This is a genomic window from Pseudomonas helleri, from assembly GCF_045830615.1.
GTDB classification, from domain to species: domain Bacteria; phylum Pseudomonadota; class Gammaproteobacteria; order Pseudomonadales; family Pseudomonadaceae; genus Aquipseudomonas; species Aquipseudomonas helleri.
In genome coordinates, this window is record NZ_CP174501.1 from 1,137,414 (window position 1) to 1,589,937 (window position 452,524).

411 protein-coding genes, 15 tRNA genes, 1 pseudogene and 1 riboswitch (2 of these 428 only partly in view) are annotated in these 452,524 nt (G+C 58.0%); of the genes and pseudogenes, 238 read left to right on the forward strand and 189 right to left on the reverse strand.

Annotation, left to right across the window (positions count from 1 at the left end; translation table 11 throughout):
* Positions 1–1,733, reverse strand: partial view of a methionine--tRNA ligase gene (gene metG / locus ACJJU9_RS05250; RefSeq protein ID WP_048386486.1) — the 5' portion only. The gene continues 319 nt to the left of window position 1, outside the view; 1,733 of the gene's 2,052 nt are visible here — the first part of the coding sequence; its start codon is at positions 1,731–1,733; its stop codon lies off the left edge, out of view.
* A 182-nt stretch (positions 1,734–1,915) separates the two neighbouring features.
* On the opposite strand from metG, the gene apbC reads away from it, so the two are divergent.
* The gene (gene apbC / locus ACJJU9_RS05255) at positions 1,916–3,010 is read left to right on the forward strand and encodes an iron-sulfur cluster carrier protein ApbC (RefSeq protein WP_048386488.1); all 1,095 of its coding nucleotides are present in this window, start codon (positions 1,916–1,918) and stop codon (positions 3,008–3,010) included.
* A 154-nt stretch (positions 3,011–3,164) separates the two neighbouring features.
* On the opposite strand, the gene ACJJU9_RS05260 is transcribed toward apbC, so the two are convergent.
* Positions 3,165–3,374, reverse strand: a complete 210-nt coding sequence (locus ACJJU9_RS05260; protein WP_002554837.1) for a cold-shock protein — start codon at positions 3,372–3,374, stop codon at positions 3,165–3,167.
* A gap of 354 nt (positions 3,375–3,728) precedes the next feature.
* On the opposite strand from ACJJU9_RS05260, the gene dcd reads away from it, so the two are divergent.
* Both dcd and ACJJU9_RS05270 read left to right on the forward strand, forming a co-directional pair.
* Complete coding sequence (dcd, locus tag ACJJU9_RS05265; protein WP_019411020.1) at positions 3,729–4,295, forward strand: dCTP deaminase; 567 nt, start codon at positions 3,729–3,731, stop codon at positions 4,293–4,295.
* Between the two features lie 92 nt (positions 4,296–4,387).
* Positions 4,388–4,588, forward strand: coding sequence for a hypothetical protein (locus tag ACJJU9_RS05270; protein WP_048369432.1), 201 nt, complete (start codon positions 4,388–4,390; stop codon positions 4,586–4,588).
* Between the two features lie 47 nt (positions 4,589–4,635).
* Here ACJJU9_RS05270 and ACJJU9_RS05275 read toward each other — a convergent pair whose 3' ends face one another.
* The 11 genes from ACJJU9_RS05275 to ACJJU9_RS05325 form a co-directional block, all read right to left on the reverse strand.
* Positions 4,636–5,400: an ABC transporter ATP-binding protein gene (locus ACJJU9_RS05275; RefSeq protein WP_123751907.1), complete on the reverse strand. Its 765-nt coding sequence runs from the start codon at positions 5,398–5,400 to the stop codon at positions 4,636–4,638.
* 7 nt (positions 5,401–5,407) lie between these two features.
* Positions 5,408–6,529, reverse strand: coding sequence for a succinylglutamate desuccinylase/aspartoacylase family protein (locus ACJJU9_RS05280; RefSeq protein WP_407730205.1), 1,122 nt, complete (start codon positions 6,527–6,529; stop codon positions 5,408–5,410).
* 9 nt (positions 6,530–6,538) lie between these two features.
* Complete coding sequence (locus ACJJU9_RS05285) at positions 6,539–7,249, reverse strand: ABC transporter permease (protein ID WP_048386493.1); 711 nt, start codon at positions 7,247–7,249, stop codon at positions 6,539–6,541.
* Entirely contained in the window at positions 7,246–7,974 is a 729-nt protein-coding gene (locus ACJJU9_RS05290; protein ID WP_153327194.1) for an ABC transporter permease, read from the reverse strand. The genes ACJJU9_RS05285 and ACJJU9_RS05290 overlap by 4 nt, the downstream gene beginning before the upstream one ends.
* A 57-nt stretch (positions 7,975–8,031) precedes the next feature.
* Positions 8,032–8,814 carry a transporter substrate-binding domain-containing protein gene (locus ACJJU9_RS05295; protein ID WP_048369436.1) on the reverse strand — a complete coding sequence of 261 codons (783 nt, stop codon included), beginning with the start codon at positions 8,812–8,814 and terminating at the stop codon, positions 8,032–8,034.
* 275 nt (positions 8,815–9,089) lie between these two features.
* A complete protein-coding gene (locus tag ACJJU9_RS05300) occupies positions 9,090–11,552 on the reverse strand; it encodes a penicillin acylase family protein (RefSeq protein ID WP_407730206.1) in 2,463 nt (820 codons plus the stop codon).
* Between the two features lie 176 nt (positions 11,553–11,728).
* A complete protein-coding gene (locus ACJJU9_RS05305; protein ID WP_407730207.1) occupies positions 11,729–12,367 on the reverse strand; it encodes a glutathione binding-like protein in 639 nt (212 codons plus the stop codon).
* A 163-nt stretch (positions 12,368–12,530) separates the two neighbouring features.
* Entirely contained in the window at positions 12,531–12,731 is a 201-nt protein-coding gene (locus ACJJU9_RS05310) for an SEC-C metal-binding domain-containing protein (protein ID WP_123751913.1), read from the reverse strand.
* Between the two features lie 7 nt (positions 12,732–12,738).
* Complete coding sequence (locus ACJJU9_RS05315) at positions 12,739–13,224, reverse strand: LEA type 2 family protein (protein ID WP_331368121.1); 486 nt, start codon at positions 13,222–13,224, stop codon at positions 12,739–12,741.
* A 14-nt stretch (positions 13,225–13,238) separates the two neighbouring features.
* Positions 13,239–13,715 carry a YchJ family protein gene (locus ACJJU9_RS05320; RefSeq protein ID WP_123751915.1) on the reverse strand — a complete coding sequence of 159 codons (477 nt, stop codon included), beginning with the start codon at positions 13,713–13,715 and terminating at the stop codon, positions 13,239–13,241.
* Between the two features lie 4 nt (positions 13,716–13,719).
* The gene (locus ACJJU9_RS05325) at positions 13,720–14,220 is read right to left on the reverse strand and encodes a DUF6231 family protein (protein WP_048369442.1); all 501 of its coding nucleotides are present in this window, start codon (positions 14,218–14,220) and stop codon (positions 13,720–13,722) included.
* A 323-nt stretch (positions 14,221–14,543) separates the two neighbouring features.
* Here ACJJU9_RS05325 and ACJJU9_RS05330 point away from each other — a divergent pair, with 323 nt between their 5' ends.
* Together ACJJU9_RS05330 and ACJJU9_RS05335 are read left to right on the forward strand one after the other, a co-directional pair.
* Entirely contained in the window at positions 14,544–14,822 is a 279-nt protein-coding gene (locus ACJJU9_RS05330) for a DUF1145 domain-containing protein (protein ID WP_048386507.1), read from the forward strand.
* Positions 14,815–15,573 carry a collagen-like protein gene (locus ACJJU9_RS05335; protein ID WP_153332097.1) on the forward strand — a complete coding sequence of 253 codons (759 nt, stop codon included), beginning with the start codon at positions 14,815–14,817 and terminating at the stop codon, positions 15,571–15,573. Before ACJJU9_RS05330 ends, ACJJU9_RS05335 begins: the two co-directional genes overlap by 8 nt.
* 83 nt (positions 15,574–15,656) lie before the next feature.
* Here the strand turns inward: ACJJU9_RS05335 and ACJJU9_RS05340 are convergent, their stop codons facing one another.
* Positions 15,657–16,121 carry a CopD family protein gene (locus ACJJU9_RS05340; RefSeq protein WP_153332096.1) on the reverse strand — a complete coding sequence of 155 codons (465 nt, stop codon included), beginning with the start codon at positions 16,119–16,121 and terminating at the stop codon, positions 15,657–15,659.
* A gap of 98 nt (positions 16,122–16,219) precedes the next feature.
* Here ACJJU9_RS05340 and dinG point away from each other — a divergent pair, with 98 nt between their 5' ends.
* The 7 genes from dinG (at position 16,220) to ACJJU9_RS05375 (ending at position 26,057) form a co-directional block, all read left to right on the forward strand.
* Positions 16,220–18,364, forward strand: a complete 2,145-nt coding sequence (gene dinG / locus ACJJU9_RS05345; protein WP_048369446.1) for an ATP-dependent DNA helicase DinG — start codon at positions 16,220–16,222, stop codon at positions 18,362–18,364.
* Between the two features lie 97 nt (positions 18,365–18,461).
* A complete protein-coding gene (locus ACJJU9_RS05350; RefSeq protein ID WP_407730208.1) occupies positions 18,462–20,813 on the forward strand; it encodes a beta-galactosidase in 2,352 nt (783 codons plus the stop codon).
* A gap of 107 nt (positions 20,814–20,920) precedes the next feature.
* Entirely contained in the window at positions 20,921–22,066 is a 1,146-nt protein-coding gene (locus tag ACJJU9_RS05355; RefSeq protein ID WP_407730209.1) for a serine hydrolase domain-containing protein, read from the forward strand.
* A 254-nt stretch (positions 22,067–22,320) separates the two neighbouring features.
* Complete coding sequence (locus tag ACJJU9_RS05360; RefSeq protein ID WP_407730210.1) at positions 22,321–23,466, forward strand: serine hydrolase domain-containing protein; 1,146 nt, start codon at positions 22,321–22,323, stop codon at positions 23,464–23,466.
* 109 nt (positions 23,467–23,575) lie between these two features.
* On the forward strand, positions 23,576–24,727 hold the full coding sequence (locus ACJJU9_RS05365) for an OmpA family protein (RefSeq protein WP_407730211.1): 1,152 nt from the start codon (positions 23,576–23,578) through the stop codon (positions 24,725–24,727).
* Between the two features lie 24 nt (positions 24,728–24,751).
* The gene (pdxH, locus tag ACJJU9_RS05370; protein ID WP_407730212.1) at positions 24,752–25,399 is read left to right on the forward strand and encodes a pyridoxamine 5'-phosphate oxidase; all 648 of its coding nucleotides are present in this window, start codon (positions 24,752–24,754) and stop codon (positions 25,397–25,399) included.
* 193 nt (positions 25,400–25,592) lie between these two features.
* Positions 25,593–26,057 (forward strand): glycine zipper 2TM domain-containing protein, encoded by a 465-nt coding sequence (locus tag ACJJU9_RS05375; RefSeq protein WP_048386517.1) that lies wholly within the window; start codon positions 25,593–25,595, stop codon positions 26,055–26,057.
* An 85-nt stretch (positions 26,058–26,142) separates the two neighbouring features.
* Here ACJJU9_RS05375 and ACJJU9_RS05380 read toward each other — a convergent pair whose 3' ends face one another.
* The 5 genes from ACJJU9_RS05380 to ACJJU9_RS05400 form a co-directional block, all read right to left on the reverse strand.
* Positions 26,143–26,742, reverse strand: coding sequence for a phosphatase PAP2 family protein (locus tag ACJJU9_RS05380; RefSeq protein WP_323370089.1), 600 nt, complete (start codon positions 26,740–26,742; stop codon positions 26,143–26,145).
* Positions 26,743–26,827: 85 nt separating this feature from the next.
* Entirely contained in the window at positions 26,828–28,009 is a 1,182-nt protein-coding gene (nhaA, locus tag ACJJU9_RS05385; RefSeq protein WP_407730213.1) for a Na+/H+ antiporter NhaA, read from the reverse strand.
* 218 nt (positions 28,010–28,227) lie between these two features.
* Positions 28,228–29,838, reverse strand: coding sequence for an NAD(P)/FAD-dependent oxidoreductase (locus tag ACJJU9_RS05390; RefSeq protein WP_123751927.1), 1,611 nt, complete (start codon positions 29,836–29,838; stop codon positions 28,228–28,230).
* 118 nt (positions 29,839–29,956) lie between these two features.
* The gene (locus ACJJU9_RS05395) at positions 29,957–30,628 is read right to left on the reverse strand and encodes a COG3650 family protein (RefSeq protein WP_407730954.1); all 672 of its coding nucleotides are present in this window, start codon (positions 30,626–30,628) and stop codon (positions 29,957–29,959) included.
* 84 nt (positions 30,629–30,712) lie between these two features.
* Positions 30,713–31,312, reverse strand: a complete 600-nt coding sequence (locus ACJJU9_RS05400; RefSeq protein WP_407730214.1) for a short chain dehydrogenase — start codon at positions 31,310–31,312, stop codon at positions 30,713–30,715.
* Positions 31,313–31,416: 104 nt separating this feature from the next.
* On the opposite strand from ACJJU9_RS05400, the gene ACJJU9_RS05405 reads away from it, so the two are divergent.
* A complete protein-coding gene (locus ACJJU9_RS05405) occupies positions 31,417–32,325 on the forward strand; it encodes a LysR family transcriptional regulator (protein WP_407730215.1) in 909 nt (302 codons plus the stop codon).
* 1,343 nt (positions 32,326–33,668) lie between these two features.
* Here ACJJU9_RS05405 and ACJJU9_RS05410 read toward each other — a convergent pair.
* From ACJJU9_RS05410 to ACJJU9_RS05435, 6 genes are all read right to left on the reverse strand, one after another.
* Positions 33,669–34,370, reverse strand: coding sequence for an ABC transporter ATP-binding protein (locus ACJJU9_RS05410; protein WP_407730216.1), 702 nt, complete (start codon positions 34,368–34,370; stop codon positions 33,669–33,671).
* Entirely contained in the window at positions 34,371–35,138 is a 768-nt protein-coding gene (gene livG, locus ACJJU9_RS05415) for a high-affinity branched-chain amino acid ABC transporter ATP-binding protein LivG (protein WP_048369464.1), read from the reverse strand.
* Positions 35,135–36,391: a high-affinity branched-chain amino acid ABC transporter permease LivM gene (locus tag ACJJU9_RS05420; protein ID WP_153332397.1), complete on the reverse strand. Its 1,257-nt coding sequence runs from the start codon at positions 36,389–36,391 to the stop codon at positions 35,135–35,137. Before ACJJU9_RS05420 ends, livG begins: the two co-directional genes overlap by 4 nt.
* Complete coding sequence (livH, locus tag ACJJU9_RS05425; RefSeq protein ID WP_048369467.1) at positions 36,388–37,311, reverse strand: high-affinity branched-chain amino acid ABC transporter permease LivH; 924 nt, start codon at positions 37,309–37,311, stop codon at positions 36,388–36,390. The genes ACJJU9_RS05420 and livH overlap by 4 nt, the downstream gene beginning before the upstream one ends.
* A 247-nt stretch (positions 37,312–37,558) precedes the next feature.
* Positions 37,559–38,686 carry a branched-chain amino acid ABC transporter substrate-binding protein gene (locus ACJJU9_RS05430; protein WP_407730955.1) on the reverse strand — a complete coding sequence of 376 codons (1,128 nt, stop codon included), beginning with the start codon at positions 38,684–38,686 and terminating at the stop codon, positions 37,559–37,561.
* Positions 38,673–38,933 carry a hypothetical protein gene (locus tag ACJJU9_RS05435; protein ID WP_153332395.1) on the reverse strand — a complete coding sequence of 87 codons (261 nt, stop codon included), beginning with the start codon at positions 38,931–38,933 and terminating at the stop codon, positions 38,673–38,675. The genes ACJJU9_RS05430 and ACJJU9_RS05435 overlap by 14 nt, the downstream gene beginning before the upstream one ends.
* A 111-nt stretch (positions 38,934–39,044) precedes the next feature.
* Between ACJJU9_RS05435 and ACJJU9_RS05440 the strand changes: the two genes are divergently transcribed.
* The gene (locus ACJJU9_RS05440) at positions 39,045–39,350 is read left to right on the forward strand and encodes a DUF2288 domain-containing protein (RefSeq protein ID WP_048369860.1); all 306 of its coding nucleotides are present in this window, start codon (positions 39,045–39,047) and stop codon (positions 39,348–39,350) included.
* A gap of 167 nt (positions 39,351–39,517) precedes the next feature.
* Here the strand turns inward: ACJJU9_RS05440 and ACJJU9_RS05445 are convergent, their stop codons facing one another.
* Positions 39,518–41,713, reverse strand: a complete 2,196-nt coding sequence (locus tag ACJJU9_RS05445; RefSeq protein ID WP_407730217.1) for a putative bifunctional diguanylate cyclase/phosphodiesterase — start codon at positions 41,711–41,713, stop codon at positions 39,518–39,520.
* A gap of 236 nt (positions 41,714–41,949) precedes the next feature.
* Entirely contained in the window at positions 41,950–44,796 is a 2,847-nt protein-coding gene (rapA, locus tag ACJJU9_RS05450) for an RNA polymerase-associated protein RapA (protein ID WP_153329562.1), read from the reverse strand.
* A gap of 155 nt (positions 44,797–44,951) precedes the next feature.
* Between rapA and ACJJU9_RS05455 the strand changes: the two genes are divergently transcribed.
* From ACJJU9_RS05455 to ccoM, 3 genes are all read left to right on the forward strand, one after another.
* On the forward strand, positions 44,952–45,263 hold the full coding sequence (locus ACJJU9_RS05455) for an aspartate-semialdehyde dehydrogenase (RefSeq protein ID WP_153332398.1): 312 nt from the start codon (positions 44,952–44,954) through the stop codon (positions 45,261–45,263).
* Positions 45,264–45,359: 96 nt separating this feature from the next.
* Positions 45,360–45,521 carry a hypothetical protein gene (locus ACJJU9_RS05460; RefSeq protein ID WP_088500389.1) on the forward strand — a complete coding sequence of 54 codons (162 nt, stop codon included), beginning with the start codon at positions 45,360–45,362 and terminating at the stop codon, positions 45,519–45,521.
* A 143-nt stretch (positions 45,522–45,664) separates the two neighbouring features.
* Positions 45,665–45,778 (forward strand): cytochrome c oxidase subunit CcoM, encoded by a 114-nt coding sequence (ccoM, locus tag ACJJU9_RS05465; RefSeq protein ID WP_048386544.1) that lies wholly within the window; start codon positions 45,665–45,667, stop codon positions 45,776–45,778.
* Positions 45,779–45,910: 132 nt separating this feature from the next.
* Here ccoM and ACJJU9_RS05470 read toward each other — a convergent pair whose 3' ends face one another.
* Positions 45,911–47,383, reverse strand: a complete 1,473-nt coding sequence (locus tag ACJJU9_RS05470; protein WP_048369477.1) for an inorganic phosphate transporter — start codon at positions 47,381–47,383, stop codon at positions 45,911–45,913.
* Between the two features lie 346 nt (positions 47,384–47,729).
* Positions 47,730–47,930: a hypothetical protein gene (locus ACJJU9_RS05475; protein ID WP_048369479.1), complete on the reverse strand. Its 201-nt coding sequence runs from the start codon at positions 47,928–47,930 to the stop codon at positions 47,730–47,732.
* Between the two features lie 813 nt (positions 47,931–48,743).
* Between ACJJU9_RS05475 and pcaR the strand changes: the two genes are divergently transcribed.
* From pcaR to pcaC, 8 genes are all read left to right on the forward strand, one after another.
* Positions 48,744–49,586, forward strand: coding sequence for a pca regulon transcriptional regulator PcaR (gene pcaR / locus ACJJU9_RS05480; protein WP_314918581.1), 843 nt, complete (start codon positions 48,744–48,746; stop codon positions 49,584–49,586).
* A gap of 249 nt (positions 49,587–49,835) precedes the next feature.
* Complete coding sequence (locus ACJJU9_RS05485) at positions 49,836–50,693, forward strand: CoA transferase subunit A (RefSeq protein ID WP_048369484.1); 858 nt, start codon at positions 49,836–49,838, stop codon at positions 50,691–50,693.
* On the forward strand, positions 50,690–51,472 hold the full coding sequence (locus ACJJU9_RS05490) for a CoA-transferase subunit beta (RefSeq protein WP_173430589.1): 783 nt from the start codon (positions 50,690–50,692) through the stop codon (positions 51,470–51,472). The genes ACJJU9_RS05485 and ACJJU9_RS05490 overlap by 4 nt, the downstream gene beginning before the upstream one ends.
* On the forward strand, positions 51,469–52,674 hold the full coding sequence (gene pcaF / locus ACJJU9_RS05495; protein WP_323370653.1) for a 3-oxoadipyl-CoA thiolase: 1,206 nt from the start codon (positions 51,469–51,471) through the stop codon (positions 52,672–52,674). Before ACJJU9_RS05490 ends, pcaF begins: the two co-directional genes overlap by 4 nt.
* A gap of 114 nt (positions 52,675–52,788) precedes the next feature.
* A complete protein-coding gene (locus ACJJU9_RS05500) occupies positions 52,789–54,081 on the forward strand; it encodes an MFS family transporter (protein WP_407730218.1) in 1,293 nt (430 codons plus the stop codon).
* Between the two features lie 48 nt (positions 54,082–54,129).
* Entirely contained in the window at positions 54,130–55,482 is a 1,353-nt protein-coding gene (locus ACJJU9_RS05505) for a 3-carboxy-cis,cis-muconate cycloisomerase (RefSeq protein ID WP_153375100.1), read from the forward strand.
* Positions 55,483–55,495: 13 nt separating this feature from the next.
* Positions 55,496–56,296, forward strand: coding sequence for a 3-oxoadipate enol-lactonase (gene pcaD, locus ACJJU9_RS05510; RefSeq protein WP_048369863.1), 801 nt, complete (start codon positions 55,496–55,498; stop codon positions 56,294–56,296).
* Positions 56,297–56,306: 10 nt separating this feature from the next.
* Positions 56,307–56,699: a 4-carboxymuconolactone decarboxylase gene (gene pcaC, locus ACJJU9_RS05515; protein ID WP_048369492.1), complete on the forward strand. Its 393-nt coding sequence runs from the start codon at positions 56,307–56,309 to the stop codon at positions 56,697–56,699.
* A 219-nt stretch (positions 56,700–56,918) separates the two neighbouring features.
* Here the strand turns inward: pcaC and ACJJU9_RS05520 are convergent, their stop codons facing one another.
* The 3 genes from ACJJU9_RS05520 to ACJJU9_RS05530 are packed head-to-tail and all read right to left on the reverse strand — an operon-like array spanning position 56,919 to position 62,677.
* A complete protein-coding gene (locus ACJJU9_RS05520) occupies positions 56,919–58,370 on the reverse strand; it encodes an AdeC/AdeK/OprM family multidrug efflux complex outer membrane factor (protein ID WP_048386551.1) in 1,452 nt (483 codons plus the stop codon).
* Positions 58,367–61,522: an efflux RND transporter permease subunit gene (locus ACJJU9_RS05525; RefSeq protein WP_048369496.1), complete on the reverse strand. Its 3,156-nt coding sequence runs from the start codon at positions 61,520–61,522 to the stop codon at positions 58,367–58,369. The genes ACJJU9_RS05520 and ACJJU9_RS05525 overlap by 4 nt, the downstream gene beginning before the upstream one ends.
* 3 nt (positions 61,523–61,525) lie before the next feature.
* A complete protein-coding gene (locus ACJJU9_RS05530; RefSeq protein ID WP_048369498.1) occupies positions 61,526–62,677 on the reverse strand; it encodes an efflux RND transporter periplasmic adaptor subunit in 1,152 nt (383 codons plus the stop codon).
* Positions 62,678–62,942: 265 nt separating this feature from the next.
* Here ACJJU9_RS05530 and ACJJU9_RS05535 point away from each other — a divergent pair, with 265 nt between their 5' ends.
* Positions 62,943–63,593: a TetR family transcriptional regulator gene (locus ACJJU9_RS05535; protein ID WP_048386553.1), complete on the forward strand. Its 651-nt coding sequence runs from the start codon at positions 62,943–62,945 to the stop codon at positions 63,591–63,593.
* Between the two features lie 211 nt (positions 63,594–63,804).
* On the opposite strand, the gene fdxA is transcribed toward ACJJU9_RS05535, so the two are convergent.
* Both fdxA and mutS read right to left on the reverse strand, forming a co-directional pair.
* Entirely contained in the window at positions 63,805–64,128 is a 324-nt protein-coding gene (fdxA, locus tag ACJJU9_RS05540) for a ferredoxin FdxA (RefSeq protein WP_153332387.1), read from the reverse strand.
* Positions 64,129–64,257: 129 nt separating this feature from the next.
* Positions 64,258–66,837 (reverse strand): DNA mismatch repair protein MutS, encoded by a 2,580-nt coding sequence (gene mutS / locus ACJJU9_RS05545; protein WP_407730219.1) that lies wholly within the window; start codon positions 66,835–66,837, stop codon positions 64,258–64,260.
* A gap of 192 nt (positions 66,838–67,029) precedes the next feature.
* Here mutS and ACJJU9_RS05550 point away from each other — a divergent pair, with 192 nt between their 5' ends.
* From ACJJU9_RS05550 to recX, 5 genes are all read left to right on the forward strand, one after another.
* Positions 67,030–67,764 carry a helix-turn-helix transcriptional regulator gene (locus ACJJU9_RS05550; protein ID WP_407730220.1) on the forward strand — a complete coding sequence of 245 codons (735 nt, stop codon included), beginning with the start codon at positions 67,030–67,032 and terminating at the stop codon, positions 67,762–67,764.
* A gap of 280 nt (positions 67,765–68,044) precedes the next feature.
* Positions 68,045–68,386 carry a phage holin family protein gene (locus ACJJU9_RS05555; protein ID WP_048386556.1) on the forward strand — a complete coding sequence of 114 codons (342 nt, stop codon included), beginning with the start codon at positions 68,045–68,047 and terminating at the stop codon, positions 68,384–68,386.
* A 77-nt stretch (positions 68,387–68,463) separates the two neighbouring features.
* On the forward strand, positions 68,464–68,964 hold the full coding sequence (locus ACJJU9_RS05560; RefSeq protein WP_048369506.1) for a CinA family protein: 501 nt from the start codon (positions 68,464–68,466) through the stop codon (positions 68,962–68,964).
* 84 nt (positions 68,965–69,048) lie between these two features.
* Complete coding sequence (gene recA / locus ACJJU9_RS05565) at positions 69,049–70,161, forward strand: recombinase RecA (protein WP_048369508.1); 1,113 nt, start codon at positions 69,049–69,051, stop codon at positions 70,159–70,161.
* A gap of 8 nt (positions 70,162–70,169) precedes the next feature.
* Entirely contained in the window at positions 70,170–70,637 is a 468-nt protein-coding gene (gene recX, locus ACJJU9_RS05570; protein WP_048369509.1) for a recombination regulator RecX, read from the forward strand.
* 87 nt (positions 70,638–70,724) lie between these two features.
* On the opposite strand, the gene ACJJU9_RS05575 is transcribed toward recX, so the two are convergent.
* Both ACJJU9_RS05575 and ACJJU9_RS05580 read right to left on the reverse strand, forming a co-directional pair.
* Positions 70,725–71,834 (reverse strand): TIGR00730 family Rossman fold protein, encoded by a 1,110-nt coding sequence (locus ACJJU9_RS05575; RefSeq protein WP_407730221.1) that lies wholly within the window; start codon positions 71,832–71,834, stop codon positions 70,725–70,727.
* 197 nt (positions 71,835–72,031) lie between these two features.
* On the reverse strand, positions 72,032–72,442 hold the full coding sequence (locus tag ACJJU9_RS05580) for a PA3611 family quorum-sensing-regulated virulence factor (RefSeq protein ID WP_048386563.1): 411 nt from the start codon (positions 72,440–72,442) through the stop codon (positions 72,032–72,034).
* A gap of 229 nt (positions 72,443–72,671) precedes the next feature.
* On the opposite strand from ACJJU9_RS05580, the gene ACJJU9_RS05585 reads away from it, so the two are divergent.
* The 3 genes from ACJJU9_RS05585 to ACJJU9_RS05595 all read left to right on the forward strand — a co-directional run bounded on the left by ACJJU9_RS05585 (position 72,672) and on the right by ACJJU9_RS05595 (position 74,807).
* On the forward strand, positions 72,672–73,418 hold the full coding sequence (locus ACJJU9_RS05585) for a tRNA-uridine aminocarboxypropyltransferase (RefSeq protein WP_153335699.1): 747 nt from the start codon (positions 72,672–72,674) through the stop codon (positions 73,416–73,418).
* 300 nt (positions 73,419–73,718) lie between these two features.
* Positions 73,719–74,369, forward strand: a complete 651-nt coding sequence (gene erdR, locus ACJJU9_RS05590) for a response regulator transcription factor ErdR (protein WP_407730222.1) — start codon at positions 73,719–73,721, stop codon at positions 74,367–74,369.
* Between the two features lie 75 nt (positions 74,370–74,444).
* Positions 74,445–74,807 carry a diacylglycerol kinase gene (locus ACJJU9_RS05595; RefSeq protein ID WP_048369518.1) on the forward strand — a complete coding sequence of 121 codons (363 nt, stop codon included), beginning with the start codon at positions 74,445–74,447 and terminating at the stop codon, positions 74,805–74,807.
* Here the strand turns inward: ACJJU9_RS05595 and ACJJU9_RS05600 are convergent.
* Positions 74,804–75,730, reverse strand: a complete 927-nt coding sequence (locus ACJJU9_RS05600; RefSeq protein ID WP_048369520.1) for a LysR family transcriptional regulator — start codon at positions 75,728–75,730, stop codon at positions 74,804–74,806. The two genes, ACJJU9_RS05595 and ACJJU9_RS05600, sit on opposite strands and share 4 nt — an antisense overlap.
* Positions 75,731–75,847: 117 nt before the next feature.
* Between ACJJU9_RS05600 and fpr the strand changes: the two genes are divergently transcribed.
* Positions 75,848–76,627, forward strand: coding sequence for a ferredoxin-NADP reductase (gene fpr / locus ACJJU9_RS05605; protein WP_048369522.1), 780 nt, complete (start codon positions 75,848–75,850; stop codon positions 76,625–76,627).
* Positions 76,628–76,740: 113 nt separating this feature from the next.
* Here the strand turns inward: fpr and tsaA are convergent, their stop codons facing one another.
* From tsaA to rimO, 5 genes are all read right to left on the reverse strand, one after another.
* Positions 76,741–77,442 carry a tRNA (N6-threonylcarbamoyladenosine(37)-N6)-methyltransferase TrmO gene (gene tsaA, locus ACJJU9_RS05610; RefSeq protein WP_407730223.1) on the reverse strand — a complete coding sequence of 234 codons (702 nt, stop codon included), beginning with the start codon at positions 77,440–77,442 and terminating at the stop codon, positions 76,741–76,743.
* 15 nt (positions 77,443–77,457) lie between these two features.
* A complete protein-coding gene (locus ACJJU9_RS05615; protein ID WP_048386571.1) occupies positions 77,458–77,919 on the reverse strand; it encodes a DUF1456 family protein in 462 nt (153 codons plus the stop codon).
* 75 nt (positions 77,920–77,994) lie between these two features.
* Positions 77,995–78,705, reverse strand: a complete 711-nt coding sequence (locus tag ACJJU9_RS05620) for an rRNA pseudouridine synthase (protein ID WP_407730224.1) — start codon at positions 78,703–78,705, stop codon at positions 77,995–77,997.
* A 71-nt stretch (positions 78,706–78,776) separates the two neighbouring features.
* Complete coding sequence (locus ACJJU9_RS05625) at positions 78,777–79,250, reverse strand: GNAT family N-acetyltransferase (RefSeq protein WP_048369530.1); 474 nt, start codon at positions 79,248–79,250, stop codon at positions 78,777–78,779.
* A gap of 104 nt (positions 79,251–79,354) precedes the next feature.
* Complete coding sequence (gene rimO / locus ACJJU9_RS05630) at positions 79,355–80,692, reverse strand: 30S ribosomal protein S12 methylthiotransferase RimO (RefSeq protein WP_407730225.1); 1,338 nt, start codon at positions 80,690–80,692, stop codon at positions 79,355–79,357.
* A 309-nt stretch (positions 80,693–81,001) separates the two neighbouring features.
* Between rimO and ACJJU9_RS05635 the strand changes: the two genes are divergently transcribed.
* On the forward strand, positions 81,002–82,903 hold the full coding sequence (locus tag ACJJU9_RS05635) for a potassium transporter Kup (RefSeq protein ID WP_048369602.1): 1,902 nt from the start codon (positions 81,002–81,004) through the stop codon (positions 82,901–82,903).
* Positions 82,904–83,010: 107 nt separating this feature from the next.
* Here the strand turns inward: ACJJU9_RS05635 and ACJJU9_RS05640 are convergent, their stop codons facing one another.
* From ACJJU9_RS05640 to ACJJU9_RS05660, 5 genes are all read right to left on the reverse strand, one after another.
* Positions 83,011–84,291: a virulence factor family protein gene (locus ACJJU9_RS05640; protein ID WP_407730226.1), complete on the reverse strand. Its 1,281-nt coding sequence runs from the start codon at positions 84,289–84,291 to the stop codon at positions 83,011–83,013.
* Positions 84,291–86,933, reverse strand: coding sequence for a bifunctional lysylphosphatidylglycerol flippase/synthetase MprF (gene mprF / locus ACJJU9_RS05645; protein ID WP_048386654.1), 2,643 nt, complete (start codon positions 86,931–86,933; stop codon positions 84,291–84,293). Before mprF ends, ACJJU9_RS05640 begins: the two co-directional genes overlap by 1 nt.
* A gap of 257 nt (positions 86,934–87,190) precedes the next feature.
* Positions 87,191–87,267 (reverse strand) — tRNA-Met (locus ACJJU9_RS05650).
* Positions 87,268–87,428: 161 nt separating this feature from the next.
* Positions 87,429–87,505 (reverse strand) — tRNA-Met (locus ACJJU9_RS05655).
* A gap of 210 nt (positions 87,506–87,715) precedes the next feature.
* A tRNA-Met gene (locus ACJJU9_RS05660) sits at positions 87,716–87,792 on the reverse strand.
* Positions 87,793–88,071: 279 nt separating this feature from the next.
* Here ACJJU9_RS05660 and dinB point away from each other — a divergent pair.
* A complete protein-coding gene (gene dinB / locus ACJJU9_RS05665) occupies positions 88,072–89,148 on the forward strand; it encodes a DNA polymerase IV (RefSeq protein WP_407730227.1) in 1,077 nt (358 codons plus the stop codon).
* A gap of 7 nt (positions 89,149–89,155) precedes the next feature.
* On the opposite strand, the gene ACJJU9_RS05670 is transcribed toward dinB, so the two are convergent.
* The 4 genes from ACJJU9_RS05670 to ACJJU9_RS05685 form a co-directional block, all read right to left on the reverse strand.
* Positions 89,156–90,103 carry a hypothetical protein gene (locus tag ACJJU9_RS05670; protein WP_407730228.1) on the reverse strand — a complete coding sequence of 316 codons (948 nt, stop codon included), beginning with the start codon at positions 90,101–90,103 and terminating at the stop codon, positions 89,156–89,158.
* A 17-nt stretch (positions 90,104–90,120) separates the two neighbouring features.
* Entirely contained in the window at positions 90,121–91,836 is a 1,716-nt protein-coding gene (locus ACJJU9_RS05675) for a proline--tRNA ligase (protein ID WP_153333454.1), read from the reverse strand.
* Between the two features lie 100 nt (positions 91,837–91,936).
* Complete coding sequence (locus tag ACJJU9_RS05680; RefSeq protein ID WP_153333453.1) at positions 91,937–93,484, reverse strand: AmpG family muropeptide MFS transporter; 1,548 nt, start codon at positions 93,482–93,484, stop codon at positions 91,937–91,939.
* Between the two features lie 42 nt (positions 93,485–93,526).
* Entirely contained in the window at positions 93,527–93,880 is a 354-nt protein-coding gene (locus ACJJU9_RS05685; RefSeq protein WP_153333451.1) for an MGMT family protein, read from the reverse strand.
* Positions 93,881–94,033: 153 nt separating this feature from the next.
* On the opposite strand from ACJJU9_RS05685, the gene ACJJU9_RS05690 reads away from it, so the two are divergent.
* Positions 94,034–95,047 (forward strand): DUF481 domain-containing protein, encoded by a 1,014-nt coding sequence (locus ACJJU9_RS05690; RefSeq protein ID WP_048369621.1) that lies wholly within the window; start codon positions 94,034–94,036, stop codon positions 95,045–95,047.
* 95 nt (positions 95,048–95,142) lie between these two features.
* On the opposite strand, the gene ACJJU9_RS05695 is transcribed toward ACJJU9_RS05690, so the two are convergent.
* On the reverse strand, positions 95,143–95,901 hold the full coding sequence (locus tag ACJJU9_RS05695) for an SDR family oxidoreductase (RefSeq protein ID WP_048369623.1): 759 nt from the start codon (positions 95,899–95,901) through the stop codon (positions 95,143–95,145).
* A gap of 51 nt (positions 95,902–95,952) precedes the next feature.
* Here ACJJU9_RS05695 and ACJJU9_RS05700 point away from each other — a divergent pair, with 51 nt between their 5' ends.
* From ACJJU9_RS05700 to groL, 4 genes are all read left to right on the forward strand, one after another.
* The gene (locus ACJJU9_RS05700; RefSeq protein WP_407730229.1) at positions 95,953–96,678 is read left to right on the forward strand and encodes a HugZ family protein; all 726 of its coding nucleotides are present in this window, start codon (positions 95,953–95,955) and stop codon (positions 96,676–96,678) included.
* 71 nt (positions 96,679–96,749) lie between these two features.
* Positions 96,750–97,223, forward strand: coding sequence for an FxsA family protein (locus ACJJU9_RS05705; protein ID WP_048369627.1), 474 nt, complete (start codon positions 96,750–96,752; stop codon positions 97,221–97,223).
* Positions 97,224–97,471: 248 nt separating this feature from the next.
* Complete coding sequence (locus tag ACJJU9_RS05710) at positions 97,472–97,765, forward strand: co-chaperone GroES (RefSeq protein WP_016779794.1); 294 nt, start codon at positions 97,472–97,474, stop codon at positions 97,763–97,765.
* Between the two features lie 49 nt (positions 97,766–97,814).
* Positions 97,815–99,458, forward strand: a complete 1,644-nt coding sequence (gene groL / locus ACJJU9_RS05715; protein WP_123751962.1) for a chaperonin GroEL — start codon at positions 97,815–97,817, stop codon at positions 99,456–99,458.
* Between the two features lie 427 nt (positions 99,459–99,885).
* Here groL and ACJJU9_RS05720 read toward each other — a convergent pair whose 3' ends face one another.
* Both ACJJU9_RS05720 and ACJJU9_RS05725 read right to left on the reverse strand, forming a co-directional pair.
* The gene (locus tag ACJJU9_RS05720; RefSeq protein ID WP_407730956.1) at positions 99,886–100,728 is read right to left on the reverse strand and encodes an IS3 family transposase; all 843 of its coding nucleotides are present in this window, start codon (positions 100,726–100,728) and stop codon (positions 99,886–99,888) included.
* Positions 100,725–101,033 (reverse strand): transposase, encoded by a 309-nt coding sequence (locus ACJJU9_RS05725; protein ID WP_076965378.1) that lies wholly within the window; start codon positions 101,031–101,033, stop codon positions 100,725–100,727. The genes ACJJU9_RS05720 and ACJJU9_RS05725 overlap by 4 nt, the downstream gene beginning before the upstream one ends.
* A 253-nt stretch (positions 101,034–101,286) precedes the next feature.
* Between ACJJU9_RS05725 and ACJJU9_RS05730 the strand changes: the two genes are divergently transcribed.
* From ACJJU9_RS05730 to ACJJU9_RS05755, 6 genes are all read left to right on the forward strand, one after another.
* Positions 101,287–102,282: an IS110 family transposase gene (locus ACJJU9_RS05730; RefSeq protein ID WP_407730230.1), complete on the forward strand. Its 996-nt coding sequence runs from the start codon at positions 101,287–101,289 to the stop codon at positions 102,280–102,282.
* A 338-nt stretch (positions 102,283–102,620) separates the two neighbouring features.
* A complete protein-coding gene (locus tag ACJJU9_RS05735) occupies positions 102,621–103,745 on the forward strand; it encodes an IS481 family transposase (RefSeq protein ID WP_407729199.1) in 1,125 nt (374 codons plus the stop codon).
* Positions 103,746–104,315: 570 nt separating this feature from the next.
* Positions 104,316–104,999, forward strand: coding sequence for a two-component system response regulator ColR (colR, locus tag ACJJU9_RS05740; protein WP_048369631.1), 684 nt, complete (start codon positions 104,316–104,318; stop codon positions 104,997–104,999).
* Positions 104,989–106,269 carry a HAMP domain-containing sensor histidine kinase gene (locus ACJJU9_RS05745; RefSeq protein WP_153334149.1) on the forward strand — a complete coding sequence of 427 codons (1,281 nt, stop codon included), beginning with the start codon at positions 104,989–104,991 and terminating at the stop codon, positions 106,267–106,269. Before colR ends, ACJJU9_RS05745 begins: the two co-directional genes overlap by 11 nt.
* A 223-nt stretch (positions 106,270–106,492) precedes the next feature.
* A complete protein-coding gene (locus ACJJU9_RS05750) occupies positions 106,493–107,209 on the forward strand; it encodes a lipopolysaccharide kinase InaA family protein (RefSeq protein ID WP_407730231.1) in 717 nt (238 codons plus the stop codon).
* A complete protein-coding gene (locus tag ACJJU9_RS05755) occupies positions 107,209–107,430 on the forward strand; it encodes a hypothetical protein (RefSeq protein WP_048386677.1) in 222 nt (73 codons plus the stop codon). The genes ACJJU9_RS05750 and ACJJU9_RS05755 overlap by 1 nt, the downstream gene beginning before the upstream one ends.
* A 92-nt stretch (positions 107,431–107,522) precedes the next feature.
* Here ACJJU9_RS05755 and ACJJU9_RS05760 read toward each other — a convergent pair whose 3' ends face one another.
* The 7 genes from ACJJU9_RS05760 to ACJJU9_RS05790 all read right to left on the reverse strand — a co-directional run bounded on the left by ACJJU9_RS05760 (position 107,523) and on the right by ACJJU9_RS05790 (position 117,009).
* Complete coding sequence (locus ACJJU9_RS05760; protein ID WP_153330873.1) at positions 107,523–108,620, reverse strand: DUF1513 domain-containing protein; 1,098 nt, start codon at positions 108,618–108,620, stop codon at positions 107,523–107,525.
* Between the two features lie 14 nt (positions 108,621–108,634).
* Positions 108,635–109,699: an imelysin family protein gene (locus tag ACJJU9_RS05765; RefSeq protein ID WP_048369642.1), complete on the reverse strand. Its 1,065-nt coding sequence runs from the start codon at positions 109,697–109,699 to the stop codon at positions 108,635–108,637.
* A gap of 26 nt (positions 109,700–109,725) precedes the next feature.
* Entirely contained in the window at positions 109,726–111,147 is a 1,422-nt protein-coding gene (locus ACJJU9_RS05770) for a di-heme oxidoredictase family protein (protein ID WP_123751883.1), read from the reverse strand.
* Positions 111,148–111,671: 524 nt separating this feature from the next.
* Entirely contained in the window at positions 111,672–113,018 is a 1,347-nt protein-coding gene (locus tag ACJJU9_RS05775) for an imelysin family protein (protein WP_273219205.1), read from the reverse strand.
* Positions 113,019–113,192: 174 nt separating this feature from the next.
* Positions 113,193–115,244 (reverse strand): putative bifunctional diguanylate cyclase/phosphodiesterase, encoded by a 2,052-nt coding sequence (locus ACJJU9_RS05780; protein WP_407730232.1) that lies wholly within the window; start codon positions 115,242–115,244, stop codon positions 113,193–113,195.
* Between the two features lie 244 nt (positions 115,245–115,488).
* The gene (locus ACJJU9_RS05785; protein ID WP_123751879.1) at positions 115,489–116,085 is read right to left on the reverse strand and encodes a superoxide dismutase; all 597 of its coding nucleotides are present in this window, start codon (positions 116,083–116,085) and stop codon (positions 115,489–115,491) included.
* Positions 116,086–116,406: 321 nt separating this feature from the next.
* On the reverse strand, positions 116,407–117,009 hold the full coding sequence (locus ACJJU9_RS05790) for a LysE/ArgO family amino acid transporter (RefSeq protein ID WP_048369652.1): 603 nt from the start codon (positions 117,007–117,009) through the stop codon (positions 116,407–116,409).
* A 109-nt stretch (positions 117,010–117,118) separates the two neighbouring features.
* Between ACJJU9_RS05790 and ACJJU9_RS05795 the strand changes: the two genes are divergently transcribed.
* From ACJJU9_RS05795 to ACJJU9_RS05805, 3 genes are read left to right on the forward strand one after another with little or no spacing between them, the layout of a single operon-like run.
* Complete coding sequence (locus ACJJU9_RS05795; RefSeq protein ID WP_407730233.1) at positions 117,119–118,012, forward strand: LysR family transcriptional regulator ArgP; 894 nt, start codon at positions 117,119–117,121, stop codon at positions 118,010–118,012.
* Positions 118,013–118,064: 52 nt separating this feature from the next.
* Positions 118,065–119,063 carry an NAD-dependent epimerase/dehydratase family protein gene (locus ACJJU9_RS05800; RefSeq protein WP_407730234.1) on the forward strand — a complete coding sequence of 333 codons (999 nt, stop codon included), beginning with the start codon at positions 118,065–118,067 and terminating at the stop codon, positions 119,061–119,063.
* A gap of 30 nt (positions 119,064–119,093) precedes the next feature.
* Complete coding sequence (locus ACJJU9_RS05805; protein ID WP_278939717.1) at positions 119,094–119,915, forward strand: ATPase; 822 nt, start codon at positions 119,094–119,096, stop codon at positions 119,913–119,915.
* 90 nt (positions 119,916–120,005) lie between these two features.
* Here the strand turns inward: ACJJU9_RS05805 and ACJJU9_RS05810 are convergent, their stop codons facing one another.
* Positions 120,006–121,523 (reverse strand): MDR family MFS transporter, encoded by a 1,518-nt coding sequence (locus ACJJU9_RS05810; RefSeq protein ID WP_407730235.1) that lies wholly within the window; start codon positions 121,521–121,523, stop codon positions 120,006–120,008.
* Positions 121,524–121,584: 61 nt separating this feature from the next.
* Positions 121,585–122,769, reverse strand: coding sequence for a 4-hydroxybenzoate 3-monooxygenase (pobA, locus tag ACJJU9_RS05815; protein ID WP_407730236.1), 1,185 nt, complete (start codon positions 122,767–122,769; stop codon positions 121,585–121,587).
* A gap of 171 nt (positions 122,770–122,940) precedes the next feature.
* Between pobA and ACJJU9_RS05820 the strand changes: the two genes are divergently transcribed.
* Entirely contained in the window at positions 122,941–123,825 is an 885-nt protein-coding gene (locus ACJJU9_RS05820; protein ID WP_048386723.1) for a helix-turn-helix domain-containing protein, read from the forward strand.
* A gap of 12 nt (positions 123,826–123,837) precedes the next feature.
* Here the strand turns inward: ACJJU9_RS05820 and ACJJU9_RS05825 are convergent, their stop codons facing one another.
* A complete protein-coding gene (locus tag ACJJU9_RS05825) occupies positions 123,838–124,002 on the reverse strand; it encodes a hypothetical protein (RefSeq protein ID WP_153332339.1) in 165 nt (54 codons plus the stop codon).
* Between the two features lie 99 nt (positions 124,003–124,101).
* Positions 124,102–125,007 carry a LysR family transcriptional regulator gene (locus ACJJU9_RS05830; RefSeq protein WP_407730237.1) on the reverse strand — a complete coding sequence of 302 codons (906 nt, stop codon included), beginning with the start codon at positions 125,005–125,007 and terminating at the stop codon, positions 124,102–124,104.
* Between the two features lie 105 nt (positions 125,008–125,112).
* On the opposite strand from ACJJU9_RS05830, the gene ACJJU9_RS05835 reads away from it, so the two are divergent.
* Both ACJJU9_RS05835 and ACJJU9_RS05840 read left to right on the forward strand, forming a co-directional pair.
* On the forward strand, positions 125,113–125,997 hold the full coding sequence (locus ACJJU9_RS05835; protein WP_407730238.1) for an MBL fold metallo-hydrolase: 885 nt from the start codon (positions 125,113–125,115) through the stop codon (positions 125,995–125,997).
* Between the two features lie 43 nt (positions 125,998–126,040).
* A complete protein-coding gene (locus ACJJU9_RS05840; RefSeq protein ID WP_273219216.1) occupies positions 126,041–126,658 on the forward strand; it encodes an NAD(P)-dependent oxidoreductase in 618 nt (205 codons plus the stop codon).
* A 279-nt stretch (positions 126,659–126,937) separates the two neighbouring features.
* On the opposite strand, the gene ACJJU9_RS05845 is transcribed toward ACJJU9_RS05840, so the two are convergent.
* Positions 126,938–127,822, reverse strand: a complete 885-nt coding sequence (locus ACJJU9_RS05845; RefSeq protein ID WP_048369875.1) for a LysR substrate-binding domain-containing protein — start codon at positions 127,820–127,822, stop codon at positions 126,938–126,940.
* Between the two features lie 115 nt (positions 127,823–127,937).
* Here ACJJU9_RS05845 and ACJJU9_RS05850 point away from each other — a divergent pair, with 115 nt between their 5' ends.
* On the forward strand, positions 127,938–129,575 hold the full coding sequence (locus tag ACJJU9_RS05850; protein WP_407730957.1) for a 5-guanidino-2-oxopentanoate decarboxylase: 1,638 nt from the start codon (positions 127,938–127,940) through the stop codon (positions 129,573–129,575).
* Here ACJJU9_RS05850 and ACJJU9_RS05855 read toward each other — a convergent pair.
* Positions 129,570–130,499 (reverse strand): AraC family transcriptional regulator, encoded by a 930-nt coding sequence (locus ACJJU9_RS05855; RefSeq protein WP_048369673.1) that lies wholly within the window; start codon positions 130,497–130,499, stop codon positions 129,570–129,572. The genes ACJJU9_RS05850 and ACJJU9_RS05855 overlap by 6 nt on opposite strands.
* Positions 130,500–130,818: 319 nt before the next feature.
* Here ACJJU9_RS05855 and ACJJU9_RS05860 point away from each other — a divergent pair, with 319 nt between their 5' ends.
* The gene (locus ACJJU9_RS05860) at positions 130,819–131,148 is read left to right on the forward strand and encodes a putative quinol monooxygenase (protein WP_048369675.1); all 330 of its coding nucleotides are present in this window, start codon (positions 130,819–130,821) and stop codon (positions 131,146–131,148) included.
* Positions 131,149–131,190: 42 nt separating this feature from the next.
* The gene (locus ACJJU9_RS05865) at positions 131,191–131,433 is read left to right on the forward strand and encodes a hypothetical protein (RefSeq protein ID WP_407730239.1); all 243 of its coding nucleotides are present in this window, start codon (positions 131,191–131,193) and stop codon (positions 131,431–131,433) included.
* Here ACJJU9_RS05865 and ACJJU9_RS05870 read toward each other — a convergent pair whose 3' ends face one another.
* The 5 genes from ACJJU9_RS05870 to ACJJU9_RS05890 all read right to left on the reverse strand — a co-directional run bounded on the left by ACJJU9_RS05870 (position 131,434) and on the right by ACJJU9_RS05890 (position 137,894).
* Positions 131,434–132,054, reverse strand: a complete 621-nt coding sequence (locus tag ACJJU9_RS05870) for a flavin reductase family protein (protein ID WP_048369679.1) — start codon at positions 132,052–132,054, stop codon at positions 131,434–131,436.
* 127 nt (positions 132,055–132,181) lie between these two features.
* Positions 132,182–132,478, reverse strand: a complete 297-nt coding sequence (locus tag ACJJU9_RS05875) for a hypothetical protein (protein ID WP_048386735.1) — start codon at positions 132,476–132,478, stop codon at positions 132,182–132,184.
* A gap of 352 nt (positions 132,479–132,830) precedes the next feature.
* The gene (locus ACJJU9_RS05880) at positions 132,831–134,153 is read right to left on the reverse strand and encodes an MFS transporter (RefSeq protein ID WP_048386737.1); all 1,323 of its coding nucleotides are present in this window, start codon (positions 134,151–134,153) and stop codon (positions 132,831–132,833) included.
* A 648-nt stretch (positions 134,154–134,801) separates the two neighbouring features.
* Positions 134,802–136,136, reverse strand: coding sequence for a sigma-54-dependent transcriptional regulator (locus ACJJU9_RS05885; RefSeq protein WP_407730240.1), 1,335 nt, complete (start codon positions 136,134–136,136; stop codon positions 134,802–134,804).
* 3 nt (positions 136,137–136,139) lie between these two features.
* Complete coding sequence (locus ACJJU9_RS05890) at positions 136,140–137,894, reverse strand: ATP-binding protein (protein ID WP_407730958.1); 1,755 nt, start codon at positions 137,892–137,894, stop codon at positions 136,140–136,142.
* Positions 137,895–138,221: 327 nt separating this feature from the next.
* Between ACJJU9_RS05890 and ACJJU9_RS05895 the strand changes: the two genes are divergently transcribed.
* Both ACJJU9_RS05895 and ACJJU9_RS05900 read left to right on the forward strand, forming a co-directional pair.
* On the forward strand, positions 138,222–138,485 hold the full coding sequence (locus ACJJU9_RS05895; protein ID WP_048369687.1) for a hypothetical protein: 264 nt from the start codon (positions 138,222–138,224) through the stop codon (positions 138,483–138,485).
* A gap of 153 nt (positions 138,486–138,638) precedes the next feature.
* Positions 138,639–145,298 carry an NEL-type E3 ubiquitin ligase domain-containing protein gene (locus ACJJU9_RS05900; RefSeq protein WP_407730241.1) on the forward strand — a complete coding sequence of 2,220 codons (6,660 nt, stop codon included), beginning with the start codon at positions 138,639–138,641 and terminating at the stop codon, positions 145,296–145,298.
* Here the strand turns inward: ACJJU9_RS05900 and ACJJU9_RS05905 are convergent, their stop codons facing one another.
* Positions 145,299–146,036, reverse strand: a complete 738-nt coding sequence (locus ACJJU9_RS05905) for a 4'-phosphopantetheinyl transferase (protein WP_407730242.1) — start codon at positions 146,034–146,036, stop codon at positions 145,299–145,301. It abuts the gene before it with no gap.
* Between the two features lie 146 nt (positions 146,037–146,182).
* On the opposite strand from ACJJU9_RS05905, the gene ACJJU9_RS05910 reads away from it, so the two are divergent.
* From ACJJU9_RS05910 to ACJJU9_RS05920, 3 genes are all read left to right on the forward strand, one after another.
* Positions 146,183–146,860 carry a response regulator gene (locus ACJJU9_RS05910; RefSeq protein ID WP_048369693.1) on the forward strand — a complete coding sequence of 226 codons (678 nt, stop codon included), beginning with the start codon at positions 146,183–146,185 and terminating at the stop codon, positions 146,858–146,860.
* Positions 146,857–148,203 carry an ATP-binding protein gene (locus tag ACJJU9_RS05915; RefSeq protein WP_048386747.1) on the forward strand — a complete coding sequence of 449 codons (1,347 nt, stop codon included), beginning with the start codon at positions 146,857–146,859 and terminating at the stop codon, positions 148,201–148,203. The genes ACJJU9_RS05910 and ACJJU9_RS05915 overlap by 4 nt, the downstream gene beginning before the upstream one ends.
* Positions 148,204–148,537: 334 nt before the next feature.
* Positions 148,538–149,875 carry a dicarboxylate/amino acid:cation symporter gene (locus tag ACJJU9_RS05920; RefSeq protein ID WP_048386849.1) on the forward strand — a complete coding sequence of 446 codons (1,338 nt, stop codon included), beginning with the start codon at positions 148,538–148,540 and terminating at the stop codon, positions 149,873–149,875.
* Positions 149,876–149,923: 48 nt separating this feature from the next.
* Here ACJJU9_RS05920 and ACJJU9_RS05925 read toward each other — a convergent pair whose 3' ends face one another.
* Positions 149,924–150,418, reverse strand: a complete 495-nt coding sequence (locus tag ACJJU9_RS05925) for a SprT family zinc-dependent metalloprotease (protein WP_048369696.1) — start codon at positions 150,416–150,418, stop codon at positions 149,924–149,926.
* A 151-nt stretch (positions 150,419–150,569) separates the two neighbouring features.
* Complete coding sequence (locus ACJJU9_RS05930; protein WP_048369698.1) at positions 150,570–151,172, reverse strand: Yip1 family protein; 603 nt, start codon at positions 151,170–151,172, stop codon at positions 150,570–150,572.
* 266 nt (positions 151,173–151,438) lie between these two features.
* Between ACJJU9_RS05930 and ttcA the strand changes: the two genes are divergently transcribed.
* The 4 genes from ttcA (at position 151,439) to ACJJU9_RS05950 (ending at position 154,491) form a co-directional block, all read left to right on the forward strand.
* Positions 151,439–152,263 carry a tRNA 2-thiocytidine(32) synthetase TtcA gene (ttcA, locus tag ACJJU9_RS05935; protein ID WP_048369700.1) on the forward strand — a complete coding sequence of 275 codons (825 nt, stop codon included), beginning with the start codon at positions 151,439–151,441 and terminating at the stop codon, positions 152,261–152,263.
* 55 nt (positions 152,264–152,318) lie between these two features.
* A complete protein-coding gene (locus ACJJU9_RS05940) occupies positions 152,319–152,990 on the forward strand; it encodes a DNA-3-methyladenine glycosylase I (protein WP_048369703.1) in 672 nt (223 codons plus the stop codon).
* 97 nt (positions 152,991–153,087) lie between these two features.
* Positions 153,088–154,053, forward strand: a complete 966-nt coding sequence (locus ACJJU9_RS05945) for a threo-3-hydroxy-L-aspartate ammonia-lyase (protein WP_407730243.1) — start codon at positions 153,088–153,090, stop codon at positions 154,051–154,053.
* 30 nt (positions 154,054–154,083) lie between these two features.
* Positions 154,084–154,491: a RidA family protein gene (locus ACJJU9_RS05950; RefSeq protein WP_407730244.1), complete on the forward strand. Its 408-nt coding sequence runs from the start codon at positions 154,084–154,086 to the stop codon at positions 154,489–154,491.
* Here ACJJU9_RS05950 and ACJJU9_RS05955 read toward each other — a convergent pair.
* Complete coding sequence (locus ACJJU9_RS05955; protein WP_331367688.1) at positions 154,444–155,070, reverse strand: PAS domain-containing protein; 627 nt, start codon at positions 155,068–155,070, stop codon at positions 154,444–154,446. The two genes, ACJJU9_RS05950 and ACJJU9_RS05955, sit on opposite strands and share 48 nt — an antisense overlap.
* A 52-nt stretch (positions 155,071–155,122) precedes the next feature.
* Positions 155,123–156,031 carry a LysR family transcriptional regulator gene (locus tag ACJJU9_RS05960; protein ID WP_407730245.1) on the reverse strand — a complete coding sequence of 303 codons (909 nt, stop codon included), beginning with the start codon at positions 156,029–156,031 and terminating at the stop codon, positions 155,123–155,125.
* A 96-nt stretch (positions 156,032–156,127) separates the two neighbouring features.
* Here ACJJU9_RS05960 and ACJJU9_RS05965 point away from each other — a divergent pair, with 96 nt between their 5' ends.
* Complete coding sequence (locus ACJJU9_RS05965; protein ID WP_407730246.1) at positions 156,128–157,264, forward strand: DSD1 family PLP-dependent enzyme; 1,137 nt, start codon at positions 156,128–156,130, stop codon at positions 157,262–157,264.
* A 10-nt stretch (positions 157,265–157,274) separates the two neighbouring features.
* Here ACJJU9_RS05965 and ACJJU9_RS05970 read toward each other — a convergent pair whose 3' ends face one another.
* From ACJJU9_RS05970 to arsC, 3 genes are read right to left on the reverse strand one after another with little or no spacing between them, the layout of a single operon-like run.
* A complete protein-coding gene (locus ACJJU9_RS05970; protein WP_407730247.1) occupies positions 157,275–157,682 on the reverse strand; it encodes a DUF2069 domain-containing protein in 408 nt (135 codons plus the stop codon).
* Positions 157,675–158,280, reverse strand: coding sequence for an NAD(P)H:quinone oxidoreductase (wrbA, locus tag ACJJU9_RS05975; protein WP_048386760.1), 606 nt, complete (start codon positions 158,278–158,280; stop codon positions 157,675–157,677). Before wrbA ends, ACJJU9_RS05970 begins: the two co-directional genes overlap by 8 nt.
* The gene (gene arsC, locus ACJJU9_RS05980) at positions 158,277–158,630 is read right to left on the reverse strand and encodes an arsenate reductase (glutaredoxin) (protein ID WP_407730248.1); all 354 of its coding nucleotides are present in this window, start codon (positions 158,628–158,630) and stop codon (positions 158,277–158,279) included. The genes wrbA and arsC overlap by 4 nt, the downstream gene beginning before the upstream one ends.
* A gap of 124 nt (positions 158,631–158,754) precedes the next feature.
* Between arsC and ACJJU9_RS05985 the strand changes: the two genes are divergently transcribed.
* On the forward strand, positions 158,755–159,216 hold the full coding sequence (locus tag ACJJU9_RS05985) for a TlpA family protein disulfide reductase (protein ID WP_407730249.1): 462 nt from the start codon (positions 158,755–158,757) through the stop codon (positions 159,214–159,216).
* Positions 159,217–159,484: 268 nt separating this feature from the next.
* Here the strand turns inward: ACJJU9_RS05985 and ACJJU9_RS05990 are convergent, their stop codons facing one another.
* Genes ACJJU9_RS05990 through ACJJU9_RS06005 form a run of 4 tightly spaced genes read right to left on the reverse strand, consistent with a single transcriptional unit; the run spans position 159,485 to position 164,145 of the window.
* The gene (locus ACJJU9_RS05990; RefSeq protein ID WP_407730250.1) at positions 159,485–159,889 is read right to left on the reverse strand and encodes an META domain-containing protein; all 405 of its coding nucleotides are present in this window, start codon (positions 159,887–159,889) and stop codon (positions 159,485–159,487) included.
* A complete protein-coding gene (locus ACJJU9_RS05995; RefSeq protein WP_048369716.1) occupies positions 159,886–160,323 on the reverse strand; it encodes a hypothetical protein in 438 nt (145 codons plus the stop codon). The genes ACJJU9_RS05990 and ACJJU9_RS05995 overlap by 4 nt, the downstream gene beginning before the upstream one ends.
* Positions 160,324–160,350: 27 nt before the next feature.
* Entirely contained in the window at positions 160,351–161,340 is a 990-nt protein-coding gene (locus ACJJU9_RS06000) for a 2-hydroxyacid dehydrogenase (protein WP_153329074.1), read from the reverse strand.
* A 39-nt stretch (positions 161,341–161,379) separates the two neighbouring features.
* Entirely contained in the window at positions 161,380–164,145 is a 2,766-nt protein-coding gene (locus ACJJU9_RS06005) for a response regulator (RefSeq protein WP_407730959.1), read from the reverse strand.
* Between the two features lie 210 nt (positions 164,146–164,355).
* Here ACJJU9_RS06005 and ACJJU9_RS06010 point away from each other — a divergent pair, with 210 nt between their 5' ends.
* From ACJJU9_RS06010 to ACJJU9_RS06040, 7 genes are all read left to right on the forward strand, one after another.
* Positions 164,356–165,072 carry a response regulator transcription factor gene (locus tag ACJJU9_RS06010; protein WP_407730251.1) on the forward strand — a complete coding sequence of 239 codons (717 nt, stop codon included), beginning with the start codon at positions 164,356–164,358 and terminating at the stop codon, positions 165,070–165,072.
* Positions 165,062–166,429, forward strand: coding sequence for a histidine kinase sensor domain-containing protein (locus ACJJU9_RS06015; RefSeq protein ID WP_407730252.1), 1,368 nt, complete (start codon positions 165,062–165,064; stop codon positions 166,427–166,429). The genes ACJJU9_RS06010 and ACJJU9_RS06015 overlap by 11 nt, the downstream gene beginning before the upstream one ends.
* A gap of 255 nt (positions 166,430–166,684) precedes the next feature.
* Positions 166,685–167,587, forward strand: coding sequence for a cysteine synthase CysM (gene cysM / locus ACJJU9_RS06020; RefSeq protein ID WP_407730253.1), 903 nt, complete (start codon positions 166,685–166,687; stop codon positions 167,585–167,587).
* Positions 167,587–168,939 (forward strand): 23S rRNA (uracil(1939)-C(5))-methyltransferase RlmD, encoded by a 1,353-nt coding sequence (gene rlmD / locus ACJJU9_RS06025; RefSeq protein ID WP_407730254.1) that lies wholly within the window; start codon positions 167,587–167,589, stop codon positions 168,937–168,939. The genes cysM and rlmD overlap by 1 nt, the downstream gene beginning before the upstream one ends.
* Positions 168,940–169,058: 119 nt before the next feature.
* A complete protein-coding gene (relA, locus tag ACJJU9_RS06030) occupies positions 169,059–171,314 on the forward strand; it encodes a GTP diphosphokinase (protein WP_048369728.1) in 2,256 nt (751 codons plus the stop codon).
* A gap of 94 nt (positions 171,315–171,408) precedes the next feature.
* A complete protein-coding gene (mazG, locus tag ACJJU9_RS06035; protein WP_407730255.1) occupies positions 171,409–172,242 on the forward strand; it encodes a nucleoside triphosphate pyrophosphohydrolase in 834 nt (277 codons plus the stop codon).
* Positions 172,243–172,264: 22 nt separating this feature from the next.
* The gene (locus ACJJU9_RS06040; protein WP_048369732.1) at positions 172,265–172,810 is read left to right on the forward strand and encodes a DUF2058 domain-containing protein; all 546 of its coding nucleotides are present in this window, start codon (positions 172,265–172,267) and stop codon (positions 172,808–172,810) included.
* A gap of 144 nt (positions 172,811–172,954) precedes the next feature.
* Here the strand turns inward: ACJJU9_RS06040 and ACJJU9_RS06045 are convergent, their stop codons facing one another.
* The 4 genes from ACJJU9_RS06045 to purM all read right to left on the reverse strand — a co-directional run bounded on the left by ACJJU9_RS06045 (position 172,955) and on the right by purM (position 176,139).
* Entirely contained in the window at positions 172,955–173,137 is a 183-nt protein-coding gene (locus tag ACJJU9_RS06045; protein WP_048369733.1) for a hypothetical protein, read from the reverse strand.
* A gap of 559 nt (positions 173,138–173,696) precedes the next feature.
* Entirely contained in the window at positions 173,697–174,422 is a 726-nt protein-coding gene (locus ACJJU9_RS06050) for a DUF3108 domain-containing protein (RefSeq protein ID WP_153332475.1), read from the reverse strand.
* A gap of 8 nt (positions 174,423–174,430) precedes the next feature.
* Positions 174,431–175,081, reverse strand: a complete 651-nt coding sequence (gene purN, locus ACJJU9_RS06055) for a phosphoribosylglycinamide formyltransferase (RefSeq protein ID WP_407730256.1) — start codon at positions 175,079–175,081, stop codon at positions 174,431–174,433.
* Positions 175,081–176,139 carry a phosphoribosylformylglycinamidine cyclo-ligase gene (gene purM / locus ACJJU9_RS06060; RefSeq protein ID WP_048386779.1) on the reverse strand — a complete coding sequence of 353 codons (1,059 nt, stop codon included), beginning with the start codon at positions 176,137–176,139 and terminating at the stop codon, positions 175,081–175,083. Before purM ends, purN begins: the two co-directional genes overlap by 1 nt.
* Before the next feature lie 382 nt (positions 176,140–176,521).
* On the opposite strand from purM, the gene ACJJU9_RS06065 reads away from it, so the two are divergent.
* From ACJJU9_RS06065 to ACJJU9_RS06085, 5 genes are all read left to right on the forward strand, one after another.
* Positions 176,522–177,523 (forward strand): DUF2066 domain-containing protein, encoded by a 1,002-nt coding sequence (locus ACJJU9_RS06065; RefSeq protein WP_048369741.1) that lies wholly within the window; start codon positions 176,522–176,524, stop codon positions 177,521–177,523.
* A gap of 33 nt (positions 177,524–177,556) precedes the next feature.
* Entirely contained in the window at positions 177,557–178,630 is a 1,074-nt protein-coding gene (locus tag ACJJU9_RS06070) for an AI-2E family transporter (protein ID WP_048369743.1), read from the forward strand.
* 227 nt (positions 178,631–178,857) lie between these two features.
* Positions 178,858–179,562 carry a DnaA regulatory inactivator Hda gene (hda, locus tag ACJJU9_RS06075; protein WP_048369745.1) on the forward strand — a complete coding sequence of 235 codons (705 nt, stop codon included), beginning with the start codon at positions 178,858–178,860 and terminating at the stop codon, positions 179,560–179,562.
* Between the two features lie 266 nt (positions 179,563–179,828).
* Positions 179,829–180,452 (forward strand): C40 family peptidase, encoded by a 624-nt coding sequence (locus ACJJU9_RS06080; RefSeq protein WP_048369747.1) that lies wholly within the window; start codon positions 179,829–179,831, stop codon positions 180,450–180,452.
* Between the two features lie 144 nt (positions 180,453–180,596).
* Positions 180,597–181,136, forward strand: coding sequence for a C40 family peptidase (locus ACJJU9_RS06085; RefSeq protein ID WP_407730257.1), 540 nt, complete (start codon positions 180,597–180,599; stop codon positions 181,134–181,136).
* A gap of 88 nt (positions 181,137–181,224) precedes the next feature.
* On the opposite strand, the gene ACJJU9_RS06090 is transcribed toward ACJJU9_RS06085, so the two are convergent.
* Positions 181,225–182,370 (reverse strand): IS481 family transposase, encoded by a 1,146-nt coding sequence (locus ACJJU9_RS06090; RefSeq protein ID WP_407728679.1) that lies wholly within the window; start codon positions 182,368–182,370, stop codon positions 181,225–181,227.
* Positions 182,371–182,541: 171 nt separating this feature from the next.
* Complete coding sequence (locus ACJJU9_RS06095; RefSeq protein ID WP_407730258.1) at positions 182,542–183,846, reverse strand: PQQ-dependent sugar dehydrogenase; 1,305 nt, start codon at positions 183,844–183,846, stop codon at positions 182,542–182,544.
* Positions 183,847–183,974: 128 nt separating this feature from the next.
* Positions 183,975–184,222: riboswitch (cobalamin riboswitch) on the forward strand.
* Between the two features lie 81 nt (positions 184,223–184,303).
* Between ACJJU9_RS06095 and cobO the strand changes: the two genes are divergently transcribed.
* The 14 genes from cobO (at position 184,304) to ACJJU9_RS06165 (ending at position 195,673) form a co-directional block, all read left to right on the forward strand.
* Positions 184,304–184,915: a cob(I)yrinic acid a,c-diamide adenosyltransferase gene (cobO, locus tag ACJJU9_RS06100; protein ID WP_273219277.1), complete on the forward strand. Its 612-nt coding sequence runs from the start codon at positions 184,304–184,306 to the stop codon at positions 184,913–184,915.
* Between the two features lie 10 nt (positions 184,916–184,925).
* On the forward strand, positions 184,926–186,239 hold the full coding sequence (locus ACJJU9_RS06105) for a cobyrinate a,c-diamide synthase (RefSeq protein WP_407730259.1): 1,314 nt from the start codon (positions 184,926–184,928) through the stop codon (positions 186,237–186,239).
* Positions 186,236–186,886: a 5,6-dimethylbenzimidazole synthase gene (gene bluB, locus ACJJU9_RS06110; protein ID WP_048369756.1), complete on the forward strand. Its 651-nt coding sequence runs from the start codon at positions 186,236–186,238 to the stop codon at positions 186,884–186,886. The genes ACJJU9_RS06105 and bluB overlap by 4 nt, the downstream gene beginning before the upstream one ends.
* Positions 186,883–187,791: an adenosylcobinamide-phosphate synthase CbiB gene (gene cbiB, locus ACJJU9_RS06115; RefSeq protein WP_407730260.1), complete on the forward strand. Its 909-nt coding sequence runs from the start codon at positions 186,883–186,885 to the stop codon at positions 187,789–187,791. The genes bluB and cbiB overlap by 4 nt, the downstream gene beginning before the upstream one ends.
* A complete protein-coding gene (cobD, locus tag ACJJU9_RS06120) occupies positions 187,784–188,788 on the forward strand; it encodes a threonine-phosphate decarboxylase CobD (RefSeq protein ID WP_407730960.1) in 1,005 nt (334 codons plus the stop codon). The genes cbiB and cobD overlap by 8 nt, the downstream gene beginning before the upstream one ends.
* Positions 188,785–190,236: a cobyric acid synthase gene (locus tag ACJJU9_RS06125; RefSeq protein WP_407730261.1), complete on the forward strand. Its 1,452-nt coding sequence runs from the start codon at positions 188,785–188,787 to the stop codon at positions 190,234–190,236. The genes cobD and ACJJU9_RS06125 overlap by 4 nt, the downstream gene beginning before the upstream one ends.
* 96 nt (positions 190,237–190,332) lie before the next feature.
* On the forward strand, positions 190,333–190,854 hold the full coding sequence (cobU, locus tag ACJJU9_RS06130) for a bifunctional adenosylcobinamide kinase/adenosylcobinamide-phosphate guanylyltransferase (protein ID WP_407730262.1): 522 nt from the start codon (positions 190,333–190,335) through the stop codon (positions 190,852–190,854).
* A complete protein-coding gene (gene cobT, locus ACJJU9_RS06135) occupies positions 190,851–191,906 on the forward strand; it encodes a nicotinate-nucleotide--dimethylbenzimidazole phosphoribosyltransferase (protein WP_407730263.1) in 1,056 nt (351 codons plus the stop codon). Before cobU ends, cobT begins: the two co-directional genes overlap by 4 nt.
* The gene (gene cobC / locus ACJJU9_RS06140) at positions 191,903–192,478 is read left to right on the forward strand and encodes an alpha-ribazole phosphatase family protein (RefSeq protein WP_407730264.1); all 576 of its coding nucleotides are present in this window, start codon (positions 191,903–191,905) and stop codon (positions 192,476–192,478) included. Before cobT ends, cobC begins: the two co-directional genes overlap by 4 nt.
* A gap of 2 nt (positions 192,479–192,480) precedes the next feature.
* Positions 192,481–193,218, forward strand: a complete 738-nt coding sequence (locus ACJJU9_RS06145) for an adenosylcobinamide-GDP ribazoletransferase (protein WP_407730265.1) — start codon at positions 192,481–192,483, stop codon at positions 193,216–193,218.
* Positions 193,219–193,273: 55 nt separating this feature from the next.
* The gene (locus ACJJU9_RS06150) at positions 193,274–193,687 is read left to right on the forward strand and encodes a MarR family winged helix-turn-helix transcriptional regulator (RefSeq protein ID WP_048369773.1); all 414 of its coding nucleotides are present in this window, start codon (positions 193,274–193,276) and stop codon (positions 193,685–193,687) included.
* Positions 193,688–193,738: 51 nt separating this feature from the next.
* On the forward strand, positions 193,739–194,947 hold the full coding sequence (locus tag ACJJU9_RS06155) for an MFS transporter (protein WP_407730266.1): 1,209 nt from the start codon (positions 193,739–193,741) through the stop codon (positions 194,945–194,947).
* Positions 194,944–195,066 carry a hypothetical protein gene (locus tag ACJJU9_RS06160; RefSeq protein ID WP_256677239.1) on the forward strand — a complete coding sequence of 41 codons (123 nt, stop codon included), beginning with the start codon at positions 194,944–194,946 and terminating at the stop codon, positions 195,064–195,066. Before ACJJU9_RS06155 ends, ACJJU9_RS06160 begins: the two co-directional genes overlap by 4 nt.
* Positions 195,067–195,121: 55 nt before the next feature.
* Positions 195,122–195,673: a glutathione peroxidase gene (locus tag ACJJU9_RS06165; protein ID WP_153329042.1), complete on the forward strand. Its 552-nt coding sequence runs from the start codon at positions 195,122–195,124 to the stop codon at positions 195,671–195,673.
* An 84-nt stretch (positions 195,674–195,757) separates the two neighbouring features.
* On the opposite strand, the gene ACJJU9_RS06170 is transcribed toward ACJJU9_RS06165, so the two are convergent.
* Both ACJJU9_RS06170 and ACJJU9_RS06175 read right to left on the reverse strand, forming a co-directional pair.
* Positions 195,758–197,038 carry an OmpP1/FadL family transporter gene (locus ACJJU9_RS06170; protein WP_123751842.1) on the reverse strand — a complete coding sequence of 427 codons (1,281 nt, stop codon included), beginning with the start codon at positions 197,036–197,038 and terminating at the stop codon, positions 195,758–195,760.
* A gap of 653 nt (positions 197,039–197,691) precedes the next feature.
* Entirely contained in the window at positions 197,692–197,916 is a 225-nt protein-coding gene (locus ACJJU9_RS06175) for a hypothetical protein (protein WP_055101665.1), read from the reverse strand.
* A 974-nt stretch (positions 197,917–198,890) separates the two neighbouring features.
* On the opposite strand from ACJJU9_RS06175, the gene ACJJU9_RS06180 reads away from it, so the two are divergent.
* Both ACJJU9_RS06180 and rmuC read left to right on the forward strand, forming a co-directional pair.
* Positions 198,891–199,214 (forward strand): hypothetical protein, encoded by a 324-nt coding sequence (locus ACJJU9_RS06180; RefSeq protein WP_048369784.1) that lies wholly within the window; start codon positions 198,891–198,893, stop codon positions 199,212–199,214.
* A gap of 172 nt (positions 199,215–199,386) precedes the next feature.
* Entirely contained in the window at positions 199,387–200,751 is a 1,365-nt protein-coding gene (rmuC, locus tag ACJJU9_RS06185; protein ID WP_407730961.1) for a DNA recombination protein RmuC, read from the forward strand.
* An 83-nt stretch (positions 200,752–200,834) separates the two neighbouring features.
* Here rmuC and ACJJU9_RS06190 read toward each other — a convergent pair whose 3' ends face one another.
* Both ACJJU9_RS06190 and ACJJU9_RS06195 read right to left on the reverse strand, forming a co-directional pair.
* Positions 200,835–204,302 carry a PAS domain-containing hybrid sensor histidine kinase/response regulator gene (locus ACJJU9_RS06190; protein WP_153327678.1) on the reverse strand — a complete coding sequence of 1,156 codons (3,468 nt, stop codon included), beginning with the start codon at positions 204,300–204,302 and terminating at the stop codon, positions 200,835–200,837.
* Positions 204,303–204,421: 119 nt separating this feature from the next.
* Positions 204,422–204,967: a TetR/AcrR family transcriptional regulator gene (locus tag ACJJU9_RS06195; RefSeq protein WP_331367674.1), complete on the reverse strand. Its 546-nt coding sequence runs from the start codon at positions 204,965–204,967 to the stop codon at positions 204,422–204,424.
* 89 nt (positions 204,968–205,056) lie between these two features.
* Here ACJJU9_RS06195 and ACJJU9_RS06200 point away from each other — a divergent pair, with 89 nt between their 5' ends.
* From ACJJU9_RS06200 to ACJJU9_RS06210, 3 genes are all read left to right on the forward strand, one after another.
* Positions 205,057–206,253 carry an MFS transporter gene (locus ACJJU9_RS06200; RefSeq protein WP_407730267.1) on the forward strand — a complete coding sequence of 399 codons (1,197 nt, stop codon included), beginning with the start codon at positions 205,057–205,059 and terminating at the stop codon, positions 206,251–206,253.
* A 120-nt stretch (positions 206,254–206,373) separates the two neighbouring features.
* On the forward strand, positions 206,374–207,525 hold the full coding sequence (locus ACJJU9_RS06205; RefSeq protein WP_048369793.1) for a TDT family transporter: 1,152 nt from the start codon (positions 206,374–206,376) through the stop codon (positions 207,523–207,525).
* A gap of 134 nt (positions 207,526–207,659) precedes the next feature.
* The gene (locus ACJJU9_RS06210) at positions 207,660–209,534 is read left to right on the forward strand and encodes an MFS transporter (protein WP_407730962.1); all 1,875 of its coding nucleotides are present in this window, start codon (positions 207,660–207,662) and stop codon (positions 209,532–209,534) included.
* A 74-nt stretch (positions 209,535–209,608) separates the two neighbouring features.
* Here ACJJU9_RS06210 and sugE read toward each other — a convergent pair whose 3' ends face one another.
* From sugE to rdgC, 3 genes are all read right to left on the reverse strand, one after another.
* Entirely contained in the window at positions 209,609–209,923 is a 315-nt protein-coding gene (sugE, locus tag ACJJU9_RS06215) for a quaternary ammonium compound efflux SMR transporter SugE (protein WP_048369794.1), read from the reverse strand.
* A 118-nt stretch (positions 209,924–210,041) separates the two neighbouring features.
* Positions 210,042–211,007 (reverse strand): bile acid:sodium symporter family protein, encoded by a 966-nt coding sequence (locus tag ACJJU9_RS06220; protein WP_048369795.1) that lies wholly within the window; start codon positions 211,005–211,007, stop codon positions 210,042–210,044.
* A gap of 138 nt (positions 211,008–211,145) precedes the next feature.
* Positions 211,146–212,066: a recombination-associated protein RdgC gene (gene rdgC / locus ACJJU9_RS06225; protein ID WP_048369798.1), complete on the reverse strand. Its 921-nt coding sequence runs from the start codon at positions 212,064–212,066 to the stop codon at positions 211,146–211,148.
* A gap of 161 nt (positions 212,067–212,227) precedes the next feature.
* On the opposite strand from rdgC, the gene ACJJU9_RS06230 reads away from it, so the two are divergent.
* The 4 genes from ACJJU9_RS06230 (at position 212,228) to ACJJU9_RS06245 (ending at position 212,790) form a co-directional block, all read left to right on the forward strand.
* A tRNA-Val gene (locus ACJJU9_RS06230) sits at positions 212,228–212,303 on the forward strand.
* Between the two features lie 19 nt (positions 212,304–212,322).
* A tRNA-Asp gene (locus ACJJU9_RS06235) sits at positions 212,323–212,399 on the forward strand.
* A 219-nt stretch (positions 212,400–212,618) separates the two neighbouring features.
* Positions 212,619–212,694 (forward strand) — tRNA-Val (locus tag ACJJU9_RS06240).
* Positions 212,695–212,713: 19 nt separating this feature from the next.
* Positions 212,714–212,790 (forward strand) — tRNA-Asp (locus ACJJU9_RS06245).
* Positions 212,791–213,164: 374 nt separating this feature from the next.
* Here ACJJU9_RS06245 and ACJJU9_RS06250 read toward each other — a convergent pair.
* The 8 genes from ACJJU9_RS06250 to ACJJU9_RS06285 all read right to left on the reverse strand — a co-directional run bounded on the left by ACJJU9_RS06250 (position 213,165) and on the right by ACJJU9_RS06285 (position 222,671).
* Positions 213,165–215,600, reverse strand: a complete 2,436-nt coding sequence (locus tag ACJJU9_RS06250) for a TonB-dependent siderophore receptor (protein ID WP_123751837.1) — start codon at positions 215,598–215,600, stop codon at positions 213,165–213,167.
* A gap of 76 nt (positions 215,601–215,676) precedes the next feature.
* The gene (locus ACJJU9_RS06255; protein ID WP_407730268.1) at positions 215,677–216,663 is read right to left on the reverse strand and encodes a FecR family protein; all 987 of its coding nucleotides are present in this window, start codon (positions 216,661–216,663) and stop codon (positions 215,677–215,679) included.
* Positions 216,663–217,181 carry a sigma-70 family RNA polymerase sigma factor gene (locus ACJJU9_RS06260; RefSeq protein ID WP_407730269.1) on the reverse strand — a complete coding sequence of 173 codons (519 nt, stop codon included), beginning with the start codon at positions 217,179–217,181 and terminating at the stop codon, positions 216,663–216,665. Before ACJJU9_RS06260 ends, ACJJU9_RS06255 begins: the two co-directional genes overlap by 1 nt.
* Before the next feature lie 144 nt (positions 217,182–217,325).
* Complete coding sequence (locus ACJJU9_RS06265) at positions 217,326–218,060, reverse strand: phosphoadenylyl-sulfate reductase (protein ID WP_407730270.1); 735 nt, start codon at positions 218,058–218,060, stop codon at positions 217,326–217,328.
* A 69-nt stretch (positions 218,061–218,129) separates the two neighbouring features.
* Positions 218,130–219,473 carry an aminodeoxychorismate synthase component I gene (gene pabB / locus ACJJU9_RS06270; protein WP_353232856.1) on the reverse strand — a complete coding sequence of 448 codons (1,344 nt, stop codon included), beginning with the start codon at positions 219,471–219,473 and terminating at the stop codon, positions 218,130–218,132.
* 140 nt (positions 219,474–219,613) lie between these two features.
* On the reverse strand, positions 219,614–220,597 hold the full coding sequence (locus ACJJU9_RS06275) for an alpha-L-glutamate ligase-like protein (protein ID WP_153333378.1): 984 nt from the start codon (positions 220,595–220,597) through the stop codon (positions 219,614–219,616).
* Positions 220,597–222,129, reverse strand: coding sequence for an inactive transglutaminase family protein (locus ACJJU9_RS06280; RefSeq protein ID WP_048369811.1), 1,533 nt, complete (start codon positions 222,127–222,129; stop codon positions 220,597–220,599). Before ACJJU9_RS06280 ends, ACJJU9_RS06275 begins: the two co-directional genes overlap by 1 nt.
* 5 nt (positions 222,130–222,134) lie before the next feature.
* On the reverse strand, positions 222,135–222,671 hold the full coding sequence (locus ACJJU9_RS06285; RefSeq protein WP_048369813.1) for an ATP-dependent zinc protease: 537 nt from the start codon (positions 222,669–222,671) through the stop codon (positions 222,135–222,137).
* 281 nt (positions 222,672–222,952) lie between these two features.
* On the opposite strand from ACJJU9_RS06285, the gene ACJJU9_RS06290 reads away from it, so the two are divergent.
* The 6 genes from ACJJU9_RS06290 to prpD all read left to right on the forward strand — a co-directional run bounded on the left by ACJJU9_RS06290 (position 222,953) and on the right by prpD (position 231,350).
* Positions 222,953–223,675, forward strand: a complete 723-nt coding sequence (locus ACJJU9_RS06290; protein ID WP_123751888.1) for a GntR family transcriptional regulator — start codon at positions 222,953–222,955, stop codon at positions 223,673–223,675.
* Positions 223,672–224,559: a methylisocitrate lyase gene (gene prpB, locus ACJJU9_RS06295; RefSeq protein ID WP_048369817.1), complete on the forward strand. Its 888-nt coding sequence runs from the start codon at positions 223,672–223,674 to the stop codon at positions 224,557–224,559. Before ACJJU9_RS06290 ends, prpB begins: the two co-directional genes overlap by 4 nt.
* Positions 224,560–224,618: 59 nt before the next feature.
* Complete coding sequence (prpC, locus tag ACJJU9_RS06300; protein ID WP_048369818.1) at positions 224,619–225,746, forward strand: 2-methylcitrate synthase; 1,128 nt, start codon at positions 224,619–224,621, stop codon at positions 225,744–225,746.
* 75 nt (positions 225,747–225,821) lie between these two features.
* A complete protein-coding gene (gene acnD / locus ACJJU9_RS06305) occupies positions 225,822–228,413 on the forward strand; it encodes a Fe/S-dependent 2-methylisocitrate dehydratase AcnD (RefSeq protein WP_407730271.1) in 2,592 nt (863 codons plus the stop codon).
* Positions 228,414–228,515: 102 nt separating this feature from the next.
* Positions 228,516–229,700 (forward strand): 2-methylaconitate cis-trans isomerase PrpF, encoded by a 1,185-nt coding sequence (prpF, locus tag ACJJU9_RS06310; RefSeq protein ID WP_048369820.1) that lies wholly within the window; start codon positions 228,516–228,518, stop codon positions 229,698–229,700.
* Positions 229,701–229,865: 165 nt separating this feature from the next.
* Entirely contained in the window at positions 229,866–231,350 is a 1,485-nt protein-coding gene (gene prpD / locus ACJJU9_RS06315) for a 2-methylcitrate dehydratase (RefSeq protein ID WP_407730272.1), read from the forward strand.
* A gap of 90 nt (positions 231,351–231,440) precedes the next feature.
* Here prpD and ACJJU9_RS06320 read toward each other — a convergent pair whose 3' ends face one another.
* A complete protein-coding gene (locus ACJJU9_RS06320) occupies positions 231,441–232,259 on the reverse strand; it encodes a pyruvate, water dikinase regulatory protein (RefSeq protein ID WP_048386835.1) in 819 nt (272 codons plus the stop codon).
* A 178-nt stretch (positions 232,260–232,437) separates the two neighbouring features.
* Between ACJJU9_RS06320 and ppsA the strand changes: the two genes are divergently transcribed.
* The 9 genes from ppsA to ACJJU9_RS06365 all read left to right on the forward strand — a co-directional run bounded on the left by ppsA (position 232,438) and on the right by ACJJU9_RS06365 (position 241,669).
* Complete coding sequence (gene ppsA, locus ACJJU9_RS06325) at positions 232,438–234,813, forward strand: phosphoenolpyruvate synthase (RefSeq protein WP_153356635.1); 2,376 nt, start codon at positions 232,438–232,440, stop codon at positions 234,811–234,813.
* Positions 234,814–234,915: 102 nt separating this feature from the next.
* Positions 234,916–235,869: an alpha/beta fold hydrolase gene (locus tag ACJJU9_RS06330; protein WP_407730273.1), complete on the forward strand. Its 954-nt coding sequence runs from the start codon at positions 234,916–234,918 to the stop codon at positions 235,867–235,869.
* 220 nt (positions 235,870–236,089) lie between these two features.
* Entirely contained in the window at positions 236,090–236,581 is a 492-nt protein-coding gene (gene rraA, locus ACJJU9_RS06335) for a ribonuclease E activity regulator RraA (protein ID WP_048386837.1), read from the forward strand.
* Between the two features lie 41 nt (positions 236,582–236,622).
* Positions 236,623–237,618, forward strand: a complete 996-nt coding sequence (locus ACJJU9_RS06340) for a zinc transporter ZntB (protein ID WP_407730274.1) — start codon at positions 236,623–236,625, stop codon at positions 237,616–237,618.
* 65 nt (positions 237,619–237,683) lie between these two features.
* Positions 237,684–237,929: a hypothetical protein gene (locus tag ACJJU9_RS06345; RefSeq protein WP_048369831.1), complete on the forward strand. Its 246-nt coding sequence runs from the start codon at positions 237,684–237,686 to the stop codon at positions 237,927–237,929.
* A gap of 2 nt (positions 237,930–237,931) precedes the next feature.
* Positions 237,932–238,756 (forward strand): mechanosensitive ion channel family protein, encoded by an 825-nt coding sequence (locus ACJJU9_RS06350; protein WP_048369832.1) that lies wholly within the window; start codon positions 237,932–237,934, stop codon positions 238,754–238,756.
* Positions 238,757–238,849: 93 nt separating this feature from the next.
* On the forward strand, positions 238,850–239,440 hold the full coding sequence (gene sigX, locus ACJJU9_RS06355; protein WP_088500243.1) for an RNA polymerase sigma factor SigX: 591 nt from the start codon (positions 238,850–238,852) through the stop codon (positions 239,438–239,440).
* 106 nt (positions 239,441–239,546) lie between these two features.
* On the forward strand, positions 239,547–240,524 hold the full coding sequence (locus tag ACJJU9_RS06360) for an OmpA family protein (protein ID WP_407730275.1): 978 nt from the start codon (positions 239,547–239,549) through the stop codon (positions 240,522–240,524).
* Between the two features lie 119 nt (positions 240,525–240,643).
* Positions 240,644–241,669, forward strand: a complete 1,026-nt coding sequence (locus ACJJU9_RS06365) for a quinone-dependent dihydroorotate dehydrogenase (protein ID WP_048369838.1) — start codon at positions 240,644–240,646, stop codon at positions 241,667–241,669.
* Positions 241,670–241,800: 131 nt separating this feature from the next.
* Here the strand turns inward: ACJJU9_RS06365 and rmf are convergent, their stop codons facing one another.
* Positions 241,801–242,016 carry a ribosome modulation factor gene (gene rmf / locus ACJJU9_RS06370; protein ID WP_082148720.1) on the reverse strand — a complete coding sequence of 72 codons (216 nt, stop codon included), beginning with the start codon at positions 242,014–242,016 and terminating at the stop codon, positions 241,801–241,803.
* 543 nt (positions 242,017–242,559) lie between these two features.
* On the opposite strand from rmf, the gene rlmKL reads away from it, so the two are divergent.
* Positions 242,560–244,815, forward strand: coding sequence for a bifunctional 23S rRNA (guanine(2069)-N(7))-methyltransferase RlmK/23S rRNA (guanine(2445)-N(2))-methyltransferase RlmL (rlmKL, locus tag ACJJU9_RS06375; protein ID WP_048369839.1), 2,256 nt, complete (start codon positions 242,560–242,562; stop codon positions 244,813–244,815).
* A 79-nt stretch (positions 244,816–244,894) separates the two neighbouring features.
* Here rlmKL and dacB read toward each other — a convergent pair whose 3' ends face one another.
* Positions 244,895–246,361, reverse strand: coding sequence for a D-alanyl-D-alanine carboxypeptidase/D-alanyl-D-alanine-endopeptidase (gene dacB / locus ACJJU9_RS06380; RefSeq protein WP_407730276.1), 1,467 nt, complete (start codon positions 246,359–246,361; stop codon positions 244,895–244,897).
* Between the two features lie 232 nt (positions 246,362–246,593).
* On the opposite strand from dacB, the gene ACJJU9_RS06385 reads away from it, so the two are divergent.
* Positions 246,594–246,938: a YggL family protein gene (locus ACJJU9_RS06385; protein WP_048369844.1), complete on the forward strand. Its 345-nt coding sequence runs from the start codon at positions 246,594–246,596 to the stop codon at positions 246,936–246,938.
* A 155-nt stretch (positions 246,939–247,093) separates the two neighbouring features.
* Here ACJJU9_RS06385 and ACJJU9_RS06390 read toward each other — a convergent pair whose 3' ends face one another.
* Entirely contained in the window at positions 247,094–247,864 is a 771-nt protein-coding gene (locus ACJJU9_RS06390; RefSeq protein WP_048369846.1) for a hypothetical protein, read from the reverse strand.
* Between the two features lie 373 nt (positions 247,865–248,237).
* Between ACJJU9_RS06390 and ACJJU9_RS06395 the strand changes: the two genes are divergently transcribed.
* The 6 genes from ACJJU9_RS06395 to ACJJU9_RS06420 all read left to right on the forward strand — a co-directional run bounded on the left by ACJJU9_RS06395 (position 248,238) and on the right by ACJJU9_RS06420 (position 248,911).
* Positions 248,238–248,313, forward strand: a tRNA-Glu gene (locus ACJJU9_RS06395).
* 2 nt (positions 248,314–248,315) lie between these two features.
* Positions 248,316–248,391 (forward strand) — tRNA-Gly (locus ACJJU9_RS06400).
* Positions 248,392–248,494: 103 nt separating this feature from the next.
* Positions 248,495–248,570, forward strand: a tRNA-Glu gene (locus ACJJU9_RS06405).
* Positions 248,571–248,575: 5 nt separating this feature from the next.
* Positions 248,576–248,651 (forward strand) — tRNA-Gly (locus tag ACJJU9_RS06410).
* Positions 248,652–248,754: 103 nt separating this feature from the next.
* Positions 248,755–248,830 (forward strand) — tRNA-Glu (locus tag ACJJU9_RS06415).
* A gap of 5 nt (positions 248,831–248,835) precedes the next feature.
* A tRNA-Gly gene (locus tag ACJJU9_RS06420) sits at positions 248,836–248,911 on the forward strand.
* A gap of 117 nt (positions 248,912–249,028) precedes the next feature.
* On the opposite strand, the gene ACJJU9_RS06425 is transcribed toward ACJJU9_RS06420, so the two are convergent.
* The 13 genes from ACJJU9_RS06425 to tssB form a co-directional block, all read right to left on the reverse strand.
* On the reverse strand, positions 249,029–249,154 hold the full coding sequence (locus ACJJU9_RS06425) for a hypothetical protein (RefSeq protein ID WP_256665601.1): 126 nt from the start codon (positions 249,152–249,154) through the stop codon (positions 249,029–249,031).
* A 97-nt stretch (positions 249,155–249,251) separates the two neighbouring features.
* Positions 249,252–249,800, reverse strand: a complete 549-nt coding sequence (locus ACJJU9_RS06430) for a GAD-like domain-containing protein (protein ID WP_407730963.1) — start codon at positions 249,798–249,800, stop codon at positions 249,252–249,254.
* Positions 249,800–250,990, reverse strand: coding sequence for a DUF2169 domain-containing protein (locus ACJJU9_RS06435; protein WP_407730277.1), 1,191 nt, complete (start codon positions 250,988–250,990; stop codon positions 249,800–249,802). Before ACJJU9_RS06435 ends, ACJJU9_RS06430 begins: the two co-directional genes overlap by 1 nt.
* A gap of 9 nt (positions 250,991–250,999) precedes the next feature.
* Positions 251,000–253,012 carry a type VI secretion system Vgr family protein gene (locus ACJJU9_RS06440; RefSeq protein WP_407730278.1) on the reverse strand — a complete coding sequence of 671 codons (2,013 nt, stop codon included), beginning with the start codon at positions 253,010–253,012 and terminating at the stop codon, positions 251,000–251,002.
* A 103-nt stretch (positions 253,013–253,115) separates the two neighbouring features.
* Complete coding sequence (locus ACJJU9_RS06445; RefSeq protein WP_048373680.1) at positions 253,116–253,628, reverse strand: Hcp family type VI secretion system effector; 513 nt, start codon at positions 253,626–253,628, stop codon at positions 253,116–253,118.
* 129 nt (positions 253,629–253,757) lie between these two features.
* On the reverse strand, positions 253,758–254,564 hold the full coding sequence (icmH, locus tag ACJJU9_RS06450) for a type IVB secretion system protein IcmH/DotU (protein WP_053225470.1): 807 nt from the start codon (positions 254,562–254,564) through the stop codon (positions 253,758–253,760).
* Positions 254,557–255,903, reverse strand: a complete 1,347-nt coding sequence (gene tssK, locus ACJJU9_RS06455) for a type VI secretion system baseplate subunit TssK (RefSeq protein WP_407730279.1) — start codon at positions 255,901–255,903, stop codon at positions 254,557–254,559. Before tssK ends, icmH begins: the two co-directional genes overlap by 8 nt.
* Positions 255,904–255,940: 37 nt before the next feature.
* Complete coding sequence (tssJ, locus tag ACJJU9_RS06460) at positions 255,941–257,368, reverse strand: type VI secretion system lipoprotein TssJ (protein ID WP_407730280.1); 1,428 nt, start codon at positions 257,366–257,368, stop codon at positions 255,941–255,943.
* The gene (gene tssG, locus ACJJU9_RS06465; protein WP_153329868.1) at positions 257,365–258,387 is read right to left on the reverse strand and encodes a type VI secretion system baseplate subunit TssG; all 1,023 of its coding nucleotides are present in this window, start codon (positions 258,385–258,387) and stop codon (positions 257,365–257,367) included. The genes tssJ and tssG overlap by 4 nt, the downstream gene beginning before the upstream one ends.
* Positions 258,351–260,117 carry a type VI secretion system baseplate subunit TssF gene (gene tssF / locus ACJJU9_RS06470; RefSeq protein WP_407730281.1) on the reverse strand — a complete coding sequence of 589 codons (1,767 nt, stop codon included), beginning with the start codon at positions 260,115–260,117 and terminating at the stop codon, positions 258,351–258,353. Before tssF ends, tssG begins: the two co-directional genes overlap by 37 nt.
* Positions 260,118–260,127: 10 nt before the next feature.
* Positions 260,128–260,544: a type VI secretion system baseplate subunit TssE gene (gene tssE / locus ACJJU9_RS06475; protein ID WP_048373670.1), complete on the reverse strand. Its 417-nt coding sequence runs from the start codon at positions 260,542–260,544 to the stop codon at positions 260,128–260,130.
* Positions 260,545–262,017: a type VI secretion system contractile sheath large subunit gene (gene tssC / locus ACJJU9_RS06480; protein ID WP_088500278.1), complete on the reverse strand. Its 1,473-nt coding sequence runs from the start codon at positions 262,015–262,017 to the stop codon at positions 260,545–260,547.
* Positions 262,018–262,101: 84 nt separating this feature from the next.
* Positions 262,102–262,617, reverse strand: a complete 516-nt coding sequence (gene tssB / locus ACJJU9_RS06485; RefSeq protein WP_278939486.1) for a type VI secretion system contractile sheath small subunit — start codon at positions 262,615–262,617, stop codon at positions 262,102–262,104.
* Positions 262,618–262,949: 332 nt separating this feature from the next.
* Between tssB and vasI the strand changes: the two genes are divergently transcribed.
* The 4 genes from vasI (at position 262,950) to ACJJU9_RS06505 (ending at position 274,904) form a co-directional block, all read left to right on the forward strand.
* The gene (gene vasI / locus ACJJU9_RS06490) at positions 262,950–263,624 is read left to right on the forward strand and encodes a type VI secretion system-associated protein VasI (protein WP_228392726.1); all 675 of its coding nucleotides are present in this window, start codon (positions 262,950–262,952) and stop codon (positions 263,622–263,624) included.
* Positions 263,612–265,045 (forward strand): type VI secretion system protein TssA, encoded by a 1,434-nt coding sequence (gene tssA, locus ACJJU9_RS06495; protein WP_407730282.1) that lies wholly within the window; start codon positions 263,612–263,614, stop codon positions 265,043–265,045. Before vasI ends, tssA begins: the two co-directional genes overlap by 13 nt.
* 9 nt (positions 265,046–265,054) lie before the next feature.
* Positions 265,055–268,732: a type VI secretion system membrane subunit TssM gene (gene tssM / locus ACJJU9_RS06500; RefSeq protein ID WP_407730283.1), complete on the forward strand. Its 3,678-nt coding sequence runs from the start codon at positions 265,055–265,057 to the stop codon at positions 268,730–268,732.
* A 94-nt stretch (positions 268,733–268,826) separates the two neighbouring features.
* Positions 268,827–274,904 (forward strand): M3 family metallopeptidase, encoded by a 6,078-nt coding sequence (locus ACJJU9_RS06505; RefSeq protein WP_407730284.1) that lies wholly within the window; start codon positions 268,827–268,829, stop codon positions 274,902–274,904.
* Here ACJJU9_RS06505 and ACJJU9_RS06510 read toward each other — a convergent pair.
* Complete coding sequence (locus tag ACJJU9_RS06510; RefSeq protein ID WP_407730285.1) at positions 274,898–275,800, reverse strand: LysR family transcriptional regulator; 903 nt, start codon at positions 275,798–275,800, stop codon at positions 274,898–274,900. The two genes, ACJJU9_RS06505 and ACJJU9_RS06510, sit on opposite strands and share 7 nt — an antisense overlap.
* Before the next feature lie 125 nt (positions 275,801–275,925).
* Here ACJJU9_RS06510 and ACJJU9_RS06515 point away from each other — a divergent pair, with 125 nt between their 5' ends.
* The 7 genes from ACJJU9_RS06515 to ACJJU9_RS06545 all read left to right on the forward strand — a co-directional run bounded on the left by ACJJU9_RS06515 (position 275,926) and on the right by ACJJU9_RS06545 (position 281,727).
* Entirely contained in the window at positions 275,926–276,666 is a 741-nt protein-coding gene (locus ACJJU9_RS06515; RefSeq protein ID WP_048389019.1) for an SDR family NAD(P)-dependent oxidoreductase, read from the forward strand.
* A gap of 17 nt (positions 276,667–276,683) precedes the next feature.
* The gene (locus ACJJU9_RS06520; protein ID WP_407730286.1) at positions 276,684–276,908 is read left to right on the forward strand and encodes a tautomerase family protein; all 225 of its coding nucleotides are present in this window, start codon (positions 276,684–276,686) and stop codon (positions 276,906–276,908) included.
* A gap of 264 nt (positions 276,909–277,172) precedes the next feature.
* Positions 277,173–278,114 carry a fatty acid desaturase gene (locus tag ACJJU9_RS06525; protein ID WP_407730287.1) on the forward strand — a complete coding sequence of 314 codons (942 nt, stop codon included), beginning with the start codon at positions 277,173–277,175 and terminating at the stop codon, positions 278,112–278,114.
* Positions 278,115–278,132: 18 nt separating this feature from the next.
* Positions 278,133–278,924, forward strand: a complete 792-nt coding sequence (locus ACJJU9_RS06530; RefSeq protein ID WP_407730288.1) for a phosphate/phosphite/phosphonate ABC transporter substrate-binding protein — start codon at positions 278,133–278,135, stop codon at positions 278,922–278,924.
* Positions 278,925–279,002: 78 nt separating this feature from the next.
* Positions 279,003–280,025: an ABC transporter substrate-binding protein gene (locus tag ACJJU9_RS06535; protein WP_123750172.1), complete on the forward strand. Its 1,023-nt coding sequence runs from the start codon at positions 279,003–279,005 to the stop codon at positions 280,023–280,025.
* Between the two features lie 21 nt (positions 280,026–280,046).
* Positions 280,047–280,901 (forward strand): proline/glycine betaine ABC transporter permease, encoded by an 855-nt coding sequence (locus tag ACJJU9_RS06540; protein WP_353232486.1) that lies wholly within the window; start codon positions 280,047–280,049, stop codon positions 280,899–280,901.
* The gene (locus ACJJU9_RS06545; protein WP_048389109.1) at positions 280,894–281,727 is read left to right on the forward strand and encodes a glycine betaine/L-proline ABC transporter ATP-binding protein; all 834 of its coding nucleotides are present in this window, start codon (positions 280,894–280,896) and stop codon (positions 281,725–281,727) included. Before ACJJU9_RS06540 ends, ACJJU9_RS06545 begins: the two co-directional genes overlap by 8 nt.
* Positions 281,728–281,818: 91 nt before the next feature.
* On the opposite strand, the gene ACJJU9_RS06550 is transcribed toward ACJJU9_RS06545, so the two are convergent.
* Positions 281,819–282,439, reverse strand: a complete 621-nt coding sequence (locus tag ACJJU9_RS06550; RefSeq protein ID WP_407730289.1) for an alanyl-tRNA editing protein — start codon at positions 282,437–282,439, stop codon at positions 281,819–281,821.
* A gap of 88 nt (positions 282,440–282,527) precedes the next feature.
* On the opposite strand from ACJJU9_RS06550, the gene ACJJU9_RS06555 reads away from it, so the two are divergent.
* A complete protein-coding gene (locus tag ACJJU9_RS06555) occupies positions 282,528–283,475 on the forward strand; it encodes a LysR family transcriptional regulator (RefSeq protein WP_407730290.1) in 948 nt (315 codons plus the stop codon).
* Between the two features lie 31 nt (positions 283,476–283,506).
* On the opposite strand, the gene ACJJU9_RS06560 is transcribed toward ACJJU9_RS06555, so the two are convergent.
* Positions 283,507–283,923: a PA2817 family protein gene (locus ACJJU9_RS06560; RefSeq protein WP_048389032.1), complete on the reverse strand. Its 417-nt coding sequence runs from the start codon at positions 283,921–283,923 to the stop codon at positions 283,507–283,509.
* A 62-nt stretch (positions 283,924–283,985) separates the two neighbouring features.
* Positions 283,986–286,433 (reverse strand): acyl-CoA dehydrogenase, encoded by a 2,448-nt coding sequence (locus ACJJU9_RS06565; RefSeq protein WP_407730291.1) that lies wholly within the window; start codon positions 286,431–286,433, stop codon positions 283,986–283,988.
* Between the two features lie 150 nt (positions 286,434–286,583).
* On the opposite strand from ACJJU9_RS06565, the gene ACJJU9_RS06570 reads away from it, so the two are divergent.
* From ACJJU9_RS06570 to ACJJU9_RS06580, 3 genes are all read left to right on the forward strand, one after another.
* The gene (locus tag ACJJU9_RS06570) at positions 286,584–287,207 is read left to right on the forward strand and encodes a glutathione S-transferase (protein WP_048389035.1); all 624 of its coding nucleotides are present in this window, start codon (positions 286,584–286,586) and stop codon (positions 287,205–287,207) included.
* 146 nt (positions 287,208–287,353) lie between these two features.
* Positions 287,354–288,286, forward strand: a complete 933-nt coding sequence (locus ACJJU9_RS06575) for an ABC transporter ATP-binding protein (protein ID WP_153432604.1) — start codon at positions 287,354–287,356, stop codon at positions 288,284–288,286.
* Entirely contained in the window at positions 288,283–289,062 is a 780-nt protein-coding gene (locus ACJJU9_RS06580; protein ID WP_048389040.1) for an ABC transporter permease, read from the forward strand. Before ACJJU9_RS06575 ends, ACJJU9_RS06580 begins: the two co-directional genes overlap by 4 nt.
* A 464-nt stretch (positions 289,063–289,526) precedes the next feature.
* On the opposite strand, the gene ACJJU9_RS06585 is transcribed toward ACJJU9_RS06580, so the two are convergent.
* Positions 289,527–290,048, reverse strand: coding sequence for a DUF2062 domain-containing protein (locus ACJJU9_RS06585; RefSeq protein ID WP_407730292.1), 522 nt, complete (start codon positions 290,046–290,048; stop codon positions 289,527–289,529).
* Positions 290,049–290,182: 134 nt separating this feature from the next.
* Here ACJJU9_RS06585 and ACJJU9_RS06590 point away from each other — a divergent pair, with 134 nt between their 5' ends.
* The 9 genes from ACJJU9_RS06590 to ACJJU9_RS06630 all read left to right on the forward strand — a co-directional run bounded on the left by ACJJU9_RS06590 (position 290,183) and on the right by ACJJU9_RS06630 (position 297,647).
* A complete protein-coding gene (locus tag ACJJU9_RS06590) occupies positions 290,183–292,399 on the forward strand; it encodes a DNA internalization-related competence protein ComEC/Rec2 (protein ID WP_407730293.1) in 2,217 nt (738 codons plus the stop codon).
* Between the two features lie 48 nt (positions 292,400–292,447).
* Positions 292,448–293,083: a MotA/TolQ/ExbB proton channel family protein gene (locus ACJJU9_RS06595; protein ID WP_048373695.1), complete on the forward strand. Its 636-nt coding sequence runs from the start codon at positions 292,448–292,450 to the stop codon at positions 293,081–293,083.
* Complete coding sequence (locus ACJJU9_RS06600) at positions 293,080–293,508, forward strand: biopolymer transporter ExbD (RefSeq protein ID WP_048389044.1); 429 nt, start codon at positions 293,080–293,082, stop codon at positions 293,506–293,508. Before ACJJU9_RS06595 ends, ACJJU9_RS06600 begins: the two co-directional genes overlap by 4 nt.
* Entirely contained in the window at positions 293,508–294,503 is a 996-nt protein-coding gene (lpxK, locus tag ACJJU9_RS06605) for a tetraacyldisaccharide 4'-kinase (RefSeq protein WP_407730294.1), read from the forward strand. Before ACJJU9_RS06600 ends, lpxK begins: the two co-directional genes overlap by 1 nt.
* Before the next feature lie 26 nt (positions 294,504–294,529).
* Positions 294,530–294,715 (forward strand): Trm112 family protein, encoded by a 186-nt coding sequence (locus ACJJU9_RS06610; protein WP_003442540.1) that lies wholly within the window; start codon positions 294,530–294,532, stop codon positions 294,713–294,715.
* Positions 294,712–295,476: a 3-deoxy-manno-octulosonate cytidylyltransferase gene (gene kdsB, locus ACJJU9_RS06615; protein ID WP_048389048.1), complete on the forward strand. Its 765-nt coding sequence runs from the start codon at positions 294,712–294,714 to the stop codon at positions 295,474–295,476. Before ACJJU9_RS06610 ends, kdsB begins: the two co-directional genes overlap by 4 nt.
* On the forward strand, positions 295,476–295,940 hold the full coding sequence (locus ACJJU9_RS06620; protein WP_048373623.1) for a low molecular weight protein-tyrosine-phosphatase: 465 nt from the start codon (positions 295,476–295,478) through the stop codon (positions 295,938–295,940). Before kdsB ends, ACJJU9_RS06620 begins: the two co-directional genes overlap by 1 nt.
* A complete protein-coding gene (gene murB, locus ACJJU9_RS06625; RefSeq protein ID WP_407730295.1) occupies positions 295,937–296,956 on the forward strand; it encodes a UDP-N-acetylmuramate dehydrogenase in 1,020 nt (339 codons plus the stop codon). Before ACJJU9_RS06620 ends, murB begins: the two co-directional genes overlap by 4 nt.
* Before the next feature lie 79 nt (positions 296,957–297,035).
* Positions 297,036–297,647, forward strand: coding sequence for a hypothetical protein (locus tag ACJJU9_RS06630; protein WP_048389051.1), 612 nt, complete (start codon positions 297,036–297,038; stop codon positions 297,645–297,647).
* Positions 297,648–297,714: 67 nt separating this feature from the next.
* On the opposite strand, the gene rne is transcribed toward ACJJU9_RS06630, so the two are convergent.
* Positions 297,715–300,936: a ribonuclease E gene (gene rne, locus ACJJU9_RS06635; protein WP_407730296.1), complete on the reverse strand. Its 3,222-nt coding sequence runs from the start codon at positions 300,934–300,936 to the stop codon at positions 297,715–297,717.
* Between the two features lie 373 nt (positions 300,937–301,309).
* Here rne and ACJJU9_RS06640 point away from each other — a divergent pair, with 373 nt between their 5' ends.
* The 5 genes from ACJJU9_RS06640 (at position 301,310) to ACJJU9_RS06660 (ending at position 305,795) form a co-directional block, all read left to right on the forward strand.
* The gene (locus ACJJU9_RS06640) at positions 301,310–301,609 is read left to right on the forward strand and encodes a hypothetical protein (protein WP_148070699.1); all 300 of its coding nucleotides are present in this window, start codon (positions 301,310–301,312) and stop codon (positions 301,607–301,609) included.
* A 38-nt stretch (positions 301,610–301,647) separates the two neighbouring features.
* The gene (gene rluC, locus ACJJU9_RS06645; RefSeq protein ID WP_048389055.1) at positions 301,648–302,604 is read left to right on the forward strand and encodes a 23S rRNA pseudouridine(955/2504/2580) synthase RluC; all 957 of its coding nucleotides are present in this window, start codon (positions 301,648–301,650) and stop codon (positions 302,602–302,604) included.
* Positions 302,594–303,256, forward strand: coding sequence for an HAD-IA family hydrolase (locus ACJJU9_RS06650; RefSeq protein WP_407730297.1), 663 nt, complete (start codon positions 302,594–302,596; stop codon positions 303,254–303,256). The genes rluC and ACJJU9_RS06650 overlap by 11 nt, the downstream gene beginning before the upstream one ends.
* 20 nt (positions 303,257–303,276) lie before the next feature.
* Positions 303,277–304,266 (forward strand): signal peptide peptidase SppA, encoded by a 990-nt coding sequence (gene sppA / locus ACJJU9_RS06655; RefSeq protein WP_048389057.1) that lies wholly within the window; start codon positions 303,277–303,279, stop codon positions 304,264–304,266.
* A gap of 404 nt (positions 304,267–304,670) precedes the next feature.
* On the forward strand, positions 304,671–305,795 hold the full coding sequence (locus tag ACJJU9_RS06660; protein WP_407729199.1) for an IS481 family transposase: 1,125 nt from the start codon (positions 304,671–304,673) through the stop codon (positions 305,793–305,795).
* Positions 305,796–306,058: 263 nt separating this feature from the next.
* Here ACJJU9_RS06660 and ACJJU9_RS06665 read toward each other — a convergent pair whose 3' ends face one another.
* Positions 306,059–306,637: a nucleoside triphosphate pyrophosphatase gene (locus ACJJU9_RS06665; RefSeq protein ID WP_153327003.1), complete on the reverse strand. Its 579-nt coding sequence runs from the start codon at positions 306,635–306,637 to the stop codon at positions 306,059–306,061.
* Positions 306,638–306,742: 105 nt separating this feature from the next.
* On the opposite strand from ACJJU9_RS06665, the gene ACJJU9_RS06670 reads away from it, so the two are divergent.
* From ACJJU9_RS06670 to ACJJU9_RS06770, 21 genes are all read left to right on the forward strand, one after another.
* Positions 306,743–307,270 carry a YceD family protein gene (locus ACJJU9_RS06670; protein ID WP_048373990.1) on the forward strand — a complete coding sequence of 176 codons (528 nt, stop codon included), beginning with the start codon at positions 306,743–306,745 and terminating at the stop codon, positions 307,268–307,270.
* A gap of 13 nt (positions 307,271–307,283) precedes the next feature.
* Positions 307,284–307,466 (forward strand): 50S ribosomal protein L32, encoded by a 183-nt coding sequence (gene rpmF / locus ACJJU9_RS06675; protein ID WP_008375086.1) that lies wholly within the window; start codon positions 307,284–307,286, stop codon positions 307,464–307,466.
* Between the two features lie 4 nt (positions 307,467–307,470).
* Entirely contained in the window at positions 307,471–308,481 is a 1,011-nt protein-coding gene (gene plsX, locus ACJJU9_RS06680; RefSeq protein WP_048389065.1) for a phosphate acyltransferase PlsX, read from the forward strand.
* A 126-nt stretch (positions 308,482–308,607) separates the two neighbouring features.
* A complete protein-coding gene (gene fabD, locus ACJJU9_RS06685) occupies positions 308,608–309,546 on the forward strand; it encodes an ACP S-malonyltransferase (protein ID WP_273222133.1) in 939 nt (312 codons plus the stop codon).
* Positions 309,547–309,568: 22 nt separating this feature from the next.
* Positions 309,569–310,312 (forward strand): 3-oxoacyl-ACP reductase FabG, encoded by a 744-nt coding sequence (gene fabG, locus ACJJU9_RS06690; RefSeq protein ID WP_048373985.1) that lies wholly within the window; start codon positions 309,569–309,571, stop codon positions 310,310–310,312.
* A 191-nt stretch (positions 310,313–310,503) separates the two neighbouring features.
* Positions 310,504–310,740 carry an acyl carrier protein gene (gene acpP / locus ACJJU9_RS06695; RefSeq protein WP_007987170.1) on the forward strand — a complete coding sequence of 79 codons (237 nt, stop codon included), beginning with the start codon at positions 310,504–310,506 and terminating at the stop codon, positions 310,738–310,740.
* A 111-nt stretch (positions 310,741–310,851) separates the two neighbouring features.
* Positions 310,852–312,096 (forward strand): beta-ketoacyl-ACP synthase II, encoded by a 1,245-nt coding sequence (gene fabF / locus ACJJU9_RS06700; RefSeq protein ID WP_273222130.1) that lies wholly within the window; start codon positions 310,852–310,854, stop codon positions 312,094–312,096.
* Positions 312,096–312,914, forward strand: coding sequence for an aminodeoxychorismate lyase (gene pabC / locus ACJJU9_RS06705; protein WP_407730298.1), 819 nt, complete (start codon positions 312,096–312,098; stop codon positions 312,912–312,914). Before fabF ends, pabC begins: the two co-directional genes overlap by 1 nt.
* Before the next feature lie 3 nt (positions 312,915–312,917).
* A complete protein-coding gene (gene mltG / locus ACJJU9_RS06710; protein ID WP_407730299.1) occupies positions 312,918–314,039 on the forward strand; it encodes an endolytic transglycosylase MltG in 1,122 nt (373 codons plus the stop codon).
* 22 nt (positions 314,040–314,061) lie between these two features.
* Positions 314,062–314,694, forward strand: a complete 633-nt coding sequence (gene tmk / locus ACJJU9_RS06715; protein ID WP_282364421.1) for a dTMP kinase — start codon at positions 314,062–314,064, stop codon at positions 314,692–314,694.
* On the forward strand, positions 314,687–315,673 hold the full coding sequence (locus tag ACJJU9_RS06720; RefSeq protein WP_407730300.1) for a DNA polymerase III subunit delta': 987 nt from the start codon (positions 314,687–314,689) through the stop codon (positions 315,671–315,673). Before tmk ends, ACJJU9_RS06720 begins: the two co-directional genes overlap by 8 nt.
* A gap of 32 nt (positions 315,674–315,705) precedes the next feature.
* Positions 315,706–316,491, forward strand: coding sequence for a TatD family hydrolase (locus ACJJU9_RS06725; protein ID WP_407730301.1), 786 nt, complete (start codon positions 315,706–315,708; stop codon positions 316,489–316,491).
* Positions 316,492–316,905: 414 nt separating this feature from the next.
* Complete coding sequence (locus ACJJU9_RS06730) at positions 316,906–317,547, forward strand: TetR/AcrR family transcriptional regulator (protein ID WP_048368789.1); 642 nt, start codon at positions 316,906–316,908, stop codon at positions 317,545–317,547.
* Positions 317,548–317,660: 113 nt separating this feature from the next.
* Positions 317,661–318,629 carry a GTP 3',8-cyclase MoaA gene (locus tag ACJJU9_RS06735; protein ID WP_153331150.1) on the forward strand — a complete coding sequence of 323 codons (969 nt, stop codon included), beginning with the start codon at positions 317,661–317,663 and terminating at the stop codon, positions 318,627–318,629.
* A 77-nt stretch (positions 318,630–318,706) separates the two neighbouring features.
* Positions 318,707–319,312, forward strand: a complete 606-nt coding sequence (locus tag ACJJU9_RS06740; protein ID WP_153372210.1) for a DUF4823 domain-containing protein — start codon at positions 318,707–318,709, stop codon at positions 319,310–319,312.
* Positions 319,313–319,327: 15 nt separating this feature from the next.
* Complete coding sequence (locus ACJJU9_RS06745) at positions 319,328–319,894, forward strand: DUF1285 domain-containing protein (protein ID WP_407730302.1); 567 nt, start codon at positions 319,328–319,330, stop codon at positions 319,892–319,894.
* Positions 319,895–320,109: 215 nt separating this feature from the next.
* Positions 320,110–321,099, forward strand: coding sequence for a 2-dehydro-3-deoxygalactonokinase (locus tag ACJJU9_RS06750; protein ID WP_407730303.1), 990 nt, complete (start codon positions 320,110–320,112; stop codon positions 321,097–321,099).
* A gap of 1 nt (position 321,100) precedes the next feature.
* Complete coding sequence (locus tag ACJJU9_RS06755) at positions 321,101–321,730, forward strand: 2-dehydro-3-deoxy-6-phosphogalactonate aldolase (protein ID WP_273220662.1); 630 nt, start codon at positions 321,101–321,103, stop codon at positions 321,728–321,730.
* 39 nt (positions 321,731–321,769) lie between these two features.
* Positions 321,770–322,918: a galactonate dehydratase gene (dgoD, locus tag ACJJU9_RS06760; protein ID WP_407730304.1), complete on the forward strand. Its 1,149-nt coding sequence runs from the start codon at positions 321,770–321,772 to the stop codon at positions 322,916–322,918.
* Between the two features lie 64 nt (positions 322,919–322,982).
* Positions 322,983–324,287, forward strand: coding sequence for an MFS transporter (locus tag ACJJU9_RS06765; protein ID WP_048389093.1), 1,305 nt, complete (start codon positions 322,983–322,985; stop codon positions 324,285–324,287).
* Positions 324,288–324,350: 63 nt separating this feature from the next.
* Entirely contained in the window at positions 324,351–325,136 is a 786-nt protein-coding gene (locus ACJJU9_RS06770) for an IclR family transcriptional regulator (protein ID WP_123750200.1), read from the forward strand.
* Between the two features lie 89 nt (positions 325,137–325,225).
* Here ACJJU9_RS06770 and ACJJU9_RS06775 read toward each other — a convergent pair whose 3' ends face one another.
* Entirely contained in the window at positions 325,226–326,290 is a 1,065-nt protein-coding gene (locus ACJJU9_RS06775) for an NAD(P)-dependent alcohol dehydrogenase (protein WP_048368785.1), read from the reverse strand.
* 179 nt (positions 326,291–326,469) lie between these two features.
* On the opposite strand from ACJJU9_RS06775, the gene ACJJU9_RS06780 reads away from it, so the two are divergent.
* Entirely contained in the window at positions 326,470–327,363 is an 894-nt protein-coding gene (locus ACJJU9_RS06780; protein WP_048368784.1) for an AraC family transcriptional regulator, read from the forward strand.
* Positions 327,364–327,446: 83 nt separating this feature from the next.
* Here ACJJU9_RS06780 and ACJJU9_RS06785 read toward each other — a convergent pair whose 3' ends face one another.
* A complete protein-coding gene (locus tag ACJJU9_RS06785; RefSeq protein ID WP_407730305.1) occupies positions 327,447–329,111 on the reverse strand; it encodes an electron transfer flavoprotein-ubiquinone oxidoreductase in 1,665 nt (554 codons plus the stop codon).
* A gap of 525 nt (positions 329,112–329,636) precedes the next feature.
* On the opposite strand from ACJJU9_RS06785, the gene ACJJU9_RS06790 reads away from it, so the two are divergent.
* From ACJJU9_RS06790 to ACJJU9_RS06840, 11 genes are all read left to right on the forward strand, one after another.
* Positions 329,637–330,386, forward strand: coding sequence for an electron transfer flavoprotein subunit beta/FixA family protein (locus ACJJU9_RS06790; RefSeq protein WP_048368782.1), 750 nt, complete (start codon positions 329,637–329,639; stop codon positions 330,384–330,386).
* Positions 330,387–330,388: 2 nt separating this feature from the next.
* Complete coding sequence (locus ACJJU9_RS06795) at positions 330,389–331,318, forward strand: electron transfer flavoprotein subunit alpha/FixB family protein (RefSeq protein WP_407730306.1); 930 nt, start codon at positions 330,389–330,391, stop codon at positions 331,316–331,318.
* A gap of 139 nt (positions 331,319–331,457) precedes the next feature.
* Positions 331,458–332,276: an ABC transporter substrate-binding protein gene (locus tag ACJJU9_RS06800; protein WP_153331143.1), complete on the forward strand. Its 819-nt coding sequence runs from the start codon at positions 331,458–331,460 to the stop codon at positions 332,274–332,276.
* Between the two features lie 9 nt (positions 332,277–332,285).
* Entirely contained in the window at positions 332,286–332,642 is a 357-nt protein-coding gene (locus tag ACJJU9_RS06805; RefSeq protein ID WP_273217960.1) for a DUF4398 domain-containing protein, read from the forward strand.
* Complete coding sequence (locus ACJJU9_RS06810; RefSeq protein WP_407730307.1) at positions 332,639–333,454, forward strand: OmpA family protein; 816 nt, start codon at positions 332,639–332,641, stop codon at positions 333,452–333,454. The genes ACJJU9_RS06805 and ACJJU9_RS06810 overlap by 4 nt, the downstream gene beginning before the upstream one ends.
* A gap of 238 nt (positions 333,455–333,692) precedes the next feature.
* On the forward strand, positions 333,693–335,132 hold the full coding sequence (locus tag ACJJU9_RS06815; RefSeq protein ID WP_407730308.1) for a PLP-dependent aminotransferase family protein: 1,440 nt from the start codon (positions 333,693–333,695) through the stop codon (positions 335,130–335,132).
* A 322-nt stretch (positions 335,133–335,454) separates the two neighbouring features.
* On the forward strand, positions 335,455–335,703 hold the full coding sequence (locus ACJJU9_RS06820; RefSeq protein WP_273219074.1) for a hypothetical protein: 249 nt from the start codon (positions 335,455–335,457) through the stop codon (positions 335,701–335,703).
* Between the two features lie 141 nt (positions 335,704–335,844).
* Positions 335,845–336,099, forward strand: coding sequence for a YkgJ family cysteine cluster protein (locus ACJJU9_RS06825; protein WP_048368775.1), 255 nt, complete (start codon positions 335,845–335,847; stop codon positions 336,097–336,099).
* 47 nt (positions 336,100–336,146) lie between these two features.
* On the forward strand, positions 336,147–336,752 hold the full coding sequence (locus ACJJU9_RS06830; RefSeq protein WP_153335572.1) for an START domain-containing protein: 606 nt from the start codon (positions 336,147–336,149) through the stop codon (positions 336,750–336,752).
* 276 nt (positions 336,753–337,028) lie between these two features.
* Entirely contained in the window at positions 337,029–337,370 is a 342-nt protein-coding gene (locus ACJJU9_RS06835) for a ribonuclease E inhibitor RraB (protein ID WP_048368773.1), read from the forward strand.
* 601 nt (positions 337,371–337,971) lie between these two features.
* Positions 337,972–338,700 (forward strand): amidotransferase, encoded by a 729-nt coding sequence (locus ACJJU9_RS06840; protein WP_407730309.1) that lies wholly within the window; start codon positions 337,972–337,974, stop codon positions 338,698–338,700.
* A gap of 85 nt (positions 338,701–338,785) precedes the next feature.
* On the opposite strand, the gene ACJJU9_RS06845 is transcribed toward ACJJU9_RS06840, so the two are convergent.
* The 3 genes from ACJJU9_RS06845 to ACJJU9_RS06855 form a co-directional block, all read right to left on the reverse strand.
* Entirely contained in the window at positions 338,786–339,757 is a 972-nt protein-coding gene (locus ACJJU9_RS06845) for a magnesium and cobalt transport protein CorA (protein ID WP_048368771.1), read from the reverse strand.
* 83 nt (positions 339,758–339,840) lie between these two features.
* On the reverse strand, positions 339,841–340,623 hold the full coding sequence (locus tag ACJJU9_RS06850; protein WP_048387816.1) for a 1-acyl-sn-glycerol-3-phosphate acyltransferase: 783 nt from the start codon (positions 340,621–340,623) through the stop codon (positions 339,841–339,843).
* A gap of 218 nt (positions 340,624–340,841) precedes the next feature.
* Positions 340,842–341,531, reverse strand: coding sequence for a crotonase/enoyl-CoA hydratase family protein (locus ACJJU9_RS06855; RefSeq protein ID WP_407730310.1), 690 nt, complete (start codon positions 341,529–341,531; stop codon positions 340,842–340,844).
* Positions 341,532–341,839: 308 nt separating this feature from the next.
* Between ACJJU9_RS06855 and ACJJU9_RS06860 the strand changes: the two genes are divergently transcribed.
* Both ACJJU9_RS06860 and ACJJU9_RS06865 read left to right on the forward strand, forming a co-directional pair.
* Positions 341,840–341,929: transfer RNA gene (locus ACJJU9_RS06860), tRNA-Ser, on the forward strand.
* Positions 341,930–342,075: 146 nt separating this feature from the next.
* Entirely contained in the window at positions 342,076–342,531 is a 456-nt protein-coding gene (locus ACJJU9_RS06865) for a GNAT family N-acetyltransferase (protein ID WP_407730311.1), read from the forward strand.
* Between the two features lie 44 nt (positions 342,532–342,575).
* On the opposite strand, the gene ACJJU9_RS06870 is transcribed toward ACJJU9_RS06865, so the two are convergent.
* The 5 genes from ACJJU9_RS06870 to ACJJU9_RS06890 all read right to left on the reverse strand — a co-directional run bounded on the left by ACJJU9_RS06870 (position 342,576) and on the right by ACJJU9_RS06890 (position 345,055).
* A complete protein-coding gene (locus tag ACJJU9_RS06870) occupies positions 342,576–343,265 on the reverse strand; it encodes an NYN domain-containing protein (protein ID WP_407730312.1) in 690 nt (229 codons plus the stop codon).
* A gap of 451 nt (positions 343,266–343,716) precedes the next feature.
* Complete coding sequence (locus ACJJU9_RS06875) at positions 343,717–343,992, reverse strand: type II toxin-antitoxin system RelE/ParE family toxin (RefSeq protein WP_407730964.1); 276 nt, start codon at positions 343,990–343,992, stop codon at positions 343,717–343,719.
* Positions 343,970–344,221, reverse strand: a complete 252-nt coding sequence (locus ACJJU9_RS06880; RefSeq protein ID WP_407730313.1) for a CopG family ribbon-helix-helix protein — start codon at positions 344,219–344,221, stop codon at positions 343,970–343,972. Before ACJJU9_RS06880 ends, ACJJU9_RS06875 begins: the two co-directional genes overlap by 23 nt.
* A 75-nt stretch (positions 344,222–344,296) precedes the next feature.
* Positions 344,297–344,581, reverse strand: coding sequence for a helix-turn-helix domain-containing protein (locus tag ACJJU9_RS06885; RefSeq protein ID WP_401095711.1), 285 nt, complete (start codon positions 344,579–344,581; stop codon positions 344,297–344,299).
* A gap of 144 nt (positions 344,582–344,725) precedes the next feature.
* The gene (locus ACJJU9_RS06890) at positions 344,726–345,055 is read right to left on the reverse strand and encodes a type II toxin-antitoxin system RelE/ParE family toxin (RefSeq protein WP_314918290.1); all 330 of its coding nucleotides are present in this window, start codon (positions 345,053–345,055) and stop codon (positions 344,726–344,728) included.
* Between the two features lie 601 nt (positions 345,056–345,656).
* On the opposite strand from ACJJU9_RS06890, the gene ACJJU9_RS06895 reads away from it, so the two are divergent.
* The 3 genes from ACJJU9_RS06895 (at position 345,657) to ACJJU9_RS06905 (ending at position 349,173) form a co-directional block, all read left to right on the forward strand.
* A complete protein-coding gene (locus ACJJU9_RS06895; protein WP_407730314.1) occupies positions 345,657–346,007 on the forward strand; it encodes a DUF6124 family protein in 351 nt (116 codons plus the stop codon).
* A gap of 184 nt (positions 346,008–346,191) precedes the next feature.
* A complete protein-coding gene (locus tag ACJJU9_RS06900) occupies positions 346,192–348,402 on the forward strand; it encodes an OsmC domain/YcaO domain-containing protein (protein WP_407730315.1) in 2,211 nt (736 codons plus the stop codon).
* 231 nt (positions 348,403–348,633) lie between these two features.
* Positions 348,634–349,173 (forward strand): DUF4142 domain-containing protein, encoded by a 540-nt coding sequence (locus ACJJU9_RS06905; RefSeq protein ID WP_048368755.1) that lies wholly within the window; start codon positions 348,634–348,636, stop codon positions 349,171–349,173.
* A gap of 49 nt (positions 349,174–349,222) precedes the next feature.
* On the opposite strand, the gene ACJJU9_RS06910 is transcribed toward ACJJU9_RS06905, so the two are convergent.
* The 3 genes from ACJJU9_RS06910 to ACJJU9_RS06920 form a co-directional block, all read right to left on the reverse strand.
* Complete coding sequence (locus ACJJU9_RS06910) at positions 349,223–349,519, reverse strand: DUF6388 family protein (protein ID WP_048368754.1); 297 nt, start codon at positions 349,517–349,519, stop codon at positions 349,223–349,225.
* A gap of 95 nt (positions 349,520–349,614) precedes the next feature.
* Complete coding sequence (locus tag ACJJU9_RS06915; RefSeq protein WP_407730316.1) at positions 349,615–350,817, reverse strand: MFS transporter; 1,203 nt, start codon at positions 350,815–350,817, stop codon at positions 349,615–349,617.
* A 149-nt stretch (positions 350,818–350,966) separates the two neighbouring features.
* Entirely contained in the window at positions 350,967–351,287 is a 321-nt protein-coding gene (locus tag ACJJU9_RS06920) for a YqjD family protein (RefSeq protein WP_048368752.1), read from the reverse strand.
* A gap of 178 nt (positions 351,288–351,465) precedes the next feature.
* On the opposite strand from ACJJU9_RS06920, the gene ACJJU9_RS06925 reads away from it, so the two are divergent.
* Positions 351,466–351,717 carry a hypothetical protein gene (locus ACJJU9_RS06925; protein ID WP_048368751.1) on the forward strand — a complete coding sequence of 84 codons (252 nt, stop codon included), beginning with the start codon at positions 351,466–351,468 and terminating at the stop codon, positions 351,715–351,717.
* 10 nt (positions 351,718–351,727) lie between these two features.
* Here the strand turns inward: ACJJU9_RS06925 and ACJJU9_RS06930 are convergent, their stop codons facing one another.
* The gene (locus ACJJU9_RS06930) at positions 351,728–352,210 is read right to left on the reverse strand and encodes a GreA/GreB family elongation factor (protein ID WP_153331127.1); all 483 of its coding nucleotides are present in this window, start codon (positions 352,208–352,210) and stop codon (positions 351,728–351,730) included.
* A gap of 104 nt (positions 352,211–352,314) precedes the next feature.
* On the opposite strand from ACJJU9_RS06930, the gene earP reads away from it, so the two are divergent.
* From earP to ACJJU9_RS06945, 3 genes are all read left to right on the forward strand, one after another.
* Positions 352,315–353,448 (forward strand): elongation factor P maturation arginine rhamnosyltransferase EarP, encoded by a 1,134-nt coding sequence (gene earP, locus ACJJU9_RS06935; protein ID WP_407730317.1) that lies wholly within the window; start codon positions 352,315–352,317, stop codon positions 353,446–353,448.
* A 49-nt stretch (positions 353,449–353,497) separates the two neighbouring features.
* On the forward strand, positions 353,498–354,067 hold the full coding sequence (locus ACJJU9_RS06940; RefSeq protein ID WP_048368748.1) for an elongation factor P: 570 nt from the start codon (positions 353,498–353,500) through the stop codon (positions 354,065–354,067).
* Between the two features lie 140 nt (positions 354,068–354,207).
* The gene (locus ACJJU9_RS06945; protein ID WP_407730318.1) at positions 354,208–354,960 is read left to right on the forward strand and encodes a sulfite exporter TauE/SafE family protein; all 753 of its coding nucleotides are present in this window, start codon (positions 354,208–354,210) and stop codon (positions 354,958–354,960) included.
* On the opposite strand, the gene ACJJU9_RS06950 is transcribed toward ACJJU9_RS06945, so the two are convergent.
* Positions 354,950–355,807 carry a LysR family transcriptional regulator gene (locus ACJJU9_RS06950; RefSeq protein WP_153329943.1) on the reverse strand — a complete coding sequence of 286 codons (858 nt, stop codon included), beginning with the start codon at positions 355,805–355,807 and terminating at the stop codon, positions 354,950–354,952. The two genes, ACJJU9_RS06945 and ACJJU9_RS06950, sit on opposite strands and share 11 nt — an antisense overlap.
* A 95-nt stretch (positions 355,808–355,902) precedes the next feature.
* Between ACJJU9_RS06950 and ACJJU9_RS06955 the strand changes: the two genes are divergently transcribed.
* A complete protein-coding gene (locus ACJJU9_RS06955; protein ID WP_407730319.1) occupies positions 355,903–356,082 on the forward strand; it encodes a DUF1127 domain-containing protein in 180 nt (59 codons plus the stop codon).
* A 146-nt stretch (positions 356,083–356,228) separates the two neighbouring features.
* Here the strand turns inward: ACJJU9_RS06955 and ACJJU9_RS06960 are convergent, their stop codons facing one another.
* Positions 356,229–357,575 (reverse strand): class II 3-deoxy-7-phosphoheptulonate synthase, encoded by a 1,347-nt coding sequence (locus ACJJU9_RS06960; protein WP_048368744.1) that lies wholly within the window; start codon positions 357,573–357,575, stop codon positions 356,229–356,231.
* A gap of 157 nt (positions 357,576–357,732) precedes the next feature.
* Here ACJJU9_RS06960 and ACJJU9_RS06965 point away from each other — a divergent pair, with 157 nt between their 5' ends.
* Together ACJJU9_RS06965 and ACJJU9_RS06970 are read left to right on the forward strand one after the other, a co-directional pair.
* Positions 357,733–358,488 (forward strand): spermidine synthase, encoded by a 756-nt coding sequence (locus ACJJU9_RS06965; RefSeq protein WP_407730320.1) that lies wholly within the window; start codon positions 357,733–357,735, stop codon positions 358,486–358,488.
* 371 nt (positions 358,489–358,859) lie between these two features.
* Positions 358,860–360,530 carry a DEAD/DEAH box helicase gene (locus ACJJU9_RS06970; protein ID WP_048368742.1) on the forward strand — a complete coding sequence of 557 codons (1,671 nt, stop codon included), beginning with the start codon at positions 358,860–358,862 and terminating at the stop codon, positions 360,528–360,530.
* A gap of 177 nt (positions 360,531–360,707) precedes the next feature.
* On the opposite strand, the gene ACJJU9_RS06975 is transcribed toward ACJJU9_RS06970, so the two are convergent.
* The 3 genes from ACJJU9_RS06975 to ACJJU9_RS06985 all read right to left on the reverse strand — a co-directional run bounded on the left by ACJJU9_RS06975 (position 360,708) and on the right by ACJJU9_RS06985 (position 364,080).
* Positions 360,708–361,475, reverse strand: coding sequence for a class III extradiol ring-cleavage dioxygenase (locus ACJJU9_RS06975; protein ID WP_153355869.1), 768 nt, complete (start codon positions 361,473–361,475; stop codon positions 360,708–360,710).
* A gap of 192 nt (positions 361,476–361,667) precedes the next feature.
* Complete coding sequence (htpX, locus tag ACJJU9_RS06980) at positions 361,668–362,555, reverse strand: protease HtpX (protein ID WP_048391298.1); 888 nt, start codon at positions 362,553–362,555, stop codon at positions 361,668–361,670.
* A 313-nt stretch (positions 362,556–362,868) separates the two neighbouring features.
* On the reverse strand, positions 362,869–364,080 hold the full coding sequence (locus ACJJU9_RS06985) for a pyridoxal phosphate-dependent aminotransferase (RefSeq protein WP_048368739.1): 1,212 nt from the start codon (positions 364,078–364,080) through the stop codon (positions 362,869–362,871).
* Between the two features lie 212 nt (positions 364,081–364,292).
* Here ACJJU9_RS06985 and msrB point away from each other — a divergent pair, with 212 nt between their 5' ends.
* Entirely contained in the window at positions 364,293–364,688 is a 396-nt protein-coding gene (gene msrB / locus ACJJU9_RS06990) for a peptide-methionine (R)-S-oxide reductase MsrB (RefSeq protein ID WP_048368738.1), read from the forward strand.
* Between the two features lie 23 nt (positions 364,689–364,711).
* Complete coding sequence (locus tag ACJJU9_RS06995) at positions 364,712–365,194, forward strand: glutathione peroxidase (RefSeq protein WP_048368737.1); 483 nt, start codon at positions 364,712–364,714, stop codon at positions 365,192–365,194.
* 207 nt (positions 365,195–365,401) lie between these two features.
* Here ACJJU9_RS06995 and ACJJU9_RS07000 read toward each other — a convergent pair whose 3' ends face one another.
* Complete coding sequence (locus ACJJU9_RS07000; protein ID WP_153329937.1) at positions 365,402–367,720, reverse strand: response regulator; 2,319 nt, start codon at positions 367,718–367,720, stop codon at positions 365,402–365,404.
* Between the two features lie 176 nt (positions 367,721–367,896).
* Here ACJJU9_RS07000 and ACJJU9_RS07005 point away from each other — a divergent pair, with 176 nt between their 5' ends.
* Together ACJJU9_RS07005 and ACJJU9_RS07010 are read left to right on the forward strand one after the other, a co-directional pair.
* A complete protein-coding gene (locus tag ACJJU9_RS07005) occupies positions 367,897–368,790 on the forward strand; it encodes an ATP-binding protein (RefSeq protein ID WP_407730321.1) in 894 nt (297 codons plus the stop codon).
* On the forward strand, positions 368,783–369,265 hold the full coding sequence (locus tag ACJJU9_RS07010; protein ID WP_048389337.1) for a GAF domain-containing protein: 483 nt from the start codon (positions 368,783–368,785) through the stop codon (positions 369,263–369,265). Before ACJJU9_RS07005 ends, ACJJU9_RS07010 begins: the two co-directional genes overlap by 8 nt.
* Before the next feature lie 15 nt (positions 369,266–369,280).
* Here the strand turns inward: ACJJU9_RS07010 and ACJJU9_RS07015 are convergent, their stop codons facing one another.
* From ACJJU9_RS07015 to ACJJU9_RS07050, 8 genes are all read right to left on the reverse strand, one after another.
* Positions 369,281–372,232 (reverse strand): HD domain-containing phosphohydrolase, encoded by a 2,952-nt coding sequence (locus ACJJU9_RS07015; protein ID WP_407730322.1) that lies wholly within the window; start codon positions 372,230–372,232, stop codon positions 369,281–369,283.
* Positions 372,233–372,328: 96 nt separating this feature from the next.
* The gene (locus ACJJU9_RS07020) at positions 372,329–375,952 is read right to left on the reverse strand and encodes a transporter substrate-binding domain-containing protein (RefSeq protein WP_407730323.1); all 3,624 of its coding nucleotides are present in this window, start codon (positions 375,950–375,952) and stop codon (positions 372,329–372,331) included.
* An 8-nt stretch (positions 375,953–375,960) separates the two neighbouring features.
* The gene (locus ACJJU9_RS07025) at positions 375,961–376,587 is read right to left on the reverse strand and encodes a response regulator transcription factor (protein ID WP_048368731.1); all 627 of its coding nucleotides are present in this window, start codon (positions 376,585–376,587) and stop codon (positions 375,961–375,963) included.
* Between the two features lie 407 nt (positions 376,588–376,994).
* Positions 376,995–378,326, reverse strand: a complete 1,332-nt coding sequence (locus ACJJU9_RS07030) for a deoxyguanosinetriphosphate triphosphohydrolase (RefSeq protein ID WP_048389334.1) — start codon at positions 378,324–378,326, stop codon at positions 376,995–376,997.
* A 138-nt stretch (positions 378,327–378,464) separates the two neighbouring features.
* Positions 378,465–378,806 carry a hypothetical protein gene (locus ACJJU9_RS07035; RefSeq protein WP_153330800.1) on the reverse strand — a complete coding sequence of 114 codons (342 nt, stop codon included), beginning with the start codon at positions 378,804–378,806 and terminating at the stop codon, positions 378,465–378,467.
* Positions 378,803–379,180, reverse strand: a complete 378-nt coding sequence (locus ACJJU9_RS07040; RefSeq protein ID WP_048368729.1) for a phage holin family protein — start codon at positions 379,178–379,180, stop codon at positions 378,803–378,805. The genes ACJJU9_RS07035 and ACJJU9_RS07040 overlap by 4 nt, the downstream gene beginning before the upstream one ends.
* A gap of 1 nt (position 379,181) precedes the next feature.
* Complete coding sequence (locus ACJJU9_RS07045) at positions 379,182–379,496, reverse strand: YqjD family protein (RefSeq protein WP_048368728.1); 315 nt, start codon at positions 379,494–379,496, stop codon at positions 379,182–379,184.
* Positions 379,497–379,654: 158 nt separating this feature from the next.
* Entirely contained in the window at positions 379,655–381,391 is a 1,737-nt protein-coding gene (locus ACJJU9_RS07050; protein ID WP_048368727.1) for a monovalent cation:proton antiporter-2 (CPA2) family protein, read from the reverse strand.
* Between the two features lie 200 nt (positions 381,392–381,591).
* On the opposite strand from ACJJU9_RS07050, the gene ACJJU9_RS07055 reads away from it, so the two are divergent.
* From ACJJU9_RS07055 to ACJJU9_RS07065, 3 genes are all read left to right on the forward strand, one after another.
* A complete protein-coding gene (locus ACJJU9_RS07055) occupies positions 381,592–381,831 on the forward strand; it encodes a glutaredoxin family protein (RefSeq protein ID WP_407730324.1) in 240 nt (79 codons plus the stop codon).
* Positions 381,832–381,887: 56 nt separating this feature from the next.
* On the forward strand, positions 381,888–382,778 hold the full coding sequence (locus ACJJU9_RS07060; RefSeq protein WP_314917966.1) for a pseudouridine synthase: 891 nt from the start codon (positions 381,888–381,890) through the stop codon (positions 382,776–382,778).
* A gap of 197 nt (positions 382,779–382,975) precedes the next feature.
* Positions 382,976–384,253 carry an OmpP1/FadL family transporter gene (locus ACJJU9_RS07065; protein ID WP_048368725.1) on the forward strand — a complete coding sequence of 426 codons (1,278 nt, stop codon included), beginning with the start codon at positions 382,976–382,978 and terminating at the stop codon, positions 384,251–384,253.
* A 98-nt stretch (positions 384,254–384,351) separates the two neighbouring features.
* On the opposite strand, the gene ACJJU9_RS07070 is transcribed toward ACJJU9_RS07065, so the two are convergent.
* On the reverse strand, positions 384,352–384,573 hold the full coding sequence (locus ACJJU9_RS07070; RefSeq protein ID WP_048368724.1) for a YgdI/YgdR family lipoprotein: 222 nt from the start codon (positions 384,571–384,573) through the stop codon (positions 384,352–384,354).
* A 101-nt stretch (positions 384,574–384,674) separates the two neighbouring features.
* Positions 384,675–385,244, reverse strand: a complete 570-nt coding sequence (mobA, locus tag ACJJU9_RS07075) for a molybdenum cofactor guanylyltransferase MobA (RefSeq protein ID WP_273224726.1) — start codon at positions 385,242–385,244, stop codon at positions 384,675–384,677.
* 77 nt (positions 385,245–385,321) lie between these two features.
* On the opposite strand from mobA, the gene moaB reads away from it, so the two are divergent.
* On the forward strand, positions 385,322–385,861 hold the full coding sequence (moaB, locus tag ACJJU9_RS07080; protein WP_048368722.1) for a molybdenum cofactor biosynthesis protein B: 540 nt from the start codon (positions 385,322–385,324) through the stop codon (positions 385,859–385,861).
* A complete protein-coding gene (gene glp, locus ACJJU9_RS07085; RefSeq protein ID WP_407730325.1) occupies positions 385,845–387,071 on the forward strand; it encodes a gephyrin-like molybdotransferase Glp in 1,227 nt (408 codons plus the stop codon). The genes moaB and glp overlap by 17 nt, the downstream gene beginning before the upstream one ends.
* A gap of 659 nt (positions 387,072–387,730) precedes the next feature.
* Here the strand turns inward: glp and ACJJU9_RS07090 are convergent.
* Positions 387,731–389,161 (reverse strand): mannose-1-phosphate guanylyltransferase/mannose-6-phosphate isomerase, encoded by a 1,431-nt coding sequence (locus tag ACJJU9_RS07090; RefSeq protein WP_407730326.1) that lies wholly within the window; start codon positions 389,159–389,161, stop codon positions 387,731–387,733.
* Between the two features lie 174 nt (positions 389,162–389,335).
* On the opposite strand from ACJJU9_RS07090, the gene yegS reads away from it, so the two are divergent.
* From yegS to ACJJU9_RS07105, 3 genes are all read left to right on the forward strand, one after another.
* Complete coding sequence (yegS, locus tag ACJJU9_RS07095) at positions 389,336–390,229, forward strand: lipid kinase YegS (protein WP_048368719.1); 894 nt, start codon at positions 389,336–389,338, stop codon at positions 390,227–390,229.
* Between the two features lie 116 nt (positions 390,230–390,345).
* Positions 390,346–391,281, forward strand: a complete 936-nt coding sequence (locus ACJJU9_RS07100; protein ID WP_407730327.1) for a chemotaxis protein CheV — start codon at positions 390,346–390,348, stop codon at positions 391,279–391,281.
* A gap of 77 nt (positions 391,282–391,358) precedes the next feature.
* On the forward strand, positions 391,359–392,165 hold the full coding sequence (locus ACJJU9_RS07105; RefSeq protein WP_407730328.1) for an MOSC domain-containing protein: 807 nt from the start codon (positions 391,359–391,361) through the stop codon (positions 392,163–392,165).
* An 80-nt stretch (positions 392,166–392,245) separates the two neighbouring features.
* Here ACJJU9_RS07105 and ACJJU9_RS07110 read toward each other — a convergent pair whose 3' ends face one another.
* On the reverse strand, positions 392,246–394,174 hold the full coding sequence (locus ACJJU9_RS07110) for a transglycosylase SLT domain-containing protein (protein ID WP_407730329.1): 1,929 nt from the start codon (positions 394,172–394,174) through the stop codon (positions 392,246–392,248).
* Between the two features lie 215 nt (positions 394,175–394,389).
* Between ACJJU9_RS07110 and ACJJU9_RS07115 the strand changes: the two genes are divergently transcribed.
* Positions 394,390–396,306, forward strand: a complete 1,917-nt coding sequence (locus ACJJU9_RS07115) for an ATP-binding cassette domain-containing protein (RefSeq protein WP_048368810.1) — start codon at positions 394,390–394,392, stop codon at positions 396,304–396,306.
* 74 nt (positions 396,307–396,380) lie between these two features.
* Here the strand turns inward: ACJJU9_RS07115 and ACJJU9_RS07120 are convergent, their stop codons facing one another.
* On the reverse strand, positions 396,381–396,821 hold the full coding sequence (locus ACJJU9_RS07120) for a universal stress protein (protein WP_048368809.1): 441 nt from the start codon (positions 396,819–396,821) through the stop codon (positions 396,381–396,383).
* Positions 396,822–396,936: 115 nt separating this feature from the next.
* Here ACJJU9_RS07120 and ACJJU9_RS07125 point away from each other — a divergent pair, with 115 nt between their 5' ends.
* The 7 genes from ACJJU9_RS07125 (at position 396,937) to ACJJU9_RS07155 (ending at position 405,864) form a co-directional block, all read left to right on the forward strand.
* Positions 396,937–397,374, forward strand: a complete 438-nt coding sequence (locus tag ACJJU9_RS07125; RefSeq protein WP_353232221.1) for a hypothetical protein — start codon at positions 396,937–396,939, stop codon at positions 397,372–397,374.
* A gap of 429 nt (positions 397,375–397,803) precedes the next feature.
* A complete protein-coding gene (gene fadB / locus ACJJU9_RS07130) occupies positions 397,804–399,951 on the forward strand; it encodes a fatty acid oxidation complex subunit alpha FadB (RefSeq protein ID WP_048368714.1) in 2,148 nt (715 codons plus the stop codon).
* Positions 399,952–399,978: 27 nt separating this feature from the next.
* Complete coding sequence (gene fadA, locus ACJJU9_RS07135; RefSeq protein ID WP_048368713.1) at positions 399,979–401,154, forward strand: acetyl-CoA C-acyltransferase FadA; 1,176 nt, start codon at positions 399,979–399,981, stop codon at positions 401,152–401,154.
* An 86-nt stretch (positions 401,155–401,240) separates the two neighbouring features.
* Positions 401,241–401,477 (forward strand): DUF1653 domain-containing protein, encoded by a 237-nt coding sequence (locus ACJJU9_RS07140; RefSeq protein ID WP_048368808.1) that lies wholly within the window; start codon positions 401,241–401,243, stop codon positions 401,475–401,477.
* Positions 401,478–401,591: 114 nt separating this feature from the next.
* A complete protein-coding gene (gene topA / locus ACJJU9_RS07145) occupies positions 401,592–404,219 on the forward strand; it encodes a type I DNA topoisomerase (RefSeq protein WP_153329633.1) in 2,628 nt (875 codons plus the stop codon).
* Between the two features lie 771 nt (positions 404,220–404,990).
* Positions 404,991–405,512 carry a DUF6586 family protein gene (locus ACJJU9_RS07150; RefSeq protein WP_407730330.1) on the forward strand — a complete coding sequence of 174 codons (522 nt, stop codon included), beginning with the start codon at positions 404,991–404,993 and terminating at the stop codon, positions 405,510–405,512.
* Between the two features lie 118 nt (positions 405,513–405,630).
* Positions 405,631–405,864 carry a hypothetical protein gene (locus ACJJU9_RS07155; RefSeq protein ID WP_019408701.1) on the forward strand — a complete coding sequence of 78 codons (234 nt, stop codon included), beginning with the start codon at positions 405,631–405,633 and terminating at the stop codon, positions 405,862–405,864.
* Positions 405,865–405,938: 74 nt separating this feature from the next.
* On the opposite strand, the gene sulA is transcribed toward ACJJU9_RS07155, so the two are convergent.
* Positions 405,939–406,412, reverse strand: coding sequence for an SOS-induced cell division inhibitor SulA (gene sulA, locus ACJJU9_RS07160; protein WP_048389319.1), 474 nt, complete (start codon positions 406,410–406,412; stop codon positions 405,939–405,941).
* Between the two features lie 11 nt (positions 406,413–406,423).
* The gene (gene lexA / locus ACJJU9_RS07165) at positions 406,424–407,032 is read right to left on the reverse strand and encodes a transcriptional repressor LexA (RefSeq protein ID WP_048368709.1); all 609 of its coding nucleotides are present in this window, start codon (positions 407,030–407,032) and stop codon (positions 406,424–406,426) included.
* A gap of 261 nt (positions 407,033–407,293) precedes the next feature.
* Here lexA and ACJJU9_RS07170 point away from each other — a divergent pair, with 261 nt between their 5' ends.
* The 3 genes from ACJJU9_RS07170 (at position 407,294) to ACJJU9_RS07180 (ending at position 409,945) form a co-directional block, all read left to right on the forward strand.
* Positions 407,294–408,001 (forward strand): TetR/AcrR family transcriptional regulator, encoded by a 708-nt coding sequence (locus ACJJU9_RS07170; RefSeq protein WP_048368707.1) that lies wholly within the window; start codon positions 407,294–407,296, stop codon positions 407,999–408,001.
* A gap of 182 nt (positions 408,002–408,183) precedes the next feature.
* On the forward strand, positions 408,184–409,182 hold the full coding sequence (gene nagZ / locus ACJJU9_RS07175) for a beta-N-acetylhexosaminidase (protein ID WP_407730965.1): 999 nt from the start codon (positions 408,184–408,186) through the stop codon (positions 409,180–409,182).
* 25 nt (positions 409,183–409,207) lie between these two features.
* Positions 409,208–409,945 (forward strand): S-methyl-5'-thioinosine phosphorylase, encoded by a 738-nt coding sequence (locus tag ACJJU9_RS07180; protein WP_048389316.1) that lies wholly within the window; start codon positions 409,208–409,210, stop codon positions 409,943–409,945.
* Between the two features lie 65 nt (positions 409,946–410,010).
* On the opposite strand, the gene ACJJU9_RS07185 is transcribed toward ACJJU9_RS07180, so the two are convergent.
* Both ACJJU9_RS07185 and mfd read right to left on the reverse strand, forming a co-directional pair.
* Entirely contained in the window at positions 410,011–412,713 is a 2,703-nt protein-coding gene (locus ACJJU9_RS07185; protein ID WP_407730331.1) for an SNF2-related protein, read from the reverse strand.
* Positions 412,714–412,737: 24 nt separating this feature from the next.
* Positions 412,738–416,187, reverse strand: a complete 3,450-nt coding sequence (mfd, locus tag ACJJU9_RS07190) for a transcription-repair coupling factor (RefSeq protein ID WP_048389314.1) — start codon at positions 416,185–416,187, stop codon at positions 412,738–412,740.
* 287 nt (positions 416,188–416,474) lie between these two features.
* Here mfd and ACJJU9_RS07195 point away from each other — a divergent pair, with 287 nt between their 5' ends.
* Positions 416,475–417,938 carry a glyceraldehyde-3-phosphate dehydrogenase gene (locus ACJJU9_RS07195; protein WP_153334247.1) on the forward strand — a complete coding sequence of 488 codons (1,464 nt, stop codon included), beginning with the start codon at positions 416,475–416,477 and terminating at the stop codon, positions 417,936–417,938.
* A gap of 187 nt (positions 417,939–418,125) precedes the next feature.
* On the opposite strand, the gene ACJJU9_RS07200 is transcribed toward ACJJU9_RS07195, so the two are convergent.
* Positions 418,126–419,424, reverse strand: coding sequence for an MFS transporter (locus tag ACJJU9_RS07200; protein WP_407730332.1), 1,299 nt, complete (start codon positions 419,422–419,424; stop codon positions 418,126–418,128).
* Positions 419,425–419,947: 523 nt separating this feature from the next.
* Here ACJJU9_RS07200 and sthA point away from each other — a divergent pair.
* A complete protein-coding gene (sthA, locus tag ACJJU9_RS07205) occupies positions 419,948–421,342 on the forward strand; it encodes a Si-specific NAD(P)(+) transhydrogenase (protein WP_048389312.1) in 1,395 nt (464 codons plus the stop codon).
* 42 nt (positions 421,343–421,384) lie between these two features.
* Here the strand turns inward: sthA and ACJJU9_RS07210 are convergent, their stop codons facing one another.
* Together ACJJU9_RS07210 and ACJJU9_RS07215 are read right to left on the reverse strand one after the other, a co-directional pair.
* Complete coding sequence (locus tag ACJJU9_RS07210) at positions 421,385–422,107, reverse strand: glycerophosphodiester phosphodiesterase (RefSeq protein WP_407730333.1); 723 nt, start codon at positions 422,105–422,107, stop codon at positions 421,385–421,387.
* 52 nt (positions 422,108–422,159) lie between these two features.
* Entirely contained in the window at positions 422,160–422,744 is a 585-nt protein-coding gene (locus ACJJU9_RS07215; RefSeq protein WP_407730334.1) for a PilZ domain-containing protein, read from the reverse strand.
* Between the two features lie 94 nt (positions 422,745–422,838).
* Between ACJJU9_RS07215 and ACJJU9_RS07220 the strand changes: the two genes are divergently transcribed.
* The 3 genes from ACJJU9_RS07220 to ACJJU9_RS07230 all read left to right on the forward strand — a co-directional run bounded on the left by ACJJU9_RS07220 (position 422,839) and on the right by ACJJU9_RS07230 (position 426,083).
* A complete protein-coding gene (locus tag ACJJU9_RS07220; RefSeq protein ID WP_407730335.1) occupies positions 422,839–424,086 on the forward strand; it encodes a lipoprotein-releasing ABC transporter permease subunit in 1,248 nt (415 codons plus the stop codon).
* A 7-nt stretch (positions 424,087–424,093) separates the two neighbouring features.
* A complete protein-coding gene (gene lolD / locus ACJJU9_RS07225; RefSeq protein ID WP_173430604.1) occupies positions 424,094–424,777 on the forward strand; it encodes a lipoprotein-releasing ABC transporter ATP-binding protein LolD in 684 nt (227 codons plus the stop codon).
* A 61-nt stretch (positions 424,778–424,838) separates the two neighbouring features.
* Complete coding sequence (locus ACJJU9_RS07230) at positions 424,839–426,083, forward strand: lipoprotein-releasing ABC transporter permease subunit (protein WP_048389308.1); 1,245 nt, start codon at positions 424,839–424,841, stop codon at positions 426,081–426,083.
* Positions 426,084–426,197: 114 nt separating this feature from the next.
* Here the strand turns inward: ACJJU9_RS07230 and ACJJU9_RS07235 are convergent, their stop codons facing one another.
* Both ACJJU9_RS07235 and ACJJU9_RS07240 read right to left on the reverse strand, forming a co-directional pair.
* Positions 426,198–427,589 (reverse strand): heavy metal sensor histidine kinase, encoded by a 1,392-nt coding sequence (locus ACJJU9_RS07235; protein WP_407730336.1) that lies wholly within the window; start codon positions 427,587–427,589, stop codon positions 426,198–426,200.
* The gene (locus ACJJU9_RS07240) at positions 427,589–428,269 is read right to left on the reverse strand and encodes a heavy metal response regulator transcription factor (protein WP_048368693.1); all 681 of its coding nucleotides are present in this window, start codon (positions 428,267–428,269) and stop codon (positions 427,589–427,591) included. The genes ACJJU9_RS07235 and ACJJU9_RS07240 overlap by 1 nt, the downstream gene beginning before the upstream one ends.
* 153 nt (positions 428,270–428,422) lie before the next feature.
* Between ACJJU9_RS07240 and ACJJU9_RS07245 the strand changes: the two genes are divergently transcribed.
* Together ACJJU9_RS07245 and queF are read left to right on the forward strand one after the other, a co-directional pair.
* Complete coding sequence (locus ACJJU9_RS07245; protein WP_048389305.1) at positions 428,423–428,959, forward strand: plastocyanin/azurin family copper-binding protein; 537 nt, start codon at positions 428,423–428,425, stop codon at positions 428,957–428,959.
* 69 nt (positions 428,960–429,028) lie between these two features.
* Positions 429,029–429,859 carry an NADPH-dependent 7-cyano-7-deazaguanine reductase QueF gene (queF, locus tag ACJJU9_RS07250; RefSeq protein ID WP_407730337.1) on the forward strand — a complete coding sequence of 277 codons (831 nt, stop codon included), beginning with the start codon at positions 429,029–429,031 and terminating at the stop codon, positions 429,857–429,859.
* An 83-nt stretch (positions 429,860–429,942) separates the two neighbouring features.
* On the opposite strand, the gene ACJJU9_RS07255 is transcribed toward queF, so the two are convergent.
* On the reverse strand, positions 429,943–430,416 hold the full coding sequence (locus tag ACJJU9_RS07255) for a peroxiredoxin (RefSeq protein ID WP_123750256.1): 474 nt from the start codon (positions 430,414–430,416) through the stop codon (positions 429,943–429,945).
* Positions 430,417–430,430: 14 nt separating this feature from the next.
* Positions 430,431–430,991 carry a glycine cleavage system protein R gene (locus ACJJU9_RS07260; RefSeq protein WP_048368689.1) on the reverse strand — a complete coding sequence of 187 codons (561 nt, stop codon included), beginning with the start codon at positions 430,989–430,991 and terminating at the stop codon, positions 430,431–430,433.
* Between the two features lie 328 nt (positions 430,992–431,319).
* Here ACJJU9_RS07260 and dapA point away from each other — a divergent pair, with 328 nt between their 5' ends.
* The 5 genes from dapA (at position 431,320) to ACJJU9_RS07285 (ending at position 435,018) form a co-directional block, all read left to right on the forward strand.
* Positions 431,320–432,198: a 4-hydroxy-tetrahydrodipicolinate synthase gene (dapA, locus tag ACJJU9_RS07265; protein ID WP_407730338.1), complete on the forward strand. Its 879-nt coding sequence runs from the start codon at positions 431,320–431,322 to the stop codon at positions 432,196–432,198.
* A 17-nt stretch (positions 432,199–432,215) separates the two neighbouring features.
* A complete protein-coding gene (gene bamC / locus ACJJU9_RS07270) occupies positions 432,216–433,331 on the forward strand; it encodes an outer membrane protein assembly factor BamC (protein WP_153333853.1) in 1,116 nt (371 codons plus the stop codon).
* A 4-nt stretch (positions 433,332–433,335) separates the two neighbouring features.
* Positions 433,336–434,094, forward strand: a complete 759-nt coding sequence (locus tag ACJJU9_RS07275; RefSeq protein WP_048368686.1) for an MBL fold metallo-hydrolase — start codon at positions 433,336–433,338, stop codon at positions 434,092–434,094.
* 28 nt (positions 434,095–434,122) lie between these two features.
* A complete protein-coding gene (gene purC / locus ACJJU9_RS07280; protein ID WP_048368685.1) occupies positions 434,123–434,836 on the forward strand; it encodes a phosphoribosylaminoimidazolesuccinocarboxamide synthase in 714 nt (237 codons plus the stop codon).
* Between the two features lie 92 nt (positions 434,837–434,928).
* A tRNA-Ser gene (locus tag ACJJU9_RS07285) sits at positions 434,929–435,018 on the forward strand.
* 171 nt (positions 435,019–435,189) lie between these two features.
* Here the strand turns inward: ACJJU9_RS07285 and ACJJU9_RS07290 are convergent.
* The 3 genes from ACJJU9_RS07290 to ACJJU9_RS07300 form a co-directional block, all read right to left on the reverse strand.
* On the reverse strand, positions 435,190–435,768 hold the full coding sequence (locus tag ACJJU9_RS07290; protein WP_407730339.1) for a hypothetical protein: 579 nt from the start codon (positions 435,766–435,768) through the stop codon (positions 435,190–435,192).
* Between the two features lie 313 nt (positions 435,769–436,081).
* Positions 436,082–436,792: a hypothetical protein gene (locus ACJJU9_RS07295; RefSeq protein WP_407730340.1), complete on the reverse strand. Its 711-nt coding sequence runs from the start codon at positions 436,790–436,792 to the stop codon at positions 436,082–436,084.
* A 327-nt stretch (positions 436,793–437,119) separates the two neighbouring features.
* A complete protein-coding gene (locus ACJJU9_RS07300; RefSeq protein WP_407730341.1) occupies positions 437,120–437,878 on the reverse strand; it encodes a recombinase family protein in 759 nt (252 codons plus the stop codon).
* A gap of 491 nt (positions 437,879–438,369) precedes the next feature.
* Between ACJJU9_RS07300 and ACJJU9_RS07305 the strand changes: the two genes are divergently transcribed.
* Positions 438,370–439,302, forward strand: coding sequence for a DUF4352 domain-containing protein (locus tag ACJJU9_RS07305; protein ID WP_262123772.1), 933 nt, complete (start codon positions 438,370–438,372; stop codon positions 439,300–439,302).
* 211 nt (positions 439,303–439,513) lie between these two features.
* On the opposite strand, the gene ACJJU9_RS07310 is transcribed toward ACJJU9_RS07305, so the two are convergent.
* The 7 genes from ACJJU9_RS07310 to ACJJU9_RS07340 form a co-directional block, all read right to left on the reverse strand.
* Entirely contained in the window at positions 439,514–440,704 is a 1,191-nt protein-coding gene (locus ACJJU9_RS07310) for a hypothetical protein (protein WP_407730342.1), read from the reverse strand.
* A 202-nt stretch (positions 440,705–440,906) separates the two neighbouring features.
* Entirely contained in the window at positions 440,907–441,413 is a 507-nt protein-coding gene (locus ACJJU9_RS07315) for a hypothetical protein (protein WP_262123774.1), read from the reverse strand.
* A 633-nt stretch (positions 441,414–442,046) separates the two neighbouring features.
* Positions 442,047–443,510 (reverse strand): tyrosine-type recombinase/integrase, encoded by a 1,464-nt coding sequence (locus ACJJU9_RS07320; protein ID WP_407730343.1) that lies wholly within the window; start codon positions 443,508–443,510, stop codon positions 442,047–442,049.
* Positions 443,511–443,807: 297 nt separating this feature from the next.
* On the reverse strand, positions 443,808–444,209 hold the full coding sequence (locus ACJJU9_RS07325; RefSeq protein WP_153374516.1) for a type II toxin-antitoxin system MqsA family antitoxin: 402 nt from the start codon (positions 444,207–444,209) through the stop codon (positions 443,808–443,810).
* A gap of 2 nt (positions 444,210–444,211) precedes the next feature.
* On the reverse strand, positions 444,212–444,508 hold the full coding sequence (locus ACJJU9_RS07330; protein ID WP_407730344.1) for a type II toxin-antitoxin system MqsR family toxin: 297 nt from the start codon (positions 444,506–444,508) through the stop codon (positions 444,212–444,214).
* A gap of 151 nt (positions 444,509–444,659) precedes the next feature.
* Positions 444,660–445,913: an MFS transporter gene (locus ACJJU9_RS07335; protein ID WP_407730345.1), complete on the reverse strand. Its 1,254-nt coding sequence runs from the start codon at positions 445,911–445,913 to the stop codon at positions 444,660–444,662.
* Between the two features lie 301 nt (positions 445,914–446,214).
* Positions 446,215–447,057 carry a MinD/ParA family protein gene (locus ACJJU9_RS07340; RefSeq protein ID WP_407730346.1) on the reverse strand — a complete coding sequence of 281 codons (843 nt, stop codon included), beginning with the start codon at positions 447,055–447,057 and terminating at the stop codon, positions 446,215–446,217.
* Between the two features lie 449 nt (positions 447,058–447,506).
* Here ACJJU9_RS07340 and ACJJU9_RS07345 point away from each other — a divergent pair, with 449 nt between their 5' ends.
* A complete protein-coding gene (locus tag ACJJU9_RS07345; RefSeq protein ID WP_153357294.1) occupies positions 447,507–448,478 on the forward strand; it encodes an AraC family transcriptional regulator in 972 nt (323 codons plus the stop codon).
* A gap of 348 nt (positions 448,479–448,826) precedes the next feature.
* Here ACJJU9_RS07345 and ACJJU9_RS07350 read toward each other — a convergent pair whose 3' ends face one another.
* The 6 genes and pseudogenes from ACJJU9_RS07350 to ACJJU9_RS07375 form a co-directional block, all read right to left on the reverse strand.
* Positions 448,827–449,468, reverse strand: coding sequence for a class I SAM-dependent methyltransferase (locus ACJJU9_RS07350; protein ID WP_407730347.1), 642 nt, complete (start codon positions 449,466–449,468; stop codon positions 448,827–448,829).
* Positions 449,452–449,687: pseudogene (locus ACJJU9_RS07355) on the reverse strand (helix-turn-helix domain-containing protein). Before ACJJU9_RS07355 ends, ACJJU9_RS07350 begins: the two are co-directional and overlap by 17 nt.
* 266 nt (positions 449,688–449,953) lie before the next feature.
* The gene (locus ACJJU9_RS07360) at positions 449,954–450,235 is read right to left on the reverse strand and encodes a hypothetical protein (protein ID WP_407730348.1); all 282 of its coding nucleotides are present in this window, start codon (positions 450,233–450,235) and stop codon (positions 449,954–449,956) included.
* Positions 450,223–450,735, reverse strand: a complete 513-nt coding sequence (locus tag ACJJU9_RS07365; RefSeq protein ID WP_407730349.1) for an N-acetyltransferase family protein — start codon at positions 450,733–450,735, stop codon at positions 450,223–450,225. Before ACJJU9_RS07365 ends, ACJJU9_RS07360 begins: the two co-directional genes overlap by 13 nt.
* A gap of 429 nt (positions 450,736–451,164) precedes the next feature.
* On the reverse strand, positions 451,165–451,956 hold the full coding sequence (gene map, locus ACJJU9_RS07370) for a type I methionyl aminopeptidase (protein ID WP_407730350.1): 792 nt from the start codon (positions 451,954–451,956) through the stop codon (positions 451,165–451,167).
* On the reverse strand, positions 451,953–452,204 hold the full coding sequence (locus ACJJU9_RS07375; RefSeq protein ID WP_048368667.1) for a ParD-like family protein: 252 nt from the start codon (positions 452,202–452,204) through the stop codon (positions 451,953–451,955). Before ACJJU9_RS07375 ends, map begins: the two co-directional genes overlap by 4 nt.
* Positions 452,205–452,348: 144 nt before the next feature.
* Between ACJJU9_RS07375 and ACJJU9_RS07380 the strand changes: the two genes are divergently transcribed.
* Positions 452,349–452,524, forward strand: the beginning of a protein-coding gene (locus ACJJU9_RS07380) for a sensor histidine kinase (protein WP_407730351.1). It continues 1,546 nt past the right edge of the window; only the first 176 of its 1,722 coding nucleotides appear in the window; the start codon lies at positions 452,349–452,351; its stop codon lies beyond the right edge, outside the window.

A 452,524-nucleotide genomic window follows, 5' to 3' on the forward strand; every position in this document is an offset into this window, starting at 1 on the left:
TCGATTTCGGCTGCCAAAGGCTCTTTGGTCAGCTCGCCATTGCCTTTTGGCGCAGCAGTACCGGTATCGGTCTGGCTGGCGATCAGGTCTTCCTTGGACGCGTTGACCATAGCTTCCACATGCGCCGGATCGATACGCGTCATCAGCGGTTTGAAAGCATTCAGCTGATGGTTGGCGAGCAAGGTGCTGTGGTCGTCCCAAGTCAAAGGAGCCACATTCAGGAACGCTTCGGCATCGGCTGCCAACTGCGGCAATACCGGCTTGAGGAAGATGATCAACTGGCGGAACAAGTTGACGCCCAAGGCGCACACGGCCTGGACTTCGTCTTGCTTGCCTTCCTGCTTGGCCATGGCCCAAGGCGCCTTTTCGGCGATCCAGGCGTTGGCACGGTCGGCCAGCGCCATGATTTCACGCATGGCGCGCGCGAAGTCACGGGCTTCGTAAGCATCGGCAATGCTTGGTGCTGCAGCCAGGAAGGCTTCAGTCAGCTCAGGCGCTGCGTTGCCTTCAACCATCACACCGGCATTGCCTTTGTGGATGAAGCCTGCGCAACGGCTGGCAATGTTGACCACTTTGCCGATCAGGTCAGAGTTGACCTTTTGTACGAAGTCTTCGAGGTTCAAGTCCAGGTCATCGACGCCACGGCCCAATTTGGCCGCGTAGTAGTAGCGCAGGTATTCCGGCGACAGGTGATCAAGGTAGGTGCGCGCCTTGATAAATGTGCCACGGGACTTGGACATTTTTTGGCCGTTAACGGTCAAGTAGCCGTGAACGTTGATCGCGGTAGGCTTGCGATAGCCTGCGCCTTCGAGCATGGCTGGCCAGAACAGGGCGTGGAAGTTCACGATGTCCTTGCCGATGAAGTGGTAAAGCTCGGCGCTGGAGTCTTTGTTCCAGTACGCGTCGAAGTCCAGTTCAGGGCGGCGTTCGCACAGGTTCTTGAAGCTGGCCATGTAGCCGATCGGCGCGTCCAGCCAGACGTAGAAGTACTTGCCTGGCTCGCCCGGGATTTCGAAACCGAAATACGGCGCATCGCGGGAGATGTCCCACTCTTGCAGGCCGCTATCCAGCCATTCGGCGATTTTGTTTGCGACCGCATCTTGCAGCGCGCCGCTTCGTGTCCAGCTTTTGAGCATAGCTTCGAAGTCGGGCAGCTTGAAGAAGAAGTGCTGGGAATCCTTGAGAACCGGTGTGGCACCGGAAATCGCCGACTTCGGATTTTTCAGGTCCGTCGGAGCGTAAGTTGCGCCGCATTTTTCGCAGTTATCGCCGTACTGATCATCAGTGCCGCATTTAGGGCAGGTGCCCTTGATGAAGCGGTCGGCCAGGAACATTTTCTTTTCCGGGTCGAAGTACTGAGTAATCGAGCGCGTAGCGATATGGCCGGCTTCGCGCAGCTTGATGTAAATCGCACTCGACAGCTCACGGTTTTCTTCGGCGTGAGTCGAGTGATAGTTATCGAACTCCACGAGGAATTCGGAGAAGTCGGCGCAGTGTTCGGCCTGCACGTTGGCGATCAGTTGCTCAGGTGTGATGCCTTCTTTTTCGGCACGCAACATGATGGCCGAGCCGTGGGCGTCGTCTGCGCAGACATACGTGCATTGGTTGCCGCGTTGCTTTTGATAGCGCACCCACATATCGGTCTGGATGTACTCAAGCATATGGCCAAGGTGGATTGAACCATTGGCATAGGGCAGGGCGCTGGTGACGAGGATCTTGCGTGGCTCGGACATGGGGCTCGGCTACTTGATGAGACGGTGGTCGGCCACTATAAAGCGCCGGGCAATATATTTCACCCCGTGGGCGGCTATCTGATGCTTTCTGATGTTTTTGACCGGTTCAAAAGCCTGCGCCAGGTGATTTATTACAGGTACGATAGCGACCTGTTTCACTCAGCCTTTTTCGGGAGTTGCCCATGAGCGCAGTCAATCGCGCAGCGGTGGAGGCCGTCCTTCGCCAATACACCGACCCATATTTGAACCAGGATCCGGTCAGCGCCGGGTGTGTACGTCACATTGAAGTCCAGGGCGAGCATGTCAATGTTCAGCTCGAACTGGGTTATGCCGCCGGCCTGTTCAAGAATGGCTGGGCGCAAATGCTGCAAATGGCCATCAGCAATCTGGAGGGCGTGTCCTCGGCCAAGGTTGAGATCAATTGCGTGATTGCCCCGCACAAGGCGCAGGCGCAAATCCCGGGGCTGGCCAATGTGAAAAACATTGTGGCCGTTGCCTCGGGCAAAGGCGGCGTGGGTAAATCCACCACGGCAGCCAACCTGGCGCTGGCGCTGGCGCGTGAAGGAGCGCGAGTGGGGATCTTAGATGCTGATATTTATGGCCCTAGCCAGGGCGTGATGTTCGGTATCGCTGAGGGTACCCGCCCGAAAATTCGTGATCAGAAATGGTTTGTGCCGATTGAGGCGCATGGCGTTGAGGTCATGTCGATGGCGTTTTTGACTGACGACAACACGCCGATGGTCTGGCGCGGCCCCATGGTGTCGGGCGCCTTGTTGCAGTTGGTGACCCAAACCGCCTGGAATGACCTCGATTACCTGGTGATCGACATGCCGCCCGGCACGGGCGATATCCAGCTGACCCTGGCGCAGAAAGTCCCGGTGGCAGGTTCTGTGATTGTGACGACCCCGCAAGACCTGGCTTTGCTCGATGCACGCAAGGGTGTCGAGATGTTCCGTAAGGTGAACATTCCGGTGCTGGGTGTTGTAGAGAACATGGCTGTGCACATTTGCTCGAACTGTGGCCACGCAGAGCATTTGTTCGGTGAAGGCGGTGGCGAGAAACTGGCGACCCAATACGGTGTGGAAGTTCTGGCCTCGTTGCCGCTGGCGATGGAAATCCGCGAGCAGGCCGATAACGGCAAACCGACCGCGATTGCCGACCCCAATAGCCCGATTGCCTTGATCTACCAAGAGCTGGCCCGTCACGTCGGTGCGCGGATTGTTCTGAGCGAAGCCGCCACCCAGGCCATGCCGACCATTACCACCAGCGACGACTGATACCCCGTAAACCCCTGTAGGAGCGAGCTTGTCTCGCGATCTTTTTAAAAGATCAAAAGATCGCGAGGCAAGCTCGCTCCTACAAGGTCTTTAAACGACAGGCATAAAAAAACCCCGCTTTTAAGGGCGGGGTTTTTTACTGGATCAGTACAAGTTAGATAACTTGAACTTCCTCAGCTTGCATGCCTTTCTGACCGCGAGTAGCGATGAAAGAAACCTGTTGGCCTTCTTTCAGGCTCTTGAAGCCGTCGGATTGGATTGCTTTGAAGTGAACAAACAGGTCGTCACCGGATTGTGGAGTGATGAAGCCGAAGCCTTTTTCATCGTTGAACCACTTAACGGTACCAGTTTGGCGATTAGACATGGTGTAACTCCTTGAACAAAGATAACTGCGACGCAGGAAGAGCCCTGGCCGAGACTGAGTGCAAAGAGCAGGAAAAATTCTTGGAGATGGTTGGATCGAAATTCAACATATCGTGTAGAGATTCTCAGTGACACAAGCAGCACAGTGGCGCCACCTTACCCCTTTTTCCGGAACGTGCAAAGGGTCTTTGCGAAGGTTTCTCGAAAAACGTGACTGATGGTTGCCCGTACAGCCTGTATTCAGTGCGCCTACAGCTATTTTCAAGAATTTCCCCCCAGCCTTTGAACCGAAACCCCGGCCCCGGTAAGATGCCGAACAGAATTTTTCCACCTCGCTATTCAGGACACCCCCGCCATGAGCATCAAATCAGACAAGTGGATTCGCCGCATGGCGCAAGAGCACGGCATGATCGAACCTTTCGTTGAGCGCCAGGTGCGCGGCGAAGGGGCTGATCGTCTGATTTCTTACGGCGTGTCGAGCTACGGTTATGACGTGCGCTGTGCCAATGAATTCAAGGTGTTCACCAACATCAATTCGGCCACCGTTGATCCGAAAAACTTCGATGAAGGCAGCTTTGTCGATGTCACCAGCGATGTCTGCATCATCCCGCCCAACTCCTTCGCCCTGGCGCGCACCGTTGAATACTTCCGTATTCCACGCAACGTGCTGACCATCTGCCTGGGTAAAAGCACCTACGCGCGTTGCGGCATCATCGTTAACGTGACGCCGCTTGAGCCAGAGTGGGAAGGCCACGTGACGCTGGAGTTCTCGAACACCACCACACTGCCTGCCAAAATCTATGCAAACGAAGGTGTAGCGCAGATGCTGTTCTTCGAATCCGATGAAGAATGTGAAGTGTCGTACAAGGATCGTGGCGGCAAGTACCAGGGCCAGCGTGGTGTGACTTTGCCACGTACCTGACGAACAGCAGGAATTTCTGAGCGAAAAAGCACTCTATTGACTGTATTCCGGTTTCGCACCTCAGCGAACCGGACATCGCTCAGGAGTGCCCCATGAAGATCGATCCGAGTATCCGCGCCAAACTGGCAAACCTTGAGCCCAATCAGGTTGGATTATTGGCCTGGTCGCTACTCGCGTATCCCCAGTTGCATGCAGGTGGCATTCCCGGCCAGCCTGACCCAGACACCCCGCAACCCACCGAACCTGGCGTGCCCACACTGCCGGATGAAGCTCCGCCTGCCCCAGTGGCGTGATCAACCGTCTGTAGCTGCTGCATTGTCAGCAGCTACACGAACAGGCGCTACTTCAAGTTGCCGCTCAAAAACTGGCGCAAACGCTCGCTTTGAGGGTTGTCCAGTACGTCACTTGGCGGACCTTGTTCCTCAATCAATCCCTGGTGAAGGAACACCACTTGACTCGCCACTTTGCGGGCGAAGTTCATTTCGTGGGTGACCATGATCATGGTCCGGCCCTCTTCGGCCAGCCCCTGAATCACCCTCAAGACTTCACCCACCAGCTCCGGGTCCAGTGCCGAGGTTGGCTCATCGAACAGCATCACTTCGGGTTCCATCGCCAATGCCCTGGCAATGGCGACACGCTGCTGCTGGCCGCCGGAGAGGAAGGCCGGGTATTGATCAGCCACTCTGGAAGGCAAGCCGACTTTATCCAGATAACGTCTTGCGCGCTCCTCGGCGTCTTTTTTACTGACCCCCAGCACCCGATGCGGTGCCAGGGTGATGTTCTCCAGCACCGTCATGTGGCTCCACAGGTTGAAGTGCTGAAACACCATGGCCAGCCGGGTACGCAGGCGTTGCAACTCAGCATCGTCAGCAACCCGCATGCCGTTTTTGTCGCTGATCATGCGAATCAACTTTCCATCAAGGCTGATGGCGCCATCGTTGGGTGTTTCGAGAAAGTTGATGCAGCGCAAAAAGGTGCTCTTGCCCGAGCCGCTGGCGCCAATCAGGCAAATGACGTCCCCGGTTTTCGCCTTGAGCGACACACCCTTGAGCACTTCGTTGTCGCCATAACGTTTGTGCAAGCCGTCGACGCTGAGTTTGTACATGCACACCTCAAGCAGAGAGTAGGTAGCCGCTGCGATAGGCTTCACGCCCCGCGACATGAGCTATCACCATGCCCGCGGTGGCCATGCGCCTTACCGAGCGGGCGTAAACTAGGCCTTCGCGGGTGGTGTAAACCGGGGTGAGCCGGTCGCTGACAGGGTCGATAACGTCCGCTACCAATTGACCGGCACTCAGGTAGTCACCGGGTTTGACGTGAAACACCAGCACGCCCCCCGCCGTTGAGGCAACGGGCTCGACACCGGCCAGCGGGGTAGCGGGGTACAGCAGCTCAGGCAAACGGCTGGCTTGGCCTTCAATCGCGCCGAGCGTAATCAGGTAATCAATCAGCGCCTGGCAATCCTGCTCGGCGAGGGCGTGACTGACGTCACCTTGGCCGCGTAACTCCACAGTCACTGAGAAACTGCCCTGTGGAATCTCAAAGCTGCCCTCAAACCGCTGCTGCAAGGTCCACCACAGCAGGGTGAAGCACTCATCAAACGACAGGCCGCCCGAGTCGGTTGCCAGCAGGCTGGCCTGGGCTGCGAGGTAGCGCGCCAACGGCTCAACCTGCGGCCAGGCGTCAGGGGTGGTGTACAGGTGAGGCACGGCTTCAAAGTCGCAGTGCAGGTCCAGTACCACATCCGCATCGCACGCCAGGGTTTGCAGGGTCAGACGCTGAGATTGCAGCTGGGTTGCCGGCACCTGTGCGGCCAGCGCCTTGCGCAGGTGCTGGCGGATGATCTGCCGGTTTTGCTCAGGGTCGGGGGTCAGCAGCCCTTCGATTTCATCACCGATCTGCGTGCTCAAGTCCAGAAAGTTGCGGTTGAAGTTCTGCCCGCTTTCCAGCTCATAACGCCCCAGCGGGATGTCCATGACCACTTGTTCCAGCCCGATCGGGTTGGCCACGGGCACCACCACGATTTCGCTGCGCAAGCGACCAGCGCTTTCGAGTTCGGCCAAGTGTTTTTTCAGATGCCACGCCACCAGCATGCCGGGCAGTTCATCGGCATGCAGTGAGGCTTGAATGTAGATCTTGCCCTGTGGCTTGGCCGGGCCGTAGTGGAAGCTGTGAATCTGCCTCTCGGTGCCTGGAACGGGGGCCAGCAAAGGATGGGTTTGATGTTGCGCCATGGTTGAGTCCTAGTGAGCAGGGCCGAGGAAAGCCAACCAGCGGCGTTCCGCCAGTCGAAACAAACCGACCAAAATAAAGGTCACGCACAAATAGATGATGGCGGCGATGCCGAACGACTGGAAGGTCAAAAAGGTCGCTGAGTTAGCGTCCCTTGCGACTTTCAACACATCAGGGATCGTTGCGGTAAAGGCCACGGTGGTCGAATGCAGCATCAGGATCACCTCATTGCTGTAAAACGGCAATGAACGGCGTAAGGCCGAGGGCATGATGACGTAGGCATAAAGCTTCCAGCCACTCAGGCCGTAGGCTTTGGCCGCTTCAATTTCGCCGTGGGCCATGCTGCGAATGGCGCCGGCGAAAATTTCTGTGGTGTAGGCGCAGGTGTTGAGGGCGAAGGCCAGAATTGTGCAGTTCATGGCATCGCGAAAAAACTCATTGAGCAGCGGTTGGGCGCGAACGGCGGCGATGCTGTAGATCCCGGTGTAGCAAATCAGCAGCTGTATATACAGCGGTGTTCCGCGAAACACATACGTGTAGAACTGCACCGGCCAACGGATCCAGCGTCTGGATGAAACCCTGGCGATAGACAGCGGGATAGACAGCACAAAGCCGATGATCAGCGCGGCGCTCAACAGCCACAGCGTCATGGCCAGCCCGGTGATTTGGCTACCGTCGCTGTACAGAAACGGCCGCCAGTACTCTTGCAACAACTCGATCATCGTACGGCCTCCCGGCAGCCCACGGCATAACGGCGTTCCAGTCGCCGCAAAACCACGTTCGAGGCGCTGGTGATTGCCAGATAGATCAGTGCGGCAATCACCAAAAAGTAAAACAGTTCATAGGTGCTTTTGCCCGCATCCTGGGCCGCCTTGACCAGATCGGCCAAGCCAATGATCGACACCAGAGCTGTGGCCTTGAGCATCACCATCCAGTTATTGCCAATGCCTGGCAGAGCGAAGCGCATCATTTGCGGAAATACCACAAAGCGAAAGCGTTGCCAGCGTTTCAGGCCGTAGGCGGTGGCGGCTTCGACCTGGCCACGGGGCACCGAGAGGATCGCGCCCCGAAAGGTCTCGGTGAAATACGCGCCATAGATAAACCCCAGCGTGATTACGCCTGCGCTGAACGGGTTGATCTCGATGTAATCCCAATCCATGGCATCTGTCAGGCTGGTCAGCCAGGTTTGCAGGCTATAAAAAATCAGCAGCATCAGTACCAGGTCCGGTACGCCGCGAATCAGCGTGGTATAGAGCTGGGCCGGCAGGCGCAACAGTCTCAGGCTGGAGAGTTTGGCGCTGGCCCCAAGCAGGCCGAGCAACACGCTCACGGCCAGCGACAGGACCGATAACTTGATGGTCATCCAGGTGCCTTCCAGCAGCAGGGGGCCGAACCCCTGCAAGCTGAGGGCAGACAATCCAAGGTTCTGCACGAGGTTTTCAAACATGACAGTCGAACCCAAGACGTTGAAAAAGGCACCCATGCGCGCATGGGTGCCAGCGCGTTATTTGCCGCTGTACAGATTCAAGTCGCCGAAGTGTTTTTGCTGGATTTTGGTGTAGGTGCCATCGTCGTGTAACGCTTTGATACCTTTGTTCAGCAGGGTTTGTAGCGCTTGGTTACCTTTCTTGATACCCACCGCAGTTTTGGACGGCAGCAGAGGATCGTCAATGGCTGCGCTGATTTCGTAACCGGCACCTTGCGGCGATTTCAGAAAGCCCAGTTCAGCCTGCAGCATGTCTTGCACCGAAGCGTCGAGACGGCCGGAAATCAGGTCGGCATAGACTTGGTCCTGGTTGGCATAGGCCTGAGTTTTGACTCCAGCTTTATCCAGCACCGCTTTGGCGTAAGCTTCCTGGATGGTGCCTTGTTCGTAGCCCACGGTTTTGCCTTTGAGCGAGGCGGTATCAGCGCTCAACCCTGAGCCTTTTTTGTACACCAGCGATGTCGGGCCGGAGAACAGCTCGTTAGAGAAGTCGATGACTTTTTCGCGAGCGGGGGTCACGGTCATCGACGAGATAACACCGTCGAATTTGTTGGCTTTAAGCCCGGGCACCATGCCGTCGAAGTCGGATTCGACCCATTTGCACTTCACTTTCAGCTCGGCGCAAATGGCGTTGCCCAAGTCGATATCAAAACCCACCAGGCTGCCGTCAGCGGCCTTGGATTCAAAGGGTGCATAAGACGGGTCAACGCCGAAGCGCAGCTCTTTGTACTCTTTGGCCAGAACAGAACCCGCAGCCATGCATAAAGTCAGTGCAGAAAGGGCCAGAAATGCTTTTTTCATTGTTCAATCCCTAATAACCGGTTGCTGGAGCGTAACGACGTCATAGACGAAGCAATAACCGAACCACATGGGGTTGAGGGGGCGTTTAAAGCCGGGAAGGGAGTAAAAAGCGGCGGATGTGCGCTACAAAAGAGCGCTGAAAAAGGCGTGATCCAAAACAGTGCGCAGGCACTAAGATCTGATTGGCTTCTAGGGTAGGAACTGCCGCAGGCTGTGATCTTTACCGATCAAAAGATCGCAGCCTGCGCCAGCTCCTACAAAGCCCTAAGCCTGGCTTACTTGCCGGGCACCAAGGTGAGGCGGGTTTTGCCGTACGCGCTGTCAAAGTTCTGCGGCTGCATCGGGAAGCGCATGTATTGCCCCTTCAGCCATGGATCAATGCCGTCAGCGTAATGCGGGCTCGCCGGGTTGCTGGATTGCCCGGTGCTGTTCTGGCCCATCATCGGTTCGCTTTGGCCGAAGTCGACGATCATGCGCATGGCTGGAATCACGGTGGTTGCAAAGCTGTCGCTGCCAATGCTGTAGGCCGCCGTGTTCAGTGTGGTGTGATCGCCGCCCGCAGCAATGGGCCCGCGCACGGTCTGGCCATTGCTGTTGCGCCACAGGTAGTGGTGCAGTTTGCCCCACTGCCATGCGCGGTGGTCGCTGCCCATCAGGCTGTCGCCCGTGGTAATGGCGGCTGCCAGGCTACGGGCCAGAATGGCCGGCTTGTCTTCTTTTTGCGGGGTGCGGGTGTCGTCCCAGAACGGGCTGTCTTCACGCCCCAGCAAGTGATCGCTGAGGGCCGAGTACGACAAGTTACTGTTGCCAATAAAAGCCTTCCAGGTGGCGCTGGACTCCGGGCCCAGTTTGTCGAGGAAGATTTGCCGGGTGCTTGCCTGCAAGAATAACTCGTACAGCGCCGCATCAGCCGAGGTCGGGCTGAGCTTGCCATCAAAGGCCATCAATCGGCTCAGGGCTTCATTGGCTTTGGCCTGATCGACAGCAGGCAAGGCGGCGATGGCGTGTTTCAGCGGCTGGGCCATGCCCGGTGCACTGAACATGGCCTTGAGTTTGGCGGCAAACAAGGTGGTCTGGTCGTACTGCATGGCGATCATGCTGCGGGCATCCTGTTTGCCGTTGCCTGCCAATTGGGCCAGGCGCTCGCTGCGCTCAGGCGACAACCACGAATTGGACAGCTGCATGCCGTAACCGTAAGCGGCCGTGCGCTGGTTTGCAGTGCCCAACCAGCCCTGCGCCGGGTCTTGATCGTAAGGGTGGAGCATGGCGTCAGCGTAACCGTCCCAGTCATAACGGCTGTCCCAGCCCGGTGACGGGTACAGGCCCACGCCATCGCGGCGGTTAGGGTACAGGCCGGTGACCTGCCAACCGATATGGCTGGCATCGGCGTACAGCAGGTTCAGCGCAATCGCACGGATCTCACGACTGGCGTCTGACGCGCTTTCACTGTTTTGCGCACGGGACAGGTCGAAGAACGCATCCAGGGTTTTGTCGCCCTTGAAGTCCGGAGTTTGTAGGGCCAGCCCCAGGCTGCTGTTCAGCGCCGTGGTCGTGCCAACCACACTGTTCAGCAGTGGGCCGTGGCGTGTTTCGTAAATGACTTCGCGAGTCGGGCGCTGACCTTTGACGAAAAAGGTTTCGTTGCGCACCGAGGCGGGTAGCCATTTACCGTCGGCCAGGTAATACAGGCTGTTGCCCTGGCGCTTGAGTTTTTCCAGGAACACATCCTGGTTGTCGCCCATGGCCATGCTCATGCCCCACGCAACCTTACCGTTGAAACCGGCCAGCAGTGTTGGCAAGCCCGCAATCGAGGCGCCCGCTGCCTGGTATTTAGGCGCGCGAATCTGCACGTAGCTCCAGGCCGAGGGAACGCCAATCGGCTGGTGAATATCGTTGGCCAGCAGGCTTTTGCCACTGCGGCTGCGTTGTGGGCCGATGGCCCAATCGCTGGATGCCGTGACGCCCGGCAGATTGAGGGCGGTTACGCGCTCAAGCGCCTGAGTGACGCCGGTTAACCCCGGCAACTGGCTGGCCAGATTCAAGCCGTTGAGTTTTTCGGCTTCAGCGGTGGGCAGTTGTTCATTGGGGTAGGTCGGCGTCAGCCACGCGAGGTGGCCGGCGCCGACTTTTTGCGCCAGTACCAGTGTGTTGAGCTCTTCTTGCAGGTTGACCGAGGTCGAGAAGTTCAACAGGCTAAAAATCAGGGCCGAGTCTTCGGGTTTCCAGTACTCCGCTTTGTAGCCCGCCTGGGCGAGGTCGGCAGGGAGCTTGTCGCGGTAGCGGAACAGATACGCGTTGACGCCGCGGGCATAGACCTCAAAGAACTTTTTGAGGCGGGGTGAGGAGCTTTTGTACAGCTCGTCAGCGGTTTTTTTCAGATTGATGCTGCGCATTAAACGGTCGCTGTCCAGCGCATCGGGGCCGTCCAGCTCGGCCAAGCGGCCTTGGGCCAGCAAGCGCAGGCGCACCATCTGGCTGATCCGGTCACCGGCGTGGACATAGCCCAAGGTGAACAGCGCATCATGGAAACTGCTGCTTTCGATCAGCGGGATGCCTTGGCTGTTGCGTCGCACCGAGACGTTTTGCGCCAAACCTTTTAGCGGCTGCATACCGGAAGCCGGCAGCAGGCTCTCGCCGGACAGTGAGTTAAGTTGGCAACCGGACAAGCCCAGCAGGCTGACCATCGCCGCGGCAACGCCGAACCGGGGTAAAAAATGAGTGAGGGCTGGCGAGGCCATGGCAAAGCTCCTGCGGGGGGAATGTCATCGAAAGGCGCTACGTTAGTGAGGCCGATGACACTGCGCAAGTGCTATCTATGGCGCTGTGCGGGGCTATTCGCTGGAGCTGGTTTGCATCGCGATCTTTGGGTTTTATAAACAATCGCGACGCAAGCCTGCACCTGCAGATAAGGGGGCTATTTTGGCGGGTTGATCTTGTCTACCAGTGCGTACGCACGTTGGGTCGCCGGGCGAGCTTTGATGCGCTCAAACCACACTTTCAGCGCAGGGAAGTCATCCAGGTTTTGGCCTTGAAGCTCATGTGACACGGTCCACGGGTAAATCGCCATGTCAGCAATGCTGTATTCGTCGCCCGCAACAAACTGACGGCCTTCCAGTTGCTTGTTCAACACACCGTACAGACGAGCGGTTTCGTCGGTGTAGCGCTTGAGCGCATAAGGGATTTTCTCGGCCAGGCGCTTGAAATGATGGTTTTGCCCGGCCATTGGCCCCAGTCCACCCATTTGCCAGAACAGCCATTGCAAGGCTACTTGCCGCCCACGCAGGTCTTTAGGCAAAAACTGACCGGTTTTTTCCGCGAGATACAACAAAATTGCGCCGGATTCGAACAGCGACAGCGGTTCACCGCCATCGGCCGGATCGTGGTCGACAATGGCCGGAATGCGGTTGTTTGGGGCGATCTTCAAGAAGGAGGGTTCGAACTGCTCGTTTTTACTGATATTGACCGGGTGAATCGTGTACGCCAGGCCCGCTTCTTCAAGAAACAGGGAGATTTTGTGGCCGTTTGGCGTAGTCCAGTAATAAAGATCGATCATGAAGGGCTCCAGAAGGGAAGATTCACACAGCAGTCGCGGATCTCTGCGAACGCCTGTTTTACTCCCAATGGTCCCTTGGTTACAAAAGGTTTACGTAGCTCCTGAAACAAACACGCCGCACGTGCTCAAGGCAGGTGCGGCGCGGGCAGAGCGGTCTGAAGTATCAGGCGCCGTGGCACTTCTTGAACTTTTTGCTGCTGCCACACGGGCAAGCATCGTTACGACCAACGTCTTTCAAGGCGTTGCGCACCGGCTCTTGTGGCGCGTGGCCGCAGTTCGGGCCGTGTACATGGCCGTGATCGTGGTCATGATGGTCATGATCGTGGTTGCAGTCTGGGCCATGAACGTGGGGTTGCTGGGTCATTACTCAATCACTCTGGAATAAAATCGCCGGGCATTATCTCGCCTTTACGCACCACGTGCACGTCGTAACCGAAGAACAGGCCGGTCTGTAACGTACCGTCGAGCCGATAAGGGATCGGCTCGTCGGGCGACTCAAGCAATTTGATCAACGGGCGCATGTGTTGCCACAGGTTGGTCCGCACCGGCACCACCAGATCTGCATGGCTGTTGGGCTCGACACTGAACCAGCGGCTGTACTCACCCTCAGCCAGTTTTACCGGCCCTAAATAAAGGCTGTAGACCAGCCCGCGCACGGTGAGGGTGGAGTCGTTCGGGTTGTCGATTCTAAAGTGCAGCTTGAAACGTTGTTCCAGCAATTTGGCCCGGACCAACTCGACACGCTCCAGTTTTAACTGGGGGTCTTTGTCATCTGCGCCAAACCACGAAGCGCAGCCTGACAGCGCCAGGATCATCACCAGCGCAAAGGTTTTGGTTAAGCGAGCTTTAGAATCCATTCTTTACTCCCGGCTTATTGGCCGAAGAAACCCGCGCAGCATTTTTTGAACTTCTGCCCGCTGGCGCAAGGGCAACCATCATTACGCCCCACCTTGAGTGGCACCGTCGGGTCGATGAAGTACCAACGCCCTGCATTCTGTACAAATGACGAGCGTTCCCGATGGCTGTGCTCGCCATTGACGTCATGCCAGCGCGCGGTAAAGGTCACAAAGGCATGCTCTGGCTGACCACCGAAAACCTCGTTGCTTTCAACGTCCAGGCCCAGCCAGGTGCTTTGAGCGCTCCACTGCGCGATGGACGGGCGATCGAGCCCGGCTTGCTGCACAGGCAGCGTGGTCTCGACCAGATAGTCAATCAACCCCAGCACATAGGCGCTGTAGCGCGAGCGCATCAGGGTTTCGGCGCTAGGGGCCGGGTGTCCGGCGTGATAAGTCCCGCAGCAGGCGCTTAGCAAGTTGCCGCTGCCACACGGGCAAATAGATGTACTCATCGGCTTACCACCAGTACTTGCCAAAGTTTTCCGGGTTGGCCCAAAACCTGGCGTTGAGCCAGTCGGGTACTTGTTTGTATTCGCGTAAGTCGTAAGTAAAGAGGGTCAATATCTGTTCGTCACGCTGAAAACGCTCATTGTTTTGTAGGGCTAAAGCGAAAAAGTCCGTTTCTTTCCAATCGCAAGCTGTGAGATCCGCCAGTACGGCGATGCGGCTGGCGTTCAAGTTACGAATTCCGCCCAGCAATTCCAGGCCTTCGCGCTTGGACAGGTGCTCCAGACAGTCGACCGCCAGGGCCAGGTCGAAACGTTGTGCCGCTACGTCGGCAGGCAGTGCGCCCGGCATTGCCTGGGCGACATGAACATCAGGGTGGGCCTGTTTATAGGCCTCCAATGCCGGGAACTGGCTGGCGCCGACCACCAGGACACGTTGTGGAGAGTAAGTGTCGAGCAACGCCGCTAACGCTTGCTGAGGTGTTCGTGTGGAAAAAGCAGGGGTCGTCATCTCAAGTCCTCAATCAGAGCGCACAAGACTAGCCTGCCCGGAGCCTGTGGCCTAGGTCTGTCAGCGTTTGATTACGAGCAGGTGCTAACGGGGTACCACCTTTCATTGCCACTGGCAGAGGTAAATATCTGAAAGGGCCTGTGACCGCTCTGGCGTCTGCCGAACAATGGCTTTTGCCGTTAACCACGTAATGACATGAGCTACGGGTTAAATGCCTCAATTGCGTGGCGTGCGTAGCGAGGTATTTTTGCAGGGACCTCTGGCGCAGCTATCCTGCTAGCCGTTAATGTTCGCTTAAAGAAAAACATAGAAAGGGCTGTTGCATGAAGGTGCTTTGGGGACTGGGGAAGGTGCTGACGTTGTTGTTCTGGGTTGTCGTTGCGATCAACGTTTTCAAACCCCTGAGCAATCCGTTCGACCTGCTGATCAACCTGGCGGGTAGTCTGCTGTTTTTGACCCATTTGCTTGAGCTGCTGCTGTTCAATAGCAGCCTGCAAGGGCGCCCACACCCTTGGCGCGACCGACTCTACATCCTTTTGGTAGGCATCCTGCACGTTCAAACTCTCCCTAAATCTTCCGGACAGGGCAACAGTCATGCGTAAGTTATGTTTAATGGCAGCCCTTTGCAGTCCGTTTGCCCATGCCGAGGTGGTGCAGGTCGAGGCTAACTCGATGATGCGTCTGCCCGCGAATGTGGCCGTTCTGACACTCGAAAAACTCGATGTGGCGGACTACGGCACTCTGCTGATTCCGGCGGGTGTCAGTCAGGTCAACATTGATCAACTGCATCTGGGGCATGAATCACGCATTGTCATCGTGCCGGCCGAGCGTGGGATTGAACTGCGTGTAGCCAATGCCGAGTTGGGTGAAGGCAGCCAGATCAGCACGCGCGGTGCAGCGGGGACGTATGAAAAACCGGCCAGACCTGCCCGCGATCTGAGCCTGAGAATCGAAGCGTTGCAAGCCGATCAACTGTCCATCGACGCCCGTGGCGGCACTGGCGCTCCGGGTTTTGTCGGGCTTGATGGTGGCAACGGCGCTGAACCGGGTTGCACCTGGGGATCAGCCGGAGCAGGCGCCAATGGTGACGACGGCGGTAATGGACATCAGGGCGCTGCGGGCGCACACGTCCGGGTCGAACTGCCCCGAGACTTCCCTGATGATCAGATCAAAGTACTGGTCGACGGCGGTGCAGGCGGCAAACCCGGCGCGGCTGGGCGGGCAGGTGCGGGTGGCAAATCCAAAGGCTGCATTGTTTACCGTACCGATGGCGGCAAGTCGGGTCGCCCGGGGCAAACCGGGCAACCGGGTGATGCTGGCCCGGCAGGCGCCGTGACGGTCCAGCGGTTGTAAGAAGCGCCCACTCCTCGCGATTTTTTAAACATTAAAAGATCGCGAGGCAAGCTCGCTCCTGCAGTTGGGAGGTAGGGACCCCTTCAAAAAATCGGGCGCGCCCCGGCAATCGCCACCAGCGCCAGCCCTATCAGCAAATTACACCCGACCAGACGGCGAATCCGCCCCATCACCGCCGCGCCTGCCGCCCATTCCTGAGCCTCAACGGCCTTGCGCAATTCGGGCAGTTGCAGTGATTGAATGCGGATAAACAGGGCGACCATGACGATGTACACGCCCATCATGATCTGCACATAACGGGGCGCCGTTTCGAACCCGCTAAAGCGCATGTGCAGCAGGCCGACACCGCTTATCGGCAAAATAACCACCGCGACCCACACCCAGCCAAAAAAACGTTGAAACACTTCAACCCACAGTTTTAGCCGGGCAGGGCCCTCCAGGGCCGTCATTGCGGCGGGGCGCAGGATCATCCAGGCGAAAAACATCCCGCCCACCCAGATCAGGGCAGCCAGTAAATGCAGGCTGTAAGTAACAGCGAAGGTGGTCATTGGGGTACTCCGTTCGGCGCAGGATCAATTAGCGGGGTATGATAGCGGCCATTCGAACCACTGAAAATTTATCCAGCGTTTCTTGCGCCCGAAGAACCATGATTAGTACCGAACTCAAATCCCAGATCCAGGGCGCTTATTCGCGTTTTCTCGAAGCCAAGAGCCTCAAGCCGCGCTATGGCCAGCGTCTGATGATTGCTGAAGTCGCCAAAGTGCTGGGCGATATCGATACCGACGAAGAAAACCATCGTACCGGCGACCCGGCGGTGGTGGCCGTTGAAGCGGGCACCGGTACCGGTAAAACAGTGGCTTACAGCATGGCCGCCATTCCGACCGCCAAGGCTGCGGGCAAGCGCCTGGTGATTGCCACGGCAACTGTCGCCCTGCAGGAGCAGATTGTCTACAAAGACCTCCCAGACCTGATGCGTAACAGCGGGTTGAATTTCAGCTTTGCGCTGGCCAAGGGCCGTGGGCGTTACATGTGTCTGTCCAAACTCGACATGCTGCTGCAAGAAGGCCACGCGCAAACCGCGACCGCGCAGCTGTTTGAAGAGGAAGGCTTTAAGATTGAAGTCGACGAAGCCAGCCAAAAACTGTTTACCAGCATGATCGAAAAGCTGGCCGGCAATAAATGGGACGGTGACCGTGACAGCTGGCCCCAGGCGCTGGAAGACCAGGACTGGGCGCGTCTGACCACGGATCACAGCCAGTGCACCAGCCGCCATTGCCCGAACTTCGGTCAGTGCGCCTTTTACAAGGCTCGCGAAGGCATGGGCAAGGTCGATGTGATCGTCACCAACCATGACATGGTGCTGGCTGACCTGGCGTTGGGCGGTGGCGCGGTTTTGCCCGACCCGCGTGACACGCTCTATGTGTTCGACGAAGGTCACCACCTGCCAGACAAAGCCATCGGTCACTTTGCCCACTACACCCGTTTGCGCTCGACCGCTGACTGGCTGGAGCAAACCGGCAAAAACCTCACCAAACTGCTCGCTCAGCATCCGTTGCCGGGCGACTTGGGGCGTTTGCTGGAGCAAGTACCGGAGCTGACCAAAGAGATCAAGGCCCAGCAGCAATTCATGTTCAGCGCCTGTGAGCAAATCGCTGACTTCAAGGTCGGCGAAGAGCCAGAAGGCCGTGAACGCCCGCGCCACCGTTTTGTGGGTGGCGTGATCCCTGATCACCTGCGTGAAATGGGCATTGAACTGAAGAAGGGCTTTTCACGCCTGACCGACGTGTTCACCCGTTTGACCGACCTGCTCAAGGACGGCATGGAAGGGGAGGTCAACATCGGCATCTCCAGCCAGCAGGCCGAGGAGTGGTACCCGTTGTTCGGCAGCCTGCTGTCGCGGGCTCAGGGCAACTGGGAGTTGTGGACGGCCTTCACCACTGAAGACCCTGAAGACAACCCGCCCATGGCGCGCTGGCTGACCCTGGCTGAAAGTGGTTCGCTGTTCGACATCGAGGTCAACGCCAGCCCGATTCTGGCGGCCGAGATGCTGCGTCGTAACCTGTGGAACGTGGCTTACGGTGCGCTGGTGACCTCGGCGACGCTGACCGCATTGGGCACGTTTGATCGCTTCCGCATGCGCGCCGGCCTACCGAAAACCGCAGTCACAGCGATTGTGCCGAGCCCGTTCCATCACGCCGATGCGGGAGTGTTGCGTGTACCGGACCTCAAGGCTGACCCGCGCGATGCGACTGCGCACACGGCGGCGATCATTCGTGATCTGCCGGGGCTGGTAGAAGGTTCGCGCGGCACATTGGTGCTGTTCTCTTCACGCAAGCAAATGCAGGACGTTTTCGACGGCCTGGAGCGTGACTGGCGCAAGCAAGTGTTTATCCAGGGCAACTTGTCCAAGCAAGAGACCCTGAATAAACATAAGGCGCGGGTGGATGGCGGAGACTCCAGCGTGCTGTTCGGCCTGGCCAGTTTTGCCGAGGGTGTGGACTTGCCCGGTGCTTACTGCGAACACGTGGTCATTGCTAAAATCCCCTTCTCGGTGCCCGATGATCCCGTTGAAGCGGCCTTGGCAGAATGGATCGAAGCCCGTGGCGGTAATCCCTTCATGGAGATTTCAGTGCCCGATGCATCGCTCAAGCTGGTACAGGCCTGCGGGCGTTTGCTGCGTACCGAACAGGACCGCGGCACCATCACATTGCTCGATCGGCGGCTGGTGACCCAGCGCTATGGCAAGGCGATTCTGAATGCCTTGCCGCCGTTTCGACGCGAAATTTCATAAGTGCAAGCCGGCGTCCATGCCGGCCTTGCTGTCGTCTATGCTGTGAGCTTCAAAGCCTCACAGGCCGTATTTGGCCGTTAGGGAGAACCAGATTCATATGATTCGCCGTTCACTGTCTGCAGCTTTTGCGTTGCTGGTCTCGACCCCGCTGTTGGCGGCGCCTGCCGGTCAACAAACCCTGTTCAATTTCGTTCGCCCGGCCGATGTGGTGCAAGTGGCGACCGTGGATGCGAACTTGCCGCAATACAACGCAGAGCAAACGGCGGAAGGTGAAGTACTGCGTCGTGTGACCTTTAACCCGGCCGCAGCCCCCAGCTTGCGCCTGACCCCGCAAGCCGGTGTGTGGGACTGGTCACAATCGGGAATGATGACCCTGCGTATCCAAAACGCCATGAACTGGGCCCTCACGCTCGATGTGACCGTGCAAAGCAAGGACGGCAAGACCCTCACCAGTCGTGTTGACCTGCCGGCCGGCCCTGCGCAAACCCTGTTGCTGCCGTTGCAGGCCAACTCTCCCCGCAGCCAGGGCATGCGCGCAGGCCCACCGATGCCAATGACTATCGAGGGGCAACGCAGTTTGCTGGCCAGCAGCCAGGGCGAAATTGACCGCAGCCAAGTGGTCTCGGTGACGTTGTCGATTCCGCAGCCCAATGCCGCGCAAAGCATCCTTCTGGAGCGCTTCGGTGTGCAGGACGGCGCGGGTGTGATCAAGACCGTTTATGGCTCGATTGTCGATGGCTACGGTCAGTCCACTCGGGCCAAATGGCCAGAGCGTGTGTCCAGCGATGAGCAGCTCAAAGCCGCAGCAGCCAAAGAACAGCAACAGCTCAAAGGCTGGCTGGCGGCGCGCAGCGGGCTGGATCAGTACGGCGGGTTGCTCAAAGGCCCTGCGTTTGACGCATCGGGTTTTTTCCGCACAGAAAAGCGTAATGGTCGCTGGTACCTGGTGACCCCTGAAGGTCATCCGTTTTACTCGTTGGGCCTGAACGCCGTGACCGCTGAGGACAGCCAGACCTACGTGACCGGGCGTGAGTGGATGTTTACCGATTTGCCCAAGCCCGGTGCGCCTTTGGCCGGTTATTACGGGACTTCGGATCATGACAGCAACAACGGCTCCTCCCAGGGGCGGGCGTTTGATTCGGGGCGCTGGTACAACTTCTACGCGGCCAACTTGCAGCGCCTCTACGGTGAGCCGTGTGCGGTCGGCAAAACCGGGCCGGGCGCCGATCCCGCAATTCCTTGTGCCCCTGAAGCCTTTGATGCCAAGCGTTGGCAGGCTCACACCCTGGATCGCCTGCAAGCCTGGGGTTTTAACACGATCGGTAACTGGAGCGACCCGGCGCTGGGCCTTAACGACCGCGTGCCTTACACCTTGCCGTTGTCGATTGTGGGTGATTACAACAGCATCAGTACCGGCACCGATTGGTGGGGCGGCATGCCTGATCCGTTTGACCCGCGCTTTGCCATGGCCACCGAACGCGCAGTGGCGATTGCCGCCCGTGATCACCGTGATGACCCGTGGCTGATCGGCTACTTTGCCGATAACGAACTGGCGTGGGCTGGCGGCGGTGACGACCCTCAGTCACGTTTTGGTCTGGCGTTGGGCACCTTGCGCATGACCACGGATGCGCCGGCCAAGCGTGCGTTCCTCAAGCAACTGCGCGACAAGTACCGCAACCAGCAAGGCCTGTCCAAAGCCTGGGGTGTTGATATTCCGGCGTGGGAGTTGATGGAAGACCCGGGTTTCAAGGGGCCGCTGCCGAATGCAGAACATCCGGAAATTGAAGCGGATTACACCTACTTCCAGAAAGTTTTTGCCGATGCTTACTTCAAAACCATTTCCGATTCGTTGAAATGGCATGCGCCGAATCACTTGTTGCTGGGCGGGCGCTTTGCGGTGAGTACTCCTGAGGCCGTGGCGTCGTGCGCGCAGTATTGCGACGTGCTGAGCTTCAACTTCTATACCCTGCAACCGCAGGATGGTTATGACTTCGCCAAACTGCGTGAACTGAACAAGCCGGTGATGATCACCGAGTTCAACTTCGGCTCCCGCGACCGTGGCCCGTTCTGGGGTGGCGTGACTGAAGTGGCCAGCGAAGAAGCGCGTGGCCCGGCGTATGCGAAGTTCATTAAGCAGGCCGTGGCCGAACCGTCGATTGTCGGAGTTCACTGGTTCCAGTACCTGGACCAGCCTGTAACTGGCCGCTTGCTTGATGGTGAAAACGGCCACTTCGGCATGATCGGCATCACCGACCTGCCGTTCACCGGTTTTGTCGACAGCGTACGCAAGACCAACTTGCAAGCGCTTGACCAGTTGGGCCAGGAGGCGGCTAAAGCCCAGGTTGACGCCGACAAAAACCTCAAAGCCCCGGTGCAAACCTCACAAGACGCCAACGGCGGCCGCTCTGGTGCGGGCCATGCAGGCGGGCATTCGGGCAAAGGTCACTGATATTTCTGATTAGCGGCGATACATTTTGTCGCATCAGGGGGGCTTTGAGCTTCACTTCTAGGCGTCGGCGGCTAAGGTTTGCGTTCCAATTGAAGGGAATCAAACCAATGGACGCAAAAGGATCGTGTGACAGTCGGTTTGCTGCGGTGCAGCAATCCTTCGAAGAAATCTTTGATGACCCCCAGGAACACGGTGCAGGGCTGTGCATCCAGGTCGGCGGCGAGACGGTAGTCGACCTGTGGGCGGGCGTGGCGGATTTAGAAAGGACCAAGCCCTGGAACCGGGACACGCTGGTCAATACCTACTGCGCGATAAAACCCTTTACCGCGGTTGCCACCTTGATGTTGGTGGAAGAGGGCAAGCTGGCGCTTGATCAGCCAATTTGCCATTACTGGCCCGAGTTTGCCCAGGGCGGCAAGGATCAGGTCACCTTGCGCCAAGTGTTGTCGCATACCTCCGGGACCCCTGCCTTGCGTCTGCCGAGTCGCACGCCCGAGATGTATGACTGGGATGAGATGGTCAAAAAAACAGCCGCAGAGCCATTATGGTGGCAGCCCGGTACAGAACTGGGGTACGGCGCTACGACTTACGGGTGGATTCTCGGTGAATTGATCCGTCGGGTTGATGGCCGGGAGCCCTGCCGGTTTATTCGAGAGCGCATTACCGAGCCCAACGGATTAGAAGTACAGTTGGGAGTGGATGAACAGGACTTTCACAGAATCGCCCACTTTGGCCGGGCTGAAGGACGTGAAGGTGACAGCTTTGCGATAGCTTTGCGGCATGTGATGTCTAAACAACCCGAGCACGTGGCGACACTGGCATTTACCAACCCTGCTGTAGGCCCGAAACAAACTACGGACCCTCGCTGGTGGTCTTACCGTCAACCGGGTGTGAACGGTCATGGCACGGCTCACGGTCTGGCCGGTTTTTACAGTGCGCTACTCGGTGGGCGTCTGATTGGTCCTGAACTGCTCAGCGAGTTCACCCGCGAGCACAGCAACAGCATGGATCGCGTGTTATTGCGCCCGATGCGCTATGGGTTAGGCTGCATGTTGGAGCAGCAAGCTGACCTGGTCGCGTCCAAGTGCATGGGCCCCAATACCTTTGGGCATGTCGGGTTGGGTGGCCCCGTCAGTTTTGCAGACCCGGAGCGGGATGTGAGCTTTGGTTTCGTGACCACGACCATTGGTAGCCATGTTCTGCTGGATCCGCGTGTCCGCAAGCTTGCCACGTTGGCCTACGCCGCACTTTAACGTTCTCGGGCGGCCTGTTAAGTGCTGCAGATTGCGATCTTCAACCCCGTGAAGATCGCAGTCTCTTGCAGCGGTCGACCAGGCCGCTGCCCCGGACTTTTTCACAAAAAATCCATCTCACGCCTGATACCCTGCGCACCTTGATGAAAATGCCCAGAAATTGTGCGTTCTGATCCGCTTGCTCTGTTTCAAAATCCTACCGGTACTGGAACAATGCACGCCTTGTTGAGCCATGCTTGATCCAGGAGGTAGGGGTGCACATTCAAGGGTTTCACGACCTCAAGTTCGAAGCCGTGCGTGAGGCGTTTGCTGATTTGTTTAATGATCCGCAAGAGCGCGGCGCAGCACTGTGCATCCAGATCGCGGGCGAAACAGTGCTCGATCTGTGGGCCGGTACGGCTGACAAAGACGGCGAACAGGCTTGGCACACAGATACCATCGTTAATCTGTTTTCGTGCACCAAGACCTTTACCGCAGTGACGGCCTTGCAACTGGTCGAAGAGGGCAAGCTGGAACTGGATGTTCCCGTTGCTCGCTATTGGCCTGAGTTTGCAGCGGCTGGCAAAGAGTCCATCACCCTTCGCCAGTTGTTGAGCCACCGTGCGGGTTTGCCTGCGCTGCGTGAATTACTGCCGGCTGGCGCGTTGTATGAATGGCCAACCATGGTCGATGCACTGGCCGCAGAGGCGCCATGGTGGACACCGGGCGAAGGTCACGGGTACGCCGCGATTACCTACGGCTGGTTGCTGGGTGAGCTGATTCGTCGTGCAGACGGTCGCAGTCCCGGGAAGTCGATTGTGGCCCGCACGGCCAGGCCATTGGGGCTGGACTTTCATGTCGGGCTGTTAGATGAAGAGTTTTACCGTGTCGCGCATGTTGCCCGCACCAAGGGCAACATGGGTGATGAAGCGGCCCAACGGATGTTGAAAGCGATGATGAATGCCCCGTCTTCCATGACGACACGGGCATTTACCAATCCGCCGTCTATTATGACCAGCACCAATAAGCCGGAGTGGCGTCGTATGGAACAGCCCGCAGCGAATGGTCATGGTAATGCGCGAAGTTTGGCCGGCTTTTATAGCGGGTTGTTGGAGGGGAAATTGCTGGAAGCCGAAATGCTTGAGCAACTGACCCGTGAACACAGTCTGGGCGAGGATAAAACCTTGCTCACCCGGACGCGTTTCGGGCTGGGCTGCATGCTGGATCAACCGGACGTACCCAATGCCACGTTTGGCCTTGGGCCAAAGGCGTTCGGTCACCCTGGAGCAGGTGGTTCAATTGGCTTTGCCGACCCTGAACGCGAGGTTGCATTCGGGTTTGTGACTAATTCACTGGGGCCTTATGTATTGATGGACCCACGCGCGCAAAAGTTGGTGAAAGTATTGGCACAGTGTTTATAACCGGGTTTTTATAAACCGTAGGTCGGAACGCGATAGCTTTTATGTGTTCAATACGTTTTTTTATATGGGCGTAGTGCCTTTTATTTTTAATTCATTGTGTGGATATTCAATGTCATCTAATAAGACTCTCGCTCTGGCTCTTTGCCTGGCTATTACCGGTTGCGCACAAACTCCACAAAATGACGCCGAAGGTGGCCACAAATGGTGGCAGTTCGGGTCGTCTGATCAGGCTCCGACCGCTGGGGACAAAACTGCCAGCGCTTCAGCCAAACCAACGAACACGCCAGCTACGGCGCCAGCAGCCAAAACCGCTGCTGCGGCCCCAGCCCCTGCAGCGGCGCCTGCGCCAGTGGCCGCCGCAGCCAGCACGAGCAAAGACAGCGGTTCTAGCTGGTGGCCTTTTGGTGGTGGCGACACGGCCAAAAAAGACGCCCCGGCTGATAAAGCACCCGTCGTTGCCAAGGTAGCCTCGGCGCCTGCCGCGCCAAGCACGTCGAAAAACTGGTGGTGGCCGTTTGGTGGTGATGACAAAGCCACCAAAGCCGCACCTATTGGCGTGATCCCGATGCCGGATCCGAAAATTACCCAAGCCTGGCTGGACGAGTACGAGCCGCGCCTTCGTGTTGCCATCAAAGACTCTAACTTGCAGTTGGAACGTCGCGAGAACTTGATCGTGATCGTCGCCGCCGCTGACAGCGCGTTCAAACCTACGCGTCCGGATTTGCTGATGCCGTCGATGCTCGGCCCGTTCACCCGTGTGGCCAAAGTGGTCGAAGGCGACCCTAAAACCGCTGTACTGGTACTCGGTCATGCCGACGCTTCGGGCACCATGGCAGCCAACACCCGCTTGAGCCTGGACCGCGCCAAATCGGTGGCTGCGATCTTCCGCATGAGCGGTCTGCAAGGTAACCGTCTGACCCTGCGTGGCATGGGTTCTGTCATGCCGCGTGCGGCGAACGACAGTAACGAAGGCCGTGCATTGAACCGCCGCGTAGAAATCATGATGACCCCGCAAGCCACCATGTTGGCGCTGGTCAGCAAATACAGCCAACCCGTACTGACCCCCGAAGAGCTGGTTGCCGCTCAACCGGCCGTAGCGCCTTCGACGCTGGCCAAGACAGGTTCTGTGTCGACCACCAAGAAAGCAGCACACGCCAAGAAAGCCGCACCGGCTAAAAAAGCTGCCCCGGCCAAAAAACCGGTAGTGGCCAAAGCTGCAGCGGACAAAAAAGTCGCTGCCAACGATCAGAACAAGAACTGATTGTTTTAGGGAAGGATTGCCCTCATGACCCAAGCGCTGGCCGATATGCGCCGCGATTACACCCGTGACGGGCTGGCCGAGGCGCACGCCCCGGCCGAGCCTTTTGCGCTGTTTCATCAGTGGTTCAATGACGCGGTCAAAACCGAGCAACCGCCGGTTGAGGCCAATGCCATGACCCTGGCCACGGTGGACGCCGAAGGGCGTCCGCATTGCCGGGTGCTCTTGCTCAAAGGGCTGGATGAACAAGGTTTTACCTTTTTCACCAACTACACCAGCGCCAAGGGTAAGCAGTTGGCAGCGCGTCCTTTTGCCGCCATGACGTTCTTTTGGCCCACCCTGGAGCGACAAGTGCGCATCGAAGGCCAAGTGGTCAAGGTGACACCGCAGGAGTCCGACGCTTACTATCAGGTGCGCCCCTTGGGTAGCCGGATCGGGGCCTGGGCTTCACCGCAAAGCCAGGTGATTGCAGACCGTGAGGCGTTGACCACACTGCTGGCGGCCACTCAGGCACGTTTTAGTGACACGCAGCCGCATTGCCCGGAACACTGGGGCGGTTATCGTTTACTGCCACAGCGTATTGAGTTTTGGCAGGGGCGCCCGAGCCGCTTGCATGACCGGCTCAACTATCGCCGTGATGGCGCTGCGTGGGTGCGTGAGCGTCTGGCGCCTTGAAAACCTGATAAACAACGGTAGCGTGCAAGTCAAAACGGCTATTTCGCGCTACCCTTGTGGTTAAGTTACAAGCGTCTGTCACCCACGCTGTGTCTGTACAGGCGCTGAATAAAGACCACATTGTCTGCGCTGCGCGGTGACAGGCACCCGGTTGCAGAGTTTAATGAATCCCTGATCTTTTGGAGTTGATCCTATGCGTAAGACCGCACTGTTAGTTGCAGCTTTTTCGACCATGACAGTTCTGTTGAGCGGCTGTGCCTCGAACTTGACCGGTGACACCTATTCGCGTGATGAAGCGCGTCGCGTACAAACCGTACGTACCGGCACTATCGTTGCCCTGCGCCCTGTGCAAATCGAAGGCACCAAAACCCCAATCGGCGCAGCAACAGGTGCTGTGATCGGCGGCGTTGGCGGCAGCGCCATCGGCGGCGGACGTGGCAGCATCGTGACTGCAGTGATCGGCGCAGTAGCCGGTGGCCTGCTGGGTTCAGCTGCTGAGTCGGGCCTGACCAAGACCCAAGGTGTTGAAATCACCGTGCGTGAAGACGACGGCAGCACCCGTGCTTATGTTCAACAGGTTGAGCCGAACCAGGTATTCCGTACCGGTGAGCGCGTACGCATCATGACCGTTGACGGCACCAGCCGCGTGACCCAATAAGTTGTAGCTGCGCACTAAAACAAAACCCCGGCCAGTGTGAACTGGCCGGGGTTTTTTATGCGCGGGTGCAGCCAGCCAGGTTGGCTCAGGACGAGCGTCTGAACGCCTGTTCGGCACCTGACAGCGATATGGCGATGCGATCCAGCAGCCTTTCGGCCGAATACTTGGGCGCGATAGCGCACACCAGTACCACAGCCAACCCTAGCGCCAGTGCCGGGCGAGGTATTTTGCCGATGTTGGATTGGCTCAGCATGAGCAGAAAAATGAATGCAGCCACCGTCCCTACCAGAGCGCCCGCAATGGCTTCTGACAAGGGATGGATGGTCAGGGCGATGTAGTTGATGCTGAACCACCAGGTCAGTACTACCCCGACCCCGAAAGCCGGCCAGCGCAAACGTGGGTTAATTTGCTGGCACAACAGGCTCAACATCACGGTGAACACCAGGCAGGTATTGGTCGCATGCCCGCTGAACACTGCAATGTCCAGGCTGTGCAAGCCAATTCCCCAGCCCTTGAACAGTATTTTGGTCACGCCCACGATGAAGTAGGCAGACAGCAGTACGCCCAGCCACAACACCGCGATTTTTTTAGAGGCAGCAGCCCACAGCCAGGCTGCGATGACCAAGGCTGCCGGGAACATCACACTGATGCCCCCGTACTGCACAAATTGAAGTTTTGCGTCCACATTTCCCTCGTTGGGCGACAAAAAACCATCAGGGGCAACACCGGTTAACGGTGCTGCCCCTGTGAGAATCCCTGTTGATGTTGAGTTACGCGTCTGCCTGTTTACGGCTGAAGATGGCGGTAACAGCGTAGCCAATAAGGGCCGCGAGGATTGAGCCGGTCAAGATCCCCATGCGGTCCATGCCGACGTACTCACTGCTGCCCGGCACAAATGCCAGTGAGCCGACGAACAGGCTCATGGTGAAGCCGATGCCACAGAGAATTGCCACCCCAAACACCTGGCCCCAGTTGGCACCTGCCGGCAATGCCGCCAGGCCTGCTTTGATAGCGATCCAGGTCAGACCAAACACACCCACGGTTTTGCCGATCAGCAAGCCAGCGGCAATGCCCAGCGGCACGTGGTGAGTGAAGCTGTGAAGATTGACACCGGCCAGCGAAACGCCCGCGTTGGCGAAGGCAAACAGCGGCAGAATCCCGTAGGAAACCCAGGGGTGCAGGGCGTGCTCAATCGTCAGCAACGGCGAAGTTTCGGCGTTTTTGGTACGCAGCGGGATGCAGAACGCCAGGGTTACGCCTGCCAACGTGGCATGCACGCCGCTTTTGAGCACGCAGACCCACAGGATCAGGCCGATGATCATATACGGCGCGATCTTGATCACGCCCAGGCGGTTCATCACGATCAGGGCAATCAGGCAGGCCGCTGCCAGCAGCAACGACACGCCGGAGAGTTCGCTGGAGTAGAACACCGCAATAACGATGATGGCCCCCAGATCGTCGATGATCGCCAGAGTCATCAGGAACAATTTGAGTGAAACCGGTACACGCTTGCCGAGCAAAGCCAATACGCCGAGGGCGAAGGCAATGTCGGTGGCCATGGGGATCGCCCAGCCATCGAGTGCATCGGGGTAGTCTTTGTTGAGGAACCAATAAATCAGCGCCGGCACTACCATCCCGCCAATGGCCGCTGCGCCAGGCAGTACGACCTGGGAGGGTTTGGACAGGTGGCCTTCAAGCAGCTCGCGCTTGACCTCCAGACCAATCAGCAGAAAAAACAACGCCATCAGGCCGTCGTTGATCCACAGCAGTGAAGGTTTGGCGATTTGCAGGGCACCGATCTGCACGGCCACAGGCACATCAAGAAATGCCGTGTAGTAGTGCGAAAGCGGTGAGTTATTGATGATTAACGCCAGAGCCGCAGCTGCAATCAACAGCAGACCGCTGGCAGCTTCCATCTGAAAGAAACGAGTGAAAGTGCTACGCAGAGGCAAGGTGGCTCTCCAACGAATGGTTATTAGGTGCGACACCCTAACCTGTGCGGATAGTTGTTAAAACAAAAACTATATTCTTTTTTGTTATAAGCAACGTATTGATCCCGCACCGTCTACGAGACTATCAGCTATGTATCTAAATAAGTCGGGAAACAGCGAAATACGCCGTGGGAAAGGTCTTGCTGGAGCGAGGCAAACTCGCTCCAGCAAGGGCGATATTAAGCCTCGATACCGAGGATATCGCGTGCCACTGCTTCAGCGATGCGGATGCCGTCAACACCGGCAGACATGATGCCGCCTGCATAGCCAGCGCCTTCACCGGCCGGGAACAGACCTTTGACGTTCAGGCTTTGCATCGACGCGTCGCGAGTGATGCGCAACGGCGACGAGGTGCGGGTTTCGATGCCGGTCAGAACCGCGTCGTGCATCGAGAAGCCGCGAATTTGTTTCTCGAACGCTGGCAGTGCTTCGCGGATCGCTTCAATGGCGTAGGCAGGCAGGGCCAGGGCCAGATCACCCAGGGAAATCCCCGGCTTGTAGGACGGCTCTACGCTGCCCAGCTCAGTGGACGGCTTGCCGGCAATGAAGTCGCCCACCAACTGCGCCGGGGCTTCGTAGTTGCTGCCGCCCAGCACGTAGGCGTGGGCTTCGAGGCGCTCTTGCAGCTCGATACCGGCCAAAGGCCCGCCCGGGTAGTCTTCTGGCGTAATGCCGACAACGATGCCGGAGTTGGCGTTGCGCTCGTTACGTGAGTATTGGCTCATGCCGTTGGTGACCACGCGGCCTGGCTCGCTGGTCGCGGCCACAACGGTACCGCCAGGGCACATGCAGAAGCTGTACACCGACCGACCGTTTTTGGCGTGGTGCACCAGTTTGTAGTCGGCGGCGCCGAGTTTCGGGTGACCGGCATATTTGCCCAGACGTGCGCTGTCGATCAGCGATTGCGGGTGTTCAATACGGAAACCCACCGAGAACGGCTTGGCTTCCATGTACACGCCACGGCCGTGGAGCATGCGGAAGGTGTCGCGGGCGCTGTGGCCCAGGGCCATGATCACGTGACGGGCCTTCAATTGCTCGCCGTCAGCCAGCACCACGCCTGTCAGTTGGCCATCTTCAATCAGCACGTCAGTCACGCGCTGTTGGAAACGCACTTCGCCGCCCAGCGCGATGATCTGCTGGCGCATGTTTTCAACCACGCCGGTCAAACGGAAGGTACCGATGTGCGGTTTGCTGACGTAGAGGATCTCTTCGGGAGCACCGGCTTTGACAAACTCGTGCAGCACTTTACGGCCGTGGTGTTTCGGGTCTTTGATCTGGCTGTAGAGCTTGCCGTCGGAGAATGTCCCGGCGCCGCCTTCACCGAACTGCACGTTGGACTCGGGGTTCAGGACATTTTTACGCCACAGGCCCCAGGTGTCTTTGGTGCGCTGGCGCACTTCGGTGCCGCGTTCAAGAATGATCGGCTTGAAGCCCATTTGGGCCAGCAGCAGACCGGCGAAGATCCCGCAGGGGCCAAAGCCCACCACAATCGGGCGCTCGCTCAAATCCTGCGGCGCCTGGCCAACCACTTTGTAGCTCACATCTGGTGCAGGGTTGACGTTACGGTCGTCAGCGAAGGTGTGCAGCAACGCCGCTTCATCCCGCACGCTCAGGTCGATGGTGTAGATGAAGCACAATTCGGAGGTTTTTTTACGCGCGTCGTAACTGCGCTTGAACAAGGTGAAATCGAGCAAGTCATCGCTGGCGATGCCCAGGCGCTGCACGATGGCAGTGCGCAGGTCTTCTTCGGGATGGTCGATTGGCAACTTGAGTTCGGTGATTCGTAACATGACGGTGTCCAGTGTCGGGGCCAGGTAAACCCCGGCAGCCTTATGCGAACCGGGGATTATAGGCGGCTTCGAACCGTTGGGTCAGGTTAAAACAGCAATCTGTGGTTACAGTTGTCGGTTAGTCGTTACGCGCGCCACCAAAATAGCCGCAACCGCGCTGAACCTGGCCATTGACCCGCAGTTCAGCCGCCAGGTGTTGCACGCTGCCGTTGACGCTGTCGGTGCAGCGCTGCGGGGCGACCCAGAGCTCAATACGCTGATTATTGGCCTCTGTGGACAGTGAGAAGCGGCTGTCACCTATCTGCTCTTCAACGTAAGGCAGCGCCAGATCTTGTTGGCCTTCGCGTTTGAGGATCAGACCTTTACCGCCTGCTTGTACTTCCCAGGCAGGCCCGTTGCCGTTGGCGTGCACCGTTTGTTGCTTGAAGTTGGGGTCTTGGCAGGCCGCGCTGCTGCGCTCAAGGCGATATACCTGTTGCAGCTTGACCTCGCCTTGCTCACCCGCAGTTTTGGCGCTGACGAAACTGCCACGAATATCGGCGAACAGCTTGCCAGGTTTGACGGGCATGTCGGTTGCGTCCTGGACCAGTGTGGTGCTGGCGCCATCACTGACCACATAGCGCTGTTGGCCAACGCAGGGTTGGAAAACCAGTTGGCCGTTGTCTGACACCAGTTCGCCCTGAAGGCGAGTCAGGCCGGCGTTGCTATCAACGGGTTTGCTGTTCAGCAACTGACAACCGGCAAAGACGGGCAACAGGGCGACTAAAACTAAGGAACGGGCAGCGCGCATCATTCGGACTCCTGACTAATGCCGTCACGTTACTTAGGCTCGCCGTGCATCACAAGCCCGTCCCCTCAAATCTGACAATGTGCTTTAGCCCACCTGATAGGTCTGTCCGGTGTGCAGGCCTTCGACACTTTTGGCGTAAGCCAGCGCCACATCGGCGGCTGCTACCGGCTTGAAGCCACGGAAGTAGGGCGCGTATTTGTCCATCGCCTCTGCCAGCACCGTAGGGCTGACGGAGTTCACCCGCAGCCCGCGTGGCAGTTCAATCGCCGCTGCCCGGACAAAACCGTCGAGCGCAGCGTTGACCAATGCCGCCGAACTGCCGGTGCGAATCGGCTCACGGTTGATCACTCCGCTGGTGAACGTGAATGACGCATTGTCGTTGGCGTACTCGCGGCCGATCAGCAGCAGGTTGACCTGGCCCATCAGCTTGTCCTGCAAACCCAGGGCGAAGTCTTTTTCAGTCATGTCGGCCAACGGTACGAAGTTGACATTACCTGCGGCGCAGATCAGGGCGTCGAAGCGTCCGGTTTGTTCGAACAAGGCGCGAATGGAGGCGCTGTCGCTGATGTCGACCTGAAAATCGCCGCTTTTGCGGCCAATGCGCACGATTTCATGGCGTGCCGACAACTCGTGATCAATAGCAGAACCTACAGTGCCGTTAGCGCCGATCAGCAGAATTTTCATTAGGTGTTCCTTGAGTGAGGAGGTGTGGGCTCAGTCTAGTAGTGGATTTTGGTGGCGATAAGCGCACTAATAGGCAACCTTTGGTTTTCATATGGAAACAATCCATGAGCGAGATGGATGATCTGGCGGCGTTTGCAGTGTTGGTCAATGCGGGGAGTTTTACCGTGGCCGCTCAGCAGTTGGGCTGCAGCAAAGGGCAGTTATCCAAACGCATCAGCCAGTTGGAGGCGCAGTTCTCGGTCGTGCTGCTGCATCGCACCACGCGGCGTTTGAGCCTTACGGCGGCGGGGGCTGCGTTATTGCCGCAGGCGCAAGCATTGGTGCTGCAGGTTGAACGGGCGCATCAGGCGCTGGCGCGGCTCAAGGACGACATGGCGGGTCCGGTGCGGTTGACGGTGCCGGAGTCGCTGGGTGAAACCTTTTTTGACGCGTTGTTGCTGGAGTTTTCCCGCGACTATCCCCTGGTCCAGATCGAGCTGGAGTTGAGTAACAGCTACCGCGACCTGGCCCGGGAAGGGTTTGATTTGGCGATTCGCTCGCAAGTGGGTAGCCATGAGCGGCTGGTGGCCAAGTCGGTGCTGAGCTGGCACGAAATGACCTGCGCCAGCTCGGCATACCTTGAGCAGTACGGCGAACCGACCACTCCGGCGCAATTGGCCGAACATCGTTGTTTGCTTAACAGCCATTACAGCGGCCGCGAAGAATGGCAGTACCACCAGCAGCATGAATTGCATCGTGTTCGGGTTTCGGGGCCTTTTGCCAGTAATCACTACAGCTTGCTGAAAAAGGCTGCGGTGATAGGCGCCGGTATTGCGCGGTTGCCGTCTTACATGCTCCACGCCGAATTAGCTGACGGTCGATTACGTGGGGTACTGCTCAATTATCAGACCCGCAGCAACCCGATGTACCTGGTGCATCCTTACGAAGGTGGATTGCCCAAGCGCACGCAAGTTTTGGCGGATTACCTGGTGCAGTGGTTTCAGCGTAGCGTGCTCCAGCCCAACCCCCTGTAGCAGTTGCCGAGTTTTACGAGGCTACGTCCGATTGCGAAGCGATCGTAAATGCTCAATGCAAGGTTGAGCTGACACACCGCAGAGCATGGTTTTGCGACTGCTGCGCAGCCGGACGTAGCCTCGCGGTGCTCGTCAACGACTACAGGGGCGGTGTGATCTTGTAGTCGCTGACGAGGCATGAGGCTGCGATGTGGGCCGCAGGACCGCCGCAATCTGCAGCCAACTCCCCCGTAGCAAGGTTGAACTGACGTATTACGACTGCTGCGCAGCCGGACGTAGCCTCGCGGTGCTCGTCAACGACTACAGGGGCGGTGTGATCTTGTAGTCGCTGACGAGGCATGAGGCTGCGATGTGGGCCGCAGGACCGCCGCAATCTGCAGCCAACTCCCCCGTAGCAAGGTTGAACTGACGTATTACGACTGCTGCGCAGCCGGACGTAGCCTCGCGGTGCTCGGCAACGACTACAGGGAGTGGGGTGATCTTGTAGTCGCTGACGAGGCACGAGGCTGCGATGCGGGCCGCAGGATCGCCGCAATCTGCAGCCAACTCCCCCGTAGCAAGGTTGAACTGACGTATTACGACTGCTGCGCAGCCGAACGTAGCCTCGCGGTGCTCGGCAACGACTACAGGGAGTGGGGTGATCTTGTAGTCGCTGACGAGGCACGAGGCTGCGATGCGGGCCGCAGGACCGCCGCGATTTGCAGCCAACTCCCCCGTAGCAAGGTTGAACTGACGTATTACGACTGCTGCGCAGCCGAACGTAGCCTCGCGGTGCTCGTCAACGACTACAGGGGCGGTGTGATCTTTTAGTCGCTGACGAGGCACGAGGCTGCGATGCGGGCCGTAGCGCCGCCACGATTTGCAGCCAACTCCCCCGTAGCAAGGTTGAACTGACGTACTACGACTGCTGCGCAGCCGGACGTAGCCTCGCGGTGCTCGGCAACGACTATAGGGAGTGGGGTGATCTTGTAGTCGCTGACGAGGCACGAGGCTGCGATGCGGGCCGCAGGATCGCCGCAATCTGCAGCCAACTCCCCCGTAGCAAGGTTGAACTGACGTATTACGACTGCTGCGCAGCCGAACGTAGCCTCGCGGTGCTCGTCAACGACTACAGGGGCGGTGTGATCTTGTAGTCGCTGACGAGGCACGAGGCTGCGATGCGGGCCGCAGGACTGCCGCGATTTGCAGCCAACTCCCCCGTAGCAAAGTTGAACTGACGTTCTGCGACTGCTGCGCAGCCGGACGTTGTCTCGCGGTGTTCGGCAACGGCTACAGGCCGCGCAGCGCGATCTGCGGCCCAATAAAAAACGGCCCCGCAGGGCCGTTTTGTGTAGCAGGCAGGGTTAACCGCCCAGATACGCGTCACGCACTTTTGGATCGTTGAGCAATTGCACGCCAGTGCCTTGCATGACCACCCGGCCGTTTTCCAGCACGTAGGCGCGGTCAGCAATTTTTAGCGCCTGGTTGGCGTTTTGCTCAACCAGGAATACGGTTACGCCTTCATCACGCAGCTGTTCGATGATGTCGAAAATCTGCTGAATGATGATGGGCGCCAACCCCAGCGACGGCTCATCGAGCAGCAGCAGCTTGGGTTTGCTCATCAGCGCACGGCCAATGGCGAGCATCTGTTGCTCGCCACCGGACATAGTGCCGCCGCGCTGAGTAAAGCGCTCTTTAAGACGCGGAAACAGGTGCAAAACCTTGTCGAGTTGCTCCTGATAATCGTGCTTTTCAGTAAAGAACCCGCCCATGGCGAGGTTCTCTTCTACGGTCAAACGGGCAAATACCCGACGACCTTCCGGCACGACCGCGATGCTTTTGCGCATGATCTGCGCCGAGGTCAGGCCCACCAGCTCTTCACCCATGTAGCGAATACTGCCGCTTTGGGCTTGTGGCGAACCGCACAGGGTCATCATCAGCGTCGATTTACCGGCACCGTTGGCACCGATCAAAGTCACGATTTCACCCTGGCGCACTTCGACGTTGACGCTGTGCAGCGCCTGGATCTTGCCGTAGAAGGTCGAGACGTTTTCAAACTGCAGCATTTACGCTTCCCCCAAATAGGCTTTGATCACGTCAGGGTTATCGCGGATTTGCTCCGGGGTCCCGTCGGCCAAAGGTGTGCCCTGATTGATCACCACGATGTGGTCGGAAATGCTCATGACCAGTTTCATGTCGTGTTCAATCAGCAAGACCGTCACGTTGTGCTCGTTGCGCAACACGCTGATGAGCATCTTGAGGTCTTCGGTCTCTTTAGGGTTGAGGCCCGCCGCGGGCTCGTCGAGCATGAGCAGGCGCGGGCGCGTCATCATGCAGCGAGCGATTTCCAGACGGCGTTGCTGCCCATAGGCCAAGGTGCCCGCCGGGCGGTTGGCGAACTCGGTCAAGTTGACCTTGTCCAGCCAGTACGCGGCATATTCCATGGCATCGCGCTCGCTTTTACGGAACGCCGGGGTCTTGAACAGACCGGCCAGGAAGTTGGTGTTGAGGTGACGGTGCTGAGCGATCAGCAGGTTCTCAACGGCAGTCATGTCCTTGAACAAACGAACGTTCTGGAAGGTGCGCACTACGCCTTTGCGGGCGATTTCATGGCCAGACAGCCCTTGAATCGGCTCGCCATCGAGCAGGATGGTACCCGCAGACGGTTTGTAGAAGCCTGTCAGGCAGTTGAACACCGTGGTTTTGCCGGCGCCGTTAGGGCCGATCATCGATACAACCTGTTTTTCCTGGACGGTCAGGGCTACGCCATTCACCGCCAACAAGCCGCCAAAGCGCATGCTCAGGCCGCTGACTTTCAGTAACTCGCGGCTCATTTTCGCAGCTCCAGGTGAGGACGTTGCATAGGCAGCAGACCTTGTGGCCGCCAGATCATCATCACAACCATCAGGGCTCCGAACAGCAGCATCCGGTACTCACTGAATTCACGCATCATTTCTGGCAGCAGGATCATCACCACGGCCGCCAGAATCACGCCCAGTTGCGAGCCCATGCCACCCAGTACCACGATCGCCAGAATGATCGCCGACTCAAGGAAGGTGAACGATTCCGGGGTCACCAGGCCTTGGCGAGCGGCAAAGAAGCTACCTGCGAAACCGGCAAAGGTCGCGCCCAGCGTGAACGCCGACAGTTTGATAATGGTCGGATTCAAGCCCAGTGCGCGGCAGGCGATTTCGTCTTCACGCAGGGCTTCCCACGCGCGACCAATCGGCATACGCAGCAAACGGTTGATCACGAACAGCACGATCAGCACCAGCACCAGCGCGATCAGGTACAGGAAGATGACCTTGTTGATCGAGTTGTAGGCGATACCGAAGTATTCGTGGAAGGTTTGCATGCCTTCGGCAGCAGTCCGGTCGAAGCTGAGGCCGAAGAGGGTAGGTTTTGGAATGTTGCTGATGCCGTTCGGTCCACCGGTGATGTCCGTCAGGTTACGCAGGAACAGACGAATGATTTCACCAAAGCCCAAGGTCACGATCGCCAGGTAGTCACCGCGCAAGCGCAGCACCGGGAACCCCAGCAGGAAACCAAAGGTTGCGGCCATCAACCCTGCCAATGGCAGGCACACCCAGAAGCTCAGGCCGAAGTAGTGCGCGAGCAGCGCGTAGGTGTAGGCACCGACCGCGTAGAACCCCACATAGCCTAGGTCCAGAAGGCCGGCCAGGCCCACCACGATGTTCAGGCCAAGGCCCAGCATCACGTAGATCAGGATCAGGGTGGCGATGTCGACGGCGCCGCGTGAGCCATAGAACGGCCAGATCAAGGCAACAACGACCAGCCCCAGAATGATCCAGCGTTGGGTGCTGGGCAGGGTCAGGAAGTTGGTCGCCTTGGCAGGGACTTTCGGCAGGCCCGGTGAAGCACGCCAGGCGGCGCTCAGTTGATGGTGGAACAGCACACGCAAAAACATCAGCAAAGAGCAGATCGCAATCACGCTCAGGGTGAAGGTGCTGGTGTTGTGAACTTCAATGTTGATCCCGACGATTGTCAGTTTCAGGCCGAGTACCGGGTAGGCGACGGCCCAGACCAACAGGGCGCTGAAGAGCGCCGCTTTAAGATTCCTGATCATACTTTTTCAATCTCCGGACGTCCCAGAATGCCGGTCGGACGGAACAGCAGTACCAACACGAGCAGGCTGAATGCCACGACGTCTTTGTACTGGTCGCCGAAAATGTCAGCACCAAAGGCCTCAGCCACGCCGAGCACCAGACCACCGAGCATCGCGCCGGGAATGCTGCCAATCCCGCCCAATACCGCTGCTGTAAAGGCTTTAAGCCCTACAAGGAAGCCGGAACCGGGGTTGATGACACCGTACTGAACGCTGATCAGAACAGCGGCAACGGCTGCCAGGGCAGCACCAATCACGAAGGTCAGGGCGATCACGTTGTTGGTGTTGATGCCCAGCAGGTTGGCCATCTTCATGTCTTCGGCGCAGGCGCGGCAGGCGCGGCCCAGGCGTGAACGGGAGATGAACAGGGTCAGGCCGAGCATGGCCACCAGAGTGACGACGAAAACCACGATTTGCATATAGGAGATGACAACTTCGCTCGCACCACCCGGGCCGAAGCTGAAGCCGCCGGGGATCAGGTTAGGAATCGATTTGTCTTTTGAGTCCTGGGACAGCAGCACCATGTTTTGCAGGAAGATCGACATACCAATGGCAGAGATCAAGGGGATCAAGCGGTTACTGCCACGCAAGGGACGGTAAGCCACCCGTTCAATGCTGTAGCCGTAAGAACTGGTTACTACGATGCTCGCGATAAACGCCCCGGTCAGCAGCAATGGCACGCTGTCCAGGCCCATCATGGTCAGACCGGCGATGGCGATAAACGCAATGTAGGAACCAATCATGTACACCTCGCCATGGGCGAAGTTGATCATTCCAATAATGCCGTAAACCATCGTATAGCCGATGGCGATCAGGGCATACGTGCTGCCAACGTTGAGGCCGTTAACCAGCATTTGGAAGAAGTGATAGATGTCAGGCATTACAAGCTCCTAAAAACCTGAGACGCATTTCACTGGTGGAGTCATTTTCCGGCCTGTTTCGTACGCTTTTTTAGCCGTTTGAGCACAGGTCTTTTGCCAGCGAACCGCTGGTGACGGTTTTAAAGATTTTCAGGTGGGGAGACTTTCGGATCACGAAAGCGCGGCCCAATTTCTGTGGGCCTACGGCCCGTAAAACAAAGCCCACCGTTCGCGCAGTGGGCTTTGTAGTCAGATCAAGAACCGACCCTTATTGAGGGCTTACTTCTGTTTTAGGCTTGCCGAAGTGCCATTCGTAGACCACGAATTTGAAGTCTTTGAGGTCACCTTTGGCGTCGTAGCTCAGATCACCGGTAGGGGTTTTGAACGTGCCAGCATGGATGGCTTCAGCCACTTTGGCCGGGTCTTCGCTCTTGGCGGCGGTGATGCCCTGGGCAATCAGCTCAACCGCAGAGTAAGCCGGGAACACGAACGGGCCGCTCGGGTCCTTGTTGTCTGCCTTGATGGCATCCGCAATCGCTTTGTTTTCAGGGTCTGTGTCAAAGGATTTCGGCAGAGTGACCAGCAGACCTTCGGAAGCATCCTGGGCAATTTGCGAGATGGAGTCGTTGCCCACGCCTTCAGGGCCCATGAACTTGGCGTTCAGGCCTTTCTCTTTGGCTTGGCGCAGGATCAGGCCCAGCTCAGGGTGATAGCCGCCGTAATACACGAAGTCGACGTTGGCTTGTTTGAGTTTCTGAATGACGGACGCGAAGTCTTTGTCGCCTGCGTTGATGCCTTCAAAAACCGCGACCTTGATGCCGTCTTTTTCAAGCGTTTGTTTAACTGCGGTCGCAATGCCTTCGCCGTATTGCTGCTTGTCGTGCAGGACCGCAACGACTTTAGGCTTCACAAACTTGGCGATGTAGTTACCCGCTGCCGGGCCTTGGGCGCTGTCCAGGCCAATGGTACGGAAGACCAGTTTGTAACCACGACTGGTGATCTCCGGGCTGGTGGCAGCCGGGGTGATCATGATGATGCCTTCGTCTTCGTAAATGTCCGAAGCCGGCTGAGTGGAGCTGGAGCACAAGTGGCCTACAACGAACTTGACGCCATCATTGACCACTTTGTTAGCGACAGCGACGGCTTGTTTTGGGTCGCAAGCGTCGTCGTATTCTTTGGCTTCCAGCATCTTGCCATCGACACCGCCTTTGGCGTTGATGTCTTTGATAGCTTGTTTGGCGCCCATGAACTGCATGTCGCCGTACTGGGTCACAGGCCCGGTTTTAGGGCCAGCAATACCGATCTTGATGGTGTCTGCAGCAAACGAATGGCTGGCAACCCCGGCCAAAACCATAGCGGCAAACAGTTTAGTAATCTGCTTCTTAGCCATCTTTATTGGTGCTCCACTCTTCTGTTGTAATTTTTATAGTCCTGGAAGCCAAGGCAGCCGGACCGGGTTTTTTCTGAGCGAAATTCCCGACCAATCCCCCCTGCAACTGTACCGGTACAGTGTAGAGCGCCGGTTCAACGCTTGAATAGCGGGCTACCGGGAGAAAAAGCAGGAAATGTCGCTTAAACGAAAGAAAGAGACAGAATGGCGGCGGATTATGTTGTTGATCTATATCGGGATGTTGCCAGCTCAACAGGTTCGTCCTTGGCGCTTCACTCTTTCCTCGTTTCCATACCTCTGTTTGGGTTTTTCTACCGGGTGCGCGGCGCTATCATTGCGCCGATTTTTTTACCTGGTGAATCCCATGAATCAAGAACCTAGCACCCTCTATGCCAAGCTGCTTGGTGAGACCTCAACAATTGAATGGAAGGTGTTGCTGCCATTCTTCGCCAAAGGTGATTTGTTGTGGGTTGACCCCGCACTCGACTTGATCGACGCGGCCATAGCCGTGACTCAGGATGAAGCAGAGAAGATCAAGGCCTGGATGGCTTCTGGCGTATTTGGAAAGATGACTACAGAGCACGCGCTAGACGTTAATGCGCGAGATCCTGAGCTGTGGGCCGTGGTGGTTTCGCCTTGGGTGATGGTCCAGGAAAGGGCACAAATTTAATCGAACGCACCAAACATGAGCGTTTATAGAGGGGCGATTTGGGCGAGGTGGTGTGTAGGCCAGTAACTGGTTTCACAATAGTGGCCACTTGCCGTAGAGAAACGCCACAGTCAGTTCTGTGGCATTTCGCTAAATGGGTAGCTGCTAAATGGGTAGCGATTGGGCTACTACAGTTGAAGCGCCGAGTAGCCCGATGCAAAGCGGTGAGATTGATTGAGTTGCTCCAGCACGCCGGGCAGCGCTTCAAACGGCACAGGGCGGCTGATCAAATAACCCTGGATAAAGTCGCATCCATAGCGGCTTAAAAGCTCGAGTTGCTGGATGGTCTCGACACCTTCGGTCACCACTTGCAGTTGCAGCGTGTGGGCCATGACGATAATTGCCTGAACGATTTCCATGTCCTGACTGGACGTTTGGATGTCCTGGATAAACGAGCGATCAATTTTCAGGGTATTAAGAGGCAGGCGCTTTAAATAGGCCAGGGACGAGTAGCCGGTGCCAAAGTCGTCAATCGACAAGGACACGCCCAGCGCGCGTATCTGCCGTAACAGCTGTGAGGTGTTGCTGATGTTGCCCATCAGCGCGTTTTCAGTGACTTCAAGTTCCAGCCGATGCGGGGCAATACCGGAGCAATACAGCGCATTTTCAATGTCTTCAGCCAGTTCTTCGCGCACCAGGTTGAGTGCCGAGCAGTTGACGGCAACCCCAAGCTGCTGCCAGCCGAGCCGTGAAAGTGTCGCCAGATCGGTGCAGGCTCTGCGCAACACCCAATGATCCAGTTCTGCAATCAGGCCGTTGGCCTCAGCAATATTGATAAAACGATCCGGGCCAAGCAAGCCATGCTCCGGGTGCTGCCAGCGGATCAATGCCTCCAGTTTGGCGACTCGCCCTTGCTTAAGGTCGATGATGGGTTGGTAGTGCAGTAGCAACCCGGTGTCTTCATTCAGCGCCAGGCGCAGTTCTTCTTCGATTTGCAGCTCGAGTGAGGCGCGTGTGGTCAGGTTAGGGCTGAAAAAATTCAGGCTGTTGCGACCACCGCCTTTGGACTGATAGAGCGCCAGATCCGCGTGCTTGAGCAGCTCAATGCTGCTGGTGCCGTCGTCCGGGAACACGCTGATGCCAATGCTGGTGGTCATGACCATGCGCCTGCCCGTCAGCTCGATGGGCTCTTTGAGCGTGTGCATGATGCGCTTGGCCATGCTTTGGGCTTCGTCGCGATCGTGGATGTCGATCAAAATACAAAACTCGTCGCCGCCAAATCGCGCCACCACATCCCCGTGATGGCGGGCGGCGCCTCTGATCTGATTGGCAATGGTCTTGAGCAACTCATCGCCTGCGTCGTGGCCAAGGCTGTCATTGATCCGCTTAAAGTGATCTATATCGAGAAACAGCACCGCCAGTTTGCTGTTTTTGGCGGCCGCGTCAGCGAGTTTTTCAGCAAAGATCTGGTTGAATCCGCGCCGATTGATCAGGTTGGTCAGCGGGTCGTAATGCGCCACTTGCTGCAATGACATACGGGCTTCATCAAGCTGGCTGAGCAGGGCATTGACCCGTGCCAGGTCGTGCTCTTTTTGTTGCAGCTTTTTATCGACCAAGGCGGCACTGATGCTGCTGCCGATCAACAGCAGCGTGATCATGGCGACCATCAGGGCGACTTGCCAGTGGTTGGTTTCAATGTGGGTCTGGTTGATGTCGCCCTCAGGCGATAGCGTGTGCAGTGCCCACATGCCAATAAAGTGGACGCATAGAATGGCGGTGCCCGCGGTGAGGCTGATGGCGTATTTAAAAAACTGATGGGCTATACCGTGGGTAGTGCGCAAGGCTATGGCCATCTGCAAGGCCCAATAACTGGCACCCACAGCCAGGATTAAAGAAAGGGCAACGCCGATGAATTCGTAGTGTTGCTGGCTGTTGGAGTGCATGGCGGTCATGCCGGTGTAATGCATGCCGCCGATACCCAAGCCAAATATCAGCGCTGCGAGCATTAAGGGTATGCGCGAAAGGCCGGGCTGATTGAGCAGGTGCATGGCAATCAGTGCGCTGACCCAGATGATAACCAGCGAGCCGATGGTGATGCCCAGGTTGTAATGAACTTCAAGCGAAGACTCAAAGGCCAGCATGCTGATGAAGTGCATGGCCCAGATACCGCCTGCCAGGCAGCTTGCGCCCAGCCATCGCCAAACCGTTTTGGCCGTGGCTTTTTCTGCATTGGCGGCACGTTCACCCATATGCAGCGCAGCCAAGCTCGCGGCGCAGGCCACCAGCCAGGCGAGAAACACCAGGTACAGGTTATGGCTGCTGTGCAGTGTCTGGAGGCTGTGCTCAGCATGTGCGCCGAGAAACTGCCATTCGAACCATTCCATTGCGGCCCTCGGCACTGAGTCCAGGTTTGCCAGTCAACAGGTGCTGACGTGCTTTCAGTGTAGAGGCTGGGATAAGGCGGGGGAGGGTGATGGCGATATGATGCTAATCATTTCGTAATAAACAATTAGTTTTTAATCGCGAACTTCGGTTGAAAACCTGTAGGAGCGAGCTTGCCTCGCGATCTTTTAAAGATCAAAAGATCGCGAGACAAGCTCGCTCCTACAGAATGCAGGGGTTAGCCGGCGACCAGCACGCGAATCGCTTCAAGGCGCAGCGCGGCTTTTTCAAGCATGGCCAGCCCTTGTTCGCGTTGTTTACGCAAGGCAACCAACTCGCTATCACGTACGGTCGGATTGACCGCTTGCAGCGCAGTCAGGCGCGCCAGTTCTTCTTCCGTGTCGGCTGCCAGGCGGCGTTGCGCTTCGGCTACACGTTCAGCATGACGTGGCGCAACCTTGGCTTCGCCGGCATTGATTTTCGGCGTCAGGTTGTCGCGCTGCGCCTGGATGAACTTGTTGGCGCTGGCACGGGGCACGCTTTCCAGTTGTTCATTCAGGGTGTCGAAGGCCACGCGCGAGGACAGGTCGTTGCCGTTGGCATCGAGCAGGCAGCGCAGCGCAGCAGGCGGCAGGTAGCGGCCCAGTTGCAGGGAGCGCGGGGCAACGGCTTCGCTGACGTAAATCAGTTCGAGCAGAACGGTCCCGGGCTTGAGCGCCTTGTTTTTGATCAGTGCCACGGCGGTGTTGCCCATCGAGCCCGAAAGCACCAGATCCATGCCGCCTTGCACCATCGGGTGTTCCCAGGTGATGAACTGCATGTCCTCACGCGACAGCGCCTGGTTGCGGTCGTAGGTGATGGTCACGCCTTCGTCGTCACCCAGCGGGAAGCTGGCGTCGAGCATTTTCTCGCTCGGCTTGAGAATCAGGGCGTTCTCGGAATGGTCTTCACTGTCGATGCCGAACGCATTGAACAGGGTTTCCATGTAGATCGGCAGGGTGAACTGGTCGTCCTGCTCAAGAATCGCCTCTACAAGGGCTTCGCCTTCACCTGCCCCGCCGGAGTTGAGCTCCAGCAGGCGGTCACGACCGGTGTGCAGTTCTTGCTCCAGACGCTCGCGCTCGCTGCGGGCTTCGTTGATCAGCGCTTGCCACGGGGTGTCGTCGGTTTCTTCAAGCAACGGTAGCAGGCGTGGGCCGAACTGGTGTTGCAGGGCGTTGCCGGTCGGGCACGTGTTGAGGAATGCGTTTAAAGCCTCGTGATACCACTGGAACAGGCGCTCTTGCGGGCTGGTTTCCAGGTACGGCACGTGCAGTTCGATGACGTGCTTCTGGCCGATACGGTCCAGACGGCCGATACGCTGCTCCAGCAGGTCCGGGTGGGACGGCAGGTCGAACAGCACCAAGTGATGGGCGAACTGGAAGTTGCGGCCTTCACTGCCGATTTCCGAGCAGATCAGCACTTGTGCGCCGAACTCTTCATCAGCGAAGTAAGCGGCTGCGCGGTCACGCTCAAGAATATTCATGCCTTCGTGGAAGACCGTGGCAGGAATGCCGGAGCGAACGCGCAGGGCGTCTTCCAGATCCATGGCGGTTTCGGCGTGGGCACAGATCACCAGCACTTTGGTGCGCTTGAGCATTTTCAGGGTGTCGGTGAGCCACTCTACGCGAGGGTCAAAGCGCCACCAGCGCTCTTCATCGCTGGCGTCCGGCTGGGCCTGGAAGCTGACTTCCGGGTACAGCTCGGCGTGATCACCGATGGGCAGTTCGAGGTATTCGTCCGGGCACGGCAGCGGGTAAGCATGCAGTTTGCGTTCGGGGAAGCCCTGGATCGCGGCGCGGGTGTTACGGAACAAAACGCGGCCAGTGCCATGACGGTCGAGCAGTTCGCGAACCAGACGCGCGCTGGCTTCGGTATCGCCTTCGTTGACTGCGGCGAGCAGCGAGTCGCCTTCAGCACCCAGGAAGTTATGGATGGTGGTGTGCGCTTCAGGGGACAGGCGGCCTTTATCCAGCAGTTCCTGTACCGCCTGAGCGACCGGGCGATAGTTCTCGCTCTCGGCGCGGAAGGCGGCCAAGTCGTGGAAACGGTTGGGATCGAGCAGGCGCAAACGTGCGAAGTGGCTGTCCTGACCCAGTTGTTCCGGGGTCGCGGTCAGCAGCAAGACGCCAGGGATCACACCGGCCAGTTGCTCAACCAGACCGTATTCAGGGCTGACTTGATCTTCGTGCCACACCAGGTGGTGAGCTTCGTCGACCACCAGCAAGTCCCAGTCTGCGTCGAACAAGGCTGCTTGCGCTTTAGGGTCGTCAACCAGCCATTCCAGAGCCACCAAAGCCAACTGGCAGTCTTCAAACGGGTTACCGGCATCGCTTTCAATGAAGCGTTCTTCGTCAAACAGTGCGACTTCAAGGTTGAAGCGGCGACGCATTTCGACCAGCCACTGGTGTTGCAGGTTTTCCGGGACCACGATCAGCACACGGCTGGCGCGGCCACTGAGCAGTTGGCGATGAATCACCAGGCCCGCTTCGATGGTTTTACCCAGGCCCACTTCGTCAGCCAGCAATACGCGCGGCGCGATACGGTCGGCCACTTCACGGGCAATGTGCAGTTGGTGAGCGATAGGTTGCGCACGCACGCCACCCAAGCCCCACAGCGGCGATTGCAACTGGCGGCTAGTGTGTTCAAGGGTGTGGTAACGCAGCGAGAACCACGACAGCGGGTCGATTTGCCCGGCGAACAGACGGTCGCTGGCCAGACGGAACTGGATAAAGTTCGACAGTTGCGTTTCTGGCAGGGTCACCAGCTCGTTTTGTTCGTTGAAACCGTGATAAACCATCAGACCGCTGGAGTCATCGACTTCGCGAACGGTCATCTTCCAGCCTTCAAAGTGGATAATGGTGTCGCCCGGCGAGAAGCGCACGCGCGTCAGTGGGGCGTTACGCAGCGAATATTGGCGGGTTTCGCCAGTGGCCGGATAGAGCACGGTCAGCAAGCGACCGTCCTGTGCCAGAACGGTGCCTAAGCCTAGCTCAGCTTCGCTGTCACTAATCCAGCGTTGCCCCGGTTGATACTGCTGCGCCATGCTGCCTGACTCCCGCTTTGAAAAAGCCGAGTATATTAACGCAGCAGAGTCCTCAGTCCAAAGGACTCTGACAAAAAGCTGCTCTACTCAAAAGAAGCCAATGGCGCTTTACGATGAGTGGTTTTCAGCCGGACGCAGAACAGGAGCACACCATCATGCTGCCGCCGATTCTACCGCTGAGCGTTGTCCCCGTGACCTCACAACAAGACCCGGTACGCCCGCGACCTGAAATCCCGGCGGTGGTGCCTGCCCAGGCCAGTTCGGGGGACAGCACGGTCAACCTCAAACACCATGATGCTGACCAGGCAGCCTTGTTATTGCGCGAAGAGCAGCAGCGTCAGCAACACAAACGCCAGCATGAGGGGCAGCCGCCGCTGCCCGATGAAGTCCAGGCGGATCAGCCTGCCGATGATGGCGTGGTCGATGGGACGCAGCGTCAGGGTTTATGGATTGATATCGAGGTATGACTGGATTTTTTCTGGCCTGTTGTCCGGCCTCAACGCATTATTGCGCTGTCCCTTGAACCCTTTTAGCCAACAGCCTCTGACAGTGACCTGATTTTTATGAGCCAAGACAGCAATCTGGTTGACCTGGGTGCAGAACGTGCCAAGCGCGTGCATGACCTTAAAGAGAAGCGTCTGAACGAAGTGCGCCAGGCATTCGAGCAAGCAATGCCCTTGGAAAATGCCAAGAAAAAGCCGAAAAAGAAACCTAAAAAGCGCTGATCTACCGCGTTTTAGCTGATCTGGGTCAACTTTTCTTTCCAAGCCTCGTCGGGCCGCGATCACTATTGATCCCGGTCAACGTATGCGCCTGCCTGTGTGGTTAATCTAGCTCCAACACAAACAGACACGAGCAGGAGGCCGTCATGTTTCTCGACAATGTGGTTATCGCAGGGGTAGTGACGGTCGGTCTCATGGTGTTGTTCTTCGCAGGTCTGGGTTTTTTTATCTGGAAAGACTCCCAGAAGCGCAATAAGTAGCGCCGGGTCTTTCTGGTACACGAGCACGCAAGGCATTTTGGGCGACTTCGGTCGCCTATTTTTTTGCCTGAAATAAACGCATAAAAAAAGGTACGCCCCGCGAGGGGCGTACCTTTTTTGTCAGGCGCTGGATCAGTTGAGGGCGATGGACGCCAACCAGAACAGTGCTGCAGACAGCCCGACAGTGGCCGGCAGGGTCAGCACCCAGGCCATCAGGATGGTCTTGATGGTGTTGCCTTGCAGGCCGCTTTTGTTGGCAACCATGGTACCCGCCACGCCTGAAGACAGGATGTGCGTGGTCGAGACCGGAAGGGCAAACACGTTGGCCAGGCCAATCGCGATGGTGGTGGTGATCTGAGCGGCCATGCCTTGGGCATAGGTCATGCCTTGTTTGCCGATCTTCTCGCCGATGGTTTTAACCACACGTCTCCAGCCAACCATGGTGCCAAGGCCCAAGGCCAGCGCGACAGCCAGAATCACCCAGAACGGTGCGTATTCAGTGGTGGTGGTCAGGTCTTTACGCAGTTTTTCGAGATCCGCCTTTTCACTGGCGTCGAGCACTGGCAGCTTGCTGACTTTTTTCGCCGTGTCATCCAGGCACAGCAGGTAGCGACGAATTTCGATGCGCTGCTCAGAGGTCATGGAGTGGTAGTCAGTCACGCCCTTGAGTGAGCTCAGCAGAGCGGCAATGGTTGGCTCGGTTTGCTGCGGATTGCAGCTGAACTTGCCCGGCAGGTCGCTTTTAATGCTTTTGCCCAGTGCCAGGTATTCGTTCAGGCTTTCGTGGTTACGCTGATAGAACTGGCTCAGGTGCAGCGTCGCGTCCCGCGTTCGCTCGATCTGGTAAGTGCTGCTGTTCAAGTCCAGAACGAAGGCGCTCGGCACGATACCGATCAGTACCAGCATGATCAGGCCAATACCTTTTTGACCGTCGTTAGAGCCGTGAACGAAGCTCACGGTCATGGCAGAAATCACCAAAACCAGACGGTTCCAGAACGGCGGATGCTTTTTATCATCCAGCTTGCGGCGTTCTTCTGGGGTCTTGTGCATCTTGGAGTTCGGACGCCACCACTTCAGGCCGACCAGCATGAGGCCGGCAATGATGAAGCCCGCCAGTGGCGAGAACACCAATGAGGCGCCAATCTCGATAGCCTTCTGCCAGTTAACGCCTTCGCTCACCGGGATGCCGTTGATCAGGGCGTTGGCCAGGCCGACACCGAGGATCGAGCCGATCAGGGTGTGGGAGCTGGAGGCCGGAATCCCGAAGTACCACGTACCCAGGTTCCAGGTAATGGCTGCAGCCAGCAGCGAGAACACCATGGCCAGGCCATGTCCGGTGTTCACGTTGACCAGCAACTCTACCGGCAGCAAGTGGACGATGGCGTATGCCACCCCGACTCCGCCCAGCAGAACGCCCAGAAAGTTGAATACACCGGAGAAGAACACCGCCAGGTGAGGCGGCATGGCTTTGGTGTAGATGACAGTCGCTACCGCGTTCGCGGTGTCATGAAAGCCGTTAATGAACTCGAAGGCGAGAACAAAGGCTAGGGCGAAGAAGAGGCTGATAAGAACCCAGGCATCCAATCCGCTTAGTAGATCGATCATGAAGGTTTTCTGACACGGTCATAAAGGGGGCCGGATTATGCCAGAAAACCTTGGTAATCGATGCACTTGGTGCTCGCCGGTAACATCTATAAATGAAAAAAGCGGTAGGACACCCCGATTTACAGAGGCCAAAAAACAGCTCCAAGCCGCTGATAACAAAGGCTATAAGCGTTTCAGAGGGGAGGGCCTGTGCCTACGCGACGGTCTGATTTGAGTGTGTGAAATTTCTGTAATCAGACAGTTTGGTGGCTTGGGCAGACCTTTTGTCGGACAAAGGTCAGCCTCCGAGCAATACAGCGGCAGGAGGCGTTGTAGCCGTTTTTACACAGATTTTAGCCGTGGTGATTCACGACTCTTCAGCTTTGAGTTCTTTCTCAATTTTTTGAATTTCTTGAGAAAACGCCTGATCCAGCAGGCTTGCACGTTTGCGCCAAGGCTTGCGCTCGGGCTCCGGCTTTGCGGCATAAGTGGTCACTTCGCCGCCATAAACATCCTTGTAACGTTGTTCCTGACGCTCAAGTTCTGCGCGCAGTTCGTCTTTCGTCACAGTGCTACCTAATTAAGTAAAGATTAAACCTGGTGAACCACTCGGCAAGAGAGGTTGATGCATCTGACGTTTGAGTCAGCTTTAGACGGATATCTATAAGCACCGTCAAGGTTAAATCAACCACTCTGTGCACGCGGCAACGTCATTAATTAACACATGAGCGCTGTCGCACTTAAGTGCTCACCCCAGAGGGTGGACAATTCAGGTCGCACTTGGAAGTTAAGCCTCTCGGCCTATTGAGTTCAACGAGCGGGTTGGATCCAAAAGGCGGGAATGCTTGACTCTGTGCATTCAATTACTTGCGGGCCATAAAGGCTTGAGTAAGGCGTCTACTATCGCCGAAGCGCTTTAGGTCCGTCAACTTCCAAGTGCAAACTTTGTTGCAAAAATTCAGGGAATGAACAGCTTTCGGCATTTTTTAGAACTATTAATACGGGGGAAGGTAAATGTAGTGTCAAGTTGTTGAGCGCTACCGTCAGCTTAATTGACCGGGCATATAAGGAAAATGCACTCCAATGAGTGGGGAAGGCTGTTTGTCGCAGTGTAGCCGGTAAAAAAAGCTTAATGGAAATCAGACGCAGGTGTTGTCTGTAGTTATAAAGTACGGCAATGGAACTTTATTAAACGCACAGGATCATGAGGCGTTGCCTACGTCGCATTCATATCCGTGATGCGTGATGCGTGATGGAGGGTGAGGATATTGCGATTATCGGTCGTCGGTTCGATAATCGGCCAATATTGCATCTGCCGTGTGTCTGTTGTTACCGGGGCCGATCTGTAATAACAATAAAAGCGACATCAGGGGGATGGGGTATGAGTGAGCAATTGCGCAATGCAGTGACTGGCCTGGCGCCACCGATTGTGGCGTCACCTGCCAAACGTATTCAGGCGTTTACCGGCGACCCCGACTTCATGGCCTCGCTGGCCCGTGGTCTGGCCGTGGTGCAGGCGTTTCAGGAACGTAAACGGCACCTGACGATTGCGCAGATCAGCCATCGAACCGAGATCCCGCGCGCCGCTGTACGGCGTTGCTTGTATACGTTGATCAAACTGGGCTATGCCACCACCGATGGCCGGACCTATTCGTTGCTGCCCAAAGTGTTGACACTCGGCCATGCCTATTTGTCATCGACGCCGCTGGCGGTCTCGGCCCAGCCGTATCTGGACCGCATGAGCGAGCAACTGCACGAAGCCTGCAACATGGCGACCCTTGAAGGTGACGACATCCTCTACATCGCCCGTTCGGCCACCACCCAACGGCTGATTTCAGTCGACCTTTCGGTGGGCGGCCGCTTGCCAGCGTATTGCACGTCGATGGGGCGTATTTTGCTGGCGGCCCTTGATGATGTGACCCTTAACGAATACCTGGGCCATGCTGAGTTCCAGGCCAAAACCAGTCGAACCCTGCACACCCCTGAGGCGTTGCTTGAATGCTTGCAAAAAGTCCGCGAGCAGGGCTGGTGCGTTGTCGACCAAGAGCTGGAACAGGGACTGCGTTCGATTGCCGTACCCGTGTACGACGCTTCCGGCCAGGTACTGGCGGCCCTGAACGTCAGCACCCACGCCGGGCGCGTGTCACGTACAGAGCTGGAGCAGCGCTTTTTGCCGATCATGCTCAGTTCAAGTCGCGAACTGAGTGCGCAGCTGTTCACCTGACCTCACCATTAATCACACGAACCCTGTAGGAGCGAGCTTGCCTCGCGATCTTTTGATCTTAAAAAATCGCAGCCTTTGAGCCGCGTTTTGGTCAATTCCAAGCAGGCTAACTATGTGTTCGATTACCGAACACATCGTCGATTATCGGATTGTTTGAGCTGGGAGGGCGGCTTAACCTGCTGACAGTCCGGTGCCGCTCGACGCACCGTTTTCTATTCAGTGGCCAACAAGAAACGGGAGCTACCCCTCATGGCAGAAATCATTTCGTTACACGACGCCGTGAAACAGTTTGTGAATGACGGTGATACGGTCGCCCTCGAAGGTTTCACTCACTTGATTCCGACCGCAGCAGGTCATGAAATTATTCGTCAGGGCAAGAAAGACCTGACGTTGGTCCGTATGACGCCTGACTTGATCTACGACCAATTGATCGGCGCCGGCTGTGCACGAAAGTTGATTTTTTCCTGGGGTGGCAACCCTGGTGTTGGTTCGTTGCACCGTCTGCGCGATGCCGTCGAAAAACAGTGGCCGCAACCGCTGGAAATCGAAGAGCACAGCCACGCCGACCTGGCCAATGCCTATGTGGCGGGCGCTTCGGGCTTGCCATTTGCGGTACTGCGCGCCTATGCCGGTTCCGACTTGCCCAAGGTCAACCCGCTGATCAAGACCGTTACCTGCCCGTTTACCGGTGAAGTGCTGGCGGCGGTGCCTTCGGTGCGCCCTGACGTCACGGTGATCCACGCGCAAAAGGCTGACCGCAAGGGCAACGTGCTGTTGTGGGGCATTTTGGGCGTGCAAAAGGAGGCCGCCTTGGCCGCCAAGCGCTGCATCGTGACGGTTGAAGAAATTGTCGATGACTTGCAGGCGCCGATGAACGCCTGCGTCCTGCCAACCTGGGCATTGAGCGCCGTGTGTCACGTGCCGGGTGGTGCGCATCCGTCCTACGCACATGGTTACACCGAGCGTGATAACCGTTTCTATCAGGCCTGGGACCCGATTGCCCGTGACCGCGAAACCTTTACCGCATGGATAAACGAATACATCCACGGCACCGCCAATTTCAGTGAGTTCCAGGCCAAGCTGGCCCGCGCTTCGGAGGCAAAATAATGGCTTACTCCACCAACGAAATGATGACCGTTGCCGCCGCCCGCCGTTTGAAAAATGGCTCGGTGTGTTTTGTCGGCATTGGCCTGCCTTCGAAGGCTGCGAACCTGGCGCGCCTGACCTCGTCGCCGGATGTGGTGCTGATTTACGAGTCTGGCCCGATTGGCGCCAAGCCCAATGTGCTGCCGCTGTCGATTGGCGACGGTGAGCTGGCCGAAACGGCTGACACGGTCGTCTCCACCAGCGAGATTTTCCGCTACTGGTTGCAAGGTGGTCGGGTTGATGTCGGCTTTTTGGGTGCCGCTCAGGTAGACCGCTTCGGCAATATCAACACGACTGTGGTCGGTGACTATCACCATCCAAAGGTCCGCCTGCCGGGCGCCGGTGGTGCACCTGAAATCGCCGGTTCTGCCAAAAGCGTGCTGATCATCCTCAAGCAATCAGCCCGTTCGTTCGTCGACAAACTGGACTTCATTACCTCGGTCGGTCACGGCGAAGGTGGCGACTCGCGCAAGCGTTTGGGCCTGCCAGGCGCCGGGCCAGTGGGGATCATCACTGACCTGTGCATCATGGAACCCGAAGCGCAGACCAACGAATTTGTGGTCACCGCCCTGCACCCCGGCGTGACGCGTGAACAAGTCGTGGCGGCAACGGGCTGGGCGATTCGCTTTGCCGACAAGGTTGAGCAAACCGCCGAGCCGACCGACGTTGAGCTAAGCGCTTTGCGTGACCTGGAAGCGCGCACGGCCCTGGCCCACGGTCAGGCACCAGGAGAAGCGTGATGCGTGAAGTGTTTATCTGTGACGCGATTCGTACCCCCATTGGCCGTTTTGGCGGGGGCTTGTCGGCCGTTCGTGCGGATGATCTGGCGGCAACGCCGATCAAGGCACTGATCGAGCGCAACCCCACAGTCAAATGGGACGAAGTCGACGAAGTGTTTTTGGGCTGCGCCAACCAGGCGGGTGAAGACAACCGCAACGTTGCGCGCATGGCGGCGTTGCTGGCCGGACTGCCGGAGAGCATCCCCGGTGTCACCCTCAATCGTTTGTGTGCCTCGGGGATGGACGCGATTGGCACGGCGTTCCGTGCCATTGCCAGCGGTGAAATGGAACTGGCGATTGCCGGCGGCGTTGAATCGATGTCGCGGGCACCGTTTGTGATGGGCAAGGCGGATGCCGCGTTCTCGCGCAACATGAAGCTGGAAGACACCACCATTGGCTGGCGCTTCATCAACCCGTTGATGAAAGCTCAATACGGTGTCGATGCGATGCCGCAAACCGCCGATAACGTGGCCGATGACTACCAGATTTCTCGCGCCGACCAGGACGCCTTTGCCCTGCGCAGCCAGCAGCGCACGGCGGCTGCACAGGCGGCGGGCTATTTTGCTGAAGAGATTGTGCCGGTACGTATCGCCCACAAAAAAGGCGAAAGTGTGGTTGAGCGCGATGAACACCCGCGTGCCGACACCAGCCTCGACACCCTGAGCAAACTCAAACCGGTCAACGGCTCGGACAAAACAGTCACCGCAGGCAATGCCTCGGGGGTCAACGACGGGGCTGCGGCGTTGATTCTGGCCTCGGCTGATGCGGTCAAACGTCATGGCCTGACTGCCCGCGCGCGGGTGTTGGGCATGGCCAGCGCCGGTGTTGCGCCACGGGTGATGGGCATTGGCCCGGTGCCTGCGGTGCGCAAACTGGTTGAGCGTCTGGGCCTGGCGGTCAGTGACTTTGATGTCATCGAACTCAATGAAGCCTTTGCCAGCCAGGGGTTGGCCGTGTTGCGTGAGTTGGGGCTGGCGGATGATGCGCCACAGGTTAACCCCAATGGCGGGGCCATCGCGTTGGGCCATCCGCTGGGCATGAGCGGTGCGCGGCTGGTGCTGACGGCCCTGCACCAGTTGGAAAAAACCGGCGGTAAAAAAGGTCTGGCGACTATGTGTGTAGGGGTCGGCCAAGGCTTGGCGCTGGCGATAGAGCGGGTCTGATTTGCCCTGACGATGCGCCATGCGATTAAGGACTCAATCGTTTGGCGCATTGTGGTTGCAGGGTACTTGTTGCAAGGTATGTCTGAAAATAACTAACCAGATGAGTCTAAAATCATGACAACAGACACTCACTACACAGGAGAAGAACGTAAAAAAAGGATCTTCGCGATTGTCGGTGCCTCCTCGGGCAACCTGGTCGAATGGTTCGATTTTTACGTTTACGCGTTCTGTGCAATCTACTTTGCGCCAGCTTTTTTCCCCTCCGATGACCCGACGGTACAACTGCTGAACACGGCCGGTGTATTTGCGGCGGGCTTCTTGATGCGTCCTATCGGTGGCTGGCTGTTTGGTCGGGTGGCCGACAAGCACGGGCGCAAGAACTCAATGATGATCGCGGTGATGATGATGTGCGCCGGTTCATTGGTCATCGCCTTTTTGCCGACCTACGCCTCGATTGGTGCGTGGGCGCCCGCATTACTCTTGATGGCGCGGTTGTTCCAGGGCCTGTCGGTGGGTGGTGAATATGGCACCACGGCCACTTACATGAGTGAGGTTGCCCTCAAGGGGCAGCGTGGTTTCTTTGCCTCGTTCCAATACGTCACGTTGATCGGCGGGCAGTTGCTGGCAGTGCTGGTGGTGGTGATTCTCCAGCAGATTTTGTCAGATGAGGAACTGCGCGCATGGGGCTGGCGCATCCCGTTTGTGATTGGTGCCATCGCAGCCGTTATTTCGCTGTTGTTGCGTCGTTCCCTGGAAGAGACCACCAGCGCTGAATCCCGTAATGACAAAGACGCCGGTAGCATTGCGGCGCTGTTTCGTGACCATAAAGCTGCGTTTATCACCGTGCTCGGCTACACCGCTGGCGGCTCGCTGATTTTCTACACCTTTACCACGTACATGCAGAAATACCTGGTGAACACCGCCGGGATGCACGCCAAAACCGCCAGTTACATCATGACCGGCGCGCTCTTCCTTTATATGTGCATGCAGCCGTTGTTCGGCATGCTCGCGGACAAAATCGGCCGTCGAAATTCGATGCTCTGGTTTGGCGCCTTGGGCACATTGTGCACGGTGCCGATTTTGCTCAGCCTGAAAACCATTACCAGCCCGTTTTTGGCCTTTGTGTTGATCACCCTGGCGCTGGCGATTGTCAGCTTCTACACCTCGATCAGCGGTTTGGTTAAGGCCGAGATGTTCCCGCCACAGGTGCGGGCGTTGGGAGTAGGGCTGGCCTACGCCGTGGCTAACGCAGTGTTTGGCGGTTCGGCGGAATATGTGGCCTTGGGCCTGAAGTCCATGGGCATGGAAAACACCTTTTACTGGTACGTGACGGTCATGATGGCCATCGCCTTCCTGTTCAGTTTCCGTTTGCCGAAGCAGCCCAAATACCTGCATCACGATATGTGATGAGTTTGCGCGCGCCGATGTTCGGCGCGCGCCTGCAAAGGAAGGTTTATGAGTAACCAACTGTTCGATGCCTATTTCACGGGCAAGGCTATGGGTGCGGTGTTTTGTGACCATGGCCGGGTTCAAGCCATGCTCGACTTTGAGGCCGCCCTGGCTCGGGCTCAAGCCAGCACAGGGCTGATTCCGTCGTCAGCAGTTGCACCGATTGAAGCGGCTTGCCGCGCCGAACTCTACGACTTTGAAGCCTTGGGGCTGGCCATTGCCAGCGCTGGCAACTCGGCCATCCCGTTGGTGAAAGCGCTCGGCAAGCAGATTGCCAGCGTCAGCCCCGAGGCCGAGCGTTATGTGCACCTAGGCGCCACCAGCCAGGACGTAATGGACAGCGGGCTAGTGCTGCAACTGCGTGCCGCTCTCGAACTGATCGAGCAGGATTTGCAGCAGTTGGGCGAAGTCCTCGCGCAACAGGCCCAGCGCTACGCCACCACGCCTTTGGCGGGTCGCACCTGGTTGCAGCAAGCAACGCCTGTGACCTTGGGCATGAAAATCGCCGGTTGGCTGGGCGCCGTTACGCGCAGCCGTCAGCGGCTTCAAGCGTTAAAACCGCGTTTGCTGAGCCTGCAGTTTGGCGGTGCTTCGGGCACTTTGGCCGCGCTGGGCGATCAAGCCTTACCCGTGGCGCACGCTTTGGCCGCTGAGTTGAAGCTCGCGCTGCCCGACCAACCTTGGCACACCCAGCGTGACCGTCTGGTGGAGTTTGGCGCGGTACTGGGGATGGTTGCAGGTAGCCTGGGCAAGATGGGCCGCGACATCAGTTTGCTTATGCAGACCGAAGCGGCGGAAGTCTTCGAGCCTTCTGCGCCGGGCAAGGGCGGGTCCTCGACCATGCCGCACAAGCGCAATCCGGTGGGTTCTGCCGTATTGATCAGCGCGGCGACGCGAGTTCCTGGCCTGCTCAGCACCTTGTTCAGCGCTATGCCACAAGAGCACGAGCGCAGTTTGGGCTTGTGGCATGCCGAGTGGGAAACCCTCCCGCAGATTTGCTGTTTGGTGGCAGGCGCGTTGGCTCAAGCCCTCAATATTGCCCAAGGGCTGGAAGTGGATGCCCAGCGCATGGCGCAAAACCTCGATTTGACCCACGGCCTGGTATTGGCCGAAGCCGTGAGTATTGAATTGGCGCAGCGAGTGGGGCGCGAAACCGCGCATCACCTGTTGGAGCAATGCTGTAAGCGGGCCGTAGCCGAGCATCGGCATCTGCGTGCGGTCTTGGGCGATGAGCCCGAGATTACCGCGCAGTTATCGGCAGCCGAACTGGATCGCTTGCTCGATCCTGCTCATTACCTGGGGCAAGCGACGACGTGGGTCGAGCGGGCACGGGCTGAACATTTTGCGTTGGCAGTCTAAAAAGGAGATGGTCGTGGGGCGTGTACAACTGGCAGAAGGTGAACTCAACTACCAACTCGATGGCCCGAAAGGCGCCCCGGTGTTGGTGTTGTCCAACTCATTGGGCACGGACCTGGGCATGTGGGCAACGCAAGTTCCGGCGTTCGCGGAGCATTTTCAGGTACTGCGATACGACACCCGTGGCCATGGCCAGTCGCTGGTGACCGAAGGCCCGTACAGCATTGAGCAGTTGGGCGGCGATGTACTGGCGTTACTCGATGCGCTGCATATTGAGCGCGCGCATTTTTGCGGCCTGTCGATGGGTGGCCTGATTGGCCAGTGGTTGGGCATTCATGCCGGTTCACGCCTGAATTCACTGGTAGTTTGCAACACCGCGGCCAAGATCGGTGAGCCGTCGGTGTGGAACCCGCGGATTGAAACGGTGTTGCGTGACGGTGCAGAGGCAATGGCCGGATTGCGTGATGCCTCGATTGCCCGCTGGTTTACCGCAGACTACGCCCAGGCCCACCCGGATCAAGCCAAACGCATTACTGACATGCTGGCGGCCACCTCGCCGCAGGGTTATGCCGCCAACTGCGCGGCGGTGCGTGATGCCGATTTTCGTGATCAGCTCGGCGCGATTCGCGTGCCGACGCTGGTGATTGCAGGCACCGAAGACGCCGTGACGCCGCCTTCGGGCAGCCATTTCATTCAGGAACACGTAGCCGGTGCCGAATACGCAGAGTTCTACGCGGCGCACTTGTCCAACGTGCAGGCCGGTGATGCGTTCAGCCAGCGGGTGCTGGCCTTTTTGTTAGCCCAACAAGCGGTTTAAGGAGCGTTTTGTGGACGAGAAACAACGTTATGAAGAAGGCATGGGCGTACGCCGCGCCGTGCTGGGCGATGCACACGTCGACCGCAGCCTGAACGCCCTGACCGAGTTCAACAGCGAGTTCCAGGAAATGATCACCCGCCATGCATGGGGTGATATCTGGACGCGGCCGGGATTGCCACGTCATACCCGTAGCCTGATAACCATTGCGATGTTGATCGGCATGAACCGCAGTGAAGAACTCAAACTGCACCTGCGCGCCGCGGCCAACAATGGCGTGACCCGTGCAGAGATCAAAGAAGTGATCATGCAGAGCGCGATCTACTGCGGTATTCCGGCAGCCAATGCGACCTTCCATTTGGCAGAGTCGGTGTGGGACGAGTTGGGCGTCGAGTCCCGGGAATAATTTGTGGGAATTGCTGCCCCGTCTACGACGCCGCGTTGTCGCGCAGCAAACAGGCCACCGACTATCTTTAGCATCCCCCAATCGGTTCCCTCTCCTTCGGGAGAGGGCTAGGGTGAGGGGGATCTTGACTTTAAAGATCGCGAGGCAAGCTCGCTCCTACAGTCAGTGACCAACAAAAAACCCGCCAATTGGCGGGTTTTTTGTTTTATCGGGTCGCTATCAAGCCTTTGGCGGCTTGTCCGATACAGGCCGGTTTTGCCCGGTCTGCTCGTACCAGCCACCGCCCAGCGCCTTGTACAGTGTGACTTCGCTGGTCAGCTGCGACAGGCGATCGGTGATCAACGCCTGCTGCGCGCTGAACAACGAGCGCTGTGCATCAAGGAAGGTCAGGTTGCTGTCGACACCAATCCGATAACGGCGCTCAGCCAGACGGTAATAGTCCTGGTTGGCGTTAACGAAATCGGCTTGCGCCTGCAACTGCTGGTTGTAGGTTTGACGTGCTGCGAGGCCGTCAGAGACTTCCTGGAATGCCGTCTGGATCGCCTTCTCGTATTGCGAGACGGTGATTTCCTTCTGGATTTTCGAGTAGTCCAGGCTCGCGCGCAGAGCGCCTGCGTTGAAAATCGGCAGGTTGATCTGCGGCGAGAACAGCCAGGTGCCCGAACCGCCCTTGAACAGACCCGAGAGGTCTGGGCTCAAGGTCCCGGCATTGGCGGTGAGGCTGATGCTCGGGAAGAACGCGGCGCGTGCGGCACCAATGTTGGCGTTGGCCGCCAACAATTGGTGCTCGGCCTGAAGGATGTCGGGGCGACGTTGCAGCAAGTCAGACGGCAAGCCCGCTGGCATTTGGGTCAGCAAATCTGCCGACAGCGGTTTGGCTGTCGGTAGATTGTCCGGAATACCAGTGCCGAGCAGCAGGGCCAGGCTGTTTTCATCCTGGGCGACCTGACGGGTGTACTTGGCCAATTGAACTTTGGCGTTTTCCACTGAGGTGCGCGACTGGCTGAGCTCCAGTGCCGAGGCTACGCCCACTTCGTTGCTACGCAGGGTCAGCTTGTAGCTTTCATCGAACGCCTTGAGGGTGTCTTCAGTCAGCTTGAGCAGCTCTTTGTCCGCTTGCCAGGTCAGGTAAGCGGTCGCAACGTTGGCCACCAGACTGATCTGGGTGGAACGGCGGGCTTCTTCGGTGGCGAAGTAGTTTTCCAGAGCCTGATCGCTCAGGCTGCGGATACGCCCGAACAAGTCCAGCTCATACGCACTGACCCCAAGGGTCGCGGAGTATTGGCTGGTAATGCCCGCCTTGCCGGTTTGCGACATGCGCGCCGGGGTGCGTTGACGGCTGCCGCTGGCATCTGCGGTCACCGCCGGGAACAGGTCCGCACGCTGGATGCGGTACTGCGCGGCATAGGCGTCGATGTTCAGCGCCGCGACCCGAAGGTCGCGGTTGTTGACCAGCGCTGTCTGGATCAGCTGTTGCAGGGCAGGGTCATGGAAAAACTGACGCCAGCCTTGTTCTGCAGCGGCCTGGTTTGGCGCCTCGTTCGGCGAGTAGGCCGGGCCCTGCGGGTATTGCGCGGCTATCGGCGCTTCAGGGCGCTGGTAGTCCGGTATCAGCGAGCAGCCACTCAGCGTAAACGCTGCAACCGCTACTGCGAGAAGCGACTTGCTCATTGGCCAGCCTCTTTGTTTGGAGTGTTAGTCAGTTCTTCTTTTTGCTCAGTGTCTTTTTTATTGCCAATCGAGGAGACGGCAACAAAGAACAGCGGCACCCAGAAAATAGCCAGCAGGGTCGCACTCAGCATACCGCCGATAACACCTGTACCAATGGCGTGCTGGCTGCCCGAGCCTGCGCCGTGGGAGATGGCCAGGGGCACAACACCGAGGATGAACGCCAGGGACGTCATGATGATCGGTCGCAGACGCATCCGGCACGCTTCAATCGCGGCATCGTACAGACTACGCCCTTGTTCATGCAGCTCCTTGGCAAATTCGACGATCAGAATGGCGTTTTTCGCTGCCAGACCGATTGTCGTCAATAGACCTACCTGGAAGTACACGTCGTTGGACAGGCCACGCAGGCTGGTAGCCAGCAGCGCACCAATAATCCCCAGCGGTACAACAAGCATGACCGCGATCGGAATCGACCAGCTTTCATACAGTGCGGCAAGACACAGGAAGACCATCAGCAAGGAAATCGCGTACAAGGCAGGGGCTTGCGAGCCCGACAAACGTTCCTCGTAAGACAGACCTGTCCAGGAAATACCCACACCTGCCGGGAGTTTCTTGGCGAGGGCTTCAACCTCGGCCATGGCCTCACCACTGCTGTAGCCCGGTGCCGGTGTACCCAGAATTTCCATGGCTTCTACGCCGTTATAACGCGACAGCTTGGGTGAGCCGTAAATCCACTCGCCCTTGGCAAAGGCCGAGAACGGCACCATGGTTCCCTGATCGTTACGCACGTACCACTTCTTCAGGTCTTCCGGGCTCATACGGGAGGAGGCGGTACCTTGCAGGAACACCTTTTTCACCCGGCCGTGGTCGATGAAGTCGTTGACGTAGCTGGCACCCAGCGCGATAGACAGCGTGCTGTTAAGGTCCGCCAGGCTCACGCCCAGCGCTTGTGCGGCTTCATCGTCGATGATCAGTTTGTACTGAGGTTCGTCGTTCAGGCCGTTTGGACGCACACCCGCCAGCACTTTGCTTTGCGAAGCCATACCGAGGAACTGGTTACGCGCTTCCAGCAATTTCTCGTGGCCAATGCCTGCCTGGTCTTGAAGGAAAAAGTCAAAGCCGGTGGCGTTACCCAACTCCATGACCGCTGGCGGAGCAAATGCAAACACCATTGCATCGCGGAAAGTGAAGAAGTGCTTCTGGGCACGTGCTGCCAGCGCAAACACGCTGTTGTCGGCATCACGCTCGCCCCACGGTTTGAGCATGATAAATGCCAGACCCGAACTTTGGCCGCGACCTGCGAAGTTGAAGCCGTTCACGGTAAATACCGAAGACACCGCCGATGTTTCATCGGTCAGCAGGTATTCACGCATCCGGTCGATGACTTCCTGAGTTCGCTCGGCTGAGGTACCCGGTGGGGTTTGAACCTGAGCAAAGAGTACACCCTGGTCTTCTTCCGGAAGGAAGGAGGTCGGAATGCGGGTAAACAGGAACACCATGCCCACAACGATCAGGACATAGGCCAGCAGGTACGGTGCTTTGTGGCGCAGAATGCTGCCTACGCTTTTTTCGTAGCCGCGTACGCCGCTGTCAAAGGTACGGTTGAACCAGCCGAAGAACCCACGCTTGTTCTGACCGTGATCACCCTTGGTGATCGGTTTGAGCATCGTGGCACACAGAGCCGGGGTGAACACCAAGGCGACCACAACCGACAGGGCCATGGCCGATACGATGGTGATCGAGAACTGACGGTAGATCACACCGGTGGAGCCGCCGAAGAACGCCATCGGCAGCAATACCGCCGACAGTACAAGGGCAATACCCACCAGAGCGCCCTGGATCTGGCCCATGGACTTCTTGGTGGCTTCTTTGGGCGGCAGGCCTTCCTCGGCCATTACCCGCTCGACGTTTTCCACCACAACGATGGCATCGTCCACCAGCAAGCCGATGGCCAGGACCATACCGAACATGGTCAGGGTGTTAATGCTGAAGCCTGCAGCGGCGAGGATCCCGAAGGTACCCAGCAATACAACCGGTACTGTCATCGTGGTGATGATGGTGGCGCGGAAGTTTTGCAGGAACAGGAACATCACCAGGAACACCAGCACGACAGCTTCTACCAGTGTTTCAACAACCCCTTTGATGGAGGCCGAGATCACTGGAGTGGTGTCATACGGGAATACGACTTCCATCCCTGGCGGGAAGAAGGGTTCCAGGTCAGTAATGGTTTTGCGAACAGCTTTGGCTGTGTCCAAGGCGTTAGCGTCAGACGCCAGCTTGATTGCAATACCGGAAGATGGCTTGCCGTTGTACTGGGCGCTGATGCTGTAGTTCTCACCGCCCAGGCCCACTTCGGAGACATCACCCAGACGAACCTGAGAGCCGTCGGTGTTCACTTTCAGCAGGATCTTTTTAAACTCGTCTGCGGTTTGCAGGCGGGTTTTGCCAATGATCGTTGCGTTCAGCTCCTGGCCTTTCAGCGCAGGCAGACCACCCAGTTGACCGGAAGACACCTGTACGTTCTGCGCCGAGATCGCGGATTTAACATCCACCGGGGTCAGGTTGTACTTGTTCAACTTGGCCGGGTCCAGCCAGATACGCATGGCGTACTGAGCACCGAACACCTGGAAGTCACCCACGCCTGCCGTCCGCGACAGCGGGTCTTGCATGTTGGAGACGATGTAGTTCGACAAGTCGTCCTTGTTCATGCTGCCGTCGGTGGACACCACGCCGACTACCATCAGGAAGTTTTTCACTGCCTTGGTCACCCGGATACCCTGCTGCTGCACTTCTTGCGGCAGCAGCGGGGTGGCCAGGTTCAGCTTGTTCTGCACCTGGACCTGAGCGGTGTCAGGGTTGGTACCCTGGTCGAACGTTACGGTAATGGTCATGCTGCCGTCGGAGTTACTTTCCGATGACACGTAACGCAGGTGGTCAATACCGTTAAGTTGCTGCTCGATCACCTGAACCACGGTGTCCTGTACGGTTTGTGCCGAAGCACCCGGATAGGTCACGGAAATCGAGATGGCCGGTGGTGCGATGCTCGGGTACTGGTTTATCGGCAGCTTGAGGATCGATAAAGCCCCGACCAGCATGATCACCAGGGCTATTACCCAGGCGAAAATTGGACGGTCGATAAAAAATTTCGACATGGTTTATTCCCCTTTACTGCCCGAAGCTTTATCAGTGGCCGGGGCCGATGCCGGGGTTGCGCCTGGAGTCTTGTCCATGATTTTGACTTCAGCGCCTGGACGGACGTACTGCAGGCCGTCAGTAATCAGACGGTCACCGGCGTTCAGGCCTTTTTCTACCAGCCAGTCGCTGCCAACCGTGCGCGTTGCTTGCAACACACGCAGCTCAACTTTGTTGTCCGGACCGACGATCAGGGCCGTTGGCTCGCCTTTGGCGTTGTGGGTGACGCCAATCTGCGGGGCCAGAATGGCATCGCTGTTGATGCCCGCTTCCAGTTGGGCGTGAACGAACATACCAGGCAACAGAACGCTGTCAGGGTTCGGGAACACCGCACGCAGGGTGACGGAACCGGTGGTCTCGTCTACCGAGACTTCGGTGAACTCAAGACGACCTTCCAGCGGGTATTCGCTACCGTCCGGCAGGGTCAGTTTGACCTTGGCAGCGTTCTCACCAGCTTTTTTCAGACGGCCATCTGCCAGGTCGCGACGCAGTTCCAGCATCTCTACCGAGGACTGGGTCACGTCTACGTAAATCGGGTCCAGTTGAGTAATCACGGCCAATGCATTGGCTTGGCCACTGGTTACGAGTGCGCCTTCAGTGAACAGCGAGCGACCAATACGACCTGACAGCGGCGCGAGGACCTTGGTGTAGCGCAGGTTTACCTGAGCGGTTTTCAGTGCAGCTTCGGCTTCTAGACGAGCAGCTTCGGCGTTGTCGTATTCCTGACGGCTCACGGCTTGCTCTGCAACCAGTTGCTTGTAGCGATCAGCCAGGGATTTGGCCGATTGCAGGGTCGCCTTGGCGCTCAGCACGCTGCTCTCGTAGATCGCCGGATCGATTTGATACAGCTGCTGGCCTTCTTTAACGTCGCTGCCTTCTTTGAAGTAGCGCTTAAGGATAATGCCGTTTACTTGAGGGCGAACTTCTGCCGAACGGTATGAAGTCGTTCGACCAGGAAGATCGGTAGTCAAGGTAAATGGTTGGGTTTTCAGCGTCACGACGCCGACCTGAGGGGTTTGTGGGGCAGGTGCTGCCTCTTCCTTCTTACATCCGCTGAGCAGCGAAGCTAGGGTGATGGCAGCAACCAGAGCGGTAACAGCTGGCTTAAATTGCATGAAGATCCTCGGGTCAGGCACGCGAAAGCGCACAAGAATAGTGGAAGGGTATAGAAAGCTGTTCCGGGTGGATAATGAGCTTGCTAAGGAATATACTTACATTCGTGTCTGTTTGTAAACAGTGGGAACCTGTCGCAAGCCGCGTTCCAGAGTCCATTTTTGAGTCCGTAGTAGACCGGGATAAGGCAGAACAAACGCCACCCGATGCCGGTTTGGATACCGAACTGAAATTGTCCAGACCCTCCTGATTGAGGTTGTGATTGTTATGGTGCGTCGTACCAAAGAAGAAGCTCAGGAAACCCGGAGCAAAATCCTCGAAGCAGCCGAGCAGGCCTTTTATGAACGAGGGGTGGCCCGCACCACGCTGGCTGATATCGCCGCCTTGGCGGGTGTCACCCGGGGTGCCATTTACTGGCATTTCAGCAACAAGGCTGACCTGGTTCAGGCCATGCTGGACAGCCTGCGCGAACCTCTTGATGAGCTGGCCAAAGCCAGCGAGAGCCAGGAGGAGCTTGATCCGCTGGGTTGCTTGCGCAGTTTGTTGGTTCATCTGTTTCGTCAGGTGGCGACTGATCCGAAAACGCGGCGTATCAATGAGATTTTGTTTCATAAGTGCGAATTCACTGACGAAATGTGCGATTTGCGCCGCCAACGCCAAATGGCAAGTGTTGACTGTAACAGCCGGATCGAGCTCACTCTGAGTAATGCAATCCATCGCGAACAACTCCCTTCGAACCTGAATGCCCGCCGTGCGGCAATCGCTTTGCACGCCTATATAGACGGTATTCTTGGGCAATGGCTGCTGGTTCCCGACTGTTTTGAGCTCTATAAACAAGCTGAAATCTGGGTCGACACCTGCATTGACATGCTGCGGCTCAGTCCTACCCTGCGCAGCCCGGAGCTCAATAGAGCTTGAGTCTAGTTGCCTGAAGGCATAAGGCTAGTGAAGTTTTTACCCGTCGCGTGAATTGATACCAGATGGCCTTTATATATGTCTACGCTGCGGGTTTAAAGTTAGTCAGCTAAGTATTTTGTACTGTAATTGTTACCGGCCTGTTGTCCTCATCGTCCTTGAACGCAAAAAGCCCCGACTCGCAAGAGACCGGGGCTTTTTGGTGCAGCGTGAATCAGCGTTCGAGATCTTTGATCTTGTCTGCCACGCCATCCCATTCTGCCGCGTCCGGCAGAGCGTCTTTCTTTTCAGTGATGTTTGGCCAGATTTCAGCCAGCTCAACATTCAACTGAATAAATTGTTCCATGCCGGCAGGCACTTCATCTTCAGAGAAGATGGCTTGTGCAGGGCATTCAGGCTCACAAAGCGCGCAGTCAATGCACTCATCCGGGTGAATTACCAGGAAGTTCGGGCCTTCGTAGAAGCAGTCCACCGGACAGACTTCTACGCAGTCGGTGTACTTGCACTTGATGCAGTTGTCGGTGACGACGAAGGTCATTTCTAATTTTCTCCTCAGGCGGCGGCAGCGAAGCCCTTACAGTTCGGGTTCGCAGGGCTCGGGAGTGATATCTACTGACCAGGCTAAAAGGGCAGTAGCATCCCGAACCGCGCGCGATTCTAGCAGCTTTTAAAGGCGTGTCTTTAATGTGTAGAGCAAATCAAGTGCTTTACGCGGCGTCATGTTGTCCAGATCGAGCTTGGACAGGTCATCCAGTACGGGGTGCGGCAGGCTGGCAAACAGATCGCTTTGCTGCGGTACTGCTTTCTTGCCAGGTGCTGGTCGCGGTACTTCATGAGGCAGGCTGGTCGTTTCGAGTCGGCTCAAATGTTCACGTGCCCGGGTGATGACATTGGCTGGAACCCCGGCCAATTGTGCAACGGCCAAACCATAGCTTTGACTGGCCGGGCCTGGCAAGACATGGTGCAAAAACACGATGCGTTCATTGTGTTCGGTTGCGCTCAAATGCACGTTGGCGACCAGCGGTTCGTTCTCGGGCAGAACGGTCAGCTCAAAGTAGTGCGTGGCAAACAGGGTGTAAGCGCGCAAGTGAGCGAGGCGTTCAGCGGCCGCCCACGCCAGGGATAAGCCATCGAAGGTACTGGTGCCGCGGCCCACCTCATCCATCAGCACCAGGCTGCGATCGGTCGCGTTGTGCAGAATATTGGCTGTTTCGCTCATTTCCACCATAAAGGTAGAGCGACCGCCTGCCAGGTCATCGCTGGAGCCGATCCGGGTGAAGATCCGGTCGACCAGTGACAGTTCGCAGCTGGCAGCCGGTACAAAGCTACCGATATGGGCCAGCAAGACGATCAATGCGGTCTGGCGCATGTAGGTCGATTTACCGCCCATGTTAGGACCGGTGATCACCAGCATGCGGGTTTTGTCATCCAGCGCCAGATCGTTGGCCACAAACGGTGTTGTCAGCACTTGCTCGACCACCGGGTGACGGCCCTGCTCGATACGCATGCACGGCTCGTCGACAAAGCGCGGGCAGTTCAAGTCCAGGTTCAGCGCACGTTCGGCCAGGTTGCTCAGCACATCGAGCTCGGCCAGCGCGGCGGCAGTGTCCTGCAAGGGCGGCAATTCCCCGATCAGAGTTTCCAGCAGCGCTTCGTAGAGCATCTTTTCGCGGGCCAGCGCGCGGCTTTTGGCCGACAGGGCTTTATCTTCGAAGGCTTTTAGCTCAGGCGTGATAAAGCGCTCAGCGCCTTTGAGGGTTTGCCGGCGAATGTAGTCAGCAGGTGCTTGTTCGGCCTGTTTGCTCGGCAGCTCGATAAAGTAGCCGTGCACGCGGTTATAACCCACCTTGAGATGGCTCAGGCCGGTTCGGGCTTTTTCCCGTGCTTCAAGATCAATCAGGAACTGCCCGGCGTTCTCGCTCAGCGATTGCAGTTCATCCAGCTCAGCGTCATAACCGGTTTTCAGCACGCCGCCGTCACGGATCACCGCGGGCGGGTTGTCATTGATGGCTTTTTCCAGCAACGCCGCCAGTTCCGGGTAGGTGCTGGTGATGGTGGCCAGATGTTGCAGGTGTGGGGCTTCGAGGCCGATCATCGCATCTTGCAGCTCAGGCAACGCGCCCAGGGCATCACGCAAGCGCGCCAGATCTCGCGGGCGAGCATTGCGCAGGCCGATACGCGCCAGAATCCGCTCCAGATCGCCGATCTCTTTAAGCTGCGGTTGCAGTTTCTCAAAGCGATAGCCATCGAGCAGGCAGGTAATCGACGACTGACGGGCCAACAGCACGCTCAAGTCACGCAGCGGGCGGTTCAGCCAGCGGGTCAGCAGGCGGCTGCCCATCGAGGTCTGGCAACGGTCGACCACCGATTGCAAGGTGTTGTCGCGACCGCCGGCCAGGTTGGTGTCCAGCTCCAGGTTGCGACGGCTGGCGCCATCCAGCACCACGGTGTCATCCAGACGCTCATGGCGCAGGCTGCGCAAATGCGGCAGGGCGGTGCGCTGGGTTTCTTTGGCGTAGCTGAGCAAGCAACCGGCAGCACCAATTGCCAGGGTCAGGTTCTCGCATCCAAAGCCTTTTAGGTCTTGGGTCGAAAATTGCTGGCACAGGCTTTTAAATGCCGAATCACGTTCAAAGTCCCACGGCGCGCGGCGACGAACGCCACGACGTTTTTCGGCAGGCAGGCCTTGCGGCCAGTCGTCCGGAATCATCAGCTCCACCGGGTTGATGCGTTCCAGTTCGGCCAACAGGTTTTCCCAGCCTTTAATCTCCAGCACCGAGAAATTGCCGCTGGTGATGTCCATCACCGCCAGGCCAAACAGACGCTCATCGCCCAGCACTGCCGCAATCAGGTTGTCACGGCGTTCATCCAGCAGCGCCTCATCGCTGACGGTGCCCGGCGTGATGATACGCACCACTTGACGCTCGACCGGGCCCTTGCTGGTTGCCGGGTCGCCGATCTGCTCGCAAATCACCACCGACTCGCCCAGCTTGACCAGCTTGGCCAAGTAGCCTTCGGCCGCGTGATAAGGAATTCCGCACATCGGAATCGCCTGCCCGGCCGACTGCCCGCGAGCCGTCAGGGTGATGTCCAGCAACTTGGCCGCCTTCTTCGCGTCTTCATAGAAGATCTCGTAGAAGTCGCCCATGCGATAGAACATCAACTGGTCGGGGTGCTGGTTTTTGAGGCGCCAGTACTGCTGCATCATCGGCGTGTGGGAGGACAGGTCGGAAGTATTCTTACTCATGAGAAGGCTTAGGCGGATTCGATTAAAAGGTGGGTGAAAAGCGGGCGTCAGGCGCGGCTGTTTCGCAATGGGCGCAAGGTTAACATGTCAGCCCCCCGCATCTACAGGTGCGTGCCGGGCGTGCTGACGCGTTGCTATAAATAGAAGAAATAGCATTTGCCATCTATAAACACGGCCAGCACTATTCCCGGCATGTCCAAACGAAATGTTTCAACGGTCTTGAAAGAACTGCTTGCCCGGCACCAGATCAGCGCGATGGCGCTGCATCGGAGTACGGGAGTCCCGCAGTCCACACTCTCGCGGATTTTGAGCGGGAAAATTGTCGATCCTTCCGACAGACATATCTCCAAAATTGCCGAGTACTTCCACATCAGCACTGATCGTCTGAGGGGGCGAGATGATCGCGCCGGCTCAGGCTTTTCTGACAGCCCACCCAGGCATGCTGAGTTGCGTGACATCTTGTTGTGGGATGACGACACCCCCGTGGCCGATGACGAAGTGTCCATTGCGTTCTTGCGCCAGGTCGAATTGGCCGCAGGCTCGGGGCGTTTTGCCATTGAAGAGAGCGAGCGGGCCAAGTTGCGTTTCGGCAAGCGCAGCCTGCGCCACAATGACGTGGAGTTTGACCAGGCAAAGTGTGTGACGGTGCGCGGTGAAAGCATGCTTCCGGTGCTGCGTGACGGCGCCACAGTGGGCGTCAATGTCGGCAAGCGCTCACTTGAAGAGGTCATCGACGGTGACCTGTATGCGCTCAACCACAACGGCCAGTTGCGCGTGAAGCAGCTGTATCGTGTGGCCAGTGGCATTCGTTTGCGTAGTTTTAATCGCGATGAGTATCCCGACGAGGACTATGCCTACTGTGATTTGGAGGATGAGCAACTGGTGATTTTGGGCCACGTCTTCTGGTGGGGTATGTACGCTCGTTAGCCTGCAGTTTTAAGAATAAGCCCACGTCTAAGTGGGCTTTTTGTTGCCTATTGAAAGAATGATCGCACTGCTCACGTTGCCTTTTCTGGCTGATAGCAGCGTTCAAAACAAATATATGCATTGGTGCATTGACTGTATATCCATACATGCATAGTCTTTGTCTCATCGCGGTTCCCCGATCTGACTCGCGCAGGGATGCGACGCGGCGGGCAGCGCGCCCGCTGTTCAGCTCAGGCCAGACACTGGCTTTTATCAGTAAGGATTCAGGAGTGATGGCACGATGAATGAGCCGCAAATATTGCAGGATATGCCGCTGCTGCTGGTCATCCTTCTCGCTTTGGTGGGCGGCGTCTTTGGCGAGATGTGGCGCGCTGATAAAGAAGGTGCAAGCGGCTGGCTGCTGGTCCGGCGGCTGGCGTTGCGTTCCGGTGCTTGCATGGTGTGTGGTGTTTCCACCTTTATGTTGTTGTACGCCGCCGGCATGTCGATTCTGGCGGCTGGCGCCTTTGGTTGCCTGACCGCGCTGGCGGGGGCTGATGCTGCAATTAGCGTGTATCAACGCTGGGCAGCCAAGCGCCTGGGGGTCGACAGCGCAGCGCCGGACTCGCGTAGCGAACGCTAGGCTTGGGCGGCATCGCCTTGCAACGCTCACCGGCTCGTGTAGGTTATGGCGCTTGGGCGTACCCACAGGAGAACCTCATGGATCCACTCTCTCAACTGGCGGCTGAACTTGGGCGCCATCTACAGACTCTTAACGCTCACGTGACAACCGCCGAGTCGTGCACGGGCGGGGGTATTGCAGAAGCCATCACCCGTATCGCCGGCAGTTCTGCCTGGTTCGAGGCGGGGTTTGTGACCTATTCCAATCAGCAAAAGACCCGGCAGCTTGATGTGCCGCAGGCGCTGTTTACTCAAGTGGGGGCCGTCAGCCGTGAAGTGGTCGAGGCGATGGTCCGCGGCGCGCAGGCGCACAGTGATGCACGCTTTGCTGTCGCCGTCAGTGGCGTCGCCGGCCCGGGCGGCGGTTCGCCAGAGAAGCCGGTAGGCACGGTCTGGCTGGCGTGGGGCGTTGGTGACGAGGTGACGGCCGAGTGCAGGCACTTCCCGGGTGATCGCGATGAGGTCCGCCGACAAACCGTTATTGCGGCGCTGGAAGGCCTAATACGCCGAACGGTACGAGAAATAGAAAATCAGGGGTAGGCGATCGTTTAACCCTGTGGAATAATACTGGCTACTTATACAGTTATCGGCCGTCATGGCCTTATTGATTTTGAGAGGACTTTAATGGACGACAACAAGAAGAAAGCCTTGGCTGCGGCCTTGGGTCAGATCGAACGTCAATTCGGCAAAGGCGCCGTCATGTTGATGGGCGATCAAGATCGCCAGCCAATCCCTGCTATCTCTACAGGTTCGCTGGGTCTGGACATCGCGCTGGGCATTGGCGGTCTGCCAAAAGGCCGTATTGTTGAAATCTACGGTCCAGAGTCCTCGGGTAAAACCACCCTGACGTTGTCTGTGATTGCACAAGCGCAAAAAGCGGGTGCAACCTGTGCCTTCGTTGACGCCGAGCACGCGCTTGACCCTGAGTATGCGGGCAAGCTGGGTGTAAACGTAGATGACCTGCTGGTTTCCCAGCCCGATACGGGCGAGCAGGCACTGGAAATCACCGACATGCTGGTGCGCTCCAACGCCGTTGACGTGATCATCATCGACTCCGTGGCCGCGCTGACCCCTAAAGCTGAAATTGAAGGCGACATGGGCGACGCACACGTGGGCCTGCAAGCCCGTTTGATGTCGCAAGCACTGCGTAAAATCACCGGTAACATCAAAAACGCCAACTGCCTGGTGATCTTCATCAACCAGATCCGTATGAAGATCGGCGTAATGTTCGGCAGCCCGGAAACCACCACTGGTGGTAACGCCCTGAAGTTCTACTCGTCTGTTCGTCTGGACATCCGTCGTACGGGTGCCGTGAAAGAAGGCGACGTGGTGGTGGGTAGCGAAACCCGCGTCAAAGTGGTCAAGAACAAAGTGGCACCGCCATTCCGTCAGGCCGAGTTCCAGATTCTTTACGGCAAGGGCATCTACCTCAACGGTGAGATGATCGACCTGGGCGTATTGCACGGCTTCGTTGAAAAAGCGGGCGCCTGGTACAGCTACAACGGCAACAAAATTGGTCAGGGCAAGGCGAACTCCGCCAAGTTCCTGGACGATAACCCGGACATCAAGGACGCCCTCGAGAAACAACTGCGCGCCAAGCTGTTGGGCCCAAAAACTGACAGCGAGCTGGCCGAGCTGAAAGTTATGCCGAAAATGAGCAAGGCTGCCAAAGCGGCTGCTGAAGAAGCAGAAGCGGCAGAAATCGAGTTCGAAAACTCTGCAGAAAACGATAACTGATACAACTCATGACTGTCGTTTTGGATAACCTCGTCGCGGTGCGACGAGCTGCAATGGACCTGCTCGCGCGACGCGAGCATGGTCGAGTCGAGCTGACACGTAAGTTGCGTCAGCGCGGAGCTTGCCCCGACATGATCGACATCGCCCTCGACCGTTTAACGGAAGAAGGGCTGTTGTCGGAGTCGCGTTACCTCGAAAGCTATATCAATTACCGTGCAGGCTCTGGCTATGGCCCTTTGCGTATTCGCGAAGAGCTTGGACAGCGCGGTTTGTCGCGTGGCGATATTGAAGAGGCGTTGCGCGAAAGTGGCTTTAACTGGCAAGAACAGCTGGAAGACACCTGGCGTCGCAAGTTTGCAGGCAAGTTGCCTGAAGATGCAAAAGAGCGTGCCCGCCAAGGCCGCTTCTTGAGTTATCGCGGTTATACGATGGACATGATTGGTCGCGTATTAAGCGGCCGAGAATTCGATGACTAGCGACTACCCCGTAGTCGCTGCCGAAGGCTGCGATGGGCCGCGCAGCGGCCCTGTTTCTAATCCAGACACCCAACTCTGACGTCAGCCTTAATCCGCCAGCGATTCACACTCTGCCGACGTGGCTGCCATGTCGGCCATTTCCCAGTGTTGCGGCAGATTGATAAAGTCGACCAACTCCCGCAAACGTCCCTGGTTACGCCCACTGAATGCAAAGCTCAAACGGTATAAGTTGAGTGACGCGTCATGGTCTATGCCGTCATCCGGCGACTGACAAAACCCATTACTCAAGCAGATATCGGCGAATGCTTTTTGGATATGCGCGAGCGCGTGCACATTGAGCGGGTACTTCATGCGCACAACGAACGTTTTATTCAGCCAGCGGGTTGAATGGAAGTTGTTATAAAACTGATTGATCTCAGCCAATGCCTCTTCGGCACTGTAGGCAAAGCGCATCAATTTTAGATCGTTAGGCAGAATGTACTGATTGGCTTCCAGCTCGTTGTGGACGAACTCCAGCGCACTTTTCCAATAGGTGCCGCCCGGCATGTCCAGCAACACGATGGGCACCAAAGGAGACTTGCCGGTTTGAATCAGCGTCAACACTTCCAGGGCTTCATCCAGCGTGCCAAAGCCACCAGGGCACATGACCAGAGCGTCCGCTTCCTTGATGAAAAACAGCTTGCGGGTGAAGAAGAAGTGGAAGGCCAGCAGATTGGCAGAGCCATTGATCGTCGGGTTGGCGCGCTGTTCAAAAGGCAGGGTGATATTAAAGCCCAGGCTGTGCTCAAGCCCCGCGCCTTCATGGGCAGCCCCCATGATGCCGGCCCCGCCTCCGGTAATGACCATCATGTCGGCGCGTGCCAGTGTCGCCCCCACTTCACGGGCCAGTGCATACAGCGGGTGTTCTACCGGAGTGCGTGCCGATCCGAAGACTGTGACTTTGCGGCGGCCTTTGAAGGTTTGCAGTACACGGAAGGTTTTTTCCAGCTCGCGAACAGCTTGCAACATGATCTTGGCGTTCCAGCGATCAAGATCATCGTGGGCCATACGCAAAACAGTGAACAACATTTCGCGATACAGCGGCCGGTTGGGGCTGTCAGGTGCGACAAGCTGCAACTGCGCGTCCACGTGTTGAGCGAGGTCGAGGCCCTGGCCCTCGAAATACAGGGGCAGGGAATCACTGGATTGATCGGGCATGCATTACTCCTTCAACACAACATCCTTTAAAACGCCGCACGTGGGGCTGCCCCCAAGACACAGCGTGTCACCATCATGCCTTGATAATGGTCCTGAGTTGTTGGCGCTGGCAACCGCTAATTGGCTGATGTAAATGAAGAATTGGAGAGGAGGAGGGTGCACGCCATTGTTATCAACGGCGTGCAACAGACGCGGAATCAGCCTTTGCGCTTGCAGTTATCGGCGCGGATGTCTTGGGTCAGTACAGACTTGTTGGTGCGGTATTCCCGAATGTCGAAGCGCATGGTGGCACCACGGGCCAACAGTTTGCGGAAGTTGGGGTCGCTGCAAACGCTACGGCCCAACTGCGGCACGGCCACTTCAGGGGCCGAGCGCAGTTGAGCGGCCATGTTCGGGCTGGCTTCCAAATTGTTAATCAGTACGGTGCCATCAACCGTGAAGCCTTTGTCCAGCAAATCGGGGCTGATAGCCCGTGGTTTCCCAACGTTGCTGGCTTCTGCGGTCGCTTGCAGGGACTTGTTCAGATTGAATTCTGCAAGAGAGGCCGCTTGCGCGCCCAAAGGCAGTGCCAGCATTAAGGCTACGGTTGGAATAATAGTGCGCAACATGAAACTCTCCTGATGTACGTGACGCAGGCTTTGACCCACCATCGATCTGTGCGTTCAGTGGCGCAGGAGTATAGGTCAGCATTGTGTGTCAGGAAATGCCCGTGGTCATGGTTTGGCATGCAGGCCTGCGGCCTCTGGTAGACTGCGCGCCTTTCTCTATTGAATCCGCTTGTGCGCCAAACCGTGGCGAATCAGCGGTTGCTGGCGTATGTAAAAACCCATGACCTTGATGACCTTTTCCCCTAACGCTGTAGCCCGTTTGCGAGACGAGCGCGAAGAGGAAAGCACTAAACCTTATTTGGCGCGTGGCTCTCGTGCACCGCGTTGCCATACCTGCCGTGTGATTGAAAGCCATTGCTTGTGCCGGTGGCGGCCAAAGGTCAACACGCGCGCGGGCGTCTGCCTGCTCATGACTAAAAAGGAAGTGTTCAAGCCGAGTAATACCGGCTGGTTAATCGCGGACGTGGTCAGCGACAACTTCGCCTTTATCTGGTCGCGTACTGAAACCGATAAAGACCTGCTGGCATTGTTGGCTGATCCGCAGTGGCAGCCTTATCTGGTGTTTCCCGGCGAGTACGTGGCGGCTGAGCGAGTCACCCACACCGTCGAAGCCGACAACAGCAAGCGGCCGCTGTTTATCCTGCTGGATGCGACATGGACTGAAGCGCGCAAGATCTTTCGCAAGAGCCCGTATCTGGATGGCTTGCCGATCCTGAGCCTTTTGCCTGAAAAGCTCTCACGCTACCGGTTGCGCCGTTCAACACGCAGTGAGCATTTGTGTACCGCCGAGGTGGCCAGTTTGTGCCTTGATCTGGCTGGCGATACGCAAGCATCGGCTGCCCTGGATGCCTACTTTGATGTGTTCAGCCAGCATTACCTGGATGCCAAAAACCAGTTGCCGGTGAATGAGTCCAGTACAGCGCATCAAGAACTGGGCTTTTTTGTAAAAGACCTTTCTCAGATCCGGGCTCAATAGACTAAAGAAGTAGCGCTACAATTTTCGAAGCGAAATAAGCGGCTAGCCCCATTCCATTTGAATGCTGGCGCAGTAATGGCTGTTACTGGACCTCGGTGTCAGGTTTACGCTTGACCCTACAGTTTTGGCTGGGCATGCTTGGCGCCGATTCGGCGGCAGATGCTGCTCAAACGCTTATAAGTTCTAACTTTTAGCGTAAATCTTGCCCTTTGATGCACAGTTTTTAGACTGTTGCTCGAGTTGCCTTAGCGGGTTCTGGTTTTAAACCTGGCCCGCCTGATAAACAGGATCATTTAAACAATGGCCACATACGACATCCTGATTGCTGATGACCATCCGTTGTTTCGCAGTGCCTTGCACCAGGCCGTTGCCCTGGGTTTGGGTTCTGATGTTCGCTTGGTCGAGGTCGCCAGTATTGCCGAGCTGGAAAAACAGCTGGCGATAAAGGCCGGTTGGGATCTGGTGCTGCTCGACTTGAACATGCCAGGTGCTTACGGTTTCTCCGGGTTGGTGTTGTTGCGCGGTCAGTACCCGCAAATCCCGGTGGTGATGGTGTCTGCTCAAGAAGAAGCCTCGGTCATGGTGCGCTCGCGAGAGTTTGGCGCCAGTGGCTTTATTCCTAAATCCAGTTCAATGGAAGCCATTCAAAACGCTGTGCGCACGGTACTGGATGGCGATGTTTCCTGGCCGCCCCAAGCCTTTGAAGAAGTGCCGGTTTCGGCAGAAGCCAAAGCGGCCAGCGAAGGCCTGGCCAGCCTGACACCTCAACAGTTCCGGGTTTTGACCATGGTTTGCGAGGGGTTGCTGAACAAGCAGATCGCCTACGAGTTGAGCGTTTCGGAAGCGACGATCAAAGCGCACGTGACGGCGATTTTCCGCAAATTGGGGGTGCGTACCCGCACTCAGGCCGCACTGCTGCTGCAACAACTCGAATCTATATCGAGCCATTAAACTGTCAAACTTCACGCATTTTTGACGCGGCCTGATTTAGTTTTTTCCACTCATTTTTTACGCAGTTGCCTATCTATGTCGCCTTTCAAGGGTAAAACCGGATTTAAACGGATTTTGAATGCTGGCGGTTACTCGCTGGACGGTTTGCGTGCAGCCTTTACCGGTGAGGCGGCATTTCGCCAATTGGTGCTGCTCAATGTGGTGCTGATCCCGCTGACGTTCCTCCTGGATGTCAGCCGGGTCGAGCGAGCACTGCTGATAGCGGTATGCCTGTTGGCGTTGATTGTCGAGCTGCTTAACTCAGCCATTGAAGCGGCGATCGATCGAATTTCCCTCGATTTGCACCCGCTGTCAAAGAACGCCAAGGACATGGGCAGCGCCGCACAATTTGTCGTGCTGACCCTGATTGCCGTGGTGTGGGCGGTGATTCTGCTTTAAGCGATCGCAGGCAGAACAATTTCGTCGCTGCGCTGAACCCCGGCGGTAAAGGCGCGGCACAGCTCCAGAAATTCGCGCATGGCGGAGGTTTGATACTTCTTCTTGTGCCAGATAAAGAAAAACTGCCGCGCCAGATCCAGGTCAGGGGTTTCGACCGCCACCAAGCTGCCGCGGCGAAAAGCGTCACGCAGTGCCAGGCGCGAGATACAACCGATGCCCAAGCCGGACTCAACGGCCCGCTTGATCGCTTCGGTGTGTTCCAGCTCAAGGCGGATGTTAAGCGCGCTTTGATGATGGCGCATGGCTTGATCGAACGTGAGGCGCGTGCCCGACCCTTGCTCACGTAATATCCAGGCTTCGCGGGTCAGTTCTTCGAGGGTGGCATGCCCACGGGCGGCCAGTGGGTGTTGAGGGGCGCAAAAGACTACCAGCTCGTCTTCAACCCAGCTCTGAACGTCGATGTCCGGGTGGCTGCAGTCGCCTTCGATCAGACCCAGATCAATTTCATAGTGAGCAACTTGTTGCACGATATGAGCGGTGTTCTGGACAATCAGTTTGACCTGGCTTTCCGGGTGAGCCTGCATGAAGCTGCCGATCAGCAAGGTCGCCAGGTAATTGCCAATCGTCAGGGTCGCGCCGACGGTCAGTGAGCCAAAGCCGGACTTGCCGTTAAGCAGGTCTTCGATTTCCTTGGCCTGGTCCAGCAAGGCGACGGCCTGTGGCAATAACTGCCGACCCAGGGCGTTGAGGCTTAAGCGCTTGCCCGCGCGGTCGAATAGTTGGCAACTGGTCTGGCGCTCCAGTTCGGTGATTGAGGTACTGGCTGCCGATTGTGAAAGGGCCAACAAGCCTGCCGCACGGGACACGCTCTCTTGTTGGGCGACGGTAACGAACACCTGGAGTTGTCTGAGAGTAAATCGCATATCGATATAACCGATAACCCTTATCTTAATAATTCAGTTAACAGATATTGTCGTCGCCATTAGAATGCTGTGCAATTGCGCTCATAGTCAGCGCTGGCGAATTTAGGAGCCCCGTACATGAGCAACATGAACCACGAACGTGTCCTCAGTGTTCACCACTGGAACGACACCCTTTTCAGTTTCAAGTGCACCCGTGATCCGGGCCTGCGCTTTGAGAACGGTCAGTTCGTGATGATCGGCCTGCAACAGCCCAATGGCCGTCCGCTTATGCGCGCCTACTCCATTGCCAGCCCGAACTGGGAAGAGCATCTGGAGTTCTTCAGCATCAAGGTGCCGGATGGTCCGTTGACCTCCCAGTTGCAGCATTTGAAAGAAGGCGACGAGATCATCATCAGCAAGAAGCCTACGGGTACGCTGGTGCTGGACGACTTGAAGCCTGGCAAGCATCTGTACCTGCTGAGTACGGGCACTGGCCTGGCTCCTTTCATGAGCGTGATTCAGGACCCGGAAACCTACGAGCGTTTCGAAAAAGTGATCCTGTGCCATGGCGTGCGTTACGTCAACGAAGTTGCGTACCGCGAGTTCATCACCGAGCACCTGCCGCAGAACGAATTCTTCGGTGAAGCGCTGCGTGACAAGCTGATCTACTACCCAACCGTGACCCGCGAGCCGTTTGAAAACCAGGGGCGTCTGACTGATCTGATGCGCAGCGGCAAACTGTTCAGCGACATCGGCCTGCCGCCGATCAACCCGCAGGACGACCGTGCCATGCTGTGCGGCAGCCCAAGCATGCTCGACGAAACCAGCGAAGTGCTAAACAGCTTCGGCCTGACCGTTTCGCCACGCATGCGCGAGCCAGGTGATTACCTGATCGAGCGCGCCTTCGTCGAGAAGTAAGCGCCGCTGCACAAAAAAGCCCGCGCTACCCCAAGGTAGTGCGGGCTTTTTATTGTCCGCGAAGACAGGACCTGTAGGCGCGAGCTCGCCTCGCGATCCCTTGATTTTGGTGCTTAACCTTTGTTGGCTAAAACAACCTCAAGCACACGAATCACCCCCGGCTCCGGATAATGCCAGCGCACATCCAGATCCCAGAACTGCGCACCGTATTCACGCTCGGCAGTCGGCGTTTGGTAAGCCGGGCGTGGGTCTTGCGCCAGGCATTGCTCAATCAGCGCCACCAACGGTTCCTGCAAGCGCAACCCATGGGCGTGCGCCTCGTGCAGCGCTGAGTCAGCCCATTGCACGGGGATCAGCACCGGCGCCGCGCTGGCCATGCTGTTGCTCGCACTGCTGATAATGTCGGCGTAGGGCACATACGGCTTGATATCGAGAATCGGCGTTCCGTCGAGCAGGTCAATGCCCGAAATGTGCAAGCGACCGGCTTCGACCTTATCCAGTTTGACCACTGACTGGCCGATGCCATTGGGCCGGTGAGTCGCGCGGGTGGCAAACACCCCCATGGACTTATTGCCGCCCAGGCGTGGCGGGCGCACCTTAAGCCGGGGCTTGTCTTCCAGTGCCTGGTGAAACACAAACAACAGCCACACATGACTGACCTGCTCAAGGCCTTGCACGGCATCGCCTTGGTCAAAGGGCGCAACCAGCTCCAGAACACCCCGGGCAGCGGGTGCCAGTTGGGGTTGTCGCGGGATGGCAAACTTCTCCTTGAAACAGGAGCGCACAAAGCCGACAGGCGAAACGGTGTAGGTCATGTGTTTGTCGCCGTGTCAGCCACGAACCCGCAGGGTTAGCCCCTTCAGGAAGTTACGCAGCAACTGGTCGCCACAGGTGCGGTAGTTGTTGTGGCCGAATTTGCGAAATAGAGCGCTCAGTTCTGGTTTGGATACCGGGAAGTCAACCGACTTGAGGATCGCGTGCATGTCGTCCTCTTTCAGTTCGAACGCCACGCGCAGTTTTTTCAGGATGATGTTGTTGGTCACTGGCAGTTCAACCGGCTGCGCTGGGCGACTATCGTCCTTACCGCGCTTGAAGATCACCAGGCCATCAAGAAAATGCGCCATGACGTTGTCCGGGCAGCGAACAAAGCCTTCTTCTTCGTCTTTCTTCAGGTAGGTTTCGATGTCAGCTTTGGTGACGTCCAGACCGCCCAGTTTGATGATCTCGACAACTTTGTTGTCGCTGATGTCTAGCATGTAGCGCACGCTGCGCAGTACGTCGTTATGAATCATGTGGGTAATCCTGATAATCAGCAGTGAGCACCGCAGGCAAGGCTGCGGTGTCGAAATAGGTGGGCGCGGCCGTGTTTAGAACTTTTCTTTGGCCGTCATGTAGCGCCATTGGCCAACGGGCAGCTTGCCCATCGACACGCCGCCAATACGAATCCGGCGAATCGAAATAACTGTGAGGCCTACGGCCTGGCAGAACAATGCAATCACGCCCGGTTGCGGGTTCTTCATGGCAAAGCGTAGGCGGTTTTCACTCTGCCAGCTGGCTTTGACCGCAGGCAGCTCGCGACCTTTGTAGGTCAAGCCGTGGTTGAGCCGGTTGAGGCCATGGGGAGCCATCTCGCCCGATACCTCGACCACATACTCCTGCTCGATCTTGCTGGCATCGGCGGTCAGCTTGCGGACGATTTTCCAGTCCTGGGTAAACACCAGCAAACCGCTGGCATTGGCTTGCAGCTCGTTGCCCACGCTCAAACGCAGAAAGTGACCTTTAAGCGGGCGATTGCCGAAGCGGTGCTCTTCGCTCAGGGTTTGAGGGCTGAGCAGTTGCATGGCGCTGTCAGTGTCCAGGCCTGCCGGCGCGTTGAGCAACAGGGTCACAGGCTCTGGCGCCGTGGCCTTGGCTTGCGGATCAAGTTCGACCTTTTGCTGGTCGACCTTGAATTGCGGTTCGTCGATGACTTCGCCATCTACCGTGACCCAGCCACCTTCAATGAACAGTTCGGCCTCACGGCGCGAGCAGCCGACGAGTTCGATGAGGCGTTTGGAGAGACGTATCGGTTCAGACATGACAGGGGCCGTAATGGAATTGGGCGGCTATTGTACCCGCCTGGCGCCGGTTAAGCCCGGCAACATTTGCCTTAACTGCGCGCCAGCGGCTTTTGGCGTTTGTAGCGCAGGTGCAGCAACGGATAAGGCTGGCCCAGGCCGTCGTTTTCGCAGCGCCCGATCACCTCAAAGCCTTGTTTGAAGTAAAAGCCGATGGCTTGCGGGTTTTGCTCGTTGACGTCCAGCCTCTCGGCATTCAGCTCGTTGATGGCGAACAGGAGCAGGCACTTGCCAACGCCTTGGCCGCGGTAGTCAGGGTGGATGAAGAGCATTTCAACTTTGCCGGCGGCAACCCCGGCGAAGCCTGCAATGCGCTTGCTGGAAGGGTCTTTGCAGCAAATCAGCATCACCGCGTCCAGGTACTGGCTGATGACCAGTTGGCGCAGCAAGACAATGTAACTGTCGGGTAAAAAATCATGGGTGGCTCGAACGGACGCTTCCCACACCTCGGTTAATGCTTCGAAATCTCTGAGACGTGGCGTTTGGATGGCCCATTGTTGTTTCATCGTGCGTGTCTCCGACACTGATGATTGAGGAGCCTCCTAACAATAGCCGTAAAAAAAGCCCTGACGCATTCGCGGCAGGGCTTTTTTTAAGCGCAGCGTGTGGCTTACAACGCTTCAGCCCACAAGTCGTACTCGTCGGCGTCGGTCACGCGGCACATGATCTTGTCGCCCGGCTTGATGTCTTTCTCGGTGGCGATAAACACGTTGCCGTCGATTTCCGGGGCGTCGAAGAAGCAGCGGCCAACAGCGCCTTGCTCGTCAACTTCGTCGATCAGGACTTCAATTTCCTTGCCGATCTTCAGTTGCAGGCGTGCCGCGCTGATAGCTTGCTGGTGCGCCATAAAGCGCTCCCAACGGTCCTGTTTGACGTCGTCCGGTACTATGGCAGCGTCCAGCAGGTTGGCCGGTGCGCCTTCAACGGGCGAGTACTGGAAGCAACCTACGCGGTCCAGTTGTGCTTCTGTCAGCCAGTCCAGCAGGTACTGGAAGTCTTCTTCGGTTTCGCCAGGGAAGCCGACGATAAAGGTCGAACGGATGATCAGTTCCGGGCAGATCTCGCGCCAGTTTTTGATGCGGGCCAGGGTCTTGTCTTCAAAGGCCGGGCGTTTCATGGCCTTGAGTACTTTAGGGCTGGCGTGCTGGAACGGGATGTCCAGGTACGGCAGGATCTTGCCGGCCGCCATCAACGGGATCAGCTCGTCAACGTGCGGGTACGGGTACACGTAGTGCAGACGAACCCAGACACCCAGTGTGCTCAAGGCTTCGCACAGTTCGGTCATGCGGGTCTTGACCGGCGCGCCGTTCCAGAAACCGGTGCGGTATTTGACGTCGACGCCGTAGGCGCTGGTGTCCTGAGAGATCACCAGCAGCTCTTTAACCCCGGCTTTAACCAGGCGCTGAGCTTCGTCCAGCACATCGCCCACCGGGCGGCTGACCAATTTGCCGCGCATCGAAGGAATGATGCAGAAGCTGCAGCTATGGTTACAGCCTTCAGAAATCTTCAGGTACGCGTAATGGCGCGGCGTCAGCTTGATGCCTTGTGGCGGCACCAGGTCGATCAGCGGGTTGTGGTCCTGACGGGGCGGCACCACTTCGTGAACCGCGTTGACCACTTGCTCGTACTGCTGAGGGCCGGTCACGGCGAGCACGCTCGGGTGCACGTCGCGGATGTTGCCTTCTTCGACGCCCATGCAGCCGGTCACGATGACCTTGCCGTTTTCCTTGATGGCTTCGCCGATGACTTCCAGCGATTCAGCCTTGGCGCTGTCGATAAAGCCGCAGGTGTTGACCACCACGACGTCGGCGTCCTGGTAGGTGGAAACAACGTCGTAGCCTTCCATACGCAGTTGCGTAAGGATGCGCTCGGAGTCGACCAGCGCTTTCGGGCAACCCAAGGAAACAAAGCCAACCTTAGGGTTGGCTGGCGTGGTAGCGGTGGACATGGCGAACCTCGGTATGTAGTGACGTTACATGCCCGTAAAGGCTGCACGACGAACGGGCGCTTGGAGTTTGCGCGCCTCTGATCAAAAAAAGTGCGCAATTTTAGCTATGGTGAACGCACTTGACCAGCGTTATACGGGGATTTACGACGAGTGCTGCGCTATGCTGCGCGCCGTTGCGAAACCCGCTTTTTAACGAAGCTGATTTCGTTGGTAAAAGTCGTGGCTAACAGTCAGAAAATCAGAGCATGCTGCACACCAAATGCGGCGCTCGCCATTAAGAAACACGGTCCAAAGTCGTAGGAGTGGTTAATGGGGCATGTCAGTAGTCCGGCAACAGAAGACGGTCACTCAAAGGCAAAACCTATCGGAATGCTGGTTGCCGCGGTTGGCGTGGTATATGGCGATATCGGTACCAGCCCGCTGTACACCCTCAAAGAGGTGTTTACCGGCGGGTATGGCGTACAGGTTAACCACGATGGTGTCTTCGGCATTTTGGCGTTGATCCTGTGGTCGCTGATCTGGGTGGTCTCAATCAAGTACGTGCTGTTTATCCTGCGCGCCGATAACGAAGGCGAGGGCGGGATCATGGCCCTTACTGCGCTGGCGCGCCGCGCGGCCTCGCCTTATCCCAAGTTGCGCACGGTGCTGGTGATTCTGGGGTTGATTGGCGCTTCGCTGTTCTATGGCGACAGCATGATTACCCCGGCCATTTCTGTGTTGTCGGCAGTTGAAGGTCTGGAGCTGGCGTTTGCCGGGCTGGATCGCTGGGTCGTGCCGCTGGCGCTGATTGTGCTGATCGCGCTGTTTTTGATTCAGCGTCGCGGCACGGCCACACTCGGCAAGCTGTTCGGGCCGATCATGGTGCTGTGGTTTGTGGTGCTCGGTGGCCTGGGGATTCATGGCATCGCTCAGCACCCGGAGGTGCTTAACGCGCTGAACCCGGTGTGGGGCGTGCGTTTCTTTGTCTCGCACCCGGGCATGGGGGTGGCGATTCTGGGCGCGGTGGTGCTGGCGTTGACCGGTGCTGAAGCGCTGTACGCCGACATGGGGCACTTTGGGCGCAAGCCGATTGCCCGCGCCTGGTTCATTCTGGTGCTGCCTGCGCTGGTGCTCAATTACTTCGGCCAAGGGGCTTTGCTTCTGGAAAACCCGGAAGCGGCGCGTAACCCGTTCTACCTGCTGGCACCAAGCTGGGCGTTGATCCCTCTGGTGGGGCTGGCCACGCTGGCCACCGTTATTGCCTCTCAGGCAGTGATTTCCGGGGCCTTCTCGTTGACCCGTCAGGCCATTCAACTGGGCTACATCCCGCGCATGCACATTCAGCACACGTCCAGTGCCGAGCAGGGGCAGATCTATATCGGCGCGGTGAACTGGTCGTTGATGGTCGGGGTTATTTTGCTGGTCTTGGGCTTTGAGTCATCGGGCGCTCTGGCGTCGGCCTACGGCGTAGCCGTAACGGGGACCATGTTGATCACCAGTATTCTGGTGTCGGCAGTCATGCTCATGCTGTGGAAGTGGCCACCTGTGTTGGCGGTACCGGTGTTGGTCGGCTTTCTGCTGGTTGACGGTCTGTTCTTCGCCGCCAACGTGCCGAAAATCGTCCAGGGCGGTGCCTTCCCGGTATTGGCGGGGATCGTGCTGTTTATCCTGATGACCACTTGGCGGCGCGGCAAACAATTGCTGGTTGATCGTCTGGATGAAAGCGCGTTGCCGCTACCGCTGTTTATCAGCAGCATCCGTGTTCAGCCGCCGCATCGGGTGCAAGGCACAGCGGTGTTCCTGACCGCCCGGCCAGACGCCGTACCGCACGCGCTGTTGCATAACCTGCTGCACAATCAGGTGCTGCATGAGCAAGTGGTTTTGCTCACCGTGGTCAACGAAGACACACCGCGCGTGCCTGCGCAGCGGCGGTTTGAAGTGGATGCTTACGGTGAGGGGTTCTTCCGGGTCATCCTGCATTTTGGCTTTATGGATGAAACGGACGTGCCCGAAGCGCTCAAACTGTGCCATCTCGACGAGCTGGACTTCAGCCCGATGCGCACGACCTACTTCCTGAGCCGCGAGACGGTCATTGCTTCCAAGCTGGTGGGTATGGCGCGTTGGCGGGAAGGGTTGTTCGCCTTCATGTTGAAGAACGCCAACAGCAACTTGCGATTCTTTAACTTGCCGGTAAACCGGGTGATCGAACTGGGAACCCAGGTCGAGATGTAAGCCGTCCTGTAGCGACGTTAAAACGCTGTAGGAGCGAGCTTGCCTCGCGATCTTTCAAGATCAAAAGATCGCGAGGCGAGCTCGCTCCTACAGGGGGGGGGCGTATGTTACGGGGCGGTAGCCTGGTGCTTTTTGATCATATCTACCAGGCGTTGAGCCAGGGCCGGGTAGTTTTCGTCAAAGTGGTGGCCACCTGGCAGCTTGACGCTTTCGCCTACAGTCGTTTTGGCCGTGCAGCCGCTTTCGTCTGTCTCTTCGGCGCCATAGATGCACACCACTTTGTTGGCCGGCAGTTTGGACATTTCTTCGCCGGTATCGGCTTCAGCGCCGGCCTTGCCGAGCCAGCCATCAACGTGAATCTCAAAGCTGCCACTGCGGGCGAAGGCCAACAGGATAATCGCGTCTACGCGTTTCTGTTCGGCTTCAGGCAGGCGATTGTAGGTGGCGGGCAGTACGTCCGCGCCAAATGAGTAGCCGACCAAAACAAAGCGCTGGGTGCCCCATTTTTGACGGTAGTGCTGCATCAGTTCAGTCAGGTCGGTGGCGCTTTGGTCCGGGGTCTTGTGCTGCCAGTAGTAGCGCAGCATGTCGATACCGACCACCGGATAACCTATCTTGGCCATCTCGCCGGCCACGTCACGGTCCAGGTCGCGCCAGCCGCCATCACCCGACAGGAACAACGTCACCGTGCTGTTTTGCTGGCCCGCAGGCACTTCAACCACAGGCATGTTCAGCCCGCCGTTGTTGTCGCCGACCAGGATCTTGCGCAGTTCGTTGCTCAGTACCTGGGGGAAGTGAATGTCATAGTCGCTGATGCTGGTCTGAGCGTTCGGCTGATCACGTACGAAAGCAGCGCTAGGGTCGTCAGGGTTGTCGTTCCAGGCCACCAGCCAACTGCCGTGTGCGGCAGATTTAGGCATGGGCAACGTGCAGCCCGGTTGTTCAAGCGCAAAACCTACCGACACGGCTTGGGCCTTGTCGTTGGTTTGCTCGGCCAGCCAGCGCCAGGCGAGGGTTGCGCCCGGGCCGATGCCGCTAACCAGCGTAGGCGGGCCTTTCAACTGCTGCAGTGCTGTTTGCAGGGCTTGCTGCTGCAGGGTGCAGTCTTCCTTGGGCAGAATGACCTGTACCAATTGCGCCTTGCCGCCACGGCTCAGCGCCGAGAGTTGAGCGTCGGTCAGAGCCTCTTCGGCCGGTGTTGCAATCAGCACTTGCGCGCGCGCGGTCTGGCCAGGTGTCACTTTGGTCAGGGTCGAGCCATCGGCTTGGCTCAGGTGCTCAACCGTCGGCTCGGGGGGCGGGCGATTCCAGAACCAATAGCCGCCGGCCGCCAGCGCAGCCAGTATCACCAGAATTAACAGCAAAAAACGCCAGGAACGATGTTTCATTAACGTTTCACCAATCCAGTCAAGCCGCCTGCAATCAGGGCGGCGGTATCAGCCAGCGCTACCAGCGGGTCAAGTCCGGCAGGCACGGCCATATAACGAGGTTCCCAGTCGGGCTGGAATTTGTCTTTAAAGCGACGTAAACCCTGGAAGTTGTACAGGTGCTCACCGCGCTGGAACAGCATTGACCCTAGACGCTGAGTCAATGGCGCGCCACGACGGGGTTGGAGGCCAGACAATGGGACCATTCCCAGGCTAAAACGGGCGTATCCATGCTTTTTATAATGCTGAATCAGGCCGACCATCATGTACTCCATGGTCAATTTCGGCGCTTGCGGGTGGGCGCGCATCAAGTCGAGGCTCGACAGCTCATGGCTGTGAGTCTCAAGCAAGTTGGCAAAGGCCACGGGCTTGCCTTCAAAACGGATAATGGCAACGCGGAAGTGCTTGATGTAATCCTCACTGAAGCGTCCGAGCGAGAAGCCTTTTTCCCGGACATTCTTGCCGGTCAGCCATGCATCGGAAATAACCTTCAGCTCATCCATGGGCGCTTCGCCCGGTTCGTGGATCTCCAGCGACAGGCCGTCGCGGGTGCCGCGGTTCCAGGTGTAGCGCAGGTCTTTCATCTCTTTGCCCTTGGCGTCGAGATCAAAGCGGTGCAGATCAACCCGGGCTTCTTCGCCCAATTTGATCGCGGTCAGGCCGATGTCCATATAGAACGGCAGGTTCTCGGCGCGCACTTGATAAAACACCGGGCGGGCGTGGAAGGTGTCGCACAAGTCACGGAACTGCCAGATCAGCTCAGCGCGCTGTTGCGCAGGGCCGATGGGGTCATACAGCGCAACCAGGCTGCGGCCGCGGCGGGCGTACATCAAGAACGCGCTGTCGTCCGGGTGGAACAGCAAGGCTTTGTCGCCGGTCAGGGCCAGGCCGCCATCTGGCTGGTCTGAAGCCAGCAAGATCTTCTCGGCGCGCTCCAGTTCGCTAGCATCCGGCAAGTGGATGGTAGGGCGCGCCGTGCGCAGCAACCAAGTCAGGGCCACGATCACCAGCAGCACCGCCGCGCCCATCAGCGAGCGCAGGCCGCGTGGGGCATCCGAGTCGAGAGTGAATTGCCACCAGAGCTGATGGCTGTAGGGCACATCCTGATAGGCAAACAGCAGCAGCCACACCGAAGCGCCGAGTACGCAGGCACTGGCCACCAGATACAACGGTGAAAACGGCAGCTCGGTCAGGCGGCTCGGGCGATAGAACGAGCGGCGGAACAGGCCCAGCAGGCTTGCGGTCAGGACCAGAATGCACGCCTCTTCCCAGTCGAAGCCTTTAAGCAGAGACAGAACGGCGCCGACCAGCAGCAGGATCGTGGTCAGCATCCAGGCCGCCGACAGCCGACGACGCAGGCCTTGGGCCAGCAACAGACAGAGCACGCCGATCAAGCTGGCGCCGAAGTGCGAGGCGTCAATCAGACGGTGAGGGATCAGAAAACCGATGTGTTCAAGGCGGGTATCGATTTCCGGAGTGGCCCCGGAAAACAGCAGAACCACGCCCGACATAAACACCAATACCGCCAGAATCGGCGCGGCAAGGCCGGAGGCCACGCGCAAACTTTGGCGGGTCTGAATCAGGCGCTGGGCTTCGTTGATCAGCAGCATCAGGCAGGCAAGCAGCAGCGGCAAGATCACGTAGATCAAGCGATACAGCAGCAGCGCGGCGGCCAAAGGTGCAGCGCCGAGTTTGTCGGCGAAGGCAGCCAGCAAAATCGCTTCAAAAACCCCGACACCGCCCGGTACGTGGCTGAGTACACCGGCGGCCAGCGCCAGCAAGTAAACCAGCATGAAGGCGCCAAACGGCGGCGCTTCGGGAAGCAACAAATACAGCACCGTTGCTGCTGCTGCGACGTCCAGCGCGGTAATCACCAATTGCAGCAGGGTCAGCCGTGCGCTTGGCAGGCGCAGGGTGCGGCGTCCAGCTTTGACCAGCAAGTTGTCCGGGATGGGTTGCTCAGGCAGGCGACGGCGATAAATGCCCAGCGCCAGCAAGCCAAACAACAACAGCACGGCGACTGAAATGGCCGCCAGGATGTAAACCGGAATATGCAGGGCGGCGGAGGCGGCCGGCAGGTTGCTCAGGGTTGCCAGCGCAGCGAGCGGCGGCAAGGCGCAGCCCAAAGACAAGCTGGCGAACAGCGTCATGTGCGCGACTTCAGAGGCGCCTACGCCATGGCGTGCGTACAAACGATAGCGCACAGAGCCGCCGGACAAGAGCGACAGGCCAATGGCGTTACCAATGGCAAAGGCGGTAAACCCGCCCAGTGCCAGGGTTTTGGGCGGCAGTTTGACGCCGGCATAGCGACTGGCAGACCACTCGTACCCGAGCAAAATCACAAAACCTACAGCTGTTGCAGCCACGGCGCCGAGCAGGGCGGGCCTGGGGACGTCCATGATGGAGTCGTGCAAGGCGTACAGGTCGAGTTCGCTGAGCAGATGGCGACAGGCAATCAGGGCTATGGCGAACAGAAGCAGGGTGAGCGCGAGTCCAATAGGTTGGCGGTACTTGCTCAGCAGGTCCAGTAAATGCAGGCGTTTGGCTGCAATCGGGTGGGCTGCTGAAGCGGGTTCTTTAAGTTCTGGCGAGTTATCGGGCATCAATCACCTCGTGAATCGTGCGCGATAGGATGGAGGCATAGACTCAAGTTACCAATCCTTTTGGTCAAAATATTTCAAAATACTGTCAACTGTTTGCCTGATGTTCAGGTTTGGCATGTGAAAAAAAGGTAATTGCTGCCGCTCAGCATAGACGAGCCAATCTTCAGATAGATGACAGAACCTTTAATCGCAGGAGAGAAATACTTTTTGATCACGCACAAAAAAGGCCACTCTTTCGAGTAGCCTTTTTCGATGTTTGGTTGCGGGAGCCGGATTTGAACCGACGACCTTCGGGTTATGAGCCCGACGAGCTACCAGACTGCTCCATCCCGCGTCTGTGTGGGCGCATTCTACAGAGGCGCGCTGAGTTGTCAACCTTAAATCGCCTAAGCGATTGAATTATCCGGTTTTAATCCCTTTCTCCCGGCCACGGGAGGAGGGTGGAAAACACTCAGGCACAAAAAAGGCCACTCTTTCGAGCAGCCTTTTAATGTTTGGTTGCGGGAGCCGGATTTGAACCGACGACCTTCGGGTTATGAGCCCGACGAGCTACCAGACTGCTCCATCCCGCGTCTGTGGTGCGCACTCTACAGTGATGAGCGAGTGAGTCAACCTTTAATGCATAAATGGGGTAAATAAGTACCTGGCTGTAGGAGCGAGCTTGCCTCGCGATCTTTTAAACGATCAAAAGATCGCGAGGCACGCTCGCTCCTACGGGGGGTGGTGCATAAAACCAACGAGCACAAAAAAGGCCACTCTTTCGAGTAGCCTTTTTCGATGTTTGGTTGCGGGAGCCGGATTTGAACCGACGACCTTCGGGTTATGAGCCCGACGAGCTACCAGACTGCTCCATCCCGCGTCTGTGGGGCGGATTCTACAGCGATACACGGAGCTGTCAAACGTTAATTTCAAAAAAAGTCTTCTGCTTCAATTGGTTAGGCATTAAACGTCGCTGTTTAATCGGCTACAGCCCCTGTAGGACAAGGGGTGTGGCGCAATTAGATCCTTTTCACTCCGGTCACAAACACAAAGGCAAGGTTGAGAGCGCTGCATTTGTCGGCTCACCGAACACTACTGGTGCTATATACAGTTCTCGGTGACATACTGGCGTTCTGTTTTACCTACATCCTGAAGAACCATGCCTGACATAACGCAGCGCAAAATCATCCACGTCGACTGTGACTGTTTCTATGCCGCTATTGAAATGCGCGATAACCCGAGCCTGGCGAACAAGCCCATGGCGGTCGGCGGCTCGGCTGACCGGCGCGGTGTGATCTCGACGTGTAACTATGAAGCGCGTGCGTACGGCGTGCGTTCGGCGATGGCATCCCGGCATGCACTCAAGCTGTGCCCGGACCTGATCATCGTGAATGGCCGGATGGATGCTTATAAAGAAGCGTCAAAAGAAATCCACGGTATTTTGCGCGATTACACCGAACTCATTGAGCCACTGTCGTTGGATGAGGCGTATCTGGATGTCTCTGACAGCCCGCATTTCGGTGGCAGCGCCACGCGTATTGCTCAGGACATTCGGCGTCGGGTGTCGAATCAGTTGCACATCACCGTTTCGGCGGGAGTAGCGCCGAACAAGTTTCTGGCGAAAATCGCCAGTGACTGGAAAAAGCCCAACGGTTTGTTTGTGATCACTCCGGATCAGGTCGAAGATTTTGTCTCGGCGCTGCCGGTCAACAAACTGCACGGTGTGGGCAAAGTGACGGCGGACAAGTTAGGGCGCCTCGGTATTGAGACCTGTCAGGACCTGCGCGACTGGAACAAGCTGGCGTTGGCGCGTGAATTCGGCAGTTTTGGCGAGCGTTTGTGGGGGCTGGCACGTGGGATTGATGAGCGCTTGGTGCAAAGTGACAGCCGACGCCAGTCTGTCAGTGTTGAAAATACCTACGACACGGATTTACCTGATCTGGCCGCGTGCCTGGACAAACTGCCCGAACTTCTCGACACCTTGAACGGGCGAATCGCCAGAATCGACAGCAGCTATCGTCCCGGCAAGCCTTTCGTCAAAATCAAATTCCACGACTTTACCCAAACCACCCTGGAGCAGTCCGGAGCGGGGCGCGATCTTGAGAGTTATCAGGGGTTAATGAGTCAGGCGTTTGCGCGCGGTGCCAAGCCCGTCCGATTGTTGGGGCTTGGCGTGCGTTTACATGATTTGAGTACCGGGCATGAGCAACTGGAGTTGTTTGCCAGGCACCCATAGAGGCGCTTTAGCTAACCCCGGGGTCTGCCACCAGTCGACCGGCATTCTTGGTCAGCGACTGCAAAAACTCACGCTGCAACTCAGGGTCGTTGCGCGTCAGTTCAATCAGGCTTTGCTCCAGTTCACTGGCTTCTTCTTCAAGGCCCAGTTCTGACAAGCGCTTGACCCGATGTACCCATTGGTTGACGTCGTCACCCTCAAGGTCGTCGTAGATCAAGTTGTGCGCTTCGAGCAATTTGCCACGCAAATTACTGCTGATCGACAGAGTTGAGTCGCAATGCGCTTCGTCCTGAGCATCTTCGACCGTGATGGTCAATTTGCTCACGCGATTCAAGTCTTGCTCGGCAAACGGGCTGTCGAGCAAATTGAGGCGCAGCACACCGTTACGGTCCGTGGTCATTTCATGGCTTTGCTTGCCAGCACTGACGATGACCGGGCGTTCTGCCCACGGCAAGCTTGAGTATTCCATGCGCTTGTCGCGCTGGATCTCTTCAATGCCGGCCAGGTTCTGCTCGGCGCGGCCGTGAGACTGCACGTTCATCGCCGGGTTGAGGCCGTCGACGCCGTAAGTGATCCAGTCTTTGGTCACGCTGTCAGGCAATTGCCCGAACATGAACACGTTCAGCACATTCGCACCCACACCCGCCACAACCGCGACCGCGCCCAGCGGCATCTCATAGATTTTGCGCCAGGGCTGGTAGGGGGTGTAACGGTCGTAATGACGGGTGACATCGAACTCAGTGACCTCAAAGGTCTTTTGTTCATTGATGCGCACACGGCGTTGTGGCAACTCCATGGCAGCCGGCGAACCGACGTCAATGTGCAGGGTGTGGGCGAGCAGTTTGCGCTCAATGCGCTCTTCATGCTCGCTGCGTTGTGACATGTGATTGGCGCAGCCGCTCAACAACAGGGCGCCGCATATGGCGGCGCCCGTCAAGGTACTTCGATTGAACATGACGTCTCTATGTGGGTTCAGCGACGGATACGTGCCTGAAGGAAAGCCAGGGCGTCAGCAACGGGCAGGGCTTGTGGCTCTGCTTCGGTGCGGCTCTTGTATTCCAGGTTGCCTTCGGCCAGGCCACGGTCACTGACGACGATCCGGTGCGGAATACCGATCAGTTCCATGTCTGCGAACTTGATGCCCGGGCTGGTTTTTTTGTCACGGTCATCCAGCAGCACTTCAAAACCTGCGGCGGTCAACTCTGCATACAGCTTGTCGGTGGCTTCACGCACGGCGTCGGTTTCGTAGCGCAGCGGCACAAGGGCGATCTGGAACGGTGCCAGGGCATCGCTCCAGATAATGCCGCGCTCGTCGTTGTTCTGCTCGATGGCTGCCGCTACCACGCGAGAAACGCCAATGCCGTAGCAACCCATGGTCAGGGTCACAGGCTTGCCGTTTTCGCCCAGTACCTGGCACTTCATCGCTTCGCTGTACTTGGTGCCCAGCTGGAAGATGTGGCCCACTTCGATGCCGCGTTTGATTTCCAGCGTGCCTTTACCGTCCGGGCTTGGGTCGCCAGCGACCACGTTGCGCAGGTCGGCAACGGTAGGTACAGGCAAGTCACGCTCCCAGTTCACGCCGAAGTAGTGCTTGTCGTCGATATTGGCGCCGACCGCAAAGTCGCTCATCAGCTCGACCGAGCGGTCGATGATGCAAGGCAGTGGCAGGTTCAGCGGGCCCAGGGAACCAGCGCCAGCGCCGATGGCGTCACGCAGTTCAGCGTCCGAAGCCATGGTCAGTGGGCTGGCCACCAGCGGATGGTTGCCCGCCTTGATTTCGTTGAGGTCGTGGTCACCACGGATCACCAGAGCGATCAGCTTGCCTTCTTCGGCGGCGTGAACGATCAGGGTCTTAACGGTTTTTTCGATTGGCAGGTTGTAGCCTTCTACCAATTGAACAATGGTCTTGGCGTCAGGCGTATCGACCAGGCGCAGCTCTTCAGACGCTGGCGCACGGGAGGTTTCGGCTGGAACAGCTTCGGCCTTTTCGATGTTGGCTGCGTATTCAGAGCCATTGCTGAACACGATATCGTCTTCGCCGGACTCGGCCAGTACGTGGAATTCGTGGGAACCCGCGCCACCGATGGAGCCGTTGTCCGCTTCTACCGGACGGAACTTCAGGCCCAGGCGAGTGAACACGTTGCAGTAAGCCTGGTGCATGCGGTCATAAGTGACCTGCAGCGATGCCTGGTCGGCGTGGAACGAATAGGCGTCCTTCATGATGAACTCGCGGCCACGCATCAAGCCGAAGCGCGGGCGAATTTCGTCACGGAACTTGGTCTGGATCTGGTACAGGTTGATCGGCAACTGCTTGTAGCTGTTCAGCTCGTTGCGGCACAGATCGGTGATGACTTCTTCGTGGGTAGGGCCCACGCAGAACTCGCGACCGTGGCGATCTTTAAGGCGCAGCAGCTCCGGGCCGTACTCTTCCCAGCGACCGGACTCCTGCCACAGTTCAGCCGGTTGAATGCTCGGCATCAGCACTTCCAGAGCGCCAGCAGCGTTCATTTCTTCGCGAACAATGGCTTCGGCCTTGCGCATGATCCGCAAGCCCATGGGCAGCCAGGTGTACAGGCCCGAGGCCAGTTTGCGAATCATGCCGGCGCGCAGCATCAGCTGGTGGCTGATAACGACCGCGTCCGAAGGCGTTTCTTTCTGTGTGGCGAGCAAATATTGACTGGTGCGCATGGGTAGTCGTTGCCGTTGCTGATGACTAAATTTGACTGGCCATTGTACGGGCGAGATTTGATTGCGTACAGACCGGGGGAGGGAGGCAGGCTCCCTCCGTTCAATCGGCGCGTTTGTCGAGGTCTACCGTGGGGTTTAGGCGGGCTTTACGGGTTTCCTGATACCAGTGCAGGCTGATCAGTAGCAGGGTCGGGATGCCCATGATGGCGGTGATGATAAAGAAGTTGTGGTAACCGAACTTCTCGACCATGACCCCTGAGTAGCCGCCCATCAACCGCGGGAGCAGCAGCATGATCGAGCTGAGCAATGCGTACTGGGTGGCGGAGAACTTGAGGTTGGTCAGGCTCGACAGGTAGGCAACAAAGGCAGAAGTGGCGAGGCCGGAGCTGAAGTTGTCGAGTGAAATCGTGACAATCAGCATCTGCAGGTTCGGGCCCATGTCGGCCAGCAGCATAAACAGCAGGTTGGTTGCGGCGGACGCTGCCCCGCCAATCAACAGGATCGGCAAAATGCCGAAACGTACGATCAGCAGTCCGCCCATGCCTGCACCGAACAGGGTCATGAACAGGCCGAAAATCTTGCTGACACCGGCGATCTGGTCCTTGGTAAAGCCTTGGTCGATATAAAACACGTTGGCCATCACGCCCATGACCGTGTCAGACATGCGATAGGTGGCAATCAGCCCAAGCAGCAAGAGTGCCTGCCAGCGATACCGCACAATAAAGTCGTTGACCGGCGTCAGCACGGGCGCGAGCCCGCGTCGCCCCATGGTGGACAGGCACAACCCGGTCAGCAGGATATAAAGGATGGCGCGCAAAAAGGCGCGGTCTTCCATCAGCAGCGTCATGGGGCTCATGCCCTCAAATAGCACGCCCGCAAAATTAGTGTTGTACAACTGGGTGAACATCGCCGGGACCGACACCAACAGCACAATCAGCACGAACACCGAGGCCAGTTGATGGGCGAAGCTATAGCGGCCTACTGAAAGCTGAGTGCGCAGGGTGACCGGCGGTTCGCGCATGAAAAAGGTGGTCAGCAACGCGGGGATCATCAGCACGCCGAACAGCACATAGGTGCCGGTCCAGGCCGAATGCTTGTAGTTGAAGCCGGTCGAGCCGAAACCCTCAGCAAAAAACAACGCCCCGGCCGTGGCCAGCAGGGCGGCTACGCGGTAACCGGACATGTAACTGGCGGCGAGGGCAGCCTGGCGGCTGTCGTCGGCAATTTCCAGGCGGTAAGCGTCGATCGCGATGTCTTGGGTGGCCGAGGCAAATGACACGATAACGGCAATCGCAATCAGCCATGACAGGTGCTTTTGCGGGTCGCAAAAGCCCATGCCGATCAGGCCTAAAATCACCAAAGTCTGCGACAGCACCAGCCACGAGCGGCGTCTGCCCAGCTTGCCGAGCAATGGCAGGCGCCATTGGTCGAGCAACGGTGACCATACCCATTTAAAGGCATAAGCCAGGCCGATCAGACTGGCATAACCAATGGTTTCGCGGGCCACACCTGCTTCGCGCAACCACACAGACAGCGTTGAAAACACCAGCATGTACGGCAAACCGGCGGCGAAACCGAGCAACAACAGCACAAGGGTTGAGGGGCTGGAATAGGCAGCTAGCGCTTCGCGCCAGGTTTTACGGGGCATGGACTCGAGTCTGCCTCTGATTGCGGAAACAAAGGGCGCACTCTAACCGCAGTGCTCTATCGGGCGCCAGCCATGGCGTCGTATATCCACACGATTATTAACAATGCTTAATCCTTCGCCGCGCAGACGCGCTCGCTGTTCATCACCGCTAGGGCTGCCCGCTGGCAAACTGATTCTGCCACCGGCGGCCAAAACTCGATGCCAGGGCAGGCGGGTATCTTCTGGGAGTTGGCTTAGCGTGCGGCCGACCCAGCGGGCGGCCCGACCCAGGCCTGCCAGCTCGGCGAGCTGGCCGTAGGTGACGACTTTGCCATCGGGCACTTGCATCAAGGTCGAGTACAGGGCCGTTCGTCGAAGCTCGGCAGGCGTTGGCGATGCACTGTCAGGTGAGTTCATGGGAGTGAAAACCGTGGAGTTACAAATAGGACGTTTCCGTCGCGCGCTATAGCAAAGGAACTACACGAAAAACACCGGGTCTTTCTTTGCTTGGGGTGTGTCCTTCTGGATAATGCCGTCATTCTTTCGTAAATCCGAGTCTCGCATCTGCTTATGTTGTCCAGAACCTTGTTATGCCTTGCTGTCTTGAATGTGTCCACGCCTTTGCTCGCCGATACGGTCTGGTTAAAGAACGGCGACCGTCTGTCCGGCAAGATTAAAGTGTTTGATGGGGGCAAGTTGCTGATTCAGACCGACTATGCGGGCGCTATTCCGATTGACTGGAAGCAAGTCAAAACCCTGGAAAGCGATCAGGAGCTGTTGGTCAAACAAGATGCCTACGTGGGCGAAAAGGCCAAGTCACTCAAGGCTGCCGAAGACGGCAAGGTCATTCTGGCCAATGGCGAGGCGCCTAAAACTGTTGAGCTGGCGAGCATTCAGCAAATCGTCAAACCTAAACCGCTGATCGAAGACTTTGTCTGGAAGGGTAATGTCGACGTCGCGCTGGACTACAAACGCGCCGACAAAGACACCGACGACTACGACATTGACCTCAAAACCTCGGCGCGTCACGGCGCCTGGCGTCACAACGCCGAAGCGTCCTACAACCGTGAGGCCCAGAACGATGTGGTCACCACGAACAACTGGAATGCCGAATACGCGCTTGACCACTTTATTGATGAGCACTGGTACTGGCAGGGCCGCTTGAACTACACCCGCGACAGAATCGAAGACATTTCCCGCCAGCGCACCGTAGGTACTGGTCCTGGTTATCAGTTCTGGGATGACGAGCTGGGCGCGTTTTCCTTGGGCTCACTGCTGAACCGTACCGACTATGAATACTCGGATGGCGGTAAAAGCAACTTCTACTCGCTGGCCATGAAGTGGGATTACAACCGTTACCTGGTAGGTAAAACGGTATCGATCTTTACCAACGGTGAACTGGGCAAGCCGCTGGGCGGGGATTCAGACTACAGCCTCGATGCCGAAATTGGCTTGCGCTACAAAGTCACCGAATGGGCATCGCTCAACCTCAAGGCTGAAAAAGACCTGATCGGCAGTAGCAGCGGCAAAGACAACGCACTCAACAAAACCCGCTACACCGCAGGTTTTGGCGTGATGTGGTAACACCACGACCCTTGTGCAGGAGCGAGCTCGCCTCGCGATCTTTTGATCTTGAACGTCAAAAGATCGTAGCCTCAGCCGCTCCAGCAGGGCGGGGGTTAAATCCTTAAACCGCCATCCAGCTCCAGGATTCGGCCGCTGTAATAGTCGTTTTCAAAGATATACGCCGCTGAATGGGCGATTTCTTCGACCTTGCCCATACGTTTCAACGGGATGCCCGCGGTCATTTTTTCAAGGGCTTCGGGCTTCATACCCAAGGTCATTTCAGTTTCGATAAACCCGGGAGCAATGCCCGCCACACGGATACCGTAACGCGCCAGCTCTTTGGCCCAGGTCACGGTCGCGGCTGCCACACCTGCCTTGGCTGCCGAATAGTTGGTTTGGCCAACGTTGCCAGCGCGTGAGATGGAAGAAATATTGATAATCGCGCCCTGGCTGTTGAGTTCGACCATCTTCGCCGCCACTTCACGGGTGCACAGGAAAACCCCGGTCAGGTTGACGTCGATAACGGCTTGCCACTGCGCCAGGCTCATTTTGCTGACGACGCCGTCCTTGACCTTTAACAGCAGGCCATCACGCAAGATCCCGGCGTTGTTCACCAGACCATTGATCGCGCCAAAGTCTTCAGCAATTTGCCCCACGGTTTGTGTAACCTGCTCTTCATCGGCGACGTTGCACAAATAAGCCCGCGCTTGAACCCCGTGGGCCTGACAGGCCGCAACCGCGAGCTCGAGTTTTTCCGGGTTCAGGTCCACCAAAGCCAGCTTGGCGCCTTTGGCAGCCAGGTACTCGGCCATGGCGCGACCTAGCCCTTGGCAGCCGCCAGTGATAATGATTACTTTGTCTTTTAGTTGCATGAGTGCCCTGATCTCGACCGTTTCGACGGATTTTTATTAAGGAGTCATAAGTTGAGCGTTGAAGTAGCCAAGCATGCCCGAGAATTATTGCTCAAGGAATACCGTGGAGCGTTGGCCACGCTCTCCAAGGCAATGCCAGGGTTCCCCTTCGGGTCTATGGTGCCTTATTGCCTGGATGAGCAAGGGCGGCCATTGATCCTGATCAGCCGGATCGCTCAGCACACCCACAACCTGCGCAAAGACCCCAAGTGCTCACTGATGGTCGGTGAGCGTGGTGCCGAAGACGTGCAGGCGGTTGGGCGCCTGACCTATCTGGCCGAAGCCGAGCAACTGACCGACCCCGCGGCCATTGAAGCCGCGGCTGAGCGTTACTACCGCTATTTCCCTGAGTCGCAGAGCTATCACACCGCCCATGACTTCGATTTTTGGGTGCTAAACCCGGTTCGCCATCGTTATATCGGTGGTTTTGGTGCGATTCACTGGGTAGATCAACTCACCCTGGCCAACCCTTTTGCCGGCGCGGTCGAGGTGCGCATGGTCGAGCACATGAACGACGATCACGCTAACGCCATCGCTCATTACGTTGAGCTGGCCGGACTGCCAAAGACTGAGCCAGCAGAAATGGTCGGCCTGGACAGCGAAGGCATGCATCTGCGCATTGGTCAGAGTGTGTACTGGCTGACCTTCCCAGAGGCTTGTAACACTTCGACACAAGTGCGCGAAGCGCTGGTTTTGCTGGCTCGCGCAAGTGAATGGCCTAAAAAAGAAACGGCATAACCTTGAATTCACAAAGGCGCGCCGTCATCTAAGCTGTGTTGGAAGATATTCTTCCGGAGAGGAATCATTTGATGCGCGCTTTTTTATTGCTCTTTCTGTTGTTTCCAGTGCTAGAACTGTACGTCTTTTTCAAGGTCAGCACCGCTATCGGGTTTTTCCCGGCGTTGCTGCTGATCATCGCAGGCTCCTTGTTTGGGGTTCTGGTAGTACGCGTTGCGGGCTTGGCCACCGCCTTGAGTGCGCGTGAAAGCCTCAATCGTGGTGAGCTGCCGGCTCAGCAAATGCTTCAAGGCCTGATGGTGGCGTTGGGTGGCGGCTTGTTGGTACTGCCGGGTTTTATCAGCGACATCGCCGGTCTGCTGTTGCTGCTCCCGCCGGTTCGTCATTTTCTGGTCAATCGCTTGCGCAAACGTGCAGAAGAGCAAGCGATGCGCCAGCGTGCCTTTGCTGAGGAATTTGAAGCGGCTCATCGCCCCGGCACGCATCAACCCGTGGGTCGTGAACCCAATGTGATCGAAGGCGAGTTTGAACACCGCGACAAGTAAGTTTCCCTGTAAAAGCTTAAGCACGGCACCCTGGAGTGCCGTGTTTGTTTTTGCGCGGTGCGAAAGGTAAAAAAATTTCGTCAGGGCGCTCTTGTAATCACTGGATGCGCCCTTATGTAACTGGCACCGCAGGGTTTTGCTGGCAACAGCAGGCACCCTTCAGCGATTAACACCCGGCATTTCCGGACTTGCAAACCCAGCCGGTATTGACACCGGCCGATGAACACCACAATTAGGAGAGATCGACAATGAAGCTTCGTCCTCTGCATGACCGCGTCGTAATCCGTCGCAGCGAAGAAGAAAAGAAAACCGCTGGCGGTATCGTTCTGCCGGGTTCAGCTGCCGAGAAAGCCAACAGCGGTGAAGTCATTGCTGTGGGTACTGGCCGCGTTCTGGACAACGGTGAAGTGCGTGCGCTGGCCGTGAAAGTGGGTGACAAGGTTGTGTTCGGCCCTTACTCCGGCAGCAACACTGTGAAAGTCGACGGCGAAGACCTGCTGGTAATGGCTGAGAACGAGATTCTCGCTGTTATCGAAGGCTGATTTCCCGCTCCTTTTCCCGTTACTACAAAGTATTTAAGGAAGAACGAACATGGCTGCTAAAGAAGTTAAATTCGGCGATTCCGCCCGTAAAAAAATGCTCGCCGGTGTCAACGTCCTGGCTGACGCAGTAAAAGCAACACTGGGCCCTAAAGGCCGCAACGTGATCATCGAGAAGAGCTTCGGCGCTCCGACCATCACCAAAGACGGTGTTTCGGTTGCCAAAGAAATCGAACTGAAAGACCGCTTCGAAAACATGGGCGCGCAGCTGGTTAAAGACGTTGCCTCCCGTGCGAACGATGACGCTGGTGACGGTACTACCACTGCAACCGTTCTGGCTCAGTCGATTGTCAACGAAGGCCTGAAAGCCGTCGCTGCCGGCATGAACCCGATGGACCTGAAACGCGGTATCGACAAGGCGACCATCGCCATCGTCAAAGAACTGCGTCAACTGTCCAAGCCATGCGCTGACAGCAAGGCAATCGCTCAGGTGGGTACCATCTCTGCCAACTCCGACAGCTCCATCGGCGACATCATTGCTGAAGCCATGGCTAAAGTCGGCAAAGAAGGCGTGATCACCGTTGAAGAAGGCTCGGGCCTGGAAAACGAACTGTCTGTGGTTGAAGGCATGCAGTTTGACCGTGGCTACCTGTCCCCTTACTTCGTTAACAAGCCAGACACCATGGTGGCTGAGCTGGACGGCCCGCTGATCCTGTTGGTTGACAAAAAGATCTCCAACATCCGCGAAATGCTGCCAGTACTGGAAGCCGTTGCCAAAGCCGGCCGTCCACTGCTGATCGTGGCTGAAGACGTTGAAGGCGAAGCCCTGGCGACTCTGGTTGTGAACAACATGCGCGGTATCGTTAAAGTCGCTGCTGTTAAAGCACCTGGCTTCGGCGACCGTCGTAAAGCAATGCTGCAGGACATCGCTGTTCTGACTGGCGGTACCGTTATCTCCGAAGAGATCGGCCTGAGCCTGGAAAGCACCACTCTGGAGCACCTGGGTAACGCCAAGCGCGTAATCCTGTCCAAAGAAAACACCACCATCATCGACGGTGCTGGCGTTGAAGCGGACATCCAGGCACGTGTGACTCAGATCCGTGCTCAAGTGGCTGACACCACCTCGGACTACGACCGTGAAAAACTGCAAGAGCGTCTGGCCAAGCTGTCGGGCGGCGTAGCAGTGATCAAGGTTGGCGCTGGTTCCGAAGTTGAAATGAAAGAGAAGAAAGCCCGCGTTGAAGACGCCCTGCACGCTACCCGTGCAGCCGTTGAAGAAGGCGTGGTACCTGGCGGTGGCGTGGCACTGGTTCGCGCTCTGCAGGCAATCTCTGAGCTCAAAGGCGACAACGCTGATCAGAACGTTGGTATCGCGCTGCTGCGTCGTGCTGTTGAAGCACCTCTGCGCCAGATCGTTTCCAACTCCGGCGACGAGCCAAGCGTTGTAGTCGACAAAGTGAAGCAGGGTTCGGGTAACTTCGGTTACAACGCTGCCACTGGCGAATACGGCGACATGATCGAAATGGGTATCCTTGACCCGGCTAAAGTGACTCGTTCGGCTCTGCAAGCGGCTTCGTCGATTGCCAGCCTGATGATCACCACTGAGGCGATGATCGCTGAGATCCAGGAAGACAAACCAGCTGGCGGCGGCATGCCAGACATGGGCGGCATGGGTGGTATGGGCGGCATGATGTAAGCCAGCCTTACCCCGATACGCAAAAGCCCCGCCTGAGTGATCAGGCGGGGCTTTTTTGTGCCTGATGTTGCGAACTGCTACCCAACCAACAGGCCACCGATAATCAACAGCATCCCTCAATCGGTTCTCTCTCCTTCGGGAGAGGCGTGGTGAGGGGGGGCTTAGATCAAGATCAACAGATCGCGAGGCAAGCTCGCTCCTACAGGGTCTTTAGAATCAATCACTTATTTTGTGTTTGATAGGAGGGGCCACCCCGTCTTCGACGCCGCGCTGTCGCGCAGCAAACAGGACAGCGAGTATCTTCAGCATCCCCCAATCGGTTCCCTCTCCTTCGGGAGAGGCGTGGTGAGGGGGCTCTTAGATCAAGATCAAAAGATCGCGAGGCAAGCTGAACTGGTCAAGTAATCCCGGACACCGATTACGGTGTTTATGCCGCTTTTTGCTCCATGGCTATTGGCGACAGGTAGTTGTTGTAGCTGTGGAGCCTGATTCGGTTGTATCGCATGAAGAAGCTAGTTATATCCTGCCTGGCTTCTTCAACTGTCGTGTAGCCCTTATTGGGCACCCACTCTGATTTGAGTGTCCCGAAGAAACGCTCTGTTGGCGCGTTGTCCCAGCACTGCCCTCTGCGGCTCATGCTTTGTGTTATCCCATGCTCCAGCAGCGCGGACTGAAAGAGCTGGCTGGTGTATTGGCAGCCTTGATCCGAATGAAACATCAAGCCTGCATGTTTACCTCGAACCTCCACCGCCATTCTCAGCGCTCTGCTAACCAGGTTGGCGTCATTGATCAGAGAGAACGCCCAGCCAACGATTCGGCGGGCGAACAGATCAATGACTGCTGCCAAGTGATACCAGCGTTTACCAACCATCAGGCTGGTAACGTCGCCGCACCAGACCTGATTGATTGCGGTTGGCTCGAAGTTACGCTTGAGCAGGTTCTTGGCCACAAATGCTTCGACGCCTCTAGAGCGATACTGATGGCGACGGCGCTGTCTGCTGGCCAAATTTGCCTCCGCCATGAGTTTTCCGGCCAGATGCCGCCCCACTTTGATCTGCTGGGCCTTCAAGTGCTGAGAGATCATCCGCGCGCCTGCACTTCCCCGGCTTTCGTCATGCAGTTGCACGACTTTTGCTCTGAGCGCGTCACGCTTGGTATTCGGCGCTGAACGACGCTTAAGCCAGTCATAAAACGCGCTGCGGGAAACGCTCAAAGCACTACAAAGGAGGCGGGTCGGATATGAGGTCGACTCTCTCAGCTCTTCGATCAGGAAAAACGATCGGGATCCGACATCAAGAGAGCCGTAGCTTTTTTTAAGATTTCAGCCTCGGTCTCCAGGCGCTTGACCTTGGCTCGCAGCTGTTGAAGCTCTCGTTGTTCGTCGCTGATTGCCTTGGTACCTGCCACTGGCTGCCCTTTCTGACGCTCTTTGCGAACCTGATCAATCCAGCGGCGCAGAGCGGTAGGCCCAACGTCCATCGATGCACAGACGTCAGGAACTGAGCAGCTATCATCAAGAACCATGCTTGCAGCACGTTGCTTGAACTCGCGGGTGTAGGTCTTTCGCTCTTGCATGGAACCTCCTGATTGGGCGAATCATATCGCCCTTAAGAGGTGTCCGGGAGCATTAGGCCAGTTCACGATCGCTCCTAAAGGCAGGACTTGCTCCTGACCTTGTCTGTAGAGAGGTCCCCCCGCCTCATTGCTCACTACGAAGAGTATCGAGAAGCCGACTAATCGGACTTCGCATTACAAGGTTGTAGCGGCATGAAGTTCGAGGTCGGGGGAACCAGGGGCAATCTTACCTAAAGTTCGGGAAGTGAAAAGCGTGAATATTCATGTTGGCATAGACATTGGCGCCAAAACGTCTGCTATGGGATGGCGACAAAACGGCAAAACAGTTGGCCAATGGGAAATTCAGCAAACAGCAAAGGGGCGCAAGGCCGCAGTAAACAAAATGTTGGGCCTCAAACCGCTAAGCGTGGTTATGGAGGCCACTGGTATTTACTACTTGGATCTTGCGCTGGAGTTGCATGCCGCTGGCTTGCCGGTCTCGGTGATAAACCCTAAAAGCTTTCATAATTTTGCCAAATTGATGCTTCAGACCAGTAAGACGGATCCGATTGATGCGCAGTTGCTGGCCGAATATGGTGAGCGCATGACACCTCGGCTCTGGGTCCCACCGACTGCGGATCAACTGACACTGCGTGCGATTGGCCGTCATATCAATCGATTAATTGGTCATCGGACGAGGGCTAAGAATGAGCTCCATGCTTTGCAAGCAACAGGTACGAGTTTTAAGTTGCTGATCGAAGATGAGGAAGATGCTATTGCTGCGCTGGATATACGAATTGATCGTTTAAAAAAGGCAGCGCGCGACGCTATCGCTAAATGCCCGAACCTGACGTTGCAATTTCACTGCATGATGGCGGCACCTGGCGTGGGAAAGGCTTCAGCAATTACGGCACTGGCTGAGCTGACAGTCCTTCCTGTGACGCTTAAATCGCCGCAGGTGAGTCGTTATGCGGGGCTGGACGTGAGATTGACTCAATCAGGAACAAGCATAAACCGCCCTGGCCGAATGTCGAAATGTGGCAACGCCTATCTACGCGCAGCGATGTTCATGCCTGCTTTGACGGCAGTCCGATGCGATGAAAACGTGAAAGCCTTCTACGAGGCTCTAGTCGCTCGCGGCAAGAAGAAAATGCAGGCCATTGGAACAGTAATGCGCAAGTACCTGATCGGTTTATGGGCTTGCATGCGCTCAGGCGAAGAATTTGATACGGCCAAGCTTTTCAGCGAGAAAGATCGCGCAAAAACTTGACCGTGAACAGAGTATCTACAGGGCCTTTAGAGTCAATCACTTATTTTATGTTTGATAGGAGTTGCCGCCCCGTCTACGACGCCGCGCTGTCGCGCAGCAAACAGGCCACCAAGTATCTTCAGCATCCCCCAATCAGTCCCCTCTCCCTCCGGGAGAGGGCTAGGGTGAGGGGCTTTTTTCTTTTATGTACATATCCGTTGCTGCGGCAACGGCCACTTAGGGTTCCGGCCTTACGCCGCGTCACTTTGAAAAAGCTGTAGAGACCGGACACATGGTTGACGGGTGTACGGGGACATGGTGGACACTTTTCGGTGAGCTAATTTCGCCGGAGAACCATCATGCCTTGGAATACGAGAGACGCCATGAGCCTGAAAGAAGAGTTCGTTGCTTTAGCACGGCAACCCGGCAGCAATAAACGCGAGCTGTGCCGACGATTCGGTATCAGCCCGCAAACAGCTTATAAGTGGCTAGAACGCTACAAAGCCCAAGGTAAACCGGGCTTAGAGGAGAAGTCCCGCAGGCCTAATATGAGTCCGAAACTGACTCAGGCCGGTTTGGAGTCTGAGGTCTTGGCGATTAGACAAGACAACCCTGCATGGGGCGGACGCACAATCAGCAGCCTGTTGAAAAATCGTATCGCCCCCAGCACCGTCACTAACATTCTGCATCGGCACGGCCTGATTCAGCCTTCTGACAAGGGGCCACCGGCCAAGCTGAGGTTTGAACATGCTGCGCCTAACGACCTTTGGCAGATGGATTTCAAAGGACACTTTGCGATGCAACAAGGCCGATGCCATCCCCTAACGCTGCTGGACGACCATTCCCGATTCAACTTGGCTATACAAGCTTGTGATAACGAGCGTGGGGACACGGTGCAGAAGAAGATGATCGAGGTTTTCCGAACTTACGGCTTGCCAGCCCGCATCAACGTCGATAATGGCCCGCCTTGGGGCTCACCGCGTAATCCCGGCGAGATCACGGAGTTGAGTATCTGGCTAATCCGCCTAGGCATCCGGATAAGTTTCAGCCGCCCTTATCACCCGCAAACCAATGGGAAAATTGAGCGTTTCCATCGTTCACTGAAAGCCGAAGTGCTCAATGGTCGGCATTTTTCTACGTTGACTGACGCTCAAACGGCTTTCGACCGGTGGCGTGAAATTTACAACCTACAGCGCCCCCATCAAGGGTTGGACTACCAGGTGCCAATGGACCGGTACCGGTCTAGTCCCTGGGCATATCCGCAGCAGCTATCGGAGTTTGAATACGGATCGGATGACGTATTGGCCAAGGTTTACCACAGTCGGTTTCGCTTCCAGAAACGTTATTTCAGCATCGCCAAGGGTTTGGTTGGGCAGCATATTGCTATACGCCCAAACCCAGAAAGCGATCAACTGTTTGACGTCTACTTCTGCCATCACTTTTTGCGAACTATCGACGTGAACAAACCGGACTACGGTTCATAATGTGTCCACTATGTCCCCGCACATGTGTCAACCATGTGTCCGGTCTCTACAAAAAGCGCAAAGTAACCAAACGCTTTTTGCCCCAACCCCTCGGTGCCTCGCTGAGGCTCGGCATGCCCTCACCACAGGCCTTGCTCCGTAGGCCCGCCGCGATCGGCCATCCCTGGCCGTGTCGCGGCTAACCCGGCGTCCTGCCGGGTTACCCACTGCGCAAAACCTGCGTTCGGCCAGCGTGGTTTAACGGGGCCTCTTAGATCAAGATCAAAAGCCAGATCAAGATCAACAGATCGCGAGCAAGCTCGCTCCTACAAGGTATTTAGAATCAATAACTTATGTTGTGTTTGATAAGAGGCTGCGATCTTATGATCTGCCACCCACAAAACACCTGTGGGCGCACGAGTATGCAGTCGCCGTTGTTGGTAGTGTGTGAGCGTCGAGTGAAAGACTCGTCAACATCGCGCGGCCGTTAACTAAATCGTGTAAACGCCCTACAACGCTGGCTCTGCGCGGCTCTTGGCCTTAAGCTGCCGTGGCCGAGAAGGCCGTTACTGCGTACGGAGAAAAGTGCCCATGCGAATTTTATTGGTTGAAGACAATCGCGATATCCTCGCCAATCTGGCGGACTACCTGGGGCTTAAGGGGTACACCGTTGACTGCGCGCAGGACGGCCTGTCCGGGTTGCATCTGGCTGCGACTGAACACTACGACTTGATCGTGCTCGACATCATGTTGCCGGGCATTGACGGTTACACACTGTGCAAGCGCTTGCGCGAAGACGCCCGTCGCGACACGCCGGTCATTATGCTCACGGCCCGTGACCAGTTGGATGATCGCCTGCAAGGCTTCAAGTCCGGTGCTGATGACTACCTGCTCAAACCTTTCGCTTTGTCCGAGCTGGCAGCGCGGATCGAAGCCGTGCTGCGCCGTGCGCAAGGCGGCGGCCGTCGCGAGCTGCAGGTCGCAGACTTGCGCTACGACCTCGACACCCTGGAAGTCACCCGCGAAGGGCGCATGCTCAAGCTCAACCCGGTCGGCTTGAAACTGCTGGCCGTGTTGATGCAAAAAAGCCCGCATGTGTTGCGCCGTGAAGTGCTCGAAGAGGCCCTGTGGGGCGATGACTGCCCGGACAGCGACAGCTTGCGCAGCCACGTTCACCAGTTGCGTCAAGTGATCGACAAACCGTTCGACAAGCCCTTGCTGCAAACGGTGCATGGCGTAGGGTATCGCCTCGCCGAGAGTCGTGATGGAGTTTAAACAAAGCCTTGCCCAACGGATCATCATCGCCTTTGCGCTGATGAGTGCGCTGGTGGCCGGGACGTTCGCCATGGGCATTGTCGCCACGGTGCACCTGGTCGAAGAAAAACTGATTTCAGCAGGCTTGGGCGGGGATCTGCAGCGTTTGCTGTTGATGGATAACGTCAGCGACTGGAACCACCGTCCAGAGCCCGATCAGCTGTTTTATTACAGCGGCGGGCGCGGTGATTTTGCCTTGCCCAAAGACTTGCGCCACCTGGAACCGGGCTTTCATGAAGTGTTCCGTGATCAACTGTCGTATCACGCGATGGTCGAGGTGGTCGACGGGCGGCGCTACGTGTTGCTGCAAGACCAAAGCGATTTTGAAGAGCGCGAGCGTGTGCTGTTCGCCGTAGTGCTGGTCGGGTTCGTGCTGGCGCTGGCGCTGGCGGTTTTCCTCGGTTGGGTCCTGGCGCGCAGGGTAATGGCGCCGGTGGTACGGCTGGCACGTCAGGTCCGCCATCGAGAGCAATTGCTGGGCTTGGCCCCGCCGCTGGCGCCCGATTATGCCGCCGATGAGGTGGGCGAGTTGGCCGTGGCCTTTGACGCCACTCTTGGCCGCCTGCGCGACACCTTGACCCGTGAGCGGCTGTTTACCAGTGACGTGAGCCACGAATTGCGTACACCGCTGATGGTGTTGGCGAGCTCCTGCGAACTGTTGCTCGAAAGCCCGTCGCTGGATCAACGCAGTCGCTCGCAAGTGGAGCGAATTTCCCGCGCCTGTGAAGAAATGCGTGAGCTGGTGCAGACCTTCCTCATGCTCGCCCGTGCACAGCATGAAGACTCCACCATGTCGCCGACGGTCACCCTGACAACCGTGGCCGAGGGCTTGATCAGCCTGTGGCGGGGGCCTATCGAAGCGAAAGGTCTGACACTGATCTATGACCCCGGCAACCCGCTCGATACCCGCTACAACGCGACGTTTTTGCATGCGGTCATGGGCAACCTGTTGCGTAATGCTTTGCACTACACCGACGTCGGGTTCATTCGCTTGAGCCTTGAGCCCACCGGGTTTGTGGTCGAGGACAGTGGTGTGGGCATCCCCGAAGAGAAGCGTCAGGCCATGTTTCAGCCCTTTGTGCGGGGCGGCGAAAAACGCGGTGAAGGGCTTGGGTTGGGCCTCTCATTGGTCCAGCGGATCTGCGACAGCCAAGGCTGGCGAGTGACATTGACCACCATGGAACCCAACGGTTGCCGCTTCCACGTAGAGCTTAATCCAGTAGAAATGTGAAGTGTCCTCTCACGACCCACATTCTGTGGGTCGCTTTCCCTACTGATGATTAGTCCGTACAGTGGCCCCGAGCTAGTACGTTGAGCCTGTAAAACCCTGCAGCGGTTACAGGCTTAGCCGTACATATTTTTCACACAATGATGACCTGATGCGAACGTTCCACTGGTTAACGTGACGCGGCATTGCTTCGCAGCGGGTTTAAATATTACGCAAGAGGTAATGCATGACCGTTGATTCCGTATCGCCATCCCACACTGCGACTGAAAACCGCTTTGAGTTCTACTGGCAGCAGCAAGGCGAGTGGGTAGAAGAACCGAATCAGCGTCGTGGCGGTGAAAGTGGTGTACAGCGGATTCACGAGGCCAATGGCCGCTTGCTCTACGTCAAACGTCAGGTCGGACACACCTACCGCAGTTGGCGTTACCCGTTGGGCCGCCCGACGGTATTGCGTGAGCGTGACGCGCTCCTGGCGTTTAACCGTTTAGCGGTGGGCGTGCCAGAACTGGTGTATTGCGGGGCGCAACAAGGCGCAGATAAACAGTGGCGTGCATTGTTGGTTACCGCAGCGCTGGAAAATTTTATTGAAATAGACAACTGGTACGCTGCCGGCGAACGCGAAATTCACGGTGAAGTGGTACATGATCGGGTGCTTGAAACCATCGCCACGACCTTGGCACACATGCATCTGGGCCGCTGGCAGCATGGCTGCCTGTATGCCAAGCATGTGTTTGTCCGGGTGACCGGCACGGGTGAAAGTGCTCAAGTCGATGTGGCACTACTGGACCTTGAAAAGAGCCGACAACGGCTGACGGCCCGCAAGGCGGCCTCGCACGACCTCAAACAGCTGCGCCGCCATTCATCGTGGAACACCGACGACTGGAACAAACTGAACTACTTTTATGAAAAGGTGTTTGGCAGCGCCATCAAAGGGTTACGGTGATGAAGCGAGAAATAGCACGAGGTTTGTTTTTGCTGGGCTCTCTGGCCATTGCCACGGCGGCAGTGGCGGCGTGGCAGCCGCCCGTGATGCAGGTATTGAGCAGAGCCCAACCAGACGCCCAATGCCCGATCCCGCGCGTGGCAAAAGTCGCGATAGACGCGAAGCCCGATCATGAACTTTTGCTGTTTATGTATGGAATGAAGCAGGGAATGAGACCGTAATAAACAAACCGTAGTCGCTGCCGAAGGCGGCGAAGGGGGGCGAAGCCCCCCGTTTTCTTGAGTACATCCAGTGTTAGTCGTACAGAAGCACCCTACGACATCACATGCAAATGATTATCCCAAAGCCCCGACGGCAGCTCTAAAGGCTTGGCCATCAGCTCGCTTTTACGGCAATCGTAAAAGCGGCAGCGGCCTTGCCCTGACGTCACCACAAACCCGTCTTGCACAGCACCGACGCCCGCACAGTCCGGCAGGGGTGCATCCAGGCGCAACGCGCCACTGTCCAGGTCCCAGACAAAAAACCGGTTACCCCGCGGCGCCGTCAAGGCTACCAGGCGCAACTCGCTGTGTACCGCCACACTGGCCGTGTAATGGCCCATGGCGCGCAATTGCGGCTCCGCCACCGGGAACGGCTGAAAAGGCTGACCGGGGCGCTTGATGGCCAGCAACTCGGACAATTCGTGGGCGTCGCCCATAAACTGCTGACACGCGACGACGGTGCCGTCTGTGGCAATGCCCAGATGGCGCACGCTGTTCATCTGCTGGCTCAGGGTTTCTTTGCTCAGCAACGTACCGTCACGCTGCATCAGCACCAGGCTGGGCTCCATCGCATTGAGGTTCATCTCAACCCGGCTTTCAGCTTCGGTACGAATACCGCCGTTGGCCACCACCAGGGTTTCACCATCAGGCATCCACGACACTTGGTGCGGACCCACGCCGTGGGTCGGGATTTCGCCGCTGTGCACCAGGCGCTCGCCTTCAAAGCGGTAAACCCCCAACAGGCCGCGCCCCGGATCGCTGGTGTCATTCTCGGTGGTGTACAACCACTCGCCGTCTTTATGGATCACCGCGTGACCATAAAAATGGCGATTGGGCAGCGAGGTGATGGTTTGCAGCAATTGGCCGTCCTTGAGGCTGATCAGGTAACTCTCAGTCCCGGGGCGGCGTGCCACAAACAAGGCAATCGGCAACGTTGGGTGGTTGATGATGTCATGGCAGCGCTGGTTGACCCGGGTGCTGAACACCTGGGTGCCATCCAGGCGATAGCCCACGGCAAAGTGATTGCCGTCGACATCGTCACGGGCACTCAAGAGCAGCGGGCTGCGGCCTTGTTTGGACAGCGACCAGCCACCCAGGGTAATGGCACTCAGCAGTAAACCGCCGAGCTTGAGAGCTTGCCTGCGCATCATCGAACCATCCTTCATCAATCGCCGTCGTTGGCGTTAAAGCCCAGTTGAATGCCCAGCGCCTTAGCCAGTTCGCCTTCGTGCAGACGGTGCACGACATTGAGGCTGTCGTAGATGGCATTCAGTTGCTCGCGGCCAGCTTCATCAGCCAGCAGCTCATTGAGGGAGCGCTGATTGTCGTTGAACAGCTTGAGGGATGTCGCGTAAGCAGCGTCGATCTTGTCAGCCAACGGCTTTTGTTCAGCAGGCAACAAGCCGCGCAAGCCTTTGTTGTCGACCCCGGCCCACACGGTTTGCGCCGCAGCGAGGCTGGCCGCAAGGCTTTGCAGGGACGCCTGGCTGCGCCATGCATCAGCCTGCAACGGTTGCGGGATGCCTTTGCTCTGACGACCCATCGGTGTGCCGAGCTTCTTTTTCAGGGTGTCGAGTGCCGTTACCTGCACACGCAGCAGGTCGGCGATGGCCTCGTGAGAGTCGGCGTAGCGCTGGTTCGGGAACTTGGTCATTTGCGCCAACATGCCGTCAGTGCTGTTCCAGCTCGCCAGGATCTCTTCGGCCAACTGCTTCTGACGCTCGCCAATGGCGGTCAGCAGCGGGCAGTAACGGGTTTTCTGTGCGCTGTCAGCCAGGTCGATATTGCTGTCGAACAAAATGTACTCATACGCCGACAGGCCTTGCACGACAACGCTGGACTTGGCCAGCGCGGCGGCATCGATCTGTGGTTGAGCCACCACCAGTTGCTCAACCTGACGGCCGACCAGGTTCTTTTTGTCCGGCCAGAATTGCACTTGCCACGAGCGATTGCCTTCAGCCAGCGGGCCAATCAGCAACGGTTGCAGTTCGGCCCAGGCTTTTTGTGCGTGCAGGAAGTCGGCGCGAGCAGTCTCAAGCGTCTCTTTACCTTCGCAGTAAGCCAGTGCACTGATCGCCAGTTGGCGGTCGGCCTCTACCCAGCGGCTGTAGGTCGGCAGAATCACCTGCTTGGCGATAGCTGCCGAAGTGACGGCTTGCTGATCTTGCGGCGAGCAGGCTGCCAAAGCGATAGCGGCCAGGCTGGTGAACAACAGTTTGGGTCTGAACATGTCGGGGTCCCCGATCTTATAAGGCGTTAAAGAGAATTCAGGAACGCCAGCAACGCAGCGCGCTGCTCGGCATTAAATTGCAACACCTGCTGCTTGGCCGGTTCGGCCTCACCGCCGTGCCACAGCACGGCTTCAAGCAGGTTGCGTGCACGACCATCGTGCAAAAACTGAGTGTGCCCGCTCACGGTCTGGGTCAAACCAATGCCCCACAGTGGCGGTGTGCGCCAATCGCTGCCCGAGGCGGCGAACTCGGTGCGGTTATCCGCAAGGCCCGGGCCCATGTTGTGTAGCAGCAGATCGCTGTACGGGTAAATGACCTGATTGGCCAGCTCAGGTTCGGCGGCGTTGGCCGAGGTGGTGAATTTTGGCGTATGGCACGACACGCAACCGGCCTGATAGAACAGGTTTTTACCGGCCAGCACCTGCGGCGAATCGACATCACGGCGCGCAGGCACGGCGAGGTTGCGGGTGTAAAACTCGACGAGACGCAGAATGTTGTCACTGACCTCGGGTTCGCCATCCGGGCCATTGCCGTTGGGCGCTGCCAGGCAGTCGGTTTGCGCGGGGGTGCAATCATCAAACGGTCTCAGGCTGGTGGTGAGCCCCATATCACCAGAAAAGGCGTGAACATTTTGTTGATTGAGGTTCGGTTGGCCTGCTTTCCAGCCAAAACGGCCTAAAACCGTCTTTTGCTGAGCGTCATCCCATACCCGGTTAGGCCGCCCGTTAATGCCCGCGTCATTTTTGTTGGCCGCGGCATTGGCCAGGATCGCCTCTTCGGGGATAGCTTCAAGCAGCCCCAAGCCAATCATCGGCGGGGCAATGCGCGCCGAGAAGCGCGTGTCGGGATGCATGGGCCCGTAGCCTAACTGAGTGATCTGCAGCAAAGGCTTGCGCAACTGGACTTCGGTGCCGTCCTTGAAGCGTACGGGCACGGCTTCATAGTCCACCCGCACCTTGCCTTCCGGGGCGACACCGGGCACCGCCATGTCTTGCAACTGGCCACCGTACACCGGCTCGGGAACGATGCCGGTTTGCTCGATCAGCTTGGCGTAAGTGGGCTCATTGGGGATCGACAGACGCACCAGCATCGACACCGCATTCTTGGCATCAGGCGCTGGCGGATGCCCACGGCCGTCGCGGATATGGCAGTTTTGGCAGGCATTGGTATTAAACAGCGGGCCTAACCCGTCACGCGCCGTGGTGGTGGAAGGTGCAATCACCCACGGGCTGCGGAAAAAACTGTTGCCGACGCTGAAATCCAGCCGTTGAGTGGGCGACAGATTCGCAGACGGCATCGAAAAGGCATTGCGATCGGTTTTAAACACCGTCGTGTCACCTCCAGAGCGGGCTTCGCCGGGCTCGGGTTGAGTAAAGCGCGGCGCCTCATCACAGCCAGCCAGCCCCAAGGCCAGCAGCAAAGACAGGCGCAGAGGCAACGAAGGCATCAAACGTCCAGACCAGTGAGCAAAATCGAGGGGCGAAAGTTTATCAGGGAAGGTGAATTGAAATAAGAGGAATTAGCGTTTGGTTGGGTCGATCAGGATCAGGACCTACAAACTCAGTAATACAGCAGGTATTTCCCACCTGATAATCAGATACAAGCGATATACGTCTTTTCCGCAAAGTTCATGCTGGCTAAAAACGGAGGGAACATGAAAGTGCTTATCGTCTTAGTCACAGTGATGGCCGTTTCTGCATGTACAAACAGCCGGCTATCTCCTGGAACCTACAGCCCTGAACTTGCTTATAAATGCCAGACAGATCCTTATGGTTCTTATTGTCTGCACCCCCCGGCCGCCATAAAGAACTGACAATACCCTGCTGGATTTCCCCACTGTAGGAGCGAGCTTGCCTCGCGATCTTTTAAGATCAAAAGATCGCGAGGCAAGCTCGCTCCTACAGTTTGAACGGCCCACAAAAAAGGCGACCCGAAGGTCGCCTTTTGCGTCACTCACTTACACATCGCCCATCAGAACTCGTGGTCAGCGTTGTCCGGGTTCAGGTCGCTGATGCCCAGCTTGCCTGCGGCTTGTTCGATAGCGGCAGTCTGTTTGACCAGGGCTGCGATGGCATCACGTACCACCTGGTTGCCGGCTTCGTTGCCCGCGGCGATCAACTGGTCGTAGTGCTCGCCTTTGTTGGCGAGGTCTACCATGACCTGGATCTTGGCTTCGGTGTCGGCCAGGTCGGACTTCAGGGTGGCGTCTGTGGCCGGGTCAACGACGACGACCAGCGACGACAGGCTTGGGCCGGTCATTTTGCTGCCGTCAGCGCGCACGTACTCACCCAGGTACACGTTACGAATGCCTTTGGCGTCGTAGAAGTGCGAGTTGTGGGTGTTGTCGCTGAAGCAGTCTTGCTCGTCTTCAGGGGAGTTGGCTTCCAGCGACACTTTCATGCGCTCACCGGCCAGTTCGCCCAACGACAGGCTGCCCATGCCAAACAGCATTTTGCGCAGGCCGTTTTGTGCAGGCTCTGCTTCGAGCGAGGCGCGGTAGTTGTCAGGCACGTTTGGCGCCCAGTTGCCGACCATTTCAGTCAGGTCGTTGACCAGCAACTGGGTCACGGCTTTCAGGTAGGCACGACGACGATCATTATGGCCGCCGGTTGCGCCTTCGCCTTCGAGGTAGTCCGAAGCAGGGCGGTCGCCCGCGCCTGGGCCGGTGCCGTTCAGGTCCTGGCCCCACAACAGGAATTCAATGGCGTGGTAGCCGGTGGCGACGTTGGCTTCGGAACCGCCCAGCTCATTGAGGCTGGCCAGGGTTTCCGGAGTGATTTCAGTCACGTCGATCTTGTCTTCGCCCACCTGAATCTGGGTGTTGGCGATGATGTTGGCGTTCGCTCCGGGGTTGCCCAGTGCGCCGCTGTAGGTGGCGTCAACGTAGTCGATCAGGCCTTCGTCCAGCGGCCAGGCGTTCACTTGGCCTTCCCAGTCATCAATGATGGTGTTACCGAAGCGGAACACTTCGCTTTGCAGGTAAGGGACGCGCGCTGCAATCCAGGCCTCACGTGCGGCCTTCAGGGTGTCGGCATTGGGCTTGGCCAAGAACGCGTCGACGGCGGTTTGCAGGGTTTTGGCGGTGGACTCGGAGTCGCTGTACACGGCATGCACCATGTCGGCGTAATGCGCGACAACAGCTTTGGCTGCGGCGTCGTTAACTTGCGCGCCCGAAGCATCAGTGGCTGGCGTAGCAGGAGTGGTCGCTGCGGCTGGCGTAGGTGCTGTGGCTGTTTTTTCTTTGTCTTTGTCGCCGCAACCGGCGAGTGAAATAGCAATGGCCAGCAGACTGGCGGTAGCCAGGGGCATACGAATCATGGGCGAACATCCTGCTTCGAGAGGTGGGACAAGCATGCGACGGCACGCAAAACGTGCGACATGATGCGAAAGATATGCATTTTGTGTAAAGGGTTACGCCTGTAAATATTTCCTATTTACTTCTGCACCAAGCCGCGACTGCCGTGGCCTTGGTCAAAATCTTGAAACATAAAATTACATATTAAGTGCATTGTTGCGCTGCGCCTGCTTCAGATAAGCGCCCAATTCCCGCGCTCCCAAGGGCTTGCTGTACAAATACCCCTGGCCTTCGTGGCAGCCTTCACTGATCACATAGGTTTCCTGTTCGAGGGTTTCGACGCCCTCGGCAATTACCTGCATGCCCAGACTTTTACCCAACTGGATGATGGCACGCACGATGGTGGCGTCGTCGTCATCGTCAATCAGGTCCTGAACAAAGCTCTTGTCGATCTTGATTTTGTCCAGCGGCAGGCTTTTCAGGTAGCTCAGCGATGAGTAGCCGGTGCCGAAGTCATCAATGGCAATCAGCGCGCCCGAGCGACGCAAGCTCAGCAAGTGCTGGGCGGCGGTGCTGATGTCTTCCATCAGGCTGGTCTCGGTCACTTCCAGCTCCAGGCTGCCGGGTGGCAGGCGATACATCTGCAACAGGTTATTGACCACCCGCGGCAACTCGGCGTGGTGCAACTGCACGGTCGACAGATTGACCGCCATGCGCAAGTCGGTGAACCCCTGATCGTGCCAGTCGCGCAGTTGGCAGCAGGCCTGGTCCAGTGCCCACTCGCCAATGTCGATGATGCTGGCGTTGGCTTCTGCCAAAGGGATAAACAGGTCTGGCGGGATCATGCCGTGCTCGGGGTGCTGCCAGCGCAACAAGGCTTCGACGCCGACCACCCGGTGATCGCTGTAGCGAATCTGCGGTTGGTAGACCAGGTACAACTGGTTGCGCAGCAGGGCGTCGCGCAGGTCTTTTTCCAGCTCGCGGCGGCGGCGCATTTCGCGGTCCACGCTGGCGATATAAAACTGATAGCGGTTGCGCGAGCGGCTTTTGGCCAGGGTCATGGTTTGTTCGGCTTTTTGCAGCAACTGCTCGCAGGTGTCGCCATCTTCCGGGTACAACGTGATGCCGATGGTGGCGCGCAAGCGGATGTTTTGCTGATCGACGCTGAACGTCGTCTCCAGGTCATCCAAAATGCCCTGCGCCAGTTCGGCGGCCTCATAAGGCTGCTCGATGTGCGCCTGAACCAGCGCAAACTGGTCGCCGCCTAAACGCGCCAGTGCACCCAGGCTACCGCTGTGCGCCCGCAAACGATCGGTGAGGGCTTGCAGCAACTGGTCGCCCGTCTGATAACCAAATTGTTCGTTGATGCCTTTGAAATCATCCAGCCCCACACACAGCACGGCTACGCGGCGCTGCGAGCGGCCTGAATCAATCAGGATCTTGCTCAATTGGGTCTGTAGTTGCTGACGGTTTGGCAGCCCGGTCAAAAAGTCGTATTGGGCCATGCGCAGCAAGGAGCTTTCGGCTTCCAGGCGTAAATGCGCATTGCGCTCTATGGAGGCCAGCAACTGATTGGCGGTGTTGACCCACACCCCGAGTTCGTTGGATTCATGCCCCTTGAGCTGCGGGATCAAATGTTCGCTGGGGTGGTCAGGGTTGATGCTGGTCAGGTGCTGGATCATTTTCGACAAGGGTTTGGTCAGCAGCCAGTGATAAATCAGGTACAGCACCAGGCTCATCAGCAGCGCCCGCAACACGCCCGACAGCAACAGCACACCGGCGTTGGTCAAAAAGCCCTGGCCGTAAGTGGCCGTGTCGAGAGTAATGCTCAAGTCGCCGTAATATTCTCTGTCGGGGCCACTGCCCACCAGCGGCGTGTTGAATGAGCGTTCCTGGCCCAGGATAAAGTCGGTCAGCCAGCGGCTTGAGGTTTGCTGCAAGGGCCGGGTTTTTTCCGCGAGCACGGTTTCATTCGGGTGCCCGATAGACGCCTTGTGCAGTGCGTCGTCCTTAAACAGCCCCTCAATGACCTGCATCGCCATTTCCCGGTCCAGGCTGTACAGCGCTTGGGTGGACGGGTCGCGAAACATGTTGAGGATCTGCTTGGCGTCCTCGCCGACCGCCTGGCGGGTGAGGTAGGCATCGAAGACAATTTGCGCGCAGCCCAATACTCCTCCCACAACCAATGCTGAGAGCAATACGATCCGGAGTAATTTGATCGACAAGCTGTTCTTGAATTCCAGCTTCAAAGGGTTATTCCTTGTGTCTTGCCGATAATGGTGTGGTCATGGGCGCAGGTAATCGTTCATTTTTCGAGGGCATTATCCAGTGGTTTGAGGACTGGCCAGTGTGTCGGTTCATGGTGTGCTGAACTTGAGCCGTCGAATAAAAAAAACATGCCGTTGATAGTAGTCTGAAGCGCTATGGCCACGCACTTTTGCTGAGGCCAAAAAAAACCCGGCAATGCCGGGTTTTTTTAACGTTCAGTCAGTTTCAGGCAGTGAAGGTTTTGCCTTCGAACTGCTCTGCAACGAACTTCCAGTTAACGATGTTCCAGAACGCCTCAACATACTTCGGACGTACGTTGCGGTAGTCGATGTAGTAAGCGTGTTCCCAAACGTCGCAGGTCAGCAGCGGGGTGTCGCCGCTGGTCAGCGGGTTGCCGGCGCCGATGGTGCTGGCCAGGGCCAGGGAACCGTCAGCCTTCTTCACCAGCCAGCCCCAGCCGGAGCCGAAAGTGCCGATGGAGGTTTTGCTGAATTCTTCTTTGAACTTCTCGAACGAACCGAACGCAGCGTTGATGGCATCAGCCAGCGCGCCGGTAGGCTCGCCGCCGCCGTTTGGCGACAGGCAGTTCCAGTAGAACGTGTGGTTCCACACTTGAGCGGCGTTGTTGAAGATACCGCCCGAAGAGGTTTTAACGATCTCTTCCAGGGTTTTGCCTTCGAACTCGGTGCCTGGCACCAGGTTGTTCAGGTTCACGACGTAGGTGTTGTGGTGCTTGTCGTGGTGAAACTCCAGGGTTTCCTTGGAGATGTGCGGCTGCAAGGCATCATGTGCGTACGGCAGCGGCGGCAATTCGAAAGCCATGTTGATTCTCCTAATCAGGTCAGTTGCGATGAGCGCAAGGCCGATCACGGGCGGCCAAACACGCGCCGGGGAGTTTGTACTCTTTGCGGCGCAAGCGCTGGATCATAGCACCGGGGTTGGCGCATAACCACGCGACAACTGTGTGGAATAGACGTTTCAACGAGATTGATTGAAAAACTCGATGTTTTTTCAGGCACGCAAAATGACCTCCCGCACCCGCCCGTTAATGCGCACACTTGCCTCCCCGTAGGAGCTGACGAGGCACGAAGGCTGCGATCTTTTGATTTTCAAGATCAAAAGATCGCGAGATGAAGCGGGAGGTTACCCGGCAACAATCAACTGCACCGCCACCGCATACATCATCGCCGCCACCAGCAGGTCCAGCAGCCGCCAGGTGCCAGGGCGGGCCAGCCATGGTGCGAGCCATGCCGCGCCCAGGGCCAGGGTGAAGAACCACAGCAGCGACGCACTGGCCGCGCCCACCACGTAGGCGCCGGGTACGCTTTGCTGAGCGCCAAGCGAGCCAATCAGCAGCACCGTATCGAGGTAAACGTGCGGGTTGAGCAAGGTGACCGCCAGTGCACTGAGCATCACCGCCCTGAGCGAACGCGCGGTCTGGCCGGCCGATTGCTCAAGGCTTGAGGCCGAGAACGCCCGGCGCAGCGCCTGGGTGCCGTACCAGAGCAAGAACAACGCGCCGCCCCAGCGCGCCACACCCAGTAAAATCGGGCTTTGCGCCAGAATCGTCGCCAGCCCGAACACCCCGGCTGCTACCAGCAATGCGTCACAAATCACACAAAAAGCCGCGACCGGCAGGTGGTGTTCACGGCGCAAGCTTTGTGCAAGCACGAAAGCGTTTTGGGTGCCGATGGCCATAATCAGGCCGAACGCGACCAACAGGCCATTAAGGTAGCTTTGCCACATAAGAAATACTCGCCGAACTGCATCACAAGAAGGGGTTACTGCTGGCTATTGTCCGGGCCTTGGTTGTATAAGAAAAACCAATATTGCTGATCGCCCATTAGGAAAACTGATGTTCGACTATAAATTACTCTCAGCGTTGGCTGCCGTGGTAGAACAGGCCGGTTTTGAGCGTGCGGCGCAGGTGCTTGGGCTGTCACAATCGGCGATTTCCCAGCGCATCAAATTGCTTGAAGCGCGCATCGGGCAGCCGGTGCTGGTGCGTGCCACGCCGCCGAGCCCGACGGACATCGGCAGGCGCTTGCTCAACCATGTGCAACAAGTGCGTTTGCTGGAGCGTGACCTGCAACGTGTGGTCCCGGCACTGGACGATGAGGGCTTGCCCGAGCGGCTGCGGATTGCCTTGAATGCCGACAGCCTGGCCACGTGGTGGGCCCAGGCGGTGGGCGATTTCTGCGCCGAGAATCAGCTCTTGCTGGATTTGGTCGTCGAAGACCAGACCGTCGGCTTGAAACGCATGCGCGCCGGTGAAGTGGCCGCGTGTTTGTGCGCCAGTGAACGCCCGGTGGCGGGCGCGCGCAGTGTGTTGCTGGGCGCCATGCGTTATCGCGCGATGGCCAGCCCGGCCTTTATTGCGCGGCATTTTCCCCAAGGGGTGAAGGCCGCGCAGTTGCCTAAAAAGCCTGCGCTGGTGTTTGGCCCGGATGATTTTTTGCAACATCGGTACTTGGCGGCACTGGGCGTGGACGGCGGATTCGAGCACCATCTGTGCCCCTCATCAGAAGGCTTTATCCGCTTGACGGAGGCCGGGTTGGGCTGGGGGCTGATCCCCGAGCAGCAAGTGCGCGAGCAACTGGCCAGCGGGGCATTGGTAGAGCTTTTGCCAGATAAACCGATCGACGTGCCACTGTACTGGCATCATTGGCGCAATGGTGGACAACTGCTGGAAGCGCTGACGGCCCATTTAACCCGCTCAGCATCACGCTGGTTAGTGCCTTTGGCCTGATAACCGACGTTTAAACAGCAGGCAACAAGACTTACAGCATTTGGAGCAATTGATGAAGATTCTGGTCACCGGCGCAAGCGGCTTTATTGGCGGACGCTTTGCGCGTTTTGCCTTGGAGCAGGGCTTTGACGTGCGGGTCAGCGGGCGTCGGGCCGAAGGTGTCGAACACCTGGTGCGGCGCGGGGCTGAATTTATCCAGGGTGATTTGACCGATGGCTTGCTGGTGCGTGACCTGTGCGTCGATGTCGATGTGGTGGTGCATTGCGCAGGGCATGTCGGCACCTGGGGGCGCTATCAGGACTTCTTCCGCGACAACGTGCTGGTGACCGAGAACGTGGTGGAAGCGTGCTTGAAACAACGGGTTCGGCGCCTGGTGCACCTGTCATCGGCCGCGCTGTACTTTGACGGTCATTCGCATCTGGGGCTGACCGAAGAAGACGTCCCGCGGCGGTTCAAGCATCCTTATGCCGAAACCAGGTTCATGGCCGAGCAAAAGGTCTTTGGCGCACAGGAGTTCGGCCTCGAAGTGATTGCCCTGCGTCCGCGCCATGTCACCGGCGCCGGGGACATGAACCTGTTCACGCGCTTGTTGGCGCAGCAGCGCAAAAATCGCCTGGCAATCATTGGAAATGGTTTGAACAAAGTCGATTTCACCAGCATGCAAAACCTCAACGACGCGTTGATGAGCAGCGTTCTGGTGAGCGGATCGGCCTTGGGCAAGGCCTACAACATCAGTAATGGCGCCCCGATACCGTACTGGGATGTGGTCAATTACGTGATGCGCCAGATGCACGTGCCGCCCGTGACCCGTTATCGGGGCCCCGGCATGGCTTATAGTGTCGGCGCGCTCAGCGAAGCGGCTTGCAAACTGTGGCCGGGGCAACCGGCGCCGACGCTCACACGTTTGGGCGTGCAGGAGATGAGCAAAGACTTTACCCTCGACATCAGCCGGGCTCGCCACTACCTCGACTACGACCCAAAAGTCAGCCTGTGGACCGCGCTGGACGAGTTTTGCGGCTGGTGGAAAGCCCAGGAATCGCCGTACCGCTGACATTCTTCAGGACCCAGATAAGGTTTCTCCATGCGTAACGACTCACGTGACGACTTCGACAATGTACCGACCCTGCGGGCAGATGCAGACGACCATGATGATCTGGCGTCGATGGGTGGCGCACGTGAGCGCGGCGCGGGCCATGCGCGCAATGCCCAGGTGATCAAGGTCAAGGGGCCGAGCACCGGGCCTTTGTGGGCGTTGATCCTGGCCGTGTTGCTGGCGTTTGGCGGGCTGGCCTGGTGGAGCTTCCAGCAGATCACCTTGATGGAGCAGCAACTGGTTGCCACCCAGGAAAGCTTTGCCCGTATCAGCGAAGAAGCGGCGGGGCGCTTACAGGCCATTTCCGGCAAGGTGGTGGCCAGCGAATCAAGCATTAACAACGGCAGCGAAGCCCTGAAGTTGCAGATCAAACAGCTCGAAGACCAACTGGCTGAGCAGGCCAAGCACCAGCAAGGCTTGGTGGCGGGGCAGATGGGCGATCTGGATCAGCGTTTTGAGCAAATCAACGCCGCGATGCTACTGCAGGTCAACGCCCAGAAAGCCTCCCAGACCCAACTTGAGACCGACCTCAAGGCCATGGGTACCGAACTGGCGGCGTTGAAAGCGACCGTGGCGCAACAGGCGGGTGACGTGACGGCTTTGAAAAAACAGGGCAACCCGAGCGATGCCGTGCGCAGCCTGGAGCAGGACATGATCGTGCTCAAGAGTCAGCTGGAAAACCGCCCGGCGGCTTCCCAAGGCCCCAACACCGCCGAGTTTGACGTGTTCCGGGCGCAAGTGACGCGCAACATCACCACCTTGCAAAGCCAGATCCAGAACCTGCAAAAACAGATCAGCGCTCGGCCATAACCCAAAACCCGTGTAGGAGCGAGCTTGCCTCGCGATCTTTTAAAGATCAAAAGATCGCGAGGCAAGCTCGCTCCTACACGGGATGTGCCGTTACTGCGCCTTATCCCTGCGCCCGCGCAATACCTGATTCGGCATCACGATCGCCGCACACAAGCCCAGCAGTGAGATGGCAGCGCTGACCAGCAACAAGTGGCGGAAGGTCATCAGCAATTCACTGCGCAAGCTGGCCAGTGCCGGGCCTTGCACGGCATTAAGGCCGTCCAGCAGCACATTCCCCGAACTGCCTTCACCCAGCAGCGGCTGGCCGCCAGCAGGCGCCAATAGCGAATCATGCAGCAGGGCCAGCAACAAGGCCGACATCAGCGCCACACCCATCGCGCCGCCCAGTGAGCGAAACAGGTTGGTGGTACTGGTGGCGACACCAATGTCATGTTGCTGCACCGAGTTTTGTGCGCCCACCAGCGAGGTCGGGAACTGCAACCCCGCCGCAATCCCGCTCAGCAGCATAAACACGCCGCTCAACAGTTCGGCGCTCGGGGCGCTGAAGGCCATGCCGGCAATGGAGCACGGCATCAAAATCGCGCCACTGAGGATCATCGGTTTGTAATAGCCGGTCACCGAGGTCATGCGCCCGGCGAAGTAGGCGCCCATCGGCAGGCCCATGGCCAGCGGCAGCAAGTGCAGGGCGGCACTGTCTGCGCCCGCGCCGGTGATGCTCTGATAGCGCAGCGGCAGCAGTACGATCAGCGAAATGGCCTGGAAGCTGGTGAAGAACACGGTGCACCAGCACAACACCGCGTTGCGATTGGCGAACAAGTGCATGGGCAGCAACGGTTCCGGGGTGCGTCGCTCGTGCCACACAAACAGCACCAGCGCGACCACCGCCGCCACCAGCAGGCCCAGCACTTGATCGTCACGCCAGCTGTGGCCCTGGCCGATAAAGGTAATGCCCAGCAGCAGTGACGTGAGGCCGATAATCATCAGCACCGTGCCCAGGTAATCAATAATCGGCTTGCGCTGCGGCACCGGCAGCCCGACCAGCGTGCGATACGCGATCAGCCACGACACCAGCCCCAGCGGCAGGTTGATCAGAAACACCCAGCGCCACGACAAGTACTCGGTCATGTAGCCGCCCAGCACCGGCCCGGCGACGCTCGCCACCGCGTACATGCTGCTGAAATAGCCTTGATAGCGACCGCGCTCGCGGGGCGGGATGATGTCGCCAATGATCGCCTGGCTCACCGAAATCATGCCGCCGGCGCCAATCCCTTGGATGATCCGCGCCAGCACCAACTGCTCCATGTTCTGCGCGAACCCGCAAAACAGCGAGGCCACGGTGAACAGGCCCATACCAAACAGCATCAGGCGCCTGCGCCCGTACAAGTCACCGAGCTTGCCGTATATCGGCACGGCCACCGTCATGGCCACCATGTAGCCGGAAATCACCCAGGCCAGTTGGCTGACATCTTTAAACTGCGCGGAAATGGCGGGGATCGACACGGCGACGATGGTTTGATCCAGCGCCCCCAGGAAAATCGCCAGCATCAGCGCAACGAGAATGCTGCGAATGGCGGGTTTAGCGTGTGGAGGCTGGTTGAGACTGGTCACGATGTACACCTGCGGGCATCAAACGTGTGGCGGGATGCCCGCGATTGTACTCGATAGGTTGCTATTCGATAGCTTCATAAGGAAGGCCGACGTAATTTTCTGCAATGGTGGTGCGCCCGGCCTCGGAGTCGACGAAATATGCCAGCTCGCTGTCGGTGATGCGCTGGCTGAAATCATCACTGTCAGCAAAGCGATGGAGCATTGAGGTCATCCACCACGAAAAGCGCTCGGCCTTCCAGATGCGCCGCAAACACACCTCGGAATAGCGCTCCAGCAAGTCGGTGCGGCCCTCGGCATAGACCTTGAGCAGAATGTTGAACAGCGTGCTGACATCGCTGGCCGCCAGGTTCAAGCCCTTGGCGCCGGTCGGCGGCACGATGTGCGCGGCGTCACCGACCAAAAACAGGCGCCCGAATTGCATGGGCTCGACCACAAAACTGCGCAGCGGCGCGATGCTTTTTTCGATGGACGGCCCGGTTACCAGGCGGTCGGCCAACGGCGTGGGCAGGCGGGTTTTCAATTCGTCCCAAAAACGTTGGTCCGACCAGTCCTCGACCTTTTCCTCGGCGGGCACCTGCAAGTAATAGCGGCTGCGGGTGGCTGAGCGCTGGCTGCACAAGGCAAACCCGCGCTCATGCTTGGCGTACACCAGTTCATCGTTGACCGGCGGCGTGTCGGCCAGCACCCCCAGCCAGCCGAACGGGTACACGCGTTCAAAGATGCTCAGCACATCAGCGGGAATTGACTGACGGGCAACGCCGTGAAACCCATCGCAGCCGGCGATGTAATCGCAGTCCAGGCGCCAGGTTTCGCCGTCTTTTTCGAAGGTGACATAGGGCGCATCGGTTTTCATGCCGTGGGGCTGCACGTTGCTGGCGTTGTACAGGGTTTGTGCGCCAGCGGCTTCGCGGGCGGCCATCAGGTCACGGGTAACTTCGGTCTGGCCGTAGACCATCACGCTCTTGCCGTCGGTCAGGCCCTTGAGGTCGATGTGCACCTGGCGGCCTTCCAGCGCCAGCTCGAAGCCGTCATGCACCAGGCCTTCAGCGTCCATGCGCTGGCTGACTCCGGCCTGGCGCAGCAGGTCGACCATGCCTTGTTCCAGCACTCCGGCGCGGATCCGCCCGAGCACGTAGGCGCCGCTCTGGCGTTCGAGAATGACGTTATCAATACCGGCATTGTGCAGCAGTTGGCCGAGCAATAACCCTGATGGCCCGGCACCGATAATAGCGACTTGAGTTCTCATTGTTGTTCTCTCTCGCAAGCCCTGCGGTCAGTGCAGGGGTGTTTTATTGATGTTATGCCTGTATTTTTCGCTTGCGAGCGTGGCAATTGAAGGTGATAACGACGTCATTGCCGGTACTTTTCGCTGATCGGTGCGATTATCGCCCCTGTGCTTAATCATCAGGTTCAGCCCATGACAACTCCCGCCATCCCGGTGTTCAAACTCTACGGCGAGCAGCAAGACTGGCTCAGCCCGGACTTGCTGCACTGTGAAACCATTTCATTGCGCAGCCGCATCCATGATTGGGAGATCCGCACCCATCGGCATGCCGATTTGTGCCAACTGCTCTATGTGCACAAGGGCCGGGCGCGGGTTGAAGTCGAAGGCCAGTACCATGAGCTGACCGAGTCGTCGGTGCAGGTGATCCCGCCGTTATGCGTGCACGGCTTTCAATTTTCGCCGGACGTTGAAGGCTTTGTGCTGACGCTGGCCGCGCCGCTGGTGACGCAGTTGCAGGCCCAGTTGGGCGGGTCGATGAGCGCCTTGCAGCGCGTTGCCAGTTACCCCGCAGGCAAGGACCGGCATTACCTGAACAGCCTGTTCGGTGCGCTGCACAGCGAATATGTCAGTGCCCGGGCGGCGCGCGACATGTTGCTGCAATCATTGATCAGCGTGCTGTTGGTGTGGGTCACGCGCCAGGTCATCCAGCGGCGTGAAGCCCGGCAAGTGCCGCCGCGCGGGCGCGAGTACCTGAACCTCTTCACGCAACAGGTCGAAGCTCTGTATCAGCAGCAACCCAGTGTTGAAGACCTGGCGCATCGGGTCGGGATCTCAGTGGCGCACCTGAACAGCATTTGCCGTGAACTGGCGGGGCAATCGGCCTTGCAGATCATTCACCAGCGCCTGCTATTGGAGGCCAAGCGTCATTTGATCTACACACCCATGACCATCAGCGAGGTGGCTGATAACTTGGGTTTTGCTGACCCGGCGTATTTTGCGCGGTTTTTCCGCCGCCTCACCGGGACATCGCCCAGTGCCTATCGAACGGACCGGGCTGACAGCATCAGCCCGGCCTGAGGCGATGCGTCATTACAGCGCGGTAAACACCGACGCGCAGTGCCCGGCAAAGCAACTGGCGGTCAATCCGGCTGAGAGCCGCGTTTGCTCTGCGCGATAGCACGCGCCAGCAAACAACACAGCGGCAGCAAACACGATCAGTACGGTCAAGCATCTGGTTTTTGTTTTAGTGGTCATGGCTATTCTCTCTCCACGTATTCACGGAGTCAGACCTAGACTTCACACTATTAAGGCTAGCTCAGCCCCTTGCGCTTGCCATACCCATTGCCCGAACGGTCACAGACCTTTGTCCCACTCGGGTTCTTCGGTAAAGCGCTCGCTGAGGAAGTCGAGCATGCTGCGCAGCGTGGCGGGCATGTGCTTGCGCGAGGCGTACACGGCATAAATGTTCATCTGCAAGGGCTCAGCGTCTGGCAGCAGTCGTACCAGTTCACCGCTGCGGATGTGGCACCCCGCCAAGTAGCTGGGCAGCAGCGAAACCCCACCACCCGCCAAGGTGACGCGCAGCAGCGTGCTGGCTTCGTTGGCGCTGATATTGCCTTGAACCGGGACCGACAGCGCTTCGCCTTGCACAGTGAAATGCCACAGGCTCTTGCCGTAGTACGCATGGCTCAGGCAGTTGTGCAGGCTCAGATCATCGACCTGCTGCGGTGCCGGATGCTCGCGCAAATAGGCGGGCGCGGCGCACAGTACGGAACGGCACACGGTCAGCTTGCGTGCGATCAAGCTCGGGTCCAGCTCGGTGCTGGTGCGAATCGCCAGATCAATGCGCTCATCCACCAGGTTCACCGTGCGGTCGAGCATTTGCAGGTCAATGTTGACCTCGGGGTAGCGGCGCACGTACTCGGTCATCGCACAGGCCAATTGCGCCTGGCCGAACGAGGTGCTGACGCTGATGCGCAACAAACCGCGGGGCGCCGCATCGGGCACGCTGACAGCGGCTTGCAGGTCATCTGCCAGCTCCAGCAATTGCCGGCAGCGGGGCAGGGTTTCGTTGCCGGCGGCGGTCAGGCTCAGCTTGCGCGTGGTGCGGTGCATTAAGCGCGCCCCGACCCACTCTTCAAGCTCGGCCAAATACCGTGACACCACCGGGCGTGACAAATCTAGATGGTCGGCCGCCGCCGACTGGCTGCCCAGGTCGACCACCGTGACAAAAACCCGCATTGCGATAAGACGGTCCATGATCTGCCCGATTAGTGAAACAAACTATGTCGCAGCATCGCATTTTTTGTCGTCAATTGTGCGTCTAAGCTCTGTCCATCGCTGACCCTTGTCGCAGGAAGCTCCATGACCGTATTTTCGATGTTTCGCCGTGTTTGCCTGAGTGCCGTTATCCTCGGCTTCGCTGCTCATGCCGCCGCCGCGCAAGCGCCCCTGACCCTGGAGATTTACAACCCCGGGGCTGCGGCGATTTTTCCGGTGTCTTCAGTGCTGGTCAGTGGCCAGAAAGACGCGATTTTGGTGGATGCGCAGTTTTCCAAAGCGCAGGCCCAACAGGTGGTCGATAAAATTCGCGCCAGCGGCAAGCACCTGACCACCATCTATATCAGCCACGGCGACCCCGATTATTACTTTGGCCTTGAAACCCTGACCCAGGCATTCCCCGACGCCAAGGTGCTGGCCTCGGCCCCGACGGTGGCCCACATCGAGCAAACCAAAGACGCCAAGCTGGCGTTCTGGGGCCCACAAATGGGCGCTGATGTGCCAAGCAAGCTGATCGTGCCCCAGGTGATCAAGGGCAACACCCTGGCGCTGGAAGGGCACGAACTGGACATCGTCGGCCTCACCGGGCGTCAGCCCGAGCGCACGTTTGTCTGGATCCCGTCGCTCAAAGCCGTGGTCGGTGGGGTAGTTGTGGCCGACAACCTGCACGTATGGATGGCCGACACCCAGACCCCGCAGTCGCACCGCCAATGGTTGTCGACCCTCAAACGTATCGCCAGCCTGCAACCGGACATCGTGGTGCCGGGGCACTACCTGGGGGACAACGACCACTCTTTGAAATCGGTCAACTTCACCCGCGATTACATCAAGGCCTTTGACGAAGAAACCCTCAAGGCCAAGAACTCGGACGAGCTGATCGCGGCCATGAAAAAGCGCTACCCGGATCTGGGCGAAACGTCTTCGCTGGAACTGAGCGCCAAAGTGGCGAAAGGCGAAATGAAGTGGTGAATCAACGTTTGACCTTATGCACCCCATCCAACTGGAGAACATCATGAGCAAGATCGCAATTATCGGCGCAACCGGTCGCGCTGGCAGCCAACTGCTGGAAGAAGCCTTGCGTCGTGGGCACCAGGTAACCGCCATTGCCCGTCACGCCTCGGCAAAAATTGGGCAGCGCGCTGGCGTTGTGGCCAAGGACGTCGACGTCAACGATGCCCAAGCGCTGCAAGCGGCTGTGGCTGGGCATGACGTGGTGCTGAGCGCTGCACACTTCTCGACGCTCACGCCACAAGCCATCATCGAGCCGGTGAAAAAGGCCGGGGTTAAACGCCTGCTGGTGGTGGGCGGCGCGGGTTCGCTGTTGCTGCCGGACGACAGCAAAGTCATCGACAGCAAGGGCTTCCCGGAAGAATACAAGGCAGAAGCCTCGGCGGGCGGCGTGTACCTGGACACCTTGCGCAACGAACACGACCTGGAATGGACCTTCCTGTCCCCGTCGGCCGAATTTGTAGAAGGCGAGCGCACCGGCCATTACCGCGTTGGCAAAGACCACTTGCTGGTCAGTGCCGAAGGCAGAAGCTGGATTACCTTCGCCGACTACGCCATCGCCCTGCTGGACGAAGTAGAACAGCCCAAGCATTCGCGTCAGCGCTTCACGGTCGGTTACTAACGTAAAAGATCGCGAGACACCACGCCGAATCTTTGTAGGAGTTGCCGCCCCGTCTTCGACGCCGCGCTGTCGCGCAGCAAACAGGACAGCGAGTATCTTCAGCATCCCCCAATCGGTTCCCTCTCCTTCGGGAGAGGGCTAGGGTGAGGGGGGGGCTTAGATCAAGATCAAAAGATCGCGAGCAAGCTCGCTCCTACAGGGCCTTAGGAATCAATCACTTATTTGTGTTTGATAGGAGCTCGCCTCGCGATCTTTTGATCTTTAAAAGACCGTGAGCTCCTACGCAGGGGTGGTGGCTTGTGCTACCAGCCAGTCCATCAATTCGCGCAAGGGGGCCGACGGTTCCTGGCTGGGGGAACTCACCAGCATGTAGGCCGCGCCGGTACGCACGGTCAGGTCAAATGGCATTGCCAGCCGACCTTCTTTCAGGTCTTCACCAATCAATGAGCAATCGCCCATCGCGACGCCGTTGCCTTGGGCGGCCACGGTCATGGCTAAATCCAGGGTGTCGAAGTATTGGCTCTGGCGGATGGCCGATGCCTCAACGCCCGCCACGCTGAGCCACTGAGCCCAGTCCCGCTGGTCTCGGCTGGGGTGCAAAAAGGTGTGCTGCTCAAGGTCGCGCAAGCTGTTGATGGCATCAGGGCCTTGCAGCAGGTGCGGCGCGCAGACGGGCGTGAGCAGTTCGTCGAACAGGTGTTGGCCCACCCGCTTGGGCCCCGGCAACGGGCTGTAGACCACCGCCGCATCGAAGGTTTCACGGCGAAAATCGATGCCATGGTGCACGCTGCTGGTCAGCTCTACCGGTACGTCAGGGCGCAGTTTTTGCCACGCCATCAGCTTGGGCAGCAACCAGCGCAGCATGCAGGTCGGGGCTTTGATTTGCAGCGGCGTGCGGCGGATGCTGGCGTGCTCGACCGCTTCGCCGATCAAGTCAAACACCTGCTCGATGCGCGGGTAAAGCGCCTGGCCCTGCTCAGTCAGGCTCAGGCCCCGTGCCTGTCGATGAAACAGCGCATACCCCAAATGTTCCTCAAGCCCGGCGATTTGCCGGCTCACCGCGCCCTGGGTGATGTGCAGTTGTTCACCGGCGCGGGTGAAATTGCAGCATTGGGCCGTGATCAGAAAGGTGTGCAAGGCAGGCAGCGGCGGGAGACGTTTCATGTTGAGCTCAGCCATGAATTCAGGACATGGCTAGTATGAGCAGGTTTGCGTTGTGTCCGCCACACGCGCCCGCTTCAATGGCTCATTACTTGAGAACAACAAGAGGGCAGTATCCATGGCGACGTGCGGCGAAGTATTGGTCAAGTTGCTGGAAGCGTATGGGGTTGAGCAGGTGTTTGGCATCCCCGGCGTGCACACCGTCGAGTTGTATCGCGGGCTGGCCAGTTCGCCGATCAACCACGTCACTCCGCGTCATGAGCAGGGCGCAGGCTTTATGGCCGACGGCTATGCGCGCACCAGCGGCAAGCCGGGAGTGTGTTTCATCATCACCGGGCCGGGCATGACCAACATCACCACGGCGATGGGCCAGGCCTACGCCGACTCGATCCCGATGCTGGTGATTTCCAGCGTGCAATCGCGCAGCCAGTTGGGTGGCGGGCGCGGCAAGTTGCATGAATTGCCGAACCAAAGCGCGTTGGTGGCAGGCGTTGCCGCGTTTTCCCACACCTTGATGTCGGCAGCCGAGTTGCCGGGCGTGCTGGCCCGTGCCTTTGCGTTGTTTCAGGCCGGTCGTCCCCGCCCGGTGCACATTGAGATCCCGCTCGACGTGCTGGTAGAAAATGCCGACGCCTTGCTGTCCAGCCAACCCGTCAGCATCGCGCGCCCTGGGGCGGCCCCGGCGGCAGTGGAACAGATGAGCCAGCGCCTGATCGAAGCCAAACGCCCGCTGATTCTGGCCGGTGGCGGGGCGATCGACGCCGCACCCGCGCTGCTGCAATTGGCTGAGCGGTTGGGTGCGCCGGTGGCGCTGACCATTAACGCCAAGGGCATGTTGCCAGCCTCTCACCCGTTATTGATCGGCTCCACGCAAACGCTGGTGGCCACCCGGGAATTGGTGGCTGAGGCCGACGTGGTGCTGGCGATTGGTACTGAACTGGCCGAAACCGATTACGACGTGACCTTTGCCGGAGGCTTTGAGATCCCCGGTGCTTTGTTGCGCATTGATATCGACCCGGATCAAACCGTGCGCAATTACCCGCCAGCACTGGCCTTGGTGGCCGATGCGCAACTGGCTGCCGAAGCCTTGCTGGGGCATATCAGCACGCAAACATTGCCCGAGCGCGAGGCGGATTGGGGGGCAGCGCGGGCTAAACGTTTGAACACTGAATTGGCGGCTGTCTGGGATGAGCCTACCCGTGCCCAAACGCACTTTTTGCAAACCGTATTTGATGTACTGCCCAATGCCGTGTGCGTGGGTGATTCGACCCAGCCGGTGTACACCGGCAACCTCACGTTCAACCCCGACCAGCCTCGGCGCTGGTTTAACTCATCCACCGGTTACGGCACCCTCGGCTATGCCTTGCCAGCCGCCATCGGCGCCTGGCTGGGGCGCACGGCCAACGGCCAACAGCCAGGCCCGGTGGTCTGCCTGATCGGTGATGGCGGTTTGCAGTTCACCTTGCCAGAACTGGCCAGCGCCGTTGAAGCGCGCACGCCAATCATCGTTTTGTTGTGGAACAACCAGGGCTATGGCGAGATTAAAAAGTACATGCTCAACCGCGACATCGAACCAGTGGGCGTCGACATCTACACCCCGGACCTGGTCGGCGCCGCCAAAGCGTTGGGTTGCACGGCACTGGCGGTTGAGGGCGAGGCGCAATTGCGCGCCGCGCTGGTCAGCGCCGCTGAGCGCCAAGGGCCGACCGTGATTGAAATCGACGAGCAGCTCTGGCAGCAGGCGTTGGCCTTATAAGCTTCTGCGCAGGCGCGCCAGATCCCGTGCGGGCGGCGCGCCGAACTGGCGGCTGTATTCGCGGCTGAATTGCGAAGCGCTTTCATAGCCCACGCGATACCCGGCCGCCGAGGCGTCCAGCCCTTCACTGAGCATCAGCCGCCGCGCTTCGTTGAGGCGCAGCTGCTTTTGATACTGCAACGGGCTCATGGCGGTCATCGCCTTGAAGCGGTGGTGCAGCGTAGACACGCTCAAATTGGCCTCACGGGCCAGGCTGTCGATGCGCAACGGTTGCTCGAAATGGTCATTGAGCCAGGAAATTGCACGGCTGACGCGGTGGGTCTGGCTGTTCTCGCTGGCAATTTCGTACAAACGGTAGCCCTGCGGGCTGCGCAGCAATCGGTACAAAATCTCACGTCGAATCAGGGGCGCCAGCATGGCGATGTCTTTCGGCGTGTCGAGCAGCCGCGTCAGGCGCAGCAGGGCATCGAGCATCGGCGGGTCGAGGGGTTCCACGTACAGCCCGCACCCGGCGGGGCGTGAGGGCACACCCATGGGGCCCGCTTCGCTGAGCAAGGTAGTGATTTCTACCGGGTCAATGTCCAGGCGCAAGGCCAAAATGGGTTTTTCGGCCGAGACTTCCAGCACGCGGCCACTGATGGGCATCGACACCGACACCACCAGGTAATTGAGCGGGTCGTAGGCGAAGTACTCGTCCCCCAGACGCACCTCTTTATTGCCCTGAGCCATCACGCACAGTGCAGGTTTTGGCAGGCTGGGTGAAAAGTCGCTGGGCAGGCTGTAACGCGACACGAACAGCGCCTTGATGCGGGTCTCAAACGAGCCGTCCTGCTGGGTGTGCCGGGTTATCAGGTCGGCCAGTTCCACGCGCTGTTTTTCAAGCGCGCTGTCGAGCGCAGGTCGCGGTGTTTCTGGCACAGACATGGGAGGCATCCTCGATCAAGCAGTTGAAGGCCCACAGCTTAAGTTTGTGCAAGGCGCAGGGGTAGCCAATTTCTGCTGCAGACTTGCCTGATCCTGCCAGCGCTGACGGATAGAGGCTGATTTGGCCCGCTACAGCGCGGACCTGTTGCTCGAAATTCCGATCGGCGGCCCGGCGCGCGTAAGTACACAGTGGGGCAGGGTAAGCGGTGGTTTTGCAGAATCGTGCAAGTCTGGGGCAGGAATCGACTAACGGCGCTTGAGCACCGGCCCTTAAGCTTTGAACCTTCCCCTCACGCCACTTTCCTTTGTGGAGGCCTCCATGCCCCAGTCCTATGCCGTCAGTCACATGACTCTGGTCCGCGCGCGCGCAGGGTGTTCGGCCCAGGTTCATGCGTGCTTGAAACAACTGATCGAACCGACGCTGAAAACCCCGGGTTGCCTGCACTTTGCCTTGCAGCACTGTGACAGTGACCCGTTGTTGTGGCATGTCGCGGGCTATTGGCAAGATCAATGTGCAATGCAGGCGTACTTCAACTCACCGTTGATGGACGTGTTCAGCACGTTGCTCAACCAGAACGTGGTCGACAGCCTGGATTTTCAGACCTTCAACGAACAGGCCTCGGCGCAGATGCGCAAGCGCGCCAGTTAAACGGGTAGAATGGCGCTTTTTTCACTGGCCGGAATGTGAAACATGGCGCGTAAAGAGTTCAAGCATTTTGAAGCGGTATCAGCGGTTGTCCCGGTTGAACTGGGGGTTGCGGGTGCCTACCGCGTGGCCATTGCCGTCAAGGCCTTGTACGAAGGTGGGGCACCGCGCTTTCACACGCTGTTGACCGATCAGGTATTCAAGACCGCCACGGCCGCAGATGCCGCCGCAGAGCAGCAACTTGAACACCTCAAAGACGTCACCGAAGACGGCGAGCTGGTCTGGTAATTATTTAGGGCGGTGCATTCTGAACAAGGCTTCAGGGCCCAGCTGGAAATAATCCGCCGGGCCGCCGCCACGCAAAATAGGCTCAGCGGCCGCTGTGTCGTAAATGCCGTCCTTGAGCAAATGCTTGGCGATGTGCACCGCCACCACTTCACCCAGAATCAACCAGCTCGGCACCAGCTCTTTATCGGCCCGTTGCAGCTGAATGATCTGTGTCACCTTGCATTCAAACGACACGGGCGTTTCAGCCACCCGGGGCACGCTCACCACGCGTGAGGCCACGGTCGTCAACCCTGCCAATGCAAACTCATCGACCTCTGGCCCGACCGGCGCGCAGCTTTGGTTCATCGCTTCGGCCAAAGGGCGCGTGGCCAGGTTCCAGACGAACTCACCGGTTTGCTCAATGTTATTGAGGCTGTCTTTGCGGCCCACGCTGCAAAAACCAATGATCGGCGGGATGTAATTGAAGGCGTTAAAAAAGCTGTACGGCGCCAGGTTCAACTGACCTTGAGCGTCTTGCGACGAAATCCAGCCAATCGGGCGCGGCCCGACAATGGCGTTGAACGGATCATGGGGCAATCCATGGCCCTTGGATGGTTCGTAGAAATGAATATCGTCATGCATGGCAGGCATCCGCAAACAGCTGAGATAGAGGGCGCATAGTCTGCTAGCCATTTGCCCCGAAGACAATCGCAAGCCCCAAAAATGACTAAGCCCGGCCGAAGCCGGGCTGTGGGGTCACCCGCAGGTGTTAGCTGAAGCGGGCACCTTGGGTGCGATCGTAACCGTCTTCGGCAAAGGTCGCTGAGCGAGTGTTGTCAAAGCCGTCTTCTGCCAGGGTGGCCGAGTGAGTGCGGTCGTAGCCGTCTTCAGCAAAGCTCGAAGAGTGGGTGCGGTCGTAACCGTCGGCAGCAAAGGTGGCAGAGCGGGTGCTGCTGTAGCCATCTTCAGCAAAAGTTGCCGACTGAGTACGGTCAAAGCCATCAGCGGCGAAGGTGTTGAAAGCCAGAACCGAGAGGGCAGCGGCGAGGATAAATTGGGTTTTCATGATAGTGCTCCTTGTTGCAGTAATCGGGTTGGTGTCGCTATGGGTTTAAGACTACGCCGATTAATTTGATTAAAAAGCGCAAAAAATTGCCTTAAGTAATCAGTTAATTCGATGTATAGCGCCACGCGAAAACAAGGTAGAGGGCTGCTCTACATTCCGTTCAGGCGTTATGCCGGGCAGTGGTCTTTGAGGTTTCGCTGAGATTGATAGTGGGCTAACAAAATTAACTGACTATTAATTCAAGAAAATCGAATCAGCGGTGTTGCGGGGGAGGGGGAAGGGAGGCAATCCAGGCCTTGCAAGAACCCGTCATAGGGCTCCTGCAGGCCAGGACATCACGCTAAGGCAAGGCTTAGTCGGTGGTGATGCGCGAGTGAGTGCGCGTGTCTTTCATGGTCGCGTACACCAGCAGCGAGCAGGCGATGCACGCTGTCACGTACCAGTAGTAGCCGGTTTCCATGCCTGCGCTCTTGAACCACAGCGCGATGTATTCAGCGGTACCGCCGAAGATCGACACCGTCAGGGCGTAAGGCAGGCCAACACCCAGAGCGCGGATTTCAGTCGGGAACAACTCGGCCTTGACCACGGCGTTGATCGAGGTGTAACCGCTGACGATGATCAAGGCAGCCATGATCAGGAAGAACGCGCCCCACCAGGTGGTGATGGTGTGCAGGGTGGTCAGGATCGGCACCGTGAACAGGGTACCCAGCACGCCGAAGGCAATCAGGATCGGGCGACGGCCGATCTTGTCAGACAGCCCGCCCACCAGCGGCTGAATGCACATGAACAAGAACAGCGTGGCGGCGGAAATCGTGGTGGAGTCCGAGATGCTCATCCCGACCGTGTTCACCAGGTATTTCTGCATGTACGTGGTGTAGGTGTAAAACGCCAGCGTCCCGCCCATGGTCAGGCCGACGACGGTCATCAGCTCTTTGGGGTGACGCATCAGCGTGCGCATGGCGCTTTCTTTTTTCTCGACCTTGACCTTCTTGAACGACTCGGTCTCTTGCATGCCGCGACGCAACCACAGCGCGACCACGGCGCACAGGGCACCGATCACAAACGGAATACGCCAGCCCCAGCTGTACAGCTGCTCTTCAGTCAGGGTTTGTTGCAGGATGATCAACACGCCCAGCGCGATGAGCTGGCCCGAGATCAGGGTCACGTACTGGAAGCTGGAGAAGAAGCCACGACGCTCTTTGGTGGCCATTTCACTGAGGTAAGTGGCCGAGGTGCCGTATTCGCCACCCACCGACAAACCTTGCAGCAAACGGGCGAACACCAGCAGTACCGGGGCCCAGACGCCAATGGTCTCGTAGCCAGGGGACAGGGCGATGACCAGCGAGCCGAAACACATCAGCAAGACCGACGCCATGAGGGCGGCTTTACGGCCTTTACGGTCTGCGTACAGACCCATCAGCCAGCCACCGATAGGGCGCATCAAAAAGCCCACGGCGAAAATCGCGGCGGTGTTGAGCAATTGAGCAGTGGTGTCGCCTTTGGGGAAAAAGGCCTTGGCGAAGTACAGCGAGAACGCGGCGTACACGTACCAGTCGTACCATTCGACCATGTTGCCCACCGAGCCACTGAAAATGGACTTGATGCGGCTGGAGGTGGTTTTGGCTTGGGGTGCTGCAGACGCAGACCCGGCAGGCAGGGTGCTTGAGTTATCCATTGAATGGATCCTTGTTTTCTTGGTTTTGTTATAGCGCGGCAAAACGCGAGCTTGCGGGGGCTATAGCAGAACTTGTGCCAAGGCTTGAATGCCCGGTTTACAAGGGTTTCAAACAAGGAATGAGCGGGAATCCGCTGGTTAGTGGTTATGCGTAAGCGGAAATCCGCCTACAGATCACAAATCTGTAGGAGGGGCCGCCCCGTCTTCGACGCCGCGCTGTCGCGCAGCAAACAGGCCGCCGAGTATCTTCAGCATCCCCCAATCGGTTCCCTCTCCTTCGGGAGAGGGCTAGGGTGAGGGGGCTTTTGACTTGAGTACATATCCGTTGCTGCGGCAACGGCCACTTAGGGTTCCGGCCTTACGCCGCGTCACTTTGCAAAAGCGGCAAAGTAACCAAAACGCTTTTGCCCCTACCCCTCGGTGCCTCGCTTTGGCTCGGCATGCCCTCACCACAGGCCTTGCTCCGTAGGCCCGCCGCGATCGGCCATCCATGGCCGTGTCGCGGCTAACCCGGCGTCCTGCCGGGTTACCCACTGCGCAAAACCTGCGTTCGGCCAGCGTGGTTTAATGGGGCCTTTTAGATCAAGATCAAAAGCAAGATCTAGATCAAAAGATCGCGAGCAAGCTCGCTCCTACAAATGAATTGTTTTATTCAGCATTTAAAAACGCTTCGCGCACCAAGCCATGGCGCTGCATCTTTTCATTCAGGGTGCGACGGGGCAGTTGCAGTTCGTTGAGCACGGCCTTGATATCGCCTTTGTGGCGCGTCAACGCCGCCCGCAAGCATTGCGCTTCAAAGGCTTCTTGCTGCGCGACCAGCGATTGGCTTGCGTCAATGTCATCGAACTGCGGCTCGCCCAGCCCCAGCACGTGGCGCTCGGCGGTGTTCGCCAGTTCGCGCACATTGCCCGGCCAGTGGTGGCTGAGCAAGTGCGCCAGATGCGGCCCGGTCACGGGCGGGGCGCTGCGCCCCAGCCGTTCTGCGGCCTGGCGGGCGAACGCCTCATACAACAGGGCAATGTCTTCGCGGCGATCCCGCAACGGCGCCAGGCGCAGTTCGGCCACGGTCAGGCGGTACGCCAGGTCTTCACGAAAACGCCCGGCCCGCGCTTCGTCGAGCAAGTCCGGTTTGGTCGCGGCCACCACGCGCAAATCCACAGGGATGCTCTGGTTGGAGCCCAAACGTTCAAGTTTTTGTTCCTGCAACACCCGCAGCAATTTGGCTTGCTGGGCCAGGGGCATGCTCTCTATCTCATCAAGAAACAACGTGCCGCCGTCGGAGTATTCCAGCTTGCCGATACGTTTGCCCTGGGCGCCGGTGAAGGCACCGTTTTCATGGCCAAACAGCTCGGCCTCAAACAGTTGCTCAGGGATGGCCGCACAGTTCAGCGCCACAAAGGGTTTGTCTGCACGCGGGCCAAAGTCATGCAGGCAGCGGGCGACCAGTTCTTTGCCGCTGCCGGTTTCGCCACGGATCAGCACGTTGACCGGCAATGGCGCCAAATCAATGATTTGTCGGCGCAAGGTCTGCACGCTGCGTGACACGCCGAGCAAGCGCCCGTCAATCTGTTCACGCAGGTCGGCCTGTTCATGCAGGCGGCGGTTTTCCAGCACCAGTTGGCGCTTTTCCAGGGCCCGGCGCAGGCTGCTGAGCAGGGCTTCGGGGCTGAAGGGTTTTTCCAGAAAGTCGTAGGCGCCATCGCGCATGGCTTCGACGGCCATCGGCACGTCGCCATGCCCGGTCAGCAGAATCACCGGCAGGTCCGGGTCCAGTTGCTGCAACTGGCTGAGCAGGGCGAGGCCACCCATGCCCGGCATGCGCACATCACTGACCACCACCCCGGCAAAATGCGGCGGCAGTTGGCGCAGGCAGTCTTCGGCGCAACTGAACAGCTGCACCGCAAACCCGCTCAGGCTTAGCCATTGCTCCACGGCACTGCGAATACTGGCCTCATCATCGACCACGATCACTGAATTGAGCATGCTTCAAGAGTCCTGTGCGATCGGCAGCGTCAGCGTAAACAGCGCGCCCTCGCCCTGGTTGCTGGCGGTCAGGCGGCCGCCGAGTTCGTGAACGATGGCGTAAGACACCGCCAGCCCGAGCCCCAGTCCGTCGCCCACCGGCTTGGTGGTGAAAAACGGATCGAAGATTTTACCCAAATGCTCCTCGCGAATCCCGCCGCCACTGTCGCTGACGGTCAAGTGCCAGACTTGTTGATCGGCCTCGATACGGATTTGCAAACGTTTGTTCGGTGCATCGCGCAGGGCATCCAGTGCATTGCGCAGCACGTTGATCAGCACTTGCTCCAGGCGAATCGCGTCACCACGTACCCAGGCCGGGCGCGTGAGGTCCGCGTGCAGGTCAATGGCTTGCTCCTGCAAACGCGGCTCCAGCAGGTGCAAGGCATGGTCGACGACGGTCGCCAGATCAAGCTTTTCACGCAGGCCGCTGGGGCTTTGCCGGGCGTAGGTCTTAAGGTGCCCGGTGAGCGCGGCCATGCGCGTGAGCATGTTGTCCAGTGGCGCCAGGGCCTGGTAAGCCTCGTCGATGCGGCCATGATCGAGCAACAGGCGCAAGGTCGCCAACTGCATGCGCTGGGCAGTGAGCGGCTGGTTGATTTCATGGGCGAGCGCGGCAGACATCTGCCCCAGCGCCGCGAGCTTGGCCGATTGCACCAGGCCGTCCTGGGCGGTGCGCAAGTCGCGGGTGCGGTCTTCGACCAGTTGCTCAAGCTCGGCACGGTTGCGCTGGCGTAACCGCGACAGGCGCCAGCGCTGCAGCAAAAACAGCCCCAAAAACACCACAGTCAGCCACAGGCCAACCCCGGCGAGGGCGGCATTGCGGCGGTCTTCGGCCGAGATGTCCGGTCGCCGCAGTAAATGCAGGGTCCAGCCTTCGGCGCTGAGCGCCAGCGACTCCCACAGATAGTCTTGCGAGCCGTCCGGGCCATCGGTGCGGGTCAGGAAGCTGTTGTCGTCAAAGCTGCGCAAGGTGCGGGTGTTCAGCGGCGTCAGCGGCTGTTTGTGGTACTGGCGGGTGACGGTGATTTCGCTGCGGTCCTGATCAGACAACGGCCGCAAATGACGATAGCGCCAGCCCGGCTGGTTGGCGATAAAGACAATGCCCTTGGCATCGCTCACCAGCAAAATGTCGTTGCCATGGCTCCATTCGCGCTCCAGCTCCGGGAACTCCAGCTTGACCACCATCGCGCCCAAAAACTTACCCTGGGCATCGTGAATGGCGCTGGATAAAAAGTAACCGGGGATGCCGCTGGTCACGCCCACGGCATAAAAACTGCCGGTACCTTCGACCAGGGTTTGCTTGAAATAGGGGCGGAACGCGTAATTGTGGCCAACATAACTGTTGGCGGTGTTCCAGTTGCTGGCCGCCACGGCCAGCCCGGTATGGTCCATGAGCTCAAGAGTCGAGGACTTCGCCGCGCCGTTGATGCGCTCCAGCTTGCGGTTGAGTGCGCATTGCAGCTCGGGCGTCATCGGGCCACTCAAGGCCGTGATCAATTCGGTGTCCAGCGCCAGCACAGCGGGCAGGGCGCGGTAGCGTTCAATCAAGGTATGCAAAGAATTGGCATACAGGTTTAACTGCTCGGGCCCGCGCCTGGCGCTTTCTTCCAGCGCATGGCGCTCGGCCTGATGCATCGCCCAGCCGCCAGCCAGAGCGGCGCCGATCACAATCAGCAGGGTATACAGGGCCAGACGCAGGTGGCGAGCAGTCGCAGGCATAAGGGGCAGGGGCATGAATGGGGGGCGCAAACCATAGCATGGCGGCGGTTCGGGCTCATACCTTGCCTCACTCAACCGTGAAGCCTATAGTCCCCCGGTCGCCCACATGGCGACCGGGTTTGGCGACTCGTAGAACTATGTGCGAAGGCTCTGGGCTATTTGCAGGTGTTTTCGTACGCGCACAATCTGTTATGGCAGCTGTGCGTGGGAGACCTTCGGGTCTGCCGGTTCAGTAGTTCTCGGTTCGCCAACCTGCGTACAGCTGCCACCTATCGTTTGGCGACGATGAGGTGGTGGTCTCTTAGCGAACTACTGAGGCTACATCCTATGAGCACTACTATTCCCATGACCGCCATCGACTGCTTGATCCCGTGCATGTTGATCGACACCCAAACCCCGCCCGATGTGATTCACGCCAACGCCGCCGCGCGAATTTTGGCTGTTACGCACTTGCTTGAAAGCGTGAGCCGCCTTGAGGGCTTTAACGCGGACAGCGTCGACCTTAAACACATCACTGAGGCTGCGGCGCTGTTGTTGCGCGATGGCTGCGATTTGATGGACGCACTGGGGCGCCGCTTGCAGGCGCAATGATCCCCGAACCCACGTATTGATCGTGGTAACAGGCTGCGACTTTTGACGCTCACGCAGGTTCAAAAGATCGCAGCCGTGGGCCGTTATCTATGTAGTGCATGTCCCGAAGGTGGGGTTGCTACGTTGGCGCATTCCTCCAACGGAGTCATATCCATGACCAGTCGATCACCCGCGGTTCGCCAACGCGCACCGTTGCTTTTGTCCAGTACCCAGTGGGCGCAGAAAGAAGCCCTTGCTTATGTGTCGGCCATTTATGAAGAGCAATTCGCTTCACTGACGCTCGAACAGAAAAAGCGCTACCCCGAACTGTTCAAGCGCTGCGAACAGTCGCTAAAGAACCTGGATCAGGAACTCACGCGCCTAAAAGATACGTTCAAGACCACTCATCTGGCCCAGCTCAAAAGGGAGCTAAAAACACTTCTGGGGGTGGATATCGACCCCGAGAAGGCGCGAATTTACACGCGCTACCGTGAAGAGGTGGAGGAGGACTTTATTGAGTATCTCGCGCGACTGAGGGGCGATAAAAGTGCCACTCAGGCACCCACGTTCAGGCCCATGCCTTCACGTACGCCGCGCGCGCTGGATGAGTCAAAATTTAAAGAGCACCTCAAATCGGTGTCCCTCTGGGATGCCGCGTGCGAGAACTTCAGCTACCGAACCGACTCGTTACTGCTCAAGCCTTTTAGCTATGAACAAGCCAGCTTTATTGACTACAACAGTGACTTGCAGGGGCACCCGGCGGGGCCGTTTATTGCCATTGTGCGCACGCTGGACCTCGGCACTCAGTTGAAGGCCACCCTGGATGCAGCTGTCGGCCCTGGCGGGTCTTTGCACCAACGCGCCGAGGAGGTGGTGCGTAGCTGTTTTGAGTTCGAGTTGCTGGAGGCTTTGCGAACCCCGCGCCAGTCAAAACTGTTTAAAGATGAGCATGACAAGCTGGTCTCGATGTTTAAGGGTGAAACGCCAGCGCACATCTGGCCTGTTTCAATGAGCGTGACCAAGAAGGAACTTAGTCTCAACCCTTTGCAGTTAGCCCGAAGCGCTGACACGTCTCTGTTGTTTGGCGATGAAGACAGCTTCGATTATGTAAAGGATGTCGATATACCTCTGCCGCCGTTTAGCAGTAGCAGGGAAGACGAGATGGACCCCCCGCTGTTTATGATCAAGCTCGAAGGCGAGTGGGGCGTCTACAGCTATTTCCCGCAGCGCCTGGGAGGCGCGCTGCGTTGGCACAAAGATGTGCCCGACGCGTTTTCACACTTTCTTAATCAGATCAAATATGACTATCGCAAAGGTCAGTTGGGCTGGTTTACCCAACAGCTGTCGTTGAAAGACTTGGGTTTTTTCAGCAAGTTGCTGAGTAAAGAAGCCAAGCCCAAAGGGCTGACATGGCTGGCGGGTGTTTTGTATGACAGTTTCACGCGTGTTTTCCCCGAGACCGATCTGGACAGCCTGCGCTTGTTTGTTGAAATGAGGCTGTCCGACTCGCCGGGCATTGTGCCCTTCATTACTCATCGTCACCTGCATCGCTACCGCGCTAACTTGAGCCAGTTAGCCACCCGTAAATCTGTACACGACTGGCAAGCGTTCAAAGAAGCGCTGAGTGATATCGCCAATGAGGTGCTCGGTATGCTGACCACACCTGTGCCGGGGGGTGTGCAGGGGCTCAACAAGATCATGCAGGTCGCGGTATTCGGCTCGCTGGCCTACAGCGTTGTGCAGGGGGTGACCCAGGCCGTTAAAGGTGAGTCCACGACCTTTGCCAGTGCGATGGCCGATACCGCAGACCTGCTGATCAATGCCCGCTTGATCGGGGTGGCCAGCCGGGTCCACCGCCAACGCATGAGCACGCTTTGGAATACCCTTGGCCGGCCACGCAAGGTCACCCGTGCAGACGGTACGGCCGAGCTGTGGAGCCCGCAGTTAACGGCTTACCCGCACCTAGCCGCGCTCGATAACCTGACACCCAACAGCGAAGGGCTGTATGAGCGTGATGGCAAGGTCTACGCCAAGGTGCAGGAGGGCGACCAAACGGTGGCGGTCGAAGTCACTTACGACCCGAAGGCCCATCATTACGCGTTGAAAGCAGACAACGCACAAGACTTCACGCCTGCCGTGAAATACGACCCCGTGCACCAGGTGTGGCACCTGGCGCTGGACGATGTTCAAGCGCTGGGCGACGCACAGCTGTTGCAGCGCATGTTGCCCGGTAACACGCCTGACGCGGCTCAAGGGCAGATTGAGCGGCTGCTGGACATTACCGGCACCCCCCGCGAGCAGTTGCTCAACGTCTGGCAAGGCGAGCTGGTCTCTGGCCCTTTGGCCGATGGCGTTCGCCGTTTGCACGCGGACCAGTTGATCGACAGGATCATCAACGAGCTGCCGTTGCGCGGGGAAATGCCGACCAATGCGGACAGCGTCGTGCTGGCCCTGTTGACCCAGTTGCCTGACTGGCCGGCCGATACCGTGCTCGATGTGTTCAACCAGCAGGGCCAGTTGGTCGAGACGTATGGCCAGGACCCGCAGGCCGGAACCTTTCAGAGTCACGTTGAACTCAAGCGTCTGGATCATGGCACGTATGTCGCCAGGCACGATGCCACCCAGGGCAGCGCCCAAGTGGAGCAGATGTTCAGCTTGATTCTTGAACAACTGTCGGCCGAGTCCCCCCTTGGGCGTAATGGCAACCCCGATATCAGCAAAACCGGGCGAATTGCCTCGGTGCGTGAGCAAATCGCTAACCTGGCTCGTGACGACAAAACCTTGCTGTTCCAAGCCCTCACCGTGCTGGAAGGGCACAAGCGCAGTGATCCTGTGGCCAGTTCAGACCCGGCCAAACAGTATTTGCCGTTGATCTGCCCCCCACTGTCGGAGTCGACCACGGCGTTGTTGGCCAAGTTACACGAGCTCAACCCGTCGTTGTCGATTGAGAGCCTGGAGACGTTGCTGGAGGCTCATCCGTTCAATGCCTACGCCGTTAAGCGGGCCTTGGAGCATAATGCCCAGCCTTTGGCGTTTGACTACGCCGCCGAGCGCTTAAAGACAAAACTGCGGACCGATCTGGCGCTGGACACTATTTATCACCGTCGTGCCTTTAACTCTGATGGCGATTTGTGGGTGCGTGAGTTTGCCCGCGGCGTATTGCACGACAAGCTGGGTCGCCAGTTGGTGGTTGTGGAAGCAACCCGCACGCCACAATTACCAGCCCCTATTGCCACTGGGCCAGATGACACCACCGTGGTGCTGACGCACCAGGGGCATGGGGTGTATCAGGCCACTGATTTGCACACTGGCGAGTTGGTAACGTACTCCCAGACCTCTGACAGTTTTTTCTTGGCGCTCAGTCAGTTTTTGAGCCATCAAGAGCGTCAAACACTGGGTGGGGCTGGCGCCAGCATCGACGGTCTGCGCCAGACCTTGGGTGATGCCATGCGTGCCAATCGTCAGGCCAATGGTGAGGTGAACCTGTGGGACACCACCACGGCCCAGTATGAACGCAACATACCGCTGGCGTTTCAACAATCCCCGGGTGAGTTGGGGCTCTATGAGGTCCAGGACAAGGCCTATGTGGCCTTGCACGGCGCGGTTTACCAGGTTGAGTTTGACCGCGTGATTCACCAGTGGCGCATGGTGCATCCCGATAAACCCGGTGTGAATACTCCTATTCTGGAACACAACTACAAGGGCGCCTGGCGTCAGCAAACCGAGCGCCCGCAACAGTGGGACGCGCTTAAGTTATTGCGTCGCTTGCGTGCCCAGCGATCCAGCTTCAGCGATGAGGTGGGGCGCCAGATCATGGCCGTGAGCCACACGGATGAAGGGGTATTGCGCCGGGTGCACATCAATAATCTCGCGCCGCCTCCTTTGCTTATGGACACCTGGAAGCGTTTCAAGATTGAGGATGACATCAATGACTTTGTTAACAACATGCAGGCCCATCACACGCTGTCCAAGGCGAGCGGCGATTTTCAACTGCTGCTGATTCAAAGCCTGCCGGGCTGGCCCCGTAACAAAGTCCTGCAAATAACCGATGCCCAAGGCGCGGTCATGAAGGAGTACGGTGCTGATCTGGACAGCGCCTTGGCGCGTATCCGCATTTCCATTGAAGCCTCGCGCAATGGGCGGTTTCTGCGCACCTTGCTGATGAACCTGAATGAGGCCGACACCCGTGCGTTGTTGGGCGAGTACAACCCGATCATTGAGAACCGGATGCTGGCCCTGGCAAAGAAAATCGCCGCCCACGCGTTAAAGCGTGAAGCCAACCTGTTCAGATCGATCTACGAGAACCAGGAGCACAGTGCAGATCCGCACGTGCAGCTTGTGCAAAAGCAGCACCCGCAATTACCCAAAAGCGTTATCGAACACGTGGTCCTTCATGCCTCACGTCATGAGCGCATCCATTACCTGGATAAAGGGCTGGTGCCTCCACGTGTCACTGAGCAACTGCAATGGACGGCCAAAGAAGTCAGGCTGGCCCGCGCCTACGAGGGCTTGTACCTGAACGCCACGGCGACGCCGGACAGCGAAAAACTCACGCTGCACCTGTTGAAGTCGCTACCGGGGTGGCCGGGTGACGTGAGCATTGAAGTGCGTGACGCCAGTGTCACCGGCAAAGTGCTTGACCGTATTGGCGCCGAAGATGCTCCGGCGACGCGGGTGTTGGTCCTGCGCGATGGCCGTTACCGTGCCTGGTCACGCGAAGGCCAACCGGTTAACCCGGAGTCTGTGAATGGCAATAATTTGTTGTCGTCCATTCTGCATGCGCTGCAACCCACTGAGCGGGCAGCAATGGGTGTCAAGGATGTCAGTGACACGCACAGCCTGAACCAAAAGATTCAGGCGCTGGCTGTCGCACATCGGGCCAATCTACGTGCGCTGTTAGGTCTGGAGCCGCCCGCACCGCCACGTAAACCCCCGATGAATGTTGATCGTGAATTTACGGTTTACCCGTTAACGGTAACGCTGGATAACGCCACTCATCCCTTGTCGCTGATCCGCGAGGCGCGGGATCTGTACCCGAGCATGGATTATGGAGAGACGATCGACTTCCTCGACACGTTAGGCACAACACAAGCCGAACGTGAGGCAGCACTGTTCCTGAGGCGTGGGCAATATCAAATATTGCAAGGCGAACTGAGAGCCTGGGAACAAATCCAGCTGTATCCCTACGGCACGAGCCATATGGGGGTAGCGGCTCCTGGCCACCGAGCGCAGGCGAGGGCGAGGATCGAGAGTGCCTGGCGCCGCGAAAGTGACCTCTCTGTGATGGAGGATACCGGTGACATCGTAGGCTTTGAGCTCGATTTGTCTGGCCTGGATATCGGCGACCTTCCCGCGATAAGCGGAGATTTCAGCCACGTTGGCGCATTGCAGATGGAGGGGATGAACTTGCGCAGTGGTTCGAATGAGTTTCTCGCCAGTTTTACCCAGTTACGCCTGTTGGACATGTCCAATAATCGTATTGAGCATGTGCCTGCCGCGATTGCTGAAATGTCTCTGCTGGTGTCACTTGAGCTGATAGACAACCGCATCACCCTCACGCCAGAAACGGCGCAGCAACTGGCGAGTCTTTCGAACCTGCGGGCACTGAGCTTGAGTGGCAACCCTCTGGGTATCAGCCCGGACGTCAGTCAGATGCTTGATTTGCACAGTCTGGACCTGAGCAATACGGGTATTAGCCAGTGGCCCAATGGTTTATGGGCGCTGCCTCATATCGAGTGGGCGAACCTGAGAGACAATGTAATGACGACCATCCCTGACGCTGTGTTTGAGCCGCAATGGACGGTTGGGGCAAACCGGGCAACCTCCATTTCCGGGAATCCGCTGGATGCTCCAACGCGTGATCGTCTTATTGCTTATTGGGCCCAGGGCCACAGTGATTTTGGCTACGGGCCGACGATTGCGCATAGCTTTAATCAGCTTTCCCTTAACACTCAATTACAGACGGCGGCGAATGATGTTTCGCCGTGGTTGCCAAGTGACGCCAGCCCGGCTCAAGCGGCAGCCAGAACGCAGCAATGGCAATTGCTGCAAGGCGCGGGAGACAACGTCAACGACTTTTTCCAGACCCTTGCGTTGTTCGCACATGACCGCCGCAAAATGAGTGAGCAGGTATGGGGGCATCTGACAAACCGTGTATGGACACTGATTGATCAAATGCTGGCCAATACCGCGCTGCGCGAAACCTTGTTGAACAGGATTTTTCGTGAAGAGCGAAGCTGTGGGGATGGGGCCATGGTGCTTCTGGAAAACATGGAAGTTGAAGTGCTGGTTCATGAAGCGCTAAACCGTGCGGGCGATGCACAGCGCGAAGCAGAGTTGTTCAACCTGGCCAAGCGCTTGTTCCGGTTAAGGCAAGTTGACCTGCTGTCAGAAGCCGAAGTGGCCAGGCGGGTGGCGGCGGGGGGCAATCCTGATGCCGCGGAAGTGATCCTGTTCTACCGTGTTGAGTTGGCGCAGTCCCTTGATTTACCGACCCAAGCAAGGACGATGCTGTATGCGCCGACTGCAGGTGTCAGCTCTGGGCAAATTGCAGCAGCACGCGCGAGTATTTTAGCGCTGGATGGCAGCCCGGCGTTTATGCACGCCATCACGCATGAAAAATTTTGGCGAACTTTTCTGCTGAACAACTATGCCGATCGTTTTGCAACCATAGAGGCCGACTATCAGCGCGACTACACCGAGCTTTCCGAAGAAAGCGGTCTGTCCGATGAGGCGCAGTTGCAAAGGGGGGGGGAGCTGACGCTGGCCAGAGATCAGCAGGTGAACCTGCTGGTTGAGGAACTGACGCTAAACGTCTACAACGCAGCGACCTGATCACCGTGCAGCGCTGGCTTTAATCGCGACGGCGCTCAATAGTTGCTCATCCATCAAGGCAAATTGCCCTTCAAGCTCTTTGCCTTGATGCCACTCTTCAGACAAGTCCGTGAGCAGGCGCACGCGCACTTGGCCGTCTTTTGACCAGCTCAGCACTTCGGCGTGCTCAAAGTAAAAGCGCTTGTGCACCAGCGGGTACAAGGCCTTGAACAGGCTTTCTTTGATCGAAAACGTCAGCGTGACGACCAGTGCCTGGTCCTCAACCGGGCCTGCGGCCATGCGTTGCAGCTCATCCGGCGTGAGAATTTCTTTGGCCAAACGCTGAGCGCGATCAAGGCTGAGCCTGTTTTCGAGGTCGATGCCCAACCCCAGCCAGTCACTTTTCAACGCCACCAGTGCCGCCGCACGGCCCTGGCTGTGGGTGATGGCGCCACTGATGTGCCGGGGCCACACGGGGGCGCGGTCTTCACCGATAGCCGGTGTTGCCCGGGTGCCGTCCAGGTGCAGCACCGCATCGCGGGCACACAGGCGGCCGGCCAGAAATTCGGCTTGGCGTTTTGCCACTGATCGTTGAATACTCGCAGGCAGGTGCAGGCCGCTGCGGGTAAAGTCGTCCGGGGTCAGTTGCGCCGGGTCGAACGCGGTGTTGCGCCATACGCTACCGGGCAGCGCAATGGGCAAGGGCCAGTCGCAACCAAGCGGCGTGCAACAGGCTGGCAAGTCTGAAGATCTATTCATGGCGTGCATTCTGCTGGCCTTGTGCTGGCGGTGCAATTGTTCAGAGTGTGTTCAGGGCCTACGCCTTATTCTGTAAAGGCTAGGCTGGTAAATGTATAGGTGGTGGACTCACGTCCTTAGTGACGCGACAGGCTTGGGAGAGCGCGATGAAATTGCTGGTGGTTGAAGATGAGGCGCTGTTGCGCCATCACTTGCAAACCCGTCTGACTGAAAGCGGCCATGTGGTCGAGGCGGTGGCCAATGCCGATGAGGCGTTGTACCAGACCGAGCAGTTCAATCACGATCTGGCGATGATTGATTTGGGTTTGCCGGGCATGGGCGGGCTGGAATTGATTCGTCAGTTGCGGGCGCGGGGCAAGACTTTCCCGATCCTGATCCTCACCGCGCGGGGTAACTGGCAAGACAAAGTCGAAGGGCTGGCGGCCGGTGCCGACGATTACGTGGTCAAGCCGTTCCAGTTCGAAGAGCTGGAAGCCCGTCTCAATGCGCTGTTGCGTCGTTCCAGCGGTTTCACCCAGTCGACCATCGTCGCGGGTGGGCTGGTGCTCGACATCAATCGCAAACAAGCGGTGCTGGACGACAAACCTCTGCCTCTGACCGCCTACGAATACCGGATTCTGGAATACCTGATGCGCCATCATCAGCAAGTGGTGGCCAAGGACCGACTGATGGAACAGCTGTACCCGGATGACGAGGAACGTGATCCGAATGTGATCGAGGTGCTGGTCGGGCGCCTGCGTCGCAAGCTTGAGGGGGAAAGCGGCTTTAAGCCAATCGACACGGTACGCGGCTTGGGGTACCTGTTTACTGAGCGCTGTCGTTGATTCGTTCACTTCGCGTTCGGTTGATGCTGGCGGCCACCTTGTTGGCCGTCCTTTTTATGCTCGCATTGCTGCCGGCCATGCAAGGCGCGTTTAGCCTTGCCCTCAAAGATGCCATCGAGCAGCGCCTGGCCTCGGATGTCACGACGTTGATTTCGGCGGCGAAGGTTGAGAAAAACCACCTCAAAATGCCGACCTTGCTGCCGGATGAGGAACTCAACCTGCCGGACAGCCGCTTGCTGGGCTACATCTATGACCGCGACGGTCGCCTGGTGTGGCGTTCGCGGGCCACGCAAGAAGAAAACATCAATTACAAGCCCCGTTACGACGGGCGCGGTAATGAGTTTGCAAGCATCCGGGAAGACAGCGGTCAGGAATTTTTTGTCTACGACGTTGAGGTGAAATCGCTGGGGGGACGAACGGCGGCGTTCAGTTTTGTGGCGTTGCAACCCATGCGTGAATACAACCTGACACTCGCCGGACTGCGCGAAAACCTTTATCTGGGGTTTGGCGCGGCGCTATTTGTCCTGCTGGCGTTGTTGTGGATCGGTCTGACGTGGGGGTTACAGGCATTGCGGCGCTTAAGTCAGGAACTGGATGAAATCGAAACCGGCGAACGCGAGAGCTTGAGCGAACAGCACCCTCGCGAATTGCTGCGTTTAACCGGCTCGCTGAACCGTTTGCTGCAAAGCGAGCGTGAGCAGCGCTCGCGCTACCGCGATTCTCTGGATGACCTGGCCCACAGCCTGAAAACGCCGCTGGCGGTGTTGCAGGGCGTGAGCGAAAGCATGGCGCAACGCCCCACCGAGCGTGAACAGGCCAAAGTGCTGCAAACCCAGATTGAACGCATGAACCAGCAAATCAGCTATCAATTGCAGCGGGCCAGCTTGCGTAAAAGTGGTCTGGTGCGTCACCAGGTTGAACTGCTGCCGGTGGTTGAAAGCCTGTGCAACACGCTGGACAAGGTCTATCGCGACAAGCAGGTCAAGGTCAGCTACGACATTGCCCCGCTCAGCCATGTTCCGATCGAACAGAACGCCTTGTTGGAGTTGCTTGGCAACCTGCTGGAAAACGCCTACCGGCTGTGCCTGCGCCAAGTGCGTGTCAGCCTGCATCGAAATGCCCTGGGCATTGAAGTGTGCGTAGAGGACGACGGGCCGGGCGTGCCCCCCGACCAGCGCGCGCGTATCTTGCAGCGTGGCGAACGGCTGGACCGACAGCATCCGGGGCAGGGCATCGGGTTGGCGGTGGTTAAAGACATCATCGAAAGCTACGACGCCCAACTGACCCTGGACGACTCACCGCTGGGTGGCGCTGCGTTCCGGATTCGCTTCTCGACGGTATAACCCTCGACCGGAGCTCCTACACAAAAAGATCAGGGTAGCTTCGAATTCATCAGGCGGGTATCCGCCATTTCGCCTGCCGAAAACCCGCCAAAGGGCGGAAATCCGCCAAGCATTGTCCTGCAAAGCACATCGCCCTTTTCCTACAAATGCCGGTGCTATGGGCCGTTACAGCGGTTTTGTGAAAAGTGGCCCGTGGCTTGCAAAGAGTGTTGCGAGAGTTGCCGGTAGAGCAGCTTGAAACAACAAATCCCTCCAAGTACAGGAGGGTTCGCGCTTTAGGTATCAGCCGTCCCGGATGGAAGACGACGGTGTGATGCACTTGAGGAACTTTGCAATGACGACTCGTCAGCCACTGTACAAATCTCTGTATGTGCAAGTAATCGCAGCGATTGCTATCGGTATCTTGCTGGGCCATTACTACCCTGAAACCGGTGTTGCGCTTAAACCGTTGGGCGATGGCTTTATCAAACTGATCAAGATGGTTATCGCACCCATTATTTTCTGTACGGTTGTGAGCGGTATCGCCGGCATGCAGAGCATGAAGTCGGTTGGCAAGACCGGTGGTTATGCGTTGCTGTACTTCGAAATTGTCTCGACCCTGGCCCTGATCATTGGTCTGGTGGTGGTTAACGTGGTGCAGCCAGGTGTTGGCATGCACATCGACGTGTCCACGCTGGACGCCTCTAAAGTCGCGGCTTACGTGACAGCAGGCGCCGATCAAAGCATCGTTGGCTTCATCCTCAACGTGATCCCGTCGACCATCGTCGGTGCGTTTGCCAATGGCGACATCCTGCAAGTGCTGATGTTCTCGGTACTGTTCGGCTTTGCCCTGCACCGCCTGGGTGCCTACGGTAAGCCGGTGCTGGACTTCATCGACCGCTTCGCTCACGTCATGTTCAACATCATCAACATGATCATGAAGCTGGCGCCACTGGGTGCATTGGGCGCCATGGCGTTCACCATCGGTGCTTACGGTGTGGGCTCGCTGGTTCAGCTGGGTCAACTGATGATCTGCTTCTACGTGACCTGCGTACTGTTCGTACTGCTGGTGCTGGGCAGCATCGCCCGCGCTCACGGCTTCAGCGTCGTCAAGCTGATCCGCTACATCCGTGAAGAACTGCTGATCGTACTGGGTACGTCTTCGTCGGAATCGGCACTGCCACGCATGCTGGTGAAAATGGAGCGTCTGGGTGCGAAGAAGTCGGTAGTGGGTCTGGTGATCCCGACCGGTTACTCGTTCAACCTCGACGGTACCTCGATCTACCTGACCATGGCGGCCGTGTTTATTGCTCAGGCCACTGACACCCACATGGACATCACCCACCAGATCACTCTGTTGCTCGTGCTGTTGCTGTCGTCCAAAGGGGCGGCGGGTGTCACCGGTAGCGGCTTTATCGTACTGGCGGCGACCTTGTCGGCTGTAGGCCACTTGCCGGTGGCTGGCCTGGCGCTGATTCTGGGTATCGACCGCTTCATGTCCGAAGCCCGCGCCCTGACCAACCTGATCGGTAACGCAGTAGCGACTCTGGTGGTTGCCAAGTGGGTTAAAGAGCTGGACGTCGACGTGATGCAGCGCGAGCTGGCGTCGGGCGGCAGCCCGCTGGACAACACCCTGCCAGAAGACGATCAACTGGTTGCTGAAGGCCAGATGCCGTCGCAAGTCATGAAGTAACGTTAAGCGCCTGAAAAACCCATCTTCGGATGGGTTTTTTTATGGGCGTTATTCGACCCGGGCCTCGCCACTGAACACCAGCGTCTGGCGGCAGCGGCGGCACAGGTAGCGCCGGCCTTGCTTGACCAGGTTATGACGCTGGGCGCTGAAGGGGAAATCGCTGTCGGGGCATGGGCAGCGGTAGATGTAGCGCGTTGCTGTACGTCGCTTGATCGCGTAGGTGTGGCAGCGGTTAGGCGGCAACTCGTAAACTCCGCGCATGATCAACTGCCATTCCTCGCCATGGGGCGCGATACGGTCGCCAAACAATTGGTGGGCAATCAGGTGCGCCACTTCGTGGGGCACGGTTTGCTTGAGAAAGTCTTCGCTGTTTTCGCGGTACAACTGCGGATTGAAGCGCAGCAGGTTCTCGTGCAGGTGGGCAACTCCGGCCTTTTGACCGCGCAACTTAAAGCTGACTACAGGGCGCTTGAAAGGACGCTTAAAAAACACTTCGGCCTGTTTGAAACAGTCTTCGACACGGGTGTTGAGTAACTCGGGCATGCGGTTCGGGTCTCCAGAGGCGGCGATTATGCCGCAAGCGGAAAAGGTTCCGAAGCGCTTGGCGCTGAATGGTCTGCCCCGATCACTGTAGGAGCGAGCTTGTCTCGCGATCTTTTGATCTTCAAAAGATCGCGAGCACCTTTAAGCAGGCTCAGGAGATATACGTCGGTCCAATCCCCAGCCCCCAAACGATCACGCTGAACGCGATAATCGCCACCAACACCACCAAGCCCACGGCCAGGATCGAGCTTGAAAACAAAAAGCCTTCATCGGGGTCGATGTTCATCACGGTCGGTACGCCCACGAACAGCAGGAACACCGTGTAGCAAATGGCCGCTGTGCCCACCAGCAGCGCCAGCCACATTTGCGGGTACAGCGCCGCGAGCCCGGCGATAAACAAGGGCGTCGCGGTGTAGGTGGCAAACGCCACACAGCGGGCCATGCTCGGCACCGCATCGTAGGTGCGGGCCATCCAGTGGATAAAACTCGCCATGACGCCAACGCCCACCAACATCGCCAGGTAAGACAAGGCGCTCATCCACAGCGCGCTGTCGAGGGTGAGCATGACCGGCGGATTACCGCCGATCTTCCAGCCCACCTGAGTGGTGCCGATAAACGCGCAAACCACCGGGATCGCCGCCAGGATCAAGGTGTGGGTGAGGTAGATGCGGCTGACGCTTTTTTCGGCGTCGACACGGATCTCGCGCCACTCTTGATCAGGGTGGGTAAAGAGACCTAGAACGTGATGGATCATGGCGCTCACTCCTGTTTCAAACGCATCGTCCCTGGTAGGGTTTCCCGCGGCCGCGCACGGGCACACACGCCTCTGGTGTGCAGGTGCAGGGCCTTGAATTGAGTATAGAAACCCTTGTACCGGACCGCCCTAGTCCTTTAGAGCTAATCACTTTGTTAGGTCCAGGCTTATCGCGATGTGGTCTAAGTGGGGGCGGGGGTTCGTGTGCGCGGTTTTTTTAAGTAAAATGCCCGGCTTTTGGTCTTAACTCGCGGAATTGAAGCGCTATGGGCACTCTCTCGGTCTCTCAACTTAAACTCCAGAAACGCCTGCGCCGATTGACCGGTGAGGCGGTGGCTGACTTCAACATGATTGAAGACGGCGACAAGGTGATGGTGTGCCTGTCGGGCGGTAAAGACAGTTACACGCTGCTGGATGTGCTGCTGCACCTGCAAAAGGTCGCGCCGATCCAGTTCTCGATCGTGGCCGTGAACATGGACCAGAAACAGCCGGGCTTCCCTGAAGAGGTGCTGCCGGCGTACCTCAAGTCGCTGGGCGTTGAGTACCACATCGTCGAAAAAGACACCTACTCGGTGGTCAAGGAACTGGTCCCGGAAGGCAAGACCACCTGTTCGCTGTGCTCGCGCCTGCGCCGGGGCACCTTGTACACCTTCGCCGACGAAATCGGCGCGACCAAAATGGCCTTGGGTCATCACCGTGATGACATCGTCGAGACGTTCTTCCTCAATATGTTCTTCAACGGCACCCTCAAGGCGATGCCGCCCAAGTTGCGCTCCGACGACGGGCGTAACGTGGTGATTCGCCCGCTGGCGTACTGCAACGAGAAGGACATTCAGGCGTACTCGGATTTGCAGCAGTTCCCGATTATTCCGTGCAACCTCTGCGGCTCGCAGGAAAACCTGCAACGCCAGGTGGTCAAAGACATGCTGCAAGAGTGGGAACGCAAGAACCCGGGCCGCACCGAAAGCATTTTCCGCAGCCTGCAACACGTGAACCCGTCGCAACTGGCGGACCGCAACCTGTTTGACTTTGCCAGCCTGAAGATCGACGAAACCGCGACCCCGCGTTTCGTTAATCTGTTGAACCTCTAAGCCCGCACACGGCTCTGAACCCCATGTGACACCCCACTGACCCAGAGGAGAGGGCATGCGCGACTACAAATGGCTGCACGAATATTGTTTGAACCGTTTTGGTTCGTCCGCCGCGCTGGAAGCCGAGTTGCCCGTTCCTCGCACGCCTGCGCAACTGCGCAAGATCCCGGACGACCGTTACCTGTCGACCCTGGCGCTGCGGGTGTTTCGTGCCGGGCTCAAACACAGCGTGGTGGACGCCAAATGGCCGGTGTTTGAAGAAGTGTTCTTCGGCTTCGACCCGGAAAAAGTCGTGCTAATGGGCGCTGAGCACCTGGAGCGGTTGATGCAGGACGCGCGGATTATTCGCCACTTGGGCAAGCTCAAGAGCGTGCCGCGCAATGCCCAGTTGATCCTCGACATTGCCCACGAACACGGCAGCTTCGGCGCCTTTATCGCCGATTGGCCGGTGACCGACATTGTCGGCTTGTGGAAGTACCTGGCCAAGCACGGTAACCAGCTGGGCGGCCTGTCGGCGCCACGCTTCTTGCGCATGGTCGGCAAAGACACTTTTGTGCCGAGCTATGACGTTGTGGCGGCGCTCAATGCGCAAAAGCTGGTAGATAAAGTACCGACCAGCTTGCGCGACCTGGCGATTGTGCAAGACGCTTTCAACCAGTGGCACGCTGAAAGCGGTCGGCCGATGTGCCAGTTGTCGCAGATGCTGGCGTTTACCGTGAATCACTGACCATGGGGTAGTGATAGACGGTTTGTCAGGTTGTTTACGGTTTGTCTGATTCTGGATAATATGTCTGGGTCTGCTCACTCGTCGAGGACCTGTTGCCATGCCAATCACTCTGCCCACCTATCAAGCGGTCGTCGACGCGTCGAAGCGGCTCGAAGGGGTCGCCAACGTGACGCCGGTTCTGACCTCGCGCACGCTTGATAACGACATCGGCGCGCAGGTGTTTTTCAAATGTGAAAACTACCAGCGCACCGGCTCTTTCAAGTTCAGGGGCGCGTACAACTCGCTGGCTAAATTCACTGACGCTCAGCGCCAGGACGGCGTGGTTGCGTTCTCTTCGGGCAATCACGCCCAAGGCATCGCGCTGGCAGCGTCGTTGCTGAAGATCCCGGCGATCATTGTCATGCCCACGGATGCCCCCGTCGCCAAGGTGGCGGCAACCAAGGGCTACGGTGCCGAGGTGATTTTCTACGACCGTTACACCCAGGACCGCGAAGCGATCGGCCAGGCGCTGGCCGCTGAGCGCGGCATGACGTTGATCCCGTCCTACGACCACCCGGACGTATTGGCCGGGCAGGGCACGGCGGCCAAGGAACTGTTCGACAGTGTCGGCCCGCTGGATGCGCTGTTTGTCGGCCTGGGCGGTGGCGGCATGCTCTCGGGCACCACGCTGTCGACCCGTGCGCTGTCACCCGATTGCACCCTCATCGGGGTTGAGCCGCAAGCCGGCAATGACGGCCAGCAGTCGTTCAACTCCGGGGTGATTGTTCACATTGATACCCCCGACACCCTCGCCGATGGTGCGCAAACCCAGCACCTGGGGCAGTACACCTTCCCGATTATCCTCAACGGTGTTAACCGGATCGTCACGGTGACCGATGAAGAGCTGGTCTGGGCCATGAAGTTCTTTGCTGAGCGTATGAAGATGGTGGTCGAACCCACCGGCTGCCTGGGGTTGGCGGCCGTCAGAAAATACAAGGCTGAGCTTCAGGGCCAGCGTGTCGGCGTGATGGTTACGGGCGGCAATATCGACATCGAGAAACTCGGCACACTTCTGCAGTCCTGAACCCTTAACGCTCTCTCATGCAGGTGATCCATGAACATCATAAGCACTGATGCGGCGTCGCCCCCGGCTGGCCATTATTCGCAAGCCATAAGCCACCAAGGCACGCTGTATATCTCGGGGCAACTGCCGGTAAGCCCCTCTGGCGCTCACAACCTTGAGGCGTCGTTTGCTGAGCAGGCACAGATTGCGCTGAATAACCTGCTGGCCATTCTCAAGGCGGCGGGCGGCGAGCCGAGTGATTTGCTCAAAGTGACCGTTTACGTTGCCGGTGTGCAGCACTGGCCGGCCTTTGATCAGGTCTACGCCGAGCTGTTGGGCAGCCATCGCCCGGCACGTGCCGTGGTGCCGGTGCCCGAGTTGCATCATGGTTACCTGGTTGAAATTGAGGGGTTAGCGCGTGTCGCTGTACACAGTGGCGCGGGACACGCCGAGGTGTGACGCCACGGTTTCCATGGCCTTTCTGATGTCCAGCAGGCCCGCGTCTTTCAGCTCTTGTAGCAGCACTCTGCGGTCAGCCGCCTTGAGGGTGCGGGGCGTGGTGGCCAGGCGCGCAGCAAACTGATCAATCCGTGCCCGGATGGTCTCTGCGCCGCTGGGCTCAAGGGTTTCGTGCGGGCGCTCGCCGTGAAAGGCGCCAAACTGCTCGAGCATGCCTTGCAGCCCTTTGAACAGGGTCAGGTCGATGTTCATGCACAGCGCGGCCACGTAATGCCCCGAAGAATCCTTGATGCCGATCGAGGTGCTCTTGACCTGGCGACCGTCCTTGAACTGATTGGGGTAGTTGGCTACCACCTGCGGGTAGGCCGGGTCGGCAATGCGCGCCAGCCCCAGCTCAGTCGCCGGGTCCCCGACGGCCCTGCCGGACAGGTTGTTGTGAATGGCCAGAATGGCATGCTCGGGGTCGCGCAGATCATGCAAAACCACCTCGCAAAAGGGGCTGAACGTTTGGCTCAAGCCTTCTGCGATGTGCTCCATCTGACTGATGAGCGCCAGTTGCTCGGGGGTAGTGCGCTTCATATTGAAGATTTCCAGCGTCAGTAAACGGTTTCAATGAGGGGACGATAACAGCCTAGGCGCGGCTTTTCTCCGGGCCTTTGGATTTGAATGATTCATTCAGGAACGACGCCAGCGCCTGGACTTTGCGCGACCTGTTTTTACGCGGCGGGATAAGCAGCAAAATCGGCGCGGTGTCGAACGCCCAGTCGCTCAGCACGCGGGTCAGGCTGCCCTGGGCAATCGAGTCGACCACGTCCCATTGCGAGCGCAACACCAGGCCCAGATCCTGCTCGGCCCAGCGCCGCGCCACGGCCCCGTCATTGCTGACCATGGCCGCCAGAATGCGCAGCGATTTGCGTTGCTGGCCCTGGCTCAGGTGCCAGAGTGTGGCGTGATCGGCATTTTCGCGAATACAAATACAGCGATGCGCCAGCAAGTCTTCCGGCGTTTTCGGCGTGCCGTGCTGCTTCAAGTAGGCGGGGCTGGCGCACAGCCAGCGTTCATTGGAGGCCAGCGTGTGGGCGGTCCATGAACTGTCACTGACCGGGCCGATATGGATGATTGCATCGCAATGGTTGCGATCGGGCCAAGGGGCTTCTTGCAGGTCCAGTTCAACCCGCAGCTTGGGGTGCAGTTTGGCAAACCGGGCCAGCAACGGGGCGATGCGCAACCGGCCAAAGCCAAACGGCGCCGAGAGGCGGATCACCCCTTGCAGGCGTTCGTCGTCGGCCACCATCGATTCCGACAACTCTTCAAGGGACCTCAGCAGCCGACGGCCTTCCTCGGCCATGCGTTCACCTTCTTCGGTCAGCACCAGGCGCCTTGCGTCACGGCTGGCGAGCTTGAGGCCCAGTTGCGCTTCCAGCTTGCGCAGGCGCATGGACAGCGCGGCGGTGGTGACCCGCAGCTTGCGCGCCGCTTCGCTTAAAGAGCCGGAGTCGCAAAGGGTGGCCACCAGTTCCAGGTCAGAGAATGTGATCATTAAGCGATTCTTAATATGTGATTAAGTGAACGTTAACCAAAAATATACCGTACGCCCTACAGTTGCACGCTCACAGACACCCAAGAGAGCACTTTAATGACGGCTTGCATTGACACCCTCGATACCCCCGCCGCCGTGGTCGACGTCACCCGCATGCAGCGCAACATTCAGCGCATGCAGGCGCAAGCCGACCGTTTGCGGGTGCGCTTGCGCCCGCATGTCAAAACCAGCAAGTGCGCGGCGGTGGTTGAGGCGCAAATAGCGGCGGGCGCCCAGGGCATTACGGTGTCCACACTCAAAGAGGCCCAGGCGTTTTTTCAGCAGGGCATCACCGACATTCTGTACGCCGTGGCCATGGCGCCCGGCAAACTCACCCAGGCCCTGGCCCTTCGCCGCGCGGGCTGCGGGCTGACGATTATCACTGACAGCATGGCCGGGGCTAAGGCGATCACCGAGTTCGGCCGTGCGCAGGGTGAGTCGTTTGAGGTTTTTATCGAAATTGACAGCGATCACCACCGCTCTGGCGTACGCAGCGACGACCCGGTGCTGGTCGAGATTGCGCGCATCCTGCACACAGGGGGCGCGGTGCTCAAAGGGGTGATGACCCATGCTGGGGAAAGCTACCGCTTGAACACCCTGGAGGCCTTGCAGGCGATTGCCGAGCTTGAGCGCGCTGAATGCGTAAAGGCCGCCGAGGTCATTCGCGCGGCGGGTTTACCCTGCCCGGAGGTGAGCGTGGGCTCGACGCCGACGGCTTTGTCGGCGCTGCACTTGGAAGGTGTGACCGAACTGCGGGCCGGGGTGTACGTGTTTTTTGATCTGGTCATGCACAACGTCGGCGTGTGTCGCCTCGACGAACTGGCCTTGAGCGTGCTGACCACGGTGATCGGCCATCAGGCAGAAAAGGGCTGGATCATCACCGACTCCGGCTGGATGGCCATGAGCCGCGACCGTGGCACGCAGTCCCAAGCGAGCGATTTTGGCTACGGGCTGGTGTGCGACAGCGCGGGTGAGCTTATCGAAGGGCTGCAATTGCGCTCGGCCAACCAGGAGCACGGCGTGGCGTCTTTCGAAAAAGGCCAGCAGGTCGACATTGAGCAGCGCTTCCCGATCGGCACCCGCCTGCGTGTGTTACCTAACCACGCCTGCGCGACAGGCGCGCAGTACTCGGCTTACGAGGCGCTGGATGAACGCGGCGAGGCCCGCCAATGGCCCCGCCACAACGGCTGGTGAGTATTTACGCTTACTCACCCGCCAGGCGGCGATCCAGCTGGTAGCGCCAGCGCACAAACAGCAGCGAACTGACGAACACCGCTACGCTGGCGGCGATTTCCAGCAGGCCGAACAGTTGCCGGTTCGGATCGAATGCCGCCAGCGCGCCCTTGAGCAGGTACAAGTTCACCACGTAGCAGGTGAACGAGTGCCCGCGCGGGCTGCCCTTGAGCATGCCGGGCACGAGGATCAGCAGCGGCACCAGCTCAATCAGCAAGATCACCCAGGGCCGTGCGCCGTGCAGGTTGGCGAACACCAGGTAATACACGCACAACAAGCCGATCAGGCCGAAAAAGCACGCCAGGCTCACGCCGCGCATCAACCGCACGCGGGGCGTGAGCCACTCAATCGGCGGCAACACCTTGGGCTTTTTAGCCACGCGGGCTCTCCAGCTTTTGGGCGGTAGCCGCCAAGCGCAGCCCCAGCGCCCGGCACAGGGCGATTTCGTGCTCATCGAGCTTGCGCTTGCCGTCGGCTCCGGCGTGATGGCTCGGGCCGTACGGCGTGCCGCCTCCGGTGGTGTTGAGCAGCGCCGACTCGCTGTAAGGCAGGCCGGTGATCAGCATGCCGTGGTGCAGCAACGGCATGATCATCGACAGCAGGGTGGTTTCCTGGCCGCCGTGCAGGCTGGCGGTGGAGGTGAACACGCCTGCGGGTTTACCCACCAGTGCGCCGGTCAGCCACAGGTTGCTGGTGCCGTCCAGAAAGTACTTGAGCGGCGCGGCCATGTTGCCGAAGCGGGTCGGGCTGCCCAGCGCCAGGCCTGAGCAGTTCTTCAGGTCATCGAGGCTGGCGTACAGCGCGCCGTCCTCAGGAATGCTCGGGGCCACGGCTTCGCACTCGGTGGAGATCGCCGGTACGGTGCGCAGGCGCGCTTCAATGCCGCCTTGCTCAATACCGCGAGCAATGTGCCGGGCCATTTCGGCGGTGGCACCGTGGCGGCTGTAAAACAGCACCAGGATATAAGGCGCGCTCATGGCAGGATCTCCAGAACCTTTTCCGGTGGTCGGCCAATGACAGCTTTGTCACCGGCGACCAGAATCGGCCGTTCGATGAGCTTGGGGTGGGCCGCCATTGCCGCGATCAGTTGCTCGTCGCTGAGGCTGGTGTCGGCCAGGTTCAAGGCTTTGTATTCGTCTTCGCCAGAGCGCAGCAATTGGCGTGCGCTGAGGCCCAGTTTGCCCTGCAGGCTGCGCAGTTGCGTGGCCTCCAGCGGGGTATCAAGGTAGCGCACCACGGTCGGTGCCAGGCCACGGGCTTCGAGAATCTCGAGCGCAGCGCGTGATTTAGAGCAGCGCGGATTGTGATAAAGCGTCAGATCAGTCATGAGCGGGTCGCTTCTTGCGTAAGGTGGCGGGTATTCTACCCGCCTCACAGGCGTGTCTGAACCGTGTGCGGTCATTGGTCGCCTGTTAATGTCTTTTGTTGGCTTAAATGAGAAGGAACAGCACATGTTCAAGCGACTGTTGGCGGCCACTGCCGTCGCCGCTACGTTATTGCTCGCCGGGTGCGGGAATGATTACGGGGTCGATCAACATGGAGAGAAGGTCGCGTCCGAACGTCTGGACAAGCAATGGAAAGTGATCAACTACTGGGCCGAATGGTGCGGGCCGTGCCGCGTTGAAATCCCTGAGCTGAATGCGCTGGAAGGCCAGTTGCAGGGGCAGTCGGTGGGCTTGTTCGGGGTTAACTTTGACGGCTTGCAGGGCAAGGAACTGAACGATGCCAGCACCGCGCTGGGCATCACCTTTACCGTATTGGCCCAAGACCCGGCCGACACCTTTGACCTGCCGCGCAGTGAAGCCTTGCCGGTGACCTACATCATTGATGACAAGGGCAAAGTCCGCGCCCAGTTGCTGGGCGAACAAACCGCAGCGGAGATCTTGGCCAAGCTCAAGGAATTGAAGGGCTAGGCCGCAGGACCGCCGTCTGGGGTCGCTGCGCAACCCATCGCAGCCTTCGTGCCTCGTCAGCGACTACAGGGGGACGCGATACAGCTGTAGGAGCGAGCTTGCCTCGCGATCTTTTGATCTTGGGGATTGAGAGGGTTTTTGGGTTGCTGTGCAACCCATCGCAGCCTTCGTGCCTCGTCAGCGACTACAGGGGTACGCGATACAACTGTAGGAGCTGCCGCAGGCTGCGATCTTTTGATGTTGAAGGTTAAAGATCGCAGCCTACAGGTCAGCTTTCTTCAGGCCACAGCCGCAGCGGCAGGCCTTCAGCCGGCCAGAAACGCACTTGCTCAATCGGCGAGATGTCCCAGCGCTCGACAGTCTGCAAGGCCTTGAAGAACCGTTGTTCTTGCTCCATCAACGCCGGGGCGCAGGCTTTGCGGGTGCTGCCGACCGGGCCAAAGCTCAGCTTGTCACCGTCCAGGGTGTACGGCGCAAACCAGTGGTTACAACCGCCATTGCCATAGGCGCGGCCACCTTCGTCGAAGGTTACGGTCAGGTGGCTGTAGTCCATCAACGGACGCTCACCAATCCATTCCACCACGTAAGCATGGTTGCGCTGCAATTGCGCGGAGTGCCCTGCGCAGCCCACCAGGCTGGCGCCCAGCAAGGCCAGCAGGAGCCCGCGTTTCATAGCGCAGCCTTTTGGCATTGCGGGCACAGGTGCTTGCTGCCTTCAGTGCTCCAGCCCAGTTCGGCAATCCGTGCGCTGGCCGCAGGCTTTTGGGCCTTGGTGCCCAGTTTGGCGTCGACTGCAAACTCGAATTTCAGTTCTTTGGCGCAGCCGTCACAGTTGACTTGCCATTCATGAATCGCCAGCTCACCGAATACCGGGCCGTTGGCCACGGCCACCCACTGACCGCGCGGGTTGATCAGGTGACGCACTTTTTCGACGTTCAGGCGCATGGACAAGTCCTTGCTGCCTTTGAGGGTGACAATCAGCACGTCGCCGTGCTGAATGGAGCCGCCGTTGCCGGTGACTTGATAACGCCCCGGCATCAATGCGCGGCATTCAATCAAGGTGTGCTGCGGGCTAAGCAGGTTGTAGCGGAAATCGTGTTCGACCATGGGTCCTCCAAATAGGCCGCTATGCTATCAACCTTCGACCAGGTTTTGTGGGGCGCCTTCACGCCACGCGGCGATATTGTCCAGCGTGGTACTGGCAATCGCGCTCAGGGCCTCGCGGGTCAGAAAGGCTTGGTGCGCGGTGATGATCACATTCGGGAAGGTCAGCAGGCGCGCCAGCACGTCGTCTTGCAAGGGCAGGTCGGAGCGGTCTTCGAAGAACAATTGGGCTTCTTCTTCGTACACGTCCAGGCCCAAATAGCCCAACTGGCCGCTTTTCAGCGCTTCGATCAGGGCTGGCGTATCAACCAGCGCACCGCGCCCGGTGTTGATCAGCATGGCGCCATGTTGCAGGGTGGCCAGTGACTCGCGGTTGATCAGGTGCTTGTTATCGGCAGTCAGCGGGCAATGCAGGCTGATGATGTGGGAACTGGCGAGCAACTGCGCGAGGCTCACGTATTCGGCGCCCAGTGCCACCAGTTCGGCATTGGGGTAGGGGTCAAAGCACTGCAGCTTGCAGCCAAAACCGGCCATGATTTTGCCGAAGGTGGCGCCGATCTGCCCGGTACCCACTATGCCGACGGTTTTGCCCACCAGATCAAAACCGGTCAGACCGTGCAGGGTGAAGTCGCCCTCGCGGGTGCGGTTGTAGGCGCGGTGCAGGCGGCGGTTAAGCGCCAAAATCAACGCCACGGCGTGTTCCGCCACCGCGTGTGGCGAGTACGCTGGCACCCGTACCACATTCAGCCCCAGGCGTTTGGCCGCCGCCAGGTCAACATGGTTGTAACCGGCGGAGCGCAGGGCGATCAGGCGCGTGCCTCCAGCTGCCAGTTGCTCAAGCACCGGGGCGCTCAAGTCGTCATTGATAAACGGGCAGACCACTTCATAGCCATGGGCCAGCGCGGCGGTGTCGAAGCTCAGGCGCGCCGGTTGAAAGTGCAGTTCAAGGTCGCCGGGCTGTGTGGCGGCGGTAAAACTGTCCTGATCGTAGGTCTGGCTGCTGAAAAGAATCGTGCGCATCAGTGCTTCCTTGGCAATGGGTGATACCGCAAACAGGGGTTACGCCGAGCTGCGCGCTTCTTGCGCCAGACGCAGAATCGCCTGGTCGAGTTCTTCGAGGGCAGCGTCGGCGGCCGGGCTTTCTTGCTTGAGCAGGGTTTCGCTGCGCTGACAGGCGCCGCGCAATTGCGGCACGCCGCAGTAACGGGTCGCGCCGTGCAAGCGGTGTACGCGCTCGATCAAGGCCACGGCGTCGTTGTCTTCGCGGGCCTGAAGGATGGCCAGGCGGTCGGTTTCCAGCGATGCCAGCAACATCGACAGCATGTCGGCGGCCAGGTCGGCCTTGCCCGCCGCCAGGCGCAAGCCTTCCTCGGCATCGAGCACGGCCAGTTTGTTGGCTGGGCGCACGGGCTCCTGGGGGCCGTCGCTGCCTTGATTGCGCAAGGCCAGGCCGGTCCACTTCAGCACCACTTGCGCCAGTTGGCGTTCGCTGATGGGTTTGGTCAGGTAATCGTCCATGCCGCTTTGCAGCAGGGCGCGCTTCTCGTTGGCCATCGCATGGGCGGTCAGCGCGACAATCGGCACCGGCGTGGATTGGCGTTGTTGCTCCCACTGGCGCAGCACTTCGGTGGTTTCGCGGCCATCCATGCCGGGCATTTGCACGTCCATCAGGACCAGATCGAAGTCTTCGGCCTTGAACGCATCGACGGCGGCGTAACCGCTGTCAACGGCCGTGACCTTGGCACCCATGTCTTCGAGCAGGGTTTGCACCAGCAGCAGGTTGGCGGGGTTGTCATCCACGCACAAAATTCGCGGCGCACGGCTGGCCAGTATCTCGCCGGGCTCGTGACGGGTTTGCTGCGGGTTGATGAGTTCGATCAGCGAGCGACGCAATTTGCGCGTGCAGGTCGGCTTGGCCTGGAGCTGGTTGTGAGGGTTAGGTACGGCGGTATTGAACAGCGCCAGCTCCGTGGTCGGGCACAACACCATGACCTTGCAGCCCAGGTGCTCAAGGTCCCAGATGTGCTGGTTGAGGCGCTCTGGCGGGATGTCATGGGCCGTCACACCCAGCACCGCCAGCTCAATCGGGTTTTCGGTTTGGTGGGCAGTGGTCACACCGTTGGTGAGGTTGTCCAGGGTCAGGTACGGGGTCACGCTCAAGCCGCAATCTTCAAGCTGGTGGAGCATGGCCTGACGGGCCAGGTCGTGTTTTTCCAGCAAGGCCACGCGATGGCCGAGCAACGGCGCAACGGGCAGGTCTTCAATATCATCATGGGCTTTGGGCAGGTTGACGCTGATCCAGAACACCGAGCCTTCACCCGGCTGGCTTTCGACGCCAATCTCGCCGCCCATTTGCTCCACCAGACGCTTGGAAATCACAAGGCCCAAACCGGTCCCGCCGGTTTGTCGCGACAGTGAATTGTCGGCCTGACTAAAGGCCTGGAACAGCGCCCGCACATCCTGATTGGTCAGGCCGATGCCGGTGTCTTGCACGCTGATGCGCAGTTGCACGCCGCCGCTGGTTTTGTTGTCGTCGTCATCTTCAAGCATGGCCCGCACGGCAATCGTGCCTTCGCGGGTGAACTTGATCGCGTTGTTGACCAGATTGGTGAGGATCTGCTTGAGGCGCAGCGGGTCACCCACCAACGACAGCGGCGTGTCGCGGTACACCAGGCTGACCAGCTCCAGGCCTTTCTCGTGGGCCGAGGGGGCGAGCATGGTCAGGGTGTCCTGGAGCAAATCGCGCAGGTTGAACGGGGTGCTGTCGAGCACCAGCTTGCCGGCTTCGATTTTCGAGAAGTCGAGAATCTCGTTAATGATGCCGAGCAGGTTGTCGGCCGACTTTTCGATGGTGTGCAGGTAGTCGAACTGGCGAGGGGTGAGTTCGCTTTTTTGCAGCAGGTGGGTGAAGCCCAGGATGCCATTGAGCGGCGTACGGATTTCGTGGCTCATGTTGGCCAAAAATTCTGACTTGATGCGGCTGGCTTCAAGGGCTTCCTTGCGTGCCAGATCGAGCTCCAGGTTCTGGATTTCGATGGTTTCGAGGTTTTGGCGTACGTCTTCGGTGGCTTGGTCGACGCTGTGTTGCAGCTCCTCCTGCGCGTTCTGCAAGGTTTCGGCCATGCGATTGATGCCCGAGGCTAATTGGTTCAGTTCTTGGCTGCCCAGTTCTGGCAGGCGGGTCTGCAACTGGCCGTCCTTGAGTTGGGCCACGGCTTGCTTGATTTGGTCCAGCGGTGAATTGATCGTGCGGCTCATGCGCAAGGCCAGCAGGGTGGTCAGCACCAGGCCGGTGGCGATCAACAGCAGGCTGGCGAACAGGCTGCGGTAGCCGCGCAGCAGCATGTTGTGGTGCGACAGCTCCAGTTCGACCCAGCCCAGCAGGCGGTGGGCCTCATTGGGGATGACGTCGCCCGCTAGGTTGCGATGGCGGCCAAACACGGGCAGCAAATAGCGCGTGGCATCGCTGTCAGTACGTTGCAGCAATTGCGAGCTGTTGCCCATCGGCGCCTGATTGAGCATGGTCGGCCCGGCGTGGGCCAGCGGCTCGTGATTGGCGCTCAAAAACGCCACGGCGCGTACGTCTTGCTGGTCAAGGGACTCGCTGGCGATACGTTGCAGCAGGGCCGTATCGTGCCGACCCATGGCGGGCGCAACCAGTGGCGCGAGTTGCTCGGCGATCATTTCACCGCGTTGCAGCAACTGCGACTCCAGCTCTGATTGCTGTAGCCACGTGAAGTAGCTCCCCAGCACGACCGCCATCAAGGTGACGGGCAGCAAGGTCAGCAGCAATACGCGGCCTTTTATCCCGAGGTTTGTCAGCACACCACTCTCCAGCCCGGCATTGATCAATGCATCCTTATGACGTTCGTTATAGATCAGCTCGCAGTGTAGCCATTTGATACGTGGCAAATCTTTGTAAATTTACCTCCAGTGCGAACAGCGCCCACTTAAAGGCAATGCAACGGCCATGCCGGTTGCTCGTGCAGGCTCAATCTTGAATAATCAGCGATTGAGAATGACTAGCAGACGTTAATGAATCCCGTAGCCGTTCAGCCCTCGCGCCTTTTGGCCATCGAAGACGACCCCGTTCTGGGCACCTATTTGCATGAGCAATTGGTGCGCTGCGGGTTTGAGGTGGTGTGGTGCCAAAACGGCCAGGAGGGCTTGAGCCGCGCCAGAGATGAACACTTTGATGTGGTGCTGATGGACATCTTGTTGCCGGGCATGAATGGCCTGCAAGTGCTCACGCAGTTGCGCCAGACCCATGCCCTGCCGGTGATTTTGATGTCGGCGCTGGGGGCGGAGGCCGACCGCATCAGCGGGTTTCAGCTGGGCGCCGATGACTACCTGCCCAAGCCGTTCAGCATGGCCGAGTTGCGTGTACGGATTCAGGCCATCTTGCGCCGGGTGGCGCTGGACCGCATGCCGCCGCAAACGCCGGTATTGGCCGAAAGCGCGCTGGTGCTCGATGAAGACGCGGCCGACGCCCGTTACGGCCAGCAGTGGGCCGGGTTGACCCGCAGTGAATACCGCTTGCTCGACACCCTGCAACGCAACGCTGACGAGGTGTTGAGCAAACCGTTCCTCTATCAGCAGGTGTTGCAGCGTGGCTATTCAGCCCATGACCGCAGCCTGGACATGCACATCAGCCAAATCCGTCGCAAGCTCAAGGCCATCGGCTATCACGAGCGGGAAGTGCGCACGGTGTGGGGCAAAGGCTATGTGTTGAGCGCCAGCGATGCGCTCTAAGTTGCCCGGTAAACACTCGGTTTTCTGGAAACTGGCCTGTTTGCTGGTGGCTTTCTGTTTGTTGATGATCTGGCTCAGTTGGTCATGGGGCCGCTACATGGACAAACGCACCGGCTATTTAACCGATGAGGCCAAGAGCACGCTGATTCGTTATGCCGGTGAAGCCGAACAGGCCTGGAACAGCGGCCAGCAAACCGGCGTCGATCAATGGCTGCAAGCCTTCGGCAAAACCGAGCGGGGCTGGGTCGGCGTGGTCGGCCAGGATTTACAGTCGCTCAGCAGTTACCCGTTGAGAGACCAGGAAGCGCAGCGCATGACTTTTTTGCGCGGGCTGGACTGGCCCATCAGCCATATCAACCGCGTGCGCCCGTGGATCAAAGTACCTTTCCCCAAAGACCCGTCTGCCGGTTACCTGGTGATTGAACTGCCGCAGCGCTACATGCCGGGGCTTTCGCAACTGGTCTGGCGCTTTCTGATTCATGGTGTGATCCCCGGGGTGTTCACACTGCTGCTATGCGTGGGGCTGTACCGGCTGTTGATCGTGCCGCTGAACCAGTTACGTGAGCAGGCCAATGCCTGGCGTGCCGATCAGTTGGGCGTGCGATTGTCGAGCCAGACCACCAGCCGTCAGGACGAACTGGGCGAATTGGGCCGCGCGTTTGACCAGATGTCCGAGCGCTTGCAGACCACGGTCAACCAGCAGCAACAGTTGCTGCGCGATTTGTCCCACGAACTTCGTACACCGTTGAGCCGATTGCGCGTGGCCTGCGACAGCGAACAGGGTATTGAAGCCCTGCGCGAGCGCTTGAGCCGCGAAGTGGACGGCATGCAGCGGCTGGTTGAAGACACCTTGCAACTGGCCTGGCTGGATGCCGAGCGCGGGCCGCTGCTGGTCGAAGACATCCAGATCCAGGCGTTGTGGGAGATGCTCACCGAAAACGCGCGCTTTGAAAGCGGCTGGCCCCAGGCGCGGCTGCCGTGCAACCTCGACGCCAACTGCTGGGTCAAGGGCCACCTCAACAGCCTGGCCCAGGCGCTGGAAAACATCCTGCGCAACGCGATTCGGCATTCCCCGGAACAAGGCATCGTTAGCCTCAATGGCCAGCGCGAAGGCGATGAGTGGCACCTGTGGCTCGACGACCAAGGTGGCGGTGTGGCCCCAGAAGCCCTGGAGCGCATCTTTGCCCCATTTACCCGCCTCGACGGTTCACGGCCCGGAGATGGCGGCTTTGGCCTGGGCCTGAGCATCGCACGCAACGCCTTGCGCCTGCAGGGCGGCAGTTTATGGGCGCAAAACACCGAACACGGGCTGCGCGTGCACCTGCGCCTGCCCATCGCAGACCCGCCCCACCTGTAGGAGCGAGCTTGCTCGCGAGCTTTTCACGATCAAAAGATCGCGAGCAAGCTCGCTCCTACAGGTGTGTCGCGTACCCCTGTAGTCGCTGACTAGGCACGAAGGCTGCGTCGAAAGATCGCAAGGCAAGCTCGCTCCTACAAATGTTATTCCTTCTGCTTATAGCCTTTAGCCATAAGCTTCACACTTTGCGTGATATGGGCTGTCGGTGTTTGTCGGTATGATGTGCGACCCCGCAGTCTGGATTGCGAATACGCCATGACCTTGCAGTACCCAACTATCGCCGATTGCATCGGTAACACGCCGCTGGTGCGCTTGCAGCGCCTGGCTGGCAACACCACCAATACTTTATTGCTCAAGCTCGAAGGGAATAACCCGGCGGGCTCGGTCAAGGACCGTCCTGCGCTGTCGATGATCACCCGCGCCGAAACGCGTGGGCAGATCCAGCCTGGCGATACCTTGATCGAGGCCACCTCGGGCAATACCGGGATTGCCCTGGCCATGGCCGCAGCGATCAAGGGTTACAAGATGATCCTGATCATGCCGGACAACTCCAGTGCCGAGCGTAAGGCCGGGATGACCGCTTACGGCGCCGAGCTGATTCTGGTCAGCCAGGAAGAGGGCATGGAAGGGGCTCGCGACCTCGCCGACAAGCTGCAGGCCGAAGGCCGTGGCAAGGTCCTCGACCAGTTCGCCAACGGTGACAACCCTGAGGCGCACTACATCAGCACGGGCCCGGAGATCTGGCGTCAGACCCAGGGCACGATCACCCATTTCGTCAGCTCGATGGGCACCACGGGCACCATCATGGGTGTTTCGCGCTACCTCAAAGAGCAAAACCCTAACGTGCAGATCGTCGGTTTGCAGCCGATGGAAGGCGCAGCCATTCCGGGCATTCGCCGCTGGCCGACCGAATACCTGCCGAAAATCTATCAAGCCGAACGGGTTGACCGGATTGTCGACATGGCCCAGCGCGAAGCCGAAGACGTGATGCGTCGTCTGGCCCGCGAAGAAGGCATCTTCTGCGGCGTGTCCTCGGGTGGTGCGGTAGCCGCCATGCTGCGCCTGTCGCAAGAAGTCGAAAACGCCGTGATTGTCGGCATCATCTGCGACCGTGGCGACCGTTACCTGTCGACTGGCCTTTACGATGCGCCCAACTGATGGCTAAGCAAGAGAGAGGCCTGCGCTTCCAGCCCGCTGGCGGCACCAAGGCCCCGCAAGTGCCTACGGGTAAAAAACAGCGTTTGAGTATCGAACGCCTGGCCAACGACGGCCGTGGTATTGCCTTTATTGAAGGGCGCACCTGGTTTGTCTCGGGGGCTTTGGCTGGTGAAGAAGTCGAAGCCCGGGTGCTGGGGGCACACGGCAAAGTGGTCGAGGCGCGCACTGAGCGGGTCTTCACCGCCAGCGCCAGCCGTCGCGAGGCGCCGTGCAAGTTGGCCGGCAAGTGCGGTGGGTGCAGCGTGCAACATCTGCCCCACGACGAACAGCTTGCACTGAAACAGCGCATGCTCGCCGAGCAACTGACCCGCGTGGCCGGTGTCGAGCCCGACGAATGGGCAGCGCCGTTGACCGGGCCAGAATTTGGCTACCGCCGCCGGGCCCGCATCGCGGTGCGCTGGGACGCAAGGGCCAAGCGGCTGGACGTCGGCTTTCGGGCGGCAGGCAGTCAGGACATCGTCGCCATCGACCACTGTTTGGTGCTGGTACAGGCTTTGCAACCTATCATGAGCGGGCTGCCGGCCATGCTGCGCCAATTGAGCAATCCGAAGGCCCTGGGGCATGTCGAGTTGTTCAGCGGTTCGGCGAATGCCGTGTTGCTGCGCCATATGGCGCCGCTCAGCGCTGCTGACTTGCAGGTTTTACAGAATTTTTGCGCCACCCATCATGCCCAGTTGTGGCTACAGGGCGATGGCGAGCCGCAACCGGTCGATTTGACGCAGACCTTGGGCTACCGTTTACAGCAGTGGGACCTGGAACTGGCCTACCGGCCGGGTGACTTTGTTCAGGTCAATGCCGGGGTCAACGAAGCCATGGTTGCGCAAGCGCTGGAATGGCTGGCGCCGCAGGCTGACGAACGGGTTCTTGACTTGTTCTGTGGGCTGGGTAATTTCGCATTACCCTTGGCGCGTCAGGTACGCGAAGTGGTGGCCGTCGAGGGTGTTACGACCATGGTCGAACGCGCCGCGCAAAACGCGGTCAGTAACAAGCTGCATAATGCAGCGTTTTTTCAGGCCGACCTGTCGCAGCCCTTGGTGGATGCAACATGGGCCTCGCAGGGCTTTGCCGCTGTCCTCCTTGACCCGCCGCGTGACGGGGCCTTTGAGGTGGTGCGCAAGCTGTCGGGGCTGGGGGCCAAACGTTTGGTCTATGTGTCGTGCAACCCGGCTACGCTGGCTCGCGACACGGTTGAGTTGATGAAACAGGGGTATCGGTTAAAACGTGCCGGAATCCTCGATATGTTCCCGCAAACCGCGCATGTCGAGGCGATGGCGTTATTTGAAGCAGACTAGGACGGTCTGTCTATTTCGACGGGCCCGCAACCCCATGCCGCTAGACCCTGGAGCATGGGGTTGGGATTCGGGTCGGTATATCGGCGCATCAAACCTGCGCCGTAGGGAAGGTAAGCAAGATGGTACAGGTCAGAGCACACCAGCCGATCAACACTGACGGCAGTCTCAACCTCGAGGCATGGCTTGATCATGCGGTGAGTGTCGATGTGGCGCTGGACCGTGAAGCCTTGAAAGAAGCGTGTGAGTACGCACGTGAGGCGGAACAGCAAGCCAATGCAGCAAAAAACCTGTGGACTGAAGGCGCGTCGAGCTTTCGAACCGGGTTGGAAATTGCTGAAATCCTCGCCGATCTCAAGCTCGATCAAGACTCGCTGGTCGCGGCGATTTTGTATCGCGGCGTACGCGAAGGGCAGATTCAACTGCCTGCGGTCAGCCAGCGCTTCGGCCCGGTGGTCGCCAAGCTGATTGATGGCGTGCTGCGCATGGCCGCGATCAGCGCCAGCCTCAGCCCCCGCCAATCCATGGTGATGGGCTCTCAGGGGCAGGTCGAAAACCTGCGCAAAATGCTTGTGGCGATGGTTGATGACGTGCGCGTTGCACTCATCAAGCTGGCCGAACGTACCTGCGCCATCCGCGAAGTCAAAAGTGCCTCGGACGAGAAGCGCATCCGCGTTGCCCGCGAGGTCTTCGATATTTATGCGCCGCTGGCGCACCGCCTGGGTATCGGCCACATCAAGTGGGAGCTGGAGGACTTGTCCTTCCGCTATCTGGAACCTGAGCAGTACAAACAAATCGCCACCTTGCTGCACGAGCGCCGGCTGGACCGCGAACGCTTTATCAGCGATGTGATGAACCAGTTGCGCACCGAGCTTGAGGCCACCGGGGTGGTTGACGCCGACATCAGCGGCCGGGCCAAACACATCTATTCGATCTGGCGCAAAATGCAGCGCAAGGGTCTGGCTTTCAGCCAGATCTATGACGTGCGCGCCGTGCGCGTGCTGGTCCCGGAAATGCGCGATTGCTACACCGCGCTGGGCATCGTCCACACGCTGTGGCGGCACATCCCCAAAGAGTTTGACGACTACATCGCCAACCCCAAAGAGAACGGCTACCGCTCGTTGCACACGGCGGTGATCGGGCCGGAAGGCAAGGTGCTGGAAGTACAGATCCGTACCCATGCCATGCACGAAGAGGCTGAGCTGGGGGTGTGCGCACACTGGCGCTACAAGGGCACCGACGTTAAAGCCGGGTCCAACCAGTACGAAGAGAAAATCTCGTGGTTGCGCCAGGTACTGGAGTGGCACGAAGAGCTGGGCGACATCGGTGGTCTGGCCGATCAGTTGCGGGTCGATATCGAACCGGATCGGGTCTACATCTTTACCCCGGACGGGCATGCCATCGACCTCCCCAAGGGCGCGACGCCATTGGACTTCGCCTACCGGGTGCACACCGAAATCGGCCATAACTGCCGGGGCGCCAAGATCAATGGGCGCATTGTGCCGCTCAACTACAGCCTGCAAACCGGTGAGCAAGTCGAGATCATCACCAGCAAGCACGGCACGCCGAGCCGCGACTGGCTGAACTCCAACCTGGGGTACGTGACCACCTCGCGGGCGCGGGCGAAGATTGTTCACTGGTTTAAATTGCAGGCCCGTGATCAAAACGTCGCGGCCGGTAAAACCTTGCTTGAGCGTGAGCTGGGCCGCCTGGGCTTGCCTGCGGTGGACTACGAAAAGCTCGCCGACAAAGCCAACATGAAAACCGCCGAGGACATGTTCGCGGCGCTGGGGGCGGGCGATTTGCGTCTGGCCCAGCTCATTAACCTGGCGCAGCAACTGGTCGAGCCGGAACGCGGCAGCGAACAGATCGAGCTGATTCCGCGCAAGGCCCAGGGCTACAAACCGGGCAAGCGCGGCGACATCCAGATCGAAGGCGTGGGCAACCTGCTGACCCAAATGGCTGGCTGCTGCCAGCCGCTGCCGGGCGATGCGATTGTCGGTTACATCACTCAGGGGCGTGGCGTGAGCATTCACCGTCAGGACTGCGCCTCGGTGCTGCAGTTGGGCGGCCGTGAGCCGGAGCGGATCATCCAGGTCAGTTGGGGGCCGATCCCGGTGTCGACGTACCCGGTCGATATAGAAATCCGTGCCTACGACCGTTCGGGCTTGCTGCGCGATGTGTCGCAAGTGCTGCTGAACGAACGCATCAACGTACTGGCGGTCAACACCCGTTCGAACAAAGAGGACAACACCGCGTTGATGTCCCTGACCATCGAGATTCCGGGGCTGGATGCGTTGGGGCGTTTGCTGGGGCGTATTTCGCAACTGCCGAACATCATCGAAACCCGCCGTATCGGACGCAGCGAACCCCGTTGATCTCTTGTAGGAGCGAGCTTGCCTCGCGATCTTTTGACCTTTAAAAGATCGCGAGGCAAGCTCGCTCCTACATCGTTCTGCACAAGGATTAATGATGTACACCCTCGACGACTTGCTAAATCTCATGGCCCGCCTGCGCGACCCGCAGTTCGGCTGCCCGTGGGATATCAAACAAACTTACGCGACGATCGTGCCTTATACCCTCGAAGAAGCTTACGAAGTGGCCGATGCCATTGAGCGCAGCGACTTTGAGCACTTGCAGGGCGAATTGGGCGATTTGCTGTTCCAGGTGGTGTATTACAGCCAGTTGGCCCGCGAAGAAGGGCGCTTTGAGTTTGCCGGGGTGATCGACAGCATTACCCGCAAATTGATCCGCCGCCATCCCCATGTGTTTCCCACCGGCGACCTGTACGCGCCGCTGGACGTGCCGCGCTTGAGCGAAGCGCAGGTCAAGGAGCGTTGGGAAGAAATCAAGGCCGAAGAGCGCGCAGAAAAATCCGCGGCGCCGCAGCAGTTGTCGTTGCTCGATGATGTGCCGGTGGCGCTGCCTGCGTTGTCCCGTGCGGCCAAGTTGCAAAAGCGTGCGGCTCAGGTCGGCTTTGACTGGCCCGGCGCCTTGCCGGTGCTGGACAAGGTGCGTGAAGAGCTGGACGAAGTGCTGGAGGCCATGGCAGATAACGACTCGGCGGCGATCCACGATGAAGTGGGCGACTTGCTGTTTTCGGTGGTGAACCTGGCGCGGCATCTAAAAGTTGACCCGGAAACCGCCTTGCGCGGTGCAAATGCCAAATTTGACCGACGTTTCCGGTTTATCGAGCAGGCATTGCGCGATACCCTGCGTCCCATTGAAGATTGCACCCTTGAAGACCTGGACGCCCTGTGGGGTGAAGCCAAGCGCCAGGAAAAGAATTTGCCCAGCTGCGGCTGAGTTTGCCTAAGTGAGTAAGACAATGAGCATTTCCCTACGCGACCAGTTGCTCAAAGCCGGATTGGTCAACGAGAAGCAGGCCAAGCAGGCCGGTAAAGAAAAGCAAAAGCAGCAGCGTCTGGCCCATAAAGGCCAGATCGAGCTGGATGACACGCAGCAGCGCCTGGCCGCAGAAGCCAAGGCCGAGAAGATCAAGCGTGATCAGGAACTCAATCGTCAGCAGCAAGAAAAGGCCGAGCAAAAAGCCCGCGCTGCACAGATCAAGCAATTGATCGAAGTGTCGCGCCTGCCCAAGCTGAACACTGAGGATTACTACAACTTCGTGGATGACAAGAAGGTCAAGCGCCTGTCGGTCAACACCTTGATGCGCAACAAGCTGGCCAATGGTTCATTGGCGATTGTGCAGCACCAGGGCGGCTACGAAGTGATCCCGCGTGAGGCGGCGCTGAAGATCCAGGAGCGCGACCCGCGCCGTATCGTTCAGTTGAACGTGCTGGTCGAGTCGAAAACGCCGGAAGAAGATGATCCGTACGCGGCGTACCAGATCCCTGACGATCTGATGTGGTAAAAAGTTGAACATGCTGTAGGAGCGAGCTTGCCTCGCGATCTTTTTAAAGATCAAAAGATCGCGAGGCAAGCTCGCTCCTACAAGGTAATAAACAAACCCCGCTTCGGCGGGGTTTGTGTTTTTCAAGACTGTCGTTGCCGTGGTTCAGGCTTTGAGTTTCTGCGCTTCAAGCTTTTCCAGCTCTGCTTTGTAGTTATGAGCGTCGCTCTCGCGATGAAACATGCCAACCAAGATGTTTTCCTGATGAACATCCCACAGGTGTACGCCATGGGCTACAAGCTGGTGGAACATACGTGAATCGTCGCGTTCAGTTACTGTGATAGTCATCTGCTTGCTCCAAATTCTGATAAGGACCTGCGGCAAGACGTCGCAGGACTTCTTTATAGAATTTGTTAGCTTCCTAAGTAAATAGCTAATTGTCGCTCTGTCATCTTGGAAAAAAGCGCAAAACGCTGCAGCCCTTGTACGACGCGGTGTTTACGGATTTTGCCAATAGTTTTATGACAAAAGTTTCATGTTCAAGGTCCTGCGAATCACTCCAATCCCCGTAGGCGACAGCGCCCCGTCTACGACGCCGCGCTGTCGCACAGCAAACAGGACAGCGAGTATCTTCAGCATCCCCCAATCGGTTCCCTCTCCTTCGGGAGAGGGCTAGGGTGAGGGTTGCTCTTGATTAGAGAGGCTTTTATGTACATATCCGTTGCTGCAGCAATGGATATGTACCCAAGAATCCCGAGGTGGATGGTTTTACGGCTGCACGCAGCCGTTCGCAGCCTTCGTACCTCGTCAGCGACTACAGTGGCCTGTTTGTTGTGCGGACCAAAAACGAAAAAACCTCGCCGGAGCGAGGTTTTCTTGAAGCGTGCTGCTTAAGGCATGTCGCGCCTCAGCTGCCTTTGACGGCTTTGCCGTCCACCGTGCCGTCTTGCAGCATGATGTTGTATTCCTTGCCGTCTTTTTCAACCTGACGCAGTTTGACCAGCAAACCGTCCCAGCTCTTGGCGAACCACATTTCGGTGATGCGCTTGTTCTGGTTCTGGTCCAGTGTCGGGTCGCGTACGCGCTCAACCTTGATGGCGTCTACCTTGCCCGCCTTGGTTTCGACCACTTCCGGGCCTATGACGCGAAAGTCGTAGGTGTCTACGCCATCTTCGTCAACGACCTGGTAGCTCATGCTCTTTTTGCCCGCCACGACATCGCGCTGCAACGCCAGCTGGTAAGTCGACTTGTCGAGCATGCCGCTGAGCAATGTCACCTTGACCGGGTCTTTGTTAAACGTGCCGGTGACCATGTTGGTGGTCCAGTCAAAGTCCAGGTTTATGTTCTTGGCTTTGCCCAGGCCGCCACGTTCAAAACGGTAGGACTGAGGGATCAGGCTGTCGTTCTTGAACGCGAAGGTGCTGGATTCCGACAGGCTGGCGATCATCATCGAGGCCTTGAAGTTCAAGGTCCAGGTGCCGTTGTCATTCTTGACCAGACTGCGCTCGGCAGAACCGCTCATGGGTAACTGTTTCCAGTCGGCCGTGTAGCTGGCCTGGAAAGGATGAAGTTCAGCCGCTTGCACTGCTGGGACAGCCAGCAGGCTCAAGGCGAGGAGCAGGGCACGACGCATAATGTCTCCTAGGTTCGTATCAAGTGGCCGCTGGCCGCGAGTAATTGACCGTCTAATAATGCGCCTTGCTCGTCAAGTGACAAGCGACCTTCGGCAAACCAGCGCACTGCAAGCGGGTAAATCCGGTGCTCCTGGGCGTGAACCCGTTGCGCCAGACTGTGCGGCGAGTCATCGGACTCTACCGCAATGATTGCTTGTACGACCAGAGGCCCGCCATCGAGTTCCTCGGTGACAAAGTGCACGCTGCAGCCATGCTCGCTGTCACCGGCTTCCAGCGCACGCTGATGCGTGTGCAGACCTTTGTATTTGGGCAGCAGGGAAGGGTGGATGTTGAGCAGACGGCCCTGATAGTGACGCACGAAGCCTGCGCTGAGGATGCGCATGAATCCGGCCAGGACTACCAGTTGCGGGTTGAACGTATCAATGACTTCGATCAGTGCAGCATCGAAGGCCTCGCGGCCCTCGAATGCTGTGTGATCCAGTACGCGGGTGTCGATACCCGCGTCTTTGGCGCGTTGCAGGCCGTAGGCGTCTGCGCGGTTGGAGATCACCGCGCGGATTCTGGCCGGGCTGTCCTTGACCGCACAGCTGTCGATCAAGGCTTGCAAGTTGCTGCCGGTGCCGGAAAGCAGCACCACTACATCACAGGTATCGGGCATTAGTGCGCCTTGAGGTTTTGCAGCTCAACTTGCGGCGCGCCTTCGGCGGCCGTGGCGATGTGGCCGATCACCCAAGGTTGCTCGCCCGCTTCACGCAGTACGTTCAGCGCGGTGTCAACGTCAGCCTGAGCCACGCAGATCACCATGCCCACGCCGCAGTTCAGCACGCGGTGCATTTCGGTTTCGTTCACGTTGCCTTTTTCTTGCAGCCAGTTGAAGACTGCAGGGCGCTGCCAGCTGGCCACGTCAACCACCGCTTGAGCGCCTTTTGGCAGCACGCGCGGGATGTTGTCGAGCAGGCCGCCACCGGTGATGTGGGCCATGGCTTTAACTACGCCGGTGTCCTTGATCAGCTTGAGCAACGGCTTGACGTAGATACGGGTCGGCGCCATCAGCAGGTCGGTCAGCGGCTGGCCGTCGAGCTGGGTGTTTTCGATGTCGGCACCGGACACTTCGATGATTTTGCGGATCAGCGAGTAACCGTTGGAGTGCGGGCCCGAAGAAGGCAGGGCGAGCAGGGCGTCACCGGTGGCCACTTTGGAACCGTCGATGATCTCGGCTTTCTCCACCACGCCAACGCAGAAGCCGGCCAGGTCGTAGTCTTCGCCTTCGTACATGCCAGGCATTTCTGCGGTTTCGCCGCCTACCAGCGAGCAACCGGACAATTCGCAGCCAGCGCCGATACCGGTAACCACTTGGGTTGCGGTTTCTACGTTGAGCTTGCCGGTGGCGTAGTAGTCGAGGAAGAACAGAGGCTCTGCGCCGCACACGATCAAGTCGTTAACGCACATGGCGACCAGGTCGATGCCGATGCTGTCGTGCTTGTTCAGGTTCAGCGCCAGACGCAGCTTGGTGCCCACACCGTCGGTGCCGGAAACCAGAACAGGTTGCTTGTAACCGGCCGGGATTTCGCAGAGGGCGCCAAAACCGCCGAGGCCGCCCATCACTTCAGGGCGCGCAGTGCGCTTGGCTACGCTCTTGATGCGTTCGACCAATGCTTCACCGGCGTCGATGTCTACACCGGCGTCCTTGTAGCTCAGGGAGGGTTGCTTGCTCATAATCCAGGCCTTTAGGGGGGATTCGGGGGTATCGACCGATCTCAGCGGGCCTGCTTGCAAGTGCTCAGGGTTTGAAACAGAGCATTTGCAGAGTGCCCGGCTGTCGCCGGTCTGCGAAGGCGCGCGATTTTATCAGGCTTGAAGGGCAGCGGCCATCCTCGGGCCGACAGGCAGGGTTATATCTGTCGAAAAAAACCTTTTTTAGTCGTACTGGCTGCTTGGCGCGACGCTGTATAAGGTATATCCGCTAAATTCTGATTTTTTATGACCGTGTGAAATCTGCGAGCTGCACCTGAATGATTTGGCTGCGCGCCTGTCTGAGGTGTTATCGAGTGTGTTTATACGGCCTTTTAATGCCCTTTTTTGCCGTTGGGAATCTTTCATGCGTTTTCATCAATTAATAGCTGTGGGCTGTTTGTCTTTTTTCAGCCTGGCGAGTCATGCCGAAATCCTGACGGGCCTGTATCAAGTGCGTGAGCCGGTCACCAGTCAGTCGCCTGATGAGCGCGCGCAAGCCACGCAAAAAGCCCTGGAAACCCTGGTGTTGCGCCTGACGGGGGACGCCAAGGCGGTGCAGAACCCGGCGCTTGAGCCTATTCGCAAAGACCCTCAGCAAATCATCAGCCAGTACGGCTATGACGCAGGCCCACCAGAATCCCTGCAAGTGGATTTCGACCCGGTGAGCACCGACCGCGCCTTGCGCCAGGCCGGATTGTCACTGTGGGGCAGCAACCGCCCGGCCTTGTTGGGTTGGTGGCTGAACGATTCGGTAGACGGCTCCAGCCTGGTGGGTGACGGTCAATCCGTTGCTGAACCGTTGCGCCGCGCCGCCCAACACCGTGGTTTGCCGCTGCGTTTGCCGCTGGCTGACTTGAGTGAGCAGTTGGTGGGTACTGCCGAAAACCTTGAAGGCTCTAATCCGGCGCCGCTGAAAGAGGCGTCCGAGCGTTACGGCGCAGACGCTTTGTTGGCCGTGCATGCCCATGAAGACAGCGGCCAATGGCAGGCCAAATGGCGCCTGTGGATCGGCGATCAACAAGAGCAAGGCAGTGCAACCGGCGCTGATCAGGCGGCCCTGGCGGATGACGTAATGCTGCAAGTCAGCCAGCGTCTGGCTCCGCGCTACGCCGTCAAGCCGGGCGTGTCGACCGATCAGTTACTTGAAGTACAGGGCATGACCCTGGAGCGCTATGCTCAGTTGAGTCGCTTGCTTGAACCGTTTGGTGGCCAACTGGTGAGCGTCGACGGCAACCGTATCGTTTATCAGGTCAACGGCAGTGCTGAACAATTGCGTTCGCAGTTGGCGTTGGCGCAAATGCATGAAGTGCCTGCAGATCAGGCGTCGGCTACACCTCAGGCGGCGCAGTTGCGCTTTAGCTGGTAGGTTTTTCTCTTCTATATATAAGGACAGGCATTTATGCGGGATTCGCGACGGTGGGTTTGGTGGGGTGTAGCGCTGGCCGCGGTGCTATTCGTGTATTTCTTGCACGCGATACTGACGCCTTTTCTGATTGCGATCGTTCTTGCTTACATGTTCGACCCGGTGGTTGATCGCCTCGAAAAAATCGGCCTGTCCAGAACCTGGGGCACGATCACGGTCTTTACCCTGTTCACGGTCATTCTGGTGACGTTGCTGGTGGTGCTGGTGCCGATGCTGGCCAAGCAGTTGGTCAAGCTTTATCAGTTGGCGCCACAGGTACTGGACTGGTTGCAGAATACCGCCTTGCCATGGGTGCAAACCCGTTTTGGTCTGGGTGATGGCTTCTGGAACTTCAACAAGATCAAAGCCACGATTACCGAGCACATGGGGCAGGCCGGGGATATCGCCGGGGTGGTGCTGTCACAGGCGACCGCTTCAAGCCTGGCGCTGTTTGGCTTTTTGGCGAATCTGGTGCTGATTCCAGTGGTGGCCTTTTACTTGCTGCGTGACTGGGATGTCTTGCTGTCCAAGATTCGTGGCCTGCTGCCGCGCGATCGCGAAGAGCGGATCGTGTCGCTGGCCAAGGAATGTCACGACGTACTCGGCGCTTTTGTTCGTGGGCAGCTCTTGGTGATGGTCGCTTTGGGCATCATCTATTCGGCTGGCTTGATGCTGCTGGGCCTGGAACTGGGGCTGTTGATCGGTTTGATGGCCGGCCTAGCGGCTATCGTGCCGTACATGGGCTTTATCATCGGCATCGGCGCCGCGTTGATTGCGGGCCTGTTCCAGTTTGGCGGTGACCTGTACCCGATGCTGGGGATTGTCGCGGTGTTTATGGTCGGGCAGGCGCTGGAAGGCATGGTCTTGACCCCGCTGTTGGTGGGCGATCGCATCGGCCTGCACCCTGTGGCGGTGATCTTTGCGATTCTGGCGGGCGGTGAGCTGTTTGGCTTTACCGGCGTACTGCTGGCCTTGCCGGTCGCGGCCGTGATCATGGTGCTGGTGCGCCATATGCACGATTTGTACAAACATTCGCAGGCCTACAAAGGTGATGAAGAACCTGAGTTGTAGGTGGGTGATCGATTGAATAAGAGGCCGGTTCATGTGGCGATGAACCGGCCTTTTTTATGGCCGGGCGCGAGCTTGTCTGTCAGAAAAACTTGATTCAATCCAATGCGTTAACGCAAACCTTTGATTTTGCTCGTGGTCTGTTACATTGTGCGCCCGGCTACACGGGTATAAACTTTGCAAACTTTACACAGAGGCCACTAACGGTTCGTTTGAACTGTTCAGTCAGCATGAAACCGATTCAGCTGCCCCTAGGTGTGCGTCTGCGAGATGACGCTACCTTCATCAATTACTATCCAGGCGCCAATGCCGCTGCACTCGGCTACGTCGAACGTCTGTGCGAAGCCGACGCCGGGTGGACAGAAAGCCTGATTTATCTGTGGGGCAAACACGGGGTAGGGCGTACGCATTTGTTGCAGGCCGCATGCTTGCGTTTCGAGCAACTGGGTGAGCCTGCGGTGTATTTGCCGTTGGCGGAGTTGCTGGATCGCGGTATCGAGATCCTCGACAACCTTGAGCAATACGAGCTGGTGTGTCTGGACGACCTGCAGGCCGTGGCCGGTCGGGCTGATTGGGAAGAAGCGCTGTTTCACCTGTTCAATCGCCTGCGTGACAGCGGTCGACGCTTGCTGATAGCCGCCTCGGCCTCGCCACGTGAATTGCCGATCAAACTGGCCGACCTTAAATCACGCCTCACCCTGGCGCTGATTTTTCAAATGCGCCCCTTGTCTGATGAAGACAAGCTGCGTGCCTTGCAGTTACGCGCCTCGCGCCGTGGCCTGCACCTGACCGACGAAGTCGGGCATTTCATCCTCACGCGCGGCACACGCAGCATGAGCGCGCTGTTTGAATTGCTTGAGCGCCTCGATCAGGCCTCGTTGCAGGCCCAACGCAAGCTGACCATTCCCTTCTTGAAAGAAACCCTCGGCTGGTAAATACCCGCTATCCCCTTTTTATGCAGGAACGAGCTTGTCTCGCGATCTTTTGCTGTAAAAGCGCATTCCTACAAGGTTTAGGCAGTATTCAGGCGCCAGAAAACCTGCGTGTCAGACGGGCGTCTACGCAAAATCGATTGTCAGGGGTGTAAAACCTTAGATGTCACGTGAAATCGACTAAGTCACATTTTATTCGATTGAATTTGCAAATGAGGATCATAGAGGGCATAGTCGCGGTAACTTTTCCTACAGCCACGGTCGTGCCCATGCTAAAGCGCTTCGCACCCCTCGTGCCTCTCGCACTCGTTACCCTGCTTTTCGGCTGCGCTGCTCACTCGCCAGTGTCCCAGCAAGTTGTCGATTCACAGGTTCAAAAGTCATCTTCGTCGCAGTCTTCCGCTCTTTATCAGGAAGAACTGGCCACTGAAAAAGAACTGGCTCAATTTTCCGAAAACAGCAAGCCTTACGAACTGCCGGCCCTGGCTGACAGCATTCTTGAGCGCGGAATGTCCTTGATCGGTACCCGTTACCGTTTTGGCGGCACCTCTGAAGCTGGTTTCGATTGCAGTGGCTTTATCGGCTATCTGTTCAAAGAGGAAGCGGGCATGCAATTGCCGCGCTCCACCCGCGAAATGATCAACGTAAATGCACCGTTGGTCGCGCGAAACAACCTTAAACCGGGTGACCTGCTGTTCTTCAGCACCAACGGTCGCGGACGTGTCAGCCACGCTGGCATTTACCTGGGCGATGACCAGTTTATTCACTCCAGCAGCCGCCGCAGCGGTGGTGTAAGGATTGATAGCTTGGGCGACACCTACTGGAACAAGACCTTTATTGAAGCCAAGCGTGCTTTGGCCATGGCGCCAACCAGCGTAGTGGCCCGCAAGTAAAGTTAAAGTGTTACTTGAAGTTTGACTTCTAAGCGCTAGAATTCAGTCGCAATGTTAAATTCCTGAAGCCGCGAAGGTATCCCCTGTCGCGGCTTCGGGTTTCGCGGCTCAGTAGCCGTATCCAGAATCAGGAACGTTCTGTTTATGTTGACCCTGGCCCGCGTTGCCCTCATCACATTCGCCGCACTGCTCAGTGCCTGCGCAAACCGTCCTGTACCTGCTCCCGTTGAAGTCAAACCGGTTGTGTCGTCGAGTCCGATCGACGATGGTTCGCCGCTGGCGGCAGACGTATTGTTTCGTGCGTTGGGCCTGGTGGGCACGCCGTATCGCTGGGGCGGCAATACACCGGACTCAGGTTTTGATTGCAGCGGTCTGATCAAGTACGTCTACAACGACATGGCGGGTATTTCGTTGCCGCGTACCACCCGCGAAATGATCGTGATGCGTGGGCAGAATGTTGGCAAAGACCAGTTGCAAACCGGCGACCTGTTGTTCTTCGCCACCAGTGGCGGCACTCAGGTCAGCCACGCCGGTATCTACGTGGGTGAAGGTCGCTTCGTGCATGCGCCTGCCACGGGCGGCACGGTCAAGCTGGACAGCCTCAGCAAAGCCTATTGGCAAAAAGCCTACCTGAACGCCAAGCGCGTCTTGCCAACCGAGCAGCATTTGGCGCGGTTGCCTTAACTCACCGTTCAAGCGCCCCTCACCCCAACCCTCTCCCTGTATGGACCGGGGACATAGCGAACACTTTGTTCGGAGACATAGCGAACAGTTAACGAAGCTTTTTCCCTGATATTACAACCCCGGTCACTCTGTCAATTTGCGCAATACGATGGCTTCCCCAGAAGACATCGTATTGCCCATCTTCAATACCCTCTTGTACACCTACACGCTCGCCTTTAAAGCCTTTACCGAGCCTCCAGGGCTGACCCTGCCAGTAGATCTCACCTTTAGCCTGCACCTTTCGCACATGAAGCTCAGCACCGTACTCGATGGCAGGTAGCACCTCCTGATACTCCCGTGCGCTGGGCGTATAGCGAGACGCTGGTACCTGCATGCCTATGCCACCGTGCGGGCGCTCGTAGTTGTAGATCTTGCGCCATTCATCCAGCGTGAACTGCGCGCTGGGCAGGTCAATCAGACACAAGCCCTTAAAAACCTCCCTGATCATGCTGCGATGCTGTCTTTCCAGCTTGCCCTGCGTTTGAGGGTGGTAGGGGCGTGAGTGGCTCACCCTTACGCCCTGACGCATGATCCAGATTTCCAGCCCTGTATACGCATCAGGCTCGTCGCCCCACGGCGCCCCGTTGTCCATCGTCATGCGCTCAGGTAGCCCGTAATGGCGAAACGCATTGATCAAATGGGCCTGTACGGTACTGCGCTGCTCGTTGCCACAGGCGGCGATAGTTAAAAAGAAACGCGAGTGGTCATCCAGAAGTGTCAATGGATGGCAGCGACCCGTACGCATGGGCACATGGCCTTTAAAGTCCATTTGCCACAGATCATTGGGCTGCTCGTGTTCAAATCTGATGAATGGTTTGACTAGACCTGCATGAGGGTCGATGCGCTCATTACGCTTGAGAATGGCATGAACCGTACTGGCTGCAGGCATGTTGTTGCCGCGCCGCTCAAGGCATCCCTTGATCTTGCGCGCCCCCCAGCCGGTGTGCTCGATATTAAGCGCCAGTATCTGCTTCTCAGACTCGTGAGCAGTTCGATTAGGCGAACTGTGGGGTCGACGGGACCGATTTATCAGCCCGTCTTTACCCTCACATTGGAAACGCTTGAGCCATTTATAAGCAGTGGTGCGGCCGATATTGAAGTGCTCGCACAATGCTTTGATGTTAGCGCCCTCAGCCAAAGCCAAGGCGACGAATTCGAGACGAAGATCCACTGCGGACACCTCTTTCCAGGACACATCACACCTCCTAAGGGGTCAATGTGTCCTATTAAAAGTGTTCGCGATGTCTCCGAACATTGTGTTCGCTATGTCCCCGGTCCATACACTCCCGAGGGAGAGGGAACCGATTTGTGTCTTTCACAACACGTGGGTTCGCCTCGATAAAGTGGGGTGAGGGTATTTAAAGGTTTACTCCCCCGACACCCGCCACACTTTGTTGCCGACATCATCGGCCACCAGCAAGTCCCCCTGTTTATCAATGACGACCCCCACCGGGCGGCCCATGGCTTTTTCATCGGAGTTGAGGAAGCCGGTCAGCACGTCAATCGGCATGCCGTCAGGCTTGCCATCGGCAAACGGGACGAAGATCACTTTGTAGCCACTGTGCGGTTTGCGGTTCCATGAGCCGTGCTGGCCGATAAATACGCCGTCGGTGAAGTTCGGCAGTGTGCTGTTTTGCGCGAAGGCCAGGCCCAGCGAGGCAGTGTGCGGGCCGACGGCATAGTCCGGGGCAATGGCTTTGGCCACCAGCTCGGTGTTTTGCGGGTTGACCCGCACGTCGACGTGCTGCCCGTAGTAGCTGTAGGGCCAGCCATAGAAGCCGCCGTCTTGCACCGAGGTGATGTAGTCGGGCACCAGATCACTGCCGATTTCGTCGCGCTCGTTCACAGCGGTCCACAGTTTGCCGGTCTTGGGTTCCCAGTCCATGCCGTTGGGGTTACGCAGCCCGGAGGCAAAAATGCGGTGGCTGCCGGTGGCCGGGTCGACTTCCCAGATCGCCGCGCGGCCTTCTTCGATGTCCATGCCGTTTTCGCCGACGTTACTGTTCGAGCCGACACTCACGTAGAGTTTTTTGCCGTCAGGGCTGGCGATGACGTTTTTCGTCCAGTGGTGGTTCAGGCCGCTGGGCAAGTCAATGACCTTGGTCGGCTGCGCGCTGATGGAGGTTTCGCCCGGTTGATACGGGAAGCGCAGCAGCTTGTCGGCATCCGCCACGTACAGGTCGTTGCCCACCAGGGTCATGCCGAAGGGCGAATTCAGGTTTTCTAGAAACACTGTGCGGGTGTCGGCTTTGCCATCGTGGTTGGTGTCGCGCAACAAAGTGATGCGGTTGGCGCTCGGCACACCTGCACCGGCGCGGCCCATGACCTTGCTGGCGATCCACTCGCGCAGCCCCTGGCTACCATCCGGCTTGGCCGGTGCATTGCTTTCGGCCACCAGCACATCGCCATTGGGCAATACATAGAGCCAGCGCGGGTGGTCGAGCCCTTCGGCAAATGCCTGCACCTGCAAACCTTGTGCGGCAACCGGCTTGGTGCCTTGCGCCCAGCCCACCGCCGGGGCGATGTTGACGGTGGGGATCAGCGTTTTGTTCGGTGCCGGCAGAGTAGGCGTGGGGCCTGTGCCGTCGGTAACTTGCAGGGTCGAGCTTTCACCGCAGGCGGCCAACCCTGCCGCTAAAACGATGACAACAGCGTGCTGGCGCTTGAGCATATGGATCTCCATGAAAACAGTGGGCGTGTAGTCATAGAGAAGCGTAGCCGTTCAAAGGTTCAGGCTGACGGGTTTGTTTGCTGCGCAGCCCGGCACCTTTAATTGACGCTCCACCCCCAACCCTCTAACCTTCGCGGCGTGTTTCAGGTGCTCTGCAACCCAAGGTTGGCAGAGTGAAACAGGGAAGCCGGTGAGGGCGCGTTTGACCCACACAACCGCTTTGATCCCGGCGCTGCCCCCGCAACGGTAAATGAGTCAACATCACGCTCAATGCCACTGTGTTCATTGCACGGGAAGGCGCGTGGCCCGGTGCTGTTCCTTATTCAGGAACGCCCACTCATGAGCCCGGAGACCGGCCTGATCCATCCAGCACCCTTGCGGCGGGCGAAGGTGTGTCGATTGTTAACGAATTCCCCCGCCTCCCGTTTGCATTTTTTAGCCCCAACGGAGAGCTGCCATGAATGAATCCCCCGAGCGCGACGAACGTCACCTGGCGCGCATGCAACGCAAAAAAGCGATTATGGACGAACGCATTGCCAGCGCTCCCAATGAGTGCGGCCTGCTGCTGGTGTTGACCGGCAACGGCAAAGGCAAGAGCAGTTCGGCTTTCGGCATGTTGGCCCGGGCCATGGGCCACGGCATGCAGTGCGGCGTGGTGCAGTTCATCAAGGGGCGTAACAGCACCGGCGAAGAGATTTTTTTCCGTCGCTTCCCTGAACAAGTGCGCTATCACGTGATGGGCGAAGGTTTTACCTGGGAAACTCAGGACCGCCAGCGTGACATCGCCGCCGCTGAAGCCGCCTGGCAAGTGTCCCGCGAGATGCTGCGCGACCCGGCCATTGGCTTGGTGGTGCTGGATGAATTGAACATTGCGCTCAAGCACGGCTATCTCGATCTGGAGCAAGTGCTGAGCGACTTGCAAGCCCGCCCGCCGATGCAGCATGTGCTGGTCACCGGGCGCGGCGCTAAACCTGAACTGATTGACCTGGCCGATACCGTGACTGAAATGGGCGTGATCAAACATGCCTTCCAGGCCGGTATCAAAGCCCAGAAAGGCATTGAATTGTGAGTGTTGAAGCATGAGAGAGTCGCGTCATTGCCCGGCGGTGTTGATCGCCGCACCGGCCTCCGGTCAGGGCAAGACCACCGTCACCGCCGCCTTGGCCCGATTGCACCGCAATCAGGGGCGTAAGGTGCGGGTCTTTAAATGTGGCCCCGATTTTCTTGACCCCATGATCCTCGAGCGCGCCAGCGGTGCGCCGGTGTATCAGGTCGACTTGTGGATGGTCGGCGCCGACGAAAGCCGGCGCTTGCTCTGGGAAGCGGCGGGTGAATCGGACCTGATCCTTATCGAAGGGGTCATGGGCCTGTTCGATGGCACGCCGTCCAGCGCCGATTTGGCCCGCCATTTTGGCGTGCCGGTATTGGGCGTGATTGACGGTACGGCCATGGCCCAGACGTTTGGCGCATTGGCCCTGGGGCTGGCGCGCTATCAGCCGGACCTGCCGTTTGCCGGGGTGTTGGCCAACCGGGTGGGCACTGTGCGCCACGCGCAGTTGCTGGAAGGCAGCTTGACCGAAGGCTTGCGCTGGTACGGCGCGTTGTCCCGCGAAACCGGGATCGAGTTGCCCAGCCGTCATTTGGGTCTGGTGCAAGCCAGCGAGTTGAATGACCTCGATATGCGTCTGGACGCCGCCGCCAATGCCTTGGCCAGCACCTGCGAGGTAGCGCTGCCACCGCCGGTGGAATTCGCCGCGCCTGAGCCGGTGGCCATTGAGCCGTTGCTGGCCGGTGTGCGGATTGCCGTGGCGCGCGATGAAGCGTTTGCCTTTACCTATGGCGCGAGCCTGGCACTGCTGCGCGACATGGGCGCTGAACTGGTGTTTTTCTCGCCGATTCGCGACACCCAACTGCCGCAGGCCGACAGTGTGTATTTGCCCGGTGGTTACCCGGAACTCCATCACCAGGCCCTTGCGCGCAATACCTCGATGCTTGAAGCGATCCGTGCCCACCATCACGCGGGCAAACCGCTGTTGGCCGAGTGCGGCGGCATGCTTTATCTGCTAGACGCCTTGACCGATGTTGAAGGTCAGCGTGAAGCGCTGGTGGGCTTGCTCAAGGGCGAGGCGACGATGCAAAAGCGCCTGGCTGCGCTGGCCTTGCAAGCCGTCGAAATGCCCGAAGGTCTGCTGCGTGGTCACACTTATCATCACTCGTTGACCAGCACCGAACTTGAGCCCGTTGCGCGGGGGCTTAGCCCCAATGGCGGGCGCGGTGCCGAAGCGGTGTATCGCGAAGGGCGTATGACGGCGTCTTATGTGCACTTTTACTTTCCGTCCAATCCCCAGGCCATTGCCGCGTTGTTCGCGCCGTGCGCTGTGAAGGTGCCATGAGCGACAACGCATTTAGCCCTGAAGAAAAGGCCGCTGTGTACCGCGCCATTGCTGAGCGCCGCGATATGCGCCACTTCAGCGGTGGTGAAGTGGCGCCCGAGTTGTTGGCCCGCTTGCTCGAAGCCGCGCATCAGGCGCCGAGCGTGGGCCTGATGCAGCCGTGGCGGTTTATCCGCATCACCGACCGTGAGCTGCGCGGCAAGATTCAAACCGTGGTCGAAGCCGAGCGGGTACGCACCGCTGAGGCTTTGGGCGAGCGCTCAGACGAGTTCATGACGCTCAAGGTCGAAGGCATTAATGACTGCGCCGAAGTGCTGGTGGCCGCGTTGATGGATGACCGCGAAAAGCACATTTTTGGCCGTCGGACATTGCCGGAAATGGACATGGCGTCGTTGTCCTGTGCGATTCAAAACCTCTGGCTGGCGGCGCGGGTCGAAGGCCTGGGCATGGGCTGGGTGTCGTTGTTCGAACCTCAGGCGCTGGCCGATCTGCTGGGTCTGCCTGCCGGGGCCAAACCGCTGGCGGTGTTGTGCCTGGGGCCGGTCGAGCAGTTTTATCCGGCGCCGATGCTGGTGCTGGAAGGGTGGGCGCAGGCGCGCCCGCTGAGTGAGTTGGTGTACGAGAATTATTGGGGAGTGAAGCCATGAGTGTGGCGTTGTTGTGCGTAGCCGGTGTGGCGTTGGATGCGCTGCTCGGCGAGCCTAAACGCTGGCATCCGCTGGTTGCGTTTGGCCGCATGGCTGACCGTATCGAACAGCGTTTCAATTCCGGTGGCCGAGGCTGGCGCAGCCATGGCGTGACCGCCTGGGTATTGGCGGTGTTGCCGTTGACGATTCTGGCCACGGCCTTGTCATGGCTGCCCTATATCGGTTGGCTGGTGGAGATTCTGGCGCTGTACTGCGCGCTGGGCATGCGCAGCCTCGGTGAGCACGTGCAGCCGGTGGCCGAGTCCTTGCGCGCCAATGATCTGGACGAGGCGCGTACGCGGGTCGGTTATCTGGTCAGCCGGCAAACCAGCGAACTGGATGCAACCGAAGTGGCCCGGGCCGCAACTGAGTCGGTCCTGGAAAACGGCAGTGATGCGGTGTTCGCGGCGCTGTTCTGGTTTGTCGTTGCCGGTGCGCCGGGCGTGGTGCTCTACCGTTTGAGCAATACCCTGGACGCGATGTGGGGTTATCGCAACGAGCGCTTCGAGCGTTTTGGCTGGGCTGCAGCCCGCATCGACGACCTGCTTAATTACATTCCTGCACGGCTGGTGGCACTGACCTACGCCTTGCTCGGTAAAACCCGCTTGGCGTTGACCTGCTGGCGCAAGCAGGCGCCGCAATGGGACAGCCCCAATGCCGGGCCGGTGATGGCGGCCGGCGCCGGTGCGCTGGGAGTTGAGCTGGGTGGCGCAGCGATTTATCACGGTGAAGTGCATGAGCGCCCGCAGTTGGGTGAAGGCGTGCCCGCCGATGCCGATTCGATTGGCCGTGGTTGGCAGTTGGTGCAGCGCGGTGTGTGGCTGTGGTTACTGATCTTGTGCGTGGGGAGTGAGTTCTTTGCTTGAGCATGGTGGACGTTTGCGTCAGGCGGCCCTCGACTACGGCATCGCCGAGTCGCAATGGCTGGACTTGTCCAGTGGCCTCGCGCCCTGGCCTTTTGCAATCCCGGCGATCCCTGAGCGGGCCTGGGCGCGTTTGCCCGAAACCGATGACGGGCTGGAGCAGGCGGCTTGCGAGTATTACGGCGCCCCCCACGTATTGCCGGTGCCGGGTTCGCAATGCGCGATCCAGTTGCTGCCGCGTCTGCGCCGCAGTGGCAAGGTCGGCGTGCTGTCACCGTGCTACGCCGAACATGCCGAATCATGGCGGCGCAATGGCTTCATCGTGCGTGAAGTCCTGGAGCAGGAAGTCGACATCTACCTCGACACCCTCGATGTGCTGGTGGTGGTCAACCCCAACAACCCCACGGGCCTGAGCCTGCCCCCCGAGCGTTTGCTCGACTGGCACGCACGGCTGGCCCAGCGCGGCGGCTGGCTGGTGGTGGACGAAGCCTTTATGGACAACACCCCCGAGTTGAGTCTGGCTGCCGAGAGTGGGCGCAGCGGATTGATTGTGCTGCGTTCGTTCGGCAAGTTTTTCGGCCTGGCCGGGGTGCGGTTGGGCTTTGTGCTGGCGGAGCTTAAATTGCTCAAGCTGCTGGCAGAGCAAGTCGGCCCGTGGGCCGTCAGCGGCCCGACGCGGATTGTCGGCCAGGCGTGCCTGCTCGACACCCAAGGCCATGCCCGGCAGCGAGAGCGCAGTGAGTTGGCCAGTGCCCGCTTGCAGCACTTGCTGGGCCAGCATGACTTGCTCCCGCAGGGCGGCTGCGCCTTGTTCCAGTGGCTGATCACCCCAGAGGCCGAGCAGCTTTACGACTTTATGGCCCGGCGCGGGATTTTGCTGCGCCTGTTTGCCAGCAACAGCAGCGTGCGTTTTGGCCTGCCTGCCGATGAAGCCGACTGGTTGAAGCTGCAAGAGGCTTTGCAGGCTTATAGCCAATCGCGAACCAAGGACGTTTCATGAGCACATTGATGGTGCAGGGCACCACTTCCGATGCGGGCAAAAGCACGCTGGTAACGGCGTTGTGCCGCTGGCTGACCCGCGAGGGCGTGCGCGTGGTGCCGTTCAAGCCGCAGAACATGGCGCTCAACAGTGCCGTGACCGCTGAAGGCGGCGAAATTGGCCGCGCCCAGGCCGTACAGGCGCAGGCCGCCGGTTTGCCGCCGCACACCGATATGAATCCGGTGTTGCTCAAGCCCAACAGCGACACCGGCGCCCAAGTGATCATCCATGGCCGCGCCGTCACTACCATGAACGCGGTGGCGTATCACGACTACAAGGCCATCGCCATGCAAGCGGTGCTGGCTTCGCATCAACGGCTGAGTGCCGCGTACCCGGTGGTCATGGTTGAAGGGGCGGGCTCTCCGGCCGAGATCAACCTGCGCGCCGGTGACATCGCCAACATGGGTTTTGCCGAAGCGGTGGATTGCCCGGTGGTGCTAATTGCCGACATCAATCGGGGCGGCGTTTTCGCGCACTTGGTTGGCACCCTGGAGTTGCTCTCCGAGACAGAGCGGGCACGGGTCAAAGGCTTCATCATCAACCGTTTTCGCGGTGACATTGCCTTGCTGCAACCGGGCCTCGACTGGTTGGAAGAGCGCACCGGCAAACCGGTGATTGGCGTATTGCCCTACGTGCTGGATTTGCACCTTGAGGCCGAAGACGGCATCGACCAGCGCCAGACCGACAAGGTCGAGCACGTGCTCAAAGTGGTGGTGCCGGTATTGCCGCGCATCAGCAACCACACCGACTTCGACCCGCTGCGCTTGCACCCGCAGGTGGATTTGCAGTTTGTCGGGCCGGGGCAGGCGATCCCGCCGGCTGACTTGATCATCCTGCCGGGTTCAAAAAGCGTGCGCAGTGACCTGGCGTATTTGCGCGCCAATGGCTGGGAAACGGCGATCAATCGCCACCTGCGCTACGGCGGCAAGGTGCTGGGTATTTGCGGTGGTTTGCAGATGCTCGGGGAGCAGGTGCATGACCCGTTGGGGCTGGAAGGGGCGCCCGGTTCGAGCGATGGTTTCGGCTTGCTGGGCTTCAGCACTGAACTGGCCGCCGAGAAGCAGCTGCGCAACGTGCGCGGCCATTTGTTGCTGGAAGACGCCGAGGTCAACGGCTACGAAATTCACGCCGGTGTCACCACGGGGGCAGCGCTGGAGCAACCGGCGGTGCGTCTGGATGACGGCCGTTGTGACGGCGCGCAGAGTGCTGACGGGCATATTCTCGGCACGTACCTGCACGGCTTGTTCGAATCGCCTGAGGCCTGCGGCGCGTTACTGCGCTGGGCCGGGTTGCAGAACGTGCAGCACGTCGACTACCACGGCCTGCGCGAGCGCGACATCGAACGCCTGGCCGATCTGGTTGAGAAACACCTGGACACGGCGTACTTGCGCGAGCTTTGCGGTATTTAACTGTAGGCGCGAGCTTGCCTCGCGATCTTTTGATCTTCTAAAAGATCGCGAGGCAAGCTCGCTCCTACAGGGATCACCCTTTAGAGGTTTTTAAACATGCAGCAACTGATTTTGGGTGGCGCCCGTTCGGGTAAAAGCCGCTTGGCCGAGAAGCTCGCGGCCGACTCTGGCTGCGCTGTCATCTACATCGCCACCAGCCAGCCGCTGGACGGCGAAATGAACGAGCGGGTTCGCCTGCACCGTGAGCGTCGCCCCGCACAGTGGGGCTTGATCGAAGAGCCGATTGCGCTGGCCCGCGTGCTGCGTGAAAACGCCGGTGCACAGACCTGCCTGCTGGTGGATTGTCTGACCTTGTGGCTGACCAATCTGCTGATGCTTGAAGACCCGCAGCGCTTGAGCGTCGAGCGTGAGGCGCTGCTGGAGTGCCTGGCTGGATTGCCGGGGCACATTGTATTTGTAAGCAACGAAACCGGAATGGGTGTCGTGCCGCTGGGCGAATTGACTCGCCGTTACGTCGATGAAGCCGGTTGGTTGCATCAAGCCTTGGCCGAACGTTGCCAGCGAGTCGTACTGACCGTGGCGGGCCTGCCCCTGACATTGAAAGGAACTGCGCTATGAACACCCCGTGGTGGCTGAACCCGTGCAAAGCGGTTGATCGTGAGGTGCAAGCGGCGGCGGCCGAGCGCCAGCAGCAGTTGACCAAACCGGCGGGTTCGCTGGGGCAACTGGAAACCCTGGCTGTGCAACTGGCCGGGTTGCAGGGGCGCTTGAAACCGCGTGTCGATCAGCTGTGGATTGCGATTTTTGCCGGTGATCATGGCGTGGTCGCCGAGGGCGTATCGGCTTACCCGCAGGAAGTGACCGGGCAGATGCTGGCCAACTTTGTCAGCGGTGGGGCGGCAATCAGCGTGCTGGCCCGTCAATTGGGTGCGCACCTGGACGTCGTCGACCTGGGCACGGTAACGCCGATGCTCAACCTGCCGGGTGTGCGGCATTTACAGCTGGGCGCGGGCACCGCCAATTTCGCCGCAGGCCCTGCCATGTCAGATGCTCAGGGCCTGAAAGCCCTGGCGGCCGGTCGTGACAGCGTGGTGCGGGCACAAGAGCTGGGCAGCGAGTTGTTCGTGGGCGGCGAGATGGGCATTGGCAACACGGCCTCGGCCAGTGCCGTGGCCAGTGCGCTGCTGCAATGCCCGGCGTATGAGCTGACCGGGCCGGGGACCGGGCTGGACGCTGCGGGCGTGAGCCACAAGGCGCGGGTGATTGAGCAAGCGCTGGCGTTTCATGACGGCTACCTGGACGACCCGCTGCAAACCTTGTTCCGCTTGGGTGGTTTTGAAATCGCGGCCCTGGCCGGTGCCTATGTGGCGTGCGCGCAAGCGGGCATTGTGGCGTTGGTCGACGGGTTTATTTGCACCGTCGCCGCCATGGTTGCCGTGCGCTTGAACCCTGAATGCCGGGAATGGCTGGTGTTTGGCCATCGCGGTGCTGAACACGGGCATCGTCGTGTCCTGCAAAGCTTGCAGGCTGAGCCGTTGCTCGACCTCGGTTTGCGTTTGGGTGAAGGCAGTGGCGCTGCATTGGCGGTGCCGTTGGTGCGTCTGGCCTGCGACCTGCATGGGCAGATGGCAACGTTTGCTGAGGCGGCTGTCGCGGATCGCCCGGCATGAGCGTGACCCTGGACTTGCTGCGCCACGGTGAAACCGAGCTGGGCGGCGGGCTGCGCGGCAGCCTTGATGATGCGCTGACGCCCGTGGGCTGGGAGCAAATGCGCGCAGCCGTTCAGGGCCAAGGCCCGTGGGACCGGATTGTCAGTTCGCCGTTGCAGCGCTGTGCTTTGTTCGCCCAAGAACTGGCTGGGCAACTGGCGCTGCCAGTGACGTTCGACAAAGACCTGCAAGAGCTGCACTTTGGCGAGTGGGAAGGGCAGAGCGCCGCCGCACTGATGCAGACCGATGAGCAGGCACTGGGCCTGTTTTGGGCAGACCCTTACAGTTTCACCCCGCCTCAGGGCGAGCCGGTGCTTGAGTTCTCGCAGCGGGTGCTGGCGGCGGTCACGCGCTTGCAGCAGGCCTACGCGGGGGAGCGGGTGCTAGTGGTGTGCCACGGCGGGGTGATGAAGTTGCTGCTGGCGCAGGCCCGTGGTCTGCCCCGTGAGCAGTTGCTGAACATTCAGGTGGTTAATGGTGCGCTGTTCGAGTTGCAGGTCGACGCACACGGCGTTTTGAGCGAGGGGCGCTGAACATGTTGCCGTTCTGGATTGCCTTGCAGTTTCTGAGCAGCTTGCCGATCCGCTTGCCCGGCATGCCGCAACCCCAGGAGTTGGGGCGGTCGTTGTTGTTCTATCCGCTGGTCGGGCTGTTGTTTGGCGTGCTGTTGTGGGCGCTGAACGGCCTGTTGGCCGGGGCGCCGTTGCTGTTGCATGCGGCGCTGTTGCTGAGCGCCTGGGCGTTGCTCAGTGGCGGCTTGCACCTGGACGGACTGGCTGACAGCGCGGATGCCTGGCTGGGCGGCTTTGGGGATCGTGAGCGCACCCTGACCATCATGAAAGACCCGCGCAGCGGCCCGATCGCCGTGGTCACGTTGGTGCTGGTGTTGTTGCTCAAGTTCTGTGCCTTGCTGGCGTTGATCGAGCAGCAACACACGGCCGTCTTGTTGATCGCCCCGCTGATCGGCCGCAGTGCGTTGCTGGCGGTGTTTCTGACCACGCCTTACGTGCGTGCGGGCGGCTTGGGCCAGGCCTTGGCCGATCACTTGCCGCGCAAGGCGGGTTGGTGGGTGCTGGGGTTCAGTGCTGTGGCCTGTGTTGTGTTGGCCGGTACTGCCGGGATGTGGGCCTTGCTGCTGGCGGCGTTGGGCTTTGTGTGGCTGCGCCGGGTGATGATGCAGCGCTTGGGCGGCACCACGGGCGATACGGCAGGTGCGCTGCTGGAGCTGCTGGAAGTACTGGTTTTAGTGGGGTTGGTGCTGGTGGCAGACTGACCCCCGATGTTGTTTAAATCTTGATTCTCCTTCATTGCGGGTATATACATACAAAATGTTACCAACCCAGTGTTTATGCACCAACCTGCGACGTGCTTCGCGGGGCATCAGCCGACATTACGACGGAGCCCTGGATGGCTTCGGGATCAACGTTGCGCAGTTTTCATTGATGAGCAACCTCAAGCGACTGGACCAGCCGAGTATTTCCAGCCTGGCCGAGGCCATGGGGCTGGATCGCAGTACTTTGGGGCGTAACCTGCGGGTGCTGGAAGGCGCTGGCCTGGTGAAGATGTCTGAAGGTGAGGACCATCGTAATCGGCTGGTCTGCCTGACCGAAGAGGGTGAGAGGCGCTTCAATGCTGCCTGGCCAGCCTGGGAGGCCGCACAACAGCGGTTGGTCGCGCGTTTGGGAGAAGACCGGCGCGAACAGTTGCTGCAGTTATTGGATGAGCTGGCGGGTGTCGATTAGCACCCGTTATACGAATAAGAATGGGTATATACCCGCATCAGGAGAATAGCAATGACATCGGTGTGGCGAACGAGCGGGTGGGTGCTGCTGGGCAGTGCGTTGATTTTGGCACTGTCATTGGGGGTCAGGCACGGCTTTGGTCTGTTCTTGCCGCCCATGAGTGCGCAGTTCGGCTGGGGGCGAGAGGTGTTTGCCTTCGCCATCGCCTTGCAGAACCTGATCTGGGGCCTGGCTCAGCCGTTCACCGGTGCATTGGCCGATCGCTTTGGCGCCGCCAAGGTGGTGATTGTCGGCGGTGTGCTCTATGCCGTCGGGCTGGTGCTGATGGGCATGTCGGACTCGTTGCTGACGCTGTCGTTGAGTGCTGGCCTATTGATTGGTATCGGCCTGTCCGGCACGTCGTTTTCGGTCATTTTGGGTGTGGTCGGCCGTGCTTTGCCGCCCGAGAAACGCAGCATGGGCATGGGGATCGCCAGTGCGGCGGGCTCTTTTGGCCAGTTTGCAATGCTGCCTGGCACGCTGGGATTGATCGGCTGGCTTGGCTGGTCGTCTGCCTTGCTGGTGCTGGGCTTGCTGGTGGCCATGATCGTGCCGTTAGTGAGCATGCTCAAGGACCGGCCAACACCGAGTCTGGGCGGCGAGCAAACGCTCAAGGAAGCGCTGCGTGAGGCCTGCACTCACTCGGGCTTCTGGCTGCTGGCGTTTGGTTTTTTTGTCTGCGGGTTTCAGGTGGTGTTTATCGGCATCCACTTGCCGGCCTACCTGGTCGATCAGCATTTGCCTGCCACCGTAGGCACCACGGTATTGGCCCTGATTGGCCTGTTTAATATTTTGGGTACTTACACCGCCGGATGGCTGGGCGGGCGTATGTCCAAACCGCGTTTGCTGACCGCGCTGTACCTGGCGCGCGCTGTGGTGATCGTGGTGTTCTTGTGGGCGCCGCTGTCGCAATTCAGCGCTTATCTGTTTGGCATGGCGATGGGCTTTTTGTGGCTCTCGACCGTGCCACTGACCAACGGTACCGTCGCCACAATGTTTGGCGTGCGTAACTTGTCGATGCTGGGCGGGATTGTTTTCCTGTTCCATCAACTGGGCGCATTTCTGGGCGGTTGGCTGGGCGGCGTGGTCTATGATCAAACCGGTAGTTACGAGCTGATCTGGCAAGGTTCTATCGTGCTCAGTCTGTTGGCAGCGGCCTTGAACTGGCCGGTGCGTGAGCATCCGGTTGCGCGTTTGCAGGCACAAGGGAGCATGGCGTGAGTTCACTGTGGCTTTGGTTGGGTGGCATCAGTGCAGGCTTTTTGCTGCTGGCCCTGAGTTGGTGGGGCTGGCATCAAGGTGGCCTGGCCTTGCTGGAGTTAGGCATGGGCACTTGCTAGTGCCGTGCCGGGGCGAGTAAGTTCTGTGCCTGCACCTCTATAAAGGACACGAACAATGCTAAAGCGCTGGATTGCGATGCCCGTACTGTTGTTGGCGTGCGCGGGTTCTGTCTGGGCGGCTGATTGCCCGTCTTTGCTTGAAGGTTCATTGCCCAAACTACGGGCTAAAGAGTCGATCGATCTGTGTAAGCAGTTTGCCGGCAAGCCTTTGTTGATTGTGAACACGGCCAGCTTTTGCGGGTTTGCGCCCCAGTTTGAAGGCCTGGAGGCGATAAACCAGCGCTTTAAGGGGCAGGGGCTGGAAGTGATAGGCGTACCGTCCAATGACTTCAAGCAAGAGGCCAAAGATGGCGAAGAGACGGCCAAGGTCTGCTACGTCAATTACGGCGTGACCTTCACCATGACTGAGCCGCAAAAGGTGCGAGGTGACGGTGCAACGCACCTGTTCAAGGTCCTGGCTGAACAAAGCAGCACGCCCAAGTGGAATTTCTACAAGTACGTGGTGGACCGCAAAGGCAATGTGATTGCCAGCTTCTCGAGCCTGACAAAACCGGACAATCCGGAGTTGATTGAAGCTATAGAAAAAGCCATCGCCTCAAAGTCCTGATTCCTACACAAGAAAAAGCCCCGCCTCTGCAAAGAGAGCGGGGCTTTTTAGTTCAGGCTGTGTGAGCGTCAGGCTCTCGCAAGCTTAGAACTTGTACGTTGCACCGACAGCAAAGCCGTTGGCGCTGTTTTCGTACTTGGCGCTGTAGTTGTTGATGCCTTTGGAATCGTTAACTTTGACCGACTCTTCTTTCAGGTAAGAGTAAGCCACGTCGATAACCAGATTCTCGTTAACGGCATAACCGGCACCCAAGCTGAAGATCGTCCGGTCACCAGTAGGGATGCGTGGCGAGCGATTTTCATTGTTGGTAGGCGATTGGTCCCAGGTCAAACCGGTACGCAGTACCCACTGCTTGTTCAACTGATACGACGTACCGATGGCGTAAGCCCAGGTGTCGTGCCAGTTTTGTTCTTCTTTGATGGTCGTGAACGCTTGAGCGCCGCCAGCACCGGCGTTGGCCATGGTCACGCCTTTGTTCTGCACGGTGATGTCTTTCAAGCGGCTCCAGCGGGTCCAGGTGCTACCGGCATAGACCTTCCAGGCATCAGACAGATCTTGGGTAACGGACAAGTCCCAGGATTCCGGGGTGTCGATCGACAGCGAAGCGTCATAGCGGTTGCTTTGCAGCAACTGTGGCGGAGTACCTGCGCCCGCTCCGATTTCGGTGTGGCCTTTAAGCTTGTAGGTCACTTTGGAGTGGTAGGTCAGACCGACACGGGTAGTGTCTGTGGCTTGCACCAGAACACCGGCGTTCCAGCCCAGTGCGGTGTCATCACCCTTGATCTTGACGTGGGCTTCAGGTGTACCGGGCACCAGCGCAAGATCCGACTCCAGCTTGCCGGAGATGCGGTTGATGGTCGGGCCAAAACCTACCGAAACGCGATCGTTGAAGGCGTAGCTGACAGTTGGCTGCAGGGTTACGACTTTCACGTCGCTGGTGCTGCCGAAGGCGCGGCCCTGGAAGTTATGTTCATATTCAGTGGCGAGACCAAAAGGCGCGTACACGCCGAAGCCGACGGCCCACTGGTCATTGAGCTTGTTGGTGTAGAAGCCCATTGGTACGCCAGTGAAGGGAACCATGTCGCCTTTGTTGCTGCCTTTGACGTTGCCGTTGGCATTTTTGATATCGGTTGAGGCGTCGATCACGGCGATACCGCCTGTGACCTGTTGTCCGCTCAGGCGGGACATACCGGCAGGGTTACCGAAAACGGTACTTGCATCGTCAGCAGAAGATGAGCGACCTGCGAAGCCGGTCCCCATACCGCTAACGCTTTGTTCGTTGAGGGCGAAGCCGCTTGCGAAAATCTGGCTGGAAGCCAAAGTGACAGCGAGGCTAAGTGTGGTCTTGAGCATTACTTTTTTCATTATTAGAACTCCTTTTGATCACCGGACGAAAGCTACCAACATTTTTGTAAGAGCGCTATAGGCTAAATCGCAGAAGATAACGATGTTTTGTAGGACAATCCGACCGTTTTCCGATCATTTACAGGTTTGCAGTGGGTTGAAAAATCTCAAGCCGCTTGGTTGAGAACGGTCATGCAGTCGCGCCCAACATCCTTGAAAGTGTGCAAACGTCCTTTTAGCTCAACTACTTGGCGCTACTGCAGGTCTTGCGGGTGTGCTGTCGGTGTAAAGGTTGGCTGACTGCAATGCCTGGCAACAAAACATTGGCGTACAAAGTGTATTTTTGTTTGGTCAGGTTAACTTTGATGCAGTTATGTAAAGCTTCAGCTCCCTGGCGTGATCCCTGTGCAGCTTCGGCGTCTGAAAATGGCCGGCGGCACCCAGGCGCTTGGCAGCTGTGGGTCGTGAGGGTGCGCCGGAAGCGGTTTTTACCGCTTGAGTTGAAGTGTAGTGTCATATCTCTGCTGTAAAGCTCTGTTTTTAAATCGTTTGTAGCTTCTAGGTGTAAACGATATATCCGCAAGTGCTTAAGCGATGCCGGATATTTCTTAAATGACGCCCAACAAAAAGCCCTGCTGTTCGGGCAGGGCTTGTTGGGTAAGCGCTTGCGGGTCTTAGGCGATAAGTGCCTGACGAGTACGCTCGATCACAGCTTGCAGAGGCTCTGCGCTGGAATATTGATCGGGGTACAGGCGTTCGCTGTGACGGGCGATGCCGTGTTCGTTGACCAGGGTGAAGCTGAAGCAGCCTTTGCGAGCGGCCATAATCAGGCAGTTCATTGGAGCAAAAGCGTTGGTTAGGGTGCGAATGGCATCCTGAGTCTGGATTTGAGTATTCATAGTTATTAGGTGTTCCTACAAAAGACACGGATATGATCCGTGCTGCGTTAAAACGTTCCAGTGACGTCGGGCCATTTTGGCGGGACGAAGAACCTGTCTGGAACAAAGCCGCCAGTTGGAGCGCATTAAGTATGTGGCGCTTGGGCTGGCAGGTAGGTACTTAGGAGGGCAGGCAATCACAACAAGAGCTAAGGTTCCGTGCTCTGGGTGAAGATCCTGATCAATTTGCAGGTTGGTTCGGTCAGAGTAAAAAACTTCGCGATACCCTTTGCTTGTTCAAAGGCTGTATCGGCACAAGATTTACCTGGAAACCATCTTGGGGGTCGATCCCGTTTTATCAGCGCGGCCATCTATCTGAGAGGCTGCTGAGGGATTTGTTCGGCCCGAATTGACTTTCAGCTTGGTACTAACGCTGCGGATACTATCTGGTTGAAAATTTAAATGCAAGTGTGCTAGCAAAAAAACATCCTGCAACGGTGTGCGGGGCATCACGCACAACAGGCCGTATCGGGGCTGTTATTAGCCTGTTTTAGGCAATATTCCACGCGGGCTTGCCATATTGGCGAGCGTCACACGGGTGTTGAATGGGGGTGTTTTCTGCAGGTGAGTCCTACATTTTTTGCCTCTGAATCGCCCTGCGCGCTGCACGGAATGTGATCTTTTGCACATTTGCAACACAACCAACATATTCGTCTGCGAGGTCAAAGTCGACAGCTGTCTAGCCTGTTCCGCAAATTTAAGTCAATGAAAAACATCGTTTTTTTTAATTGGTGAAAAAATCGACAGTTTGACTCTAGGCCCCGTAGGGTGGGGGTTTGCGGGGGGTAAACGAGGGTTGTCCACTGACTTATCCACAGGATCTGTGGATTGTCACGCGCGCTTGCTCTAGATCGCGGGTATAGACTTTTTTCGGCTTTACCCAAGCGAAAAAAGGAGTAGAGTGGCGCGCCTTCTGTTCTGCCCTACAGTGTTTTATGAAGTTTCGCACAGCTACTTCCTCTGCTACTCGCTCCAGCACATCGCCCGCAGCGCCCAAACGCTTTTCTTTGCGCATTGCGGTCTGGCTGCTGGACAACCCTCACCTGGGCGCTAAATCCAGCGTCAAACACGTTGCCGGCCATTTGCTCAAGCAGCCTGCCCGCCAAGGCGTGGTGCTGGCGCAAAGCCGTTTGGGACAATTGATGTGCCGTGATTGTGGAAGCTCCCGGGACCAACGCATTGGTCACGAGCTTTTGCGTCAGGCCGCCCGCGCCGGTGACCGCGTTGCTCAACAGGAATTGAGCAAGATCGAAGACTGAGCTGTCTTCGTGCCCTGAGCTTGGTTAACCTTGCTTTTTTACCTTGCGCGGAGTGGTTATGGCCCTGGACCTGAGCAGTATTTTGCTGGGCTTGGCGTTGGCAGGCGTGCCGTTGTTGGCGTTCGTTTGGCAATTGCAGCGGCACGCCAGCGGGCATCAAGCCGAGTTGAACCTGCTCGAAGAGCGCCTGAATATGGCCCAGTTGGCTCAGGACGGTCTGAGTGCGCAACTGGACGCCAGCCGCGATGAAATCAGTGACTTGGGGCAGGCCAACACGGCCAAGCAGGCCGATCTGGCGGCACTGCGCCGCGAGGTCGAACTGTTGCAGGTAGAGCGCGACAACGCGCGTGATGCTGCCCACGCCTGGAACCTGGAACGCGCACAGAAAGAAGCCGAGCTGCGTCACCTCGGCGCTCAGGCTGCCGGTCTGAGCGCCGAATTGCGCGAGCAACAAGAAAGCCATCAACAACGTTTGTGCGATCTGCAAGGGTCGCGAGATGAATTGCGCGCGCAGTTTTCGGAGCTGGCCGGCAAGATTTTTGACGAGCGCGAACAACGTTTTGCGCAAACCAGCAATGAGCGTCTGGGCCAATTGCTCGACCCGCTTAAAGAGCGCATCCAGTCTTTCGAAAAGCGCGTCGAAGAAAGTTATCAGCAGGAAGCCCGTGAGCGCTTCTCGCTGGGTAAAGAGCTGGAGCGCCTGCAGCAACTTAACCTGCGCTTGAGCGACGAAGCCACCAACCTCACGCGCGCCTTGAAAGGCCAGAAGACCCAGGGCAACTGGGGCGAGCTGATTCTGGAGCGGGTGCTTGAGCATGCCGGGCTCGAAAAGGGCCGCGAGTATCAAACCCAGGTCAGCCTGAAGGGGCCGGATGGCGAGCGCTTTCAGCCGGACGTGTTGATCCTGTTGCCGGGCGACAAGCAGGTGGTGGTCGACTCCAAAGTCAGCCTGACGGCGTATCAGCAGTTTGTCGGTGCCGATGACGACGTGATCGGCCAGGCGGCGCTTAAACAGCATGTGCTGTCACTGCGTAATCACGTCAAAGGTCTGGCCGGCAAAGACTATAAACGTCTGGAAGGTCTGCACAGCCTGGATTTCGTGTTGTTGTTCGTGCCCATCGAAGCGGCTTTTTCAGCGGCGCTGCAAGCCGAACCCAACCTGTTTCAGGAGGCCTTTGACCGTAACATCGTGATCGTCAGCCCGACCACATTGCTCGCCACCTTGCGGGTGATCGACAGCCTGTGGAAGCAGGAGCGCCAGAGCCAGAACGCCCGAGAAATCGCCGAGCGGGCCGGTTGGCTGTACGACAAGTTTGTGCTGTTTATCCAGGACCTGGATGAAGTGGGTAATCGTCTTCAGCAGTTGGATAAAGCCTACGCAGCAGCACGCAACAAACTGACCGATGGGCGCGGCAACCTTGTCAGCCGCAGTGAGCAGCTCAAATTGCTCGGCGCCCGGGCGAGCAAGAGCTTGCCGCCCGAACTGCTGGAGCGGGCCATGACCGACATCAACGGCGTAGCGCACCCGGCTGAGTAGCTGCGTCGCCTCACCCCGCCCTGTAGGAGCGAGCTTGCCTCGCGATCTTTTTACGATCAAAAGATCGCGAGACAAGCTCGTACCTACAACGGCACATGCCGGCTCAGCAATGCTCTCAACACTGCGGGCTTGACCGGTTTACCCAGATACTCCAGCCCCGCCGCGTGCACTTCGGCGATCATTTCCTGGCGTCCGTCGGCGCTGATCACCACGCCCGGTACGGGCTCGCCCAGTTGCGCGCGCAGCCAGCCCATCAGCTCGGTGCCGGTTTCGCCGTTGTCCAGGTGGTAGTCGACCAACACCAGTTGCGGGCGCACGCCGTCGTTTAGCAAGGCTGCGCATTCATCGCGGTTTCTGGCGGTCCACACGCGGCAGCCCCAGCGCGTCAGCAGGCTCTGCATGCCGATCAAAATGCTGTCTTCGTTGTCGATACACAGCACTTGTGCACCCGTCACCGATTGGCTTTTTGGCTCGCTGGGCACCGCTTGTGGTGCGGCTTGGGCCTGTGCCAGCGGCACGCTGACGCTGAACACGCTGCCTTTGCCCGGCCATGAGCGCACTTGCAGGGTGTGCCCGAGCACTCGGCACAGGCCGTCAGCAATCGCCAAGCCCAACCCCAGGCCTTTTTCGGCGCGGGTCTGGTGGCTGTCCAGGCGTTTGAATTCTTCGAAAATCACTTGCAGCTTGTCTTGCGGGATACCGGGGCCTCGATCCCAGACCTCCAGGCACAAGTGCTGGCCACGGCGGCGCACGCCCAGCAGTATCGGGCCCTTGGCGTAACGGAAGGCGTTGGTCAGGAAGTTTTGCAGGATGCGCCGCAGCAGCTTGATGTCGCTGCTGACCCGCAAGCGGCTGCCACGTACCCGGAACTTGAGGCCTTGCTCTTGTGCCTGGGCGGTAAATTCAGTGCCCAGGGTATTGAACAGATCATTGATTGCAAATGGCTTGATGTCGGGTGTGAATTTGCCGTTTTCCAGGCGGGAAATATCCAGCAAGTCGCTGATCAAGTCTTCGGCTGAACGCAGCGAACTGTCCAGATGTTGCACCAGTTTCTGCGCTTCCGGGCTTAAGTCTTCCTGGTGCGAAAGGGCGGCCGAGAACAGTCGCGCCGCATTCATGGGCTGCATCAGGTCATGGCTGACAGCGGCCAGAAAGCGGGTTTTCGATTGGTTGGCGGCCTCGGCAATGCCTTTGGCTTCGGTCAGCGCCTTGTTCAGTTCCGACAGTTCACGGGTTCGCTCGGCGACGCGCTGTTCCAGGCCTTCGTTGGCCTCGGTGAGCGCCTGTTCGGCCTCACGGAACGCGGTAATGTCGGTAAAACTCATGACGAACCCGCCGCCTGGCATGGGGTTGCCGATCAGTTCGATCACCCGGCCATTGGGGAACAGGCGTTCAGAGGTGTGCGCCCGGCCTTGGCGCATCCAGTGCAAGCGGCGCGCCACGTGCACTTCTGCTTCGCCGGGGCCGCACAGGCCGCGTTCGGCGTTATGGCGAATAATGTCGGCAATCGGGCGGCCAACGCTGATGAGTCCCTCCGGGTAGTCGAACAGTTCCAGGTAGCGGCGGTTCCAGGCCACGAGCCGCAGGGACTGGTCGACCACGCTGATGCCCTGGGTGATGTTTTCGATTGCGCCCTGGAGCAAGGCACGGTTGAACTGCAACACTTCTGACGCTTCGTCGGCAATGCGTACGACGTCTTCAAGCTGCATTTCCCGGCCTTCAATGGCGGCCTTAACCACCGCGCGGGTAGACGACGCGCCCAGTACACCGGCCAGCAAGCGCTCGGTATGGGCGATCCATTCGCCATCTGCGTTCTGATTGGGGTTGAAGCCTTTGCCCTGGCGGTAGGCGAAGCGGATAAAGCTCTGGCGGGCGCGTTCTTCGCCGACAAAGCGGGCCGCCAGTGTCAGCAGGTCGTTGATTTGCACTGAGAGCATGGAGCGGCCGCTGGGGTGGCTGCTGATTTCCTGGCCGATAAAACGTCCGGCCTGCCAGTGCTCCGACACTCGGGTACGCGACAGCACCGAGACCCAGGCAAACAGGGTGAAGTTACCGGCCAGCGACAGCACCACGCCCTGTGTCAGCGGGGTGATCGGCAGACCCAGCGGGTTGCTGTGCAGCCACGCCAGCCCCGGAAAGTGATTTAGATGCCAGCCCATGCTGTGGGCGATCAGCGGCAGCACCAGGGTGTAAAACCAGATAAACGTACCGGTCGCCAACCCGGCAAAAACACCCCGGCGGTTGGCTTGTTTCCAGTACAGCGCGCCAAGCATTGCGGGCGCCAGTTGAGTGACCGCCGCGAAGGAAATTTGCCCGATGGTGGCCAGGCTGGCCGTGGAACCCAGCAAGCGGTAACTGACATACGCCAGCAGCAGGATGACCACGATCGACACGCGGCGCACCGAGAGCATCCAGTAACGGAACACTTCAAACGGGCGCTCGGCGTTTTTGTGGCGCAACAACCACGGCAACAGCATGTCGTTGGACACCATGGTCGACAGCGCCACGCTGGCCACAATCACCATGCCGGTGGCGGCCGAGGCGCCGCCAATAAAGGCCAGCAACGCCAGCGCCGGGTGAGCCTGGGCCAGTGGCAGGCTGATCACGAACGAGTCCGGCAGCACCGAGCTAGGCAGCATCATTTGCCCGGCCAGGGCAATCGGCACAACAAACAGCGCCGCTAATATCAGGTAGGCCGGGAACACCCATTTGGCCAGGCGCAGGTCTTGCGGCTCGATGTTCTCAACCACGGTGACGTGGAACTGCCGGGGCAGGCAGATGATCGCCATCATGGCGACGCCGGTTTGCACCACCATCGATGGCCAGTTGATGGTTTCTTTCCAGTACTCTTCAAGGCGCGGCGCCAGCATGGCCTGGCTGAACAGGTCGTCGAAACCGTCATACAGGCCGAAGGTGACAAACGCGCCGACCGCTAAAAAGGCGAAGAGTTTGACCAGCGATTCGAAGGCAATGGCCAGCACCATGCCCCGGTGGTGTTCTGTTGAGTCGAGGTTGCGGGTACCAAACACGATGGTGAACAGGGCCAGCACCAGTGACACCAGCAACGCCGTGTCCTGGGCGCGAGTGCCGGTGGCGTCTGCGCCGGCACCGATCAGCAGGTTAACGCCGAGCACGATGCCTTTAAGTTGCAGGGCGATGTAAGGCAGCACGCCGACCAGGCAGATCAAGGCCACGACAATCGCCAGTGACTGGGATTTGCCATAGCGTGCAGCAATAAAGTCGGCAATCGAGGTGATGTTCTCTTGCTTGCTGATCATCACCATTTTTTGCAGGACCCAGGGTGCGCAGACCAACAGCAGCACCGGCCCCAGGTAAATCGGCAAGAACGCCCAGAGTTGTTCGGCGGCCTGGCCTACGGCGCCAAAGAAGGTCCAGCTGGTGCAGTACACCGCCAACGACAAACTGTAGACCCACGCGCGTACCCGCGGCGGCAGCGGTTTGCTGCGCCGGTCACCATAAAAGGCAATGGCGAACATGATGGCCATATAAGCCAGGGCGACGGCGGCAATCAGCCCGCTGGACAACGACATGGAGACTCCTGAAGGTAAATAGACCCGGGCGATCCGGCCCGCAAGTCTAGTCTCGCACGATGTTTAAATCGCGTCAGGCTCGACCATGGTCTGAGCGCGGCCTGGTGTCGCAGGGCGGCTCATTGGCCCAGTGCCAGGTTGATTTGCTCATTCAGTTGTTCAAGCGTTAATGGCGCTTCGGCAAACAAGATGCGAAACACCACCGGGGCGACGATCACGTTCAGCAGGCGGTCAATGTCTGGCAGTTGGTCGACGTGCCCACGGTGACGTTCGAGGATGATCCGCAACTGAGCGCCGAGGATCTGCACGCAGGTCCCTTTGGTCGGGCTGCATTGCACGTCACGCATCATGTTGCGCCCGGGCTCGGAGTTCATTTCATCCAGATACTGCTCGGCCCATGCCTGGATGTCCCCGCGCAAACTGCCCGTGGCTAGCGGCTCGGTGTCGGGTCGCATGCGCTCCAGGGCAACGTCAGCGAGCAACACGTTCAAGTCGCCCCAGCGCCGATAAATGGTCGACGGAGTGACCCCGGCGAGGGTGGCCACCATGGGCACGGTGACGTTGGCGCGCTCGTGCTCCTTGAGCAATTGGCGCACCGCCGAATGGATTGATTCCTGCACGCGGGCACTTCGCCCGCCCGTGCGTACTTCCTTAGGTTGGTTCATGCGTAAAACCTTAACACAAAGAATTTGCTTTAAGCCGCAGGCCGTCGCACACTCCGCAAAAGCAAATTCTTAGCTTTAGCGAGGATGGTATGTCCAACAGCACTGATACCCCGGCTCCAAACCGTTCCAGCATGGTGTTTCTCGGGCTTACCGTCCTGACCTTTCTGGCGGCTTCGGCGGCGCCCACGCCGCTGTACCGTATCTACCAGGAAAACATGCACTTTTCGGCCGCCACCTTGACCCTGATCTTCGGCGTTTATGCCTTGAGCTTGCTGACGGCGCTGCTGACAGTGGGCTCATTGTCGGATTATTTGGGGCGTAAACCAGTCATTTTTTGTGCGTTGATCCTCGACATGCTGGCGATGGGCTTGTTTCTCAGCGCGGACAATGTGGCCTGGCTGATTGCCGCGCGCTTGTTGCAAGGCTTTGCCACGGGCATGGCAACCAGTGCGCTGGGCGCTGCAATGCTGGACAACGACCGCCAGCAAGGGCCACTGATCAATAGCATTTCACCCTTGGTGGGCATGGCCTGCGGGGCATTTGGCACCAGCGTGCTGGTGGAGTTTGCGCCGCAACCGTTGCACCTCGCGTACTGGGTATTGCTCGGTTTGCTGGCCGCCCAGGCCGTGTATGTCTGGCGATTGCCCGAGAGCGTCAGCCCGCAACCCGGCGTACTGGGTTCGTTGCGGCCCAGCTTGCATATCCCGCCGCAAGCACGTGCGGCGATGTGGCAGGTGTTGCCGGTCAACGTTGCCGTGTGGGCGATGGGGGGCTTTTATCTGGCGCTGGTGCCGTCACTGATCCGTGCGGCCACGGGCTCAAACTCTTTTCTGGTGGGCGGGGCGATGGTGGCCGTGCTGACCTTGAGTGGCGCCCTGGCTATTTTCAGCATGCGCAATCAATCTGCCACGCGGGTGCTGACGCTGGGTTCCAGTCTGCTGGTGGTGGGCGTCAGCACAATCATGCTGGCCGTTCACAGTGGCAACCTCGGGCTGTTTTTCTTTGGCTCGTTAGTGGCAGGCAGTGGTTTTGGCACCGGCTTTTTAGGCAGCATCCGCAGTGTCGTGCCGTTGGCGCTGCCCCATGAGCGGGCGGGCTTGATGTCGGCTTTTTACATCCTCAGTTATCTGGCGTTCTGCCTGCCGGTATTGCTTGTGGGGAGCCTGACGCGCATTTTTGGTCTGGTCAGAACCGCCGACGGCTTCAGTGTGGTGTTGATTGTGCTGGCGCTGGGGGCACTGTTGAGTGTGTTTTTAAGGCGAGCTGCCAGCCCGTGCAAGGCTTGAGCCCGCGCCTTTCGTACCTATATAGGTAAAACAGATAACAGTTAGAGAAATTACCCGTTATATAGATATTCGATTCAGTTCTACTCTTGAATCACCTCACAAGAGGAACAGGAGGAGCCCATGAATTGCACAACAACTGCCAAAGCTGACTTTCGGCCACTGAGCCAATTGCAGCACCCACGTGAAATGATTCGCCAGTTCACCCCGAACTGGTTTGCCGCCACCATGGGCACAGGCGTCCTGGCCTTGGCGCTGGCGCAATTGCCGGTACAAATCCCGGGGCTGCATGCCGTTGCCGAAGGCCTCTGGCTGTTCAACATCGGTTTGTTCATTCTCTTCAGCCTGCTCTACGGTGCACGCTGGGTGCTGTATTTCGATGAAGCGCGGAGGATCTTCGGTCACTCCACCGTGTCGATGTTTTTCGGCACCATCCCTATGGGCCTCGCGACCATCATCAACGGTTTTCTGCTGTTTGGCGTCGCCCGCTGGGGCAGCGATATGGTCCAGGTGGCGCATGTGCTGTGGTGGCTGGATGTGGCCATGTCGCTGGCGTTCGGGGTGATGATCCCTTACATGATGTTCACCCGTCAGGATCACAGCATCGACCAGATGACCGCGGTCTGGCTGTTGCCGGTGGTGGCGGCTGAAGTGGCGGCGGCCAGTGGTGGCTTGCTCGCCCCGCATCTGGCTGACCCGGTGATGCAGTTCCATGTGTTGATAACCAGTTATGTGCTGTGGGCGTTTTCGGTGCCGGTCGCTTTCAGCATTTTGACCATCCTGATGTTGCGCATGGCGCTGCACAAGTTGCCGCACGAAAACATGGCCGCGTCGAGCTGGCTGGCGTTGGGGCCGATTGGTACCGGCGCACTGGGCATGTTGCTGTTGGGGGCTGATTCGCCCGCGATTTTTGCCGCCAATGGTTTTGCCCGCATCGGTGAAATCGCCGAAGGCTTGGGTTTGATCTCGGGTATCGCGCTGTGGGGCTTCGGGCTGTGGTGGATTCTGATGGCGCTGCTGATCACCATCCGTTACTTCCGTGCCGGTATTCCGTTCAACCTGGGCTGGTGGGGCTTTACCTTCCCGCTGGGCGTTTACTCGCTGGCCACCTTGCGTCTGGGGCATGTGTTGCAGCTGAGCTTTTTCGATGGGGTGGGCTGTGTGCTGGTCGCGATGCTGGTGATGATGTGGTTCATTGTCGGTTCGCGCACCCTTAAAGGTGCCTGGCGCGGCGAGTTGTTTGTGTCGCCGTGCATCGCCGGACTTAAGAAGTAATCCATGTGCCCAGGCTCTGTACGAAAACGCCGAAATTGACGTTTTTCGTTACAGAACCTGGGTAAGGTTGTGTCTTGAGTGTTAAAACCACACTCCAATGAGAAAGCCTCCGGCGCAACTTGAGTACATGGATGATGAGTCACCCTTCGCAGTTCAGTTTGCTCGGGAAGCGTCGCTTCCTGCCGTTCTTTGTCACCCAGTCCTTGGGTGCGCTCAATGACAACCTGTTCAAGCAGTCGCTGATTCTCGCCATCCTTTATAAGCTGAGCATCGACGGGGATCGCGGCATCTGGGTCAACCTGTGTGCGCTGCTCTTCATCATTCCGTTCTTTTTGTTCTCGGCGCTGGCCGGGCAATTTGGCGAAAAATACCCCAAAGACCAACTGATTCGTCTGATCAAACTGGGCGAAATAGCGATCATGGTTGTCGGCGCCATCGGGTTTGCGTTCGATCATTTGACCTTGATGCTGGTCGCGCTGTTTGCCATGGGCACCCACTCGGCGCTGTTCGGCCCGGTGAAGTACTCGATCTTGCCGCAGACCCTGCGCGACGATGAGCTGGTGGGCGGCAACGGCCTGGTTGAAATGGGCACCTTTTTATCGATTCTGGCGGGCACCATCGGCGCCGGGATCATGCTCTCGTCGCAACACTACACGGTGATTGTGTCGGGGGTGATTATTTCGGTGGCCGTGCTTGGGTATCTGGCCAGTCGCGCTATACCGCGGGTTGCTGCCGACACTCCGGAGTTGCGCCTTAACTGGAATATCTTCAGTGAGACCTGGGCCACGCTGCGCCTGGGCTTGAATCAGACGCCTGCCGTGTCGCGGTCAGTGGTCGGCAACTCGTGGTTCTGGTTTGTCGGGGCGATTTATCTCACGCAAATCCCGGCCTACGCCAAAGAGTGGCTGTACGGCGACGAAACCGTGGTGACGCTGATTCTTACCGTGTTTTCGGTGGGCATTGCTGTGGGCTCGATGCTGTGCGAAAAGCTCTCGGGGCGTAAGGTCGAAATCGGCCTGGTACCGTTTGGCTCGTTTGGCCTGACCGTGTTTGGCCTGTTGCTGTGGTGGCATTCGGGGCACATGCCGCAAAACATCCAGGCCAACGACTGGCTCGGCGTTCTGGGTTTTAGCCAGGCCTGGTGGGTGCTGCTGGATATTCTGGGGCTGGGCGTGTTTGGCGGCTTCTATATAGTGCCGCTGTACGCGCTGATCCAGTCGCGCACCGCCGAAAACGAACGCGCGCGGGTCATCGCTGCCAACAACATTCTCAATGCGCTGTTTATGGTGGTGTCGGCCGTCGTCACCATCCTGCTGCTGAGTGTGGCCAAGCTGACGATTCCAGAGCTGTTTCTGGTGGTGTCGTTGCTGAACATCGCGGTGAACACCTACATCTTCAAAATCGTCCCTGAATTCACCATGCGTTTCATGATCTGGCTGCTCAGCCATTCCATGTACCGCGTCAAACACAAAAACCTGGAAGCCATCCCGGATGAAGGGGCGGCCTTGTTGGTGTGCAACCACGTGTCGTTCGTGGATGCGTTGTTGATCGGCGGCGCAGTGCGTCGTCCGATTCGCTTTGTGATGTATTACAAAATCTACAACTTGCCGGTGCTCAACTTTATCTTCCGGACTGCGGGCGCAATTCCGATTGCCGGGCGTTCAGAAGACGAGGCGACCTATGAGCGTGCATTCAGAAAGATTGCCCAGTATTTGAATGACGGAGAGCTGGTGTGCATCTTCCCGGAAGGCAAGTTGACCAGTGATGGCCAGATCAGCGAGTTCAAGGCGGGGGTTCGGGTGATTTTGGAGCAGACGCCAGTGCCGGTCATTCCGATGGCGTTGCAAGGCCTGTGGGGCAGCTTTTTCAGCCGTGACCCGAACAAGGGCTTTTTCCGCCGCTTGTGGTCGCGGGTCACCCTGGTGGCGGGCGCGCCGATACCGGCCAGCGAAGCCACACAAAAGCTGTTGCGTGAGCGGGTCAGTGAATTGCGCGGTGATGTCGCGTGAGGTGAAGGCTGGGTAGGGCGAGTTTGTCTCGCGATCTTTTGAGGGTCAGAAGATCGCGAGACACGTTCTGGCGTTTAGCTGCTGAGTTTAAGCCCGGCCAGGCCGGCAATGATCAGCGCAACGCTGGCCAGTCGGAACAGCGCCATGGATTCACCAAACAGGATGATCCCGGCGATGACCGTGCCGACAGCGCCGACGCCGGTCCAGATGGCATAAGCGGTGCCCAGTGGCAGTTCTTTCATGGCCAGGCCGAGCAGGCCAAGGCTGACCAGCATGGCTGCAACGGTCAGGGCGGTGGGGATTGGCCGGGTGAAGCCTTCGGTGTATTTGAGGCCGACGGCCCAGCCCACTTCAAACAGACCGGCAAAAAACAGAATAATCCAGGACATGGTTATCTCCATCAATTGATGGGGTCGTCCCCAGATTAATCACTCGATGAGTCGCAGGGTCGTCCCCGCAGTGCGCACTATATTGCACACGATTTTTCTGACGATCAACCCCGAGTTTTCAGTCAGTGGATGGCTGGTTGGCCTTTAAGCGATCGTCCTTTTCACTCATCCGGCGGAAATACGTCGACAGCAACGCCCCCGAAATGTTGTGCCACACACTGAACAGCGCACTGGGCACGGCTGCCAGCGGCGAAAAGTGCGCGCTGGCCAATGCCGCGCCCAGGCCGGAGTTCTGCATGCCGACTTCCAGGGCCAGGGATTTGCGCTGGGCCAACGGCAGTTTGAACAGGCGGCCGGTAAAGTAGCCGAGCAAATAGCCAAAGCTGTTGTGCAGCATGACCACGGCCATGATCAACAGGCCCGACTCGGCGATTTTTGCCTGACTGGCGGCCACCACGGCGGCCACGATAATCACAATGCTGACCACCGACACCAGCGGCAGCACGTCGACCGCGAAGTGCACACGGGCGCCGAGCAAACGTTGCACCAGCACGCCCAGCACAATCGGCAGCAGCACCACTTGCAGGATTGACCAGAACAGCTCCATAAATGACACCGGCAACCAGGCCGATGCCAGCAGCCAGATCAGCGCCGGGGTCAGCAGTGGGGCGAGGAGGGTGGTCACGGCGGCAATCGCCACGGACAGAGCCAGGTCGCCCCGCGCCAGCCAGGTCATGACATTGGAAGACGTGCCGCTTGGGCAGCAGCCCACCAGAATCACCCCGACGGCGATCTCGGGCGGCAGGTGGAAAATCTGGCAGAGCAACCATGCCACGCCGGGCATGATCACGAAATGAGCAACCACGCCCAGCGCAACGCGCCACGGGTGGCGGGCGACTTCAGCGAAGTCATCGAGTTTGAGGGTCAGGCCCATGCCGAACATCACCACACCCAGAAGCGGCACGATGGCGCCTTTGAGGCCGATAAACCAACCGGGCTGCAGAAACGCCAGCACGGCAAAAATCAGCACCCAATAAGCAAAGGTATTACCGACAAAGCGGCTTAAAGCAGCAAGTGCACGCATGGTGTTCCTTATTATGGTTTTAGGGTGTGGCTTAATGTTGTAGTCGCTGGCGAAGGCTGCGATGGGGTGCGTAGCGGCCCTGCTATAAGCGAAGGTCCTGCGGCCCTTATCGCAGCCTGCGGCAGCGGCTACAGAGGGTTAAATCCCTTGTGGAATTTCTTCACCGCCCAGCGCTTCAAACAACTGCGGCAAGAACTCACCGAAGGTCAGCATCATCAGGGTGAAGCTGGCGTCTTGTTGGCCCAGGTCATCGTCACCGCCGTTCTGTTCGGCTTCGTCTTGCAGCAGGTCTTCAAACTTCAGGCGTTTGACCACCAGTTTGTCGTCCAGCACAAACGACAGCTTGTCTTGCCAGGCCAGCGACAGTTGGGTCACAACTTTGCCAGTGCTCAGGTGCAACTGGATTTCATCGCTGGTCAGGTCCTGACGCTTGCAGCGGATAATCCCGCCGTCTTCGTGGGTGTCGCGCAGTTCGCACTCGTCCAGCACAAAGAAGTTGTCCGCCGCTTTTTGGGTTTTGACCCATTCGGTCATGGTGGCGCTTGGCGCGACTTTTACGCCCAGTGGGCGAACCGGCAGCGAGCCGATCACTTCACGCAGGGTGGACAGCAAGTCTTCGGCGCGTTTGGGGCTGGAGGCGTTGACCAGGATCAGGCCCTGCTTTGGCGCGATGGCGGCAAAGGTGGCCGAACGGCGAATAAAGGCACGCGGCAGGAAGGCCTGGATGATTTCATCCTTGAGCTGGTCACGCTCCTTCTTATAGACCTTGCGCATTTGCTCGGCTTCGATCTCTTCGACCTTCTCCTTTAATGCATCACGCACAACGCTGCCTGGCAGGATGCGTTCTTCTTTACGGGCGGCAATCAGCAGGAAGTCCTGGCTGGCGTGAACCAGCGGTGCGTCTTCGCCTTTGCCGAAAGGGGCGACGAAACCGTAGGTGGCTAATTCCTGGCTTGCACACGGGCGGGCCGGTTTGGTGGCCAGTGCCGTTTCCAGCACCTGCGCATCAAAAGGCAGATCTTGGGTCAGGCGATAGATAAGCAGGTTTTTGAACCACATGGGGTGAATCACTCCTTTATACAAAGAGGGCATTATTCGCTTGATAGCCTTAATAGGCCAACCCTGCGCTAAGCCTTTGTCGTGCATAAGAAAATTATTTTAAAAAGTGCTTGCCAGACTATAGGTCGCTCCGTAGAATGCGCGCCACACCGAGAGTGAAAGGGTGATTAGCTCAGCTGGGAGAGCATCTGCCTTACAAGCAGAGGGTCGGCGGTTCGATCCCGTCATCACCCACCATTCGCTCACAGTGTTACGCGCAGCGGTAGTTCAGTCGGTTAGAATACCGGCCTGTCACGCCGGGGGTCGCGGGTTCGAGTCCCGTCCGCTGCGCCATTTTTTGTACCGCAAGCCCCTTGAACGCTTGTGGTTGGAAAGGTCCGCTGAATGCAGGCTTTTCCTGAAAGGCTTCGATTCAGCAGCTTGCTGTTGAGTCAAAGATGCAGGGCGTTGGAAACGGTAGTTTTTAAACGGTTTTGAAAAAAACTTGAATAAAAACAACCACTTACACAAAAAGTGTGAGAGAATGCGCCCCGCAACGAGAGTGAAGTGAAAGGGTGATTAGCTCAGCTGGGAGAGCATCTGCCTTACAAGCAGAGGGTCGGCGGTTCGATCCCGTCATCACCCACCATTCGCTTTCAGTGTTACGCGCAGCGGTAGTTCAGTCGGTTAGAATACCGGCCTGTCACGCCGGGGGTCGCGGGTTCGAGTCCCGTCCGCTGCGCCATATTCGGAACACAAGCCCCTTGAACGCTTGTGATCCACAGAAAGCCCGCCTAGTGCGGGTTTTTTTGTGCGCGTGTGTTTTGTATGTGGCTGTAGGAGCGAGCTTGTCTCGCGATCTTTTAAAACTCAAAAGATCGCGAGACAAGCTCGCTCTTATCAAACACAAAATAAGTTATTGATTCTAAAGACACTGTAGGAGCGAGCTTGCTCGCGATCTTTTGATCTTGATCTAAGAGCCCCCCTCACCCTAGCCCTCTCCCGAAGGAGAGGGAACCGATTGGGGGATGCTGAAGATACTCGCTGTCCTGTTTGCTGCGCGACAGCGCGGCGTCGTAGACGGGGCGGCCGCTCCTACAGGTTTACTGCACAGGTGCTTTAGAAATCCCAGCGCGTGCTCACCATCACGTTGCGCGGATCACCGTAATACGACGAGTTGTAGAAGCCGATGTTGGTGTAATACGACTTGTCGAACACGTTGTTCAGGTTGACCGTGGCCGAGAGGTTTTTGCTGATCTGGTAGCGCGCCATCAGGTCCACCAGCCAGTACGGGTCTTGGGAAAACTTCTCTACGGTGCCGCCCTTGTTCCAGTTGGTCAGCATTTGCCAGCCCGTGCCTTGCCAGCGTACGCCACCGCCCAGGGTGAGCTTGTCCCAGTCGCCGGTCAGCTTATAGCTGGTGTACAGGTTGATCTGGTCTTCGGGCTCCCAGGTAGACACCTTCTTGCCGCCTTTTTCGCGGCTGACCTTGTGCGTGTAGCCCGCTTGCAGTTGCCAGCCGGGCAGCAGTTCGCCCGAGATCTCTGCTTCGTAACCTTTGGTCGTGGCCTTGATGCCCTTGTAGGCGTACTCGATGTCCGGGTTGGTCGGGTTCGCGTTGTAGGCGGTGTCGTCTTCCGGGCGGTTGTCCTGGTGCACTTCGAAGTAGGCCAGGCTTGAATTCAGGCGCCCGTCGAAGAACTCGCCCTTCAAACCGATCTCGTAGTTGGTGCCTTCATCGGGCTCAAGCATTTTGTTGTCGCGGTTGCGGTAATACGACTGCGGCAAGAAAATTTCGGTGTAGCTGGCGTAGGCCGAGATGTTTTGATTGATGTCATAAATCAACCCCGCATACGGCAACACCTTGCCCGTGTCCTTGGCCTGGCTGGTGCCGGTGAGGGTGTAGTCGGCCACGCGAGTGCCGAGCATCAGGGTCAGGTCATCGGTAAGGCTGAAACGGCCGGTGATGTAGGTGCCGGTCTGACGGGTCGTTTCGTCGTTTCGCGAGGTCACGTTGCCCCAGTCCGGCTCATACGCATCCCCTTTCCAGTTGTAGTAGTCGTACATGCTTTTAAACTGAATGGCGCTGGTGTAGTCGTTGCCGGTCCAGTGCGAGCGCGATACCGAACCGCCAACCACCAGTTCATGCTCGCGGCCCAGGAACTCGAACGGGCCGGTGGCGTAGATGTCGCCGCTGTCGCTGACGTATTCGCCGGTGTATTTGCGCGCCAGCAGTCGTGCTTCGCCGGTTTCTACGTTGGGGAACAGCAAAGCGCCCAGCGGGGCGTTGTAGCCGTTGATCTGGTGGTTGTACTGGGCTTTGGCGACCCAGCCGTTGTCAAAACTGTGTTCGAGGGTGGCGAAAGCGGTCCGCGTGTATTGCTTCCAGCTGCTCCACTTGGCGCCGTTGTTGAACGAGCGCGGTGTGCTGATGCGTTCACCGGCGGAGTTGAACAATGAGGCGCTGCCTGACCAGCTGGAGCCTTTGGGGTTGTTGTCCTGATAATCGGCGCCGAGGGTGAGCAGGGTGTCGGGGTCCAGATCAATCTCAAGAATCCCGTAATAGACTTCGCTGTCGCGTTTGTAGTGGTCCATGAACGAGTGTTTGTCCTGGTAGGCCGCCACGGCCCGGCCCCGCACATTGCCGCTTTCGGTCAGTGGCCCGCTGACGTCGATTTCCGAGCGGTAGTTGTCCCACGAGCCGGCGCCGACATCGATGTGGGCCTTGAACTCGCGGGTGGGTTTTTTACGCACCATGTTGATGGTGCCGCCGGGGCCGCCAGCGCCGGTGAGCAAGCCCGTTGCGCCCTTGAGGATCTCTACCCGGTCGTAAATCGCGGTGTCGGTGAGGGTGTGCCCGGCGGAGTATTGCGGGTCTTGCAGGATCGGGATGCCGTCGTATTGGAAGTTCTTGATCGCAAAGCCGCGCGAGTAATAGCTGGTGCGGTCGCTGTCATAGGTGGCCACGGTGATGCCGGGGGTATGGCGCATCACGTCATCAATCGAGGTGAGGCCAAAATCGTCCATCGCCTGGCGTGTGACGACCGAGATCGACTGCGGGGTTTCACGGGGTGTCAGCACCATGCGCGTGGCGGTGGCAATGCTGCCGGGGGTGTAGGAACCCGAGCCTTCAGTGATGGTGCCTAGCTGGTTGGCGCTGACTTGGGTTGCGCCCAATTCCAGCGCGCTACCCGCCGCAGGCAAGGCGTCGAGCATGTAACCGTTAGTGCTTTTAACCACGGTGTAGCCGCTGCCGTGCAGCAGTGTTTCAAAGCCGCTTTGTTCGTTGTAGACCCCATGCAGACCGGGTGTGGTCAGCCCTTCAAGGTTGTGCGATTGAAAAATGATCGCCACGCCCGCTTGTTGTGCGAAGCGATTCAAGGCGCTGCTCAGCGGTCCGGCAGGAATATCGTAAGTCTGCACGGCCGTTTGCGCCTGGGCGATCGAGGTGCTCAACACGCCGGCCGCCGACGCCACAATCAAATGAATGGCCAGTGTCAGCGGCTTGCAGGCCTGAGGGCGAAAACGCCCGCGATGAAGGGAGGAGGTCAGCATGGAGAACGCAATCCTTTATGGGTCTGTATACCTTCCTTGACGGCTGACGCTGAAAAAGCGGAACGAATGCGAATTATTATTTTTTAGGCGGCGGCAACTGGCTGATCACAATCAGCCACGGGGTATAGGTTTTGATGCTCAACGGCAGGGTCTCGGTGATCAATTGCAGCGCCCGGTCGGTGTCATCCAGCGGTAGCACGGCCGTCACGCGCAAGTCGGCCAAGGCGCTGCGATCAAACTGCAGATGGCCGCGGCGATGGCGCGCTATCTCATCCAGCACCTGATCCAGCGGCTGGTTTTCGACCACCAACTGATGGCGGCGCCAGGCTTCATTGACGCTGGCGGGGTCTACCGTGCCAGACAGTTTTACCGCGTCGCGGCTGATCAACGCCTTTGAGCCGGCGCCCACTTCCAGGGTTTGTTGCTCGTTGGCACTTTGCGCCGCCACCCGCGACTGCAGCATGCTCAGCACGGTGGTGTCTGCCAGATGATTGACCACAAATCGGGTGCCCAGGGCGCGCATGGTGCCCTGCGCGGTCTGCACGATAAAGGGCCGTGAACGGTCATGCGCCACCTCGACCAGAATTTCGCCCTGGAGCAATTCGATCCGTCGCTCCGTGCTGTTGAAGTGCACGTTGACCGCGCTGGCACCGCTGAGGGTGAGGGTGGAGTCGTCCGCCAGGTGCAGGGTCTTCCAGTCGTTGGGCCCGGTGCTGATATCGGCTAGCCAGCGTTCGGGGTACTGGCTTTTTAGCGTCAGGGTCACGGGCAAGGCCAGGCATGCAGCAATCAGCACAACACGCAGTATGTGCTTGCGCGGGGCCGTGGGTTTACGCCCGGTAAAGGCGGCATTCAACGCGGCCTTTGCCGGAGCCGACTGTTCGCGCAGCGATTGCAGGCGGCTGATGGCATCTTGCATGCGCTGGGCGGCGGCTGCATGTTGCGGGCTCTGCTGCTTCCAGCACTCGAACTCAAGACGCGCCGCGTCGCTGAAGCCTTCTTCGTGCAGGCGCAGCATCCACTCGGCCGCTTGCTCATCAATAATCTGGCGGGGCGCTGGCATCAGGTGTCCAGGCTATGGCTGCAATGCAGCAAGGCTTGAATCAGGTATTTGCGCACAGTGCGATCAGATAACCCCAGTTGGCGGGCGATCTCGCTTTGGGTCAGGCCGTCGAGGTAATACAGGACAAACGCCTGGCGGACGTTGTCTTGCAGACCTTCGAGCATAAAGGCGATGTGTTCAAGGGCTTCAAGGGTGCTGAGGATGTGTTCGGGGGACTGAAAGCCTTCCAGTGACTCGGCGGTCAGGGCCAGCTCTTGCAGGTAAGCGTTTTCGATGTGTTTGCGGCGCACTTGATCGATGATCAGCCGACGGGCGGTGGTGCTCAGAAACGCTCGCGGCTCGCGCAGGGAGGCCACCGACTCACGGGCATTGAGAATTCGGGCGAAGGTGTCCTGAGCCAGATCGGCAGCATTGTGCGCACAGCCGAGTTTTCGGCGCAGCCAGCCAAACAGCCAGCTGTGATGTTCGCAGTACAGGTTTGAAATCGCGGCCTGGAACGGAGGTTCACCCGAAGACATAGAATATTACTCAAACGTTATTGAGAATTATTGCTAATTCTGAACGTAAGTTCGGGGTAAACGCAAGTGGGCGAAACAACTGTAGGAGCGAGCTTGTCTCGCGATCTTTTGATCTTTAAAAGATCGCGAGACAAGGTGGGGTGTTTAGTGCTTGGCGATCAGGTTGCCGGCGTGCAGGCCGCATTCCTTTTGCGTCGCTTCTTCCCACCACCAGCGGCCTTCGCGTTCGTGCTGGTTTGGCAGGACCGGGCGGGTGCAAGGCTCACAGCCAATGCTAATGTAACCGCGCTCATGCAGGCTGTTGTACGGCAGCTCGAGCATGCGGATGTAGCCCCAGACTTCCTCGCTGGTCATTTGCGCCAGCGGGTTGAATTTGTACAGCGGGCGCTCTGGCGTCGAGAACGCTCTGTCGATTTCCAGTGCCGCGACCTGGCTGCGGGTGCCAGGGCTTTGGTCACGGCGCTGGCCGGTCGCCCAGGCTTTAACAGTCGACAGTTTGCGACGCAGCGGTTCGATCTTGCGCACGCCGCAGCACTCGCCGTGGCCGTCTTTGTAAAAGCTGAACAAGCCTTTTTCTTTGACGAACGGTTCCAGTTTGGTCTGGTCCGGCGAGATCAGCTCGATCTGGATCTTGTAGTGATCGCGCACTTGTTCAATAAAGCGATAGGTCTCGGGGTGCAGGCGCCCGGTGTCGAGGCTGAACACTTTGACGTTCTTGTTGAGCTTCCAGGCCATGTCCACCAGCACCACGTCTTCGGCGCCGCTGAACGAGATCCAGAGTTCGTCGCCAAAATGTTCAAAGGCGAGTTTGAGAATGTCCTGCGGGGACTTGCTGGCGTATGTCGCGGCTGTTTGCGCAACGTCGAACGGATGGCTCATCAGGCGGTTTCCTACGGTGAATGGCGCTGGGCGCTCTCTAGTGGGGCGGATGGTAGCAAAAACCGCGCGCTACAGGGTTTGCAGCGTGTCGAGCAGCACCTTCACTTTGGTGATCGATTCTTGATATTCATCGTGCCAGTCAGAGTCGGCAACGATCCCGCCGCCGCCCCAGCAATTGACCCGGCCGTCTTTGACCAGCAGGCTGCGAATGGCGATTGAGCTGTCCATTTCTCCGCGCACATCCAGGTACAGCAGCGAGCCGCAGTAAATGCTACGCCGGGTGGGTTCCAGCTCATCAATGATCTGCATGGCACGGATTTTCGGCGCGCCGGTAATCGAGCCGCCGGGGAAGCTGTCACCGATCAGGTCCAGCGCGTCTTTGCCCGGCGCCAATTCACCGACAACGCTGCTCACCAGGTGGTGAACGTTGGGGTAGCTTTCGAGGGCGATCAATTGCGGCACGCTCACCGAGCCGGTGCGGCAGGTGCGGCCCAGGTCATTGCGCAGCAAATCGACGATCATCAGGTTTTCCGCCCGGTCCTTGGTGCTGGCCAGCAATTGGGCAGCGTTGGCGGCATCTTCTGCCGGATTTTGACCCCGTGGGCGCGTGCCTTTGATCGGTCGGGTTTCGACCTGATTCTGGCTGACATGCACAAAGCGCTCGGGCGACAGGCTGAGGATGGCAGTGTCTTCGGGCAGGCTGACAAAGCCTGAAAACGGCGTTGGGCACGCTTCGCGCAAGGCGCAATAGGCGGCCCACGGGTCGCCCTCGCAGGGGGCGCTGAAACGCTGGGTGTAATTGACCTGGTAGCAGTCGCCCGCCTGAATGTAGTGCTGGATTTTTTGCAGGGCGTGTTGGTAAAACTCAGCGCTGATGTCGGGCTGCATGGGGTGTTTGAGCGAGAACGTGCCAGGCTCGCTCTGCGCGGGCTGAGCGAACAGCTCAATCAGGCGCTCGCGTTCGGCCACGGCCAGGCTGGGGTGAAACACCAGTTGGCTGGTCGCCGCCTGGTGATCGCTGACCAGCGCCCAGGCATACAGCCCAAGCCGTGCATCGGGTAAATGCAGGTCGTTGAGCGACTGGGCGGGCAGGTGTTCAAGTTGGCGGCCGAAGTCATAGCTCAGGTAGCCGATGAGCCCGCCGACAAAAGGCAGCTCATAGGGTGCAGGCAGTTCAGCGTCACCCAGTTGTTTTAGCGCATCACGCAGACGTTGCAGAAACCCGCGCCCTGATTCATCCGCCCGCCCGCTCAACTCTTCGACTGGCCAGGCGCTCAGCAGGTCATAGCGCCCGCGCTCTGCGACGGGGCGGCCGCTGTCCAGCAAGACTGCGCCAGGGGCATGGCGAATCGCCGCAAAATAAACGGCAGGGTTGGGGTGGTAGGGCAGGGGGTGTACAGAGCAGGTCAACATGCGACGCCAATCAGCCAACGGAGCGGGGTGCTGATTGTAGTCTCGTGCAGGACGTCAAGGCTATGTGGCCGTTGTAGGAGCGAGCTTGTCTCGCGATCTTTAAAGGCCAAAAGATCGCGAGGCAAGCTCGCTCCTACAGGTTATTCGCTCTGATGGATATGCCCGAACAGCTCTTGGGTAAAGCGCACGCGCTCTTCGGGTGTCTCTTGAATGCCTTTTTCTGCCAGTTCGGCGAGGTGGGCTTCCACGGCGTGGGTGCGCAGGGTCAGGCCGCAGTTGTTGGCGATCTGGATGTTCAGCCCCGGCCGGGCATTGAGTTCCAGAATCAACGGGCCTTTGTCCTGGTCCAGCACCATGTCGACGCCGATATAGCCCAAGCCGCATAGCTCATAGCAACCGGCGGCCAGCTTCATGAAGCCGTCCCAGTTGGGCAGTTGCACGCCGTCCACCGCATTGGTGGTGTCCGGGTGTTTGCTGATGATGCTGTTCAGCCAGGTGCCGCGCAGGGTCAGGCCGGTTGCCAGGTCGACACCCACACCGATGGCGCCCTGGTGCAGGTTGGCCTTGCCGCCCGATTGGCGGGTCGGCAGGCGCAGCATGGCCATTACCGGGTAGCCCATCAGCACAATGATGCGTATGTCCGGCACGCCTTCATAGCTGATGCTTTTGAAGATCTGGTCAGGCGTGACGCGGTACTCGATCAGTGCCCGGTCGCGGTGCCCGCCCAGGGAATACAGACCGGTGAGGATGCTGGAAATCTGATGTTCGATTTCTTCGTGGCTGATGATCTTGCCCGACACGGTGCGAAAGCGGTCTTCGAAGCGGTCAGCAATCACCAAAATGCCATCGCCGCCCGCGCCTTGTGCGGGCTTGATCACGAAGTCCGAGCGGCCACCGATGATGTCATCGAGCTTCTCGATTTCTTTCTCGGTGGAGATCACCCCGTACAACTCCGGCACATCAATGCCGGCGGCAATGGCGCGCTCTTTGGTGATGATCTTGTCATCCACAATCGGGTACAGGCTGCGTTTGTTGTACTTGAGTACGTAGTCCGCATTGCGCCGATTGATGCCCATGATGCCCTTGGCTTCCAGGGCCTTCCAGGTCTTCCAGAAGCCAAACATCAGGAGTCAGCCTTCAAGAACGCTTTGAAACGCACCAGCTCGGTCAGGCGGTAGCCGCGATAGCGACCCATGGCCAGCATGAATGCCACCAGAATCAGCAGCACGGCCGGGAAGGTGAACACGAAGTACACCAGCTCAGGCACGCTCATCACCAGGTAGGCCAGGGTGGCGGCGAACAGGGTGCCGATGGCGACTTTCATGGCATGGCCGCCGCCACGCTCTTCCCAAGTGATCGACAGACGCTCGATGGTCATGGTCAGAATCACCATCGGGAACAGTGCCACCGACAGCCCGCGTTCAAGGCCCAGCTTATGGCTGAACAGGCTGATGGCGGCGATCAGGATTACTACGAACGTCAGCACCACCGACAACCTGGGCAGCATCTGCAACTTCAGATGTTCCAGATAGGAACGCAGCATCAGCCCGAGCGCCGTTATCACCGTAAACAGGATGATGCCGAACTCCAGTTGGGTTTCGCGGAACGCCAGGGCGATCAGTACCGGGGTAAAGGTGCCGAGGGTTTGCAGGCCGATCAGGTTACGCAAGACCAGAATCACCAGTACACCAATCGGGATCATCACCATGATCATGAAGGTCTGCTGGGTTTGCAGCGGCAAGCCGTACAGCGAGTACTCGAGGAAGTTGGCGTCGGTGTTCTCGTCGGTCAGTTTGGCCAGGCGAATGGCGTTCATTTCGCTGTTGTTGAGGCTGAACGTCACGTTGGCTTTTTTGCCGCCATCCATCGTCACCAGCGGCTCGTCGCCGATCCACCAGAGCAGGCGGTCAGACGGCAGGCCTTGCTCGCCCGATTCCGGGTTGAAGTACAGCCAGTCGTTGCCGTTGAAGCTGCGCAGCCACAGCTCAGGGTTTTGCGGTTGATCGGCGACCAGGCGGATGGTGTGCACGCGCTCCATCGGGACGTGGGCAATCGACAGCAGCAATTCAATGATCTGGGCTTTGTGCGGGGTCGACGGGTCGCCCGCCAGCAGCAACTTGACGTTGTCATCATTAAGGTTGTTCACCCGCTTGATGGTTTCGCTGATAAAGGTTTCGACGTCGGCAGAGTGCTGGCGAATCGGTGCGAGCAGGGCTTCGGCGGCGATTTTTTCCGGGCCGTCGACGGCGATGCTGTCGCGGAATACCGGGCCTTTGACCTTGGTTTTGTCACCCGAATAGCGCTTGGTCAGGACCAGGCGGTAGTAAAGGGTTTGCTTGCCGCTGACCCGGCGTGCCGACCAGGTGACCTTGCGGTTGCCGTCGACGCGGTTGACGCTCACCCCGTAGTTGTTCGAGATAAAGCTCTCATTGAGGCTGACGTAATCGCGGTTAAGCGGCGGGACGAACATCTGGATTTTGACCGGGTCTTTGGCGTTGGCCACGAACTCGACTTTGGCATCGATGTTCCACAGGTCGTCGGTCGCGTCTTCGGTCACAGGGATGCCGATGACGAAAATCTGGTAGGCGGTAATTGAAACGCCCAACACCAACAGAATGGTGATCAAGATTTTCAGGTGAAGGGTAAGAGCGCGCATTTCAATTACTCTGCGATTTGAGCGTTAGCGACGCAGGCAGGTTTGCCAGCGGCGTATTTAAGACTGGGGTCGACCAGCGCATCAAAGCGTTTAAGCGCTTCGGAGCCAATCAACAGCGGGTATTGGAACGCACTTCGGTCGGTCAAGTTCACTTCGATGGTGCGTAAAGCCTTGCCCATACAAATTTCCAGGCTGATGACCGGGCGTGAGGTGTAGTTCTTGTCGGCCTGCGGATCGTAGTCACCGGAGCGGCGTTTGATCTTGCTCACGCGGGCCAGCGGGCGTTCGATGGGGTGGCTGTGGGCGTCGTCGATGGCCAGGTAAAAGCGCACCCAGCTTTCACCATCACGTTTAAAACGTTTGATGTCGCGGGCACTCAGCGAGGCGGTTTTGGCGCCGGTGTCGAGTTTGGCTGCAACCAGCAGGTCTATGCCTGCCAGTTCGGCGTATTCATTCAGGCCGTACACGGTTTTTTCGCCGCCAAGGCTCAGGCCCGGCAGCGACAGCAGACATAGAAAGGTGAAGAGGGTGATGAATTTCATAAATTGAGGCGTGATCTCTTGCAATCTTCAGTTCAAGGCGACTGGCAAAGATGCAAGTTTCCTCGTGCGGCTGCCCGATGGAAAGGGGCAGGGCGGATGCGGCGGGCATTCTAACATGATGGTTTTATGGCGCCAGCGTTCGCGCCGTCTGCGCGGGCGGTTAGTGATGTCGATTACACCAAGGTCTTATTCGACGATTGTCGACAATCCATATTTATCCTTTGACTGATAGCGCTTAAATGGCTAGTTTTGGCGCTATTGATTTCGAAGGTGTCGACAATATGCAGCAAGCACTGGAGCCGTCCCTGGTTGCCCAGGATGACTCGGAAACCTTGTCCGAGAACGTCTTTCGACGCATTCAGGCGGCCATTGTCAAAGGCGAAATCGCCCCGGGCAGCAAGATCTCCGAACCTGAACTGGCGCGCACCTACGGCATCAGCCGCGGCCCCTTGCGTGAGGCGATTCATCGGCTTGAAGGCCAGCGTTTGCTGGTGCGCGTCCCGCATGTCGGCGCCCGCGTGGTCTCGTTGAGCCATGCCGAGCTGATCGAGCTCTACGAAATTCGCGAGTCCCTTGAAGGCATGGCCTGCCGTTTGGCGGCCGAGCGCATGAGCGATGAAGACATCGCCGAGTTGCGCCAGGTGCTCGAAACCCATGAGCGCGATGAGGCGTTTCAGGCGGGTGTCGGGTACTACCAGCAAGAAGGCGACTTTGATTTTCATTACAAGATTATTCAAGGCAGCGGCAATCGCACGCTGACCCAGATGCTGTGCGGTGAGTTGTATCAATTGGTGCGCATGTACCGCATCCAGTTTTCCGCCACCCCCAACCGCCCGCACCAGGCGTTTGCCGAGCACCACCGGATTCTCGATGCCATTGCCGATCGCGACGGCGAACTGGCCGAGTTGTTGATGCGCCGCCACATCGGCGCTTCCAAACGCAATATCGCGCGTCACTACCAAGACAGCGCCCAGCAGACAGCCACTCCACGAGGTGAGTCATGAGCAATAAAAACAGTCCAGGCCAGCGTTTCCGTGATGCAGTCGCCAGCGAACACCCGTTGCAAGTCGTCGGTGCGATCAACGCCAACCACGCACTGCTGGCCAAACGTGCCGGTTTCAAGGCGATTTACCTGTCGGGTGGCGGTGTCGCTGCGGGTTCGCTGGGCGTGCCTGACTTGGGCATTACCGGTCTGGACGACGTGCTGACCGACGTGCGCCGTATCACTGACGTGTGTGACCTGCCGCTGCTGGTAGACGTGGACACGGGCTTTGGCTCGTCGTTCTTCAACGTTTCGCGCACGGTCAAGTCGATGATCAAGTTTGGCGCTGCGGCCATTCACATCGAAGATCAGGTCGGCGCCAAGCGTTGCGGTCATCGCCCAAACAAAGAGATCGTTTCGCAGCAAGAAATGATCGACCGTATTAAAGCCGCGGTGGATGCGCGCACCGATGACAGCTTCGTGATCATGGCGCGCACCGATGCGCTGGCGGTCGAAGGTCTGGAGTCGGCGCTTGAGCGTGCGGCGGCATGCGTTGAAGCCGGTGCCGACATGGTCTTCCCGGAAGCCATCACCGAGCTTGAGATGTACAAACTGTTTGCCGACCGGGTCAAGGCGCCGATTCTGGCCAACATCACCGAGTTCGGCGCAACGCCGCTGTACACCACCGAGCAATTGGCTAGCGTTGATGTATCGCTGGTGCTGTACCCGCTGTCGGCGTTCCGGGCGATGAACAAGGCGGCAGAGAACGTGTACGGCGCCATCCGCCGCGACGGCACCCAGCAAAATGTGATCGACACCATGCAAACCCGCATGGAGCTGTACGACGCCATCAACTACCACGAATTTGAGCAGAAGCTCGACGCGCTGTTTGCTGCGAAGAAATAACACAGAGGTATGTACAAAGACTTGCCGAATCCCTAACAAATTCAAGATTGGAGAGCGCAATGGCCGAAGCAAAAGTATTGAGCGGTGCCGGATTACGGGGCCAGGTGGCCGGGCAAACAGCCCTGTCGACGGTCGGTCAGGAAGGCGCCGGCCTCACTTATCGGGGTTATGACGTGCGTGAACTGGCAGCCGATGCCCAGTTCGAAGAAGTGGCTTACCTGCTGCTGTACGGCGAACTGCCGACTAAAACCCAACTGGCTGACTACACCGCCAAGCTGAAAACCCTGCGCGACTTGCCGCAAGCCTTGAAAGAAGTGCTGGAACGCATCCCCGCAGACGCCCACCCGATGGACGTGATGCGCACCGGTTGCTCGTTCCTGGGCAATCTGGAGCCGGAGAAAGACTTCTCCGAGCAACTGGACAAGACCAACCGCCTGCTGGCCGCCTTCCCGGCGATCATGTGCTACTGGTACCGCTTCAGCCACGACGCCAAGCGCATCGAGTGCGTGAGCGATGAAGCGTCGATTGGCGGTCACTTCCTGCACCTGCTGCACGGCAAAAAGCCGAGCGAGTTGCACGTCAAAGTGATGAACGTGTCGCTGATCCTCTATGCAGAACACGAGTTCAACGCCTCAACCTTCACCGCCCGTGTCTGTGCATCGACGCTGTCCGATCTGTATTCGTGCATCACTGCGGCCATCGGCTCGCTGCGCGGCCCGTTGCACGGCGGTGCCAACGAAGCGGCGATGGAAATGATCGAGCGCTTTGCCTCGGCTGAAGACGCCGTCGAGGGCACCCTCGGCATGCTGGCGCGCAAAGACAAGATCATGGGCTTTGGTCACGCGATCTACAAAGACAGCGACCCGCGTAACGAGGTGATCAAGGGCTGGTCGAAAAAGCTGGCTGAAGAAGTGGGCGACACCGTGCTGTTCCCGGTGTCCGAAGCCATCGACAAAACCATGTGGGAGCAAAAGAAACTGTTCCCCAACGCCGACTTCTACCATGCCTCGGCGTACCACTTCATGGGCATCCCGACCAAGCTGTTCACCCCGATCTTTGTCTGCTCGCGCCTGACCGGCTGGGCTGCACACGTGTTCGAACAGCGCGCCAACAACCGCATCATCCGTCCAAGCGCCGAGTACATCGGCGTTGAACAGCGCAAGTTCGTGCCAATCGAGCGTCGCTGACAAGCAGGGCAGTGGCCGCCCCTTTACCGGCGCGGCCGCTCGCCCTCTGACCTAACCGTGATCGAGTCCCGCACCATGAATACTGAATTTCGTAAAACGCTGCCGGGCACCCGGCTGGATTACTTCGACACCCGTGCGGCGGTCGATGCGATCACCCCCGGTGCCTACGACACACTGCCTTATACCGCGCGCGTGCTGGCCGAAAACCTGGTGCGGCGTTGCGATCCGGCCACGTTAAATGCCTCCCTGAGCCAGTTGATCGAGCGCAAGCGCGACCTCGATTTTCCGTGGTTCCCGGCGCGTGTGGTGTGCCATGACATCCTTGGCCAAACCGCTCTGGTTGACCTCGCAGGCCTGCGTGATGCCATCGCCCAACAGGGCGGCGACCCGGCGCAAGTCAACCCGGTGGTGCCGACCCAACTGATTGTCGACCACTCGCTGGCCGTAGAATGTGGCGGTTATGACCCCGAGGCGTTTGAAAAGAACCGCGCCATCGAAGACCGCCGCAACGAAGACCGCTTCCACTTTATCGAGTGGACCAAAAAAGCCTTTAAAAACGTCGACGTGATCCCGCCGGGCAACGGCATCATGCACCAAATCAACCTGGAGAAAATGTCTCCGGTGATTCAGGTGCGTGACGGCGTAGCCTTCCCCGACACCTGCGTCGGCACCGACAGCCACACCCCGCACGTCGACTCGCTGGGCGTAGTCGCCATCGGCGTCGGCGGCCTCGAAGCCGAAAGCGTGATGCTCGGTCGAGCCTCGTGGATGCGCCTGCCAGAAATCGTCGGCGTTGAGCTGACCGGCAAGCTGCAACCGGGCATCACCGCCACCGACATGGTGCTGGCGCTGACCGAGTTCCTGCGTAAGCAAAAAGTGGTCGGCGCCTGGCTGGAGTTCTATGGCGAAGGCGCTGCGGCGCTGACCCTGGGCGACCGCGCGACTATTTCCAACATGGCCCCGGAATACGGCGCCACGGCGGCGATGTTCTACATCGACCAGCAAACCATCGATTACCTCAAACTGACTGGCCGCGAAGACCAGCAAGTGCAGTTGGTGGAGCACTACGCCAAGGTCAACGGCCTGTGGGTCGATAGCCTCAAGGGCGCGCAGTACGAGCGCAACCTGAGCTTTGACCTGTCGTCGGTGGTGCGCAACATGGCCGGCCCAAGTAACCCGCATGCGCGGGTGGCCACCAGCGATCTGGCGAGCAAAGGCATCGCCGGGCAGTGGGATGAAGTGCCGGGGCAAATGCCCGATGGCGCGGTGATCATCGCTGCGATCACCAGTTGCACCAACACCAGCAACCCGCGCAACGTGATTGCCGCCGGTTTGCTGGCCCGCAACGCCAACAAATTGGGGCTGACCCGCAAACCGTGGGTTAAATCGTCGCTGGCGCCGGGCTCGAAAACCGTGGCGCTGTACCTGGATGAAGCGGGCCTGACTGACGAGCTGGAGCAACTGGGCTTTGGCGTTGTGGCGTTTGCCTGCACCACGTGCAATGGCATGTCCGGGGCGCTGGACCCGGTGATTCAGCAAGAAATCATCGACCGTGACCTCTACGCCACGGCCGTGCTGTCCGGGAACCGTAACTTTGACGGGCGTATTCACCCGTACGCCAAGCAGGCGTTTCTGGCCTCGCCGCCGCTGGTGGTGGCTTATGCGATTGCCGGGACCATTCGTTTTGACATCGAAAAAGACGTCTTGGGCCTGGACGCTCAGGGCAATGAAATTCGCCTGAAAGATATCTGGCCGACGGACGAAGAAATCGACGCAGTGGTCAAGGCCTCGGTGAAACCGGAGCAGTTCCGCCAGGTGTACATTCCGATGTTCGCCATTCACGAAGACACCGGCCCGAAAGTCGAGCCGCTGTACGACTGGCGCCCGCAAAGCACCTATATCCGCCGCCCGCCGTACTGGGAAGGGGCGCTGGCCGGTGCACGTCCGCTCAAGGGCATGCGCCCGTTGGCCGTGCTGCCGGACAACATCACCACCGACCATTTGTCGCCGTCCAACGCGATCATGCTCGACAGTGCCGCCGGTGAATACCTGGCGAAAATGGGCTTGCCTGAAGTCGACTTCAACTCCTATGCCACCCACCGTGGCGACCACCTGACCGCCCAGCGCGCGACCTTTGCCAACCCGAAACTGTTCAACGAAATGGTGATCGAGGACGGCAAGGTCAAGCAGGGTTCATTGACCCGCCTCGAGCCGGAAGGCCAGGTGATGCGCATGTGGGAAGCGATTGAAACCTACATGGACCGCAAGCAGCCGCTGATCATTATTGCCGGTGCTGACTATGGTCAGGGTTCGTCCCGTGACTGGGCAGCCAAGGGCGTACGGCTGGCGGGTGTGGAGGCGATTGCCGCCGAAGGGTTTGAGCGCATTCACCGCACCAACCTGGTGGGCATGGGCGTGTTGCCGCTGGAGTTTATGCCGGGTACCAACCGCAAAACCTTGCAGATCGACGGCAGTGAAACCTACGACGTGATTGGCGAGCGCACCCCGCGTGCCACGCTGACGCTGGTGATTACCCGTAAAAATGGCGAGCGTGTCGAGGTGCCGGTGACCTGCCGCCTGGACACGGCTGAAGAAGTGTCGATCTACGAAGCGGGCGGCGTGTTGCAGCGCTTTGCCCAGGATTTCCTGGAGTCGGCAACCGCTTAACCACACATCCCGTAGGAGCGAGCTCGCCTCGCGATCTTTTGATCTTTTAAAAAGATCGCGAGGCGAGCTCGCTCCTACAGAGGACATGACAGGATTCTATTCATGGCTTTTGCAGCGCAAATCAAAATCCCGGCGACGTATATGCGGGGCGGTACCAGTAAAGGGGTGTTTTTCAGCCTGCTCGACTTGCCTGACGTGGCTCAGGTGCCGGGAGCGGCTCGTGATGCGTTGCTGCTGCGGGTGATCGGCAGCCCGGACCCGTATGAGAAACAAATCGACGGCATGGGCGCCGCCACGTCCAGCACCAGCAAAACCGTGATCGTCAGCAAAAGTCTGCACGCTGACCATGACGTCGACTATTTGTTTGGTCAGGTGTCGATCGACAAGCCTTTTGTCGACTGGAGCGGCAACTGCGGCAACCTGTCTGCGGCGGTCGGTTCGTTCGCCATCAGCAGCGGCCTGGTCGACCCGAGCCGTATTCCGCGCAACGGCACGGCGGTGGTGCGCATCTGGCAAGCCAACATCAGCAAAACCATTATTGCCCACGTGCCGATCACTGACGGCGCGGTCCAGGAAACCGGCGACTTTGAACTGGATGGCGTGACCTTTCCGGCGGCAGAGGTTCAGCTTGAGTTCCTCAATCCGGCGGCAGAAGAAGAGGGTGCGGGTGGTTCGATGTTCCCCACCGGCAACCTGGTGGACGACCTGGAAGTGCCGGGCGTCGGCACCCTTAAAGTCACGATGATCAATGCCGGCATCCCGACCATCTTCGTCAATGCGCACGACATCGGTTACACCGGCACGGAACTGCAGAACGACATCAACGCGGATGCGAAAGCGCTGGCGCTGTTCGAAACCATTCGTGCCCACGGTGCGTTGCGCATGGGCCTGATCGACAACCTCGACGATGCCGCCAAGCGCCAGCACACCCCCAAAGTGGCGTTTGTGGCCAAGCCTGCGGATTACTTGTCGTCCAGCGGTAAGCCGGTGAGCGCGAACAGCATTGATTTGCTGGTGCGTGCCTTATCGATGGGCAAACTGCACCACGCCATGATGGGCACTGCTGCGGTAGCGATTGGCACGGCAGCCGCCATTCCGGGCACCCTGGTCAACCTGGCCGCGGGTGGTGAATTGCGCAGCGCCGTGCGCTTCGGCCACCCGTCGGGCACCTTGCGGGTGGGCGCACAAGCGCAGCAGGTTGACGGCGAATGGACCGTGACCAAAGCCATCATGAGCCGCAGCGCGCGGGTCTTGATGGAAGGTTGGGTGCGGGTGCCCCCGATTTGAAAAAAAATCTGTAGGAGCGAGCTTGTCTCGCGATCTCTTAACTACCCAGCAGATCGCGAGGCAAGCTCGCTCCTACAACTGGTATGTAGAGCGGGCATTCAGACCTGCCAGCCTGACCTTGAGGATGGAACACGACACTCATTCACCCACTTGGAGTCACTCCACATGAGCGCCAACGTCGACCTCAACAACCGTCCCGACTATGACAAGGTTTTGCAGGACATTGCCGATTACGTCCTGACTTACCGCATCACTTCCCCAGAAGCCCTGAACACCGCCCGTAACTGCCTGATGGACACCTTGGGCTGCGGCCTGCTGGCGTTACGTTTTCCGGAATGCACCAAACACCTGGGCCCGATTGTCGAAGGCACGGTGGTGCCGTTTGGCGCCCGTGTGCCCGGTACGTCGTATCGCCTTGATCCGGTCAAGGCTGCGTGGGACATCGGCTGTATCGTCCGTTGGCTGGATTACAACGACACCTGGCTGGCAGCGGAGTGGGGGCATCCTTCGGATAACCTGGGCGGGATTCTGGCAGTGGCCGACCACCTCTCGCAAAAGCGTGTGGCCAATGGCGAAGCGCCGTTGACCGTGCGTGCGGTGCTGGAGGCGATGATCATGGCGCATGAGATTCAAGGCGTGATGGCTCTGGAAAACTCCTTCAATCGCGTCGGCCTTGACCATGTGCTGCTGGTGAAAGTCGCATCGACGGCGGTCTGTGCCAAGCTGATGGGCGCTGACCGCGAGCAGTTGCTGGCGGCGTTGTCCCATGCGTTTGTCGATGGTCAGGCCTTGCGTACCTACCGCCATGCGCCCAACGCCGGCTCGCGCAAGTCGTGGGCGGCGGGGGATGCGTCGAGCCGCGGCGTACGCCTGGCGGATATCGCGCTGCGCGGTGAAATGGGCATTCCGGGCGTGCTGACGGCGCCGCAGTGGGGCTTTTACGACGTGCTGTTCAGCCACACCAACAAGGACCTGGCGCTTAAGCCTGAAGGGCAGCGCCAATTCAGCCTGTCACAGCCCTATGGCACCTATGTGATGGAAAACGTGCTGTTCAAGATCAGTTTTCCGGCTGAGTTCCATGCGCAAACGGCGTGCGAAGCGGCCGTGACCTTGCACCCGCAGGTGAAAGATCGCCTGCATGAGATCGACAAAATCGTGATTACCACCCATGAATCCGCGATCCGGATCATTTCCAAGCAAGGCCAACTGGCCAATGCGGCGGATCGAGATCACTGCATTCAATACATGACCGCCGTGCCGCTGGCATTTGGCAACCTGGTGGCGGAACAGTACGAAGACGACTTCCACGCCGCGCATCCGATCATTGATGAGCTACGCGAGAAGATGGTCATTGTCGAAGAGCCGCGCTACACCCGTGAATACCTGGAGGCCGACAAACGTTCGATTGCCAACGCCATTCAGGTGTTTTTCAAGGACGGCTCCCACACGGAGCAGGTGGTGGTGGAGTACCCGATCGGCCATCGTCGGCGCCGGGCTGAGGGCATTCCGTTGCTGGAAGACAAGTTCAAGGCCAACCTGGCCACGCGCTTTGTCGGCCAACGCTGCAAGCAGATTTTTGAACTGTGCAAAGACCAGGCAAAGCTTGAAGCGACGCCGGTTCATGCGTTTGTTGATTTGCTGGTGATTTAAACCCAATCCCCTGTAGGAGCGAGCTTGTCTCGCGATCTTTGGATGGTTTAAAAGATCGCGAGGCAAGCTCGCTCCTACAAGGCGGTGGGGTTATTTAAAACGTCGTTCCACGCCTTTTTCGACCAGAATCTTGGCCGAGATTTCTTCTACCGAGAAATGGGTGGAGTTGATGTGCGGGATGTTTTCGCGCTGGAACAGGCTTTCGACTTCGCGCACTTCAAATTCGCACTGGGCGTAGCTGGAGTAGCGGCTGTTGGGCTTGCGCTCGTTGCGAATGGCGGTGAGGCGATCCGGGTCGATGGTCAGGCCGAACAGTTTGTGCTTGTGCGCGCGCAAGGCCGCGGGCAGCTTCAGGCTTTCCATGTCATCTTCGGTCAACGGGTAGTTGGCCGCGCGAATGCCGAATTGCATGGCCATGTACAGGCAGGTCGGGGTTTTGCCGCAACGTGACACGCCCACCAGAATCAGGTCGGCCTTGTCGTATTTGTGTGTGCGCGCGCCGTCGTCGTTGTCGAGGGCAAAGTTCACCGCCTCGATACGCTCCATATAGTTGGAGTTATGGCCAATTGAGTGGGATTTACCCACTGAATAGGAGGAATGTTCCGCCAGTTCCTGCTCCAGAGGCGCCAGGAAACTGGAGAAAATGTCGATCATGAAGCCATTGGCGGTGGCGAGGACTTCGCGAATATCCTGATTGACGATAGTGTCGAAGATTATCGGGCGAACACCGTCTTTTTCGGCGGCGTTGTCGATTTGTTGTACCATTGCCCGCGCTTTTTCCACGCTATCTATATAAGGGCGTGTGAATTTGCTGAAGGTCACGTTTTCGAATTGCGCCAACAAACTCTGGCCGAGGGTTTCGGCTGTGATGCCGGTGCCGTCGGATATAAAGAAAGCAGATCGTTTCATTTGCGCCTTGGGCCTTAAGCTGGTGACGTTTCTTGGATATGATAGGCGCGATTTTGTCGCCCGCAATGGCAGGCAGTGTCACTTATTTTCCAGGTCCAGGCCACAATCGCCGAGAGACTCCATAGACGGAGTGTCCGGCACCCTGAGCTTTTCCAACACAGTTAGTGGAGAGATCACCTTGGTAGAGTACGTAGTTTCCCTCGATAAGCTCGGCGTCCATGATGTGGAGCATGTGGGGGGCAAGAACGCATCCCTCGGCGAGATGATCAGCAACCTTGCAGGCGCTGGTGTATCGGTTCCCGGTGGTTTTGCGACGACTTCCCAGGCATACCGTGATTTTCTTGAGCTGAGCGGCTTGAACGATCAGATCCATGCAGCGTTGGACGCGCTGGATGTTGATGACGTCAACGCCCTGGCCAAGACCGGCGCCCAGATCCGTCAATGGATCATGGAAGCCGAGTTCCCTGAGAAACTCAACGCTGAAATCCGTGCTGCGTTTGCGACCCTCTCGCAAGGCAACCCGGACATGGCCGTTGCCGTACGTTCTTCGGCCACCGCCGAAGACTTGCCGGACGCCTCCTTTGCCGGTCAGCAAGAAACCTTCCTGAACATCCGTGGCGTTGAAAACGTGATTCGTGCGGCCAAGGAAGTGTTCGCTTCCCTGTTCAACGACCGTGCGATTTCTTACCGCGTGCACCAAGGGTTTGACCACAAGCTGGTGGCCCTGTCGGCTGGCGTACAGCGCATGGTGCGTTCCGAAACCGGCACTGCAGGCGTGATGTTCACCCTGGACACCGAGTCGGGCTTCCGTGATGTGGTGTTCATCACCGGCGCCTACGGCCTGGGCGAAACCGTCGTACAAGGCGCGGTCAACCCGGACGAATTCTACGTTCACAAGCCAACCCTGGAAGCCGGTCGACCTGCGATCCTGCGCCGCAACCTGGGTAGCAAAGCGATCAAAATGATCTACGGCGACGAAGCCAAGGCCGGTAAATCGGTCAAGGTCATCGACGTAGAGAAGGCGGACCGCGAGCGTTTCTGCCTGACTGACGCTGAAATCAACGAACTGGCCAAGCAAGCGATGATCATCGAGAAGCACTACAAGTGCCCGATGGACATCGAATGGGCCAAAGATGGCGACGACGGCAAGCTTTACATTGTTCAGGCCCGCCCTGAAACCGTGAAGAGCCGCACCCAGGCCAACGTGATGGAGCGTTACCTGCTCAAAGAAACCGGTACTGTGCTGGTTGAAGGTCGCGCCATTGGCCAGCGCATCGGCGCGGGCAAGGTACGCATCATTAAAGACGTCTCCGAGATGGACAAAGTCCAACCGGGCGACGTGTTGGTGTCGGACATGACTGACCCGGACTGGGAGCCGGTCATGAAGCGCGCCAGCGCTATCGTTACCAACCGTGGTGGCCGCACCTGCCACGCCGCGATCATCGCGCGTGAGCTGGGTATCCCGGCGGTCGTCGGTTGCGGCAACGCCACTCAGTTGCTCAAAGATGGTCAGGGCGTGACGGTTTCGTGTGCTGAAGGCGATACCGGTTTCATCTTTGAAGGTGAACTGGGCTTCGATATCAAGAAAAACTCCGTCGATGCCATGCCGGAATTGCCGTTCAAAATCATGATGAACGTGGGTAACCCGGACCGTGCGTTTGACTTCGCACAACTGCCGAACGCCGGTGTGGGCCTGGCCCGTCTGGAGTTCATCATCAACCGTATGATCGGCGTGCACCCAAAGGCACTGCTGAACTACGACGGTTTGCCGCAAGAAATCAAAGACAGCGTCGACAAACGCATCGCGGGTTACAGCGATCCGGTTGATTTCTACGTCGACAAACTGGTTGAAGGCATCAGCACCCTGGCTGGCGCGTTTACCCCGAAAAAAGTGATCGTGCGTCTGTCGGACTTCAAGTCCAATGAATACGCCAACCTGATCGGCGGCAAGCTGTACGAGCCGGAAGAAGAAAACCCGATGCTGGGCTTCCGTGGTGCTTCGCGTTACATCAGCGAAAACTTCCGCGATTGCTTCGAGCTCGAGTGCCGTGCCCTCAAGCGCGTGCGCAACGACATGGGCTTTACCAACGTCGAAATCATGGTGCCGTTCGTACGTACCCTGGGCGAAGCGAGCCAGGTGATCGACTTGCTGGCCGAAAACGGCCTCAAGCGTGGCGAAAACGGCCTGCGCATCATCATGATGTGCGAGCTGCCATCCAACGCGATTCTGGCTGAAGAGTTCCTTGAATTCTTCGACGGCTTCTCGATCGGCTCCAACGACCTGACTCAGTTGACCCTGGGCCTGGACCGTGACTCCGGCGTGATCGCTCACTTGTTTGACGAGCGTAACCCGGCCGTTAAAAAGCTGCTGTCCAACGCTATTCAGGCGTGCAACAAGGCTGGCAAATACATCGGTATTTGCGGTCAGGGCCCATCCGATCACCCGGATCTGGCGCTGTGGCTGATGGAGCAAGGCATTGAAAGTGTGTCGTTGAACCCGGACACCGTACTGGAAACCTGGTTCTTCCTGGCTGAAGGCCAAGCGCAAGCTTGAGTCGTTGAGAGAAGGGGCAGGGCAACCCATGGGTTGCCTTGCTCTCTATACGTGTTAGGGCGAGTTCGTGTTCGGATTCGCCCTTTTTTGTGCAAGAGCATTATGCAAAGCAGCAGCCATTTATTTCCCGTTGCCCTGATCAGCGCTGAGCGTCGGGGTGATCTGAGCGAAGACGTTTATCGCTTGAAGCCCGCCAACAGCCCGGATATTTCCGTGGAGTTGGTGGTGACCCGTCTGGGCATGGCCGATGCGGGCCAGGTGCGGGGTGTGCCGGTCATTTTGTTGCACGGCAGTTTTTCCAATCGTCGCTTCTGGTATTCGCCCAAAGGTGTCGGGCTGGGGGCCTTTTTGGCTCGGGCCGGCTTTGATGTGTGGCTGCCTGAAATGCGTGGCCATGGCTTGTCGTCGCGCAATATTCACTGGGCCAAAAATCGGGTGGCGGATTACGCCCGCTACGATTTGCCAGCCATTGGTGCGTTTGTGCGTGAGCAAAGCGGGCAAACGCCGCATTGGATCGGCCATTCCCAAGGCGCTATCAGCCTGGCAGCGGCCTTGGGCGGTGAGTATCTGCAGGCGGCAGACGTGGCCTCGGCGGCGTTTTTTGGCTGTCAGATCAATCGCCGCTACTGGTCGCTGAAAATCCCGCCGGTGCAGTGGGGCGCTTACCTGTTGTTGAAGCGATTTGCGCAGTTGTCAGGCACCCGTCTCAAACGTGGCCCTGAAGATGAACCGGTCAGCATCGCACTCGAAACCCTGCGCTGGAATGGCTTTATGGGCCGTTTCAAAGACGCGGATCGCGATTGGTGGGCCGGCTTGGCACAGGTTGAACTGCCGGTGCTGGTGGTTGCCGCGGCGGGCGACCGACAAACACCGGAGTGGGCTTGCCGCAAACTGTATGACCAACTGGGCGCCGCGCAGCGCCAGTTTGTGTGCCTGGGACGCGAGCAGGGGTTCAGCTCTGACTTTAATCATGTCGACATGCTGGTGAGCCCGGCGGCTCAGCAAGAGGTGTGGCCGCGGGTGCTGAACTGGCTGACCCACGCTGAGATGCGTTGATTGAAACCGCTCGGCAAGGGGGAGGGGGTTTCGGCGGGTAGTGGTTGCGGCTACTATATGACGCTTGTGGTGTTTCTGGTCATATTTTGTGGCCGGTTAGCTAATGAGTTCTCATTGGCGAGTGCGCGGCATGTTTAACGCCAGCGCTCGTCAGAACGTCTATAACAGTAGTGCTGCCGTTTTTCATTTTGCTGCGCCCACCTTTAACAGGAGCTAGTTCATGAATCACTACCTTACCCCCGACTTGTGCGATGCCTATCCAGAGCTGGTGCAAGTGCTGGACCCCATGTTCAGCAACTTTGGCGGGCGTGATTCCTTTGGTGGTGAGATCGTGACCATCAAGTGCTTTGAAGACAACTCGCTGGTCAAAGAGCAGGTTGAACTCAAGGGGCATGGCAAAGTGCTGGTGGTGGATGGCGGCGGTTCCCTGCGCCGGGCGTTGCTGGGCGACATGCTGGCTGAAAAGGCCGCTAAAAATGGCTGGGAAGGTTTGGTGATTTACGGCTGCATCCGTGACGTCGACGTGATTGCGCAAACAAACCTGGGCGTTCAGGCGCTGGCGAGCCACCCGATGAAGACTGACAAGCGCGGCATTGGCGATTTGAACGTGGCGGTGACCTTTGCGGGTGTCACGTTCCGTCCCGGAGAATTCATTTATGCCGATAACAATGGCGTTATTATTTCGCCTTCAGCTCTGAAAATGCCGACATGATTCAGGGCAAAAGCTCACCGCTCTAATCACAAGGACCACGGATGCAAGAGGAAGACAACGCACAGTGGGGGCTGGTGTACGCCCTGGTGCTGGACGGTAAGGGCGGTGCTCGCCATATCCCGCGTACTGAGCTGGACACGCTGGAACTGCAAAGTCATGAAAGTCTTTGGTTGCACTGGGATCGCAGTCACCCGCAAGCCCAGACCTGGTTGCGCGGTTCCAGTGGTTTGAGCGATTTCAGTTGTGATTTGCTGCTCGAAGAAAACACCCGTCCCCGTCTGTTGACCTTGCCCAACAGCGAACTGTTGCTGTTTTTGCGCGGGGTTAACCTCAATCCGGGTGCTGAGCCGGAAGACATGGTTTCGCTGCGCATCTTCGGCAGCTCGCAGCGGGTTATCTCACTGCGTTTGCGAAGGTTGCGTGCCATTGATGAAATGCTCAGTGATTTTGAGCAAGGCGATGGCCCGAAAGATCCCGCCGAATTGATCTTGTACCTGGCTCAAAACCTGACGCTGAAGGTCCAGGACTTGATCGGCGACCTGTCCGAAATCGTCGATGACGAAGAAGATAAGATAGATGCCGACGAACGGTATACGCCGGAACACGGTGCTATTTTGCCGATCCGCCGAAGAGCCGCCGGTTTGCGTCGTTTTCTGGCACCGCAACGGGATATTTTCGGGCAACTCGCGCGAACAAAAATCCCGTGGTTCAGCAGTGATGTGCTCGATTACTGGAACGAGCTCAACAACAGCCTGACGCGTTACCTGGAAGAGCTCGAACTCACGCGAGAGCGCGTGGGGCTGGTGCTTGAGGCCGTAGACCGGCGCATGAGCGAGCGCATGAGCCGCATCATGTACCGCTTCGGGGTGATCACCGGGATCTTTTTACCGATTACATTTCTCACGGGCTTGCTCGGGATCAATGTGGGCGGTGTGCCGTTCTCTAATAATCCCTGGGGTTTTCCCGTGGTTTGCAGCCTGATGGTGGTGATTGCCGTCGTGCAGTGGTGGTTTTATCGACGTTTGCAGTGGCTTTGAATGGGCGCGGAATGTGACCCGATTAAAGTGGCTTGCGTCTTTCACTGAGATACCGAGAGGTGCATATGCACGATCCGTTTGAACAGTCGCTACGTGAAATGCTCAAAACGCCGTCATCCAGCCGTGACGATGATGCGTGTTTAGGGCGAGTGCTGAAAACCGCCAATCGCCAGGTAGGCGCGGGCGATCTATTCAGCCTGCCCGGTCGCTGGATGCAAGCGCTGACGATTGCATTGAATAGCGGTTCGGCCCATATTGCGCCCGTTTCGCGGCGCAAACCTGCTGCTCGCCCTGTTGATAAGGCTGATTGAACATGGAACTTGATCTCTGGACTCAGAGCCTGGTCACGGCAATGACTGCCCTGTGGACTAAAATTGCCAACTTCATCCCGAACCTTTTCGGGGCGCTGGTTGTCGTACTGCTGGGCTTCGTGGTTGCCAAACTGCTCGATACCCTGCTGTCCAAGTTGCTCGCAAAGTTGGGCCTTGATCGCCTCATGGGCGGCACCGGCCTGACCAAGATTCTGGCTCGCATCGGCATCAAGGTGCCGATCTCGATCCTCATTGGCAAAATTGTTTACTGGTTCATCCTGCTGGTGTTTCTGGTGTCGGCGGCGCAATCGCTGGGGCTGGACCGCGTTTCTGCGGCACTGGATATTTTTACGGTTTATTTGCCCAAGGTTTTCGGAGCTTTGCTAGTGTTGTTGGCGGGTGTGCTACTTGCACAGTTGCTCAATGGCCTGGTGCGGGGAGCGGCCGAGAGCGTCGGGTTTGATTATGCAAGCGGCCTGGGGCGTGTTGCTCAGGGGCTGGTCATTATCATCAGTATTTCCGTGGCTATCAGTCAGCTGGAGGTCAAAACCGACCTGCTGAACCACGTGATTGTGATTGTGTTGATTACCGTTGGTCTGGCTGTGGCCTTGGCCATGGGCTTGGGAAGTCGTGAAATTGCCGGTCAGATTTTGGCCGGGATCTATGTGCGTGAGTTGTACCAAGTTGGGCAAGAAGTGCGAGTTGGCGAGGTCGAAGGGCAGATCGAAGAGATCGGCACGGTTAAAACCACGTTGCTGACCGAGGAAGGTGAGCTAGTCTCCATTTCCAATCGGATCTTGCTGGAGCAGCACGTGACAAGCCGCTAATGCGGCAAACCCTGCTAATGTATGCCGCCGTAAAAATGCCTGCTTTGAAGGCTGATACGGTGGCCATTGACCTGACTGTCGGCACGACTCGTTTTGAATAAAGCCCAATCGCTATCCATGCGCTACGATCCCCGCGAGCTCTCTGATGAGGAGTTGGTTGCGCGCGCGCATGATGAGTTGTTTCACGTTACGCGTGCTTATGAAGAATTGATGCGTCGCTATCAACGCACTTTGTTCAACGTTTGTTCAAGGTATTTAGGGAACGATAGGGACGCGGATGATGTCTGTCAGGAAGTGATGCTTAAGGTGTTGTACGGCCTGAAAAATTTCGAAGGAAAATCGAAATTCAAGACATGGCTATATAGCATCACTTACAACGAATGCATCACACAGTATCGAAAGGAACGGCGAAAGCGTCGCTTGATGGACGCATTAAGTATTGACCCCCTTGAGGAAGCGTCTGAGGAAAAGGCGCCGAAACCTGAGGAAAAGGGCGGACTTGATCGCTGGTTGGTGCATGTGAATCCGATTGATCGCGAAATTTTAGTGCTGCGTTTTGTCGCAGAACTGGAATTTCAGGAAATCGCAGACATAATGCATATGGGTTTGAGCGCGACGAAGATGAGATACAAGCGCGCTCTTGATAAATTGCGTGAGAAATTTGCAGGTCTTGCTGAAACTTAGTTCAGTGCAAATGGCTCTACGTGTAGGCAAGGTCTGATAGACTTGCCGCCGAGTTGTCCCCCGGTATGTGGGACTGCTTTACAATCACCAGATGGGGATTTAACGGATGAAACTGAAAAACACCTTGGGCATTGCCATTGGTTCCTTTGTAGCCGCAACTTCGTTCGGTGCCCTGGCACAAGGCCAAGGCGCGGTCGAGGGTGAACTGTTCTACAAAAAACAGTACAACGACAGCGTCAACCACGTTGAAGACGGTTACAACCCAGGCGCCTCGATCGGTTACTTCATCACTGATGACGTTTCGATCAACTTCGCGTACGACAAGACCAACCACACCCGTTCGAACGACGGCACTGGTCACCAGAAGCTGCAAGGTGACAACTTTGGTCTGAACGCTCAGTACCACTTCGGCACCGTAGGCGACGCTCTGCGTCCATACGTTTCCGGCGGTGTTGCTCACAAGAGCATGACCAACGTTGAGGCTGATGGCCACAGCGGTCGCGACAAGTCGACTTTCCTGACTGCTGGCGCCGGTGTTAAGTGGTACATCACTGACAACCTGTTCGCCCGTGCAGGCGTTGAAGCTGACTACAAACTGGACAACGGCCGTTGGGACTACGCTCCTACCGTTGGTCTGGGTGTGAACTTCGGTGGCAGCGGTGGCAAAGTAGCTCCTGCTCCAGTTCCAGCTCCAGCACCAATCGCTGAGCCAGAACCAGAAGCTCCGATCGCTGAAGTGGTTAAAGTTGAGCTGGACGTGAAGTTCGACTTCGACAAAGCCGTTGTTAAGTCTCAGTACCTGCCAGACATCAAGAACGTTGCTCAGTTCATGCAGCAGTACCCTGCGACCAGCACTACTGTGAATGGTTACACTGACAGCGTTGGTACCGATGCTTACAACCAGAAACTGTCCCAGCGTCGTGCTGACTCTGTGCGTCAGGCTCTGGTACAGCAAGGTGTTTCGGCTGGCCGTGTAGACGCAGTTGGTCACGGTAAGGCAGATCCAGTTGCGACTAACGCAACTGACGAAGGCCGCGCTCTGAACCGTCGCGTTGAAGCCGTTGTACAAGCTCAATCTAATTAATTTTAGATAAGCTGCCAGAAAAACCCGGCTCAGGCCGGGTTTTTCTTTGCCTGTGATTTGCCAGGCGGCGCGGCTATAATTGCGCCCACTTTCCGTCACCCATCGAGTCCATTGCGCCCATGTATAACCTGGCCCGCCAGCTGCTTTTCAAACTGTCCCCTGAAGCCTCTCACGATCTGTCGCTGGATTTGATCGGGGCGGGCGGCCGTCTGGGGCTTAATGGTTTGTTGTGCAAGGCACCGGCGAAGCTGCCAGTGACAGTCATGGGGCTGAATTTTCCAAACCCGGTCGGTCTGGCTGCCGGTCTGGATAAAAACGGCGCAGCCATCGATGGTTTCGCCCAATTGGGTTTTGGCTTTGTTGAGATCGGCACGGTCACGCCGCGCCCTCAGCCAGGCAATCCAAAACCCCGTATTTTTCGCTTGCCGGAAGCGCAGGCCATCATCAACCGCATGGGCTTTAACAACCTTGGGGTTGATCATTTGCTGAGCCGCGTACAGGCGGCCCGCTACAGTGGCATTCTGGGTATCAATATCGGCAAGAACTTCGACACGCCGGTTGAGCGTGCCGTCGACGATTACCTGATCTGCCTGGACAAGGTGTATGCCCACGCCAGCTACGTCACCGTCAACGTCAGTTCGCCGAACACACCGGGTTTGCGCAGCTTGCAGTTCGGTGATTCGCTCAAGCAGTTGCTCGAAGCCCTACAACTGCGCCAGAACGAACTGACGCAGCGCCACGGTAAGCGCGTACCGCTGGCGATCAAGATCGCACCGGACATGAGCGACGAAGAAACCGTGCTCGTGGCTCAGGCGCTGCTGGAGACCGGTATGGATGCTGTTATCGCCACCAACACCACGCTTAGCCGCGTCGGCGTTGAAGGTTTGGCCCATGGTGATGAGGCGGGCGGCTTGTCTGGCGCCCCGGTGCTTGAAAAAAGCACGCACACCGTCAAGGTGCTGGCCGCTGAGCTGGCAGGGCGTTTGCCGATCATCGCGGCCGGCGGGATTACAGAAGGCAAACACGCGGCTGAGAAAATCGCCGCGGGTGCGAGCCTGGTGCAGATCTACTCAGGCTTTATCTACAAAGGCCCGGCGCTGATTCGCGAATCGGTTGATGCCATTGCAGCGTTGCCGCGCAAGTAACGGGCAGCGCGTGGCGTGCGGGCATAAAAAAGGGCTCCTTTAAGGAGCCCTTGGGCCGAAGCCCGCCGCCTGGATAGGACGGCAAGGTTAAATCGTTGTCGTTTCAAGGTGATGTCGGAAGGTGTCCAGTGTTAGCCGACGGCGTTGATTTCGTTGAGTCTGTGGATGCCCGCAGTGCCAGTCATACCGTCCCAGTTGTCGCCGCGTCCTTCGCGCCAGCCGTTAATCCAGGCTTGACGTACCGACGGTAGAGTAAATGGGCAAAGCTCACGGGATTTACCATGTACGCCATTTTGATATCCGCGCAAAAATGCTCTTTCCAACGGATCACGCTTAAGTCTTCTCATAGGGTGTTTCCCTCACTTGTTGACTGTTTTATTTAGCGTCGACCTTCCAAAGGTCGGGGCAGACTGATCTGCCGTCGGGGGTGCTCGCTGCCGGCGTGGCGAGCCTTTCTGTTGTTGCCTGTGCGGCTACAACCTGAGTCCAGTTCTAACCAATGCACTCGGGTGAGGGAATGATCGTTTTGTCATAAGCACGTAACGAAAATGGTGTTACAGCCATAAGACAGGCTGTTTTTACTCGTCCGGTTTCGGCAAAAGCCTGACAGGACGAGCGCTTGCAAAGATGATGAGTTTCATTCTCCGTTGCTAATAGCTGCCTGATCCACTCGGGCACTATTCGACGAAGGGTCTGAATATGACCAGTTGTTTCTTAATGAATGACCTGCCTCAGCGTCTAGACTCACTCTGCCTCAGGGAGGGTGTTGTCGCTGAAGTGGAACGGCACAGTTTCGTGCCACGCGAGCGCTCTTCAAGAAAAGCGCTTGATTGAAAACGGAGCAGGCGATGCGTTGCCTGCCCACAGAAAGCTAAAAGCTCAGGAATCCCATGTCGGATCGTAACGAACTCTTCCTTACCTGCCCTAAAGGCCTTGAAGGTCTGCTCCTCGAAGAGGCTATTGGCCTTGGTCTTGAGGAAGCTCGCGAGCACACCTCGGCCATTCGTGGCTTGGCAGATATGGAAACTGCCTACCGTCTGTGTCTGTGGTCACGCCTTGCCAACCGTGTGTTGCTGGTCCTCAAGCGCTTCCCGATGAAGAACGCCGAAGACCTGTACAACGGCGTGCTCGACGTTGACTGGCATGATCACATGGTCCCGGACGGCACCCTGGCCGTTGAATTCAGCGGGCATGGCTCGGGCATCGACAACACCCACTTCGGTGCCTTGAAGGTCAAGGACGCCATCGTCGACAAGCTGCGTACGCCGTCTGGTGAGCGCCCGTCGATTGACAAGTTCAGCCCGGACTTGCGTATCCACCTGCGCCTGGATCGCGGCGAAGCGATTCTGTCCCTGGACCTGTCGGGCAGCAGCCTGCACCAGCGTGGCTACCGTCTGCAGCAAGGTGCTGCGCCCCTGAAAGAAAACCTCGCCGCCGCCGTGCTGATCCGTGCCGGCTGGCCGCGCATGGCCGCTGAGGGCGCCGCACTGGCTGACCCGATGTGCGGTGTGGGTACGTTTCTGGTCGAGGGCGCAATGATCGCCGCCGACATTGCGCCGAACCTCAATCGCATTCATTGGGGCTTTGATGCCTGGTTGGGGCACGTACCGGCCATCTGGAAAAAACTCCATGAAGAAGCCACTGAGCGCGCAGAAATCGGCATGGCCAAGCCACCGCTGTGGATTCGCGGATACGAGGCTGACCCACGGCTGATTCAGCCTGCGCGCAACAACATCGAGCGGGCTGGCCTGAGCCACTGGATCAAGATTTACCAGGGTGAAGTGGCGACCTTTGAGCCGCGCCCAGATCAAAACCAGAAAGGCCTGGTGATCTGCAACCCGCCGTACGGCGAGCGTCTGGGCGATGAAGCAAGCTTGCTTTATCTCTACCAGAACCTCGGTGAGCGTCTGCGTCAGGCGTGTCTGAACTGGGAAGCGGCGGTGTTCACCGGCGCTCCGGATCTGGGCAAGCGCATGGGCATTCGCAGCCACAAACAGTATTCGTTCTGGAATGGCGCTTTGCCGTGCAAGTTGCTGTTGATCAAGGTCACCCCGGATCAGTTCGTGACGGGTGAGCGTCGTACCCCTGAGCAACGTCAGGCCGAGCGTGAACAGGCTGAGTCTGTGGTCGAAGCGCCTGTGCAGCAGCAGTTCAACAAGAACGGCAACCCGATCAAGCCTGCACCGGTGGTGATCGAGCAACCGCGCTTGAGCGAAGGCGGGCAGATGTTTGCCAACCGTCTGCAAAAGAACCTTAAGGCACTGGGCAAATGGGTCAAACGCGAGGGGATTGATTGCTACCGCGTTTACGACGCCGACATGCCTGAGTACTCGATGGCGATCGACCTGTATCACGACTGGGTCCATGTCCAGGAATACGCAGCGCCTAAATCGGTTGACCCGGAAAAAGCCTCAGCCCGTATGTTCGATGCCCTGGCGGCGATTCCACAGGCGCTGAACATCGACAAGAGCCGGGTGATCGTCAAACGCCGTGAGCGTCAGAGCGGCACCAAGCAGTACGAGCGTCAAAGCGCGCAGGGCAAGTTCACCGAAGTGATGGAAGGTGGCGTAAAGCTGCTGGTGAACCTCACCGATTACCTGGACACCGGCTTGTTTCTGGATCACCGTCCAATCCGCATGCGCATCCAGAAAGAGGCGGCCGGCAAACGCTTCCTCAACCTGTACTGCTACACCGCAACGGCGAGTGTGCACGCTGCCAAAGGCGGTGCTCGCAGCACCACCAGCGTTGACTTGTCCAAGACGTATCTGGACTGGGCGCGGCGTAACCTGTCGCTGAACGGTTTCTCGGACAAAAACCGCCTGGAGCAGGGCGATGTGATGGCCTGGCTGGATGCCTGTCGTGAAGAGTACGACTTGATCTTCATTGATCCGCCGACCTTCTCCAACTCAAAGCGCATGGAAGGCATCTTCGACGTTCAGCGTGACCATGTGCAGTTGCTCGATCTGGCCATGGCGCGTCTGGCGCCGGGCGGCGTGCTGTACTTCTCGAACAACTTCCGCAAGTTCGTTCTGGATGAGCATCTGGCCGCGCGTTATGCCGTTGAAGAAATTACCGCGAGCACCATTGATCCGGACTTTGCCCGTAACAGCAAAATCCACCGGGCCTGGAAAATCACGGCCCGCTGATGCTGCCCCGGCGGTAATCAGCCCATAAAAAACGCCCCCTTTCTTGCGATTGGGGGCGTTTTTTATTGCCTGCCTGACGTTATGGCGCGATAGACACCGCGCGGTTAGCCACGGCTGGCTGGCGATACAGGTCTAGCAATACCTGATCGAGAATCGAAGACGCACCCCACGGGCGCGGGTCGTTCAGGATGGCGACCACGGCCCAGGTGTCGCCGTTGCTGTCGCGGCTAAAGCCGGAAATGGCGCGCACGGTATTCAGGGTGCCTGTCTTGATGTGTGCTTGACCGTTCATCGCTGTGGTTTTCAGGCGCTTGCGCATCGTGCCGTCTTTGCCCGCGATCGGCAGGGAGCTGATGAACTCGGCGGCGTAGGGGCTTTTCCAGGCGGCTTGAAGCATTTGCGCCATTTCACGTGCGCTCACACGCTCGGCACGCGACAGGCCGGAGCCGTTCTCCATGACCAGATGCGGCGCTGTGATGCCTTTTTTGGCCAGCCATTGGCGTATCACGCGCTGCGCGGCTTTGGCGTCATCGCCGTCGGCATCGGTACGGAACTGAGCGCCGAGGCTGAGGAACAACTGCTGGGCCATGGTGTTGTTGCTGTATTTATTGATGTCGCGAATGATCTCGGCCAGGTCAGGCGAGTAGGCGCGAGCCAGCAGTTTTGCACCTTTAGGGACGCTGGCCTGACGGTCCTGGCCCTGAATGCTGCCGCCCAGCTCCTTCCAGATGGCGCGCACGGCGCCGGCGGTGTAGGTCGCGTGATCAAGCAAGGACAGATACGTCTGAGAGTTGCAGCCGTCTGCCAGTTGCCCGCTGACGGTGACAATTACCGAGCCGTCGGCCTGGGTGACGGGGTTGTAGCGGACATCGCCGGTGCATTGCTTGGCGTTGATGGCTTTGACCTGATTGTCGATGCGGATGCTCGCAATAGGCGGCTCCACCGAGACCAGCACCTTGCCCGAATCGTTACGCGCCACAAAGCGCAAGGCTTTGAGGTTGACCATCAGTGCGTCGGGTTTGACCAGGAACGGCTTGTTTTCGTCATTGCCGTCATCGTTGAACACCGGCAATTGCGGTTGTTCGAAGAAATTGCGATCCAGTACCAGGTCGCCGGTGATTTGCTGCACGCCGTTGGCCCGCAGGTCGCGCATCAACAGCCAGAGCTTCTCCATGTTGAGCTTGGGGTCGCCGCCGCCCTTGAGGTACAGGTTGCCCTGCAAAATACCGTTGTTCAGGTTGCCGTCGGTGTAGAACTCGGTTTTCCATTGGTGGGTCGGGCCGAGCATTTCCAGAGCTGCATAGGTGGTCACCAGTTTCATGGTAGACGCCGGGTTCATCGATACATCGGCGTTGAAGACGGTCGGAACACCCGGGCCGGTCAGCGGCAGCAATACCAGGGACAGCGCGTCGTCTTGCAGCTTGTTGGTCTTGAGCGCTTGCTGGACTTTCGGAGTCAGGGTGGCGTTGACAGGGGCGGCATTGGCGCCGAAGGCGAGCGGCAAAAACAGACTGGCCAGAAACAATGGTCGTAAAGATTTAATCATCAAAAGTAAAACCCTGCAGGCGAGGGGGAAAATAAGAGGGCATGAACAAAAAGTCCCTCGATGGTCATAAAAGTGTTGGCATTATGCCCCAAGGTTATCGGGCTTGTGCATCAGCGTAGGCCAGGGATTGACTTATTTAATGGATAAAACGATGAGTCGCTCACATGCAACCGGGCAGCGCCAGCCTGAAGCTGGTAAAGTGCCGCCGGTAATTACTTAAGAGGATTGTTCAATGGCTACTAATCGTTCCCAGCGTCTGCGCAAAAAACTGTGCGTTGATGAATTTCAGGAGCTGGGTTTTGAGCTGAACCTGGATTTCAAAGAAGACCTGTCGGATGAGGCTGTCGACGCATTCCTTGACGCTTTCTTGAAAGAAGCCATGGAAGCTAACGGCCTGGGCTATGTTGGCGGCGACGACTACGGTCTGGTTTGCCTGCAGAAGCGCGGCTCGGTCAGCGAAGAGCAACGTGCTGCTGTTGAAGCCTGGTTGAAAGCTCGTCCAGAGCTGACCAGCGTTGAAGTGAGCCCGCTGCTGGACGTGTGGTACCCGGAAAAGCCAATCAATCCGGTAGCCTGACGTCAAACATAAAGGCAGCCTGCGTGGCTGCCTTTGTGTGTTTCATACCTTTGCCCGTCCTGGGCGCTGCTTCAAAAATCCATGTGCTGACACTGTATGCGCCTCTCTGCGGACGTAGCCTCGTAAGGCTCGAATACCGGCACGTCACAGGTTTTTTAGTCGTAAATAGCTTTCTTCTTCCAGTCGCCCTCAGCCTCATCGGTTTTAAGGCCTTCAGTCAGCGCGTTGACCTCATCGCTGCTGGGCTCCAGCGTGCTTTGCAGCAGGGCATTGGCGCGCACCAGTTGTGCTTCAAACGCTTTGAGTGACTGGCCATACGGGGCAGGGTCGGCCTGCTTGCGCAAATACTGCACGCCGCGTTCATAGGCCAGGCGCGCCTGACCCGGCTGGTTTTGCTGGAACGCCAATTGGCCAAGGTTATTGAAGAACTCAATATGCAGCACCACCAGTAGGTGACGGATCTCTTTAAGCCAGTGCTTGGCTTCATTGGCGGGCAGTACCCGATCTTTGGCGGCGCGGGTGATCTGGCCATGCAGCGTCTCCAGCAGAAAGCGCACATCTTTGGCCTTGGCTTCGGTCATGATCGGGTTGGGCGGATTGTTGACCGGGATCGACTCACCTTGCGCAACCAGTGCTTCAAGCTCAGCAACCCGTGCTTTTAAGCTGGCGTCGGATTTTTGCAGCAGCAACAGACGTTGGGTGGCATTGAGTTCAAGGCGGGTCAGCAACAACTTGAGTGCCGACGTCATCAGTTGCCCGGGAAAGGTCTCGTTGACTTCACTGCAACGGCGGATACGGTCATTAAGTTCGGTTTTGAGCCGAGCTTTTTCCACCTTGTTGTGTTCCACCATGTGGTTGATGTAGCCGATGGCGATCAAAAGCACGATCCCGGCAACGACGAGCAGGGTGATGATGGAAGGCGTCAACGTTAAAACCTCTTCGGGTGGTCTGCCTGCAATAGAGTGTGCCAGACAATGTTGCTAATAGGCTTGATCTTAAACAGGTGCGTTAGTTCATTGGGGTCAGGCGGTTGGCTATCTATAGAGAGGTCCATATTCGATAGGTGCATTTGGCCATCACTCAAACCTGATCATCATAGCGCCTTGTAGGAGGCCGGAATATAGGCCCTAGGAGTCATACGTCACACTATGTAGGAAAAGGCTTAGAAGGACGGGAAGTCATTGATTTCAATAAATTTTCATATTGGGGTTGACGACTTCCAAAACCATCCCTAGAATGCGCGCCAATTGCAGCGTAAAGCGAACAGCGAAACGCATGTAACCAGTGAAGTTGTAGTGTGTCCCCTTCGTCTAGTGGCCTAGGACACCGCCCTTTCACGGCGGTAACAGGGGTTCGAGTCCCCTAGGGGACGCCAATGCGGGAATAGCTCAGTTGGTAGAGCACGACCTTGCCAAGGTCGGGGTCGCGAGTTCGAGTCTCGTTTCCCGCTCCATTTTTAAGCAGCTTCGCTCTCGGGCGGGGTTGAGTGAAAGCCAAAGCGCACATTTAGGTGAGCGTAGTTGGCACTGAAATGTACAGTGTACGTTTCGGGCAACGTCCCCTTCGTCTAGTGGCCTAGGACACCGCCCTTTCACGGCGGTAACAGGGGTTCGAGTCCCCTAGGGGACGCCATTATTGCGGGAATAGCTCAGTTGGTAGAGCACGACCTTGCCAAGGTCGGGGTCGCGAGTTCGAGTCTCGTTTCCCGCTCCATTTTTAAGCAGCTTCGCTCTCGGGCGGGGTTGAGTGAAAGCCAGAGCACACACTTAGGTGCGTGTAGTTGGCACTGAAACGTACAGCGTATGTTTCGGGCAACGTCCCCTTCGTCTAGTGGCCTAGGACACCGCCCTTTCACGGCGGTAACAGGGGTTCGAGTCCCCTAGGGGACGCCATTATTGCGGGAATAGCTCAGTTGGTAGAGCACGACCTTGCCAAGGTCGGGGTCGCGAGTTCGAGTCTCGTTTCCCGCTCCATATTCTTGTTTTAAAGAGTGCTCAGCCACTGTTTAAAGCATTAAAAAAAGAGGCCTTATAGGCCTCTTTTTTTATGTCTGTAGTTTTTACTCCCTACCCAAACAGGCATCCGCCCAATCAGTGCACCTCCCCCAGTGAGCGCTTGATCAGTTGCGCCGCCGGATCGGTCTCAAAGCGCGCTTCCAACACCCGGATATCGAGGTTATTGGGCAGGCTGATGCGATGGGTCAGCACCAGGGTCATGGCCTCGGTGTCGATGCGCAGGGTGGCGTATGGCGCATGTTTTTGCGCGACGAATGCCTGGACACCCTCCAGATATGGGCCGCTTTTGAACTCATGGCTATTTCATAAGCTTGTCAAAATCGATATTGGATAAAGGAAGAGTCGGACTGTCGAATTGACGCAGAATGTGGAGGTGTGGATCCAGCTTAAGGCGTCGAAGGTTATCCAATGTAGCGCTTCCACCCATGACGAGCGCAGGTTCGAAGCCGAACATTTCATCGGGCTCAAGTGGGCCGTACTTCTTTATAGCGCGTTCAAACAGCAGTTTTCCGTTGGCGTCAGGGTAGTCGAAGTCTTCTAGCTTGGCAGAACCAAACAGAGCCTGAATGGAAGGATCGTGATCTGGTAAGGGTTTGGGGTTGAGCTGGTTTTTCAGAGCGAGGATTTCATTGTGGATACAAGTGATGGTGACGCTTGCGCCTGTTGTTTCGCCGCACAAGTAGAGGTCGCCAAAGGCATCGCGGGCAATGACGTGGAAGTTATCTATGTTGACAAACGGTGTCCCCTCAAGCCATACATCCTTGATGTCTTCATATTCATCGGGATTAACTGTCCATACTCGTCCGTTTGCATACCCTGCCCAGCCTTCTTCCCGCCAGTAAGTCATCAAGATGGGAGGGAGCTTGCCGGTCCGTTGAATAAACGCAACAACACAAACGCTCGATGGCCGGGCATTTCCACCTGCGCGTATCCGCTGGGTGTCAGGCTCGGGTCTGTCAGGTTGAAGAGTTCGATGCGCAGGTTGGGCGGTGGAATTTCGATCTGTTGATCGGTGGGTGCACCGTTCCAGTAGGCGAAGTCAAAGTCATAAGGCAGACCCGGCCAGCGCTCTGCTTGCCATACAGCGTCGTAGTTACCGGCCAGGGCCAGTCGCGGTGCCCAGGCCCGGCCGACCACCCCAAAACCTGCGGGTTGGTATTTGTAGGTGCCGGCCACCTGCATCATTTGCGTGGAGTCGAGCAGTCCATCAGGGTGTTTGGCTTTATCCAGGTGCAACACGGGCCTGTCGATTGCTTCGATTTGCGGCGCGGGCAGCACCCGCAGGGGCGCATCCAGCTTGAAGCCCAACTGCTCCTGGCGTTTCTCGATCCAGCCGCTGCCCAGCGGGTTGCTGTAGCAGACCTCGTTGAGCAGATACTCCGGGCTGTCAGGCTTTAACAGGTGCTCGGGGTTGCGCACCACGCTGCTGCCGCCAAAGGCATATTCCCAGCGCAGCGGAACGCTCAGAACGGGCTGCGCTTGAGTCAGTTGCCAACCGCCAAACAGGCTGTCTTTAAATTGCCGTGGCCCGCTAAAACGCAACTGTTTGTCCAGCAGATTGCGCCGGGTAGGGGCATTGGCGTGTGCCTTGGCGGCGGCCACGCGTTTCGCTTGCCATTCTTGAAGCTGGTATTCGTTCAACCGTTCGCCGGGGCTCAACGGTTCGGGCAGCGGCACTTCTATGTACTCGTGCGCGACCGGAATGCTCAAGCGCACACCCGCGTTCCACGACGTGGCCGGCAAGCCCTGCGGCGCATATGCCAGCCCCACCACGATCACATCACAGCGCGGTTTAAAGGGGGCCAGGTCGCTTTCTTCGCTGACGCTGCTGGTCCCTTCTTCGCCGTAATAGGCGTCATCGGTACACAACGCCACGGGCTTAACGTCCATGACCTCGGCGCGCAATTGCCCCGGTTGGCCATCCACCGGCACCAACCGATAACCGACCTTCATGGCCAGCACCGGATACTCTTGATCGTCCACACCCAGGGCGCTAAAACACAGCGCATCGAAGGGCGTCAGGTTACGAAATTCCATGACGCCTCCTCAGTTGATATCAACGTCTTTGCCGTTGATCTGCACCGCACCCGTGGCACTGAAATCGAAGGTGCAGCCATTGATCAGCACGGTGCCGTCGGACTTCATCACCAAGGTTGATTTACCCACCGTGACCTTGAATTCATCACCGGCATCAATGCTGTAGTTCTTGCCTACCACCACCGATTTATGGATGCCCACCTGCTCGCTCTGGCTCAGGCCGACGCTGGTGTTCATGGCTGCACCGACACTGGTCTGGTAAGCGGCACCGATGGTCAGCGTTTTGGCGAGCCCGATGGTTTCGGCCTTGGCCAGGGCGATGGTCTCGGTCTTGTTGGCACCAATGGTCACGCTGCGGTTGGCGCCGATCTGGATGGTTTCGTTTTGGCCGACGTCTTCGGTGCGGTGGTCGCCGATAGAAAGGGTTTCGTTGTGGTCCACCCGCTCTGTACGGTCATTCCCCACAAAGGTGGTGTTGTCATGCTTGATGTAAACGTTCTTGTCCCGTTCGGCATGGATGTAAACCTCCTGCTGGCCCACCTCATCCTCAAAGCGCAGTTCGTTAAACCCCGTGCCTTTGTGGGTGCGGCTTTTGATGGTCATGCGGGTTTTGTGTTTGGGCAGTTCGTAGGGCGGCAGGTTGGCCTGGCGGTAGGCTCTGCCGGTGGCGATGGGTTGGTCGGGGTCGCCGTCGAGGTAGCTGATGATCAGTTCCTGGCCGATGCGCGGCACGGCCATGGCGCCCCATAAGGTGCCCGCCCAGCCTTGGGTGACGCGGATCCAGCAGGAGCTGTGGTCGTTTTCCTGGCTGTCGCGGTCCCACGGGAAGCTGACTTTGACCCGGCCCCATTCGTCGCAGTAGATCTCTTCGCCTGGCGGGCCGACCACGGTGGCGGTGTGCGGGCCGTCGATGCAGGGTTTGGGCTGCAACGGGGCTTTCCACTCGGCGTCCCAGCGGATGGCGCTGGCCTTTAAATGGTAGGTGGTGCTGTAGTCGCTACCGCCGGCTTCTTCTTGCAGGCTGCTGTGTTGTTTGCCGATGTGTTCAAGGGCGATGCTGCGCCAGCGGTCGTTGAAATCGGGCCGTGGGTGTTCGCTCAGGTCGAAGGCCAGACCGGGTTGCAGGCGGGCGTCGTCGCCTTCGAGTTCGGCCATGCGCGCGTCGCTGCGCAAGGCGTGGAGGCGGGTTTTGGTAAAAGGTTTACCCGCTGCATCGCGTTTGTAGCGGCCGGGGTAGTCGTAGCGCTCGTAGTCCTTGTGCTGGTTTTTCAGGGCCAGGCCGCCATCGGCGGTGTGTTGCTGGTTGTAGCGCGGGTGGATGAAGGTGTAATCGCGCTGCACCTGGCGAGAGGTTCGCACCTGTTCGGTGTAGCTGAAGCGATGCAGGGCAGGCTCTGCCGAATCGCCGCCGCCCATGGGCTGATAAAGCACCGGGCAGTCTTTGTGGGTGCCGATGGTGCCAAGGCCGCCGACGCGATCAGTGAGGATCAAGGTGTGGCCGTCGGTGCGGTGTTCGAAGGTGTAGAGCAGGCCTTCTTCAGCGGCGAGACGGGCAATAAAGTCGAGGTCGGTTTCGCCCGCCTGCACGCAGTATTCGCGGGTCTGGTGATCGAAACAGATCTGTTTTTCGAGGTCGGTGATGCGTTGCCCCTTGAGCACCAGGGTGATGATCTCGGGCACGGTTTTGTACTGAAACATCCGCCAGTTGGAGCGCAGGCCCGCGCGGGCCAAGGTCGGTTCGATCACCGCGTGGTAGCGGGTACGGCGAAAACCGGTGTCGCCCTGACGGAACAGACTGACCAGACCATGGACATAGCGCACCGGCGTTTCGCCGCGCCACACCGTGAACAGCGCGCCCAAATCGAGGACACGATTAAAGTCCACCGCCGGGTCGTGGCTGACCAGGTCCAGGGTTAATTTGAAGGGTTGCGACAAGCCTTCTTCGAGCTTGAACGCGACCACCTCAAAGGCATCGCCTTGCAGGGGCTCGAAGGTAAAACGCAGATCGCTTTGACGGGGCATGGGCGCTCCTGAGGCACGCTACCGCACGCCCCGTCATGGCGACGGGGCGTGCGCTGGCGAACACATAAAACTGCCTGCCAGAGCGGGCAGAAACAGCGGTGGGTTAAACCGGCTTGCGCCAGTCGTCTGAGGCTTCGGTCCCTGCAACCACGTGGCTCCAACTGACCTTGCGGTAGGCCAGGCTGGTCTTGATCAGTTGGGTGTAGTTGGCGTTATCGCTGTCCTGGGCGTGAGGCAGCAGGGTGTGGATTTCGACGACGGTGGCGTCTTCCAGCTTGGTGGTGAAGAAGTGCTCCTGTTTGCCATCGGTGGAGGTGCGGAACCACTTGACCTCAACGGTGGGCAGCATTTCGCCGGTGGCCAGCGCCTGGTAGAGCATGGGCGAGGCCTTGCTCAAGGCACTGGTGAAGATCAGCGGTTTGTGTACCCGTTGCCCCGAAGGCTGGCCGCTTTGCGGGTCGGTGGGGGTGCTGATCAGGTGGTCGACTTCCTGGGCCAGAATTTCGTCCTCATGGCCTTCCACATACACGTTGCCCACCGAGTCGCCGGTAAACGCGCCTTTGGTGATGTGGCCCTGGGTCTGGCCGTGGATGCTGATGTAGGCAGGTGTTGGCATGACAAACTCCTTGTAACGATCAATAGAACAACCCGATGGGGTTGCTACCGTCGGTGTGACGGCATGGGTTTATGGCCCGGTAAGGGCCAAGGGTTTGCAGGCGCCCGATGCGGGCGCGCTGAAAATCGGCTACAGCGTGAGAATCCGGTCGAGGGAAACCAGCACTTGCTGGGTGATGCCGTGCAAACGCACGGCGTACACCGTGTACGCCACGACCAGCACCGCACCCGCCATGGCCCAAGGTGTCCACAACGGCCACGCGCGTTTGATGCGGTAGTTACGCGGGGCGACGTGGGTCAGGGGCTCGGTCAGGCGTTTGGGCGTCTCGCCGCGCAGCGGGCGCAAGAGGCCGTGCAGGTGATTGATGATCCGTTGCAGTTCGTCATCGCCTCGGGGCACGTTGCCGTGTTTGCCCTTGAGGCCCGTGCACAGGCACAGGTACATGAACTCCAGCACATGCTGGTATTTGGCGGCGTCGGTGGCCATGCGGGCGAGCAGGGTGAAGAACTTCTCGCCACCCCAGGATTCATGATGAAACACGCTGAGCAGCGAGCGCGTACTCCAGTTTGAACACCTGCCCCACGGCGTACTCATCACCACTTCGTCCACCAGCAGGCACAGGCTGTAGGAATATGCCTTGAGGGCGCCGGGGTCATAGTCCAGCGAGTTGAGCTCTTCCATGATCGTGCTGATCTGGTTATGCAGGTCGCGGTACAGCGCGTTGATATCGGCATGCCGGTCCAGGTGGCGCAGGCGAATCAGCAGGCCGATCAGGGGCATGGCCGGGTCGCACAACGGATTCCAGGCCAGACCGCGCAACTCGAATTCAGGGTCGGCCAGGTACGTTTGCGTTTGCTCTGTGATCACCGTCTCGTCGGAGGTGATCGCGCCCTGAAGGTCCTTGATGGAGGGCGCTGACGTGGTGTCTTCACTCATTTTTTTCACTCCTGATCGCCCAGAACTGCAGCTCCAGTTCGGGGAAGTCGCCGGCGACATGGAAGCCAAACCCGCTGCCCGTGCTCAGGCTCTGCCAGCCAGGGTGATGACGGTCGAGTTCGAAGTAGCTGAAGCCGGCATGGAACGGCAGATGGCGCGGCGCCACGGGCAGCGGGATCAGGGCAATGCCCGGTAACTGCAAACTGACCAGTTCGCCCAAGGCCTCGGTGGCGCTGATCTTTATCTGTTTGGGCAACTGCTCGCGCAGGGTTTCCAGTGGCAGATTGGCGCGTACCGCGAGGATGAACTCGGCAGTGTCCAGCAGGCGCTTGTCGCCCAGCAGCGCAGTGAGCACGCCGAATTCCTGGGCGACGATGGGCAGCGACACGGCGCGCGGCTGCAAGACGGTCCCCAGCGCCCGGCGCAAGGTGTGCTCCAGCGGTTTGAAGCAGGCCCGCAAGTTGTCGTGCTGGTAGGCCGGGTACTCCTGGGGCAGGTGGCCCTCGTCGGTAAAGGTCACCAGTTCGCCGCAGGCCTGGGCGAAGGTGATGTACAGCCGCTCGGGGTGGACATGGCGTTGCCGGGCCAGGTGCTGGAACAGCGGGTACATCCGGTTGAGGGTTTGCAGCAGGTTGAAATCGGTGATATCGGCCACCCCGGATTGCCCCGACGAGCCAATGCGTTCAGCCAGGTTTTTGGCCCGCTCACGGATCTGCCCGGCCACTTCACCGAGGTAGCGTTGCAGTACCGGAACGGCCTGCAAGGACACACAAGTGGGGTAAAAATGCTCGTCCATCACCAGGCTGCCGTCCGGGCGTTTATCGAGGATCTTGCCCACGGCAATGCAGGTGAAGGCGCTGCGGTCTTCGTCCTCAAGCATCAACTTGAGGTTGGGCACGGCCACGTTCATCGTGGTCACATCGCCGACTTCGCTGTGGGTGTCACGCACATCCACCTGCTGGGCCAGGTAACGGCTATTGGCATAGCCTTCGGGCCAGCGTATCTCCAGGGCCTGAGCCGACTTGAGCGGCAGCATCAGGAACACGGTCTGGTTGGCCGCACTGCTGTGGGTAATTTCCAGCGGGGTGGGTGGCGCCTGATCAGTGGGAATATCAAAGACGCTGCCGTCGGGCATGATCCCGCGTGCCCGGGTCAGGGCGATCTTGCCAAAGCTCAGGTACTCGCTGTTGAGCGCCAGTTCGCTGAAACCATAGAGCGCGTCGTTGAGGCTGTTGAGGCGTTGCTGCACGGCCGCTTCGGCGGCGCGGGCCTGTTGCTGGAAATGCTGGGGTTTGACGAACAACCCCTCGTACCAAATGACCGGGTGACGTGAACTCATCAGTGGGCTCTCTGCGTGAAAGGGGGTGAAAAGGCATTCATCGGGTTTCCCCTTTGAGCTCAACGCTGGCGGCGTCCAGTTGCACCAGCAGCGCGTATTGATGGCCCTTGGGGTCTACGCGCAGGGTCTGCTTCCACTGGGCGTTGTCGGCGTCGTAGTAGTGGGCGATCACCGCGATAAAACGCGTGTCTTCGTCCAGGCTCTGCGGGTCGATAAATTTGAATTGGCCCGGCTGCAGCAGGTAGTCGTCGGCGCGGATCCAGGTGCTGCCCAAGGTCTTTTTCAGGTCATCCATCAGTGTCTGGAGACTGGCGTTGCGCAGCAGGCTGTCATCGCTCAGTTGCAGCACCTTGAACGCAATGGGGCTGGCGATGGAGCGCGGCGCTTCAGCGTCTTGCGGGGTAGACAAACTCACTCCGGGGGCGTCGTAGTCGCCAAAGGGCGAGGCTTCAACCACAGACATTTGTGTGTCCGCGTCGGGCTCTGGCAGGCCCGCTGACTGCGGCGTGACGGTCTCGTGAACGTGATCAAGCAGCGCCTGCAATTGCTCGGTCAGCGCCTGCGGGCTGGCGGCCTCCACGTTCACGGTGTAAGGCGAGCGAATCGGCGTTTCGGCGGGGCCGGCTCCGGGGATGATCAGGCGTTGATTGACGCTGTGGCTGGCATACAGGCTCAACGAGTAGCGGCTGGGTTGATCATCAGGTCCGCCCACCGGGATCGACGGTGTCCAGATCACCTGGCCGATCTTGCCGAGCAGGGTGCAACCGACCAACGCCAGGCAGCCGAGCAGCAACAGGGCGAAGCGGATATGGCCGCCCACGTGCGTGCTGTCGAGGTGCACGGCGCGGTGGGGTTTTGCGCGCTCGACGCGGGGTTTGTCAGCGCTGGCGTGGGCTGCATAATCCAGCACGTCGTGCAATGGCGGCGCTGCGGTGATCGCCTCCAGGGCCAGCAGCGGGTCGCTCTCCCGGGCGGGGTCCAGAGGGCGACTCAACTGCTCGAATTCGTGGCAGATGTGCGTGTTCGTGTCTGCCGGGGGCAGAAAAGGCAACGTGTGGGCGTTCCAGTCTTCGAGGCCATCCCGGCGACCGGTGAGCAGTTCATTGAGCGAGCGCTGACTCAGGTGGCGACGGTCGTCTGTCAGCTCATGGGCATCCAGGTGCACGGCGATTTGGTAGTCGCCGATGTGTAAAAAGTCCCCCTCGTTCAACTGCACGGTGGTGCCACGGCCCAAGGGCAGGGCATGGCCGTTGGCATAGGTGTGGCCGCAGTGATCGGTGACGCAGGCGCGATTGCCCAGCCAGTGGATCTGGCAATGGTGGGGGCGAACGCTGTGGCTGCGGTCGTTGAGCAGCCAGTTGCAGTCCGCACTGCCGATGCTGCCGCCGTGCAAGGCAAAACGGTGGGTGGGCTGGCAACCGTGGAGCAATTGCGCGGGGTTGCTGATGACCAGCGTTAGGTTCATGCGCGCCCCCTGATCCGTACCACGGCGGGGTGACGTTGTGCCTGGCACTCGATGAAACTGGTCCAGCCCAAGTGAGTCCCGCCTTCGCGGCGCAGGTTGAACGGCGGCACGTCTTCTTCGCGCAAGCCCAGTTCCACGTAATAAGCCGGTACGTCCCGCGCCAGAAAATCCAGTAACTGGCGCAGCCGTGCACACTGGCTGCCGCTGGGCAGGAACTCCCGGAAGCGCTTTTGCGACAGGTTGGGGATCACCAGGGTGAATTGGCTGGCGCGTGTGCGGGCACGGTCGCCGATGGTGAAGTTCTCCCCGAGTACACCGTTAAGTGAGCCGAGGGCCACGCGATGGCGCTTGAGCAAGGGCACCGAGCGCGGTTCAAACTCACGGATGTAAACGCCGTGCAGATCAAAACAATGCTCCACAATCCCGCTCACCACTGACGGCGCACGGCTGCGGCTGGCAATCAACCCGGCAAAGCTCAACAGACGCCCCCAGGGCAGCGGTGTCGCGCCGCGCAGGTCGTTGTCATTGAGGCCAATCAGGGAAAACACATAGCGCGAGAAGCGGTCGCGAGCGTTTGCCTGGAAGCGGATGTAGTAGCGATATTTTCGCCAGCTGTGGTGCAGCAAGGTCAGCAGGCGGTGATTGAAAAAATCGAGGAACTCGGGGCGAATGCCACGGCCCTGCGCTTGCTCATAGGCCAGGCGGTCCAAGTAATAACCGGGCAGCGGCGAGTCGGCGCCCTGCAAGCCCAGAAACGTGGTTTGCACGCGGTAGCGCTCGTTGCCGAGCGTTTCATCGACACGCTCGGCAACGGTCAGGTCCGAGGCCGGAAAGCCCATGCCCGCGTGGCTTTGCAAACGAATCCGGCGACGGCTGGCGCGGCTTGCAGGCTGGGCTTCCAGGTCATCGTCGTGCAGCGCGTGCAAGTGTTCCAGCAGACGATGGAACGAGTAGTTCCGCGCATCGGCCAGGAGCGTGTCGGCTAGATCACGGGTTGTCTGCCGGTCAACAGTGGCCATTCATAGCACTCGTTGTTAGTGGTATTGATCACTTCCAGCATGTGGAAGGAGTTGATGCTTGCGTAGAGCGCGAAGAAGTGCGAAAGCACGCTGGCGAACAGGTACAACTCGCCCTCGCAGAGGAACGCCTGCTGGTCCAGCTTCAAGCGGGTGTGCAGGCCGCGCACGGGCAGGCCCTTCATCAGCCAGTCGATGGGCGTGGTGACGGCTTCGCCAATCCCGTCCAGGCGCTTGCGGGTGGCGCGGGTCTGCTGCAGGTCGTGCAAGGCGGCAAAGTCATAGGCGCGGATCACCGCCTTGAGCGGTTCTGCCGAGAGCAGTGACAGGTAGTTCAGCGACAGGTTGGAAATCAGCGTCCAGTGCAGGCTGGCGTCCAGCACCGGGCGATACGAGCGGGTGGGCGCGATCAGGTTGGTGTAGGTGGCAAAGGACGGTGTGGTTTCGGTCGACAGCGACAGGTCATCAATGCCCAGCGCCTGGGGTAAGTCACGGTTGCTGCAGGTCAGTTCGATGGACGCGGTTTCATGCTCGCCGATGTAGTCGCGTTCATCGCCGCGCACAAAGGCAATGCGCTGCTGCAACCCCTCGCGGCCGTGGGACTCTTCGATGTGGGTGCGAAAGTACAGCGCCGTGCGGCCCTGGGCGTGTTCGATCTCATGCTGAAAAGACTCAAAAGGCGTAAAGGTGCGCAGCGGGTCGCCCTTGTGTTCTTTGTCGCTGGCGCTCCAGCCGGCCACGCGGTCGACACTGAAAATCTCATAGGCGTCTGGGCGCTGCCCGGTGGGGATGACCCGCTGTTCCAGGCTGCGCCCGTCCAGGGCAATGGGTTCGGCGTCGTGGCTGAACAGGTTGACCGCCGGGGCGCAGAACAGGTGCAGGTCGTGGGTCTGTAAACGAATGTCGCCGGGCATGGGCCGGGAGAACTGGAACTCGAAGCGGATCTCATCGGTGCTGATGGCAGGCCAGGCTTTGCCCAGACGGGTCAGGCTAAAGAAGTGAAAGCGCTGCGGGAACACGAAGTATTCCTGCAAGATCCGATAGCCGTCGAAGACATTGCGCGGGTAGGGCAGCAACGCCTCTTGCGGGGTAAACCCCGGAAAGCCGATGTCTTGGGGGTTCAGCCCGTAGGCGGTGCCATTGACGTACAGGGTCACGCTTTTCAGGTAATGGGCGATCCACAGGTACAGGGTTTGCGCCGTGGCGTTGCCACCGCCCAGGTGAAAATCCAGTTGATCGCAGCCCAGGCTGTTCAGCGGTTGCCGGGTCAATACGCTGAGGTCGATGCGCACCACCGAGGCTTCGCGGCTGTGGGCATCGCTCACGCATTTGACCGCCAGCGGGTACAGGCTGACCTCGGTGCAGGTGCGAAATTCGCAACTGATGCCGTCCACCGGTTTGGCAAACAGCGGTGTGCCTTTGGGCAGCACCTGGCGCTGGCTGATGGCGTCGGGCAGCGGTTTGAAACGCACGATGGTGCAACTGGGCAACGGCCGCAAATAGTTGGGCCAGAGCATTTGCAGCAGCGGATGCGTCAACTCCGGCAGGTCATCGTCAATCTTCATGCCGAGCTTGGCGGTGAGAAACGCAAAGCCTTCCAGCAGCCGTTCCACATCCGGGTCGTTGGCCTTGTCACCCAAAAACTGCGCCAGTTGCGGGTTGTCCTCGGCAAACTCACGGCCCAGCTCACGCAAGTAACGCATCTCTTCGGCAAAGCGTTCTTTCAAGCCCATGGTGTCCCCTTTATTTCACGCGGGTGTAGCCGTCGCGACCGTGCATGGCCACGTCGATCAGCACCCTTTCGTCCTTGTGGTTGAGCTGCACCTGGCAATCGAGGCGAAAGTTCAGCTCCAGCGGTAAATCCGGGTCGGGTTGATAGCGCACGCCAACGACCTTGATCCTCGGTTCGAATGCCTCGATCGAGCGGCGTATGTCGGCACTGATAGCGATCACCAGATCAGAGCTGCCCTGGGCTGCGCCATTGAAGTCGCGCAGGCCCAGTTCAGGGCTGCTTTGCGAGCAGCCCTGGCGGGCATTGAGCACGTGCTCCAGATGGCGCTTGATCGCGTCGATACGCTGGCGGGCCTGTTCGTCCGCGGTGCCCGGGCGGTAGCGCGGTGCGTCAGGCTCCAGGCGTTCGAACAGGCTGGCGCGGCCCAATTACTGGGTGTCCAGCCGACCGACCAGTGAGATCTCGAAGTTGGCGCCCATGTACTTGAAGTGCGGGCGGATCGACAGCGACACCTGATACCAGCCCGGGTTGCCGGCCACGTCCTGCACATCAATCTGGGCTGCGCGCAACGGGCGACGGCTGCGCACATCGGCTGAAGGGTTGTCCTGATCGGCGATGTACTGCTTGAGCCAGGTGTTGAGCTCGCGCTCCATGTCCTGGCGTTCTTTCCAGCTGCCGATCTGCTCGCGTTGCAGGACTTTGATGTAGTGGGCCAAGCGGTTGACGATAAACAGGTAGGGCAATTGCGTGCCGAGTTTGTAGTTGGTCTGGGCTTCCTGACCTTCGCGGGTCTTGGGGAAGGCTTTGGGTTTTTGAATGGAGTTGGCCGAGAAAAACGCCGCGTTGTCGCTGTCCTTGCGCATGGTCAGCGGGATAAAACCGGCTTCTGCCAGCTCATATTCCTTGCGGTCAGAAATAAGCACTTCGGTGGGTATCTTGGCTTGCAACTGGCCCAGTGATTCATACAAATGCACCGGCAGATCCTCTACCGCACCACCCGATTGCGGGCCGATGATGTTCGGGCACCAGCGGTAACGGGCGAAGCTGTCGGTGAGTCGGGTGGCCATCAGAAAGGCCGTGTTGCCCCACAAGTAGTTGTCATGCTGGCCGTCGATGGCTTCGTCGTAACTGAAGCTGCGCACCGGGTTTTCCAGGCCGTCATAGGGCGTGCGCAACAAAAAGCTGGGCAGAGTGGCGGCGATGTATTTGGAGTCTTCCATCTCGCGCAAGCTGCGCCATTTGGTATGGCTGGGGCCTTCAAAGATGTCGTTGACCTCCTTGATCGACGGCAGGTCCTGGAAGCTTTTGAGATTGAAGAATTCGGGGCTGGCGGCCATGACGAACGGTGCGTGGGCCATGGCGCCTACAGAGGCCACATAGCTGAGCAAACGGATGTCCGGTGACGAAGGGCCGAAGGTGTAGTTACCGATCATGGCAGCGATGGGTTCACCACCAAACTGGCCGTAACCTGCGGTGTACACGTGCTTGTACAGGCCGCTGCGGGTGATGTCGCCAGCGTTGTCGAAATCGTCGAGCATTTCTTCTTTGGTGACATGCAGCACGTCGAGCTTGATGTTCTCGCGAAAGTCCGTGCGATCCACCAGCAGTTTCAGCCCGCGCCACGCCGATTCCAGTTGCTGGAACTGCGGCTGGTGGAGGATTTCATCCATCTGCTTGCTCAAGGCAAGGTCGATTTCGCTGATCATCTGATCAACCCGGAACTTGTTCACGGGCTGTTCGTGATGGCCGCTTTGCAATATCTCGCTGATGAACGCGGCCACGCCTTGTCTGGCGACCGCATAGCCTTCCTGGGCCGGGGTCATCATGGTGTTGGCCAGCAGTTGATCGAGTAGCGAGGTGGGGGCATCAGTCACCCGGATTTGGGCGTTGGCACTTTCCATCGGCATGGGTGGTACTCCGTTTTATGAGCTCGGTTTCGGCAGTCGCAGGGCAGTGAACAGGCAGGTAACGCTTGGCGTTTGGGCTTAGGCGTCAGGCGAATCCTTGGGGGCAGGCAGGGTCAGGTTCAGTTCGCGAATAAGCCGTTGGCGCGAAGCATCGTCAGCCAGCAGGCTTTGCAACTGTTTGCGAAAGGCGGGTGTATTGCCCAGCGGGCCTTTTAACGCCACCAGCGCGTTGCGTAACTCCAGCAGTTTGTTCATTTCAGGCACTTGGCGGGCGATGGCATCAGGGCCGAAATCGTTAATCGACTTGAACTGCAAGTTAATGCTCAAGTCGTTCTCGATATCGTTGGTCAAGACGCAAGGCACTGCCATGTCTAATGACACTTCGGCTTTGGTCAGTACATCATTGAAGTTGTCTTTGTCGATACGTACGGGTTGTCGGTCTTCAAGGGCGGACTCTTCGCCGTGGCCTTTAAAGTCACCGGTTATCAGTAACTTTAACGGCAACTCAACTTCGGCCTGTTGATCGCCTGTGGCCGGAATATATTTGATGTTGATGCGTTCTTTTGGAGCTACGGAACCGTGAGCTTTCGACATGGGAAAAGTCCTTTTCATTCGAAGGTAGCCCTATTAGGAACCGATTTATCTAGGCCTGTCATGTCGGCCAAAGCCGTTAGTTGTGTGGCTTTTCTCTGTAGGAAATTACGATTATGAGTTTGGTAGTACTTGCCCTACATAGTTGCAGGAAGTCGCTGAGGGATATGTCTGTTAATTGCACTAATAACGTTATTTGTAGAGTGTTTTACTTGCTACTTAATTGCCGGTTAGTCCACGCTTCGGACAATTAAGGCGTTATACGTCGAACTTTTTATCAGCGAGAAAGGATCTTGCGCGTTATGTCATGCCCATCATTCATACAGGAGGTGCAAATGCGAATAAGCAGTGGGCGGGCATGGGCGTTAGGCGCCTCTCTATTAGTGCTGGCGGGGCAACAGGCATTGGCCATGCCAGCAGCGCGAGACTGCACGACCGTTGTGTCGTCGTTAAAGCGTCTGGAATGCTTTGATCAGGCGGCCGGAACGCCGATTCGCAGCATGGCGCCACAACCCATCACTTATGTGGGGCGAATGTTGCCCATCGTCGATCTGGTGCAGCGCAATGAGGCCAGACGCAGTCCCGGTGACTTCCGCTTTTTGATCTCCCACTGGCCAGAGCTGGATGACGAGCGAGCACAACGGGTGGTTATTTCTGCCCCGGCCCTGGGGGCGTTTGCCCCCCGGCCAACCCTGGCCATCAGTTGTGAATCCAAAATCACTCGCTTGCAACTGGTGCTCGATGAGCCAAGCAAGCGCAACAAGCACCGCATCCAGCTGTTTGCAGATGACAAGCCGGTCTCGAACGCGACATGGCAAGTGATGGATGAAGCAGGGCTGGTGGTCGAGTTCAGTCGTGGGTTGCCGACCATTGCGCTGTTGCGGCAGATCATGGGCAGCCAGCGTCTGGAGCTGAAAAGCACGCAGGACGCAGCCCTGAATGGGCTGGTGTTTGACGCGCAAGGCCTGGACGCGTTGATTGCGCAGGAGCGTCAAGCATGCCGCTGGTGATCGAGGTTCCGGCCGATATTGTCCCGCTGTTGCTGGCGCCGATTGAACCGGAACAACCCGCCGGGTATTTCGATATCGAGGACGAAACCTATCAGGCGATTGATCAGGAAATGATCAAGCTCGGGGGCTTGCGTGAGGCCAGCATCGACTGGCCGTATATCGATGAAGCGTCCCGCCAGTATCTGGCCAGACAGTGCAAGCACTTGCGCATCCTCGGGCATTTGCAGGGGGTGTGGCTGCGCACCCGGCAGTGGGCGCGCTGGGCCGATGCCATGGGCTTGCTGGCGGGTATCGTCGAGTTGTATTGGGACAGCGCCCACCCCAAGCCCGGGCCGACCGGCTACCTGGCCAAGCGCAAACAGATCAAGCGCCTGCTTGAAGACTTGGGCCAAGCCCTGTCGAGCCTGGACCGCAGCAGTTTTGCCCCGGTGCATCAGGCCACGGCGGAGCAGGCGTTGCTCGACCTTGCGCGCTGCGCAGTCGCGGCCAAGCTCGACTCGGCGCCGATTGAGGCACTGCAACGGCAGTTGGCCAAATACAGTGAGCCACTGGTGCCTGAGTCGACCAACCAGGCCCCATCTTCCGGCGTCCTGAACCCGACCTTGTTTACCCGCACCAGCGCGCCGCCAGTGGGCAGCGAACGTGAACAACGGCGTGCCTTGCTGGCAATGGCCGAGCAACTCAATCAACAAGACCTCTATGACCCGGTGGGCTATCAACTGCGCCGTTTTGGCTTGTGGGCACACCTGCATGCCGCCCCGGCCATCACCCGCGACCGCCGCACTGAATTAAGCGCGGTGCCTCAAGACATTGTTGACGCGTATCAAGAAGCACTGGGCGCCAATGCCCTTGAGCCCGCCTTGCTGTTGCGCATTGAAAAAAGCGTCGCGGCCTCGCCGTACTGGTTGCGTGGCAGCTACCTCGCGGCCCAGGTGGCCTCGCGTTTGGCAATGGACGACGTGGCCTTGGCCGTGCGCCGCTGTTGTGAGCGGCTGGTGTGTCGGCTACCGGCTTTGCTGGAGCTTAATTTCAGCGACGGCACGCCCTTCGTCGACGCGCCAACCCAGGCCTGGATCAGCGGTGCCGACCAGCGCGAGGGCGCCAGCAGTGCGGTGCCTGAGTACGCGGGCCTGCGCGACGAATTGGTGACTCAGTTGAATACCGAAGGCGTTGAGGTGGTGCTGCTGCGTTTGCAGGCATTGCACGCAGCCCATGAAGCCCCGCGCCAGCGCAGCCACACCACGGTGATCGCCGCTGACTTGCTGGGGGCCCGTGGCCTGTCCTGGCTGGCCGATGACCTTTACGCCGGGGTGGCCCGGGTGATGCGCGAAACCAGCGCCCAGGCGTGGGAACCCGAGTTGTATCAGAAGTTGGCCCAGCACCTTGGCAACCCCGCGTTGGTCAAGGCCGTTCAGGAGTAGGAGCAGTTTATGGAAAGGGTCTGGAGTTACATCAAGCGCTGGGGTTGGCCCGTGCTGCGGCATTTCAAGCAGGCGCTGGCGCTGATAGTTGTCCTCGGCGTGGTCTTTGCGCTGATCGGCATCTGGTGGCTGGGGCCGCACTGGACATGGCGCGAGCATCAACCCTTGGCTGCGCTGGCGATGCGCGTGTCGGCCAGTGTTGTGGTGGTTGTCGTGCCGTTGCTGTTCTGGGCCTGGCGGGTGCGTCAACGCTTGCTCAGGCTCAATGCCGAGCACGCGCGTGAAACGGCGGTTGTGCTGGATCCCTGCCTGCCCTATGTCGAGGCGCAGGAGCGTTCACTTGATCAAAGCCTGAGCCATTTATTGAACAATATGGAGCGTCGCCGTTCGCTCTATCAATTGCCGTGGTACCTGGTGCTGGGCGAAGAAAACGCGGGCAAGACCAGCCTTGTCACCCGTTCAAATCAGAGCTTTTCCCTGTCCCATATCAACAGGACGGGGGCCCGCGCGCAGCCGGAAGAAAAACTGGCGTATGCCATCGACTGGTGGATCGGCGACGAAGCCGTCTTGATCGACCCGCCGGGTGAGTTGCTCACGCAACCGAAGCCCTTGACGCAAGAACAGCGCGCCGAGCAAGCGCAAGAACCGGTGGCGGCCAAAGGCAAAGTCAGGCCGGTTTTGCCGGGGGACACTCACCCGCGCCTGTGGCTGCACCTGCTGGACTGGCTGGGGCGCAATCGCAGCCGCCGCGCCCTTAACGGGGTGGTGCTGGTGATCGATGTACAAGCCTTGCTGATGCAGCGCCCCGAAGTGCGCAAGGCTCGCGCTAACGTGCTTCGCACGCGGGTGTATGAGTTGACGCGGCACTTGGGCACACGCCTGCCGGTGTATGTGGTGCTGAGCAAATTTGATCTGCTGGAGGGCTTTGAGGAGTTCTTTTCTCAGCTGTCGCGCCGGGGCCGTGAAGACTTGCTCGGCTTTACCTTCAGCCTGGACGCGGTCGACGATTTCGATGCCTGGCTGGCGGAATTGGCGGAGCATTACAGCGCGTTTGTCGAGCGTCTCAACGAGCAGGTTTTTGACAGCCTCAGAGGCGCCCGCTCATTGGAGGACCGTGACCGGCTGATGGGTTTTCTGCGCCAGTTGGCAGGGCTGCGCCCGGCGCTGTTTGGCTTCTTGAATGAAATGCTCGGCACCGACCGCTTCACCACCCCGGCGCTGGTCCGGGGCGTGTATTTTTCGTCGGTCTTCCAGCAGGGCACCCTGATCAATGCGTTCGTCAAAGAGGCGGGCCAGCCGTACCACCTGCCGCCACCGCCTGCCGAGGTCAAGCCTGCGCAGGGCAAGACCATCTACTTTGCCCAGCAACTGTTCAAGCAAGTGATTTACCCCGAGGCGGGGTTGGCCGGTGACAACATCAAAGTCGCCCGCAGCAAGCAACGACTGTTGATCGCAGGTTTTGGCGTGGCTTCGCTGGGCTGTTTGCTGGCGGTGGGCTTGTGGCAGTACTACTTCACCGTCAACCGTGACAAGGCCGCGAACGTTTTGGCCAGAAGTCAGGAGTTCAGCACCGGGGACATTGACGCCAACCTCGATGCCACCGGGCGCAATTTGCTGGCGCCGCTGGACCAGATCCGTGATGCCGTTTCGGTGTATGGCGATTACCGTGAGGCCTGGCCGTTGCTGTCCAATATGGGGCTGTATCAGGGCCGGGCGATTGGCCCGCGGGTTGATGAGGCCTATCTGAACTTGCTGTCCAGGCGCTTTTTGCCTGCCATCGCCAGCAGCGCCCTGGAGGCGATCAACATCGCGCCTGCGGGCAGCAATCAGCAACTGGTGGCGTTGCGGGTGTACCGCATGATCGAAGACCGCCAGAACCGCCGACCGGAGATCGTCGAAGACTGGGTTGCCAAGCAGTGGCAGCGCGCGTATCCGGGCCAGGGGCAACTGCAGGCAGACCTTATGCGCCATCTCAATTACGCGTTGAAATATGCCGACACTGACTTGCCGCACTACCGTGAACGGATCGTCCAGGTTCAGCAACAACTGCGCCAGCGGCCCATGGCAGAGCGGGTTTACAGCACGTTAAAACAGGATGCCCAAGAGCGCTTGCAACGCCCGCTGGACTTGCGCAACGAGATCGGACCGGCTTTCGATATTGTTTACCGCCCGTTGGTGGTCAGCCCTGACACCGATGGCAGTGAGTTGCAGTTGGCGCCATTGCTCACCGCCAAGGGGTTCAAAGAGTACTTTGAGCCCGGCACGCAAGACATTATTGAACTGGCCATGATCGATCAGTGGGTGCTCGGTGAGCGCCAACGCCTGGACTACTCCCCAGAAGACCGCAAGGTCCTGGCCCAGCGGGTTCGTGCCCTGTACAGCGCTGACTACGTAGACAGCTGGCGGCGGGCGCTTAACCAGTTTGTGGTCACTGATTTTCGTGATCTGAGCCATGGGGTTGCCGTGCTGGAGCAAGTCACCGGCCCGGCCGCGCCGTTACGGCGTTTGCTGGAAACGCTGCGCGACAACACCGTGATCTACCCGGCCGTGCCGTTGATCGAGGGCACTGCGGTGGTCAGCCTGGACAAAGTGCCCGAGGGCCAACAACAGGCGGCGGGTATTCGGCGTGCCTTTACCGGTTTGGCGCAGTTGATCATCCCCCAGGGGGAGCGGCCTTCCTACTATGAAGAGACCCTGCGCGCCATTGGTGCCGTGCATGACTATGCCAAGGCCGTGCACGACAATCCGGACCCCGGCAAGGCCGCGTTGAAGACTGTGCTCAATCGCTTTTCACTCAGCGGCAGCGACCCGATTGCCAACCTGCAACGGGTTGCCGTGGGCCTGCCGGAACCGATGAACCAGCAGGTCAAAAAACTCGCGGACCAGACCTCGCAAGTGCTGGTGGTAGCCGCCCTGCGCGAGCTGGAAAAGCGCTGGGACAGCGAGATCTACAGCTTCTATCGTGATCGATTGGCCGATCGTTACCCGTTCAAAACCACGGGTGAAGACGCTTCGCTGGACGACTTTGAAGCCTTTTTCGGGCCGCAAGGGCGGTTACAACAGTTCCATGACCAGTACCTGGACATCTTCCTCAAAGACAACCTCGACGTGCTCTACTCCGAGAGCCTGGGCGGTTATCTGGTGCGCAGCGATGTTCTGGAACAGTTGAAAAAAGCCGAGCGTATTCGCGACACCTTCTTCAACCATCGCGGGCATTTGGCGGTGCAACTCACCATCGAACCGCTGGCCCTGAGCACCACGCGCCTGAGCAGCCTGCTCAGCGTCGACGGCCAGTTGATCCCCTACCAGCACGGCGCGCCACAGCGCACAGGGTTGGTGTGGCCCAACGACCTGGGCAATGCCAATGGCAGCCAACTGACCCTGGTCAACAGCAGTGGCAATACCGCGAGCCTGAGCTATCGCGGCCCGTGGTCACTGTTTCGGCTGCTCAGTCGAGGCCATCTCAACGGCCGTACCGACACCAGCGTCGACCTGACCTTCGCCATTGCCGACGGGTTGATGCGCTACCGCGTGGTGGCCGAAAAAGCCAACAACCCCATCACCCAGCGCACCTTTGAAGGCTTTGCATTGCCCAGAACCTTGCTGGAGGAACGCCGCCAACCCAAGGACGGCGACAACGTCACGCAGTTGTCAGGGCGGTCCAAGCGTCTTGCCCTATCTATGTAGCACCTGCCTTTGTTCTCCCTGAGTAGGTTGTTGGCTCCGCCCACCCACTCAGGAAGAGCAAATGCTCGATACCAATCCTCTATTGAACACCTCAGTGCTGCCGCCGTTTTCAATGATTCGCGCTGAGCATTTGGTGCCCGCTGTTGAACACATCATCGCTAAGAGCCAGACAACCGTAGCTGGCATTATTGCCAGCCAGACTTCATTCCCCACCTGGGACGATCTGGTGCTGGCGATGGATGAGGTAAAGGCCCAACTCGAAGAAACGATTCAAATGATTGACGTGCTCAGCACTGCACACACCCATAAGGCGTGGGCTGATGCAGTCACCCTCTGCGGGGGCCTGATGACGCAATACAAAGGGCAACTCGCGCAAAACACCACGCTGTATGCGTTATACCAGGCCCTGGCCGACAGCCCGATTGCAGCGTTGTTCAACAGTGCGCGCAAGCGGGTACTGGAAAAAATACTGCTCGAATATCGCCATGCCGGGCTTCACCTCGGTCCGGTGCACCTAGAGCGGCTACGTGAATTAAAGGAGCAAACCGGTCTGCTGGAACAGACGTTCAGTGCCCATGTGCAGCAAGCCACTCAAGCCTGGGGCAAACACATTGAAAACGAGTCGCTGCTAGCGGGCCTTGCGGCGCCGTTAAAGCAGCGCCTGGCGAGCGCAGCGCAGCATAAAAACCTGACCGGCTGGTGGTTAACACTGGATGACGAAGTGTTTCACGACGTAATGCTGTACGCGCAGAACCGGCCCTTGCGCGAGGAGGTATGGATCGCCCGCTACACCCTCGCTACAGCGCTGGGCCCGCAACCTGAACAGTTGAACAACGATGATGTGTTAACGCGGCTGCTCAGCAACCGCCACCAAATCGCACGGTTGCTGGGCCATGAGCACTTTGCCCAACTGGCCCTGCAAGGGCAGATGGCGTCGTCGACCGACGAGGTCATGAACTTCTTGCGTCATGAGCTCGAATCACAACGCGCCACGTTTACCCTCGAGAGAGCGCAACTCGAGGCCCTGATGGTGGAATACGACATTCCTCAGCTCGAGCCCTGGGATTATGAATACCTTGCCCAAATACTGCGCCAGGCCGACGGCGTGTCCCAGGATGCGCTGAATGCGTATTTCCCGCTGCCGACGGTTGTGGAGCGTCTGGTGCAATTTACCCGGCGGTTGTTTGGCGTTGAACTGGTTGAACAGACGCAGTTCGACCGTTGGCACCCGGACGTGCGCCTTTACGAGGTCATGGAACATCAACAAATCCTCGGCTACTTGTTTATTGACCCTTATGGCCGCCAAGAGACTGATGGGGCCGTTGAAGTGCTGACGCTGCGCAACCGCCGAATGACGGCCGAAGGGCGACCCCTATTACCGATTGCTGTGCTGTCCGGCCGGTTCGCAAAAGGTGACGGTGAGCAGCCCTGTTTACTGACCCACACGCAATTGCGCAGGCTGGTGCATGAATTTGGCCATTGTCTGCAGCACCTCTTGACGGGGCAAGGGTACCGGGACATTTCCGGGATCGGAGGCATGAGCCCTGACGCGATTGAATTTGCCAGTCAGATCATGGAGCAGTGGTGCTTTAGCGACGAGTTTCTGGTCTGGATGTCGGCGCATTATCAGACCCAAGAGGCGATGCCTGCTGATGCGGCTCAGCGGTTAACGCGCGTGGTACACACCCAAACCAGTTGGGCCACGGCCAATGTATTGCTGCTCATGCTGTTTGACATCGAGATCCATCGCACCCAAGGCGATGGGCGCAGCCCACACGAGGTGTTTGATGCCCTGAATACGGAAATCGGGCACTTGAAGTGGCCACATGACGTGAGTCCCTACAACAGCAACGGGTTGATGACATCACCCCATGTGGCTCGAGGTTATTCGTATAAATGGTCCGGTGTGTTGGCCAGCCAGGCGTTCGAGCAATTCAGTCGTAGAGGCTTGTTTGACGCAGAGACAGGGCAGGCCTTTCGCGATGCCTTTTTTACCTATGGCGATGCGCGCTCCTTGAGGGACTCCATGGAAGCCTTTCTGGGCGCCGACAAGGTAGACCGTTTTTTTCCGCCATCCGCCGCGTTGCTGCGCGTCGATAACACCCGGGACGTTGCGACCTTGATAGGCCAACTGACGACTTCGCAGCAGCAGATGATTGAGTTGAATGACGCTTTACCACGGCCTGCCGATATCGCGGCGCAGCACTTGAAGAACTGGTTTAAAACCACGTTCCCCGCGCTGGCGGACAGTGTGGCGGTGCAGGATGTGTCTGTGCGCACGGTGCGCGAAACACTCATCCCTCTAGCAGAACGGGTGTCTGATGGACCGCTGTTTAGCCGCACGATCATTTCCAGCGTCCCCCTGGATGTGCTGTTCTGGCAGGCGGCTGCCGGACGCTTGAATACCGGCGAGCTCTTTCTCAACCTGCAAAATATTGAAATTGTTCATCAAACCGGCAGTACCACGCAGGCACCGGCTGCCCTGAACAGCAACGATGCCAAGAGTGCATTCGAGCGGTTATTGGTAGAAACCCGGCCGTTGTCATTCGAACGCCAATGGGAACAAGCCCTTGAACACTTCTGGAGCAAAGCCGCGAGTTTCACTCAGAACCGCCCTGTCAATGAATGGCTGGCAGATCAGTTAAGCCACCAGTTAATGACGCAGGCCAATCTTCATGCGCTGGACGGAACGCTACAAGAGCCGCTGCACCATGCCGTAACAGACTACGCGCTCTCGGCACCCGAGGCAGAGGTACGCGCAAGCCTGCTCGAAACCGTTCGGCCAGGTGTGTACACACTGGCCTACACACCGCAGAGGTGGCGGGTCAGTTTGCCGGTCCGCAACTGTGTGGTGTTTACCGCGCGAGCTAACGACGTTGAGCAGGGCGCTGCGCTGCTCTGGCGCCTGGGTGAGCCACTGGAAGTGTTCTCCAGCCTGGCGCAACTGAAGGCGAGTTTGAAGGAAGGTGGCGATGCCATCGGCGAGATTAAGCATCGACCGTTGCCGGGTAACTTTTTGGCCCAGCCAGTCATGGCGCTGCGCCAGGCGCAAAACACTGCCGTGCTGCAAGCGCTGCTCGACGGACCAAATGAAGGGGAGCAGGTTAACGACTGGATACAGCGTGTGGATGAAGCCGCAGACCTTGGCGACCGGCTGGACCTTGCCGTCCCGATGAATGCTCGGCAACTCAAGCAATCACTGAGTCAGTTGAATACCTGGCTACATAGCAGCCGCCACGCTACCGGGAAGGATCGCGTGGCATGGTGGAAGGCTTGCAGGGCTTGGCAACAAGCCGTAACGGATGCGCAGTCTCTGCCAGCAGACCCGATAACGCTGGCAACACCTGAGGCTATCCAGGCGTGGACGCGCACTGAGCTTGAGCGATTGATCAAGGAAAAATATTCCCCGGCTGACCCGGATCGGGTTTTCCTGACGATCGAGAAACGCATCGTAGATCCCCATGCACCTTCTGGATCATCTGCGTATGGGTCAGGAGTGGCACTTTCAGAACATAAGGGGATTATTTTTGACCGGCGTTCACTGACGCAATGGGCCATCTCCAATATGACGCCGGACGAGAGCAATGCGCGTGATTACGTTGAGGAGGGCCCACTGAACTTTGACGCCATACGCGATCTGGTGAAATCAGCCAATGTCGGGGTAATGCTTGACTCATGGATTATTGGCGCAGCCCGCCGTACGCAGACGTTATGGATGTCGCTTAAAGCCAAGCAGATGCGGGTTGAGGTACTTGCCGCCCACTTGTCAGGTGATCTCATGCATGACGCCAGCAATACCCGGTTGAACCTGGTGCTTGCCGCTCTTGATGGGCGCCAACCTCAGGAACGTAGCAAGGTCAATGGCCAAGAAGTGGTGGTTTATCAGATTAAATGGGGGAGCAGCACCCTAAGGGATATCGTGGCGTTTGGCGTCAAGAACCTTAAAGGCCGGCCCTCACTCACGTTGTACACGCCTGGGGCACCGGATACCCGGGTGTTTCGCGATGCCGATGGCGAAGCGTTCGAAGATCTGATGAGTGCTGTGGTGACGGCCCTCACCACCACACCAGAAATGACACTGTGGCTGATCTCGAAATTACCGCTGTCAGCGCAAGCTGAGCAGATTGCCAGCCTGGAATCGAAGGCGCCCGAACGTCCTTTGGGTGAAAAGATTAAACAGTTTGTGCTGGATGTTTTTTTGCCCATCAAGTTTCGGGTTGACCTCGGTTTTCCTGCTCAGGGTGCTATTGCCGTCGTGGGCAACGACTTGTTCGAGGCCTTGTATGAAACACACATTGTTCATGCGCGAGATGCTGCCAACGTGTTGACGGTTTCCCATGCCGAGCGTGACAGCGAAGCGGCCCAAGTCGGGCGCAGCAAAGGCTTAGTGCTGGTGCTGGGCATGATTTCGATACCTCAGGTAAACCGGCTCGGCGGGCTTCTGGGGCGGGCTATTATTCCGACCATGATCGGCGGGGCTGCGGTGGTGTCCATCAAGGATGAAGGTGGCAGTGGCAGTCAATGGCTGAGTGATTTTATCAGTGCCATGGGGGAGGTGGTCGCAGAGGCTGGCGAAGACCTCATCATGAATCGAGCATCGGGCAGGCGTGGCAAAAAATACGCAGGCAAGCGTTATATGGCGCTGACGACTTTGCCTCGCATGGTGGATGCCTCATTGCGGCCTTTTCTTCTGGAGGGGTTTGATGGAAGCGGCCTTCTACCGGAGGGTCGGAATGTGTATCGCGGTCGAGACGGGCAGGGCTATGTAAAGCTGGACGGGGGCTTTTACAAAACCACTGTGCAGGGCGGCGAGCGGTTTGTTTACAGCCCCAGGAACATTTCTAACAGGCGCAAAGTGGTTTGGGAAAATGGCCGTTGGCAAGCCGAGGCTCCCAATCGTTTATTGGGCGGCGGCCCGGTGATGAGCCTGTTCAGAGCCCCGGAAACGCCTCAACAGAAAAAATACAATGCACTGCTTGAAGGTTACCTGGTGGACCATTACAACCCGCCCGGTGACATGGTGCGAGAGGCTGCAAACGTGATCGGAGCCATGCCGGAGGTGCTGGCTCAGCGGGTGCTGGATGAGAGCATCCTTGATGCACGGGTGAGCGGTATTGAGGCTTACCGGTCGTTAATGAAGCTGCTAAACCGCCAGCGTCGGCTGCCACCTGAATACAAGGCCTCGAGCGATACGCTGGTGTACAAGCTGGACGTGTGGAGTGCGGTCCACTCGGCAACGCGGGACTTTGAAACCAGTGTGCCGGGCTTGAAATTTTCCGACGTGCAAAAAATTAAAATATTCGATATGGCATTGCCCTATAGAAATGCCTATTACGAAACGACCGGTATGAACATAGCCGTGATGCCGGACAACGCGACAGGTGCTGTGTTTATTGGCATTACCCCTCTGCGCGGGAAAAAAAGGCGCGAACTGGACAAAATCAACAAGGATTACAACGACCTTAGCCTTTCATTGAGACCGAAGATTGTCAGTGCGCTGCAAGCACAATTCCCGGGGCAAGGGCCAGAAACAGTGGCTGCACTGGAGCGTTATCTCGCAGTACCAGAAAATGTTGAGCATCATCGAAAAATCGCTCGCACGTTATTGAGAGAGGAAATGCAAGCGCGGGACATGCCAGGTTTGCTGACTGAGGTCAGAAACAAACGCATCCCTTACTTTGTTGTGATCAAGGGCAAAGCGCAGCAAAAAATCATGGTGGCCACTGCCGAGGACATAGATCACTTCTCACAAAGCCTGATCAAATACACAGAACCCTTTGATATCCAGGCCGTTACCCAGACGGCGACGCATAAAGTGACAGGCAAATTACCCGCTGCATCAACAACTTCCACGACACCTGCTGCGTCCGAAGGGCCTGCTACAGACAGGTTTTCGATCAACGTAAGCCCGCTGGCTGAAGCGCAAATGTCTTACGACAGCTTCCCGCAACCGGCCCGGATAAAAATGACCAGCATCATGGATGACATTCGTGCGGGCCGTGTGACCAGCAAGCGAATCAATGGTTATTACTGGTATGACATGTCCCAGTTGGATCCAGGCAGTGGCAGGGGGGCCTGGCGCGCTGCGTTTGAACGCAAGGGCGATACGTGGGAGCTGCAGGGGTTTTATGACTATCACACCCATCGGGCTGCCACGGTGTGGAGTTACTGACGCGTAATAAAGTCGATAAACGCCCGCACGCGTTGCGGCACGTGGCGCGCGTGCGGGTACAAGAGGATAAACGGGCGCCGGGCACCGCCGAAGGCGCTCAACACTTCACACAGCTCGCCGCGCTCCAGTGCCTGCTGCACCGTGAAACGGTAGGTCTGCATCAGGCCTGCGCCGTGTTTGACCAGTGTCACTGCGCCCAGGTAATCATCCAGACAGGCGCAGTTACCTGAGGTTTCCAGCTCAACCCACTGACCGTCCCGCTGAAACGCCCACGGCAAATTGCGCCCGCTGCTGGGGAGCTGGTACTGAATGCAGTCATGTTGGGCCAGTGCTTCCAGTGAGGTGGGCGTGCCCGCTTCGCGCAAATACTCAGGGGTTGCCACCACCACCAGTTCGGCCTCTTCCAGCGTACGGGCGATCAGCCCGGAATCGGTCGGCGCCTTGCCTCTGATCGCCAGATCAAAACCATCGTCGGCAAAGTCGATGTTGCGGTTGCTGATGTGCACATCGACTTGAACATCAGGGAATAACCGACGAAACGCAGGCAACTTCGGCAGCAACCGGTAGTGAGCATAGGGCGTGGGCACACTGATGCGTAACAAGCCAGAAGGCTGGCTTTGCTGGCCGGTGACTTCACGTTCGGCATCGACCAATTGCGTCAGCGCCTGTCGGCATTGCTGGTAGTAAAGCCGCCCGCTATCGGTGAGGCGCATCTGGCGAGTGGTGCGCACAAACAAACGCACCCCCAAGCGCTCCTCCAGGCGGGCCACCGAACGACTCACCGCCGCTGGTGTAACCCCGGCCAGATTGGCCGCGGCCGTGAAGCTGCCGGTCTCGGCTGCCAGGCAAAACAGTTCAATACTGCCCAGTTGAACATCATCGAAGTGACGGGTCATGGCACGGCCAATTGATTACATGAGGTATCTATTCAAATGCCATGGGCCTCATTTTTCAAGTGTAAAACCTGGCCTAGAGTGCCTCCACCTGTAAGGCATATGCCTTGAACCTGCGGAGAAGCATCATGAGTTCAGCTAAAACAGTCATCGTTACCGGCGCCTCCAGCGGGCTTGGCCTGGCCATCGCCAAGGCTTATCTGGACCTGGGTTTTAATGTGGTGGGCAATGCGCGGACCCTGGCCCGCTTGCAGGAGGCTGCTGACTCGCTCGGCAACCCGGCCAACTTTTTGTTGGTAGAAGGCGACATCGCCTTGGCGAGCACCGCCACCCGTTTGTTTGAACGCGCCATTGAAGCGTTTGGCAAGGTCGATATCTTGATCAGCAACGCCGGGATCTTCGTGCCAAGCCCCGTCGCGGATTACACCGAGGCGCAACTGGAGTCGATTGTCGACACCAACCTCAAAGGCTTTTTCTACCCGGCCCAGGCGGCAGCCCGGCACATGACGGCCAACGGTGGCGGTCAAATCGTTGCGATTACCGCATCCATTGCCCTGCAACCCAACGTCAAAGTCCCGGCCTTGTTGCCGGTGTTGATCAAGGGCGGCCTGAACAGCGCCGTGCGTGGTTTGGCGCTGGAACTGGCGGCCTCCCAGGTGCAGGTCAACGGCGTGGCGCCCGGCATTATCGCGACCCCGATGCACGGCACAGACCAACCGACCCGTGACTTCCTGAAAACCCTGTCGCCGAGCGGCCGCATCGGTACGCCGCAAGACATCGTTGATGCGGTGCTTTACCTCACCTCATCGACCTTTGTCAGCGGCGCCATCATCCCGGTAGACGGTGGCAGCACCGGCGGCACCTGGTAATCAGCGAGGAAACCGACATGCCATACGTCAATATCAAAGTGACCGATGAAGGGGTAAGCGCCGAACAAAAGCGCTTGCTCATCCAAGGGGTGACCGAGTTGCTGGAGCGCGTGCTGAACAAGGCGCCGTCGACCACCTACGTGGTGATCGACGAAGTCTCGACCGATAACTGGGGCGTGGGCGGCGAAACCACCACCCAGTTGCGCGCACGGCAAAAGCTCAACGCTCAGAAATTGAATTAAACAGTCGGCGTCTGCCCGACTGAACACTTCAACCCGTAGGAGCGAGCTTGTCTCGCGATCTTTTGATCTGCTGTGGCTTTTGAGCGAGGGCAACCTGAGGTTTGCCTCCACGTCGAAAGCGCCAGGATCAAAAGATCGCGAGGCAAGCTCGCTCCTACAGTATGAGGTGAGGCGCCATGGTTCTAAGCTCATAACCAAACGATCTGCAAGATATTTGCGCCTCACGCCACACAAGGATTCAAACCTGTTTTTTGAGTCCTTCAGATGTCGCATTATTTTGACAGCGCTCAGCAACAAGACATTCAGGCCCTGGCTGACACCTTTACCGGTCGTACGCAATGGCCAACCTGGTTGTTGTTGATTGCGGTGCCCAGCGCCTGGTTTGCCTTGATGCTGGCCAGCCCGGTGCTTGGCGCGGGCTGGACGATTGTGCTGTTGATCCCGGTGGTGGTGCTGTGGATGTCAGTTCAGCACGAGCTGTTGCATGGTCATCCCACCCGTTTCAATTGGCTGAACAAGGTACTGGGCTATGCGCCCTTTGCGGTGTGGTACCCGTATACCTTGTACCGCGACAGCCACTTGCAGCATCACCACGATCATGACCTGACGATCCCCGGCGTCGATCCCGAAAGCCGTTACCTCAGCCAGTCAGGCTGGGAGCGCAGTTCCAGGCTGTTTCGCGCAGTGCTCTGGCTGAACAAAACCGTGCCGGGCCGCTCGCTGGTTGGCCCGCCTTTGGCGTTGTACGGGATGGCCAAAGAAGAACTTCAGCGCCTGCGCCAAGGCGAGCGCAAAGCCTGGCTGATGTGGCTGACCCACGGCTTTTTCACGCTGCTGATGTTTGCCTTTATCGCCCGCTACAGCGCCGTGACGGTCTGGCAATACGTGTTTTTGGTCACCGTCCCGGTGCTGTCTGTCGGCATGGTTCGCTCTTTTTACGAGCACCGCCCCGCAGCCCGTCCTGAACAGCGTACGGTGCTCAATGAAGCCGGCTGGCCGTGGACCTGGTTGTTCCTGAATCTGAACTTGCACTTGGTGCACCATGATCTGCCGCGTTTGCCCTGGTTCTACATGCCCAGGGTGTACCGGGCGCGGCGTGAGCAATGGCAACAGCGCAGCGGCCATTATGTGGTGCACGGCTATGGCGAGTTGATTCGTCGGCACGCGGTGCACGCCATTGATAGCCCCAAACACCCGTTTGTTTAACGTCACCAGGAGCGCTGTATGTCAGGCGGTTATGCAGAGTTATTGATGTACGTGGCCCCCGAGCAGGTGCGTGAGGCCAATGAACAATGGTTGGTACGTATCCTTGAGCTGTTGCAGGCCACGCGCCGCGACGCCGGGGGCATTGAGTTGCTGGAGCTGTTCCGCTCGCCTGATTTGTTGCTGACCCAAACCTGCGGCTACCCGCTGCTGACTCAGTTGCAAGGCCAGGTGCAAGTGGTTGGCCGCCCGCGCTATGAATGGCCCGATAGCAGCGCCGGGCACCATTGCAGCGTGATTGTCGGCCGTGAAACCGACCCGCGTGTCGAACTGGCGGATTTCAGGGGCAGCCGCGGGGTGATTAATGACCGGCATTCCAACAGTGGCATGAACCTGTTCCGGCATCGGCTGACGCCCTTGCAGCAAGACGGGCGTTTTTTTGCCTCGGTGGCGACCAGCGGCGCGCATCAACAAAGCCTGCGCCGGGTGCGCGAAGGCTGGGCAGACCTGGCCTCCATCGACAGTGTCACGTTTGCCTACCTGGCGCGTTATTCCCCGGCCGAAGTCGCCGGGTTGCGCATTGTCGCGCGCACCGCCATCAGCCCCAATTTGCCCTACATCACCGCACTCAGTGCTGGCAGCGCGGGCGCTGAGCGTATTCGCGAGGCAATGAACCTTGCCTTGCAGCAGTTGCCACAGGTAAGTGCCACCTTGGGTTTACAGGAAGTATTACCGGCCAGCGAAAACGACTATCAGGTCGTTATTGGCTACCAGCGTGAAGCGAGCGCGGCAGGTTATGAGGTTTTGCTTTAACCGCCCTGCGACGCCAACGGCTACGCTGAAGACAGTGCGGCCGATAGTTTTGCCCCTATCCATGACAAGAGAATCCGTATGAACAACCTTAAAAAATGGCTCGGTGGCTCGCTGCTGGCACTTGGATTGTTGAGCCAGCCGGTCCTGGCTGACAGCAAAAACACCCCGATTCACTTTGGTGACATCACCTGGGAAAGCGGCAGCTTTATCACCGAGGTGCTGCGCATTTTGACCGAGAAGGGCTATGGCGAGGCGACCGATACCTTGCCGGGCAGTACGGTAAGTCTTGAGGCGGCGCTGGCCAAAAACGATATTCAGGTGATCGGCGAGGAATGGGCCGGACGCAGCCCCGCGTGGATCAAAGCTGAAGCCGAGGGCAAAGTCTCGGGGCTGGGTGACATCGTCAAAAACGCCAGTGAAGGCTGGTGGGTGCCTGAATACGTGATCAAAGGCGACGCGGAAAAGGGCATCAAGCCGTTGGCCCCGGATTTGAAATCGGTGGACGACTTGAAGCGCTACAAAGACGTGTTCCGTGACCCCGAAGACCCAAGCCGTGGGCGCTTCCTCAATAGCCCGACGGGCTGGACCTCCGAGATCGTCAACAGCCAAAAACTCAAGGCCTATGGCCTGGACAAAGACTTTGTGAACTTCCGCACCGGCTCCAGCGCTGCGCTGGACGCTGAAGTCGCTTCGTTGATCCGTCGTGGCAAACCGGTGCTGTTCTACTACTGGTCGCCGACCCCGTTGATCGGTCGCTACAAGCTGATCAAGCTGGACGAACCGGCCTTCGATGCCGAGGCCTGGAAAACCCTGTCTGACGCCAATAACCCTAACCCGAAGGGCACGCGCTCATTGCCGGCAAAATTGGCGATTGGTGTATCAACCCCGTTCAAAACCCAGTACCCGCAGTTGGTCGAGTTCTATGAAAAGGTCGATTTTCCGATCGATTTGCTGAACAAAACCCTGGCTGACATGAGTGAAAAACGCACGGAGCCGCGCCAGGCTGCCGAAGCGTTTTTGCGCGATCAGCCGCAGATCTGGCACAGCTGGGTGACCGCCGAGGCGGCGCAAAAAGTTGATGCGGCGCTTAACGCCAAATAATTCACTGAGTACGAGCCATGCATGTTTCCTGAAAATCTGACGTTTTCCATCGCCGGCTGGGTCAATACCTGGGTCGATGCGCTGGTCAGCAACTACGGGGATGTGTTTCGACACATCTCCGACACCTTGTTGTGGGCCATCGTTAGCCTTGAAAACCTGCTGCGCCTGACCCCGTGGTGGCTGATGCTGTTGATCGTCGGGGTGATAGCCTGGCACGCCACGCGCAAAGTGGTCGGCAGCGTGCTGATCGTGGGGTTGTTGTTTCTGGTCGGCGCGGTGGGGCTGTGGGACAAACTGATGCAAACCCTGGCGCTGGTGATGGTGGCCACGGTAATTTCCGTGCTGCTGGGCATCCCATTGGGTATTTTGGCGGCGCGCAGCAACCGCTTGCGCACGCTGCTGATGCCGCTGCTGGACATCATGCAAACCATGCCCAGCTTCGTGTACCTGATCCCGGTGTTGATGCTGTTTGGCCTGGGCAAGGTCCCGGCCATTTTCGCTACGGTGATCTATGCGGTGCCGCCGTTGATCCGTCTGACCGATCTGGGCTTGCGCCAGGTAGACCGTGAAGTGATGGAAGCGATCAATGCCTTCGGGGCCAACCCCTGGCAACAATTATTCGGGGTGCAATTGCCGTTGGCCATGCCAAGCATCATGGCCGGGATTAACCAGACCACCATGATGGCGCTGTCGATGGTGGTCATCGCGTCGATGATTGGCGCCCGAGGCTTGGGCGAGAACGTGCTGGTGGGGATTCAGACACTCAACGTCGGCAAGGGCCTGGAGGCCGGGCTGGCGATTGTGATTCTGGCTGTGGTGATCGACCGCATAACCCAGGCCTATGGCCGACCACGGCATGGGGCAAAAGATGAGTGAGGCTGTGATCAACAAGATCGAAGTGCGCAATGTCTTCAAGGTGTTCGGCAAGCGCGAAAAAGAAGCCCTGGCCATGATCAAGGAGGGCCAGAGCAAAGCCGACGTGCTGGCCAAAACCGGCAGCGTGGTGGGCATCAACGACCTGTCGCTGTCGATTCAAGCGGGCGAAGTGTTCGTCATCATGGGTTTATCCGGGTCGGGCAAGTCGACGCTGGTGCGTCACTTCAACCGCCTGATCGACCCGACCAGCGGGCAGATTCTGGTGGAGGGTGACAACATCCTTGAATACGACATGCCGACTTTGCGCCAGTTTCGGCGGCAAAAAATCAGCATGGTGTTCCAGAATTTTGGCCTGTTGCCGCACCGCAACGTGCTGGAAAACGTGGCGTACGGCCTCAAGGTGCGCGGGGAGAGCACGGCGCAGTGCAACGAGCGCGCCCGGCACTGGATCACGGTGGTGGGTTTGCAAGGCTATGAGCAGGCGTTTATCCACCAGCTCTCGGGTGGCATGCGCCAGCGCGTGGGGTTGGCCCGTGCCTTGGCCACCGACACCGACATCATTTTGATGGACGAAGCCTTCAGTGCCCTCGACCCGCTGATCCGCGCCGAGATGCAGGATCAACTGCTGGAACTGCAACGCACGCTGCAAAAAACCATCGTTTTTATCACCCATGATCTGGACGAAGCGCTGCGTATCGGCAACCGCATTGCCATTCTCAAGGACGGGCAGTTGGTGCAGGTGGGCACGCCACAAGAGATTCTGCACACGCCTGCGGACGATTATGTGAACCGCTTTGTTCAGCGCCAGCGGGCGAAAATCGAGTGAAATAATCAAAAGATCGCAGCCTTCGTACCTCGTCAGCGACTACGGTTGCCCCAACGTTGTGTAGGCACTCATGTCCTCGGCGCAGGTCGGGCTATTGATAGCGAACAGCAAGCACGCCTTTCTTTTCACTGATCGACAAGGTCGGTGCAGCGTGTAATTGCTTCAGCGAGCTGACATGGGTGCCGCCGCACGGGTAGCTCGGCAGTTCGCCAAAGCCGATAAAGCGCTGGTCGGCGTTGACCTGAATGACCCGTGGCAGGTCAGCGCTGATCCACTGCTCAAGCTGTTCTTTAATCTGCTCGACGTGCATCGGCTGAGCGTTCTCACCCGGCATAAAACTGACCCGGCATTCCCCCGGCCAGTGGTGTGCCTTGATCGGCTTCCAGCCTGCGCGTTCGCCGCACACACCAATCAAATGCCCCATCGAATGCAGTCGGCTGTTTAACTCACGGCGGGCCTCATCCACGCGGGCCTGCGCCGTACCCAGCGGCACGGCCTGCTGGACGATATGCACAATCCGGTCGTGCTCCTGGAACACCTTGAGCACTTCACTGGCGCCAATCCAGCCAGTGTCGCTAGGCTGTCCGCCGCCCTGCGGATGAAAAGGCGTGGCCTTGAGGATGACGGCAAAGCCGTCGTCGTGCGCGGTGCAACTGAGCACGTCGACGAAGGCTGTGAGGGTGTCGTCGGTATAAAACAGGCGTGAGGTCATGTGGCGAGTCCTGAAACAATTAGGTTTAAAGTATAGGGACGCCCCCTGGGTGTGATAATCCCTCCAATTTTCAATGGACCTGTGCGCTGTGAGCATAAATCTACCGCTGTCATTACTGGCTGAAATGGTGGTCTTCGTGAGGGTGGTCGAGGTCGGCAGTTTTTCCGAGGCTGCGCGACAGCTGGACACCTCGCCGTCTGCCATCAGCCGCAGTGTCGCCCGACTGGAAAAGGCCCTGGCGATCCGCCTGCTGCAGCGCACCACCCGCAAGCTGCGCCTGAGTGATGTGGGCGAGGAAGTGTTCAAGCGTTGCCAGGAGGTGGTGGGGGCAGCGCAATCGGTCATGGACCTCAGCGGTCGCTACAGCCAGGAGGCTGAAGGGCTGATTCGCGTCAGCGTGCCCAAGGCGGTAGGGCGCTACGTGGTGCATCCGCACATGCCCGAGTTTTTGCGGCGATATCCCAAGGTCGATGTGCAATTGATTCTGGAGGACCGCCACGTCGACCTGATCGACGACAACGTGGATTTGAGCATGCGCATCACCGATCAGCCGCCGCCGGGCCTGGTGGGCCGCCAGTTGTTTTTGATCGAGCATTTGCTCTGCGCCACACCTGCCTACCTGGCGGAACATGGCACGCCCCGCCAGCCGGAGGATTTGCGCCACCACAGTTGCATCTACCTGGGCGAAACCCCGGCGGATGCCCGCTGGAAATTCAAGCAAGGCAGCAAGACGGTGACGGTCGGGGTCACCGGGCGTTACGCGGCCAACCACACGGGCGTGCGGCTGGATGCGGTATTGCAGAACATCGGCATTGGCAGCTTGCCTTACTTCACGGCGCGTCAGGCGCTGGAGCAGGGCGAGGTTGTGCAGGTGCTGCCGGCCTGGAATTTTATTGCCTCGTACCACGGCGGTGTGTGGCTGCTGCATACCCCGACGCGCTATCTGCCGCCCAAGCTGCGGGTGTTTATTGACTTTCTGGTTGAGCGGCTGGCGCAAGAACCGTCGCTGGGGCCAAAAAAAGACCCGCGCGGTTAACCGGGCGGGTCTTGGGCATTCAGTGCGCCAATCAGTGCTGCGGGCTGTCTGCGTCGGTCGGCAGCGCCATGAACTGCTTTTCCTGATTCCAGTCGAACGGCTCGCCGTTTTCTTCGGCTTCAAAGCGGCGTTCTTCCAGCGCCTCATACATGTCCAGCTCTTCATCGGCGAGGAAGTTGAAGCAGGAACCGCCGAAGAACCACAACAGGTCACGCGGCACCACGTGGGCGATTTGCGGGTAGCGTTCGATCACCTGGCAGAGGATGTCCTGGCCCAGGTATTGGCTTTCATCAAAATCGGTCAACAGACCGGCTTTCATCTCGTCGAAGCGTTCAATAAACAGTTCATGACTTTCTTCCGGGATTTGCTCGGCGTCACCGACGGCAACCAGGATGCTGCGCAGCATATCGAGCAGGGCGAGATTGTGGTTGAGGTCATTAGTGGCCATGGTGGAGTCCTCTAGAGCAAAACGGGCGCGAGAGTATAAAGCTCTGCGCGCCCGCTGTCCTGCTAGCGAATCTTTCCTTCGCTGTGGGTGAGTTCTTCTTTGGCGAAGTCATCCACATCAATCACCTTGCGCCGTGCGGCTTCAGCGGCGCGCAGGGTTTCGGCTTCGGCCGGTTGCAGGATGCCCGCGTGCAACGCCGAATCGATGGACGGCTCGCCGGGTACCGGTTTGAACTGGCCACTTTTCAGCGCGTCGTGGAGCTTTTTGTGCAATGGGTGAGCGGCTTTGAGCAAGTCCGCAGCATGTTGCAGGGCGCCCACCGCGTCATCGGCAGATTGCGGGCGGTAGCAGCCGGCAAGCACCGCTTCAAGTGTCGGATCGCCTTTGGCCCGGCCCAGCACTGCCGCGACTTCAGCATCCAGCGCATCAGAAGGCCCGGTATGGCGACGGCCAAACGGGAACACCACGCCGCGCAACAGAAAGCCCAGCGGTCGGCTCGGGAAGTTTTTCAGGATCTCGTCCAGCGCCCGTTCTGAATGCCCGAGGCTTTCTTCCATGGCCCATTTGAACAGCGGGTTAAGGTGCTCGGGGGAGTCCAGGTCGTGATAACGCTTGAGCGCTGCCGAGGCCAGGTACATATGGCTCAGCACGTCACCCAGACGCGCAGACAAACGCTCGCGGCGCTTAAGCTCGCCGCCCAGCAGCATCATGCTCAGGTCAGCGAGCATCGCAAAAGCCGCTGCCTGACGGTTTAAGGCGCGGAAGTAGCCTTGGCTCAGGGTGTTGCCGGGTGCGTGTTCGAAGCGCCCCAGGCCCAAGTTCAACACCAGGGTGCTGGCGACGTTGCTGACGGCAAAACCGATGTGCTTGAGCAGCAGGCCGTCAAACTCGATCAGGGCCTGATCGCGGTCTTCACGCCCGGCCAGGGCCATTTCCTTGAGCACAAACGGATGGCAGCGAATGGCGCCCTGGCCAAAGATCATCAGGTTGCGCGACAGGATATTGGCCCCTTCAACGGTGATGAAAATCGGCGCGCCCTGCCAGTTACGGCCCAGATAGTTATTGGGCCCCATGATGATGCCCTTGCCGCCGTGCACGTCCATGGCATGGCTGATGCACTCGCGGCCGCGCTCAGTCAGGTGGTACTTGAGAATCGCTGACAGCACCGACGGTTTTTCACCCAGGTCCACCGCGTTGGCGGTGAGCATACGGGCGCTGTCCATCAGCCAGGCATTGCCGCCGATACGCGCCAGGGCTTCTTGAATCCCTTCAAAGGCCGCCAGCGGCACGTTGAACTGCTCGCGCACCTGGGCATATTGCCCGGTCACCAGGCTGGTGAACTTGGCGGCGCCGGTGCCGACCGCCGGCAGCGAAATCGAACGCCCGACCGACAGGCAGTTCATCAGCATCATCCAGCCTTTGCCGAGCATTTCCTGGCCACCAATCAGGTAGCTCAGTGGGATAAACACATCCTTGCCCGAGTTGGGGCCGTTCATGAACGCGGCGCCCAGCGGCAAATGCCGACGACCGATTTCAACGCCGGGGGTGTCAGTGGGGATCAGCGCCAGGCTGATGCCCAGATCTTCCTTGTCGCCCAGCAAGTGCTCCGGGTCATGGGCCTTGAACGCTAGGCCGAGCAGGGTGGCGACGGGGCCGAGGGTGATGTAGCGTTTTTCCCAGTTCAGGCGCAGGCCGATGACTTCTTCACCTTGCCATTGGCCTTTGCAAATGATTCCGGTGTCGGGCATCGCCCCGGCGTCGGAGCCCGCCAGCGGGCCAGTGAGGGCAAAACACGGGATGTCATCGCCACGCGCCAGACGCGGCAGGTAATGGTTTTGCTGTTCTTCGGTGCCGTAGTGCAGCAACAGTTCGGCCGGGCCGAGGGAGTTGGGCACCATCACCGTCGAGGCCAGATCGCCGCTGCGGGTGGCAAGTTTCATGGCGACTTGCGAGTGGGCGTAGGCCGAGAAGCCTTTGCCGCCGAACGATTTTGGGATGATCAGGGCGAAAAAACCGTGTTCCTTGATGTGCGCCCAGGCTTCAGGCGGCAAGTCCATGGCCTGGCCGATCTGCCAGTCAGTGACCATCGCACAGAGTTCTTCGGTCGGGCCGTCGATAAACGCCTGCTCTTCTTCGGTCAGTTGGGCTTTGGGGTAGGCCAGCAACTGGTTCCAGTCGGGGCGGCCGCTAAACAACTGGCCGTCCCACCACACGGTGCCAGCGTCGATGGCATCACGCTCGGTTTGCGACATGGGCGGCAGGACTTTCTGGAACCAGCTGAACAGCGGCGCCGTAAAGCGTTTGCGGCGCAGGTCAGGCAGTAGCAGCAAGGCCGCTGGCGCTGCCAGCAACACCCACAAGAGCACCAGCACCCAGATCGGCGCATGGCTGAAGAAGTCCATGATCAGCAGGTAAATCGCTACCACGGCAATCGCCGTCAGCGGGGAGACGCGCCGGTGGGCCAGCCAGGCAACGCCTACGATCAAAACCACTATCCACAACAACAGCATATCCAATCCTCCATGGAGCCAGGGGGGCGCACCCTTGTGAGCTTAGTCGCAACTCTTGAGCAAGGTCGTCCAATAGTGACCTTGTGCGGGAGGCACAGTTCAGCTTCACGGCGTAGACTGCCCCGGCGTCTATCAATCAGGAGTTTCATCATGCTGAAAGTGTGGGGTCGCAAGAATTCGTCGAATGTCAGGAAAGTGTTGTGGTGTATCGAAGAGTTGGCGCTTGAGTATGAGCGAGCAGAGGCGGGCGGTGCGTTTGGTGTGGTCGACAGCCCGGAATACCGGGCGCTGAACCCCAATGGCCGGGTGCCAATGCTTGAAGACGATGGGTTTGTGTTGTGGGAATCCAACGTGATCGTGCGCTATCTGTCCGCCGAATACGGCTCGGACACGTCCTGGTATCAGGATGACAATCGCGTTCGCGCCCAGGCAGACAAGTGGATGGACTGGACCACCTCGTCGTTTGCCGGTGCTTTTCGCGATGTGTTCTGGGGGATTTTGCGCACCCCGGCCGAGCAGCAGGACTGGGTGAAAATCAACGCCTCGATCAAGACCTGCGCCGAGTTGCTGGTCATTCCTGACCAGGCGCTGGCCGAAAAGCCTTACCTGTCCGGTGATGAAATCGGTATGGGCGACATCCCGCTGGGGTCGTTCATATACGCCTGGTTTGAAATGCCCATCGAACGCCCGTCAATGCCGCACCTGGAGGCCTGGTATGAGCGCCTCAAACTGCGCCCTGCCTACCGCAATGCGGTGATGACTGCGTTGACTTAATAGCCACTATTAATACGGGCGACTGTACTTGTGCGACAAGGCCAAGCACCATGGCACCTGTTCATTGGCTTTGTCGGACTTGTCTTACAGACAGTTCGCCCTTATTGAGTCATCCCTCTTATTCCCATCTTGGTGCGTAATCCGATATGAGTTCCGCTCTGTCCATACGGCAGCTAACCAAAACCTACGGCAACGGTTTCCAGGCCCTGAGTGGTATCGATCTGGACGTTGCTGAAGGTGACTTTTTCGCCTTGCTGGGCCCTAACGGTGCCGGCAAATCCACGACCATCGGCATTCTTTCCACGTTGGTGAACAAAACCAGCGGCACGGTGAATGTCTTCGGCCATGACCTGGACCGCAACCCCGCCGCGCTCAAGCGCAGCATCGGGGTGGTGCCGCAAGAGTTCAACTTCAACCAGTTTGAAAAGACCTTCGACATTGTCGTGACCCAGGCGGGGTACTACGGTATTCCGGCCAAAATCGCCAAGGAACGTGCCGAAAAGTACCTGACGCAGTTGGGGCTTTGGGACAAGCGCGACACCCCTTCGCGTTCGTTGTCGGGCGGTATGAAGCGTCGACTGATGATCGCCCGGGCGCTGGTGCATGAGCCGCGCCTGTTGATCCTCGACGAACCGACTGCCGGTGTGGACATTGAACTGCGCCGCTCGATGTGGACCTTCCTCACTGAGCTGAACGAGCAGGGCACCACCATCATCCTCACCACCCATTACCTGGAAGAGGCTGAGCAGTTGTGCCGCAACATCGGCATCATCGACCACGGCACCATCGTCGAAAACACCAGCATGCGCCAGTTGCTCGGGCAACTGCACGTCGAGACCTTTGTCCTCGACTTGAAGCATCCGCTGGCGTCTACCCCGCACCTCATCGGCTACCCGAGCCTGTTGCTCGACGGCACCACCCTGGAAGTGCAAGTCGACAAAGCCGTGGGCATTACCGGTTTGTTCACCCAACTGGCTGCGCAAAACATCGAAGTGGTGAGCCTGCGCAATAAAACCAACCGCCTTGAGGAGTTGTTTGTGTCGCTGGTCGAGAAAAACCTGGCAAAGGTGGCTGTATGAGTTCGGAACTGCGTCCCAACCTGGTTGCGTTGAACACCATCATTTACCGTGAAGTGCGCCGTTTCATGCGCATCTGGCCGCAAACCTTGCTGCCGCCAGCAATCACCATGGTCTTGTACTTTGTGATCTTCGGTAATCTGATCGGTCGGCAAATCGGTGATATGGGTGGTTTCACCTATATGGAGTACATCGTGCCGGGCCTGATCATGATGTCGGTGATCACCAACTCCTACGGCAACGTGGTATCGAGCTTCTTTGGTGCCAAGTTCCAGCGCTCGATTGAAGAACTGATGGTGTCGCCGGTGTCGCCCCACACCATTTTGATTGGCTTCACCGTGGGCGGTATCTTGCGCGGCTTGATGGTGGGCTTGATCGTGACCTTGTTGTCACTGTTCTTCACCCACTTGCAGGTGCATCACCTGCTCCTGACCATTGTGGTGGTGGTGCTGACCGCGACGATCTTCTCGTTGTTGGGCTTTATCAACGCCGTATTTGCGCGCAACTTCGACGATATCTCGATCATCCCGACATTTGTGCTGACGCCGCTGACCTACCTGGGCGGGGTGTTCTACTCAATTACCCTGTTGCCACCATTCTGGCAGAGCGTGTCCTTGGCCAACCCGGTGCTGCACATGGTCAACGCCTTCCGTTACGGGATCCTCGGCGTATCGGACATCAAAATCAGCGTGGCGCTGACCTTTATGGTCGTCGCAACTGTAGTCCTGTACTTCGCCTGCGCCAAACTGCTGGTCAGCGGCCGCGGCATGCGCCAGTAGCCTTCACACCCCTGTAGGAGCGAGCTTGTCTCGCGATCTGTTGATCTTGATCCGGCTTTTGATCTAAGAGGCCCCATTAAACCACGCTGGCCGAACGCAGGTTTTGCGCAGTGGGTAACCCGGCAGGACGCCGGGTTAGCCGCGACACGGCCATGGATGGCCGATCGCGGCGGGCCTACGGAGCAAGGCCTGTGGTGAGGGCATGCCGAGCCAAAGCGAGGCACCGAGGGGTAGGGGCAAAAGCGTTTTGGTTACTTTGCCGCTTTTGCAAAGTGACGCGCCGTAAGGGCGGAACCCTAAGTGGCCGTTACCGCAGCAATGGATATGTACTCAAATCAAGAGCAACCCTCACCCTAGCCCTCTCCCGAAGGAGAGGGAACCGATTGGGGGATGCTGAAGATATTCGGTGGCCTGTTTACTGCGCGACAGCGCGGCGTCGTAGACGGGGCGGTGCAGGGCAAGTTTTACAAAGCCTTGCGCTGTTGCTTGCGCCGCTTCCACTGCCGGCTGACCCACCAGCGCCAATACACCATGGTCAAGCAGTAACCCACCCCGCCCAGTACCACTCCACACACCAATGAACCCAATAAAAACGGCTGCCACACGGTCGAGAGCTGGCTGCTGATCCATTCCCATGTGAGTTCATCAGGCATGCTGCGGGCCGGAACGTCCATCAGCCATGCGCCCAGCACATAGGTGCAGTAAAAAATCGGCGGCATGGTGATCGGGTTGGTCAGCCAGACCAGGCTGACCGAAATCGGCATATTGCTGCGCACCATGATCGCCAGGCAGGCGGCCAGGAGCATTTGAAAGGGCATGGGGATAAAAGCAGCAAACAGACCCACCGCCATCGCCCGGGCGACAGAGTGACGATTGAGGTGCCAGAGGTTGGGGTCATGCAGCAGTGAGCCCAAGAACCGTAAGGATTTGTGTTCCTTGATGCGCGCCGGATCTGGCATGAAACGTTTGATTGAACGCCGTGGCATGGGCTTCTCGCTTGGAACAGGGAGGCAGTATGCCCACATTTTGCAGGTCGACTCTTCAGACTTTGTGACAATTTTTTAGGATGCGACGATAAAACCCGGCTAATCCGAGGGCAGGAATTACTGCGGATCAGGTTATGTACTCGGGATTGTTAGCGCTGGCTTCGGGCTTGATCGTGCTGCGCTTTTTACCGGCAATACCCGCCCTTGAGTGGGTGCTGTTGATGCTGGGTGCGGGGCTGCTGCTGTTGGTGGTGCGGGTTTATCCGGCGGGGCTTTTTCTGCTTGGGTTGAGTTGGGCCTGTGTGCAAGGGCAGTCGGCGCTTGATGACCGGCTGTCGCCTGCGCTGGATGGCCGCACGTTATGGGTCGAGGGGCGGGTGGTCGGTTTGCCTCAGCAGTCCGACGCGGTGGTACGTTTTGAAGTGCGTGATGCTTATTCGCGCCACGCCACATTGCCCTCTACCTTGCGCTTGAGCTGGTACGGCGGGCCGCCGGTCAACAGCGGCGAGCGTTGGCGGTTGGCGGTCAATCTCAAACGGCCCAAAGGGCTGCTCAACCCCCAGGGTTTCGATTATCAGGCCTGGCTGTTGGCCCAGCGTATTGGCGCCACGGGCACCATCAAAGATGGCCAGTTATTAGCCCCCGCCCGGCATGCCTGGCGCGACGGCTTGCGCCAGCAGTTATTGCAAACCGAGGCTAATGGCCGGGCGCCATGGCTGGCCGCCTTGGTGATGGGCGATGGTTCAGGGTTAAGCACTGACGACTGGAAGCTGCTGCAAGCGACCGGCACGGTGCATTTGCTGGTGATCTCGGGGCAGCACATTGGCCTGTTTGCCGGGCTGATTTATGGTCTGGTGGCCTTTTTGGCGCGTTACGGTTTGTGGCCACGACGGCTGCCGTGGTTGCCTTGGGCGTGCGGCCTGGGTTTTGCCGGAGCGCTGGGTTACGGCTTGCTGGCCGGTTTTGAGGTGCCGGTACAGCGGGCCTGCGCCATGCTCGGGCTGGTGTTGATATGGCGCCTGCGGTTTCGCCACTTGGGTGTGTGGCTGCCCTTTTTGCTGGCGCTCAACGCGGTGCTGATCATTGAGCCGCTGGCCAGCTTGATGGCAGGTTTTTGGCTCTCGTTCGCCGCCGTTGCGGTGCTGATTTTTACCTTTAGCTCACGCTTGGGCCCGTGGAACTGGCGAGCGGCATGGCTGCGCCCGCAAGGGTTGATCGCGATTGGTTTGTTCCCGATGCTGTGGATTCTCGGGCTGCCCATCAGCCTGTCTGGCCCGCTGGCCAATCTGGTAGCGGTGCCGTGGATCAGCCTGTTGGTGTTGCCTGCGGCGTTGCTGGGCACTGTGTTGCTGCCGGTGCCCTGGGTCGGTGAAGTGTTGCTGTGGGTGGCGGGCGGCTTGCTCAATGGCCTGATTTGGGGGCTCAAATGGCTGGCCGGGACGCTGTCGCCCTGGTTGCCTGCCAGCGTGCCGATCAGTGTCTGGCTGCTGGCTGCGCTCGGTGCCTTGCTGCTGTTGCTGCCTGCCGGGATGGTGCTGAGGCCGCTGGGCTGGCCGTTGGTGCTGCTGGCAGTGTTTGCCCCGCGAACGCTTGTCCCGCCGGGCCAGGCAGAGGTGCTGCAACTGGATGTCGGTCAAGGCCTGGCAATCATCGTGCGAACCCGCCATCACACGCTGCTATACGACGCGGGGCCAAAAGTGCGCAACCTTGACCAGGGCGAGCGCGTGGTGGTCCCGGCACTGCAAGCGATGGGTATCGGTACGCTGGATATGATGCTGATCAGCCACGCCGATTCGGATCACGCGGGCGGTGCGCTGGCAGTACAGCGAGCCATGAAGGTTAAGCGGGTGGTCAGCGGTGATGTGCCGCTATTGGCCGAACAGCTTCAGGCCCAGCCTTGTAACAGCGGTGAGCGCTGGGAATGGGACGGGGTGAAGTTTGCGTTGTGGCAATTGGACGGCGCGACCGACGGTAATCAGCGTTCGTGCGTGTTGCAGATCGAAGCCAGCGACGAACGGTTGCTGTTGACCGGTGATATCAATATCGACGCCGAGCGAGCCTTTCTCAACAGCCCTCTGGCGGTGCCCACGCACTGGTTGCAGGCGCCGCACCACGGTAGCCGCACCTCGTCCTCGATGGTCTTTCTAAAAAACCTGTCACCTTCGGCGGTGTTGATCTCCAGAGGGCATGGCAATACCTTTGGGCATCCGCACCCGCAGGTGATGGCGCGCTATAAGGCGCTGGGCATGGGGATCTGGGACAGTGCCGAACACGGTGCCGTACGCTTTCGGCTGGGCACCTTCGGGGTGGCTGAAAGCCTGCGCGAGCAGCGGCGGTTCTGGCGGGATTAACGTCGACCTTGTGGTAAAGTGGCGCACTTTTTCGAGGGGATTGTCACTGTGTGGGAACTGGTCAAATCCGGCGGCTGGATGATGCTGCCGATCATTCTGAGTTCTGTTGCCGCGCTGGGCATTATTGTCGAGCGCCTGTGGACCCTGCGCGCCAGCCGCGTGACCCCGCCGCACTTGCTCGGGCAGGTGTGGGTCTGGATCAAGGACAAACAGCTGGACAAAGAAAAGCTCAAGCAACTGCGCGCTGACTCCCCGCTCGGTGAAATCCTGGCGGCTGGCCTGGCCAACTCCAAGCATGGTCGCGAGATCATGAAAGAGTGCATTGAAGAAGCCGCTGCCCGGGTGATCCACGAGCTTGAGCGTTACCTCAACGCCTTGGGCACGATTGCTGCCATGGCGCCGTTGCTGGGCCTGTTGGGCACGGTGTTGGGCATGATCGATATTTTCAGCGCCTTTATGGGCACTGGCATGACCACCAACGCGGCGGTGCTCGCGGGCGGGATTTCCAAGGCCTTGATCACCACGGCGGCGGGCCTGATGGTGGGGATTCCCTCGGTGTTCTTCCACCGCTTCCTGCAGCGCCGGGTCGACGAGTTGGTGGTTGGCATGGAGCAGGAAGCGATCAAGCTGGTTGAAGTGGTGCAGGGCGACCGCGAAGTCGACATGGTCGGGAGCAAAGCGTGAAATTTCGCCGCAAGCCACGGGAAACGGTCGACATCAACCTCGCGTCGCTGATCGACGTGGTGTTCATCCTGCTGTTGTTTTTTGTGGTCACCACCACGTTCACCCGCGAGACCCAACTGCGCGTCGACCTGCCCGAGTCGGTCAGCGGCGCCCCCACCGAAGATCAGAACACCAAGCTGCTGGACATCGCCATCAGCGCCGACGGGGTGTTTTCGGTCAACAACCAGTTGCTGCCGAAAAACGATCTTGCAAGCCTGATGGACGCACTGCGTACGGCTTCGGACGGCGACACCAGCTTGCCGGTGTCGATCAGCGCTGACGGCAAGGCCCAGCACCAGTTCGTGATTACGGCAATGGATGCCGCCGGCAAGCTCGGCTTCAGCCATTTGCGCATGACCACCGTTGAGTCGCAGGCGACCCCCTGATGGCCCTGTCTGATCGCTTGTTGCGTGCCTGGTACACCGGGCACCCGCTGCTCAAATTGCTGAGCCCGCTGGAATGCCTCTACCGCCGTGTGGTTGAGCGTAAGCGCGCGCGTTTTGTGGCGGGCGAGGGCGAGATCTATCGCGCCCCGGTGCCGCTGGTGGTGGTCGGCAATATCACCGTGGGCGGCACCGGCAAAACGCCGTTGATCCTGTGGTTGATCGAGCATTGCCAGCGCAATGGTCTGCGGGTGGGCGTGGTCAGCCGTGGCTATGGCGCCAAGCCGCCACAGCTGCCTTGGCGTGTGACCGCGGAGCAACCTGCGGCGCAGGCCGGTGATGAGCCGCTATTGATCGTGCAGCGCACCGGCGTGCCACTGATGATCGATCCCGACCGCAGCCGTGCAGTTAAAGCCTTGCTCGACAGCGAACCGCTTGATTTGATCCTCTCGGATGACGGCTTGCAGCATTACCGGCTGGCACGTGATCTGGAATTGGTGCTGATCGACAATGCCAGAGGCTTGGGCAACGGCCATTGCCTGCCCGCCGGGCCATTGCGCGAACCCGCCGAGCGCTTACAGAGCGTGGATGCGGTGCTGTATAACGGCGCCGAACACGATCCGCAGGCGGGTTTTGCCTTTAAATTGCAGCCCACGGCGTTGATCAATCTGCGCAGCGGCGAGCGTCAGGCGCTGGACTTTTTCCCGTCTGGCCAAGCGCTGCATGCGGTGGCCGGGATCGGTAACCCGCAGCGTTTCTTCACCACCCTTGAAGCGCTACACTGGCGGCCAATCACCCATGCTTTCGCTGACCATGCGCCGTACAGTGCCGAGGTCTTGAATTTTACGCCGCCGCTGCCCGTGGTCATGACAGAAAAGGACGCCGTGAAATGCCGCGACTTTGCGTCACTCGACTGGTGGTATCTGGCGGTCGACGCAGTTCCATCAGAGGCCTTTGTCCTTTGGTTTGACCAACAGCTAAAGCGTCTTTTGCCCTAACTCATTTTTACTTTTCGGAAATTCCTATGGACACCAAACTGCTCGATATCCTCGCTTGCCCAGTGTGCAAAGGCCCGCTCAAACTCAGCGCCGACAAAACCGAGCTGATCAGCAAGGGCGCCGGCCTGGCTTACCCGATCCGCGATGGCATTCCGGTCATGCTGGAAACCGAAGCCCGTACCCTGAGCACCGACGAGCGCCTGGATAAATGACCCCGACCTTTACCGTGGTAATTCCGTCGCGGTTTGCCTCGACACGTTTGCCAGGCAAGCCGCTGCAAATGATCGCGGGCAAGCCGATGGTCCAGCACGTCTGGGAGCAAGCCTGCAAAAGCAGTGCCCAGCGTGTGGTCGTCGCCACCGACGATGCGCGCATTGTTGAGGCCTGCCAGGCGTTTGGCGCCGAGGTGGTCTTGACCCGCGCAGACCACGAGTCCGGCACTGACCGCCTGGCCGAAGTCGCCGCACAGTTGGGCCTGGCCAGCGATGCCATCGTGGTCAACGTCCAGGGTGACGAGCCGTTGATCCCGCCCGCATTGATTGATCAAGTGGCCGCGAACCTGGCTGCCCACGCCGAGGCGGGCATCTCCACACTGGCTGAGCCGATTGCAGACGTGGAGCAGCTGTTCAACCCCAACGTGGTCAAGGTGGTCAGCGATATCAATGGCCTGGCCCTGACGTTCAGCCGTGCCACCTTGCCGTGGGCACGGGATGAATTCGCCCAACAGCCCAACGCGTTGCCTGCCGGTGTGCCGTACCGTCGCCACATTGGCATTTACGCCTACCGTGCCGGTTTCCTTCAGGACTTCGTTAACTGGGGCCCATGCTGGCTCGAGAATACCGAGCGTCTTGAGCAGTTGCGTGCCCTGTGGCACGGCGTGCGAATCCACGTCGGTGATGTGCTTGAGGCGCCGCCAGCCGGTGTTGATACCCCTGAAGACCTTGAGCGCGTTCGGCGTTTGCTGGAGGGTTAATGCGCGTCCTGTTTGTGTGCCTGGGCAATATTTGCCGCTCACCCACCGCAGAAGGCGTGTTGCGCCAAAAGCTGCGTGATGCCGGTTTGGCTAAGCGCATCGAGGTAGCCTCTGCCGGGACGGGGGGCTGGCACGCGGGCGAAGCGCCGGACGTGCGCAGCCAGCGGGCGGCCAAGCGCCGCGGCTATGACTTGTCGGCGCAACGTGCGCAGCAAGTCAGTGCTGCCGACTTCAATCGCTATGACCTGATTCTGGCGATGGACAAGAGCAATTTGCGTGACCTCAGCGCCTTGCAGCCCGCAGGCGCCAAGGCTGAGCTGGATTTGTTCTTGCGTCGTTATGCAGCGGTCAAGGATGAAGTCCCGGACCCTTACTACGATGGCGAACAGGGCTTTGAGGAAGTGCTCGACCTGGTTGAGCGTGCGTGCGATTTGCTGGTGATTGAATTGAAGGGCCGTTTATGAGTTTGCAGTTGCAGGTTGATGCGTCACTGAAGTCATTCAACAGTTTCGGCGTGGAGGCGCGTGCCAGCCTGCTGGCCGAAGCGCACACCGACAGTGATGTGCGTGAAGCCCTGCACTATTCGGCCGAGCAACAACTGCCGTTGCTGGTAATTGGCGGCGGCAGCAATCTGTTGCTCACCGGCGACGTTCACGCCCTGGTGCTGCGCATGGCCAGTCGCGGTATTCGGGTGCTTGCCGACGATGGCCAGCGCACCGTTGTCGAGGCCGAGGCGGGGGAGGTCTGGCACGCTTTTGTGCTGTGGACATTGGAGCAAGGGTTATCCGGCCTGGAAAACCTCAGTTTGATCCCCGGCACCGTGGGCGCCGCACCGATGCAGAACATTGGCGCCTATGGCGTCGAGATCAAGGATGTGTTCGAGGGCCTGACAGCCCTGGACCGCCACACCGGCCAATTGCGTGAGTTCAGTCTGGCCGAGTGCGAGTTTGGCTACCGCGACAGCATCTTCAAGCAGCAGCCGGGCCGCTGGTTGATTTTGCGCGTGCGTTTTGCCCTTAACCGCGCTGAGCGTCTGCATCTGGAATACGGCCCGGTGCGCCAGCGTTTAAGCGAGCAGGGCGTTGAGCAGCCCACGGCCAGAGATGTAAGCCGGGCCATCAGCAGCATCCGCAGCGAAAAACTGCCCGACCCTGCGGTTCTGGGCAATGCTGGCAGCTTCTTCAAAAACCCGCTGGTGTCGGCGCAACAGGCGGACGAGTTGAAGCTCGCCCATCCGGGGCTGATCGGTTATCCACAGGCCGATGGCCAGGTCAAACTGGCGGCTGGCTGGTTGATTGAAGCCGCAGGCTGGAAAGGCTTTCGCGAGAAAGATGCCGGTGTGCATCGCTTGCAGTCGCTGGTGCTGGTGAATTATGGCACGGCCACCGGGTTGCAACTGCTGGCCCTGGCGCAACGCATTCAGGCCGATATCCAGGAGCGTTTTGCGGTGCAACTTGAGATGGAACCCAACGTGTATTAAGGGCGTCAGTCTCGCTGGCTGATTTCACGCCCACGCAGGCTTGGTGTGTATCCCACTGTTTTTCAGGTCTGGACGAGTCATGAAGCAACTACCCGCGTGTGCGTTAGCGATAACCCTGGTGACGTTGACCGGCTGCATGACGGCCCCGCCAAGGGACCAAAACAATCTGTGCAACATCTATCGCCAATACCCGGCCTGGTACAAGGATTCGGTGGCGATGCAGACACAATGGGGCACACCGCCCAACGTGGCCATGGCGATCATGAAGCAGGAAAGCAGCTTTGTGGCCGACGCACTTCCGCCGCGCGCCTACCTGCTGTGGGTGATCCCATGGGGCAGGGTCAGCCCGTCCTATGGTTATGCACAGGCTCAGCCACCCGCCTGGAAAGACTTTGAGCGGGCGATGGGGCGCTCAGGTTCGCGGGACAACTATGCTGACGCCATCATGTTTATCGGCTGGTATACCGCAGGTACTCAGCGTCAGTTGGGGATTTCCAAGTGGGATGCTTATAACCAGTACTTGGCGTATCACGAGGGGCGCGGCGGTTTTACTCGCAACACCTACCGTGGCAAACCCTGGTTGATGCAGGTGGCGCGCAAGGTTCAGCAGCAATCGCAAACCTATGGCGCGCAACTTGCCCAGTGTCGTGATGAGTTGGAGAAAGAGCGTCGCTCGTTCTGGTTTTTTTGATTGCACAACAGAATAAAAAAAGCCCCGCCAGTTCAGAACTGGCGGGGCTTTTTAGTGGCCGGCGGAATTAGGCGAGGGGTTTAGACTCGTGTTCCTGTTCCGTGGCTGCTGCTTTCGCGGCGGCTGCTTCAGCTTCACGCTTGCGGCGGCGTACTTCACGCGGGTCGTTAGGTGCACGACCGTTGCTCGGTGCGCTGACAACCGGCGCTGCTACCACCACTTCAGTGGTTTCGACCACTTCAACCGGAGCCGGTTGTGCCACAACGGCTGTCTCGACGACAGCTGCTTCAGCCACAACCACTTCAGCGACTGGCTCAGCGACTGGCGCTGGAGCGGCCTCGACAATGGCAGGCTCGGCAACTGGCTCGCGGACAACACGGGCTTCCTTGACGTGCTCAGGTGCTTTCTCGACGACTGGCGTCTCGATCACCGGCGCTTCTTCGCGTGGCGCTTCTACTGCCGGGGCTTCGACAACGGCTTCAACCACAGGCTCTGGCGCGGCAATGACCGGTGTTTCGACAACCGGAGCAGGCTCGGCAGCTGCCTTGACTTCAGGCTCGGCCTGTACCGCTGGCACTTCAACTTCAGGTGCCTTGATAGCTTCAACCGGTGCAGTTGCTTCAACAACTGGTGCTTCGACAACCGGGGCTTCAACTACTGGCTGCTCAACAACCGGCGCTTCAACCGCTGGGGTTGGCACGATGGCCACTTCAGTGGTTTGCGCTTCTACCGCTGCCACGGTTTCGGCGGGTGCCGATTCCTGAATGGCTTGGGTGGCACGTTCAGCTTGCTCGTTGGCCTGGGCTTCAGCAGGAGCGCTGATGGCCTGGGTGTGAGCGGCTTGTTGTTCTGCGACTTGCTCGGCAGCGACTTGAGGTGCGGCAGCAGCGTTTTCGGCGGTGGCTTCTTCGCTGTTTTCTTCCGAACCTTCAATCACGTTGCCGTTGGCATCGCGTTGACGTTCACGACGGTTGCTGCGACGACGCTGACCACGGGAGCGACGACGTGGGCGATCACCCTCGTTGTTGTCCTGGTTGTCGTCCTGCGCCTGCTCTTCGTTGGTCGCGACTTCTTCGTCTTCAGCCGCCGGTGCTGGAGCCTGGGTTTCGCGTGGTGCACGTTCTTCACGTGGTGCGCGAGGCTGACGCTCTTCGCGCGGCGCACGGGCCGGACGTTCTTCTTCGGTGGCGACAACGGCAGCAGCTGCGGCCACTGCCGGGGCAGCGTCCAGAGGTTCGCGCAGTTCGCGAACGCGCTCTTCACGCTCACCGCGTGGCTTGCGTTCTTCGCGTGGTGGGCGAGGTGCGCGCTCTTCACGTGGCGGACGCGGTGCACGCTCTTCGCGAGCGGTGGTTACGGTTGGGGCTTCTTCACGCGGCTCACGCAGTTCGCGCGGGGCGCGTTCTTCACGAGGTGCACGTTCTTCGCGCGGCGCACGCTCTTCACGTGGCTTGCGCTCTTCGTCACGGCGACCGTTGCGGTTACGGTTTTGCTGGCGGCCATTGCGACGTTCTTCGTTGCGCGCAGGGCGCTCGGTAGCCGCCGGTTTTTCAACCACGGCAGGCGCAGCAGGCTCTTCCTTGGCGGCGAACAGGTTAACCAGCGACTTCACCAGGCCTTTGAACAGGCTCGGCTCGGCGGCTTTTGCTGCCGGTGCGGCAACCGGTGCGGCTGCTTCGGTCGGGACCGGAGCCGAGGCGCGGGCCGGTGCAGTTTTAACGGCGGCTTCCTGACGAACCAGGGTGCGGGTCGCAGCGGCTGGCTGGACTTCTTCCACCTCGGCAGCAGCGGCAGCAATTTCGTAGCTGGACTGGTTGTTGTTGGCTTCCGGGCTGTCATCACGCAGGCGCTGAACTTCGAAGTGCGGCGTTTCGAGGTGATCGTTCGGCAGGATGATGATGCGTGCGCGGGTGCGCAGTTCGATCTTGGTGATCGAGTTGCGTTTTTCGTTGAGCAGGAACGCTGCAACCGGGATCGGCACCTGGGCGCGAACTTCGGCAGTGCGGTCTTTCAGAGCTTCTTCTTCGATCAGGCGCAGGATCGCCAGCGACAGCGACTCAACATCACGGATGATGCCGGTGCCGTTGCAACGCGGGCATACGATGCCGCTGCTTTCGCCCAGGGATGGACGCAGGCGCTGACGGGACATTTCCAGCAAGCCAAAGCGCGAGATGCGGCCTACTTGTACGCGGGCGCGGTCGGCTTCCAGGCACTCGCGGACTTTTTCTTCCACGGCGCGCTGGTTTTTGGCTGGGGTCATGTCGATGAAGTCGATGACGATCAGACCGCCGATGTCGCGCAGGCGCAACTGACGGGCGATTTCTTCAGCCGCTTCAAGGTTGGTTTGCAGGGCGGTTTCTTCGATATCGCTGCCTTTGGTGGCGCGCGCCGAGTTGATGTCGATGGACACCAGGGCTTCGGTCGGGTCGATAACGATGGAGCCGCCGGAAGGCAGTTCGACGACGCGCTGGAAAGCGGTCTCGATCTGGCTTTCGATCTGGAAACGATTGAACAGCGGAACGCTGTCTTCGTAGAGTTTGATTTTGCTGGCGTACTGCGGCATCACCTGGCGAATGAAGGTCAGGGCTTCATCCTGGGCTTCAACGCTGTCGATCAGCACTTCGCCGATGTCCTGGCGCAGGTAGTCGCGGATGGCGCGGATGATGACGTTGCTTTCCTGGTAGATCAGGAACGGCGCGGAGCGATCCAGCGAAGCTTCTTTGATGGCGGTCCACAGTTGCAGCAGGTAATCGAGGTCCCACTGCATTTCTTCGCTGCTGCGGCCCAGGCCCGCAGTGCGCACGATCAAGCCCATGTCGGCAGGGGCGATCAGGCCGTTCAGGGCCTCGCGCAGTTCGTTGCGCTCTTCGCCTTCGATGCGACGGGAAATGCCGCCAGCACGCGGGTTGTTCGGCATCAGGACCAGGTAACGGCCAGCGAGGCTGATGAACGTGGTCAGGGCTGCGCCCTTGTTACCGCGTTCTTCTTTTTCGACTTGCACGATAACTTCCTGGCCTTCGCTCAGGACGTCCTTGATGTTTACGCGGCCTTCAGGGGCTTTCTTGAAGTACTCGCGGGAGATTTCTTTAAGGGGCAGGAAGCCGTGGCGCTCAGAGCCGAAATCGACAAAGGCAGCCTCAAGGCTGGGTTCGATGCGAGTAATACGGCCTTTATAAATGTTGGCTTTCTTTTGCTCGCGGGCACCGGACTCAATGTCCAGGTCGTAGAGGCGTTGGCCATCTACCAGTGCAACGCGCAACTCTTCGGGTTGAGTTGCGTTAATCAGCATTCTTTTCATGTTGTACCGTCGGTTTCCGGGCTACCGGAAACGGCGTTCGGCACACACGACTTCTCATGGTCGGTGTCAGGTGCGTCAGGAGTAGTTGGCCACTCCAGTGTCCAGCGAGGTTCGACCAATGGGGGCGAAGTCGCGACTTACGCTTCCTGCTTGCTGTGGTGACTTAATAAGCACTCAGTCAGGAGGAGGAATCAACCAGCGGCTGTGGACGAGATGAAGCGTCTTGATAAAGCCTATTGCTACACAGTCCGGCGGTTGTGCATCTCCACCCTACACGTATCCTTGATAATTCGGGTGCTGCCGCGCGCAGAATCCGCAGCGGGTTGGCATTTACCGTGTTCTCCAAAAGGGGAGTTCACGCATCATGGCTAATAAAGGCGATGGTTTCCGAAACAATCGCTCGAAAAACCCGAAGCTGACTGCACTTTGTGAACTGGCCGTGAATATCGGCGTAAAAGGCGAGTTTGCACTCTGCTTTCCAGGCTCGCTTCAGGCCTCATGTCACCTGCGCTTGTTACAACTCCAAGTGTTCCGTATGCAGCAAAAGCCCCGTAGGACGGCCTTCCGTCCTCGTGAAGAGCGTTGGTCAGGGTCGGTTATTCACCGTTATACCGCTGTCCAGGCCGCTTTTGGCGGCGTTCGCGACTATAGCAGTAATGATTAAGTGCTTCAATTCCATAAAAAATTGTTATCATCCGCGCCATGACGACGACTACCCCCCCGACCCCCAGCGTTCAGCTGCTTGAGGTCACGCCGGAATATGCCGGCCAACGCATCGACAATTTCCTCCTCGCACGGCTCAAGGGTGTTCCCAAGACCTTGATTTACCGCATTTTGCGTAAAGGCGAAGTGCGCGTGAACAAGGGCCGGATCAAGCCTGAGTACAAGCTGCAGGCGGGCGATATTGTGCGCGTGCCACCCGTTCGGGTGCCTGAGCGCGATGAGCCTGTGCCAGTGGCGCAAGGTTTGTTGCAGCGCCTTGAAGCGGCCATTGTCTACGAAGACAAGGCGCTGATTGTGCTCAATAAACCCGCTGGTATCGCGGTGCACGGCGGCAGCGGCTTGAATTTTGGCGTGATTGAAGCCTTTCGTCAGTTGCGTCCGGAAATCAAAGAGCTTGAGCTTGTGCATCGCCTGGACCGTGATACTTCCGGCCTGCTGATGATTGCGAAAAAGCGCAGCATGTTGCGCCATTTGCACGAAGCCTTGCGCGGCGACGGTATCGACAAGCGCTATATGGCGCTGGTGCGTGGGCGCTGGGAAACCTCGATCAAGCAGGTGCGTGCGCCGCTGATGAAGAGCAACCTGCGTTCGGGCGAGCGCATGGTCGAGGTGAACGAGGAGGGCAAGGAGTCTGTAACCGTGTTCAAGGTGCTGCGCCGTTTCGGCGACTTTGCCACCATGGTCGAGGCCAAGCCGATCACTGGGCGTACCCACCAGATTCGTGTGCACACGCTGCATGCGGGTCATTGCATTGCCGGTGACACCAAGTACGGCGATGAAGACTTCTCCAAAGAAATTCGTGATCTGGGTGGCAAGCGTTTGTTCTTGCATGCCTACATGCTGACCGTGCCGCTGCCGGACGGTGGCGAGTTGAAGTTGCAGGCCCCGGTTGACGACATGTGGGCCAAAACAGTGGAGCGTCTGAGTGCTGAGTGAGTACAAGCTGCTGATCTTCGATTGGGATGGCACGCTGGCTGATTCCGTGGGGCGGATTGTCACGGCGATGCGAGTCGCCGCGCAGCGCACAGGTCGTCCTGAGCGCGATGAAACGTCCATTCGCGGGATTATCGGCTTGGGTTTGCCCGAGGCCATCTTGACGCTTTATCCGGACATGGCTGAGCCGGAAATGGTTGTTTTTCGTCAGCATTACGCTGATGTCTATATCGCCATGGATGAGCAGCCTTCGCCGTTGTTTGCAGGGGTGGCTGACACCCTTGAGGCGTTCCGGGCTGACGGCTACCGTTTGGCCGTTGCGACGGGCAAGGCCCGTCGCGGGCTTGATCGTGTGCTGAAAGTGCATGGTTGGGAGCGCTTTTTCGACGTTACCCGGGCGGCAGACGAAACTGCCAGCAAGCCGAACCCTTTGATGCTCAATCAGATCCTCGCCCATTGCGACGTGCCGTCGAGCCAGGCGTTGATGGTCGGGGATGCGTCCTTTGACCTGCTGATGGCGCGCAATGCCGGTATCGACTCGGTTGCGGTGAGCTATGGTGCTCAACCAGTGGAGCGTTTGCTGACGTTTGAGCCGCGCCTGGCAATTGATAAATTTCCCGAATTGCGTACCTGGCTGGGTCGGCAGGTTAAATAAAGTCTTTGCAGGGGTAGAGCATGGTTGATCAATGGAAGGCGCCGGCTGAAGGCGAGCCGACAGTCGGTGATGATAAAAGCTGGAAGCTGCTGGAAAAGACTTTGTTGGCGGGTGTGCAGGAGCAGCGTCGCGCGCGCCGCTGGGGCATCTTTTTCAAGTCGTTGGCATTTTTGTACCTGATCGCGATGCTGTTCTTGTTTACGCCGCTGATGGACATGGAGCGCAGCGCCACCAAAGGCGCCGGTTATACCGCGCTGATTGATGTGCAAGGCGTGATTGCGGATAAAGAAGCTGCCAGCGCCGATAACCTGATCACCAGCTTGCGTGCCGCATTTGATGATCCCAAGGTCAAAGGTGTGGTGTTGCGTATTAACAGTCCTGGCGGCAGCCCGGTGCAATCGGGTTATGTGTACGACGAGATACGTCGTTTGCGTGGCCTGCACCCTGACACCAAGGTGTATGCAGTGATTTCTGACCTGGGTGCTTCGGGTGCGTATTACATTGCCAGTGCGGCAGATGAAATCTATGCCGACAAGGCGAGCCTTGTGGGTTCGATTGGTGTGACGGCGGCAGGTTTTGGCTTTGTCGGGGCAATGGAAAAGCTGGGGGTTCAGCGTCGCGCCTACACCTCGGGTGAGCACAAGGCTTTTCTTGACCCGTTCGAGCCTGAAAAGCCGGATGAAACCAAGTTTTGGCAGGGTGTGCTGAACGTGACTCACGAGCAGTTCATTGCCAGCGTCAAGCAAGGGCGTGGCGATCGCCTGAAAGACAAGGATCACCCGGAGTTGTTCTCTGGTCTGGTCTGGACCGGGCAGCAAGCCTTGCCGCTGGGGCTGATCGACGGCCTGGGCAGCGCCAGTTCGGTGGCCCGTGATGTGATCGGTGAAAAAGAGCTGGTTGACTTCACTGTGCAAGAATCGGCACTCGACCGTTTCTCGAAAAAGCTGGGTGCCGGCGTGGCTGAGAAGCTTGCCATGTGGATGGGGTTTCAAGGCCCGACACTGCGCTGATCGTTAAGCACCAAAAAAACCGGCCTGAATGGCCGGTTTTTTTATGGCTGAAAACCAGCCCGTAGGAGCGAGCTTGCCTCGCGATCTTTTGATCTAGATCTTGCTTTTGATCTTGATCTAAAAGGCCCCATTAAACCACGCTGGCCGAACGCAGGTTTTGCGCAGTGGGTAACCCGGCAGGACGCCGGGTTAGCCGCGACACGGCCATGGATGGCCGATCGCGGCGGGCCTACGGAGCAAGGCCTGTGGTGAGGGCATGCCGAGCCAAAGCGAGGCACCGAGGGGTAGGGGCAAAAGCGTTTTGGTTACTTTGCCGCTTTTTGTAGAGACCGGACACATGGTTGACGGGTGTACGGGGACATGGTGGACACTTTTCGGTGAGCTAATTTCGCCGGAGAACCATCATGCCTTGGAATACGAGAGACGCCATGAGCCTGAAAGAAGAGTTCGTTGCTTTAGCACGGCAACCCGGCAGCAATAAACGCGAGCTGTGCCGACGATTCGGTATCAGCCCGCAAACAGCTTATAAGTGGCTAGAACGCTACAAAGCCCAAGGTAAACCGGGCTTAGAGGAGAAGTCCCGCAGGCCTAATATGAGTCCGAAACTGACTCAGGCCGGTTTGGAGTCTGAGGTCTTGGCGATTAGACAAGACAACCCTGCATGGGGCGGACGCACAATCAGCAGCCTGTTGAAAAATCGTATCGCCCCCAGCACCGTCACTAACATTCTGCATCGGCACGGCCTGATTCAGCCTTCTGACAAGGGGCCACCGGCCAAGCTGAGGTTTGAACATGCTGCGCCTAACGACCTTTGGCAGATGGATTTCAAAGGACACTTTGCGATGCAACAAGGCCGATGCCATCCCCTAACGCTGCTGGACGACCATTCCCGATTCAACTTGGCTATACAAGCTTGTGATAACGAGCGTGGGGACACGGTGCAGAAGAAGATGATCGAGGTTTTCCGAACTTACGGCTTGCCAGCCCGCATCAACGTCGATAATGGCCCGCCTTGGGGCTCACCGCGTAATCCCGGCGAGATCACGGAGTTGAGTATCTGGCTAATCCGCCTAGGCATCCGGATAAGTTTCAGCCGCCCTTATCACCCGCAAACCAATGGGAAAATTGAGCGTTTCCATCGTTCACTGAAAGCCGAAGTGCTCAATGGTCGGCATTTTTCTACGTTGACTGACGCTCAAACGGCTTTCGACCGGTGGCGTGAAATTTACAACCTACAGCGCCCCCATCAAGGGTTGGACTACCAGGTGCCAATGGACCGGTACCGGTCTAGTCCCTGGGCATATCCGCAGCAGCTATCGGAGTTTGAATACGGATCGGATGACGTATTGGCCAAGGTTTACCACAGTCGGTTTCGCTTCCAGAAACGTTATTTCAGCATCGCCAAGGGTTTGGTTGGGCAGCATATTGCTATACGCCCAAACCCAGAAAGCGATCAACTGTTTGACGTCTACTTCTGCCATCACTTTTTGCGAACTATCGACGTGAACAAACCGGACTACGGTTCATAATGTGTCCACTATGTCCCCGCACATGTGTCAACCATGTGTCCGGTCTCTACACGCTTTTGCAAAGTGACGCGGCGTAAGGCCGGAACCCTAAGTGGCCGTTGCCGCAGCAACGGATATGTACTCAAGTCAAGAGCCCCCTCACCCTAGCCCTCTCCCGAAGGAGAGGGAACCGATTGGGGGATGCTGAAGATACTCGGCGGCCTGTTTGCTGCGCGACAGCGCGGCGTCGAAGACGGGGCGGCACCTCCTACAGTTTCAGTTGATCAAGGTATGGCAACGCCTTGTGCCAGCAGCATGTCGACCAGGCGTATCAATGGCAGCCCCACCAGGCTGGTGGCGTCATCGCCTTCGGTGCGCTGGAACAGGCTCACGCCCAGGCCTTCTGCTTTAAAGCTGCCGGCACAGTCGTAGGGCTCTTCGGCGTGCAGGTAGCGTTCTATCTGTTCGGTGCTCAGGTGGCGCATGTGCACGGTAAACGGTACGCAGTCGGTCTGGTAATGCCCGGTCTGGCTGTTGAGCAGGGTCAGGCCGGTCAGAAAGCTCACACTGGCGCCGCTGGCATTCAGCAATTGCTGGCGAGCTTTGTCGAAGGTGTGAGGTTTGCCGATGATCTGGCCATTGAGTACCGCGACTTGATCGGAGCCGATAATCAGGTGTGCCGGGTGGCTGGCGGCAAGTGCCTGGGCCTTTTCCAGGGACAGGCGCTGGACCAGCTCCAGGGCTGACTCTCCGGGGCGATGGCTCTCGTCGATGTCAGGTGAGCTGCAGGTGAAGGGCAGGCGCAGGCGCGACAGTAAATCGCGACGATAAACCGAGCTTGAAGCGAGTAATAGAGGTAACATGCGCGACTCCTGTAGGCGGCCAGGAATTCTAACGAGAGTATCGGTTGTCGCACAGGCACAATTTCCTTTGACACGTGAGGGGCTCGTCCCTAGAATGCTGCGCCTATGTTGAATGACCCGATTCCATCTCACGTTGACCCGCGCAAATTAGCTGATCGCGGCACTACCCTTGAAGGTGAAGTGCTGCTGGCTGATTTGGAGAGACTCTGCGACCCTCTCGCCGACGATGTCGGTGTGGTCCAGGCTAAATTTGTTTTTGAGCGCGACGAGCGAAGATCTGTGGTAATCCACAGCTCCATCGATGTCGAGGTCAAAATGGTTTGCCAGCGTTGTCTTGAGCTGGTCACCCTGCCGATCCACAGCGAATGCAGTTATGCCGTGGTGAAAGAGGGTGCGAATACCCAGTCGTTACCGAAAGGTTATGACGTGCTGGAACTGGGCGAAGATCCTTTGGATCTGCATGCATTGATAGAAGAAGAGCTTCTGCTCGCCTTGCCTATCGTGCCTGCTCATCATCCGGAAGAATGCCAGCAGCCGGCGGGTCTCGACGAGCCCGAACCAGCCGAGGACGAGGTAACGCGGTCCAACCCGTTCAGTGTATTGGCGCAGTTAAAGCGTGACCCAAACGTTTAGGAGTTAATCAATTATGGCTGTTCAGCAGAACAAAAAATCCCGCTCTGCCCGTGACATGCGTCGTTCGCACGATGCTCTTTCGGCTAGCACTCTGTCTGTAGAAAAAACCACTGGTGAAGTTCACCTGCGTCACCACGTATCGCCAGAAGGCGTATACCGTGGTCGTAAAGTGATCGACAAGGGCGCTGACGAGTAATCACTTGTCCGTTCAGGTCATCGCGATCGACGCAATGGGCGGGGACTTCGGTCCCCGCAGCATTGTTCAGGCTTGCATTGCTTGCCTGTCTGCTACGCCCTCGCTGCATCTGACCCTCGTTGGTCAACCCTCCCTGCTTGAAGAATTGATCAGTAGCCATTCGGCTGTGGATCGCTCGCGCCTGACCATTACCCCAGCCTCTGAAGTGATCTCGATGAGTGAGCGGCCTTCGCACGCGTTGCGCAGCAAGCCGGATTCCTCGATGCGGGTGGCTCTTGAGTTGTTGCGTGATGGCAAGGTCCAGGCGTGTGTGAGCTCCGGCAATACCGGTGCGCTGATGGCGTTGTCCCGGCATGTGCTCAAGACCTTGCCTGGCATTGATCGCCCGGCGATGGTAGCGGCAGTTCCCACCCAGACCGGTTATTGCCAGGTGCTGGATCTGGGGGCCAATGTCGATTGCACCGCTGAGCAGTTGTTTCAGTTTGCGCTGATGGGCTCGGTGGCGGCGCAGGCGTTGGGCATTGCCCGGCCCCGCGTTGCCTTGCTCAATATTGGCACTGAAGACGTCAAGGGCAATCAGCAGGTCAAGGAGGCAGCAGCCTTGCTGCAAGCGGCCTCGGGGTTGCACTACATCGGTTATGTAGAGGGCGATGGGGTGTACCGCGGCGAAGCAGATGTGGTGGTGTGCGATGGATTTGTCGGCAATATATTGCTCAAGTCCAGCGAAGGCCTGGCGACGATGATTTCGAGTCGGCTTGAAGCGGTGTTCAAGCGCACGTTGTTCAGTCGCTGTGTGGGGGCGTTGGCATTGCCGTTAATGCGTCGCCTGCAAGCAGATCTGGCGCCCGCCCGGCACAACGGGGCGAGTTTTTTGGGGTTGCAGGGCATTGTGATCAAGAGTCACGGTTCGGCAGGTGCTCAGGGCTTTCAAAGTGCGATAGAGCGCGCATTGATTGAAATCCATGAAGACCTGCCAAAGCGTTTGCATGGACGTCTTGAAGGGTTGTTACCGTAGGCGTTTTGTTGGGCGAGTGCTTAAATGTGACCGCTCAGTCGAAACAGCCATCCAACTGTCAGTTTCTTGCGTCTGCCACTGCGCGACGTCAATTCACCGACGACAAGATCATTAGGGGCTTGTTACATGTCTACATCCCTCGCATTCGTCTTTCCAGGGCAGGGTTCGCAGTCCCTCGGCATGTTGGCCGAGCTGGGCGCGGCACATCCGCTGGTCCTGGAAACATTTAAAGAAGCGTCTGACGCTCTAGGGTACGACCTGTGGGCGTTGACCCAGAACGGTCCTGCCGAACAGCTCAACCAAACTGACATTACTCAACCTGCAATCCTGACCGCCTCTATCGCCTTGTGGCGTCTGTGGTTGGCTGAAGGTGGCAAGCGTCCTGACTTTGTTGCAGGCCATAGCCTGGGCGAGTACAGCGCACTGGTTGCGGCGGGCTGTCTGAGCCTCGCGGACGCCGTGAAGCTGGTTGAGCGCCGTGGTCGCCTGATGCAGGAAGCCGTACCGGCCGGCCAGGGCGCCATGGCGGCGATTCTGGGGCTGGACGACGCTGTGGTTATCAATGCGTGTGCTGAAGCAGCGCAGGGCGAAGTGGTCAGCGCGGTGAATTTCAACTCGCCGGGCCAGGTGGTTATCGCCGGTGCCAAAGCGGCTGTTGAGCGTGCCATGGAGCTGTGCAAAGCTGCTGGCGCCAAGCGCGCCTTGCCGTTGCCGGTGAGCGTGCCTTCGCACTGCGAGCTGATGCGACCTGCGGCTGAGCGTTTTGCCGAGTCTATCGAAGCCATCGACTGGCAAGCGCCGCAAATTGCGCTGGTACAAAACGTCAGCGCGGCGATCGCCCCGGATCTGGCCACCCTCAAACGCGATTTGCTTGAGCAGTTGTACAAGCCGGTGCGCTGGGTTGAGTCGGTTCAGACACTGGCGGCCAACGGCCCGGTTGATTTGGTTGAATGCGGCCCGGGCAAAGTCCTGGTGGGCATCAGCAAGCGTTGCGCTGAAGGCGTGACGACGCACAATTTGAACACCCCGGATGCCTTCGCTGCCGCTCGTGCAGCGCTGGTCTGAATCTGAATTAGGAGAAGCCTGCATGAGCTTGCAAGGTAAAGTTGCACTGGTAACGGGCGCTAGCCGTGGCATTGGTCAGGCTATCGCGTTGGAGTTGGGTCGTCAGGGCGCCGTGGTCATCGGCACTGCGACTTCGGCTTCCGGTGCCGAGCGTATTGCTGCCACCCTCAAAGAAAACGGTGTTCAAGGCACTGGCATGGAACTCAACGTCACTAGCGACGAATCCGTTGCTGCAGTGTTGGCGAGCATTCAGGAGCAATTCGGGGCGCCGGCCATTTTGGTCAATAATGCCGGCATCACCCGCGATAACCTGATGATGCGCATGAAAGATGACGAGTGGCATGATGTTGTCGATACCAACCTGAACAGTCTGTTCCGCCTGTCCAAGGGCGTTTTGCGCGGTATGACCAAAGCCCGTTGGGGACGAATTATCAGTATTGGCTCGGTTGTGGGTGCCATGGGCAACGCAGGCCAAGTAAACTATGCCGCCGCGAAGGCAGGCCTTGAAGGTTTTAGCCGTGCATTGGCACGTGAAGTGGGCTCGCGCTCGATCACTGTCAACTCGGTAGCACCAGGGTTCATCGACACCGATATGACCCGTGAACTGCCAGAAGCACAGCGCGAAGCCTTGCTGACGCAGATTCCGCTGGGCCGTTTGGGCCAGGCTCAAGAGATCGCAAATGTGGTCGCTTTCCTGGCTTCTGACGGTGCAGCCTACGTGACTGGAGCTACAATTCCGGTCAACGGCGGGATGTACATGAGTTAAATGTGACGGATTGCTTCAAAAAAATGTCATACGAGCTGTCTAAAATCCGTTATAAAGCTGCAATCTATTTATAGGTAGCCGGTGAATGATGGGTAAGTACAAAGCTTTCAGTTGAAAAACTGAAAAGCCTTTCGATACACTTGCCCACTGGCCAGCTGCCTGAATTTGTCCATTAGGAGTGAAAACAAGGTATGAGCACCATCGAAGAACGCGTCAAGAAAATCGTTGCCGAGCAACTGGGCGTTAAAGAAGAAGAAGTGGTTAACACTGCTTCCTTCGTTGAAGACCTGGGCGCCGACTCCCTTGACACCGTTGAGCTTGTGATGGCTCTGGAAGAGGAATTCGAGACTGAGATTCCTGACGAAGAAGCTGAAAAGATCACTACTGTACAAGCCGCTATCGATTACGTTACTGCCCACCAGGCGTAATAGTTTGTAATCGCTGCGCGCTGTCATGGAAAAACCGCACTGCCGCTCTGGCGTGCGGTTTTTTCTTTAGGTGTGATGCAAAGTGTCGTCAATAGAATAAAGGAGAGTGCTGTGTCGCGTAGACGCGTCGTAGTCACCGGTATGGGGATGTTGTCGCCACTGGGTGCAGATGTACCAAGCACCTGGCAAGGCATTCTGGCAGGCCGAAGTGGCATTGGTCTGATCGAACACACGGATCTTTCTGCCTATTCCACCCGTTTTGGCGGCTCGGTACAGGGCTTTAACGTTGAGGAATACCTCTCCGTCAAAGAGGCCCGCAAACTTGACCTGTTTATTCAGTACGGTTTGGCAGCTGGCTTTCAGGCGGTGCGTAACGCCGGGCTTGAAGTCACCGATGCCAATCGCGAACGTATTGGTGTGGCGATGGGGTCGGGTATTGGCGGTTTGACCAATATCGAAGAAACCAGCCGTACCTTGCATGATCAAGGCCCGCGACGGATTTCTCCGTTTTTTGTGCCGGGTTCGATCATCAATATGATTTCCGGTTTTCTGTCTATCCACTTGGGTACACAGGGACCTAACTACGCTGTGTCGACGGCGTGTACCACAGGTACACACTGCATTGGCATGGCTGCACGCAACATTGCCTACGGCGAAGCTGACGTGATGATTGCCGGTGGAGCCGAAATGGCCGCCTGCGGTCTGGGCATGGGCGGCTTTGGTGCTTCCCGTGCGCTGTCGACCCGTAACGATGACCCGACGCGGGCGAGCCGTCCGTGGGACAAAGGCCGTGATGGCTTTGTACTGTCAGACGGTGCCGGTGCGCTGGTCCTCGAAGAGCTGGAGCACGCCAAGGCGCGTGGCGCGACCATCTATGCCGAACTGATTGGTTTTGGCATGAGCGGCGATGCGTTCCACATGACCTCGCCACCGGCTGACGGTGCGGGCGCTGCGCGTTGCATCACCAATGCCTTGCGCGATGCCAACGTGAACGTTGACCAGGTGCAGTACATCAACGCCCACGGCACATCGACGCCTGCTGGCGACCTGGCAGAAGTGTCGGCCATCAAGTCGGTATTTGGCGACCACGCCTACAAGCTGGCGGTGAGCTCGACCAAGTCGATGACCGGTCATTTGCTGGGTGCAGCAGGCGCGGTTGAGGCGATCTTCAGCGTTCTGGCGATCAACAGCCAGGTGGCGCCGCCGACCATCAACCTCGACGAGCCTGATGAAGGCTGCGATCTGGACTTTGTCGCGCACACCGCGCGCGAAATGCCGATCGACGTTGTGCTGTCCAACTCCTTCGGTTTTGGCGGCACCAACGGCTCGCTGGTGTTCCGCCGGTACGCCGACTGATGCAAAGTTGGGTCGACGGTCAGCCGGCGAGCGCCCTGGCGTCGCTGAAAGACCGTGGGCTGGCCTACGGCGATGGTCTGTTTGAGACCATCGCGGTCAAGGCTGGCCAGCCGTTGCTGCTGGACCTGCACTTGCAGCGTCTGGCGCACGGCTGTTCCCGTTTGGCGATGGCTGTGGATCACACTTTGATCCGCAGCGAATTGCTTGCCTATGCGCAAGCGATGGGCGAGGGCGTCCTCAAGCTCATCCTGACCCGCGGCGACAGTCTGCGCGGTTACAGCTTCACTGCCGAGGCTCAACCTCGACGAATTCTGCAAGCCAGCCCTGCCGCTGCTTACCCTGAAGCCTATGGGGCACACGGGGTTCAGCTGTTTGACTGCGCCACCTGTTTAGCTGAGCAGCCGCTGTTGGCGGGGCTCAAACACCTCAATCGCCTTGAACAGGTGATTGCGCGCTCCGAATGGCAAGACCCGGCCTACGCCGAGGGATTGATGCGCGATACGTCGGGGCGAGTGATTGAAGGGGTGTTCAGCAACCTGTTTTTAGTCCGCGACGGCAGCTTGATCACCGCCGACCTGCAGCGTTGCGGTGTGGCCGGGGTGATGCGCGCTGCTTTGCTGGCGCACGCCGAGCAAGTGGCCATCCCGTGCCAAATCACTGACATCAGCCTCGCCCAATTGCAGCAGGCCGATGAAGTCTTCCTCTGCAACAGCGTGTATGGCATTTGGCCCGTGCGCGCGTTTGCAGACCTGAGCTGGCCGGTGGGGCCGCTCACCCGTAAACTGCAAGGCATTGCTCGCACCTTACTGGATGTTTGATACGTGAAACGCAAATTCTTGGTGCTGCTGGAGATGGGTCTGGTGCTGGCGGGCTTGCTGCTGGGCGCAAGCGCCTGGAAGCTCGACTCGGCGCTGGAACAGCCACTGAACCTGACGCAAGAGCAACTGCTTGACGTACCGGCGGGCGCTACCCCGACCGGCACCTTTAACCGGCTTGAAGCGGACAAAACGCTGCGGGATGCGTTCTGGCTGCGTTTGTACTGGCGCTTCAATATGGCGGGCCAGCCTTTGCACAGCGGCGAGTACCGCATGACGCCGGGCATGACCGCGCAAGACCTGATTGGTCTGTGGCAGCGGGGCGAAGTGGTGCAATACAGCCTGACCCTGGTCGAAGGCTGGAACTTCCGCCAAGTACGCAGCGCCCTGGCCAAGCATGAAAAAATCGAGCAGACCCTCGACGGCCTGAGCGACAGCGAAGTCATGGCCAAGCTCGGACACCCGGGAGAGTTTCCCGAAGGCCGGTTCTTCCCGGACACCTATCGCTTTGTGCGTGGCATGACGGACGCTCAGTTGCTCGAAAAAGCCTACGACCGCCTGGAAAAAGTTCTGGCGCAGGAGTGGGGAAAACGTGACGCCGACTTGCCCTATGACGATCCCTACAAAGCGCTGATCATGGCCTCGTTGATTGAAAAAGAAACCGGTGTGCCGCAAGAGCGCGGGCAAATTGCCGGGGTCTTTGTGCGCCGAATGAAAATCGGCATGCCGCTGCAAACCGACCCGACCGTGATCTACGGCCTGGGTGAGCGTTACAACGGCAAGCTGACCCGCGCCCATTTGCGCGAGCCGACGCCGTATAACACCTACACGATTCCCGGCATGCCGCCGACACCGATAGCCATGGTCGGGCGCGAAGCGATTAATGCCGCCTTGCATCCGGTGGCGGGCAGCAGCCTGTACTTTGTGGCCAAGGGCGATGGCAGCCATACGTTTTCTGACACGCTGGATGCGCACAACAACGCAGTGCGCGAATACCAGATCAAACGCCGTGCTGATTACCGTTCGAGCCCTGCACCCGTGCCTGCGCCTGCTACAGGACCGGCCGCAGATCCGGCGCCTGCCGTCGAACCGGCACCCGCTGAGCAACCAGCGCCAAGCCCGCAATGACATTGATTAAGGAAAGCTGCCTGTGACTGGCCTGTTTATTACCCTGGAAGGCCCCGAAGGCGCGGGCAAAAGCACCAACCGCGAATACCTGGCGGAGCGTCTGCGCGAAGCGGGTATCGACGTGGTTTTAACCCGCGAACCCGGCGGCACGCCGCTGGCTGAAAAGATTCGCGAGTTGCTGCTGGCGCCCAGCGATGAAGCCATGTGTGCCGACACTGAGCTGCTGCTGGTGTTTGCCGCCCGTGCCCAGCATTTGGCCGAAGTGATTCGCCCGGCACTGGCGCGGGGCGCCGTGGTGCTGTGCGATCGCTTTACCGATGCCACTTACGCGTATCAGGGCGGCGGCCGTGGTTTGTCACAGGAGCGCATTGCGACCCTGGAAGCCTTCGTTCAAGGCACTTTGCGCCCAGACCTGACCCTGGTCTTTGACCTGCCGATTGAGGTGGGCATGGCCCGCGCCAGCGCCCGTGGTCGGCTGGATCGCTTCGAACAGGAAGGCCGTACCTTCTTTGATGCGGTGCGCAGCACCTACCTTGCCCGTGCGCAGGCCGCGCCCGAGCGCTACCGGCTGATCGATGCCGCACAATCACTGGAAAATGTGCAGGGGCAACTAGATCGCTTGTTGCCGCACGTTCTGGATGTGTGCCGTGGCTGAGGCTTATCCATGGCAGGACAGCCTGTGGCAGCAGTTGGCGGGGCGTGAACAGCATGCTCACGCGTATCTGCTGCACGGGCCAGCGGGCATCGGCAAGCGGGCGCTGGCTGAGCGTCTGATGGCGCGCCTGCTGTGCCAATCGCCTGCCGGGCTTGATGCGTGCGGCCAGTGCAAATCCTGCTTGTTGCTGGCGGCTGGCAGCCACCCCGACAACTACATCCTTGAACCAGAAGAAGCCGACAAGCCGATCAAGGTCGACCAGGTGCGTGATCTGGTCAGCTTTGTGGTGCAAACCGCGCAATTAGGCGGGCGCAAGGTGGTGCTGGTTGAGCCGGTCGAGGCCATGAATATCAATGCGGCCAACGCGCTTCTCAAAAGTCTTGAAGAGCCGTCCGGGAATACGGTTTTGCTGTTGGTCAGCCACCAGTCGAGCCGTTTGTTGCCGACCATTCGCAGCCGCTGCGTACAGCAAGCCTGCCCATTGCCCAGCGCCGCCATGAGCGAGCAATGGCTGGCCAGCGCCTTGCCTGAATGCAGCAGCGACGAGCGCGTGCAGTTGTTGACGTTGGCCGCGGGCTCGCCGTTGGCGGCGGTCAAGTTGCAAGCCCAAGGCGTGCGTGAGCAACGGGCTGCGGTCGTGGACGGGGTCAAAAAGCTGCTCAAGCGTGAAGCCTCGGCCACCCAATTGGCTGAAGGCTGGAATGCCATTCCTTTGCTGTTGTTGTTTGACTGGTTTTGCGATTGGTCGAGCTTGATCTTGCGTTACCAGTTGACCGAGGACGAAACCGGCCTGGGGCTGGAAGACATGCGCAAAGTGCTGCAATACCTGGCGCAGAAAACCCCGCAGGACAAAGTCTTGAGTATTCAGGACTGGATCCTTGCCCAGCGCCAAAAAGTATTGGGCAAGGCCAACCTCAACCGTGTGTTGTTGCTGGAAGCCTTACTGGTGCAATGGGCAAGCCTGCCCGGCCAGCGCTGATTTGATTGATTTGATGAGCAGGTAATTTTTGTATGTTGGTTGACTCCCATTGCCACCTTGATCGTCTTGACCTGAACGCTCACGACGGTTCGCTCGACGCCGCCCTTGAGGCTGCGCGCCAGCGGGGCGTCGGGCATTTTCTGTGCATTGGCGTGAGCGCCGACAACGCGGCAGACGTCAAAGCCCTGACCGAGCGTTATGCCGATGTGGATTGCTCGGTGGGCGTGCACCCGCTGGACGTGCAGCCGGGGGCGGCGCCTGCATTGGACTGGCTGCTGGGCGAACTGAACCACCCGCAGGTGGTTGCGATTGGTGAAACCGGTCTGGACTACCACTACGAGCCTGAAGCCGCCGAGCTGCAACAGCTGTCGTTCCGCGTCCATCTGCAAGCGGCGCAGCAGACCGGTAAACCGGTGGTTATCCACACCCGTGGCGCCCGCGCTGACACCTTGGCCATGCTGCGCGAGGCGGCATTGCCCCAGGCCGGTGTTTTGCACTGTTTCACTGAAGACTGGGACATGGCCAAGGCGGCGTTGGACATGGGCTATTACATCTCGTTGTCGGGTATTGTGACCTTTCGCAACGCCGATGCGTTGCGCGATGTTGCCAGCAAGGTGCCAGCGGATCGCTTGCTGGTCGAAACCGATTCGCCTTACCTGGCGCCGATCCCCCATCGGGGCAAGCCGAATCTGCCGCAATACGTGCGTGAAGTGGCTGAGTTTCTGGCCATGTTGCGCGGTGAGTCCTACGAGCGCTTAGCTGAGCAGACCACCGAAAACTTCAAGCGCCTGTTCCCGCTGGCCCGCGTAAAAGCTTAAACCTGTCGATATCCCTGTAGGAGCGAGCTTGCCTCGCGATCTTTTGGAAAATCAAAAGATCGCGAGGCAAGCTCGCTCCTACAAATAAAAGCAAAAAAAACCCGGACTCTGGGGAATCCGGGTTAAGACCATTAGGAGTAAAACAGAGGTGCACATCCAGTGCTGCCTCAAATGTCGGCGTGGCATTTGGGGGGGATGTAACGCCGACAAGGTAAGTATTGGTCAGCTTTGTCGAACGTCCAGTGACGCATTGGTCGTTTTTTAAACAGATTTGGAATACTCGCAATTCGTTTGAGTACGCTTCTGTGTCTCTGTGTTCAGCTGTAAACATCCAGCGGTAGGATGGTCCGTGCAATTTAGCGTGACTAATGCATAATACTCCGCTTCTATTTTGACCCCTACAGACCTTTTCTTATGCACAAAGAACCCCGTAAGGTCCGTGAGTTTCGTCGCCGCGAGCAAGAAATTCTCGATACCGCGCTCAAGCTGTTCCTCGAACAAGGTGAAGACAGCGTCACCGTCGAGATGATTGCTGATGCCGTGGGTATTGGCAAAGGCACGATCTACAAGCACTTCAAGTCCAAGGCCGAGATCTATCTGCGGCTGATGCTCGACTACGAACGTGACTTGAACACGTTGCTGCACTCCGCAGATGTGGATAAAGACAAAGAGGCGCTGTCACGTGCCTACTTTGAATTCCGCATGCGCGATCCTCAGCGCTATCGGCTGTTTGATCGCCTGGAAGAAAAGGTCGTCAAAGGCAACCAGGTGCCTGAGCTGGTTGAAGAACTGCACAAAATCCGCGCGTCCAACTTTGAACACCTGACGCTGCTGATCAAAGGCCGGATCAGCGAAGGCAAGCTCGAAGACGTCCCGCCTTACTTCCACTATTGCGCCGCCTGGGCGTTGGTGCACGGTGCCGTGGCGCTGTATCACTCGCCGTTCTGGAGCAATGTGCTGGAAGATCAGGAAGGCTTTTTCCAGTTCTTGATGGACATCGGCGTGCGCATGGGCAACAAGCGCAAGCGTGACACGGACACGCCTGCGGTCGAGTAATTTGCTGACATGGCCGAATGCCGTCAGGTCTATACTCGGGCTTGGGTCGTAGCAGAACATGACGCGTGAGTCCTGTTCTGCTACGGCCCTTATTCCCCGCGCTGGAGCCCTCCATGATTGTTGACCGCCAAGGCAGACGCTTTCGCAATTTGCGTATCAGTCTGACCTCTGCCTGTAACTACGCCTGCACTTACTGTGTGCCGAACGGCAAGCGGCTGGTCGCGGCGCAGGACGAGCTGTCGGCCGAAGCCATGGTGCGTGGGGTCGCTTACCTGATTGAAGCGGCCGGGATTGAACGCTTGCGCATCACCGGCGGCGAGCCTCTGGTCAGTCCCAAGCTTGAAACCTTTATGCGTGAAGTCGGCCAGTTGGGCTTGAGTGATATCAGCCTGACCACAAACGGCCAATTGCTTGCGCGTAAGTTGCCGCTGCTGCTCGACGCAGGCATTCGTCGGCTTAACGTTTCCCTGGATACCCTCGACCCTGCGGCGTTCCGCCGAATTGCCCGTGGCGGCGATTTGCCGACGGTGCTCGACGGGATGCGGCAAGCCCGTGCCGCCGGCATGAACATCAAGGTCAATATGGTGCCGCTGCGCGGGCAAAACCTTGATCAAGTCATGCCCTTGCTGGACTACTGCCTTGAGCAAGGATACGAGCTGCGTTTTATCGAACTTATGCGCATGGGCCATCTGGCCAGTGACGGCAACGGGTTTTTGCAGCAGTTCGTCAGCCTGCAACAATTGCTTGCGTTGATCGGCGAGCGTTACGAATACCTGCAAGCCGACGCGCCCATGGATGCCACGGCAGTGCGCTATCACATCCCGAGTCACGGCTATTTTGGCGTCATCGCCAACGAAAGCGTGCCGTTCTGTCGAACCTGCTCGCGTTTACGCCTGTCGTCGACGGGCTGGCTACATGGCTGTTTGTCGTCGAGCAATCGTCACTATGTCGGTGACCTGCTTAACAAGCCGCGTCACGAAGCCTTGCCAGCGCTGCAAGGGCTGCTGATGAAAGCGTTGGGCGACAAACAGAACATCGCCTTCTCGGGTGGCGCCACGGTAATGAAGATCATCGGCGGCTGAAGGCAATCAAACTGGCGCGCAAACTGCATTACGCGACTATTCGCCGGTTTTCTGTCGCCGGCCATCGGGAGAATAGAATGCGTAGTCTGGTTGGGGGGCTGGCTGTTTTGGCGCTGAGCGGCTGTATGACGGTCAGTGACATGGGCGAAGGCGTGCGTTATCAGATGAGCGACGCCGGGTTGCTCGATCACAGCAATACGCGCCGCAGCAACTCGCTGCGTATTCAACCAGACTCCTTTATCTATATAGCCCAAGGGGCGTTTGCGCCTGTGGGCGACCCGTACGTGCGACCCAATGTGGTGGCCGAAGAAGCCTTTAACGGCTTTGTTGAATACTTCCCTATGGTGCGCCGGGCCAAAGCACCGCAAGGGCTGGACGCCGCCATGGCTGAAGCCCGCGGCTTTGGTGCGCACTACCTGCTGTACACCCGTTTCGCCCGGGCGGACGACCGTATTGGCAACAGCGACGAATGGCTCGATCAGGAAGAAATCAGCCGCCTGGGCGTCGACAGCGGCGTGATCCAGGTCATGTTGATTGAAACCAGCACTCAGTACCTGATCGACACTGCGACCATCCGCAGCCGTGGCGGCTTGCTGACGTTCCACGACAACAAGCCCGAAGACCTGATCGGCCCGCCGCTGGCTAAGTACGCGCGCAGCTTGATAGGCTTGAGCGATCAATAAGTCGAGGAGAGCAGCATGAGTGAGCCGGTAGACGTCAGTAACCTGTTGGCGCAAATCCCCAAGGCCGACAAGGGGCTGCCTCCGGTTCACCTGTGGGACACGGCTTTTTGTGGCGATATCGACATGCGCATCGCCCGTGATGGCACTTGGTACTACATGGGCACTCCGATTGGGCGCAAGCCAATGGTCAAACTGTTCTCGACCATTATTCGCCGTGATGGCGATGACTACTTTTTAATCACGCCCGTGGAAAAAGTGGGCATCACCGTCGATGATGCGCCGTTTGTCGCGGTTACCCTGGAAGTAGAAGGGCAGGGCGAGCAGCAAGTGCTGCGCTTTACCACCAATGTGGATGAACTGATCACGGCAGACAAAGAACACCCGTTGCGCGTCGAGATCGACCCCGATACCCAAGAGCCCGCGCCTTACCTGCTGGTGCGGCGTAACCTGGAAGCGTTGATCCATCGCAACGTGTTCTACCAACTGGTCGAGTTGGCCGAGTCACGCACCCTCAACGGCCAGAACTGGCTGGGTGTGTGGAGCAGCGGCGAATTCTTCGTCATCGGCCCAGAGCCGGACTAAACCCCCAATCCCCCCCCTGTAGGAGCGAGCTCGCCTCGCGATCTTTTGATCGTTAAAAGATCGCGAGACAAGCTCGCGCCTACAAAAGTTATGCTTGCTAAAAAATCCCACTATGTGGGAGTGGTATTTATATATTGAGATTTAAGTCGGCTCAGGTTTATAGTCGCTCGCACTGATTCACAGCATTCACTGCCAAAAACAAAACAGGTGAAGCGATGCAGGCGCAATTGATCGCGCTCGATTGGGGGACAACGTCCCTTCGTGCGTATTTACTCGGTCCCGCAGGGCAGGTGCAGAATATGCGCTCGCTGGCATGCGGGATCATGCAATTACCGACCGCTACCCGGCACATTGCTGGCCAGCCTTGCGTTGACGGTTTTGAACTGGCATTCGACGAGGCCTGCGGTGACTGGCTGGACGCCAACCCCGGTATCCCGGTGATTGCCTGTGGCATGGTCGGCAGCGCCCAAGGCTGGCGTGAAGCGCCTTACCGTTCTACCCCGGCCTGCCTGAAGGCGCTGAGTACTGCTTTGCAAACCGTGCGCAGCATGCGTGGGGTGGATGTGCATATCGTGCCGGGGGTCATTCAGCACTCAACTTTGCCCAACGTGATGCGTGGTGAGGAAACCCAAGTGCTGGGCGTGATGCACAGCCAGCCGAACCTCAACGACTGCCTGATCGGCTTGCCGGGCAGCCATTCGAAATGGGTGCAGGTGCAGGACGGCTGCCTCGTGCATTTCGATACCTTCATGACCGGCGAGCTGTATGCCGCTGCGTGTGAGCACACCATTCTGGGTCGCACCCAGCAGCACTCCGGGCAATTTGATGGCGCCGCGTTCGAACGCGGTGTGCGGGTGGCGCTGTCGCCAGACGGCCAGCTCGGACCGCTGTCGACCTTGTTCAGCGCCCGTACGCTCGGGCTCACCGGGCAACTGACGCCCACGCAGCAACCCGATTACGTTTCTGGCCTGCTGATCGGCCACGAAGTGTCTGCCTTGAGCCGCGCAGTGCGCCAGTGTCGGGGCGACAAGCCTCTGCCCGCGATCATTCTGATTGGCAATGCCCAGCTCTGTCAGCGCTACCAGCGAGCACTGAACACATGCGGCTTCGCTGATGTGAGCCAGGCAGAACAGGCCACCGAACAGGGTTTATGGCACTTGGCCAAAGCCGCCGGGTTACTCCACCACACGCAAACGGAGGGCTGAGATGCTCAAGCAAGCACTGGCAAAGAACGGATTGATCGCGATTCTTCGGGGTTTGCGCCCGCAAGAGGCGCAGGCCATTGGCAAGGTGTTGTACGACGCGGGCTTTCGAACCCTCGAAGTACCGCTCAATTCCCCGCAGCCTTACGACAGCATTCGCCTTTTACGCGACTCACTGCCCGCCGACTGCCTGGTCGGTGCGGGCACCGTGTTAACTACTGAGCAAGTGCAGCAGGTCAAAGCGGCGGGCGGGCAGGTGATTGTGATGCCCCACAGCGATGCCAATGTGTTGCGGGCAGCCAAAGCGGCCGGTTTGTACCTGTCACCGGGCGTCGCCACACCTACCGAAGCGTTTGCCGCGCTGGCCGAAGGGGCGCACGTGTTGAAAATGTTCCCGGCAGAGCAGATGGGCCCGGCCGTGGTCAAGGCCTGGCTGGCCGTGCTCCCGGCTGGAACGTTATTAATCCCGGTGGGTGGGATTACCCCGGACAACATGCAGGTATTTATGGATGCCGGGGTATCCGGTTTTGGTTTGGGTTCGGGGCTGTTCAAGCCCGGTATGAGCCCGCAAGACGTGTCAGTTCGCGCCAAGGCTTATGTGCACGCCTGGAACGCGTGGCGTCAGGCTGACTGATTGGCGCTCGCGCCTCCATCGAACAAGAGAGATAAAACAATGAAAATTACCAAACTCACGACCTATCTTGTCCCGCCGCGCTGGTTGTTCCTGAAGATTGAAACCGATCAAGGCGTGACCGGTTGGGGTGAGCCGGTGGTCGAAGGCCGAGCCCACACCGTGGCTGCTGCTGTGGATGAACTGTCGGATTATTTGATCGGCAAAGACCCGCGCAACATCGAAGACATCTGGACCGTGCTCTACCGTGGCGGTTTTTACCGTGGCGGCGCAGTACACATGAGCGCGCTGGCAGGTATTGATCAGGCATTGTGGGACATCAAAGGCAAGGCGCTGGGCGTTTCGGTCAGTGATTTGCTGGGTGGTCAGGTGCGCGACAAGATCCGCGTGTACTCCTGGATTGGCGGCGATCGCCCGGCCGACACCGCCAAAGCTGCCAAAGAGGCCGTCAGCCGTGGTTTTACTGCGGTCAAAATGAATGGCACCGAAGAGCTGCAATTTGTCGACAGCTTTGAAAAAGTCGACCTGGCGCTTGCCAACGTGGCGGCCGTGCGCGATGCGGTAGGGCCGAACGTGGGTATCGGCGTGGACTTCCATGGCCGGGTGCACAAACCAATGGCCAAGGTGTTGATGAAGGAGCTTGACCCCTACAAGCTGATGTTCATTGAAGAGCCGGTGCTCAGCGAAAACTATGAGGCGCTCAAAGAGCTGGCGCCCTTGACTAGCACCCCGATTGCCCTCGGTGAGCGGTTGTTTTCGCGTTGGGACTTCAAGCGCGTGCTCAGCGAAGGGTATGTCGACATCATCCAGCCGGATGCATCCCATGCAGGCGGCATCACTGAAACTCGCAAAATCGCCAACATGGCTGAAGCCTATGACGTGGCGCTGGCCTTGCACTGCCCGTTGGGGCCGATAGCACTGGCTGCGTGCCTGCAACTGGACGCGGTTTGCTACAACGCCTTCATCCAGGAGCAAAGCCTGGGCATTCACTACAACGAAAGCAACGACCTGTTGGATTACGTCAACGATCCGGCTGTATTCGACTACGACAAAGGCTACGTGAAAATCCCTAACGGGCCGGGTTTGGGCATCGAGATCAACGAAGAGTACGTGCGTGAGCGCGCGATAGTCGGCCACCGCTGGCGCAACCCGATCTGGCGCCACACCGACGGCAGCTTTGCTGAATGGTGAGACCGCTTAGCGCGGCGACGGATTCAGCTTCGACCTCAATAACCATAAAAAAGAGGCATGTCACATGACTAGCACTGTCGCGTCAGCGTCCCTGGTGGCGCCGAGTCGCAAGCGTTTTTTCATCATGGTGTTGCTGTTTATCACTGTGGTGATCAACTACCTGGATCGCAGCAACCTGTCGATTGCCGCCCCCGCGCTGACCAGCGACTTGGGCATCGATCCTATCCACGTCGGGCTGATCTTCTCTGCCTTCGGCTGGACCTACGCCGCCATGCAAATTCCGGGCGGTTGGCTGGTGGACCGCGTGCCGCCGCGAATTCTCTACAGCGTGGCGTTATTGCTCTGGTCGCTGGCCACGGTGATGCTCGGGTTTGCCGCCAGTTTTATTGCCTTGTTTGTACTGCGCATGGCGGTCGGTGCGCTGGAAGCACCGGCGTATCCGATCAACAGTCGGGTGGTTACCACGTGGTTCCCTGAGCGCGAGCGCGCCACCGCCATTGGTTTCTACACCTCCGGGCAATTTGTCGGGCTAGCGTTTCTGACCCCGGTGCTGGCGTGGTTGCAGCATCATTGGGGCTGGCACATGGTGTTTATCTGCACTGGTGCGGTGGGCATTATCTGGGCCGGGATCTGGTACGCGGTGTATCGCGAGCCGCGTGACTTCAAAGGCGCCAACCCGGCAGAAATCGACTTGATTGCCGCAGGGGGCGGGCTGGTGGATATTCAAAGCCAGACCGCCAAGCGCAAGGCGCCATTCAGTTGGCTGGACCTGGGCATCGTGCTTAGCAAGCGCAAGTTGTGGGGCATCTACCTGGGGCAGTTTTGCCTGAACTCGACGCTGTGGTTCTTCCTGACCTGGTTCCCGACCTACCTGGTCAAATACCGAGGCATGGATTTCATCAAGTCGGGTCTCTTGGCTTCGCTACCTTTTTTGGCCGCTTTTGTGGGCGTGCTGTGCTCGGGGTTTTTCTCCGACTGGTTGATACGTCGCGGTTACTCGGTGGGCTTTGCGCGCAAGCTGCCGATCATTGGCGGGTTGTTGATTTCGACCTCGATCATTGGCGCCAACTTTGTCGAGTCGACGCCGCTGGTGATTGCGTTTCTGGCCTTGGCGTTCTTTGGCAACGGCCTGGCCTCGATCACCTGGTCGCTGGTGTCTACCCTTGCCCCGGCGCGGCTGCTGGGCCTGACGGGCGGGGTGTTCAACTTCATAGGCAACCTGTCCGCCATTGCCACGCCCATCGTGATTGGCTTTTTGGCCAGTGGCGATTCGTTTGCTCCGGCCATCACCTACATTTCGGTGCTGGCATTGCTCGGGGCGCTGTCCTACATCTTGCTGGTGGGCAAGGTTGAGCGCATCGAGCTGTAGCCGTCGGCCAGCCGGGCGACCATAATGCCGCCCGGTTCTCCCCCTTCTATGCAAAGGCTGGCTATGCAGGACGACTCTTCGAAAACCGCCCCCACCGGCACCCAAACCCTGTTGCGTGGGCTGGCGGTGGTTCACGCCGTGGCCAACGGTGCGCGTGACCTTAAAGACATCGCGCGCGCCATCGGTACCACGCGCAGCACCACGCATCGGCTGGCCAGTTGCCTGGTCGACGAGCGTTATTTGCGGGTACTGCCGCAGGTGGGTTACTTGCTGGGGCCAAAACTGATCGAACTGGGTTTTCAGGCGCGTGAAGAACTGCCGCTGGTGACGCTGGCCGGGCCGTACCTCGACGAACTCTCGAGTTTGACAGGCGACACCATTCACCTGGCCGTGCGTGAAGGCGACGAAGTGCTGTACCTGCATAAGAATCCGGGACGCAATGGGCCGGAAATGCGCTCGCGCGTAGGCCACCGTATGCCGTTGGTGCGTACCGGGATTGGCAAGGCCATGTTGCTGGATGCACCGCTGGGGGAGTGGCGTCGCTTGTACGAAAAAAGCCATCCGGTGGGCGGTAAAAACCCGTTATGGCCGGATCATCAAGAAGTCACGTGGGAAGAGTTCGAGCAACGGATGCGCAGCTACGTGGCGGGCGGTTATGCGTTTGACCTGGAAGACAACGAACCGTCGATTCGTTGTGTGGCAGCGCCCATCCGTGATGCCAGCCGCAAAATCGTCGCGGCTATCAGCATCGCCAGCACGGTGCCTTATATGTCCTTGGAGAAAATGACCGGGCTGATCCCGGTCATTACCCATGCCGCGCAACAGATATCGGCAGAGTTGGGCGGGTAACTCGATCTCCTATAGGAGCGAGCTTGCCCCGCGATCTTTTAACGATCAAATGATCGCGGGACAAGCTCGCTCCTACAGGGTGGAGATGGTTAAGCCTTCAGCGTTTTCATGTCGATCACAAAGCGATATTTGACGTCGCCTTTCACCACGCGCTCGAACGCCTCGTTGATGTTTTTGATGTCGAGCATTTCGATGTCGCAGGTGATGCCGTTGGCTGCGCTGAAGTCGAGCATTTCCTGGGTTTCAGCAATGCCGCCGATCAACGAGCCAGCCAGTACGCGACGCTTGAACACCAGGTTGAACGCATCCAGTGCCGGGTCAACCGGTTCGATCAGGCCCACGAGGATGTGCACGCCGTCAAAACGCAGGGTTTCGAGGTAGGGGTTGAGGTCGTGGGGGACCGGGATGGTGTCCAGCAGGAAGTCGAAGCGGTCGGCAGCGGCTTTCATTTGCTCCGGATCGGTGGATACGATCACGTGGTCGGCACCTTGTTTGTAGGCTTCTTCCGCTTTGGCCGCCGAGCGGGTGAACAAGGTCACTTCTGCGCCCATGGCTTTAGCAAACTTGATGCCCATGTGGCCCAGGCCGCCCATGCCCAGAACGCCGACTTTATCGCCCGCTTCTACGCCGTAGTGCTGCAGCGGAGAGTAGGTGGTGATACCGGCGCACAGCAGCGGGGCAGCGCTGGCCGGGTCGAGGTTTTCAGGGATGCGCACGACAAAGTGCTCGCTCACCACGATGCTGTCTGAGTAGCCGCCCATGGTGTTGGTGCCGTCGACCCGGTCTGGCGTGCAGTAGGTCATGGTCGCGCCTTCCAGGCAGTATTGCTCCAGGTCTTCTTTACAGGCCGAGCACTCGCGGCATGAGTCAACCATGCAGCCCACACCGACCAGGTCGCCGACTTTGTGCTTGGTGACTTTGTCGCCGATGGCGGTGACTTTGCCGACGATCTCGTGGCCCGGCATCACCGGGTACACCGCAAAGCCCCACTCGTTGCGTGCCTGGTGGATGTCTGAGTGGCAGACGCCGCAGTACAGGACTTCGATGGCTACGTCGTCCGGGCGCGGTGCGCGGCGGTTAAACTGCATCGGAGCAAGTGGCGCTGAAGAGGTTTGAGCGGCATAGCCGATGGCGTTGTAAGTGACGTTAGACATGGGAAACCTCGAATAGCGATAGCTGTGAACAGGGCGCAAGTGTGCGCCCGCAGTCCTTGCAGGACTATGACGATTCCTCCGCGTGTCATGCCTATTCGTCCGAACTCGCGGAGCAACTGTCGCTTTATTGATCAATTCTGCGAAGATGCGGCGATCCATTACTGCTGTGAATTATTTCCATGTTTTTAACGCGTCACCGCGATGAGAACGCCACGCTGGTGTCCCTTATCAAACCGCTGGCCAACCGCCTGGGCTTTGTTCCGACCCTGATGCCTGAGGTGCGCGTGGTGTCGGCCTGCAACACCGTGGCACGGATGCCGCAGATCTATGAGCCGAGCCTGATGGTCATCGCCCAGGGCAGCAAGGTGGCCTATCTGGGCACCCGGACCATGGAGTACGGCGCCGGACATTACCTGGTGCAGGCCTTGTCAGTGCCGTTTGAGTGCGAAACCTTTGCGTCTGAAGAGATGCCGCTGCTGGGCGTCGCGATCAGCATTGACCGGGCGGTGCTCGGAGAGTTGGTGCTGGCCATGGGCCTGGATCCTGAGCGCAGCATCGCCCAGACCCCGGAGTCCATGACCTCGGCGGTGCTGGATGATGAGATGCGTCAGTCGGTTGAGCGTTTGTTGCGCTGCCTGCATGACCCGCTGGAGTGCCGGATCATGGGTCGGGCGCGCTTGCGCGAAGTCTTGTTCGCCGCCTTGCGCGGTCCGCAAGCCAGTGTGTTGCGGGCGTTGGTTGAGCAGCAGGGTCAATTTGCCCGGGTAGCGGCCTCGCTGACCCATTTGCATGAGCATTTTGCCGAGCCGTTGAATGTTGAGACCTTGGCCCGTTGCGCAAACATGAGCGCGTCGACCTTTCATGAGCACTTCAAGCGCAGCACATTGCTGTCGCCGGTGCAGTACCTCAAACGCCTGCGCCTGTTGCGGGCGCAGCAGCTGCTGTTAAGCAATGAAGGCTTGGGTGTGGCGCAAGTGGCTGAGCGGGTGGGTTACCAGAGCACTTCGCAGTTCAGTCGCGAGTACAAACGCTATTTTGAGCGCAGCCCGGGGTGTGAAAGCTCGGTGTGCTGAGCGCCTGGACGCTGTAGGAGCGAGCTTGCCTCGCGATCTTTTAAACGATCAAAAGATCGCGAGACAAGCTCGCTCCTACGGACTTACATGTTCGGGTAAGTCGGGCCGCCAGCACCTTCCGGGGTTACCCAGGTGATGTTCTGCGACGGGTCTTTGATGTCACAGGTTTTGCAGTGCACGCAGTTTTGCGCGTTGATCTGGAAACGCTTATCGCCGCTTTCCTGGGTAATCACTTCATACACGCCAGCCGGGCAGTAACGCTGGGCAGGTTCGTCGTAGAGCGGCAGGTTAACGTTGATCGGAATGCTCGCGTCACGCAGCTTGAGGTGGCACGGCTGTTCTTCTTCGTGGTTGGTGCTGGAGAGGAAGACCGAGCTGAGTTTGTCGAAGCTGAGTTTGCCGTCCGGTTTCGGGTAGTCGATTTTCTTGCAGTCTTTGGCCAGCTTCAGGCAAGCATAGTCTGGCTTGGTGTCGTGCAGGGTGAACGGCAGTTTGCCGCCGAAGAAGTTTTGATCGACCCAGTTGAAGCCTGCGCCCATGAGCGGGCCGAACTTGTGCATCGCCGGGCCGAAGTTGCGGCTGGCGAACAGTTCTTCGAACAACCAGCTGGCTTTGAAAGACTCAACGTAAGTGTTAAGTGCATCACCGCCTTCAGAGCCTGCAAACAGCGAGTCGGCCACGGCGTCGGCAGCGAGCATGCCGGACTTCATGGCGGTGTGGCTGCCTTTAATCTTGGCCACGTTCATGGTGCCAAGATCGCAACCGATCAATGCGCCACCGTTGAAGACCATTTTTGGCAGCGAGTTGAGGCCACCTTTAGCCAGTGCGCGTGCGCCGTAGCTGATGCGTTTGCCGCCTTCCAGGTACTGCTTGAGGACCGGGTGGTGCTTGAGGCGCTGGAACTCATCGAATGGCGACAGGAAGGTGTTGCTGTAGGACAGGTCGACGATCAGACCGACCACGACCTGGTTGTTTTCCAGGTGATAGAGGAACGAACCGCCAGTGTTTTCGTTGCTGGTGATGTCCAGCGGCCAGCCTGCGGTGTGTACGACCAGGCCAGGCTGGTGCTTGGCAGGATCGATTTCCCAGATTTCTTTCAGGCCGATGCCGTAGTGCTGGCTGTCGGCGTCGCTGTCGAGCTTGAAGCGTTCGATCAGTTGCTTGCCCAAATGGCCGCGGCAGCCTTCTGCGAACAAGGTGTACTTGCCGCGCAGTTCCATGCCGGGGGTGTACAGGCCTTCTTTCGGCTTGCCTTCGCGGTCAACGCCCAGGTCGCCGGTGATGATCCCGCGAACCACGTTGTTTTCGTCAAACAGTACTTCCTGAGCGGCGAAGCCCGGGTAGATTTCTACGCCCAGGTTCTCGGCCTGCTGAGCCAGCCAGCGGCACAGGTTGCCCAGGGAAATAATGTAGTTGCCTTCGTTGTGCATGGTTTTAGGCACAAAGAAGTCAGGTACTTTTGTCGCTGCGCTGTCGCTGCGCAGTACATAAATGTCATCACGGGTCACCGGCGTGTTCAGCGGTGCGCCGAGTTCTTTCCAGTCCGGGAACAATTCGTTCAGGGCGCGGGGTTCAAATACCGCACCGGACAGAATGTGTGCGCCGACTTCGGAGCCTTTTTCAACCACGCAGACGCTGATTTCTTTACCGGCTTCGGCGGCCTTCTGCTTAAGACGGCAGGCGGCGGACAAACCGGCAGGGCCGGCGCCGACGATGACCACGTCGAATTCCATGTATTCGCGTTCCACAGGCTATCTCCTACTCAAGGCTCAACGGTGTTTTCTAATTGGAGGTTTGGCGTTTCATCCATTATTCCCTCGCTTTGCAGTCGAAGACGCAATGGATGAGGCGCCGCTCTCTCTATGGGCGCGCATTATATCTACACCACTAGCAGCGTCCAATACAAACGTTTGTTTGAATTCGCTGCAAGCCAGACAAATCAATGACACGCGGCTCTAAAGTGGCCGATTTGCTGTATTGACCGCAAATGGTGTTCCGGTCAAGATACGGGCGGTTTTGCGCTCGCCGTAGGCTGATTGTTGGTTTCAAGAGCACCTCTAAAGACAGGGCACAGGCACAAACTTGCAGGAGCCTGACATTTTTTGAGCGGAGTTTACACGTCCTTTTGGTGGATGACTTGGTAGTCACACCTGACAGACGGTCGCACGGGAAGGGCACAGCAACGATCTTTGGAGGTGCCCTTGTGCTGATGAGCATCAACCGCCAGGTTCGCCTAGGCGACTTTCTTTTCACCGGAGAGTAACGAGGAATCCATGAAGGTTCTTGTAGCTGTCAAACGAGTGGTCGATTACAACGTTAAAGTACGCGTCAAGGCGGACAATTCCGGCGTTGACCTCGCCAACGTCAAGATGTCGATGAACCCCTTCTGCGAAATCGCTGTGGAAGAAGCCGTACGCCTGAAAGAAAAAGGCGTTGCGACTGAAATCGTCGTCGTCTCCATCGGCCCGACTACCGCTCAAGAGCAACTGCGCACCGCGCTGGCTCTGGGTGCCGATCGCGCCATCCTCGTCGAATCCGCCGAAGACCTGACCTCGCTGGCCGTGGCCAAGCTGCTCAAGGCTGTGGTCGACAAGGAGCAGCCTCAGTTGGTGATCCTGGGTAAACAGGCCATCGACAGCGACAACAACCAAACGGGCCAAATGCTGGCTGCGCTGACCGGCTACGGTCAGGGTACCTTCGCTTCGAAAGTAGAAGTGTCGGGCGACAAGGTTGCTGTGACCCGTGAAATCGACGGCGGCGCGCAAACTGTTTCGCTGAGCCTGCCGGCCATCGTCACCACCGACCTGCGTTTGAACGAGCCGCGCTACGCGTCTTTGCCAAACATCATGAAGGCCAAAAAGAAGCCGCTGGAAGTGCTGACGCCAGACGCGTTGGGCGTTTCGACGGCTTCGACCAACAAAACCGTAAAAGTTGAAGCACCGGCTGCACGCAGCGCGGGCATCAAGGTCAAGTCGGTGGCTGAACTGGTCGAGAAACTGAAAAACGAAGCGAAGGTAATCTAACAATGACTATCTTGGTAATCGCAGAACACGACGGCAAAGTACTGGCTCCGGCCACACTGAACACCGTAGCCGCCGCTGCTAAAATCGGTGGCGATATCAACGTCCTGGTGGCAGGCCAAGGCATTGGCGCAGTCGCTGAAGCGGCCGCAAAAATTGCTGGCGTGGTTAAAGTGCTGGTGGCAGACAACGCCGCTTACGCGCATCAACTGCCAGAAAACGTTGCTCCGCTGGTCGCTGAGCTGGGTAAAGGCTACAGCCACATCCTGGCTGCCGCGACCTCCAACGGCAAAAACATCCTGCCGCGCGTTGCTGCGCAGCTGGACGTTGACCAGATCTCCGAGATCGTTTCGGTGGTCAGCGCTGACACCTTCACTCGCCCAATCTACGCCGGTAACGCCATTGCGACCGTGCAGTCGACTGCGCCAGTGAAAGTAATCACCGTGCGTGCGACCGGTTTCGACCCGGTTGCTGCTGAAGGTGGTTCGGCTGCTGTTGAAGCCGTGGCAGCGGTTCACGATGCAGGCACTTCCTCGTTCGTTGGCGAAGAGCTGGCCAAGTCTGACCGCCCTGAGCTGACCGCAGCCAAAATCGTCGTTTCTGGCGGTCGCGGCATGCAAAACGGTGACAACTTCAAACACCTGTACGCTCTGGCCGACAAGCTGGGCGCTGCTGTGGGCGCGTCGCGCGCTGCAGTTGACGCAGGTTTTGTACCGAACGACATGCAGGTCGGTCAGACCGGCAAAATCGTTGCACCACAGCTGTACATCGCCGTTGGTATCTCCGGCGCGATCCAGCACTTGGCCGGTATGAAAGACTCCAAAGTGATCGTTGCGATCAACAAGGACGAAGAAGCGCCGATCTTCCAGGTAGCCGATTACGGTCTGGTGGCGGACTTGTTCGAAGCAGTACCTGAGCTGGAGAAACTGGTTTAATCCAGTCGCTTCACTTATAAAGAGCCCGGTTATCCGGGCTGTCAGGAAGGGCAGAGCACTCAGTGTTCAGCTTTCTCCTAACAGCCTGAATGACCGGGTTTTTTTATGCGTTTGAATGATCCACGTGGAGCGTAGGAATATGGATGTGCGTAAGGTAAGCAGGTTGTTATTGGGGTTGGCATTGATACCTTTGCTGTCCGAGGCTGCGGGTAAATGCGAGCGCCTGATTGTGACCGGCAGCCCCGATGCACCGCCATATCTGTGGCGCGACCCCGCCAATCCGACCCATTTGATCGGCGCCAGTGCCGATCTGTTGCAACACGCTGCCGAAGAGCTGGGCATTAAGGTCGAGGTGCTCTATGCCGGCAAGCGTTCCCAGGCTCAGGACGAAGTGCGCACCGGGCGCATGGACATGCTGCTTGATGCGCCGCTGACCCTGGCCGGGCTGAACTCCCTGGATTACATCCACCCGCCGCTGGTGCGTAACGATTACCTGGTGTGGACGCGCAAAGACTCGGCCTTGCACTACGAAACCCCGGCTGATTTGCACGGCCATACCGGCGCGCTCTCCGAGAAGGCCCGGCTGACCGAATCTTTTGATGCTTTTGCACAACGTCAGCTCACCCTCAAGCCGCAACCCGGCCTGACCCAGGCGTTTCAAAAGCTGTTGCTGGGCCAGGTCGAATACGTTTTGGCCGGGCGTTATGCCGGCATGGCGACGGCGCAAACCCTGGGCATCGCCGATGACTTGCAAGCGCATTCGCAACCGATTGATCAGCCGGGGCTGTTTTTGGCGGTCTCCCATGACTCAGCGTGCAATGAGCCGTGGTTGCGCGGACAGCTCGCCAAAAAGATGACAGAATTGCCCGCCTCCGGCATGGCCGAGGCCGCTTTGCAACGCAATCTGGAGCGGTGGAAATCGCAACTGCAGCAACCGCTCAGCGCCCCAAAACAGTAGGAATTTTTAGTGACGATTCGACCTCTTTTCGCAGCCCTGGCTGTTATGGCTCTGGCGGGGTGTGCGAACGACCCTGCACCGAATCAACAAATACGCTTGAGCGAACAAGCCTTGGAGCAAGCCAGGGCGGTCGGCGCGAATGCCGACGATATGCCAGAACTCAAACAGGCTGAAGACAAGCTGGCCCATGCTCAGGCCGATATGCTTGAAGAGTCCTACAAAGACGCGCGCCTGCAGGCCGAGCAGGCTGAGCTTGATGCTCGCCTGGCCGAGGCACGGGTTTTGACGCAAAAAAGCCAGGAACAATTGAACGTGCTCAACACCCGCATTACCCGCTTGCGCAAACAACTGGCGCAGACCCAATGAGCCTCAAGTCCAGTGTGTTCAGCAGTGCCATGTTGTTAGGCAACATCAGCCTGGCCGGTTGCGCCGGGCATCACAGCGGCGAGCAGGCCTTGCAGCAGGCCAACAGCGATTTCCAGGCGGTCAAAGAAGACAGCAACGTCTTGCGCATTGCGCCTAAAGACGTGATTCGCGCCGGGGAATCGCTGGCCCGAGCCGACCGCTTGTCCAGCTACTGGGGCAGTGGCGATGATGTGGTGCATTACGCCTACCTCAGCCAGCGTTATAGCGAGATTGCCCGTGAGCACACGCAAAAAGTGCTCAATGAGGAGCGTGCGACCAAGCTCGAGCTGGAGCGTCAGCGCCTGCAACTGGCCTTGCGCGAAGCCAAGTTGCTGAGTGTTCAGCAGCAGGGCAAATGGCTGGAAGAGCAAATCATCAGCTTGGCGACTACGCAGACTGACCGTGGTTTGGTCATGACCTTGGGCGACGTGTTGTTTGATACCGGCGAAGCGGATTTGAAAAACTCGGCTAACCGCACAGTCCTCAAACTGGTGCAGTTTCTGCAACTGAACCCCAAGCGCATCGTGCGCATTGAGGGTTACACCGACAACACCGGTGGTACAGAAGACAACCTCAACCTGTCGCTGGCGCGGGCCCAGACTGTTGCCGATACACTGGTCGACCTGGGAATCGACGAAAAGCGCGTTCAAGTGGCCGGTTATGGCGACCAGTACCCGGTAGACGTCAACGCCACCGAGCGCGGTCGGGCGCAGAACCGTCGGGTTGAAATCGTCTTCTCTGACGAAAAAGGCCAACTGGGCGCCGCTCGCTAAGCACAACACCGTCCTGTAGGAGCGAGCTTGCCTCGCGATCTTTTAAACGATCAAAAGATCGCGAGGCAAGCTCGCTCCTACAGGTTCTTTGCTGCCCACCCATACAGTTAACCCGCGGTCTGCACTGTACGGCTCAGAATAGTGGCAACTGTGCCCGTACACTTCTAAACTGTTCCGGTATTGTTCATTACAAAAATGCTTCCTATAAAAAAAATGCCTGAACATCGAGTGCCGCGCCATGACCAACCTTTTGCTTTATCAACGTATTGCTCAGCAGCTGGCTGAGGATATCCGGCGTGGCGTCTACCAGCCGGGGGAGCGTGTGCCCTCGGTGCGCAAGATGAGTTCACAGCTGAATGTGAGCCATGCGACGGTGTTGCAGGCCTACGCCAATCTTGAAGACCAAGGCTTGATCCGGGCACGCCCGCAATCGGGTTATTACGTGCACCAAACCCCGGGGCTGACGGCGCCCACGCCGGACATCGCGCGCGTTGAGCGCCCAGGTCTGGTGACACGCAGCAGCATCATTCAGCAGGTATTGGTCGAATCACGGCGCGAAGGCGTGTTTCCGTTGGGTGCTGCGGTGCCGAGCGTCGATTACTTGCCCGTGCGCGCGCTGCACCAGCAGTTGGCCAAGGTCACCCGTTTTCATAGCCCGCGTGCCTTCAGCTACATGTTCAGCCCAGGCTTTGAGCCGTTGCGCCGTCAAGTGGCGATCCGTATGCGGGATGCTGGCGTGGTGGTCGACCCTTCGGAGGTGATCATCACCCACGGCTGCGTGGATGCCCTGCAAATGTCATTGCGGGCGCTGACCCGTCCGGGTGACCTGATCGCCGCCGAATCGCCAACCTATTACGGCTTGTTGCAACTGGCCGATTTGCTGGGCTTGAAAGTCATTGAGATCCCCAGCGATCCAGCCACCGGCATGAGCCTTGAAGCCCTGCAATTGGCGGCTAATCAGTGGTCGATCAAAGCGCTGGTACTCACCACGCGCTTGAGCAACCCGCTGGGCGGCACCATGCCGGAAGAGCGGCAAAAGCACCTGCTGCGTCTGGCGTCAGATTTCGATATCCAGATCGTTGAAGACGATATCTATGGCGAGCTGATGTTTGAGGTGGGGCGCACCAAAGCCTTGAAAGCCTACGATCGCCTTGATCGGGTGATCTATTGCTCGAGTTTCTCTAAAACGTTGTCACCGGGCGTACGAATCGGCTGGATGATTGCGGGGAAATATCAGCAGGAAATCCAGCGTCTGCAAACGTTCACCACCCATTCGGCGTGCAGCGTGACGCAAATGGGGGTGGCGGCTTACCTTGAAAACGGCGGTTACGACCGCCATTTACGCTACATCCGGCAGGAATACCGGAAAAATCTCAGCGCATTCCAGCTGGCCGTTCAGCAGTACTTCCCGGAAGGTACCCAGATGTCGCGCCCCAGCGGCGGGTTTATTTTGTGGGTCAGTTTGCCGGGCCGGGTGAACACCCAAGAGCTGCACGTGCGTGCCTTGCAGCAGGGCATCAGTATCGCGCCGGGGCTGATTTTCAGTAACACCGAGCAGTTTAATCACTGCATCCGGCTCAACTGCGGCACACCTTGGAACAAAGAAGCCGAGCGGGCACTGATGACGTTGGGCATGCTTGCCAATCAATTGTGCCAGGAGACCGCAGGCCTCTATTAAGAGGGTAAACGCTGCGCGGTATGGCCATTTGGTTACATTCGGCTTGTCTCGGCCAGCTTAAAGCGCGAGCATGCGTGCCTGAACGAAGAAAACCGTGGGAGTTATGAGAGCGACATATTGTGTAGGGCTCGTGTTGGCAGGTGTTTTGACTGCGTTTGGCGCGATAGCTGCGCCAGCGAACCCGTCGGCACCCGAAACAGTCACTGCCCAGCCTAAAGCTGCTCATACCCCGCCCAAGCCTGCGGCCAAAGCGCAAAAGGCACCGGCCAAGAAAACCCCGCCTGCGAAACCCAAATCCCCTGCGAAGGCCACCAAAAAGCGCGTGCCGACCAGCAAAGTTGATTTGAGCTTGCCGCCCGAGATGGTCCGCCAGTTGCGCCCTTTAGGCGCCGTCCCCATGCCTGCGCACAAACCGTTGCTGCCCAATATGTTTGTTGAAAAGCAGGCCGAGGAGAGCCCTTTTCAATTGAACGGACGCCTGCTCAGCAATGAAATGGGCCTGCAGTTACGTAACGAGGCGCGACAGAATGAAATCGATGGTGCCGCGCTCGATTTTGAATTCAAACAATAAGTGCCCCAGCGTCGAAAACGGACTTCTAAACTGACTAATCAGTCACTGATATTCTGCTGAACGGTCAATTTCAAACGCCCGTTCCAGCGAGTACTATCCCTTGTCATCAATGCACTTTGCCCCTAACGAGGAGCTAACGTCATGAATTGCCGTGAAGGCTGTGGCGCTTGTTGTATAGCACCCTCCATCAGTACACCGATCCCTGGCATGCCTGATGGCAAACCTGCGGGGGAACGCTGCCTGCATCTGTCTGTCGATTACTTGTGTGGTTTGTTCGGCCAACCTGAGCGTCCCGCCGTGTGCGGCGCGTTCAAGGCTGACATCGAGGTATGCGGCAGCAGTCAGCAAGAGGCCATTAACCTGATCGGTTGGTGGGAACAGGTGACGGCGGCTTAGTGCATTCGTGTTCAGTGAACAGACCTTTAACAATAAGGAATAAGACAATGGGTTCGTTACATCGAGTGGCAATGGCGTGTGGTTTGAGTGTTCTGCTGGTGGGCGCGGCCCAGGCAGAAGACTGGAAAGTGGCGAAAAACGAAGACGGCATTAAAGTTTCATTGAGTGAAGTGCCGGGCTCCGCTTACAAGGCCTACCAGGGTGTGACCCTGATCAAGGCGCCGCTGGCCAAAATCCAGGGCCTGCAAGAAGACGTGGCGGGGGCGTGTGCCTGGATTCACGAATGCAAAACCCAGAAGCTGCTCAAGCATGAAGGTGACAAGAGCTGGACTTACACCCAATTCAATACGCCGTGGCCTGTAACCCCGCGTGACTCGATTCTGGAAGTCACCTCATCGGTTGCCCCGGACGGCACGCTGACCCGTACCCTCAAAGGCGTACCGACCTATCAGCCTGAAGAAAAAGGCTTCGTGCGGGTGGCTCAGGTGGACGGTTTCTGGAAGCTGGTCCCTAAAGGCGACAACCTGACTGAAGTCACCTACCAGGTGCACACTGAGCCTGGCGGCAGCGTCCCGGCCCTGATTGCCAACAAGTTCGTGGTGGATGCACCGTTCAAAACTCTTCAGGGGCTCAAAGAGCGCGCTGAGAAGTAACACGCGGCCCGTACGGCCATAGGGCTGGTCCTGGACAGCGCATCTGTCCAGGTGCCGTGCTCTGTGTTTTTGAGTGCGAAGGTCATTCATTTAAATGCACAAAATTTAAATTTCCCCCTTGGCAGAGATTATCCGTCAGGTCTACTCTGCACCCAGACCAGCGAAGTATTCGACTGGCTCTGATCTTGTTCGCTACATGCTTATTCTCTCTGCTCCGGCACATCTGCTGGTGTGACGAGAGCGCTGAATGTCTATCCATTGCGAGGAGGACGTTTCATGAGCACAGCCCATCAAGAAGACCTCAGCAGCTTTGTGCTGCGCCGCATGAAAGAAGGCGGTTTTGATTTTGCACGTATCCATCCCATTGAGTTTTACGCAATCTTCCCGGATGAGGAGCGGGCGCGCAGAGCAGCAGGCAAATTTTGTGGTGAGTCCTTTAATGCCCAGATCAATGTGGGTGAGGACGGCGCCTGGCACCTTGAGTTAAGCAAGGTGATGCACGCGACTTATGGTGGTATCGGAGATTTTGAGCAAAACTTCGAAGCGGTTGTAGCGCCGCTGGGTGGCATTGTTGAAGGCTGGGGCGTCAAGCAGGAGGTGCGTGGCCTGCTGAACTGACGTCAGTTGCGGATGTAAAAACGGCTAGCCTTGGGGCTAGCCGTTTTGGTTTCTGTGGATTGAGATCGTTTAAGTGCCGAGGACTCGCACACAAAAGCGACACCTTAGCCGATGACCTTGGTCAGGTTCGGCAAAATCAACAGCAAAGTTGTAGCGAAGAGGATAAGCCCGGCTTGACGTATTTTCGTGTGTTTGAACATGGCGACCTGCCTTTTTTTGTTATTCCTGAATTGCATTGCTCCACGGTAAGGGCTCATATCCTTGGAAAGCGTCTTGCCCGTTGACAGGCTTAACCTTAGAGGCCGCATAACACGCGGCTTAGAACCTTTTCAAATCATCCAAGCGCATTAAGTTTTTAAAACGCTATTAGACAATGTGTGTATGCCCTGCGAGGCCGTTGCTAGACGCAATCGACCCCCTGATGTTTAAAATCATTAGTCACCTACCGTTCGTCCGGGAACTAATTTTGCCTGCACATTGTGAGCGGTGGGTGATTGTCCAAGGTTTCAGTACGCGCAGTACTTGCCATCAATTGCTGTTTCAGGGCAGGCTCTAGCGAGTTGTCGTCATTATTTTCGCCTTTATCGTGCCAGGTATTTTTATGTCGCTACGCATCTGCATTTTGGAAACGGACATCCTGCGTCCTGAATTTATTGATCACTACCAAGGCTACGGGCAGATGTTCAAGCGCCTGTTCTCCCAGCAGCCCATTCCTGCAGAATTCACCATCTATAACGTGGTGAATGGCGAGTACCCGTCAGATGATGAAGTGTTCGACGCCTACCTGGTGACCGGCAGCAAGGCCGATTCCTTTGGCTCCGATCCCTGGATCCAAACCCTTAAAGAGTACCTGCTGACGCGTTATGAACGGGGTGACAAGCTGTTGGGTGTCTGCTTCGGCCACCAATTGCTGGCGCTGCTGCTGGGTGGCAAGAGTGAGCGGGCGACCAAAGGCTGGGGCGTGGGCACCCATCAATACACATTGGCAGCCAAGGCGCCGTGGATGAGCCCTGTGGTTGAAGACCTGACACTGTTGATCAGCCATCAGGATCAAGTCACCGCCTTGCCGGAAAACGCCACCGTGGTGGCCTCCAGTGAGTTCTGCCCGTTTGCGGCTTACCACATCAATGACCAAGTGCTGTGCTTCCAGGGCCACCCGGAGTTCATTCACGACTATTCCCGGGCCTTGCTCGACCTGCGCCAGGAGCATTTGGGCGAACAGGTTTACAACAAAGGCATCGCCAGCCTCGAACACGATCACAACGGCAAGACTGTTGCCGAGTGGATGATGCGTTTTGTGGCGAACAAACCTGAAGCTAAAGCGCTCTAACACCGCACTGTAGGAGCGAGCTCGCCTCGCGATCTTTTGATCTTCTAAAAGCTCGCGAGGCAAGCTCGCTCCTACAGTTCGATCTCTACAACCAGCCCGAGCGCTTGAAGCTTGTCCATAGCCCCGTCACGCCCACCGCAATAAACCCAAGCACGCCGAAATAGCCGTAATGCCAGGTCAGCTCCGGCATGTTCTGAAAGTTCATCCCGTAAATGCCCGCCACGGCCGTAGGGAACGCCAAGATGGCTGCCCAAGCGGCGAATTTGCGCTGCACGATGCTTTGCCGTGACGATTCCAGCAGCACCACAATTTCAATGGTTTGGCTGGCGATGTCGCGCAGGGTGGTGAGGTCTTCCATTTGCCGGGTGACGTGAATTTGTACATCGCGAAAATACGGGCGCATGTTCTTGTCGATAAACGGGAAGTCGAGGCGCTGAAGCTCTTCGCTGACCTCAACCATGGGCGCCACATAGCGCCGCAATCGCAGCACATCACGGCGCAAATCATGGAGTTTGACGATATCGGCTTCATTCAGCGTATTGCCCATGATCGTGCGTTCGAGCTGCTCGATCTCGGCGTGAATGGCTTCACTGACGGGTTGATAGCTCTCGGTCACAAAGTCCAGCAAGGCATACAGCACAAAATCTTCGCCATGCTCCAGCAGCAGCGGGCGGGCCTCGCAGCGTTGGCGCACAGAGCGGTATGAGGCGGAATGGCCATTGCGGCTGGTAATGATGTAGCCATTGCCGGCAAAGATATGCGTTTCAACGAACTCTAATTTGCCTTCATGACGAATCGGCGAATACGTGACGATAAACAGTGCGTCGCCAAAGGTTTCGAGCTTTGGCCGGCTGTGTTGCTCCAAGGCGTCTTCGATGGCCAGTTCATGCAGATTGAACTGACGCTGCAAATTGCTCAGCTCTTGTGCGTTGGGCTGCTCCAGGCCGATCCAGACGAAGTGGCCGGGCTTTGCAGCCCAGTCGCTACCTTCATCCAGCGTAATATCGGTGACCTTTTTGCCTTCGCTGTACACCGCAGCAGCAACAACTCTCCCCATAGTTCTAATCGCTTCTTCATCAAAGGGTTATGGCACGAAGGTGCAGCTTAGCGTGCAATCAACCACTTTGACGTGACAAACGTTCAGACGTTCGGGTTAGACGCCGTTGTTTTGCGGGCAGGGAGTGCAGGCTGAGGCAGCTTATGCTGGGCCAGCAGCTCGCGGTCCATGGCCTCGATGCAGGCGAGCATCTGCTCGCGGCACTGCTCCATCAGCCGTGGCAGGTCATCTTGGGTCAAACCCGCCGTAGGAATCGCAGGCAAGGAGCGAATCAGAATATCGGCACTGTGCCAGCGGTTGAGCTTGAGGTGCTGGCTGTAGGTACTGACACACACCGGCACAATCGGCACGCCGGCAGTAATTGCCATCAGGAATGCGCCCTTTTTGAACGGCAGCAACGACTTGCCCAGGTTGCGCGTGCCTTCCGGGAAGACCCAGATCGACGTGTCTTTTTCCTGCAAGGTGCGTGTCGTGGTCAGCATTGATTTGCGTGCTTTTTGCGCGTTGCCCCGGTCGATCAGTACATTGCCCGCCAACCAGAACAACTGGCCGAACAGCGGTACCCATTTCAGGCTCTTTTTACCAATGCACACCGTACGGCGCGGCACGACGTTGCCAAACACAAACAGATCGTAATTGGATTGATGATTGGCAATGACCACGCAGCTTTGTGGCTTGTCCATCAGCGGGCCGACTTCAGTCTTGAGCTTGTAGCCCAAAATCCATTTTGAAGGCCACGCATACAGGCGCGCGCACAGCCGACTGTTATCAGGATTGAAAGGACGGCACATGCCCAGCAGCACGCCGAGAACACCCGCAACCACAAAATGCACACTCATCAACACCATGCGAAACGAAAGTAGCATTTACAGGCTCATCAAAACAAAAGGTGGCGCAGTGTACGGACGTGCACTGTAAACGGCAATTACCCCGATACACGCAGGAGATTGCTGATGTTTAAGCATATGTTTCAACAAAGGCTGATAAGTGCCAGCCAGAGGTGCTGACGCTACAAAGATGAGACGCGGGGGAGGGAGGCATCCCGACTGCACCGTGCAATCGGGATACCGATCAAGCGATAAGGTCAGAGTGCGTGGTGTTGATCCAGCTCGATAGCCTTGTCGAGGGTTTCCAGGAGTTCTTTGCGCACCTTAAGTTTGGTGTTCTTGTGTGCCTTCATATTGATCTTCTTCAACTGGCGAGCCACTTCGAGCGCCGTGGCGTGCAGTTCTTCAGGCTTGACCACCTGGTCCAGGAAGCCGGCATCGACTGCGGAGATCGGGTTAAACATCTCACCGTTGATCACCGAGCGATGGAAAGCCGACTTGCGCAAGCGGTCGCGGGCCAGCTCGATACCAGCGTGGTGCATGGTCATGCCGATTTGCACCTCGTTCAGGCCAATACTGAACGGGCCTTCAACGCCAACCCGGTAATCCACCGACAGCAGCAAGAATGCGCCTTTGGCCACCGCATGCCCCGGGCACGCAATCACCACCGGAAACGGGTGCGCCAACAAGCGACGCGCCAACGTCGACCCCTGCCTGACCAACTCAATCGCCTGCTCAGGACCGGACGTCATCACCTTCAAGTCATAACCGCCCGACAGAATCCCCGGCTGGCCAGTGATAATCACCACTGCACGATCCAGCTCAGCCTGGTCCAGCGCCGCGTTAAAGGCAGAGATCACCTGCGGAGAAATAGCATTCACTTTGCCATTGCTCAGCGTCAGCGTCGCGATACCGTCTTCCAGGTGATAAGCAATCAAGTCACTCATGGCGCAATTCCTTGTATTTAAGTGAGTCAGACGTTACCCAGCCCCACGGCGCAGGTAAAGCGCCGTGACTGACTGATCAGTCAGCCAAAAGCCCGGCACCTTCTATATAGACGCCAGCGTGCCTGAGCTTCAGCGTGTCGGCGCTGCGGTGCCAAGGCTTGAAAATGGCAGAATCGCCGGGTCCGCTCATGCCAAAAAACCAGCAAAACCCGTAAGCGCATGAAAATTCTGAAAAAAACATTTGTCATATCGAAAGCTTTCGACTACATTAGCGCGCCTCGACAGACAGAACATGTTTGAAGAGATACGGTGAAGTGTCCGAGTGGCTTAAGGAGCACGCCTGGAAAGTGTGTATACAAGAAATTGTATCGAGAGTTCGAATCTCTCCTTCACCGCCACATTAAGTAAACACAAACCCCTGATTTTCGAAGAGAAAGTCGGGGGTTTGTGGTTTTTGGCGTCTGGAAAAAGGTTAAAGGATTAGCCGTGGGTGAAGGCGCATTGCCTTGAGCTAAGCTGGATCGTTAACGATCGAGGTTTCCAAATGGACTGTCAGATTCGCTCCGCAACCCTGGACGATTCAACTGCGATAAGCCGTGTTGTGATCGCCGCTCTGCGTGGCACAAATTCACAGGATTATTCGCCTGACATCATTGCCCAGGTTGAGCGCAGCTTTGCCCCTGAAGCTGTCAGCGCATTACTCGACAAGCGCAAGGTTTTCGTAGCCTTGCCGGGCGAGACTATTGCCGGCACTGCAAGCCTCGACGGTAATGTAGTTAGAAGTGTTTTCGTTGATCCTGCCCACCAAGGTAAAGGTATCGGCCGATCGTTGATGGATGTCATTCACGCGACTGCTGTCAGCGCTGGTGTTGGCGCTTTACGAGTGCCATCGTCGATTACAGCGCAGAGCTTCTACGCGGCGTTGGGCTATCAACGAATCCGGGACGAATTTTATGGGGCTGAGCGCACCATCATTATGGAAAAGCCGCTTGCGGGTTAGTCCATCTTGTTCAACGAGCAGGCTGTGCGTAACGCCCCAAAAAATTACCAATACGCAGGTTTAACCGCTGGTTTTTTGAGCGTCGGCACGCGAGTGGGGAATTGATGGTTGGCAAGTTCTTGCGTGGTCACGAGGTGACGCATCCAGTGCGAATAGGCCTTGAGAGAGCCCGGTGCTGTCCGTTTGATACCTTCACGGTGCGGTAAAATCACCCCTATTCGCAGGTCTGGGAAGTCTTCTCGCAGCGCTTGCAAGGCAGGGGTCATATCGGTGTCTGCAGAAACCAATACAAGCTGCTGGATTTGCTCATGGGGCATCAAGCCCGCTTGGCGAGTTGCAAGTCTGTACATACTGATAGCGATATGAACGTCTGTTTGTTTTTCTTCAAGTTTCCAGATAGCGACCTGATCAAGTCTGGATGCTGGTGTGTTCTTGTCGACGAAACGTGGAGCCTTGCCAGATTCTAATTGGTGACGTCCGTAAGTTACGCTCACCCCGCGTGCGATCAAGGCACGCAGATAACTGTCTTGGGCTTCTTTTGAGAGGATGCCGCGACTGGCAAGAGAGGGTTTCACACCGGAAGTGAAAAAGCTGACAGTGGCCAATACGTTGTCAGGATTTTCAATGCGCAGAATGTGTGCCAACAGTGCTGGAAGATCGAGCCACTTGTACTCTGTGCCTGCAAGCAGGCCATAAAACAGGTTGTAACCGTCGACAAAGCACGCGGTTCTCAAGATAGTCAGCCCTTAAAAACGAAAAAACCGACGCGAAGTCGGTTTTTTCGCCCCAACGGCCAGCGAACTGAATCACTGCGTACGGGGCTGAGTAGTGCGTGGATGTTGCCATAGATTTTGCAGATGTCAACTACAGCGATGTGCTGCTGTGTCTGCCCTGCTGAAGCGCACTTAGCCTGCGACGTTATGGCTTTAAGCCAGCCCAAGAGATTAGTCTTTATAAGTTCTAGGTCCACAGTACACCCAAGTTCAGGCCGGTTTTATCTCTGATGACGGGTCGGCAGCATCTGCACCTCACCAAGATTTACCCGCTGTAGCTTACAGGCACACAATCAGCCGTTTCGTACGACGCTTCCCTTTCAATCTGGCGAAACATCTTGGAAATATCCGTTCACTTGTTCCAGTCAACCTGGCTTTTTTGATTTTTAATCTTTCCAAGGCCGTAGCAGCCTCACCAATCATCTGGCCGCTCAGTCCTCTGATGAAGAATACGCAATACCTGCACCTCGCTATTCATCAGCCGGTACGGCGCAATAAACAGGAATTTACCCAGAATCAGCTCCCGAACGTCGGGCGTCTGTGACGGGCGTCCGAGGCCGGTAAACGTTTGCAGTTGCTCCAGTGTTTCGATGATCTGGCCAAGCACGGCATCCGCTGCAGCAGCGCCTAAGCGTGACTCGTAATACTCGTGAATCGAGTCAAGATCACTGCTCGCTTTGTCTGTCAGTGCGATGTTTGGCTCGGTCCACCCACTTGGCTTTGATGGTTTTGAGGTCGGTCAGGTTGCCTGCGTCGGCGTCGGCTATGGCTTTGATGTGCCAGGACTCGGCCTCAATGTAACGGGCCAACGCACGCTTGAGGTGGTACTGGCGGTCGCGATCCGTAGCTTCAGACAGCTGATCAAGCTGTTTCACCAGCGTTTCTTCAACACGGAATGACAGCACTGGAGAAGCCATGAAGTTGCCCTCGTCAGGTGTATACAAAGTTTTTAATAAATCTGACCATATACGCTAAATACCACCGCCTGAAAATCAGGCCGCCCTGTGACTTACGTGAATTTCAATTTTCAGATTTGCGCTGGCTAACATGTTCACCAAAGCATCCAGAGAAAATTTATCAATTTTCCCTTTCAGTAAATCATTCAACCTTGGCTGAGTGATATGCAGTCGCTGGGCCGCTTCTTTTTGCGAAATATTCCAATCGTTAACAACCTGCTTGATAGCCCGCATCAGTTGAGAGCGGACACGTAGGTTCTCGGCTTCTTCCGGTGAATCAACCAATACATCCCAGACACTATTCACGCGTTCGTTTGCCATATTTTTTTCCTCTGATAAGTCACTTGTTTTTTTTGGCAACTAGTTTGCTGTGAGTTCTTGGGTATTTACTTTTTTGAGCTGGATCATCGTCAGGGCTTTACTCTGTCCTCGCGGGACGAAAGGAATCGCAATAACGCCCTGGACTCAACCCAGTGATTTGTACCGGGCTTTACCCAGATCCAAATCACGCTTTTCCGTCTTTTGAGTGGTCTTGCGGAAGGCATGCAACACATAAATCGCTTCCGGCCGGTTCACCACATAAAACACGCGAAAAGCCCCTTGATCACACGCTATCCTGATTTCCTGCACACCTTTGCCGACAGAAGGCATTGGTTTCCAGTCGTCAGGCTCATCACCCTGTTCCAAAGATTGCAGTTGAAAACCTGCACGCTGCTTAGCTACTGGCGGAAAATCCCGCAAATCCTCCAAGCTACTACCGACCCATTTTATTGTTTTCGCTACCCATTGGTGCATGTGAGCTCCCTAAGCGGCCAGGACGATTTAAAGGTTTATAGAGAGCCATAGTCTTTCTCCTGTTGGGTGCTCGCAGGGTTCGCGGCTTCCGCAAAATGGGTAGCACACGCTAATCAATGCACCAGCAAAATAAAATCTATATCTGTTTTGATATAAGTGCAAGCTTGTTGCCCAACAGGAGTCAAGGTGCACAGCCCTAGGCATCAGATGAGTCACCCGCTGTTTTGTTGTGCTTGGCAGGCTCTGCGTAATCACAGTTTAGAGATACAAAATCAGCCGTTTCGTACGACGCTTCCCTTTCAATCCGGTGAAACATCCTAGAAACTTCCGTTCGCTTGTGCCTGTGCAGTTCGGGGAATAGTCTCGGCCCATCGCTGAAAATCAGCGGTCGGGTTTAGTAGCCCGGTTTAGTACACGGCGCAACGCGCCACCTTAAAGAGGCGCTTTTTTTCGGCTTCGGTTTTATGGTGGCCGTGCGCAGGGCGCTCTCGTAGCGCGCCGGGTTTCCGTGTACTCCGGTCTACTAACCTGCGCATGGCTGCCACCCATTCGTTTAGTAGCGAGAAGTGACAGCTCCTTTAGCAAACACGGAGTTGTATCTATGAAAAAGCTAGTCCCTGATCCACCCATTCCCGCCCTGCAAGATGCTGCTCAGTGCGATGCATTGTCGTTAGACCGTGCCGCCACGGATCGCGCCCTCGATTACTACCTGCTCAACCATAAGCCTCCACGGCACGTGGATCAGGCCACGTATGCCATCCCGGACAGCGTCAATTTAGAAGCGGCTTTGGCCCAAGCGTCAGACTTGTTGCGCTGCGCGGGTGCTTCGGCGAGTGAGGCGGGGAATGGCTTGAGCGGGCACCCGCGCCATTTGGTGTTGTCGGCCATGCATTTGGTGGAGCTGGCCAAAGCGTATGTCGACAAATCGCTGGACGGTCTAACGACGCACTAAGCAGCACGCGCCTGAGTGCAGCAGGCGCGTCACTTCCCCTCACCTTTAAGCTCAAAACTTCACGACGTCAGCTCGCCCTACAAAACGGTGGCCTGGCAGGCTTTTGGGAAAAGGGCGGGACTTCCGGCTGAAAAATCGGATAATGGCGCCCATATTTTTAGCCCGTTATTCTGGTAATTCCCTCATGGAAATTAAGGTCAACTTTCTCGACAACCTTCGACTTGAAGCCAAGTTCGATGATTTCACGGTGGTGGCCGATCAACCTATCCGCTACAAGGGCGATGGTTCGGCGCCGGGTCCATTCGATTATTTTCTGGCGTCGTCGGCGTTGTGCGCGGCTTATTTTGTGAAGCTGTACTGCCAGACGCGCAATATTCCTACCGAGAATATTCGTCTGTCGCAGAACAATATTGTTGACCCGGAAAACCGCTACAACCAGATTTTCAAGATTCAGGTCGAGTTGCCTGCCGATATTTCCGAGAAGGATCGCCAGGGCATTTTGCGTTCGATCGACCGCTGCACGGTGAAGAAGGTGGTGCAGGCCGGGCCTGAGTTTGTGATTGAAGAGGTCGAAAACCTCGACGCCGATGCTCAGGCGTTGTTGATGCCAGCGTCCAGCTCCGCAGCTTCCGGTGGCACGTTTATCGCGGGCAAGGACCTGCCGCTGGAGCAGACCATCGCCAATATGTCGGGCATTTTGGCCGACTTGGGCATGAAGATCGAAATCGCGTCGTGGCGCAATATCGTACCGAATGTCTGGTCGCTGCATATCCGCGATGCGCAATCGCCGATGTGCTTCACCAACGGCAAGGGCGCGACCAAAGAGGGCGCATTGGCCTCGGCGCTGGGCGAGTTTATCGAGCGGCTTAACTGCAACTTCTTCTACAACGATCAGTTCTGGGGCGAAGAGATCGCCAATGCGCCGTTTGTGCATTACCCGGAAGAGCGCTGGTTCAAGCCGGGGCGCAAAGATGAGCTGCCCGCTGAGATCCTCGACGCCTACTGCCGCAAAATCTACAACCGCGATGGCGAGTTGCGCGGTTCACACCTGATCGACACCAACTCCGGCAATGAAGAGCGCGGCATTTGCTCACTGCCGTTTGTGCGTCAGTCGGACGGCGAGGTGGTGTATTTCCCGTCCAACTTGATCGAAAACCTGTACCTCAGCAACGGCATGAGTGCTGGTAACACCCTGGCTGAAGCGCAAGTGCAGTGCTTGTCGGAGATTTTTGAGCGGGCCGTCAAACGCGAAATCATCGAAGGCGAGTTCGCGCTGCCGGATGTACCGGCCGAGGTGCTGGCGAAATATCCGGGCATTCTGGCGGGCATTCAGGCGCTGGAAGAGCAGGGTTTTCCGGTATTGGTGAAGGATGCGTCGTTGGGCGGTGAGTTCCCGGTGATGTGCGTAACCTTGATGAACCCGCGCACCGGCGGTGTGTTCGCCTCGTTTGGCGCCCACCCAAGCCTTGAAGTGGCGCTGGAACGCAGCCTCACCGAGCTGCTGCAAGGCCGCAGTTTTGAAGGTCTCAACGATTTGCCGCAGCCGACCTTTGCGGGCCACGCGGTGACCGAGCCGAACAACTTCGTCGAGCACTTTATTGACTCCAGCGGTGTGGTGTCGTGGCGTTTCTTCAGTGCCAAGGCGGAGTACGAATTTGTTGAGTGGGACTTCACCAGCCAGGGCGAAAACGCCAATGCCGACGAGGCCGCGACCCTGTTCGGGATTCTCGAAGGCATGGGCAAAGAAGTGTACATGGCGGTCTACGAGCACCTCGGCGCCAAGGCGTGCCGCATTCTGGTGCCAGATTACTCCGAGATTTACCCGGTGGACGACCTGATCTGGGACAACACCAACAAGGCGCTGTTCTTCCGCGAAGACATCCTCAACCTGCACAGCCTGGATGAAGCGGCGCTCAAAGATCTGGTTGAGCGTCTGGTGGAAAGTGAGCTGGACGATTATACCGACATCACCACCTTGATCGGCATCGAGTTCGACGACAACACCGCGTGGGGTCAGTTGACCATTCTGGAGTTGAAACTGCTGATCTACCTCGCCTTGCAGCAACACGAAGAGGCGAAAGAGGCGGTCGAAATGTTCTTGCAGTACAACGACAACACCGTTGAGCGTGGCTTGTTCTACCAGGCCGTGAATGCGGTGCTGGAGATGTACCTGGACGAAGATCTGGAGCTGGAAGATTATGAAGTCAACTTCCGGCGCATGTTCGGCAACGAGCGCATGGACGCCGCCATCGGTTCGGCTGACGGCAGCGTGCGCTTCTATGGTCTGACCCCGACCAGCATGAAGCTGGAAGGTCTGGACCGGCACTTGCGCCTGATCGACAGCTACAAAAAACTGCACGCAGCGCGGGCCAAGGCAGCGGGCATTTCGCTGTAACCCCTGCTGTAGGAGGGAGCTTGTCTCGCGATCTTTTGAAGGTTTAAAAGATCGCGAGGCAAGCTCGCTCCTACACATTTGCAACCGCTTTTTAAACAGGTGGCGCGGTGTCAGGGCGCACTGCGATAAGCGGCCCCACTCGTCAGAAAATCACATCTCATCTAAACCTTTGCCGCCATGGGCCTTCAGATTCTGTGCAGGACATAAACCTGCCTTTTACTGGAGGACGCAATGAAACCCCTGATGGCCCCTAAACGCTTTATGGCTGGATGTGCCCTGGCCTACGCCCTGTTTGTGATCGGCAGTGCGGTCGCTGCAAGCCCGGCAGATTTTGTCGACGAGTCGTCTGCGGCAGGCATCGCGGCGATTGAAACCAGCCGCATGGCGATCAGTAAATCGTCTTCAACCGACGTCGGCAGTTACGCGGTAGAGGTGATCAAGGACTACACCGATGCCAATCGCGATTTAAAAGACATCGCGCAAAAGCAGGGCTTAAAGGTCGCTGATCAAGAAGAAATTCTCAGCAAAGCCAAAAAATTGATGCTGCAGGTGCAGGAGGGTGATTCCTTTGATGCCGCCTATGCGGCTAACCAGGTCAAGGCCAGCGAAGATGCGATCGAGCTGTATAAACAGCAGATTGATGACCCGGCCTCACCCGAGCTTCAGGCCTTTGCCGAAAAGTACCTGCCCAAGCTGCAAATGCACCTGGACATGGCCAAAAGGCTGGTCTCGGCGCACCACAAAGGTGATGGCGCAGTATTGCCGGAGTGACAGCGTTAATGGCGTAGCGGTGAGTTTGGCACCGCTACGTCAGCTCAGGTCAGACAGCGATGTCGTTGAAACCGCAGTACTCTTCCCAGCTCATCTCAAGGGCTTCGGCCACTTCCTGATGCACTTCAAGGCGCATGGCTTTGAGTTCTTCAGGGCTGCGGGCGATCAGTTGCAGCGCCAGTTCCCAGGCCTCAAGGCCACGGCTTTCGGCTTCGTCTTCAAAGGCCCATAAAATTTGCTGCTGGCGGTCCTCGGCGCTCAGCTCTTTCATTTCTTCCAGCAGATGCGGGTGCGCCTTGATGAAGGTATCCAGGGCCAGTTCGTTACGGGATTCTTTTGGGATCATATGGCGTCTCGGATCGTTAGGACGGTCTGCGGGGCAGACCGTCGTCAGGGCGTTTTTCGCATGCTAGCGACTTCACCCCCTGATGAAAAGTGCCATTAGCCCACAGGTTGCAGCTTGCTTTCGCGCTGCAACATAAAGCCCCAGATGGCCAGCGCCAGGCTTGAGATCACGGCGCCGACCACCACAATGCCGTCCCAGCCATACACCGGATAGGTTTGAGCGCCGATCAATGAGCCCAATGCACCGCCAATGAAGTAGCAGGTGATGTAACCGGCGTTCAGTCGATTCCGGGCCGCAGGGCGGACCTGGAACACCGCGTTCTGATTGCTCACGTGTACCAGTTGCACGGCAAAATCCAGCGCCAGCACGCCAATCAGCAGGGCGACCAGCGAGTGACCGGCAAACGCCATCGGCAGCCAGCAGGCCAGCAGTACCAGCAGGCCCACGGTGGTCGCCATTTGCCCGCGGCCACGGTCGGCCATGCGCCCGGCCCAGTTGGCCGCCACGGCACCCACCGCGCCTGCCAGGCCAAACAGGCCAATCACGCCGTCGGAGTAGTTGTAAGGCGGTACGGCCAGCAGAAACGCCAGCGGAGTCCAGAACAAGGCGAACAGCGAGAAGGTCAGCAGGCCGAGCACTGAACGCAGACGCAGCACCGGTTCTTCGACAAACAGCTTGAACACCGACCCCAGCAGTTTCGGGTAGCTCAGGCCTGCGCTGTGGTGGTGATTGGGCAAGGCGAAAAACAGCGAAATGGCGCTGATAAACATCAAGCCTGCGGCCAGCAGGTAAATGCTGCGCCAGTCACCGGCCGAAGACAGCGCCCCGGCCACGGTGCGGGCCAGCAGAATGCCCAGCAACAAGCCGCTCATCAGCGTGCCGACTACACGGCCACGGCTTTGCGGGTCGGTGAGGCTGGCGGCCATCGGCACCAGCACTTGCGCCGACACCGAAAACATCCCGGTGACCGCCGTGCCAATCAGCAGCCAGGTCAATGACGGGGCAAAAGCGCTGAGCAGCAGGCCGGCCGCGCTGAGCACGGTCATGGTGACGATCAGGCGGCGTTGTTCAAACAGGTCGCCTAGCGGCACCAGCAAAAACAGGCCCGCGCCGTAACTCAATTGCGCCGTGATGACCACGGTGCCGGCGCTTTCCATGCTCAGGCCGAGCTCTTGGGCGATGGTGTGCAGCAACGGTTGGGCGTAGTAGTTGCTGGCGACCGCAAGGCCGGTGGCAACCGCCATCAGGAGGATCAGGGCAGTGCTTAAAGGTTTAGTGGCAGCAGGTGATTCGGACATTGACTGTCTCTTTGGCAAGAGTGGAATGGCGTGAAGTATCCGGAATGCCTGCGCGAGATGTCACTGAATATGTCGAGAATTTTGATTTTTAAACGACAAAGCCCCGCGTCATGACAACGCGGGGCTTTGGTAACCGTGCTAGCGCTGGATCAGTTGCGACGGCCCAGCAGCAGGCCGACCACCAGGCCGACACCGGCCGAGATCGCTACGGTTTGCCATGGGTGGCCACCGATATAGTTTTCGGTGGCATCGACCACCGGCTTGCTGCGCTCACGCACGTTGCTGACCGAGTCCAGGGCTTGCTTGAGCTTGAGGCCAACCTGTGCACGCAGGGTTTCGCCTTCTTCGCCCACCAGCGACGCGCTGTCCTTGAGCAGCTTGTCAGATTCGGCGATCAATTCTTGAAGCTCGCTGAATGCTTGATCCTTGATCTGATCTTCAGCGGCTTGTACGGCATTTTTTCGAGCCATTGCGGTACTCCTTGCAGGTGAATGGGGTGATGACTAATGGAGTCAACCCAATGCTAAAAAGTTGCATCGATTTTTCAACGCATTGTGAAACCGAGGTGTGAGCGTAGTAAAAATCCAGGCTGAGACACTTCTTTTGTGGGTGTAAGATGTCGCCTAATTTACGCAGCAGGAAAATCTCATGAGCTTCAACCTCGCCAATAAGTCACTCGCTGAGCGTGCTGCGCTTGAGGATGAAAAGTCCCGTCTGTACGAACTGTGGCAAAGCAACCTGGGCAAAGCCAAAGGCGATGCAGCCCGCCTGTTTGGCGAGCGCGCCAAACGCAAGGGCAAATGGGCAGAATGGGTCCGTTCAGAGCTGGACGCCATGTCGCCGCCCGAATACGCCAACATGGTGCGCAGTGAAGTCAACCGCCTGATGGCCGCCAAGTAATACGCATGCGCTAATCAACCTCGCACACAGTAAACCCCTGTGCTGCACCGCCGACCTTGATCTGCACCTCATCGTCCACCTGCTTGCCGATCAAGGCCGCGCCCAGCGGTGCACGCGGGGTGATCACGGTCACGCTCTGGCCTTCATGGGCAAGCTTGAGCCCGGCCGCGTCCGGGGCCAGGAACAGCCACTGTTCACTGCCGTTGTCGGCTTCTAGCTTGACCAGTGCGCCCAGCTGAACCCCGTGAGTGGGATCAAACGGCGCCAGGGTCATGGCCTGGCAGTGTTTCAATGCCTGACGGATTTCCTCGACCCGGCGCGCCTGGCCGGTGGCCAGATACGAGGCTTCAAGGCCGAGGGTGTCGTATTTGTTTTCGGCGATGTTTTCTTCGTGGGTCGCGGCTTCATAAGCGGTTTGCGCCGCCCGCTGGAGCACGTCGAGGTCGATGGCGAGTTTTTCCAGCATCTGCTGGTACACGGCGGTTTTGTTCATAAAGGCGGCTTGAAGGGAAACGAGCGGCGATTGTCGCCTTGCCCCAAGCCTTCTGTACACGCTGATTTGCGCAGACAATCAGCCTTTAACTGGTGGAGCCCGGAATGAAAGCCTCCTGGGATATTTTTTGCAGTGTGGTCGATAACTACGGCGACATTGGTGTGACCTGGCGTTTGGCCCGGCAACTGGTGGCCGAGCATCAGGTGCCGGTGCGGCTGTGGGTCGATGATCTGCAAGCCTTTGTGCCGCTGTGCCCTGAGGCCGATGCCAGCGCTGCCCAGCAGTGGCAGCAGGGCGTTGATGTGCGCCTTTGGCCCAAGGACTGGCAACCGGTAGAGGCCGCCGACGTGGTGATCGAGGCCTTCGCCTGCACCTTGCCCGACGACTATCTACAGGCCATAAAAGCCCGGCAAACCCCGGTGCTGTGGCTCAACCTCGAATATTTAAGTGCTGAAGACTGGGTCAGTGGTTGTCACGGTCTGGCGTCCCTGCGACCGGATGGCTTTAAACGCACGTTCTTCTTTCCGGGCTTTGAAGCCGGGACGGGCGGTTTGCTGCGCGAAGCTGACTTGCTGGCCCGACGCCGTACTTTAGAGCAAGACCCGCACGCCAAGCAGGGCTTTTTGCAAAGCCTGGGCGTTGTGGCGGCGGACAACGCCCGCCTGATCTCCCTGTTTGCCTACGAAAACACCGGGCTGGCCAGTTGGCTGGACGCCATGGCGTCGGGGGCGACGGCCATTCACCTGCTCGTACCGCAAGGGCGGATCATGGGCGACCTGTTGCGTTGGCTTGAAATCGACTCGCTGGCGCTGGGGCGTGTGGAGCAGCGCGGGTCATTGACCGTGCAGGCATTGCCGTTCGTCCGACAACAAGATTACGACCGCCTGCTCTGGAGCTGTGATTTCAACGCCGTGCGCGGCGAAGACTCGTTTGTCCGCGCACAATGGGCAGGGCGCCCGCTGCTGTGGCACATCTACGAGCAGGAAGAAGACGCGCACTGGATCAAACTCAATGCGTTTCTGGCGCTTTACATCAAAGGCCTGTCGCCCGCTGCCGCTCAAGCCTTTACCGGCCTGTGGCATGCCTGGAATGCCGGCTCAGACATGGCGCCGAGCTGGAATGGCGTGCAGGAACACTGGTCAGAAATCACCGAACACGCCGAGAAATGGTGCCTGGAGCAGTCATTGCAGGCTGATCTTGCGCAAGCGCTAGTACTGTTTTATAGAAATTGGATATGATACGCGGCCTAGATTTTTGTAAATCTCAATCCAAATTCGGATACTCGTAATGAAAACTGGTAAAGAGCTTAAACCCGGTACAGTGATTCGTATCGACAACGACCCTTGGCTGGTTCAGAAAGCTGAGTTCACCAAGTCTGGTCGTAACAGCGCAATCATGAAGACCAAGCTGAAGAACCTGCTGACTGGTTACAAGACTGAAACCGTATACAGCGCTGACGACAAGCTGGATGACGTGATCCTGGATCGCAAAGAAGCGACCCTGTCCTTCATCAGCGGCGACACCTACACGTTCATGGACACCACTGACTACACCATGTACGAGCTGAACGCCGAAGACATCGAAGCCGTTCTGCCATTCGTTGAAGAAGGCATGACCGACGTTTGCGAAGCCGTATTCTTCGAAGAGCGTCTGGTTTCCGTGGAGCTGCCGACCACTATCGTGCGTCAGGTTGACTACACCGAAGGTTCCGCTCGCGGCGACACCTCGGGCAAGGTGATGAAGCCTGCCAAACTGAAAAACGGCACCGAGCTGAGCGTTGCTGACTTTATCGAAATCGGCGACATGATCGAGATCGATACCCGTGAAGGTGGTTCCTACAAGGGCCGCGCCAAGTAATTCTGGCGTAAACCGCACGATAAAAAACCCGACTTCAACGTCGGGTTTTTTTATTCATGAAATTACGCTTAAGGTGCGGTTTTAAGCTTTGCCCCCTGCCAGTGACTGGTTAGCATGGCCGCTCTGATTGAGGGGCGGTGATGTTTATAGATTTTGCAATGTACACAACCCTGGGCCTTGCCCTGGGGGCGCTTGGCGGGTTGTTCGGGATCGGTGGCGGCTTGATCGCAATCCCGGTGTTGGGTTTGTGGTTTGGTCTGGACCAGCAAATTGCCCAGGGCACCGCGCTGGTGATGTCGGTTCCTAACGTATTTCTGGCGCTGTACCGCTACAACCAACGCAACAAAATTGACCTGCGCCAGGCATTGCCGCTGGTGTTGATGAGTTTTTGTTTTGCCTGGCTGGGCGCAATGCTCGCGGTTGGGGTCGATGCGCGGCTGATTCGCTGGGGCTTTATCATCTTTTTGCTGTGCATCACGCTGTACAACCTGATCAAGCTCTATAGCTCGCCCGCGCAACCGGTGGCCGGTTCGCGCTATGGCTGGCCCTGGTACGGGGTGCTTGGCGCGCTGGCAGGCACCACGGGCGGGCTGTTTGGGGTCGGCGGCGCAGTGGTCGCGGCCCCGGTGCTCACCAGCGTGTTTGGTACCACGCAAGTGATGGCCCAAGGTTTGTCGCTGGCGCTGGCGGCGCCCAGCACGGCGGTCACATTGCTGACGTACGCGGTGCACGACGAAGTGAGCTGGCTGATGGGTATCCCCATGGCCATCGGCGGTCTGCTGAGCATCAGTTGGGGCGTCAAGCTGGCGCATGCGCTGCCAGAGCGCATGCTGCGGGGAATGTACTGCGCCTTTTTGCTGCTGTGTGCGGCGTTGCTGGCGATTAAAGCTTAAAGCCTTCGACGATGTACTCGGCGAAGCACTCAATGATCGGCGAGGCTGCGCTGTTGTGTTTGCGCAGCAGCACGATGCTGGCAGACGGCAACTGGGGCAGGTTTTCTGCCTCGCCAATGATGCGCAAGTCCGCTGGCAGCAGGCTTTGCAACTGGGCCGTCACCGCCAGCCCGGTGCTCACCACTGCATTGATCGCCGACAGGCTGGCGCTGGTGTAGGCAATCCGGTACTCGCGCTGCGCCAGGTCCAGAGCATTGCACGCCCAAGTGCTGCAAAAACAGTCGGTATTGAACATGGCCAGCGGCATGGGTGTGCGTTCGTGGGGGGCGAAGCCCTCGGCGACCATCCACACAAAGCGCTCCTGACGCAGGATCTGCCCGGTCTCCGTGCCGGGCTCGCGGGTCACAATGGTCAGGTCCAGATCATTGCGCTGTAACAGCAGAGCGGACGGCTCGCAATGCACCTCGACGTTGATCAGCGGATAGTCCTGGGCAAAGCGCGACAAAATGCCGGGTAAAAAACGCATGACGTAATCGTCCGGCGAGCCGATTTTCACGGTGCCGACCATTTTTGGCAGGCTCAGCGTATTGAACACTTCACTGTGCAGCTTGAGGATGCGCCGCGCATACCCCAGCAGCACCTGACCTTCCGGCGTGAGGCTGACCGTACGGCCATCGCGCTGGAAAAGCGTGCAGTGCAGCACGTCCTCTTCCAGGCGCTTCATTTGCATGCTCACCGCCGATTGCGTGCGATTGACCGCTTCTGCCGCGCGAGTAAAACCGCCGTGATCGGCAATCGCAGCGAAAGTGCGCAGCAAGTCAGTGTCGATACTCGGAAAACCGGCCATTCATCAATCTCGCAGATGGGTCGCATAAGAAACATTCGTTGGATTGATCTTATGCCTGGGCAGAGACTTGAGCCATCCCCCAGGAGGTCCAGGTGATGAAAGGTCTAAAAGAAAATGCGTGGATGGCGCGCGTTGCGCGTTGGTATCAACTGTCTCGCGAGCGGGCGGCGCTGCGGCGAATCAGCGATACGGGGCTCAAGGATTTGGGCTTGAGCCGGGCAGACATCGAAACCGAAAGCTATCGCCCGTTTTGGGATGATCCGTTGAAGAAGTGATTGTTTGTCGTCATGCCTCTCCCCAAGGGAGAGGGGCTACAGACGAATAAGGATTCAAAGATGTTTTTAAGGGTGCAATGAATCTTCAATATTCCCCAATAGGCCCCTCTCCCTTTGGGAGAGGGTTGGGGAGAGGGTTTTTAATGTCAGCGTTTAACCTGCTTCAACGTTTCGGCAATCAAGAACGCCAGTTCCAGCGACTGATCGGCGTTCATGCGCGGGTCGCAGTGAGTGTGATACCGGTCTGACAGGCTGTCTTCGGTGATCGGATTGGCGCCGCCAATGCACTCGGTGACGTTCTGCCCGGTCATTTCGATGTGAATCCCGCCGGCGTAGCTGCCTTCGGCTTCGTGCACCTGGAAGAACTGCTTCACTTCGCCAAGGATCTGCGCGAAGTCGCGGGTCTTGTAGCCGCTGCTGGCCTTGATGGTGTTGGCGTGCATCGGGTCGCAACTCCACAGCACTTTTTTGCCTTCGCCTTCGACGGCGCGGATCAGTTGCGGCAAATGGTCGCCGACCTTGTTGGCGCCCATGCGCACGATCAGGTTAAGACGGCCCGGATCGTTATCAGGGTTGAGGATGTCGATCAGGCGGATCAATTCCTCGGTGTTCATGGTCGGGCCGACTTTAACCCCGATCGGGTTGTTCACACCGCGCAAAAACTCGACGTGGGCACCGTCCAGCTGGCGGGTACGGTCGCCAATCCACAGCATGTGTGCCGAGCAATCGTAGTAATCGTTGGTCAGGCTGTCGCGGCGCACAAAGGCTTCTTCGTAGTTCAGCAACAGCGCTTCATGGGCGGTGAAGAAGCTGGTTTCACGCAGTTGCGGCGAGCTGTCCATGCCGCAGGCGCGCATGAAGGCCAGGGTTTCGTCGATGCGGTCGGCCAGTTGGCTGTACTTTTCTGCCAGCGCCGAGTTGGCGATGAAGTCCAGGTTCCACTTGTGCACCTGGTGCAGGTCGGCAAAACCGCCCTGAGCAAAGGCGCGCAGCAGGTTCAGGGTTGCGGTGGACTGGTGATACGACTGCAACAGGCGCTCTGGATCAGGTACGCGGCTTTTCTCATCGAAACCGATACCGTTGACGATGTCGCCGCGATACGCCGGCAGCGTGACGCCATTGATGGTTTCATCGTTGGCCGAGCGCGGTTTGGCGAACTGGCCCGCCATGCGCCCGACTTTGACCACCGGGCAGCCCGCCGCGAAGGTCATGACAATGGCCATTTGCAGCAGCACCTTAAAGGTGTCGCGAATTTTGGCCGCCGAAAACTCTGCAAAACTTTCAGCGCAATCGCCGCCCTGCAACAGAAACGCCCGACCTTGGGTGACCTCGGCAAACTGACGGCGCAGTTCGCGCGCCTCTCCGGCAAACACCAGCGGCGGGTAACTCGCCAGGCTTTGCTCGACCCGCAACAAGTGGGCCGCGTCAGGGTAGTGGGGTTGTTGCTGGATCGGCAGGGCGCGCCAGCTGTCAGGGCTCCAGGGTTGGCTCATCGCAGACTCTAGTGTCGAAAGGGGATGGCGCATGTTAGCAGCAATTAGTGCGTGACCTGTTGCGTTGCAATGGCCGACAATCGTGCCTTTGCGCTCGGCATCGAGTGGTGGTTTTTAGCGCGCTGGCCGTGAGTGCCGGGCGCGGCGAGGAGAGGCAATGTCTGAGGAGCGCATAGAGCGCCTGCTCGCTGAAGTCCATGATGACTTCGGCATGATTCGAGTGTTTGAAGTGGAAGACTACCGCTTCCTCGAATTTGGCGATGCGATCGAGCAGAGCTGCGTGTTCACCACGGACCCCAGCTGGCTGGAATACGACTACACCCGCGCCATGCTGATTGGTGCCTTGTGCCATGAAGCGCCCGAGAGCGCCCTGTTTCTGGGGTTGGGTGCCGGGACGCTGACTCAGGCCTGCCTCAAGTTCTTGCCCCTTGAAGACGTCGAAGCCATTGAATTGCGCCCGGATGTACCGCGCCTGGCCATTGAACACCTGGGGCTGGACGATGACCCGCGGCTGTACATTCGCATTGGTGACGCGGTAGAGCTCTTGCCCAGCGCCGAGCCTGCCGACCTGATTTTCGTCGACCTTTACAACGATCTGGGGCCGGCGCCTGGTCATTTGGCCTGGACGTTTCTGGAGAGCTGCCAGAAAAAACTCCAGCCCAACGGCTGGCTGGTGATCAACCAGTGGGCCACCGACGACGGCAAACCGCTGGGCGCCGCCTTGTTGCGGGGCTTGTTCCATCGTCACTATTGGGAGCTGCCGGTCAAAGAGGGCAACGTCATCTTGCTGGTGCCTGGCGATCTGGATCAGACGCTGGACATTGACGCTCTGACTGCTCGCGCACAGGCCCTGGCGCCGCGTTTGGGTTATTCGCTCGAAGCGTTGATCAAGGCCATTCGCCCTGCGACCTGAAGCGCCACGGTGAATCGTTTTAGCGACAGGCCCGTAATTGCCGGGCCACGCCCCGTTTTGCGAAGCCCAAATTATCGCAAAAGCCCGGTCTACAGAGGCTTGCAGACGATCGACTGTTAAAAAAGCGCTTTTTTTTTGTGATAAATCCGGTATAGTGCGCGCCGGCCTTTAGCCGGGCCACGTTTAGGTGTTGCACTTCCCGAAGTACGCTTCGGCTGCTCGTCCGTTTCGCGGACTACCCTGAACGCTCCATTCATTTAACGTTTTCGCAAATCCCCGCCGACAAAGCAGCCAGGGCGACTCTTGTAGTCTTACACGGCATGCGCAGCTTTGGAGCATGGGTCTTTGCGGATGCACTTAGAGGCAGACCCATGACCCAGGAAACCGGCGGCTTCGCCGCTTTTGATCTTAACCCGAACATTCTTGCAGCCGTCATCGCGACTGGCTACGAAGAGCCTTCGGCTATTCAGCAGCAATCGATCCCGATCATTTTGGCCGGTCACGACATGATTGGTCAGGCGCAAACCGGTACGGGTAAAACCGCTGCCTTTGCCCTGCCTATCCTCAATCGCATCGATCCTGCAAAGCGCGAACCGCAAGCCCTGATCCTGGCGCCAACCCGTGAGTTGGCGCTGCAAGTAGCAACCGCTTTCGAAACCTACGCCAAGCAAATGCCTAGCGTTAACGTTGTGGCCGTTTACGGCGGCGCGCCCATGGGCCCACAACTGAAAGCAATCCGTAATGGCGCACAAATCGTTGTTGCCACTCCGGGCCGTCTGTGCGACCACCTGCGTCGCGACGAAAAAGTATTGGCGACCGTGAACCACCTGGTTCTCGACGAAGCTGACGAAATGCTCAAGCTGGGCTTCATGGATGACCTTGAGGTGATCTTCAAGGCTTTGCCTGCTACCCGTCAGACCGTATTGTTCTCGGCCACCTTGCCGCAGTCGATCCGTGCCATTGCCGAGCGTCACCTGCGTGACCCGCAGCACGTTAAAATCCAGACCAAGACTCAGACCGTTACCGCGATCGAACAGGCTCACCTGTTGGTTCACGCTGACCAGAAGACCTCGGCTGTATTGAGCCTGCTGGAAGTTGAAGACTTCGACGCGCTGATCATGTTCGTGCGTACCAAGCAAGCCACCCTGGACCTGGCCAGCGCCCTGGAAGCCAAAGGCTACAAAGCCGCTGCGCTGAACGGTGACATTGCCCAGAACCAGCGTGAGCGCGTTATCGACTCCCTCAAGGATGGCCGTCTGGACATCGTTGTGGCGACCGACGTAGCCGCTCGTGGCCTTGACGTTCCGCGTATCACCCACGTGTTCAACGTTGACATGCCTTACGATCCAGAGTCCTACGTTCACCGTATCGGCCGTACTGGCCGTGCAGGTCGCGAAGGTCGTGCACTGTTGCTGGTGACTCCACGTGAGCGCCGCATGCTGCAAGTGATCGAGCGTGTAACCGGTCAAAAGGTTGCTGAGGTCCGCCTGCCGGATGCTCAGGCAGTCCTTGATGCCCGCATCAAGAAACTGACCAACAGCCTGGCGCCACTGGTTGCTGATGCTGAATCGACTCACGGCGACCTGCTGGATCGTCTGACTGCCGATATCGGTTGCAGCCCGCGTGCGTTGGCCGCTGCTCTGTTGCGCAAAGCCACCAACGGTCAGGCTCTGACCCTGGCAGCTATTGAGCGTGAGCGCCCGCTGGTGCCGAACAGTGCTCCGCGTGAGCGTTCCGAGCGCAGTGGCGACCGTCCAGACCGTGGTGATCGCGAGCGTCGTGCTCCGGCTCCATTGGCTGAAGGCCGTGCTCGTTGCCGTACCGCGCTGGGTGCGCGTGATGGTATCGCTGCCAAGAACCTGCTGGGCGCTATCCTCAACGAGGGTGGCCTGGCACGTGAAGCAATCGGTCGCATTCAAGTGCGTGATAGCTTCAGCCTGGTAGAACTGCCCGAAGAAGGCCTGGAAAAACTGCTGGCCAAGCTCAAAGACACTCGTGTCGCTGGCAAGCAGTTGAAGCTGCGTCGCTACCGCGAAGATTAATCACAGCGTGCTGTGATTGATCACTAAAAAAATCCCCGACTGGTTCGGGGATTTTTTTTGCCTGCCATTCAGCTAAAAAACCGTAGGAGCTGTCGAGGAACGAAGGCTGCGATCTTTTGAGGGTGATGATCAAAAGATCGCAGCCTGCGGCAGCTCCTACAGGACCGCTTTGGGTTTTTATCCAAACCGGTAGATGTCCATCCCCAGTGCGCCCAAGGTCCAGCCCTGATGCGCAATGCTGAACGGGCCGCCCGCGCCCCGGGCAAAGTACAGCGGCAACAGGTGTTCATCGCTCGGGTGGTTTTTGGCGGCGAACGGCGCCTGTTGCCGGTACTGGTGCAAAGCTGCCACATCGTCGGCGGCGAGCTTTTCAATCATCCAGTCACGAAACGCTTTGGCCCACGGCTCGACGCTTTCCGGGCCCGCCTGCCAGTCCAGCTCGCGCAGGTTATGGGTGATGCTGCCGGAACCAATGATCAAGATCCCCTCGCTGCGCAAGCTTGCCAGCGCCTGACCCACTTCATGCAAGCCCGCAGGGCCCAGTTGGCTGGGCAGCGACACCTGCACCACGGGAATGTCGGCTGCCGGATACATCAATGACAACGGCACCCAGGCGCCATGGTCGAAAGGACGTTTGGCATCCAGTTGCGCTGGCAGGCCGTGTGTGGCCAGCAGTTGCACGATCCGTGCGGCCAGCGCGGGATCGCCCGGCGCCGGGTATTGCACGGCATACAGCGCACGTGGGAAGCCACCAAAGTCATGCCAGGTCTCTGGCGCCGGGTGGCTGGCAACCCGCAGGTCGGTGCTTTCCCAGTGAGCCGAAAGCAGCACGATGGCCTTGGGCTTTGCAAATTGCGCGGCGAGGCGCTTCAAGGCCGGGCCACTTTCACCGGGTTCCAGTGCCAACATCGGAGAGCCGTGTGAGATGTACAGGCTAGGCAGCATGGTGAGGGTCCTCAAGGTTTGGATGCGCCATCTTCAACCTGATCATTGATCTAAATCCAATATAAGTTTTAGTGCTTATCTATCGAATTTAAAGGTTGGTTCAGCGCCCTGAAGCAGGCGTGTCGGCAATATCCGAACAGCAGGCACAAAAAAGGGCGACCGAAGTCGCCCTTTTGAGTACGTCTGTGGCGGTTAGCCGCGACGACGCAGTGCGTCGATACGTTCTTCCAGAGGCGGATGGCTCATGAACATCCGCGCCAGGCCTTGCTTCAAACCGCCATTGATACCAAAGGCCGACAAGGTGTCCGGCATGTGCACCGGCAGGCCTTGCTCGGAGCGCAGGCGCTGCAGGGCGCTGATCATGGCGCCAGTCCCGGCCAGGTGAGCACCGGCTTCGTCAGCCCGGAACTCGCGTCGGCGCGAGAACCACATCACGATGGCGCTGGCCAGGAAGCCCAGTACCAGCTCCGCGAAAATGGTCGCGACATAGTAGGCAATGCCACGGCCTTCATCGTTCTTGAAGATCACTTTATCGACGAAATTGCCGATGATGCGGGCAAAGAACATCACAAAGGTGTTCACCACGCCTTGCACCAAGGCCAGGGTCACCATGTCGCCATTGGCGACGTGGCCGATTTCGTGAGCCAGTACGGCTTTCACTTCATCGGGCGAAAAACGCTCAAGCAAGCCCTGGCTAACCGCTACCAGCGCATCATTTTTATTCCAGCCGGTGGCAAACGCGTTGGCCTCGTAAGCCGGGAAAATCCCCACTTCAGGCATTTTGATCCCGGCTTCGCGGGACAGTTGTTCAACGGTTTGCATCAGCCATTGTTCGTGGCGTGTACGAGGTTGAGTGATCACCTGGGTGCTGGTGCTCATTTTCGCCATCCATTTGGAAATGAACAGCGAGAACAAAGACCCTGCAAAACCAAAGACCGCACAGAACACCAACAGCTGATTGAGGTTCAGATCAACCCCGTTGGCCGCCATGAACCCGTTAAAGCCGAACAGGCTCAGGGTGATGCTGGCAATCAGCACGACCGCCAGGTTAGTGGCCAAAAACAGCAGAATGCGCATCATGGTTGTAAGAATCTCCTCGTCTTAAGGGTGTTGCCGCATGCGGGTATATAAGGCGCTGCCTCAGGCTATTCAACCAAGTGACTATTTCAAACTGTGTCCTACAGGTCGAATTGAGCGCGGCGCCAGATATTTCCTAATATGAATGGACCCTTTATTCAGGCAAAAGTCAGGCTCAAAGCCAATAAATTAAAGGCCTTGCCAGGTTTTAGGTTTTTCGGGTGTGCAGGAAAAGTCGGGAAAGCTAACAAATGAAGATTCTTTCAGTGGACACATGCTGTGCGACTTTTCATTTGTCGCACAGCATGTTCGGAAATTACTGACGGTAGGTCTTCAGAAAGTTACCGATTCGACCGATGGCCATGTCCAGTTCGTCGACGCGTGGCAGCGTCACCACACGGAAGTGATCCGGCCAAGGCCAGTTGAACGCGGTGCCCTGGACCACTAGCAGTTTTTCCGAGAGCAACAAGTCCAGAACGAATTTTTCGTCGTTGAGGATCGGGCAGACTTTCGGGTCAATGCGTGGGAAAGCGTACAGAGCGCCCATGGGTTTTACGCAACTGACGCCAGGAATGTCGTTAAGCAGTTCCCAGGTGCGGTTGCGCTGCTCCAGCAGTCGCCCGTTGGGCAGCACCAGATCATTGATGCTCTGGTAGCCGCCGAGTGCGGTCTGGATGGCGTGCTGGCTGGGCACGTTGGCGCACAGGCGCATGTTGGCCAGCATGTCGATGCCTTCGATGTAGCTCTGGGCGTTTTGCTTGGGGCCGGAGATCGCGATCCAGCCGGAACGAAAGCCTGCCACCCGGTACGATTTGGACAAACCGTTGAAGGTCAGGCAGAGCACGTCCGGTGCGAGCGAAGCGGTGCAAATGTGCACGGCGTCATCGTAGAGGATCTTGTCGTAGATCTCGTCCGAGAACACCACCAGGTTGTGTTGGCGTGCCAGTTCGAGCATGCCCAGCAACACTTCCTTGGAGTACACCGCGCCCGTCGGGTTGTTCGGGTTGATGATCACCATGGCTTTGGTGTTCGGGGTGATCTTGGCCTTGATATCTTCAAGGTCTGGCCACCAGTTGGCTTGCTCGTCGCACAGGTAGTGCACCGGGTGGCCACCGGCCAGGGTCACGGCAGCGGTCCACAGCGGGTAGTCCGGCGCCGGCACCAGCACTTCGTCACCGTTGTTGAGCAACGCTTGCAGCGACATCACGATCAGCTCGGACACGCCGTTGCCCAGGTAGATGTCTTCAATGCCGACACCTTCGACCTGCTTTTGCTGGTAGTACTGCATCACCGCCTTGCGCGCGCTGAACAGGCCTTTGGAGTCGCTGTAGCCCTGAGCAGTTGGCAGGTTGCGGATAACGTCCTGCAGGATTTCGTCCGGCGCTTCAAAACCAAAAGGTGCCGGGTTGCCGATATTCAGCTTGAGGATGCGTTGGCCTTCCTCTTCCAGACGTTTGGCGTGCTTGAGCACTGGGCCGCGAATGTCATAACAGACGTTGGCGAGCTTGTTTGATTTGCTGACCTGCATGGCGATGGGATCCCGAAAATGAACGATCCAGGCAAGGTGGGCACCTGTGCACTGGGAAATTCTGCGTTGGCGAACACCGCTAGGCTTCAAGAATCCGTTTGAATGCTTACAGAGCGGGTGCCAGACTGGCGCATAACGAGGCGCAATCATACGTGCCACCCGCCCCCTGGAAAAGCCACCGGTCGGGGTTTTTCAGTTGCAGAGGTAGAACCATGGAAAAGTTGAACAAAACCCTGGACGAATGGAAGGCCATGCTCGATCCGGAGCAGTACAACGTGTGCCGTCTTAAAGGCACCGAGCGACCGTTTTCGGGTAAATACAACGGCACCAAAACCGATGGCGTTTATCACTGTATTTGCTGCAATGAACCGTTGTTTGATTCGCGCGCCAAATTTGATTCGGGCTGCGGCTGGCCCAGCTTCTATGAGCCCATTGGTGCGAGCGCGATGGTAGAAATCCGCGACGTGAGCCACGGCATGATCCGCACCGAAGTGGTGTGCGCCAAATGTGATGCGCATCTGGGCCATGTATTCCCTGATGGTCCGCCGCCGACCGGACTACGTTACTGCATCAATTCGGTGTGCCTGGACCTGGTTCCACGTGCTTGATGCCCATTCCTTGAGGTGCTGTCATGACTGATACATTGCTCACAATTCCCTGTACTACCCTCAGCGGCGAGCAAAAGACCCTGGCGGACTATTCGGGCAAGGCCGTGCTGGTGGTCAACACCGCCAGTAAATGCGGCTTCACCCCACAGTACAAAGGGCTGGAAGCGTTGTGGCAGCAATACAAGGATCAGGGTCTGGTGATTCTTGGCTTCCCGTGCAACCAGTTTGGCCAGCAAGAGCCGGGGGATGAAGCAGAGATTTCAGAGTTCTGCGAAGTGAACTTTGGTGTGACCTTCCCGCTGTTCAAAAAGGTCGAGGTCAATGGCAACAACGCGCACCCGCTGTTTGTCGAGCTGAAAAAGCGGGCGCCGGGGGTGTTGGGTTCGGAAGCGATCAAATGGAACTTCACCAAGTTTTTGATCGGCCCGGACGGCAAAGTCGAACGCTACGCCCCGGCCACCAAGCCCAGCGCCCTCAAGGCCGATATTGAGAAGCTCCTGAAATAACCTTTGTAGGAGCGAGCTTGTCTCGCGATCTTTTAAAGATCAAGAGATCGCTAGACAAGCTCGCTCCTACAAATGTGCACCGCCCGTAGCAGTTGACGAGCCTTGCGAGGCTACGTCCAGCTTGTAGCCGCTGCCGAGGCACGAAGGCTGCGATGGGTGGCGAAGCTGCCCCACCCAAGATCAAAAAATCGCGAGGCAAGCTCGCTCCTACAGATCTTTCACGGGCACCCAGCTTTCCAGTAGCGCCGCGAGTTCTTCGCGGCGAAACGGTTTTGCCAGGTAGTCGTTCATTCCCGCCGCACGGCAGCGTTCGCGCTCTTCGGGCATGGCATTGGCGGTGAGCGCCACAATCGGCAGGTCTGGCCAGCGGCCACTCTGGCGAATCCGTCGGCTGGTCTCGTAGCCATCCATCACCGGCATGTTGCAGTCCATCAGCACCAGGTCAAAGTGGCTGTGCTCCAGTTGTCCCAGGGCTTCGCCGCCATGGGCCGCAATTACCACCTCGCATCCCAGTTTGCTCAGCATGCCCTTGGCCACCAATTGGTTGACCGGGTTGTCCTCGACCAAAAGAATCCGCGCGCGGTGCAACACCGGGTCGCTGCTGACCGGGAGGCTGGGGCTTTCGTCACCTTCTTTTTGCAACAAATGCTGCACCGACTGATACAGCGCCAGGCGCGACAGGGGGCGGGCTTTTTGTTGCAGCGGGGCGAGGGCGTTGACCTGGTCGCCGGGCATAAAGTTGCCATAGGCGGTGACCAGCAAAATAGGCGCGCTGATGGCCGGGCGCAGTTCGGACAAGCATTCCGAGCAATCGGTAATCAGCAACTCTGTGTCGACGCCCTCCAGGGATTGCCCCAGTGAGTAGCGTTCATACTCCAGCCCCCACAGCGGCAGGTAGTTGCTGAGCAGTTCGCTGAGGCCGCTGCTTGAGGCGCTCACCGCAATGACCCGCCCGTTGAGCGGTTTGAAGGGGATTGCCGGGGTGTGGCAGGGCAGGGGCAGTTCGGCGCAGAACTGGCTGCCAAAGCCGATCTCGGAACTAATGGTCAGCCGCCCCTGCATGGCTTCGCACAGGCTGCGGGTCAGGGCCAGCCCCAGGCCGGTGCCGCCAAACTGGCGTGTTATGCCGGCTCCCGCCTGAGTGAACGGGCGAAAAATACGCGCTTGGGCTTCTTGGGCGATACCGATTCCGGTGTCACAGACCTCGATATGCACCAAGTCGTCGTGCCGGCTCAAGCGCACATCGACACGGCCAAAGCGGGTGAATTTGAGCGCGTTGGAGAGCAAGTTGCTGACGATTTGCCGCACGCGGGTCGGGTCACCCATCACCAGCACCGGGAAGGCCGGGTCGATCAGGCACGTCAGTTCTACGCTGGGCGCCGCGTTCTGCGAGAGCAGCTTGGCGGTGTCTTCAATCAGCGTGCTGAGGTCGAATGCAATGTGTTCGAGCTCTAATTGGCCGGCGTCGAATTTGGACAGGTCAAGGATGTCATTGAGCAGTTCGACCAGCACTTTGCCCGAGTCGTGGGCAATCGACAGTTGCTGATGCTGCTCGGCGTTCAGCGGGCCGTCCAGGCTCAGGGCGAGCATGCCCAGCAGGCCGTTCAAGGGGGTGCGAATTTCGTGGCTCATGTTGGCCAGAAACGCAGCCCGAGCCTGGGCCATTTCAAGGGCGGTGCTGCGGGCGGCTTCCAGCTCTTCGTTGGAGTGGCTCAGGCGGATATTGCTGGCCTCCAGCTCCTGGGTGCGCGCCGAGACGATGTTCTCCAGTTGCGCGAGGTATTCGGTGAGGCGGTTTTCGGCCGCGCGGCGCTGCTCTATTTCACGGGTGACGGCATCAAACTGCTGATTGGTCGCATCGACCAGCACCCCGATCTCGTCATCTTTATGGCCCGGCGGGCATTGCACGCGCGAGGGGTTCGGGTGGCCCGGCTTGGTGTTGCTCAGTTCACCAATGACGCGCACCAGCGGGCGGGTCAGCATGACGTAAAACAGCCCGAGCAGAATAAAGGTCAGTAGAAAGCTGCGGGCAAAACCGCTGAGCAAGGTGACTTCGGCGCGTTGCAAAAAGCGCGCACCAAAGGGGTAGGTGTCCACCTCAAGGTGCAACTCACCCACGCTTTGTTCGGGTAAATGATTGAAATACAGCCGGTCGTCGAAGTTTCGGGTGTCACCAAACAAAAAATCGCTCAGGGCACGATAACGCCCGCCCTCAGGCGAGTCACGAACCTGCGCGAGGGTATTTTTGTCGTTATCACTGATCTGCACGCCGGTGATGGCTGGCGAGCGCAGCAGCCCCATGGCCAGCTCTTGGGCGAGTTCTGTATCCAGGTTGTAGGCAATGCGCGACGCCGGATTGTGACTGATGTCCAGCAGGGATTGGATTTCCCGGTTGATGGCAGCGTTTTCACTGGCATAATCGATACCGATTTGCACCAGGCTCAGCATCGTCCCCAGAGCAAACCCGACCAGCACTGTCAGCCTTGCTTGCTTGAAAGACAGACGATGGGTGAATTTTATGTCCATTGGGTGCTGCACCTGTTCCCATTCCCTTACCGGTCGCAAGAATAGTCGAAGTGTGGGGTAACTTGTTGGTGGGCGTGCGGTTTTTTCAATTACCCGAATCGTCCTACACGTCGAATGAACGTTCAGCGTCTGGCGTATCAATGCGCAATCACTGTGCAGCTGTTTGTGGAGATGAAATGGATCCTAAACTGAGTGCTTTTCTGGAGCGCGCTGAAGCCGTTCTGGCTCGCCTTGAGCCTTTGTTGCCAGCGACTCGCCAGGCGATTGAATGGGATAGCTGCCTGGCTGCACGCTGGCAGCGTGATGGCCGTACGGGGTATTTACTGCCGTTGGACGTCAGCCTGGAAATGCGCCTGACTGACTTGATCGGCGTCGACAAGCAACTCGATCAACTGGGGCGCAACACCAAACAGTTTCTTGAAGGTTTACCGGCTAACCACGCCTTGCTGTGGGGCTCGCGCGGGACCGGCAAGTCTTCACTGATTCGCGCCTTGCTCGCTGAATATGCGGGCGCAGGGTTGCGGCTGATTGAAATCGAGCGTGATCATCTGGCGGACCTGCCGCGAGTGGTCGAGCAGTTACAAGGGTTGGCGCAGCGTTTTGTGCTGTTTTGCGATGACTTGTCCTTTGAGTCGGGCGAGAGCGATTACCGGGTGCTAAAGAGCGTGCTTGATGGCTCGCTGGAACAGGCACCGGACAACGTTCTGCTGTACGCCACGTCGAACCGTCGGCACCTGGTGCCCGAAAAAGAGAGCGACAACGAAAACTGGAAGAACGTTGACGGTGAACTTCACCCCAATGAAGCCGTGGAAGACAAGATTGCCCTGTCTGACCGTTTCGGGCTCTGGCTGTCGTTTTATCCGTTTACTCAAGAACATTACCTGAGCGTGGTTGAACACTGGATTACCGTGCTGGCCGGCAAGGCCGGGCTGCAGTGGCAACGCGATCAGGCGCTGGATATTTTGGCCGTGCGCTGGGCAACCGGGCGCGGCAATCGTAATGGCCGCTGTGCTTATCAGTTCGCGCGCTACTGGGTTGGTTTGAAATTGTTGGAGCAGACGAATGATTGATTTAAACGCCACCGGCGAGGGCCTGGACGGCTACGCACTACTGAAGGCTCAACTGGAGTCTTTGCTGGCCGATGAGCGGGACTTTATTGCCAACGCTTCACAGTTTTCCGCGTTTTTGTTTAACCAGCTTGAAGACTTGAACTGGGCCGGGTTTTACCTCAATCGCAACGAAGAACTCGTGCTCGGGCCGTTCCAGGGGCAGATTGCCTGCGTCCGTATTCCGTTTGGCCGTGGTGTGTGTGGCACCGCAGCGGCCACCCAGCTGACCCAGCGCGTTGAAGATGTGCACGCATTCGCCGGGCACATCGCATGTGACAGCGCTTCGAACAGCGAATTGGTCGTGCCGTTGATCAAGGACGGCCGCCTGATCGGGGTGCTGGACCTGGACAGCCCGAGCATTGGCCGCTTCACCGAGCAGGATCAACAGGGCATTGAAGCGCTGGCGGCTATTTTCTTGCGTTTGAGCGACTGCTGATCAACGCAACATCCGTCAACTGACGCCCGCCTTGAGCAGCAGTTCGTCGACATTGACCGGGTCGATTTGCTGCGGCTCAAGGTAGCGGCGGGCGTACTGCATAAACACTTGCTCGCGCATAAAGAGCTCAAACAAGGGCGGATCTATGTGCCCGTCCAGGCACATGCCCGCCATGATCTTCAATGCCTCACTCAAGGTTTTGCCCCGCTTGTAAGGCCGGTCCGAGGCTGTCAGGGCCTCGAAAATATCCGCAATCGCCATCATCCGCGCCGCTAGGCTCATCTCGTCCCGGTTCAAGCGTTTTGGGTAACCCTTGCCATCCATCCGTTCATGGTGCCCACCGGCAATTTCGGCAATGTCGCCCAGATAGCTGGGGAAGGGCAGACGGCTGAGCATGAGGATGGTTTGCACAATGTGATTGTTGATGATGTAGCGCTCTTCAGCGGTCAGCGTGCCCCGGGTGATGCTCAGGTTGTAAAGCTCGCCGCGATTGAACTTGTGCTGCGGCACCTCCAGCTTGAACCCCCATGGGTTATCGCTGGCAATCAGTTCTGATTCATTGCGCGCAAACACATGCTCAGGCTTGTCAGCCAGCAGCCTTTCAGTCACCGGCAAGCTCTGCTCTTCGCGGGTCGCCTGGCGCTTGTTTTCTTCCCATGACACGCCCAGCCGGTCATCCAGAGTGCGGGTCCAGGTTTGCCGGGCAATGCTGTCTAAACGCTGCAAATCGGCCTCGGCCATGGCTTCACCGCCAACATTGCTGCGGGCGACAAAAGCAAAATCATCATCCAGCTCGGCCAGACGGGCGTCACGCTGTTGCGCCAAAGACGGTTCGTCACCGCCGCTGGCCAGTGCTTGCCAGTAGTTGATCCACGCATCGCGCTTGAGCACCTCAAATCGGGTACGAATTTCGTGTATGCGGTCGTACAGGGTTTCAAGTTTGGTGGCTTTGTCGACCACGTATTCGGGGGTCGTGACTTTGCCGCAATCGTGGAGCCAGGCGGCAATGTGCAGGGCTTCCCACTCCTCTTCGGTGGGGTTGTAGTGGGCAAACTGCGGGCTTTGGTCCTGTTCAGCGGCCTTGGCCAACATAAAGGTCAGTTCCGGAACCCGCTGGCAATGGCCGCCGGTGTACGGGCTCTTGGCATCGATGGCCCCGGCCACCAATTGAATAAAGGCATTGAGCAACTGTTTTTGGCGCTCTTGCAGGCGCTGGCTCTCAATCGATACCGCCGCTGCCCCGGACACCGCTTTGATAAAGGCAATGCGTTCTGCGCTGAGCGGTTCCTGTTCGGCATGGGGGTCGCTGTTGTTGAGGATCAAGGCCAGCACCCCCACGGTTTCGCGGTGACGGTTATGCAGCCGAATCCCGATCACATGGATGTTTTGGCTGTCGAGTTCGCGCATCACCGGTGCCAGTTCGCCCGCGTGTTCGAGGTCCAGGGTGCACACCACGCTGTCCTGGCCTTGGCTCAGGGTTCGCAACCATTGCGGGGCTTGATCGCTTTGCGGGTTGATCACGCCATGGGCCAGGGTGGCGAGATCGTACGGTTGGTCATTGATGATCAGGCCTTTAAGTTCCAGGTCGGCACTGTCGTTTTCAGTCAGGTAGATCAAGCCTGCCTGAGCCTGGCCAATCTTGATCATTTCAACCATCACCGATTGCAGCAACGGCTCAAAACGGGTGTGCGCCGAGAGGCTGGCAGTGATCTCAAAGAAACTGGCGAGGGTTTCTTTCATGCGCCGCATCGACACGGCCAGTTGATGGATCTCCAGTACGGGGGACTGCTGCTGCAGCGGGTAATTGAAATCGAAGCTGCGAATCGCGTTGGCTTCCTGCACCAGACCTTTCAGCGGTTTGACCAACAAGCGCGAAGTCATCCAGCCCAATGGCAAGCACAGCAGCAACATTGCCAACGCCACCAGCGTGCCTTGCCAGCGCAGCCGATAAGCGTCGGCCAGCAACTCGTCCTCCGGCACCATGAGCGCCAATTGCAACCCGTTGGAGCCGCCATCCTGCACCTTGGCCAACGACACGATCCATTGGCGCTGGCCGTCATCAAGGTGGTGATTGGCGTCTGCGCCCTGGTTGATCAAGCGCTCCAGGGCCGGATTGAGGGACGTGACCTTGGCCAATTGCGTGGGGCTTTCTTCGCTTAACAGCTTGGCGGTGTCCGGGTACGCCACCGCCTGACCGCTCTCATCGAACAGGACGATTTGCGTGCTGGGGGTGATCAAGTGTTTGGCGAGGGTACTGGACAACTCAGACAGCGTCAGGTCGGCGGCGATCACCGTCTTGGCCGAGCTGCGTTTGGACAGGGTGGTCCCGATTTCGCCGGTGGAGAAAAACAAGTACGGGCTGGTGGTGGATTGATCAATGCTGGCATGGCTTGGGATATACCAACTGCGCTTGCGCGGGTCGTAGCTGTCATTAATGGCGGTGCGCTGTGCCAGCAACGTCAACGACTCGTCATAAAAAAGCTTGGTTGATTCGGTACCCAAGGGTTTGCCCGAACGTTGCACGGACCACACCTCATAGGCGGCTTGGGCGGGGGCTTTTTGCCGATTTTTGATCACCTCTGTGCGCAAAGGGCGGACCTGGAAAAAATTGCCCTGATTGTCGCCCATATACAGCGCTGACAATGCCGGGTTGTCATCCAGTGCCTGGACGAAGGTGGGGAGCAGCTCCATCCGTGCATCGAATTGATCGGTCTGCACCGCCGGGTTGCGCGCCAGCAAGTTCAAAGTGTTGCGCAGCGGCTGATAGGTATTCAGCAGATCCAGCTGCACATCCTGCTCAATCTGGTCGAACAGCTTCTGGCTACTATCGAGGATGATGCGGGTGTTTTGCAGGTAATTGAAAACACCCAGTGCGACGCCCATCAGGAGCAGCAGTAAGGTGAACACCACGCTGATATGAATATGCAGCGGAAACTGCCGCTGATGGGCGGGCACGGTAAAAGGCATGACATGTCTCCGCAGGCAGCAGGGTGCTGATGCCTGTAAGCATAGTAAGCCGTGGCCAATCTGCCTGCGGATTGGCCGTTTTGTGCAAATAAACAGTCAGGTGGCAGCGTCACGCTGGGCAAGCTCGCGCAGCAATGTCTGCTCGAGCGTCCTCATGGCGTGTTGTACGCCCAGACTGCAGTCTTGGAGAGTGGCCTGGCTGGCGTGTTCGAGACGTTCACACTGGTTGATCAGTTGCACGGCCCCGACGATACGCGCTGCGCCTTTGATCCTGTGTGCAATGGCGGCAAAGGGTTCCTGGCCGTCTTCAACATTCAGTTTGCTCAGGGTATTGAGGTCCTGTTGGTTGGTGCGCAACAGCTCTTCGAGCAGCAGCTTGATCCGCTTGTCATCCTGGCCGGACAGTGCGTAGAGATTTTCAATGTTGAAGACATCCTTTGCGCACGTCAGCGGCTCAAGGGCGGTTAATCGCTGGCTCAGCAAGGTCAAACTGATGGGTTTGAACAGGCAGTCATTCATGCCCGCTTCAAGGCAGCGCTGGCGCTCTTCGGGTTGAGCGTTGGCGGTAAAGCCCAGGATGGTGCAAGGCGCGTGCTGTGCGGCGTGTTCGTGACGGCGAATAGCACGTGTCAGGTCGTAGCCGTTCATGACGGGCATGTTGCAGTCGGCTATCACCAGGTCGAAAGCGCCGCCTGTCCACAGCTCAAGCCCGGCTGCGCCATTGTGCGCCGTGGTGAACTGATGCCCCAGGTAACTCAATTGCTGGCACATCAGCAAGCGATTGGCCGGATGGTCATCCACCACCAGCACATTCAATTGCCGAACGGCGGGTGCAATGGCCGGTTCTTGCGCCGCGGCTTCGGCGCACGGTTCGAGGGTCTTGACGTTGAGCTTGATGTGGATCTGCGTACCGATGTCGGGTTGGCTGTTCAAGTTCAGAGTTCCGCCCATCATCTGGCACAGGCTGCGGCAAATAACCAGGCCCAGCCCGGCACCGCTGAGCGCCAGTTGCCCGCAGTTTTCTGCTTGGGCAAAGGGTTCAAACAAGCGGGCCTGATCGAAGGTGCTGATGCCAATCCCGGTGTCGCTGACGTTCAACAGCAGCTCCACCTCGTCGGCAACGCCGGTCGCCAGCATCTTCAGTTCGAGCGTGACCTGGCCGCGCTCGGTGAACTTGATCGCATTACTGACCAGGTTGGTCATGATTTGCTTGAATCGCAGGGGGTCGAGCAGCACATCGGGGGCGTTGTCTTCGGGGGTAAAGATCAGCACCAAGCTGAGGTTTTTTTGCCGGGCCAAGCCATCAAACACCCGTACCACCGAGTTGGCCAGCTCACGTAGGTTCACCCGCTCCGTGCTCAGGTTGAGCCGCCCGGACTCAATGCGGGCGATGTCGAGGATGTCGCCGATCAACTCCAGCAAGTCTTTGGCCGAGTTGTAGGCGACCTCAATGGAGGGGCGTTCCAGATAGCCCTGATCGGCGCGCTTCAACGTGAGTTCAAGCATGCCGATGACGGCGTTCATCGGTGTGCGGATTTCATGGCTCATGGTTGCCAGAAAGGTGCTTTTGGCGCGGTTGGCGTCATCTGCCTGTTCTTTGGCGGCGCGCAGTTCATCCATCAATTGGCGTCGGTCGCTGATATCGATCCAGCCACCGATAATGCCCTGAACTTCGCCCAATGAGTCCCTATACGGCAGGATCCAGTGGTAAATGGTTTGCGTCTTGCCACCGATATGCAGCGGTCGGTCAACGATCATCGGCGTGCCTTCGCGCATCACGCGCTGGTAATCCGCCTCATAGTCATGGGCTTCATGCTGATTGTTGAGCAGGCTTTGGGTCTGCATCACGTTTTTGCCGATCACGTCTTCGCGACGGGCCGAGAAGGCCTGCAAATAGCTGTCGTTGCAGGTTTGCAGAATGCCGGCGCGGTCACGCACATAAATGGGGTGCGGGGTGCCATTGACCAGCGCACTCATGAATTCAAACTGGTCGCTGAGCGCGCGCTCGGCTTTTTTGCGCTGATTGATCTGGCGGCGCATGTACGCGTTCCAGACCAATGACAACAGCAGCAGGAGGCTGGTACCAATAATGATCTGGTAAATCAGGCGATGGTAATTGCGCCAGTAGCTGTCGGATGCCGGCACATAGCCGCGCCAGCGGCTGTTGATCACGCCCAGCTCGTCGGGGCCAATGCTTAGCAGGGCTTTATTGAGTATGGAGCCGAGTTCGGTGGCATCCCGGGCTGTGGCGAGGGAGAACATGGCCGGTTGAGTGCCCAGGGTTGTGCTGATCTGCAAGCGGTCCTGGAACAGTTGCGAGGCGAGCAGGTAGTTGGCAATGACCAGCGTATTGACGGCGCCATCAGCTTTACCTTCGGCCAGTAATTCAGTGGCCTGGTAGATGTCATCGGTCTCGACCAGGGTGATCTGCGGGTACTCGGCAACCAGGTAGTCGGTCAACGGGTTGCCGTGGGTCAACGCCAGACGCTTGCCGGCCAGTTGATCGAGGCTGGCGGGTTGTTCCGCGCCTTTGCGGCTGAGCAACACAAATGAGTTTTCAAGATAGGGACGGCTGAAGGCCAGTGCGCTTTCTCGCGAAGCGGAGGGGCTGATGGCCGAAATGATGTCGGTGTCGTGTTGCTGAACCATGCGCATCATGGTGCTGAGGCTGCGCTCGCGCTGGATTTCAAAGCGCAACCCGGTGCGCAGGCGAATCACTTCCAGGAGATCTGCGGTAATGCCGCGGAAATTGCCGTCGGCATCAAAAAAAGTCAGGGGTGCCAAGGTTTCATTGACCGCCACTTTGACCACCGGGTGCTTGACTAGCCAGCGCTCTTCGCGCTCGGTGAGTTGCAGTTTTTGATCGGTAAGCAGCAGGTCGCTGCCGGCGTTCCAGCGTTTGGCAATGCTTTCGCGTTCACTGTTGGGCACGGCCAGCAGGGTGGCGTTGATAATGTCGAGTAATTGCGGGTTGTCGCGGCGTACGGCAAAGCTGAAGCCGTGGGCTTCATGCTTGCCAAAATTGGCCATTTTGATGTTCTTCAAATAGCCCTTGTTGATCATGTAATGGGTGGAGATCGTGTCACCCAGAAAGACGTCGGCCTGATCGAACGCCACCGAGTTAATGGCATTTTGCGTAGAAGGGTAAGACTGGATGATGGCGTTGGGGTAAAGCGCCTTGACCTCATCCAGTGGCAAATAGTGGTAAACCATGCTCAGCCGCAGGCCCGCCAGGCCGTCAGAGAGAGAGCGGGTCTCTCCCTCACGGGTGACCAGTACCGGCTGGTCGATGGCATAGGGGGCTGACAGCAGCAGGTTTTGATTGGCCGCTTCAAAACCATTCGACGTGCCCAGCACGTCGATGCTGCCGTCTTCCAGTGCCTTGATGGCGGCATCGCGAGACGTGAAGCGTTTGACCTTGATTGATACATTCAGTGCTTTAGCGAGGATGCCTGCGTAATCAGCGGTCAGGCCTTCGAAATCCTGACCGCTGACGGTCATGTCAAACGGTGGGTAATCGGGGGCGGAGGCCCCCAACTGTAATTCACGTTTCTCGTGTAGCCAGTAACGCTGTTGTTTATCCAGCGGGACTTCCATGTGATAGGTGCCCGAGCGGCTGAGCAGGGGAAAGCTTTCGGGTTTGGGTAACTCGGCAAACACGGGTGCGCACAGGAGTAGTCCTGCGAGCAGATAAAGGTAATACGTTAACCGCATGGGCATCCTGTTTCTCACACTAGGGCGTTGCGTTTAGCCAGTTCGATGAGGTCGACCAATGAATTGGCTTTAAGTTTTTGCATGAGCCGTTTTTTATAAGTGCTCACGGTTTTATTGCTAAGAAACATGCCAGTGGCGATTTCCTTGTTTGTTTTGCCTTGAGCGAAGAGCTTGAGAACCATCAGCTCCCGGTCGTTGACTAATTTGAACAGCTCAAGCTCCGAAGAGTTGTGCCCTTCAATATTTTCAGGAGTCAATGCTTGGCTGGGAAAGTAATTGTAGCCAGAGAATACAGCCTTAATTGCACTGACAAGTTCACTGAGTTCTTCTTGTTTACACACATATCCCGCTGCCCCCGACTGCATGCAGCGCATGGCAAACAAGGCCGGTGACTGGGCCGTCAAGACAAGGGTTTTGAGGGTTGAGTTCATGGCGTTAAAGCGCGCCAGTACTTCCAGTCCGTCGAGTTTTGGGATGCTGATATCGAGAATGATCAGGTCAGGGACACATTCGCGAATCATTTGCATAGCATCTACGCCATTGTCGGTTTCACCGACTATTTCATAACCTTCATGTTCTAACAACATACGAATGGCCAAGCGGATTACTGGATGATCGTCGACAATAAAAATCGTGTTCATATTGAATTCCCATAAAGAGCTGCATAGAAAGCGCGCACCTTAGCTCAGATATATGGATGTAGACACGAAGCGATCAGCCTACAAACGTAGTATGGGAATATTCCTACATTAAATAAGGCGTGAACTCACGAATTGTTTGGGGGGTGACGGCGGTTTAATATCGTGCTGAATCGTTTGATGGCTGTTTTGTCGCTAGTGTGTTTATAGAATCTTATTAAGATTAGGATTATTCCTACATATGCTTCTGTTTTTGTATGGTGAATTTTTTGCTCGGATTTAAATGCTCAATAACGTCATTTTTTATGGGTATTGAACTACCGGATGTTTAAAAATAAAAAAGGTTACAACTTATGTGTTTATCACCTTGTGGTCGTTCCTTCAGCAACGACCACAAGGTAATGCCCTCCTCAGACAGGGCTGGAACGGCCGGTCATCTCCTTGGCCATTTCCGTGGCATAGCTGTCAGTCATGCCGGCAATAAAGTCGATGATGCGCATAAACGAGCGATGCAAGGACCAGCTTGGGTCCGGGGCATTGTGACCGAGCAAGTCGAGGATGCGGCGGTTTTTGAACGATAAGGTTTTATGCCCGTGTTGTTCCAGTGCCGCCCCACAAAAAGCGTTTAACAAGATTTCCAGCGTGGTGTAAGCGCCGATTTCATGCAGGGTTTTGCGCTTGTCCTGGAAGATCTTTTTACGCGCCATGTTCTTGGCGTCCAGCACGCAGCGCTTGGCCGTGCCGTGCATGTGCTCTACCAGATCGCCGGGCAGCGTACCCGCGAGCAAGGCGTCCTGCTGTTCGACAAAGGCGCGGGCGGCGGCGTTGGTCAGGTGCTCAATGGCCTTGCCGCGCAAAATGGCCAACTTGCGGCGTTCAGAGTCTTGCGGGCCGAGCTGGCGATAGGTCTCGGGCAAATCATCGCCCACCAGATTCAATAGCAGGGACTCGACCTCGGCGTATTGGAGCAGGTCCATCTCCAGGCCGTCTTCAAGGTCAATCAAGGCGTAGCAGATGTCGTCAGCGGCCTCCATCAGGTACACCAGCGGATGGCGCGCCCAGCGTTGCTCTTCGATTTGCGGCAGGCCCAACTTGTGGGCAATCCCTTCGAGCAAATGCAGCTCGCTTTGATAGCAACCGAACTTGTGCTTTTTGTACCCCAGAGAGTCGGCATGCCGGGCGGTCCACGGGTACTTGAGGAACGTACCGAGGGTGGCATGGGTTAGCCGTGTGCCACCGTCGAACTGATGGTATTCAAGCTGTGTCAGCACCCTGAACCCCTGGGCGTTGCCTTCAAAGTTCAAGAAGTCATTGCGCTCGGCCTCACTCATGTCGTCCAGCCAGCCCTTGGCCGCAGCCTGCTGGAACCAATGGCGGATGGCATCTTCACCAGAGTGGCCGAAGGGCGGGTTGCCGATGTCGTGAGCCAGGCAGGCCGATTGCACCACCATGCCCAGGTCGGCGGGGTCGCACCATTCGGGCAGGGCGCTGCGAATGGTTTCGCCCACGCGCATGCCCAGCGAGCGGCCGACGCAACTGACCTCCAGCGAATGGGTAAGGCGGGTGTGAATGTGGTCGTTGCTGCTGACCGGGTGCACTTGGGTTTTGCGCCCAAGCCTGCGAAAGGCGCCGGAAAAAATAATCCGGTCGTGATCCTTGTGAAAGGGACTGCGCCCGAGCTCTTCGGCGCTGTAATGAGGTTTTCCGAGACGTTCGCGGTTAAGCAGGGTTTGCCAATCCAAGGCGCAGCGCTCCATCAAATGACTGATGCCGCAGCTTCTCGCTTCAGGCGGGTTGGTGCAAGGCTTGGCGCTTAAGTTATGCCGCGAGCAGGCTCGCGATCTTTTGATCATGAACACCAAAAGATCGCGAGCTGTGCGTCAGGGCTTGCGCGAAGAACCCTGAATCACCAGTTTGATCAGCGGCAACAGCCCGGTGGTCAGCCCGATTAAACGAGACACGCCACCGGAGCCTTTGCTTTTAGTGCCTTTGCCGGTCAAAAAGCCCAGCAGAGTCACTACAGCCACACCCCACAGCGGGGCGTGCTTGATCCCCAGGTGTTCTTTCCAGTTACTGGTGACACCGCGCATTTTATTCAACGGTTCCAGCAATTGTTGCGACTCATGACGAATCTCTTGGCGGTGCATTTCCATGCGCAGGCGAATCAGCATTTTGCGCATGTCACGACGCGAAGCGTTTTGCGGCATTTCAGGCAGGCTCATGGCAACAAACGCTCCCGGTCTTTGGCCAGCTCTTCGAGCGTGGCGTTGAAAGGAGAGGACTCATCGAACACGGCCGCTTTAAGGCGCAAACCACAGAACGCCGCTGCCAGGGTATAAAAGACGCAGAGTCCGATAATGCCGGGCAGTCGATAACTGTCCCAAAGCACGATCAGCACCAGCGCCGACAGGCCGAGCAGCAATAACAACCCGAACACCAGTGCCAGCCCGGCGAACAGCAACAGGCTGACAGTCCGTGCCTTCTGTTCTTGCAGCTCAATGCCCAGCAACTCGACGTGGCTGTGCAGCAGACCCAGAAACGCGGCACCCAGGCGCCGCGGTGAGGAACGAGGGGAGCCGGATTCTTCGTTTGTCATATCAGCGCCGGGTGGCCAGCAGGCCAATCAAAAAGCCGACCCCGGCAGCAATGCCGACCGATTGCCACGGGTTGCTCTGCACATAGTCTTCGGCAGCGGTCACCGCAGCTTCACCGCGTTCGTGCAAGGATTCTTTGGTGTCCTCCAGCGATGCACGCGCCTTGTCCAGGCTCAGCTTGATCTTGTCGCGCAGTTCATCGGCCTGATCACCGGCCAGCGCAGCGCTGTGTTCCAGCAGGCGTTCTGCGTCGTTGACCAGAGTCTGGAGATCGGCTTTGAGGATTTCTTGAGCATTCTTTGCTGTTATGCGGGCCATGATTAACTCCGTGTGTGGCTTCTTGATGGTTCGAGTGTAGGCATTCGCTGAAGGTTCACTACTTTTCTTCACAACAGATCAATGCGCTGACCTGCTGGTGCCCTGGAACACTCAGACTAGACGGCTTAACCCCGAGCGGAAGCAAACCTTACCTTAAATCATTCGTCGTCGCGGGGAAAACCCGGCGTGTCCAGTGGCTCGCTGCTCTCAAAACAACCCTCCAGCAAGTGATAGCGGTTATGCCGCACTTCATCGACGCGGTGGCGTACGGTTCTTTCAGGCAGCCCCAGCAATATCAGGGCGTGTGAGGCCAGCATCAAGCTGGACTCGAGCAATTCGGGCACCACTTCAGTGGCACCGGCGGCCTTGAGCTCGGTAAGCCGGCTGTCGTCGCGGGTTCTGACCAGAATCGGCACTGCAATGGTGATGAGACGGGCCTCTTTCAGCACGCTCATGGCGATTTCGGTATTGTCCACGGCAATCACCAGCAAGCGGGCACGATCAAGGCCCACCGCCCGCAACAAATCGCCACGGCGGGCGTCGCCGTAATGCACAGTGCTTTCGGTTTTGTTGGCCTTCTGGATCTGGTCCGGGTCGTAGTCCAGGGCGATAAAGTCCTGATTTTCACGGTGCAGGAAGCGCCCGATGGACTGGCCGACCCGGCCAAAGCCGCAGATCACCACATGCCCCTGCAGCTCGGCACTTTGCTCGGTGATTTTTTCCAGCTCGGCTTCTTCGTTCGAGGTGTGGTGCAAGCTGGCGGCGATGCGAGGGGCGGCGCGCAGTAACAGCGGGGTGAGCAACATGGAGCAGAACGTAGCGGCCAACAAGTAAGGGGCGTATTGCGACGGGATCAGCGCATTGAGCTGCATTTGTGCCATCAGCGCGAAACAGAACTCACCGCCTTGGGCCAATGCCAGGCCGCTGCGCCAGGCTGTCTCGCCGTCGCTGCCGCGCAGCTTGACCAGCGTCGCCACAACTGCGCCTTTGATGAGCATCAGCGCCAAGGTGAGGCCGACAATCAAAAAGCCGTGGTGCAGGAACAATTGTAGGTCGATGAGCATGCCGATGCTGACGAAAAATAGCCCCAGCAGAATGTCGCGAAAAGGCCGGATGTCGGCCTCGATCTGATGCCGGTAATGGCTTTCACCCAGCAACATGCCCGCCAGGAACGCGCCGAGCGCCGGGGACAACCCCAGCAGGTGTGTCAACCAGGCCGTGACCAGCACGATCACCAGGGCCAGCAACACAAACAATTCGGCAGAACGTGAGGCCGCCACTTCATGAAACAGGCGCGGCAGTACGAAGCGGCTGGTGATCAGCAGGCCTACAAACAGGATGATGGTCTTGCCCAAGGTGATCGGCAACGCCCAATACCAAGCTTGATCGCTGCTACCGGCAAACACCGGTACCAGCGTCAGCAGCAATACGGCCACCACATCCTGGAACAGCAACACGCCAATCGCGTTCTGGCCGTGGGGGCTGAAAATTTCTCCCAGGCTGGTCAGCTCTTTGCTGACGATGGCCGTGGAAGACAGGGCCAGGCCTGCGCCCAGCAAAAAGGCGCTGCTGGCTGACATGCCAAAGGCCAGCAGCAAGCCGCCCAGGACCACGGCGGTGCAGATGACTTGCAGGCTGCCGAGACCAAAGACCACGCGGCGCAGCTTGAGCATTTTGGGCAGTGAGAACTCCAGCCCCAGCGAGAACAGCAAAAACACCACCCCCAACTCGGCGAGGTCCGGCAGGTCCGGGCTGTTATTGACCCAGTTCAGCGCCGTTGGGCCGATGAACAGGCCGACGCACAAATAACCCAGCACCGGCGGCAGTTTCAGGCGTCGAAACAGGGCAATGACCACCAGTGACGAGGCGAGGATGATTAACAAATTGGCAAACACTAAGCGCTTCCTTCACTCATTTTTCTAGCTGAGCACTCTGTATGGGCCACAAGAGCACGCCAGTACGTAGCGTAGTCGTAAGCAGCGGTGTAAAGCGATTGCTCTGATCAGCTTTGCTGCACAAGCGCTGCCGACAGGCGGGTCGACGTGGCCGTACAAGGCTCCTAAACTGAATGCCCACCCCACGCAGGTTAATGATCATGCTTCCCGAATGTCAGTTGCTCGGCACCTTGGGTTGTCATCTGTGCGAATTGGCTGAAGACGTCGTGATGCCGTTGGTGCTGGATAACGGCTTGCTGGTTGAACTGGTTGATATTGCCGACAGTGAAGAAATGGTTGAGGTCTACGGCTTGCGCATCCCCGTGTTGCGTCGGATCGACACTGGCGCTGAACTGGACTGGCCGTTTGACACAGAGCAGGTCGCCCACTTTCTGCTGTAGCTTGTGGCGCACTGTGCGCGATAATCGCGGGCTGCTTTTCTTGCCCAGAGTTTTTTATGTCGACCCAGCTTTTCAACGCCGCCGAGCATCAAGCCAGCACCTTGTACTTGCCACCGGGTCATTGGCAGACGGTACTCGACTGTTTGTGCGAGCACTTTCGAGCCATCAGCCGTGAGCAATGGCTGGATAGAATCGCCCGTGGCCGGGTCCTGGACGCCTACGGCGTGCCGATCAGCCCGCAGTTGGCGTACAAAGAAGGCCTGCGTATTCATTATTTTCGCGAAGTGCCTAACGAAACGCCGATTCCGGTGCAAGAAACCATTTTGTATGCCGACGAGCATTTGGTGGTGGCAGACAAGCCGCACTTTCTGCCTGTGACCCCGGCAGGCGAGTACGTCGAGCAAACCTTGCTGCGCCGTTTGATCCGCACGCTGGACAACCCCAATCTGGTGCCGTTGCACCGGATCGACCGGCACACGGCGGGGTTGGTGTTGTTCTCTGCGAACCCGGTCAGTCGTTCGGCGTATCAGTCGTTATTCCCTACACGCAACATTGAAAAACGCTACGAAGCCATTGCCCGGGCCTTGCCAGATCTGGAATTGCCGCGCGTGCACAAAAGCCGTCTGGTCGAGGGCGTGCCGTTCTTCCGCATGCAAGAAGGGCCGGGCGCCAGTAATACCGAAACCCGTGTCGAAGTGTGTGAGAAAAACGGCGATCTGTGGCGTTATGCGCTGTACCCGGTCACTGGCAAAAAACACCAGTTGCGCGTGCACATGGCAGCGCTGGGGGCAGGGATCTGCAACGATCCGTTTTATCCCGAGGTCATCAAGGACGCTGTGGATGACTACGCCAAGCCCCTGAAGCTGCTGGCGCAGAGCTTGCGTTTTGCCGACCCGCTGACCGGCGAAGAGCGTTTTTTCGAGAGCCGTATCCACCTCGACTGGTAATTGAGCGTCGCGAAAATCAGACAAAACCGGGCAGTCAGATTAGGGCTCAAGGGTCTTAATGAGGGCCGAAAAACTAGCCAAAGTCGCTGAAAATGCCAGGATTGTCGGACAAAAACAAACATGAAAAACTCTTCATAAACTGCCTCCTCGAAGATTGGTAGCTTCCTCAGCGCTGTCCACTCATTCGAGTTCTAATAATGAATAAAAAAATGCTCAAAAGCGCTTTGGCGCTCTCTGTTGCTGTTGCCTCGACTCAACTGCTCGCCGGTGGTTTTGCCCTCAACGAACAAAGTGTCAGCGGGATGGGAACCGGTTTTGCCGGGCGCTCCTCTTCTGCCGACGATGCCAGCACCGTGTATGGCAACCCCGCCGGGATGTCCCGCCTCAAGCAAAACGAAGTCAGCGTTGGCGCCACCTACCTTGATGCAAAATCCACCATCAAGGACGCCAGCTCTACGCAGTTTGGCGCTGATAACCCGGGCACCAACAAAGGCGACATGGTACCCGGCATTGGCGTGCCGTTCGGCTACCTGGTCACCCCGATTGACGAGCATTGGGCCTTTGGTCTGGGGGTTTATGCCCCGTTCGGCCTGGTGACTGACTATGAGAGCAGCTTCCAGGGCAACGGCTTCGGCAGCAAAAGCAAAGTGCAAGTCATCACTACCCAGCCGACGGTCAGCTATGCCTTTAACGACAAAGTCTCGGTAGGTTTCGGTCCGACGTTCAACCGTCTCACCGGCGAGCTGGACTCCAAAGTGCCGGCGTTTGGCCTGGGCAATGAAACCGTCAAGATCAAGGGCGACGACAACGCCATCGGTTTTAACGCCGGGCTGTTGGTGCAGGCGCTGGACAGCACCCGCTTCGGTGTGACGTATCACTCGCAAGTGGTTTACCACCTGAGCGGCCACACTAACGCCTCCGGCCTGCTCTCTGATCTGGTGGACGGCGGGCCGCAGCGATACGGCGCCAAGCTGAACATCACCACGCCGTCGTCGGTAGACTTCTCGGTTACTCATCAACTCAACGATGACTGGACCCTTTATGCGGGCAGTACCTACACCCGCTGGAGCCAGTTGAAGAAAATCACCGTCAACAACTCCGGCGTGTCCGACGGAAGCAGCGAGCTGGCCTCCATCACCGAGGTGCAGAACTGGCATGACACGTGGTCGCATGCCATCGGTGCGGCGTATCGGGTCAATAAGCAGTTGGTGTTGCGCACGGGTTTAACGCTGGACCAGACCCCCACCAACAATACTGACCGCTCGGTACGAATTCCTACGGGAGACCGGACTGTATTCAGCGTGGGTGCCGGTTGGACACCCGTGGATAACCTTACCTTCGACGTTGCCTATTCCTACCTCAAGGAACAACCGATCAAGGTTCATGACAGCCAGCCCGCGCTGGGCCTGACCTACGACGCCAAGTATGAAAACAGCGCCAATGGCTTTGGTGGCTCGGTGACGTATCGCTTCTGATCGCGCAGTCACAGCAACAGCCAGGTTTTTAAAGATGCGTCAAAAAAACAAAACCCGCACTTGGCGGGTTTTGTTTTTCAGCGCATAAACCCGAAGGCTTACAGTTCTTTAACGGTACGAACCTGGTCTTTGTTGATGCGGGTTTCTTTACCGTCCAATTGTTTGAACTGGTAAAAGCCCGACGACGAGTCGTACTTAGGGGCGTCGACTGTCTGGATTTCACGGCCATCGTTGAGTGTGATCACGCTTGGCGAGGAGCAACCAGCAAGGGCGGCCAGGCCTGCAGTGAGCATAAGAGCGGCCAGAGTCCGATGAGTCATGTCTATCTCCAACAAATAGGGGTGCTGTTATTAATCACTGTCCTTGAGACGTATACATCGCTCTCAAGTTCCGTGGTTAGCCACAAGAACAGCGCGTTAGCTTATATCAGTAAGTCAGCAGTGTTGAAGTTGCTTAACCGTGAATCATTTTCGGGGCATTGTACGGGCTGTGCATTGAGCTGGAGCATGATTTTTCGCGGGCTGCGTTCGCCCGTGTGCCAGGCCGCTTCGAATGCCGGTGCCAGTGCCGTCGGGATCACACAAAACAACGGCTCCCAGTGTTCGCCCTGACGCACCATGTGCGGTGTGTCTGGCGCATGGGCGGCGGCCGCAAGCAGGGTGCTGAGCAGCTCACCATTGACCCTGGGCACATCGCACGGCAGCACCAGCAGGTGTGAATGCCGAGCCGCCGCCAGGCCCGCCCGAATACCCGCCAGCGGCCCGTCAAAGTCATCATTGCCATCGCTCACCAACTGGTCGGCATAGGCGGCGTAGTGGTCGTTGTTGCGATTGCAGGAAATGATCAAGTCATCGGTCAGCGCACGCGCCGCCTGCTGCACATAAGCAATCAGCGGCTGCCCGCGCCACAAAACCAGGCCTTTGTCCTGGCCACCCATACGCTGGCCACGGCCTCCGGCCAGAAGCAAAATCGAACTCTGAAACGGCTGCATGAATGGGCTACGCTCCGTCTGGCGAATAAGGGCGTGATATAACACCCACCTGTTTTTCCTACAACCGGACCCCGTCTATGAAAGCCAAAGTTGATGCGCCTTTCGTTCCTTTGAACATTGCGGTGTTAACCGTCAGCGATACCCGGACCCTCGAAACCGACACCTCCGGGCAAGTCTTTGTCGATCGTTTGAGCGAGGCCGGGCACCATTTGGCGGCGCGGGTATTGCTCAAGGACGACCTGTATAAAATTCGCGCCCAGGTGGCGACCTGGATTGCCGATGATGAAGTGCAAGTGGTGTTGATCACCGGCGGCACCGGCTTTACTGCGCGTGATAGCACGCCAGAGGCGGTGAGTTGCCTGCTGGACAAGCAGGTCGATGGTTTTGGCGAATTGTTCCGCCAGATATCCGTGGCCGATATCGGTACTTCGACCGTGCAATCACGCGCATTGGCCGGTTTGGCCAATGGCACGCTGGTGTGCTGCCTGCCGGGTTCGACCAATGCGGTGCGTACCGGTTGGGACGGCATTTTGGCCGAGCAACTGGATGCCCGTCACCGCCCTTGCAACTTTGTCGCGCACTTAAAGCAGGCACCGGCCTGTGAAACTCGTGGGTAAGCCGGGGCGTACGGGCGAGTTGATGCCCGTTGAAGTCGCGCTGGCGCAATTGCTGGCGCTGGCCGAGGCGGCGCCGATCCGTGACAGCGAGTCAGTGCTGTTGGCCGACAGTGACGGGCGGGTGCTGGCCGATGACTTGGTGGCAAGCCTTGATTTGCCGCCGTGGCCCAACAGTGCCATGGACGGTTACGCGCTCAACCTGGCTGACTGGTCGGGCGAACCGCTGCCTGTCAGCCAGCGGATTTTTGCCGGGCAAGCGCCTGAGCCGTTGACCCCGGGCACCTGCGCACGGATCTTCACCGGCGCGCCGGTTCCACAGGGCGCCGATTGCGTCGAAATGCAGGAAAACGCTCAGGTCCAGGCCGATGAACGGGTGTTGTTCACTGAGGCGCTGACCGTGGGACAGAACATTCGTCCTCAAGGGCAGGAAACCACCGTGGGCGAAACCGTGCTGACGGCAGGTACCCGGCTGGGGCCGATCGAGCAGGGCTTGGCGGCGTCTCTGGGCTGCGCCACGCTCAAGGTAATCCGCCGGGTCAAAGTGGCCGTGCTGTCGACCGGTGACGAACTGATCGAGCCGGGCCAGCCGTTGGGGCCGGGGCAGATCTACAACAGCAACCGCGTGGTGCTGTGCAGTTGGTTGAAGCGCATGGGGTGTGAGGTGGTCGACGCCGGGATCTTGCCCGACGACCTGCCTGCCACCCGGCAGCGTTTGGCGGAGCTGGGCGCGGTTGACCTGATCTTGTCCACGGGCGGTGTCTCGGTGGGCGAGGCGGACTTTCTCGGGATAGCCCTGCGTGAAGAAGGCGAACTGGCCCTGTGGAAACTGGCGATCAAACCCGGAAAGCCCCTGACCTTTGGGCATTTTCGCGGTGTGCCGGTGATTGGCTTGCCGGGTAACCCGGCCTCGACCCTGGTGACCTTTGCATTGCTGGCGCGACCTTACCTGTTGCGCCGTCAAGGCGTGCAAGCCGTTGCGCCGTTGAAGTTTCAAGTGCCAGCCGGTTTTGTCTGGGCCAAACCGGGCAATCGTCGCGAATACCTGCGTGGCCGGCTGGATCAAGGTCGGGCGATCATTTACAAAAACCAGAGCTCAGGCGTTTTGCGCAGCGCCGCCTGGGCCGATGGGCTGGTGGAAGTGCTTGAAGGCAGCACACTGGCCGAAGGCGACGGGGTCGGCTTTATCCCGCTAAGCGAAGTGCTGGGCTAACCCCCTAACCCGTAGGAGCGAGCTTGCTCGCGATCTTTTGATCTTGATCTAAGAGCCCCCTCACCCTAGCCCTCTCCGAAGGAGAGGGAACCGATTGGGGGATGCTGAAGATACTCGGAGGCCTGTTTGCTGCGCGACAGCGCGGCGTCGAAGACGTGGTGGCCCCTTTTATCAAACATAAAATAACTGATTGATCCTAAAGGCTCTGTAGGAGCGAGCTTGCCTCGCGATCTGTTGATCTTGATCTGGCTTTTGATCTTGATCTAAGAGGCCCCGTTAAACCACGCTGGCCGAACGCAGGTGTTGCGCAGCGGGTAACCCGGCAGGACGCCGGGTTAGCCGCGACACGGCCAGGGATGGCCGATCGCGGCGTGCCCACCCAGCTTGGCCTGTGGTGAGGGCATGCCGAGCCTAAGCGAGGCACCGAGGGGTTGGGGCAAAAAGCGTTTGGCCACTTTGCGCTTTTCAAAGTGGCACGGCGTAAGGCCGGAACCCTAAGTGGCCGTTGCCGCAGCAATGGATATGTACCCAAGAATCCCGAAGTGGATGGTTTTACGGCTGCACGCAGCCGATCGCAGCCTTCGTACCTCGTCAGCGACTACAGTGGCCTGTTTTACGCGCCTCAGCGCGGCGTCAAAGATCGGGCGGCAGCTCCGCGTTTACGGCGTTTCTGTGCGCCCATACACGTCAGTGAAGCGCACGATGTCGTCTTCCTCTACGTAATCCCCGCATTGCACTTCGATCATCACCAACTCAACGTCGGTTGGATTCACCAGGCGGTGTGCGCGGCCGGCTTTGATGTATGTAGATTCATTGCTGCCCAGCACAAACTGCTGGTCGCCATTGGTCACCTGTGCGGTGCCGCTGACGACGATCCAGTGTTCGCTGCGGTGGCGGTGCATCTGCAATGACAAGGCGCCTTGCGGTTTGACCACGATGCGTTTGAGTTTGAATCCGGGGCCTTCCTCCAGCACGGTGTAGCTGCCCCAAGGCCGTGTCACGCTGCGGTGCAGGCGATACGTATCGTGGCCTTGTTGTTTGAGCGCCTGAGCGATGTATTTAACGTCCTGGCTGCGGGCCGCATCGGCCACCAGCAGCGCATCGGCGGTGTCGATGATGATCAAATCCTTGAGGCCCACCCCGCCGACCAAACGCGTAGGCGAGTCGATGTAACAACCTTGTACATCGTGCAGCACGGTTTGCCCGGTGCACTGGTTGCCATCGGCATCGGCGGGGCTCAATTCACGTACTGCCTGCCAACTGCCAATGTCACTCCAGCCGAGTTGGCAGGGCACAACGGCGACTTTTTTCGAGTGCTCCATCAGCGCATAGTCGATGGAAATATCGGCCGCCTGGGCGAAGGTCTGGCTGTCGAGCTCGCGCTGACATTGCTGCGGGCCTGCAAATACCGGGCTGTGCTCAAGGCACAGGCTTACTGCCTGAAGGATCTGCGGGGCATGTTGCGCAAGCTCTTGCAGCAGACTGTCGACGCGCAAGCAGAACATTCCGCTGTTCCACAGGTGCTGGCCGCCCTCCAGGTACTGCTGGGCGGTGGCCGCATCCGGTTTTTCGACAAAGCGCGCCACGGCGCACCCGTCGCCTTTTTCGATGTAGCCAAACCCCGTCTCGGCCCTGGTCGGCTGAATGCCGAACGTCACCAGCCAACCTTGATCGGCCAACTGCCGGGCACTGTCGACGGCCTGCTGGAAGGCCGCGATGTCGCTGATCAAGTGATCGGCCGGTAGCACCAGCAGATGCGCATCTGCGCCGTAGCGTTGGGCAACGTGCAGCGCGGCAGCGGCGATGGCGGGGGCGGTGTTGCGGCCGAAGGGCTCAAGGATGAAGTCCAGCGCAACGTCGTCCGCCGGGTGCTGGCGATACTCGTCGAGCGTGCGGAAATACACTTCGCGGTTGGTCACGGTCAGCAATTGGTGCATGCCCGGCAGGCCGGTGGCGCGTTGAAAGGTCTTTTGCAGCAGGCTCTGGCCATCGGGCAGGCGCATAAAGGGCTTGGGCATGGCTTCACGCGACACCGGCCACAGTCGGGTGCCCGCGCCACCGGCGATGATGCAGGGAATGAGTGGGCTCATTCAGAACGCCTCCAGAGGCAATGGGCTGCGGTTGGGGGGTGAAGTCTGACGGGTTCTGGCGGTTTGATCGACCCGTTGACGGCCCTGAAAGGTTTTTTTGCAAATAAACCGCTTGCGTTGGGCCTTTCTTGATCGGTTGTTGTCCAACCCTACGGACTGACCAGGAGATGCGGCATGAGTGCAGGAAAGGCATTTTTGATTTTGCACGGTAAGCAAGCCATGAACGAAGACGTTCGGGCCGCTGTTGAGCAGCAACGTGCAGGCGGGCGCGAGCTGACGGTGCGCCTTACGTGGGAAGCCGGGGACGCGCAGCGTCTGGTGGGCGAAGCGCTTGAGGCCGGTTACGAGCAGTTGATTGCAGGTGGCGGTGACGGCACGTTGCGTGATGTGGCCGAAGCGATGGCACAGGCGCAGACCACCGCTAGTCTGGTGCTGTTGCCGTTGGGTACTGCCAATGACTTTGCCCGTGCGGCGGGGGTGCCGCTGGAACCCGGCCCGGCCTTGGGGCTGCTGGACGTACCGGCCCGGCAGATCGACTTGGGTGAAGTCGGCGGGCAGTATTTTTTGAACATGGCCACGGGCGGCTTTGGCAGCCAGGTCACCGCCAATACCTCGGAAGACTTGAAAAAAGTCATCGGCGGCGCGGCCTACCTGTTTACCGGGCTTTCGCGTTTCAGTGAGTTGCAGGCGGCCTACGCCGAGCTGCAAGGCCCCGATTTTCAGTGGCAAGGCCAATTGTTGGCGTTGGGCATTGGCAATGGCCGCCAAGCGGGCGGTGGGCACGAGTTGTGCCCGCAGGCATTGGCCGATGATGGCCTGCTGGACGTGAGTATCCTGCCCGCGCCACAAGAGGTGGTGGGTACGGTGAAAAACCTTATGGCGGGTGGCTGGGGGTTGGATAACCTGTTTGTCCGGGCGCGCCTGCCATGGGTAGAGATCAAGGCCGCGCAAGGGCTGGCGCTTAACCTCGATGGCGAACCGCTAACGGGCGAGAGCTTGCGCTTCAGCGCACACAAAGGCGCGTTGCGCGTGCATTTGCCGCAAAACTCACCGCTGTTGAGTTCATAAAAGCGCCAGATGTCATCTGGCCATTATTTTTAGGGTGTGAGGGAAGGGAAGGGTCAAGAATCGACGTGTCGTGTCGATAGCCTAGGACCTTTCGCACACACGCCCAGGAAATATCTATGGCCGGCATTCTCGACACGGTAGACCAGCGCACACAGTTGGTCGGTGAAAACCGACTGGAACTTCTGATGTTTCGTCTTGCAGGGCGGCAGTTGTTCGCAATCAACGTGTTCAAGGTGCAAGAAGTGTTGCAACTGCCCAAGTTGACCCTGATGCCCCATCGCCACCGGCATGTGTGCGGGGTCATCAACTTGCGCGGCAAGACCTTGCCCGTCATCGACCTCTCCCAGGCCATCGGCATGCGCCCGGTGGTGCCGGGGCCCGCCAGCACGATCATCGTCACCGAGTACAACCGCTCGATTCAGGCCTTTCTGGTGGGCAGTGTGGACCGGATCGTCAACATGAACTGGGAAGCCATCCTGCCGCCGCCCGCCAGCGCCGGGCGTCACCATTATTTGACCGCCATCAGCAAGGTTGACGATCAACTGGTGGAAATCATCGACGTGGAAAAGGTCTTGGCCGAGATCGTGCCGTACAACGCCAAAGTCTCCCCCGATAAGCTGGCCGACCCGGTGCTGGAGCGGGCGCGGGGCCGTGAAGTGCTGTTGGTCGATGATTCCAGCGTGGCCTTGGCTCAGTTGCGTGAAACGTTGTCACAGTTAGGGATCAAAATGCATGTCGCCAGCGACGGCCTCAAAGCCTTCAACATGCTCAAGGCCTGGGCCGACTCCGGGCAGGTCATGACTGACAAGCTGCTGATGGTGTTCACTGACGCGGAAATGCCAGAAATGGATGGTTACCGTTTAACCACTGAAATTCGTAACGATCCTCGTCTGCGCAGTTTGTATGTGGTACTTCACACGTCATTGTCCGGCAGCTTCAACGAGTCGATGGTGAAGAAGGTGGGGTGTGACAACTTCCTCTCCAAATTCCAGCCGGACAAATTGGTGGAGGTCGTTCGTCAGCGCCTGATGCTGGACGAAGTGCCTGCTTGATTCTGTCCCAATGGGGGATCTTTGCAGGCCCGAAGGCTTCTATACTGTGGCATTTTTACCTTGCAGGGATCTGACCCATGCTTCGTCTGAGTGCGCTGTATCGCTTCCCACTGAAATCCGGCAAAGGCGAAAGCCTGCCGCAAGCCCGACTGGACAAGCTGGGACTGGTCGGTGATCGACGCTGGATGCTCGTGGACGAAGCGAGCGGGCGATTCCTGACGCAGCGCACAGAGCCAAAAATGAGCCAGCTATCGGCCCTGTGGAATGGCGCGGGCGGCCTTACCTTGAGTGCCCAGGGCTTTGCGCCTCTGGAGGTGGCATTGCCTGACCCGGACGACAATCTGCGCGGTGTGACCATTTGGCGTGACACCTTGCGCGTGCCGGATGCCGGGGATGAAGCGGCGCAGTGGCTAAGCGGCTTTATCGACAAGCCGGTGCGCCTGGTGCATGTGCCGCTTGAGCGCGCGCGCATGACAGAGTCGGGCTACGGGCAGGATGATGACAAAGTGGCATTCGCCGATGGCTACCCCTTGCTGTTGATCGGTCAGGCCTCGCTGGATGACCTTTCGCAGAAAGTAGGGCGGTCGCTGGAGATGCTGCGCTTTCGCCCCAATCTGGTGATTGAAGGCAGCGAAGCCTTTGCTGAAGACGGCTGGAAGCGCATCCGCATTGGCGATGTTGAGTTTCGAGTGGTCAAGTCGTGCTCGCGTTGCATCCTCACCACGATCGACCCGCAGACCGGCGAGCGGGACGCCAATCGTGAGCCGTTCGCGACCTTGAACAACTATCGCAAACAGGAAGGTGGCGCGATGTTTGGGCAAAACCTGGTGAATGACGGCGAAGGCGTGCTGGAAGTCGGCATGCCAGTCACCGTTCTGGAATAACTGCAGGAGCGAGCTTGCCTCGCGATCTTTTGACCTTAAAAGATCGCGAGACGAGCTCGCTCCTACAGGGGGTTCGTCAGTTATTGATCATCAAAATACCGCTCATGCCAGTCCACTAGCGGCTGTGGCACGTTGAGCTTTTGCCCGTAGATCACCGAATAAGACAATACGTTCTGCACGTATTGGCGGGTTTCGTCGAACGGGATGCTTTCGATCCACACGTCAAAGCCCAAATGGTTCGCGCCCTTCAACCACTGACGTACCCGGCCCGGGCCTGCGTTATAGGCTGCTGAAGCGAGTACGCGGTTGCCATTGAACTGGCCGTGTACCTGGCTCAAGTAGGCGGCGCCCAACTGGATGTTCTTGTCCGGGTCCAGCACTTGCTGTGGCGAGGCCAGCGGGATGCTGAATTTGCGGGCAGTCTCTTTGGCGGTGGCGGGCATCAATTGCATCAAGCCGCTGGCGCCCACGCCGGAGCGGGCGTCATCCATAAAGGCGCTTTCCTGACGGGTAATCGCGAATACCCAGCTTGAATGCAGGCCGCGGACTTTGGCTTCGCGTACCAGGGTGTCGCGGTGCGCCATCGGGAAGCGAATATCCAGATCGTCCCAATACTGCGCCTGACTGATAGTACGAATGGCCGGGAAATACCACTTGAGGTCGTAAGCCAGTTTGGCCTGGGCGACCATCTCGTCACGGTTGAAGTGACGGCTGACGTAGTACCACTCACGCCGACCATCAACCACTTGGCCCCGTGCGTGGAACTCCAGGGCACGCTGAATGCCTGGTGTGTTGCGTACTTTGTTGACGAGTTGCGGGCTGAGCACCAGCGGCTTGTTGTTGAGCTTGTAGGGTGTTTGCGCCCGATCGGCAGCCAAGAAGCCGTAGAAATCACGTTCCTTGGCGACATTTTTGAGCAGCACCAGCGCTTGCGGGTTTTTTGGCTCGGCCAGCTCCAGGCTACGGGCTTGCCAGTAGCGCCAGCGGTTAGTGGTCGCGAGGTCCTGCGGCAGTTTTTTGGTCAACTGATACGCGTCTTCCCAGCGCGCCAGGCGCAACAGCAGGCGCAGGCGCCATTCGGTGACGGTGTTGTCACGCAGCTCCGGGTCGTACTGGGTCATGATGGCCAGGCCGCGGCTGTCGTAACGACGGGCGAACGTCAGGCCGATTTCCCGGGCGATTGCCACTTTTTCGTCACGGGAAAAGTGCATGTTATTGGCATAGGTGTCGAGCAGCGACGCGGCTTTTTCCGGGTCCTGGCGGGCGAGGCGACGCAGGCCCAGACCGACTGCATCCGACATGGCTTCGCTGGCTGGCAGGAACACCGATGGCTGGCTGAGCATGTCGGGCTTTTGAGCCACGGCGATCATCAGCTTGGCTTGCGGGCCCAGTGTGGTCAGCCCGCTGGCCAGAGAGGTGGCCAGCGCATAGTTGCGTGCTTCGGCGGCCAGTTTGACCCGCTGCCAGCGCTTTTGCTCGGTCAACTGGCCTTCGGCGGCCCATTGCCCGAACAGGGCGTCACAGGCAGTAGGTTGGGCTTTGCCCACCAGCCAGAGTTTTTCGGCGCTGGCATAGCCTTCAGCCTTGAGGTTGTGGCTGATCTGGTATTGGCCATTGAGGCAATCCAGCTCGGTGAAATTGAGCTTGGGGTCGTAATACTTGACGAAGGTTGCCCAGTCGCCACGCTCGGCCAGCCAGCGCAACCAGCGCAACCTCATCCAGTTGGACTGTGGCAGGTCGCCGTGCTCGGCTAAAAACTGTTCGATTTCGGCGTTACTGGCAGATTTGAGGCGTGCTGTCAGCTCGTCGTAGGCCAGGTAAGGGGTCAGCGGGTACGTACGCAGGGCGGCGGCATTTTGAAAGTAAGGGCCGGAGTCACCTTTGGCCAGGGCGCGCTTGGCGTCATCGTACAGTTGACGTTGTTGGGTCAGGTCTGCAGCCAGCGTGGATTGCACGGCGCAGGTAGAGAGCAGCAGGCAGGATAAAAAGTTGAAAAGACGACTGCGCATGAGGCTTCCGTACAGATTGAAAACACGACACGTGCAGCGCTCGGCTGCACAGACTGTGTCGTAGCTTAGCCTTTTGCCGGCAACCCGTGAAAGCCTTGGCGGCCAACCGGTGCATCTTGTTCAGAAATGAACGCCAGACGCGCCCGTACAAGAAATACCCGGCCGCCTGCGGGCTCAAATCAGGTAGAATGCGCGCCCAGTTTTTGGAGAAGCTCATGACCCTGCTCAAATTCAGCGATGTGTCCCTTGCTTTCGGCTCTACGCCGTTGTTGGACAAGGTGTCCTGGCAGATCGCCCGTGGAGAGCGGGTGTGCATCATCGGCCGCAACGGCACCGGCAAGTCCAGCATGATGAAGCTGGTTAAAGGTGATCAAAAGCCTGACGACGGCTCTGTCTGGCGCGCACCCGGGCTCAAGATTGGCGAATTGCCGCAAGAGTTGCCGGTAGCCGACGGACGGACAGTGTTCGACGTAGTGGCTCAAGGTCTGGACGGTGTTGGCGAATTGCTGGCCCAGTACCACCACCTTAGCCAGAACATCGTCACCGATGCCGACCTGGATAAATTGATGCACGTCCAGCAAGACCTTGAAGCCCGTGATGGCTGGCGCTTGCAGCAATTGGTCGACAGCACCCTGAGCCGCCTGCAGTTGCCGGCTGACAAAACCCTCGCCGAGTTGTCGGGTGGCTGGCGTCGTCGCGTCCTGCTGGCGCAAGCACTGGTTTCCGAACCGGACTTGCTGCTGCTCGACGAACCGACCAACCACTTGGACATCGGCGCGATTGCCTGGCTGGAAGAGGCCTTGAAGGACTTCCAGGGCGCTGTACTGTTCATCACCCACGACCGTTCCTTCTTGCAGAACCTGGCAACCCGGATTCTGGAGCTGGACCGTGGCGGCCTGATCGACTGGAACGGCGACTACGCCAGCTTCCTGGTGCACAAAGAAGCCACCCTGGCCGCAGAAGAAACCGCCAACGCGCTGTTCGACAAGCGTCTGGCTCAGGAAGAAGTGTGGATCCGTCAGGGCATCAAGGCCCGTCGTACCCGTAACGAAGGCCGTGTTCGTGCCTTGAAAGCCTTGCGTGTAGAGCGCAGCGAGCGTCGTGAGCGCACCGGCAAGGCCAACATCCAGCTCGATACTGCTGAAAAGTCCGGCAAACAAGTGATGGTGCTGGAAAACGTCAGCTTCGCTCACCCGGGCGGCCCGTTCCTGGTCAAAGACTTCTCGATGGTCCTGCAGCGCGGCGACCGCATTGGTCTACTGGGCGCTAACGGTACCGGCAAAACCACGCTGCTCAAGCTGATGCTGGGCGGCCTGCAACCCACCGACGGCAAAGTGGAGGAGGGCACGCGCATCGACGTGGCGTACTTCGACCAATTGCGCCATCAGTTGGACCTGGAAAAGACCGTGATCGACAACGTGGCTGAAGGCCGCGACTTTATCGACATCGATGGTCAAAGCCGCCATGTCCTCAGCTATCTGGGTGACTTCCTGTTCAGCCCACAGCGTGCCCGCACGCCGGTCAAGGCGCTGTCGGGTGGTGAGCGTGCGCGTCTGTTGCTGGCCAAGTTGTTCAGCAAGCCGGCCAACTTGCTGGTACTCGACGAACCGACCAACGACCTGGACGTAGAAACCCTCGAGTTGCTCGAAGAAGTCTTGTTGACCTTCCAGGGCACTGTGCTGATGGTCAGCCACGACCGGGCATTCCTCGACAACGTGGTCACCAGCACGCTGGTCTTCGAAGGTGAAGGCAAGGTGCGTGAATACGTGGGCGGTTATCAGGACTGGCTGCGTCAGGGCGGTTCGCCGCGTCTGCTGGGCGTCACCGAAAGCAAGTCGGGCAAGGCTGACTTGAATTCGGCGGTGGTCACGGCGGCACCGGCTCCGGCCGCTGCACAGCCTGCACCTGCGGCGAAAAAGAAGCTCAGCTACAAGCTTCAGCGCGAGCTGGAAGCGTTGCCGGGCGACATCGATGCCAAAGAGCAGGCCATTGCGGCTGTCGAGGCTGAAATGGCCGAAGCCGGTTTCTATCAGCGTCCTGCCGCTGAAACCGCTGCTGTGATTGCCAAGCTGGAGAAGCTGCAAGCCGAGCTTGATCAATTGGTTGAGCGTTGGGCCGAGCTGGATGCCTGAGTGACGGTGCGTTGAAACAAAAAGCCCGGCCCTTTAATCAGGGGCCGGGCTTTTTGTTGGGCGCAAGGCGAGCCTTACTCAGGTTTTTTCAGGCTCACGGCCAGTACGTCGCACGGTGCGCCGTGCAGTACGTCGTTGGCCGTAGAGCCCAGCAACAGCGCCAGACCGTGGCGGCCATGGCTGCCGACGACGATCAGTTCGCAGCCGTGCTCTTTGGCAAAGCCGTGGATTTCCTGGCGTGGCTGGCCGTATTTGAGGTGGCAGTTGTCTTTGGACAGTTGTGGATAGATGTCGATCAGGCGCTCAAGGCGCGCTTTGGCCTGGTCGAACTGCTGTTGCTGAAGCTGTGAGAGGTCCATGGGGACGTCACCACCAAAGGCCATCGCCATGGGCTCGACGATATGGATGAGCGACAGTTTTGCATTGTTCGCTTCAGCGCTGGCGCTGGCGCGATAGATTACGGGGTCGCATTCTTCGGTCAGGTCGACGGCAACTAAAATATGTTTGTAGGGCATCGGCGAGGTCATGTGAAGCGTTCCTGTAAGGGAGATTAATGATGAGTATGGCCCGTTTATTGAGGCGTGTTATGGATCGGGATCAACTCGTTTATAAAGTGATGAGAGTAGAAATATGACGGTATGGATCGTGGTGTCAATCCTGGTGCTGGTTCTGAGCCCTTTGGCCTGGCTGCGACCTTCGCGGCGCCAGAGTGGTCGCATGGCATTGCGCATGGAAGCCCGGCGCATGGGGTTGGCAATGCAACTGGCGAGCCAGGAATGGCCGCACTGGCTTGAACCTGAGCCGCCGGGCTCGTGTGCGCAGTTTCATCGTCCGCGTCGGGGTACTAAGCCTGAAGTCTGGTGCTATTGGCAATCAGCGCCGGGAATATGGGTCAATCAGTGGCGTGAAGTCTGCACGGATGAGCGTTTGCTGACTCAGTTCAATAAGTTGCCGGCCAACGTGTACAAAGTTGAAGCCGGGCCACAGATGATTGCCTTGTACTGGGGCGAAAAAGGCGAGGCAGACGTCCTGCAAGCCATTGATCAAGTGCTTAAAGCCCTGGCGTAAGCCGCTTTCTACCTTGCCTCGGACCGTAGGAGCTGCCGCAGGCTGCGATCTTTAAAATCTAAAGATCGCAGCCTGCGGCAGCTCCAGTTGATTCTTCCTGCCGGTAAAAACCCCGCGGCGCACTCAGCAAATCCCTGTCTATCCTTGTCTGCTCTTGCGCGGGTTTTAAATCTGACTGGCGAGTCGTTTTGTCATCCTCGTTTTGGACAATTGACAATCGTTGGCTTTTCCGTGAAGGTGTCGACACCCAAATCAAACGGGCGTATGAATCGGGTGTTTGTCTTGTCAGACGATGCTCGCAGAATCCCGACTATCGCGTTGGCGGGTGTGCCTGGCGGATTGGCATCAGCATTGATACAACGGTCAATGACAGCCAGACGCTAGCGTCCGACGTGTACTGTTCAGCTTCCATATCGTGGAGATCAGTTGATGATTTACGAAGGTAAAGCCATCACGGTTACGGCTCTTGAAAGTGGCATCGTCGAACTCAAGTTCGATCTCAAGGGTGAGTCCGTCAACAAGTTCAACCGTCTAACCCTGAACGAATTGCGTCAGGCAGTGGACGCGATCAAGGCAGATGCTTCGGTCAAGGGTGTCATCGTTTCCAGTGGCAAAGACGTCTTCATCGTCGGCGCTGACATCACCGAATTCGTCGAAAACTTCAAGTTGCCGGATGCCGAGCTGATCGCGGGCAACCTCGAAGCCAACAAAATCTTCAGTGATTTCGAAGACCTCAACGTCCCGACTGTTGCCGTGATCAATGGCATCGCGTTGGGTGGCGGTCTGGAAATGTGCCTGGCAGCGGACTTCCGCGTCATGGCCGACAGCGCCAAAATCGGCCTGCCAGAAGTCAAGCTGGGCATCTACCCGGGCTTTGGCGGCACCGTCCGTCTGCCACGTCTGATCGGCGTTGATAACGCGGTTGAGTGGATCGCCTCGGGTAAAGAAAACCGTGCAGAAGACGCGCTGAAAGTCGGCGCGGTTGATGTCGTGGTGCCGGTTGCCAAGCTGGCAGACGCTGCACTGGACGTGATCAAGCGCGCGATCAGCGGCGAGCTGGACTACAAGGCCAAGCGCCAGCCAAAGCTTGAAAAACTCAAGCTGAACGCGATTGAACAAATGATGGCTTTCGAAACCGCCAAAGGTTTCGTTGCAGGCCAGGCTGGTCCGAACTACCCGGCGCCGGTTGAAGCGATCAAGACTATCCAGAAAGCCGCGAACTTCGGTCGCGACAAAGCGCTGGAAGTTGAAGCGGCAGGCTTTGCCAAACTGGCCAAAACCTCGGCTTCGAGTGCCTTGATCGGCCTGTTTCTGAACGATCAGGAACTGAAGAAAAAAGCCAAAATCTACGACAAGATCGCCAAAGACGTGAAGCAGGCTGCCGTTCTCGGTGCCGGCATCATGGGTGGCGGTATTGCCTATCAGTCGGCCTCCAAAGGGACGCCGATCCTGATGAAGGACATCAACGAGCACGGCATCGAGCAAGGTCTGGCAGAAGCCGCCAAGCTGCTGGTGGGTCGCGTTGATAAAGGTCGCATGACCCCGGCCAAAATGGCTGAAATCCTTAACGGTATTCGTCCTACCTTGTCTTACGGCGATTTCGGCAACGTCGACCTGGTGGTCGAAGCCGTTGTTGAAAACCCGAAGGTCAAGCAAGCGGTACTCGCTGAAGTGGAAAACCACGTGCGTGAAGACGCCATTCTGGCTTCCAACACCTCGACCATTTCCATCAGCCTGCTGGCCAAAGCGCTCAAGCGTCCTGAAAACTTTGTCGGCATGCACTTCTTTAACCCGGTGCACATGATGCCTCTGGTTGAAGTGATCCGTGGCGAGAAGTCCAGTGATCTGGCGGTTGCCACCACGGTTGCCTACGCCAAGAAAATGGGCAAGAACCCGATCGTGGTCAACGACTGCCCGGGCTTTTTGGTCAACCGCGTCCTGTTCCCGTACTTCGGCGGTTTCGCCAAGCTGGTTAGCGCCGGTGTCGACTTTGTGCGTATCGACAAAGTGATGGAAAAATTCGGCTGGCCGATGGGTCCTGCCTACCTGATGGACGTGGTCGGTATCGACACCGGTCACCACGGCCGTGACGTAATGGCTGAAGGCTTCCCGGATCGCATGAAAGACGACCGTCGCTCGGCAGTCGATGCGCTGTACGAAGCCAACCGCCTGGGTCAGAAAAACGGCAAAGGTTTCTACGCCTACGAGGCGGACAAGAAAGGCAAGCAGAAGAAAGTCGTGGATTCGAGCGTGCTTGAAGTGCTCAAGCCGATTGTCTACGAGCAGCGCGACGTCACCGACGAAGACATCATCAACTGGATGATGATCCCGCTGTGCCTGGAAACCGTGCGTTGCCTGGAAGACGGCATCGTTGAAACGGCAGCCGAGGCCGACATGGGCCTGGTCTATGGCATTGGCTTCCCGCTGTTCCGTGGCGGCGCGCTGCGCTACATCGACTCGATCGGTGTGGCAGAGTTCGTAGCCCTGGCTGATCAGTACGCTGAACTGGGCGCGCTGTACCACCCGACTGCGAAGCTGCGTGAAATGGCCAAAAACGGTCAGAGCTTCTTCGGTTAAGCGCCCCATTAGAGTGAGAGTGAAATTATGAGCTTGAATCCTAGAGACGTGGTGATTGTCGACTTCGGTCGCACCCCGATGGGCCGCTCCAAGGGTGGCATGCACCGCAATACCCGCGCCGAAGACATGTCGGCGCACCTGATCAGCAAAGTGCTGGAGCGCAACAGCAAGGTTGACCCGGCTGAAGTCGAAGACGTGATCTGGGGCTGTGTTAACCAGACCCTGGAGCAAGGCTGGAACATCGCGCGCATGGCGTCGCTGATGACCCAGATCCCGCACACGTCGGCGGCACAAACCGTGAGCCGTCTGTGCGGCTCGTCCATGAGCGCACTGCACACTGCCGCGCAAGCCATCATGACCGGCAACGGTGACGTGTTTGTCGTGGGCGGCGTCGAGCACATGGGCCACGTGAGCATGATGCACGGCGTTGACCCTAACCCGCACATGTCGCTGTACGCGGCAAAAGCGTCGGGCATGATGGGTCTGACCGCTGAAATGCTCGGCAAGATGCACGGCATCACCCGTGAGCAACAGGATGCCTTTGGCGTGCGTTCGCATCAGTTGGCCCACAAGGCAACGATTGAAGGCAAGTTCAAGGACGAAATCATCCCGATGCAGGGGTATGACGAAAACGGCTTCCTGAAAGTTTTCGACTACGATGAAACTATCCGTCCGGAAACCACCCTGGAAAGCCTGGCCGCCTTGAAGCCAGCCTTCAACCCTAAAGGCGGGACCGTGACTGCGGGCACTTCGTCGCAGATCACCGACGGTGCTTCGTGCATGATCGTCATGTCCGCCCAGCGCGCCAAAGATCTGGGTCTGGAGCCGTTGGCCGTGATCCGTTCGATGGCACTGGCAGGTGTGGACCCGGCAATCATGGGCTATGGTCCAGTACCGGCAACACAAAAAGCATTGAAGCGCGCAGGCTTGAATATGGCCGATATCGACTTCATTGAGCTCAACGAAGCTTTCGCTGCACAGGCCCTGCCAGTGCTGAAAGATTTGAAAGTGCTCGACAAGATGAATGAGAAGGTTAACCTGCACGGCGGTGCAATTGCTCTGGGCCATCCATTTGGATGCTCGGGTGCTCGCATCTCCGGCACTTTGCTCAATGTGATGAAGCAAAATGGCGGCACTTTCGGGTTGTCCACCATGTGCATTGGTCTTGGCCAGGGCATTGCCACTGTCTTCGAACGCGTTTAAAGCGTTGCGTTGATGGAAGCCGGGGCCATGTGCCCCGGTTTTTGTTTTTAGGCTTTTTTTTATTTTTTCTTGCAGGGGGCCGCAACATGCCGCTACAACCTGGGCTCTATCAGCATTACAAAGGGCCGCAATATCGGGTATTCAATGTGGCTCGCCACTCTGAAACCGAAGAGGAAGTGGTGTTTTACCAAGCCCTTTATGGCGATTTCGGCTTTTGGGTTCGCCCGCTGAGCATGTTCCTTGAGACGGTTATCGTTGACGGTGAGCAAGTCCCGCGTTTTGCCTTGATTGAGGCTGAACCGAGCATTTTTTCCCGGCCATGAGGCCTGGTCGCGCAGAACCCTGTGCTTGACCTCACCTTGTAGCCACTATATATAGCGGTGCCGCGTCAGGCGCTCACCGCCTTTCACTTCTAGAATTCAGGAATTTTCTGATCCATGGGCAAATCGCTGGTCATTGTGGAATCCCCGGCTAAGGCCAAGACCATCAACAAGTACTTGGGCAACGAGTACGTGGTGAAGTCGAGTATCGGCCATATCCGAGACCTGCCCACCAGCGGTTCGGCTAGCGCCAGTAAAGAACCTGCTGCCAAGCGTGGCAAGGCAGCGGCGGGCGAAGCGCCGGCCCTGTCGCCTAAAGAGAAAGCTCAAAAGCAGCTGATCTCGCGCATGGGGGTCGATCCCGAGCATGGCTGGAAAGCCAAGTACGAGATCCTGCCCGGCAAGGAAAAGGTCATCGAAGAGCTGCGTCGGCTCGCCAAAGATGCTGACACCATCTATCTCGCAACCGACTTGGATCGCGAGGGGGAAGCCATTGCCTGGCACCTGCGCGAAGCCATCGGGGGTGACGACAGCCGCTACAAGCGCGTGGTGTTCAATGAGATCACCAAGAAGGCGATTCAAGAAGCCTTCTCCAAGCCGGGCGAGCTGGATATCAACCGTGTGAATGCACAGCAGGCACGTCGCTTCCTCGACCGCGTGGTGGGCTACATGGTCTCGCCACTGCTGTGGGCCAAAATTGCCCGTGGCCTGTCGGCTGGCCGTGTGCAGTCGGTTGCGGTGAAGCTGGTGGTTGAGCGTGAGCGTGAGATTCGTGCGTTCAACCCCGAAGAATACTGGGAAGTTCACGCAGACCTGGGCACTGCCAAGGGCGCGAAAGTGCGCTTTGATGTGGCCCGCGAAAACGGCGAAGCCTTCAAGCCGCTGAACGAAGCCCAGGCCATGGCCGCGCTGGAGAAGCTCAAGGCTTCCAGCTACACCATTGCCAAGCGCGAAGACAAACCGACCAGCAGCAAGCCGTCGGCACCGTTTATTACCTCCACCCTGCAACAGGCCGCGAGTAACCGCTTGGGCTTCGGGGTGAAGAAAACCATGATGATGGCTCAGCGCTTGTATGAAGCGGGCTACATCACGTACATGCGTACCGACTCCACCAACCTCTCGGCCGATGCGGTCGCGATGGCGCGCACTTACATTGAAAGCGAGTTCGGCGAGTCGTACCTGCCGCCGACGCCTAACGTGTACAGCAGCAAGGAAGGCGCACAAGAGGCTCACGAAGCGATTCGTCCTTCAGACGTGAATATGCACCCGAGCAAGCTGTCGGGCATGGAGCGCGACGCTGAGCGCCTCTACGAGCTCATCTGGCGCCAGTTCGTGGCGTGCCAGATGCTGCCGGCCAAATACCTGTCGACCACTGTCAGCGTGGCCGCAGGCGACTTCGAGCTGCGTGCCAAGGGCCGTATCCTCAAGTTCGACGGTTACACCCGCGTAATGCCGCAAATCACCAAGCCTGGCGATGACGATGTACTGCCGGACATGGCCCAGGGCGACGTGCTCAAACTGATCCAACTGGACCCGAGTCAGCATTTCACCAAGCCGCCTGCGCGTTATTCGGAAGCGAGCCTGGTGAAAGAGATGGAAAAACGCGGTATTGGTCGTCCGTCGACCTACGCAGCGATTATCGGAACCATCCAGGACCGCGGTTACGTGGCCCTGCACAACCGCCGCTTCTACTCCGAGAAAATGGGCGACATCGTTACTGAGCGTCTGTCTGAGAGCTTCTCTGACCTTATGGACTACGGCTTCACCGCCGGCATGGAAGAGAACCTCGATGACGTCGCACAAGGCGAGCGCGACTGGAAAAACGTGCTGGACGAGTTCTACGGCGACTTCAAGAAAAAGCTTGAAGTAGCGGCAGCACCGGACGGCGGCATGCGTGCCAACGAACCCGTCATGACTGATATTCCGTGCAAGGAATGTGGTCGTCCGATGCAGATCCGTACGGCTTCTACTGGCGTGTTCCTGGGATGCTCGGGTTACAGCCTGCCGCCTAAAGAGCGTTGCAAGGCCACCGTCAACCTGGTGCCGGGCGATGAAATCGCTGCGGACGATGAGGGCGAGTCCGAGTCGCTGGTGCTGTTGGGCAAGCACCGCTGCCCGATCTGCAGCACGGCGATGGATGCTTACCTGCTGGATGAAAAACACAAGCTGCACATCTGCGGTAACAACCCGGATTGCGTGGGTTACGAGATCGAAGAAGGCAACTACCGCATCAAGGGCTACGAAGGGCCGAGCCTGGAGTGCGACAAGTGCGGCAGTGAGATGCAGCTCAAGACCGGCCGTTTCGGCAAGTTCTTTGGTTGCACCAATTCGGAGTGCAAGAACACTCGCAAGCTGCTGAAAAGCGGTGAAGCAGCGCCACCGAAAATGGATCCGGTGAAAATGCCGGAGCTTAAGTGCGAGAAGGTCGACGACACCTACATCCTGCGTGATGGTGCTTCGGGGTTGTTCCTGGCGGCGAGCCAGTTCCCGAAAAACCGTGAGACCCGCGCACCGTTGGTGATCGAAATCATCCCGCACAAGGACGAGATTGATCCTAAGTATCACTTCTTGTGTGAAGCGCCAAAGAAAGACCCGGAAGGTCGCCCGGCCGTGATTCGTTATAGCCGCAAGACCAAAGAGCAATACGTGCAGACCGAAGTAGACGGTAAGCCGACCGGTTGGCGTGCGTTCTACGACGGTGGTAGCTGGAAAGTAGAAGACAAGCGCAAAGATAAAGACGCTTGAAACTGAACTGACCGCACCACAAAAAACCGCGCAAGGGCTGCATGCCTTGCGCGGTTTTTTGATTTTGGGTGGGACAGTTCAAATCTGTAGGAGGGGCCGCCCCGTCTTCGACGCCGCGCTGTCGCGCAGCAAACAGGCCGCCGAGTATCTTCAGCATCCCCCAATCGGTTCCCTCTCCTTCGGGAGAGGCGTGGTGAGGGGGCTCTTGACTTGAGTACATATCCGTTGCTGCGGCAACGGCCACTTAGGGTTCCGGCCTTACGCCGCGTCACTTTGCAAAAAGCGGCAAAGTAACCAAAACGCTTTTGCCCCTACCCCTCGGTGCCTCGCTTTGGCTCGGCATGCCCTCACCACAGGCCTTGCTCCGTAGGCCCGCCGCGATCGGCCATCCATGGCCGTGTCGCGGCTAACCCGGCGTCCTGCCGGGTTACCCACTGCGCAAAACCTGCGTTCGGCCAGCGTGGTTTAATGGGGCCTTTTAGATCAAGATCAAAAGCAAGATCTAGATCAAAAGATCGCGAGCAAGCTCGCTCCTACAAAGCCTTTAAAATCAATCACTTATTTTATGTTTGATAAGAGCGAGCGTGCCTCGCGATCTTTTGATCTTTGGTGGGGTGGCTTCGCTACCCATCGCAGCCTTCGTGCCTCGGCAGCGACTACGGGGATGTTTTGACCCTGGGGTGAAAATCCTCTCATCATGGCCTTGCGCCCTTATCCCCGATACCTGAGACTGCTGTCAGCCCTTACCCATTCGCTGTGGAGCGCCTCAACATGGCTCACGAACTCTATACCCGTACCAATCAGAAAATATATTTCGCCGGTTTGGCCCTTGAGGCCATGAACAAGGCCGGGGAGGGGCGGGCCATGAATGCTCAGGCGCTGGTTCAGGCTGAACGCGAATCGGCCATTTTTCATTTGTATGGCGCTTTACTCGGCTTATGCCATGAAATAGCCGGCTTTTATCGCTTGCCTCAAGCAAACGCTCCGCGTGTCGAGTTGCTGCTGACTCAAGAGGTTTTGGACGCCATAGCCATTCCTGAGCTGGCAGAAATGGTCGAACTGGCCAGAGCGCCGCACACCTGGCTGGCGCAACTGGTTGCCACTCACGCAGCGTTGTACCAGCCGTTGCAGGCACCGAAGAAGGTTAAGGCAGACGTTTTTCAGCCCCTGATTGAGGCGGTCAATCTGGAGGATGAAGCACCCAAGGAATTAAGCCGCGAAACGCTGGAGGAGTGGCGCCAAAACCTCAAAAGTTTGGCCATCAGGTTTCGTGACGGACTAAATGAGTGTTGAAGGTCGCGGATAAAACTGTACAGTCATTCATCAGTCGGTAATGAAACAGGCTCATATCCTGGAAAAATTACAATGGATGACTGATATAATCCCGCGCTTTCGTGGAGAACAAACCTTTATGCCAACGTCCTTTCTAGAAATTGTCGAATTACCAGACGGCCGTATCGAGTTGCGCCGGGCTGAAGACGAGGGGTCTTTGGTGACGCTTAACTTTTCTGAAGATGCCAAGGCCTTTCTACAAGGCCAGCACGTTGAGGTGGCCAAAGCCATGCTCAGCGTCGGTGTTCAGATGGCAGGCCGATTGGCCGAAGGCGAGCTTGAAAAAGATGAAGGCCCGCGCATCCTGCACTAAGTGTTCAGGTTGGCAGGCATTACTGGCAGGCTTGTGCAGGGCGCACAAGCACTGTGGCAGTTAGCGACAACCGTTTAACCCAAACGAATATTCAGGCTTTGCCCGTGGCCGGTACGTGCTGCGCTGACCAGTTGTTGGCGAGCGCCGGCAGTCAGCGGGTTGATCCAGCTGACCACGGTATGGCTACGGCCCAGGCGCAGTGCCTCGCAGGTCAGTTGCAAAGCACTTTTGTTACCGTTGGGTTGCAGGAGCAGAATGCGCTCGCGGTTCAGCCCGGCCTCGCGCAACCAGCTTTGAGTCAGGCTGGCAGGCGGGGCAATCAGGGTCAGCCAACGGTCGTCTTGTTGCTCGCTGAGTTCGCGAAGCATGGGCGCCAGCAGGTTCAGGCAGTTTCCGGCAGCACCGCGCAGCGACAACTCACTGAAAACTTCAGGTTCGGCGCTCCAGGGTGCATCGAGCACTTCTTTGATCGCAGGGGCCATGGGTTGTGCCATGAACACTTCGAACAAGGGGAGTTGTGCTGGCAGCGGTGTGTGTGGGAACTGCATGACGTCTCCTATTAGCGGCGTATGACGCCGACGCTCAGGCCTTCGATAACCAGCTCCTGCTCTTTGAGATTGACCTCAATGGGCTGGAAATCCGGGTTTTCAGCGATTAGCCAGACCTTGTTGCCTTCGCGCTTGAAGCGCTTGACAGTCACTTCGTCGTCGATACGGGCCACCACAATCTGGCCGTTGCGGGCTTCGCGGCAGGTATGCACAGCCAGAAGGTCACCATCAAAGATGCCGACGTCCTTCATGCTCATGCCCTGGACCCGCAGCAGGTAGTCGGCGCGCGGATGGAAGAACGTCGGGTTGATGTTGCAGGACTCTTCGACGTGCTCTTGCGCCAGGATCGGCGCACCGGCAGCGACCCGGCCGATGATGGGCAAGGTGGATTCGTCGGCCTTGGCTTCAAAGCCAGGGATACGAATACCGCGTGAGGCGCCGGGGGTCATTTCGATGGCACCCTTGCGAGCAAGGGCCTTGAGGTGTTCTTCAGCGGCGTTCGGAGACTTGAAGCCCAGTTCCTGTGCGATCTCGGCACGGGTGGGCGGGTATCCGTTGTCATCCAGGCATCGCTTGATGAAGGCCAGGATCTCAGCTTGGCGTGGCGTCAGTTTTAACATGGTGATCGCTCTGTCTTTTTATACAGTGACTGGGATTATATACAGTGAAGGCTTATTGGCAATCCTCCATTTTCTGCCGTCCGCTGGACGGTCATCAATGCTTTGCAGGGTTCACCTAATAGAAGGCAAAGCCTTGCTGGCGGCGGCTGTGGTTAAATGCAAGACCGCCCGGTCGCAAACCGAACACGCCGCCTTGACTTTTTACAGGTCGAAACGTATGTTTCAAACAGATGTTTTAATGTTTTGTCAGGCGGAGTAGCCATGGCCCAGTCGGAAACCGTTGAACGTATCCTTGATGCTGCTGAGCAGCTGTTCGCGGAAAAAGGTTTTGCTGAAACTTCATTGCGGCTGATCACCAGCAAAGCCTCGGTCAACCTGGCGGCGGTCAATTACCATTTTGGTTCCAAGAAAGCCTTGATCCAGGCTGTTTTCTCGCGTTTTCTGGGGCCGTTCTGCGCCAATCTGGACCGCGAGCTGGAGCGTCGTCAGGCCAAGCCCGAGCAGCGCCCCAGCCTTGAAGAACTGCTGGAGATGCTGGTCGAGCAGGCGCTGGTAATCCAGCCGCGCAGTGGTAATGACCTGTCTATATTCATGCGCCTGCTGGGCTTGGCCTTCAGTCAGAGCCAAGGGCACTTACGGCGTTATCTCGAAGACATGTACGGCAAGGTGTTTCGCCGCTATATGTTGCTGGTCAACGAAGCCGCCCCGCAGATCCCGCCAATTGAGCTGTTCTGGCGCGTGCACTTTATGCTCGGTGCGGCGGCGTTCAGCATGTCCGGGATCAAGGCCTTGCGGGCCATCGCCGAAACCGATTTTGGGGTGAACACCTCGATCGAGCAGGTGATGCGCCTGATGGTGCCTTTCCTGGCGGCCGGCATGCGTGCCGACAGCGGTGTCACCGACCCGGCCATGGCCAGCGCGCAGCTTCGCCCCCGGACCAAAACCCCACCGGTCGCCGCCAAGGTTTGACCGCGTGCGGGTGGGCGCGGCAGCTTTGTTCCGCTAAGCTAGCCGCCATGCCCAACCCAGACTTATTCCCGTCTCGCTCTTCGCCGCTGCCGCTCTGGTATGCGGCGCGCCATGCTGTGTCTGGTGCGAAGAGCCGGTTGATAAGCGCTTTCTCTCTTTAAGGATTTCCCATGAGTTCTGCCCTGCAAGGTTCCTTGATGGTGGACGTCGCCGGTACCTGGTTGACGGCTGAAGACCGGCAATTGCTGCGCCAGCCTGAAGTGGGCGGCCTGATCATTTTCGCCCGCAATATTGAGCACCCGCGCCAGGTGCGTGAGTTGAGTGCATCGATTCGCGCCATTCGCCCGGATTTGCTGCTGGCTGTCGACCAGGAGGGCGGCCGCGTACAGCGTCTGCGCCAAGGTTTTGTCCGGCTGCCGGCGATGCGCGCAATCGCCGATACCCCCAACGCCGAGTACCTGGCCGAGCAGTGTGGCTGGATCATGGCCACCGAAGTGCTGGCGGTCGGTCTGGACTTGAGTTTTGCGCCGGTGCTGGACCTCGATTACCAGCGCAGTGCGGTGGTGGGGACTCGCTCGTTTGAAGGTGACCCTGAGCGCGCCGCGCAATTGGCAGGTGCCTATATTCGCGGGATGAGCGCTGCGGGCATGGCCGCGACCGGTAAGCATTTTCCGGGGCATGGGTGGGCAGAGGCTGATTCTCATGTCGCCATCCCGACTGATGAACGCAGCCTGGAACAGATTCGCAGCCATGATCTGGTGCCGTTTGCCCGTCTGAGCAAGCACTTGGCAGGCGTGATGCCTGCGCACGTGATCTACCCGCAAGTCGACAGCCAGCCTGCCGGGTTCTCCCGTCGCTGGTTGCAGGACATTTTGCGGGGCGAGCTGCAATTTGACGGGGTGATTTTCAGTGACGATCTGTCGATGGCTGGTGCCCATGTGGTCGGCGATGCGGCGAGCCGCATTGAGGCCGCCTTGTCTGCCGGGTGTGACATGGGCCTGGTGTGCAACGACCGTGCGGCTGCCGAGTTGGCGCTCAGTGCTGCTCAGCGCCTGAAAGTCACGCCTTCTGCGCGCATTGCGCGGATGCGTGCGCAAGCCTGGGCCAGCACCGACTACCGCCAGGACCCGCGCTGGCTGGTGGCTACGGGTGCCCTTAAAGATGCTCAATTGATTGATTAATGCACGTGCTCAAGAGGCAGATTCAATGACGGTTTACGCAATTATTGGTGGCACGGGGCTGACCCAACTCGACGGCTTGACCATCAGCCGTTCGCTGGCGTTGGACACGCCTTACGGCCCGACTTCAGCCGATATCCAGATCGGTGAGTTTGGCGGCCGTGAAGTGCTGTTTCTGGCACGCCATGGCCATCCGCACCGGGTGCCGCCGCATCAGGTCAACTACCGCGCCAACCTGTGGGCCTTGAAACAGGCAGGTGCCGAGGCGATTTTGGCGGTGAATGCCGTGGGCGGGATTCACATGGCGATGGGTACCGGGCATTTCTGCGTGCCGCATCAGTTGATCGACTACACCAGCGGCCGCGAACACACCTATTTCGCCGGTGATCTGGAGCACGTAACCCACATCGACTTCAGCTTTCCCTACACCGAAGCTCTGCGTGAAAAACTGATCAGCGCACTGGCGGCCGAAGGCTGTTCCTACAGCACCCACGGTGTGTACGCTGCAACCCAAGGCCCGCGTCTGGAAACCGTGGCTGAAATCGCCCGTCTTGAGCGTGATGGCTGCGACATTGTGGGCATGACCGGCATGCCTGAAGCGGCGTTGGCCCGCGAACTGGACCTGGATTACGCGTGTCTGGCGCTGGTGGTAAACCCGGCAGCGGGCAAGACCACAGCGGTGATTACCATGGCTGAAATCGAGCAGGCGCTGCACGACGGCATGGGCAAAGTTAAAGCGACCCTGGCGCGGGTGTTGGCGGGTTAACACACGTCTTGCCTCGCGATCTTTTAAAAGATCGCGAGGCAAGTTCGCTCCTACAGATAGGGTTATTAGCGTTTTTCGTTTTTAGGCGGCAATGGCGCAAACAAGGCGTCGATGTCGTCGTCTTGCAGTTTCCAGTCTCCGGCGATGCGTCCATCGAGTACGCCTGCCGCCAAATCTGATTTTTCCTGCTGCAGGTGCTGGATTTTCTCTTCCACGGTGCCGCGCGCAATCATTTTGTACACAAACACCGGTTTTTCCTGGCCAATGCGATAGGCGCGGTCGGTGGCCTGGTTTTCGGCGGCCGGGTTCCACCACGGGTCGTAGTGGATCACAGTGTCGGCTTCGGTCAGGTTCAACCCCACGCCACCCGCCTTGAGGCTGATCAGGAAGATCTGCAGCTTGCCGCTCTGGAAGTCCTTGACCGGCGCGCGTCGGTCGCGGGTTTGCCCGGTGAGCAGGGCGTAGCGGATGTTGCGTTTCTTCAGTTCGGCTTCGATCAGTTCCAGCATCGAGGTGAACTGCGAAAACAACAGGATGCGCCGCCCCTCGGCAAACAGTTCTTCAAGCATGGTCATCAAGCTGTCCAGCTTGCCCGAGGTGCTGCCTTTTTTCGGTGGTGTGTTGCTGACCAGGCGCAGGTCGCAGCACACCTGGCGCAGTTTGAGCAGCGCTTCAAGGATGATGATCTGGCTACGGCCTACGCCTTTGCGGGTGATTTCGTCGCGGACCTTTTTATCCATCGCCAAGCGCATGGTTTCGTACACGTCGCGCTGGGCCTCGTTGAGGTCGACCCAATGGATGATCTCGGTTTTCGGCGGCAGCTCAGTGGCAACTTGTTCTTTGGTGCGACGCAACAAAAACGGTTTTATCCGGGCATTCAAGTGCTGCAAGCGCTCGTCGTTGCCCTGGCGTTCAATCGGCACCCGGTAGTTGTGGTTGAAGGTTTTCATGTCGCCCAGCCAGCCGGGGAGCAGGAAGTGAAACAGTGACCATAGCTCGCCCAAGTGGTTTTCCAGCGGCGTGCCACTCAGGCACAGGCGCTGGCGGGCCACCAGCTCGCAGGCGGCCAGTGACGCCTTGCTACCGGGGTTCTTGATGTACTGCGCTTCATCGAGGATCAACACGTGCAAGGCCAGTTTGGCCAGTTGCTCACTGTCTTTGGGCAGCAGTGCGTAGGTGGTGAGGATCAGGTCGTAGTCGTTAAGGTGATCGAAGTGTTTTTTGCGCGTTGCGCCCACCAGTGCCAGCACTTTGAGTTGGGGGGTGAAATGCGCAGCTTCGTCCAGCCAGTTGGGGATCAGGCTGGTGGGCATTACGACCATGGCCGGGCGGTCGAGGCGTCCGGCATTTTTCTCGCAGAGAATATGCGCCAGTGTTTGCAGGGTTTTACCCAAGCCCATGTCGTCCGCAAGAATGCCGCCGACTTCAAGCTGGCGCAGTGACTGCATCCAGCTCAACCCTTCCAGTTGATAGGGGCGCAGGTTGGCATTGAGCCCTTCAGGGGCGTCGACGCTGAAGTCTTTGATATCGCGCAGGCGTTGGGCAAAACCGCGGATGTGCTCGCCGCCTTCCCAGCGCAACGGCATGGCGTCCAGCGCATTGAGGCGCGGGGCGTCAGCACTTTTGATGCGCAATGCGGTGGCGCCCGGCTCACCCAGATAGAACTCGTCCAGGGTCGCCAGTACCGGTTTCAGGCGGCTGTAGGGCAGCGCCACTTGCAGCGGGCCGTGGCCGCTGTTAGGCGTGGCCGGGATATTCACCAGAATCAGTTCGTCGTCGCGGCGGCGGGCGAGTTTTTCAGGGCTGAGGATGTCGGTGTGCGAGCGCATCAGGTTCAGCAGAATCGGCAGCAAGCTCAGGCGCTGGCCGTTGACGATGATCCCCAGCTCCAGGTCGAACCAGTCGTGCTCGGGGGCTTCGTCGACGTTGGCGTACCAGTCTTCGATCGGCGACAGGTCAAAGCCGAAATCTTCGTCAATCTGTAGCTCCCAGCCTTGCTCGCGCAGGCCGGGCATCTGGTTCAGAGTGAAGTTGAGCCAGGCGCTGTCATTGACCATTTCAAACAGCTCGCCGGCGCTCTCCGGCAGGGCTTTGCTCTGGCGGGTAGCGATTTTGAAGCCCAGCTCGCGCAACTGCTCGCGAAAGGCATTTTCGGCCTCGGGCTGACGTTTGATGCGCAGGGTTTGGTGTTCTTGGCGTATCAGGATGTCAGCAGCTTTGTGCCCGCTGGCGTAGTGATCCAGGTAATTGAATGACAGCGCGGCGCGGTGCTGGGTGTAGCGCTGCATTTTCCCGTTGCGCGGTTCGAAGGCGCTGAATTCGGCGCTGGCCAGCCACAGGCGTGGCGTGGGCTGCACGTCTTCACTCAGCACTTCTGGGAGGTTATTGGGGCGGCGCGAGTCGAGTACGGCCTGGAGTTTTTCCAGAAGCTCGGCGTCCTGGGCAGCAGCGGGGTAGTTCAAGGTGTCTTCAATCTTCAGTAAAACGGCAGCGGTGTGCTTGCAGTTAGTGCGTACAGGGCACGTACAGTTCGCGCTCACCAACAGCAGGGTGCCTTTGGCGGATTCGCGTAACTGAATGGTCTGGCGATAGGTGTTGTCCCCGGAACCCTGGCAACTGGCCGTGATCAGGCTGTCGCCGATCTGCGCGATTCTGACACGGTTTTCCCGGGCGTAGCGGCGGCCACGCTCCAGGCTTTGTTCTTTGAAGCGACTGACCCAGGTCGGTGCGAGCGGCTTGGTCAGTCGCGGGTTCATGGTCAGGGGCATGGGCGTTTCATTGCGCAGGTCCCATTACGACGACTTCGGCGTGAGGCGCTCCAGGAGGGCCTCGATGACATTGAAGCGTTCGTCCGGGCGTTCCATCGGCACCATAAATTTAAACAGCGTGGCGCCTTCGAATTTATAGCGGTTGGGCTGGCTTTGGATCAGTTTGATCAAGGTCAGCGGATCAACCGGTGTGTCGGAGGCAAATTCGACACGCCCGCCTTGCGGCCCGGCGTCGATCTTCTTGATGCCCAGTTGTTCGGCCTGCAATTTGAGCAGGGTAATGCGCACCAGGTTCTTCGTCGGCTCCGGGAGCAGGCCAAAGCGGTCGATCATCTCGACCTGCAAGTCCTTGAGGCCGTCTTCGTCGGTGGCCGAGGCAATGCGTTTGTAGAGGATCAGGCGCGCATGCACATCTGGCAAGTACGACTCCGGGATCAGTGCGGGCACGCGCAGGTTGATTTCAGGCCCGCCGCCCAGCGGCTGCTCAAGGTTAGGCTGCTCGCCCTTGCGAATCGACTTGACCGCGCGCTCGAGCATTTCCATGTACAGGGTAAAACCGACCGCCTGGATCTGGCCGCTTTGGCCGTCGCCGAGCAGCTCGCCCGCACCACGGATTTCCAGGTCGTTGGTGGCCAGCACAAAACCGGCGCCCAGGTCCTGGGTGTTGGCGATGGCTTCGAGGCGCTTTTGCGCATCGCCGGTGATTTGCTGGCGCGGCGGCGTCAACAGGTAGGCGTAGGCCTGGTGGTGACTGCGTCCGACGCGGCCGCGCAATTGGTGCAACTGCGCCAGGCCGAATTTGTCTGCACGCTCGATGATGATGGTGTTGGCGCTCGGCACGTCGATACCGGTTTCGATAATGGTCGACGCGATCAGCACGTTAAAGCGCTTGTGGTAGAAGTCGCTCATCACCTGTTCGAGCTCGCTTTCGCGCATCTGTCCGTGGCCGATGCCGATCCGCGCCTCGGGCACCAGAGCTGCCAGTTCGGCGGCACATTTTTCGATGCTCTTAACGTCGTTGTGCAGGTAGTACACCTGGCCACCACGGAGCAATTCACGCAGCAGGGCCTCTTTGACCGTGCTGTTGTTTTGCTCCATGACGAAGGTGCGCACCGACAGCCGGCGCGCCGGTGGCGTGGCGATGATCGACAGGTCGCGCATGCCCGACACCGCCATGTTCAGCGTGCGCGGGATCGGCGTGGCAGTGAGGGTCAGAATGTCGACTTCGCTGCGCAGGGCCTTGAGCTGTTCTTTTTGACGTACACCGAAGCGGTGTTCTTCGTCGATGATCACCAGCCCCAGGTTTTTGATTTTGACGTCGTCCTGCAGCAGCTTGTGCGTGCCGATCACGATGTCGATCTTGCCTTCGGCCAGATCGGCCACGGCCTGATTGATCTCTTTGGCGGACTTGAAGCGGCTCATCACTTCAACGCGCACCGGCCAGTCGGCAAAGCGGTCGCGGAAGCTGTTGTAGTGCTGTTGGGCGAGCAGGGTGGTTGGCACCAGAATCGCTACCTGACGGCCGCCGTGCACGGCAATAAAGGCCGCGCGCATGGCCACTTCAGTTTTACCGAAGCCCACGTCGCCACACACCAGGCGGTCCATCGGCTTGGGCGACAACATGTCGGCGCGCACGGCTTCGATGGTGGTTTGCTGGTCCGGGGTTTCTTCAAACGGGAAGCCGGCACTGAAGGTGGCGTAATCGGCCTTCGGGTCGGCAAACGCATGGCCTTCACGGGCGGCGCGGCGGGCGTAGATATCGAGCAGCTCGGCGGCCACGTCACGCACTTGTTCGGCGGCTTTGCGTTTGGCTTTTTGCCAGGTCTCGGAGCCCAGGCGGTGCAACGGCGCCAGTTCGTCATCGCTGCCGGTGTAGCGGGCAATCAGGTGCAGGTTGGCTACGGGCACGTACAGCTTGGCGCCCTCGGCGTATTCCAGAGTAAGGAATTCGGCGACCTGATTGTCGACTTCCAGCGTCGCCAGCCCCTGATAACGCCCCACGCCGTGGTCAATGTGCACCACCGGCGCGCCTTCGCGCAGTTCGGTGAGGTTTTTGATCACTGCGTCGTTGTTGGCGTCGGCGCGTTTTTCACGGCGTCGACGTTGCATGACGCGTTGCCCGAACAGCGGGCTTTCGGCAATCAGCGCCAGTGCCGGGTCATCCAGCAGCAAGCCTTCATCCAGCGGGGCGATGGTGATCGCCAGACGATGTTTGCTGGCGACAAAGTCCGGCCAGTTGTCGACGTTTTTCGGCCGTAGCTTCAGGCGTTCGAGCAGTTCGAGCAGCACTTCGCGGCGCCCCGCCGATTCGGCGGTGAACAGCACGCGGCCATCAAATTGCTCCAGGAACCCGGACAACGCTGCCAACGGCTGGTTGGCCTTGGCTTCAATGGCGAGGTTCGGCAGCGGTTGCGCCGGGAAGCGTTCGCGACCGCTGCCTGCGTCGATGTCGTCCTGGCTGGCAACCACGCGTGGCCAGCTTTTAAGCCGGGCAAAGCAGTCTTCAACTGGCAGGAACAATTCGGCCGGGGGCAACAACGGTCGCGACGGATCGATGCGGCGTTCTTCGTAGCGGTTGCGCACATCCGACCAGAAGTTCTCTGCCGCCTGCTCGATACCTGGCAGCGAGAACACTTGCGTGTCCCCCGGCAGGTAGTCGAACAGCGTCGAGGTTTCGTCGAAAAACAGCGGCAGGTAATACTCGATCCCCGCCGGGGTGATCCCGCTGGTCAGGTCCTGAAAGATCGGGCAGCGACGGAAGTCGACATCGAAGCGCTCGCGAAAGCGCGCCTTGAAACGGGTCACTGCGTCTTTTTGCAGCGGGAACTCGCGGGCCGGCAGCAAGCGCACCGACTCCACTTTATCGATGGAGCGCTGGGTCTCCGGATCGAAGGTGCGCAGGGTCTCGATTTCATCGTCGAACAGGTCGATCCGGTACGGCAGTTTGCTGCCCATCGGGAACAGGTCGATCAACGCACCGCGCACGGCGAACTCGCCATGCTCATACACTGTATCAACACAGCGATAACCGCTGGCCTCAAGGCGCGTGCGCATTTGCTCGACATCAAGCTTTTGCCCCACGTCCAGCACCAGGCTGCTGCCCAGCAGGAACTTGGTCGGCGCCAGACGATGTAGGGCGGTAGTGATCGGCACTACCAAAACACCGTGGTCCAGCTCTGGCAGCCTGTAGAGGCTGGCAATGCGCTGGGAAATGATGTCCTGATGCGGCGAGAACAAGTCGTAGGGCAGGGTTTCCCAGTCGGGGAAATGCAACACCGGCAGTTCGGGGGCGAAAAAGCGTAATTCCTGCTCAAGGCGTTCAGCACTTTGGCTGTCGGCAGTCAGGAGCAGGGTGAAGCGCTTGGCGGCGCTGGCGGCCTCGGCAATGGCGAGGCTCAGGGCAGCACCGGGCAGATTGCTCCAGTGCTGTTTACCTGCCGTAGCAGGGAGTTTGGGTAGACGCAGGACGGGCACGGAAGGTTGAGCTCCAAGCGTTGCGGCAAAGAGGCTAAGTGTAACGGCCAAGGGGATGGCTGTCAGTTGCCGTCTTTAATGGAGTCTTGAATTCACCGCTTCAAGGCGTAAAACACTGGGCCAGAGGGCGTTGCAGGGCGGCTTAAAGCCGTAAAAAAGCCCATTGTTAGAAAATTATTTACCTTTATTTGTTGGTGCTTAAACGTTTCAGTTGAGGTGTGTGACAGGCGTGCATTGCCCATGTATGGACACAACTGCATAATGTAGCCCCTTTTTTCAGCCCCTACATGTGGAAGGTTCCCGTGACTCAGAAGCCCGACCAGTGTCTTGGTGAATGGATCGACCGTGAAGCACTCGCAGAAGCGATGATTCCGCTCATCGGTCAGCTTTACCGCAATAACAATGTGGTGAGTTCGATCTATGGCCGCAGCCTGATCAACCGTTCAGTCATTGCGATTCTCAAAGCGCACCGCTTTGCCCGTCATCGCCAGTCCGATGACAGCGAATTGTCCGTGCACGAAACTTTCCCGCTGCTCAAAGCGATGAGCGAGCTCAAGCTCGGCGCCGCGTCGGTAGACCTGGGCAAGCTGGCAGTCAAGTTCAAGGCTGAAGGCAATGGCCGTACGGCCGAGCAATTCGTTCGCGAAGAACTGGCCGATGTGGTTGGTCAGCAAAACGCTTCTGCACGTAAAGGCACTGACGTTGTGCTGTACGGCTTCGGTCGTATCGGCCGTCTGCTGGCCCGTATCCTGATCGAAAAAACCGGTGGCGGCGACGGCCTGCGTCTGCGTGCCATCGTTGTGCGCAAAGGCGCCGAAAACGATCTGGTCAAGCGCGCCAGCCTGCTGCGTCGTGACTCGGTACATGGTCCGTTCGACGGCACCATCGTGGTCGATGAAGAAAACAACACTATCACCGCCAACGGTAACCTGATCCAGGTGATCTACGCGAAGAACCCGACTGAGGTGGACTACACCCAGTACGGCATTCAGAACGCCCTGCTGGTGGACAACACTGGTGTATGGCGTGACGCCGACGGCCTGGGTCAGCACTTGCAGTGCCCGGGTATCGATCGCGTTGTTCTGACTGCGCCGGGTAAAGGCAAGCTGAAGAACATCGTTCACGGCATCAACCACGGCGAAATCACCGCAGACGACAAGATCGTTTCGGCGGCATCCTGCACCACCAACGCCATCGTGCCGGTGCTCAAGGCTGTCAACGACAAGTTCGGTATCGTCAACGGTCACGTTGAGACTGTTCACTCGTACACCAACGACCAGAACCTGATCGACAACTTCCACAAAGGCGATCGCCGTGGCCGTAGCGCCGCGCTGAACATGGTGATCACCGAGACCGGTGCTGCGACAGCTGCTGCCAAGGCATTGCCTGAGCTGGCTGGCAAGCTGACCGGTAACGCGATCCGCGTTCCGACGCCAAACGTGTCGATGGCCATTCTCAACCTGAACCTTGAGAAGCCGGCTACCCGCGAAGAAATGAACGACTACCTGCGTCACATGGCGCTGCACTCCGATCTGCACAAGCAAATCGACTTCGTGAGCTCCCAGGAAGTGGTATCGACTGACTTCGTGGGTTCGCGTCACGCCGGTGTGGTGGATGCTGAAGCGACTATCTGCAATGACAACCGCGTTGTGCTGTACGTGTGGTACGACAACGAATTCGGTTACAGCTGCCAGGTAGTGCGTGTGATGGAAGACATGGCCGGGGTTAACCCGCCAGCGTTCCCGCGCTAAGCACTCGCTGCAACTAAAAACGCCCCGACTGGTTCGGGGCGTTTTTGTGTGCGTTGAACATGTTATCTGTAGTCGCTGCCGAAGAATGAGGCTGCGATTGGTTGCGAAGCGACCCCAAGACCCCAAGCGGCGGTCCTGAGGCCCGCTTCGCAGCCTCGTGCCTCGTCAGCGACTACAGGATCCGGGTTCAGCCGTTGCTGGCAACCGGTATTTGCGCTACGCGCAACTGGTGCTTGTTACCGCGAAACAGCGCCACGGTGGCAATCAGGCCCAACACGGCGGCACCGGTGAGCCACAGGCCGGGGGCTGCTTTGTTGTCCAGTGCGTGGATCAGGTAGGTGCACGCGGCCGGGGTAAAGCCGCCGAAGGTCGCAGTGGCCAGGCTGTAAGCCAGTGAGAAGCCTGTGGTGCGCACTTCTGCGGGCATGATTTCGGTCAGGGCAACCACCATCGCACCGTTGTACGAGCCGTACAGGAACGACAACCACAACTCCACGATCAGCAAGTGGCTGAAGCTAGGGTTGGCCACCAGCCAGGACAAGGCCGGGTAGGCGGTGAGGATGGCGAGAATGGTTGCGCCTAGCAGCAGCGGTCGGCGACCGATTTTGTCTGACAGTGCGCCCATGATCGGCAGCCAGATAAAGTTCGACAGGCCAATACAGACGGTCACCAGCAACGCTTCAAGGTCCGACAGGTGCAGCTCGGTCTTGCCGAAGGTCGGGGTGTAGGCGGTGATCAGGTAGAAAGACACAGTGGTCATGACCACCAGCGCCATACCGCCCAGTACCAGGCCAAAGTTCTGGCCGATGGAGGTGATGATTTCCCGCAGGGTAGGGCGATGTTTGCGGGCTTCGAACTCCGGTGTTTCTTCCATGGACTTACGGATGACAAAGATCACCGGCACGATCATGCAGCCGATCAAAAACGGAATCCGCCAGCCCCAGTCACCCATGTCTTCCGGGCTCAACCAGTGGTTCAAACCAACGCCCATCAAGCCTGCGAAAACCACCGCAGCCTGTTGGCTCGCGGACTGCCAGCTGACGAAGAAGCCTTTGCGGCCCGGTGTGGCGATTTCCGCCAGGTACACCGATACGCCGCCCAACTCCACGCCCGCCGAGAAACCTTGCAACAGACGGCCAAGCAGCACCAGCAGCGGTGCCGCGACGCCCAGGGTGGCATAACCCGGTACGCAGGCAATCAGTACGGTGCCCATGGCCATCAGGGCCAGGGTAATGATCAAACCTTTACGACGGCCGTGGCGGTCGATGTAGGCACCCAGAAAAATAGCGCCCAATGGACGCATCAGGAAACCGGCGCCAAAGGTCGCCAGGGCAAGCATTAAGGATGCGAAAGCGCTGTCGCTGGGGAAGAAGGTTTTGGCAATGGCCGTGGCGTAAAAGCCAAAGACCATGAAGTCGAACATTTCGAGAAAGTTGCCGCTGACAACGCGAAAAATCGCTTTGCCTTTGCCTGTACTGGAGGCCATCAGAAATCACCCGCTGTTATCTGTTTTATGCGTAATCCATGTTTGTTGCTTGTCCACACTGCAAGATCAAGGCGCACGCCGTTGTACAAAACAGTTTTGTAACGATATGTGTATCAAGTCGTCCAGGCAACTTTTGTTGCTGTTGCGCGTCGGATTCAAGGGCTTTGGGCCAGCAAAGGCTGGCAATTTTTTTTGATTAATCCTGGCGGGGTGAGCGAGATGCTCCGGCGGTTTTTGGGCTTTTGATGATTTTTTGCGCACAAGATGAACGCAACATTACGTGCATCACAGCTCTCGCGTTTTACAGCGAGGGCTGCTTTTGGCGAGGCTGACATGAGGGTGAAATGCAAACGGTGATGTAGTGCAGACAAAATTAGCCTACGACAAGACCAAGGGTTAATGTTCGCCGCGGTCAGGCTTCTATAGACTGTGCCCCACGTTTTGACCCTTCATGTCGCTGGCCGCGACATGATTTAGCCGTAGGTGCCCAAAGCGGTGCCACGGCCTGTTCTGAGGAGTACGCATGGCTGTCTACAACTACGATGTAGTGGTACTGGGCTCTGGCCCTGCAGGAGAAGGCGCGGCAATGAACGCCGCTAAAGCAGGGCGCAAGGTAGCAATGGTCGACAGCCGGCGTCAGGTCGGCGGCAACTGCACGCACTTGGGCACTATCCCGTCCAAAGCCTTGCGTCACTCGGTTCGCCAGATCATGCAGTTCAACACCAACCCGATGTTCCGGGCCATTGGTGAGCCGCGTTGGTTCTCGTTCCCGGACGTGCTTAAAAGCGCTGAAAAAGTCATTTCCAAGCAAGTGGCCTCTCGCACCGGTTACTACGCGCGCAACCGCGTTGACCTGTTCTTCGGTATCGGCAGCTTCAACGACGAACAGTCCATTCAGGTGGTATGCCCTAACGGCGTGGTTGAAACCCTGATCGCCAAGCAAATCATTATCGCCACCGGCTCGCGTCCTTATCGCCCGGCTGATATCGATTTCACCCACTCGCGTATCTACGATAGCGACACCATCCTCAGCCTGGGCCACACCCCGCGCAAGTTGATCATTTACGGCGCTGGCGTGATCGGTTGCGAATACGCTTCGATTTTCAGTGGCTTGGGTGTGCTGGTTGAGCTGGTCGACAACCGCGGGCAATTGCTCAGCTTCCTCGACGCCGAAATCTCCCAGGCCTTGAGCTACCACTTCAGCAACAACAACGTGACTGTTCGCCACAATGAAGAGTACGAGCGGGTTGAAGGTGTTGAAAACGGTGTGATCCTGCACCTCAAATCCGGCAAAAAGATCAAGGCAGACGCCTTGCTCTGGTGCAACGGCCGTACCGGCAACACCGATCAACTGGGCCTGGAAAACGTCGGCCTCAAGGCCAATGGCCGCGGCCAGGTGCATGTGGACGAAAACTACCGCACCGACGTGCCGAACATCTACGCCGCAGGCGATGTGATCGGCTGGCCAAGCCTGGCCAGTGCGGCTCACGACCAGGGCCGTTCAGCTGCCGGCAGCATTGTCGACAATGGCAGCTGGCGCTTCGTCAATGACGTGCCGACCGGTATTTACACCATTCCGGAGATCAGCTCGATCGGCAAGAACGAGCAGGAGCTGACCCAGGCCAAAGTACCGTACGAAGTGGGCAAGGCGTTCTTCAAGAGCATGGCGCGTGCACAGATTGCCGGCGAGCCTCAGGGCATGCTGAAAATCCTGTTCCATCGCGAAACCCTTGAAGTGCTGGGCGTTCACTGTTTCGGTTATCAGGCTTCAGAGATCGTGCACATCGGTCAGGCGATCATGAACCAGCCGGGCGAACTGAACACCCTGAAGTACTTCGTGAACACCACGTTCAACTACCCGACCATGGCCGAAGCCTATCGGGTAGCCGCTTACGATGGCCTCAACCGGCTTTTTTAAGCGGCTCCGGCCGGTGGCCTGAGCCGGTCGGGGAGACCGATTTCAGCCATTCCCAAGGGTGGCAGTGGCCAAACCGGGAAAGTCTGTAATCAGGCTGTCGACGCCAAAATCAGCGAGTCTGCGCATCAGTGCAGGCTCGTTGACTGTCCACACCGACACATGCAACCCCTGGCGCTGAGCCTTGGCCAGACGTTCAGGCGTGCAGAGTGTCCAGTTCAACGCCAACATCTCGCAACCGTAATTCTGGGCGACCTTCAGCGGGTCGAGCCAGGCGTACTCGGCTACCAGGCCGCGTGACAGGTCCGGGGTCAGCTCCAACGCGGCCTTGAGCACTTCCCGCGAGCTGGAGGTGACGGTGACTTTGTCCATCAGGCCATGGCGTTCAGCCATTTCGCGGATCGCCAGCACGGTGGTGGCAGCGCGGGTGCGTGAGGCGCTTTTGACTTCCAGTTGCCAGTGCTCAAAGTTGCACTTTTCAAACAACTCTTCGAGGCGCGGGATCGGGCACGGATGTACCCAGCCCGGGCCACCTTTGCGCGCGTCATAGGTCACCAGGTCAGCAGCACTCTGTTCAATTACCTTGCCGCGTCGGTCGGTGGTGCGTTTGAGGGTCGGGTCGTGGATCACCATCAACTCGCCATCTTTGGACAAGTGCAAATCCAGTTCGCAACGACGGACGCCGTGCTTGAGGCATTGCTCAAAGCTGGCAAGGGTGTTTTCCGGTGCTTCGCCTTTGGCGCCGCGATGGCCATAAATCAGGGTCACAATTGCTCCTTTATGCAGCATTCACTGCGTCTACAGAGAGCCCGTTGAGGGCTTACTCGGTCGTTGGATCGTCTAAGTCGCGCGCCAGTCGCCGCGCCTGAGCCTGTTTTTGCAAAATATGGCGTGCCAGCAATTGGCGCTGGGTTTCGCTCAGTGCTTCAAATTCTGTCGCTATCCAATAACGCCCGGCGTCGGCCCGGCATTCAACGATCCGGGCGCGCAGCAACAACCCCAAGGCTTGCGGCATCAACACCAGCTTGACCGATACATGGCTATTAACCGGGTACGCCTGCGGGTGGTGAAAGTCGATACCGCCTTCGGACAGGGTGACCGGTTGCAGTTCGCCGACTTTACCCAGCACCGTTTGCGCGACGATCTGGCTGAGCAGATCGACGCGTTTGTTCAGGGTTTTAAGGTAACTGGACAGCGTGCGGTCGCGCTCGCTGATCTGGCGCAACAGGTGTTGGGACTCGAATTCGCTGAGGTGCAATTCACTGAGCAAATTGAAGAGCGGGGATGCATCCTGCAACACTTTACCGCTGTCGACCTCGGCGGCCGACAGTGGGGTGATTTCCAGTGCGATCACATCCTCGATACGGTAGTATTCGCGGCGATTTGCTTCATCTAATGTCGACATGGCGAACCCATGATGGCGGCTGTGGTCAGAGTGTAAAGCTGCTTATCAGGCCCCGCCACAAGGACGCCTTCTTTTCCCCAGAACAAGCCCCGACATGTTCAGACCTCTCTTCGTATTTATTGGCACGCGTTATACCCGTGCAAAGCGTCGCAATCATTTTGTGTCGTTCATTTCCCTGACTTCAATGATCGGGCTCGCCCTTGGCGTGGTCGTGATGATTGTCGTGCTCTCGGTGATGAACGGCTTCGATCATGAGATGCGCACCCGCGTGCTGGGCATGGTGCCCCACGCGACCATTGTCGGCGATCAACCGATCACAGACTGGCAAAGCCTGGCCGCCAAGGTTCAGCAAAACCCGAAAGTGGAGGCGGTTGCGCCGTTCACCCAGATGCAGGGGTTGCTGACCCACGATGGCAATGTGCAGAAAGTGCTGCTTAATGCCATCGATCCGGTGCAGGAGCGCAAGGTCTCGATCATCGATCACTTCATGCAGGAGGGGCAACTCGACTCCCTGACCCCCGGCAGCTTCGGCATCATTATTGGTGACAAGGCCGCCAAAGCGCTGGGCGTGGGTGTGGGCGACAAGCTGACCTTCGTGGCCCCGGAAGTGTCCGTGACCCCGGCCGGCATGTTCCCGCGCATGAAGCGCTTCACCGTGCAGGGCATTTTCCATGTTGGTGCGGGCGAGATCGACGGCTACCTCGGTCTGACCAATTTGCAGGACCTGGCGCGCATGCAGCGCTGGAAGCCTGATCAGGTGCAGGGCTTGCGCCTCAAGTTCGGTGATTTGTTCGAGGCCCCGCGTGGCGCGTGGGAAATCGCCCAGCATTTGGGTGACAGTTATTACGCCCGTGACTGGACCCGTACCCACGGCAACCTGTATCAAGCCATCCGCATGGAAAAAGCCATGATCGGCCTGCTGCTGTTACTGATCGTGGCCGTGGCGGCGTTCAACATCATTTCCACGCTGGTGATGGTGGTCAATGACAAGAAAGGCGACATCGCCATTCTGCGTACCTTGGGCGCGACACCGGGCACCATCATGGCCATCTTTATGGTGCAGGGCACGGTGATTGGCGTGGTCGGCACGGCCATCGGCGCGGTGGTCGGCATCCTTTCCGCGCTGAATGTAAGCGCTGCGATCTCGGCCCTCGAAGGCCTGATCGGTCACAAGTTTCTCAATGCTGACGTGTACTTCATCGACTACCTGCCGTCGCAATTGCAGGCGCAGGATGTGTTGATGGTGTGCGGTGCAGCGTTGGTTCTGAGTTTCCTCGCGACCTTGTACCCGGCCTGGCGTGCTGCGCGCACCCAGCCTGCGCAGGCGCTTCGTTATGAGTGAGTTGGGCATGAAAGAACAAGCAGTGTTGAGTTGCCGCGACCTGGGCAAGGCCTACGAGGAAGGCCCGGAGTCGGTGGTGGTGTTGTCGGGCTTGCAGCTGGAGCTGCACCCGGGTGAGCGCGTGGCGATTGTCGGTACCTCGGGTTCGGGTAAAAGTACCTTGCTGAACCTGCTCGGCGGCCTTGATACCCCAACCACCGGCAGCGTGTGGCTGGCGGGCGAGGAGTTGTCGGCTTTGGGCGAAAAGGCCCGTGGCCTGCTGCGTAACCGCTCGCTGGGCTTTGTGTACCAGTTCCACCACTTGCTGCCGGAGTTCACCGCACTTGAGAACGTGTGCATGCCGCTGTTGATCGGCAAAACCCCGATCCCGGAGGCGCGCGAGCGTGCCACAGCGTTGCTGACCCGTGTCGGCCTGGGCCATCGGCTGGAGCACAAACCCGCCGAACTGTCCGGTGGCGAGCGCCAGCGTGTAGCAATTGCCCGTGCACTGGTGAACAAGCCGGGGCTGGTGATGCTCGACGAGCCCACCGGTAACCTCGACTCGCACACCGCCCAAGGCATCCAGGATTTGATGCTGGAACTCAGCACCTCGATGCGCACCGCGTTCCTGGTGGTGACCCACGACATGAACCTGGCCCGGCAGATGGATCGCGTGTTGCACCTTCAAGAAGGTCGCTTGACCGCGATTTGATCGGCCAAGCCCGACGCTGAATCACGGCGTCGGGCCTTTTATTTTTATACGGTGCCCGCGAATGTTCAGACCGTTATCGATTTTTATCGGCACGCGCTATACCCGCGCCAAGCGCCGCAATCGTTTTGTTTCGTTTATCTCCATGACCTCGATGATCGGCCTCGCCCTGGGCGTGCTGGCGATGATCGTGGTGTTGTCGGTGATGAACGGTTTTCAGCGTGAAATGAGTAACCGCATCCTCGGCATGGTGCCGCACGCAACCATCGTTGGCGTCAAGCCGATTGATGACTGGCGCCCGGTGGCCGAAGCGGCGATGAAAAACCCGGAAGTGACGGCGGCTGTGCCGTTTACCGAGATGGACGGCATGTTGTCGTACAAAGGCTCGATGCAACCGATCCAGATTAGCGGTGTGGATCCGGCATTGGAAGGGCAGGTATCCATCGTCGCCAAGCACATCGTGCAGGGCAAACTTGAAGACCTTAAGCCTGGCGAGTTCGGCGTTGTGCTGGGTGATATCACGGCGCGGCGTTTTCGTTTGAGCGTGGGTGACAAGATCACCTTGATCGTGCCCGAAGCCAGTACCGCGCCCGGCGGGATTACTCCACGCTTGCAGCGTCTGAACGTGGTCGGCATCTTCAAGGTCGGCGCTGAGCTGGATGGTTCGATGGGCCTGGTGAACATGGCAGATGCTGCGACCATTCAGCATTGGCAGCCAAACCAGGTGCAGAGCGTACGCCTCGCGGTCAAAGACTTGTACGCAGCGCCAAAAGTGTCGCAGCAAATTGCTGCCGGGCTGGGCGCGGACTACAAGGCCGATGACTGGACCCACACCCAGGGCAGTCTGTTTAGCGCCATGAAAATGGAAAAAACCATGATTGGCCTGTTGCTGCTGATGATTGTCGCCGTGGCAGCGTTCAACATCATCGCCACCTTGATCATGGTGGTGAACGACAAGGGCGCGGACATCGCGATCTTGCGCACCATCGGCGCGACACCGCGTCAGATCATGGCGATTTTCATGGTGCAGGGCACTGTAATCGGCATCGTCGGCACCTTGATTGGCGGCGTACTGGGTGTGATTGCTGCCTTGAACGTCAGCGAACTGGTGGGCTGGATCGAGCGGATTTCCGGGCAACATATTTTCAGCTCGGACGTGTACTTCGTCAGCAACCTGCCGTCGGAGCTGCAAGGTGGTGACGTCGCGTTGATCTGCGGCGCGGGCTTTCTGTTGAGCTTTCTGGCGACGTTGTACCCGGCCTACCGCGCGGCCAAGATCGAGCCTGCACACGCGTTGCGGTATTCCTGACAGCTAATTACACCCTCACCCCAGCCCTCTCCCGAAGGGAGAGGGGGCTAATTGGGGGATGCTGTGTATGTTTGGCGGTCTGAAGCTATAGCGCTGAACCTGAAAACAACTTGCTCAGCTCCCTCTCCCTCCGGGAGTGGGTTGGGGTGAGGGCGATTTTTCCGGCAACTCAATCACAAACTGTGTCCAGCCTTCCTGCGACTCACACCTGATCTGCCCGCCATGGGCGCGAATGATCGATTGGGTGATGGCCAGCCCCAACCCTGCATGTTCGCTACTGCCTTCGCTGCGCGCCGGGTCGGCCCGGTAAAAACGATCAAACAAGCGCGGCAATAATTCGGCACTGATCCCGGGGCCGGTGTTGGACAGGCAGATGCGCACAGCAGTCGCCGCTTCGCTGATCACCACCTTGATCGCCCCACCAGTCGGTGTGTAACGCAAGGCGTTATCCAGCAGGTTAGAAAGGGCGCGCCGCAACATGCTGCGGTCTCCGGCGATCTGGGCATGGCCTTCGCGGGTCAGTTCGATCTGTGAGTCTTCGGCCAGCAGCGCATAAAACTCCAGCAGCGAATCCACTTCATTGGCCAGCTCCAGGGGCTCGCGGCGCGGGGTCAGCAAGCCGTGGTCGGCTTTGGCCAGGTACAGCATGTCGTTGACCAGTTGGGCCATCCATTGCAGCTCTTCAAGGTTGCTGTGCAGCGCTTCTTTGTAAGCTTCAATGTCTCGCGGCCGGGTCAGGGTGACTTGGGTGTGCGTCAGCACGTTGGACAGCGGCGTGCGCAGTTCATGGGCAATATCGGCGGAGAATGCCGACAATCGCTGAAAGGAGTCATCTAGCCGTTCCAGCATGGCGTTAAACGCGATGGCCAGTTCCGCCAGTTCGGGTGGCATGTGTGCGTGGGGCAAGCGCGCGTTGAGCGAATCTGCCGAAACACTCGCTGCAATCGCGCTCATGCGGCGCAGCGGGCGCAAGCCGCTACGGGCCGCCCAGGCGCCGAGCAGGGCGGTGGCCAGCGCCGAAAGCCCGACCGTCATCCAGATCAAGTGCTGCATGCGTTGCAGAAAGTGCTGGTGATGGGTGATATCGAGCAATAACGTCAGTTGCGGCGCATCAGGGTTGTCAGTGCGAGGGTTGAGGACGCGGTAATCGGTGCCATTGATCTGCAGGCTGTCCAGCCCCGGCTGTGTAGGCAGTTCTAGCGGCAAGCGCGTCGAGCTATCAAACCATGTGCGCCCGTCCGGGCCGCGCACTCTCACCGCCAGGTCGGGCTGATGGCTGAGGTCTTGCAGCAGTACCGGCAAGCGTTGCTTGAACGTGTCGAGGGAGTCCACGTCATGCAGCGTGCTGCGCAAGACCGCGAGACGGCTTTCCATCAGTTGTTGATCAAGCTCGACGAAGTGCATCTCGCTGGCGCGGCCAAATAGCACCCCGGCAAACAACGAGACAACCGCCGTGCAGCCGGCAAACAGCAGGGCCAGGCGAGTGCTCAGTGACAGACGCCGCATCAGTGGGCGCGCTCTTCAAGCACGTAACCCATGCCGCGCACAGTGTGGATTAACTTGTGTTCATGGTTGTCGTCGATTTTCAGGCGCAGGCGGCGGATCGCCACTTCGATCACGTTGGTGTCGCTGTCGAAGTTCATGTCCCACACTTGCGAGGCGATCAACGATTTGGGCAGCACTTCGCCCTGACGGCGCAACAGTAATTCCAGCAATGAAAACTCTTTGGCGGTGAGGTCGATGCGCTGACCGGCGCGCTCGACGCGGCGGCGGATCAGGTCCAGGCGCAAGTCGGCCAATTGCAGGCTGGTTTCTTGAGTGGTGCTGCTGCCGCGCCGTAACAGGCTGCGCACCCGGGCCAGCAGCTCGGAAAAGGCGAACGGTTTGACCAGATAATCATCGGCCCCCAGCTCCAGGCCATGCACGCGGTCTTCTACGGCATCGCGGGCGGTCAAGAACAGCACGGGAATATCCAGCCCGGCGCTGCGCACCGCTTGCAAGATCTGCCAGCCGTCGCGACCGGGCAGCATTACATCGAGAATCAACAGCGAGTAATCGCCCGTCAGGGCCAAATGCTGGCCGGTGATGCCGTCAGTGGCCAGTTCGGTGGTAAAGCCTGCTTCGCTCAAGCCTTGGCGCAGGTATTGGCCGGTTTTGGCCTGGTCTTCGACAATCAGCAGTTTCATGGGCAGCTCATCACAAAATTCACCTCAGCCTTATACAGGGCGGATTTGTTCGTAGGGTCAAGCTTACAAAGTTGTAATCTGGCGGTCAGTTGAATGCCAGTCGCGCCGCTTTAAGGTGGTGCAAAGACTGACTGCACGTTTCTGGAGGTAAGTATGACGGTACACAAGCGTTTGTCTCTCGCGGGTTGTTTGCTGGCGCTGAGCTTGCCGGTCATGGCCTCGCCGGGGGAACACTTTGATTTTGGTCATCCGGCGCCTGCCGCCAGTGCCACGCGTACGGTGGAAGTCGACATGACCGACATTGCCTTCAACCCCAAGACGCTGGATGTAAAAGCCGGCGAGACCGTGCGATTTGTGCTGGTCAACAAAGGCCAATTGCTGCACGAATTCAACCTGGGGCACGCGGCCATGCACTCGGCGCATCAAAAAGAGATGCTCGACATGCAGCAGAGCGGCATGTTGACGCCCACCGGCATTAATCACGCAGGTATGGACCACTCGGCGATGGGGCATGGCGGGATGAACATGCCGGGCATGAAGCATGATGACCCTAACAGCGTGCTGGTGGAGCCGGGTAAAACGGCCGAACTGACCTGGACCTTTAGCAACACCGACAACCTGGAATTTGCCTGCAATGTGCCCGGGCATTATCAGGCGGGCATGGTGGGGCAGCTGAAAGTTGCACCTTAAATCGGTCTGATCGTCTGCGGGGGCTGAAAGCCTGTAGAATTATCGGGTTTTTCTAGCCAGGTTTTTGTCATGCATCCCGCAGCCGAACATTCGCCGCTGGGCAAGTCCAGTGAATACATCAGTACCTACACCCCGTCCTTGCTGTTCCCGATCCCGCGTGCGACGAAATGGGCGGAGCTTGGGCTGAGCGCCGACACGCTGCCTTATGTGGGAGTGGACTTCTGGAACTGCTTCGAACTGTCGTGGCTGTTGCCTTCGGGCAAGCCCGTGGTGGCCATTGGCGAATTCGCCTTTGCTGCCGATTCGCCGAACATCGTCGAGTCCAAGTCTTTCAAGCTGTACCTGAACTCGCTGAACCAGACCGTGTTTGCCGATACGCAAACCCTGGAAGCCACCTTGCAGGCTGATTTGTCAGCCGCTTCTGGTAAGTCTGTGAGCGTGCGCGTGCGCAGCTTGAATGACGTTCAAGCAGATGGCGTCGGCGTTTTGCCGGGTGTGTGCATTGATGATCTGGACATTACGGTCAGCGATTACGCGCACCCGCGTCCTGAGTTGCTCAAGTGCGACCCGTCGCAGGTTGTGGAGGAGAGCGTGTACAGCCACTTGCTCAAGTCCAACTGCCCGGTCACCAGCCAGCCAGACTGGGGCACCGTGGTGGTGGAGTACCGTGGTGCAGCGCTGGATCACGCCAGTTTGTTGGCGTATCTGGTGAGCTTTCGCCAGCACTCAGACTTCCATGAGCAGTGTGTCGAGCGAATTTTTCTCGATTTGCAGCGTTTGCTCAAACCCGAGAAATTGACCGTATATGCGCGCTACGTGCGCCGTGGCGGGCTGGACATCAACCCGTACCGCAGTACCGAAAAGGTTGAATTCACCAACCTGCGGTTGGTTCGTCAGTAAGACGATTTGATCGTGTAGGAGCGAGCTTGTCTCGCGATCTTTTAAAAGATCAAAGATCGCGAGGCAAGCTCGCTCCTACAAGGTCAGGCCTGGTTCAGTTGCTTGGCCTGTTCCAGCACCGCTTCAACATGCCCTGGCACCTTAACGCCGCGCCATTCGTGACGCAGAACGCCGTCCTTGTCGATCAGGAAGGTGCTGCGGTCCACGCCCAGGTATTCCTTGCCGTAGAGCTTTTTCAGCTTGATCACGTCAAATAGCTGGCACAGGGCTTCGTCCTTGTCGCTCAGCAGCTCAAACGGAAACGCCTGCTTGGCCTTGAAGTTCTCGTGAGACTTGAGGCTGTCCCGTGATACGCCAAACACTTCGGTGTTGGCTGCCTGGAACTCTGCGTAGTGGTCACGAAAGCCCTGGCCTTCAGTGGTGCAGCCCGGCGTGCTGTCTTTGGGGTAGAAGTAAATCACCACCTGTTTGCCTTTGAGGGCCGACAGGCTAACGGTTTTCTCGCCGGTCGCCGGGATCTGGAAGTCGCTTACGGGTTGGTCAAGTGCAACGGCCATGAGGGGTTCCTTCCTTACATCGGGTTCTGTGGGCGCCACGGTTCGATCAGCGCGTCGAGGTTCAGGGCATCGGCGAAATCCAGGAACTGGTCGCGCAGCCAGCTGATTTGAACACCGGGCGGCAAGGTCACGGTGAACGTGGCGTTGAGCATGGTGCCGCCGGTTTGCGGGGCCTGATAGGTGTCGCAGGTCAGGTTTTCGAGTTCAACGTTGTGGTCCATGAAGAACTGGCACAGCTCGTTGATGATGTCCGAGCGGTAGGCCGAACTGACATAAGCCACGTACGGCAGTGCTTGCGGGCGAGTCTCAAGTGCCGCGCTGCGCACAACATTGACGTTGAACGCGTGGCGTTTGGCCAGGGAGGGCAGGCCGGCCTCAAGGCGGGCCAGGGCGTCCCAGCTGCCAGAAATTTCCAGTACCAGCGCGCTGCATTCGCCGTGGCGAGTCAGACGAGAGGTCACCACCGCGCAGCGATTTTCATGGCTGGCCCGGCACAGGACGTTAGTCAGCTCCATGGGATTGGCGCCGAGTGCACTGATGACAAGGAATTGTTCGCGGACTGTGGGGGTGGACATGCAGCCTTCCTAAAACGATGAGCGGTCAGTACGGTCGATGACGTGCGAGTCGAAAATCAGGCCCTTTATAAACAGCAAAAGCCCGCCAGCAGGCCGTTTCAGGCAATTTGCACACGCGGCAAACTGCGTTCTGTGGCGTGGGGGCAGGGTGTGAAATGCTGACATAAAGGCCCGTAAAACAGACGTTCGCACACATCAGTACCAATCAAAGGATGAAGGGTAGCGAAAAGCAACGCTAAGGGGAATGCTCATGAGGCGCGCTGTTGCTTGTGCAAGGGTCATGGCGCCAGTACCATTACGGCTCTCTTTTTCCGGCAGGAGCGGTTGCATGATTGTGGGCAGTATGGTGGCACTGGTCACACCTATGGATGCACAAGGACGTCTTGATTGGGACGCTCTGAGCAAACTGGTGGACTTTCACCTGCAAGCGGGCACCAACGCCATTGTTGCCGTTGGCACCACAGGTGAATCAGCAACTCTGGATGTGAACGAACACATCGAAGTGATTCGTTACGTCGTCAAACAGGTGGCGGGGCGTATTCCGGTGATTGCCGGCACAGGCGCCAACTCGACACGTGAAGCGATCGAACTGACCTCCAACGCGAAGACCGCGGGCGCAGATGCTTGCCTGCTGGTGACGCCGTATTACAACAAGCCGACCCAAGAAGGCTTGTATCAGCACTTCAAGGCCATCGCCGAAGCGGTTGATATCCCGCAGATCCTCTACAACGTTCCGGGCCGTACGGCGTGCGACATGCTGCCAGAAACCGTGGTGCGCCTGTCGACAGTGAATAACATCATCGGCATCAAGGAAGCCACCGGCGACCTGAGCCGAGTGCGCGCCATCCTGGACCATGTAAGCAGCGATTTCCTGGTGTACTCCGGTGATGACGCCACGGCTGTAGAGCTGATGCTGCTCGGCGGCAAAGGCAACATCTCGGTGACCGCCAACGTTGCCCCGCGTGACATGAGCGAGCTGTGCGCCGCTGCGATGCGTGGCGATGCTGAAACGGCCCGCAAGATTCACGAAAAACTGATGCCGCTCAATAAAACCCTGTTTATCGAATCCAACCCGATCCCCGTGAAGTGGGCGCTGCATGAGATGGGCTTGATGCCAGACGGTATCCGTCTGCCGCTCACCTGGCTCAGCGAAGCCTGTCACGAACCGCTGCGGCAGGCCATGCGCCAGTCCGGCGTCCTGGTTTAATTGAGGAAGCATTACGCATGAAGCGATTGGCCGGACTTTCCGCACTAGCCGTGATTATTTCAAGCACCAGCGGCTGCGGTTGGCTGTGGGGCCCAGATGGGTACTTCCGGGACCGTGGCAGCGACTATTTGCAAGCTCAAGAAACTGCACCGATGAAACTGCCGCCGGGCGTTGTCACTGACAAGCGCCTGGTGCCGTTGTTGCCGATTCCGGCCAACGTGCCGGATGACAACGTCAAGGGCGAGTTTGAAGTACCCCGTCCACAACCTTTGGCGGCGATTACCAGCTCCGGCGACTACAGCCTGCAAAAAACCGGCGACAGCCGTTGGGTGTTGGCGCAGCACGTGCCGTCCGAGGTGTGGTCGGTTGCGATGCAATTCTTCCAGGACAACGGCTTCCGTATCGACGAGCAGCGCCCACAAACCGGCGAGTTCACCACCGCTTGGCAGCAGGCTGGCGAATTGTCCTCGCCGATTGCCCGTCACGTGACCAGCAGCGGCTTGGCTGCCGACAGCGAAACCCGTCTGCGGGTGCGCATCGAGCCAGGCGTGCAGCGCAACACCAGCGAAATCTACGTGGTCAGCGCCAACCGCCCGGCGGGCAGCACCGCCAATGTTGATTTCACACAGAACTCGGTGAACACCGGTCTGGATGCGGGCCTGGTTGACGAAATGCTGATCAGCATGAGCCGCAGCGCCGAGAAGGGCGGTTCGGTGTCGTTGCTGGCAGCCCGTGACTTCGATACCCCGGCGCGTGTCACCCTGAGCGAAGACGGCAGCGGCAACCCTGTTCTGAGCCTCACCGAAGACCTCGATCGTGCCTGGTCCAGTGTCGGTCGTGCACTTGAGCAAGGCGATTGGCGCGTTGAAGACATCAACCGCACATTGGGCCTGTACTACATCAACCTGGCGGAAAAAGCCGAGAAGAAGGACGAGAAACCTGGTTTCTTCTCCGGCCTCTTTGGTGGCAAGCCGAGCAAGGAAGAAGTTGAAGCCCGCGCCCAGCGTTATCAGGTTCGCCTGAGCAAGGTCGGCGACAGCGTACAAGTGACGGTTGAAGAGAACATCAACAAGAGCGCATCGCCAGAAGTGGCGCGCAAAGTGTTGAGCGAGATTCAAGACAACCTGGGCTGATTTTATGCGTTTTGCCGTTCTCGGCAGTGGTAGCCAAGGGAATGGCACGCTGATAGCCAGCGACAGCACCTATGTATTGGTCGATTGCGGTTTCTCGTTGCGAGAAACCGAGCGCCGCCTGGTTCGGTTAGGCGTCAGCCCGCACCAACTGAGCGCGATTCTGGTAACCCACGAACATGCAGATCATGTGCATGGCGTGGGTTTGCTGTCTCGGCGCTACAATTTGCCGGTGTATATGAGCCGTGGCACTCAGCGCGGGATGCGCAAACCACTGGAGCCGGCCGGTTTCGTGGCCGATGGTGAGACGCTGCAGATCGGCGCCCTGACCATCAGTGTGACTCGTGTGGCGCATGATGCTCAGGAGCCCACCCAATATGTGTTCAGTGATGGTCAGCGGCGCTTTGGCTTGTTGACCGACCTGGGTTCCTATTGCGCGGGCGTGCTGCACAGCTACCGCGATCTGGATGCGCTGATGATCGAGGCTAACCATTGCCGCGACCTGCTGGCCCGTGGTCACTACCCCTACTTTCTCAAGCAGCGAGTGGGTGGTCAGGAAGGACATTTGAACAACCATCAGGCCGCAAACCTGGTGGCCGAGTTGGGCTGGAAAGACCTGCAACACCTGGTGCTGGCCCACCTCAGCAGCAAGAACAACCTGCCGCAGCTGGCCCGACAATGTTTCGTCGACACCCTTGGGTGCGACCCGGACTGGCTGCAACTGGCGGATCAAGATTCAGGGCTCGACTGGCGCACAATCGCCTAGCCCACCTACTTAGCATGCGGAGCCCATCATGGAAAAACGTGAAGAACTCTATCGCGGTAAAGCGAAATCGGTTTACAAGACTGACGACGAAAACCGCTTGATCCTGTTGTTTCGCAACGACACCTCAGCATTTGATGGCAAGCGTATCGAGCAGCTCGATCGTAAAGGCATGGTGAACAACAAGTTCAACGCCTTCATCATGCAGAAACTCGAAGCCGCCGGCGTGCCGACGCAATTCGACAAACTGCTGGGCGACAACGAATGCCTGGTTAAAAAGCTCGACATGATCCCGGTTGAATGCGTTGTGCGTAACTACGCCGCAGGCAGCCTGGTCAAGCGTCTGGGTGTTGAAGAGGGCATGAAGCTCAACCCTTACACCTTCGAACTGTTCCTCAAGGACGACGCCAAGGGCGACCCGTTCATCAACGAATCCCACGTAGTGGCATTCGGTTGGGGCACAGCCGAGCAACTGGTTCGCATGAAAGAACTGTCGCTCAAAGTTAACGACGTGCTGAACAAACTGTTCGACGACGCTGGCTTGCTGCTGGTCGACTTCAAACTTGAATTCGGCGTATTCCACGACGGCACCATCGTCCTGGGCGACGAATTCAGCCCGGACGGCTGCCGTCTGTGGGACAAAGCCACTGGCAAGAAAATGGACAAAGACCGTTTCCGTCAGGGGCTGGGCGACGTTATCGAAGCCTACGAAGAAGTTGCAAACCGCCTCGGCGTCCCGCTTTAAGCTGTAAAAGCGCGCAAGCAACTGATAGCACGCGATTTTTTTGAAAAAAGGCTTTGCCTGAAATCAAAAGCGTTGTTATGATGCGCGCCGTTGGAGAGATGCCAGAGTGGCCGAATGGGACGGATTCGAAATCCGTTGTACTGGCGACAGTACCTAGGGTTCGAATCCCTATCTCTCCGCCATACAAATGAAAGCCCCGCAGATCAAGGTCTGCGGGGCTTTTTAGTTTTCCGATTGTACTACTCTGTTGTACTACTGATGCCATCATGTTTTGAAGTGGTACAACCCGGTTCGCGTTTGGGTTGGGTGGTGATGAGTTTGTTCTGTGCGGGGGGCGGGTCTTGTGAGGTCCGTCACGCAGTTTTAACTGATCCTGCTAACGGAGACTCGGGATGTAGGATGTACGCTCGTCCGCGGGCAGATAAAGTCACTTCAGCCCCCCAGCTACTTGGGAAAATGTCTATGAGGCTCGTGCTGAGTAAATCATCAATAGCTGCTTTACACACCAGCCGTGGCAGCTCTACCAGTCGGTAAAGCTCGCTGGCGTAGGTTGGAATATCCCTCTCCGCATTCTGGGTAATGACTGTCAAAACCTTCTGTGTAGCCTCATTGAGATGTGGTAGAGAAGGGTTCTGCCTGTCTCTTAAAAATCGCACGCTTCCTGATAGTTCTCTGATGACGCCTAGAAGGAATGCTACTACAGCTATTGCAGCGACAAATGCCGCCACAAGTAACCAAAGAGGCGCTGTAATCGGCTGAGCCATCCAAGCGAGTGCGGCTAATGCCCAAGTCCAAGCTGTGGAGATTAAAGGGCTAATTGAAGGCCAAAGATCTGTCGCCAGCATCTTGCTTGCGCCACTGATGGCTCCCAGAAAGAGTGTTGTAATAATTGCCCCGAGCGATAACAGAACTTTTTTGCGTTTTAAAATCATCTCTTCACCGCGTTCACGATTGATCTAGATATCACTACAGATGCTACCAGAGTGGCCATTATTTTAATGGCATGCTTGTTGGCTTTCTAATGGCGGGAGTAAGTCGTGAGGATCAATGTCTTGCCGAGAGTCGGCGTCTTGACCGAGGCAAGGTAGTATCAGCAAAGGCAGAGGGGGGCGAGAGGTGCAAGCAGAAGCAATCTGTCCGGACGAATCACGCCCCTGCCAGCTTGCACCAAAATTTCAGTGGCATCAGTCAAGCTGTGTAATGTGTATTGCACTGAGATTTAAGTTAACAACAAACAGGAAACTTTCACTCTCTTTCCAGACGAGCTTGCTCATCATCGCTGCCAAGCAAAGGTGGCTCGCTCCCCGATGGAAGATCCTCGGCCCTTGACTGAGTAGCCCATGTGATTTTAGTTATCTCAGAAATACGATCAACTATGGGTTTCAAGTTTCCCCCCACCTTCTTGAGCATCACGCTACCCTCTACAGTTAGACCGTAGAAATGGTCAAGATCCGACATCTTCTTATGCATCTCTGATTGCAATTTCTCAAGACGCTTTAAGAGGCGGCGTTTATGCTGGTCTTCCAATTCTTCATTGGTTGCGATGAGTTCTCGTAGCTCGTTTATGAGAGTTTGGATGCGTGCAACGTCACCTTCAGTGAATTCGTAAGCGAATGTAGATGTAATAATTCCTGCAAATTTCTTCTTCAATGATTCAAGTTTATGACTAGCCAACTGCTGATCTAGCTCATTCAAAACATTGGTTAAGAAGATTGAAATTGATAAGCAATCGCCATCTCTGTCGCCCTCTATATAGCCCGGGGATGCAATGAATTCAATTAGCCCTGCCTCCTCCATTGTTGAAATTAGAGCAAACCCTTCCAAAAGGAGTTCATGTTGCAAAGGTCCCCATGCAATGGTGTGCTTAACTTCGCTGATAACGAAATTACAGGTCGCGACAGCAGCCTGCAATGGATCGCTATGTATGCTATCAATTATTTCGTTTGGAATTCCCATAAGCCTTGTCCCTGTCAAATTTGAGAGAAGATAAGGGAGTAGAGGCACTTTGTCATCACTTATTGATTTGCTTACAAAATCCCTCAAGCACCCCCGCCAAATTTTCGGTGCACTTCTAGCCCGGACAGGTGTTTCGACTGAAAAAAATAATGAGACGGCCTGCTGCATGAACCACTTAGCAGGACACGGCTGGCCTATCTGAAAGGTGTCGCAAAATAGAAATAAGTCTGACGTTCTCGAAGCCCAGAGACGACAAGACCCCCGCGCTGGCGGGGTCTGGGGTGGCGTGTAAACCTTTCAGGCGGAGTACGATGGTTCAGCAGTGGTTCACACAGCCGCATCTTTAGCAGGGAAGTGGAGGGCTAGGTTCTTCATGACACGACTCACTTGCATTGACGACCATTGTCCGCCTCGACTTGTGGTGATGCTCTTATTGTTCAGACAGTCAGCAACTTGCTGTAGTGTTCGTCCACCTCTTCGGATGCACAGGTCGATAGGATCACGTACCGACTCTTGCCACGAGTTCACACGATCTTGAACAGCTTCACTGGCCTTGGTTCGGTTGGCATCTGTACGGCCTTTCTTAAGTGCCTCAGAGCGGCGTGCAATCTTATCAATAGACTGCGCATCACCTTCATCAGCACGCTTCTGGAGGGCTGCCAGAGCTTCCTTAGTTCGACTGGCGATGAATGAGCGTTCCTGTTCGGCCAGTGCTGCAAACAAGTGAAGTTGGAATTTGTCGGCCTGTGGCATGGTTGCCACTTTGAAATCCATCGTCTCATCCAACAGACGTGCAATGTGGTGAACCGAACGGGATAAACGATCCAGCTTGGCAACTACAAGTTTTGCCTTCGTCTGTTTGCACAGGGCCAAAGCCTTGGCACCTTCGGGGCGATCCTCGATAGCCAACTTACCCGACACAACGTCCACGAACTCACCAACGATGTTCCAGCTATTCTGTTGGGCTGCACGAGCGATGTACTCGCGTTGAGCTTCAAGACCCAGCCCGCTCTCACCTTGCCCATGACTGGACACACGGCAGTAGCTCACTACGTCGATTGTGTTGGTGGTAGTGATACTGGTCATGATCTCGCCCTCTGAATTCTGCCTGAGAGCAATAATAATATATCATGAATGGTCGTTCTAGAAATGTTATATGCATTTTCTGCTGTCATTCATGCTCTGATCTTGAGATTTCTGCCATAATTTCAGATGCGTTCCTATTGAGAGCTTTTAACGCGACTCAAAATGGATGGAGCGGCTGAAACTCAAGCACTGGATGGGCTGACCCTCCTCAGATGCGACTTGGTAGAAAAAAACAACGGTTTTCTCATTAAAAACTGTTTTCTGCTGCGATAAGCGGCCTTTGCTACGCACAAGAAAGCTGAAGGCCCCGTAGAATCAGGGCTACAGACGTTCTAGAATAAATATCTGGCTGTGAATTTGCCAAATAGCCGAGGTTTACTGGGGGTTTCCAGAGGTTTTCAAGGGGTTTTTGTACGCGTATTACAGCGTGAGATGCACTTGAAAAGTTGTCATGATAAGATGGCAATATGACACTACAGGATGTAATTTTCATGAAAATGGCTGCTATTACCCTAGCGCTTTTAGCAAGTACGTCAGCTTGGGCAAAACCGGACAAAACAAACGATACTGTAATTAATGATCGATTTTTCTTGACGGACGAATGCGACAAGTACTTAGACTCAGTCCAAGACAATAAGAAAGTAATTATCTTCAGAGCCACCCCAACTTTAGTAATAAATGATTCATTACACTACATTACCGCAGGCGAGACCTTGTTGGCTGATCTGGAACCCCTCCTTAAAAAGAGCGGCATACATTACAACGAAGAATTCACAGCAGCTAAAACAACACTGCACGGCAAATTTAATATGCTAGAGGACTTTGTAGGAGATGAGAATTATTCACCTGAAAAATCTAAGGCGGAAGAAGCTGAGCTAATAAATTTTTTAAAAAATGAACACGATGATATAAGAGCAGCGACAACTAAATACTTGACTTGCAGCCTGATCGCCAGTGGCACTGGATTTGGCCAGAATGCAGAGTACTATAAAAGATACATAGATTTTGTGGCTACTCGTCCTTCAAAGGCAGAAGTTGGCTACTTTGAGGTGTCAACCAGCAAAGCATTTGCAACCAACGAGATTGGAACTGGCAATAAGTATGCAGAACCTAAGCAATGGGAAGGATCACGGTTTTTCGTTGTTGATGCCTCATTCAAGAACGTCGACACAGAGTCGCGCCTTCCATCTGGGGGCAGTTTATTTATAAACTACAACGGGAAAGAGTACGAATTCGACACTGTTGAACCTATTATGCTAGAAGGCTATAACATCTGGTTTAAAAGTATAAATCCACTAATTACGATGAAAACTAAAATTGTCTATCGCATTCCTAATGAAGTGAGTGGGGAAGTATTTTGGAGGCCAGGAAGAAACCCATCTGATACTCGCCTTTGGGTAGGTAAAGTTACATCAGTAAAGTAGTAAGCCCTGTGGATTGAATTCCTAGCGTGATGATCAAACTACGAACAATGGTTCGCTTGAGGCCACTGAAGCAGCGGCTACCAAGGCAGCGGGACTGAAAACGCACATTGCTGCGTCCACAGAAAATGGCTGTAAGCCACGTAATATAAGGGCTTCAAGCGAATCGCACCGTGTGCGTTACACTTCTACTGCATGCATGCATGCGTTTGTTTCAGAACGGCACTGGGTCGTAATCATGATCCAATGATGCTGGGACGGTGTACAAGGCGTCTAGAGCAACGTAAGGCAGATCATGATTCATGTCTTCAAGGAACGACTCTGTTACGTTCAGGGGAGCTTGCAGAGGCTTGTCAACAACTAGCAAAAGGGCTGCTGTTGGACGGTATAGCTGCGGACTTGCTAATGCCTTGGCGTACATTGCGTCGATGATCGAAGCGACGGTGTGGACTGGCCGTCCATGCAGCATGTCAAAAATCAATCGTAGGTCGATGACGTCAAAGCTGAAGTTGTAACTGAAGCGCCGCCCTGTATTGGCAAGCAGGAACTGGATGCGTTCAAGGGCGGGTAACAATTCGGGTCGATAGCTGTTGCCGATGCGTTCCCATTCGCTCAGGAGAACACTGGTATCGTTGTGGTAGTCGAGCCACACACGGAAATCACCCACAGGATCCTTACCTTCAAGCTGGCGCCGGATACCACCTAGAATACGAGCTGACGCTGTTCCGATTATCTTCAAATGCTCTGCATGATCAGGATTGGCTGGGTCGAGATTATCAATCAGCCACGAATAGTGTTCTTGCCGCTTACTAGGCTCGATCTTGCGGGATCGGACAACAGCCTGAACCACGTCCTCTCCGATTAACTGGATAACGCGTTGCAACACCTCTGAGACGCTATCGTCTTTGGACACTGCGAATCGCGGCAAGATCTCTGTACGGGGGATTGAGGTGCCGCCGCTGTAGTGGTTTGTACCGTGAGAACGATTGAGTGCCATTGGTGCAATGACAAGATTGTCAGCTCTGAATAGGCCGACTGACGTTTTGCCTCGTACAGGGGCAATGTGGGAAAGCTCAAACGGATCTTCACCCATACTTTTGCGTAGACCATAAGCATTCATCTTCTGACAACTTGCATATACATCGTAAAGATCTTCAAGCTGTTGCTGGTCGAAGTCATGATAAATCTGGATGGTGCGGGCTCTGATAGCCTGACGGGCAAGCTCGTAGAAGAATGGGGAAGTGCTGGCGCTGGCAATCTTCTTAACGCGACGAGCTATGTTGTGGGAAGTGGTGCGGCATGAAGGGTTACAGAATTTCGCTGTCTTGCTTCTGGTGCGAAAGCGCTTCTTGCACTGAGGGCATGTCGGGCGGCGTTCAGTTGTTGTTCGGGTTCTTGCAGTCATTGTTATAGGCTCCATTATGGTTGGCGTTTATAGGATTTTGGGCTTTGGGGTTGCACGGATCAGAGTGAAAGCAGCGAGCGTTGCAATAACGTCGCCGCTTCTGTACTGAGAACACGTGACCGCAATGATTACATGTACAGGTCTTGTTCATTCTTACCTCTCAGATGATGGGAACTAGGATTTGTCAGATGTGGTAACAGCGTTACTTGGAAAGTTCCAGACGAACACGAGCTTCGATAGCATCGCGTTGAGCCTGACGCTCTGCTGCTAACTCTTTTTCAACCTGACGATCAATCGCAGCCTCTTCAAGTGCTACTTGACGCTCTACAATCAGGCGATTACTTTCATCAAGCTCGCGCCTGTACTCGGCTTCAACTGCTGCATGAATCACTTTAATGTCAGCTTCTTGCTCTGCTTGTGGCTTATAAAAATAGATGTGGTTAGAAGTACCAGCGTATGGCATCGTCCCAAGCTCGTGCAGCGTGTAGCCCTCTTCAATCTTGGCTAGGTACACAGGAATAAGCTGGGCTGGAGCCAGAACAAGCTCAGAGATGTAAGCACCTACCACCATCTTGCCGATTGGTCTGCCTGTTTTTGGGTCAGTGTCGGCGTGGGCATCGTATCCATGTTGGCGGTTGTTGTAGGAGGCTATAGCGGCTTCCTTGAGGGCGTTAAGTTCTTGTTTACTGGGTTTGCGTAGAATAGACATGATTTGTCTCCTGTATGTTTAGTTGTAAGTACATGGCTGTGATGTATTCAGCAGCTACGAGTTGGTTTGCACGATCTGTGTTTGTTAGCAGTGGAACAAGAGCCGCTTTGGCTCTAGCCCGGTATAGACGCATGTAGCATTTATGTGAGCAAACGGTTTTATCTTTGCGGCGGTATGTCATTGATTGCCCGCAGACCGGGCAGGTGGAAACGTGAAGTATGGCCATTATTAGCCCTCCGAAGTTAGTGAGATGATTTTGTGAAGACGAAAAAAAGAGAGAGCGTTTGGAGGCGCCCTCTCTAGTTGCGATGTTCCCTGAGAGACACCGTTTGCAGAAATACGAAGTTACACTCTAGCTGGAGGATACCGATTGGAGGCGGCTTAACAACTAAGGAGTAACTTCATCTCTGCTTACATATCTATGTTATCACGGAAGTTGTAGAAGTCAATGCCGGGGGTTGCAATTAGCCAAATAAAAGTGTACAGCTAGTGAGCTAGCTGCTAGTTACGCCCTCAACTACTAAGCCAGTTGCAATATTAATAAATGCTTCGCCATTCCACTGCAGATGTTTCCGCCCCAACTCCCCTGATTCGTAACGCGCTTCTTGCTCAAGGAATGCAGCGGATGCAGCTTTAAGGTCGCAGGGAAGGGAGTTTGGAAATGGCTACCAGTTTCTGTGCTGTTGTAGCACCTTGGCTGTATACGTCGAAAGTTACAGTTCCTGTTTCATGGCCAATCAACTCTGCAATGAGTTCACTTCTTACATCTGCTCTGTGAAGCTGTGTGACGACCGTTTTACGAATGGAATGGAACACATGTTGACTACCAAACCCCTGTGCTTCTTTGAGTCTGCCAAATGCCTTGGAAAGAGCATCAGATCTGATACCGTATTTGTTCATGTTATCAGATGGTACTAGATATCCGTCCTTGGATTGCTCAACCAAACGGTCAACTAGGGTAGCTAGGGCAGGGTGTATTGGTACAGAGCGGATGCCTGCTGCTGTCTTCGAGTCGACAATGTCGAAGCTCTTTATGCCGTCTGGTTCAATGACGTGCTCTGCCTTCAATTGGCATAGCTCTTCGATGCGAGCACCGGTGTATGTGCCAAGAAGAATAAGATCGGCAAGGGTGGCATGCCCCCCGATTGACGCTGCTGCATGTAGTTTGGCGATGTCTTCCAGATTGAAATCTTTTCGCTGAGCGTCTGTTTTGGCCTTTCCCCTAACCTGTGGCAGATCATGATTTTCGAAGGGGTTTGCACGATCCTTGAAGTCTTCTCGCCACCGGACATCGTGCTTCATTGCCCACCGCCAGAAGACGCTTCCGGCCAGTAGATATTGTGTGAGCGTCTTACTGGTCAACTTGAGGGAGTCCAGCCAAGCTGATACAGCGTCAAAGTCGAGACTACGTTCTCCCGCTTTCAAGAAATCGGAAAGTTTCTCCAGCTTTGATTCCTGCTGGTCGATGGTCTTCGCTGCAATGGCTCGACCTTGCCGGTGCTCACGGAATATTGCCAGTCGGGCCTTGTTAATTGGCGACTTTGATTTGTAGCTGGACGGGTCTTTCGTCAACGTCTCCAGCTCTGTCCGTTGCTGTGCGGTGAGCTGATGGCGCCTCATGAGCTGGAGTGGCACCATTCTCTTGAACATGTTGGCGAGAAAATCTTCATGCTGCAGGTCGCCGGTCAGCCCATTTGCCCTTTTGGTTTTGACGAGCGTGGTGATGATTTCAACCAAGTCAGGATCAGCCATAATTTTGGCTAGCATTTTAGGGTCTGCTGCTGGCAGGTCTGGCACCGTCTCTCCAATCAGTTTGCGCTTCTGGTCGGTAGCCAATTGGTCGAACTGTTGTAGTTGAGAAATGACGCTAGTTTGCCATTCCTCGGGCAGCGCTCTTTTCTTTCGCGCTGCTGCAAATGCTGCTTTCCAGTCTGAGAGTATGCTCAGGCGTCGATTCATCGCCTCGGATCGTAGTCCGGTCTTCAATGATTGGATGAGAACCGTTTTTCCACCCATTGCCTTTCGCACATCAATAGGTACTGCCAGCCGCACATACCAAGTGGACTCGCCTTTCTTTTGAATCAGATTGTCAGCCATTGGTACGCCGGTAGGGTAGGTAGGTGATACGGCAGATTGTACTACTCGATTGTACTACTATCGGGTCGTAAAGCCCATGTATACGGCAGGCATTGAGGCTAAACGACGTTTATGGTGAGTCCCTATCTCTCCGCCATACAAATGAAAGCCCCGCAGATCAAGGTCTGCGGGGCTTTTTTGTTTTCTGGTTGTATGCTTTGTACCCACCCTCAAAGGCTCGATCAAAACCGTATTCGATATCAACCAAGAGCCAGTAGATGAAGTGCAACCGTATCAGGGAGCAAGAACGCTCTGTGATTAGCCGTGGCGCACTTCGTTTAATAACTCTGGGTGGTGATCAAGCAGCTTCAACAGCTTGACCAAGGCCAGAGGCGGTTTGGTTTTGCCGTTTTCATAGCGGGAAAATGCGTTTACGCCGCCTCCGAAAATCTCGGCGGCTTCGCGTTGATCGAGGTCCAGCTTTTTACGCACAGTGGTAATAAAGGCTGGATCAACAATCGAGGCATTGACTTGCTTGTTGAAGGTCAGCATTGCGCCGCTGACACGACTCGATTGGCTGGCATCCAGTACTGCTTCACCGCAAGCCGGGCAGAACTCGCCAGTCACTTGCGGGATCAGTGTGGATTCGCTCTTGTAGGTATAAGGCAGATCTCGGGTGTCATGCACCAGTTCTGCCGCACCGCAAGATGGACATTTCATGTTCATAACTCCTTGAAAGACACGATGAGTACATCATCAATGATCGTGAGTTTCAGATAGACCTCGCCAGCGTGAGTGTTACGCCGGTATACGTCTTGCCAGATTTTGTGATCGGCATGCGTGGTCATGCTTTTATAGAAATCAGTGGGGGCTAATGCCAGAACCACGCTGACGATGCCGTCAAAGTCAAAGCCCAGGGCTGCACCGCCGATCAGTGCTGACTGGGTAGAGCGAACCTTTCCTGCTTCAATCAAGGCTTTGACGGTGTGCAGCTTGCAATGCGGGGTCTTTTTCTCCATGGGCTGAAATTAACCTACTTGGTTTTATTTGGCAAATAGGTTAATTGTGTCAGCGCTGCATTCGTCAATGTTTTTTTGATTTTTTGGCTTAGTCTTGTTCCGCTGACCCGGCTCTATCACCCAACGGATCAGCAGATTCGACATGCTGCCCTTAACCTCTTTCAGCCCCCACCTGCAAGTCAGCCGGCTCTGCCACCAAGTTATTGCTCACATTGCGCCCCAGCACCAGCACGGTGGCAAAGCCGCAGCCGACCAGTGCGGTGGCGAGGCTGAATAGCATCGCGCTGCCCATTTGGTCGACGATCTGGCCGCCGAAGAATGAGCCCAGAGCAATAATCACCTGGAACAAGGCGATGAACAGCGGCATGCCGCGTTCGACGTCTTTGGGGGCGACGACGAACATCCAGATGCTGGCGCACGTCGGGAAGGCACCGAAGGCAAAGCCCCAGAGTGCGATGAGCATGACGGCACCGGTCATGTGGGTGGCGAAAAGGGGGAACAGGGCGGTGCTGGCGCCGATCATAAGTGCCACCAGTAGCAGGGTGTAGCGCACGCTGCGGTTGGCCGCGAAGCTGGCAAAAAAGTTACCCAGAACCCCGGCCGCGCCGTAGAGCAGCAACAGGGAACCAATGGTCGGTCCATCGAAGCCCGAGCTGTTTTTAAAGAACGGCGCAACGTAGGTGTATGCCGCAAAGTGGGCCAGGCCGATGAGCAATACGGCGATCAGGCCAACCCGGGATTTCGGGTTGATAAACAAGGCAGGCAGGTCGCTGACCAAAATGGCCTTTTCCGGATTGAGGCGCGGCAATAGAAAAATCTGCGCCAGCAGCACCGGCAAGCCCAGCAGCGCGGTGATCAGGAACGTCATGCGCCAACCCATCAGGCCGCTCAGCCAAGTACCCACGGGCACACCCAACACGGTGGCCAGCGTCACTCCGAACATGATGATTGAGGTTGCCTGGGCGACGCTCACGCCTTTGGGGGCCAGCCTGCCGCTGAGTCCGATTGCGGTCGCCCAGAAGCCGCCGATGCTGATACCCAGTAATGCGCGGCCTAACAGCAGCAAATTAAAGTCGCTGGCGACGGCTACTACCGAGTTGGCGACAATCATCAGTAGGGTCAAGCCGATTAGCAGATAACGGCGGTCCATGGCGCCGATACCGACGGACAGTAAAGGGGCGGCGAGCGCCGCCATGATGCCGGGCAAGGTTACCATCAGCCCGGCGTGGCCTGCGCTGATGCCAAGGTCGGTGGCGACGTCGTTGAGCACGCCCACCGGGAGAAATTCGCTGGTCACTAAGGCAAAGGCGCCTACGCAGACCGACAGAATCGCCATCCACTGCTGTTTGACGCTTTGCTGATTATGTTCGGGTAGGCCGCTGGAGGCCTGGCTTGCGCTTGGCATGGAGTGGGGTTCCAGGATGGATATCGCCTGAAGCCAGGCGAGGAGGGAATTGGGAGACGATTATATGAAGCCATTTCGGCAAGCGGGCAGGCGGTCGTTTCGATAGTGATCATCAGTGTAATTAATGCGATGACCCGGTTGCTTTCGCGAGGTAGAACAGTGGCTTACTGAGCGACGGATGTTTGCACGTGTGACAAATATCTCAGGGTTGATGCGTCAATCGCTTGACGAAATATTTTTGACTGTCATTTTTCTGAACATGAACAGTAAATGCAGTTTGCACATTAGGGAATGAGAGCTATTATCCGGGTGTCTTTGTGCCATGACCCGGTGGCGCCATGATCAAACTGTCCATGAAAAACTCGATGTGCCCTCTCGGCGTTGTATGGAGTGGCCATCTGCTGATTTTTTTTGCAATCGCTTCGAGCTCTCGAGAAAATTTCGAGCGGGGTGAAATTTCATAGACGGCTCGTCGTTTGTGGGTGGCGTACCGCACGGCGAGATCTTCGGGTAAGTTGCCAACATACATAAGTGACAAGTCAACGTTGCAGGAGGTGAGGGCAAGCAGTTTGCTAAATGCATCGCGGCCTTCCACAGGGCTATACGTTCTATTACTGATAACTCTGAATTTTCTGATTTTGTATTGGTTATTTAGCGTATAGATAAGCGCGTGTGCATTCAGGATCGAGGCGGGTTCATTACAGATGACCACCAAGACTTCGTGAGCGGCACGTGTGAAGTTCAGGACAGAATCATTGGCCCCGGAGGCAGTGTCTACAACCAGAACATCCACTTCAGTCTGGATCTCGTTGAACGCGTTTATAATCCCGACGTGATGAGCGGTTAGAAGACCGTGCATCGTTTTTGAGTAGGGGGTGCCGAGTATCAAGTTGATGTCTCGGGGGCCAGTGTGCAGTATTTCGGTGAATGTGCAGTTGCCTTCAATCAAGTTTGAGAGTGTTCTCTGCGGCCTGATATTCAGCAGTGTATCGATGCAGGGCAGTTCAAGGTTGCCGTCCAGTAATGCAACCCTCTGCCCTAAGGTGGCCAGGGCAATGGATAGATTGATGGCCAATGTGCTTTTGCCGGTGCCTCCTTTGCCGCCGGTAATGGCAATGACCTGAACCGAATGCTTTTTTTTCATGAAGATAACGCCGTCCTTAGCGAGTTGCGCAAGTGTAAACTTGCCGGGTTATAATTTTATTCTTATTTTGTAGTGGCTATGTTTGTCTCTGAAAGCACCCGTGTCCCCCGTGAGTAAAAAGCGCGTGGCTCTTAATGCGGCGGTACTTCGGGAACAGTGCAGTGATCGTATTTTTTTATAAGCCCACCACCATCCGCGTTTTTTTCTATGATTGTCCATGGGGTTGATACTTCTTGGGTTTTTTAGAGACTTGCTGTGTGATTTCATTCTCCCATGCGCATGGTTTAATCATAAGTGTCCCCTGAGGCTAATAGTATGTCCTGAAGCGCAACAGCATTGACTCAGTCCTGTAGCAGGATTAATTCTATAGAGTCTGTTGTGCACGTTATTTTATGTCTGAAAATTAGAAGGCACTCGTTCGTGCTCTTGTTTGTTCCGTGGATGAATGAATGTATAGAATTCGAAAATCATATGTTTACTTGCTCTGTCGAGCGTTGGGGACTGTCTATAAGTCCAGTGAAACATTTCATGATTATGTCGATGACACGGAATTTGTTGAAATCCAGTCGGTGTATGAGTGGTTGGCCAATCTTGCTGTAACTTCTTGCGATCCGGATCTAGGACTAAGGGCGTACAGGAACATGCACCCCGCCATGCTGGGGGCGTTGGGATATGCAGTCATGTCATGTGCGACATTGGGGGGAGCCCTTGAACGCCTGGTAAATTATTATCCCTTGATCAGCAGTGGTTCATTGTTAAAGCTGGAATTACATGACCATATCGTAAAAATTGTCAGTATTGAGGTGACCAAAAAAGTGCCCCGCGTCTTTATAGACGCAGGCTTCTCAATTTTACTGGCGCTGATCAGGTGGCTGGTCCCACATTATTATGTGGTGCCGTTGGGGGTTGAATTAGTCTATGCTCCTCCCGGCGAAAGAGGGGGGTTGGAAGAGGTGTTTGGGCGGAATTTAAAGTTTTCAGCAGGTCATAATGTATTGGTTTTTCCTCGGGAAATTTGCAATTACCCGCTGATTACAGCATCGCCGAAGTTAGACCGTCTGCACGCTGATTTTCTTAAAGTTCAACTGGAATCATCGCCCACCGGTTTCGCATCATCGAAGATAAGAAGAGCCGTTGCGCAAAGTTTAGCCCTGGGCGTTACCCCGACATTGGATTCAATTGCGGACGCACTCAAAGTGAGCAAAAGAACCCTGCAGTACTCTTTAAGGAATGAGGGGCTCAGCTTTTCCATGGTGTACAACGATGTCAGGCAAGCTTTGGCGCATGATTACTTGCGGCACTCGGTATACAGTATTAAATATATTTCTGCGACGTTGGGCTTTAGCGATCAGAGTAGTTTCTATAAAGCCTCTTTGAGGTGGTTTGGGATGACGCCTCAGAACTACAGGGATTTGTCTTGAATCTTTAGTGGTGATAGTCAGGAGTTTTGGTTTTAGCTTTTATTTCTATTTATTTGTTGTCATAAAAAATACATATTTTGTTTTTGGCGATTTATGGGTGTGCGTGACTTTGCTTTTCCTGTCAGCTATTTAGCTGCTTTGAAATGATCATCGCTCTAAGCGTGGATGACAGTTAGTAATCGATATATTTTTTAAAAAAAGTTTTTGCGTTATGGCTTTGTCAGGGGTGTTCCAGACCTGTCGGTGACAATCAGAAGCGCGAAAGGGGAGGCCATCCATAGCCTTTTAATGTCTCGATTTTTCCATAGAAACATGGCGAAAAGGCAGACGAATTATATCGGTGTTCATTCAACTTACGGCGGGCTTGCTCACTGCCAATAATAAAAAAGGCGGGCGTCTAAGTGCATCTGTTAATGATGGGCGCTCTTTTAGTGCATGCGGCAAAGGCGTGGGTTCGCCCAGATGATCCAGGCGAAAACCCGCGGCTATCAGTGTGTTGACGTAGGTTTGCAGAGTCCGGTGAAACTTGGTCACGTTCTCTACAAACCAACGGCTTTGGCGTTCTGTTTCATAGTGGTAATTGTCCAGTGGCCAATGCAGGCGTTCACCCTCAGGGCTGAGGACCCAGCCGCTGGGCTGCGCCGTACAGAGCGGGTGTTCGACTGAAAAAACGAATTGACCACCGGGGACAAGGCTTGCGTACACGCGTTTGACTACCGCTGCATAATCATCGACGTAGTGCAGCGCCAGCGATGACACCACCAGATCAAAAGCTTGAGCCTCGGGTGTGAAGCTTTCGATCGGGTGATGGACATACACAATCTTGTCGTCATGGGTGAGGTGCCGGGCCTCAGACAACATCTTTTGTGAAATATCGACAGCAGTGACCTTCTGGGCGCCCTGGCTGCGAGCAGCGCTTCTGCTGTGCTGCTGTTGGCGCAGCACTGGGGAAGCTCGTCTGAGGATGTGCTGATCAGCCAGCCAGCGCATTGAGTACGTGTACCGGGTCATTATGGATGGCTTTTAACAGGGCTTTGGCGGGGCCGGTGGGCTCTCTACAGCCTTGTTCCCAGTTACGTAAAGTACCGAGTTGAACGTCAATCAGCGCTGCAAATTAGGCTTACGTCAGACCTGTTGCTTTACGGATCTCTTTTACTTGCAGTGCGTCAACGTAAACTCACGGGACGGACGACGTTCGCCTCGGACAATCCTAAATCGACTTGGCCCACTACTTTAGCGGCTTAGTTGTTACTAAACTTCATCGCCTTCACCACATCGCAGGGCGTAAGGCCGGAATCCTAAGTGGCCGTTGCCGCAGCAATGGAGATGTACGAAAAATCAAGGCCTCTCACCACGCCTCTCCCGAAGGAGAGGGAACCGATTGGGGGATGCTGAAGATATCCGGTGACCTGTTTGCTGCGCGAAAGCGCGGCGTCGAGGACGGGGCGGCAGATCCACACACACGTGTGATTGACTCAGCCCTTCACCAATCCCCGAATATCCACCGTCTCCAGAATGTTCTTCGGCGCACCGTGGCGCGCTATTTCGAGCATCGCCAAGCCGATTTCTTCGTCGACAACACGTACTTCGGCAGTAACTTGCGGACAATCGACAGCAAGGGCGAGGTCAGCACATAGAACGCGTTGTACATCGGCGTCTTCGAACGCGCGCAGTGCAACGGCTGGAAATCCAGGAAGCCCTCGAGATTTGGCGAATCGATGGTGATCATGTTCGCAAGAGAAAATCAATTGCTCCAAAAATACCTCACCTCATCCAGCGTCACGCCACCACGCACGAGCGTGCGGCAACTGCCAGGCTCTTCTGTTCCACCAAGGCCCTTATAGAAACGAATGGCCCTTTCGTTGCCAGATAAAACCCATAAGGTGATGCGTTTATAACCTTGATCAAGCAAACGCTTAAAACCCGCCTGCCACAATTGGGCGCCAATACCCTTACTCCAATATTCTGCCAAAACGTAGATCGCCATGACTTCTCCCGATGCTGCTTCGGGCGTGTTTTCATCACGACAAGGCCCCAGCGAAAGCCAACCAATAATGATTCCCTCCACTTCGGCGACTAAAACGTCAGCGTCTTTGCCTTCAATTGTGCGGGCCCAATAGGTCTCTCTTTGAGGCAATGTCGCACTAAGGGAGGCTAAATAGTCAGTGGGCATCAGATCAAGATAAGCGTGTTGCCAACTACTGACATGAACTTGAGCGATGCGTTTCGCATCCTCGGGTAATGCGTCACGAATCATAGCCATCCCTCTCAAGCGTTGTGTCTCGCATAAAAGCTGCTCCAGACAGGATGCCCGGACGCTTACGGAAACTGTAGGAGCGAGCTTGCCTCGCGATCTTTTAAAAGTTCAAAAGATCGCGAGGCAAGCTCGCTCCTACACACATGTGATTGACTCAGCCCTTCATTAATCCCCGAATTTCCGCCGTCTCCAGAATGCTTTCGGCGCACCATGGCACGCTACTTCGAGTATGGCCAAGCCGATTTCTTCAGTCGACAACACGTACTTGGGCAGTAGCTTGCGGGCAATCGACAGCAAGGGCGAGGTCAGCACATAGAACGCGTTGTACATCGGCGTCTTAGAACGCCCCGTGCAACGGCTGGATTACCCCAGGACGAAACATGTAAGCCGCCTTTACACACAGCAGCAAGGCGCCAAGTGGCTTGCAACTCAGGTAATCGGCACGAACTCCTCAACCGCATCCGGCCAAGGGCTCAGTACTTCAAAGCCGTTGTCGGTCACCGCTACCATGTGTTCCCACTGGGCCGACAGCGACAAATCCTTGGTGACCACGGTCCACTGGTCAGCCAGGGTTTTGACATGGCGCTTGCCCGCGTTGAGCATCGGCTCGACGGTGAAAATCATGCCGGTTTTAAGCTTCATGCCCTGGCCCGGATAACCGTAATGGAGGATCTGCGGTTCGTCGTGATAGACCGTGCCGATGCCGTGGCCGCAGTACTCGCGCACCACGCTGAAGCCTTCTTTTTCGGCAACGGTCTGGATCGCGTGGCCAATGTCGCCCAGGGTTGCGCCGGGGCGGACCTGGCGAATACCGGCGCACATGGCCTCATACGTGGTCTTGACCAGATGCCGCGCTTGCGGGCTCGGTTCGCCCACGTAGTACATGCGGCTGGTGTCGCCGTACCAGCCATCCTTTACCACGGCGATGTCGATGTTGACGATGTCGCCATCGTGCAGCACCCGGCCCGACGGGATGCCGTGGCACACCACTTCATTGACCGAGGTGCACACGGTTTTGGGGAAGCCGTGGTAGCCGACGTTGCCGGGAATGGCCTTTTGCACATTGACGATGTAGTCATGGCAAATCTTGTCGAGCTGGTCGGTGGTCACCCCTGCTTTGACGTGCGGGGTGATCATCGCCAGTACTTCAGCCGCGAGCATGCCGGCGACTTTGGACTGGGCGATTTGGGCCGGTGTGTTGATAACCACGTGCGCTCTCATGGGCGGGCTCCTGCTGCAGCCTGTGCCGAATCAGCCAATTGGCACAGCTGTTTTAAATCGAGACCGCCCTCAAGCTCGGCGCGAATCAGTAAGCGACTGATCTGGTTGTGATCCAGGTCCGGGTACAGCTCTGTGAGCATGCCAATGCGCATCCAGTGCTCTGCCTGAGCATTGATCGAGCGACTGAGCGCGTTGCTGGCGATGCGCAGATTTTCGTGCATGGCGTCCGAGATTTTTACGATGCCCATCAAATGACCCAAGATGAAATGTATATGGAATGTAAGCGAAACGTATATTAGGCGATGAGCCACGAAATCTGCAATACGCAGTCATGGACAGGCCCAAGGGTCGATCCCTATGCTGGGGCCATTACAAAAACAATCAAGAACGCCATGAACCCCAACTCTTCCCTCCATGTGTTGTTGCAGTGGCTTGCCCGGCCGCACCGTAGCCTGGTGGCGCGCTATACGTTGTTGTCCGTTGTGGTCATGAGCGTGGCGCTGATTACCCTGGCGATTTTTTATGAGCAACTGGCCAAGGACTTGCTCAACCGCCTCACCGGCGAGCG

What these genes read in the sequence shown, in the direction of transcription:
- apbC (WP_048386488.1), top strand. Translation starts at nt 1,916, where the DNA reads ATGAGCGCAGTCAATCGCGCAGCGGTGGAGGCCGTCCTTCGCCAATAC.
- ACJJU9_RS05260 (WP_002554837.1), bottom strand. Translation starts at nt 3,374, where the DNA reads ATGTCTAATCGCCAAACTGGTACCGTTAAGTGGTTCAACGATGAAAAA.
- dcd (WP_019411020.1), top strand. Translation starts at nt 3,729, where the DNA reads ATGAGCATCAAATCAGACAAGTGGATTCGCCGCATGGCGCAAGAGCAC.
- ACJJU9_RS05270 (WP_048369432.1), top strand. Translation starts at nt 4,388, where the DNA reads ATGAAGATCGATCCGAGTATCCGCGCCAAACTGGCAAACCTTGAGCCC.
- ACJJU9_RS05275 (WP_123751907.1), bottom strand. Translation starts at nt 5,400, where the DNA reads ATGTACAAACTCAGCGTCGACGGCTTGCACAAACGTTATGGCGACAAC.
- ACJJU9_RS05280 (WP_407730205.1), bottom strand. Translation starts at nt 6,529, where the DNA reads ATGGCGCAACATCAAACCCATCCTTTGCTGGCCCCCGTTCCAGGCACC.
- ACJJU9_RS05285 (WP_048386493.1), bottom strand. Translation starts at nt 7,249, where the DNA reads ATGATCGAGTTGTTGCAAGAGTACTGGCGGCCGTTTCTGTACAGCGAC.
- ACJJU9_RS05290 (WP_153327194.1), bottom strand. Translation starts at nt 7,974, where the DNA reads ATGTTTGAAAACCTCGTGCAGAACCTTGGATTGTCTGCCCTCAGCTTG.
- ACJJU9_RS05295 (WP_048369436.1), bottom strand. Translation starts at nt 8,814, where the DNA reads ATGAAAAAAGCATTTCTGGCCCTTTCTGCACTGACTTTATGCATGGCT.
- ACJJU9_RS05300 (WP_407730206.1), bottom strand. Translation starts at nt 11,552, where the DNA reads ATGGCCTCGCCAGCCCTCACTCATTTTTTACCCCGGTTCGGCGTTGCC.
- ACJJU9_RS05305 (WP_407730207.1), bottom strand. Translation starts at nt 12,367, where the DNA reads ATGATCGATCTTTATTACTGGACTACGCCAAACGGCCACAAAATCTCC.
- ACJJU9_RS05310 (WP_123751913.1), bottom strand. Translation starts at nt 12,731, where the DNA reads ATGACCCAGCAACCCCACGTTCATGGCCCAGACTGCAACCACGATCAT.
- ACJJU9_RS05315 (WP_331368121.1), bottom strand. Translation starts at nt 13,224, where the DNA reads ATGGATTCTAAAGCTCGCTTAACCAAAACCTTTGCGCTGGTGATGATC.
- ACJJU9_RS05320 (WP_123751915.1), bottom strand. Translation starts at nt 13,715, where the DNA reads ATGAGTACATCTATTTGCCCGTGTGGCAGCGGCAACTTGCTAAGCGCC.
- ACJJU9_RS05325 (WP_048369442.1), bottom strand. Translation starts at nt 14,220, where the DNA reads ATGACGACCCCTGCTTTTTCCACACGAACACCTCAGCAAGCGTTAGCG.
- ACJJU9_RS05330 (WP_048386507.1), top strand. Translation starts at nt 14,544, where the DNA reads ATGAAGGTGCTTTGGGGACTGGGGAAGGTGCTGACGTTGTTGTTCTGG.
- ACJJU9_RS05335 (WP_153332097.1), top strand. Translation starts at nt 14,815, where the DNA reads ATGCGTAAGTTATGTTTAATGGCAGCCCTTTGCAGTCCGTTTGCCCAT.
- ACJJU9_RS05340 (WP_153332096.1), bottom strand. Translation starts at nt 16,121, where the DNA reads ATGACCACCTTCGCTGTTACTTACAGCCTGCATTTACTGGCTGCCCTG.
- dinG (WP_048369446.1), top strand. Translation starts at nt 16,220, where the DNA reads ATGATTAGTACCGAACTCAAATCCCAGATCCAGGGCGCTTATTCGCGT.
- ACJJU9_RS05350 (WP_407730208.1), top strand. Translation starts at nt 18,462, where the DNA reads ATGATTCGCCGTTCACTGTCTGCAGCTTTTGCGTTGCTGGTCTCGACC.
- ACJJU9_RS05355 (WP_407730209.1), top strand. Translation starts at nt 20,921, where the DNA reads ATGGACGCAAAAGGATCGTGTGACAGTCGGTTTGCTGCGGTGCAGCAA.
- ACJJU9_RS05365 (WP_407730211.1), top strand. Translation starts at nt 23,576, where the DNA reads ATGTCATCTAATAAGACTCTCGCTCTGGCTCTTTGCCTGGCTATTACC.
- pdxH (WP_407730212.1), top strand. Translation starts at nt 24,752, where the DNA reads ATGACCCAAGCGCTGGCCGATATGCGCCGCGATTACACCCGTGACGGG.
- ACJJU9_RS05375 (WP_048386517.1), top strand. Translation starts at nt 25,593, where the DNA reads ATGCGTAAGACCGCACTGTTAGTTGCAGCTTTTTCGACCATGACAGTT.
- ACJJU9_RS05390 (WP_123751927.1), bottom strand. Translation starts at nt 29,838, where the DNA reads ATGTTACGAATCACCGAACTCAAGTTGCCAATCGACCATCCCGAAGAA.
- ACJJU9_RS05395 (WP_407730954.1), bottom strand. Translation starts at nt 30,628, where the DNA reads ATGCGCGCTGCCCGTTCCTTAGTTTTAGTCGCCCTGTTGCCCGTCTTT.
- ACJJU9_RS05400 (WP_407730214.1), bottom strand. Translation starts at nt 31,312, where the DNA reads ATGAAAATTCTGCTGATCGGCGCTAACGGCACTGTAGGTTCTGCTATT.
- ACJJU9_RS05405 (WP_407730215.1), top strand. Translation starts at nt 31,417, where the DNA reads ATGAGCGAGATGGATGATCTGGCGGCGTTTGCAGTGTTGGTCAATGCG.
- ACJJU9_RS05410 (WP_407730216.1), bottom strand. Translation starts at nt 34,370, where the DNA reads ATGCTGCAGTTTGAAAACGTCTCGACCTTCTACGGCAAGATCCAGGCG.
- livG (WP_048369464.1), bottom strand. Translation starts at nt 35,138, where the DNA reads ATGAGCCGCGAGTTACTGAAAGTCAGCGGCCTGAGCATGCGCTTTGGC.
- ACJJU9_RS05420 (WP_153332397.1), bottom strand. Translation starts at nt 36,391, where the DNA reads ATGATCAGGAATCTTAAAGCGGCGCTCTTCAGCGCCCTGTTGGTCTGG.
- livH (WP_048369467.1), bottom strand. Translation starts at nt 37,311, where the DNA reads ATGCCTGACATCTATCACTTCTTCCAAATGCTGGTTAACGGCCTCAAC.
- ACJJU9_RS05440 (WP_048369860.1), top strand. Translation starts at nt 39,045, where the DNA reads ATGAATCAAGAACCTAGCACCCTCTATGCCAAGCTGCTTGGTGAGACC.
- ACJJU9_RS05445 (WP_407730217.1), bottom strand. Translation starts at nt 41,713, where the DNA reads ATGGAATGGTTCGAATGGCAGTTTCTCGGCGCACATGCTGAGCACAGC.
- rapA (WP_153329562.1), bottom strand. Translation starts at nt 44,796, where the DNA reads ATGGCGCAGCAGTATCAACCGGGGCAACGCTGGATTAGTGACAGCGAA.
- ACJJU9_RS05455 (WP_153332398.1), top strand. Translation starts at nt 44,952, where the DNA reads ATGCTGCCGCCGATTCTACCGCTGAGCGTTGTCCCCGTGACCTCACAA.
- ACJJU9_RS05460 (WP_088500389.1), top strand. Translation starts at nt 45,360, where the DNA reads ATGAGCCAAGACAGCAATCTGGTTGACCTGGGTGCAGAACGTGCCAAG.
- ccoM (WP_048386544.1), top strand. Translation starts at nt 45,665, where the DNA reads ATGTTTCTCGACAATGTGGTTATCGCAGGGGTAGTGACGGTCGGTCTC.
- ACJJU9_RS05470 (WP_048369477.1), bottom strand. Translation starts at nt 47,383, where the DNA reads ATGATCGATCTACTAAGCGGATTGGATGCCTGGGTTCTTATCAGCCTC.
- pcaR (WP_314918581.1), top strand. Translation starts at nt 48,744, where the DNA reads ATGAGTGAGCAATTGCGCAATGCAGTGACTGGCCTGGCGCCACCGATT.
- ACJJU9_RS05485 (WP_048369484.1), top strand. Translation starts at nt 49,836, where the DNA reads ATGGCAGAAATCATTTCGTTACACGACGCCGTGAAACAGTTTGTGAAT.
- ACJJU9_RS05500 (WP_407730218.1), top strand. Translation starts at nt 52,789, where the DNA reads ATGACAACAGACACTCACTACACAGGAGAAGAACGTAAAAAAAGGATC.
- ACJJU9_RS05505 (WP_153375100.1), top strand. Translation starts at nt 54,130, where the DNA reads ATGAGTAACCAACTGTTCGATGCCTATTTCACGGGCAAGGCTATGGGT.
- ACJJU9_RS05520 (WP_048386551.1), bottom strand. Translation starts at nt 58,370, where the DNA reads ATGAGCAAGTCGCTTCTCGCAGTAGCGGTTGCAGCGTTTACGCTGAGT.
- ACJJU9_RS05525 (WP_048369496.1), bottom strand. Translation starts at nt 61,522, where the DNA reads ATGTCGAAATTTTTTATCGACCGTCCAATTTTCGCCTGGGTAATAGCC.
- ACJJU9_RS05530 (WP_048369498.1), bottom strand. Translation starts at nt 62,677, where the DNA reads ATGCAATTTAAGCCAGCTGTTACCGCTCTGGTTGCTGCCATCACCCTA.
- ACJJU9_RS05535 (WP_048386553.1), top strand. Translation starts at nt 62,943, where the DNA reads ATGGTGCGTCGTACCAAAGAAGAAGCTCAGGAAACCCGGAGCAAAATC.
- fdxA (WP_153332387.1), bottom strand. Translation starts at nt 64,128, where the DNA reads ATGACCTTCGTCGTCACCGACAACTGCATCAAGTGCAAGTACACCGAC.
- mutS (WP_407730219.1), bottom strand. Translation starts at nt 66,837, where the DNA reads ATGAGTAAGAATACTTCCGACCTGTCCTCCCACACGCCGATGATGCAG.
- ACJJU9_RS05550 (WP_407730220.1), top strand. Translation starts at nt 67,030, where the DNA reads ATGTCCAAACGAAATGTTTCAACGGTCTTGAAAGAACTGCTTGCCCGG.
- ACJJU9_RS05555 (WP_048386556.1), top strand. Translation starts at nt 68,045, where the DNA reads ATGAATGAGCCGCAAATATTGCAGGATATGCCGCTGCTGCTGGTCATC.
- ACJJU9_RS05560 (WP_048369506.1), top strand. Translation starts at nt 68,464, where the DNA reads ATGGATCCACTCTCTCAACTGGCGGCTGAACTTGGGCGCCATCTACAG.
- recA (WP_048369508.1), top strand. Translation starts at nt 69,049, where the DNA reads ATGGACGACAACAAGAAGAAAGCCTTGGCTGCGGCCTTGGGTCAGATC.
- recX (WP_048369509.1), top strand. Translation starts at nt 70,170, where the DNA reads ATGACTGTCGTTTTGGATAACCTCGTCGCGGTGCGACGAGCTGCAATG.
- ACJJU9_RS05575 (WP_407730221.1), bottom strand. Translation starts at nt 71,834, where the DNA reads ATGCCCGATCAATCCAGTGATTCCCTGCCCCTGTATTTCGAGGGCCAG.
- ACJJU9_RS05580 (WP_048386563.1), bottom strand. Translation starts at nt 72,442, where the DNA reads ATGTTGCGCACTATTATTCCAACCGTAGCCTTAATGCTGGCACTGCCT.
- ACJJU9_RS05585 (WP_153335699.1), top strand. Translation starts at nt 72,672, where the DNA reads ATGACCTTTTCCCCTAACGCTGTAGCCCGTTTGCGAGACGAGCGCGAA.
- erdR (WP_407730222.1), top strand. Translation starts at nt 73,719, where the DNA reads ATGGCCACATACGACATCCTGATTGCTGATGACCATCCGTTGTTTCGC.
- ACJJU9_RS05595 (WP_048369518.1), top strand. Translation starts at nt 74,445, where the DNA reads ATGTCGCCTTTCAAGGGTAAAACCGGATTTAAACGGATTTTGAATGCT.
- ACJJU9_RS05600 (WP_048369520.1), bottom strand. Translation starts at nt 75,730, where the DNA reads ATGCGATTTACTCTCAGACAACTCCAGGTGTTCGTTACCGTCGCCCAA.
- fpr (WP_048369522.1), top strand. Translation starts at nt 75,848, where the DNA reads ATGAGCAACATGAACCACGAACGTGTCCTCAGTGTTCACCACTGGAAC.
- tsaA (WP_407730223.1), bottom strand. Translation starts at nt 77,442, where the DNA reads ATGACCTACACCGTTTCGCCTGTCGGCTTTGTGCGCTCCTGTTTCAAG.
- ACJJU9_RS05615 (WP_048386571.1), bottom strand. Translation starts at nt 77,919, where the DNA reads ATGATTCATAACGACGTACTGCGCAGCGTGCGCTACATGCTAGACATC.
- ACJJU9_RS05620 (WP_407730224.1), bottom strand. Translation starts at nt 78,705, where the DNA reads ATGTCTGAACCGATACGTCTCTCCAAACGCCTCATCGAACTCGTCGGC.
- ACJJU9_RS05625 (WP_048369530.1), bottom strand. Translation starts at nt 79,250, where the DNA reads ATGAAACAACAATGGGCCATCCAAACGCCACGTCTCAGAGATTTCGAA.
- rimO (WP_407730225.1), bottom strand. Translation starts at nt 80,692, where the DNA reads ATGTCCACCGCTACCACGCCAGCCAACCCTAAGGTTGGCTTTGTTTCC.
- ACJJU9_RS05635 (WP_048369602.1), top strand. Translation starts at nt 81,002, where the DNA reads ATGGGGCATGTCAGTAGTCCGGCAACAGAAGACGGTCACTCAAAGGCA.
- ACJJU9_RS05640 (WP_407730226.1), bottom strand. Translation starts at nt 84,291, where the DNA reads ATGAAACATCGTTCCTGGCGTTTTTTGCTGTTAATTCTGGTGATACTG.
- mprF (WP_048386654.1), bottom strand. Translation starts at nt 86,933, where the DNA reads ATGCCCGATAACTCGCCAGAACTTAAAGAACCCGCTTCAGCAGCCCAC.
- dinB (WP_407730227.1), top strand. Translation starts at nt 88,072, where the DNA reads ATGCCTGACATAACGCAGCGCAAAATCATCCACGTCGACTGTGACTGT.
- ACJJU9_RS05670 (WP_407730228.1), bottom strand. Translation starts at nt 90,103, where the DNA reads ATGTTCAATCGAAGTACCTTGACGGGCGCCGCCATATGCGGCGCCCTG.
- ACJJU9_RS05675 (WP_153333454.1), bottom strand. Translation starts at nt 91,836, where the DNA reads ATGCGCACCAGTCAATATTTGCTCGCCACACAGAAAGAAACGCCTTCG.
- ACJJU9_RS05680 (WP_153333453.1), bottom strand. Translation starts at nt 93,484, where the DNA reads ATGCCCCGTAAAACCTGGCGCGAAGCGCTAGCTGCCTATTCCAGCCCC.
- ACJJU9_RS05685 (WP_153333451.1), bottom strand. Translation starts at nt 93,880, where the DNA reads ATGAACTCACCTGACAGTGCATCGCCAACGCCTGCCGAGCTTCGACGA.
- ACJJU9_RS05690 (WP_048369621.1), top strand. Translation starts at nt 94,034, where the DNA reads ATGTTGTCCAGAACCTTGTTATGCCTTGCTGTCTTGAATGTGTCCACG.
- ACJJU9_RS05695 (WP_048369623.1), bottom strand. Translation starts at nt 95,901, where the DNA reads ATGCAACTAAAAGACAAAGTAATCATTATCACTGGCGGCTGCCAAGGG.
- ACJJU9_RS05705 (WP_048369627.1), top strand. Translation starts at nt 96,750, where the DNA reads ATGCGCGCTTTTTTATTGCTCTTTCTGTTGTTTCCAGTGCTAGAACTG.
- ACJJU9_RS05710 (WP_016779794.1), top strand. Translation starts at nt 97,472, where the DNA reads ATGAAGCTTCGTCCTCTGCATGACCGCGTCGTAATCCGTCGCAGCGAA.
- groL (WP_123751962.1), top strand. Translation starts at nt 97,815, where the DNA reads ATGGCTGCTAAAGAAGTTAAATTCGGCGATTCCGCCCGTAAAAAAATG.
- ACJJU9_RS05725 (WP_076965378.1), bottom strand. Translation starts at nt 101,033, where the DNA reads ATGCAAGAGCGAAAGACCTACACCCGCGAGTTCAAGCAACGTGCTGCA.
- ACJJU9_RS05735 (WP_407729199.1), top strand. Translation starts at nt 102,621, where the DNA reads ATGCCTTGGAATACGAGAGACGCCATGAGCCTGAAAGAAGAGTTCGTT.
- colR (WP_048369631.1), top strand. Translation starts at nt 104,316, where the DNA reads ATGCGAATTTTATTGGTTGAAGACAATCGCGATATCCTCGCCAATCTG.
- ACJJU9_RS05745 (WP_153334149.1), top strand. Translation starts at nt 104,989, where the DNA reads ATGGAGTTTAAACAAAGCCTTGCCCAACGGATCATCATCGCCTTTGCG.
- ACJJU9_RS05750 (WP_407730231.1), top strand. Translation starts at nt 106,493, where the DNA reads ATGACCGTTGATTCCGTATCGCCATCCCACACTGCGACTGAAAACCGC.
- ACJJU9_RS05755 (WP_048386677.1), top strand. Translation starts at nt 107,209, where the DNA reads ATGAAGCGAGAAATAGCACGAGGTTTGTTTTTGCTGGGCTCTCTGGCC.
- ACJJU9_RS05760 (WP_153330873.1), bottom strand. Translation starts at nt 108,620, where the DNA reads ATGATGCGCAGGCAAGCTCTCAAGCTCGGCGGTTTACTGCTGAGTGCC.
- ACJJU9_RS05765 (WP_048369642.1), bottom strand. Translation starts at nt 109,699, where the DNA reads ATGTTCAGACCCAAACTGTTGTTCACCAGCCTGGCCGCTATCGCTTTG.
- ACJJU9_RS05770 (WP_123751883.1), bottom strand. Translation starts at nt 111,147, where the DNA reads ATGCCTTCGTTGCCTCTGCGCCTGTCTTTGCTGCTGGCCTTGGGGCTG.
- ACJJU9_RS05775 (WP_273219205.1), bottom strand. Translation starts at nt 113,018, where the DNA reads ATGATTCGTATGCCCCTGGCTACCGCCAGTCTGCTGGCCATTGCTATT.
- ACJJU9_RS05785 (WP_123751879.1), bottom strand. Translation starts at nt 116,085, where the DNA reads ATGGCTTTCGAATTGCCGCCGCTGCCGTACGCACATGATGCCTTGCAG.
- ACJJU9_RS05790 (WP_048369652.1), bottom strand. Translation starts at nt 117,009, where the DNA reads ATGTGGCAAAGCTACCTTAATGGCCTGTTGGTCGCGTTCGGCCTGATT.
- ACJJU9_RS05795 (WP_407730233.1), top strand. Translation starts at nt 117,119, where the DNA reads ATGTTCGACTATAAATTACTCTCAGCGTTGGCTGCCGTGGTAGAACAG.
- ACJJU9_RS05800 (WP_407730234.1), top strand. Translation starts at nt 118,065, where the DNA reads ATGAAGATTCTGGTCACCGGCGCAAGCGGCTTTATTGGCGGACGCTTT.
- ACJJU9_RS05805 (WP_278939717.1), top strand. Translation starts at nt 119,094, where the DNA reads ATGCGTAACGACTCACGTGACGACTTCGACAATGTACCGACCCTGCGG.
- pobA (WP_407730236.1), bottom strand. Translation starts at nt 122,769, where the DNA reads ATGAGAACTCAAGTCGCTATTATCGGTGCCGGGCCATCAGGGTTATTG.
- ACJJU9_RS05820 (WP_048386723.1), top strand. Translation starts at nt 122,941, where the DNA reads ATGACAACTCCCGCCATCCCGGTGTTCAAACTCTACGGCGAGCAGCAA.
- ACJJU9_RS05825 (WP_153332339.1), bottom strand. Translation starts at nt 124,002, where the DNA reads ATGACCACTAAAACAAAAACCAGATGCTTGACCGTACTGATCGTGTTT.
- ACJJU9_RS05830 (WP_407730237.1), bottom strand. Translation starts at nt 125,007, where the DNA reads ATGGACCGTCTTATCGCAATGCGGGTTTTTGTCACGGTGGTCGACCTG.
- ACJJU9_RS05835 (WP_407730238.1), top strand. Translation starts at nt 125,113, where the DNA reads ATGACCGTATTTTCGATGTTTCGCCGTGTTTGCCTGAGTGCCGTTATC.
- ACJJU9_RS05840 (WP_273219216.1), top strand. Translation starts at nt 126,041, where the DNA reads ATGAGCAAGATCGCAATTATCGGCGCAACCGGTCGCGCTGGCAGCCAA.
- ACJJU9_RS05845 (WP_048369875.1), bottom strand. Translation starts at nt 127,822, where the DNA reads ATGAAACGTCTCCCGCCGCTGCCTGCCTTGCACACCTTTCTGATCACG.
- ACJJU9_RS05850 (WP_407730957.1), top strand. Translation starts at nt 127,938, where the DNA reads ATGGCGACGTGCGGCGAAGTATTGGTCAAGTTGCTGGAAGCGTATGGG.
- ACJJU9_RS05855 (WP_048369673.1), bottom strand. Translation starts at nt 130,499, where the DNA reads ATGTCTGTGCCAGAAACACCGCGACCTGCGCTCGACAGCGCGCTTGAA.
- ACJJU9_RS05860 (WP_048369675.1), top strand. Translation starts at nt 130,819, where the DNA reads ATGCCCCAGTCCTATGCCGTCAGTCACATGACTCTGGTCCGCGCGCGC.
- ACJJU9_RS05865 (WP_407730239.1), top strand. Translation starts at nt 131,191, where the DNA reads ATGGCGCGTAAAGAGTTCAAGCATTTTGAAGCGGTATCAGCGGTTGTC.
- ACJJU9_RS05870 (WP_048369679.1), bottom strand. Translation starts at nt 132,054, where the DNA reads ATGCATGACGATATTCATTTCTACGAACCATCCAAGGGCCATGGATTG.
- ACJJU9_RS05875 (WP_048386735.1), bottom strand. Translation starts at nt 132,478, where the DNA reads ATGAAAACCCAATTTATCCTCGCCGCTGCCCTCTCGGTTCTGGCTTTC.
- ACJJU9_RS05880 (WP_048386737.1), bottom strand. Translation starts at nt 134,153, where the DNA reads ATGGATAACTCAAGCACCCTGCCTGCCGGGTCTGCGTCTGCAGCACCC.
- ACJJU9_RS05885 (WP_407730240.1), bottom strand. Translation starts at nt 136,136, where the DNA reads ATGCTCAATTCAGTGATCGTGGTCGATGATGAGGCCAGTATTCGCAGT.
- ACJJU9_RS05890 (WP_407730958.1), bottom strand. Translation starts at nt 137,894, where the DNA reads ATGCCTGCGACTGCTCGCCACCTGCGTCTGGCCCTGTATACCCTGCTG.
- ACJJU9_RS05895 (WP_048369687.1), top strand. Translation starts at nt 138,222, where the DNA reads ATGAGCACTACTATTCCCATGACCGCCATCGACTGCTTGATCCCGTGC.
- ACJJU9_RS05900 (WP_407730241.1), top strand. Translation starts at nt 138,639, where the DNA reads ATGACCAGTCGATCACCCGCGGTTCGCCAACGCGCACCGTTGCTTTTG.
- ACJJU9_RS05905 (WP_407730242.1), bottom strand. Translation starts at nt 146,036, where the DNA reads ATGAATAGATCTTCAGACTTGCCAGCCTGTTGCACGCCGCTTGGTTGC.
- ACJJU9_RS05910 (WP_048369693.1), top strand. Translation starts at nt 146,183, where the DNA reads ATGAAATTGCTGGTGGTTGAAGATGAGGCGCTGTTGCGCCATCACTTG.
- ACJJU9_RS05920 (WP_048386849.1), top strand. Translation starts at nt 148,538, where the DNA reads ATGACGACTCGTCAGCCACTGTACAAATCTCTGTATGTGCAAGTAATC.
- ACJJU9_RS05925 (WP_048369696.1), bottom strand. Translation starts at nt 150,418, where the DNA reads ATGCCCGAGTTACTCAACACCCGTGTCGAAGACTGTTTCAAACAGGCC.
- ACJJU9_RS05930 (WP_048369698.1), bottom strand. Translation starts at nt 151,172, where the DNA reads ATGATCCATCACGTTCTAGGTCTCTTTACCCACCCTGATCAAGAGTGG.
- ttcA (WP_048369700.1), top strand. Translation starts at nt 151,439, where the DNA reads ATGGGCACTCTCTCGGTCTCTCAACTTAAACTCCAGAAACGCCTGCGC.
- ACJJU9_RS05940 (WP_048369703.1), top strand. Translation starts at nt 152,319, where the DNA reads ATGCGCGACTACAAATGGCTGCACGAATATTGTTTGAACCGTTTTGGT.
- ACJJU9_RS05945 (WP_407730243.1), top strand. Translation starts at nt 153,088, where the DNA reads ATGCCAATCACTCTGCCCACCTATCAAGCGGTCGTCGACGCGTCGAAG.
- ACJJU9_RS05950 (WP_407730244.1), top strand. Translation starts at nt 154,084, where the DNA reads ATGAACATCATAAGCACTGATGCGGCGTCGCCCCCGGCTGGCCATTAT.
- ACJJU9_RS05955 (WP_331367688.1), bottom strand. Translation starts at nt 155,070, where the DNA reads ATGAAGCGCACTACCCCCGAGCAACTGGCGCTCATCAGTCAGATGGAG.
- ACJJU9_RS05960 (WP_407730245.1), bottom strand. Translation starts at nt 156,031, where the DNA reads ATGATCACATTCTCTGACCTGGAACTGGTGGCCACCCTTTGCGACTCC.
- ACJJU9_RS05965 (WP_407730246.1), top strand. Translation starts at nt 156,128, where the DNA reads ATGACGGCTTGCATTGACACCCTCGATACCCCCGCCGCCGTGGTCGAC.
- wrbA (WP_048386760.1), bottom strand. Translation starts at nt 158,280, where the DNA reads ATGAGCGCGCCTTATATCCTGGTGCTGTTTTACAGCCGCCACGGTGCC.
- arsC (WP_407730248.1), bottom strand. Translation starts at nt 158,630, where the DNA reads ATGACTGATCTGACGCTTTATCACAATCCGCGCTGCTCTAAATCACGC.
- ACJJU9_RS05985 (WP_407730249.1), top strand. Translation starts at nt 158,755, where the DNA reads ATGTTCAAGCGACTGTTGGCGGCCACTGCCGTCGCCGCTACGTTATTG.
- ACJJU9_RS05990 (WP_407730250.1), bottom strand. Translation starts at nt 159,889, where the DNA reads ATGAAACGCGGGCTCCTGCTGGCCTTGCTGGGCGCCAGCCTGGTGGGC.
- ACJJU9_RS05995 (WP_048369716.1), bottom strand. Translation starts at nt 160,323, where the DNA reads ATGGTCGAACACGATTTCCGCTACAACCTGCTTAGCCCGCAGCACACC.
- ACJJU9_RS06000 (WP_153329074.1), bottom strand. Translation starts at nt 161,340, where the DNA reads ATGCGCACGATTCTTTTCAGCAGCCAGACCTACGATCAGGACAGTTTT.
- ACJJU9_RS06010 (WP_407730251.1), top strand. Translation starts at nt 164,356, where the DNA reads ATGAATCCCGTAGCCGTTCAGCCCTCGCGCCTTTTGGCCATCGAAGAC.
- ACJJU9_RS06015 (WP_407730252.1), top strand. Translation starts at nt 165,062, where the DNA reads ATGCGCTCTAAGTTGCCCGGTAAACACTCGGTTTTCTGGAAACTGGCC.
- cysM (WP_407730253.1), top strand. Translation starts at nt 166,685, where the DNA reads ATGACCTTGCAGTACCCAACTATCGCCGATTGCATCGGTAACACGCCG.
- rlmD (WP_407730254.1), top strand. Translation starts at nt 167,587, where the DNA reads ATGGCTAAGCAAGAGAGAGGCCTGCGCTTCCAGCCCGCTGGCGGCACC.
- relA (WP_048369728.1), top strand. Translation starts at nt 169,059, where the DNA reads ATGGTACAGGTCAGAGCACACCAGCCGATCAACACTGACGGCAGTCTC.
- mazG (WP_407730255.1), top strand. Translation starts at nt 171,409, where the DNA reads ATGTACACCCTCGACGACTTGCTAAATCTCATGGCCCGCCTGCGCGAC.
- ACJJU9_RS06040 (WP_048369732.1), top strand. Translation starts at nt 172,265, where the DNA reads ATGAGCATTTCCCTACGCGACCAGTTGCTCAAAGCCGGATTGGTCAAC.
- ACJJU9_RS06045 (WP_048369733.1), bottom strand. Translation starts at nt 173,137, where the DNA reads ATGACTATCACAGTAACTGAACGCGACGATTCACGTATGTTCCACCAG.
- ACJJU9_RS06050 (WP_153332475.1), bottom strand. Translation starts at nt 174,422, where the DNA reads ATGCGTCGTGCCCTGCTCCTCGCCTTGAGCCTGCTGGCTGTCCCAGCA.
- purN (WP_407730256.1), bottom strand. Translation starts at nt 175,081, where the DNA reads ATGCCCGATACCTGTGATGTAGTGGTGCTGCTTTCCGGCACCGGCAGC.
- purM (WP_048386779.1), bottom strand. Translation starts at nt 176,139, where the DNA reads ATGAGCAAGCAACCCTCCCTGAGCTACAAGGACGCCGGTGTAGACATC.
- ACJJU9_RS06065 (WP_048369741.1), top strand. Translation starts at nt 176,522, where the DNA reads ATGCGTTTTCATCAATTAATAGCTGTGGGCTGTTTGTCTTTTTTCAGC.
- ACJJU9_RS06070 (WP_048369743.1), top strand. Translation starts at nt 177,557, where the DNA reads ATGCGGGATTCGCGACGGTGGGTTTGGTGGGGTGTAGCGCTGGCCGCG.
- hda (WP_048369745.1), top strand. Translation starts at nt 178,858, where the DNA reads ATGAAACCGATTCAGCTGCCCCTAGGTGTGCGTCTGCGAGATGACGCT.
- ACJJU9_RS06080 (WP_048369747.1), top strand. Translation starts at nt 179,829, where the DNA reads ATGCTAAAGCGCTTCGCACCCCTCGTGCCTCTCGCACTCGTTACCCTG.
- ACJJU9_RS06085 (WP_407730257.1), top strand. Translation starts at nt 180,597, where the DNA reads ATGTTGACCCTGGCCCGCGTTGCCCTCATCACATTCGCCGCACTGCTC.
- ACJJU9_RS06095 (WP_407730258.1), bottom strand. Translation starts at nt 183,846, where the DNA reads ATGCTCAAGCGCCAGCACGCTGTTGTCATCGTTTTAGCGGCAGGGTTG.
- cobO (WP_273219277.1), top strand. Translation starts at nt 184,304, where the DNA reads ATGAATGAATCCCCCGAGCGCGACGAACGTCACCTGGCGCGCATGCAA.
- ACJJU9_RS06105 (WP_407730259.1), top strand. Translation starts at nt 184,926, where the DNA reads ATGAGAGAGTCGCGTCATTGCCCGGCGGTGTTGATCGCCGCACCGGCC.
- bluB (WP_048369756.1), top strand. Translation starts at nt 186,236, where the DNA reads ATGAGCGACAACGCATTTAGCCCTGAAGAAAAGGCCGCTGTGTACCGC.
- cbiB (WP_407730260.1), top strand. Translation starts at nt 186,883, where the DNA reads ATGAGTGTGGCGTTGTTGTGCGTAGCCGGTGTGGCGTTGGATGCGCTG.
- ACJJU9_RS06125 (WP_407730261.1), top strand. Translation starts at nt 188,785, where the DNA reads ATGAGCACATTGATGGTGCAGGGCACCACTTCCGATGCGGGCAAAAGC.
- cobU (WP_407730262.1), top strand. Translation starts at nt 190,333, where the DNA reads ATGCAGCAACTGATTTTGGGTGGCGCCCGTTCGGGTAAAAGCCGCTTG.
- cobT (WP_407730263.1), top strand. Translation starts at nt 190,851, where the DNA reads ATGAACACCCCGTGGTGGCTGAACCCGTGCAAAGCGGTTGATCGTGAG.
- cobC (WP_407730264.1), top strand. Translation starts at nt 191,903, where the DNA reads ATGAGCGTGACCCTGGACTTGCTGCGCCACGGTGAAACCGAGCTGGGC.
- ACJJU9_RS06145 (WP_407730265.1), top strand. Translation starts at nt 192,481, where the DNA reads ATGTTGCCGTTCTGGATTGCCTTGCAGTTTCTGAGCAGCTTGCCGATC.
- ACJJU9_RS06150 (WP_048369773.1), top strand. Translation starts at nt 193,274, where the DNA reads ATGTTACCAACCCAGTGTTTATGCACCAACCTGCGACGTGCTTCGCGG.
- ACJJU9_RS06155 (WP_407730266.1), top strand. Translation starts at nt 193,739, where the DNA reads ATGACATCGGTGTGGCGAACGAGCGGGTGGGTGCTGCTGGGCAGTGCG.
- ACJJU9_RS06165 (WP_153329042.1), top strand. Translation starts at nt 195,122, where the DNA reads ATGCTAAAGCGCTGGATTGCGATGCCCGTACTGTTGTTGGCGTGCGCG.
- ACJJU9_RS06170 (WP_123751842.1), bottom strand. Translation starts at nt 197,038, where the DNA reads ATGAAAAAAGTAATGCTCAAGACCACACTTAGCCTCGCTGTCACTTTG.
- ACJJU9_RS06175 (WP_055101665.1), bottom strand. Translation starts at nt 197,916, where the DNA reads ATGAATACTCAAATCCAGACTCAGGATGCCATTCGCACCCTAACCAAC.
- ACJJU9_RS06180 (WP_048369784.1), top strand. Translation starts at nt 198,891, where the DNA reads ATGAAGTTTCGCACAGCTACTTCCTCTGCTACTCGCTCCAGCACATCG.
- ACJJU9_RS06190 (WP_153327678.1), bottom strand. Translation starts at nt 204,302, where the DNA reads ATGTCGTTGTCCAGCGGGCTGATTGCCGCCGTCGCCCTGGCTTATATG.
- ACJJU9_RS06195 (WP_331367674.1), bottom strand. Translation starts at nt 204,967, where the DNA reads ATGAACCAACCTAAGGAAGTACGCACGGGCGGGCGAAGTGCCCGCGTG.
- ACJJU9_RS06200 (WP_407730267.1), top strand. Translation starts at nt 205,057, where the DNA reads ATGTCCAACAGCACTGATACCCCGGCTCCAAACCGTTCCAGCATGGTG.
- ACJJU9_RS06205 (WP_048369793.1), top strand. Translation starts at nt 206,374, where the DNA reads ATGAATTGCACAACAACTGCCAAAGCTGACTTTCGGCCACTGAGCCAA.
- ACJJU9_RS06210 (WP_407730962.1), top strand. Translation starts at nt 207,660, where the DNA reads ATGAGTCACCCTTCGCAGTTCAGTTTGCTCGGGAAGCGTCGCTTCCTG.
- sugE (WP_048369794.1), bottom strand. Translation starts at nt 209,923, where the DNA reads ATGTCCTGGATTATTCTGTTTTTTGCCGGTCTGTTTGAAGTGGGCTGG.
- ACJJU9_RS06220 (WP_048369795.1), bottom strand. Translation starts at nt 211,007, where the DNA reads ATGCGTGCACTTGCTGCTTTAAGCCGCTTTGTCGGTAATACCTTTGCT.
- rdgC (WP_048369798.1), bottom strand. Translation starts at nt 212,066, where the DNA reads ATGTGGTTCAAAAACCTGCTTATCTATCGCCTGACCCAAGATCTGCCT.
- ACJJU9_RS06250 (WP_123751837.1), bottom strand. Translation starts at nt 215,600, where the DNA reads ATGCTGACCTCCTCCCTTCATCGCGGGCGTTTTCGCCCTCAGGCCTGC.
- ACJJU9_RS06255 (WP_407730268.1), bottom strand. Translation starts at nt 216,663, where the DNA reads ATGCCAGCGCCCCGCCAGATTATTGATGAGCAAGCGGCCGAGTGGATG.
- ACJJU9_RS06260 (WP_407730269.1), bottom strand. Translation starts at nt 217,181, where the DNA reads ATGTCTTCGGGTGAACCTCCGTTCCAGGCCGCGATTTCAAACCTGTAC.
- ACJJU9_RS06265 (WP_407730270.1), bottom strand. Translation starts at nt 218,060, where the DNA reads ATGAGCCATCCGTTCGACGTTGCGCAAACAGCCGCGACATACGCCAGC.
- pabB (WP_353232856.1), bottom strand. Translation starts at nt 219,473, where the DNA reads ATGTTGACCTGCTCTGTACACCCCCTGCCCTACCACCCCAACCCTGCC.
- ACJJU9_RS06275 (WP_153333378.1), bottom strand. Translation starts at nt 220,597, where the DNA reads ATGTTTGGCTTCTGGAAGACCTGGAAGGCCCTGGAAGCCAAGGGCATC.
- ACJJU9_RS06280 (WP_048369811.1), bottom strand. Translation starts at nt 222,129, where the DNA reads ATGCGCGCTCTTACCCTTCACCTGAAAATCTTGATCACCATTCTGTTG.
- ACJJU9_RS06285 (WP_048369813.1), bottom strand. Translation starts at nt 222,671, where the DNA reads ATGAAATTCATCACCCTCTTCACCTTTCTATGTCTGCTGTCGCTGCCG.
- ACJJU9_RS06290 (WP_123751888.1), top strand. Translation starts at nt 222,953, where the DNA reads ATGCAGCAAGCACTGGAGCCGTCCCTGGTTGCCCAGGATGACTCGGAA.
- prpB (WP_048369817.1), top strand. Translation starts at nt 223,672, where the DNA reads ATGAGCAATAAAAACAGTCCAGGCCAGCGTTTCCGTGATGCAGTCGCC.
- prpC (WP_048369818.1), top strand. Translation starts at nt 224,619, where the DNA reads ATGGCCGAAGCAAAAGTATTGAGCGGTGCCGGATTACGGGGCCAGGTG.
- acnD (WP_407730271.1), top strand. Translation starts at nt 225,822, where the DNA reads ATGAATACTGAATTTCGTAAAACGCTGCCGGGCACCCGGCTGGATTAC.
- prpF (WP_048369820.1), top strand. Translation starts at nt 228,516, where the DNA reads ATGGCTTTTGCAGCGCAAATCAAAATCCCGGCGACGTATATGCGGGGC.
- prpD (WP_407730272.1), top strand. Translation starts at nt 229,866, where the DNA reads ATGAGCGCCAACGTCGACCTCAACAACCGTCCCGACTATGACAAGGTT.
- ACJJU9_RS06320 (WP_048386835.1), bottom strand. Translation starts at nt 232,259, where the DNA reads ATGAAACGATCTGCTTTCTTTATATCCGACGGCACCGGCATCACAGCC.
- ACJJU9_RS06330 (WP_407730273.1), top strand. Translation starts at nt 234,916, where the DNA reads ATGCAAAGCAGCAGCCATTTATTTCCCGTTGCCCTGATCAGCGCTGAG.
- rraA (WP_048386837.1), top strand. Translation starts at nt 236,090, where the DNA reads ATGAATCACTACCTTACCCCCGACTTGTGCGATGCCTATCCAGAGCTG.
- ACJJU9_RS06340 (WP_407730274.1), top strand. Translation starts at nt 236,623, where the DNA reads ATGCAAGAGGAAGACAACGCACAGTGGGGGCTGGTGTACGCCCTGGTG.
- ACJJU9_RS06345 (WP_048369831.1), top strand. Translation starts at nt 237,684, where the DNA reads ATGCACGATCCGTTTGAACAGTCGCTACGTGAAATGCTCAAAACGCCG.
- ACJJU9_RS06350 (WP_048369832.1), top strand. Translation starts at nt 237,932, where the DNA reads ATGGAACTTGATCTCTGGACTCAGAGCCTGGTCACGGCAATGACTGCC.
- ACJJU9_RS06360 (WP_407730275.1), top strand. Translation starts at nt 239,547, where the DNA reads ATGAAACTGAAAAACACCTTGGGCATTGCCATTGGTTCCTTTGTAGCC.
- ACJJU9_RS06365 (WP_048369838.1), top strand. Translation starts at nt 240,644, where the DNA reads ATGTATAACCTGGCCCGCCAGCTGCTTTTCAAACTGTCCCCTGAAGCC.
- rmf (WP_082148720.1), bottom strand. Translation starts at nt 242,016, where the DNA reads ATGAGAAGACTTAAGCGTGATCCGTTGGAAAGAGCATTTTTGCGCGGA.
- rlmKL (WP_048369839.1), top strand. Translation starts at nt 242,560, where the DNA reads ATGTCGGATCGTAACGAACTCTTCCTTACCTGCCCTAAAGGCCTTGAA.
- dacB (WP_407730276.1), bottom strand. Translation starts at nt 246,361, where the DNA reads ATGATTAAATCTTTACGACCATTGTTTCTGGCCAGTCTGTTTTTGCCG.
- ACJJU9_RS06385 (WP_048369844.1), top strand. Translation starts at nt 246,594, where the DNA reads ATGGCTACTAATCGTTCCCAGCGTCTGCGCAAAAAACTGTGCGTTGAT.
- ACJJU9_RS06425 (WP_256665601.1), bottom strand. Translation starts at nt 249,154, where the DNA reads ATGACCCTGGTGCTGACCCATCGCATCAGCCTGCCCAATAACCTCGAT.
- ACJJU9_RS06430 (WP_407730963.1), bottom strand. Translation starts at nt 249,800, where the DNA reads ATGACTTACTGGCGGGAAGAAGGCTGGGCAGGGTATGCAAACGGACGA.
- ACJJU9_RS06435 (WP_407730277.1), bottom strand. Translation starts at nt 250,990, where the DNA reads ATGGAATTTCGTAACCTGACGCCCTTCGATGCGCTGTGTTTTAGCGCC.
- ACJJU9_RS06440 (WP_407730278.1), bottom strand. Translation starts at nt 253,012, where the DNA reads ATGCCCCGTCAAAGCGATCTGCGTTTTACCTTCGAGCCCCTGCAAGGC.
- ACJJU9_RS06445 (WP_048373680.1), bottom strand. Translation starts at nt 253,628, where the DNA reads ATGCCAACACCTGCCTACATCAGCATCCACGGCCAGACCCAGGGCCAC.
- icmH (WP_053225470.1), bottom strand. Translation starts at nt 254,564, where the DNA reads ATGAGTGAAGACACCACGTCAGCGCCCTCCATCAAGGACCTTCAGGGC.
- tssK (WP_407730279.1), bottom strand. Translation starts at nt 255,903, where the DNA reads ATGAGTTCACGTCACCCGGTCATTTGGTACGAGGGGTTGTTCGTCAAA.
- tssJ (WP_407730280.1), bottom strand. Translation starts at nt 257,368, where the DNA reads ATGAACCTAACGCTGGTCATCAGCAACCCCGCGCAATTGCTCCACGGT.
- tssG (WP_153329868.1), bottom strand. Translation starts at nt 258,387, where the DNA reads ATGGCCACTGTTGACCGGCAGACAACCCGTGATCTAGCCGACACGCTC.
- tssF (WP_407730281.1), bottom strand. Translation starts at nt 260,117, where the DNA reads ATGGGCTTGAAAGAACGCTTTGCCGAAGAGATGCGTTACTTGCGTGAG.
- tssC (WP_088500278.1), bottom strand. Translation starts at nt 262,017, where the DNA reads ATGGAAAGTGCCAACGCCCAAATCCGGGTGACTGATGCCCCCACCTCG.
- tssB (WP_278939486.1), bottom strand. Translation starts at nt 262,617, where the DNA reads ATGTCGAAAGCTCACGGTTCCGTAGCTCCAAAAGAACGCATCAACATC.
- vasI (WP_228392726.1), top strand. Translation starts at nt 262,950, where the DNA reads ATGCGAATAAGCAGTGGGCGGGCATGGGCGTTAGGCGCCTCTCTATTA.
- tssA (WP_407730282.1), top strand. Translation starts at nt 263,612, where the DNA reads ATGCCGCTGGTGATCGAGGTTCCGGCCGATATTGTCCCGCTGTTGCTG.
- tssM (WP_407730283.1), top strand. Translation starts at nt 265,055, where the DNA reads ATGGAAAGGGTCTGGAGTTACATCAAGCGCTGGGGTTGGCCCGTGCTG.
- ACJJU9_RS06510 (WP_407730285.1), bottom strand. Translation starts at nt 275,800, where the DNA reads ATGACCCGTCACTTCGATGATGTTCAACTGGGCAGTATTGAACTGTTT.
- ACJJU9_RS06515 (WP_048389019.1), top strand. Translation starts at nt 275,926, where the DNA reads ATGAGTTCAGCTAAAACAGTCATCGTTACCGGCGCCTCCAGCGGGCTT.
- ACJJU9_RS06520 (WP_407730286.1), top strand. Translation starts at nt 276,684, where the DNA reads ATGCCATACGTCAATATCAAAGTGACCGATGAAGGGGTAAGCGCCGAA.
- ACJJU9_RS06525 (WP_407730287.1), top strand. Translation starts at nt 277,173, where the DNA reads ATGTCGCATTATTTTGACAGCGCTCAGCAACAAGACATTCAGGCCCTG.
- ACJJU9_RS06530 (WP_407730288.1), top strand. Translation starts at nt 278,133, where the DNA reads ATGTCAGGCGGTTATGCAGAGTTATTGATGTACGTGGCCCCCGAGCAG.
- ACJJU9_RS06535 (WP_123750172.1), top strand. Translation starts at nt 279,003, where the DNA reads ATGAACAACCTTAAAAAATGGCTCGGTGGCTCGCTGCTGGCACTTGGA.
- ACJJU9_RS06540 (WP_353232486.1), top strand. Translation starts at nt 280,047, where the DNA reads ATGTTTCCTGAAAATCTGACGTTTTCCATCGCCGGCTGGGTCAATACC.
- ACJJU9_RS06545 (WP_048389109.1), top strand. Translation starts at nt 280,894, where the DNA reads ATGAGTGAGGCTGTGATCAACAAGATCGAAGTGCGCAATGTCTTCAAG.
- ACJJU9_RS06550 (WP_407730289.1), bottom strand. Translation starts at nt 282,439, where the DNA reads ATGACCTCACGCCTGTTTTATACCGACGACACCCTCACAGCCTTCGTC.
- ACJJU9_RS06560 (WP_048389032.1), bottom strand. Translation starts at nt 283,923, where the DNA reads ATGGCCACTAATGACCTCAACCACAATCTCGCCCTGCTCGATATGCTG.
- ACJJU9_RS06565 (WP_407730291.1), bottom strand. Translation starts at nt 286,433, where the DNA reads ATGCTGTTGTTGTGGATAGTGGTTTTGATCGTAGGCGTTGCCTGGCTG.
- ACJJU9_RS06570 (WP_048389035.1), top strand. Translation starts at nt 286,584, where the DNA reads ATGCTGAAAGTGTGGGGTCGCAAGAATTCGTCGAATGTCAGGAAAGTG.
- ACJJU9_RS06575 (WP_153432604.1), top strand. Translation starts at nt 287,354, where the DNA reads ATGAGTTCCGCTCTGTCCATACGGCAGCTAACCAAAACCTACGGCAAC.
- ACJJU9_RS06580 (WP_048389040.1), top strand. Translation starts at nt 288,283, where the DNA reads ATGAGTTCGGAACTGCGTCCCAACCTGGTTGCGTTGAACACCATCATT.
- ACJJU9_RS06585 (WP_407730292.1), bottom strand. Translation starts at nt 290,048, where the DNA reads ATGCCACGGCGTTCAATCAAACGTTTCATGCCAGATCCGGCGCGCATC.
- ACJJU9_RS06590 (WP_407730293.1), top strand. Translation starts at nt 290,183, where the DNA reads ATGTACTCGGGATTGTTAGCGCTGGCTTCGGGCTTGATCGTGCTGCGC.
- lpxK (WP_407730294.1), top strand. Translation starts at nt 293,508, where the DNA reads ATGGCCCTGTCTGATCGCTTGTTGCGTGCCTGGTACACCGGGCACCCG.
- ACJJU9_RS06610 (WP_003442540.1), top strand. Translation starts at nt 294,530, where the DNA reads ATGGACACCAAACTGCTCGATATCCTCGCTTGCCCAGTGTGCAAAGGC.
- kdsB (WP_048389048.1), top strand. Translation starts at nt 294,712, where the DNA reads ATGACCCCGACCTTTACCGTGGTAATTCCGTCGCGGTTTGCCTCGACA.
- ACJJU9_RS06620 (WP_048373623.1), top strand. Translation starts at nt 295,476, where the DNA reads ATGCGCGTCCTGTTTGTGTGCCTGGGCAATATTTGCCGCTCACCCACC.
- murB (WP_407730295.1), top strand. Translation starts at nt 295,937, where the DNA reads ATGAGTTTGCAGTTGCAGGTTGATGCGTCACTGAAGTCATTCAACAGT.
- ACJJU9_RS06630 (WP_048389051.1), top strand. Translation starts at nt 297,036, where the DNA reads ATGAAGCAACTACCCGCGTGTGCGTTAGCGATAACCCTGGTGACGTTG.
- rne (WP_407730296.1), bottom strand. Translation starts at nt 300,936, where the DNA reads ATGCTGATTAACGCAACTCAACCCGAAGAGTTGCGCGTTGCACTGGTA.
- ACJJU9_RS06640 (WP_148070699.1), top strand. Translation starts at nt 301,310, where the DNA reads ATGGCTAATAAAGGCGATGGTTTCCGAAACAATCGCTCGAAAAACCCG.
- rluC (WP_048389055.1), top strand. Translation starts at nt 301,648, where the DNA reads ATGACGACGACTACCCCCCCGACCCCCAGCGTTCAGCTGCTTGAGGTC.
- sppA (WP_048389057.1), top strand. Translation starts at nt 303,277, where the DNA reads ATGGTTGATCAATGGAAGGCGCCGGCTGAAGGCGAGCCGACAGTCGGT.
- ACJJU9_RS06660 (WP_407729199.1), top strand. Translation starts at nt 304,671, where the DNA reads ATGCCTTGGAATACGAGAGACGCCATGAGCCTGAAAGAAGAGTTCGTT.
- ACJJU9_RS06665 (WP_153327003.1), bottom strand. Translation starts at nt 306,637, where the DNA reads ATGTTACCTCTATTACTCGCTTCAAGCTCGGTTTATCGTCGCGATTTA.
- ACJJU9_RS06670 (WP_048373990.1), top strand. Translation starts at nt 306,743, where the DNA reads ATGTTGAATGACCCGATTCCATCTCACGTTGACCCGCGCAAATTAGCT.
- rpmF (WP_008375086.1), top strand. Translation starts at nt 307,284, where the DNA reads ATGGCTGTTCAGCAGAACAAAAAATCCCGCTCTGCCCGTGACATGCGT.
- fabD (WP_273222133.1), top strand. Translation starts at nt 308,608, where the DNA reads ATGTCTACATCCCTCGCATTCGTCTTTCCAGGGCAGGGTTCGCAGTCC.
- fabG (WP_048373985.1), top strand. Translation starts at nt 309,569, where the DNA reads ATGAGCTTGCAAGGTAAAGTTGCACTGGTAACGGGCGCTAGCCGTGGC.
- acpP (WP_007987170.1), top strand. Translation starts at nt 310,504, where the DNA reads ATGAGCACCATCGAAGAACGCGTCAAGAAAATCGTTGCCGAGCAACTG.
- pabC (WP_407730298.1), top strand. Translation starts at nt 312,096, where the DNA reads ATGCAAAGTTGGGTCGACGGTCAGCCGGCGAGCGCCCTGGCGTCGCTG.
- ACJJU9_RS06725 (WP_407730301.1), top strand. Translation starts at nt 315,706, where the DNA reads ATGTTGGTTGACTCCCATTGCCACCTTGATCGTCTTGACCTGAACGCT.
- ACJJU9_RS06730 (WP_048368789.1), top strand. Translation starts at nt 316,906, where the DNA reads ATGCACAAAGAACCCCGTAAGGTCCGTGAGTTTCGTCGCCGCGAGCAA.
- ACJJU9_RS06735 (WP_153331150.1), top strand. Translation starts at nt 317,661, where the DNA reads ATGATTGTTGACCGCCAAGGCAGACGCTTTCGCAATTTGCGTATCAGT.
- ACJJU9_RS06740 (WP_153372210.1), top strand. Translation starts at nt 318,707, where the DNA reads ATGCGTAGTCTGGTTGGGGGGCTGGCTGTTTTGGCGCTGAGCGGCTGT.
- ACJJU9_RS06745 (WP_407730302.1), top strand. Translation starts at nt 319,328, where the DNA reads ATGAGTGAGCCGGTAGACGTCAGTAACCTGTTGGCGCAAATCCCCAAG.
- ACJJU9_RS06750 (WP_407730303.1), top strand. Translation starts at nt 320,110, where the DNA reads ATGCAGGCGCAATTGATCGCGCTCGATTGGGGGACAACGTCCCTTCGT.
- ACJJU9_RS06755 (WP_273220662.1), top strand. Translation starts at nt 321,101, where the DNA reads ATGCTCAAGCAAGCACTGGCAAAGAACGGATTGATCGCGATTCTTCGG.
- dgoD (WP_407730304.1), top strand. Translation starts at nt 321,770, where the DNA reads ATGAAAATTACCAAACTCACGACCTATCTTGTCCCGCCGCGCTGGTTG.
- ACJJU9_RS06765 (WP_048389093.1), top strand. Translation starts at nt 322,983, where the DNA reads ATGACTAGCACTGTCGCGTCAGCGTCCCTGGTGGCGCCGAGTCGCAAG.
- ACJJU9_RS06770 (WP_123750200.1), top strand. Translation starts at nt 324,351, where the DNA reads ATGCAGGACGACTCTTCGAAAACCGCCCCCACCGGCACCCAAACCCTG.
- ACJJU9_RS06775 (WP_048368785.1), bottom strand. Translation starts at nt 326,290, where the DNA reads ATGTCTAACGTCACTTACAACGCCATCGGCTATGCCGCTCAAACCTCT.
- ACJJU9_RS06780 (WP_048368784.1), top strand. Translation starts at nt 326,470, where the DNA reads ATGTTTTTAACGCGTCACCGCGATGAGAACGCCACGCTGGTGTCCCTT.
- ACJJU9_RS06790 (WP_048368782.1), top strand. Translation starts at nt 329,637, where the DNA reads ATGAAGGTTCTTGTAGCTGTCAAACGAGTGGTCGATTACAACGTTAAA.
- ACJJU9_RS06795 (WP_407730306.1), top strand. Translation starts at nt 330,389, where the DNA reads ATGACTATCTTGGTAATCGCAGAACACGACGGCAAAGTACTGGCTCCG.
- ACJJU9_RS06800 (WP_153331143.1), top strand. Translation starts at nt 331,458, where the DNA reads ATGGATGTGCGTAAGGTAAGCAGGTTGTTATTGGGGTTGGCATTGATA.
- ACJJU9_RS06810 (WP_407730307.1), top strand. Translation starts at nt 332,639, where the DNA reads ATGAGCCTCAAGTCCAGTGTGTTCAGCAGTGCCATGTTGTTAGGCAAC.
- ACJJU9_RS06815 (WP_407730308.1), top strand. Translation starts at nt 333,693, where the DNA reads ATGACCAACCTTTTGCTTTATCAACGTATTGCTCAGCAGCTGGCTGAG.
- ACJJU9_RS06825 (WP_048368775.1), top strand. Translation starts at nt 335,845, where the DNA reads ATGAATTGCCGTGAAGGCTGTGGCGCTTGTTGTATAGCACCCTCCATC.
- ACJJU9_RS06830 (WP_153335572.1), top strand. Translation starts at nt 336,147, where the DNA reads ATGGGTTCGTTACATCGAGTGGCAATGGCGTGTGGTTTGAGTGTTCTG.
- ACJJU9_RS06835 (WP_048368773.1), top strand. Translation starts at nt 337,029, where the DNA reads ATGAGCACAGCCCATCAAGAAGACCTCAGCAGCTTTGTGCTGCGCCGC.
- ACJJU9_RS06840 (WP_407730309.1), top strand. Translation starts at nt 337,972, where the DNA reads ATGTCGCTACGCATCTGCATTTTGGAAACGGACATCCTGCGTCCTGAA.
- ACJJU9_RS06845 (WP_048368771.1), bottom strand. Translation starts at nt 339,757, where the DNA reads ATGGGGAGAGTTGTTGCTGCTGCGGTGTACAGCGAAGGCAAAAAGGTC.
- ACJJU9_RS06850 (WP_048387816.1), bottom strand. Translation starts at nt 340,623, where the DNA reads ATGCTACTTTCGTTTCGCATGGTGTTGATGAGTGTGCATTTTGTGGTT.
- ACJJU9_RS06855 (WP_407730310.1), bottom strand. Translation starts at nt 341,531, where the DNA reads ATGAGTGACTTGATTGCTTATCACCTGGAAGACGGTATCGCGACGCTG.
- ACJJU9_RS06865 (WP_407730311.1), top strand. Translation starts at nt 342,076, where the DNA reads ATGGACTGTCAGATTCGCTCCGCAACCCTGGACGATTCAACTGCGATA.
- ACJJU9_RS06880 (WP_407730313.1), bottom strand. Translation starts at nt 344,221, where the DNA reads ATGGCTTCTCCAGTGCTGTCATTCCGTGTTGAAGAAACGCTGGTGAAA.
- ACJJU9_RS06885 (WP_401095711.1), bottom strand. Translation starts at nt 344,581, where the DNA reads ATGGCAAACGAACGCGTGAATAGTGTCTGGGATGTATTGGTTGATTCA.
- ACJJU9_RS06890 (WP_314918290.1), bottom strand. Translation starts at nt 345,055, where the DNA reads ATGCACCAATGGGTAGCGAAAACAATAAAATGGGTCGGTAGTAGCTTG.
- ACJJU9_RS06895 (WP_407730314.1), top strand. Translation starts at nt 345,657, where the DNA reads ATGAAAAAGCTAGTCCCTGATCCACCCATTCCCGCCCTGCAAGATGCT.
- ACJJU9_RS06900 (WP_407730315.1), top strand. Translation starts at nt 346,192, where the DNA reads ATGGAAATTAAGGTCAACTTTCTCGACAACCTTCGACTTGAAGCCAAG.
- ACJJU9_RS06905 (WP_048368755.1), top strand. Translation starts at nt 348,634, where the DNA reads ATGAAACCCCTGATGGCCCCTAAACGCTTTATGGCTGGATGTGCCCTG.
- ACJJU9_RS06910 (WP_048368754.1), bottom strand. Translation starts at nt 349,519, where the DNA reads ATGATCCCAAAAGAATCCCGTAACGAACTGGCCCTGGATACCTTCATC.
- ACJJU9_RS06915 (WP_407730316.1), bottom strand. Translation starts at nt 350,817, where the DNA reads ATGTCCGAATCACCTGCTGCCACTAAACCTTTAAGCACTGCCCTGATC.
- ACJJU9_RS06920 (WP_048368752.1), bottom strand. Translation starts at nt 351,287, where the DNA reads ATGGCTCGAAAAAATGCCGTACAAGCCGCTGAAGATCAGATCAAGGAT.
- ACJJU9_RS06925 (WP_048368751.1), top strand. Translation starts at nt 351,466, where the DNA reads ATGAGCTTCAACCTCGCCAATAAGTCACTCGCTGAGCGTGCTGCGCTT.
- ACJJU9_RS06930 (WP_153331127.1), bottom strand. Translation starts at nt 352,210, where the DNA reads ATGAACAAAACCGCCGTGTACCAGCAGATGCTGGAAAAACTCGCCATC.
- earP (WP_407730317.1), top strand. Translation starts at nt 352,315, where the DNA reads ATGAAAGCCTCCTGGGATATTTTTTGCAGTGTGGTCGATAACTACGGC.
- ACJJU9_RS06940 (WP_048368748.1), top strand. Translation starts at nt 353,498, where the DNA reads ATGAAAACTGGTAAAGAGCTTAAACCCGGTACAGTGATTCGTATCGAC.
- ACJJU9_RS06945 (WP_407730318.1), top strand. Translation starts at nt 354,208, where the DNA reads ATGTTTATAGATTTTGCAATGTACACAACCCTGGGCCTTGCCCTGGGG.
- ACJJU9_RS06950 (WP_153329943.1), bottom strand. Translation starts at nt 355,807, where the DNA reads ATGGCCGGTTTTCCGAGTATCGACACTGACTTGCTGCGCACTTTCGCT.
- ACJJU9_RS06955 (WP_407730319.1), top strand. Translation starts at nt 355,903, where the DNA reads ATGAAAGGTCTAAAAGAAAATGCGTGGATGGCGCGCGTTGCGCGTTGG.
- ACJJU9_RS06960 (WP_048368744.1), bottom strand. Translation starts at nt 357,575, where the DNA reads ATGAGCCAACCCTGGAGCCCTGACAGCTGGCGCGCCCTGCCGATCCAG.
- ACJJU9_RS06965 (WP_407730320.1), top strand. Translation starts at nt 357,733, where the DNA reads ATGTCTGAGGAGCGCATAGAGCGCCTGCTCGCTGAAGTCCATGATGAC.
- ACJJU9_RS06970 (WP_048368742.1), top strand. Translation starts at nt 358,860, where the DNA reads ATGACCCAGGAAACCGGCGGCTTCGCCGCTTTTGATCTTAACCCGAAC.
- ACJJU9_RS06975 (WP_153355869.1), bottom strand. Translation starts at nt 361,475, where the DNA reads ATGCTGCCTAGCCTGTACATCTCACACGGCTCTCCGATGTTGGCACTG.
- htpX (WP_048391298.1), bottom strand. Translation starts at nt 362,555, where the DNA reads ATGATGCGCATTCTGCTGTTTTTGGCCACTAACCTGGCGGTCGTGCTG.
- ACJJU9_RS06985 (WP_048368739.1), bottom strand. Translation starts at nt 364,080, where the DNA reads ATGCAGGTCAGCAAATCAAACAAGCTCGCCAACGTCTGTTATGACATT.
- msrB (WP_048368738.1), top strand. Translation starts at nt 364,293, where the DNA reads ATGGAAAAGTTGAACAAAACCCTGGACGAATGGAAGGCCATGCTCGAT.
- ACJJU9_RS06995 (WP_048368737.1), top strand. Translation starts at nt 364,712, where the DNA reads ATGACTGATACATTGCTCACAATTCCCTGTACTACCCTCAGCGGCGAG.
- ACJJU9_RS07000 (WP_153329937.1), bottom strand. Translation starts at nt 367,720, where the DNA reads ATGGACATAAAATTCACCCATCGTCTGTCTTTCAAGCAAGCAAGGCTG.
- ACJJU9_RS07005 (WP_407730321.1), top strand. Translation starts at nt 367,897, where the DNA reads ATGGATCCTAAACTGAGTGCTTTTCTGGAGCGCGCTGAAGCCGTTCTG.
- ACJJU9_RS07010 (WP_048389337.1), top strand. Translation starts at nt 368,783, where the DNA reads ATGATTGATTTAAACGCCACCGGCGAGGGCCTGGACGGCTACGCACTA.
- ACJJU9_RS07015 (WP_407730322.1), bottom strand. Translation starts at nt 372,232, where the DNA reads ATGCCTTTTACCGTGCCCGCCCATCAGCGGCAGTTTCCGCTGCATATT.
- ACJJU9_RS07020 (WP_407730323.1), bottom strand. Translation starts at nt 375,952, where the DNA reads ATGCCCATGCGGTTAACGTATTACCTTTATCTGCTCGCAGGACTACTC.
- ACJJU9_RS07025 (WP_048368731.1), bottom strand. Translation starts at nt 376,587, where the DNA reads ATGAACACGATTTTTATTGTCGACGATCATCCAGTAATCCGCTTGGCC.
- ACJJU9_RS07035 (WP_153330800.1), bottom strand. Translation starts at nt 378,806, where the DNA reads ATGAGCCTGCCTGAAATGCCGCAAAACGCTTCGCGTCGTGACATGCGC.
- ACJJU9_RS07040 (WP_048368729.1), bottom strand. Translation starts at nt 379,180, where the DNA reads ATGACAAACGAAGAATCCGGCTCCCCTCGTTCCTCACCGCGGCGCCTG.
- ACJJU9_RS07045 (WP_048368728.1), bottom strand. Translation starts at nt 379,496, where the DNA reads ATGGCCCGCATAACAGCAAAGAATGCTCAAGAAATCCTCAAAGCCGAT.
- ACJJU9_RS07055 (WP_407730324.1), top strand. Translation starts at nt 381,592, where the DNA reads ATGCTTCCCGAATGTCAGTTGCTCGGCACCTTGGGTTGTCATCTGTGC.
- ACJJU9_RS07060 (WP_314917966.1), top strand. Translation starts at nt 381,888, where the DNA reads ATGTCGACCCAGCTTTTCAACGCCGCCGAGCATCAAGCCAGCACCTTG.
- ACJJU9_RS07065 (WP_048368725.1), top strand. Translation starts at nt 382,976, where the DNA reads ATGAATAAAAAAATGCTCAAAAGCGCTTTGGCGCTCTCTGTTGCTGTT.
- ACJJU9_RS07070 (WP_048368724.1), bottom strand. Translation starts at nt 384,573, where the DNA reads ATGACTCATCGGACTCTGGCCGCTCTTATGCTCACTGCAGGCCTGGCC.
- mobA (WP_273224726.1), bottom strand. Translation starts at nt 385,244, where the DNA reads ATGCAGCCGTTTCAGAGTTCGATTTTGCTTCTGGCCGGAGGCCGTGGC.
- moaB (WP_048368722.1), top strand. Translation starts at nt 385,322, where the DNA reads ATGAAAGCCAAAGTTGATGCGCCTTTCGTTCCTTTGAACATTGCGGTG.
- ACJJU9_RS07090 (WP_407730326.1), bottom strand. Translation starts at nt 389,161, where the DNA reads ATGAGCCCACTCATTCCCTGCATCATCGCCGGTGGCGCGGGCACCCGA.
- yegS (WP_048368719.1), top strand. Translation starts at nt 389,336, where the DNA reads ATGAGTGCAGGAAAGGCATTTTTGATTTTGCACGGTAAGCAAGCCATG.
- ACJJU9_RS07100 (WP_407730327.1), top strand. Translation starts at nt 390,346, where the DNA reads ATGGCCGGCATTCTCGACACGGTAGACCAGCGCACACAGTTGGTCGGT.
- ACJJU9_RS07105 (WP_407730328.1), top strand. Translation starts at nt 391,359, where the DNA reads ATGCTTCGTCTGAGTGCGCTGTATCGCTTCCCACTGAAATCCGGCAAA.
- ACJJU9_RS07110 (WP_407730329.1), bottom strand. Translation starts at nt 394,174, where the DNA reads ATGCGCAGTCGTCTTTTCAACTTTTTATCCTGCCTGCTGCTCTCTACC.
- ACJJU9_RS07115 (WP_048368810.1), top strand. Translation starts at nt 394,390, where the DNA reads ATGACCCTGCTCAAATTCAGCGATGTGTCCCTTGCTTTCGGCTCTACG.
- ACJJU9_RS07120 (WP_048368809.1), bottom strand. Translation starts at nt 396,821, where the DNA reads ATGCCCTACAAACATATTTTAGTTGCCGTCGACCTGACCGAAGAATGC.
- ACJJU9_RS07125 (WP_353232221.1), top strand. Translation starts at nt 396,937, where the DNA reads ATGACGGTATGGATCGTGGTGTCAATCCTGGTGCTGGTTCTGAGCCCT.
- fadB (WP_048368714.1), top strand. Translation starts at nt 397,804, where the DNA reads ATGATTTACGAAGGTAAAGCCATCACGGTTACGGCTCTTGAAAGTGGC.
- fadA (WP_048368713.1), top strand. Translation starts at nt 399,979, where the DNA reads ATGAGCTTGAATCCTAGAGACGTGGTGATTGTCGACTTCGGTCGCACC.
- ACJJU9_RS07140 (WP_048368808.1), top strand. Translation starts at nt 401,241, where the DNA reads ATGCCGCTACAACCTGGGCTCTATCAGCATTACAAAGGGCCGCAATAT.
- topA (WP_153329633.1), top strand. Translation starts at nt 401,592, where the DNA reads ATGGGCAAATCGCTGGTCATTGTGGAATCCCCGGCTAAGGCCAAGACC.
- ACJJU9_RS07150 (WP_407730330.1), top strand. Translation starts at nt 404,991, where the DNA reads ATGGCTCACGAACTCTATACCCGTACCAATCAGAAAATATATTTCGCC.
- ACJJU9_RS07155 (WP_019408701.1), top strand. Translation starts at nt 405,631, where the DNA reads ATGCCAACGTCCTTTCTAGAAATTGTCGAATTACCAGACGGCCGTATC.
- sulA (WP_048389319.1), bottom strand. Translation starts at nt 406,412, where the DNA reads ATGCAGTTCCCACACACACCGCTGCCAGCACAACTCCCCTTGTTCGAA.
- lexA (WP_048368709.1), bottom strand. Translation starts at nt 407,032, where the DNA reads ATGTTAAAACTGACGCCACGCCAAGCTGAGATCCTGGCCTTCATCAAG.
- ACJJU9_RS07170 (WP_048368707.1), top strand. Translation starts at nt 407,294, where the DNA reads ATGGCCCAGTCGGAAACCGTTGAACGTATCCTTGATGCTGCTGAGCAG.
- ACJJU9_RS07180 (WP_048389316.1), top strand. Translation starts at nt 409,208, where the DNA reads ATGACGGTTTACGCAATTATTGGTGGCACGGGGCTGACCCAACTCGAC.
- ACJJU9_RS07185 (WP_407730331.1), bottom strand. Translation starts at nt 412,713, where the DNA reads ATGCCCCTGACCATGAACCCGCGACTGACCAAGCCGCTCGCACCGACC.
- ACJJU9_RS07195 (WP_153334247.1), top strand. Translation starts at nt 416,475, where the DNA reads ATGTGGAAGGTTCCCGTGACTCAGAAGCCCGACCAGTGTCTTGGTGAA.
- ACJJU9_RS07200 (WP_407730332.1), bottom strand. Translation starts at nt 419,424, where the DNA reads ATGGCCTCCAGTACAGGCAAAGGCAAAGCGATTTTTCGCGTTGTCAGC.
- sthA (WP_048389312.1), top strand. Translation starts at nt 419,948, where the DNA reads ATGGCTGTCTACAACTACGATGTAGTGGTACTGGGCTCTGGCCCTGCA.
- ACJJU9_RS07215 (WP_407730334.1), bottom strand. Translation starts at nt 422,744, where the DNA reads ATGTCGACATTAGATGAAGCAAATCGCCGCGAATACTACCGTATCGAG.
- ACJJU9_RS07220 (WP_407730335.1), top strand. Translation starts at nt 422,839, where the DNA reads ATGTTCAGACCTCTCTTCGTATTTATTGGCACGCGTTATACCCGTGCA.
- lolD (WP_173430604.1), top strand. Translation starts at nt 424,094, where the DNA reads ATGAAAGAACAAGCAGTGTTGAGTTGCCGCGACCTGGGCAAGGCCTAC.
- ACJJU9_RS07230 (WP_048389308.1), top strand. Translation starts at nt 424,839, where the DNA reads ATGTTCAGACCGTTATCGATTTTTATCGGCACGCGCTATACCCGCGCC.
- ACJJU9_RS07235 (WP_407730336.1), bottom strand. Translation starts at nt 427,589, where the DNA reads ATGCGGCGTCTGTCACTGAGCACTCGCCTGGCCCTGCTGTTTGCCGGC.
- ACJJU9_RS07240 (WP_048368693.1), bottom strand. Translation starts at nt 428,269, where the DNA reads ATGAAACTGCTGATTGTCGAAGACCAGGCCAAAACCGGCCAATACCTG.
- ACJJU9_RS07245 (WP_048389305.1), top strand. Translation starts at nt 428,423, where the DNA reads ATGACGGTACACAAGCGTTTGTCTCTCGCGGGTTGTTTGCTGGCGCTG.
- queF (WP_407730337.1), top strand. Translation starts at nt 429,029, where the DNA reads ATGCATCCCGCAGCCGAACATTCGCCGCTGGGCAAGTCCAGTGAATAC.
- ACJJU9_RS07255 (WP_123750256.1), bottom strand. Translation starts at nt 430,416, where the DNA reads ATGGCCGTTGCACTTGACCAACCCGTAAGCGACTTCCAGATCCCGGCG.
- ACJJU9_RS07260 (WP_048368689.1), bottom strand. Translation starts at nt 430,991, where the DNA reads ATGTCCACCCCCACAGTCCGCGAACAATTCCTTGTCATCAGTGCACTC.
- dapA (WP_407730338.1), top strand. Translation starts at nt 431,320, where the DNA reads ATGATTGTGGGCAGTATGGTGGCACTGGTCACACCTATGGATGCACAA.
- bamC (WP_153333853.1), top strand. Translation starts at nt 432,216, where the DNA reads ATGAAGCGATTGGCCGGACTTTCCGCACTAGCCGTGATTATTTCAAGC.
- ACJJU9_RS07275 (WP_048368686.1), top strand. Translation starts at nt 433,336, where the DNA reads ATGCGTTTTGCCGTTCTCGGCAGTGGTAGCCAAGGGAATGGCACGCTG.
- purC (WP_048368685.1), top strand. Translation starts at nt 434,123, where the DNA reads ATGGAAAAACGTGAAGAACTCTATCGCGGTAAAGCGAAATCGGTTTAC.
- ACJJU9_RS07290 (WP_407730339.1), bottom strand. Translation starts at nt 435,768, where the DNA reads ATGATTTTAAAACGCAAAAAAGTTCTGTTATCGCTCGGGGCAATTATT.
- ACJJU9_RS07295 (WP_407730340.1), bottom strand. Translation starts at nt 436,792, where the DNA reads ATGGGAATTCCAAACGAAATAATTGATAGCATACATAGCGATCCATTG.
- ACJJU9_RS07300 (WP_407730341.1), bottom strand. Translation starts at nt 437,878, where the DNA reads ATGACCAGTATCACTACCACCAACACAATCGACGTAGTGAGCTACTGC.
- ACJJU9_RS07305 (WP_262123772.1), top strand. Translation starts at nt 438,370, where the DNA reads ATGAAAATGGCTGCTATTACCCTAGCGCTTTTAGCAAGTACGTCAGCT.
- ACJJU9_RS07310 (WP_407730342.1), bottom strand. Translation starts at nt 440,704, where the DNA reads ATGACTGCAAGAACCCGAACAACAACTGAACGCCGCCCGACATGCCCT.
- ACJJU9_RS07315 (WP_262123774.1), bottom strand. Translation starts at nt 441,413, where the DNA reads ATGTCTATTCTACGCAAACCCAGTAAACAAGAACTTAACGCCCTCAAG.
- ACJJU9_RS07320 (WP_407730343.1), bottom strand. Translation starts at nt 443,510, where the DNA reads ATGGCTGACAATCTGATTCAAAAGAAAGGCGAGTCCACTTGGTATGTG.
- ACJJU9_RS07325 (WP_153374516.1), bottom strand. Translation starts at nt 444,209, where the DNA reads ATGAAATGTCCATCTTGCGGTGCGGCAGAACTGGTGCATGACACCCGA.
- ACJJU9_RS07330 (WP_407730344.1), bottom strand. Translation starts at nt 444,508, where the DNA reads ATGGAGAAAAAGACCCCGCATTGCAAGCTGCACACCGTCAAAGCCTTG.
- ACJJU9_RS07335 (WP_407730345.1), bottom strand. Translation starts at nt 445,913, where the DNA reads ATGCCAAGCGCAAGCCAGGCCTCCAGCGGCCTACCCGAACATAATCAG.
- ACJJU9_RS07340 (WP_407730346.1), bottom strand. Translation starts at nt 447,057, where the DNA reads ATGAAAAAAAAGCATTCGGTTCAGGTCATTGCCATTACCGGCGGCAAA.
- ACJJU9_RS07345 (WP_153357294.1), top strand. Translation starts at nt 447,507, where the DNA reads ATGTATAGAATTCGAAAATCATATGTTTACTTGCTCTGTCGAGCGTTG.
- ACJJU9_RS07350 (WP_407730347.1), bottom strand. Translation starts at nt 449,468, where the DNA reads ATGCGCTGGCTGGCTGATCAGCACATCCTCAGACGAGCTTCCCCAGTG.
- ACJJU9_RS07365 (WP_407730349.1), bottom strand. Translation starts at nt 450,735, where the DNA reads ATGATTCGTGACGCATTACCCGAGGATGCGAAACGCATCGCTCAAGTT.
- map (WP_407730350.1), bottom strand. Translation starts at nt 451,956, where the DNA reads ATGAGAGCGCACGTGGTTATCAACACACCGGCCCAAATCGCCCAGTCC.
- ACJJU9_RS07375 (WP_048368667.1), bottom strand. Translation starts at nt 452,204, where the DNA reads ATGGGCATCGTAAAAATCTCGGACGCCATGCACGAAAATCTGCGCATC.